General features: G+C 38.1%; 449 protein-coding genes, 3 tRNA genes, 1 other RNA gene, 8 pseudogenes, 3 riboswitches and 1 other annotated feature (2 of these 465 running past the window's edge). Of the genes and pseudogenes, 336 read left to right on the forward strand and 125 right to left on the reverse strand.

Annotated elements, in window-relative coordinates:
* The 14 genes from IGL15_RS04995 to copB all read left to right on the forward strand — a co-directional run.
* Positions 1-513: the final stretch of a helicase C-terminal domain-containing protein gene (locus IGL15_RS04995; RefSeq protein WP_010727532.1), read on the forward strand. The gene continues 2,277 nt to the left of window position 1, outside the view; the window shows 513 of its 2,790 coding nt (coding positions 2,278-2,790); the start codon falls outside the window, past its left edge; its stop codon occupies positions 511-513.
* Between the two features lie 46 nt (positions 514-559).
* Positions 560-1,087, forward strand: a complete 528-nt coding sequence (locus IGL15_RS05000) for a cell wall elongation regulator TseB-like domain-containing protein (RefSeq protein WP_104765643.1) — start codon at positions 560-562, stop codon at positions 1,085-1,087.
* Between the two features lie 20 nt (positions 1,088-1,107).
* Positions 1,108-2,298, forward strand: a complete 1,191-nt coding sequence (locus IGL15_RS05005) for a pyridoxal phosphate-dependent aminotransferase (protein ID WP_104765652.1) — start codon at positions 1,108-1,110, stop codon at positions 2,296-2,298.
* A 39-nt stretch (positions 2,299-2,337) separates the two neighbouring features.
* A complete protein-coding gene (gene asnS, locus IGL15_RS05010) occupies positions 2,338-3,636 on the forward strand; it encodes an asparagine--tRNA ligase (RefSeq protein ID WP_002291771.1) in 1,299 nt (432 codons plus the stop codon).
* 1,052 nt (positions 3,637-4,688) lie between these two features.
* The gene (locus tag IGL15_RS05015; protein ID WP_104765629.1) at positions 4,689-5,363 is read left to right on the forward strand and encodes an SGNH/GDSL hydrolase family protein; all 675 of its coding nucleotides are present in this window, start codon (positions 4,689-4,691) and stop codon (positions 5,361-5,363) included.
* Positions 5,360-5,701: a hypothetical protein gene (locus IGL15_RS05020; RefSeq protein WP_104765628.1), complete on the forward strand. Its 342-nt coding sequence runs from the start codon at positions 5,360-5,362 to the stop codon at positions 5,699-5,701. The genes IGL15_RS05015 and IGL15_RS05020 overlap by 4 nt, the downstream gene beginning before the upstream one ends.
* A gap of 29 nt (positions 5,702-5,730) precedes the next feature.
* Positions 5,731-6,090 (forward strand): YccF domain-containing protein, encoded by a 360-nt coding sequence (locus IGL15_RS05025; RefSeq protein WP_002288776.1) that lies wholly within the window; start codon positions 5,731-5,733, stop codon positions 6,088-6,090.
* Positions 6,091-6,614: 524 nt separating this feature from the next.
* Positions 6,615-8,696, forward strand: coding sequence for a heavy metal translocating P-type ATPase (locus IGL15_RS05030; RefSeq protein WP_010829589.1), 2,082 nt, complete (start codon positions 6,615-6,617; stop codon positions 8,694-8,696).
* A gap of 310 nt (positions 8,697-9,006) precedes the next feature.
* The gene (locus IGL15_RS05035; RefSeq protein WP_002288779.1) at positions 9,007-10,473 is read left to right on the forward strand and encodes an APC family permease; all 1,467 of its coding nucleotides are present in this window, start codon (positions 9,007-9,009) and stop codon (positions 10,471-10,473) included.
* A 531-nt stretch (positions 10,474-11,004) separates the two neighbouring features.
* Positions 11,005-11,544 (forward strand): topology modulation protein, encoded by a 540-nt coding sequence (locus tag IGL15_RS05040; protein ID WP_104765654.1) that lies wholly within the window; start codon positions 11,005-11,007, stop codon positions 11,542-11,544.
* 73 nt (positions 11,545-11,617) lie between these two features.
* Positions 11,618-12,058, forward strand: coding sequence for a CopY/TcrY family copper transport repressor (locus IGL15_RS05045; RefSeq protein ID WP_002294855.1), 441 nt, complete (start codon positions 11,618-11,620; stop codon positions 12,056-12,058).
* Between the two features lie 12 nt (positions 12,059-12,070).
* The gene (copZ, locus tag IGL15_RS05050; protein WP_002289040.1) at positions 12,071-12,280 is read left to right on the forward strand and encodes a copper chaperone CopZ; all 210 of its coding nucleotides are present in this window, start codon (positions 12,071-12,073) and stop codon (positions 12,278-12,280) included.
* Positions 12,280-14,466, forward strand: a complete 2,187-nt coding sequence (locus IGL15_RS05055; RefSeq protein ID WP_061605153.1) for a heavy metal translocating P-type ATPase — start codon at positions 12,280-12,282, stop codon at positions 14,464-14,466. Before copZ ends, IGL15_RS05055 begins: the two co-directional genes overlap by 1 nt.
* Positions 14,467-14,485: 19 nt before the next feature.
* On the forward strand, positions 14,486-16,657 hold the full coding sequence (gene copB, locus IGL15_RS05060; protein ID WP_104765655.1) for a copper/silver-translocating P-type ATPase CopB: 2,172 nt from the start codon (positions 14,486-14,488) through the stop codon (positions 16,655-16,657).
* Between the two features lie 111 nt (positions 16,658-16,768).
* On the opposite strand, the gene IGL15_RS05065 is transcribed toward copB, so the two are convergent.
* Both IGL15_RS05065 and IGL15_RS05070 read right to left on the reverse strand, forming a co-directional pair.
* Entirely contained in the window at positions 16,769-18,940 is a 2,172-nt protein-coding gene (locus tag IGL15_RS05065) for a transglutaminase domain-containing protein (protein ID WP_104765656.1), read from the reverse strand.
* Positions 18,930-19,505, reverse strand: a pseudogene (locus IGL15_RS05070) (DUF58 domain-containing protein); the annotation flags it as partial. The pseudogene IGL15_RS05070 and the gene IGL15_RS05065, both read right to left, overlap by 11 nt.
* 99 nt (positions 19,506-19,604) lie before the next feature.
* On the opposite strand from IGL15_RS05070, the gene IGL15_RS05075 reads away from it, so the two are divergent.
* Positions 19,605-20,972, forward strand: coding sequence for an ISL3 family transposase (locus tag IGL15_RS05075; protein WP_043921381.1), 1,368 nt, complete (start codon positions 19,605-19,607; stop codon positions 20,970-20,972).
* Positions 20,973-21,010: 38 nt separating this feature from the next.
* Here the strand turns inward: IGL15_RS05075 and IGL15_RS05080 are convergent.
* Both IGL15_RS05080 and IGL15_RS05085 read right to left on the reverse strand, forming a co-directional pair.
* Positions 21,011-21,520 (reverse strand): annotated as a pseudogene (locus IGL15_RS05080) (DUF58 domain-containing protein); the annotation flags it as partial.
* 13 nt (positions 21,521-21,533) lie between these two features.
* Positions 21,534-22,478 (reverse strand): AAA family ATPase, encoded by a 945-nt coding sequence (locus IGL15_RS05085; protein ID WP_002303094.1) that lies wholly within the window; start codon positions 22,476-22,478, stop codon positions 21,534-21,536.
* Positions 22,479-22,735: 257 nt separating this feature from the next.
* Between IGL15_RS05085 and IGL15_RS05090 the strand changes: the two genes are divergently transcribed.
* Both IGL15_RS05090 and IGL15_RS05095 read left to right on the forward strand, forming a co-directional pair.
* A complete protein-coding gene (locus IGL15_RS05090) occupies positions 22,736-24,028 on the forward strand; it encodes a hypothetical protein (protein ID WP_104765658.1) in 1,293 nt (430 codons plus the stop codon).
* A gap of 73 nt (positions 24,029-24,101) precedes the next feature.
* The gene (locus IGL15_RS05095; protein WP_002294835.1) at positions 24,102-24,671 is read left to right on the forward strand and encodes a prevent-host-death protein; all 570 of its coding nucleotides are present in this window, start codon (positions 24,102-24,104) and stop codon (positions 24,669-24,671) included.
* 61 nt (positions 24,672-24,732) lie between these two features.
* On the opposite strand, the gene IGL15_RS05100 is transcribed toward IGL15_RS05095, so the two are convergent.
* Positions 24,733-25,098, reverse strand: a complete 366-nt coding sequence (locus tag IGL15_RS05100) for a hypothetical protein (RefSeq protein WP_002289810.1) — start codon at positions 25,096-25,098, stop codon at positions 24,733-24,735.
* 207 nt (positions 25,099-25,305) lie between these two features.
* Here IGL15_RS05100 and IGL15_RS05105 point away from each other — a divergent pair, with 207 nt between their 5' ends.
* The 3 genes from IGL15_RS05105 (at position 25,306) to IGL15_RS05115 (ending at position 29,671) form a co-directional block, all read left to right on the forward strand.
* Positions 25,306-25,788 carry a hypothetical protein gene (locus IGL15_RS05105; protein ID WP_002305696.1) on the forward strand — a complete coding sequence of 161 codons (483 nt, stop codon included), beginning with the start codon at positions 25,306-25,308 and terminating at the stop codon, positions 25,786-25,788.
* Positions 25,789-25,984: 196 nt separating this feature from the next.
* Positions 25,985-26,875, forward strand: a complete 891-nt coding sequence (locus IGL15_RS05110) for a phosphate ABC transporter substrate-binding protein PstS family protein (protein ID WP_002306264.1) — start codon at positions 25,985-25,987, stop codon at positions 26,873-26,875.
* Between the two features lie 324 nt (positions 26,876-27,199).
* Positions 27,200-29,671, forward strand: a complete 2,472-nt coding sequence (locus IGL15_RS05115) for a cation-translocating P-type ATPase (RefSeq protein WP_104765681.1) — start codon at positions 27,200-27,202, stop codon at positions 29,669-29,671.
* Positions 29,672-29,773: 102 nt separating this feature from the next.
* Here the strand turns inward: IGL15_RS05115 and IGL15_RS05120 are convergent, their stop codons facing one another.
* The gene (locus IGL15_RS05120; protein WP_104765680.1) at positions 29,774-31,510 is read right to left on the reverse strand and encodes an ATP-binding protein; all 1,737 of its coding nucleotides are present in this window, start codon (positions 31,508-31,510) and stop codon (positions 29,774-29,776) included.
* A complete protein-coding gene (locus IGL15_RS05125; RefSeq protein WP_002306267.1) occupies positions 31,507-32,211 on the reverse strand; it encodes a response regulator transcription factor in 705 nt (234 codons plus the stop codon). Before IGL15_RS05125 ends, IGL15_RS05120 begins: the two co-directional genes overlap by 4 nt.
* Positions 32,212-32,341: 130 nt before the next feature.
* On the opposite strand from IGL15_RS05125, the gene IGL15_RS05130 reads away from it, so the two are divergent.
* The 5 genes from IGL15_RS05130 to IGL15_RS05150 all read left to right on the forward strand — a co-directional run bounded on the left by IGL15_RS05130 (position 32,342) and on the right by IGL15_RS05150 (position 35,798).
* On the forward strand, positions 32,342-32,845 hold the full coding sequence (locus IGL15_RS05130; RefSeq protein WP_002297194.1) for a DUF523 domain-containing protein: 504 nt from the start codon (positions 32,342-32,344) through the stop codon (positions 32,843-32,845).
* Entirely contained in the window at positions 32,805-33,143 is a 339-nt protein-coding gene (locus IGL15_RS05135) for a putative DNA-binding protein (RefSeq protein WP_002293708.1), read from the forward strand. The genes IGL15_RS05130 and IGL15_RS05135 overlap by 41 nt, the downstream gene beginning before the upstream one ends.
* Positions 33,144-33,163: 20 nt before the next feature.
* On the forward strand, positions 33,164-34,582 hold the full coding sequence (gene ffh, locus IGL15_RS05140) for a signal recognition particle protein (RefSeq protein ID WP_010727543.1): 1,419 nt from the start codon (positions 33,164-33,166) through the stop codon (positions 34,580-34,582).
* Between the two features lie 112 nt (positions 34,583-34,694).
* On the forward strand, positions 34,695-35,273 hold the full coding sequence (locus IGL15_RS05145) for a DNA-3-methyladenine glycosylase I (protein ID WP_002332521.1): 579 nt from the start codon (positions 34,695-34,697) through the stop codon (positions 35,271-35,273).
* Positions 35,274-35,276: 3 nt separating this feature from the next.
* Positions 35,277-35,798 carry a dihydrofolate reductase family protein gene (locus IGL15_RS05150; protein ID WP_010727544.1) on the forward strand — a complete coding sequence of 174 codons (522 nt, stop codon included), beginning with the start codon at positions 35,277-35,279 and terminating at the stop codon, positions 35,796-35,798.
* 76 nt (positions 35,799-35,874) lie between these two features.
* Here IGL15_RS05150 and IGL15_RS05155 read toward each other — a convergent pair whose 3' ends face one another.
* On the reverse strand, positions 35,875-36,429 hold the full coding sequence (locus IGL15_RS05155; RefSeq protein WP_002306271.1) for an NADPH-dependent FMN reductase: 555 nt from the start codon (positions 36,427-36,429) through the stop codon (positions 35,875-35,877).
* Between the two features lie 179 nt (positions 36,430-36,608).
* On the opposite strand from IGL15_RS05155, the gene IGL15_RS05160 reads away from it, so the two are divergent.
* From IGL15_RS05160 to rplS, 10 genes are all read left to right on the forward strand, one after another.
* Entirely contained in the window at positions 36,609-37,721 is a 1,113-nt protein-coding gene (locus IGL15_RS05160) for a helix-turn-helix domain-containing protein (protein ID WP_104765679.1), read from the forward strand.
* A 1-nt stretch (position 37,722) separates the two neighbouring features.
* Positions 37,723-37,923, forward strand: coding sequence for a PLDc N-terminal domain-containing protein (locus IGL15_RS05165; RefSeq protein WP_010829599.1), 201 nt, complete (start codon positions 37,723-37,725; stop codon positions 37,921-37,923).
* Positions 37,923-38,825 (forward strand): ABC transporter ATP-binding protein, encoded by a 903-nt coding sequence (locus IGL15_RS05170; RefSeq protein WP_104765678.1) that lies wholly within the window; start codon positions 37,923-37,925, stop codon positions 38,823-38,825. Before IGL15_RS05165 ends, IGL15_RS05170 begins: the two co-directional genes overlap by 1 nt.
* Positions 38,822-39,592 carry an ABC transporter permease subunit gene (locus IGL15_RS05175; RefSeq protein WP_010829601.1) on the forward strand — a complete coding sequence of 257 codons (771 nt, stop codon included), beginning with the start codon at positions 38,822-38,824 and terminating at the stop codon, positions 39,590-39,592. Before IGL15_RS05170 ends, IGL15_RS05175 begins: the two co-directional genes overlap by 4 nt.
* Positions 39,593-39,714: 122 nt before the next feature.
* A complete protein-coding gene (gene rpsP, locus IGL15_RS05180; protein WP_002290274.1) occupies positions 39,715-39,990 on the forward strand; it encodes a 30S ribosomal protein S16 in 276 nt (91 codons plus the stop codon).
* Positions 39,991-40,001: 11 nt separating this feature from the next.
* Entirely contained in the window at positions 40,002-40,253 is a 252-nt protein-coding gene (locus IGL15_RS05185) for a KH domain-containing protein (RefSeq protein WP_002290277.1), read from the forward strand.
* Between the two features lie 124 nt (positions 40,254-40,377).
* The gene (locus IGL15_RS05190) at positions 40,378-41,169 is read left to right on the forward strand and encodes a hypothetical protein (RefSeq protein WP_010829602.1); all 792 of its coding nucleotides are present in this window, start codon (positions 40,378-40,380) and stop codon (positions 41,167-41,169) included.
* Positions 41,170-41,338: 169 nt separating this feature from the next.
* Positions 41,339-41,860 (forward strand): ribosome maturation factor RimM, encoded by a 522-nt coding sequence (rimM, locus tag IGL15_RS05195; protein WP_010829603.1) that lies wholly within the window; start codon positions 41,339-41,341, stop codon positions 41,858-41,860.
* A complete protein-coding gene (gene trmD / locus IGL15_RS05200) occupies positions 41,850-42,611 on the forward strand; it encodes a tRNA (guanosine(37)-N1)-methyltransferase TrmD (protein WP_002293717.1) in 762 nt (253 codons plus the stop codon). The genes rimM and trmD overlap by 11 nt, the downstream gene beginning before the upstream one ends.
* Positions 42,612-42,746: 135 nt before the next feature.
* Entirely contained in the window at positions 42,747-43,094 is a 348-nt protein-coding gene (gene rplS, locus IGL15_RS05205; protein WP_002286913.1) for a 50S ribosomal protein L19, read from the forward strand.
* A gap of 131 nt (positions 43,095-43,225) precedes the next feature.
* Here rplS and IGL15_RS05210 read toward each other — a convergent pair whose 3' ends face one another.
* The 5 genes from IGL15_RS05210 to IGL15_RS05230 form a co-directional block, all read right to left on the reverse strand.
* Positions 43,226-44,362, reverse strand: coding sequence for a tyrosine-type recombinase/integrase (locus IGL15_RS05210; RefSeq protein ID WP_086295544.1), 1,137 nt, complete (start codon positions 44,360-44,362; stop codon positions 43,226-43,228).
* Positions 44,363-44,485: 123 nt separating this feature from the next.
* The gene (locus tag IGL15_RS05215; RefSeq protein WP_002325024.1) at positions 44,486-45,076 is read right to left on the reverse strand and encodes a DUF4352 domain-containing protein; all 591 of its coding nucleotides are present in this window, start codon (positions 45,074-45,076) and stop codon (positions 44,486-44,488) included.
* 137 nt (positions 45,077-45,213) lie between these two features.
* Positions 45,214-45,867, reverse strand: coding sequence for a hypothetical protein (locus IGL15_RS05220; RefSeq protein ID WP_002337455.1), 654 nt, complete (start codon positions 45,865-45,867; stop codon positions 45,214-45,216).
* Between the two features lie 49 nt (positions 45,868-45,916).
* Positions 45,917-46,345: an ImmA/IrrE family metallo-endopeptidase gene (locus tag IGL15_RS05225; protein ID WP_002350678.1), complete on the reverse strand. Its 429-nt coding sequence runs from the start codon at positions 46,343-46,345 to the stop codon at positions 45,917-45,919.
* Positions 46,346-46,349: 4 nt separating this feature from the next.
* Complete coding sequence (locus IGL15_RS05230; protein ID WP_002315392.1) at positions 46,350-46,724, reverse strand: helix-turn-helix domain-containing protein; 375 nt, start codon at positions 46,722-46,724, stop codon at positions 46,350-46,352.
* 302 nt (positions 46,725-47,026) lie between these two features.
* Here IGL15_RS05230 and IGL15_RS05235 point away from each other — a divergent pair, with 302 nt between their 5' ends.
* The 3 genes from IGL15_RS05235 (at position 47,027) to IGL15_RS05245 (ending at position 47,850) form a co-directional block, all read left to right on the forward strand.
* Positions 47,027-47,212: a helix-turn-helix domain-containing protein gene (locus IGL15_RS05235; protein WP_002315391.1), complete on the forward strand. Its 186-nt coding sequence runs from the start codon at positions 47,027-47,029 to the stop codon at positions 47,210-47,212.
* 11 nt (positions 47,213-47,223) lie between these two features.
* Positions 47,224-47,472, forward strand: a complete 249-nt coding sequence (locus tag IGL15_RS05240; protein WP_002325021.1) for a hypothetical protein — start codon at positions 47,224-47,226, stop codon at positions 47,470-47,472.
* 204 nt (positions 47,473-47,676) lie between these two features.
* Complete coding sequence (locus tag IGL15_RS05245) at positions 47,677-47,850, forward strand: hypothetical protein (protein WP_181045220.1); 174 nt, start codon at positions 47,677-47,679, stop codon at positions 47,848-47,850.
* Between the two features lie 163 nt (positions 47,851-48,013).
* Here IGL15_RS05245 and IGL15_RS05250 read toward each other — a convergent pair whose 3' ends face one another.
* Positions 48,014-48,436, reverse strand: coding sequence for a hypothetical protein (locus IGL15_RS05250; RefSeq protein ID WP_225585753.1), 423 nt, complete (start codon positions 48,434-48,436; stop codon positions 48,014-48,016).
* A 53-nt stretch (positions 48,437-48,489) separates the two neighbouring features.
* Here IGL15_RS05250 and IGL15_RS05255 point away from each other — a divergent pair, with 53 nt between their 5' ends.
* The 9 genes and pseudogenes from IGL15_RS05255 (at position 48,490) to IGL15_RS05295 (ending at position 52,307) form a co-directional block, all read left to right on the forward strand.
* Entirely contained in the window at positions 48,490-49,188 is a 699-nt protein-coding gene (locus IGL15_RS05255; protein ID WP_060809377.1) for a Rha family transcriptional regulator, read from the forward strand.
* Positions 49,181-49,309, forward strand: a complete 129-nt coding sequence (locus IGL15_RS05260; protein WP_257972141.1) for a hypothetical protein — start codon at positions 49,181-49,183, stop codon at positions 49,307-49,309. Before IGL15_RS05255 ends, IGL15_RS05260 begins: the two co-directional genes overlap by 8 nt.
* A gap of 55 nt (positions 49,310-49,364) precedes the next feature.
* Complete coding sequence (locus IGL15_RS05265; RefSeq protein ID WP_104765289.1) at positions 49,365-49,706, forward strand: hypothetical protein; 342 nt, start codon at positions 49,365-49,367, stop codon at positions 49,704-49,706.
* Positions 49,699-49,983, forward strand: a pseudogene (locus tag IGL15_RS05270) (DUF1071 domain-containing protein); the annotation flags it as partial. The gene IGL15_RS05265 and the pseudogene IGL15_RS05270, both read left to right, overlap by 8 nt.
* Positions 49,984-50,129: 146 nt before the next feature.
* The gene (locus tag IGL15_RS05275; protein ID WP_002343405.1) at positions 50,130-50,399 is read left to right on the forward strand and encodes a hypothetical protein; all 270 of its coding nucleotides are present in this window, start codon (positions 50,130-50,132) and stop codon (positions 50,397-50,399) included.
* 161 nt (positions 50,400-50,560) lie between these two features.
* A complete protein-coding gene (locus tag IGL15_RS05280; protein WP_002292989.1) occupies positions 50,561-50,863 on the forward strand; it encodes a hypothetical protein in 303 nt (100 codons plus the stop codon).
* Positions 50,860-51,168 carry a hypothetical protein gene (locus tag IGL15_RS05285; protein ID WP_104765290.1) on the forward strand — a complete coding sequence of 103 codons (309 nt, stop codon included), beginning with the start codon at positions 50,860-50,862 and terminating at the stop codon, positions 51,166-51,168. Before IGL15_RS05280 ends, IGL15_RS05285 begins: the two co-directional genes overlap by 4 nt.
* Positions 51,169-51,308: 140 nt before the next feature.
* Positions 51,309-51,488: a hypothetical protein gene (locus IGL15_RS05290; RefSeq protein WP_104765291.1), complete on the forward strand. Its 180-nt coding sequence runs from the start codon at positions 51,309-51,311 to the stop codon at positions 51,486-51,488.
* A 339-nt stretch (positions 51,489-51,827) separates the two neighbouring features.
* Positions 51,828-52,307, forward strand: coding sequence for a sigma factor-like helix-turn-helix DNA-binding protein (locus IGL15_RS05295; protein WP_123840304.1), 480 nt, complete (start codon positions 51,828-51,830; stop codon positions 52,305-52,307).
* A 232-nt stretch (positions 52,308-52,539) separates the two neighbouring features.
* On the opposite strand, the gene IGL15_RS05300 is transcribed toward IGL15_RS05295, so the two are convergent.
* On the reverse strand, positions 52,540-53,043 hold the full coding sequence (locus IGL15_RS05300; RefSeq protein WP_123840303.1) for a hypothetical protein: 504 nt from the start codon (positions 53,041-53,043) through the stop codon (positions 52,540-52,542).
* 127 nt (positions 53,044-53,170) lie between these two features.
* Positions 53,171-54,343 carry an IS256-like element IS1542 family transposase gene (locus IGL15_RS05305; protein WP_002323245.1) on the reverse strand — a complete coding sequence of 391 codons (1,173 nt, stop codon included), beginning with the start codon at positions 54,341-54,343 and terminating at the stop codon, positions 53,171-53,173.
* Positions 54,344-54,576: 233 nt separating this feature from the next.
* Here IGL15_RS05305 and IGL15_RS05310 point away from each other — a divergent pair, with 233 nt between their 5' ends.
* The 29 genes and pseudogenes from IGL15_RS05310 (at position 54,577) to IGL15_RS05450 (ending at position 78,221) form a co-directional block, all read left to right on the forward strand.
* Positions 54,577-54,954: a GNAT family N-acetyltransferase gene (locus IGL15_RS05310; RefSeq protein ID WP_438766890.1), complete on the forward strand. Its 378-nt coding sequence runs from the start codon at positions 54,577-54,579 to the stop codon at positions 54,952-54,954.
* A 275-nt stretch (positions 54,955-55,229) separates the two neighbouring features.
* Positions 55,230-55,565, forward strand: coding sequence for an HNH endonuclease (locus IGL15_RS05315; RefSeq protein ID WP_185053019.1), 336 nt, complete (start codon positions 55,230-55,232; stop codon positions 55,563-55,565).
* A 149-nt stretch (positions 55,566-55,714) separates the two neighbouring features.
* Complete coding sequence (locus IGL15_RS05320; protein WP_123840300.1) at positions 55,715-56,962, forward strand: phage portal protein; 1,248 nt, start codon at positions 55,715-55,717, stop codon at positions 56,960-56,962.
* Positions 56,955-57,719 (forward strand): hypothetical protein, encoded by a 765-nt coding sequence (locus IGL15_RS05325; RefSeq protein ID WP_123840299.1) that lies wholly within the window; start codon positions 56,955-56,957, stop codon positions 57,717-57,719. The genes IGL15_RS05320 and IGL15_RS05325 overlap by 8 nt, the downstream gene beginning before the upstream one ends.
* Before the next feature lie 53 nt (positions 57,720-57,772).
* The gene (locus IGL15_RS05330; RefSeq protein WP_123840298.1) at positions 57,773-59,182 is read left to right on the forward strand and encodes a terminase; all 1,410 of its coding nucleotides are present in this window, start codon (positions 57,773-57,775) and stop codon (positions 59,180-59,182) included.
* An 80-nt stretch (positions 59,183-59,262) separates the two neighbouring features.
* Positions 59,263-59,727: a capsid assembly scaffolding protein Gp46 family protein gene (locus IGL15_RS05335; RefSeq protein WP_123840297.1), complete on the forward strand. Its 465-nt coding sequence runs from the start codon at positions 59,263-59,265 to the stop codon at positions 59,725-59,727.
* Positions 59,728-59,732: 5 nt separating this feature from the next.
* A complete protein-coding gene (locus IGL15_RS05340; RefSeq protein ID WP_192189001.1) occupies positions 59,733-60,644 on the forward strand; it encodes a phage major capsid protein in 912 nt (303 codons plus the stop codon).
* A 1-nt stretch (position 60,645) separates the two neighbouring features.
* Positions 60,646-60,981 carry a hypothetical protein gene (locus IGL15_RS05345; RefSeq protein WP_192189000.1) on the forward strand — a complete coding sequence of 112 codons (336 nt, stop codon included), beginning with the start codon at positions 60,646-60,648 and terminating at the stop codon, positions 60,979-60,981.
* 4 nt (positions 60,982-60,985) lie between these two features.
* Entirely contained in the window at positions 60,986-61,384 is a 399-nt protein-coding gene (locus IGL15_RS05350; RefSeq protein WP_016628298.1) for a phage Gp19/Gp15/Gp42 family protein, read from the forward strand.
* Positions 61,371-61,709 (forward strand): hypothetical protein, encoded by a 339-nt coding sequence (locus IGL15_RS05355; RefSeq protein WP_045172103.1) that lies wholly within the window; start codon positions 61,371-61,373, stop codon positions 61,707-61,709. The genes IGL15_RS05350 and IGL15_RS05355 overlap by 14 nt, the downstream gene beginning before the upstream one ends.
* Positions 61,702-61,938, forward strand: coding sequence for a hypothetical protein (locus IGL15_RS05360; RefSeq protein ID WP_010732375.1), 237 nt, complete (start codon positions 61,702-61,704; stop codon positions 61,936-61,938). The genes IGL15_RS05355 and IGL15_RS05360 overlap by 8 nt, the downstream gene beginning before the upstream one ends.
* Complete coding sequence (locus IGL15_RS05365; RefSeq protein ID WP_123840294.1) at positions 61,939-62,274, forward strand: hypothetical protein; 336 nt, start codon at positions 61,939-61,941, stop codon at positions 62,272-62,274.
* A gap of 11 nt (positions 62,275-62,285) precedes the next feature.
* Positions 62,286-62,855 carry a phage tail protein gene (locus IGL15_RS05370; protein WP_123840293.1) on the forward strand — a complete coding sequence of 190 codons (570 nt, stop codon included), beginning with the start codon at positions 62,286-62,288 and terminating at the stop codon, positions 62,853-62,855.
* Positions 62,856-62,904: 49 nt separating this feature from the next.
* Positions 62,905-63,060: a hypothetical protein gene (locus IGL15_RS05375; protein WP_438766901.1), complete on the forward strand. Its 156-nt coding sequence runs from the start codon at positions 62,905-62,907 to the stop codon at positions 63,058-63,060.
* Positions 63,038-63,493 (forward strand): annotated as a pseudogene (locus tag IGL15_RS05380) (PTS sugar transporter subunit IIC); the annotation flags it as partial. The gene IGL15_RS05375 and the pseudogene IGL15_RS05380, both read left to right, overlap by 23 nt.
* Positions 63,494-63,505: 12 nt before the next feature.
* Positions 63,506-64,366: a PTS system mannose/fructose/sorbose family transporter subunit IID gene (locus tag IGL15_RS05385; protein WP_104772008.1), complete on the forward strand. Its 861-nt coding sequence runs from the start codon at positions 63,506-63,508 to the stop codon at positions 64,364-64,366.
* Between the two features lie 87 nt (positions 64,367-64,453).
* On the forward strand, positions 64,454-65,680 hold the full coding sequence (locus tag IGL15_RS05390) for a zinc-binding dehydrogenase (RefSeq protein WP_169061940.1): 1,227 nt from the start codon (positions 64,454-64,456) through the stop codon (positions 65,678-65,680).
* Positions 65,681-65,727: 47 nt separating this feature from the next.
* Positions 65,728-66,105 (forward strand): annotated as a pseudogene (locus IGL15_RS05395) (PRD domain-containing protein); the annotation flags it as partial.
* 487 nt (positions 66,106-66,592) lie between these two features.
* The gene (locus tag IGL15_RS05400; RefSeq protein WP_002334339.1) at positions 66,593-68,455 is read left to right on the forward strand and encodes a BglG family transcription antiterminator; all 1,863 of its coding nucleotides are present in this window, start codon (positions 66,593-66,595) and stop codon (positions 68,453-68,455) included.
* Positions 68,455-68,787: a PRD domain-containing protein gene (locus IGL15_RS05405; RefSeq protein ID WP_002291790.1), complete on the forward strand. Its 333-nt coding sequence runs from the start codon at positions 68,455-68,457 to the stop codon at positions 68,785-68,787. The genes IGL15_RS05400 and IGL15_RS05405 overlap by 1 nt, the downstream gene beginning before the upstream one ends.
* Before the next feature lie 19 nt (positions 68,788-68,806).
* A complete protein-coding gene (locus IGL15_RS05410) occupies positions 68,807-69,163 on the forward strand; it encodes a glycine-rich SFCGS family protein (protein WP_002288314.1) in 357 nt (118 codons plus the stop codon).
* Between the two features lie 15 nt (positions 69,164-69,178).
* The gene (locus IGL15_RS05415; protein ID WP_002330233.1) at positions 69,179-69,529 is read left to right on the forward strand and encodes a DUF4312 family protein; all 351 of its coding nucleotides are present in this window, start codon (positions 69,179-69,181) and stop codon (positions 69,527-69,529) included.
* Between the two features lie 28 nt (positions 69,530-69,557).
* Complete coding sequence (locus tag IGL15_RS05420) at positions 69,558-70,337, forward strand: DUF4311 domain-containing protein (protein WP_104765292.1); 780 nt, start codon at positions 69,558-69,560, stop codon at positions 70,335-70,337.
* A gap of 10 nt (positions 70,338-70,347) precedes the next feature.
* The gene (locus IGL15_RS05425; protein WP_002296962.1) at positions 70,348-71,025 is read left to right on the forward strand and encodes a DUF4310 family protein; all 678 of its coding nucleotides are present in this window, start codon (positions 70,348-70,350) and stop codon (positions 71,023-71,025) included.
* An 18-nt stretch (positions 71,026-71,043) separates the two neighbouring features.
* Positions 71,044-72,150: an amidohydrolase/deacetylase family metallohydrolase gene (locus tag IGL15_RS05430; protein ID WP_002330232.1), complete on the forward strand. Its 1,107-nt coding sequence runs from the start codon at positions 71,044-71,046 to the stop codon at positions 72,148-72,150.
* Positions 72,140-73,231 carry a DgaE family pyridoxal phosphate-dependent ammonia lyase gene (locus tag IGL15_RS05435; protein WP_104765293.1) on the forward strand — a complete coding sequence of 364 codons (1,092 nt, stop codon included), beginning with the start codon at positions 72,140-72,142 and terminating at the stop codon, positions 73,229-73,231. The genes IGL15_RS05430 and IGL15_RS05435 overlap by 11 nt, the downstream gene beginning before the upstream one ends.
* 12 nt (positions 73,232-73,243) lie before the next feature.
* Positions 73,244-73,984 (forward strand): 2-dehydro-3-deoxy-phosphogluconate aldolase, encoded by a 741-nt coding sequence (gene dagF / locus IGL15_RS05440; RefSeq protein WP_002288301.1) that lies wholly within the window; start codon positions 73,244-73,246, stop codon positions 73,982-73,984.
* Between the two features lie 287 nt (positions 73,985-74,271).
* Positions 74,272-76,212 (forward strand): PTS fructose transporter subunit IIABC, encoded by a 1,941-nt coding sequence (locus IGL15_RS05445; RefSeq protein WP_104765294.1) that lies wholly within the window; start codon positions 74,272-74,274, stop codon positions 76,210-76,212.
* Between the two features lie 86 nt (positions 76,213-76,298).
* Entirely contained in the window at positions 76,299-78,221 is a 1,923-nt protein-coding gene (locus tag IGL15_RS05450) for a BglG family transcription antiterminator (protein WP_002288297.1), read from the forward strand.
* A 279-nt stretch (positions 78,222-78,500) separates the two neighbouring features.
* On the opposite strand, the gene arsC is transcribed toward IGL15_RS05450, so the two are convergent.
* Positions 78,501-78,923, reverse strand: coding sequence for an arsenate reductase (thioredoxin) (gene arsC, locus IGL15_RS05455; RefSeq protein WP_438766912.1), 423 nt, complete (start codon positions 78,921-78,923; stop codon positions 78,501-78,503).
* Positions 78,924-79,284: 361 nt separating this feature from the next.
* Positions 79,285-80,652, reverse strand: a complete 1,368-nt coding sequence (locus IGL15_RS05460; protein WP_043921381.1) for an ISL3 family transposase — start codon at positions 80,650-80,652, stop codon at positions 79,285-79,287.
* Positions 80,653-80,832: 180 nt separating this feature from the next.
* On the opposite strand from IGL15_RS05460, the gene IGL15_RS05465 reads away from it, so the two are divergent.
* Positions 80,833-81,855: an LLM class flavin-dependent oxidoreductase gene (locus IGL15_RS05465; protein WP_002299744.1), complete on the forward strand. Its 1,023-nt coding sequence runs from the start codon at positions 80,833-80,835 to the stop codon at positions 81,853-81,855.
* 124 nt (positions 81,856-81,979) lie between these two features.
* On the opposite strand, the gene IGL15_RS05470 is transcribed toward IGL15_RS05465, so the two are convergent.
* Positions 81,980-82,414 carry a MerR family transcriptional regulator gene (locus IGL15_RS05470; RefSeq protein WP_104765453.1) on the reverse strand — a complete coding sequence of 145 codons (435 nt, stop codon included), beginning with the start codon at positions 82,412-82,414 and terminating at the stop codon, positions 81,980-81,982.
* A gap of 114 nt (positions 82,415-82,528) precedes the next feature.
* On the opposite strand from IGL15_RS05470, the gene IGL15_RS05475 reads away from it, so the two are divergent.
* On the forward strand, positions 82,529-83,503 hold the full coding sequence (locus IGL15_RS05475) for an alpha/beta hydrolase (RefSeq protein WP_086300143.1): 975 nt from the start codon (positions 82,529-82,531) through the stop codon (positions 83,501-83,503).
* Between the two features lie 519 nt (positions 83,504-84,022).
* Here the strand turns inward: IGL15_RS05475 and IGL15_RS05480 are convergent.
* Entirely contained in the window at positions 84,023-84,976 is a 954-nt protein-coding gene (locus tag IGL15_RS05480) for a 1-phosphofructokinase family hexose kinase (protein WP_002324635.1), read from the reverse strand.
* Positions 84,942-85,733, reverse strand: a complete 792-nt coding sequence (locus IGL15_RS05485; protein ID WP_002306971.1) for a DeoR/GlpR family DNA-binding transcription regulator — start codon at positions 85,731-85,733, stop codon at positions 84,942-84,944. The genes IGL15_RS05480 and IGL15_RS05485 overlap by 35 nt, the downstream gene beginning before the upstream one ends.
* Positions 85,734-85,956: 223 nt before the next feature.
* Here IGL15_RS05485 and IGL15_RS05490 point away from each other — a divergent pair, with 223 nt between their 5' ends.
* The 5 genes from IGL15_RS05490 to IGL15_RS05510 all read left to right on the forward strand — a co-directional run bounded on the left by IGL15_RS05490 (position 85,957) and on the right by IGL15_RS05510 (position 89,209).
* Positions 85,957-86,415, forward strand: coding sequence for a PTS sugar transporter subunit IIA (locus tag IGL15_RS05490; RefSeq protein WP_002306970.1), 459 nt, complete (start codon positions 85,957-85,959; stop codon positions 86,413-86,415).
* A 12-nt stretch (positions 86,416-86,427) separates the two neighbouring features.
* Complete coding sequence (locus IGL15_RS05495) at positions 86,428-86,727, forward strand: PTS sugar transporter subunit IIB (RefSeq protein WP_002288285.1); 300 nt, start codon at positions 86,428-86,430, stop codon at positions 86,725-86,727.
* A 72-nt stretch (positions 86,728-86,799) separates the two neighbouring features.
* The gene (locus IGL15_RS05500) at positions 86,800-88,161 is read left to right on the forward strand and encodes a PTS galactitol transporter subunit IIC (RefSeq protein ID WP_002306968.1); all 1,362 of its coding nucleotides are present in this window, start codon (positions 86,800-86,802) and stop codon (positions 88,159-88,161) included.
* 21 nt (positions 88,162-88,182) lie between these two features.
* A complete protein-coding gene (locus IGL15_RS05505) occupies positions 88,183-88,443 on the forward strand; it encodes a hypothetical protein (RefSeq protein WP_002291816.1) in 261 nt (86 codons plus the stop codon).
* A 13-nt stretch (positions 88,444-88,456) separates the two neighbouring features.
* The gene (locus IGL15_RS05510) at positions 88,457-89,209 is read left to right on the forward strand and encodes a class II aldolase/adducin family protein (RefSeq protein WP_002288278.1); all 753 of its coding nucleotides are present in this window, start codon (positions 88,457-88,459) and stop codon (positions 89,207-89,209) included.
* Between the two features lie 92 nt (positions 89,210-89,301).
* Here IGL15_RS05510 and IGL15_RS05515 read toward each other — a convergent pair whose 3' ends face one another.
* The 4 genes from IGL15_RS05515 to celB all read right to left on the reverse strand — a co-directional run bounded on the left by IGL15_RS05515 (position 89,302) and on the right by celB (position 93,437).
* Positions 89,302-89,907: an alpha/beta hydrolase gene (locus IGL15_RS05515; RefSeq protein ID WP_104765454.1), complete on the reverse strand. Its 606-nt coding sequence runs from the start codon at positions 89,905-89,907 to the stop codon at positions 89,302-89,304.
* 55 nt (positions 89,908-89,962) lie between these two features.
* On the reverse strand, positions 89,963-90,937 hold the full coding sequence (locus IGL15_RS05520; protein ID WP_002288275.1) for a ring-cleaving dioxygenase: 975 nt from the start codon (positions 90,935-90,937) through the stop codon (positions 89,963-89,965).
* Between the two features lie 382 nt (positions 90,938-91,319).
* Entirely contained in the window at positions 91,320-92,039 is a 720-nt protein-coding gene (locus tag IGL15_RS05525; RefSeq protein WP_002294363.1) for a GntR family transcriptional regulator, read from the reverse strand.
* Positions 92,040-92,165: 126 nt separating this feature from the next.
* Complete coding sequence (gene celB / locus IGL15_RS05530) at positions 92,166-93,437, reverse strand: PTS cellobiose transporter subunit IIC (protein WP_002294365.1); 1,272 nt, start codon at positions 93,435-93,437, stop codon at positions 92,166-92,168.
* A 152-nt stretch (positions 93,438-93,589) separates the two neighbouring features.
* Here celB and IGL15_RS05535 point away from each other — a divergent pair, with 152 nt between their 5' ends.
* From IGL15_RS05535 to IGL15_RS05550, 4 genes are all read left to right on the forward strand, one after another.
* Complete coding sequence (locus IGL15_RS05535) at positions 93,590-94,987, forward strand: glycoside hydrolase family 1 protein (RefSeq protein WP_104765455.1); 1,398 nt, start codon at positions 93,590-93,592, stop codon at positions 94,985-94,987.
* 80 nt (positions 94,988-95,067) lie between these two features.
* Complete coding sequence (locus IGL15_RS05540; RefSeq protein WP_002289467.1) at positions 95,068-95,508, forward strand: universal stress protein; 441 nt, start codon at positions 95,068-95,070, stop codon at positions 95,506-95,508.
* Positions 95,509-95,655: 147 nt separating this feature from the next.
* Positions 95,656-95,982: a PadR family transcriptional regulator gene (locus tag IGL15_RS05545; protein WP_002289468.1), complete on the forward strand. Its 327-nt coding sequence runs from the start codon at positions 95,656-95,658 to the stop codon at positions 95,980-95,982.
* A complete protein-coding gene (locus tag IGL15_RS05550; RefSeq protein ID WP_060475162.1) occupies positions 95,983-96,732 on the forward strand; it encodes a permease prefix domain 1-containing protein in 750 nt (249 codons plus the stop codon).
* A gap of 78 nt (positions 96,733-96,810) precedes the next feature.
* Here the strand turns inward: IGL15_RS05550 and IGL15_RS05555 are convergent, their stop codons facing one another.
* On the reverse strand, positions 96,811-97,266 hold the full coding sequence (locus tag IGL15_RS05555; protein ID WP_002289471.1) for a Spx/MgsR family RNA polymerase-binding regulatory protein: 456 nt from the start codon (positions 97,264-97,266) through the stop codon (positions 96,811-96,813).
* Between the two features lie 426 nt (positions 97,267-97,692).
* Entirely contained in the window at positions 97,693-97,968 is a 276-nt protein-coding gene (locus tag IGL15_RS05560; RefSeq protein WP_002289474.1) for a hypothetical protein, read from the reverse strand.
* A 293-nt stretch (positions 97,969-98,261) separates the two neighbouring features.
* On the opposite strand from IGL15_RS05560, the gene thiD reads away from it, so the two are divergent.
* Complete coding sequence (gene thiD, locus IGL15_RS05565; RefSeq protein ID WP_002294369.1) at positions 98,262-99,077, forward strand: bifunctional hydroxymethylpyrimidine kinase/phosphomethylpyrimidine kinase; 816 nt, start codon at positions 98,262-98,264, stop codon at positions 99,075-99,077.
* Positions 99,078-99,402: 325 nt separating this feature from the next.
* Here thiD and cls read toward each other — a convergent pair whose 3' ends face one another.
* Entirely contained in the window at positions 99,403-100,854 is a 1,452-nt protein-coding gene (gene cls, locus IGL15_RS05570) for a cardiolipin synthase (protein WP_002294371.1), read from the reverse strand.
* Positions 100,855-101,194: 340 nt separating this feature from the next.
* On the opposite strand from cls, the gene IGL15_RS05575 reads away from it, so the two are divergent.
* Together IGL15_RS05575 and IGL15_RS05580 are read left to right on the forward strand one after the other, a co-directional pair.
* Positions 101,195-103,861: a cation-translocating P-type ATPase gene (locus IGL15_RS05575; RefSeq protein ID WP_002294372.1), complete on the forward strand. Its 2,667-nt coding sequence runs from the start codon at positions 101,195-101,197 to the stop codon at positions 103,859-103,861.
* 363 nt (positions 103,862-104,224) lie between these two features.
* A complete protein-coding gene (locus tag IGL15_RS05580; RefSeq protein ID WP_002289269.1) occupies positions 104,225-104,977 on the forward strand; it encodes a class I SAM-dependent methyltransferase in 753 nt (250 codons plus the stop codon).
* A 21-nt stretch (positions 104,978-104,998) separates the two neighbouring features.
* Here the strand turns inward: IGL15_RS05580 and IGL15_RS05585 are convergent, their stop codons facing one another.
* Complete coding sequence (locus tag IGL15_RS05585; RefSeq protein ID WP_002289270.1) at positions 104,999-106,153, reverse strand: hydroxymethylglutaryl-CoA synthase; 1,155 nt, start codon at positions 106,151-106,153, stop codon at positions 104,999-105,001.
* A 184-nt stretch (positions 106,154-106,337) separates the two neighbouring features.
* Between IGL15_RS05585 and IGL15_RS05590 the strand changes: the two genes are divergently transcribed.
* Complete coding sequence (locus tag IGL15_RS05590) at positions 106,338-108,779, forward strand: hydroxymethylglutaryl-CoA reductase, degradative (RefSeq protein ID WP_104765456.1); 2,442 nt, start codon at positions 106,338-106,340, stop codon at positions 108,777-108,779.
* Positions 108,780-109,108: 329 nt separating this feature from the next.
* Here IGL15_RS05590 and IGL15_RS05595 read toward each other — a convergent pair whose 3' ends face one another.
* The 3 genes from IGL15_RS05595 to IGL15_RS05605 all read right to left on the reverse strand — a co-directional run bounded on the left by IGL15_RS05595 (position 109,109) and on the right by IGL15_RS05605 (position 111,113).
* The gene (locus IGL15_RS05595) at positions 109,109-109,813 is read right to left on the reverse strand and encodes a hypothetical protein (protein ID WP_002289272.1); all 705 of its coding nucleotides are present in this window, start codon (positions 109,811-109,813) and stop codon (positions 109,109-109,111) included.
* 186 nt (positions 109,814-109,999) lie between these two features.
* The gene (locus IGL15_RS05600) at positions 110,000-110,245 is read right to left on the reverse strand and encodes a hypothetical protein (RefSeq protein ID WP_002289275.1); all 246 of its coding nucleotides are present in this window, start codon (positions 110,243-110,245) and stop codon (positions 110,000-110,002) included.
* Between the two features lie 16 nt (positions 110,246-110,261).
* Positions 110,262-111,113: an aldo/keto reductase gene (locus IGL15_RS05605; protein WP_002319269.1), complete on the reverse strand. Its 852-nt coding sequence runs from the start codon at positions 111,111-111,113 to the stop codon at positions 110,262-110,264.
* A gap of 165 nt (positions 111,114-111,278) precedes the next feature.
* On the opposite strand from IGL15_RS05605, the gene IGL15_RS05610 reads away from it, so the two are divergent.
* Positions 111,279-112,283 (forward strand): nucleoid-associated protein, encoded by a 1,005-nt coding sequence (locus tag IGL15_RS05610; RefSeq protein ID WP_104765457.1) that lies wholly within the window; start codon positions 111,279-111,281, stop codon positions 112,281-112,283.
* A gap of 240 nt (positions 112,284-112,523) precedes the next feature.
* On the opposite strand, the gene IGL15_RS05615 is transcribed toward IGL15_RS05610, so the two are convergent.
* On the reverse strand, positions 112,524-112,880 hold the full coding sequence (locus tag IGL15_RS05615) for a YxeA family protein (protein WP_002289464.1): 357 nt from the start codon (positions 112,878-112,880) through the stop codon (positions 112,524-112,526).
* Positions 112,881-113,247: 367 nt separating this feature from the next.
* On the opposite strand from IGL15_RS05615, the gene tuf reads away from it, so the two are divergent.
* Positions 113,248-114,435 (forward strand): elongation factor Tu, encoded by a 1,188-nt coding sequence (gene tuf, locus IGL15_RS05620; protein WP_002289463.1) that lies wholly within the window; start codon positions 113,248-113,250, stop codon positions 114,433-114,435.
* A 187-nt stretch (positions 114,436-114,622) separates the two neighbouring features.
* Here tuf and mprF read toward each other — a convergent pair whose 3' ends face one another.
* Both mprF and IGL15_RS05630 read right to left on the reverse strand, forming a co-directional pair.
* Complete coding sequence (gene mprF, locus IGL15_RS05625; RefSeq protein WP_104765459.1) at positions 114,623-117,214, reverse strand: bifunctional lysylphosphatidylglycerol flippase/synthetase MprF; 2,592 nt, start codon at positions 117,212-117,214, stop codon at positions 114,623-114,625.
* 25 nt (positions 117,215-117,239) lie between these two features.
* The gene (locus IGL15_RS05630; RefSeq protein WP_002289461.1) at positions 117,240-118,001 is read right to left on the reverse strand and encodes an alpha/beta fold hydrolase; all 762 of its coding nucleotides are present in this window, start codon (positions 117,999-118,001) and stop codon (positions 117,240-117,242) included.
* 166 nt (positions 118,002-118,167) lie between these two features.
* Between IGL15_RS05630 and IGL15_RS05635 the strand changes: the two genes are divergently transcribed.
* The 17 genes from IGL15_RS05635 to IGL15_RS05715 all read left to right on the forward strand — a co-directional run bounded on the left by IGL15_RS05635 (position 118,168) and on the right by IGL15_RS05715 (position 138,273).
* Positions 118,168-118,800 carry a lysozyme family protein gene (locus IGL15_RS05635; protein WP_002289460.1) on the forward strand — a complete coding sequence of 211 codons (633 nt, stop codon included), beginning with the start codon at positions 118,168-118,170 and terminating at the stop codon, positions 118,798-118,800.
* Positions 118,801-118,858: 58 nt separating this feature from the next.
* A complete protein-coding gene (locus IGL15_RS05640; protein ID WP_002298152.1) occupies positions 118,859-119,719 on the forward strand; it encodes a DUF368 domain-containing protein in 861 nt (286 codons plus the stop codon).
* Positions 119,720-119,903: 184 nt separating this feature from the next.
* Positions 119,904-122,219, forward strand: a complete 2,316-nt coding sequence (locus IGL15_RS05645) for a cation-translocating P-type ATPase (protein ID WP_002303731.1) — start codon at positions 119,904-119,906, stop codon at positions 122,217-122,219.
* A 181-nt stretch (positions 122,220-122,400) separates the two neighbouring features.
* Positions 122,401-124,242, forward strand: a complete 1,842-nt coding sequence (dnaG, locus tag IGL15_RS05650; protein ID WP_025476769.1) for a DNA primase — start codon at positions 122,401-122,403, stop codon at positions 124,240-124,242.
* A 23-nt stretch (positions 124,243-124,265) separates the two neighbouring features.
* Positions 124,266-125,375 carry an RNA polymerase sigma factor RpoD gene (rpoD, locus tag IGL15_RS05655; protein WP_002289498.1) on the forward strand — a complete coding sequence of 370 codons (1,110 nt, stop codon included), beginning with the start codon at positions 124,266-124,268 and terminating at the stop codon, positions 125,373-125,375.
* 219 nt (positions 125,376-125,594) lie between these two features.
* Positions 125,595-127,700: a cell division site-positioning protein MapZ family protein gene (locus tag IGL15_RS05660; protein WP_104765464.1), complete on the forward strand. Its 2,106-nt coding sequence runs from the start codon at positions 125,595-125,597 to the stop codon at positions 127,698-127,700.
* A 407-nt stretch (positions 127,701-128,107) separates the two neighbouring features.
* On the forward strand, positions 128,108-128,971 hold the full coding sequence (locus tag IGL15_RS05665) for a virulence factor B family protein (RefSeq protein WP_002290060.1): 864 nt from the start codon (positions 128,108-128,110) through the stop codon (positions 128,969-128,971).
* Positions 128,972-129,075: 104 nt separating this feature from the next.
* Positions 129,076-129,549: a ferric iron uptake transcriptional regulator gene (fur, locus tag IGL15_RS05670; protein ID WP_002294385.1), complete on the forward strand. Its 474-nt coding sequence runs from the start codon at positions 129,076-129,078 to the stop codon at positions 129,547-129,549.
* 95 nt (positions 129,550-129,644) lie between these two features.
* Entirely contained in the window at positions 129,645-130,532 is an 888-nt protein-coding gene (gene xerD, locus IGL15_RS05675) for a site-specific tyrosine recombinase XerD (RefSeq protein WP_002294386.1), read from the forward strand.
* Positions 130,533-130,550: 18 nt separating this feature from the next.
* Positions 130,551-130,922: a GNAT family N-acetyltransferase gene (locus IGL15_RS05680; RefSeq protein ID WP_002298147.1), complete on the forward strand. Its 372-nt coding sequence runs from the start codon at positions 130,551-130,553 to the stop codon at positions 130,920-130,922.
* A complete protein-coding gene (locus IGL15_RS05685; protein ID WP_002298145.1) occupies positions 130,919-131,689 on the forward strand; it encodes a segregation/condensation protein A in 771 nt (256 codons plus the stop codon). The genes IGL15_RS05680 and IGL15_RS05685 overlap by 4 nt, the downstream gene beginning before the upstream one ends.
* Positions 131,673-132,242: an SMC-Scp complex subunit ScpB gene (gene scpB / locus IGL15_RS05690; protein WP_002296975.1), complete on the forward strand. Its 570-nt coding sequence runs from the start codon at positions 131,673-131,675 to the stop codon at positions 132,240-132,242. Before IGL15_RS05685 ends, scpB begins: the two co-directional genes overlap by 17 nt.
* A gap of 5 nt (positions 132,243-132,247) precedes the next feature.
* Positions 132,248-132,964, forward strand: a complete 717-nt coding sequence (locus IGL15_RS05695; protein ID WP_002294391.1) for a pseudouridine synthase — start codon at positions 132,248-132,250, stop codon at positions 132,962-132,964.
* 81 nt (positions 132,965-133,045) lie between these two features.
* Positions 133,046-133,170, forward strand: a riboswitch (FMN riboswitch).
* Between the two features lie 122 nt (positions 133,171-133,292).
* Complete coding sequence (locus tag IGL15_RS05700) at positions 133,293-133,904, forward strand: ECF transporter S component (RefSeq protein ID WP_002294393.1); 612 nt, start codon at positions 133,293-133,295, stop codon at positions 133,902-133,904.
* A 377-nt stretch (positions 133,905-134,281) separates the two neighbouring features.
* Complete coding sequence (locus IGL15_RS05705; RefSeq protein ID WP_002290168.1) at positions 134,282-135,805, forward strand: YfcC family protein; 1,524 nt, start codon at positions 134,282-134,284, stop codon at positions 135,803-135,805.
* Between the two features lie 236 nt (positions 135,806-136,041).
* Entirely contained in the window at positions 136,042-137,382 is a 1,341-nt protein-coding gene (locus IGL15_RS05710; RefSeq protein ID WP_002294399.1) for a M20 family metallopeptidase, read from the forward strand.
* 153 nt (positions 137,383-137,535) lie between these two features.
* Positions 137,536-138,273 carry a thioesterase gene (locus tag IGL15_RS05715; RefSeq protein ID WP_002294400.1) on the forward strand — a complete coding sequence of 246 codons (738 nt, stop codon included), beginning with the start codon at positions 137,536-137,538 and terminating at the stop codon, positions 138,271-138,273.
* Between the two features lie 164 nt (positions 138,274-138,437).
* Here IGL15_RS05715 and IGL15_RS05720 read toward each other — a convergent pair whose 3' ends face one another.
* Positions 138,438-138,659, reverse strand: coding sequence for a ferredoxin (locus tag IGL15_RS05720; RefSeq protein ID WP_002294401.1), 222 nt, complete (start codon positions 138,657-138,659; stop codon positions 138,438-138,440).
* A 30-nt stretch (positions 138,660-138,689) separates the two neighbouring features.
* Between IGL15_RS05720 and IGL15_RS05725 the strand changes: the two genes are divergently transcribed.
* From IGL15_RS05725 to IGL15_RS05770, 10 genes are all read left to right on the forward strand, one after another.
* Entirely contained in the window at positions 138,690-139,721 is a 1,032-nt protein-coding gene (locus tag IGL15_RS05725; protein WP_104765465.1) for a helix-turn-helix domain-containing protein, read from the forward strand.
* The gene (locus IGL15_RS05730; RefSeq protein WP_002339416.1) at positions 139,708-141,111 is read left to right on the forward strand and encodes a RecQ family ATP-dependent DNA helicase; all 1,404 of its coding nucleotides are present in this window, start codon (positions 139,708-139,710) and stop codon (positions 141,109-141,111) included. Before IGL15_RS05725 ends, IGL15_RS05730 begins: the two co-directional genes overlap by 14 nt.
* Positions 141,112-141,176: 65 nt before the next feature.
* The gene (locus tag IGL15_RS05735) at positions 141,177-141,812 is read left to right on the forward strand and encodes an SAG1386/EF1546 family surface-associated protein (RefSeq protein WP_002294404.1); all 636 of its coding nucleotides are present in this window, start codon (positions 141,177-141,179) and stop codon (positions 141,810-141,812) included.
* 48 nt (positions 141,813-141,860) lie between these two features.
* A complete protein-coding gene (gene cmk, locus IGL15_RS05740) occupies positions 141,861-142,541 on the forward strand; it encodes a (d)CMP kinase (RefSeq protein ID WP_002294405.1) in 681 nt (226 codons plus the stop codon).
* A 134-nt stretch (positions 142,542-142,675) separates the two neighbouring features.
* The gene (gene rpsA / locus IGL15_RS05745; RefSeq protein ID WP_002294406.1) at positions 142,676-143,905 is read left to right on the forward strand and encodes a 30S ribosomal protein S1; all 1,230 of its coding nucleotides are present in this window, start codon (positions 142,676-142,678) and stop codon (positions 143,903-143,905) included.
* Between the two features lie 181 nt (positions 143,906-144,086).
* Positions 144,087-145,397: a ribosome biogenesis GTPase Der gene (der, locus tag IGL15_RS05750; RefSeq protein WP_002296982.1), complete on the forward strand. Its 1,311-nt coding sequence runs from the start codon at positions 144,087-144,089 to the stop codon at positions 145,395-145,397.
* A 242-nt stretch (positions 145,398-145,639) separates the two neighbouring features.
* The gene (locus IGL15_RS05755; protein WP_002290178.1) at positions 145,640-145,915 is read left to right on the forward strand and encodes an HU family DNA-binding protein; all 276 of its coding nucleotides are present in this window, start codon (positions 145,640-145,642) and stop codon (positions 145,913-145,915) included.
* Positions 145,916-146,149: 234 nt separating this feature from the next.
* On the forward strand, positions 146,150-147,196 hold the full coding sequence (locus tag IGL15_RS05760) for a hypothetical protein (protein WP_002298135.1): 1,047 nt from the start codon (positions 146,150-146,152) through the stop codon (positions 147,194-147,196).
* A 1-nt stretch (position 147,197) separates the two neighbouring features.
* Positions 147,198-148,457, forward strand: a complete 1,260-nt coding sequence (locus IGL15_RS05765) for a tetratricopeptide repeat protein (RefSeq protein ID WP_002298134.1) — start codon at positions 147,198-147,200, stop codon at positions 148,455-148,457.
* A 5-nt stretch (positions 148,458-148,462) separates the two neighbouring features.
* Positions 148,463-149,044: a ReoY family proteolytic degradation factor gene (locus IGL15_RS05770; protein ID WP_104765460.1), complete on the forward strand. Its 582-nt coding sequence runs from the start codon at positions 148,463-148,465 to the stop codon at positions 149,042-149,044.
* Positions 149,045-149,125: 81 nt separating this feature from the next.
* On the opposite strand, the gene IGL15_RS05775 is transcribed toward IGL15_RS05770, so the two are convergent.
* The gene (locus tag IGL15_RS05775; protein ID WP_002294412.1) at positions 149,126-150,001 is read right to left on the reverse strand and encodes a YitT family protein; all 876 of its coding nucleotides are present in this window, start codon (positions 149,999-150,001) and stop codon (positions 149,126-149,128) included.
* Positions 150,002-150,148: 147 nt separating this feature from the next.
* On the opposite strand from IGL15_RS05775, the gene IGL15_RS05780 reads away from it, so the two are divergent.
* From IGL15_RS05780 to IGL15_RS05815, 8 genes are all read left to right on the forward strand, one after another.
* The gene (locus IGL15_RS05780; protein ID WP_002290045.1) at positions 150,149-150,481 is read left to right on the forward strand and encodes a nucleotide pyrophosphohydrolase; all 333 of its coding nucleotides are present in this window, start codon (positions 150,149-150,151) and stop codon (positions 150,479-150,481) included.
* Positions 150,482-150,579: 98 nt separating this feature from the next.
* Positions 150,580-151,788: a CCA tRNA nucleotidyltransferase gene (locus IGL15_RS05785; protein ID WP_002324657.1), complete on the forward strand. Its 1,209-nt coding sequence runs from the start codon at positions 150,580-150,582 to the stop codon at positions 151,786-151,788.
* Positions 151,789-151,941: 153 nt separating this feature from the next.
* The gene (locus tag IGL15_RS05790) at positions 151,942-152,397 is read left to right on the forward strand and encodes a hypothetical protein (protein WP_002290187.1); all 456 of its coding nucleotides are present in this window, start codon (positions 151,942-151,944) and stop codon (positions 152,395-152,397) included.
* Positions 152,398-152,758: 361 nt separating this feature from the next.
* A complete protein-coding gene (locus IGL15_RS05795) occupies positions 152,759-153,034 on the forward strand; it encodes a hypothetical protein (RefSeq protein ID WP_002290188.1) in 276 nt (91 codons plus the stop codon).
* 12 nt (positions 153,035-153,046) lie between these two features.
* Positions 153,047-155,119, forward strand: coding sequence for a cation:proton antiporter (locus tag IGL15_RS05800; protein ID WP_002324658.1), 2,073 nt, complete (start codon positions 153,047-153,049; stop codon positions 155,117-155,119).
* Between the two features lie 167 nt (positions 155,120-155,286).
* Positions 155,287-157,170, forward strand: coding sequence for an ABC-F family ATP-binding cassette domain-containing protein (locus IGL15_RS05805; RefSeq protein ID WP_284598186.1), 1,884 nt, complete (start codon positions 155,287-155,289; stop codon positions 157,168-157,170).
* 11 nt (positions 157,171-157,181) lie between these two features.
* The gene (locus tag IGL15_RS05810; RefSeq protein WP_002298126.1) at positions 157,182-158,129 is read left to right on the forward strand and encodes a thymidylate synthase; all 948 of its coding nucleotides are present in this window, start codon (positions 157,182-157,184) and stop codon (positions 158,127-158,129) included.
* Positions 158,130-158,148: 19 nt separating this feature from the next.
* Complete coding sequence (locus IGL15_RS05815; protein ID WP_104765462.1) at positions 158,149-158,676, forward strand: dihydrofolate reductase; 528 nt, start codon at positions 158,149-158,151, stop codon at positions 158,674-158,676.
* 62 nt (positions 158,677-158,738) lie between these two features.
* Here IGL15_RS05815 and trhA read toward each other — a convergent pair whose 3' ends face one another.
* A complete protein-coding gene (gene trhA, locus IGL15_RS05820; RefSeq protein ID WP_002288393.1) occupies positions 158,739-159,392 on the reverse strand; it encodes a PAQR family membrane homeostasis protein TrhA in 654 nt (217 codons plus the stop codon).
* A gap of 131 nt (positions 159,393-159,523) precedes the next feature.
* On the opposite strand from trhA, the gene IGL15_RS05825 reads away from it, so the two are divergent.
* From IGL15_RS05825 to IGL15_RS05845, 5 genes are all read left to right on the forward strand, one after another.
* Entirely contained in the window at positions 159,524-160,366 is an 843-nt protein-coding gene (locus IGL15_RS05825) for a DegV family protein (RefSeq protein ID WP_002298122.1), read from the forward strand.
* Positions 160,367-160,523: 157 nt separating this feature from the next.
* Positions 160,524-161,420: an SGNH/GDSL hydrolase family protein gene (locus IGL15_RS05830; protein WP_002288395.1), complete on the forward strand. Its 897-nt coding sequence runs from the start codon at positions 160,524-160,526 to the stop codon at positions 161,418-161,420.
* Between the two features lie 2 nt (positions 161,421-161,422).
* Positions 161,423-162,136, forward strand: a complete 714-nt coding sequence (locus tag IGL15_RS05835) for a YpmS family protein (protein ID WP_002288396.1) — start codon at positions 161,423-161,425, stop codon at positions 162,134-162,136.
* 19 nt (positions 162,137-162,155) lie between these two features.
* Positions 162,156-162,674 carry a peptide-methionine (S)-S-oxide reductase MsrA gene (msrA, locus tag IGL15_RS05840; protein ID WP_002288397.1) on the forward strand — a complete coding sequence of 173 codons (519 nt, stop codon included), beginning with the start codon at positions 162,156-162,158 and terminating at the stop codon, positions 162,672-162,674.
* Entirely contained in the window at positions 162,671-162,898 is a 228-nt protein-coding gene (locus IGL15_RS05845; protein ID WP_002288398.1) for a YozE family protein, read from the forward strand. The genes msrA and IGL15_RS05845 overlap by 4 nt, the downstream gene beginning before the upstream one ends.
* Before the next feature lie 106 nt (positions 162,899-163,004).
* Here the strand turns inward: IGL15_RS05845 and IGL15_RS05850 are convergent, their stop codons facing one another.
* Entirely contained in the window at positions 163,005-164,183 is a 1,179-nt protein-coding gene (locus tag IGL15_RS05850; RefSeq protein ID WP_000997695.1) for an IS256-like element ISEf1 family transposase, read from the reverse strand.
* 212 nt (positions 164,184-164,395) lie between these two features.
* Between IGL15_RS05850 and lepB the strand changes: the two genes are divergently transcribed.
* On the forward strand, positions 164,396-164,947 hold the full coding sequence (gene lepB / locus IGL15_RS05855) for a signal peptidase I (protein WP_104765463.1): 552 nt from the start codon (positions 164,396-164,398) through the stop codon (positions 164,945-164,947).
* A gap of 82 nt (positions 164,948-165,029) precedes the next feature.
* Here lepB and IGL15_RS05860 read toward each other — a convergent pair whose 3' ends face one another.
* Together IGL15_RS05860 and IGL15_RS05865 are read right to left on the reverse strand one after the other, a co-directional pair.
* Entirely contained in the window at positions 165,030-165,572 is a 543-nt protein-coding gene (locus IGL15_RS05860; protein WP_002298120.1) for a folate family ECF transporter S component, read from the reverse strand.
* 235 nt (positions 165,573-165,807) lie between these two features.
* Positions 165,808-166,207, reverse strand: a pseudogene (locus IGL15_RS05865) (VOC family protein).
* Positions 166,208-166,467: 260 nt separating this feature from the next.
* On the opposite strand from IGL15_RS05865, the gene ylqF reads away from it, so the two are divergent.
* The 10 genes from ylqF (at position 166,468) to IGL15_RS05915 (ending at position 177,416) form a co-directional block, all read left to right on the forward strand.
* Entirely contained in the window at positions 166,468-167,328 is an 861-nt protein-coding gene (gene ylqF / locus IGL15_RS05870; protein WP_002296988.1) for a ribosome biogenesis GTPase YlqF, read from the forward strand.
* Positions 167,321-168,088 carry a ribonuclease HII gene (locus IGL15_RS05875; protein WP_002296990.1) on the forward strand — a complete coding sequence of 256 codons (768 nt, stop codon included), beginning with the start codon at positions 167,321-167,323 and terminating at the stop codon, positions 168,086-168,088. The genes ylqF and IGL15_RS05875 overlap by 8 nt, the downstream gene beginning before the upstream one ends.
* 55 nt (positions 168,089-168,143) lie before the next feature.
* Positions 168,144-169,001: a DNA-processing protein DprA gene (dprA, locus tag IGL15_RS05880; protein ID WP_104765582.1), complete on the forward strand. Its 858-nt coding sequence runs from the start codon at positions 168,144-168,146 to the stop codon at positions 168,999-169,001.
* Between the two features lie 121 nt (positions 169,002-169,122).
* Entirely contained in the window at positions 169,123-171,201 is a 2,079-nt protein-coding gene (gene topA, locus IGL15_RS05885; protein WP_002288411.1) for a type I DNA topoisomerase, read from the forward strand.
* Positions 171,170-172,546, forward strand: a complete 1,377-nt coding sequence (gene trmFO, locus IGL15_RS05890; protein ID WP_016627889.1) for an FADH(2)-oxidizing methylenetetrahydrofolate--tRNA-(uracil(54)-C(5))-methyltransferase TrmFO — start codon at positions 171,170-171,172, stop codon at positions 172,544-172,546. The genes topA and trmFO overlap by 32 nt, the downstream gene beginning before the upstream one ends.
* 197 nt (positions 172,547-172,743) lie before the next feature.
* Positions 172,744-173,649: a tyrosine recombinase XerC gene (gene xerC, locus IGL15_RS05895; RefSeq protein ID WP_002288415.1), complete on the forward strand. Its 906-nt coding sequence runs from the start codon at positions 172,744-172,746 to the stop codon at positions 173,647-173,649.
* Positions 173,650-173,685: 36 nt separating this feature from the next.
* Complete coding sequence (gene hslV, locus IGL15_RS05900; RefSeq protein ID WP_002288419.1) at positions 173,686-174,234, forward strand: HslVU peptidase proteolytic subunit; 549 nt, start codon at positions 173,686-173,688, stop codon at positions 174,232-174,234.
* Between the two features lie 13 nt (positions 174,235-174,247).
* Positions 174,248-175,648 (forward strand): ATP-dependent protease ATPase subunit HslU, encoded by a 1,401-nt coding sequence (gene hslU / locus IGL15_RS05905; RefSeq protein WP_002288421.1) that lies wholly within the window; start codon positions 174,248-174,250, stop codon positions 175,646-175,648.
* A gap of 19 nt (positions 175,649-175,667) precedes the next feature.
* Positions 175,668-176,459: a GTP-sensing pleiotropic transcriptional regulator CodY gene (gene codY, locus IGL15_RS05910; protein ID WP_002290223.1), complete on the forward strand. Its 792-nt coding sequence runs from the start codon at positions 175,668-175,670 to the stop codon at positions 176,457-176,459.
* A gap of 81 nt (positions 176,460-176,540) precedes the next feature.
* Positions 176,541-177,416: an aldose 1-epimerase family protein gene (locus tag IGL15_RS05915; protein WP_002296994.1), complete on the forward strand. Its 876-nt coding sequence runs from the start codon at positions 176,541-176,543 to the stop codon at positions 177,414-177,416.
* 131 nt (positions 177,417-177,547) lie between these two features.
* Here the strand turns inward: IGL15_RS05915 and plsY are convergent, their stop codons facing one another.
* Positions 177,548-178,186 (reverse strand): glycerol-3-phosphate 1-O-acyltransferase PlsY, encoded by a 639-nt coding sequence (gene plsY / locus IGL15_RS05920; protein ID WP_002296995.1) that lies wholly within the window; start codon positions 178,184-178,186, stop codon positions 177,548-177,550.
* A gap of 126 nt (positions 178,187-178,312) precedes the next feature.
* On the opposite strand from plsY, the gene IGL15_RS05925 reads away from it, so the two are divergent.
* The 8 genes from IGL15_RS05925 (at position 178,313) to IGL15_RS05960 (ending at position 189,281) form a co-directional block, all read left to right on the forward strand.
* Complete coding sequence (locus IGL15_RS05925) at positions 178,313-178,747, forward strand: CoA-binding protein (RefSeq protein ID WP_002298106.1); 435 nt, start codon at positions 178,313-178,315, stop codon at positions 178,745-178,747.
* 165 nt (positions 178,748-178,912) lie between these two features.
* The gene (gene parE / locus IGL15_RS05930) at positions 178,913-180,958 is read left to right on the forward strand and encodes a DNA topoisomerase IV subunit B (protein WP_002306915.1); all 2,046 of its coding nucleotides are present in this window, start codon (positions 178,913-178,915) and stop codon (positions 180,956-180,958) included.
* Between the two features lie 11 nt (positions 180,959-180,969).
* The gene (gene parC / locus IGL15_RS05935; protein ID WP_002296998.1) at positions 180,970-183,420 is read left to right on the forward strand and encodes a DNA topoisomerase IV subunit A; all 2,451 of its coding nucleotides are present in this window, start codon (positions 180,970-180,972) and stop codon (positions 183,418-183,420) included.
* Between the two features lie 276 nt (positions 183,421-183,696).
* Positions 183,697-185,928, forward strand: coding sequence for a formate C-acetyltransferase (gene pflB, locus IGL15_RS05940; RefSeq protein ID WP_002289265.1), 2,232 nt, complete (start codon positions 183,697-183,699; stop codon positions 185,926-185,928).
* 243 nt (positions 185,929-186,171) lie between these two features.
* Positions 186,172-186,933, forward strand: a complete 762-nt coding sequence (pflA, locus tag IGL15_RS05945) for a pyruvate formate-lyase-activating protein (protein WP_002289264.1) — start codon at positions 186,172-186,174, stop codon at positions 186,931-186,933.
* An 84-nt stretch (positions 186,934-187,017) separates the two neighbouring features.
* Complete coding sequence (locus tag IGL15_RS05950; protein ID WP_002289263.1) at positions 187,018-187,944, forward strand: manganese-dependent inorganic pyrophosphatase; 927 nt, start codon at positions 187,018-187,020, stop codon at positions 187,942-187,944.
* Between the two features lie 181 nt (positions 187,945-188,125).
* The gene (locus IGL15_RS05955; protein ID WP_002324666.1) at positions 188,126-189,022 is read left to right on the forward strand and encodes a DUF1803 domain-containing protein; all 897 of its coding nucleotides are present in this window, start codon (positions 188,126-188,128) and stop codon (positions 189,020-189,022) included.
* Between the two features lie 133 nt (positions 189,023-189,155).
* Positions 189,156-189,281 (forward strand): GNAT family protein, encoded by a 126-nt coding sequence (locus tag IGL15_RS05960; RefSeq protein ID WP_002296999.1) that lies wholly within the window; start codon positions 189,156-189,158, stop codon positions 189,279-189,281.
* Between the two features lie 133 nt (positions 189,282-189,414).
* On the opposite strand, the gene IGL15_RS05965 is transcribed toward IGL15_RS05960, so the two are convergent.
* Together IGL15_RS05965 and IGL15_RS05970 are read right to left on the reverse strand one after the other, a co-directional pair.
* Positions 189,415-190,047: a hypothetical protein gene (locus IGL15_RS05965; protein ID WP_002289266.1), complete on the reverse strand. Its 633-nt coding sequence runs from the start codon at positions 190,045-190,047 to the stop codon at positions 189,415-189,417.
* 147 nt (positions 190,048-190,194) lie between these two features.
* On the reverse strand, positions 190,195-190,737 hold the full coding sequence (locus IGL15_RS05970) for a DUF2179 domain-containing protein (RefSeq protein ID WP_002289260.1): 543 nt from the start codon (positions 190,735-190,737) through the stop codon (positions 190,195-190,197).
* A gap of 134 nt (positions 190,738-190,871) precedes the next feature.
* Between IGL15_RS05970 and IGL15_RS05975 the strand changes: the two genes are divergently transcribed.
* From IGL15_RS05975 to IGL15_RS05990, 4 genes are all read left to right on the forward strand, one after another.
* Positions 190,872-191,261 (forward strand): hypothetical protein, encoded by a 390-nt coding sequence (locus IGL15_RS05975; protein ID WP_002297001.1) that lies wholly within the window; start codon positions 190,872-190,874, stop codon positions 191,259-191,261.
* 3 nt (positions 191,262-191,264) lie between these two features.
* Positions 191,265-192,029: an alpha/beta fold hydrolase gene (locus IGL15_RS05980; RefSeq protein ID WP_104765583.1), complete on the forward strand. Its 765-nt coding sequence runs from the start codon at positions 191,265-191,267 to the stop codon at positions 192,027-192,029.
* Between the two features lie 128 nt (positions 192,030-192,157).
* Entirely contained in the window at positions 192,158-193,105 is a 948-nt protein-coding gene (locus IGL15_RS05985) for a LacI family DNA-binding transcriptional regulator (RefSeq protein WP_002289258.1), read from the forward strand.
* 129 nt (positions 193,106-193,234) lie between these two features.
* Complete coding sequence (locus tag IGL15_RS05990; RefSeq protein ID WP_086300130.1) at positions 193,235-193,975, forward strand: hypothetical protein; 741 nt, start codon at positions 193,235-193,237, stop codon at positions 193,973-193,975.
* Between the two features lie 296 nt (positions 193,976-194,271).
* Here IGL15_RS05990 and IGL15_RS05995 read toward each other — a convergent pair whose 3' ends face one another.
* Entirely contained in the window at positions 194,272-194,940 is a 669-nt protein-coding gene (locus IGL15_RS05995; RefSeq protein WP_002297002.1) for a YitT family protein, read from the reverse strand.
* A 133-nt stretch (positions 194,941-195,073) separates the two neighbouring features.
* On the opposite strand from IGL15_RS05995, the gene IGL15_RS06000 reads away from it, so the two are divergent.
* From IGL15_RS06000 to IGL15_RS06035, 8 genes are all read left to right on the forward strand, one after another.
* Positions 195,074-195,361, forward strand: a complete 288-nt coding sequence (locus IGL15_RS06000; protein ID WP_002289767.1) for a hypothetical protein — start codon at positions 195,074-195,076, stop codon at positions 195,359-195,361.
* Between the two features lie 413 nt (positions 195,362-195,774).
* Positions 195,775-197,313 carry an ABC transporter permease/substrate-binding protein gene (locus tag IGL15_RS06005; protein ID WP_002289765.1) on the forward strand — a complete coding sequence of 513 codons (1,539 nt, stop codon included), beginning with the start codon at positions 195,775-195,777 and terminating at the stop codon, positions 197,311-197,313.
* The gene (locus tag IGL15_RS06010; protein ID WP_002289763.1) at positions 197,310-198,275 is read left to right on the forward strand and encodes an ABC transporter ATP-binding protein; all 966 of its coding nucleotides are present in this window, start codon (positions 197,310-197,312) and stop codon (positions 198,273-198,275) included. The genes IGL15_RS06005 and IGL15_RS06010 overlap by 4 nt, the downstream gene beginning before the upstream one ends.
* The gene (locus IGL15_RS06015) at positions 198,262-199,584 is read left to right on the forward strand and encodes a dihydrolipoyl dehydrogenase family protein (protein ID WP_086300128.1); all 1,323 of its coding nucleotides are present in this window, start codon (positions 198,262-198,264) and stop codon (positions 199,582-199,584) included. The genes IGL15_RS06010 and IGL15_RS06015 overlap by 14 nt, the downstream gene beginning before the upstream one ends.
* Before the next feature lie 62 nt (positions 199,585-199,646).
* Positions 199,647-199,751, forward strand: a riboswitch (TPP riboswitch).
* A gap of 73 nt (positions 199,752-199,824) precedes the next feature.
* Positions 199,825-200,568 carry an ABC transporter permease gene (locus IGL15_RS06020; protein ID WP_002297003.1) on the forward strand — a complete coding sequence of 248 codons (744 nt, stop codon included), beginning with the start codon at positions 199,825-199,827 and terminating at the stop codon, positions 200,566-200,568.
* Between the two features lie 14 nt (positions 200,569-200,582).
* Positions 200,583-201,575: an ABC transporter substrate-binding protein gene (locus IGL15_RS06025; protein WP_002339393.1), complete on the forward strand. Its 993-nt coding sequence runs from the start codon at positions 200,583-200,585 to the stop codon at positions 201,573-201,575.
* Positions 201,576-201,586: 11 nt separating this feature from the next.
* Complete coding sequence (locus IGL15_RS06030) at positions 201,587-202,324, forward strand: ABC transporter ATP-binding protein (protein WP_002297010.1); 738 nt, start codon at positions 201,587-201,589, stop codon at positions 202,322-202,324.
* A complete protein-coding gene (locus tag IGL15_RS06035; RefSeq protein WP_104765584.1) occupies positions 202,314-203,036 on the forward strand; it encodes a TatD family hydrolase in 723 nt (240 codons plus the stop codon). The genes IGL15_RS06030 and IGL15_RS06035 overlap by 11 nt, the downstream gene beginning before the upstream one ends.
* Before the next feature lie 83 nt (positions 203,037-203,119).
* Here IGL15_RS06035 and IGL15_RS06040 read toward each other — a convergent pair whose 3' ends face one another.
* Positions 203,120-203,743 carry a LysM peptidoglycan-binding domain-containing protein gene (locus IGL15_RS06040; protein WP_104765540.1) on the reverse strand — a complete coding sequence of 208 codons (624 nt, stop codon included), beginning with the start codon at positions 203,741-203,743 and terminating at the stop codon, positions 203,120-203,122.
* Positions 203,744-204,097: 354 nt separating this feature from the next.
* Here IGL15_RS06040 and IGL15_RS06045 point away from each other — a divergent pair, with 354 nt between their 5' ends.
* The 3 genes from IGL15_RS06045 to IGL15_RS06055 all read left to right on the forward strand — a co-directional run bounded on the left by IGL15_RS06045 (position 204,098) and on the right by IGL15_RS06055 (position 206,395).
* Positions 204,098-205,051 (forward strand): IS30 family transposase, encoded by a 954-nt coding sequence (locus tag IGL15_RS06045; RefSeq protein ID WP_438767043.1) that lies wholly within the window; start codon positions 204,098-204,100, stop codon positions 205,049-205,051.
* A gap of 153 nt (positions 205,052-205,204) precedes the next feature.
* Complete coding sequence (locus IGL15_RS06050) at positions 205,205-205,897, forward strand: DNA-directed RNA polymerase subunit omega (protein ID WP_104765600.1); 693 nt, start codon at positions 205,205-205,207, stop codon at positions 205,895-205,897.
* Positions 205,898-206,104: 207 nt separating this feature from the next.
* Entirely contained in the window at positions 206,105-206,395 is a 291-nt protein-coding gene (locus IGL15_RS06055; RefSeq protein ID WP_002295437.1) for a hypothetical protein, read from the forward strand.
* A 266-nt stretch (positions 206,396-206,661) separates the two neighbouring features.
* On the opposite strand, the gene fosX is transcribed toward IGL15_RS06055, so the two are convergent.
* Positions 206,662-207,018 carry a FosX/FosE/FosI family fosfomycin resistance hydrolase gene (fosX, locus tag IGL15_RS06060; protein WP_146089584.1) on the reverse strand — a complete coding sequence of 119 codons (357 nt, stop codon included), beginning with the start codon at positions 207,016-207,018 and terminating at the stop codon, positions 206,662-206,664.
* Between the two features lie 92 nt (positions 207,019-207,110).
* Between fosX and IGL15_RS06065 the strand changes: the two genes are divergently transcribed.
* Positions 207,111-208,481, forward strand: a complete 1,371-nt coding sequence (locus tag IGL15_RS06065; protein ID WP_104765662.1) for a DUF6056 family protein — start codon at positions 207,111-207,113, stop codon at positions 208,479-208,481.
* Between the two features lie 239 nt (positions 208,482-208,720).
* Here IGL15_RS06065 and IGL15_RS06070 read toward each other — a convergent pair.
* A tRNA-Leu gene (locus IGL15_RS06070) sits at positions 208,721-208,804 on the reverse strand.
* A gap of 54 nt (positions 208,805-208,858) precedes the next feature.
* On the opposite strand from IGL15_RS06070, the gene IGL15_RS06075 reads away from it, so the two are divergent.
* The 6 genes from IGL15_RS06075 (at position 208,859) to IGL15_RS06100 (ending at position 214,966) form a co-directional block, all read left to right on the forward strand.
* The gene (locus IGL15_RS06075) at positions 208,859-209,038 is read left to right on the forward strand and encodes a hypothetical protein (protein WP_002303756.1); all 180 of its coding nucleotides are present in this window, start codon (positions 208,859-208,861) and stop codon (positions 209,036-209,038) included.
* A 148-nt stretch (positions 209,039-209,186) separates the two neighbouring features.
* On the forward strand, positions 209,187-210,404 hold the full coding sequence (locus IGL15_RS06080) for a pyridoxal phosphate-dependent aminotransferase (protein ID WP_002303757.1): 1,218 nt from the start codon (positions 209,187-209,189) through the stop codon (positions 210,402-210,404).
* A 183-nt stretch (positions 210,405-210,587) separates the two neighbouring features.
* On the forward strand, positions 210,588-211,424 hold the full coding sequence (locus IGL15_RS06085; protein WP_002292704.1) for a helix-turn-helix domain-containing protein: 837 nt from the start codon (positions 210,588-210,590) through the stop codon (positions 211,422-211,424).
* Positions 211,425-211,499: 75 nt separating this feature from the next.
* On the forward strand, positions 211,500-212,648 hold the full coding sequence (gene nagA, locus IGL15_RS06090) for an N-acetylglucosamine-6-phosphate deacetylase (RefSeq protein ID WP_002289803.1): 1,149 nt from the start codon (positions 211,500-211,502) through the stop codon (positions 212,646-212,648).
* Between the two features lie 278 nt (positions 212,649-212,926).
* Positions 212,927-213,928, forward strand: coding sequence for an AEC family transporter (locus IGL15_RS06095; protein ID WP_079291926.1), 1,002 nt, complete (start codon positions 212,927-212,929; stop codon positions 213,926-213,928).
* Positions 213,929-213,946: 18 nt separating this feature from the next.
* Entirely contained in the window at positions 213,947-214,966 is a 1,020-nt protein-coding gene (locus IGL15_RS06100) for a 2-hydroxyacid dehydrogenase (protein ID WP_002289800.1), read from the forward strand.
* Positions 214,967-215,067: 101 nt separating this feature from the next.
* On the opposite strand, the gene IGL15_RS06105 is transcribed toward IGL15_RS06100, so the two are convergent.
* Together IGL15_RS06105 and IGL15_RS06110 are read right to left on the reverse strand one after the other, a co-directional pair.
* Positions 215,068-215,784, reverse strand: a complete 717-nt coding sequence (locus IGL15_RS06105) for a response regulator (RefSeq protein WP_002324679.1) — start codon at positions 215,782-215,784, stop codon at positions 215,068-215,070.
* Complete coding sequence (locus tag IGL15_RS06110) at positions 215,753-217,402, reverse strand: ATP-binding protein (protein WP_002295446.1); 1,650 nt, start codon at positions 217,400-217,402, stop codon at positions 215,753-215,755. The genes IGL15_RS06105 and IGL15_RS06110 overlap by 32 nt, the downstream gene beginning before the upstream one ends.
* A gap of 174 nt (positions 217,403-217,576) precedes the next feature.
* On the opposite strand from IGL15_RS06110, the gene IGL15_RS06115 reads away from it, so the two are divergent.
* Both IGL15_RS06115 and IGL15_RS06120 read left to right on the forward strand, forming a co-directional pair.
* A complete protein-coding gene (locus IGL15_RS06115) occupies positions 217,577-218,101 on the forward strand; it encodes an NfeD family protein (protein ID WP_002295447.1) in 525 nt (174 codons plus the stop codon).
* 15 nt (positions 218,102-218,116) lie between these two features.
* On the forward strand, positions 218,117-219,616 hold the full coding sequence (locus IGL15_RS06120) for a flotillin family protein (protein ID WP_002299759.1): 1,500 nt from the start codon (positions 218,117-218,119) through the stop codon (positions 219,614-219,616).
* 87 nt (positions 219,617-219,703) lie between these two features.
* On the opposite strand, the gene IGL15_RS06125 is transcribed toward IGL15_RS06120, so the two are convergent.
* Entirely contained in the window at positions 219,704-220,306 is a 603-nt protein-coding gene (locus tag IGL15_RS06125) for an FUSC family protein (RefSeq protein WP_002295450.1), read from the reverse strand.
* A 104-nt stretch (positions 220,307-220,410) separates the two neighbouring features.
* On the opposite strand from IGL15_RS06125, the gene IGL15_RS06130 reads away from it, so the two are divergent.
* Positions 220,411-221,367: an aromatic acid exporter family protein gene (locus IGL15_RS06130; RefSeq protein WP_002295453.1), complete on the forward strand. Its 957-nt coding sequence runs from the start codon at positions 220,411-220,413 to the stop codon at positions 221,365-221,367.
* Positions 221,368-221,795: 428 nt separating this feature from the next.
* On the opposite strand, the gene IGL15_RS06135 is transcribed toward IGL15_RS06130, so the two are convergent.
* On the reverse strand, positions 221,796-222,752 hold the full coding sequence (locus IGL15_RS06135; RefSeq protein ID WP_002338216.1) for a Gfo/Idh/MocA family protein: 957 nt from the start codon (positions 222,750-222,752) through the stop codon (positions 221,796-221,798).
* Positions 222,753-222,925: 173 nt separating this feature from the next.
* Between IGL15_RS06135 and IGL15_RS06140 the strand changes: the two genes are divergently transcribed.
* From IGL15_RS06140 to purB, 15 genes are all read left to right on the forward strand, one after another.
* A complete protein-coding gene (locus IGL15_RS06140) occupies positions 222,926-223,486 on the forward strand; it encodes a hypothetical protein (protein WP_002295457.1) in 561 nt (186 codons plus the stop codon).
* Positions 223,479-224,303, forward strand: a complete 825-nt coding sequence (locus IGL15_RS06145; protein ID WP_002328577.1) for a M15 family metallopeptidase — start codon at positions 223,479-223,481, stop codon at positions 224,301-224,303. Before IGL15_RS06140 ends, IGL15_RS06145 begins: the two co-directional genes overlap by 8 nt.
* Positions 224,304-224,312: 9 nt before the next feature.
* Complete coding sequence (locus tag IGL15_RS06150) at positions 224,313-224,930, forward strand: glycoside hydrolase family 73 protein (RefSeq protein WP_002328576.1); 618 nt, start codon at positions 224,313-224,315, stop codon at positions 224,928-224,930.
* Between the two features lie 17 nt (positions 224,931-224,947).
* Entirely contained in the window at positions 224,948-225,631 is a 684-nt protein-coding gene (locus IGL15_RS06155) for a hydrolase (protein ID WP_002295463.1), read from the forward strand.
* Positions 225,632-226,314: 683 nt separating this feature from the next.
* Entirely contained in the window at positions 226,315-226,479 is a 165-nt protein-coding gene (locus tag IGL15_RS06160; protein ID WP_258077676.1) for a hypothetical protein, read from the forward strand.
* 9 nt (positions 226,480-226,488) lie between these two features.
* Positions 226,489-227,598, forward strand: a complete 1,110-nt coding sequence (locus IGL15_RS06165; protein WP_258077677.1) for an ABC transporter substrate-binding protein — start codon at positions 226,489-226,491, stop codon at positions 227,596-227,598.
* 15 nt (positions 227,599-227,613) lie between these two features.
* Positions 227,614-228,501 carry a carbohydrate ABC transporter permease gene (locus tag IGL15_RS06170; protein WP_002295465.1) on the forward strand — a complete coding sequence of 296 codons (888 nt, stop codon included), beginning with the start codon at positions 227,614-227,616 and terminating at the stop codon, positions 228,499-228,501.
* Positions 228,502-228,517: 16 nt separating this feature from the next.
* Positions 228,518-229,354 carry a carbohydrate ABC transporter permease gene (locus IGL15_RS06175; RefSeq protein ID WP_002300540.1) on the forward strand — a complete coding sequence of 279 codons (837 nt, stop codon included), beginning with the start codon at positions 228,518-228,520 and terminating at the stop codon, positions 229,352-229,354.
* A gap of 2 nt (positions 229,355-229,356) precedes the next feature.
* The gene (locus IGL15_RS06180) at positions 229,357-229,980 is read left to right on the forward strand and encodes a hypothetical protein (protein WP_002331836.1); all 624 of its coding nucleotides are present in this window, start codon (positions 229,357-229,359) and stop codon (positions 229,978-229,980) included.
* Entirely contained in the window at positions 229,977-231,269 is a 1,293-nt protein-coding gene (locus IGL15_RS06185) for a Gfo/Idh/MocA family protein (RefSeq protein WP_002306874.1), read from the forward strand. Before IGL15_RS06180 ends, IGL15_RS06185 begins: the two co-directional genes overlap by 4 nt.
* 358 nt (positions 231,270-231,627) lie before the next feature.
* A riboswitch (purine riboswitch) is annotated at positions 231,628-231,725 on the forward strand.
* A gap of 115 nt (positions 231,726-231,840) precedes the next feature.
* Positions 231,841-232,422, forward strand: a complete 582-nt coding sequence (locus IGL15_RS06190) for a xanthine phosphoribosyltransferase (protein ID WP_002295469.1) — start codon at positions 231,841-231,843, stop codon at positions 232,420-232,422.
* Positions 232,423-232,424: 2 nt separating this feature from the next.
* Positions 232,425-233,732, forward strand: coding sequence for a nucleobase:cation symporter-2 family protein (locus IGL15_RS06195; protein WP_002295470.1), 1,308 nt, complete (start codon positions 232,425-232,427; stop codon positions 233,730-233,732).
* A 415-nt stretch (positions 233,733-234,147) separates the two neighbouring features.
* The gene (gene purE / locus IGL15_RS06200; RefSeq protein ID WP_002303771.1) at positions 234,148-234,636 is read left to right on the forward strand and encodes a 5-(carboxyamino)imidazole ribonucleotide mutase; all 489 of its coding nucleotides are present in this window, start codon (positions 234,148-234,150) and stop codon (positions 234,634-234,636) included.
* Entirely contained in the window at positions 234,629-235,753 is a 1,125-nt protein-coding gene (gene purK / locus IGL15_RS06205; RefSeq protein ID WP_002306867.1) for a 5-(carboxyamino)imidazole ribonucleotide synthase, read from the forward strand. The genes purE and purK overlap by 8 nt, the downstream gene beginning before the upstream one ends.
* A gap of 12 nt (positions 235,754-235,765) precedes the next feature.
* Positions 235,766-237,061, forward strand: coding sequence for an adenylosuccinate lyase (gene purB, locus IGL15_RS06210; protein ID WP_438767074.1), 1,296 nt, complete (start codon positions 235,766-235,768; stop codon positions 237,059-237,061).
* Between the two features lie 181 nt (positions 237,062-237,242).
* Here the strand turns inward: purB and IGL15_RS06215 are convergent, their stop codons facing one another.
* Positions 237,243-237,620, reverse strand: coding sequence for a hypothetical protein (locus tag IGL15_RS06215; protein WP_010727810.1), 378 nt, complete (start codon positions 237,618-237,620; stop codon positions 237,243-237,245).
* A gap of 255 nt (positions 237,621-237,875) precedes the next feature.
* Between IGL15_RS06215 and purC the strand changes: the two genes are divergently transcribed.
* The 10 genes from purC to IGL15_RS06265 all read left to right on the forward strand — a co-directional run bounded on the left by purC (position 237,876) and on the right by IGL15_RS06265 (position 248,686).
* Entirely contained in the window at positions 237,876-238,604 is a 729-nt protein-coding gene (gene purC / locus IGL15_RS06220) for a phosphoribosylaminoimidazolesuccinocarboxamide synthase (protein ID WP_104765172.1), read from the forward strand.
* Entirely contained in the window at positions 238,604-238,858 is a 255-nt protein-coding gene (gene purS / locus IGL15_RS06225) for a phosphoribosylformylglycinamidine synthase subunit PurS (protein WP_002295474.1), read from the forward strand. The genes purC and purS overlap by 1 nt, the downstream gene beginning before the upstream one ends.
* Position 238,859: 1 nt before the next feature.
* Complete coding sequence (purQ, locus tag IGL15_RS06230; protein ID WP_002331835.1) at positions 238,860-239,531, forward strand: phosphoribosylformylglycinamidine synthase subunit PurQ; 672 nt, start codon at positions 238,860-238,862, stop codon at positions 239,529-239,531.
* Positions 239,532-241,754 carry a phosphoribosylformylglycinamidine synthase subunit PurL gene (purL, locus tag IGL15_RS06235; protein WP_104765173.1) on the forward strand — a complete coding sequence of 741 codons (2,223 nt, stop codon included), beginning with the start codon at positions 239,532-239,534 and terminating at the stop codon, positions 241,752-241,754.
* Entirely contained in the window at positions 241,739-243,178 is a 1,440-nt protein-coding gene (gene purF / locus IGL15_RS06240; RefSeq protein ID WP_086300118.1) for an amidophosphoribosyltransferase, read from the forward strand. The genes purL and purF overlap by 16 nt, the downstream gene beginning before the upstream one ends.
* Before the next feature lie 22 nt (positions 243,179-243,200).
* On the forward strand, positions 243,201-244,253 hold the full coding sequence (gene purM, locus IGL15_RS06245; protein ID WP_002288011.1) for a phosphoribosylformylglycinamidine cyclo-ligase: 1,053 nt from the start codon (positions 243,201-243,203) through the stop codon (positions 244,251-244,253).
* Positions 244,250-244,828 (forward strand): phosphoribosylglycinamide formyltransferase, encoded by a 579-nt coding sequence (gene purN / locus IGL15_RS06250; RefSeq protein WP_002288010.1) that lies wholly within the window; start codon positions 244,250-244,252, stop codon positions 244,826-244,828. Before purM ends, purN begins: the two co-directional genes overlap by 4 nt.
* Positions 244,825-246,360 carry a bifunctional phosphoribosylaminoimidazolecarboxamide formyltransferase/IMP cyclohydrolase gene (gene purH, locus IGL15_RS06255; protein WP_104765174.1) on the forward strand — a complete coding sequence of 512 codons (1,536 nt, stop codon included), beginning with the start codon at positions 244,825-244,827 and terminating at the stop codon, positions 246,358-246,360. The genes purN and purH overlap by 4 nt, the downstream gene beginning before the upstream one ends.
* Before the next feature lie 15 nt (positions 246,361-246,375).
* Positions 246,376-247,650, forward strand: coding sequence for a phosphoribosylamine--glycine ligase (gene purD / locus IGL15_RS06260; protein ID WP_104765175.1), 1,275 nt, complete (start codon positions 246,376-246,378; stop codon positions 247,648-247,650).
* Between the two features lie 121 nt (positions 247,651-247,771).
* Complete coding sequence (locus IGL15_RS06265; RefSeq protein ID WP_002288005.1) at positions 247,772-248,686, forward strand: aldo/keto reductase; 915 nt, start codon at positions 247,772-247,774, stop codon at positions 248,684-248,686.
* Positions 248,687-248,815: 129 nt separating this feature from the next.
* Here the strand turns inward: IGL15_RS06265 and IGL15_RS06270 are convergent, their stop codons facing one another.
* The 3 genes from IGL15_RS06270 to IGL15_RS06280 are packed head-to-tail and all read right to left on the reverse strand — an operon-like array spanning position 248,816 to position 252,858.
* Entirely contained in the window at positions 248,816-250,384 is a 1,569-nt protein-coding gene (locus IGL15_RS06270) for a response regulator transcription factor (RefSeq protein WP_104765176.1), read from the reverse strand.
* Complete coding sequence (locus IGL15_RS06275; RefSeq protein ID WP_010829691.1) at positions 250,377-251,828, reverse strand: sensor histidine kinase; 1,452 nt, start codon at positions 251,826-251,828, stop codon at positions 250,377-250,379. The genes IGL15_RS06270 and IGL15_RS06275 overlap by 8 nt, the downstream gene beginning before the upstream one ends.
* Positions 251,829-251,841: 13 nt before the next feature.
* Positions 251,842-252,858: an ABC transporter substrate-binding protein gene (locus IGL15_RS06280; RefSeq protein WP_104765177.1), complete on the reverse strand. Its 1,017-nt coding sequence runs from the start codon at positions 252,856-252,858 to the stop codon at positions 251,842-251,844.
* A gap of 219 nt (positions 252,859-253,077) precedes the next feature.
* On the opposite strand from IGL15_RS06280, the gene chvE reads away from it, so the two are divergent.
* The 5 genes from chvE (at position 253,078) to IGL15_RS06305 (ending at position 259,875) form a co-directional block, all read left to right on the forward strand.
* On the forward strand, positions 253,078-254,166 hold the full coding sequence (chvE, locus tag IGL15_RS06285) for a multiple monosaccharide ABC transporter substrate-binding protein (protein ID WP_104765178.1): 1,089 nt from the start codon (positions 253,078-253,080) through the stop codon (positions 254,164-254,166).
* 53 nt (positions 254,167-254,219) lie between these two features.
* Positions 254,220-255,746: a multiple monosaccharide ABC transporter ATP-binding protein gene (gene mmsA / locus IGL15_RS06290; RefSeq protein WP_104765179.1), complete on the forward strand. Its 1,527-nt coding sequence runs from the start codon at positions 254,220-254,222 to the stop codon at positions 255,744-255,746.
* 1 nt (position 255,747) lies between these two features.
* Positions 255,748-256,953, forward strand: coding sequence for a multiple monosaccharide ABC transporter permease (mmsB, locus tag IGL15_RS06295; RefSeq protein ID WP_002298996.1), 1,206 nt, complete (start codon positions 255,748-255,750; stop codon positions 256,951-256,953).
* Positions 256,954-257,209: 256 nt separating this feature from the next.
* Positions 257,210-258,187, forward strand: a complete 978-nt coding sequence (guaC, locus tag IGL15_RS06300; RefSeq protein WP_002287992.1) for a GMP reductase — start codon at positions 257,210-257,212, stop codon at positions 258,185-258,187.
* 263 nt (positions 258,188-258,450) lie between these two features.
* On the forward strand, positions 258,451-259,875 hold the full coding sequence (locus IGL15_RS06305; RefSeq protein ID WP_002297114.1) for a PLP-dependent aminotransferase family protein: 1,425 nt from the start codon (positions 258,451-258,453) through the stop codon (positions 259,873-259,875).
* 41 nt (positions 259,876-259,916) lie between these two features.
* On the opposite strand, the gene IGL15_RS06310 is transcribed toward IGL15_RS06305, so the two are convergent.
* Positions 259,917-260,174, reverse strand: coding sequence for a hypothetical protein (locus tag IGL15_RS06310; protein ID WP_104765180.1), 258 nt, complete (start codon positions 260,172-260,174; stop codon positions 259,917-259,919).
* A 161-nt stretch (positions 260,175-260,335) separates the two neighbouring features.
* Here IGL15_RS06310 and pdhA point away from each other — a divergent pair, with 161 nt between their 5' ends.
* The 23 genes and pseudogenes from pdhA to holA all read left to right on the forward strand — a co-directional run bounded on the left by pdhA (position 260,336) and on the right by holA (position 285,375).
* Positions 260,336-261,445, forward strand: a complete 1,110-nt coding sequence (gene pdhA, locus IGL15_RS06315; RefSeq protein WP_002289692.1) for a pyruvate dehydrogenase (acetyl-transferring) E1 component subunit alpha — start codon at positions 260,336-260,338, stop codon at positions 261,443-261,445.
* Between the two features lie 2 nt (positions 261,446-261,447).
* A complete protein-coding gene (locus IGL15_RS06320) occupies positions 261,448-262,425 on the forward strand; it encodes an alpha-ketoacid dehydrogenase subunit beta (protein ID WP_002289688.1) in 978 nt (325 codons plus the stop codon).
* A gap of 24 nt (positions 262,426-262,449) precedes the next feature.
* Entirely contained in the window at positions 262,450-264,093 is a 1,644-nt protein-coding gene (locus IGL15_RS06325) for a dihydrolipoyllysine-residue acetyltransferase (RefSeq protein ID WP_002300399.1), read from the forward strand.
* 7 nt (positions 264,094-264,100) lie between these two features.
* The gene (lpdA, locus tag IGL15_RS06330; protein ID WP_002289686.1) at positions 264,101-265,507 is read left to right on the forward strand and encodes a dihydrolipoyl dehydrogenase; all 1,407 of its coding nucleotides are present in this window, start codon (positions 264,101-264,103) and stop codon (positions 265,505-265,507) included.
* 161 nt (positions 265,508-265,668) lie between these two features.
* Positions 265,669-265,944, forward strand: coding sequence for a UPF0223 family protein (locus IGL15_RS06335; protein ID WP_002292206.1), 276 nt, complete (start codon positions 265,669-265,671; stop codon positions 265,942-265,944).
* Positions 265,945-265,949: 5 nt separating this feature from the next.
* Positions 265,950-266,717 (forward strand): inositol monophosphatase family protein, encoded by a 768-nt coding sequence (locus IGL15_RS06340; protein ID WP_002295483.1) that lies wholly within the window; start codon positions 265,950-265,952, stop codon positions 266,715-266,717.
* Positions 266,718-266,884: 167 nt separating this feature from the next.
* Complete coding sequence (gene typA, locus IGL15_RS06345; protein ID WP_002288735.1) at positions 266,885-268,714, forward strand: translational GTPase TypA; 1,830 nt, start codon at positions 266,885-266,887, stop codon at positions 268,712-268,714.
* A 260-nt stretch (positions 268,715-268,974) separates the two neighbouring features.
* Positions 268,975-270,747 carry a DNA helicase RecQ gene (gene recQ, locus IGL15_RS06350; RefSeq protein ID WP_104765186.1) on the forward strand — a complete coding sequence of 591 codons (1,773 nt, stop codon included), beginning with the start codon at positions 268,975-268,977 and terminating at the stop codon, positions 270,745-270,747.
* Between the two features lie 113 nt (positions 270,748-270,860).
* Positions 270,861-271,163, forward strand: coding sequence for a YlaN family protein (locus IGL15_RS06355; RefSeq protein WP_002298990.1), 303 nt, complete (start codon positions 270,861-270,863; stop codon positions 271,161-271,163).
* Between the two features lie 2 nt (positions 271,164-271,165).
* Positions 271,166-272,329, forward strand: a complete 1,164-nt coding sequence (locus IGL15_RS06360; protein ID WP_002288740.1) for an FtsW/RodA/SpoVE family cell cycle protein — start codon at positions 271,166-271,168, stop codon at positions 272,327-272,329.
* A 25-nt stretch (positions 272,330-272,354) separates the two neighbouring features.
* Entirely contained in the window at positions 272,355-275,783 is a 3,429-nt protein-coding gene (locus IGL15_RS06365; RefSeq protein WP_002288741.1) for a pyruvate carboxylase, read from the forward strand.
* Positions 275,784-275,803: 20 nt separating this feature from the next.
* Entirely contained in the window at positions 275,804-276,928 is a 1,125-nt protein-coding gene (locus tag IGL15_RS06370) for a CAP-associated domain-containing protein (RefSeq protein WP_002295486.1), read from the forward strand.
* Positions 276,909-277,355: a YlbF family regulator gene (locus tag IGL15_RS06375; RefSeq protein ID WP_002295488.1), complete on the forward strand. Its 447-nt coding sequence runs from the start codon at positions 276,909-276,911 to the stop codon at positions 277,353-277,355. The genes IGL15_RS06370 and IGL15_RS06375 overlap by 20 nt, the downstream gene beginning before the upstream one ends.
* Positions 277,339-277,677, forward strand: coding sequence for a YlbG family protein (locus IGL15_RS06380; protein WP_002295490.1), 339 nt, complete (start codon positions 277,339-277,341; stop codon positions 277,675-277,677). The genes IGL15_RS06375 and IGL15_RS06380 overlap by 17 nt, the downstream gene beginning before the upstream one ends.
* Positions 277,678-277,806: 129 nt before the next feature.
* Positions 277,807-278,367 (forward strand): 16S rRNA (guanine(966)-N(2))-methyltransferase RsmD, encoded by a 561-nt coding sequence (rsmD, locus tag IGL15_RS06385; RefSeq protein WP_104765181.1) that lies wholly within the window; start codon positions 277,807-277,809, stop codon positions 278,365-278,367.
* Positions 278,364-278,855 (forward strand): pantetheine-phosphate adenylyltransferase, encoded by a 492-nt coding sequence (coaD, locus tag IGL15_RS06390; protein ID WP_002295492.1) that lies wholly within the window; start codon positions 278,364-278,366, stop codon positions 278,853-278,855. The genes rsmD and coaD overlap by 4 nt, the downstream gene beginning before the upstream one ends.
* Positions 278,845-279,888, forward strand: coding sequence for a SepM family pheromone-processing serine protease (locus tag IGL15_RS06395; RefSeq protein WP_002295493.1), 1,044 nt, complete (start codon positions 278,845-278,847; stop codon positions 279,886-279,888). Before coaD ends, IGL15_RS06395 begins: the two co-directional genes overlap by 11 nt.
* Before the next feature lie 158 nt (positions 279,889-280,046).
* A complete protein-coding gene (locus IGL15_RS06400) occupies positions 280,047-280,775 on the forward strand; it encodes a helix-hairpin-helix domain-containing protein (protein WP_104765182.1) in 729 nt (242 codons plus the stop codon).
* A 115-nt stretch (positions 280,776-280,890) separates the two neighbouring features.
* A pseudogene (locus tag IGL15_RS06405) lies at positions 280,891-281,135 on the forward strand (SGNH/GDSL hydrolase family protein).
* Positions 281,132-281,350, forward strand: coding sequence for an esterase (locus IGL15_RS06410; protein WP_104765183.1), 219 nt, complete (start codon positions 281,132-281,134; stop codon positions 281,348-281,350). Before IGL15_RS06405 ends, IGL15_RS06410 begins: the two are co-directional and overlap by 4 nt.
* Before the next feature lie 135 nt (positions 281,351-281,485).
* The gene (locus IGL15_RS06415) at positions 281,486-282,025 is read left to right on the forward strand and encodes a ComE operon protein 2 (protein ID WP_002295503.1); all 540 of its coding nucleotides are present in this window, start codon (positions 281,486-281,488) and stop codon (positions 282,023-282,025) included.
* Positions 282,018-284,291: a DNA internalization-related competence protein ComEC/Rec2 gene (locus IGL15_RS06420; RefSeq protein ID WP_104765184.1), complete on the forward strand. Its 2,274-nt coding sequence runs from the start codon at positions 282,018-282,020 to the stop codon at positions 284,289-284,291. Before IGL15_RS06415 ends, IGL15_RS06420 begins: the two co-directional genes overlap by 8 nt.
* 37 nt (positions 284,292-284,328) lie before the next feature.
* Complete coding sequence (gene holA, locus IGL15_RS06425; protein ID WP_104765187.1) at positions 284,329-285,375, forward strand: DNA polymerase III subunit delta; 1,047 nt, start codon at positions 284,329-284,331, stop codon at positions 285,373-285,375.
* 88 nt (positions 285,376-285,463) lie between these two features.
* Here holA and rpsT read toward each other — a convergent pair whose 3' ends face one another.
* From rpsT to IGL15_RS06465, 8 genes are all read right to left on the reverse strand, one after another.
* A complete protein-coding gene (rpsT, locus tag IGL15_RS06430; protein ID WP_002292188.1) occupies positions 285,464-285,718 on the reverse strand; it encodes a 30S ribosomal protein S20 in 255 nt (84 codons plus the stop codon).
* Positions 285,719-286,116: 398 nt separating this feature from the next.
* On the reverse strand, positions 286,117-286,386 hold the full coding sequence (locus tag IGL15_RS06435) for a hypothetical protein (RefSeq protein WP_002289125.1): 270 nt from the start codon (positions 286,384-286,386) through the stop codon (positions 286,117-286,119).
* 261 nt (positions 286,387-286,647) lie between these two features.
* Positions 286,648-286,776, reverse strand: a complete 129-nt coding sequence (locus tag IGL15_RS06440; protein ID WP_002295511.1) for a hypothetical protein — start codon at positions 286,774-286,776, stop codon at positions 286,648-286,650.
* A 79-nt stretch (positions 286,777-286,855) separates the two neighbouring features.
* The gene (locus IGL15_RS06445; protein ID WP_002289123.1) at positions 286,856-287,311 is read right to left on the reverse strand and encodes a DUF441 domain-containing protein; all 456 of its coding nucleotides are present in this window, start codon (positions 287,309-287,311) and stop codon (positions 286,856-286,858) included.
* 137 nt (positions 287,312-287,448) lie between these two features.
* A complete protein-coding gene (locus IGL15_RS06450) occupies positions 287,449-289,377 on the reverse strand; it encodes a heavy metal translocating P-type ATPase (RefSeq protein ID WP_002289122.1) in 1,929 nt (642 codons plus the stop codon).
* 196 nt (positions 289,378-289,573) lie between these two features.
* Complete coding sequence (locus IGL15_RS06455) at positions 289,574-290,407, reverse strand: undecaprenyl-diphosphate phosphatase (RefSeq protein WP_002298973.1); 834 nt, start codon at positions 290,405-290,407, stop codon at positions 289,574-289,576.
* Positions 290,408-290,598: 191 nt separating this feature from the next.
* Positions 290,599-291,303, reverse strand: coding sequence for a histidine phosphatase family protein (locus IGL15_RS06460; RefSeq protein ID WP_002289120.1), 705 nt, complete (start codon positions 291,301-291,303; stop codon positions 290,599-290,601).
* A 22-nt stretch (positions 291,304-291,325) separates the two neighbouring features.
* A complete protein-coding gene (locus IGL15_RS06465; RefSeq protein ID WP_002289118.1) occupies positions 291,326-291,952 on the reverse strand; it encodes an MBL fold metallo-hydrolase in 627 nt (208 codons plus the stop codon).
* A 325-nt stretch (positions 291,953-292,277) separates the two neighbouring features.
* On the opposite strand from IGL15_RS06465, the gene IGL15_RS06470 reads away from it, so the two are divergent.
* Positions 292,278-294,653 carry an ATP-dependent DNA helicase gene (locus IGL15_RS06470; protein WP_104765185.1) on the forward strand — a complete coding sequence of 792 codons (2,376 nt, stop codon included), beginning with the start codon at positions 292,278-292,280 and terminating at the stop codon, positions 294,651-294,653.
* A 23-nt stretch (positions 294,654-294,676) separates the two neighbouring features.
* Here IGL15_RS06470 and IGL15_RS06475 read toward each other — a convergent pair whose 3' ends face one another.
* A complete protein-coding gene (locus IGL15_RS06475; RefSeq protein WP_002289115.1) occupies positions 294,677-295,168 on the reverse strand; it encodes a YajQ family cyclic di-GMP-binding protein in 492 nt (163 codons plus the stop codon).
* Positions 295,169-295,354: 186 nt separating this feature from the next.
* Here IGL15_RS06475 and IGL15_RS06480 point away from each other — a divergent pair, with 186 nt between their 5' ends.
* Complete coding sequence (locus IGL15_RS06480) at positions 295,355-296,275, forward strand: YitT family protein (protein ID WP_002289114.1); 921 nt, start codon at positions 295,355-295,357, stop codon at positions 296,273-296,275.
* 153 nt (positions 296,276-296,428) lie between these two features.
* Entirely contained in the window at positions 296,429-296,773 is a 345-nt protein-coding gene (locus IGL15_RS06485) for a metal-sulfur cluster assembly factor (protein ID WP_002289113.1), read from the forward strand.
* 189 nt (positions 296,774-296,962) lie between these two features.
* Here IGL15_RS06485 and IGL15_RS06490 read toward each other — a convergent pair whose 3' ends face one another.
* Positions 296,963-297,463 (reverse strand): GNAT family N-acetyltransferase, encoded by a 501-nt coding sequence (locus tag IGL15_RS06490; protein ID WP_002297227.1) that lies wholly within the window; start codon positions 297,461-297,463, stop codon positions 296,963-296,965.
* 527 nt (positions 297,464-297,990) lie between these two features.
* Here IGL15_RS06490 and IGL15_RS06495 point away from each other — a divergent pair.
* Positions 297,991-298,074: transfer RNA gene (locus IGL15_RS06495), tRNA-Leu, on the forward strand.
* Between the two features lie 372 nt (positions 298,075-298,446).
* On the opposite strand, the gene IGL15_RS06500 is transcribed toward IGL15_RS06495, so the two are convergent.
* Positions 298,447-299,070, reverse strand: coding sequence for a LysM peptidoglycan-binding domain-containing protein (locus IGL15_RS06500; protein ID WP_104765540.1), 624 nt, complete (start codon positions 299,068-299,070; stop codon positions 298,447-298,449).
* 334 nt (positions 299,071-299,404) lie between these two features.
* Between IGL15_RS06500 and IGL15_RS06505 the strand changes: the two genes are divergently transcribed.
* From IGL15_RS06505 to IGL15_RS06515, 3 genes are all read left to right on the forward strand, one after another.
* Entirely contained in the window at positions 299,405-299,839 is a 435-nt protein-coding gene (locus tag IGL15_RS06505) for a universal stress protein (protein ID WP_002292929.1), read from the forward strand.
* Between the two features lie 22 nt (positions 299,840-299,861).
* The gene (locus IGL15_RS06510) at positions 299,862-300,182 is read left to right on the forward strand and encodes a hypothetical protein (protein ID WP_002295768.1); all 321 of its coding nucleotides are present in this window, start codon (positions 299,862-299,864) and stop codon (positions 300,180-300,182) included.
* Positions 300,183-300,322: 140 nt separating this feature from the next.
* Positions 300,323-300,514 (forward strand): hypothetical protein, encoded by a 192-nt coding sequence (locus IGL15_RS06515; RefSeq protein ID WP_002296424.1) that lies wholly within the window; start codon positions 300,323-300,325, stop codon positions 300,512-300,514.
* A 70-nt stretch (positions 300,515-300,584) separates the two neighbouring features.
* Here IGL15_RS06515 and IGL15_RS06520 read toward each other — a convergent pair whose 3' ends face one another.
* Entirely contained in the window at positions 300,585-300,842 is a 258-nt protein-coding gene (locus tag IGL15_RS06520; RefSeq protein ID WP_002321369.1) for a glucose uptake protein, read from the reverse strand.
* Between the two features lie 157 nt (positions 300,843-300,999).
* On the opposite strand from IGL15_RS06520, the gene IGL15_RS06525 reads away from it, so the two are divergent.
* Positions 301,000-301,263, forward strand: coding sequence for a hypothetical protein (locus tag IGL15_RS06525; RefSeq protein WP_002292935.1), 264 nt, complete (start codon positions 301,000-301,002; stop codon positions 301,261-301,263).
* Positions 301,264-301,286: 23 nt separating this feature from the next.
* Positions 301,287-301,475, forward strand: coding sequence for a hypothetical protein (locus IGL15_RS06530; RefSeq protein ID WP_002288067.1), 189 nt, complete (start codon positions 301,287-301,289; stop codon positions 301,473-301,475).
* Positions 301,476-301,557: 82 nt separating this feature from the next.
* Here IGL15_RS06530 and IGL15_RS06535 read toward each other — a convergent pair whose 3' ends face one another.
* A complete protein-coding gene (locus tag IGL15_RS06535; protein WP_002288064.1) occupies positions 301,558-301,743 on the reverse strand; it encodes a hypothetical protein in 186 nt (61 codons plus the stop codon).
* 214 nt (positions 301,744-301,957) lie between these two features.
* On the opposite strand from IGL15_RS06535, the gene IGL15_RS06540 reads away from it, so the two are divergent.
* The gene (locus IGL15_RS06540) at positions 301,958-302,329 is read left to right on the forward strand and encodes a YxeA family protein (RefSeq protein ID WP_002288062.1); all 372 of its coding nucleotides are present in this window, start codon (positions 301,958-301,960) and stop codon (positions 302,327-302,329) included.
* A gap of 149 nt (positions 302,330-302,478) precedes the next feature.
* Here the strand turns inward: IGL15_RS06540 and IGL15_RS06545 are convergent.
* From IGL15_RS06545 to IGL15_RS06555, 3 genes are all read right to left on the reverse strand, one after another.
* Positions 302,479-302,551: transfer RNA gene (locus tag IGL15_RS06545), tRNA-Gln, on the reverse strand.
* Between the two features lie 45 nt (positions 302,552-302,596).
* A complete protein-coding gene (locus IGL15_RS06550) occupies positions 302,597-303,025 on the reverse strand; it encodes a hypothetical protein (protein WP_002295776.1) in 429 nt (142 codons plus the stop codon).
* A gap of 59 nt (positions 303,026-303,084) precedes the next feature.
* Complete coding sequence (locus tag IGL15_RS06555; RefSeq protein WP_002297431.1) at positions 303,085-303,843, reverse strand: C39 family peptidase; 759 nt, start codon at positions 303,841-303,843, stop codon at positions 303,085-303,087.
* 293 nt (positions 303,844-304,136) lie between these two features.
* Here IGL15_RS06555 and IGL15_RS06560 point away from each other — a divergent pair, with 293 nt between their 5' ends.
* Together IGL15_RS06560 and IGL15_RS06565 are read left to right on the forward strand one after the other, a co-directional pair.
* A complete protein-coding gene (locus tag IGL15_RS06560) occupies positions 304,137-304,334 on the forward strand; it encodes a hypothetical protein (protein ID WP_002288059.1) in 198 nt (65 codons plus the stop codon).
* 105 nt (positions 304,335-304,439) lie between these two features.
* Positions 304,440-304,922 carry a hypothetical protein gene (locus tag IGL15_RS06565; protein WP_002288056.1) on the forward strand — a complete coding sequence of 161 codons (483 nt, stop codon included), beginning with the start codon at positions 304,440-304,442 and terminating at the stop codon, positions 304,920-304,922.
* Positions 304,923-304,979: 57 nt separating this feature from the next.
* Here IGL15_RS06565 and IGL15_RS06570 read toward each other — a convergent pair whose 3' ends face one another.
* Positions 304,980-305,576, reverse strand: coding sequence for a nitroreductase family protein (locus tag IGL15_RS06570; protein WP_104765538.1), 597 nt, complete (start codon positions 305,574-305,576; stop codon positions 304,980-304,982).
* A 386-nt stretch (positions 305,577-305,962) separates the two neighbouring features.
* Between IGL15_RS06570 and IGL15_RS06575 the strand changes: the two genes are divergently transcribed.
* The 6 genes from IGL15_RS06575 (at position 305,963) to pheT (ending at position 319,041) form a co-directional block, all read left to right on the forward strand.
* Positions 305,963-307,429, forward strand: coding sequence for a peptide MFS transporter (locus tag IGL15_RS06575; protein WP_002288052.1), 1,467 nt, complete (start codon positions 305,963-305,965; stop codon positions 307,427-307,429).
* A gap of 178 nt (positions 307,430-307,607) precedes the next feature.
* The gene (locus tag IGL15_RS06580) at positions 307,608-311,135 is read left to right on the forward strand and encodes a PD-(D/E)XK nuclease family protein (protein WP_104765537.1); all 3,528 of its coding nucleotides are present in this window, start codon (positions 307,608-307,610) and stop codon (positions 311,133-311,135) included.
* On the forward strand, positions 311,132-314,854 hold the full coding sequence (gene addA / locus IGL15_RS06585) for a helicase-exonuclease AddAB subunit AddA (RefSeq protein WP_104765536.1): 3,723 nt from the start codon (positions 311,132-311,134) through the stop codon (positions 314,852-314,854). The genes IGL15_RS06580 and addA overlap by 4 nt, the downstream gene beginning before the upstream one ends.
* Positions 314,855-314,922: 68 nt before the next feature.
* A complete protein-coding gene (locus IGL15_RS06590; RefSeq protein WP_002295781.1) occupies positions 314,923-315,264 on the forward strand; it encodes a winged helix-turn-helix transcriptional regulator in 342 nt (113 codons plus the stop codon).
* A 43-nt stretch (positions 315,265-315,307) separates the two neighbouring features.
* Positions 315,308-315,519 (forward strand) — a binding site (T-box leader).
* 53 nt (positions 315,520-315,572) lie between these two features.
* Positions 315,573-316,616 carry a phenylalanine--tRNA ligase subunit alpha gene (gene pheS / locus IGL15_RS06595; protein WP_002337713.1) on the forward strand — a complete coding sequence of 348 codons (1,044 nt, stop codon included), beginning with the start codon at positions 315,573-315,575 and terminating at the stop codon, positions 316,614-316,616.
* A 4-nt stretch (positions 316,617-316,620) separates the two neighbouring features.
* Positions 316,621-319,041 (forward strand): phenylalanine--tRNA ligase subunit beta, encoded by a 2,421-nt coding sequence (pheT, locus tag IGL15_RS06600; protein ID WP_104765535.1) that lies wholly within the window; start codon positions 316,621-316,623, stop codon positions 319,039-319,041.
* A gap of 169 nt (positions 319,042-319,210) precedes the next feature.
* Here pheT and trpS read toward each other — a convergent pair whose 3' ends face one another.
* Positions 319,211-320,221: a tryptophan--tRNA ligase gene (gene trpS, locus IGL15_RS06605; protein ID WP_002288045.1), complete on the reverse strand. Its 1,011-nt coding sequence runs from the start codon at positions 320,219-320,221 to the stop codon at positions 319,211-319,213.
* 253 nt (positions 320,222-320,474) lie between these two features.
* On the opposite strand from trpS, the gene IGL15_RS06610 reads away from it, so the two are divergent.
* The 8 genes from IGL15_RS06610 (at position 320,475) to cbpB (ending at position 326,839) form a co-directional block, all read left to right on the forward strand.
* A complete protein-coding gene (locus tag IGL15_RS06610; RefSeq protein WP_002288042.1) occupies positions 320,475-321,212 on the forward strand; it encodes an amino acid ABC transporter ATP-binding protein in 738 nt (245 codons plus the stop codon).
* A 13-nt stretch (positions 321,213-321,225) separates the two neighbouring features.
* A complete protein-coding gene (locus IGL15_RS06615; protein WP_086317098.1) occupies positions 321,226-322,041 on the forward strand; it encodes a transporter substrate-binding domain-containing protein in 816 nt (271 codons plus the stop codon).
* 12 nt (positions 322,042-322,053) lie between these two features.
* Positions 322,054-322,701 carry an amino acid ABC transporter permease gene (locus IGL15_RS06620; protein WP_002288038.1) on the forward strand — a complete coding sequence of 216 codons (648 nt, stop codon included), beginning with the start codon at positions 322,054-322,056 and terminating at the stop codon, positions 322,699-322,701.
* 15 nt (positions 322,702-322,716) lie between these two features.
* Positions 322,717-323,373: an amino acid ABC transporter permease gene (locus IGL15_RS06625; protein WP_002295785.1), complete on the forward strand. Its 657-nt coding sequence runs from the start codon at positions 322,717-322,719 to the stop codon at positions 323,371-323,373.
* A 160-nt stretch (positions 323,374-323,533) separates the two neighbouring features.
* Positions 323,534-324,355, forward strand: a complete 822-nt coding sequence (gene racE, locus IGL15_RS06630; protein WP_033586036.1) for a glutamate racemase — start codon at positions 323,534-323,536, stop codon at positions 324,353-324,355.
* 2 nt (positions 324,356-324,357) lie between these two features.
* The gene (gene rph / locus IGL15_RS06635; protein WP_002319030.1) at positions 324,358-325,713 is read left to right on the forward strand and encodes a ribonuclease PH; all 1,356 of its coding nucleotides are present in this window, start codon (positions 324,358-324,360) and stop codon (positions 325,711-325,713) included.
* Positions 325,714-326,232, forward strand: a complete 519-nt coding sequence (locus IGL15_RS06640) for a metallophosphoesterase (protein WP_002288030.1) — start codon at positions 325,714-325,716, stop codon at positions 326,230-326,232.
* A gap of 106 nt (positions 326,233-326,338) precedes the next feature.
* On the forward strand, positions 326,339-326,839 hold the full coding sequence (cbpB, locus tag IGL15_RS06645; RefSeq protein WP_002295789.1) for a cyclic-di-AMP-binding protein CbpB: 501 nt from the start codon (positions 326,339-326,341) through the stop codon (positions 326,837-326,839).
* Positions 326,840-327,118: 279 nt separating this feature from the next.
* Here the strand turns inward: cbpB and IGL15_RS06650 are convergent, their stop codons facing one another.
* Complete coding sequence (locus IGL15_RS06650) at positions 327,119-328,039, reverse strand: mechanosensitive ion channel family protein (RefSeq protein ID WP_002295791.1); 921 nt, start codon at positions 328,037-328,039, stop codon at positions 327,119-327,121.
* Positions 328,040-328,164: 125 nt separating this feature from the next.
* Here IGL15_RS06650 and IGL15_RS06655 point away from each other — a divergent pair, with 125 nt between their 5' ends.
* Positions 328,165-329,217: a branched-chain amino acid aminotransferase gene (locus IGL15_RS06655; protein ID WP_002321517.1), complete on the forward strand. Its 1,053-nt coding sequence runs from the start codon at positions 328,165-328,167 to the stop codon at positions 329,215-329,217.
* A 109-nt stretch (positions 329,218-329,326) separates the two neighbouring features.
* Here IGL15_RS06655 and fabI read toward each other — a convergent pair whose 3' ends face one another.
* Positions 329,327-330,082, reverse strand: coding sequence for an enoyl-ACP reductase FabI (fabI, locus tag IGL15_RS06660; protein WP_002295795.1), 756 nt, complete (start codon positions 330,080-330,082; stop codon positions 329,327-329,329).
* Between the two features lie 219 nt (positions 330,083-330,301).
* Between fabI and fabZ the strand changes: the two genes are divergently transcribed.
* Positions 330,302-330,742 (forward strand): 3-hydroxyacyl-ACP dehydratase FabZ, encoded by a 441-nt coding sequence (gene fabZ / locus IGL15_RS06665; protein WP_002295797.1) that lies wholly within the window; start codon positions 330,302-330,304, stop codon positions 330,740-330,742.
* 114 nt (positions 330,743-330,856) lie between these two features.
* Here fabZ and IGL15_RS06670 read toward each other — a convergent pair whose 3' ends face one another.
* The gene (locus IGL15_RS06670; RefSeq protein WP_002295798.1) at positions 330,857-331,618 is read right to left on the reverse strand and encodes a peptidylprolyl isomerase; all 762 of its coding nucleotides are present in this window, start codon (positions 331,616-331,618) and stop codon (positions 330,857-330,859) included.
* Positions 331,619-331,806: 188 nt separating this feature from the next.
* Between IGL15_RS06670 and IGL15_RS06675 the strand changes: the two genes are divergently transcribed.
* Together IGL15_RS06675 and IGL15_RS06680 are read left to right on the forward strand one after the other, a co-directional pair.
* Entirely contained in the window at positions 331,807-332,901 is a 1,095-nt protein-coding gene (locus IGL15_RS06675) for a DUF871 domain-containing protein (RefSeq protein WP_002295800.1), read from the forward strand.
* A 162-nt stretch (positions 332,902-333,063) separates the two neighbouring features.
* Positions 333,064-333,999, forward strand: coding sequence for an alpha/beta hydrolase (locus IGL15_RS06680; protein ID WP_002289735.1), 936 nt, complete (start codon positions 333,064-333,066; stop codon positions 333,997-333,999).
* Positions 334,000-334,083: 84 nt separating this feature from the next.
* On the opposite strand, the gene gap is transcribed toward IGL15_RS06680, so the two are convergent.
* Positions 334,084-335,094: a type I glyceraldehyde-3-phosphate dehydrogenase gene (gene gap / locus IGL15_RS06685; protein ID WP_002289734.1), complete on the reverse strand. Its 1,011-nt coding sequence runs from the start codon at positions 335,092-335,094 to the stop codon at positions 334,084-334,086.
* A 286-nt stretch (positions 335,095-335,380) separates the two neighbouring features.
* On the opposite strand from gap, the gene obgE reads away from it, so the two are divergent.
* From obgE to IGL15_RS06720, 7 genes are all read left to right on the forward strand, one after another.
* The gene (gene obgE / locus IGL15_RS06690; protein WP_002295805.1) at positions 335,381-336,694 is read left to right on the forward strand and encodes a GTPase ObgE; all 1,314 of its coding nucleotides are present in this window, start codon (positions 335,381-335,383) and stop codon (positions 336,692-336,694) included.
* Positions 336,695-336,914: 220 nt separating this feature from the next.
* Positions 336,915-337,502: a hypothetical protein gene (locus IGL15_RS06695; RefSeq protein ID WP_002295807.1), complete on the forward strand. Its 588-nt coding sequence runs from the start codon at positions 336,915-336,917 to the stop codon at positions 337,500-337,502.
* 176 nt (positions 337,503-337,678) lie between these two features.
* Positions 337,679-338,620: a ribonuclease Z gene (rnz, locus tag IGL15_RS06700; RefSeq protein WP_002295809.1), complete on the forward strand. Its 942-nt coding sequence runs from the start codon at positions 337,679-337,681 to the stop codon at positions 338,618-338,620.
* The gene (locus tag IGL15_RS06705) at positions 338,617-339,405 is read left to right on the forward strand and encodes an SDR family NAD(P)-dependent oxidoreductase (RefSeq protein ID WP_002295810.1); all 789 of its coding nucleotides are present in this window, start codon (positions 338,617-338,619) and stop codon (positions 339,403-339,405) included. The genes rnz and IGL15_RS06705 overlap by 4 nt, the downstream gene beginning before the upstream one ends.
* Positions 339,406-339,849, forward strand: coding sequence for a LapA family protein (locus IGL15_RS06710; RefSeq protein WP_002303793.1), 444 nt, complete (start codon positions 339,406-339,408; stop codon positions 339,847-339,849). It abuts the gene before it with no gap.
* Between the two features lie 141 nt (positions 339,850-339,990).
* Positions 339,991-342,288, forward strand: a complete 2,298-nt coding sequence (gene recJ / locus IGL15_RS06715) for a single-stranded-DNA-specific exonuclease RecJ (RefSeq protein ID WP_002338264.1) — start codon at positions 339,991-339,993, stop codon at positions 342,286-342,288.
* A gap of 13 nt (positions 342,289-342,301) precedes the next feature.
* Positions 342,302-342,814 carry an adenine phosphoribosyltransferase gene (locus IGL15_RS06720; protein ID WP_002295813.1) on the forward strand — a complete coding sequence of 171 codons (513 nt, stop codon included), beginning with the start codon at positions 342,302-342,304 and terminating at the stop codon, positions 342,812-342,814.
* A 288-nt stretch (positions 342,815-343,102) separates the two neighbouring features.
* Here IGL15_RS06720 and IGL15_RS06725 read toward each other — a convergent pair whose 3' ends face one another.
* Together IGL15_RS06725 and lexA are read right to left on the reverse strand one after the other, a co-directional pair.
* Positions 343,103-343,321: a hypothetical protein gene (locus tag IGL15_RS06725; protein WP_002297436.1), complete on the reverse strand. Its 219-nt coding sequence runs from the start codon at positions 343,319-343,321 to the stop codon at positions 343,103-343,105.
* Positions 343,322-343,499: 178 nt separating this feature from the next.
* On the reverse strand, positions 343,500-344,123 hold the full coding sequence (gene lexA / locus IGL15_RS06730) for a transcriptional repressor LexA (protein ID WP_002296572.1): 624 nt from the start codon (positions 344,121-344,123) through the stop codon (positions 343,500-343,502).
* Positions 344,124-344,269: 146 nt separating this feature from the next.
* Here lexA and IGL15_RS06735 point away from each other — a divergent pair, with 146 nt between their 5' ends.
* From IGL15_RS06735 to IGL15_RS06770, 8 genes are all read left to right on the forward strand, one after another.
* Positions 344,270-344,521, forward strand: coding sequence for a DUF896 family protein (locus IGL15_RS06735; RefSeq protein WP_002295816.1), 252 nt, complete (start codon positions 344,270-344,272; stop codon positions 344,519-344,521).
* A 101-nt stretch (positions 344,522-344,622) separates the two neighbouring features.
* Positions 344,623-346,620, forward strand: a complete 1,998-nt coding sequence (tkt, locus tag IGL15_RS06740; RefSeq protein WP_002337707.1) for a transketolase — start codon at positions 344,623-344,625, stop codon at positions 346,618-346,620.
* Positions 346,621-346,865: 245 nt separating this feature from the next.
* Positions 346,866-347,753, forward strand: a complete 888-nt coding sequence (locus IGL15_RS06745) for a glucosaminidase domain-containing protein (protein WP_002295819.1) — start codon at positions 346,866-346,868, stop codon at positions 347,751-347,753.
* A 139-nt stretch (positions 347,754-347,892) separates the two neighbouring features.
* Entirely contained in the window at positions 347,893-348,819 is a 927-nt protein-coding gene (cysK, locus tag IGL15_RS06750; RefSeq protein WP_002296093.1) for a cysteine synthase A, read from the forward strand.
* A gap of 235 nt (positions 348,820-349,054) precedes the next feature.
* The gene (locus IGL15_RS06755; RefSeq protein ID WP_002289542.1) at positions 349,055-349,501 is read left to right on the forward strand and encodes a Fur family transcriptional regulator; all 447 of its coding nucleotides are present in this window, start codon (positions 349,055-349,057) and stop codon (positions 349,499-349,501) included.
* Positions 349,502-349,773: 272 nt separating this feature from the next.
* Positions 349,774-351,126, forward strand: coding sequence for an NADH oxidase (locus IGL15_RS06760; RefSeq protein WP_002330194.1), 1,353 nt, complete (start codon positions 349,774-349,776; stop codon positions 351,124-351,126).
* 170 nt (positions 351,127-351,296) lie between these two features.
* Positions 351,297-351,584 (forward strand): DUF5960 family protein, encoded by a 288-nt coding sequence (locus tag IGL15_RS06765; protein ID WP_104765370.1) that lies wholly within the window; start codon positions 351,297-351,299, stop codon positions 351,582-351,584.
* A gap of 225 nt (positions 351,585-351,809) precedes the next feature.
* Positions 351,810-352,253 carry a MarR family winged helix-turn-helix transcriptional regulator gene (locus IGL15_RS06770; protein ID WP_104765372.1) on the forward strand — a complete coding sequence of 148 codons (444 nt, stop codon included), beginning with the start codon at positions 351,810-351,812 and terminating at the stop codon, positions 352,251-352,253.
* A 5-nt stretch (positions 352,254-352,258) separates the two neighbouring features.
* Here the strand turns inward: IGL15_RS06770 and IGL15_RS06775 are convergent, their stop codons facing one another.
* Positions 352,259-353,443, reverse strand: a complete 1,185-nt coding sequence (locus IGL15_RS06775; RefSeq protein WP_104765369.1) for an MFS transporter — start codon at positions 353,441-353,443, stop codon at positions 352,259-352,261.
* Positions 353,444-353,710: 267 nt separating this feature from the next.
* On the opposite strand from IGL15_RS06775, the gene IGL15_RS06780 reads away from it, so the two are divergent.
* Both IGL15_RS06780 and nth read left to right on the forward strand, forming a co-directional pair.
* Complete coding sequence (locus tag IGL15_RS06780) at positions 353,711-354,409, forward strand: DnaD domain-containing protein (protein WP_002289610.1); 699 nt, start codon at positions 353,711-353,713, stop codon at positions 354,407-354,409.
* A gap of 6 nt (positions 354,410-354,415) precedes the next feature.
* Positions 354,416-355,093 (forward strand): endonuclease III, encoded by a 678-nt coding sequence (nth, locus tag IGL15_RS06785; RefSeq protein ID WP_002295825.1) that lies wholly within the window; start codon positions 354,416-354,418, stop codon positions 355,091-355,093.
* Between the two features lie 125 nt (positions 355,094-355,218).
* Here nth and IGL15_RS06790 read toward each other — a convergent pair whose 3' ends face one another.
* From IGL15_RS06790 to recU, 3 genes are all read right to left on the reverse strand, one after another.
* Positions 355,219-355,752, reverse strand: a complete 534-nt coding sequence (locus IGL15_RS06790) for a hypothetical protein (protein WP_104765368.1) — start codon at positions 355,750-355,752, stop codon at positions 355,219-355,221.
* Positions 355,753-356,048: 296 nt separating this feature from the next.
* Complete coding sequence (locus IGL15_RS06795) at positions 356,049-358,430, reverse strand: PBP1A family penicillin-binding protein (protein WP_104765367.1); 2,382 nt, start codon at positions 358,428-358,430, stop codon at positions 356,049-356,051.
* A complete protein-coding gene (gene recU, locus IGL15_RS06800) occupies positions 358,420-359,067 on the reverse strand; it encodes a Holliday junction resolvase RecU (protein ID WP_002295830.1) in 648 nt (215 codons plus the stop codon). Before recU ends, IGL15_RS06795 begins: the two co-directional genes overlap by 11 nt.
* 63 nt (positions 359,068-359,130) lie before the next feature.
* Between recU and IGL15_RS06805 the strand changes: the two genes are divergently transcribed.
* The 9 genes from IGL15_RS06805 (at position 359,131) to IGL15_RS06845 (ending at position 368,557) form a co-directional block, all read left to right on the forward strand.
* A complete protein-coding gene (locus IGL15_RS06805; protein WP_002295832.1) occupies positions 359,131-359,670 on the forward strand; it encodes a DUF1273 domain-containing protein in 540 nt (179 codons plus the stop codon).
* An 89-nt stretch (positions 359,671-359,759) separates the two neighbouring features.
* Complete coding sequence (gpsB, locus tag IGL15_RS06810) at positions 359,760-360,179, forward strand: cell division regulator GpsB (RefSeq protein WP_002295835.1); 420 nt, start codon at positions 359,760-359,762, stop codon at positions 360,177-360,179.
* A gap of 21 nt (positions 360,180-360,200) precedes the next feature.
* Positions 360,201-360,568: RNase P RNA component class B (gene rnpB, locus IGL15_RS06815), an RNA gene on the forward strand.
* Between the two features lie 208 nt (positions 360,569-360,776).
* The gene (locus tag IGL15_RS06820; RefSeq protein ID WP_104765366.1) at positions 360,777-361,943 is read left to right on the forward strand and encodes a THUMP domain-containing class I SAM-dependent RNA methyltransferase; all 1,167 of its coding nucleotides are present in this window, start codon (positions 360,777-360,779) and stop codon (positions 361,941-361,943) included.
* A 45-nt stretch (positions 361,944-361,988) separates the two neighbouring features.
* Positions 361,989-363,485 carry a carboxypeptidase M32 gene (locus IGL15_RS06825; RefSeq protein ID WP_104765365.1) on the forward strand — a complete coding sequence of 499 codons (1,497 nt, stop codon included), beginning with the start codon at positions 361,989-361,991 and terminating at the stop codon, positions 363,483-363,485.
* Positions 363,486-363,565: 80 nt separating this feature from the next.
* Positions 363,566-364,249 carry an HD domain-containing protein gene (locus IGL15_RS06830; protein ID WP_002289185.1) on the forward strand — a complete coding sequence of 228 codons (684 nt, stop codon included), beginning with the start codon at positions 363,566-363,568 and terminating at the stop codon, positions 364,247-364,249.
* A 644-nt stretch (positions 364,250-364,893) separates the two neighbouring features.
* The gene (locus tag IGL15_RS06835; protein WP_002289186.1) at positions 364,894-366,084 is read left to right on the forward strand and encodes a glycine C-acetyltransferase; all 1,191 of its coding nucleotides are present in this window, start codon (positions 364,894-364,896) and stop codon (positions 366,082-366,084) included.
* Positions 366,085-366,185: 101 nt separating this feature from the next.
* Positions 366,186-367,139, forward strand: a complete 954-nt coding sequence (locus tag IGL15_RS06840; protein ID WP_104765364.1) for an L-threonine 3-dehydrogenase — start codon at positions 366,186-366,188, stop codon at positions 367,137-367,139.
* Between the two features lie 68 nt (positions 367,140-367,207).
* Positions 367,208-368,557, forward strand: coding sequence for an APC family permease (locus tag IGL15_RS06845; protein ID WP_104765363.1), 1,350 nt, complete (start codon positions 367,208-367,210; stop codon positions 368,555-368,557).
* Between the two features lie 182 nt (positions 368,558-368,739).
* On the opposite strand, the gene IGL15_RS06850 is transcribed toward IGL15_RS06845, so the two are convergent.
* Positions 368,740-369,063, reverse strand: coding sequence for a hypothetical protein (locus IGL15_RS06850; RefSeq protein WP_002289192.1), 324 nt, complete (start codon positions 369,061-369,063; stop codon positions 368,740-368,742).
* A 128-nt stretch (positions 369,064-369,191) separates the two neighbouring features.
* Between IGL15_RS06850 and IGL15_RS06855 the strand changes: the two genes are divergently transcribed.
* Positions 369,192-370,355: a VanZ family protein gene (locus tag IGL15_RS06855; protein ID WP_010728373.1), complete on the forward strand. Its 1,164-nt coding sequence runs from the start codon at positions 369,192-369,194 to the stop codon at positions 370,353-370,355.
* Between the two features lie 69 nt (positions 370,356-370,424).
* Positions 370,425-371,774, forward strand: coding sequence for a DEAD/DEAH box helicase (locus tag IGL15_RS06860; protein ID WP_002289190.1), 1,350 nt, complete (start codon positions 370,425-370,427; stop codon positions 371,772-371,774).
* A gap of 44 nt (positions 371,775-371,818) precedes the next feature.
* On the opposite strand, the gene IGL15_RS06865 is transcribed toward IGL15_RS06860, so the two are convergent.
* On the reverse strand, positions 371,819-372,250 hold the full coding sequence (locus IGL15_RS06865) for a GNAT family N-acetyltransferase (RefSeq protein WP_002295842.1): 432 nt from the start codon (positions 372,248-372,250) through the stop codon (positions 371,819-371,821).
* A gap of 387 nt (positions 372,251-372,637) precedes the next feature.
* On the opposite strand from IGL15_RS06865, the gene alaS reads away from it, so the two are divergent.
* The 3 genes from alaS (at position 372,638) to IGL15_RS06880 (ending at position 377,346) form a co-directional block, all read left to right on the forward strand.
* A complete protein-coding gene (gene alaS / locus IGL15_RS06870) occupies positions 372,638-375,280 on the forward strand; it encodes an alanine--tRNA ligase (RefSeq protein WP_104765362.1) in 2,643 nt (880 codons plus the stop codon).
* A gap of 199 nt (positions 375,281-375,479) precedes the next feature.
* Positions 375,480-376,076, forward strand: coding sequence for an ECF transporter S component (locus tag IGL15_RS06875; RefSeq protein ID WP_002295844.1), 597 nt, complete (start codon positions 375,480-375,482; stop codon positions 376,074-376,076).
* A gap of 121 nt (positions 376,077-376,197) precedes the next feature.
* Complete coding sequence (locus tag IGL15_RS06880; RefSeq protein WP_104765361.1) at positions 376,198-377,346, forward strand: cation diffusion facilitator family transporter; 1,149 nt, start codon at positions 376,198-376,200, stop codon at positions 377,344-377,346.
* A gap of 37 nt (positions 377,347-377,383) precedes the next feature.
* On the opposite strand, the gene IGL15_RS06885 is transcribed toward IGL15_RS06880, so the two are convergent.
* A complete protein-coding gene (locus tag IGL15_RS06885) occupies positions 377,384-377,797 on the reverse strand; it encodes a ribonuclease HI family protein (protein ID WP_002295847.1) in 414 nt (137 codons plus the stop codon).
* 78 nt (positions 377,798-377,875) lie between these two features.
* On the opposite strand from IGL15_RS06885, the gene IGL15_RS06890 reads away from it, so the two are divergent.
* Positions 377,876-378,307, forward strand: coding sequence for an EbsA family protein (locus IGL15_RS06890; RefSeq protein WP_002295850.1), 432 nt, complete (start codon positions 377,876-377,878; stop codon positions 378,305-378,307).
* A gap of 98 nt (positions 378,308-378,405) precedes the next feature.
* Here the strand turns inward: IGL15_RS06890 and IGL15_RS06895 are convergent, their stop codons facing one another.
* Entirely contained in the window at positions 378,406-378,639 is a 234-nt protein-coding gene (locus tag IGL15_RS06895; RefSeq protein WP_002303804.1) for a cold-shock protein, read from the reverse strand.
* Between the two features lie 182 nt (positions 378,640-378,821).
* Here IGL15_RS06895 and IGL15_RS06900 point away from each other — a divergent pair, with 182 nt between their 5' ends.
* From IGL15_RS06900 to IGL15_RS06990, 19 genes are all read left to right on the forward strand, one after another.
* Positions 378,822-380,492 carry a formate--tetrahydrofolate ligase gene (locus IGL15_RS06900; protein WP_104765360.1) on the forward strand — a complete coding sequence of 557 codons (1,671 nt, stop codon included), beginning with the start codon at positions 378,822-378,824 and terminating at the stop codon, positions 380,490-380,492.
* 171 nt (positions 380,493-380,663) lie between these two features.
* Complete coding sequence (locus IGL15_RS06905; protein ID WP_104762010.1) at positions 380,664-381,050, forward strand: hypothetical protein; 387 nt, start codon at positions 380,664-380,666, stop codon at positions 381,048-381,050.
* Complete coding sequence (locus IGL15_RS06910; RefSeq protein ID WP_002295857.1) at positions 381,037-381,735, forward strand: CBS domain-containing protein; 699 nt, start codon at positions 381,037-381,039, stop codon at positions 381,733-381,735. Before IGL15_RS06905 ends, IGL15_RS06910 begins: the two co-directional genes overlap by 14 nt.
* 4 nt (positions 381,736-381,739) lie before the next feature.
* Entirely contained in the window at positions 381,740-382,204 is a 465-nt protein-coding gene (gene lspA / locus IGL15_RS06915; protein ID WP_002306762.1) for a signal peptidase II, read from the forward strand.
* A complete protein-coding gene (locus IGL15_RS06920; RefSeq protein WP_002299711.1) occupies positions 382,201-383,112 on the forward strand; it encodes an RluA family pseudouridine synthase in 912 nt (303 codons plus the stop codon). Before lspA ends, IGL15_RS06920 begins: the two co-directional genes overlap by 4 nt.
* Positions 383,113-383,346: 234 nt before the next feature.
* Positions 383,347-383,886 carry a bifunctional pyr operon transcriptional regulator/uracil phosphoribosyltransferase PyrR gene (pyrR, locus tag IGL15_RS06925; protein ID WP_002295862.1) on the forward strand — a complete coding sequence of 180 codons (540 nt, stop codon included), beginning with the start codon at positions 383,347-383,349 and terminating at the stop codon, positions 383,884-383,886.
* A gap of 13 nt (positions 383,887-383,899) precedes the next feature.
* On the forward strand, positions 383,900-385,183 hold the full coding sequence (locus IGL15_RS06930) for a solute carrier family 23 protein (RefSeq protein WP_104765359.1): 1,284 nt from the start codon (positions 383,900-383,902) through the stop codon (positions 385,181-385,183).
* 12 nt (positions 385,184-385,195) lie between these two features.
* Positions 385,196-386,122 carry an aspartate carbamoyltransferase catalytic subunit gene (locus IGL15_RS06935; RefSeq protein WP_002288872.1) on the forward strand — a complete coding sequence of 309 codons (927 nt, stop codon included), beginning with the start codon at positions 385,196-385,198 and terminating at the stop codon, positions 386,120-386,122.
* Positions 386,123-386,140: 18 nt separating this feature from the next.
* On the forward strand, positions 386,141-387,421 hold the full coding sequence (locus tag IGL15_RS06940; RefSeq protein WP_104765358.1) for a dihydroorotase: 1,281 nt from the start codon (positions 386,141-386,143) through the stop codon (positions 387,419-387,421).
* A gap of 4 nt (positions 387,422-387,425) precedes the next feature.
* On the forward strand, positions 387,426-388,502 hold the full coding sequence (locus tag IGL15_RS06945; protein ID WP_104765357.1) for a carbamoyl phosphate synthase small subunit: 1,077 nt from the start codon (positions 387,426-387,428) through the stop codon (positions 388,500-388,502).
* A 4-nt stretch (positions 388,503-388,506) separates the two neighbouring features.
* Entirely contained in the window at positions 388,507-391,692 is a 3,186-nt protein-coding gene (gene carB, locus IGL15_RS06950) for a carbamoyl-phosphate synthase large subunit (RefSeq protein ID WP_104765356.1), read from the forward strand.
* A gap of 53 nt (positions 391,693-391,745) precedes the next feature.
* Positions 391,746-392,522, forward strand: a complete 777-nt coding sequence (locus IGL15_RS06955) for a dihydroorotate dehydrogenase electron transfer subunit (RefSeq protein ID WP_002288879.1) — start codon at positions 391,746-391,748, stop codon at positions 392,520-392,522.
* A complete protein-coding gene (locus IGL15_RS06960) occupies positions 392,519-393,451 on the forward strand; it encodes a dihydroorotate dehydrogenase (RefSeq protein ID WP_104765355.1) in 933 nt (310 codons plus the stop codon). The genes IGL15_RS06955 and IGL15_RS06960 overlap by 4 nt, the downstream gene beginning before the upstream one ends.
* Positions 393,448-394,164: an orotidine-5'-phosphate decarboxylase gene (pyrF, locus tag IGL15_RS06965; protein ID WP_002299720.1), complete on the forward strand. Its 717-nt coding sequence runs from the start codon at positions 393,448-393,450 to the stop codon at positions 394,162-394,164. Before IGL15_RS06960 ends, pyrF begins: the two co-directional genes overlap by 4 nt.
* 6 nt (positions 394,165-394,170) lie before the next feature.
* Positions 394,171-394,800, forward strand: a complete 630-nt coding sequence (gene pyrE, locus IGL15_RS06970; RefSeq protein WP_002288884.1) for an orotate phosphoribosyltransferase — start codon at positions 394,171-394,173, stop codon at positions 394,798-394,800.
* Positions 394,788-395,102 carry a hypothetical protein gene (locus tag IGL15_RS06975; RefSeq protein WP_002288892.1) on the forward strand — a complete coding sequence of 105 codons (315 nt, stop codon included), beginning with the start codon at positions 394,788-394,790 and terminating at the stop codon, positions 395,100-395,102. Before pyrE ends, IGL15_RS06975 begins: the two co-directional genes overlap by 13 nt.
* 37 nt (positions 395,103-395,139) lie before the next feature.
* On the forward strand, positions 395,140-395,781 hold the full coding sequence (locus tag IGL15_RS06980) for a YfbR-like 5'-deoxynucleotidase (RefSeq protein ID WP_002288886.1): 642 nt from the start codon (positions 395,140-395,142) through the stop codon (positions 395,779-395,781).
* Positions 395,782-395,823: 42 nt separating this feature from the next.
* Positions 395,824-396,516 carry a carbonic anhydrase family protein gene (locus IGL15_RS06985; RefSeq protein ID WP_181045226.1) on the forward strand — a complete coding sequence of 231 codons (693 nt, stop codon included), beginning with the start codon at positions 395,824-395,826 and terminating at the stop codon, positions 396,514-396,516.
* A complete protein-coding gene (locus IGL15_RS06990) occupies positions 396,513-397,415 on the forward strand; it encodes a LysR family transcriptional regulator (RefSeq protein ID WP_002288888.1) in 903 nt (300 codons plus the stop codon). The genes IGL15_RS06985 and IGL15_RS06990 overlap by 4 nt, the downstream gene beginning before the upstream one ends.
* Positions 397,416-397,572: 157 nt before the next feature.
* Here the strand turns inward: IGL15_RS06990 and efbA are convergent, their stop codons facing one another.
* On the reverse strand, positions 397,573-399,279 hold the full coding sequence (gene efbA, locus IGL15_RS06995; protein ID WP_104765353.1) for a fibronectin-binding protein EfbA: 1,707 nt from the start codon (positions 399,277-399,279) through the stop codon (positions 397,573-397,575).
* A 189-nt stretch (positions 399,280-399,468) separates the two neighbouring features.
* Here efbA and IGL15_RS07000 point away from each other — a divergent pair, with 189 nt between their 5' ends.
* The 11 genes from IGL15_RS07000 to IGL15_RS07050 all read left to right on the forward strand — a co-directional run bounded on the left by IGL15_RS07000 (position 399,469) and on the right by IGL15_RS07050 (position 409,892).
* Positions 399,469-400,092, forward strand: a complete 624-nt coding sequence (locus IGL15_RS07000; protein ID WP_104765352.1) for a hypothetical protein — start codon at positions 399,469-399,471, stop codon at positions 400,090-400,092.
* 449 nt (positions 400,093-400,541) lie between these two features.
* On the forward strand, positions 400,542-401,591 hold the full coding sequence (gene trpX, locus IGL15_RS07005; RefSeq protein ID WP_002299729.1) for a tryptophan ABC transporter substrate-binding protein: 1,050 nt from the start codon (positions 400,542-400,544) through the stop codon (positions 401,589-401,591).
* Positions 401,588-402,469 (forward strand): ABC transporter permease, encoded by an 882-nt coding sequence (locus IGL15_RS07010; RefSeq protein ID WP_002289631.1) that lies wholly within the window; start codon positions 401,588-401,590, stop codon positions 402,467-402,469. The genes trpX and IGL15_RS07010 overlap by 4 nt, the downstream gene beginning before the upstream one ends.
* A 2-nt stretch (positions 402,470-402,471) precedes the next feature.
* The gene (locus tag IGL15_RS07015) at positions 402,472-403,242 is read left to right on the forward strand and encodes an ABC transporter ATP-binding protein (RefSeq protein WP_002289629.1); all 771 of its coding nucleotides are present in this window, start codon (positions 402,472-402,474) and stop codon (positions 403,240-403,242) included.
* A 278-nt stretch (positions 403,243-403,520) separates the two neighbouring features.
* Complete coding sequence (gene aroE / locus IGL15_RS07020) at positions 403,521-404,375, forward strand: shikimate dehydrogenase (protein ID WP_002289627.1); 855 nt, start codon at positions 403,521-403,523, stop codon at positions 404,373-404,375.
* A gap of 177 nt (positions 404,376-404,552) precedes the next feature.
* Entirely contained in the window at positions 404,553-405,716 is a 1,164-nt protein-coding gene (locus tag IGL15_RS07025) for an LCP family protein (protein ID WP_104765351.1), read from the forward strand.
* Between the two features lie 117 nt (positions 405,717-405,833).
* Positions 405,834-406,244 (forward strand): VOC family protein, encoded by a 411-nt coding sequence (locus IGL15_RS07030; protein WP_104765350.1) that lies wholly within the window; start codon positions 405,834-405,836, stop codon positions 406,242-406,244.
* Positions 406,245-406,417: 173 nt separating this feature from the next.
* Positions 406,418-408,646, forward strand: coding sequence for a type IA DNA topoisomerase (gene topB, locus IGL15_RS07035; RefSeq protein ID WP_104765349.1), 2,229 nt, complete (start codon positions 406,418-406,420; stop codon positions 408,644-408,646).
* 170 nt (positions 408,647-408,816) lie between these two features.
* On the forward strand, positions 408,817-409,101 hold the full coding sequence (locus tag IGL15_RS07040) for a hypothetical protein (RefSeq protein ID WP_002317704.1): 285 nt from the start codon (positions 408,817-408,819) through the stop codon (positions 409,099-409,101).
* A 159-nt stretch (positions 409,102-409,260) separates the two neighbouring features.
* Positions 409,261-409,497 (forward strand): AbrB/MazE/SpoVT family DNA-binding domain-containing protein, encoded by a 237-nt coding sequence (locus IGL15_RS07045; protein WP_002289715.1) that lies wholly within the window; start codon positions 409,261-409,263, stop codon positions 409,495-409,497.
* Complete coding sequence (locus tag IGL15_RS07050; RefSeq protein WP_002306744.1) at positions 409,494-409,892, forward strand: type II toxin-antitoxin system death-on-curing family toxin; 399 nt, start codon at positions 409,494-409,496, stop codon at positions 409,890-409,892. Before IGL15_RS07045 ends, IGL15_RS07050 begins: the two co-directional genes overlap by 4 nt.
* 670 nt (positions 409,893-410,562) lie before the next feature.
* Here the strand turns inward: IGL15_RS07050 and IGL15_RS07055 are convergent.
* On the reverse strand, positions 410,563-411,507 hold the full coding sequence (locus IGL15_RS07055) for an L-lactate dehydrogenase (protein WP_002289717.1): 945 nt from the start codon (positions 411,505-411,507) through the stop codon (positions 410,563-410,565).
* A 296-nt stretch (positions 411,508-411,803) separates the two neighbouring features.
* Positions 411,804-412,748: an AraC family transcriptional regulator gene (locus IGL15_RS07060; RefSeq protein ID WP_002296705.1), complete on the reverse strand. Its 945-nt coding sequence runs from the start codon at positions 412,746-412,748 to the stop codon at positions 411,804-411,806.
* A gap of 219 nt (positions 412,749-412,967) precedes the next feature.
* On the opposite strand from IGL15_RS07060, the gene IGL15_RS07065 reads away from it, so the two are divergent.
* Together IGL15_RS07065 and IGL15_RS07070 are read left to right on the forward strand one after the other, a co-directional pair.
* Positions 412,968-414,182 carry an MFS transporter gene (locus IGL15_RS07065; RefSeq protein WP_113808908.1) on the forward strand — a complete coding sequence of 405 codons (1,215 nt, stop codon included), beginning with the start codon at positions 412,968-412,970 and terminating at the stop codon, positions 414,180-414,182.
* A 21-nt stretch (positions 414,183-414,203) separates the two neighbouring features.
* Complete coding sequence (locus IGL15_RS07070; RefSeq protein ID WP_002286037.1) at positions 414,204-416,219, forward strand: alpha-L-rhamnosidase; 2,016 nt, start codon at positions 414,204-414,206, stop codon at positions 416,217-416,219.
* Between the two features lie 82 nt (positions 416,220-416,301).
* Here the strand turns inward: IGL15_RS07070 and IGL15_RS07075 are convergent, their stop codons facing one another.
* From IGL15_RS07075 to IGL15_RS07095, 5 genes are all read right to left on the reverse strand, one after another.
* Positions 416,302-417,675 carry a PTS ascorbate transporter subunit IIC gene (locus IGL15_RS07075; protein WP_002306740.1) on the reverse strand — a complete coding sequence of 458 codons (1,374 nt, stop codon included), beginning with the start codon at positions 417,673-417,675 and terminating at the stop codon, positions 416,302-416,304.
* A 25-nt stretch (positions 417,676-417,700) separates the two neighbouring features.
* Positions 417,701-417,985, reverse strand: a complete 285-nt coding sequence (locus IGL15_RS07080) for a PTS sugar transporter subunit IIB (RefSeq protein WP_002286047.1) — start codon at positions 417,983-417,985, stop codon at positions 417,701-417,703.
* 1 nt (position 417,986) lies between these two features.
* A complete protein-coding gene (locus IGL15_RS07085) occupies positions 417,987-420,002 on the reverse strand; it encodes a BglG family transcription antiterminator (RefSeq protein WP_008268563.1) in 2,016 nt (671 codons plus the stop codon).
* A gap of 178 nt (positions 420,003-420,180) precedes the next feature.
* Entirely contained in the window at positions 420,181-420,486 is a 306-nt protein-coding gene (locus tag IGL15_RS07090; protein WP_002286049.1) for a hypothetical protein, read from the reverse strand.
* 88 nt (positions 420,487-420,574) lie between these two features.
* Positions 420,575-421,606 (reverse strand): Gfo/Idh/MocA family oxidoreductase, encoded by a 1,032-nt coding sequence (locus tag IGL15_RS07095; RefSeq protein ID WP_104765348.1) that lies wholly within the window; start codon positions 421,604-421,606, stop codon positions 420,575-420,577.
* Between the two features lie 206 nt (positions 421,607-421,812).
* Here IGL15_RS07095 and IGL15_RS07100 point away from each other — a divergent pair, with 206 nt between their 5' ends.
* Positions 421,813-422,688 (forward strand): MurR/RpiR family transcriptional regulator, encoded by an 876-nt coding sequence (locus IGL15_RS07100; protein ID WP_104765347.1) that lies wholly within the window; start codon positions 421,813-421,815, stop codon positions 422,686-422,688.
* Between the two features lie 151 nt (positions 422,689-422,839).
* Here the strand turns inward: IGL15_RS07100 and IGL15_RS07105 are convergent, their stop codons facing one another.
* Entirely contained in the window at positions 422,840-423,682 is an 843-nt protein-coding gene (locus IGL15_RS07105) for a class C sortase (RefSeq protein ID WP_104873672.1), read from the reverse strand.
* Between the two features lie 89 nt (positions 423,683-423,771).
* On the opposite strand from IGL15_RS07105, the pseudogene IGL15_RS07110 reads away from it, so the two are divergent.
* Positions 423,772-424,020 (forward strand): annotated as a pseudogene (locus IGL15_RS07110) (hypothetical protein); the annotation flags it as partial.
* A 72-nt stretch (positions 424,021-424,092) separates the two neighbouring features.
* On the opposite strand, the gene IGL15_RS07115 reads toward IGL15_RS07110, so the two are convergent.
* The 3 genes from IGL15_RS07115 to IGL15_RS07125 are packed head-to-tail and all read right to left on the reverse strand — an operon-like array spanning position 424,093 to position 426,513.
* Positions 424,093-424,740: a TetR/AcrR family transcriptional regulator gene (locus IGL15_RS07115; protein ID WP_002286057.1), complete on the reverse strand. Its 648-nt coding sequence runs from the start codon at positions 424,738-424,740 to the stop codon at positions 424,093-424,095.
* Positions 424,741-424,747: 7 nt separating this feature from the next.
* A complete protein-coding gene (locus IGL15_RS07120) occupies positions 424,748-425,434 on the reverse strand; it encodes an ABC transporter ATP-binding protein (protein WP_002286060.1) in 687 nt (228 codons plus the stop codon).
* A gap of 5 nt (positions 425,435-425,439) precedes the next feature.
* Positions 425,440-426,513, reverse strand: a complete 1,074-nt coding sequence (locus IGL15_RS07125; protein ID WP_002286061.1) for an ABC transporter permease — start codon at positions 426,511-426,513, stop codon at positions 425,440-425,442.
* 221 nt (positions 426,514-426,734) lie between these two features.
* Here IGL15_RS07125 and IGL15_RS07130 point away from each other — a divergent pair, with 221 nt between their 5' ends.
* Positions 426,735-427,409 (forward strand): response regulator transcription factor, encoded by a 675-nt coding sequence (locus IGL15_RS07130; protein WP_002286063.1) that lies wholly within the window; start codon positions 426,735-426,737, stop codon positions 427,407-427,409.
* A 4-nt stretch (positions 427,410-427,413) separates the two neighbouring features.
* The gene (locus IGL15_RS07135; protein WP_002297809.1) at positions 427,414-428,754 is read left to right on the forward strand and encodes a sensor histidine kinase; all 1,341 of its coding nucleotides are present in this window, start codon (positions 427,414-427,416) and stop codon (positions 428,752-428,754) included.
* Positions 428,755-428,902: 148 nt separating this feature from the next.
* On the opposite strand, the gene IGL15_RS07140 is transcribed toward IGL15_RS07135, so the two are convergent.
* Complete coding sequence (locus tag IGL15_RS07140) at positions 428,903-429,889, reverse strand: DUF2382 domain-containing protein (protein ID WP_104765520.1); 987 nt, start codon at positions 429,887-429,889, stop codon at positions 428,903-428,905.
* A gap of 732 nt (positions 429,890-430,621) precedes the next feature.
* Between IGL15_RS07140 and IGL15_RS07145 the strand changes: the two genes are divergently transcribed.
* From IGL15_RS07145 to IGL15_RS07165, 5 genes are all read left to right on the forward strand, one after another.
* Positions 430,622-431,653, forward strand: coding sequence for a tyrosine-type recombinase/integrase (locus tag IGL15_RS07145; RefSeq protein ID WP_002302025.1), 1,032 nt, complete (start codon positions 430,622-430,624; stop codon positions 431,651-431,653).
* Between the two features lie 108 nt (positions 431,654-431,761).
* A complete protein-coding gene (locus tag IGL15_RS07150) occupies positions 431,762-433,294 on the forward strand; it encodes an AMP-binding protein (RefSeq protein ID WP_086319259.1) in 1,533 nt (510 codons plus the stop codon).
* A gap of 138 nt (positions 433,295-433,432) precedes the next feature.
* The gene (locus tag IGL15_RS07155) at positions 433,433-434,245 is read left to right on the forward strand and encodes a hydroxymethylpyrimidine/phosphomethylpyrimidine kinase (protein ID WP_002286068.1); all 813 of its coding nucleotides are present in this window, start codon (positions 433,433-433,435) and stop codon (positions 434,243-434,245) included.
* Entirely contained in the window at positions 434,235-434,720 is a 486-nt protein-coding gene (locus IGL15_RS07160; RefSeq protein WP_104765519.1) for an ECF transporter S component, read from the forward strand. The genes IGL15_RS07155 and IGL15_RS07160 overlap by 11 nt, the downstream gene beginning before the upstream one ends.
* A 22-nt stretch (positions 434,721-434,742) precedes the next feature.
* A complete protein-coding gene (locus IGL15_RS07165) occupies positions 434,743-435,288 on the forward strand; it encodes a TIGR01440 family protein (protein ID WP_002286070.1) in 546 nt (181 codons plus the stop codon).
* Between the two features lie 72 nt (positions 435,289-435,360).
* Here IGL15_RS07165 and IGL15_RS07170 read toward each other — a convergent pair whose 3' ends face one another.
* The 13 genes from IGL15_RS07170 to IGL15_RS07230 all read right to left on the reverse strand — a co-directional run bounded on the left by IGL15_RS07170 (position 435,361) and on the right by IGL15_RS07230 (position 448,612).
* A complete protein-coding gene (locus tag IGL15_RS07170; RefSeq protein ID WP_010724069.1) occupies positions 435,361-437,004 on the reverse strand; it encodes a glycoside hydrolase family 13 protein in 1,644 nt (547 codons plus the stop codon).
* Positions 437,005-437,132: 128 nt separating this feature from the next.
* Positions 437,133-439,361, reverse strand: coding sequence for an AAA family ATPase (locus IGL15_RS07175; protein ID WP_002286072.1), 2,229 nt, complete (start codon positions 439,359-439,361; stop codon positions 437,133-437,135).
* A 32-nt stretch (positions 439,362-439,393) separates the two neighbouring features.
* Entirely contained in the window at positions 439,394-439,873 is a 480-nt protein-coding gene (locus IGL15_RS07180) for a DUF6530 family protein (RefSeq protein ID WP_002286073.1), read from the reverse strand.
* A gap of 230 nt (positions 439,874-440,103) precedes the next feature.
* Positions 440,104-440,952 carry a DegV family protein gene (locus IGL15_RS07185; RefSeq protein WP_002286075.1) on the reverse strand — a complete coding sequence of 283 codons (849 nt, stop codon included), beginning with the start codon at positions 440,950-440,952 and terminating at the stop codon, positions 440,104-440,106.
* Positions 440,953-441,108: 156 nt separating this feature from the next.
* Positions 441,109-442,719 carry a polysaccharide biosynthesis protein gene (locus IGL15_RS07190; RefSeq protein ID WP_002286080.1) on the reverse strand — a complete coding sequence of 537 codons (1,611 nt, stop codon included), beginning with the start codon at positions 442,717-442,719 and terminating at the stop codon, positions 441,109-441,111.
* Positions 442,720-442,962: 243 nt separating this feature from the next.
* Positions 442,963-443,280: an AzlD domain-containing protein gene (locus tag IGL15_RS07195; RefSeq protein WP_002295896.1), complete on the reverse strand. Its 318-nt coding sequence runs from the start codon at positions 443,278-443,280 to the stop codon at positions 442,963-442,965.
* Positions 443,273-444,052, reverse strand: a complete 780-nt coding sequence (locus IGL15_RS07200; protein WP_002295898.1) for an AzlC family ABC transporter permease — start codon at positions 444,050-444,052, stop codon at positions 443,273-443,275. Before IGL15_RS07200 ends, IGL15_RS07195 begins: the two co-directional genes overlap by 8 nt.
* Positions 444,053-444,184: 132 nt before the next feature.
* The gene (locus IGL15_RS07205) at positions 444,185-445,120 is read right to left on the reverse strand and encodes a cation diffusion facilitator family transporter (protein WP_002295900.1); all 936 of its coding nucleotides are present in this window, start codon (positions 445,118-445,120) and stop codon (positions 444,185-444,187) included.
* Positions 445,121-445,195: 75 nt separating this feature from the next.
* Positions 445,196-445,588: a DUF4430 domain-containing protein gene (locus IGL15_RS07210; RefSeq protein WP_002302017.1), complete on the reverse strand. Its 393-nt coding sequence runs from the start codon at positions 445,586-445,588 to the stop codon at positions 445,196-445,198.
* Positions 445,569-446,087, reverse strand: a complete 519-nt coding sequence (locus IGL15_RS07215; RefSeq protein WP_002295904.1) for a membrane protein — start codon at positions 446,085-446,087, stop codon at positions 445,569-445,571. The genes IGL15_RS07210 and IGL15_RS07215 overlap by 20 nt, the downstream gene beginning before the upstream one ends.
* Before the next feature lie 147 nt (positions 446,088-446,234).
* Positions 446,235-447,308: a hypothetical protein gene (locus IGL15_RS07220; RefSeq protein ID WP_104765518.1), complete on the reverse strand. Its 1,074-nt coding sequence runs from the start codon at positions 447,306-447,308 to the stop codon at positions 446,235-446,237.
* Entirely contained in the window at positions 447,301-448,218 is a 918-nt protein-coding gene (locus tag IGL15_RS07225; RefSeq protein WP_002298438.1) for a coiled-coil domain-containing protein, read from the reverse strand. Before IGL15_RS07225 ends, IGL15_RS07220 begins: the two co-directional genes overlap by 8 nt.
* Before the next feature lie 202 nt (positions 448,219-448,420).
* The gene (locus IGL15_RS07230; protein ID WP_002295907.1) at positions 448,421-448,612 is read right to left on the reverse strand and encodes a hypothetical protein; all 192 of its coding nucleotides are present in this window, start codon (positions 448,610-448,612) and stop codon (positions 448,421-448,423) included.
* 158 nt (positions 448,613-448,770) lie between these two features.
* Between IGL15_RS07230 and IGL15_RS07235 the strand changes: the two genes are divergently transcribed.
* The 3 genes from IGL15_RS07235 (at position 448,771) to IGL15_RS07245 (ending at position 452,332) form a co-directional block, all read left to right on the forward strand.
* Positions 448,771-450,279, forward strand: coding sequence for a DUF1846 domain-containing protein (locus tag IGL15_RS07235; RefSeq protein ID WP_002295908.1), 1,509 nt, complete (start codon positions 448,771-448,773; stop codon positions 450,277-450,279).
* Positions 450,280-450,513: 234 nt separating this feature from the next.
* On the forward strand, positions 450,514-451,695 hold the full coding sequence (locus IGL15_RS07240) for a NupC/NupG family nucleoside CNT transporter (RefSeq protein ID WP_104765517.1): 1,182 nt from the start codon (positions 450,514-450,516) through the stop codon (positions 451,693-451,695).
* Positions 451,696-451,783: 88 nt separating this feature from the next.
* Positions 451,784-452,332: a guanylate kinase gene (locus tag IGL15_RS07245; protein WP_002295911.1), complete on the forward strand. Its 549-nt coding sequence runs from the start codon at positions 451,784-451,786 to the stop codon at positions 452,330-452,332.
* Between the two features lie 255 nt (positions 452,333-452,587).
* Here the strand turns inward: IGL15_RS07245 and IGL15_RS07250 are convergent, their stop codons facing one another.
* The 10 genes from IGL15_RS07250 to IGL15_RS07295 form a co-directional block, all read right to left on the reverse strand.
* On the reverse strand, positions 452,588-453,100 hold the full coding sequence (locus IGL15_RS07250) for a GNAT family N-acetyltransferase (RefSeq protein WP_002295912.1): 513 nt from the start codon (positions 453,098-453,100) through the stop codon (positions 452,588-452,590).
* A gap of 43 nt (positions 453,101-453,143) precedes the next feature.
* Positions 453,144-454,100: a sce7725 family protein gene (locus tag IGL15_RS07255; protein WP_002295913.1), complete on the reverse strand. Its 957-nt coding sequence runs from the start codon at positions 454,098-454,100 to the stop codon at positions 453,144-453,146.
* A 5-nt stretch (positions 454,101-454,105) separates the two neighbouring features.
* Complete coding sequence (locus tag IGL15_RS07260; protein ID WP_002298443.1) at positions 454,106-454,795, reverse strand: hypothetical protein; 690 nt, start codon at positions 454,793-454,795, stop codon at positions 454,106-454,108.
* A 125-nt stretch (positions 454,796-454,920) separates the two neighbouring features.
* Positions 454,921-455,580 (reverse strand): amino acid ABC transporter permease, encoded by a 660-nt coding sequence (locus IGL15_RS07265; RefSeq protein ID WP_002321153.1) that lies wholly within the window; start codon positions 455,578-455,580, stop codon positions 454,921-454,923.
* Positions 455,580-456,416 (reverse strand): transporter substrate-binding domain-containing protein, encoded by an 837-nt coding sequence (locus IGL15_RS07270; RefSeq protein ID WP_002298445.1) that lies wholly within the window; start codon positions 456,414-456,416, stop codon positions 455,580-455,582. The genes IGL15_RS07265 and IGL15_RS07270 overlap by 1 nt, the downstream gene beginning before the upstream one ends.
* A gap of 20 nt (positions 456,417-456,436) precedes the next feature.
* The gene (locus IGL15_RS07275; RefSeq protein WP_047929393.1) at positions 456,437-457,888 is read right to left on the reverse strand and encodes an amidase; all 1,452 of its coding nucleotides are present in this window, start codon (positions 457,886-457,888) and stop codon (positions 456,437-456,439) included.
* A gap of 134 nt (positions 457,889-458,022) precedes the next feature.
* Positions 458,023-458,967, reverse strand: a complete 945-nt coding sequence (locus tag IGL15_RS07280) for a dihydroorotate oxidase (protein WP_104765516.1) — start codon at positions 458,965-458,967, stop codon at positions 458,023-458,025.
* An 83-nt stretch (positions 458,968-459,050) separates the two neighbouring features.
* The gene (locus IGL15_RS07285; protein ID WP_104765515.1) at positions 459,051-459,698 is read right to left on the reverse strand and encodes a PepSY domain-containing protein; all 648 of its coding nucleotides are present in this window, start codon (positions 459,696-459,698) and stop codon (positions 459,051-459,053) included.
* A gap of 229 nt (positions 459,699-459,927) precedes the next feature.
* Positions 459,928-461,094 (reverse strand): SAM-dependent methyltransferase, encoded by a 1,167-nt coding sequence (locus IGL15_RS07290; protein ID WP_002324076.1) that lies wholly within the window; start codon positions 461,092-461,094, stop codon positions 459,928-459,930.
* A gap of 150 nt (positions 461,095-461,244) precedes the next feature.
* Positions 461,245-461,373, reverse strand: the final stretch of a protein-coding gene (locus IGL15_RS07295) for a maltodextrose utilization protein MalA (RefSeq protein WP_047929392.1). The gene runs 687 nt beyond the window's last position; 129 of the gene's 816 nt are visible here — the last part of the coding sequence; its start codon lies beyond the right edge, outside the window; it ends in the stop codon at positions 461,245-461,247.

A 461,373-nucleotide genomic window follows, 5' to 3' on the forward strand; every position in this document is an offset into this window, starting at 1 on the left:
CAGAAGGTCTATCAGAAAATGCATCTGTCTATGCTAGAAAAAGGACGAGAAATACTAGCTCAAGGGTTTGGCGGAAGCCGGGAGAAGCTTTTGAAACGCTTCATTTTGTCAGAAAAAAGCGTATTGTTTGGCGCTGACAGTTTTTGGGAAGGTGTAGATTTGCCTGGAGATGCTTTGCAGATCGTTGTAGTCACACGTTTACCCTTCGATAATCCGCTTCGCCCGATGGTCAAAGCTAGGAACGCTTATTTAGAATCAGAGGGGATCAATCCTTTTTACCAGGAATCCGTACCTAAAGCAGCTTTGAAGTTACGCCAAGCATTAGGTCGCTTGATAAGGACGGAGACAGATCGTGGCGTATTGCTTATTTTGGATCGAAGACTAGTCACTGCAAAATATGGTGCACGGATCATCCATGCATTACCGAAAAAAGTACCGATCAAAGAGCTAGCTATGGAGGAAATCTATCAGGACATCCATGAATTCTTAAAGAAAAATGAAGAAGGAAGTTAGAGGAGCTGTCTTTTTTCATAATTAAAATCTGCTATAATGAAAAGGAATGAAGATAAAGGAGCGACGACCCTTGAAGAAAAAACAGACAAAGGAAAAAACGATTAATCGCGTGTTACTTGGCTTGATCGTATTTTTATTAGCGGTCATCGTGATCAGCTCGATTTTTTACTTGCGTTCCAGTCGTCCGGCGGTGCAGGCGAAGAAAGAAGCAGTAGAAATCGCAAAGAAATATGCAAAACTTGAGGAAGCCGATCATTTTTATTGGTTTACTCGAAAGAAGACATACTTTTCACTGACAGGTACAAATGATAAAGGAAAAGAAATCGCCGTTATCATTCCTAAATCTGGTGAAAAAGTAAAAGTATTGGATCAAACAAAGGGACTGACTGAAAACGAAGCAAAACAGACAATTGCTGCGGCCCATCCTGAAATCCAAATCGAAAAAGCTGCTTTAGGGATGTATGATGATCAGCCTGTGTGGGAAGTAGTAGGAAAAGAAACAAATGGGAAACTGAATTATTACCTGATTGGCTTTGAATCTGGAGATGAAGTCAAGACAATCAAGGGAATTTAAAAGGTAAAGGAATGAATGGGATGGAGTTATCAAAAAGAACAAAACGATTAGAACCGTCTGTCACTTTGGCAGCTGCGGCAAAGGCCAAGGCATTAAAAGCAAAAGGCAGAGATGTGCTGAGTTTGACTGTGGGAGAACCGGATTTTGCGACACCAGAAAACATCCAAGAAGCAGCAATCGAAGCAATCCGCAATGGGAAAGCTAGCTATTATACACCAACAGCAGGAATCCCAGAGCTTCGACAGGCAATCGTTGATTATCTGAAGAAAAACTATGGACTTGTCTATGAACCTTCACAAACAGTCGTAACAGACGGAGCGAAATTTGCTTTGTATACCCTTTTCCAAACGATCCTTGACCCGCAAGATGAAGTCATCATTCCTGTGCCTTATTGGGTCAGTTACGGTGAGCAAGTAAAACTGGCAGAAGGACTTCCTGTCTTTGTGAAAGGGGAAGAATCCAATAGCTGGAAAGTTACTGTTGAACAGCTAGAACAAGCACGTTCAGAAAAAACAAAAGCCGTAATCATCAATTCTCCATCGAATCCGACTGGAATGATTTATAGCAAGAATGAACTGCAGGCAATCGGTGAATGGGCAGTAAAAAATGATATTTTGATAGTTGCTGATGATATTTATGGTCGTTTAGTTTATAATGGCAATGAGTTTACTCCAATTGCAACGATTTCAGAAGCAATCAAAAATCAGACCATCATCATCAACGGCGTGTCTAAAACATATGCGATGACAGGCTGGCGCATTGGTTATGCGGTGGGAAATCCTGTGATCATCAATGGAATGATCGCTGTTGCTTCCCAATCAACTAGCAATCCGACAGCAGTCAGTCAATATGCAGCTGTTGAAGCATTGAAAGGTGAGCAAGATACAGTAGAAGAAATGCGGAACGCCTTTGAAGAACGCCTGAATACGTTATATCCGCTTGTGGCAGAACTGCCAGGTGTTTCTCTTGAAAAGCCGCAAGGAGCTTTCTATCTTTTTCCTAATGTAAAAGAAACGCTACGCATGTGTAAGTATGAAAATGTCACACAATGGGTAGAAGATCTTTTAGGAGAAACGGGGGTAGCACTTGTGACTGGCGAAGGCTTTGGGGCACCAGAAAATGTCCGCATGAGTTATGCGACTGATCGTGCTACGTTAGAAGAAGCGGTACGCAGAATCAAGCAATTTATTGAGAGTAAAAGTCAAAATTAATCCTGAAGAAATTCAAGGAATATAAAAGGAGAGTCATACGTGGAACAAATTCAAATCATCGATTCGAAAAACCATGTGGGAGAAACAGTAACAATCGGCGCTTGGGTCGCAAATAAACGATCAAGCGGAAAAATCGCATTTTTACAATTAAGGGACGGAACAGCCTTTTTCCAAGGTGTAGTTGTAAAAAGCGAAGTGCCGGAAGAAGTTTTCCAAACAGCTAAAAATCTACACCAAGAAACATCCGTGTTAGTAACTGGAGAAATCCGTGAAGACAGTCGTTCAAAATTTGGTTATGAAATCGGAATTACAAATGTGGAAGTGGTAAGCGAGAGCCACGATTATCCGATCACACCAAAAGAACACGGAACAGATTTCTTGATGGATCATCGTCATTTATGGCTACGTTCTTCAAGACAACATGCGATTATGCAGATCAGAAATGAAATCATTCGTGCAACGTATGAATTCTTTAATCAACATCATTTTGTCAAAATCGATCCGCCGATCTTGACTGGTTCTGCACCAGAAGGCACTACGGATCTATTCGAAACAAATTACTTTGATCAAAAAGCTTATTTATCTCAAAGTGGCCAATTATACATGGAAGCTGCTGCTATGGCTTTCGGAAAAGTCTTTTCATTCGGTCCGACTTTCCGTGCTGAAAAATCAAAAACACGACGTCATTTGATCGAATTCTGGATGATCGAACCAGAAATGGCTTTCACTCATCAAGAAGAAAGCTTAGAAGTACAGGAACAATATGTAGCATTCTTAGTACAAAATGTTTTAGATCATTGCGAATACGCATTAGATGTACTAGGACGAGACAAAGAAGTCTTAAAAACTTATACAAAATTGCCATTCCCTCGTATTACTTACGATGATGCAATCGAATTACTGAAGAAAAATGGATTTGATGACATCGAATGGGGCGAAGACTTTGGTTCACCTCATGAAACGTTCATTGCGAATTCATTCGAACAGCCTGTCTTTATCCTAAACTATCCAAAAGCCATCAAGCCATTCTACATGAAACCACATCCAACAAGAGAAGACGTGGTGATCTGTGCAGATATGATCGCACCAGAAGGTTACGGTGAAATTATTGGCGGAAGCGAACGGGCAACAGACTATGATTTCTTGCTAGAACAAATCCGTAATCACGGTTTGGATGAAAAAGAATATTCATGGTATCTTGATCTACGTAAATACGGTTCTGTTCCGCACTCTGGTTTTGGTCTAGGTCTTGAACGAACAGTCACTTGGATTGCTGGTATCGACCATGTACGTGAAGCTATCCCATTCCCACGTTTGTTGAACCGAATTTATCCATAAGAGGTGATGAAAAAGCTGTTTAGTTTCGAGTATTAAGAAAAATTTTGTGGAAATGGCTTTCCACATTTTTGCATAAATTTGGCTTAATACCGAGAAACTGGCTTTTGAGCACCGTTTAAGGAAGAGGTTGTGAAATCAGTGCCTTGACCTGAGTATTAGAGAAACAAAACGGAAAAATAGCTTCTCATATTTTACCGTTTTTTTAGCTAATATCGAGGGTCAGCTGATTGAACACCGTTTATATCAAGAGGTTGTGCGCCTGCCGTTCAGCTCCGAGTCACAAGGAGTAATTTCAAAAAACAGTTTTTCATGTTTGATGACTATTGTGACTTGTGACCGAGGAGTTGGCCGGAGAGCAACGTTTATTCTAAAAAAAGAACTGCGAGAGTTCGCAGTTCTTTTTTTAGAATACGGGATAAAGGAAGTTTCCAGCAGACAAGAGAAGAAAGCAAAAGAAATTGCTATTTGATTCACAAGGTTCTATAACGAAATCGCAATCAATCAAACATATACAAAGAAGGTTATTCAAATGGAAATCTGATTTGATGATGCTTCTGCTGTTGAAATAAAGCAGCATCTAGCACCTGAAAACAAACTAATAGTAACATTCGAAGATGGAGTAGGTCCGTATTTTCAGCATGCAATGATCCATATGTAAGTTTAATTCACCCTTGAAATCATCGGACCAGATAAAGTTATGACCAATCTATCCCAAGCAATCTAGAAGAGATATTAGTAAAAGAACATTTACTGGAAGTCTTAGATGAGCCTATAAATATATGTTCTGATGGCGTCATCAGTGGTCTGATTGACGGAAGCTTGGGTATGATCGATCTCTCTGGACCAAACAACGAAGGAATCAAGGGGAATCCGGCACGTTAAGAAAAAATAGCATAAAAAACTAGACACTTGATGAGCGTTCATTCAATTGTTTGAAGGGACTAGGCTGGTGTCATTTTTTATACATATATTTTCTCTTTCGTCTTGATAGGGCTTATGGGATAATATAAGGAAGAAAATCATCGTTTTATTCAAAAAGGAGTTTTTGACAAATGAAAAAACGTATATTATTTATCGGTGATAGCATTACAGACGCAGGAAGAGACCGAGCAGAAGCAACTGATCTAGGTAAAGGTTATCCACTTTTGATTGCCGGAAAACTAATCTCCCAATATCCAACGATGGAATTTGAATGCATGAACCGTGGGATAGGAGGAGACAAAATTGCAGATCTGCAAGTACGCTGGCAAGAAGATTGTTTAGCTTTACAACCTGACTATGTATCGATTTTGATCGGAATCAATGATACCTGGCATAATACTAGCGATCAGGCTATATTCGGAACTGAGAAATCTGCTCAGCAATTTGAATCCGTTTATCGAAAATTACTAAATGAACTTCAAACAGCGGGAATCTGCAACATCATCTTGATGGAGCCGTTTGTACTTCCTATAACCGACGACCGTCATGGCTGGCGTAAAGACTTAGACCCTAAAATCCAAATTGTTCGTAAACTTGCTAAGGAATATGGCGCATTGCTGGTTCCTTTAGATGGCATATTCAATGCTTTAGGGATTGCTTATGGTTTTTCGAAATATACAAGAGAAGATGGGGTACACCCAACGATTGGCGGACATGAGATCATTGCACAAAGCTGGATAGATGCAATTGCCGCAGTCGATTTTTTTAGTGGAGATAAAAATGAGCGAAAGAAAAGTGAAAAATGATGGAAATACGGTGGGCAGTAAAAGAAGATCTACCTCAAATCAATCAGCTGATTACTGATCATCCAGAATCATTCGTAAAAGCAAAAACGGCAGCTGACCTAAGTGATAAGAATAAACTATTGCTCGTTGCTGTAACAAAAGAAAAACGGATTATCGGATTTGCGCAAGCGGACGTGCAACAGTCAGAAGAACGATTGGATCAGCGACCATCAGGAAAACTAATCCAACACACATTAGTAACAAAAGAAAATACGGAAGAAATCCAAAAAAAATTTGCAGAATACTTGATGCTGGAAGCTAAAAAAAGAAGAATAAAATCAATTTTTGCCCAGTTTTAATCAAAAACAGTAATAGAAGGAGAAATACAATGAGTTGTTTAGGAAATGTCATCTGGTTTATATTCGGCGGACTAATCGGTGGTCTTAGCTGGTTAGCAGCGGGGATACTTTGGTGTATCACGATCATAGGTATCCCAATCGGTATGCAATGTTTTAAGATCGCCTCCCTTTCTTTTGCGCCTTTTGGCAAAGAAGTAATTTATCACCAGTCTGGCATGTCATTGATTGTTAATATCATCTGGCTGATCGTTTCAGGCCTACCAATTGCTCTCGCACATGTCGTCAGCGGCATCCTTCTATGTATCACGATCATAGGGATACCTTTTGCCAAGCAATCTTTCAAACTTGCTCGATTGGCGTTGATGCCATTTGGTGCAGAAATTGTATAAAAAGAGAATAATAAAGGTTAGAAAACGCATAGAGTCAGGTGGGATACATGTATTTCACCTGACTCTATGCGTTTTCCTGTATAAGTTCTCCTATGTGACTTTTACGTCTTTTATTTATATGGGATTACTGTTTATGGAAAGTTGAAATAATTTTCATTAAAGAACTCTTTCTATATTTTTGAAAGCGTAGTGGAGCTTCGAATATCTGGGAAGGACATTTTACAAGGATTGAAAAAAGATATTGTCCTATCGAAAAATTAATGAATTTAGACAAATTGCCAGCAACAGGCTTCAAACTTAGTTGCTATCCTGTCAAGATCAAGAAGGCAAGTGCGGGTTGGATAAGAGCAGTGGCAATGATCGAAAAGAAAAAGAAAGAATAAGCCAAAACATCTGTATGGAAGAAATTTTCCGATGCAGATGTTTTTCATTTTTTCTTTCGGATACCTTGACATATGAATAACCGTTCATTTATAATTAGTTATGAAGAGATATTCATATGTTGAGGCGAGGAGGTCATTAAAATGAAAAGTTACAGATTAGAAGGTTTAGATTGTGCGAACTGTGCAATGAAAATCGAAAAAGGAGTTCAGAAGATCAATGGAGTCAAGGAAGCAACGGTAAACTTCACTTCTGGAAAACTAACGATTGACGCAGAGGAAGATCATTTGGCTACGATTGAACAAGAAACAAAAAAAGTAGTGAAGGAATTAGAACCAGATGTCAAAGTAACAGAAATAGATAAGGAAAAAGTATCTGAACATGGAAATGAAAAAGAGAGAAATACGCTGTTCCGGATTTTATTTTCCCTTGCAGGTATCGCTTTATTGCTATTATTTGATTTTAATGAACCAATTCGCTTGATAGGGTATTTATTGATTTATCTGCTGATAGGATATGATGTAGTGAAGAAGGCAGTGATGAATATCGTCAAAGGAAAAATCTTTGATGAGAATTTTCTTATGTCTGTTGCTACGATTGGCGCTATGTTGATCGGTGAATATCCAGAAGCCGTAGCAGTGATGCTATTTTATCAAATCGGCGAGTATTTCCAAGGATTGGCAGTCAGTCATTCAAGAAAATCGATTCGCGAATTGATGGCGATCCGTCCAGAAACAGCTCACGTGCAGACGACGGAAGGATTGATGACCGTGAACCCTGAAGACGTGCAGATCGGTCAGTTTGTACTTGTGAAGCCTGGTGAACGTGTACCGTTAGATGGAACGATCATCGAAGGAGAATCATTAGTCGATACGTCAGCACTTACAGGAGAATCAGTCCCTAAATCTGTATGTGTTGGTGAAACAGTATTAAGCGGATTTATCAATAAAAATAAACCATTTTTAGTTCAAGTAGAAAAATCCTATGAAAATTCTACCATCAGTAAATTATTAGAATTAGTAGAAAATGCCAGCAGCAAAAAAGCACCAGCTGAAAATTTCATTACCAAATTTGCGCGATATTATACACCAGTCGTTGTAGGGCTGGCCGTCTTATTGGCTGTTTTACCTCCAATAGTTTCTGGAGCGGCGTTTTCTGAATGGATCTATCGAGCATTGACATTTTTAGTGATCTCATGTCCATGTGCATTAGTGATTTCCGTGCCACTTAGTTTCTTTGGCGGTATCGGAGGAGCAAGTAAAATCGGTGTATTAGTAAAAGGTTCAAATTACTTGGAGTTGCTTGCACAAACTGAGACAGTGGTATTCGATAAAACTGGCACATTAACGAAAGGCGACTTTTCGATCCAGACGATCGATCCAACAGGAATTGATCCAAAGAAATTTATGCAATATGTTGCAAGTGCAGAACAGTTTTCTACACATCCGATTGCTCAATCTGTTTTAGAAGGCTACGCAGGTCCGCTTTTACCAACAACTAATATCCAAGAATTTGCAGGTGAAGGGATCTTAGCTGAAGTTGATGGCAAACAAGTATTAGCAGGTAATCACAAATTGATGGAAAGATTTGAAATCTCTTTTCCTTCAAGTCAAGAAATCGGTACTTTGCTTTATCTAGCGATCGATCAAAGTTACAGTGGTTATCTTGTTATTGCAGATACCTTGAAAGAAGATGCCGTAGACGCATTGGTTCAATTAAAACAGGCTGGTGTGAAGAACACAGTCATGTTGACGGGCGACTCGAAAAAAATTGCTGATCATATTGGGAAGCAAGTAGGCGTGGACAAGATATATAGCGAATTGCTTCCAGAAGATAAAGTGCAGCGGTTAGAGGAAATCTTACAAAGAAACAATAAAAAGACCGCATTTGTCGGAGATGGAATCAACGATGCACCGGTGCTAGCAAGAGCAGATGTAGGGATCGCAATGGGTGGATTGGGAAGCGATGCTGCAATTGAAGCAGCAGATGTAGTCATCATGAATGATCAACCATCGAAGATTGCAGAAGCAATCCATTTAGCAAAGAAAACATTGAAAATCGTCAAACAGAACATTGTCTTTGCTATTGGGATAAAAATTTTGGTACTTGCCTTAGGTGCTTTTGGTTTTGCATCAATGGGAGATGCAGTATTTGCAGATGTTGGGGTGACAGTATTAGCTGTTTTGAATGCCATGCGAAGCTTGCATGTAAAAAATAAACGTTGATCAATGAAGAGGACGAATGAACGTCCTCTTTTTTTTATATCCTTTTCTTAATGAAAAATGTAAAGAAAATAGATAGAATCATAAAATAACTATTGTTTTTAATTTTACAGAAAATTCAAAATAGCTTGAAATTCAATAAGGTCAATGAAATAAAAGAAAATAACTTATTTTTTTGATGGAAAAAATATGAAAAAACGATGTGTATTAAATAAAAGAATACACACATAAAATAACACTGTCTTGTAAGTTTGTTAAAAATTGAATATGATTACATCTGGATAACAAATTTTTATCATAAAGGAGAGAACGAATGAACAACAAACAATTACGCTGGTTTACTGTTGCGTTAATTGCATTTAACATGGTTTGGGGCATGGGGAATGTAGTTAATAACTATGCTCAGCAAGGAGTATCAGTTGTCACCTCTTGGCTATTGATTTTGGCCATTTATTTTATTCCATACGCATTGATCGTTGGACAATTAGGATCAGCCTTCAAGGATAGTAAAGGAGGCGTCAGTTCATGGGTCGAAAATACGACATCTAATAAACGACTGGCATACTATGCCGCTTGGACTTACTGGGTCGTCCATATTCCTTATTTGGCACAAAAGCCTCAAGCAATCCTGATTGCTGGCGGTTGGGCAGTCCAAGGAAATGGAAATATCGTAAATACGATGTCAGTACAAATGGTAGCAGTTATTTCACTTATTATATTTCTTGCCTTTTTATATTTATCAACAAAAGGACTTTCTACTTTGAAAGTGATTGGCGGACTGGCCGGAACAGCGATGTTCGTCATGTCGATCTTATTTATTCTTTTAGCTGTAACGGCACCGTTCATCAATCCAACGATGGAATTTGCCACACCACATATGAATCAAGTGAAAACATATATTCCAACATTTGATTTCAGTTATTTCACAACCGTTTCGATGCTAGTATTTGCAGTTGGAGGAGCGGAAAAAATATCCCCTTATGTCAACTCTACAAGAAATCCTGCAAAGGAATTTCCTAAAGGGATGATCTTCTTAGCAGCAATGGTAGGGATTTGTGCTGTATTAGGCTCAGTCGCAATGGGTATGCTGTTTGCTAGCGATAATATTCCTAAAGACTTGATGGCAAATGGGGCATATAGTGCTTTTCAAATTTTAGGTAATTACTATGGTATCGGTAACTCATTGATGATCATTTACGCATTGACAAACATGATTGGACAAATCTCCGCATTAGCCTTTTCAATTGATGCACCACTAAAAATCTTGTTAGCAGATGCGGATCCAGAATTTGTACCAAACTGGCTACGTAAACGTAATCGTAAAGGTACATTGGTGAATGGTTATCTTCTGACAGGTATACTAGTAGGAATCATTATTTTGTTGCCGATCTTTGGTATCAAAGATATGAATGAATTAGTAAAATGGTTGACGAACTTGAACTCAGTTGTCATGCCAATGCGTTACCTATGGGTGTTCTTGGCATATATGATGTTGAATAAAGCTTATAAGAAATTCAATTCTGAATATAAATTTGTTAAAAATCCAAAAATCGGTTTTATCTTTGGTGCTTGGTGCTTTGCCTTCACTGCGTTTGCATGTATCCTGGGAATGGTGCCAAAAGTAGATTATACTGCTGATCCTAAAGCATGGTGGTTCCAATTATTCACGAATATCATCACACCAATCGTCTTGATCTTATTAGGTATGATCTTGCCAGCAATTGCTCGTCGAGACAAAAACAAAGAAATCACTGAACCAGAAACAGTGGTTCAGCCTTAAAATAGAAATACTTGTTACAAGAGGTTGTGACAGAAGCTACTTCTGGAACACCGTGAATCAGAGGTTGTGAAAAAGCTGTCCTTCATCAAGTAATAAGAACAGCCAAACAAAAATAGCCCCTCATATTTTTCGTTTGACTGGGCTTATTACCGCAGATGCAAGCTTTTGAACACCGTTTAAGAAAGAGGTAGTGAGCCTGCCGTTTAACTCCGAGTCACAAGGAGCAATTTCAAAAAACAACTTCTCATGTTTGTTGACTATTGTGACTTGTGACCGAGGTGTTGGCAGGAGAACACCGTTTAAGGAAGAGGTTGTAAAATCAGCGATTTGACCTGAGTATTAGAGAAACAAACGGAAAAATAGCTCCTCATATTTTGCCGTTTTTTGAGCTAATGCTGAAGGTCAGCTGATTGAACACCATTTATTCGAAACAAGGGACTTTGACACGACTTTTGTCACAGTCCCTTGTTTTTTTGCGGCGTTATAAGTGGTATGATCGAACCAAATTCCAAAGAGAAGTGAGGGAGAAGAATGAAGATCATCGTGATTGGACAAAGTGGGTCGGGAAAATCGTCCCTCGCAAGGAATATCAAAGAAATCACCGGCTTTCCGCTACTGCCGCTAGACCTTTTATGGCATACAACAGACTACAGTATTCAGGCAAAAAAGTGGTTTTTGCAAGAACAGCAATCGTTTATGGTATCTAATCCGTCATGGATCGTTGAAGGAAATTATACTTCTACGTTAGAGGAAAGGATTAAAGAAGCAGATAAGATCATTTGGCTTAAAGTGCCGCGTTATCTCGCCATCTACCGAGTAGTTTGGCGTTCTCTAAAAAGAAAGATAAACAAAAAATCTCGGCCAGATATGCCTGAATCATTTTCGGAGAAACTAAACAGGGAATACTTAGAATTTTTATCTTTTATCTGGCATTTTGAAGAAAACAATGAACCAAAAATACAGCAGCTGATCCAAGTAGCTAATGCAAGAAATAAACTGATCATCCTTAAAACAAGACGAGAGAAACAAGAATTTTTAACTAAATTGAAAATAGAGAGCAAAAATAATTGACAGTTTTTGTTTACAAGTGTAATCTGTATTCATAAGCTAATGATTACATTTGTAAACGAAAGGTGTGAAATAAATGGAAAAAGTCAAAACGCCAGTAAAGATCAGTGATTCAGAGTGGGAGATCATGCGTGTTATTTGGACACTTGGACAGACGACAGCCCAAGAAATCACGCAGATCTTAGCTGATTCGATGGATTGGAAACCAGCAACGATCAAAACTTTGCTGGGACGTTTGGTAAAAAAAGAAGTGATCTGGACAGAACAAGAAGGAAAAAAATTCATTTATCATCCAGCTGTCTCGGAGATGGAAACAGTTCGCAGTGCGACGGAAAATCTTTTTTCCCATATCTGTGCAAAAAGGATTGGAGAGACGATTGCGGATCTAGTAGAAGAAGCCACTTTGACTCAAGAAGATATCAATGAGATTTTGAAACAACTGGAACAAAAGCAACCAGTAGATACGATCGAATGTAACTGTATCCCAGGTCAATGTGAATGTAAACAACATCAATAGGAGGAAGAAAAAATGAAACAACAATTTTCAATCGAAGGTATGAGCTGCAATCATTGTGCAGCAAGAGTAGAAGAAACAGTAAGCGCACTTGACGGCGTGCAAAAAGTGAAAGTAAATTTGAAAAAAGCAAACGGTACGGTCAAGTTTGATGAAACAAAAGTTCAATCCGAAAAGATTTGTCAAGCAATCAATGGATTGGGTTATAAAGCAGAGGTGATTTGATGGCAACAGCAGAAACCAAAATGGATACGTTCGTCATTACAGGTATGACTTGTGCAAATTGTTCTGCTAGGATCGAAAAAGAGCTGAACGGACAACCTGGTGTGGTCAATGCCACAGTCAACTTGGCCACTGAAAAAGCAAGTGTCAAATATGAAGGGACGACCACTGAAAAATTAATCCAAAGCGTAGAAAACATCGGTTATGGTGCAATTTTGTACGATGAAGCCCACAAACAAAAAATTGCAGAAGAAAAGCAAGCGTATTTGAAAAAAATGCTATTCGATCTTATATTGAGTACGGTTTTGACTTTGCCGTTGATGTTGTCAATGATTGCTATGATGTTAGGAAGCCATGCGGCGATTGTTCACTTTTTTCATTTTCCAATCGTCCAGTTAGTGCTGTCTGCTCCTGTCCAATTTTATGTCGGTGCTCGTTTTTATAAAGGTGCGTACCATGCAATCAAGACGAAAGCACCAAATATGGATGTATTGGTAGCAATTGGAACATCGGCTGCCTTTGCATTGAGCATTTACAACGGATTTTTCCGTGGACACCCCCAAGATCTTTATTTTGAAAGCAGCAGTATGATCATCACGCTGATTTTGCTCGGCAAATATTTGGAACATACAGCAAAAACGAAAACAGGTAATGCAATTAAACAATTGATGTCTCTTCAAACAAAAACCGCCCAAGTGATAAGAAACGGGAAAGAAGAAACGTTAGCGATTGAAGAAGTAGTCGTTGGTGATCAACTAGTCATCCGTCCTGGTGAGCAGATTCCAGCAGATGGTCGAATTATTTCAGGAAGCAGTGCGATAGATGAAAGTATGCTTACTGGTGAAAATCTTCCTGTAGAAAAGAATCCGGATGACACGCTTTTTGGCGGGACAATCAATACGAATGGTCTGCTACACATGGAAGTCACACAAGTCGGCAAGCAGACAGTATTAGCGCAAATCATTCAAATGGTGGAAGATGCTCAAGGGAGCAAAGCCCCAATCCAAAAAATCGCAGATCGGATCTCAGGGATTTTTGTTCCGATCGTATTAGTCATCGCGTTTATCACGCTCATAGCTACAGGTTTGATCACTGGTGATTGGCAACTCGCATTGATCCATAGTGTCTCTGTATTAGTCATTGCGTGTCCATGTGCATTAGGTTTAGCGACCCCAACAGCTATTATGGTAGGAACGGGTGTTGGTGCACGAAATGGAATTTTAATTAAAGGCGGAGAAGCATTAGAAGCAGCTGCTCACTTAGACAGCATTGTTTTGGATAAAACTGGAACGATTACAGAAGGAAAGCCCAAAGTTACAGATCTAGTCGGTTCAAAAGAAGTCCTATCTATTTTTTATACTTTAGAACAAGCTTCTGAACATCCACTAGGTAAAGCAATCGTGGAATACGGAAAACTGCAAGAAGCAGCAACATACGATATGATTGATTTTACAGCCCACCCAGGTGCTGGGATCAGCGGTACGATTAATGGAGTACGCTATTTTGCGGGTACACGTAAACGATTAATTGAATTGAACCTATCATTTGATGAATACCAAGAACACGCGTTAGAATTAGAACAGCAGGGAAAAACAGTCATGTTTTTAGCTGATGAAAAGCAAGTGATCGGGTTGATTGCCGTGGCTGATCAAATCAAACTAGAAGCCAAACAAGCAATCAAGCAGCTCCAGAATAAAGGATTAGATGTTTTTATGCTGACAGGAGACAACAAACTGGCAGCCGAAACGATTGGTAAACAAGTTGGTATTGATCCAAAGCATATCTTTGCTGAAGTACTTCCAGAAGATAAAGCAGCCTACGTAGAAAAACTTCAGAAAGATGGCAAAAAAGTCGGTATGGCAGGCGATGGAATCAATGATGCACCGGCTTTAGCATTAGCTGATGTTGGTATGGCAATGGGAAGTGGAACGGACATCGCGATGGAAACAGCCGATGTGACGCTGATGAGTAGCAGTTTGGCATCCATTGCACAAACAATCGAGTTGTCTAGGGTGACATTGAGAAAAATCAAACAAAATCTTTTCTGGGCTTTTGTCTATAATACGATTGGTATTCCTTTTGCCGCACTAGGCTTTTTGAATCCAATCATTGCAGGAGGAGCGATGGCGTTTAGTTCTGTCAGTGTATTGTTGAACTCCCTGAGCTTAAATCGACACATGAAAAAGTAAGAGAAGGGATGGAGTAAAAATGAATGGGAACGATATGGAGAAAAAACATGAACATAAAAAAGAAGTAGTAAACAAAGAAAGTACAGAATCTCCTGAAAAACAGATGGAGATGAAGCATGACCATAGCCAGATGGACCATTCCATGCACATGGGACATAACCATGGAGATATAGCAAACAGCAAACAAATGGACCATTCGATGCACATGGATCACGAACACGGCGGCATGGATCATTCCATGCACATGGGGAATTTCAAGCAAAAATTTTGGCTATCGCTTATCCTAGCTATCCCAATCATTCTTTTTTCACCAATGATGGGAATGGAATTTCCATTTCAAGTAACGTTTCCTGGTTCTGATTGGCTCGTACTGATCTTAGCAACTATACTGTTTATCTATGGCGGACAACCATTTTTAAGCGGGGCAAAAATGGAATTGAAACAAAAAAGTCCTGCTATGATGACGCTGATCGCGATGGGGATTACAGTTGCATATATTTATAGTGTCTATTCGTTTATCGCGAATCTGCTCAATCCTCATACGCACGTCATGGATTTCTTCTGGGAATTAGCTACTTTGATCGTTATTATGCTACTAGGTCACTGGATTGAAATGAATGCTGTGTCGAATGCCAGCAATGCTTTACAAAAACTAGCAGAATTACTGCCAGAATCAGTGAAACGCTTGACGAAAGATGGAAAAGAAGAGACAGTTTCATTGAAAGAAGTAAACGAAGGTGATCGTTTGATCGTCCGGTCTGGTGATAAAATGCCAACAGATGGTGTAATCTTGAAAGGTGAAACAATTGTTGACGAATCAGCTGTGACTGGCGAATCAAGAGGAATCAAAAAACAAGCCAATGACAAAGTGATTGGCGGTTCTATCAATGGGGATGGAACGATCGAAATCGAAGTAACTGGAACTGGTGAAAATGGTTATCTAGCGAAGGTTATGGAAATGGTGCGAAAAGCACAAGGAGAAAAATCCAAGCTAGAGTCATTATCTGACAAAGTGGCAAAATGGCTGTTTTATGTCGCATTAATTGTGGGTATCCTGGCATTCATCGCCTGGTTGTTCTTGACAGATCTTCCTAATGCATTAGAACGTATGGTAACAGTCTTTATCATCGCCTGTCCTCATGCTCTAGGTTTAGCTATCCCATTAGTTGTTGCTCGCTCTACATCAATAGCAGCTAAAAACGGATTACTTTTGAAAAACCGCAATGCACTGGAGCAAGCCAATGATCTAGATGTGATCATGCTGGACAAAACAGGAACACTAACAGAAGGAAAATTTACTGTAACGGGTGTCGAAGTACTTGATGATGCGTTCAATAAAAATGAAATCCTTCAATATTTAGGAGCATTGGAAGCGAATGCCAATCATCCATTGGCTGTTGGCATTATGAATTATTTGAAAGAACATGAAATCAAGCCTTATCAAGCCGAAAATCTAAAAAATCTTTCAGGAGTTGGGCTAGAGGCAACAGTCAAAAACCAACAAGTGAAAATAGTTAATGAAAAAGAAGTTGAGCGTCTCGGATTAAACGTAGAACAAGCATTATTGAAACCTTACCAAGAACAAGGAAATACCATCAGCTTCCTGATTTTAGAAAATCATCTAGCTGCAATCGTTGCTTTAGGTGACGTAGTAAAAACAGAAGCAAAAGAATTTATCCGAACATTGAAAGAAAGAAAAATCACTCCTGTCATGCTTACTGGTGACAATAAAAACGCTGCCCAAGCAGTAGCAGATTATTTAGGGATCGAAGAATATTATGGCGGTTTATTACCAGATGATAAAGAAGCTGTTGTCCAGAAATACCTTGACCAAGGGAAAAAAGTAATCATGGTGGGTGATGGGATCAATGATGCGCCAAGTTTAGCCCGTGCTTCAATCGGGATGGCAATCGGTGCAGGGACAGATATCGCAATCGATTCTGCGGATGTCGTATTGACAAACAGCGATCCAAAAGATATTTTGCATTTCCTTGATCTAGCCAAGCAAACGCGAAAGAAAATGATTCAGAACCTCTGGTGGGGGGCAGGTTACAATATTCTTGCAATTCCGCTAGCAGCCGGAATTCTTGCGCCAATTGGTATTATATTAAGTCCAGCAGTTGGTGCTGTCTTGATGTCGTTAAGTACGGTAGTTGTAGCTCTAAATGCTTTGACATTGAAAATCAAATAATAATGAAAAAAGGTTGTGACACGTTTTTTGTCACAACCTTTTTTTCGAATAATCGATACTCAATCAGCTGGTTCTCGGCATTCCAGAAGTAGATTCTCCAGAAATTTTATCTTATTTTTTGAAGCGGCTCCCTTTTGTCAGAACTTTTTTGTATACCGTTTTTCTTATTATATGCGTAATTTCTAAATAGGTTTTTTTATCGAATTTTACCGGATCTGCTTGTCGTCCATATATTTCTGCTTCATATTGAGTAGTTAATCGAATGAAACGCAGATCTAGCTTGAATTCTTGTTCTATTCGCAGGCTATATTCCTGCAAAGATTCTGCGGGTTTGCGCGGTACCAATGTTTCCAAATGGTTAAGAAGTTTTTGATATGCAATCGTATTAGTAGAAGCAAAAAAATGAAGATAGATAAGATAACTTGTCCAGCGCAGAGATTTTCTGAATAACAATAGAAAGAACAACAAGACGGATAAACACACCCCAAGGCTGAATAAGACGATTTTATAAGCTGGTGTGAGTGTTGTTTCTTCTGATGGAATGACCTCAGATCTCTCACTGGAAATAGTTTCTGCCATATTTTCGCTTTCATTTGGTTGTTCGATAGCAGGCTGGACGGTTTCGGTTGTTTCAGCAACTGGTTGTGAACCCATTGGATTGGCAAATGAAGGGGTTGGTTCAAATGGAAGCCAGCCAAATCCAGGAAAGTATACCTCTGGCCAAGAATGAGCATGACTATTGAGAATGCTGTATTCCTCATTCCCTTGATTATCTGTGCCTGTTCTGAGCCCATTTGTAAAACCTTTTGTCCAGCGAGCTGGGATACCAAGTGTTCGAAGAAGGACGACCATAGAAGTTGAAAAGTTGTCACAATAGCCGACTTTTGAATCAAAGAGGAAATAATCCACATAATCGTGTTCTTTCGGAGTATGCCCGGTATCCGTTTTGGAATAGCGGAAATTTCCGCTTGTTTTTAAATACTGTTCGACAGCTTCGACTTTACGAATTAAAGTTGCTTCATTTTTGGTCAATTCGACCGCCAAGTCCTCAATACGTTTAGGCAAACTTTTTGGCAATTGAAGATTTGTCTGCTGATTTTCTAAATCATCAGCTTTTAACTGACTGCTTTTTAATTCTTCTCTCGTAAAAACTAACCTTTCTGTTTGTAAAGTTGCAGAACGTGTCGATTCATTCGGGACAGGAATGAATCGCTGGCTTTCAGGCAAATAGTAAAGCGTTTGTCCACTAGCTAATGAAAAATCAGTCAAGGTAGTATTTCCATAAGGATAAGGTAAGAAAGCTTGTTTTTTTAGGGTCAATGTAATGTTTTCTTTGTCTTCTATAACGGTTTGGTAGCTCGTGATGTCAACAGGGAATTCTTGGATTGGTTGGATGGGTGCGTCCTGATCTTCTATCCATCCAGAACCGGTGTAATGATTTTTATTTTCGATCTTCCAATAGCCATTTCCTTTTTGGTTCGCTGTAAAAACAACTTCGCCATTATCATATAAAGGTCCACCAAGCTGTTCATCATTCTCACTGAAGCCTGTTCTTGCACTTCCGGTTAATTGATACTCATGGAGTGTGTCATAAAGCCCTTCATCATTAAGATATTCTCGGATCGGTTCACTCGTTTCCTCGAGAGATTGGTGTACTTTCGGAAGATATAAAGGCAAGATAGCGCTAAAAGTTAAGAAACAAATAAGCAGAACTGTAGTCAATGACTGGAATCGAGTGTTTCCCGACAACAACCGGATGGAGAAAAATTGCCTTGCTGCCAGATACACGAACAAAACAGTTACTACCGCAATCATTTCGTACAGTAAATCTTTTTCCCGAAAAACGGTAAGCATCATGAAGTAAGCCATCAAAGAAAGAAAGGGTGCGTACCAATAGTCGTAATCCACGGTCAATGTAATAAATAAATAAATCAGCAACATTATGAGAAAAAAAGCTGTCTTTTCTGGCAAATAATAAAGTTTACCTTGGGATAGATGGAAGAATTCCTCTGTGACTGACGAAAAAAACTGTAAGATCCATAATATGGAAAATGTCTTCGAAGGAAAATATAAAAACAAACAACCTATCATTACTGGCAAAGAAAGCAGCAAACGTACCCATTTTTTAGGAATACAGCAGACAATAAGGCATAGGACACCAATAGTTAGGATAAGAAGGTAGCTGTTTTGCAATTGATTAGCTACTACAAATATCGGAGCACCTACACTTAGTATCACAAAGGAGTAAACGCCACGCAGCCATTTTTCCCATTTAATCGTCAATCCATTCACCTCCTGGCAATGAACATATCTTGTCTTTTTCTTGGACCATGAGTTGTTTTTCTACGAAATAAACAAGATAAACCGTTCGATCTTTTGACAATGTTTCAATAGCTTCTGAGACTTCAGGAGAATTCTCAGGAACAAAGAGGACGATTTGTTTTTTTGCATATTTTTTCAAGTGTGCTAAAAAAGCTTTCTCATCGCCAGCTTCCAAAGAAGCAAAATAGGTATGACCGGGGTCTTTGCCATGAAAGGCGCGGTTGCCTAATATCAGAAGTTCCGGCTGCTTTTCTTTTCTCAAATGCCATAAAGAAAAATACAAGTCTAGCAGAGGTTCAAATTTTGGACTGGGCGAACCCCAAAAGCAAAAAAGAGGAGAACATTCTTCTTCTTGATAATCGTATTCACGGTATAACCACTCTTGAGTATGAGCAGACAATTTCCAATCGATTCGGTTGAAAGAATCACCTGGACGATAAGCGCGATGTTCCCGAAAATCAAGACCTCTTTGGTACGCGTTCAGCTGCTGTTTTTTTTCCAGAACTCTCTGTAATTTTTCTGGTTCAGTATAAATTCTTGTGTAAATAGAAATTAGATAACAAAAAAAGAAGGGTTGTCCCTTACAATGTTAATAACGACAAAAACATGGGGAGCCCTTCTTACTATGAATTATACAGAACTGTCAGTTACTACTCAAGATGTTATGCCTAACAAAGGTGTCTTATCCTTTAATTCTGGTCTTACCGACTTTATTCAAGTTGGCGAGCCAATTCAAAATGAAGGTGGATTAACCTTTGTAGGAAAGCTAGATGAGCGTGGTGATACCTTCTGTCCTAATTGCTCAAGAAAACTAGTTAAAAATGGGTCTTTAGAATCTACCCTTAAGCACGTCGCTATTGGTGGAGTACACACCAATATCAGAGTGTCCTATGCACGTTTTCGTTGTCTTAACATTGATTGCCAATTCAACACTAGAAGCCAGTCTATCCCTTTTAAAGCTGATGGTTATCGCATCACCAAACCTTTAAAAGAATACACTGAGAAACTGTTAAGCTATGGCCTTACTCTAAAGGCAGTGGCTTGGCTTACTGGCTTGGACAAGATGACTGTAAAGTCAATTCACAAGTCTCTTCTACTGTCTAAATTTACAACTGATGGCAAGACACTCATAAAACCTGAAAGGCAGGCAAAATACTTAGCCATTGATGAGTTTAAGCTCCACGATGGCCATAAGTACGCCACCGCAATCATAGACTGGGAAACAGGGTATATTCTCTACTTAGCCCATGGCAAGAAGAAAGCCGTTGTTTTCGAGTTTATGGATCATGTTGGCGATGAGTGGATGTCAAAAGTTGAGGCGGTGGCTTGCGACATGAATTCAGACTTCGAAGAAGCTTTTAAAGGGCGCTATCCCAAGCTAGACATCGTCTATGATCGCTTCCACATTATCAAGAATTTCAACGATAAAGTGGTTTCAGAGATCAGAAAGGATGAACAAAGACGGCTGGCTGAAGAAGGCTCTCCAGAGGCTGCTAAGTTGCTTAAGAACTCACGTTACATCTTGATGTCTAAGAGGTCCACATTAGTTCAGAAGGACGAGGATGCCCGTCAAGGCAAGCTAGTGTCTACTGCTGGTGAAATATTCAATACACCAGAAATAAAGGCTTATGGCGGTAATGAAGCATGGTATGACGAGCTGTTGGAAGAAAACAAGCTCTTCTTCACAATAGACCTCGTCAAAGACTTGCTAGACCAGGCATACAACTCACATGACGAGGTGGAAATGTGCGTTAGACTTGAAGGGATCATAGACATCTGCAAGGCAACTGAGAATAGCCACTTTATTTGGTTTGCGCGTCTCTTAAATAACCATTTGAGAGGGATCTACACGTTCGCCAAATACGGGATATCAACTGGCAAACTTGAGGGTATCAACAATAAGATCAAGACTGAGAGACGTAAGGGTTATGGGTATCCAGATGATGAATACTTCTTTCTGCGATTAATGGAAATATCCCGAAAGGCATCCTAAATCTCACAGCCGTTTACACAAGAATTTATACTGAACCATTTTTCTGCTTGAATCTTACAAAAAGCAGGCAGAACAGTCACAGGAAAAGAGATCTCTCTTTTTGCACTTTTTCTGAAAAGTCCTAGACTATCATAGGCTGTAAAAATGACAGTTAATGTTTCATGGCATCCTCTTTCTTTTGGCTGCCAAAGCAATTGGACTTCTTGCGGTTTATTTGTAAGAATCAAAATCTCTTGTTTTTTTTCTGCAAAGATTGCTGGGAAGCCGATTTGTAAACGAGGGAGAGGTAAAGAAAAAGTTCTCTTTTTTGCTATGGAAAAAATAACCTGCATACTTTTTTTGCGATAAACGAGTGGCTGCAATGTACAAGTAACCGAAAGTTTCTTTAGAAAGCTGCTTAATGAAATCAAGCTCCATGATACATAAAGAGTAAAAAAGGCCAACAAGAACCAGCCTAAAGAATTGTTGAATACAAGAGCAAAAAGCACAATGATGAAATATACCAGAAATAACACAAAATTAATGAAATAATCTTTGATTTTTTCCATTATCTACCTCAATCTACCTCACAGGAATAGGAATTTGTGCAACAAGAGTATGAATGATTTGTTTCTTTTCGTCTTCCTTCAATGAACGATCGTAAAAAATCAGGCGATGGGAAAACACGTAAGGAACTAAATCCTGCAAATCTTTGGGCGTGACGTAATTTCTCCCATGGATTAAAGCATAAGCTTTTGCTGCCTGAATAAAGGAAAGGCTTCCTCGTGGACTGATGCCAAGCTGGATGGCAGCATGGCTTCTTGTTGCTGACACTAACTGCAAGGCATAAGATGCCACTTCGGGACTGACAAAGACATTCGCCACATTTGTTTTTATTTCTTCTATTTCATAACTGTTCAATACTTCATTTAAGTTATCCAACACTTTTTCGAATTTATCCAAAAGTAGCAAAAGTTCGTCATCAAAAGAAGGATAACCGATTTGTAGTCGGAATAAAAAACGATCGAGCTGTGCTTCCGGCAAAGGATATGTTCCTTCGTACTCGATTGGATTTTGCGTAGCTAAGACAAAAAAATGATTGTCTAGAGGGTATGTATTGTTGTCGATCGTTGCATGATTCTCGGCCATTGCTTCTAAAAGTGCTGACTGAGTACGAGGAGTCGTACGATTGATCTCATCTGCCAACAAGATCGTGGTAAAGATCGGTCCCGGACGAAATTCAAACTCTTTTGATTGTGAATTGTATACGGAAAAACCAAGAATATCACTAGGCAGCAGATCAGGAGTACATTGGACTCTGCTGAAGGTTCCCTGTACAGCTTTTGCTAGTGCTTTGACCAGTAACGTTTTACCTACACCGGGAATATCTTCGAATAAGACATGACCACCTGCTAATAGGGCCACGATCATCAATTGGATAGTTGAACGTTTGCCGATGACCGCTTTTTCTAATTCTTGTATCAACTGATCGATTTTTTGTTTGGATTCTTCGATTTTTTCTTCCATTTTCACATCACCTTCTCATAAAATCGCTATTTATTTCATTGTAATGGAAGGGAATACATCCTACAAGCAAAGTGATTTTATTATGTTTTTTTAAAGTACATTCGTTTTGAAATGAGAATACGATTAAATTGATTAAAATAAAAAATAATGAGGAAAATTTGCGTATTTAAATAAATAGAAAGGGAGTTTTTTATCTTTTTAGGAGTGAACCCATTTTGATCAAACAATATGTTTAGAAATCAGGTGAGAAATGATCGATGAGATGGCAAAAACTATTATCAAAAAATGCACAGAATTTATTTTCACTAATCAATCTAATGAAAGATTTGATCTGGCGAAAAGCTGATTTAGCTGAAGAACTGAAAATCGATGTTAAAACAGTGGATCGGCATCTGAAACGTTTGGCGGAAAGCGACTGTCCCATCCAGCTGATTCTTCATAAGAAAACCGTTCAGTTAGTTTATGATCAAGGATATAGCGAACCTTACCTCCTATTTGTTTTTCTGATCCAATCACCCCCGTTTTGTTTACTGAAAAATCTGCTATTGAATGAACCTTACGAGCAGAAGTACGATCGTTCTACGCAAGAGCGATTGAGAAAGTGGTTTGGCGAGTACCACCTTTCTTTTTCTTATAAAAAAGCACAGATCTTTGGTTCAGAAAGAAAAGTAAGATATCTGCTGTTTTGCTTTTTGAAAGATTTTCCGCATTTTTTTGCAGATGATGGAGAGCAGTCCTTTTCTGAGATGTTCATCCAATTATTGAAGCAAAGAAAGGATCCGGCAGAAATCGAGATTTTAGGAGACAGTCGAACACTATTCTTGGAATTGTTTCCTGAATTGCTATTTAGAGAGGAGCAGATTTTGCCAATAAAAGAAAAAAATTATCTAGCAATTTTGCGCTTGAGCTGTAACCAGATTACTGAAAAGCGGTGGAAACGGATAGAAGAGACACAAGACTATCGGAAATTGACGATTGTGACTGAAAAGCTTGATTCACTGTTTTGGCTGAATAGCGAATTTGAGAGCGAAAACAAATCAAAGCTGACAAAAGTACTTTACCAAGAATGGCTTCGTTACGTAATTGGTATCCATGACCGGCTGATAGAAGAAGAAGTTCGTTATTATCAGGAAACATTAGAAAAATTTCCCAATTCCAAAGATAAACTATATCAATTTCGGCTAGCGATCCAACAAGCTCTTGCACACCCCGCAGTAGAGTGGGGGATGCTTTTACTGAAAACACTCCAGGAACGAGGGTATTTAGATGTCCACCCTCCTGAAGTGAAAATCGTCTTTTTTTTTCGCTATGAACACCAAGAAGCAAGAAGACTTGCCGGGGTACTGAACAAAACGCTAAGACATCGAAAACGGATCTCTATACATGTATGTACTCGAAATAAGCCGCCTCGGTATGCAGATCTAGTGATCACCGATCATTTTTTTCCACTAGACCATAACGAAGATCAAAAAACGTATCTGTACCATCCTTCATTTGGTATCGAAAGACTTCTTACCGATATCAATTACTGGTTAGGCAAAAACCGATAAAACCTTTGGAAAAAAGATCAAAACAAGTCAGTCTGTGCTATAATAAAAAGCGATTAGTAAAGGAGGAAATCCATTGGAATTAAAGAAATTAGAAGTTCCCACATCTTCGATCACAGAAGTGAAACGATCGCCGATGGATGTATTTGCTCAAGCGCGAGACGCGGGAACTGGCGTATATATATTTAATCGTGAAAAAGTAGCTGGCGTGATGCTGACCCAAGAACAATACGAAACGCTCTTGCAAGAACTAGATGTCCTTCGTCAAACAGTGAAAGTGGAGAGGAAAGAACCAAAAGAAATAAACGAAGAACCTATTAACAAAACAGCTTCCGTCGTATCCAATGCTGAAGGGATGGAAGAGCTGGCCCAAACATTACAGCACTCGCTCATTACTGGTGTGACGATTACAGCAAAAAATCTAGATGAACGAATGGTAGCACTAGGTTTTATTACGAAAAAGACCGGATTTGGCGGAGTCGTGGATATGCTTAGCGAGTTGATGGAAACTGGGAAAATCAACTACCAGTTAAGAAGAAAACCGCAAAATCGGACAATCATAGCTGAAATCATAGGAGAGCAAAACAGTCAATCTCAATTGATGGATAAAATCATCATCAAGAAAATTTTTCTACATGAGCTATAAGAAAACCATATATGTATAAAAAGAAGAAAGTAGCTTCTCTTTGTACATATATGGTTTGTTTTTATGGATGCCGAGCTTTTTTATAAGATAAGGCTACCGCCCATAACGACCCAAGGATTTGTGGAACTAAGTAAATACCTGCAAGAAGCAAGATCAGCTGGGTCGGTTTTAAAGGATGATAGAAGTAACGCCATTCAGTAAAATTGGCGCAAAATAAATAGGAAGTGACAGTAGATATAATATTGGCAATGAATAAAGATATAATACGCCTGTTCCTTTGAAAATAATATCCAGCAAAAAGAGATAAAAATATCAATGTGATGAACCCGCTTACGGAATGATAACGAAAATCAAGCAGTAAGGCGAAATGCACATAAGGAACAAAAGATAAAAGCAATGGAAGGTTTTTCCAGCAAGTTTTTATCATCTTTCATCACCACCTAACAAGTGTTATTATTTTGTTAGTTTTATTGTAAATTGAATCCTGCAATAATCAATTACTTTTTCATTATTTCTAGATTAAATGAATAAACTCTCATGCCATTATCTCTAAAAAAAAAGTTTTTCCCCCTAATTTTTTTAGATAGAAAATTGTATAGTATGATGAGAGAAAAAGTAGTTTGGGGGAACGTTAATGAGAAGAAAAGCAGTAATCGATCGGCTTTATTTATTTTTTTGGTTTTTTCCTATCGTTTTGCTACCTTTTACATGGGTAAATGCTGTTGTACAAGGTGCGGAGATATTAGGCCTGATCCAAGGAAGCGGATTTGTGGTTTCTAGGAATTTTCCAGCTTTGACTGTTTTCTATTTAGTGATAAGTGTAGGTCTCTTATTACCAAAATCTCTGATCAATCACTACAATTGGCAGCTGCTTTACTTTTCTTGCTTATTAGTATTTACATCTATGTTTTCTTTGCTGCCTCGCTTGATTATCGGCCCTAATGGTTTGAGCGAGAGTGGATTGAAGGATTCAGCTTATTCCTCCATGTATTTCTTGACGATCAAACCATGGTTCTATTTAGTAATTGCCTCATTTATTCTTGCAACATTTTTTTACTTCTGGACAGAAATCAGGATAAAAAGTGAACGATCTGTATCTATAAAAAATAACTATTGATGGTGGATCATCAGTAAAAAAGCATATGAGCTGCGTAAAATGCATGTTTCTCATATGCTTTTTTTATTATTATGTAAAGAATGCGAAAAACGTTTACATGATTTTTACATAACTTAACTATATTTTTACAGCAACCATACGTGGGATTTACAGTCGACTGATAAACTTTAGTTGTAAATAAGAAAGGAGCAATAAAATGAAAAAAGTATTGTTTACTCTAGGTATGATGGGAATTCTTTTAGCCGGATGCGGCTCAGGATCAGGAAATACAGATGGCTCTGCCACACAAAATAATTCAAGTGACTCAAATGAACAAGTAAAAATCGTTGCGGTAGGTTCGACAGCATTACAGCCGTTAGTCGATGCAGCACAAGAAAGCTTTGTACAAGAAAATCCAAATTATCAAATCTCTGTACAAGGAGGAGGAAGCGGAACTGGTTTGAGCCAAGTCGAAGCTGGAGCAGTTACTATCGGAAACTCTGATGTATTTGCAGAAGAAAGAGACGGAGTTGATGCTTCAAAATTAGTGGATCATAAAGTAGCAGTGGTTGGGATGGCACCAATCGTCAACAAAGATACAGGTGTCAAAGATATCACAAAACAGGAATTGATTGATATCTTTACAGGAAAAATCACTAACTGGAAGGAAGTTGGCGGGAAAGATCAAAAAATCAACGTCGTGAACCGTGCAAACGGCAGCGGTACCCGCGCGACATTTGAAAAATGGGGATTAGATGGTGCCACACCTATACAGTCCCAAGAACAAGATTCATCAGGAACAGTTCGGCAGCTGGTAAGTCAAACACCAGGAGCAATCAGCTATTTAGCTTTCTCATATCTCGATGATTCCACACAAGCACTAAGTATCGACGGTGTAGAACCAAAAGAAGAGAATGTAGCAGATAACAGCTGGGGAATCTGGTCATATGAACATATGTACACGAACGGAAAACCTTCCCCTGAAGTTCAAAAATTCTTAGACTACATGATGACAGAAGAAATACAAGAAGGTCCTGTCAAAGAATTAGGGTATTTACCGATCACAATGATGGAAGTAGAACGTGATCACGAAGGAAATATCAAATAACTAGCAGATAAACATACTACGGTAGTCGTTACTATTAAGGAAAAATCAACTATGTTTCCCCACATATACATTTTTCCTTTAATTGTGAAAAATAGTTCCTCATATTTTGCCGTTTTTTGAGCTAATACCGAGGGTCAGCTGATTGAACACCGTTTATTCGAAAAAAGAGCTACGACATAGAACTGTCGTAGCTTTTTTTTTGCTATATGACAGGAATGAAAGGTGTTTGCAAGCTTAATGTGAGGAACACTTTCCATATCTGTTCTATACTGGATAGGAGAAGTTTGGAAATATCCAGAAAACGAAATCAATCGAGGTAGCCACATGAAGAATAAATGGACAAATCGAAGTAAAAAAAAGAAAGTAACACAAAGATCATCAGATAAAGTCATCCGTCTTTTTCCATCGTATAAAGAAGGATTAACGGCAGATCAAGTCAAGGAACGAATAGAAAAAGGTGCAGCAAATGATTCAGTCGATCCCACATTCAAAACAAATCAGCAAATCGTATTGGAAAACATTTTTACGTATTTCAATTTGATCTTTCTTATCTTAGCTATTTTGCTTTGTTTAGTAGAATCCTATAAGAACTTGACTTTTTTACCAGTTATCATAGCCAATACAGGAATCGCCATTTTTCAGGAAATTCGATCCAAAAAGATCTTAGACGAACTAAATGTTTTAAATACAGCAAAAGTCAATGTCATACGAGACGGGATAGAACAAACAATAGATATAGAAGACCTTGTAATAGATGACATTGTTATTTTAGAGACTGGACATCAAATTCCAGCAGATGCAGAGGTCGTGGAAGGGAAACTGCAAGTTAATGAGGCTTTATTGACAGGCGAAGCAGATGAAATAACCAAAGAAATAGGCGATCCATTAATGTCCGGCAGTTTCATTGTTTCCGGAAAAGCTTACGCCCGATTAGACAAAGTTGGAGCAGATTCGTATATTTCCCAGCTGACAGTCAAAGCCAAGACAATGGGAGAAGGAGAACAGTCGGAGATGATTGCTTCTCTTAATCAATTGATCAAATGGATTGGGATCATCATTATTCCTATCGGTATCCTGCTTTTTTCTCAAAGTTACTTTTTTAATGGAAACACGATCAAAGAAAGTGTCGTTGCAATGGAAGCAGCATTGATCGGTATGATACCTGAAGGACTGTACTTGCTGACGACGATTGCATTAGCATTAAGTGCGACTAAACTAGCAAAGCAAAGAGTTCTTTTACACAATATGAAAAGCATTGAGACATTGGCAAGGGTAAATGTCCTTTGTGTAGATAAAACAGGAACGATCACAGAAAATAAAATGTCTGTTCAAAAAGTGATCGTCTCTAAAAAACAAGAAATAATCAGTCAGTCAGATCAATTGGAAGCATGCATTGCTGACTATGCAAAAGCGATGGCAGGAGACAATGCAACAATGGAAGCTGTTAAAGCATATTTTACAAAAACCACTGATCAATCCTATCACCATGTTATTCCTTTTTCTTCTGTCCAAAAATTCAGCAGTGTAGCGTTGGCAGACAAGGTGTATGTTTTAGGAGCGCCCGAAATGGTTTTGCGCGATCAATTGCCGGAATATGCGGAAGAGTTTGTTTCTTTCGCTGAAAAAGGCTATCGCGTGTTGGTCTTTGGTGTGTACGATGGGATTCTTGAAGAACCAGTATTGACAGAAGCAGTCACACCATTAGGCTATATTCTGATCGCTAATCCTATCAGAAAAGAAGCAAGAGCCACATTTGATTACTTCAAAAAACAGCAAGTAGCCATCAAAGTGATTTCCGGAGATAATCCGCTCACCGTATCCAATGTAGCTGTCCAAGCAGGGATTTCACATGCTGATCAGTACGTTGATGCATCTAAATTATCAGAAGAAGAATATGAAGCAGCTGTCGAAAAATATACAGTTTTTGGACGCGTCAAGCCAGAACAAAAGAAAATCTTCGTTCAATTGCTAAAGCGTAACAATACAGTAGCTATGACAGGTGATGGCGTGAATGATATTCTAGCCATGAAAGAAGCAGACTGCAGTATAGCGATGGCTTCCGGAAATGAAGCCGCCATGCAGGCCTCACAAGTGGTCTTACTTGATTCTGACTTTTCACGCATGCCAGAAGTTGTTGCAGAAGGACGGCGCGTTGTGAACAACATTGAGCGATCAGCCAGCTTGTTTTTAGTGAAGAATATTTTCTCCTTTTTGCTCTCACTGTTTTCAGTGATCTTTGCTCTGACCTATCCTTTAGAACCATCACAAATCACATTGATTAGTTTGTTTACTATCGGACTTCCATCTTTCTTGCTTGCTCTAGAAGAAAACAAAAAGCGAATCAGAGGGAAATTCATCATGAATGTGATGGAAAAAGCTGTGCCAGGTGGACTAACAGATATGATCGTAGTCGGTGCGTTGGTGATCTGCGGGGTGACTTTGAATCTAAATAAAACAGATGTTTCTACAGCATCTACCATGCTTTTGATTGCAGTAGGGTTCCTCGTTCTCTATAAAATCTGTTCACCGCTGAATAAATTCAGAAGTCAGATCATTCTTTTCTGTGCTAGCGGTATCTTTTTTTCGGTCGTCTTTTTGCATAAGCTGTTTTCAATCACCGGTATCTCAGCTGTATCGCTTTTGCTGTTGAGCATTCTATTTTTCTCGGCAGATTCGATTTTTAGGCATTTGACCACATTGGTAGAATATTTGTTTGAACGTAAAAATGAAAAAGAGCCAAAGCCGTTTAGTCGCGTAGTTAAAAAATTTCTATCGATATTTAAACGAGAAAATTGACGAAAAGTATCTCAAAAAAAAGTAAAAAAGAACAACCACTCGTGTATCTTTCGAAGCAGGATGAGTCATCCAACTTTAAAACGCACGAGCAGTTGCTCTTTTTTACATTTTCGGAATGGTAACGGTGAAAGTCGAACCTGTTCCAAGATGACTGTCTACAGTAATCGTACCATGAAGGAGTTGCACGTAGTCTTTTACAATTGCTAACCCTAATCCGGTCCCGCCTGAATGTCGGCTTCGCGCCTTGTCTACGCGGTAAAAACGCTCAAAGATACGTTCCTGATCCTCAATGTCGATACCTATACCAAAGTCTTGGACAGAAAACGATAGATCATCTGTTGCCTGATAGCGGATAATAATCTCGTTGTCGCTTTTTGAATATTGGACAGCATTTTCAATCAGATTTTTGATAATTGGATAAAGGATATCTGCTTTAGTAGTAAATGGTTCGTTCTTTCCAATCAATCGAATCGTCAACCGTTTCTTTTCAATGATTGGCTGATAATTTTGAACGATTTGCTGGAAATAAGGTTCTATATAAATTGTCTGGATCTCGTAAGAATTCTCGCCATCTTTTGACAGCTGGATGATTTCCCGAATCAATTTATCTAACCGAATCGCATCTTTTTGCATGATCTCAAGAAAAGAAGTCAGAGTTTGCGGGTCATCTTTTGCACCATCCAGTAAAGTCTCGGTAAAACCAATCAGTGAAGTCACAGGAGTTTTTAATTCGTGAGAGACGTTGCCAACGAAATCCTTTTGTAGCTTTTCTAAACGTCGCACTTTCGTTAAGTCATACGCCACCCCTAGAATCTGTCCGGTACCTTCTGAATTAGTAAAGTAGCGCAAACTCAAGTCTAATGTCTGCCGACCTTCTGTAAGGGTGATCTCCTGATGGATCAGCGGATGCTCAGGAGTCACTTGATGAATCAGCTGAATGAGTTTTGGCTCTTGAATGACTTCTGTGTACCGCTGTTCAGGTTGATAGCTTACCACGTTTAAATGTAGCTGCATCTTTGGATTAAGCAGTAGTAAACGAGAATCAGCATCATCAATCAGGAATACGCCAATCATCAGTTCGTTCAGTAACGTATATAATTGCTCTTCTGTGGTAGTATACGCCCGATACATCTTACTCATTTGTTCGCTCAACGCATTGATCGTCTGATACAATTCTTCCCATTGATCGGGTGTTTGCATGATTACTTCCGCCTGATTAGGATTTTGCACCATTTTTTTTAGTACGGGCAGCACGGTTTTCAATGGCTGGTTTTTTTGATAGATCAGATAATAGATCATTCCTGCAAGAACAAGGAAGAAAGACAGAAAGAAGAAAAAGACCCAACGGCGAAAACTCTCAGTTCTCGGTAAAAAACCGCTTGTCGGTTCTGCGATACGTAAAATGGCTTCTAACTGGCCACTTTTTTTGACTGGTAATGCGACATATAAAAGATCCTCATTCAAAGTAGTACTTTTGCGCAAAGCGCTACCTAGGTTCCCACCATTCAATACGGCTTTGATTTCGGGACGGGAGTTTCGCTGTTCATTCAATGTTTCATTGTTTGTGTCAAATAAGATCTTTCCAGTAGCATCCATTAAAGTAATCCGTTCGTTCGACTGATGGACGAATTCTTCCAAAGCAGTTTTGTTTTGCGCTGCTTGGAGGTTTTCGACATCTAATTGCCGGATCAGCAGTTGTGCTTTTTTTGTCAGGTAGCTTTCTTGCTGTTCCACGATCTGCTGTTGAAAATAATGGGAAATCAATTGCCAGCCACCAAAAAACAAACTAACTAAAAGAATAAGAAAGAAGAGACGTTCATAAATTTTTTTCCATTTCATCGTTTTGGTTCCTGAAACTTATAGCCAAATCCTCTAACAGTCACCAAGTACTTTGGATGTTTTGGATCTCGCTCGATTTTTTCTCGCAAATGACTAACGTGTACATCTACGATTCGGCTTTGTCCTGCGAAGTCAAAATTCCAAATGCGGTCTAGCAATGTGTCTCGGTCGATCACACGGTCTTTTCGTTTCATGAAATAAACAAGTAATTCAAATTCTTTCGGTGTTAGTTCAATCAGATGGTCGTCTACGGTCACTTGATAATTGGTCAAATCAGCAGTGATTTGTCCAATCGATAGATATTCAGGCTCAGCTTCATCTTTTGATTGCTTACGAGGTTCAATCCGTCTGAATATTGCTTTCATACGGGCTAATACTTCGCGAGGACTAAATGGTTTGGTCAAATAGTCGTCAGCACCTATTTCTAGGCCAATGATCCGATCCACTTGGTCATCTTTAGCCGTCAGCATCAAAATCGGTGTTTCATTTTTTTCTTGACGCAGCCGCTGAGTGATCTCCATGCCATCCATCGTTGGAAGCATCACATCTAAAATGATGAAATCAAATGATTGTTCTAATGCTAATTCTAATCCTTCGCCTCCATCTGTGGCACTGGTTACCTTGTAGCCTTCTTTTTCCAAATTGAACGTCAAGAGCGTTACAATAGAAGGTTCATCATCAACAACTAGTATTTTTTTCATTCAAATCTCCTTTAAATAGGTTTCATTCTGTTTATATTTTAGCATAGAATCAGTACAAAGGGCTATTTTACAAAAGAAATAAATGGTATAATAGGAAGGCACTTTGCTGAATAGAAAGGAAGAGCAGTCAATGATTGGAATCAGTGCATGTTTAGGCGGTCTGGCCTGTCGCTATGATGGACAGAAAAAAGAAGTACCAGAATTGATGGAACTAGTTGAAACTGGAGAAGCTGTCATGGTCTGTCCAGAAGTGATCGGCGGATTACCAATTCCTAGAGATCCCGCTGAAATCATTGGTGGAAATGGATTCGATGTGTGGAAAGATCAAGCAAAAGTATGGACGACAAGCGGCGAAGATGTAACGGAAGCGTACAAAAATGGCGCGATCAAAGCCTATCAAAAATTGCAGGAAAAACACATTGATCTAGTCATCATGAAGGAAAAAAGCCCTTCATGCGGAACCCATTCGATTTATGACGGGAGTTTTTCCGGAATAAAAAAAAATGGTGCCGGAGTGGCTACTGCTTATTTTATTCAGCAAAAAATGACTGTGCTCTCTGATGAAGAATGGCTGAAAACTAGAGGTGAGCAGAATGGAAATCGAAAAGACCAATCGAATGAACGCGCTCTTTGAATTTTATTCGACCTTATTGACAGAAAAACAAATGAACTACATGGAATTATATTATGCAGATGATTTTTCATTAGGTGAGATCGCGGAAGAATACGAAGTAAGCCGACAAGCAGTATATGACAATATCAAGCGGACAAGCAAGATCTTGGAGGATTATGAAAAAAAACTCCATCTTTTCTCTAATTATATTGTTCGAGAACAGGTATTGGAAAATATGACTGCATATATTACAGATAAGTACCCGGAAGATAAAAAACTACTTGAATATGTACAGCAAATTCAAGCAATCGAAGAATAAATAAAAGGAATGAAGAAAATATGGCATTTGAAAGCTTAACTGAACGTCTCCAGCAGGCGATGGGAAAACTAAGAAAAAAAGGAAAAGTATCAGAAGCTGACGTAAAAGAAATGATGCGGGAAATCCGCCTTGCCTTACTAGAAGCCGATGTTAACTTGCAAGTAGTCAAAGATTTTACTAAGCGCGTACGCGAACGTGCGGTAGGGGCAGAAGTGCTGGAAAGTTTATCACCTGCACAACAAATCGTAAAAATCGTTGATGAAGAATTGACGATCACACTTGGTTCTGAAACAGCAGAGTTAAATAAATCACCAAAAATACCAACTGTTATCATGATGGCTGGTCTTCAAGGGGCAGGTAAAACGACCTTTACTGGTAAATTAGCCAATTATTTAAAGAAAAATGAAAATGCTCGTCCGCTCCTAATCGCAGGGGACGTATATCGACCAGCTGCGATCGACCAATTGAAAGTATTAGGTCAACAGCTAGACGTTCCTGTATTTGATATGGGAACTGAAGTCAGCCCGGTAGAGATCGTCCGTCAAGGGATGGAGTTAGCAAGAGAAAAGAAAAACGACTATGTATTGATCGATACGGCAGGACGTCTGCATATCGATGAAACATTGATGGATGAGTTGAAACAAATCAAAGAATTGACGCAACCAAATGAGATTTTGCTTGTTGTCGATGCCATGACTGGTCAAGATGCCGTCAACGTAGCTGATAGCTTCAACCAGCAATTAGGTATTACAGGGGTCGTCATCACTAAACTTGATGGGGATACTCGAGGCGGGGCAGCACTATCGATCCGCTCAGTGACAGGCGCACCAATCAAATTCATCGGTTCTGGTGAAAAATTGACTGACTTAGAAGTATTCCACCCAGATCGTATGGCTAGCCGTATCCTTGGTATGGGGGATATGCTGACATTGATTGAAAAAGCGCAGCAAGACTATGACGAGAAAAAAGCGGAAGAACTTGCACAGAAGATGCGGGAAAATTCATTCGATTTCAATGACTTTATTGAACAGCTTGATCAAGTGATGGGTATGGGACCATTGGAAGATCTAATCAAGATGATTCCAGGAATGAATCAAGTACCCGGAATCGAAAACGTCAAGGTAGATCCAAAAGACGTAGAACGTAAAAAAGCGATGGTTTATTCTATGACACCAGCAGAAAGAGCAAATCCTGATCTGTTGAACCCAAGCCGTCGTCGCCGAATTGCTGCCGGTTCTGGAAACAGTGTTGTTGAAGTGAATCGAATGATCAAACAATTCAAGGAATCAAGAAAAATGATGCAGCAAATGTCCAAAGGTGATATGAACATCCCAGGGATGGACCAAATGTTTGGCACAGGTGTCAAAGGAAAACTGGGCAAAATGGCGATGAATCGAATGATCAAGAAAAACAAGAAGAAAAAGAAAAAACGGAAATAAAATATGAAAAACAGCTTCGGTATAGACAGAAGAATGTCTACTGCCGAAGCTTTTCTATCAGCAATTTTTATTACTTATTGGTACAATTACTCTAAATAAAGAGGTGGCACAGATGAGATGTCCGTGGAGTGAACAAACAGAAAATATGCGGGAATATCATGATACTGTCTGGGGTGTTCCTGAATATGATGACCAAAAGCTGTTCCGAAAATTGATGCTTGATATTAATCAAGCCGGATTGAGCTGGCAGACGATTTTAAATAAAAGTGAAGCATTCGATGAAGCATATGATCGATTCGATATCAAAAAAGTCGCAAATTATGGAGAAACAAAAATCAGTGAACTAATGGAAAACAAAGGAATTATTCGTAACCGAAGAAAAATCGAAGCAGCCGTCCAAAACGCCAAAGCAGTCTTGAAAATTCAAGAAGAAATCGGCAGTTTTTCAGAGTATCTTTGGTCGTTTTCTAATGGAAAAATCGTTGATTCTTCTTATCATTCACAAGAAGAAGTCCCCACAACAAGTCCTCTTTCAGATGAATTAGCAAAAGATCTAAAGAAAAGAGGATTTAAATTTATCGGAAGCACAACAATCTATGCTTTTTTAGAAGCTGTCGGGATCATCAATGATCACCTTGACAGTTGTTTCCGCAAAGAAGAGGTCGTACGTATCGGCAGAAAGGGCGAATAAAGCATGCGAAAAATCATATTTTATGGTGCTATAAGTTTAGATGGCTATTTGGCAACGAAAACGGATGATCTTCAATGGCTTTTTGACACTCCAACAGGTAAGCAAACCACTTATGAAGCTTTTTATGAAACAATCGATACGACCATCATGGGCAGAAAAACTTATCAGGAAGCAAAAAAATATTTGGAGACCGAAGCAATTTATCCAGAGAAAAAGAATTTCGTTTTTTCCACCCACGCACAATTACAATTGCCAGATGCTGAGGTCGTAAACGAAGATCCTGTTGCTTTTCTAAAAAATCTACAAATGACAGAAGGAAAAGATATCTGGGTTGTGGGTGGCGGTCGATTGATCAAACCGCTATTGGAACATCAAATGATTGATGAATGGTATATCCAGATTGCCCCTGTATTATTAGGGGACGGGATCCCTTTATTCCAAAAAGGAACCTATGAAGCGCGTTTTGAATTGCTAGATACGACACGATTCGGTGAATTTATCGAATTGCATTACGTACGAAAGTAGAAGTAAATAAAAAAAAAGGCAACTATAAGCAGAAGTAATCTGCATATAGTTGCCTTTTTTTATTATTGTTCTGATTTTATTCTGCTAATTTGTTAGAAAAATCTAGATACGCATCTAAAATCGTTTGGAAGAAACTTAATGTTCCTTCAACGATATTACCGTTTTCATCAATTAGATTCGCAACGTTTCCGATATATGCTTCCGGTTGCTGCAAGGTTGGCACATTCAAAAAGACAAGTGATTGGCGTAGATGGTGGTTTGCGCCAAAGCCGCCGATCCCACCTGGTGATGCAGTAACGACTAAACCTGGTTTATGATCCCAAACACTGTGTCCATAAGGTCTTGAGCCTACATCTAAAGCATTTTTCAATACTGCTGGCACAGAACGGTTGTATTCAGGAGTAACGAAAACGACACCGTCTAGTCCCCTCACTTCCTCACGAAAACGAGTCCATTCAGCAGGAGCCTGTTCTGGAGTTTCGAGATCCTCATTGTAAAATGGCAGATCATCGATTTTTACAAATACACTTTCGTACCCTTCAGGAAGCAATTTCGCAAAAGCTTCTGCTACTTTTTTGTTGTAAGAATCTTTTCTTAAACTACCAATAAAAAATCCAATTTTTTTTGTCATACGATTTTTCCTCCTTCAAACTATCTATAATAATCTTACAAAAAATAAGTAACTGGAGCAAATAAAAACACTTATTGATAAAAGTTTCGTTTTAGTTGACAAATGATCGCGAAGTATCGTTAGTCTCCATTGCCAACCCTCTTAGAAAGTCTATATAATGAAGAAAAAGGAGGGATAAGATGGAAGAATTATCATTATCCAAAAATGTAGCAAATTTACGAAAGGAAAAAGGCGTGACTCAAGAAACTCTAGCTGAATTCATAGGTGTGACAAAAGCTTCTGTTTCCAAATGGGAGACAGGCCAAAGTATGCCTGATGTACTCATATTGCCTAAATTAGCCAGTTTTTTTGATGTGTCTGTTGATGAACTGCTTGGCTATCATCCTCAATTGACGAAAGAGCAAATCAGACACTTTTATCAGCAGTGGACCATCGCTTTTTCTGAAGAGCCCTTTGAATATGTGATGGAGGACTGTAGAAAAGCGGTCAAACAATATTACTCATGTTATCCTTTTCTTTTACAAGTAGTCGTTTTGTGGTTGAATCATTTTATGCTAACAAAGGATCTGGAGGAACAACAAGCAATTCTGTCTGAAGCAGAAGCATTATGTACGAAAATCGTAGAAGAATCAGCAGAATTATCTCTATGCAATAATGCTTCTTTGTTAAAAGTAGCGGTCATGCTCCAGTTAGGCAAACCAGAAGAAGCTTTATCTGAGATCGAAGAAAAAGCGGATCCTTATCGTTTTACCCAGCAAAGCGACACATTACTTATCCAAGCGTACCGAGCCGCTGGTCAAACAAAAAAAGCGGTAAGCTACACTCAATTCAGCATGTTTTCTCATTTAATCAATCTCGTATCTTCAGCCACTCATTATCTATTGATCCAAATCATTCAATTACCGGTTATAGAAGAAACTGTCAATAGAATAGATGCTGTGATCCAAGCATTCAACCTGACTGCGGTCCATACCAACAGCTGTGCTCAATTTTCTTATGCTGCAGCCTGTGCTTATGCGAAACATGAAAAAGAAGAACAAGTAATAAAGTGCTTAAAACAGTTTGTGGATTTGACACTTATACTTTTAAGCGAGGAAGGCAGGATCCTTCATGGTGATAGGTATTTTGATGAGATAACTGAGATATTTGAAGGAGCAGATCTTGGGGTACAGCAAATAAGAGACACGAAAATCATCAGGGAAGGGGCATTGAGTGCATTAGAAAATCCGATTTTTCAACAAATTGAAAGATCAAAAATTGAAAAACTAAAAAAACGATTGGCAGGCGAGTAATATGGGCATCAAAGAATTTCTTCCGTTTTTAATTCCTTTAATCATTGTACAGTTTGGATTACTTATTTATGTACTTCATCATATCTTTACACATTCTGAATATAAACATGGAAATCGAATGATATGGGTGATTATTGTTATTGTTGGTATGCAGTTTATCGGTCCTGTCCTTTATTTGATTTTTGGCAAGGAGGATGCGTAGTGGCTATCTTGACACTTGAAAAAGTCTCAAAGTCTTTTGGTACAAACAAATTGCTGGATGATTTATCTTTTTCTGTAGAAGAACAGACGATTTTTGGTTTCATCGGTAAAAACGGTGCTGGAAAAACGACAACTATGAAACTGATCTTAGGTCTTATCAAAAAAGACAGCGGAACAATCCGAGTGAACGGAAAAGAAGTAGAGTACGGACAAACAACGACCAATCAAGAAATCGGCTATCTAGCTGATGTGCCGTTTTTTTATGATTATATGACCGCTTCCGAGTATTTAATCTTTTGCGGCGAACTCACAGGAATGCCTAAACAGCGGATAAAGGAAAAAACCAATGAACTGTTGTCACTTGTTGGTCTGTCAAATGAAAAGAAGCGGATCAAAAAATTTTCCAGAGGAATGCGACAACGTTTAGGGATTGCTCAAGCCTTGTTGAACGAGCCCAAATTACTCATTTGCGATGAACCAACTTCTGCTCTTGATCCTGTTGGTCGAAAAGAAATCTTAGATATCTTATCCTCTGTGAAAGAGCAAACGACGATTTTATTTTCTACTCATATTTTATCTGACGTGGTGCGTATCTGTGATAAAGTTGCTTTTTTGGATAATGGAAAAATCGTGTTGTCTGGATCAGTAGACGAATTGAAAAAGCAAACAAATGCTAGTGGATTTGAGATCGTATTTTTTTCCAAAAAAGAGCGCGAACAATTTGAAGAGCTTTTACCTGGAGAGATGATCCGAAGTGAACTGCGTATAGCTTATCCACAAAAAAGTAAAGAAGAAATGCTTTTTGCTATGGATTTGCTAGCCAAATATCAATTGCCAGTCCAATCGGTCCAGATGGAAGAACCTACGCTAGAAAAACTCTTTTTGGAGGTCGTTCAATCATGAGACAACTCATTGCCTTCGCTAAAAAGGAGCTAAAAGAAAACTGGCGTACTGGAAAAATCATCACATTAAGTGCGCTCACAGTGATTTTCGGTATAATGAATCCATTGCTAGCTAAATTGACTCCTTATTTAGTGCAAGCTATGTCAACAACTCTGGCAGAGTCAGGGATATCTGTTCAGGAAATCACAGTTGATGCCACGACTTCATGGACACAATTTTATAAAAATATTCCGATGCTGTTGATTTTCTTCCTTCTTTTATTCAGCGGGATATTGACAAGCGAATACCAAAACGGAACAATCATCAACTTGCTAACAAAAGGAATGAAGCGCTGGAAGATATTTCTGTCGAAATGGATCATGGGTATACTGTTTTGGAGTGTCAGCTATTGGTGCTGTTATAGTATTACGCTAGCATACACGATTTATTATTGGGACCAGTCGATTATCTCCCATCCTTTATTTATCAGTTTTACTTATTATTTTTTTGGCTGTTGGCTTTATTCATTGATTTTATTTTATTCAGCTTTTCTTTCTTCCAATTATGCGGTTCTGTTGGCTAGTGGGGGAACGGTCATTCTGAGTTATGGTGCTGGGTTGTTCTCTAAAGTAGCAGAATATGTACCGACTTATTTGATTTCTTCCTCAAATTTTCTTGCGAAAGAAATCCACCTTACAGATTATACTCAGTCATTAGCAGTGACGTGTTGTTCTATCGTCATATCCATCGTAGCTGGGTGGCTTATTTTTAACAAAAAAGAAGTCTAAAATCTTCTATTTCCTAAAAAAAATCGAATTTAATCAAGCTGTAAAGAAAAAAAGCTTTACAGGGTAAAAAAAAACTGTTACACTACATCTTGTGAATAAAACAATGGAGGTGGAAATAAATAATGGCAGTTAAAATCCGTTTAAAACGTATGGGTTCTAAAAAGAGTCCGTTTTACCGTATCGTCGTAGCTGATTCACGTTCTCCTCGTGATGGACGTTTCATCGAAACTGTAGGTACTTACAATCCTTTGAAAGACCCTGCAGAAGTAGTTTTAAAAGAAGACTTAGTTCTTGACTGGTTATCAAAAGGTGCACAACCTTCTGACACTGTACGTAACATCCTTTCAAAAGAAGGCGTTATGCAAAAACACCACGAAGCTAAATTCTCAAAGAAATAAGGTGACCGGATATGAAAGATTTAAGCGACTTAGTCTTAACAATCGTTCGTCCGCTAGTCACTTATCCTGATCAAGTCAAGTTAGATGTCGTAGAGTCGAAAGACTTTTACGAGTACAATCTAACAGTGGCTCCTGAAGATATTGGCCGTATCATTGGAAAACAAGGGCGTGTTGCTAAAGCAATCCGCACAATCGTTTACGGTGTTCGGATCAATGCACCGAAAAAAGTGCGTTTGAATATCATCGATGATAAGGAAAAGTAAATAAACGTGCTGTACTCGAATTTTCGAGTGCAGCTTTTTTGTTTTTTTTATTAATTGAAGAAATGATTATTTGGCAAAACAAGCAAGAAAGCGTATCCTTATAGGAGGAGGGAGTGAACAGCCTATGAGAAAGAAAATGTTATTTATTCCATTTGCTCTATTGTTAAGCGCTTGTAGTTCGGTTACTCAAGAATCAGACAATACACATCTATCAAGCAGTATATCTGAAACTGTTACCAGTCCAGAAAAAAGTAGTACCAAAACGGCTTCCACCACTGAACAAACAATGGCTACCTCAAATAATGAGAAAAAGACTGCTTTAGACCAGTTGAAAGAACAACAGCCAAATGTTCCCATGCCTCTAGATGTACCAGTCTCTTCAGGCTATCTCAATATCGCAGCGGCACATACAAAGCAAGGTTATTCTATTTTATATTACAGAACAGATCGTCCCCTCGGGTTGAATGCTGACGAATTGAATCAAGAAACGCCTATTGCAACCTATCTATATCAATATGGGTTTGCTTCTAGTCAAGAAACAATCCAAGTTTTGCAGCCCTTTGAGATCAACACAAATGGTCAGCAAGTGGACTTAGGTTCTCGAATCACAGGGTATCAGCAAGGTGCAGCAGGTTCAAGTTTTCTTGAATGGCAAGAAGGAAACTGGCGTATTCGAATCCGTGGGAATAATATAGAAGGCCAAGATCCCTTACTATTAGCTAAAGAAATCGTAGCTTATTTGGAAGAAAACAGTCTACCAGCACCTGAACAATTTGGTAAAATTACTGTTGATATGGGTGATACGACGAATCGAGCCGTAGAAGTAAGCTGGCAAGAACCGAAAAATGCCTATACGATCACTCATCAAGATCCTATGTCTGCGTTGAAGATGGCAGTTTCTATGAAGAGGTTGTGAAATCAGCGCGCTGATCTGAGCCCATCATTTAACTCCAAGTCACAGGAAGTAATCAAAAATAGCACGCCGCATTTTTGCATAATTTTGGCTTAATACCTTAAAAGAAAACTAGAATTGCCTCTTCACACATGCTAAAATAAAACAGACAAAAAAGAAATGGGGATATAAGTTGACTGAATACTTGAATGTAGGAAAAATCGTAAACACACAAGGTATCAAAGGCGAAGTCCGTGTGATCTCAACAACGGATTTCCCAGAAGAACGTTACAAAAAAGGAACGGTGCTAACACTATTCCAAGACGGAAAAGCACCTGTGGAATTAACAGTCAAAAGTCATCGCAAACATAAAAATTTTGACTTATTGAGTTTTGAAGGACATCCTTCTATCAATGATGTGGAAAAATATCGGGATGGCATATTAAAAGTGTCGAAAGACAACTCTGTAGATTTAGCTGAAAATGAATTCTATTACCATGAGATCATCGGTCTGCGTGTATTAGAAGATGGAACTGAGTTAGGTAAAGTAAAAGAAATCTTGTCACCAGGTGCCAATGATGTTTGGGTCGTTCAACGTCCGAAAAAATCTGATATATTGCTTCCGTATATCGCTTCTGTCGTCAAAGAAGTCGATTTAGAAGCTGGAGTGGTCCGTGTAGAAATCCCAGAAGGACTGATTGACGATGAAGATTGATGTATTGACTTTATTTCCAAGAATGTTTGAAGGTCCTATGGGGGAATCCATCATCGGTAAGGCTGTAGATAAAGGATTATTAGATATCAATATCTCTAACTTCCGCGATTATTCAGATAACAAACATCAGACAGTAGATGATTATCCATACGGCGGTGGAGCAGGTATGCTGCTCAAAGTCCAGCCCATCTATGATAACATCCAAGCCATTGAAAAAGCTGCACCGGATGTCAAAAAAAGAGTAATTCTTCTTGACCCAGCTGGTAAACGATTCGATCAGAAAATGGCAGAAGAATTTTCACAAGAAGAACACTTAGTATTCATTTGTGGTCATTATGAGGGATATGATGAACGTATCCGCACATTAGTGACAGATGAAGTTTCCTTAGGAGATTATGTCCTTACTGGGGGAGAATTAGGTGCGATGGTCATGATCGATGCAACAGTTCGGCTTTTGCCAGATGTGTTAGGGAATCAGACTTCAGCTCAAACGGATTCTTATTCAACTGGTCTATTAGAACATCCCCAATATACTCGCCCGGCAGAATATAAAGGGATGAAAGTACCAGAAGTATTGACAAATGGAAATCATAAATTGATTGAAGAATGGCAATTAAAAGAATCACTAAGAAGGACCTATCAACGACGGCCTGATCTTTTGGAAACACTTGAATGGACACCTCAAATGACGAAATTTTTAGAAGAAATCAAGAAAGAAGAACAAGAAAAAACAGCAGATGAAGCCAAGTGACTTTTTCTAAAATCTTCTTTACAGTAGGTTGATAATATGTTAGTATTTTATGGTGAGTGCAAAAGCACTTAACTATTACGATATTCCGCTGTGAGAAAAGCTCATAAGAATATTTGGAATAAGGAGAAGAAAACCATGAATCCATTAATCGAAGAATTAACAAAAGAACAATTACGTTCTGACATCCCAGCGTTCCGCCCTGGTGACACTGTGCGTGTTCACGCAAAAGTTGTTGAAGGTACTCGTGAACGTATCCAGTTATTTGAAGGTGTTGTTATCAAACGCCGCGGTGCTGGAATCAGCGAAACTTATACAGTACGTAAAGTTTCTAACGGAGTGGGCGTTGAGCGTACATTCCCATTGCACACACCACGTGTTGCAAAAATCGAAGTAGTTCGCTACGGTAAAGTACGTCGTGCAAAATTGTACTACCTACGTGCATTACACGGAAAAGCTGCTCGTATCAAAGAAATCCGTCGTTAATCATTGTTATCAGACTGAGAAAGAACCCTTGGTATTCAAGGGTTCTTTTTTTGTTCTCTGTTTTTTTATATTAACGATTTCTATTTGGTACATTTTTGATTAATAAAAAGGGGCAAAAAAGGGGCAACAAGTTACAGTTTTTCTATATCTTCTTTCAATTTTTCTTTTACTCCTTTTGTCACATGCAAATAAATCTTTTCAGTGATATCACTATTTTCGTGCCCAACGCGATCCTGAATAGCATACAGAGGAGTTCCTAGTTCCGCTAATTTTGAAATATGGGTATGTCTAAAAATATGTGAACTAAGTTTTTTATCAATCTTCATGTCAGCTTTATGATTTCTCAAATAGGTGTTAATTGCTGTTAGTTGGAAAGGAGTTCCTTTCGTTGTTTGAAATAGAAATTGACCATTCGGATTTAATTCTAGAAGCTCATTGTAAATAGCTATCGCTTTTTTTGGTAAATCAATTTCTCGCATTCCAGCAGCAGTTTTTGTAGAATCAGATTTTTTCATATCAGCTATTGAACGTTCTCTATACATCATCGTCCCATTTATAACTACTGATGCATTATTATTGGTAATGTGTACATCGTCTTTGCTTAATGCGATTGCTTCACCAGGCCTCATCCCAGTCAAATATAGCCACTGGAAAAGGAGAGAATATCTTTTATTGTGTGAAGTTGTGAAATCTACTAGTCTATTATATTCATCATCTTCTAAAAATTTATCTTTAATTTTTATCGTTTTTGACTCTCTTTTATAATCAATAACTACTTCATCGATAGGATTTTTTTCTACATAACCTTTTTTCATAGCATATGAAAAAAGAAGATTCAATTTGGATTTAATTACACTGACGTACTTATTTGACAAGTCATCTTTATATATCATGTCTTCAAAAATATTATTCAAATCTATTGTATTAATACCAGAAACGATGTAAGTCTCAGGTATCTTCTTCTTTATAGTGTTTAATATATTATTCGTAGGATAATATGTAGATTCCTTAACTTGTCTTTTGTATATAACTAACCATTCTTCAACAAGCTCATGAAATGTTAGATCAGGCTTCTGAAGTGTTTTTTCGTTTAATTTTATATCAATTTTTTTATTTAACTCTAGCAATGCCACTTTCTGAGTTTCTCGAGATTTATTTTTATAAGTAATGCTCACTTTTTTTCTTTTTCTAGTTTTTGGATCAATATATCGCTCATTATATTTATATACTTTTTTTCCGTTTTTATCAGTTTTAGTTTCGATCCACATTGTTTTCATCTCCTATTTGTTGCTATAATAGGAATAGATAAGTAAGCCGATTATAGCAGGTTTATTTTTCATCACGTCCACAAACTTTGGCGAGGGAGGGGGCGTGTTTTTATTTATGAATTATTATTCGCTCCAAGTTGCTGGACCGTATGCGATTGTATAAGGTGCATTTCCTTTTGCTCCAAAATACATAACTACTGTAGCTTTTTTTCCACCCGCTATTTCATTAGGGATGTTGTTAGAATAAGTATTTGCATCTAGTCTTCCTAATTCATCGTTTCCATCATATATGTCAAATGTATGTGCGTTAAAAGAAATAGGTGAGTTAGTCTTATTTTCAATAATAGCTGTTACAACAACAGGGTGTTCACCGTCTACTGGATCCATCAAACTAATACTGTCATCTGCTTTTACTTCTGTAACTGTTATTGATTCTCCTGAGGTAAACTCAACTGCCTGTCCCATTTTTACATTTCCGCTTGCTGAATCAGAATTATTCTCGGAACTATCCTGTGTTGAAGAATTTTCAATTAAATTTTTTAACTCTGTTACTCTTTTGTTTAATTCTTCATTTTCGGACTTAAGATCCGAAACTTCTTTTCTTAAACTAGATTCTGTAGTGCTGTTAGCTTTAGCAGATGTGGCCTCTTTATTTGTTGAACAGGCCCCCAAAAGTACGCTAGTAAATACCAAACCTAAAATCACTTTTTTCATTTTTTATTCTCCGTTTCTATGATATTATTTTTATGTAGGATCTTAGAAACGAGATTTTAGTCCGTGTTGCAGCACGGGCTTTTTTCTTTATAACTTTTTTAGAGATTATAGGCAAAATAGTAGGGCATAAAAATATATTATTGAATTCCGTATTTAGAAAATCCTAATTGAACTTCACCGGAAGTCTTTTGCTGTGTTGTACGCAATGCTTCTTCTTCAGACATTCCATTCTGTACTTTCCATGCAACAGGCGACATCCCGTATTTGTTAACAAAATCAGTAAGTGATAAAGTGTCAGCGTCTTGCTGAGCGCTTGTTTGTTGGTCTTCTGGATTTTGTTGAGATGCTGCTTGTTGTTCTTTCTGATCTTGACTGATAATATTGCCAGCATCATCTGTAGTCAATCCATTTTCATAAAGGGCCACGCCGAAAGCTTCCCACTCTTTGTTGGACCAATTTGCACGATCAGCTGGAGTTGACTGTAAAGTGCGTTGTTTCATCTGTTCATATGTTTCTTCTTGAGGTGCGGTTTGGATTGTATCCTGACTGGAGCTTATAACTGTTGGGCTAGGTTCCGCCGTAGCTTGGTTGGAGCTTGTAACTGTTGAACTAGAATCTGTCTTAGATGTAGATTTGCTAGTAGAGGAACTGGTTTCAGTTGCTTCTTTTGTTTTACTTACTTTTGTTTCTTGGTTAGAAGTGGCATCTGTTGATTCAGCTTTTTTATTATTTGAACAAGCTGAAAGTAGCAGAGCAGTACTTAACAACAACATAACGCTAACTTTTTTCATTTTATAATTCCTCTTTCTCGTTGTAATATGTGTGCTAACACGGGCTTTTTTATATAAGAAAACGATAAGCGCTTTCTGGAAGGCCGTAAAGATTCTTTAATTCTTCGATTTTTTTAGGATATTGATCATTATCTTCTTTATAAAGAGAAACAATGAGATTAGCAGCAAAGCAATTAGCTTCGCTTTCAGATTTGCTTCTAGATGTTCTTGTTGATACATAGTAACTGGATAAGCCACGATGAAAAATAGCGTGACCTAATTCGTGAGCGCAAATGTAGAATCTTTCCTCAGAGTCTCGCAGTTCATCATTTAAAAAGATTATCGCACGATCTCTAATTTCTTGAAACTGTCCTTTGGGATTTTCGATAAAAGGAACGTATTGAATTTTAATGCCCATCTTTTCACAAATATAAAAAGGATTAGCGGACTGGTATTTCCGCTTCAACTCCTCGACTAAATTAATCGTATCCATCTCCATAAGCTCACATCTTTTTGCCTTTTTCTTTGTCTTCTTTCACAATATCCCAGAAAGTCGCTATGAGGATATCTTTTACGCGCTGTATTTGTTCGGGTGTCAATGTTTCCCCACCATAAGACATATTAACATTTGAGTCTAGTAGTTTATCAAGTTCAACCACTTCCTCTTTTGTAGCCCATTTAGGAACATTATTATTTCCCAATAAATAGTCAGTTGTGACACCAAAATAATCAGCAACTTTCTTTAAGTTCTCGGATTTTGGCGAGGCTTTATCCCATCTTCTTATTTGTCCATTAGAGATACCCACCTGTCTTTCTACTTCTGCTATAGTCACATGCTTTTCGTCTGCTAATTCTTTAATTTTAGTAACTAAACTCATTATTATCAACCTTTCAAAGCTGAAAAGAAAATAAATAGCTTAAAAGTTATATTTTTGTTGACAATTAGCTTTTAAGCTAGTATATTTAATTCGTAAGCTAAATTGTTAGCTAAATAAGAGCAACAAAAATCTCTACTAATTTAAAACATTCTCTCGGTCGCCAAACTTAGAAATGTTATTTTAGAGGCTTTTTATAAGTCTTATTTAACTATGTATTCATAATAGCTTAAAAGCTAATAAGTGTCAACGATTTAGCTAATTTTTTAGCTTACAAATTATTTGTTTAGAAAGGAGCTATTTTTATGTCTGAGAATTTAGACTTAAAAATTCGAGCGGAGATGAGAAAAAGAAGAATGACTTTCAAAGAACTAGCTGCGCTTATCGGTATTTCAGGAGCTTATTTATCAGATATTCTAAACGGCAATCGTGATGGAAAGAAAGCACAACAGCATATCGAAACAGTGAAAAAGATATTGGACATCCGATAGGGGGATAGGCGATGACAAAACTAAAAAAACAAGATTTTGTAAAAAAATACAATTATTCTCCATCTACTTATCAACGTCGAATGTCGGAACTAAAAAATACAGCAATTTTCTCAGCGGCGTATGAACGGGTCACAGGACAAGAAGTTTGGATCAATACAGAATTATACGATAAATTTTTGTCTTTCAAATCCTATAACAGGTTACGCACAAGAAAGGTAACACCTAAAGAATTTATCGAGAAGCATTTAGTTGATTTATAAAAAATAGAACAATTTGAGAAGTGAAGGTTAATGGGTAAATTCAACAGAGCATTAGTATTCAGCGCACCCCTAATCGTCTATGCTTTAGGTCTTTGGGGAAACAGGCAGGCGTTGATAGGGACAATCGTTTACATGGTCTGGATTTTTATGGGGCTTGATGAAGCTGAGTACAGAGTGAAAAAGCCAGTCGGGAGGGACTGACTAATGAAAAAAAGTTTAATGACTATAAACGAAAAACAATTGAAAGAAAATTTTAATGATCTCATCAAAGAATTTGTAAAAGAAACTGGAGAATTTCCTAATCAAATTCATCTAGTTGCGGAGGGACATAGCCGGTATCAAGTTGTGAAATTTGAGATGAAGAAACAAATCTTTTGATTTTTAACATGCCTCTACTGGTATGAACATTTATTTCTATTCTTTTATTTTTTACAGATTCATCGTACCTAAAAACTAAGGTGGTTATTTTAGATTCATACGGTGGAATTGTTATTGGCAATGGTAATGGAGGAAACTTTGATAAATTAGCTATTTTTTTAAGTTATTGTCCGGAATAAGCACGACCACCATTCGGTAGGTTTTTATAAGGCGGCTTTATTGTCACGGAATAATCGTTACCTATCATATTAAAAGCATTCAATTCTTCAGACATTTCTGAAACAGTAAATTTGATTACCGTGACAGGTAAGGAACTATTATTCGTCAATAAGACCGAGTCTATAATTCTAAATTTATGTTGATGATAAACATCAGGTTCTTCATCACTTTCTCTATCTACCAGCCATTCTTCGCAAGGGGTAAAAAAATCTAGTTTCAAATTAAATTTTTTAGTCTTTTTATCCGTGTAAGAGATATAGAAAGCAAAGGAAGAAAAAATTAAAGAAGTAACAGGCAAAATAAAATCCTTAATGTTGTTAACAAAACTCTTCCAGTCTACTTGGCTAATAAAATCTATAATATTCATTTTTAATCACCATCAGTTTTTAACTAATTATATCAAAAAGGAGAGAAGAAAAAATGCAAGAATTAGTAATTTTGAAAAATAAAGAAGCTGTGACTACGAGTTTGCAAGTCGCAGATAGTTTTGAAAAAGAACACAAAAATGTTTTGAGGGATATTGAAAAGTTAAAAGAAGATGTGCTCAATTTTGAGCAGATGTTTGTGGAAGGTAATGAACCAGATTCATACGGCAGAAATCGACGAGTTTTTTTCATTAGTAGAGATGGTTTTTTCTTGTTGGCTATGGGTTTTACAGGAAAGAAAGCTATTTACTTCAAACAAAAATACATTGAAGCATTCAACGAAATGGAAGATGTTATTCGCAAGAATACTGTTCCTCAAACAATTGAAGATATGATGATCTACCAACTAGAAGAAATGAAAGATGTTAAAAAAGATGTTTCCATGCTTAAAGATACTATGCGAATTAGTGGGCAACAAGAGTTTGAAATTAAACAAAAAGGAAATATAAAAGTTATGGAAGTTCTAGGGGGTAAAGAAAGCCGAGCTTATGAAGAAATCAGCAAAAAAGTATTCTCAAAATTTTGGTCTGAATTTAAACGTACCTTTTCAATCCCAAGATATGGCGAGTTACCTCGTAAGAGATTTGATGATGCTGTTTCATTTATTGAGATGTGGTTACCAGAAACTGCGATCCGCATGGAAATCGATCAACTGAACAGACAACAAAGACTTTTTGGTGATGAAAATGAATAGAGCTGAAGCGCTAAAAATCGGTAAAGTGATTGCTGATAATTGGTGGGAAAATAACTATCCTATTATTTTAAGTCAACAACATATCGATAAGAAAAAAGCATGGCAACAAATAAAAAAGTGACTCGGCCGGCAAGCATAGAGTCACAAAGAAAATACATCTAAGGAGATGTTACCACATGGAAAAAGAACTTTCCACTCTAGATCAATATTTGACTGATCCTAGTTGTGGCAAATCGAATATCAAGGAAACAAACAATCGAAAAATCAGACGAAATCTTTTGACGAATGAAGAACTAGCATGTGATCAAGATGATTTGGGAAATTTTGTGAGTATTTGGGATCATGTCTATCTTATCCATTTATCGAAGCAGTCCAGAAAACCTGAATACATCTATGTCATCGAAGATGGCTTGATTGATGCATTGGAAGAGTACGACAGAGATAACTTGATTGATATCTCTTATTACGGACCAGGCAAAAAATTCATTGCAGAGTTGGAGGCAGAATTTGATGAGTGAAACAAATGAAACTACAAATTTCGAAAAATTGTTCAACAAGTAACTCAATAAACTTCTAAAGAAAAAAGGGAAGTTTGATTATCTGTCATGGGCACGTGCTTGGGAGATGATGAAAAAGAATGATCCAGAGGCAACAGTAACGATAAACGAATACAAGCATTACAGAGTAGTTTCAGGAACGCACCAAGACTTTCTGGTTGAAGAGTACAAACCATATTTGACAGATGAGACCGGAATTTACGTATCTGTGTCCGTCACGCTAAAAGGAAAAAGTGAACCTAAGAACGCAATCATTGGATACAAGCGCACAGGAAGACGAGAGAAGCTTCCTGAATGGGCAATCGACCAAGAAGCCTATCTTAAGAAAAAAGCGCTAGAACGAGCTAATAGACAAACAAAAGCACCATTCTAAGAGGTGGAAAATTGAAGATCGATTATCTAGAACTAATTAATGAAATAGCAAAGTATAAAACTGGTGAGGAAATAGAAATCCTGAGAGACGTATATGATCAACTCGAAGAAGCTGGAATCGAAGGAATTAAGAATGATCGTTCGAGTTGGAGTAAGCTCAGATACTATTTCGCACTTTATATCGATACAACACAATTAAGAAATTTAGCATATACCAAATTACTATTTGTTGATTGTGTTAAAGGCTTGCAAAAACATCTTAATGAACTTGAGCAAGTGTAATCAGATGGACCTAAAGACATTTACAGCACAGATTGAACTAATGCATCAAGAAGCTTTAAGACAAAGTGTATCGTACGAAGACAAGTGGCTCAACACGTTTCATGGCTGACGTGAGAGCGCACTTGATCAAGTACTCAAATTATTGAAAGGAGAATGTCGGGATGGATAAGAAAGCAGCAATGAAACGAATTGCTGAATTAACCAAGTCAGAATCTTGGCAAGAAGACAAAGAAATAGTTGCAGAAGTCCAAAAGCTCGGTAAATCAATGTGGACTGAAAAAACCAAACGGAGAACGCCGAGAAAAATCGCAATCTGGCATGGTGATCGAATTCTAGTAACAGGTACTGCTGAACAGTTATCTGAAATTACTGGTCTGAGCAAAAACATCATCTGGGATAGAGCTAGGAGCTTATGGATTGATTCAAAAGGACGACAGTTTAGGTATGTGGAGGAGAAAAAATGAAGAAAATATCGCTTGAAATGGTACGAAGAGATAATTTGAAAGTTGAATTAGAGCCAGAATTTTTCAATGAAGAATGGTTCGAAGGATTTAGCGAATACTTCTACGATTTAGATGGACTTGACGATTTAGCGGAGCACATCGCATATAACGTAATCCATAATAAGTCAACATTTATCGAAGGCATAGGGATACCTTTGAGAGACGGGGAACCGCCTTATTGGATCAAGGAAGTAGACAAAAAAGATGTCAATGAACATGTAAATATCATCTGGAATATTTATGATACAGAAGTCGAATTTGAGTAGGAGGAAAATAATGGACGAAAAAATTAAGGAATTAGAAAAAATAGTCATAAAGCAGCAAGAAGAAATAGAACGACAAAGGTTGGGAAATATATCAAGGTGCTGCTGAGTATCAATTCAAGCATGGGCAACTGTTTAGACCTATGAATAATCAAGGAGACTGGCTAGAAATCGATAATGTTGGCGAAGAAGATTTTTCTTTAGGGTCAGTGATTATCCATGAAAAGAAAGATAAATATGGACACAAAATTTTTGCTAAAACATTCGTATGGGACTTGATCAAGGATTATGAGCTAGTCAATGAGATAGGAAAAGAAAAATGAAGAAATACAAGCGGCTGCGATTGCTGAAGATGCAACTTACATGCAAGTTATAAATAGCGTTGTATAGCAGTTTTAGAGGTTGGAATTGCTGTTTTGCAAGTTAAGGAGGATACAGAATGATCTATTCATTTATCTTTATCGTATTTTTCGTTTTTATGCTAGTAATCATTCAAGAGGAGAATAAAAAATAATGGGTAAAACAAAATCAAAGATTAAGAAGAAAAAGCGACGTTTGGAACAAAAGGCAATTCAGAATGGAACGGCTAAGAAAAAATAAAAAAAGCCACCTCTTTATGAGATAGCTGCCCAAAACTATTTTACCATAAGGAGATGGCATTTGTGAGATTTCAATGGTTGAAAGATTATCAAGAATTAGAAGAGCAGATTTTATATTATGAGTGGAATCTGAATAAGAGCAAACTCGAATTGAATCGTTGGATCAATGGTGATCTATCAAATGTTCGTCTCAATAACAAGTCTCGTTCTTCTTCTCTTGAAGAGAAAATCGAAAAAATAAGTAATGAGCTAACTCTTTTGAACCAAGACAAAGAGGAAATGCTTTTGCTGATCCAAACCTTCAAAGGTCTAGAAAATGAGATCGTACGCATGAAATATATTGAAGGTATGAAATTAGAAGAGATAGCTGAAGAGGTAGGCTACAGCGAATCTTATGTTAGAAAAAAACATGCAGAGATACGTGGAAAGCTCGATTTTCTAGATGAGTACGAAGCGAAGTTTTGTGATAGACAAAAGAAACGAAATGAGATTGATCATTACAATGAACAAAAAGAAAGGCGTAAGCAGTTATCGCTCTTTTGAAAAATCCAATGTTCACTAAATGTTCACTCGCCGACGCTATGTTTACCTTGCTTCAGGCATGATATTCTATTAGTGTCAAAAAAATATGAAAGTGCCAAGATATCCCAACTTTTTAATTGGTATCTGTGGCTCTTTCATATTTTTTGATTAGATAGCTATAATAAAAAATTATTATAGAGGATAGGAGAAAACTTTTATACAAAATAGTTCGCTTGTTTTAAAAGATTCTTGACTATTTTTTTAACAAACTAATAGGATATTCAATCAAGGAATCATCATTAATAAAAGGTAACTCAATTGAACCATCTAATGTTTTGAAATTCCAAACGGATGAGTAACTTGGCTTCTTTAATTCATTGTTTGATTCCATTTTTGATAATTCTAATAATTTGTTCATTAAGTAATATGGTTGTTCTACTATCTGTAGTTTTTCAGAAAAACCATTATCAAATGAATTTTCAAAATATTTAAAGACATTGTGGCGAACGAAAGCGAGAAAATCATCTTTATAGCATCCTACATCAAACGTTTTATAATTATAGCCTCCATAATTATCATTAAAATTTATTTCCATAATGGGTGTACGCTCACTTCTATAAATAATGTTATTAGCGTAAGATGGACCAAATTTGGTATTCCAAACAATTTCAAAGCTGTAGTCTTGGTTACTTAGTTCGAGTATTTCATTAAATACATGAACTGCATATTCAAATGCTTGTAGTTCTAATTTATTCATAAATTAAGTTCACTCCTTGTTTTTAGTTATCAGCGGACCACTCACTGATAACTAAAATTATACGCTTAGTATTTATAGTCAAGTCCATAATCCTGTGTAAAATACTATACAATGTTTTACCGGTCTCTCATTGATCAAACTTAATATATTTTCTTGTAGAACTGAGCCATTCGTCATGAAGGTCCATAAGGACAGCTCCAATTAATCGATTGGCAGACGTTCGGTTGGGAAAAATCCGAATAATCTTTTCTCTTCTGCGGACTTCCTGGTTCAGTCGTTCAAGAAGGTTGGTGCTTTTTAGCCGATTATGACTATTTCCGATAACCGTGTATTGAAAGGCATCTTCGAAGCCATTATCCAATATTTCGCAGGCTTTTGTATATTTAGGCTGGTCGATATATTCACCGACTAAGGCATTCTTAGCTGTTCGAGCGAGTTCAATATCCGTAAACTTAAAGATCGCTTTTACTGCTTCTCTAAACGGTTTTGAATTCTTTTTTGGAATGGAACTGAAGATGTTTCTTAAAAAATGGACCTGGCATCTCTGCCAACTTGCGTTGGTAAATGACTTACGAATCGCAGACACTAGGCCTTTATGGGCATCAGAAATGATGAGTTCTGTCCCCTTTAGGCCGCGTTCTTTTAAGTATTCAAAGAAGATGGACCATGTGTCATCACTTTCTTCATTTTGAATCATGAAGCCAATGATTTCACGGTCGCCACCTTCTGTTATCCCGATCGCAATATGGCAGCTTTTAGAAAGCACTCGATGGTCCTCACGGACTTTTATGTAGAGAACATCAGTCATCAGATAAGGATAATTCGTACCTGAGAGTGAACGGTTCTGCCATTCGTTGACCATCGGGTCTAACTGCTCAGTCAGGCTAGAAACAAAAGATTTCGATACAGATTTTCCACATAGCTCTTCAACAATCTTTGAAACTTTACGTGTCGAAACGCCCGAAACATACATCTCAAGCATTGAAGCGAGCAGTGCCTTTTCATTTCGCTGATAACGCTCAAACACCGTCGGTGAAAATTCACCATCACGTGTTCTAGGCACTTTTAATTCGAGTGTACCCACACGAGTCGTAAAGTCTCGCTCATAATAGCCATTTCTTTGACTCTGACGACTTTCTGAACGTTCATAGTCATCGGCTTGAATATATTCTGTTCGTTGATTTTCCATCAATTGGTTGAAAACAGTGGTTAAAATATTTTTAGAAACATCATCTTTTACCGAATGTTCAATAATACTTTGAACCTCTTCGTTGTTCAGTGTAAAATGTACTTGGGTCATGTAACGTCCTCCTGGGTATGTTTTTGTGGTTAAAAACATTGTACCGTAAAAGGGCTGTTACATGGCCTTTTATCTTTTACACAATTATATGGACTTTATCGTATTTATTTTCACAATATCTATGGTAAGATTTTACTGAGGTGATATTAATGGATATGGAAGAATAAGTAAAGTTATGGGGATTACCGGAAGCTTTAAAAGAAGAAGAGATTACTTATCATTTTCATGAAGGAATGGAGACGGAATATGGAATTAAATTTACATTGAAAAATAAAAACGGAGATGATATTTTTGTAATGGATTTTTTATCTCCTAGTAAAGGAATAGAAAAACTGAAAAAAGAAAATAGTCCGTCCTATTTAAGATTAAATTTCATATATGTCGCAGATCCCGAAGATAGACGCAAAGGTATAGCTTCATATTTTTTAGAGAGATTAGCAGAGTTTGCTGCAAAAATAAAATACGTTGGAATTCGAATGGATGTATGCCCTAATCAAAAAAATATTTCAGGTTACAATCGAAAAAATAGTATGAATAAAAAAGAACTAAAGACTTTCTATAAAAAACATTTAGGTATCGAACGCTCACTAGAAGTAATATTCGATAGCTGATGATGTTTTATGATTTACAGATCACTCTTTGAGTGGTCTTTTTATCTTTCGTAAAGGAGATATAATATGGATCAATTAGACAAGGATCGAAAACGATTTGCAGAAACAAAAAGGTTGTCGTTTTGGAAAAGAAGAAAATGCAATCATGACTTTGTGTTCTTATATATACGTAATTGTGATAAATTCTTTGGATGTGTGAAATGTGGGAAAGTTGAATGGTGATAGATCATCTCAATTCGAGGTGGTCTTTTTATTTTACATAAAGGAGGTAAGGTATCATGGCTCTTAGGGCTGATAAACAAGGCGCTCACCGTGTTGCATTCGACAAGAATAGAAAGAGGCTGCTTAAGACTGAGAATGTCTGTGGTATTTGTGGGAAGCCAATCAATAAGAAACTGAAAGCTCCTGATCCAATGAGTCCAGTTATTGATCATATTATTCCTATAAGCAAAGGAGGCCATCCTTCAGCGATTGAAAACTTACAGCTGGCGCATTGGACTTGTAACAGACAGAAGTCAGACAAACTATTCAATAATAAAAAAGAAGAACCAAAAGTAATCGGAAATAGGAACCTTCCTAAAAGCCTTGATTGGACTTTATACAGTGGTTAAAAGAAGTAGGTATAAAGATACTAAAAATAAATTTAAAAGCCGTGAGCGAAAGAACAAAGGGGGCATACCTCCCCCACCGGTGGTTGCTTCGTACTTCACGCAGTCACTGTACATTTTTTCTCGCGCGAACTTTGAAAGGAGTTGATTAAATGGAATTGCAAGGTATTGAATACTTGCGAAATAAGTTAAACACGCATAAAAGTCGTGTGGATATGCGTTATAAGCAATATGCGATGAAACATTATGATCCACCTATTGGAATAACAATTCCACCAGCAATTAGATCAAAATATCGATCAGTTTTGGGTTGGTGTTCAAAAGGCGTGGATGCTCTCGCTGATCGTTTAGTTTTTCGTGAATTTGCTCATGATGATTTTGAAGTAAATGAAATTTTCGAAGCTAACAATCCAGACGTATTTTTTGATAGCGCAGTGCTTTCGGCTTTAATTGCATCCTGCACTTTTGTTTATGTCTCAAAAGGTGAGGGTGATATGCCACGTTTACAAGTTATCGAGGCAAGCAATGCAACTGGTGTCATCGATCCGATTACTGGTTTGTTAACAGAAGGTTATGCAGTTCTTGAAAGAGATAAGTACAACAGGCCAACCATTGAAGCCTATTTTAGTCCTGGATATACCGATTATTATTATGAAGGTAAAGAATTTGATGAGGAAAACGATCGTCGCACACACAGTTTTCCCCATCCATTGTTAGTACCAATTATCCATAGACCAGATCCGGTACGACCATTTGGACGTTCTCGTATTACTCGTTCAGGAATGTATTATCAGCGCTATGCTAAACGAACGCTTGAACGTGCTGACGTGACCGCTGAATTTTATTCATTCCCACAAAAGTATGTACTTGGGAGAAGTCAGGATTCTGAACCGATGGACAGCTGGAAAGCCGCCGTATCAAGTATGCTAGATTTTACGAAAGATGAGGAAGGAGATAGTCCGACACTTGGACAATTCACTACATCAAGCATGACGCCTTTCACTGAACAATTAAAAACAGCAGCTGCTGGATTTGCTGGAGAAATGGGACTAACGATGGACGATCTAGGATTTGCATCAGATAACCCATCGAGCGTAGAAGCAATCAAAGCAAGTCATGAAAATTTGCGTCTCGCAGGACGAAAAGCGCAACGCTCTCTTGGATCTGGTTTATTGAATGTGGCGTATACAGCTGCATGTTTACGAGATGATTATCCATATTATCGTTACCAATTCAATCAAACTATACCTAAATGGGAACCGTTATTCGAAGCCGATGCAAGTGCTTTATCATTGATTGGTGACGGAGCTATTAAGTTAAATCAAGCAATGCCTGGATACGTTAATAGTGAAGTCATGCGGGATCTGACGGGTATTAAAGGAGCTGAAACAAATGGATAACGATATTGTGCCAGCTTTGCTCAAAGAAATTCAAAATGAATTTGATAAGCGAACTTATAACAGTAAAAAATTAAAAAAAGCTTTTCTGTTGCTGCAGGATAAAAAAGCTACCTATTTGGATGCGAACAATTTTGCAATAGAAATAGGCGAAATTTTATCTGACGTGTTAAGAACCAAAATCACTGCCGAAGTTCTTCCTGATGGAAAAATGTACTTCAATATCGCTGATAGAATTTTAAATCCAACAATGAAAAAAAATTACGATTTGATTTCTAATTTTATCGTAGACGTACAAACAGAATTGAATCGTACTGCAAACCTCAGATTAAAAGGACAAATTCCAGAATTTAATCAAGATCGTATTGATGGGATAGTCAATCGAATTTCAAGCGAAGAAGATTTTGAATCAATCAAATGGCTTTTAGATGATCCGATTATAAATTTTAGTCAAAGTATTGTAGATGATGGAATCAAAGCCAATGCGGAGTTTCATGTAAAAGCAGGTTTACAACCCCAAATTACTCGTAAAGTTTCAGGACATGCTTGTGAGTGGTGCAGTCGTTTGGCAGGAACTTACGGATACTATGAAGCACCTAAAGAAGTCTATCAAAGACATGAAAGGTGTCGATGTACGGTTGATTATAATCCAGGTAATGGACGTAAACAGGATGTATGGTCAAAAACTTGGAGAGACTCACAAAAAGAACAAAAAATTGCAAATCGTAAAATGTTGAATTTAAGAAAAAGTAAGCAATAATTTATCCCAGCGACAGGGTTATCATGCGTGATTGAGATTGAAGGGGGATATTTATGACTACTAAAGCACGACTTGGTAATCAGCATCCTACTCAATCGGTAATTCTTCCATATGACAAATCTCTATATCAAGAAGCGATTGATTATTATCAGCGGACAGGCCGTAAATGCTACGAATGGCAAGTAAACATGCTAAAGGCGATCATGGCTGTTGATGATGATGGATTATGGGTTCACCAAAAATTTGGATTCTCTATACCTCGGCGGAATGGTAAAACGGAAGTTGTTTACGATGTCGAAATATGGGCGTTGGAAAATGGACTAAACGTCTTGCACACGGCTCATCGAATCAGCACGTCTCATTCTTCATTTGAAAAACTAAAAAAATATCTTGAAGAATGTGGCTATGTTGAAGGTACAGATTTCAATTCGATTAAAGCTAAAGGACAGGAACGGCTAGAATTATATGAAACAGGCGGTGTGATCCAATTTCGTACCAGAACATCTAGCGGTGGTCTTGGTGAAGGCTTTGATTTCCTGGTTATTGACGAAGCCCAAGAATATACCACTGAACAAGAGTCAGCCTTGAAATATACCGTTACTGACAGCGATAACCCGTTGACTATTATGTGTGGAACACCGCCGACGCCAGTTTCTAGTGGGACAGTATTCACTAATTATCGTGAGAATACGTTATTTGGGAAATCAAAGTATTCAGGATGGGCGGAATGGTCGGTTGATGAAATTAAAGATATTCATGACGTGGAAGCCTGGTACAATTCCAATCCATCAATGGGTTACCATTTGAATGAACGAAAAATTGAAGCCGAACTCGGTGAAGATGAATTGGACCACAATGTTCAGCGTCTCGGATACTGGCCAAAATACAACCAGAAATCAGCAATATCAGAAACCGACTGGCAAGCACTAAAAGTGAATGCTTTGCCTGTGTTGAAAGGGCCTTTATATGTTGGAATCAAATACGGAAATGATGGGGCAAATGTCGCGATGAGTATTGCTGTTCGGACTTTGTCCGGAAAAATATTCGTTGAATCCATCGACTGTCAATCAGTCAGAAATGGAAATCAATGGATCATCAATTTTCTTAAAAAAGCCAATGTAGAAAAAGTGGTGATAGATGGAGCAGGTAGTCAAAATATCCTTGCTGAAGAAATGAAGGATTTCAAACTGAAAGAGCCCATTTTACCAAAAGTGTCAGAGATTGTCACTGCCAATTCACTTTGGGAACAAGGAATTTTCCAAAAAGGAATCTGTCATTGTGACCAACCATCGCTGACACAAGTCGTTACGAACAGTGAGAAAAGAAATATTGGTTCAAACGGTGGGTTTGGTTATAAATCGCAATTTGAAGATATGGATATCAGTCTTATGGATAGTGCGCTTTTAGCACATTGGGCTTGTAGTATCAACAAACCTAAGAAAAAACAACAAATTAGGTATTAAACGATTATCAATTTTGATAGTCGTTTTTTAATACACAAAATTACCGAACTGCCGGGCAAGCAGGAGAAAGGATTTTTATCATGACATTTAAAATAATTGAAACACAAGAGGAACTGGACCGAATTATCCAGGAGCGATTGAATCGTGAGAAAGAGAAATTCGCAGATTACGATGCAATTAAGACACGCAATGCGGAATTAGAAAATGAAGTCGGTACTTTGAAATCAACCATCGAAGAAACAAACGCTGCTACAAAGTCTCATGAGCAAACAGTGGCTGATCTTAATAAAAAAATTGCTGAATATGAAACAGCAAGTTTGCGAACTAGAATCGCGTTGCAAAACGGATTGCCCGTTGATTTAGCGGATCGCTTGGTCGGAGATGACGAGGAAAGTATCAAAGCTGATGCAGAACGTTTAGCTGGTTTTGTCGGCAAGAAGCCACAAACACCGCCACCATTGAAAAATATAGAACCACCTTTAGGCGATGATAAAAACACTGCTTATAAAAAACTATTAAATGGACTTAAAAAAGAAGGAGAATAAAAAATATGACATTAGAAAAAGGAACTTTATTTGACCCGAAATTAGTAACAGATTTGATTAGCAAAGTAACAGGTAAAAGCTCGTTGGCTCGTTTGTCCGCTCAGAAGCCTATTCCGTTCAACGGTGAGAAAGTGTTCACTTTTACTATGGATTCAGAAATCGATATTGTTGCAGAAAGCGGAGCTAAATCTCATGGCGGGATGACCTTAACGCCGCAAAAAATGGCGCCGATCAAAATTGAATACGGCGCACGTATTTCCGATGAATTTATGTACGCTTCAGAAGAAGAACAAATTGAGATTCTTGAGTCTTTTAACGATGGTTTTGCAAAAAAAGTAGCTCGTGGGATCGATTTAATGAGCTTTCATGGAGTTAATCCGCGAACGGGGCAACCATCCACTGTGATCGGAACCAACCATTTTGACGCTAAGGTAACGCAGAAAGTAGAAATGGAAACAGGGCTTGCAGATCCAAATGGCGCTGTAGAAAGTGCAATTGAATTAGTAACTGGTTCAGAAGGAGAAGTTAATGGAATGGCAATTAATCCTTCATTTCGTTCAGCTCTAGCAAAACAACAAGATAAGCAAGGTAATCCAATGTTCCCAGATTTGGCTTGGGGTAATGCACCGTCGACTATTAATGGATTGTCAGTTGATGTTAACAAAACTGTTTCAGATATGAACGCCAGCGAAAACGACCGCGCGATCATCGGTGATTTTACCGAAGGTTTTAAATGGGGTTATGCAAAGGAGATTCCAATGGAAATCATTGAATACGGTGATCCAGACAACTCTGGCATGGATTTGAAGGGACACAACCAAATTTATGTACGCGCAGAAGCGTTTCTTGGCTGGGGAATCTTAGCGCCTGAAAGATTCGCGCGTATTGTTGAAAAAGCAACGGAGGGTGGCGAATAAAATGCGTTATAAGAACAAAGTTACGGGAGCTGTCTTTGACAGCTCTTTCGCTATTTCCGGTGGAAATTGGGCTCTTGTCGAAAGTAAGCATCATTTAACTGAAAGAGAGAACGATGAGCAAAAAGCGGAAGAAATTGATAATTCAGAAATAGCAGAAGAAAAAAATCAAAATACAGAACAAGAAGAGCCTGATCAAGAAACTAAAACCGGCGATCCAGCTTTTGACTCAATCACTGTTCCTCAAATCAAGCAAGAACTAGATGCTTTTGGTGTCAAGTACAGTGCCACTGCTAAGAAACAAGAGTTGTATGAGTTAATGATGTCGCAAAGGAAGTGATTAAATGCAGCCTTTTGCAACGATTGAGGATTTAGAAAATCTATGGCGTAAATTAAAGCCTGATGAAACCGAACGTGCTAAGCAACTACTTATTATTGTTTCTGACTCGTTACGTGAAGAAGCCGGACGAGTGGGTAAAGACTTAGATAAGATGATCAATGAAAAGCCACCTTATTTCACAAATGTAGTGAAGTCAGTGACGGTTGATATCGTTGCGCGAACACTTATGACGTCAACTGATCAGGAGCCAATGACTCAAACAACAGAAAGTGCATTGGGCTATTCCTGGTCAGGATCATACCTGGTTCCTGGTGGTGGCTTGTTTATCAAGAATACTGAATTAAGTCGTCTAGGGCTACGTCGTCAACGTTATGGGGTGATTGATTTTTATGGCCAAGATTAAAGGAATTACCGTTATTCTTGTCGATAAAATCCAAACAGGAAAAGATCCATTCGGAAATCCTATTTTTGAAGATAAAGAAATCGAAATTGAAAATGTTCTGATAAGCCCTACATCGTCTGATGATATTGTGAACCAATTGACGCTGACCGGTAAAAAAGCCGTATATACGTTGGCTATTCCTAAAAGTGATACACACGATTGGGAAGATAAGGAGGTCAAATTCTTTGGCCAACGATGGCGTGTATTTGGAATTCCTCTCGAAGGGATTGAAGAACTCATTCCGCTTGATTGGAATAAGAAAGTGATGGTGGAGCGTTATGGCTAAAAATAAATTCAAGCTCAATTATTCCGGAGTCGGTCAATTATTGAAATCGGCTGAAATGCAAGGTGTATTGACTGAAAAGGCAACAGCCATTAAGAATCGCGCGGGAGAAGGATACGCACAAGATGTCTATGTCGGGAAAACTCGTGCAAATGCGATGGTCTATGCTGACTCCTATAAAGCCAAAAGAGACAATATGAAAAATAATACCTTATTGAAGGCGGTGCGTTAAATGATTGAGATCATTATTAAGCAATATCTCGATAGTCATTTATCTGTACCGTCTTTTTTAGAACAAAGCGGGAAGATGCCAGATAGTTATATTTTGTTTGAAAAAACAGGAAGCTCAAAACGTAATTATCTTTCATCGTCCACCTTTGCTTTTCAAAGTTATGCGAAATCGATGTATGATGCTGCAAAACTAAATGAAGAACTGAAAGAAGTAGTTGAAAATATGATCGAACTTGATGAGATTAGCAATGTTCAATTAAATAGTGACTACAATTTTACAGATACGACAACTAAAGAATATCGATATCAAGCAGTATTTGATATCAACCATTATTAGGAGGGAATCAGATGTCAAAAACAGAAAATGTATCAACAGCAAAACCAAAGATTGGCGGTGCAATTTATTCGGCACCACTAGGGACAACTTTGCCGACTGATGCAGTAATTGAATTAGACGATGCTTTTAAAAGTTTGGGTTATATCTCAGAAGATGGATTAACAAACAACAATACACCTGAAACAGACACAATCAAAGCTTGGGGCGGCGATACAGTCGATGTTGTACAAAGTGAAAAAGCTGATACTTTTGGTTATACGTTGATTGAAGCGTTAAATGTAGAAGTATTGAAAGAAGTATATGGTCCAAATAACGTATCTGGCAGTTTAGATACAATGATCACGATTAAAGCTAACGCTACGCTATTAGAAGCACATTGCTTAGTTGTAGATATGGTGTTGAAAGCTGGAGTTTTGAAACGTATCGTTATCCCAAATGCGACAGTTTCAGAGATTGGAGAAATTAGCTATGCTGATGAGGATGCAATTGGGTATGAAACTACTTTAACCGCTATGCCAGATGAAAATGGAGATACTCATATCGAATACATTCAAAAACCTAAATCAACACCTGCACCCTAATGCTCCCGGAGGCGTCCAAGGTACACTAAATGAAGATGGATCAATTAGTATGTCTTGGAATGCTGTGGATGGGGCGCAGGCTTATGTGATTCATTATGGCAATGCGAATGAATCTGATCCGCATGAAGCGACGTTTATGGGGTATTCAGAAACTACTTCCTGGACGTTAGCAGTTAAAGATATTTCAGCATGCAGCAGATCGTGAAGCGGAGAAAGCAAATTTCAATAAAATCATTTTCCTACATTTTGGTGCCTTGTTCGTCCAAGCTTTGCGCGTCGCGATTCCAGCAACGATCGTAGCGGCATTTGTTAGCGCGGAGATGGTAACAAAGATGCTGGATATGATTCCAGATGTGATCACAGGTGGTTTGGCAGTTGCTGGTGGGTTTATCGTAGTTGTTGGTTATGCGATGGTCTTGAACATGATGAGCGTTGCTTATTTGATGCCATTTTTCTATTTAGGATTCGTCATGGGCGGTTATTTGGAATTTAGTTTGTTAGCATTTGGGATTGTCGGTTTGATTACCGCATTAATCTATGTACAGCTGAATCCAAACTTTAATAAAAATGAAGTTCAAAACAATCATGTGGCGGTGGTTGTTTCTGGTGAATTAGCCGATGATGAATTAGAAGATTAGGGGGCAAACAAAATGGAAAACACTCCAATGGTAGATAAAAAAGAAATGTATACGCAATCACAATTAACAAAAAAAGATTTAATGACTACATTTGTCTTTTCAAATTTTCAACAGGCATCATTTAACTACGAACGAATTCATGCACTAGCATTTTGTGTGGATATGATTCCAACAATCCGTAGAATTTATAAAACTAAAGAAGAACAATCTGAAGCCCTGAAGCGTCATTTGACCTTTTTTAATACGACCCCGGCCGTCTGTGGACCAGTTATTGGTGTAACGATGGCGATGGAGGAAGCTCGAGCAAATGGGGCAGATATTGATGATGGGACAATCAATAGTTTAAAGGTTGGGTTGATGGGGCCATTGGCCGGCGTAGGAGATCCTTTAGTCTGGGGTACGTTACGTCCCATTACGGCGGCATTAGGAGCATCATTGGCTCTGTCTGGCAATGTGATGGGACCAATTTTGTTTTTTGTTGCCTTTAATGCAATTCGATTAGCAATGAAATGGTTTGGGTTGACTTACGGATTCAGTAAAGGAATGGATATCGTGAAAGATTTATCAGGAAATTTATTACAAAAATTGACCGAAGGAGCAACGATTCTCGGCTTATTCATTATGGGTGTATTGGTGACAAAGTGGACGACGATCAATATCCCATTGGTGGTTTCAAAAACACCAGGTGCAGACGGAAAGACTATTACTACCACAGTTCAAAATGTTTTAGATGATCTAGTACCTGGATTGCCTGCTTTAGGTTTGACATTGTTGATGATGTATTTACTGAAGAAAAAAGTTAGTCCAATTGTTTTGATCTTTATCTTATTCATAGTGGGAATCATTGGCTATTGGTCAGGCATTTTAACTTAGTCAGGAAAACGATGCGGATTAAAGAAACAATCAAGAGGATAGAAGCTTAAAAAAGAATTTGCTAATAGAAACTTAGGGGGAAGCAGAATGAAAACAAAAGCAGTACGATTATATGGTAAGAAAGATTTGCGTTTGGAAGAATTTGAATTACCTGAAATCAAAGAAAATGAAATTTTAGCATCCGTAATTACTGATAGTATTTGTATGTCAACATGGAAATTAGCAAATCAGGGAGCAAATCATAAAAAAGCACCAAATGATCTTGCAGAAAATCCAATTATTATTGGTCATGAATTCTGTGGTGAACTATTGGAAGTTGGTGGGAAATGGGCGCACAAATATAAAAAAGGTGAGCGCTATGTTTTGCAGGCGAATCTGCAATTGCCAGATCGTCCAGACTGTCCCGGTTATTCATATCCTTATACAGGTGGCGATGCCACATATATCGTAATTTCGGAAGATGTCATGAATCAAGATTGTTTGATTCCTTATAAAGGAGAGACTTATTTTGAAGGTTCGTTGGTCGAACCACTGTCTTGTGTTATCGGTGCTTTTGAAGCAAATTATCATTTAAAAGAAGGTTCTTACGAACACAAAATGGGGATCAAACCTGATGGCAACTTATTGATTATGGGTGGTACTGGACCAATGGGCTTATTGGCGATTGATTATGCGTTACATGGTCCAATCAAACCGAAAAACTTGGTTGTGACAGATCGTGATTCAGAAAAATTAGTACGCGCAGAAAAACTATATCCAAGTCAGAATGGAATTGAAGTTTCATATGTCAATGTAGCAAATGTGGAGGATCAAGTCAGTCTTTTGAAAGAAAGAATTGGCGGTGGATTTGATGATATTTTTGTTATGATTCCTGTAAATTCAGTTGTTAGTGATGCAGCGGCAATGTTAAACCCAGATGGTTGTTTGAATTTCTTTGCAGGTCCACAAGATAAAGAATTTTCTGCTAATATAAACTTTTATGATGTTCATTACTCATTTACTCATTTCGTTGGAACTTCAGGCGGAAATACTGAAGATATGCGAAAAGCAGTGAAATTAATCGAAGACAAACAAGTAACGGTGGCAAATATTGTTACACATATTCTCGGTTTAGATGCGGTGGGGGAAACTACTTTAAATCAGCCAGCAATCGGCGGTGGTAAAAAATTAGTTTATACTCATAAGCAAGCTCAATTAACGAAATTAACAGAAATTGATACAAATTCCGATTTAGGGAGAATATTAATGAAAACACATGGTATTTGGAACAAAGAAGCAGAAAAATATGTTTTAGAAAACTATGTAAATATTTAAATTAAATTAGGTATTTATCACCCATCTTCTACTATAGATAGGTGATAAATACCATTCCATTATTAACGAACGAATTCATCCATTTCTTTTCAAAAGAAGGCTTATCTGAAAAACTCGAATTTTTAAACCCTGATGTAATTATCCGGCAAGTAGAAGATGTAGTAGAAAAGTGCGAGAAAAGATTCAGTCTTCAGTTGAATGCTAAAATGAAGTTCAATTTAATGATGCATCTAGCTTTGATGGTCGAACGAACGATACTTGGTGCAAAAGACTATCCAGTCCCAGAAGATATCAACCAGCTGAAAATCAACAACAAATTGTTTTATCAAAATACACAAACGATTTTCTATACCTTGGAACAGTTTTATAAAATCAAAATATCGACATGGGAATTATATATACTTTATGAAATTTTAGCGGGATAGAAAGTATGAATCCGTCTGTTTGAATATTTTTTATTTGAGTATGATCAATACCACTAAACGTGTATCATTGATTAGTTTTCTTTTATTCATTACTTTTAAATATTTATAGTCATAGATAAGCTTCATGTAGGAATTCGTCAGCCGCGTATTATTCTACATGGAGTTTAATTTTTGTATGGTGATCCAGTCAAACTTTATTTAGGATAGAACGTGTAAACCATGATATTTTTAGAGAATATACGGTTTAAGATATTGAAAGCTGTTCTCAATTTTTTAATTTAAAAAATTTGAAAAAGCGTTTGATTATTTATATTACGACTTAGTGCAATAAAAAACGCTTTTTAACAGTACATGTAGTCGTCTTTATAATAGATAAACTCTGTAATATTAGTTAAAAAGCTATAAGTTGCACTTAGTTAAGTGCAAACATTTCATATTGTCGTTAGTTTAGAAAACGCTTATATTAGCAATGTAAGGAGAGATGATAATGCAGCAGCTAACAAAAAGAGAAAGGCAGCTTTTGATTTACTTGGTGGAAATGTCTGAACCGGTAACAATCAAAAAGTTGGCTGAAAAAGAAAATGTTAGTGTTCGGACGATAAAATACGATCTAGATGATATAAGAGAGTGGCTGAATGAGCGGAAGCAAGTCCTATATAGCAAACGTAGTCAGGGAATTTGGATGAATATTAGTAGCTCTGATCGAATCAAATTAAAAAGCGAATTGATGGATGTTAATCGTTTTGAAATATTTGCAGATCAAAGTCTCCGAATCAAACGTTTACTAATTATGCTTTTAGTAACAAAAGAAGCTATTACTGGAATGAAAATGGCCAACGCATTAGATGTCAGCAAAGATACGATCATGAATGATTTAGATGTGCTGGAAAATAATTTTCTTAAGGAAGGATTGACCTTGAATCGTCAGGCGCGAAAGGGTTTTTGGATCACAGGAGAAGAACGTCTAGTTCGATTAACGATTGAAGAGATTCTTCAAAAAGAGTTCACGGATTATGACATTTATAAATTAATGTCATTGTTATTGAATGGCGGTGAGACTGAATACTTTGAAATGTATTCTGCTACTGCTACACCTATCCAAGAGGTATTTAATCAAGTAATCATTCGAATGCGGCACTTACTGGAATTTGAAAATCTAGAGAAACTGAATTACGCGGAATTACTAAATATTCTGATTCGAGTGACAATTGCTACCGTTCGCTTACGCAAAGAGGCTACGATTGGTCGTTATCAATTGGTTGCTGAACAAGAATTAGACAAAAACGATCTTTCTTATCGCGTCATGCAGCAGGTCTTTGATTATTATCAGTTGCCACTGTTCGAGGATGAATATCATTATATCTATAGTGATACATTCGACACGATTCACCAGCAAGACGTCATGAAACTAGTTGAGAATGTGATTTATAAAGTAAGTAAAGCAATCAACCATTCTTTTTATCAAGATCCACAATTGTTGACGAATCTGTATGCTCATTTATCCATGCGATTATCGAGAAAGAAAAAATTTGTCAATGAATATAATCCTTTTAAAGAAGATATCAAGCAGAAATACCCGGAATTATTTGATGCGATCAAGCAAGCAGTTCGACAAGAAATAAGTGAACAAAATATTCTGATCAATGATTCTTTCGTGGCATATATTGCCTTACACTTTTTGGTTTCCTACGAAAGAGAAGAAGATCTACGAAGCGTTAGAGCCGTCTACATTTGTTCAACAGGGTTGGGTGTGACTAGTCTGATCAAGCAAAAGATCAATGAAGAATTAAATAATATCACTATCGTGGCATTTGCTTCAGTATTGAATGCGCAAGAAATGATTGCCACCAAAGATCCTGATTTGGTGATTAGTATTTTTCCAATCAATGGCATCGATCGTCCTTTCATCAAAGTCCATCCATTACCCACTGAACAGGACTTGAAAAAAATTCAACAAATAATAAAAAAAATACTTGCTTCTTCCAATCAGCAGGAAAGGCATAACTTGAATCTTAGAGAAACGTCCATCAATAAAGATACTTTAGAAGACTTTAGCAAGGAATTGATTTTGAAAGCTTATACGATTTATGAACGTTTACTTGTCATTTTGGAAGCAGAATTGATCCAAGAATATCGAGAAGCTTTTTTGCTTCATGTATTCTTAATGGTTCATCGTATCACATTTGATCAACAATATATGGCAGAAGGTCGTCAAGCAGACCAGATTATTTTAGACAAAGGAACACTGGTAGGAAAAATCGAAGCAGTTTTTGCAGAAAATAATTTAGGAATCAATCAGTCAGAAATCAGTGCATTATTCTCATATATAAAAGAAGGAGCGTCAAGTTAGTGAAAATGTCAGACGAGGCTTTAAAAATTATCGAGGAAAGTCAAAATCGGGAAAAGTTAAAACAAGTGATTGATCTAATTGAAGAGCGATTAGTAGAACATGCTATTGTACCAACCGAGTTGCAGTGGACCATTCTAATTAATCACTTGAATGAGATGCTGAAACGTTCTCAAAGAAAGGAAACGATTCCCGTAGTCGATCGGGATTTGTTCAAAGAAGTATCCAAAGAAGCCATAACTATTTCTGATGAAATAGTTAGAAGTATCGGTAATTTAACCGATGATGAAATATATGTTTTGTCGATTCATTTTGAAACAGCAAAAAATAATTAATATTTAGGAGGAAACAATCATGATTAAAGTAGTTATTGCAGACCGTATGGGTAAAGGACAAAATGTGGCCAAAGGGGTAGAAGCAGCTGGTGGAAAAGCAGTTGTCGTACCAGGAATGGGGGCAGATATGCGTTTGGGCGATGTGATGCAACAAGAGCATGCAGATATGGGTATCTCTTTTTGTGGTAGTGGTGGTGCAGGTGCATTAACAGCAGCAACAAAATATGGCTATCCAGAACGACATGGTATGCGTTCGATTGAAGAAGGGATCACAGCTATCAAGGATGGCAAAACTGTTCTAGGTTTCGGCTTTATGGATCAAGAGGAATTAGGGAAACGTCTGACAGAAGAATTTATCAAAAAGCATGGAAAATAGAAAGAGGGACATGAAATGAGCGTTCAAAAGACAATTCAGCAAAAAGTTATCGTCTCCGGTAAAGGGGAAACAAAGCAACATGCTTTTGCATCAGCGTTAGCAGAAATTCAAAACAAAATAATGGAACAATCAAACGTATTATTGCGAATCGAACCAGTCAATGTGGATATTTTAAAGGCGGTCGAAAACAAATACACAGAACGCTTTCTATTTTTCTTCTTCCCACGGCAACGTATTAGCTATGAAGTCGAACTCTCTGTTACTGTGGCTGTAACAGAAATAAAATTGGCAGACATATCGTTCAGCCAGCAAATGATTGAAGATCCAAATGGGATTGCCATTCCATTTGTAACTAAAAAAATCTAATTTTGAATCATAAGGGGGAAAGAATAACGTGGATTTCGTAATCATTCTAGTCAAATCGGTCATTATCGGGGGATTACTTGGTTTTGCAGCATCTGTCGGGGCAGCTCGAATGTTTCATGCACCTAATACACAAGGTTTAGGAGCTTTTAGAACATTAGGCGAAATGAATGCCTGCATGGGTGATCCAGCTTCTCATTTTTCATTTGGTTTAGGCTTTTTCTTTAATGCATGGGCTTCTTCAGTTGGTGCTGGTGCATTCACACAAGATGTGACGCATCGAATCATTCCCAATTGGGCAGCGGCAGCACTTCTAGCAAAAAAAAAAGATGTCACCCAGACCATGCATGATCCGAAAAAAATGGGGATCATTGGAGCGGTTATCGGGGCAGTGGTGGTAGCCTTCTTAAACACAACAGCTGCAGCAATTCCAGAGGCGTTACAAGTGACGGCGGTTTCCGTTTTGGTACCAGCAGCGACGATTCTGATCAATACAGTAATGCCAGTTATTTTTTGGTTGGCAGCTTTAGACGCAGGGAAACGAACTGGTTTTTGGGGCACTCTTTTTGGTGGTATCGCGCAATTGATTATGGGAAATGCGGTACCTGGTGTTGTTCTAGGAATCTTGATTGGTAAAGGCGTCGATGAGAGCGGTTGGAATCGCGTCACGAAGAGCATGATGATCGCTATTGTTTTATTATTTATTTTCAGTGGATTTTTCCGTGGATTTGATATGGAAATGATCAAGAGCTTCCAGCTTCAAGTGCCTAATTGGCTTGATAACTTGCACAACATCTTTAGTGTGAAATAGGAGGAGAATCATGGAGACAACAGAAGAACAAGCAAAAGTATTAGAAGCAAAGCGGCAAAAGAGCTTTTGGTTTGCAGACTGGTCTTTTCCGCTAATCGTAGGAATTATGTCCGCTGCTGTATTTGCAGGAACACACATGTATGTGATGTATGGTGTGGGTGCATTCAATGAAGTTTCGATCGTGGCGATGTTAAAAGCCGGGCTGGATGGCGGATCCTATGGCGCAGCGGCAGCGTTTGGTGCTAGTTTCTTATTTGCCAGAATTTTAGAAGGCTCTTTAGTTGGGATCTTGGACTTAGGCGGTTCGATCCTAACTGGGATCGGAATTGGGGTACCAGCAATTCTCTTAAGTATGAAAATAGCGGCACCAATCGATAATTTTGCACTCTCTTTATTGACTGGTTTGGTTCTAGGTTTGATTGTTGGTGGCATCATTGTCTTGATTCGTAAATTTACGATCAATCAATCAAATTCCACTTTTGGTGCTGACGTCATGATGGGGGCAGGAAATTCATCTGGACGTTTTTTGGGTCCATTAATTATATTAAGCGCGTGTGCAGCATCTATTCCAATCGGCATTGGCGCTACATTAGGAGCACTAGGATTCTATGCTTGGAAAAAACCAATTGCTGGAGGTGCTATTTTAGGAGCAATGATTTTAGGAGCAATCTTCCCGGCAGTAAATTAATAGAAAGAGGGTCATTAAATGTTTGATACTTTGATTAAAAATGGAAGGTTGGTTGATGGATCTAAAATAGAGGTCGCTATAGAAAAAGGCATGATTAAAGCAGTTGCAGCAGAAATAAATCAGCCGGCGCAAGAAGTAGTTGACTTGGAGGGAAAGTATTATTTATCCGCTGGGTGGATCGATGATCATGTCCACTGCTATGAAAAGATGAGTCTTTATTATGACTATCCTGATCAGATAGGGGTCGAAAAAGGTGTGACGACGGTCATTGATGCTGGAACTACGGGAGCAGAAAACATCCGTGAATTTTATCAATTGACGAAATCGGTCAAGACAAATGTGTATGCGCTAATGAATATCTCTAAATGGGGCATTGTCAAACAAGATGAACTTGCTGATCTAACAAAGATTCAAGAAGATCTAGTAAGTACTGCGTTAGCAGAACTGCCGGAATTTATTGTCGGGATCAAAGCGAGAATGAGTAAGACAGTTGTTGGTGAAAATGGCATTAAGCCATTAGAATTAGCTAAAAAAATCCAGTCAGAAAACAATGATCTGCCATTGATGGTTCATATCGGTTCTGCACCTCCTGAGTTAGAAGAAGTATTGTCAAGAATGGAAAGAGGCGATGTATTGACCCATTGTTTTAATGGAAAACCAAACGGTATTTTAGATCCAAAGACAGATCAAATTAAAAACTTTGTCTGGGATGCTTACAATAATGGTGTTGTCTTTGATATTGGACATGGGACGGATAGCTTTAATTTCCATGTGGCAGAAACCGCACTAAAAGCAGGAATGAAAGCTACCTCTATTAGTACGGATATCTACATCCGCAATCGTACAAATGGCCCAGTTTTTGATCTAGCAACTACTTTAGAAAAATTGAGGGTAGTCGGCTATTCTTGGGAAGAAATCATTGAAAAAGTTACAGCAGTTCCTGCACGGAATTTTCATTTGAAGAATAAGGGCCAGTTAGCTGTCAATTATGATGCAGATTTGACGATATTTGAGATTGTTGAAAATGAAAAGGAATTGAAAGATTCCAACGGATTTACACGTATAGCTAAAGAACAAATTTTACCGATTAAAACAATTATTGGAGGCGTCATATATGACAATTAGCTATGGAAAGTTTGATTTAAAAGAAGTCATTAATGCATCGGGAAAAATGACGATCCTAGGGGTTTCTAAGGTATCTGAAAGTGTCCTAGCAGCACAACGATTTGGAGGCGAACATTTTTTTGAGATGAGTGATCTTGCCATCAAAATCGGCGCTTATCTTTCTCAATTACTGAAAGTGGAAGATGCGCAAATCGTTTCTTCTGCTTCAGCAGGGATTGCTCAATCTGTTGCTGCTTTAATCGGACAGGGCGACATGTACCATGTCTATCATCCCTATACAGAAAAAATCGCTAGACGGGAAATCATCATACCTAAGGGACATAATGTAGATTATGGGACACCGGTTGAAGTAATGGTTGCTCAAGGTGGAGGAAGAGTCATAGAAGCTGGCTATGCAAATATGTGTACACCGGAACATGTTTCCATGATGATTACGGAAAAAACTGCTGCGCTTCTATATATTAAAAGTCATCATGCAGTTCAGAAAAGTATGCTGACGGTGGCAGAAATGGTAGAAGTTGCCAAAGCTCATCGTTTGCCATTGATCGTTGATGCAGCTGCGGAAGAAGATTTATTCAAATATAGCGAAATGGGCGTTGACTTAGTGATTTACTCTGGGGCAAAAGCAATCGAAGGTCCGAGTGCCGGACTGGTCATAGGAAAAAAGAAGTATATTCAATGGATTCGGCTACAGTCTAAAGGTATTGGCCGAGCAATGAAAATCGGTAAAGATAATATTTTAGGCTTTACCCAGGCACTAGAAGATTATTTAAAAAATGGGAGCGAATCCGGTGACTCCATGAAGCAACGATTAGCGCCTTTTGTTAACGCAATCAATCAACTTCCTGACCTAACAGCGAAAATAGTTCAAGATGGTGCCGGCAGAGATATTTATCGAGCAAGTGTAACGATTAATGGCGATAAAAGTGCGAAAGTAGTCATTCAGGAATTAAAAGCACGAAATCCAGCAGTCTACACCCGAGAATATCAAGCAAATAACGGAATCATTGAGTTCGACATTCGTTCTGTCAGCCAAAACGAAATGGAAAAAATTATAAAAAGATTGAGAGAAATCATGTAGGAGGCTTTTAAATTGTCAGTTATCCCAAATTATTATAAAAATCGTGTATGTTTAAATGTATTAGCTCATTCAGTTGAAAATGCAAAAGCATGCTATGAAGCAGCAGAAGGGCATGTCGTACTAGGTGTGCTATCGAAAAATTATGCTAGCGATGAAGCAGCAATCGAAGATATGAAAAGGTACCAAGACGCAACCAATAATGCGTTGTCAGTTGGATTAGGCGCTGGAGATCCAAACCAAAGTCAGATGGTTTCGCGTTTATCTGGGGTTTTACAACCACAACATGTCAATCAAGTATTTACTGGCGTGGGGACTTCTCGTGCTTTATTGGGCCAAAATGATACAGTCATCAATGGATTGGTTTCACCAACAGGTAAGATCGGCTATGTCAATATTGCTACAGGTCCGTTAAGTTCACAAGCGCCAGCAGCTGAAGTGCCTATTGAAACTGCCATTCAAATGCTGCAAGACATGGGAGGTACTTCAATCAAGTATTTCCCGATGAAAGGCTTAGCACATAGGGAAGAATTTAAAGCAGTTGCGGAAGCTTGCGCAAAATATGAATTCTATTTAGAGCCAACAGGAGGAATTGATCTTTCAAACTTTGAAGAAATTCTGAAAATTGCAATCGATGCAGGTGTAAAAAAAGTGATTCCTCATGTTTATAGTTCAATTATAGATAAAGAAACAGGAGATACGCGTATAGGAGACGTAAAGATACTATTAAGCATGGTAAAAAAAATTATTCACTAACTCATTAGAAAATAAGAAGCTTATTCCAGAATGAAATTAAATGGAATAAGCTTTTTATAATTAATTACGGAAATTGTTAATGTAGATAATAATTTAGATGTACGTAAGCAGAAGTACAGAAATGTAAGATTTTCCAATATTATTTTATTCAACATAATAAATCGTATATCAATTTTTTTAGCGAAATTTCTATTTATTCCAAGAATTTCAGTTATTACGGAATCATTTTGTGCTTAATAAAAAGAAACCGTTTTTATATACTATAAATGTAGAAAGGCGGTAGGAAAATGAAAAAAATTATTGCAATCACATCCTGTCCAGTTGGTATTGCCCATACATACATGGCAGCAGAAAACTTAGAGAAAGCGGGGAAAGCAGTTGGCGCCGAGGTAAAAGTCGAAACACATGGTTCCATCGGTATTGAAAATGAATTGACTGCAAGAGATATCGAAGAAGCAGCTGGTGTAATCATCGCAGCAGATACTAAAATAGATAAATCACGATTCGGCGGTAAACCTTTGATAACCGTAGGTGTGCAAGAAGGAATCCACCATGCAGATGAGTTGGTGAGAGATATTTTAGCAGGAAAAGCGCCAGTCTATAAAAGTACGGAGGCAATTATTTCTTCCGAAAATAAAAGTGAATCAGAAAATTTAGGTAAAAAAATCTATAAGAGTTTGATGAATGGCGTTTCGTACATGGTACCTTTCGTAGTTACAGGAGGGTTATTGATCGCGATTTCTTTAACATTAGGAGGAACAGCTACACCTGAAGGGATCAAGATACCAGAAGGAACGATTTGGGCAACGATGAATAGTATCGGAAGTATCGCTATGGGGTTGATGGTTCCAATTCTATCTGCATTTATTGCGCAAAGTATTGCAGATCGTCCAGGACTTGTTCCTGGATTTGTTGGTGGGATGTTAGCGGCAAACGGAGCATTATATGGTAGTGATGCGAATGCGGGATTCTTAGGCGGGATCATCACTGGATTTTTAGCAGGATTCATTGCTTTAGGAATCAAGAAAGTGCGAGTACCGAAAGCTTTACAATCGATCATGCCAATTATTGTTATCCCAATTTTAGGATCATTGGCAGTTGGTTTTGTGTTTATCTATGTTATTGGAGAACCAGTAGCTCTTCTATTTAGTTCATTGACTCACTTTTTAGCAGGTATGCAAGGAGGAAGTGAAATTGTTCTAGCTATGATCTTAGGAGCGATGATTGCTTTTGATATGGGGGGGCCGTTCAATAAAGTAGCCTTTTTGTTCGGATCTGGCTTGATTGCAGAAGGCAATTATTCCATTATGGGGCCAATTGCTGTAGCTATCTGTATCCCTCCATTAGCATTGGGGCTGGCATCATTGATTTTAAAAACCAAATTTACGAAAACAGAACGAGAAGCTGGTAAGGCGTCCTTAGCAATGGGACTGTTTGGGATTACAGAAGGCGCTATTCCGTTTGCTTCAACAGATCCACTACGGGTGATTCCAAGCATTGTAGTCGGGGCAATGACAGGAAGTGTGATCGCGATGCTTTCAGGAGTGACAGATCATGTAGCTCATGGCGGTCCGATCGTAGCGGTTTTAGGAGCAGTGGATCACGTAGCCATGTTTTTTGTAGCAGTGATTGCTGGTATTGCTGTAACCGTGCTAATGTTAAGAATCCTTAAACCGACATTACAACAAACTGCGGTTGCTGCAGCAAATGGTGTGACAGTAGCAGATCTATCAGAGACTGAAACAAGTGATGTTTATACGAAAACTGAAACTTTTGATTCTATCACGGATATTATGTCAGATGAAGCAATCGTTTTAGGTGAAACAGCAACAACAAAAGACGGAGTAATCGAAGATTTAGTCCAACGTTTAGAAAAAACAGCGGCGATCACAGATAAAACCAGATTTAAAGAAGTCATCTATGATAGAGAACATGAAAGTACAACGGGAATCGGTATGGGGATTGCTATTCCACATGGAAAATCAGCTTATGTTCTTAAACCAACAGTGGCATTTGCCAGAAGTCAATCTGGGGTAGATTGGCATTCTTTAGATGGAAAACCTGCACATATGATCTTTATGATTGCTGTACCTGAAAACAGCCAAGGTGATATGCACTTGAAAATACTGCAACGTCTATCACGTAAATTGATGGATGATGACTTCCGTCAAGCACTGATGGAAGCGCCAGATAAAACAGCAGTTCACCAATTATTAAGCGAAATGTAACATAAGATGAAAAATCGACCGTGATGAGACATAATAGATGTGTTATCATGATCGATTTTTTATTTAGAAGGGAGTTTCTGCACATTATGAATCAGCGTCAGCAATCTTTGATCTATCAATTAAGTGAGAACAATAATTATATAACAACAAAAAAGCTAGCAGAGCATTTCCATGTGTCAGAAAGAACGATTCATAGCGATTTGAATACCATTGAAACTTGGTTGAGAGACAAACATCTGCCTTTAATGTTTGAAAGAAAAAAAGGTACAGGTATCTTGTTGAATGGTCTGCCTCACGAAAGGGAACAACTGAAACGAGCGCTTAATGAAGAGACTCAAACAGAAATGGATAAAAAACAGCTTCGTCAGTTATTGATTTTCCATCTACTAGTAGCAAAAGACGGATTTAGTCTTGAAGAACTTTCAGAAAAACTATATGTTGGAAAACGTACGATTCGTAAAGAATTGACAGAGTTGCAAAGCTTTTTTGAGTATCACCATTTACAGCTAGTATCCAAAACAAAACTAGGAACTTTTCTTAAAGGCGATGAACAAGAAAAAAGACAGTTGCTTGTTAAGACATTACGAAATATGCAGAAAGAAGATCCGCAAAGTCCGTCGTTGAAAGAATTCTTCGCTAAAGATACATTAAAAGTTATCCAACATACATTACAAGATGTTTTTTATGAAAACCATTTAGAACAGCCGAATGGACTGGCTAGTGTGGAGATTCACATCTACTTTATGCTCGAGCGAATGAAACAGTACCAGAAAGTGAAATTAAGTAAAGACGAAAACGAAGTCGTGGAACACACCCAAGCACAAAAGTTAAGTAGTCAAATATTAGCAAAACTAGCCACCATCTATCCAATTGAATTTTCTCCTGATGAAATCAATTATCTGGCTTTGCGTATCGCCAATCTTTTTACAAATTCACAAGCAGCCACACGTTTTCAAAAGGAATCTAGCGCACTTGCTGATCATTTGATCGAACAAGTGGAACAGTTTCTAGGCTATTCATTAAAAGAAGATCAGCTACTAAAACAAAATTTAAGGTCTCATCTATCTTCAACTTATTTTCGACTCCATTATGGTTTGCAGATTTCTAATCCATTGACGAAAAATGTGTTTAGTACGTACACACAACTTTTCTTAGTTTTACAGTTAATTTTAGAAGATTATTTTGAAAAGGAAAATTTTTATGTTCCACAAGAGGAGACAGCTTATTTAACGATCCATTTCCAAGCAGCGATCGAGCGACACAAACATCAGAAAAGTAGAAGATATCAAACGGTTTTAGTTAGTGAATATTCAAAAGCTATGGCTACTTTTCTCGAAGCACGGCTGAACAGAGAACTTCCAGAATTAACGATTATGGATCTAGTTGAATATAAGCCAGAATTAAAGAGGCAAGATTTTCCCTCTGTTGATTTTATCTTGGCTACGTTACCATTTAAACATATAAGCATTCCAGTAATCGAGATCTCACCAATGATCACAGAAACTGATCTAGCCTATTTGACAAAATATATGCTGGAGCATGTGCCTATCAAGAAGAAAAAAACATTTGATCTAGCAAGCTTTACTCATCCATTTCTGATCTTTCCTCAACTTGAACGGACAGACCCAGCCGATATTTTAAACTTTATGGGAAACGTCTTAGTGGAACATCATTATGTGGAGCCGGAATTCATCGATTCTGTCTTGGAAAGAGACAGTCACTCCAGTACTAGAGTAGCACCATTTGTAACAATCCCTCACGGTAATCCGCTGTATGTGAAGCATTCGATGATTTCTATTGCTACAATGAAAGAACCAGTCCTATGGCACGGGGAACAGATACGTATCGTACTGCTATTAGCAATAAAGAAAAATGATTTGAAACATGCAGAGTTCAAAAAAATATTTTCTGTTATTCACTATTTAGAAAAGCAGCCAGAACAAATGGCTCAGTTGATGCAATCCAATCATCCGCTAGAAATCTTAACGTTGTTATCTAGTTATGAATAAGTAGCGATTAAAAAACTGCCTTTATATTTATAATAATTCTATCTATTTATTTGGAAGTAGAAAACTAAATACAAAAAAAGAGGATGTGGCCAAAGTTGTGGCACATCCTTTTATTTTGAGTTTCTTATAATTTTTTATAGTTGCTTACGATGTCTTGACTACTGGTAAACGGTGTTCAAGAGACAATTTGTCGGCAATAAGGCACAATTTTGTAAAATATGGAAAGCTATTTTTTTAACATTGTTTCTTAGTGCTTGAAAAATCATTTTGAATACTTCTTTATACGATCGATGTACGTTGATTTAAGTTTAAAACTTTTCTTTTGATTCCTTCTCTGACTTTTCTGAATTCCGCTAATATTTCTTCTTCGCTCCCGACAGCTTGTGCAGGATCTTTTAGGTCCCAGTGAAGGTGTTCGTGATTGTTTGGAATGGCAGGGCACTTGTCTTTGGCATCACCACAAAGTGTAATGACCAAGTCTGCCTGAGTAAAGTAATCTCTATCAATCAAATCAGACGTCTGTTTGGAAATATCGATGCCGTCTTCTGCCATGATTTTTACAGCTCTTGGATTCAAGCCATGTGTCTCGATTCCCGCACTTCTGATCTCAAACATTGAAGGAGACAAGTATTTACGCGCGTAGCCTTCTGCTATTTGACTGCGACATGAATTGCCCGTACATAAGAAATAGATTTTTTTCATTTGATTTCCTCCGTTATGGATTAGTAAATGTCACTGTTTATCTAAAGTAAACTCTATGTGATGGAGCGAAAAAAACAATGGGTTTCTTAGTTTATATATTTCTTTTTGTTCAGCGTATAAATCGATGTGTACAAAGAACTCATCTTGTCTTTTTTACCATAAATACATGTTAGAAACAATCATTTTGAGTCAAAAATCAACGATGTAACAGACTGTTAAAAGAGATTAAGACACGGCAGATGATGAAGAAAGTAGGGGTGTAGTAAGCCGATACATTTCTTGATTGTGAGGCGAGAACAATTATTCGTCTTTTAAGAAAAAAAGGGTTCAGTATAAATTCTTGTGTAAACGGCTGTGAGATTTAGGATGCCTTTCGGGATATTTCCATTAATCGCAGAAAGAAGTATTCATCATCTGGATACCCATAACCCTTACGTCTCTCAGTCTTGATCTTATTGTTGATACCCTCAAGTTTGCCAGTTGATATCCCGTATTTGGCGAACGTGTAGATCCCTCTCAAATGGTTATTTAAGAGACGCGCAAACCAAATAAAGTGGCTATTCTCAGTTGCCTTGCAGATGTCTATGATCCCTTCAAGTCTAACGCACATTTCCACCTCGTCATGTGAGTTGTATGCCTGGTCTAGCAAGTCTTTGACGAGGTCTATTGTGAAGAAGAGCTTGTTTTCTTCCAACAGCTCGTCATACCATGCTTCATTACCGCCATAAGCCTTTATTTCTGGTGTATTGAATATTTCACCAGCAGTAGACACTAGCTTGCCTTGACGGGCATCCTCGTCCTTCTGAACTAATGTGGACCTCTTAGACATCAAGATGTAACGTGAGTTCTTAAGCAACTTAGCAGCCTCTGGAGAGCCTTCTTCAGCCAGCCGTCTTTGTTCATCCTTTCTGATCTCTGAAACCACTTTATCGTTGAAATTCTTGATAATGTGGAAGCGATCATAGACGATGTCTAGCTTGGGATAGCGCCCTTTAAAAGCTTCTTCGAAGTCTGAATTCATGTCGCAAGCCACCGCCTCAACTTTTGACATCCACTCATCGCCAACATGATCCATAAACTCGAAAACAACGGCTTTCTTCTTGCCATGGGCTAAGTAGAGAATATACCCTGTTTCCCAGTCTATGATTGCGGTGGCGTACTTATGGCCATCGTGGAGCTTAAACTCATCAATGGCTAAGTATTTTGCCTGCCTTTCAGGTTTTATGAGTGTCTTGCCATCAGTTGTAAATTTAGACAGTAGAAGAGACTTGTGAATTGACTTTACAGTCATCTTGTCCAAGCCAGTAAGCCAAGCCACTGCCTTTAGAGTAAGGCCATAGCTTAACAGTTTCTCAGTGTATTCTTTTAAAGGTTTGGTGATGCGATAACCATCAGCTTTAAAAGGGATAGACTGGCTTCTAGTGTTGAATTGGCAATCAATGTTAAGACAACGAAAACGTGCATAGGACACTCTGATATTGGTGTGTACTCCACCAATAGCGACGTGCTTAAGGGTAGATTCTAAAGACCCATTTTTAACTAGTTTTCTTGAGCAATTAGGACAGAAGGTATCACCACGCTCATCTAGCTTTCCTACAAAGGTTAATCCACCTTCATTTTGAATTGGCTCGCCAACTTGAATAAAGTCGGTAAGACCAGAATTAAAGGATAAGACACCTTTGTTAGGCATAACATCTTGAGTAGTAACTGACAGTTCTGTATAATTCATAGTAAGAAGGGCTCCCCATGTTTTTGTCGTTATTAACATTGTAAGGGACAACCCTTCTTTTTTTGTTATCTAATTTCTATTTACACAAGAATTTATACTGAACCAAAAAAAGTAGTAGAATCAGTTCATATTAAAAATAAAAAACCTTCCATTTTTGTAGGTTTAAAGGAGGTCATTACCTTGAAAAAAATCGGCTTTTTAAGCTTTGGACATTGGATGGAGCAAGGATCGCTTGTGAAATCAGCTCAAGATGCTTATTTGCAATCGATTGATTTAGCGGTGGAAGCAGAAAAAATCGGAGTGGACGGAGCGTTTTTCCGCGTACATCATTTTGCCCCTCAGATTGGGTCGCCGTTTCCTTTGCTAGCGGCAATCGGCGCAAAGACAAGTAAGATTGAAATCGGTACAGGACTTATTGATATGCGATATGAAAACCCTTATTATATGGCAGAAAATGCCGGATTGACAGATATCATCACGCAAGGAAGAGTGCAACTAGGAGTGGGGCGTGGTTCACCTGAACAAGTTCTAGATGGCTGGAAATACTTTGGTTATGATTACAGTGAAGAAGAAATCAAAGAGGTAACACGGGAACGCACCCTTGAATTCTTGGAATTACTTGAAGGAAAACCATTTGCAGAACCAAATCCTCAACCAATGTTCCCGCAAGGATCAGGAAAATTACGGATAGAACCTTATTCAGAAGGATTACGACAAAGAATCTGGTGGGGAGCTGGTTCGCAGCAAACGGCAATCTGGGCAGCACAACATGGAATGAATCTGCAATCATCTACATTAGTCAATTACGAATCCCATGAGCCATTCCATATCCAACAAGCAAACCAATTACGTGCGTATAAAGAAGCGTGGAAGCAAGCAGGTCATGATTTTGAACCAAGAACATTAGTTACTCGCTCGATTCAGCCAATCACCACTGATTTGGATCGACGCTTATTTGGACAAGACGGTAGTCCGCAACAAGATGCTGTCGGCTATCTTGCTTATCACCGAAACCCAACGATTTTTGGAAAAACTTTTGCTGGTGAACCTGATCAATTAATCAAGGAGCTAGCTGAAGATGAAGCAATCAAAGAAGCAGACACAGTACTTGTCACGATTCCTAATACTTTAGGTGTTGAATACAACATGCATTTGCTTGAAACAATCGTAAAAGATATCGCTCCAGAATTAGGATGGCGATAAAAAGGATATTTCTGTAAGTGCAGGATACTTGAGTGAAAAAATAAACACTTCTAACAATCAGTTAGAGGTGTTTATTCATGTTTTCATGAAGTTCATAGAGAAGGAAAGTGAGTTATCCGTTTGTTCAGTGAGAATGTTCATAAGCTTCTTTTACATGTTGGGGTAAATCATCAGGAATCAGTTTCAATACGGCTTCTTCATTGCCGGTTTTTATTGCTTCTTCATAGTACCAGCTTTTGTAATTTAGCATAGCGAGTACTCTTTCTAATTTTGTTATTTCTTCTTCTACAACTTCTTTTTGCTTTTCGAATAGTTCTTTACGAACCGCAAACGTCTTACTGCCTTCTTTGCTCCATTCCATGAATTGCTCGATGTCTTTTATTTCTAAACCAGATTTTTTCAAACAATCAATGACTCTCAAAGCCTCTAATTCACTCTCTGAAAATTTTCTAATACCGGAAACACGCTGGATATCAGGAAATAATCCCTCTTTGTCGTAATAACGTAAAGTAGAAACAGGAAGTCCAAACATTTCAGATACTTGTCCAATGGAATACATAAAAAAATCCTCCTAAATTAAAATTTTACCCTTGACCTAAAGTCAGGTTTAAGTTTTATCATGATAATACATTCAAAAACAAATGTCAATTTTGATCAAAGGAGCGTTTAGAATATGAGTAAAGAATTAAATATCACCCAAGAATGGGACAAAGTATTTCCAAAAAGCGAGCAAGTCAATCATCGAAAGGTGAGCTTCCCGAATCGTTTTGGTATCACATTAGTCGCTGATTTATATGAACCAAAAGAAGTAAGTGAAGAGAAATTGCCAGCAATCGCTGTGAGCGGACCATTTGGCGCAGTAAAGGAACAATCGTCTGGTCTATATGCGCAGACGATGGCTGAAAGAGGCTTTCTAACGATTGCATTTGACCCATCGTTTACAGGAGAAAGCGGAGGAATACCACGATATGTTGCTTCACCTGATATCAATACGGAAGACTTTCAAGCGGCAGTGGACTTTTTATCTGTACAAAAAAATGTAAACCCTGAGAAGATCGGAATCATCGGTATTTGTGGATGGGGAGGTATGGCATTGAATGCGGCAGCAATCGATACACGGGTCAAAGCAACAGTCGTCTCAACAATGTACGATATGACTCGAGTAACAGCCAATGGCTACTTCGATGCTATGGATGAAGATGCCCGATATAAAATGCGTGAAGAATTAAATGCACAACGTATCATTGATTTCAAACAAGGGGACTACGCACGTGCTGGAGGAGTGGTTGACCCATTGCCTGAAGATGCTCCTCAATTTGTCAAAGACTATCATGCGTATTATAAAACAGACCGCGGATATCATGTCCGTTCTTTAAACTCCAATGATGGTTGGAATAGGACATCAGGGTTGTCACTTATGAATGCAAAACTATTGCATTATATTCCAGAAATCCGTCATGCAGTCTTAGTCATTCACGGGGAAAAAGCTCATTCACGTTACTTTGGGGAGGACGCTTTCAAAGAACTAAAAGGTGACAACAAGGAACTCATGATCATTCCAGGAGCATCCCATACAGATCTATACGACCAGACAGACATCATTCCATTTGAAAAAATGGCAACATTCTTTGAAGAGAACCTTGTGTAACCAAAAGGATTTAATCTAAAAGAGATTATGAAAAAACTGCCCTGCATCAAGTAATAAGGACAGCCAAAAAAGCTCCTCATTTTTGACTTGGTTGGACTCATTAGCGCAGATGCAAGCTTTTGAGCACCGTTTAAAGAAGAGGTTGTGAAAAAGCCGCTTAGTTTCGAGTATTAAGAAAAATTTTGTGAAAATGGCTTTCCACATTTTTGCATAAATTTGGCTTAATACCGAGAAACTGGCTTTTGAACACCGTTTATACCAAGAGGTCGTGAGCCTGCCGTTTAACTCTGAGTCACAAGGAGCAATTTCAAAAAATAGCTTCTCATGTTTGTGGAATATTGTGACTTGTGACCGAGGAGTTGGCATGAGAACACCGTTTATTCGAAAAAGGACTGTGACACTGTACTGACCCCCAAAAGTTAGACCAAAAAATCTAACTTTTGGGGGTCGGTACACACGTTTTTTGTCACAGTCTCTTTGTGTCTCATTTCATATAAACAATTATTTACTTTGTACTATTTATTTCATTTCTGTGATTTTAATATTTTTTGCTAAATTTTTTACATCAGCTGGGATAACTTTCCCGACTTCTGATTGCTGTGCATTCGACATGCCGCAAGCCATTGCGTACCTTACACATTCTTTTAAAGGATAATTCTGTTCTAATGAATGAGCAAAACCTCCAACAGTGGCATCCCCAGAGCCTGTTGTATTAATGATAGGAATCTTAGGGATCTCAACATTCCAAAATTCTTCTTTTACTTTGACTACTGCACCATACGAGCCGCAAGAAATCATGATAACATCGATATCTTTAAATAGTGGATTTGTTTTTAGATGGTGTTTTATGTCGCTTTTTTGAGTAATTTTTTGATGGATGATATCTGAAAACTCATGGATATTAGGTTTGATGAACATCGGTTTATACTTACTTGCTAAGACTTCACGGAGATGTTGTCCAGATATATCCATTAATATATAGGTGGAAGGATCTATTTGTTCTTTGATATATTGTAATAATTTAGCATACAAAAAGGGATCTGGATTGTTAACAGAACCATTTATTGTAATGACTGAAAGGTAATTATTTTTACTGATTTGTTTGATATCATTCATTAATTTTTTGATAGTAGTATCTGCTATTTCAGGACCAGCTTCCACTAGCTCTGTCTGCGTTTCATCATCATGCATGATCGTGACGGCACCTCTTGATTCTTCTGCAATAGGTAAAAAATGCAAATCAAACAAATTTTCATTTTTCAGCATATCTTGAATCATACTGCCAAAATAACCGCCCAAAAACCCCGTTAAAATAACTGATGAACCTAGTAGAGCAGAAGCTCGTCCGCAATTGATTCCCTTGCCGCCTACATAGCGTACCGGAGAATCAAAGCGTGTCATCGTACCTAATTCAAAGTGTTTTGTAAAATAAATGGAATCAATGGATGGGTTCATCGTGATTGTCAGTATCATTTTTGGGCTCCTTTAATATTGTTAAGTATTTTGAATAATGATTGAAATCCTGTTCTGATAAATGATTATCGGTTATTAGATAATCAAAATCGGTTAATTTTCTAAAAGTATAGACGTCTGATTTATTTAATTTTGAATAATCTGCAACAATGCATTTGATTTTTGCTGCATTGAGCGCTGCGTTCTGAATATTTCCCTCAATAAATTGAGCGGTTGTCACATTGTTATCAAATATGCCGTTTGTTGCAGCGAAAGAGATATCGACATTCAAACTTTCAAAAGATCTTTCTGCAACTTCCCCAATGAACTCTTCTGTAATAGGAGAAAATTCGCCACCAGTAAGTAAAATCCGATAACTTGTATGATTCTTTAAATAGTTGAAAGCAATCAAACTGTTTGTAATTACAAATAGATTTTTCTTTTGAATGAAAGGAAGTGCATATAGGATCGTTGTTCCAGCACCGACATAAATAGTAGAATTATCGGGAATCATACTGTTCATGACTTGACCAATATATTTTTTTTCGGCTACATTCGTATCAATTTTTTCTTGAGTCGATAGTTCTCGATTATAAGGTTCCTTTCGTTCAACGCCACCATATAGCTTTTTTACTTTATTTTTTTTTGCTAATTCAGTGACATCTCGGCGTATGGTCATTTCTGATACGCCTAATTTGTTAGCGATTTCTGAATTAGTTAAATAAAAATCTTTCTCTAATAACGTAATGATTCGTTCTTGTCTTTCTTTTTTCAGCATATGAATTACTCCTTTAACATAAAAGTCAATTTTTGTTCGACTTTGTTCTTCTTAATTATATAGATAAACGATTTTATTTTCAAGTAGATCAAATTTAACAAAATAAATTTCTTTTGAAAGCGTTGACAAAACAAACTAACAGAAATATAATGTTCTTGTAAAACAAAGATGAACTTAGTAGAACAATAAATTAACAAACTTAATCAAAAAGGAGGAGGTTGGAATGAAATATAAAGAGATGTTCGTTCCTAGTTTGATTCAATTAGCGGTAGAAGTAAAAAATAAAGAAGAAGCTTTTTTAATCGCTGCACAACGATTAGAAAAAATGGGGTACGTCAATGAGAATTATTTGAATGGACTGATTGCAAGAGAAAGAGAATTTCCTACTGGATTGATTACTAAGTATTTAAATATCGCGCTGCCACATTCGGAATGTGAATATGTCGAAAAGCCATTTGTTTTTGTTATGCAGCTGAAGACCCCAATTTATTTTTATCAAATGGGGGATAATCAGGAAATGACTGTAGAAAATCTATTTTTTTTAGGAATCAAAGAACCAAAAGAACAAGTAGGATTACTTCAAGCGTTTATGAATTTATTCATGGATGAAACATTCGTGGAAAATTATAAGAAACAAGAAACACCGCAAAACATATACGAACTTATTACAAATTATATTTAGGAGGAAGAAAAAATGAAAAATCGGTTAATTGTCGCATGTGGAAGTGGAGTAGCAACGAGTCAGACAATCGCTAGTAAGATCCAAAGTATGTTAGAAGATGACGGCATCGCATTTCCTGTAGAAGCAGTTGATTACAAATCGATTCAAAATGAGCTTCTAACTGCTGGAATCTATGTGTATGTCGCACAACCTGATGAGGAAGTACTTGAACAAGCAAAAGATTTGGGTATTGAAGTATTTCCAGGAATTCCATTTTTAACTGGAATGGGTGTAGAACCTATTTATGACAGTATCAAAGAGTTAGTACAGTAAAGGAGGATTGTTGGATAAAAAAGTTGGTTCATAGTTTTATCTACTATATTTCGAAAGAAAGAAGGTTTATTTATGGAAGTTTTCCAAACCATTATCAATTATGTTTTGAACTTAGGATCAGCCATTTTTGTTCCCCTGATTATTTTGATACTTGGATTGTTGGCAGGGATGAAATTAAAAAAAGCATTCATGTCTGCTTTAACTTTAGGGATTGCTTTTAGCGGAATGTCTATGGTCATTGGCTATATGTCTAACGCAGTAAGTCCAGCATCAGAAGCATTGGCTAAAAATACGGGAATCAGTTTGCCTGCACTTGATCTTGGGTGGACAGGTGCAGCAAGCATCACATGGTCGTGGAGTTATGCTTTTATATTTTTTGCAGTAACGATTGGGGTCAATTTTGTACTGTTAATTTTTAATTGGACGAAGACGTTAAATGTTGATATGTGGAATGTTTGGGGGAAAGCTTTAACTGCTTATTTAGTTTATTATGTTTCCGGTAGTTTGGCTGCAGGCTTTCTTACTGCAATGGTCCAAGTTATATTGGAATTAAAGCTTGGTGATATGTTTCAAAAACATATACAAGATCTCACAGGGATTCCATTAGTAACAGTGACTCATTTTATGACATCTGCCGCTGTCTTGTTGCTGCCTTTCAATATGATCATGGATAAAATTCCTGCTTTAAATAAACGAGCGGATACGAATGCATTGAAGAAGAAAATTGGGATCTTCTCTGAAAACTCTGTAATGGGATTCATTATTGGATTGGGGCTTGGCTTTGCTGCTGCGTATGGCGTTTCAGGTTCTCTTAATCTAGCGATCCAAACAGCTACAGCATTAAGTTTGTTTCCTATGATCTCTAAAATGTTCATGCAATCTTTGTCTCCTCTAGCAGACGCTATGTCAGAATTTATGAAAAAGCGGTTTAAGGATCGTGAAGTATATATCGGATTGGACTGGCCGATATTAGCTGGTCGTTCAGAAATTTGGGTTACTGCTATTTTACTTGTTCCTGTGTTTATTGGTTATGCCATTATTTTGCCAGGAAACCAAGTATTACCATTAGCAGGGATTATCAACTATTCGATTGCGGTCGGCGGATTACTTTTAACAGGAGGAAACTTGGCTCGTATGCTGATCTTGGGAATCCTCACGATGCCTATTTATTTGTACGGGGCCACTTACCTTGCGCCAATACTCAGTGATTTAGCAGAAAAAAGCGGAGCAGTCGAGGGAATCAAGAAAGGACAGTTGATCACATGGTCATCCATAGAAGGGCCGGAGTTCAGGGTTTTATTTGCGGAGGCATTTAATAGGAATATTCTCGCTATTGTAGGATGCGTGATTTTTCTAGGACTGTTTGTTCTACTTTATAAATATATGATAAAAGCGAAAGTACCGAGTGAACGTTATGCTGAACTACAAAAATAGCATTGAAATGGTGGGAAAGTAATGAAAAGAGAAGAGACAGATAAAATAAAATGGACAGTCGCTCTTTGTGGTACACTTCTGCTATTTCTATATGGACTCTTTACTCAGAATATCATCATCAATCTATTGGTCATTTTTTTCGCACTAGTGATCTATAAATATGGAAATCACGTTTTATTCAGAGAGTACGATGAAAAAAGAAAACGGAAAATAGAAGAATCAATAAAAATAAAAGAAGCTACCAAAGAAATATTGAGAGAAAAAAGTTTTATAAAAAGATAATGGAGGGGTCATTATGTCAGATGGACGTATGTTATTTGAGAGAGAACGACAGGACATGGCACGTATCGTAAGAGTGATTTTCGAAAGGAAAAACACAAATGTCGCAGGAGGGAATTTTTCCTTTAAAACCACTGATGATCAAGGGAAAGACTACATCATCATGACGCCGACCATGATGTCAGAAGCCTATCTAGGAGAGATTTCTCCTGCACAGGTTCTAGTAGTAGAACCAAGAACGCGTAGAATCGTTGACGGAGTCGGTCATTTAACTCGGGAGATCAATATGCATGAAGCGATGTACGAGACTAATCCAGCTATCAAAGCTGTCCTCCATGCTCATGCGCCTAATGCAATGTTCTGGGCGACTACTGGGTTGCCTATGCCTAATTTGACAGAAGCCACAGCTAAAGTAAAAGAGATTCCTGTCATGGACTTTGAGCCTAATTGCTCTGAAGAACTTGCTGAATTGACAAGCGACTATGTAAAAAAACAGCATCTTGAATTACCGCATATGTTGCTGCTCAACTCTCATGGCGTATTGATCAACACAGGTGGAGAATCAGGAATCGAAGCTATCCATAAAGCACTGCAAATCCTTGATACAGTTGAATGGAATGCAGAAATTGCCTACAAGCAGACGATTTTTCAAGCATTAGGGATTACTGACGGTTTTTATTCAAAAGGTGAGAAAATCGGGGGATTGGAAGAGTTGAAACATAAAACGGCTATTTATAATAAATCTGTTATTGCAGCTGGTGGAGACTAACCTATCTGACACAAAAACTACGACTTTCACAAAATCTGATCCAGATCGATATCTGCTTCAGGTTGTATTATGTAAGTCGTAGTTCTTTTATTTTATTTAGTTAAGAGGTGGTCTGTCCATTCCCTCGCTTGCTCGATTTCGTCCATCGTCAACTGATGACCTGTTACAGTTAGCTGAATAGTCACATTTGCTTGGCGTGTTTCGAATTGATCGGCCAATTCTTTAAAGGAAGCAGGGGAAACGATTGGATCGTTATCACCATAAGAAAGCCAGACGGTTTTATCTTCTAATGTGGAACGGCTTTGATGGACACCTAGAGACATCGGATGGAAAAACAACCCTTTATTTAGCTCGGTCTCACGCTCCAATAATAAATGAGCAGCGATGTTTGCGCCATTTGAATAGCCGACAAGCAGCCAATCACTTAACGGTATCTGTTCTGTTTCGCTGATTTCTTTGATTTTTTCATGGAGTTTATCTGTTTCTTTTTCCAAACTGTCCAGGTCGAATTGATTCAATCCATTACGTTTGAAAAAACGATTCATCCCATCTTCTTGGACCGTGCCACGAAAAGAAAGCAATGTACTGTTTGGTGCAAGAAAGTGAGCGATATCCAGTAAAGAATGTTCATCGCCACCTGTGCCATGAAGTAAGATCAAATGCTTGCCACTTGTTCCTTTTTCAAAAATATAGGTCATTTTGTTCCCTCTTTTCTGTTTCTATAGATGCAAAAAATGAAGTAGCATGAAGAGATTATTCACGTTTTTTATTTGCATCACTTGTATCGAAAGGACGGACATAGGCTTCAATGGCTTCACGACGTTCTTCTAAGAATGGAGGAAGAGATAGTTTTTCTCCTGCTGATTCTGCTGGTTCATCTTCAAGGAATCCAGGACCATCAGTTGCTAATTCAAACAGTACGTGATGAGCGGCTAGGAAGTACTCAGATTGGAAATAGAAACGATCGACGAAACCAGAATTTGGCAATTCAATCTTATTGATTACTTGAATCCAGTATTCCAATGCTTCTTTGTCTGCTACACGCAATGCTAAGTGATGGATATTTCCAAATCCTTCGATTGCTTTTGGCAAGTCTGTCCGATGTTCAATAATGATGCTTGCACCATTTCCGCCTTCACCGATTTCAAATAAGTAGAAATCTCCTGAATGGTCTGTTTCTTTGAATCCTAAGATTTTTTCAAGAATCAAGCGGATATGCTCTAATTGACTGACACGGACAAAGACAGGTCCAAGTCCTGTGATCGCAAACTCTGTCGGTACATTGCTGTTTTTCCAAGGAATGCCAGCTGCTACACCTTGATTGTTTTCGTCAGAGATCAATTGATAATACTGATTATCGAAATCTTCAAATTCGATATATTTTTTGCCGAAACGTTCATTGATTGCTGAATGAGTAACGTCATATTTTTCAAAACGTTCCAACCAAAAGTCTAATGCTGCGTCACTTGGCACACGGAAAGAAGCACGAGAGATCGTATCTGTTCCTTTTTTTCCTTTTGGCTGATTTGGAAAATCAAAGAAAGTCATATCTGTTCCTGGCGCACCAGTATCGTCTGTAAAGTAAAGATGGTAAGTTTCGATGTCATCTTGGTTAACTGTTTTTTTGATTAAGCGCATTCCTAAAATATCTGTAAAAAAGCGGTAGATTTTTGTAGCGCTAGATGTCATTGCTGTGACGTGGTGAATTCCTCTGATTTGTGTATCCATGATAAATTTCCTCCTGTTAACTTACAAAAAGTAAGTAGTTGATTTAGACATAGTATAGAGGGTGCATCTCTATTTTGCAATTAATTTGTCTTCTAAAGTATCAGGAAGGAATCAAGAATGGAAAAGAGGAGGGACGGATCAATAAAATAAAAAGACTTACGACTAGCTGTATCGATTTCAAAAAAACTAGCTTTAAAAAGCTAACTTTAGAATCATTACGGGTGGTCATAAGTCTTTTTATGCTGAGTTATTTTTTCATTTTTGAGCTAATGCTTAGGATAGGATAGAATAGAATGTTGATTTCACGATCTCTTCTTGTTACTTGAAACTGCTTTCCACTGTCACGATCTCTTGGTAAACGGCTTTTTCACAACCTCTTCATTTAAGTTGAACGCACATCCAGCACAGAATAGTTCCGAACATCAAATCGGTTTCGGCTGGAAGAATATTCAATCGGCTGTCCATCTTTGAGATAGACGACTTGCTGAACTTCCAGTACAGGATCGTTTTCTGCACAGTTCAAATATTGCTGATCATATTCATCACTTTTATCTGCAGAAATAGCACGATAAGCCCCTGCAAAATGGACATTCAATTCTTGATGAAGATGATCATAGATAGAGGCTAACAAATGTTCTTTTTTTAAACCCGGCACAAGATGGACTGGCATAAAGGTATGCTCTAAAACATATGGCTCGCCATCTAAGATCCTTAACCGGTGAATATTGTAGACAGGTTGCTCGGCATCGATCATCAATCGTTCTTGGATATATTGATTAGGGAATTCAACATCAAAATGAATGATTTGACTCTTCAAAGAACGATGTCTGCGTTTCATTTGGAGACTCAAACCTTCATACTCGTTAGCGGGCGATGTGTCTTTTTGCATAAATGGATGATTCAAGATTTTCGTTCCTGATCCTCGCTGCGAATAGACAAGTCCTTCCATTGCTAAGATATTGATGGCTTTTTTGATTGTCATCCGGCTCGCACCAAATTCTTTTACCAAGTCGACTTGATTAGGCAAAAAACTATCGGGAGGATACTCTTTTGAACGGATACGTTCTCTTAAAATATTTGCGATTTCTTCGTATTTTGGCACGTTATTCACCTCTTCTAGAGTATAACGAAAGATTATGCTTCCGACAACTCGAAGTAGCATCTGGAACATTGTTTATTCGAAAAAAGAGGTCATGACAAGTTTTTGTCACAACCCCTTAATGATCTATTAAGCAATATCTAAATCTGGTTGTTTATCTAGTACTTTCAGGAATGGGTACCAGATAAAGGCAACGATGACAAAGTCGATGACTTGCAGCATACCACCAAGCCATGAATTTGTTGCTAAGACACCGCTTGCAATGATTGGCACAGTCCATGGAACAGAGACGCCAGTTGGTGCAGGGACAAGTCCAGCAGCCATTACCAAATAATTGAACGTCGTTACGATTAGAGGTGCCACAACCCAAGGAATAAGGATTGTTGCATTCAATACGATCGGTAGACCGAAGATCGCTGGTTCATTTACATTGAAAATACCAGGTGCTAAAGCTAATCGTCCAACATCACGATACTGTTTCTTTTTAAGAACAAAGGCCATCAATAAAACGACAGCTAAAGTCATTCCAGAGCCACCAATACCAACAGTGAAGGTTTCCATGAATGGTTTTGTGATGATGTGTGGTAATTCTTTTCCATGTTGATAAGCTTCTAAGTTATCAAGCATCAGTGTATTCCAAATCGGGTCCATTACAGAGTTGACGATGATTTGTCCGTGAAGTCCGAAGAACCATAAGAATTGGACAAAGAACAAAGCAATCAATGTTGCAGGTAAACTACTTCCCAAACCAGTTAATGGTTTTTGGATCACTTCATAAACGACGTCATGTAAGTTAGCATTGAAAATACCAGTCATCACAGCATTGATTACTAAGAAAATAGTTAGTGTCACTACAGCAGGGATCAAAGCGGCAAATGATTTTGTTACTGCAGGCGGAACTCCATCAGGCATTTTGATCTGCCAGCCGCGTTTCGTGATTCTGCAGTAGATTTCTCCAGCCAAGAAAGCAGCGATCATTCCAATGAACATTCCTTTTGCGCCAAGACGATCAAGTGAAAGCACACCAGTCACATCTTCACCGCCAGCGGTTTTCATTGCAAAAGGCGTAAGAATCAAGAAGCTGGCAAAAGACACGGCACCACCGAAAATACCTTCAACGTCATAAGATTTTGATAAATAATAGCCGATACCAAAAGTAACAAAAACCGACATGATGCTCATTGTTGCATTTTGCCCATTACCGAATAAGTTCGATAAAGTTCCCTTTGTTGCGTCACTGAAAAAAGGCAAGTTATTGATAACGACAACGATCGAACCGAACATCGTTAAAGGGAAGGAAAGCATGAAAGCATCCCTCAGCACTGTAAGGTAACGATTTTGCCCTAATAAATTAGCTAAGGGCATGATTTTCTCAGAAAGCTTGTCCATAAAACCGTTCATTTTTATTCACCTCAAATTTATTTGCAATCGATTACATACAAAGTATAACGCCAAAAATTTTAAATGTCTAGTCATTTTCATAAAAAGTATTGATTTATTTTTTAGGGTTCGTTATGATTACGGTATCAAGAAAAAAGAGAGGAAGTAAAAAAATGAAAACCTACACATTCCCAGAAAATTTTTGGTGGGGTTCTGCTGCTAGCGGACCGCAAACAGAAGGAAGAGTAAGTGATGATGGTAAAGGAGAAAATATTTGGGATCATTGGTATGAATTAGAGCCTGAAAAATTCTTCGATCAAGTAGGACCTGAAAAAACTTCGCAAGTTTACACAAAATACAAAGAAGATGTTCAGTTAATGAAAGAAACTGGCCATAACACATTTCGTACATCTATCCAATGGAGTCGTTTGATTCCAGAAGGGACAGATGAAATCAATCAAAAAGCTGTTTCTTTTTATCGAGATTATTTTACTGAATTGCTGGATAATGGTATTGAACCTTTTGTGAACCTTTACCATTTCGATATGCCACTACCACTGCAAGAAAAAGGCGGGTGGTTATCAAGAGAAACGGTCGACGCTTATGTTTCTTATGCAGCAGCGTGCTTTGAACTGTTTGGAGATCTGGTCAAAAAATGGTTTACTCATAATGAACCAATCGTACCTGTAGAAGGAGGCTACTTGTATCAATTCCACTATCCAAATCATATCAATATGAAAGAAGCGGTCCAAGTAGGCTATCATGAGAATCTAGCAAGCGCAAAGGCAATCAAAGCCTACCATGAAGGCGGACATGATGGTGAGATCGGAATCATCTTGAATCTGACACCAAGCTATCCGAGAGATGAAACGAACCCAGAAGATGTAAAAGCGGCGAAGATCGCTGACGCATTCTTCAACCGATCATTCCTTGACCCTGCAGTGAAAGGAGAGTTTCCACAAGAGTTGATCGAAATTGTCAAAGAATTGGCTATAATGCCAGAGATCCATGAAGGAGACCTAGAACTCATCCGTGAAAACACGATTGACCTGCTAGGAATCAATTACTATCAGCCTCGTCGAATCAAAGCAAAAGAAACTCCAATCAATCACGAACATAGCCCCATGCCAGATGATTATTTTGATAATTACGACATGCCCAATAAAAAAATGAATCCATATCGTGGATGGGAAATTTACGAAAAAGGAATCTATGATATTTTAACGAATACAAGAGAAAACTATGGTAATATCAAATGCTATATTTCTGAAAATGGGATGGGGGTCGAAGGAGAAGAACGATTTGTTAACAGCGAAGGAACTATTGAAGATGATTACCGGATTGAGTTCGTTACGGATCATTTGAAATACGTCCATCAAGCAATCCAAGAAGGAACCAATTGTGTGGGTTACCACATGTGGACATGTATGGACAACTGGTCTTGGACAAATGCTTATAAGAATCGCTATGGCTTTATCGCTGTTGATTTGGCACAAGACGGTAAACGGACGATCAAAAAATCAGGTCGCTGGTTTAAAACGGTCTCTGAAAAAAACGGATTTGATGCCTGATATTTTTTGATAAAACGTTCACAAAATGTTTGTTCTAACACTGTAATCGTGCTACACTAACAGTGAAGGAGGCGTTTACAATGGTAGATACTTATCGTAATATTTTAGTAGCAATTGATGGTTCTGAAAAGGCAGAAAAAGCATTTCTTGAGGCAATCACGATTGCCAAACGAAATCAGGCAACGTTGCACATCCTGTATGTCAATGAAGTAACAGGAAATTACTTTGGTGATTTTGCATTTGTTACAACAAGCCTTCAGGAAGAATTGGATGAGGTTGCGGAAAACCAGATGAAAGAACATCGAAACTTGGCAATTGAAAAAGGCCTGACAGATATCGAGACATATGTTCTTTACGGTTATCCAAAGACACTGATTGCTAATTTCCATGAATCGAAAGAACCAATCGATCTGATTGTCATGGGGGCGACAGGTCTGAATGCGGTAGAACGTGCACTAGTAGGTTCCACTACTTCCTATGTAGTCAACCACGCATCATGTAACGTCATGGTTGTAAAATAAATAAATTAAGGAAACAGAAAGCAAAAAAGCATAACGCTTCTTTTGCTTTCTGTTCCTTTTATTTTTTTGTAAAAAATTACTTTACCTGATGAAGTAATCATGCTATTCTAATTACAACGACAGATGGAGTAATATGGAGGAATGAAAATGATTTCAAGTGATGGAATACGCGGATACAATGATGCGATTATTTTATCGATCCTTAACAAAAACGATTCTTATGGATATGAAATTTCTAAAACGATTCGTGAGAGGACAAATGATTCCTATGTGATCAAAGAGACAACACTTTACTCCGTTTTTGCCCGTTTAGAAAAGAATCAACTGATTGTTTCGTATCCTGGAGAAGTGACTCATGGAAAAAAGCGGACATATTATAAAATCACTGAAATAGGGCGTAATCTTTTAGAAGAAAAAAAGCAAGAGTGGCTGACGACGAAAGACGTAGTCGATCAATTTTTGGAGGGAAATTAAATGGATACAATCCGTAATTATTTAGACAGTCTTTTTATCGGAGTACCTCAAAGTACCGAGATAGATAAGCTGAAAACTGATTTGTTGGCAAATATGGAAGACCATTATCATGAATTGATGGGAGAAGGAAAAAATGAACAGGAGGCCATCGGTACAGTAATTTCGACATTTGGTTCAATCGATGAATTATTAGAAGAACTAGATGTCGAAAAAAAACATCAAGCTGACGAGACGGAAACAAACACAGCTTCTATTTATTTAAGCGAAGCAGAAAACTACTGGAAAGAATACAGAGCGGCAAGTCTCCAAGTGGCATCAGGTGTTCTATTCATTAGCTTATCTTTTGCAAGTTTTCTTTTCTTTTGTTCAGCAGGATATGTGTTCATGGGTATTTCTTGTCTGATTTTCGGTATAGCATTAGCTGTCGGTTTTTTTATTGCTTCTGGTATGAAAATCACACGTTTAAATCACTTTTTGCACCATCGGAAAATACCTGAAAAAGTATTAGCAGAAGCAAAAGAAAAAGAAGAAGAGTATCAGCGAAGTTTTGGCTTCTCACTGATTGCAGGAATCGGATTATGTATTTTTTCACTTTTCCCACTTTTGGCTTCTTTAATGTGGTATATGGATGGTAGTATCGGTGCCTCTATATTTTTTGTTACGGTAGGAACGGGAGTCTTCTTGATCATTTATGGCAGTCTGGTCCGTCATTCTTATCGTCAATTCACTCAAAATGCTTATTACTGGTGAATGTATTCAGATTTGTAAAAATATTCTATTTATCCGGCGTAGAAAAAAAGACGTGACACGCTTTTGTCACAGTCTTTTTTATATATAATAATTTAAAAATTCATCATCTAAATCCGTAGAATTTTCTAGATTGCTTACCCATGTAAAATCGTTATAGACAGATTTCAGTTGACTTCTGCGCCATTGTACAGGGATAAAAAGACGCATGCTATCTTCATTGAATCCGACTAATAATTTCTTTCCGTCAGTAATGATGGGACGTTGTAACAAAGTAAAATGCGAGACGATCAGATCGACAAGCTCTGAGGTCGTACATTGGTCGATTTGATCTTTCAAATTTTTATAATCAATCGAGCGTTTAGCTAATAGATCGTCAAATCCGTTTTCTGTTAATGACAATAAATAAAATATCTCTTTCCTTGTTAAAGGCTGTTTAGGTGTGAAAATTCGTTCTCTGTAAGGCATTTGATGGTCTTTCAGCCAGTTTGCCATCAGATGGTAACTATGTGTGCGAGAAGAATAGATCGTAAGCATAAAAAAACTCCTTAAATAGTCCATTAATTTGTTAGATCTGTTGAGATAAATAATAGGTAAGGAGCTGTGCATAAGCATTGATCAAAACAACCCAAACATCATTAGAAATAACTTTCTAAAGTCTTAAACTTGCGACGAGAAACAACTAGACTAATAGAAAAAATGTCTTAGCCATTTGGCTTCCTGTTTGTTTTTTTGCTTATGCTGCAGCTCCTCGGGAAAGGGTTCTAACAATTTGAAGAAGGTTGATGATTGATCTAGTTTAAATTGTGTGAAATTTGAAATCTGGTGTTTTTACTAGATGAATCACCTAACAACTATGATTATAACTTATAGAACTTCTGTTTTGTATTCGGTTTTGTTATAGTTGTTATAAAGTTTTATTTTATTACAGAACATTTTTAATTAATAAAGAACAGTTAGAAGTTAAAATTGCTGATTCACATAGAGTTTATGACTTCTTGGAAATTCTTTTTCAATCAGTTTTTTCATCTGTTTATGAAATTCTTTTTTTTCAGTAAACATAAAGGTTTGGGTATCGTAACCTTCTTCATGTAGGAAATAGATTATTCCTTTTTCTGTGTTTTGCGTATAAGCTTTTATACTCCTGTCTTTTTTGAAAGAACAGATCGTATAGCCATCTATTTGGTCTGGTAGTCGTTTGATTTTCTTCAAAATGACTTTTTTATCCTCAAGTTTCATTTTTTTCACCTGACTTTATTTTTTTCATATGGAAATCATAGCGCCTTTGGTTATATGAAAACAAGAAGGATACTGAAATATATATAAATCAAATAGTGGTTATTTATTATTAGAATAGCGAATACAAATAAACGACCACTATTTTCTGATTTATTGCAAATGTTTTTTCAAATAAATTTGATTACCAAGAAAAGGTAGTGGTATATTTACTGAGGGATACTTTGAAAAACATATGATAGAAACAGTAACAGCATTATGAAAAATCTTTTTATAAAAATGGAGGAATCGATTTGATGGAAGATCAGTATGTACAAGCAATGACGATCGCAGGATCAGATAGCGATGGAAGCGCAGGGATGCAAGCAGATATGCATACATTCTTTACAAGAAATGTTTACGGTGTTTCTGTCATGACCGCATGTGTTGCAGGTAATTCTTACGGAATCGGAGCAAGTGTGACATTGCCAACAGATTTTATCGACAAAGAATTTGAACTGATTGCGAAGGACTTTCAAATACGTGCAGCTAAAACAGGTATGCTAGCAGATTCAAAGTTGATTGAGACAGTTGTAAAAAATTACCAAAAATATGATTTTGGACCATTAGTCGTGGATCCCGTAATCGTAACGAAACATGGAAATCTTTTACTAGAAGAATCTGCTTTGCAAAGCTTGAAAGAAAAGCTTGTCCCTTTGGCCGAAGTACTGACACCTAATTTTTATGAAGCAGAAAAGCTGACTGGACGGACATTAGCAGCTGAAGAAGATTTTGTGCAAGCAGCAAAAGAACTGCAAGATATGGGTGCAAAAAACGTTATGATCAAAGGACATCATGCTAAAGATGCGCAGCAAGAAACAGTCAATGACTACGTATTGCTCGAATCAGGAAAATCATTTTGGTTAAATGCACCATTTTATCCTACCGACCGGATCAACGGAACTGGCGATTCGCTATCTGCATGTATTGCAGCTGAGTTAGCGAAAGGAAAAACAGTTGAACAAGCGATCCGATTGGCAAAAGACTATGTAAACCGTGCAATTCGTGAAGAAATAAATGTAGGGCACAAATATGGACCCATCAATCATTGGGCAGCTGGTGAATTAGAGTAAAAGAAAGAAGTTGTGAGATCAGCGTCCTGTTCTGAGTATTAGAGAAACAAACGGAAAAATAGTTCTCATGTTTTGCCGTTTGTTTCTCTAATACCGAAGGTCAGCTGATTGAACACCGTTTAGTGAAGAGGTTGTGAAAAAGTTGCCCTGCATCAAGTAATAAGAACAGCCAAGTAAAAACAGCTTCTCATGTTTGTTGAATATTGTGACTTGTGACCGAGGAGTTGGCAGGAGAACACCGTTTGTTCGGAAGAAGGGACTGTGACAAGATTTTTGTCACAGTCCCTTTAATCTTAGTATATTTTTCTCTACTTGAATAAAAAAATTATAGGATTGGAGAAAATAATCGAGAAATTTGTTGCTTGAATAATAGCCAGTTAGACATTTCTTTGACTGTTTCAGTTGTCATGGATGAACAATGTGTCTCATCTTCTTTGAACTGAGTAGCAAGTTCTTCTAAAAACTCAGGATCGTAAATGACAGCACTTGTTTCAAAATTCAATCGGTAGCTACGAATATCTTGATTTGCTGAACCTACCATGCAGATTTCATCATCCATTATCAATGTTTTTGCATGGAGGAAGCCGTTCTCATAGACAAGGATTTGTACATTTTCCTTGATCAGCTGCCGAGCATAATATTGTGTTGCTCGATAAATAAAAGGATGATCCGGTTTGTTGGGAATCATGATTTTCACATCTACACCAGAGGCAGTTGCGATTTTTAAAGCAGCAATGACACTTTCATCAGGAACAAGGTAAGGTGTCTGTATCCAAACACGTTTTTTAGCAGAAGTAATCAATTTGATAAATGAAAGCTTGATTTGTTCCCTTTCGTTATTCGGTCCGCTTGAAACAAGCTGGATGGATGTATCAGCAAGCTTAGATTCATCTCGATCTGCTTTTTTAAAGAAATAATTCAAATGATAGCCGACCTTTTTTTCTTCAGGTACCGAGACGTTCCAGTCTGTTAAGAAGCGAAGCTGGAGCAAAGAAGAAGCGGCACCGAAAATCCGTATATGCGTATCGCGCCAATAGCCGAATTTTTTTGTTGTATTTACATATTGATTGGCAATATTGAAACCACCGGTATAACTAATCTTTCCATCGATCACAACGATTTTTCGGTGATCATGGTAATTCAATCGGAAACGAAGTAATGCCTTTTGTGAGGTAACAAATGTATGGACATGTCCACCATTTTTGATTAGACGATTGAAATCTTTTGCTTTTGTGCCATGAGAGCCAAATGCATCATATAATATTCGAACTTCCACGCCTTCTGCGGCTTTTTCTTCTAAAACATGTAAGACTTGCTGGCCGATATTATCTGTCACAAATGCGTAATATTCGATATGGATCGAATGTTTGGCTTTTTTTAGATCTTGAAGCAGTGAATCCAATTTCTCTTGTCCGTCTGTGAGAAGAGTGACAGAATTCATTCTTGTCAGCGGCATACGATTTAATGAAGAGAAGAAGTCGACAAATTGCTGTTTGTCTTTATCGCCCATGTCAGGATCGTAATGTTCAATGGTATCTCCTCTAAAAGACTGAAAGTTTTCTAATTCTTTCAAGTCACTTTGTCGGAGATAGAATTTTTTCTTATCCGTTAATCCACGTCCGAAAAATAAATATAATACAAAACCCACCCCAGGAAGGGCAAACAATACTAAGAGCCATGCCCAAATGGCTGCTACATCTCGGGGTTTGATCAAAATAGCCACCAAAGCAATAAGTGCATTTAATAGATAAAGGGCGGTTATAATACTAGATACCACAAAAATGTTCCTCCTTACATACAATAACATTAGTATAGCATGATAGAAGAAAGAAGCCTACCAAGGTGAATATACTTTTCACTCCTTTCATGAAAATGTAGGTAAATCGGGCTAAAGTAGTTGCTTTTTGTAGGTTAATAAGGTAGGATATTAGTACAGTTGAATATCTCCTTAGGGGAGTAACCGGCAACGTTTGTTGCGATAATATCAACAGTAAGTTAACCAAATGGTTTTCTGGTATTGTATGAAATGGTGAGACCTAAGACAAATGCGTATTTGTCTTAGGTCTCTTTTTTTTCAGACAGGACTAGGGCCAAGATCAAAAAATGGGGGATGAAATTTGGAAAACAAGGAACAAGCACAACAAGCGGTCTATAAAGAAACGATCGACTCGTTGATGCAGCAAACGCAGAGCTCAACCGATGGATTGAGCACCACGCAAGCGAAGGAAAAATTAGAAAGAGATGGCTTGAACCAGCTAAAAGAAAAGCCGAAGAAGCCAACTTGGAAATTGTTCTTAGAAACTTTCAAAGATGCAATGGTTATCGTATTGCTGATTGTCGCACTGATTCAGATGGTCATGGGTGACTACATCGAATTCTTAGTTATTTTTGCAGTATTGATGTTGAATTCTATAATCAGTGTTGTCCAAACAAAAAAAGCAGAAGGTTCTTTAGAAGCGTTGAAAAACCTTTCAGCGCCCGATGCTCGAGTGATTCGTGATGGTAAGGAAAAAACGATTCCGGCAAACGAACTTGTGGTAGGAGATATCGTGTTGTTAGACGCAGGCGATTATGTACCTGCTGATGGACGTTTACTAGATGCGGGATCATTAAAAGTAGATGAAGGTATGCTGACAGGAGAGTCGACTTCTGCAGAAAAAGAAGTAACGGATATCACAAGTACGGTACCAATCGGAGATCGTACAAATATGGTATTCAGTGGAACGATCGTAACTTACGGACGCGGTAAATTCTTAGTGACTTCAACTGGGAATAATACGGAGATCGGACAAGTTGCTGGCCTTTTGGAATCAACAACTGAGCAAGTCACTCCGTTACAACGAGGTCTGGATAAATTCAGTAAAAAACTAAGTTTGGCTATTTTAGCATTGTCTTTATTGATTTTAGGTATCCAACTGTTTCGTATTTATCTTGGAGAAGGTACAGGAGATATGACTGCAGATATCGTCAGCGCAGTGATGTTTGCCGTAGCCGTAGCCGTAGCTGCTATTCCAGAAGCATTACAGTCTATCGTAACAATCGTGTTATCTTTGGGAACGAATAAAATGGCAAAACGTCATGCCATTATCCGAAAACTTCCAGCAGTTGAAACACTTGGTTCGACAAGTATCATCTGTACAGATAAGACTGGTACATTGACACAAAACAAAATGACAGTTGTTGACTACTTTTTAGGTAATGGCGATACTGGGGATTTCACAAATGACCCTTCAAAATGGACAGCTGACGAACGTCGCTTGATCGAAATCAGTGTTTTAGCGAATGATGCATCGATCAGTGAAGACGGTACTAAATTGGGCGACCCTACGGAAGTAGCGTTTATCGACTTTAGTGAAAAATTAAACCAGCCTTATCAGGAAATCCGAAACAACTACCCAAGACAAGCAGAACTTCCTTTTGACTCAGATCGAAAATTAATGTCTACTGGACACACAATTGATAACAAAAATTACTTGTTTGTTAAAGGCGGACCAGATATCGTCTTCCAACGCAGTAAAAAAGTATTGCTAAATGGTGAAGTCGTTCCGATGACGGATGAATTGATGAAAAAATTCCAAGAGCAAAATGAAGCTTTTTCAACACGCGCATTACGTGTACTAGCTTTTGCTTACCGTCCACTTGATAATTTTGATTTATCATTTGAAGATGAAGACGATTTGATCCTTGTTGGTTTGCTTGCTATGATCGATCCTCCACGTGCTGAAGTGACTCAGGCGGTAACAGAAGCAAGAAGTGCAGGAATCAAAACAATCATGATTACTGGTGACCACAAAACAACAGCTGTTGCTATCGCAAAACAAATCGGGATTTTTGAAGAAGGAAACCTGGCTTTGACCGGGACGGAACTAGATGAATTGACAGAAGATCAACTAAACGAAGTTTTAGAAAAAGTCACTGTTTATGCACGTGTTTCACCTGAGAATAAAATTCGTATCGTTCGTGCTTGGCAAAATAAAGGTCATATCTCAGCTATGACAGGTGATGGTGTAAATGACGCACCAGCATTGAAACAAGCAGACATCGGAATTGCTATGGGAACGGGTACAGATGTGGCAAAAGATGCAGCAGCGATGGTATTGACGGATGATAACTTTGCTTCTATTGTCAGCGCAGTAGAAGTAGGACGTAATGTGTTTGATAATATCAAGAAAGCTATTTCTTATCTATTTGCAGGAAATTTAGGTGCGATCATTGCGATCATCTTTGCCTTAGTTGCTGACTGGTCCAATCCATTTACAGCATTACAACTGTTGTTCATCAATTTAGTCAATGATTCACTGCCAGCAATTGCATTAGGTACAGAAAAAGCTGAACCTGCTACGATGAACCGCCCGCCAAGAGATCCAAATTCAGGAATCTTTACGGACAAAACATTGATTTCTGTAACGTATCGTGGTGTGCTGATTGGGATTGCTGTTATCTTTGCTCAATGGCTTGGCATGCAGCATTCACCTGAATTCGGTGTAGCCATGTCATTTTCAACATTGATTTGGTGTCGGACATTGCAAACATTCCCAGCACGTTCAAACACACAAACAGCTATCCAAGCAGGGTTCTTCTCTAACAGAAGTGTCTTACTAGCTGTAGTTGTATGTAGCGCGCTTTACTGCTTAACAATGATCCCAGGACTGAAAGAAGTCTTCTCTATCCCATCAGCATTTGGATTGACAGAAGTCTTTACATGTATGGGAATCGCACTTGTGACAATTGTTTTGATGGAAATCACTAAATTGATCATTGTACGAGTACAAGGAAATAAATAAAACGAATCAACGAGGTTGTGAGCCTGCCGTTTAATTCTGAGTCACAAGGTGCAATTTCAACAAACAGCTTCTCATGTTTGTTGAATATTGTGACTTGTGACCGAAGAGTTGGCAGGAGAACACCGTTTAAGGAAGAAGTTGTAAAATCAGCATTTTGAGCTAATACTGAGGGTCATCTGATTGGACACTGTTTATTCGGAAAGAGGGACTTTGACACGACTTTGGTCACAGTCCCTTTTTTTATTTATGATAGACGGAAAGCCAATCATTTTATTATTCATCAAAAGAGATAGAATAGATAAAAGAGGAGAATAATTTATTCCGAAAAGTGAAAACATATAACAAAAAATTAGAGGAAATCAAATGAATGAAAAAGAATGGGATGAATTTGCTGAAGAATATTATGAAATCCAGCAAGAATCGCAAGTAACTATTGCTGAAGATGTAAAAAATTATCTGAAAACGGAGAAAGTCCTGCCTGCTGAAACAGCAGCAGACGTTGCTGGAGGATCTGGCAGATTTCTTTCCTTAGCAAAAGAAATTAATCGCTATGATTTGATCGATTTTTCTTCAGGAATGCTAGAAAATGCAAAAAAAGAAGCAGAAAAAAATGAGTTGCCAAATGTTTCCTTTATCAAACAGTCGTTAGAAGAATTTATCCAATCAAATGAGACATATGAAATGGTTTTTACAGCAGCAAATCCAGCATTGGTACATCTTATTCAATTAGAAAAATTGATGAAAAAGTCAAGCAAATGGTGCGTGATAATCAGAGTAGTGGAATCAATCGATGATGTTTTTTATCCTATCGAAAAGCAACTAGGAATGATAGAAGAAGATCCTAATACATCGCCAGTTGTAATGGATCAATTTGAAACATACTTAATTGATGAAGGATTCAAAGTGAAGAAAAAAGATTTTACTTATTTTACACAGGAATCAATTACTGAAGAATTGATGAAGCTATACTATGACGCGTACGCAAAAGATCCTGTTGTGACTAGGTACATTCGCAAACTATTCAGTGAAAAACGAGAAATCCTTAGTACGACTAAGCTGACCTATAGACTGCTCCTTTGGTCCGCAGATAAAAAAAGAACCTTTCACGACTCGTGAAGGGTTCTTTTTATGATTTTATTATATTTTGTAGTAACGAATATCATTTTCGATCTTTGTAATCGAAAAAGGTACATCTGAAGTATATTCTGCACATTCTCCGTGTTCAGGAAGCGTCTCACTGAAAATCGTTTCATATTCGTCAACAGTGATCCGTGTTCGAGAATCTAGCATCTCTTGATGAGATTGTGCGAAGAGATATTCTTGATAGTTTTCTTCCAGATAACCTGTAAAAAATTCACTTACTGCACCAGAACCGTAGCTGAATAGACCGATGCGATCTCCTGGCTGTAGTGATTTCGAATTTTCCAGTAGAGAAGTTAGCCCCAGGTATAATGAACCAGTGTAAAGATTACCGATTCGTCGGCTGTAACGGATGCTTTCTTCATAGCGAGCCATAAGACGTTCCTGATTTTCTTCGTCTGTTTGGTCTAATACGCTTTGCAATGCCTTTTTTCCCATCTTAGTATACGGAATATGGAAAGCAATCGCCTGATAATCTTCGAGTCCTCGACCCGACAATTCTTTATGTCGATTCCAAACTTTTTGGAATGATTCGATATACGTAGAATTAGATAAAGGACCATCAACAACAGGAAATTCGCTATAATCTGGACGCCAGAAATCATAGATATCTTCTGTCAGAAATACGCTGTCGTCTTCAATCGATAAAATACGCGGGTTTTGAGTGATCATCATCGCAACAGCACCGACACCTTGCGTCACTTCACCACCGCTTGCCAAGCCGTAACGAGCAATATCACTTGCTATGACTAGTACTTTTCGTTCTGGATGATTTTTGACATATTCTTTCGCCATGTGCAAAGCTGCGGTGCCACCGTAGCAAGCCTCTTTTACTTCAAAAGAACGAGCAAAAGATTGGATTTTCAGTAAATGGTGGATAATTACCGCACTCGCTTTTGAATGATCAATCCCGGATTCTGTTCCGACGATGACCATGTCGATTAGCTCACGGTCTTTTTCTGTTACGATTTTGCTGGCAGCATTTGCTCCTAGTGTAATGATGTCTTCATTTGCACGATTGACTGCCATTTGGTCTTGACCAATCCCTATATGGTATTTTGCAGGATCATCCCCACGGCTTTCTGCCAACTCTGTCATATCTAAATATAAATTAGGAATAAAAAAGGAAAGACGATCAATCCCTATTTTCATTTCAACACCTCTTTACTTATGATAAAAAACTTACTTTACTAAGGTATCATAAAAAGATTAAAAGAAATATAAAAAAGAGAATATTTAAGGATTGTTAAAATTTAATCTTAGAAAAAAATAACTGGAACAAGAGCTATTTGTTTTTACAGCAAAGAATGGTATATTTTTGTAGGAGGTGGCTTACTTGAAAGAAGTCGTTATGATAGATGCTGCAAGAACGCCGATAGGAAAGTATCGCGGAAGTTTAAGTCCATTTACTGCAGTTGAATTAGGCACACTTGTGACTAAAGGATTATTAGATAAAACAAAACTGAAAAAAGATAAAATCGATCAAGTAATATTTGGAAATGTCCTGCAAGCTGGTAATGGTCAAAATGTTGCCAGACAGATTGCTTTGAACAGCGGTCTCCCTGTAGATGTCCCAGCAATGACGATCAATGAAGTTTGCGGATCTGGTATGAAAGCAGTGATCTTAGCACGCCAGCTGATCCAATTAGGTGAAGCAGAACTTGTGATAGCCGGCGGAACAGAGAGTATGTCTCAAGCACCTATGCTGAAACAGTATCAGTCAGAAACAAATGAATATGGTGAACCAATTTCCAGTATGGTCAACGACGGATTGACTGACGCATTTTCAAATGCACATATGGGATTAACCGCAGAGAAGGTTGCAACACAATTTTCTGTGAGCAGAGAAGAGCAGGATCGCTATGCCTTGTCGTCCCAGTTGAAAGCAGCACATGCTGTCGAAGCCGGTGTATTTTCTGAGGAAATCATCCCAGTCAAGATTTCTGATGAAGACGTGTTATCTGAGGATGAAGCAGTTCGTGGAAATAGTACATTGGAAAAACTGGGCACGTTACGTACAGTATTCTCAGAAGAAGGAACTGTAACAGCAGGAAATGCTTCCCCGTTGAATGACGGTGCCTCTGTGGTGATCCTTGCATCCAAAGAATACGCAGAAAATAATAATCTGCCTTATTTAGCAACCATCAAAGAAGTAGCGGAGGTCGGTATTGACCCAAGTATCATGGGAATCGCTCCAATCAAAGCCATTCAAAAATTGACAGATAGATCAGGAATGAATTTATCAACAATCGATCTTTTTGAGATCAATGAAGCATTTGCAGCTTCTTCTATCGTAGTTAGCCAAGAACTGCAGTTAGATGAAGAAAAGGTCAATATATATGGAGGAGCAATCGCATTAGGCCATCCAATTGGTGCAAGCGGTGCACGTATCTTGACTACATTAGCTTACGGATTGCTTCGTGAACAGAAGAGATACGGTATTGCTTCATTATGTATTGGTGGAGGTTTAGGCTTGGCAGTCTTGTTAGAAGCGAATATGGAGCAAACACATAAGGATGTGCAAAAAAAAAAGTTTTATCAGCTTACGCCATCTGAACGGCGCAGTCAATTAATAGAAAAAAATGTATTGACACAAGAAACTGCGTTGATTTTTCAGGAACAAACACTTTCTGAAGAGCTCTCCGATCACATGATCGAAAACCAAGTGAGTGAAGTGGAAATCCCAATGGGCATCGCGCAGAATTTTCAAATCAATGGCAAGAAAAAATGGATTCCGATGGCAACAGAGGAACCATCTGTCATTGCAGCTGCAAGTAATGGTGCAAAAATCTGTGGAAATATCTGCGCAGAAACACCTCAGCGGCTGATGCGAGGGCAAATCGTTCTATCAGGAAAATCGGAGTATCAAGCAGTGATCAATGCAGTTAATCATCGAAAAGAAGAGCTGATTCTTTGTGCAAATGAAAGTTATCCTTCAATCGTGAAACGCGGGGGCGGTGTTCAAGATATCTCTACTCGGGAATTCATGGGGAGTTTCCATGCATACTTATCTATTGATTTTTTAGTGGATGTAAAAGATGCAATGGGCGCTAACATGATCAACTCGATTCTTGAGAGTGTGGCAAACAAGTTACGGGAGTGGTTCCCTGAAGAAGAGATTCTATTCAGTATTTTAAGTAATTTTGCTACAGAATCATTGGCTTCTGCCTGTTGTGCAATCCCATTCGAACGCTTAGGGAGAAACAAAGAAATCGGTGAACAAATTGCCAAAAAAATCCAACAGGCAGGGGAATATGCGAAGCTTGACCCTTACCGTGCAGCAACGCACAACAAAGGGATCATGAATGGTATAGAAGCTGTAGTGGCAGCTACAGGAAATGATACACGTGCGGTTAGCGCTTCGATCCACGCCTACGCGGCAAGAAATGGATTATACCAAGGATTAACAGACTGGCAGATCAAAGGGGATAAACTAGTTGGAAAACTAACGGTGCCTTTGGCTGTTGCCACAGTAGGCGGAGCTTCCAATATCCTGCCAAAAGCAAAAGCATCTTTAGCTATGTTAGATATTGATTCAGCCAAGGAACTAGCACAAGTAATTGCTGCAGTAGGGTTAGCTCAAAACCTGGCTGCTTTGCGTGCATTAGTTACAGAAGGAATCCAAAAAGGCCACATGGGACTTCAAGCTCGTTCATTAGCGATCTCAATTGGGGCTATTGGTGAGGAAATCGAGCAAGTTGCGAAAAAATTACGTGAAGCAGAAAAGATGAACCAGCAGACAGCTATACAAATATTGGAAAAAATCCGGGAAAAATAAAAAAGCAATATCTTTAGAAGAATAAAGCAAGATTTACAGTTATTTTATTTACTGCAGATCTTGCTTTTTTCTCTATCAGAAAATATGTTTATTATTAGAATTTTTTATAGTTAAGGTTAGGCATCTTAAGAAATCAGGCAACTTCAAGATATCTTCAGGTAGAAGAGAAGTCGCCTAACATTGTAGGATCATAGGTGATTTGTTGGACAGGTCAAGCTGATATTTGAGCCTGATGTTAGAAGGAATTTCTTTTTACTTGCTGTAGAAATTATTATATGACTAAAAAGGCTGGGATTTTAAATCCCAGCCTTTTATGACAAATAGAATTTTTATCGATCAGTAATCGCTGTCGCTGCAAATTGTTCGATCAAAGGAATCAAAGTCAATTTGACTTTGTATTTCCGTTCGAGTGCTTTTTCGATAACGAACTCATTTTCAGTAGTCATAGAAATAGTTGCTAATTTACGAGGTTCATCAGCATTTTTTTCATTAATAACTACTTCATGTTCATTTTGTTCTGTGTAAAATTTAGGATACTCAGCAACGGCTTTTGAAAAATCAGCAAAACTTAAAGCGGCATTCGTATCAGTTGAGCGTGTATTTTCAGTTGTGTCCGCTTTTGGTTTTTCCGTTTTTTCTTCTGGCACACTGACTGTTTCTTCTGTAACTGGTGTCGCAACAGCTTGCGCAGTTGGTTCATCGTTTTTCAATCGTTGATCATTCCAGTAAGACACGATTTCAATAAGAAGATTGTCACGGAATCGTTCGAAAATCCCGTTTTCTCCTGAACGAATTCTCTTTAATACAGTATTGAAGTTGTCATCGATTGGCACGTTGATCCGTGTATCTTCATTTGTTTTCCCAGCTAATCCGATCGTTAAGATTTGACGGTTTTTGGGATCAAGCATGACTTGTAACGGCAAACCATAACGTCGCAAGCTCTCTTCTTCTAGAGAACGGAATAATTGTCCTCTTACACCATCCAATGAAGGACGGAATTGATTTAATAATTTTTGTTTCTGTTTTTTCTTCATATGTTCTCTCCTTCGCTCATACCCTTTCGATTATAAGAAAAAAACAGCCAAATGAAAAGGAGTAATGCAAAAAAACTTGCGTATACGCAAATTACAACAGAAAAATTTGCGTATTTTCCCGTTTTTTGAAAGAAAAATAAAAAATGGAACGGATTATGTATATATACATAATCCGTTCCATTCTTTCTATTTTTTCGGTATCAAGGCAAAAACAGGTAGTTCAGGTGAATAAATGACTTCATGTTCGTGCCAGGGTTTGACCATTAGCGAATGATCGAACCGTTTTTTCAGTTCTTCGATGATTTGATCATGTGTCCAGTTTCTTGCAGGAAAATGTTGGATTTTCTCTGCATCGATCAAAAAGACAAAATCGGAATGAAAAGTCTGGGTAACTTCTTCCGAGAGAGAATTCAAGCGTTCGATTGGATCCATAAAATCACCTTTCGACTTAAAATTGGGTAGTATCTGGGTCTTTTGCTTTGCCGACTACACCATCTAACTGATCGATTTGTTTCATTTCTTCTTCTGTTAATTCAAAATCAAATAATTCAGTATTTTCTTTGATTCTGCTTGGTGTCACTGACTTAGGAAGAGGAAGGAATTCGTGTTGCAGCGACCAACGCAAAGCAACTTGTGCAATCGTCTTGTCATGTGCTTCAGCGATTTGTTTCATTTCAGGCACATCGAAGATTTTACCAGTGCCTAATGGACTATATGCTTCGAGGATCATATCATGTTTTTTTGCATACTCAACTACAGTTGGCTGTAATTCGCCTGGTGCAAGGAAAACTTGATTGACCATCGGCATAATTTTTGCTGTTTTTGCTAGTGTATCTAGATGGTGGGGTAAGAAATTGCTCACACCGATTGCTTTGATTTTACCTGCTTCATACAGTTCTTCAAATGCTCGCCATGTATCTGCATTTGCTTGTTCCCAATTATCACGAAAAGCAACAGGGTTTGGCCAGTGGATCAAAAACAGATCTAAATAATCTGTTTGGAGCTTCTTCAATGATTCTTCAAAAGAAGACATCACAAGTTCATAGCTGTGGTTTGCATTCCATAATTTTGTTGTCAAGAATATCTCTTCTCTAGGAATTCCACTTTCCTTAATCGCTTGGCCGACACTTTCTTCATTCTTGTATCCTTGGGCAGTATCGATATGGCGATAACCTGCAGCCAGCGCTTCTTTAACAGAGGAAACAGCGACATCCCCATCAGGTGTTTGCCATGTGCCGAATCCTACTACCGGGATTTCGTAACCATTTGATAGACGATAAGTGCTTGTTAATGAATTCATACTTTCAGCTCCTTTTTTATTCGTTCAACTATAAGTGTAGCGCATTTTTCGAAAAAAAGAATCCATTTTGTTTCTACTCTTGAAATTTTTGTTTAAAAGAAAATGATTTTGATTCTGGTATTTTTGATTTTTTTTCCGTAAACTAAGACAGAAGGGAATGAGAAAATGGATATCTATTTAAAAAAAGCAATTCTGCATATTATTGACAGAGAAACTGGTTCTCCAGTCTTTTCACAAAAAGAGCTGGATCTGACAAAAGAATATATTCGTGATTTTCTTCAAAAGAAGATCCAAAAAATCTCTTCTGCTCAAACAAAAACTGGACAACTAGCAGAAGAAAGCATGATCGTTGAATCACTTAAAATCGCTCAAGAAAATTTTGTGGAAGCAAGTGAAGCAATCGTTCAGCGATGGTTCGATATCTACCAAGAAAGTGAAGAAGCACCTAGTGCAGATGTATTTGTTGTTTTGTATGAATTAGATACAGTGATGTACTTATCTTTATTGAAAGTCAATTATCGTGAGGCTTACACTCACTTTGTTGAAGCAGACGAAGCAGGGATCGACAACCGCTTGATTTTGAATCGAGCAATTCTCGGGGCGAAAACACAAAAAGCAGATGAAGCATTCGCTGTGAATTTGACTGATTGGACCTACGAATTAATTGAAAAAAAATATGAGTTTTCTGGCAAAAAAGAGCTTTATTTTTCTGGAAGAGTGATCGAAAGTGTTCCTGCACCTTCTTTAGAAGAAAATGTAAAAGTGATCCAAAAAGTAGCCAAGCATCTTGGAAAAAAATTTGAGACAGACGAATTTGATATCATGGCTGATTTGAAAGAAGCTGTCTATGATACGATAGAAGAAAAAGGTCGGTTGGATCATGAGATGATTGCGGAAAAAGTCTTCAAGGAAAACATCACGGCAAAAATGGCTTTTAAAGAGGAAGTACAAGAGCAAGGATTTGTCCCAGAAGCACCTCCTGTAAAAGAAGTACAAGAAATTTCTGAGAAAAAATTTGGAAAACAAAAATTCAAGCTATCAAACGGGATCGAACTGATCGTACCAGTAGATGTATATCGCAACCCAGATTTGATTGAATTTGTGAATAATCCGGATGGTACGATATCCGTGATGATCAAAAATGTGGATGAAGTATTGAATCGTTTATAAAAATGACTAGAACATTAGGTGTTCAAGTACCAGTGATCAGTTAAATGAATTGTGTCAAGAGAAGGATCGGAAAAGACGAATATAACAAAAAAAGAGCGTGAGACAAAAGTAAAGAACACTTTTGTCTCACGCTCTAAACACGTATAAACGGCGGAAGCAGAAGCAACTCCTTCTTATTTCTTGGAGTTAAACGCTTCTGTCCCAGCCTCTTTTTATCTAATAAAATTTTAAGACCATTTACTAATTATCGATTTTTTCTGCCGCATTTTTAGGCACTTCAGAAGCCTTTATTTCTTCCCAGCTTAATACACCTTTACGAGGATTGACTTTGAGTTTAAGATACGCATTCATCTTTAATGGATGTTCTCTTTCTTCGCGAAGCGTCACCTGTTTTTTTTCACCATCTTTATTATAAGCCGCTTGCTTGTAGGTATAAGTCGTGAATTTCTCTCCGTTATCTGCTTGGGTAGCTGACATTTCGCCATTCGTCGTGATTTTTGTATAATAAGCTTCGCCGCCGTAAAAATAATGATAAGCTGCAAAACTTCCGCCGAGAAATATGCCTAAAACGACAAGTACGCCAATTAATTTTTTCATGTACTTCACCTCTTTCCTTATTATTAACGAAATAGAAGATTTCGTCTATTGAAAGTTGTTGGCAACAGCTGAATTTTAAACTTTTCCTCATTTTGTTCTTATTGCTTCAAAAGAAAGTTAAGGACTATCTTGAAGTTTTTCTCAAAAAACACATTTTTTTATTTATAAAAGGTACTTTTTTCGCGTATAAGACAGACGAGTGCTCTTAGTTGACTTTGACCAATATTGACGTATAATAAGCTTAGTTCGAATCTTACAAAAAGTAAGTCGGACGTATTCTTTTTGATTTAGTCAAAAAAAGACTATAATAAAAAGGTGAGAGCTGAAATTTTTCAGTGATCTATATTATTTAGGAGGTTTGTAAATTATGGCAAAAGAACATTATGACAGAAGTAAACCACACGTTAACATTGGTACGATTGGACACGTTGACCATGGGAAAACTACTTTAACTGCTGCGATCACTACAGTATTAGGAAAAAAAGGCCTAGCAAATCCTCAAGACTATGCTAGTATTGATGCAGCTCCAGAAGAACGTGAACGTGGGATTACGATCAATACCGCACACGTAGAATATGAAACAGAAAAACGCCACTACGCGCATATTGATGCACCAGGACACGCGGACTATGTGAAAAACATGATTACAGGGGCAGCACAAATGGATGGTGCAATCTTAGTTGTTTCTGCAACTGACGGTCCGATGCCTCAAACACGTGAACACATTTTATTGTCACGCCAAGTTGGTGTAAAATACCTGATTGTTTTCTTGAACAAAGTTGATTTAGTCGATGATGAAGAATTGATCGATTTGGTAGAAATGGAAGTTCGCGAGTTATTGAGCGAATATGGTTTCCCAGGCGATGACACTCCTGTGATCAAAGGTTCCGCATTAAAAGCATTGCAAGGCGATCCAGATGCTGAAGCTGCTATTATGGAATTGATGGATACAGTAGATGAATATATCCCAACACCAGAACGTGATACAGATAAACCATTACTATTGCCAGTGGAAGACGTCTTCTCAATTACAGGTCGAGGAACTGTTGCCTCAGGTCGTATTGATCGTGGTGCTGTTCGTGTCGGTGATGAGGTAGAGATCGTAGGGATCAAACCTGAAACACAAAAAGCAGTTGTAACAGGTGTAGAAATGTTCCGTAAAACGTTAGATTACGGGGAAGCTGGGGATAACGTAGGCGTGTTGTTACGGGGGATCCAACGTGACGATATCGAACGTGGACAAGTGCTTGCTAAACCAGGTTCCATTACTCCACATACAAAATTCAAAGCAGAAGTGTACGTGTTGACAAAAGAAGAAGGTGGACGTCATACTCCATTCTTCAACAACTATCGTCCACAATTCTACTTCCGCACAACTGATGTTACAGGAACAATCACATTGCCAGAAGATACAGAAATGGTCATGCCTGGTGACAACGTGACGATTGATGTTGACTTGATCCATCCAATCGCTGTTGAAAACGGAACGACATTCTCAATTCGTGAAGGCGGACGGACAGTAGGTTCAGGTATCGTTACAGAGATCGAAGCATAAGAAACGCGACTCGAATATTTTGGTAATGAAAAATGTTTAAAATAAAAGAGCGGTCCAAACAGGATTTCTGTTTGGACCGCTCTTTGTTCTTCAATTGTATAAGAAGAGATTGTAGAAGCATGAACTTTCGTTTTACTTCAGTCTCTTTTATTCATCATGAGAGTGTTCATCTATCGGTATGCAGTTTTTAATACTTTCTTCGTATCCATTTTTTCAAACCACTTATTCTACCTTGTGTCTGCTCAACTGGCGCATTATCAATAATCAGCAAAGCAATCATAACATATGCAATCCAACTATCTCTAGAATATAGAGTATAACGTGAGACCCAGTTTGTAGCGTACTTGCTTTTATATTCTCTTAATCCATGGAAAGAATAAAAATGAGAACCAAACTCGTAAACCAAGTATGCAATCCTTTCCTGTAAAAAACTCTTTCTGGAAGTTCCGACATTTGAAAGAGGGGCCATCCCTAAATTGAACCATTGGATATGTTCTTCTTTCATATAGGCAAACAAATGCAAGAACAAGAAATCCATACTGCCAGAAGGTGCTTTTTTAGGATCATATCGCATCAGATCAATCGTTCCTACTTTATTGTTCGTGTAAGTAGGCATGATCGTTGCAAAAGCGACAATTTCTTCTTGGGTATTTTTGACAACTGCAATAGGCGCTCTTTGTAGATAATCTTCAGAGAAAAAGCCTAAAGAAAACCCTTTTTCCTTTCGTGAACCCAACCAATTATCAGAGATATTTTTGAAAGTACTCATTTGCTCAGTAGAAAATGGTGGTTGTAAGACATCAAATGTAAATCCTTCTCGTTCGATCCGATTCAAGACAGCACGAGTGCCCTTCATTTTTTTCCCTGAAGTTGTAAAACTATTCAGGTCTACATAAGCTTCTTCCCCCATCTTAATGAAATCGTAGCCGAATTCATGTAAAATCATAACAATCTCTTCGCTTGTTTCGTAGAAAACTGGTAAATAGCATAGTCGATCTGTTTCTTCGATAAAAGCTTCGATTGCTTCTGGAAAATCTTCTTTCTTACCAGAAGGATCACCCATTACAATACATTTATTATTGAAGCAAGCGAATTGGAGAAGAACAGTTGGTTCACCGTCTTTTTCATAGGCAAACATCCGCTTATCTTTTAAGAAGATCAATTGACTATCGGAGTTTCCTCCATAAGTTGTAAGGATCTTCAGGGCCTTTTCTTCATTAAAGGATTCGCCAATCTGTTTCTTTTCTCCTTGAAGGAAATGAACAAATAGAACGATCATGAAACTAACAGCGATGATGGCCAACAATCCCGAAAACCAAATCTTTTCAGAAGGAAATAAGAAAAAGGAAATAAAATGGTGACGCCGATGAGGGAAATCCGGCAGATTGTATACCCCAATAACGATGTAAAGCAAGGACAGTGCACCAATAATGATTCCATCGATCGTACGCCACTCCCATGAATAGATCAATTGTTCCCGAAATAATTCGTTTTTAGAAGCAAGAATGATCAGAAGCAGAATAGACAAGAAAACCACCGGTGTGAAACTAAAATCACTTAATAAAACATAAAGTAAAGCTAGAACAATCAAGAAGATTGTAGGCAAATATGCTCGTTTCACACGTGCTGCGATCCCTCTGCCCATAATGATTAAAAGAAATCCCAATAGTATACTAGGAAATTGGATAATAAAATGAAATTTCAATGGGTTCAAACTATGAAGCCAGCGAAACTCTGTAAAAGCTTGCGGGATAGTGGCAGAAAGTACTAGCATGATTCCAGAAAAGTATAATAAGACAACCACGATTTTATGCGCAATTTCTGTTGCTAATTGTTTAGGGATACCAGAATAACGCTGATCAAAAGTGGAACCGATATTTTTGAAGAAAAAGACGATTCCAATCAAAAACGGAATGATGTAGTAGAACAGGCGATAGAGCAAGATCCACACAACGACTATTTCTCTTGGCACACCAATAGCGGACAACCCGATAATCATCATTACATCGAAACTCCCAATTTCTCCTGGAATCATAGACACGATTCCTATCACTGAAGCAGCAATGAATAACGGAATTGTTTGCCACAGATCAATCCGGATTTCCATTAAATAACCAACAGAAAGGAAACTAAACAGGACACCGGTCCATTCCAACAATGAAACTAGCAATAGCTGTCCTTGAGTTTTAAGTGAGGTACCACCAAGGAATCCTTTCTTTTTGAAAGTAGTAAATAAAAAGACGACAGGAAAATATAGACCGCCGCCGATCAACCATATCCAATATTGCTTCAAAAAAGGAGCAACTGGCGTGAAGACTACAAGTAAAAAAGAAAGCAGACTGTAAATAGAAAGTCCAGCCATCAAAAACAAGAAAACTTTCGATAATGCTTGGATCACGTTTCTGCTCTCTTTCTTTTGTCCATATAGTTCAGAGCGAAGCCCCACACTAACAAACCCGCCGAAACCGGCAATATTGTTGATTGTATTGATCAGCCAGCTTGTCTCAAACAAGTAACGAGGATTCTGCTTTTGTTCAAGCATCCGATTCAAAATAATATCATAACCAATCATAGGTAACACAGAGACAAGACCAATCAACAGCATAAGTCCGCTTTTCCATACAGGTATAGTGGCAAACGTTTCTCCTAATTGCTGGATAGATAGAGTTTTACCGATGGACATCAATTCACCGACAATAATGACAATGACAGAAATCAAAAAGATTGTTTTGAACAGTCCTAGGTGGTTTTTCAGCCATTGTATGGTATTTTTTAACAAATAAATCACCTTCTATTCCTAATAGTTATGTTTCAGAAAGAAATTGAAGAACTTCTCGATTGAAGCGTTCAGGATCTTTTCTAGCTAATTCATGTCCTTGTTCTTTCACAAGCACAAAGGAAGCTTTTGGTATAGTTTTAGCTATATACAAAGAATGTTTTAGCTTGATTACATCTTTTTTTCCCACGATGATCAAAGTGGGGGAGTTGATTTTTTTTAAATCATTTTCTGTAAGCCCGATGTCATGCAGCAAAAGTTTGATAACTAAAAGATTTTTGCGAAGACTTGGGCGAAATAAAGAGAGTAACCATACCCATGCATAATGAATATTACTGATGACTCTGGCAGAAAAACGAACGCCTTTAACAAGCGTGTTTCCAGAATTTAAAATCAATCGATGAACTTTTTTAGGGAAGCTGCTGGCAAATACCAGTGCTAGATTTGCTCCATCACTAAATCCAAGAAAATCTGCCTGATCGATTTTTTCCAGCAACATGATCGTATTCAGATCCTCGGCCATTAACTGAAAATTCAACATAGATGCTTCGTTTGTCGAACGACCATGTCCTCGGCTATCTACTAGATACACGGTATAGTAGCGTTCGAGTACAGGGACCTGTTCTGAAAAAAAGCGGCCGCTGCCGTCATTGCCATGCAGTAAAAAGAGAGGGAAGCCTTGACCGCTCTTTTCATAGTAAATTTCGCTCCCATCTGGCATTTTTGCATATTTCTTTTCTTTTTTCACATAATCACCTACTGTGTAAAGTATAACGATTATATCAGTCATTGGGCAATTGTTTTTACTGAAAAACAACGATCATTTTCGTAAGATGACAAAAAATACAGGAAAATTCATTTTTTCTTAAGGCGTACACAGAAATCAAGGAAGAAATAGCCAAGAAGATAAAGAAATAGTAAGATAAAAAAAGATGTCAAAATAACTAGGTGATGAAATGAAGCGAAAACGATTATCTATTATCCGTATTCTTTTTTACATGATCATTCTGACGGTTATTGGTGCGGTGTTGTTTTTAGGAGGAAGAACTTATCGTTCGGTAAAACGAGTGGAAAGCTATCAAATAGAAATAACAACAGCTGCAAAAAATTATCATATGGAAAACTACGAGAATTTGATCAAGGCGATAATATTGACCGAATCAAAAGGAAAAGGGACAGATCTCATGCAGAGCTCGGAAAGTCTGCATGGAGAAGCTGAGATCATTGATAATCCAGCTGACAGTATTGATCAAGGTGTCAAATATTTGGCGGAAATGATAGTAGAAGCAAAGAAACAAGGATGCGATTTATGGACAGCTGTCCAAGCATATAATTTTGGGAAAGATTATATTGCCTATGTAAAAAATCATGGCGGAGAAAACACAGTAGAATTAGCAGAAGCGTATTCTAAAGATGTGCTGAGCCCACTTTTAGGAAATGAGGAAGGGAAACAATACCGATATTGGCGGATCCAGTCCTTGCTTTACAATGGCGGCTATCTCTATCATAATGGAGGTAACATGTTTTATCCTGATATTGTCAAAATGAATGAAAAAATAATAGAGACCTATGAAAAAGTCTTTAAGTAAAATAGCAGGAAATGTTCAATCATGAATAAAATTAGTTGAAAGAAGGAGTGCGCAAATAGTGGAAAAAAGGCAAAAAATGGAAAATCAAAAAGTGGGGTACACAACCAAAGACTGGATGTTACGGTTTGTGAAGGGAATGTTTATCGGTTCAGGATTTATCTTGCCAGGAGTCAGCGGTGGTGCATTAGCAGCTGTCTTTGGCATGTATGAGCGGCTGATTTCTTTTTTAGCCCACCTTACAAAAAATTTCAAAGAAAATGTTTTGTTTTTTCTGCCTGTTGGTCTAGGCGGAGTGACAGGCATCTTTCTACTTTCTTTTTTAGTCAGTTTTTTATTAGGTGCGTATGAAACAACGATATTATGGTTTTTTGTCGGATGTATCGCTGGAACTGTTCCTGCGTTATGGAAAGAAGCAGGAAAAAAAGGAAGAGATACTTCTGATGTGATCATCATGGTTGTTACTTTTGTTCTGGCTTATTTGTTTTTATTATACGGCGCTCAATTATTTGACGGGCAAGTCGATCAGAATTTTGGAACATGGCTGATTGCCGGCGGATTGATTGGTTTGGGTATGATCGTCCCAGGATTGAGCCCTTCTAATTTTTTGGTGTATATGGGATTGTATAAAGCGATGGCTGACGGATTTAAAGAAGTACGACTTGAAGTGATTGTGCCGATCGGAATTGGTGGGATTCTTTGTGTTCTTGGATTGTCAAAAATCATGGATTACATTTTCTCAAAGGCATATAGCAAGCTATTCCATTTCATTTTAGGTGTAGTTTTTGCTTCAACGATTATGATCATTCCTACCGATTACGCGGGATTGGGAGTTGCTGGGGTACTAGCTTGTCCTGTTCTTTTTATAGCCGGTACAGCACTAGGTTGGTGGATGAGCCGTTTGGAGGAACAATATAAGTAAAGATAGATTGATAATAAAAACAGCACACGGGTGATTCAAACAAAAAGGTTGGCATCTTTTTTGTAAAATCATTCGTGTGTTTTTCTATAAATTTTATAAAAACAAGTTGTTTTTAATCTTGGAACACGCTAGACTTAAACACGTGATTATTTTTGAAAGTTGGCGGAAAATGGAGAAAAAGAAAATGAATGGACTTACACAGCAAGAGGTAGTTCAGAAAATGGCTTCTGGCCAGCAAAATGACTACCAGGAAGATGCATCAAAAAGTACAAAACAAATATTCAGCGATAATATATTGACGTTATTCAATTTTCTGAACTTTGGTATTGGGATTTGTCTGTTATTTGTAGGTGCGTATTCCAACATGGCGTATTTAGCAATTATTGTCGTCAATATCGTTATTGGAATTTATCAAGAAATACATGCAAGAAATCTTGTACGGAAATTATCGATTGTTTCCCAATCAGAAGTACTAGTGATCCGGGACGGTAAAGAACAATCGATTTCTACTAAAGAGCTGGTATTAGGAGATTTGGTAAAAATCGGAGCAGGAGAACAGATACCAGCCGATTTACAGGTTATATCTGGACGGGCAGAAGCAAATGAAGCTCTTTTGACAGGCGAATCTGATTTGATTGTCAAAGAAACTGGAGCTGAATTGCTTTCTGGAAGCTTTTTGACAAGCGGTTCTGTCATGGCTGAAGTTATCCGAGTAGGTGCAGATAATTATGCTGTCCGCTTGACTAGCGAGGCAAAGACTCACAAAGCTATTCGTTCTGAACTTGTAGATTCGATTCGCAAAGTATCCAAATTCACTAGTTTCGTGATTATTCCTTTGGGGATCATACTATTTTTGGAAGCACTGTTCATCCGAGATGCTTCTATCAAAATTTCTGTTATTGCATCTGCAGCAGCTTTGTTAGGTATGCTTCCAAAGGGTTTGGTATTGCTAATAAGTATTGCATTAACGACAGGGGTAACCAAACTGGCAAAAAAACGAATCCTTGTTCAAGACATGTATTCAATTGAAACGCTGGCCCATGTCGATACATTATGCTTGGATAAAACAGGGACCATTACTGAAGGAAAAATGAGTATCCAGCGGGTAGAAGCACTACATCCGCTGTACGAGAAAGCCATCCCAGAAATTATGGGGACGTATCTGGCAGAAAGCAGTGATAACAACATCACTATGCGGGCTATGAGAGATTATTTTGAGCTTTCTAATCGGTATGATGTGACAAACAAAGTCGCATTTTCTTCTGATCGCAAATGGGGCGCGATGGAATTTCCAGAACTGGGAGTCGTGTACGTAGGAGCGCCTGAACGGTTGGTGGAAGAAGATCGGCTTCCGGACAGTCTAAAAACAGCCCAAGCGAATGGATATCGCGTACTTATGTTGGGGATCGCTCCAAATCAGCAATTGAACGAAGAAAAACCAGCATTTGTTGAGCCGGTTGCTCTGTTTGAAATCGATGATCCAATCCGAAAAAACGCTCAAGAAACACTAGCTTATCTTCATGAGGAAGGTGTGGATCTGAAAGTGATTTCTGGAGACAATCCTTTTACTGTCTCCAATATCGCTAGACGTGCAGGATTACCGAATTATGATGCGTATGTCGATCTTTCTCAAATTACTGAAGAAATGGAAGTGCGAGAAGCTGCTCATCGCTATACGGTTTTTGGACGAGTGAGTCCTCAGCAAAAGAAATTGCTGGTAAATGAATTGAAAGAAAGCGGCAGAACGGTTGCAATGACAGGCGACGGTGTGAATGATGTTTTGGCGTTAAGAGAAGCAGATTGCAGCATTGCTATGGCAGAAGGTGATGGAGCAACACGTCAGATTGCGAATCTGGTATTGTTGGACTCTGATTTTACTACATTGCCAGAAGTCCTGTTTGAAGGACGACGAGTGGTCAACAATGTGACGAAAGTCTCAGGCATCTTTTTTATCAAAACGATTTATTCATTTATTTTATCGATTATATGTGCCGTTACAGCAATTGGATTTCCGTTTATCCCTATCCAAATCACGCTGATTGATTTAGCGATTGAAGGGTATCCTTCCTTCTTTTTATCTTTTGAACAAGATAAAAGAAAAATCACTTACCGTTATTTGCCTACAGCACTTATTAATGCTTTACCAAATGCCTTGCTTGTAGTAGTGAATATCATTGCGGTGTATCTACTTGGAAAAACATTCGCATGGGGAAATGCTGAAACTACTACTTTGATGTATTACTTGCTGATTGGGATCAGTTGCATGGCAGTTGTAAAAGCTTGTTATCCCTTCAACCCATTGCGCATCTTCCTAGCAGTAACGACGATCGTAGGGATATATGTAGCTGCAATGCTGTTCCATGGAATTTTGGAAGTAAACTTAGGGTTGGGAGAGAGCGTAGGATACTTCTTTGTATTCATGCTCGTAAATATTGTTCTTCGAGTATTGTACTGGAAGGCTGATATTCAAAATCAGTTACTGAAAAGAGTAGCAAATTGATGCTTAATGAGATAGAAATGTGTTATACTTGAAAAAGCAATGAAATATGATACAATCAAACATGTATAATTGTGTCCTTTAAAATCGCACTGATTTCAGTTAGTGCGATTTTTTACCGGTTATTCTCCTGAAATATCTTCTGTTAAACCCAAAAGATATCAATAGAGCAGGGGGTGAAAAAATGGCTCAACGGATTCCTCAAGAGGTTATCGAAACAGTACGCAGTCAAACGAATATCGTTGAGGTGATTGGACAATATGTCCAGTTGAAAAAATCTGGTAAAAATTACTTGGGGCTGTGCCCTTTTCATGAAGAACGTACACCGTCTTTTTCTGTTGCAGAAGACAAGCAGATTTTTCATTGCTTTGGTTGTGGTAAGGGCGGAAACGTGTTTACTTTTCTTCAAGAACTAGAAGGTCTAAGTTTTCCAGAAGCAGTGGTAAAAGTGGCAGACTTCGAACAGATACCGTTAGAAGATCAATGGCGTCAGCGTACTATAGCTGTCCAAAATCCTGAATCTGCTACGGGGAAACTGATTGCTGCTCATGAAAAAGCAGCGGAAATCTATCATCACATGCTATTGCATACAAAAGCTGGACAGCCAGCTTTAGAATATTTGCAAAATCGTGGGTTGTCTTTAGAATTAATTGAAGAATTCAACATAGGTTTTGCACCTAATGAGCGTTCTTTTCTTCAGCAAGTATTCAAGAATGAATCAATTTCAAATGAATTGTTAGAACGCTCTGGATTGTTTGTCACGCATGATGATGGCCGTATGTCTGATCGTTTTTATCAAAGAGTGATGTTTCCACTTCGTAATTCTCAAGGCCAGACGATCGGTTTTTCAGGACGCTGGCTTGCACCTGAAAAAGGGCAGGAAAAAGATCAGCCCAAATACTTGAATAGTCCAGAAACAGAACTGTTCAATAAAAGACAAGTTTTATTTAATCTTGATAAAGCAAGAAGCGATATCCGGAAAAACGGAGAAATTTTGTTGTTCGAAGGGTTTATGGATGTGATTGCTGCATGGCAGGCTGGTATCAAAACTGGATTAGCTTCTATGGGGACAAGTCTAACAGCTCAACAGATCCAACAAATGGAAAAGCTGACGAAAGAATTGGTCTTTTGCTATGACGGAGACAACGCAGGTTTTGAAGCAACCAATCGAGGCATTGAATTGCTTCGGCAAAACAGTCGCTTAGCACTTTCTGTCGTAGTCGTTCCAGAAAAACTCGACCCGGATGAATATCTGCGTAAGTATGGAGAAGCATCTTTCCAAGAATTAGTGGCTCATGGGCGCGAAACAGTCTTTACTTTTAAATCACGTTATTTAAAACAAGGGAAAAATTTAGATAATGAAAAAGACAAGATCGAATACCTCGAAGAATTACTAGTTGAACTTAGTCGAGTTGTTTCACCAATCGAACAAGATATGTATCTATCTCAACTGTCAACAGAGTTTCAGATCGGCAGAGAGACGATACAAAAACAACTGCGCGATCTTCGAAGGACAAATCAGCAAAATCGTCAAGAACCTCAGGAAAGTCAACACACTCAGGTTACGAGACAAGAAACTGCACGAAAAAAGAGACCATTGACGCAAGTAGAAAAGGCAGAGCAGATTCTATTATATCGTGCATTTAAAGAAGTTTCTGTCCGTAATATTTTAAAAGAACGAGAATTTCAGTTTATTCATGATGCATATGCAGAAGTTTATTTTTTATTCGATGCATATGTCTCACAACATTATGAATTCAACCTTGCAGAGTTTTTAGACTTTTTGCAAGATGAAAATTTAAGGCGGTTGGTGGTGGAAATCGAATATTTACCGGTGGCAGAAGAAAGTTCGCCACGAGAAATCCAAGACTTGCTAGATGTGATCAGCAAATCTGGCTTAGCTGATGAAATAACATTAAAAAAACAAATGCAGCAAGAAGCCAGACGAACTGGAAACAAACAGCTTGAGCTTGAATTGACGATTGAAATCATCAATTTAACGAAACAGTTAAAACAAGCCAAATAGCTACTCAAGGGGGGCCTTCTTTTATGGCAAATGGAACAGATAAAAAAACGTATGAAGCAGCAGTAGCAGCTTTCATCAAAGAAAACAAACCCAAACGACAAGTTGTATATGATGATTTATCCAATCAGCTTGCTACACCATTCACTTTGAATGCAGATGAAATGGACAAATTGATCCAAAAGATTGAAGACGCAGGTATCAGTGTGGTGGATGAAAATGGTGATCCATCAATTCACAGCTTGAAGAGTGCTGAGAAAAAAGCTGAACAAGCAAAAACAGAAGATCTATCTGCGCCAACCGGTGTAAAAATCAATGACCCGGTTCGTATGTATCTGAAAGAAATTGGCCGTGTCTCCCTTTTAACTGCGGAAGAAGAAGTAGCGTTAGCATTGAAAATCGAAGAAGGCGACCAAGAAGCGAAACAGCGTCTGGCAGAAGCAAACCTTCGTTTAGTAGTAAGTATCGCTAAACGTTATGTAGGACGAGGTATGCAGTTCCTTGACTTGATCCAAGAAGGAAACATGGGACTGATGAAGGCAGTTGAAAAATTTGACTACCGCAAAGGATTTAAGTTTTCAACCTATGCTACATGGTGGATTCGTCAAGCCATCACTCGAGCAATCGCTGACCAAGCACGTACGATCCGTATTCCAGTTCATATGGTTGAAACAATTAATAAATTGATACGTATCCAACGTCAATTGCTGCAAGACCTTGGAAGAGAACCTACGCCAGAAGAAATCGGTGCGGAAATGGATCTTCCAACAGAAAAAGTCCGAGAAATCTTGAAAATCGCGCAAGAACCTGTTTCACTTGAAACGCCAATCGGTGAAGAAGATGACTCTCACTTAGGTGATTTCATAGAAGACCAGGAAGCAACAAGTCCAGCAGAACACGCAGCTTATGAGTTACTAAAAGAACAATTGGAAGATGTACTAGATACATTGACTGACCGGGAGGAAAATGTTCTTCGTTTACGTTTTGGTTTAGATGATGGCCGGACGAGAACATTGGAAGAAGTAGGGAAAGTATTTGGTGTTACTCGGGAACGTATTCGTCAGATCGAGGCTAAAGCATTAAGAAAATTGCGCCATCCTTCTCGTTCAAAACAATTAAAAGATTTCTTAGAATAAGCATGAACTATTGACCAGAAGAGAAATCAGTAAAACTGTTTGGTTTATTTTAAAAGAAAAAAAGCTTGAGACTACGCAGTCTCAAGCTTTTTTTTCTATAGGAAGGAAATTCATTCATTATTTTTAAGTAAATCCTAAAAATAAGCTATTGGCGTGACGTATAGAATATGATAGATTAAATGGTAGCGTAAACCTAGTAAAGGAGCCGATCGCTAAGTGATGAAAAAATGTCCAAATTGCGGATCGAAAAAAATGGAGCAGAATACTATCTGTCCAGACTGCGGTCATCAAATAACTGCAGAAGATCAGCAAATAAAAGAATCAATTGAAGAAACAAATACAGATGCAGCTATGCAGGATAAATCAACTGAAGATGCAGTCTTTCCTGATACAGAATTAAACGATCCAATCGAATGGTCGGAATTGAAAGATTTACCTCTAGAATCTGTAATGGAATTATTCGAAAAAGCAGAACCAGAAGACGAAGAACCACCTACTCACGATCAAGTAACTAATATAGAGAAAAATGAACAGAAGAAAGCAACTGTTCATGAGACTTCGGAAGAATCAGGAAAGAATCAAGAAGAAACGCTTGAATCAAAACAAAAAAGAAGAGTAGCTGAACTGAAAGAAATCGTCGATAATGAGGAAGAAAATTCGATACTATCCGCTTATATCAAAGCACATCGTGAAGATACAAAAGAAGAGCACGCGAAAGAGCTGCTCAAAATGATCAGTGAAAAAATTGCACAGGAAAACAAAGTAGAGCCAGAACATGAAGCTGAAAAAGACACTGAAAAAGACATTAGTGGAGTAAACGCTGCAGGTAAAGAATCATTAAAAACGAATGATCTAAAAACGGATATCCCGGAAAAAACTGAAACATTGTCTGAAAAACAATCAGAAGACGAGAAATCGAATGGGTTGCCGGAAGCAGATAAAAAAGAAATGCTCGAAAAAGCAGACAAGAAGGCAACAGAGTCGGATGGAATAAATAATGAAGCCGATGCTGAAACTCAATCTGCAAGTGAAGATAGCACTGCTCTTGAAGCTAAAATAGAAAAAGAAGAGAACCAGCCTGAGCTGATTGAAGCAGAAACAGAACCAATAACAATCGTGCCAAATACTGAAAAAACGCCTCAAGAATCAAACCCAGAAAAAAAAGATTTAGATAAGACACAAAAGAAAAAATCAAAAAAAGTGCCGTATCTCGCTTTAGCAGCAGTTCTTCTACTAGGTGGGGGAGGCTGGGCTTATTATGACCATCATCAAAAAGTAGAAGCCGAAGTAGCAGCAGAAGCAAAAAGACAGCAACAAATGGAAGAACTTCATGAGAAACTTGCTGCCTTTTATACAGATGATCACCATCAATTTATTCGTGCAGATATGATTCATCAAGATTTATCAAAACTAAAAAATGATTTATCCAGTCTTAAGAATGAAAAAGGATATTCAGAGTTAGAAACAACTTACCAAGATATCCAATCTAAGATCCGAGATATCCAAAAAGTGAATGAGTGGTTCATAGCACCTGCCATCGTCGATGATCATCTAGCAGATGACATCAAGTTGAAAGCAGATAAAGAGATCCAAGCAATCGAAACGGATAACACAGATTTTGGAAAATTGATTCAACAAGCACAAACAGAAGCTAAAAATCAATATGCTGAATTGCAAACAGCTAAAGAAAAAACAGCTATAGTCTTTAAAGACGGAAAAGTAGTGGATTCAGCAACACGCGACCAATACAAGACGGCAAAAGAAGCAGTAGAAAAAGTGAAAAATACAGATCTATCTGCTCAGTTGAATGAACAATTGAAACAAGTAGATAAGATGCTCACTGATAAAGAGAAAAAAGAAGAAGAGGAAAAGAAAAAAGCAGAAGAAGCGAAAAAAGCAGCTGAAGAACAAGCAAAACAAGCCGCTCAAGCAGCAGCTGCAGCTCAAGCCGCTCAACAAGCTGCGGTCGCACAAGCAGCACAGCAAGAAGCGGCATCCTCGACCCCTTCCTCTTCAAACTCAGCGAATCAGCCAATCAAATCTGCCAGAGCAAGTGATATTGCCGATGCATCTAATCCAGCATGGACGTGGGCACCAGGTGTCCAAAGCAAAGTGATTGCTACATGTATCCAACGTGGATATATCGTTGAAGGAGGATACAGATTAGAAAAAGCCAGAATCGAAAATGGGGAAGGCTATTACAATCTATATGCCACTTCAACAAAATCTGCATTGATGAAAGGCATTGGAGAAAGTGCTTTGCCATTTTACATCGTAACCATCAACTGTAAAACTGGATGGTTCGGAGGAAATGGGAGCAATTAATTTTAGGCAAATGAAAGAGGCTGTGAGCCTGCCGTTTAATTCTGAGTAACAAGGAACAATTTCAAAAAACAGCTTCTCATAGTTTATGACTGACTATTGTGAATTGTGAGTCAGAGTTGGCAAGAGAACACCGTTTAAGAAAGAGATTGTAAAATCAGCATTTTATTCTGAGTATTAGAGAAAAAAACAGGAAAATCAGCTTCTCATATTTTCCCGCTTTTTGATCTAGTACCGAAGACTAACTGATTGGATACCGCTTGCTCGAAAAAGGGGAATGTGACACAATTTTTGTCATACTCCCTTTTTCATTTCCCTTAAGCAAGGGTCAGCTATTCAATCAGAAAACATTATGTTATGATAGCAAAGAAATGTATTAAGAAAACCTTTCACTATAGAGGGAGAAAAAAATGAACGATTTATTAGCAACTATATTTACAGGTATTATTATTGATGAAAATGAAAAAAACTACTTTGTCCAAAAAAACGGACAAACCTTTGGCTTAAGCAAATCAGAAGGTGAACACAAAATCGGTGAAGCAGTTGAAGGATTCGGTTACCAAAATCAAAAACATGAAAATCGGATCACTACACAAATTCCTAAAAGCCGTATCGGTCATTACGCTTTTGGAATCGTTACTGCTACACGAAAAGATTTAGGTGCGTTTGTCGATATCGGTCTTCCAGATAAAGACTTTGTCGTATCTCTTGATGAATTGCCGACAATGACAGAGCTATGGCCTAAAAAAGGGGATCGCTTGATGATTTCCCTTAGAGTTGATGCAAAAGACCGTATTTGGGGCAGTTTAGCAGATGAAAAAATATTCAAATCTTTAAGCAAATATGGAACAGAAGAAATGAAAAACAAAGATGTGATAGGAACAGCATACCGCTTGAAATTAACAGGTACGTACGTTTTAACGGAAGATTTCTATCTTGGGTTTATCCATCCTTCTGAACGATATAATGAACCTCGTCTAGGCGAGCAGATAAAAGGTCGAGTGATTGGTGTCCGACCAGACGGTGTACTGAATCTTTCATTGAAGCCAAGAGCATATGAAGCTATATCAGATGATGCACAAATGATTTTAACCATTTTAGAACGTTCTGCAGATCAGCAAATCAACTTTACAGATAAATCGGATCCAGAAGAAATCATGAAAGCTTTTGGTATCAGCAAAGGAGCATTTAAGCGCGCATTAGGTAATCTTTTGAAACAAGGATTGATTACACAAGAAAACGGTGTGACAAAACTAGTCAAAAAATCTAATTGAGAATCCCTTGCATGTTTTTCTTAACTAGCTTATAATAATTTTAATTAACATAGTGTTATATCTTTTTTTATTTGTAATTATTATAAATTGTTGGGGTTGAGTAAATGGTCATGAATGCTATTTCGGCGATGAAAAAAACAAAACAGCAGCTACATGAAGCGGGGTTTAAGCTGACACCGCAAAGAGAAGCTACTCTGCTTGTGCTTTTGGAAAATGAGAAAGAGCATTTATCTGCAGAAGAAATCTTCTTTTTAGTGAAAAAAAAGAGTCCGGAAATTGGACTTGCTACTGTTTATCGAACCCTTGAAATCTTGACAGAATTGAAAATTGTCGATAAAGTAAGTTTTAATGATGGATTAGCCCGTTATGATTTGAGAAAAGAAGGCGCCAAACATTTCCATCATCATTTACTATGCTTGAACTGCGGCACGATCGAGGAAGTAGAAGAGGATCTTTTACTTGAAGTGGAGCAAGTAGTAGAAGAACGTTATCATTTTTTAGTAAAAGATCATCGGCTAACGTTCCATGGAATCTGTCAGGAATGCTATGAAAAAGAAAAAAGAAACCAGTCCGTCTGAGTGTCTAGACGGCTTTTTCTTTGCTCAGATTATGGAAAAAGACTATCAGAATGAAGCGGTATCTGATATGATAGAGAGGCATGAGGGGGATTATTATGAAAGAGCAAATCAACGATTATCTCCACTACTTGAATATTGAACGGGGATTGTCCGCCAATACACGACAAAGCTATGAACGTGATTTGGAACAGTACTTGCATTTTCTACAGGAGCAGAAAATTGCTTCATGGCAGGATGTCGATCGCTTTTTAGTCATCCGTTTTCTGGAGAAGTTGCATGAAGAAAAAAAAGCGACAGCAACTGTTACTCGGATGATCTCAAGTCTCAGAAGATTCCATCAGTTTTTACGGCAAGAGCGTATCACTGATCATGATCCGATGCAACATATCGATACGCCGAAGAAAGCACAGAAATTACCAAGTACATTGACTCTGACAGAAGTAGAAAAGCTGATTGAAGCACCTGATACGACAAAAACGTTAGGGATAAGAGATCGTGCAATCTTGGAAGTCATGTATGCTACAGGGATGCGCGTCAGTGAATTGATTGGATTGAAATTGGGAGATCTTCATCTTTCTCTTGGACTGGTACAGACAGTTGGAAAAGGAGATAAAGAGCGGATCATTCCTTTAGGTGATTATGCGATCCAATGGCTGGAACGCTACTTAGACGAAGCACGTCCATTACTTGTAAAGGACGCATCTGAAATGCATGTATTTGTCAATAATCATGGGAAAGGTCTTTCTCGGCAAGGAATCTGGAAAAATCTGAAGCAGCTAGTACGAGAGGCTGGGATTTACAAAGAAGTAACACCACATACGCTGCGGCATAGCTTTGCCACACATCTGCTAGAAAATGGAGCTGATTTGCGGACAGTACAGGAATTGTTAGGTCACGCGGATATCTCTACGACTCAGATTTATACACATATCACGAAGAAAAGAATGACGGATGTTTATAAGCAGCATTTTCCAAGGGCTTAGTCATAGGAAGGTGAGAAGATGTTAACACATTACCGGAAAGAAAACCGTAAAATTGCTATGGGACTATTGAGTTTCCATAAGAAACTGACAGGTAAAACTTCTTTGTTGAAGGAGATTGATACGTACGAATCTGAAGACGATTATGAACTTTTTTTCTTTACGCCAGAAGGTTCAACCAACATTCAAGGGATTATTGGTGTTTACTGGGCAACGAACGATCAGCTGATCATCCATGACATTTCTTTGAATCCGTCTTATCGCGGTGAGAATATGGGCTTTCAAATGTTAGATGAATTACAGGAAAAGTACCCGGATGTCTCCATCCGTGCAACTGAAATCACAGAGCCTTACATTGGAAAATGGCTAGCAAAGAAAAAGAAGAAAGAGTGAATGAGTTGACGGAGATCAATATTAAATTAGATGTATTCGAGGGTCCTCTCGATCTGCTGCTTCATCTGATTCAGCAAATGGAAATCGATATATATGATATACCGATCGCTACGATCACGGAGCAATATATGAATTATATCCATACAATGAAAACACTAGAGCTAGCTGTTGCAGGAGAATACTTAGTGATGGCTGCTACATTGATGGCAATCAAAAGCAAGACATTGCTTCCTGTCCAAGAATTCGTCACAGATGATGAAGAATTATGGGAAGAAGATCCTCGAGAAGAATTGGTCACTCAGCTTTTAGAATACCGTAAATATAAATATGCAGCTGAAAGACTGACAGAAAAAGCAGAGGAACGAAGTCTTTATTACACAAAAGAACCTATGAACATCGATGGGTTAGCGGATGCTGAAAAGCCGTTGAAGCGAGGACAAGTCAAAAAAATCGATTTGATCCGTGCCATGCAGAAAATCTTAGAACGTAAGAAATTTTCTCAAAAAGTGGAAAAAACGATCACGCCCGATGACACAACGATCGAAGAACGAATGGTATTTATCGAAGAGCGTATAAAAAGAAATGCGCATGGCTGTACTTTCGATTCTTTTTTTGAGTCACCTTCTAAAAGTGAAGTTGTCACTACTTTTATGGCTTTGCTAGAATTGATGAAAAAAGGGCAGATCATTGCGCAACAAAAAGAAAACTATGAATCAATTATGCTTTATCCAGCAGTAGGAGATACCGAACATGACGAAATTAAGTGAACTTGAAGCCCTTCTTTTTATTGTTGGCGAGGAAGGGATCAGTAATGAAGAATTAAGCGGACTGTTAAATCTCAGCGAAGCAGAAGTCACAAGTTTAGTGAAAGAATTAAAAGAATCTTACACTCAAAACTCGCACTCAGCTTTGCATATTTTTGAAACGGAAAGCCATTATGTATTAACGACTAAAAAAGAGCTGGCTCCCTTACTTAAGCGATATGCGCAAGGGACATCAAACACATTATCTCAAGCCGCTGTCGAAACCTTAGCAATCATCGCTTATAAACAGCCAATCACAAGAGCTGAAATCGAGCAGATTCGAGGAGTTCAGGTTTCAGGAGCGGTACAGCGTCTAGCTGCCCATAAACTGATTGAAGAAAAAGGTAGAGTAGAAGGGCCAGGTCGGCCGATATTATATGGAACAACTGGCTACTTCTTAGATTATTTTGGTTTGAAATCATTAGAAGAACTGCCTGATACACAAGAAATGGAAATTTCACTTGAAGAAGACGTGTCACCAGATCTATTCTTTGATGGAATGAATAAAGGAGAATAATTGTAATGGAAAGATTGCAGAAAGTAATTGCCCACGCTGGCATCACTTCTCGTCGAAAAGCAGAAGAATTCATCCTTGCAGGACGTGTAAAAGTAAACGGACAAGTTGTAAGGGAATTAGGGATAAAAGTTGGGAAACATGACACTGTGGAAGTGGATGAAGTCCCAATTTATCAAGAAGAATACGGTTATTATTTATTGTACAAACCTAAAGGAGTTATTTCTGCTGTTGCAGATGACAAAGGAAGAAAAGTTGTTACGGATCTTTTGCCGATGGTAAAAGAACGTATCTATCCTGTAGGTCGACTGGATTACGATACTTCGGGGATCTTGCTACTGACAAATGATGGAGATTTTGCTCAGCGCCTGACACATCCAAAACATGAAGTGGATAAAGTTTACGTTGCAAAGGTAAAAGGGATCGCTACAAAATCGATGCTTGCACCTTTGACAAAAGGAATAAAGATCGAAGGACGAAAAACATCTCCAGCTAAATTCCAAATTTTATCAGTGGATCCTAAGACAAACCACAGTATCGTGGAATTGACGATCCACGAAGGACGTAATCATCAAGTGAAAAATATGCTTCAAGCAGTTGGTCTTCCTGTGCAAAAACTAAAACGTGAAAAATACGGAGATCTGACTTTACAAGGCCTACGTCCTGGGGATTACCGTGAACTGAACAAAAAAGAAGTCAGCAGTTTGCTGAACCACTCAAAATGAACACTTACTTTTTATAAGTGTTAGATGTTGCGTTTTTTGAATAGATATGTATAATGAATATGTAAACAAAAATTATATAAGGTTCGTCTTCAGGGGCAGGGTGAAATTCCCGACCGGTGGTTATAGTCCACGACCTATTTTGCAAAAAATAGCTGAATCGGTGAAATTCCGATACCGACAGTATAGTCTGGATAAAGAAGATAGAGCTTATTTGACGACGCTTGATCAAATAACTCTAACTCTATTTTCCCTGGAAAATAGAGTTTTTTCATTTGGAGAGAAACGTCAAAAAGTTCGCTGAAGAGGAGTCCTAACAGGAGGATTTCAAATGAAGAACACCCGTGTACAGAAAATGGTTGCAGTAGCGATGTTTGCTGCGATCGCGTTAGTTTTACAGTATTTTGCTTTTCCGATCATGCCGGCTTTTAGTTTTTTGAAGATCGATTTTAGTGATATCCCGGTATTGATCAGCATGTTCTTATTCGGTCCAGCGGCCGGAGTTGCAACAGCGTTCTTGCGTTCAGTATTACATCTGCTGACTACAGGTTTTTCTCCGGATAATTTGGTAGGAGACACTGCTAGTTTCTTATCAACAACGATCTTTACATTCCCGATTTATTATTTCTTTAGTGTAAAGAAACAGCATAAAGGAAGAAACAAATTTTTAGGTGTCATTACAGGAACCATCGCTCTAACTATTTTTATGAGTATCGCAAATTATTTCGTTATTACGCCTCTTTACTTAATGTTTTTAGGACTGAACGCAACACAGATGCTAGGCATGTCTTTAGCAAACTATGTACTGATTGGGATCGTTCCTTTCAACTTGATCAAAGGATTCATCGTGAGCGCTGTCTTTTTAGTGCTGCATGCGCAACTTCTTCCATGGTTAAGTCGAAAACAACATCAGTTCGAACAACGTCATACAGCAGTCAAATAAATATCAAAAAGATCAAGAAATTTCTTGGTCTTTTTTTTTGGAAAAAAATACAAGACATGCAATAATGTAAACGTTTTATTTGTTTGTTTTGAGTATTTTTTTGATTTATGCATAAAAATCAATCAATTCTTTACAAATGTGAAATTCTTCTCCTTTTAAAAGACGAAAATGTTTGTTTATAAAAAAAAGGAAACGCTACAATGAAAAAGAAGAAAGCTTTAAAAACCTGAAAAAAGAGGAGGGAATAGGGAAAAACGAACTTTTTGAACAAAAGTTTTACAAAATGCGTGTTATTATTTTTGTTCTGATACTCTTTTTGATAAAATAACATTAGAGCCAAAATTGTTGTCTCTAACGGAAAAGAAAGGAAGAAGAAGATGGAACAAACAAAAAAGAAAAAATTTCAAATGCCTTCAGCGTATACGGTCTTATTTATTATTATTGCAGTAATCGCTGTACTTACTTGGTTTATACCAGCTGGGCACTATAGTGTAGACGATGCAGGCAACATCGTCGCTGGATCATATGAACGAGTACAACAAAATCCTCAAGGGCTGTGGGATATTTTCATGGCGCCAATCAATGGGATGTTAGGTGTACCAGCGGGGGAGCTAACTAAAGAAACACCTGCTGCAATCCCAATCTCTTTCTTCATTTTGGTTGTTGGTGGATTTTTAGGTATTATCAACAAAACAGGGGCACTAGATGCCGGGATTGCTTCAGTTGTGAAGAAATTCAAAGGAAAAGAAAAAATGCTTATTCCAGTATTGATGCTGTTATTTGCATTAGGCGGCTCTACTTACGGAATGGCAGAAGAAACGATTCCATTCTATGCTTTACTGATCCCAGTTATGATGGCTGTAGGCTTTGATACAGTAGTAGCAGTAGCAATCGTATTAGTAGGGTCTCAAGTAGGCTGTCTAGCTTCAACGGTAAATCCTTTTGCAACAGGCGTAGCTTCACAAGCTGTTGGGATTTCGATGGGTGAAGGTATTGGTCTTCGATTCTTGATGTTCGTTATTTTGTTAGCTATTTCTATTGTATATGTGTATCGTTATGCATCAAAGATCGAAAAAGATCCAACAAAATCATTAGTATACAACCAACGTAAAGAAGATATGAAGCATTTCGATATTGAAGCAATCGGTCGTCAAGAAGTAATCACGAAAAAACAAAAACATGTTAATGTATTGTTCTTTATTACTTTTGGTATCATGATCATCAGTTTGATTCCTTGGACAACCTTGAATGCGAATTTCACGATTTTTGAATCATTGACAAACTGGTTAACAAACCTTCCGGTACTAGGTACTGTTCTAGGTAAAAGCATGCTTCCATTAGGTGACTGGTACTTCCCAGAAATTACTATGTTATTCTTAGTAATGTCCATCGTAGTAGCAATCACTTATGGCATGAAAGAGTCTGAATTTGTCTCTGAATTTTTAGCTGGTGCTTCTGATTTGATCGGTGTAGCAATCGTAGTAGCTGTTGCTCGTGGTATCCAAGTGGTTATGAACAATGGATTAATCACAGACACCATCTTACATTGGGGCGAACAAGGATTAAGTTCATTATCTTCAAGTGTATTCATCATTATTACATTTATTTTCTATATCCCTATGTCATTCTTGATTCCTTCAACTTCCGGCTTAGCTGCTGCAACAATGGGAATCATGGGACCTATGGGTGAATTTGCCGGCGTCGGTAAGGATTTAGTAATCACTGCTTATCAATCTGCATCTGGTTTAGTAAACTTAATTACACCAACATCTGCTATCGTAATGGGTGCTGTAGCAATTGCTCGTTTCGATGTTTCAGTGTGGTGGAAATTTACCGGTAAATTAATTGCGATATTATTTGTAGCCATCTGTGTGATCCTAGGTGTAGCAGCAATGTTCTAAACCTAGACAAATACAGGTACAAGGTCTATCATAAGAATGAAGAAACCGATAAACGGCTATCGATAAGCACGTGGACAAGTCAATAGCTCCATTCAGTGAGTGTTTTTTCTTTCATCATTTGTTAAGAACATTCTGCTTGCTGATGGAGCAGGCTTAAAACGTCATTATTTGAGAAGAAGAGGTTGTGTCGGAGGAATTTGACATGACCCTTTTTAACATATTAGGAGGATAATATCATGAAAAAATTTGTGACAGAACAACATCATGAACAAGCATTAGAATCATTGAGCGAATTGATCCGAATTCCTTCCGTACTAGATGAAGCAGATTCAGGACAAGGACATCCCTTCGGTAAAAAAGTGATTGAAGCTTTGGATAAAGTATTGGAAATCAGTGAAAAGCTAGGATTTAGAACATTTAAAGATCCAGAAGGCTATTACGGTTATTCAGAGATTGGCTCTGGAGATGAATTATTCGGTATCTTGTGTCATATGGACGTTGTTCCAGCAGGGGACGAAAATAATTGGGAAACAAAACCATTCGATCCAACTATAAAAGACGGCTGGTTAGTTGGTCGCGGATCCCAAGATGACAAAGGTCCTTCTATTGCGGCAATGTATGCCGTCAAAGCTTTGATTGATGCTGGCGTGGAATTCAAGACACGTATTCGTTTTATCTTTGGTACAGATGAAGAAAATTTATGGCGTTGTTTAGAAAAATATAACGAAAAAGAAGAAGGAATTACGCAAGGATTTGCGCCAGATGCTGAATTTCCTTTAATTTATGCAGAAAAAGGCTTATTGCAAGCTTACTTGACAGGACCAGGAACGAACGAGTTTTCTGTAAAAGCTGGAGGAGCGTTGAATGTTGTTCCTGATGCAGCTCCTTACTCTGGAGAAAAGCTTTCTGAAGTAAAAGAAGCATTGAAAAAACACGAATTCGATTTCGAAGAACAAGGTGAAGGCATCGTCGTTCTTGGTAAAAGTATCCACGCGAAAGATGCAGCGCAAGGAGTGAATGCTATTTCTCGTCTGGCAATTGCTCTTTCAGAAGTATTCGATTTTGGCCCAATCAATTTCTTAGGAAAATTAGTTCAAGAAAATGCAACTGGTGAAGCTGTCGTGGGCAAAACAGAAGATGAACAATCCGGCGAGCTAACGATGAACTTTGCAAGTTTGGAAATCACACCAGAACAAACAAAAATCGGTGTAGATATGAGAATCCCTGTTACATTCAAGAAAGATGATTTAGTAGCTAAATTAACTAAAACAGCAGAAAAATATGGGTTGACTTATGAAGAATTTGACTTCCTTGATTCATTATACGTGCCACTAGACAGTGAGTTAGTGAAAAATCTATTGGGGACATATCGCGATATTACTGGAGACATGACTGAACCGTTTGTATCAGGCGGCGCTACTTTTGCTCGTACGATGAACCAGTGTGTGGCATTCGGTGCGATGTTCCCTGATACTCCTGACTTTATGCACCAGGCGAATGAACGATGGGAATTAAGTAGTATGTATAAAGCAATGGAAATTTATGCAGAAGCTGTGTATCGTTTATGTGCTAAATAAAAATAAACATACAAAAAGGGCGGATATTCAAATGGATATTCCGTCTTTTTTTATTTGATGCTGGAAAGTTTGCATTTCTCTCTTATTTTTTTTAAGGTATAATCATACTTGATTAAGAAAAAGGGGTCACTCGGATAGAAAAGGTGGGAGAAAGTGAAAATATTTAGACGAATACTAATTGGCTTAGTCATCATTTTAGGATTACTCGGTGGAGCCGGTTATTACTATATACAGCAAAATACGTACGAACCATCGTCAGAAGCGCAAGTGTTGGTAAAAGAAGGAAAAAACAAAGAAGATTACTTATTTTTTGAAGGAGAGAAAAAGAATCATGGAAAGTCTCCATTACTTATTTTTTATCCTGGTGCTCTCGTAGAGCCAGAAAGTTATAGTATTTGGGCGCAAGATTTAGCAAAAAACGGCTTTTCAGTCGCTATTGTCAAAATGCCACTTGATCTAGCAGTGATGGGCGGAAACAAAGCGGATAAGGTCAAAGAAGATTTTCCAAATTCCGATTATGTGATCGGTGGCCATTCATTAGGTGGCGTAATGGCAAGTCGTTATGTCAATAAGAATCATTCAGACAAACATTTAAAAGGGGTATTCTTCATGGCAAGTTATCCCGACAAAAAAGGAACATTGACAGAATCAGCTGTCCCTGTTTTATCGATCACGGCGACAAAAGATAAAGTATTGAATCAGGAAGCTTATCAAGAAGCTAAGCAGTATTTACCGGAAAGAACAGAGTATGTATCAATCAATGGCGGAAATCATGGAGGTTTTGGCAGCTATGGTGAGCAAAAAGGAGATGGAGAGGCAGAAATTTCTAACGCAGACCAGCAAACTGTGATCGTCAATACATTGGAAAACTGGCTGAAAAAGTTGAAATAATATAAATGGGTCCTATAGGGTCCGTGAAAAAACTAGTCAATTAACTATAGATAGCAAATGAATCTTTCAAAATAAGTCGGGATTTCACGGAACAAGAGAAACAGATCCCGGCTTATTTTCAAGTTTAGAGAACTTAGTGTACGTTTTTAAAGTTTCGTTTATATTTATATTTTATTTTCTAATAAAATCGCTCGAACTGGACATTTTTGATACGCTTTTTTTACATATGTTTCTTCTTCCGGCATCACGAACTGTTGATGAGCCTCTGGTTCTTGGGCAAATAAAACGATTCCTTCTTCATCATAATCGAAAATATCTGGCGCTTCGATTTGACAAAGACCGCATGCAATACAGCGTTCAGGTACAAGTTTACATAGTAGTGACATTTCTAACCATCCTAACTTAAGGAGAATAATATGATTGTTTTTATTTTATCGCTATTTTCATCAGGACACAAGCTGCGGATTAGTTCTCTTTACCAACTCCTTGTGGGAAAACGAACGACTTCAGTACTTATTTATGGATTTACCCACGAACTTTTGTTTATCCATAACAGTTTTCCAGAATTGAAGCAGGATAAGTTTTATCAAATTTTGCAAAAAATTGCGCAGCAAGGTTGGATCGAAATAAATGAAAATGAAGCAAAGCTAACGCCTGCAGGGGCTGATATGTTGTCCGAACATCAAATAGAACATACTGGTTTGCGTTTTGACCGCTATGGCAGAACAGGGGAAACTAGTTGGCGGCTCATTAAATTTGCTGTTCAAGTAATTTCTAATCTGGCAACGGGTATTCAAGACTATCTTCCAGCAGAGACAAGTCCTTTTTATACTTTCCAACTAAAAAAATGGCTTAGTGAAAGCCAATTGCCACGTGAAATTTTGATTGATACTGCGTATGAGAGTTTGGTGCAGCTGTTTTCGGAGATACCAGAAGAAGCAGCAGATTTTTTAGCTAACCAATTATCTGGAAATGAGCGAATAGGGCTGCTTCCTTATCAGCTGGCAAAAAACGATGATGAGTCAGCGGTTTATCTGCAACAAAGCAGATGTATCCACCTTTTGTTAGCACAAATCGAAAAACGGCCAGATTCGCTTTGGCACACTTTGATCGATTCATTATTACAGCAAAATTTCAATCAAAGCATGATGATCACCAAGCAGATGTTTATGAATGGTCAGACAATTGACCAGATCATGGCAATCCGTCATTTAAAAAGAGGAACAGTAACAGATCATCTTATTGAGTGGGCCTTGTTTTTTGATGATTTTCCATACGAGCGGATTCTCTCTGCAGAAACAATCGAACGTTTGGAACCAAATAAGGATTCCGTGCGAGAGTGGCGCTTTAGCGAATGGAATGTAGATGGACAATTAGATTATGGAGAATTTCGTTTGTATCAAATCTATCTATTGAGAAAGGAAGCGATACAGAATGTTAATAAATGAATTAAAAAAATATTTTGGATTTGATTCATTTCGTCCCGGCCAAGAAGAAATTATTCAGGCGTTGCTTGATGGAGAAGATACTCTCGCTATTTTGCCTACAGGAACGGGAAAAAGCCTTTGCTATCAATTGACGGGGTATTTAATGGAAGGTCTGGTCATCATCGTGTCACCGCTGCTTTCTCTAATGGAAGATCAAGTGACGCAATTACAAAAACGAGGGGAGAAACGAGTAACTGCTTTCAATAGTTTACTTTCGCAATCTGAAAGAAGATACGTCCTCCGTCATCTATCGCAATATAAATTTTTGTTTTTGAGTCCCGAAATGTTGACTAATCCTTCTCTTTTAGAGCATCTGAAAAAACAAAATATTGCGTTATATGTAGTAGATGAGGCTCATTGCGTGTCTCAATGGGGAGTTGATTTCCGTCCAGAATATCAACAGTTAGGAAAAATCCGAAAGCTTTTAGGAAACCCGGTCACACTGGCACTAACGGCGACAGCAACAGATTTAGTAGCAAGAGATATACGTCATGTACTATTTGATCGACCACCAAAAGAGATCAGACAATCAGTCAATCGGCAAAATATCTCGCTTTTTGTTCGGAAAACGCAGCAAAAAGAACAAGAACTTGAACACTTCATGGAAAGAGCACAAGGAGCGGCAATCATTTATTGTGCAACAAAAAAAGAAGTCGAACGATTGTATCATTTATTCAGGGAACGTTTTACAGTTGGATACTATCACGGCGGTCTTGATGCAGCTCAAAGAAGACAACTTCAACAGCAGTTTGTAAAAAATCAGCTGCAGTTTCTCATTGCTACGAATGCATTTGGTATGGGGATCGATAAATCTGATATCCGTTATGTGGTCCATTATGATTTGCCAGACAGTCTAGAAAACTATGTACAAGAAATCGGTCGTGCAGGCAGAGATCAGGAAGAAAGTGCAGCAATTCTTTTTTATCAAAGTGGGGATGAACGTATCCATTATTTCTTTAATCAACTTTCTAGAGAACAGCGACAAAGTTTTGAGCTTTATTTGGAATATGCCACAGAGCAAGCTCCCTTTGATGAGCTGCAAAAAAAATGGATGGAGCTGATCCAGCAGTCTGAAAAACCAGAAAATTGGGTGGAACGGCTCAAACGTCAGGAAAAAGAAAAAGAATTCCGCCTGCAGCAGATGCTTCGCTATATTAATGAAGAAAACTGCCGCAGAAAATTCATCTTAGCTTATTTTGGCGAAAAACTCTCCGAAAAGCCGCAGAATTGTTGTGATATTGATGGAGCAAAAGCAGAACTTCTGCCAAAGAGGAAGCTTTTTTCTAAGACTGAACAACTTCATTGGGAAACGATTTTACTAAATTTATTTAAAAAAAACATGGAACATTGATTTTTTAGGACAAGACACTTTTTCCTATGGTATAATACACACGATAGAGTTTAGGAGGTAAAACAGTGAGCAGAAAAGATAGACATCAATCTACAGAAAATAACGAAACACAAGAACCATGGGAACAACCAATCTACGATACAGATGATGAAGTTTCATCAAGAAGTTCTCAGAGACAACAAAAGAAAGGAAATACATTATTTCTTTCGCTATTTTTGATTTTACTGGTCTTATGTATCGCTATTCCAGCAGGTGCTTATTTCTGGATCAGAAATGGATCAAGCAACAATGCAACAGCAGCAACTTCTTCTGAAACTTCGACATCAGTAGTTGAAAGTTCTACAAGTACAACAAAAGAGGAGTCAACTGAGACTTCAACAGTAGAATCTAGTACAATCGCGGAAGAATCTACTGTGTCTCAAGATACAGGTGTAACGTCAGAAAGCAGTATTGCAGCAGAGACAACACCGACTTCCTCAAGTGAGGCAACTTATCAAGCAGGGGATTCAAGCAGCAATGCAGCAGAAACAACACCTTCTTCATCAGCTGCAGCCGGTTCAACAACGACTGTTCAAGCAGGCGAAGGTCCAAAACAAGTGGCTGAGCGTGCAGGGATCACCACTGATCAATTGTTTGAATTGAATGGCTTAGATCCAAACAACTTTATGCTTTACCCTGGTCAAGAATTAAGAATTAAATAATAATAGCCGCGCTTTGCGGCTTTTTTTTTGAGAAAAAGGAGTTATATCATGACACAAATCAGTATTGCAATCGACGGGCCTGCTTCATCTGGGAAAAGTACCGTTGCCAAGATATTAGCAAAAGAATTGAATTATATTTATACAGATACCGGTGCCATGTATCGCGCAGTAACTTATTTAGCTATTACGAACAATGTATCTTTTTCAGATGAAGAAGGGCTAGTTTCGCTGATCAAAAAGTATCCTATCTCTTTTTCGCAACAAGAAGATGGACAGCATGTATTCATAGCATCAAAAGATGTGACTTTAGAAATCCGTCAACCAGATGTCACAAAAGCTGTTTCTGAAGTCTCTGCACATGGAAAAGTCAGAGAAGAATTAGTTGCTATCCAACGAAAAATAGGGGAACGCGGTGGCGTTGTCATGGACGGAAGAGACATCGGGACAGCTGTATTACCGAATGCAGAAGTGAAAATCTTTTTAGTAGCAAGCGTAAGTGAGCGTGCAGAAAGACGTTTCAAAGAGAACCAAGAAAAAGGAATTCCGACTGATCTTGAAACACTGACGAAAGAGATACAGGAAAGAGACCATTATGATTCAACAAGGGACGTCTCTCCGCTGAAGCAAGCAGAGGATGCTGTTCGTATCGATACGACTGGCAAATCGATTCCAGAAGTCGTTGCAGCAATAAAAGCTGTTGTTTTGAAAAAAGGTTATCTTCTTTTTTAAATTAAGAAAAAAAATGAAAAACAATTGTTTTTTCAAGGAAAACGAACGAAATCGCTTTATTTTTTTTGAATAATCAATTAAACTAAAAACAGTACCGTACTTACGGCAGAATGTTGGTTAGGAGGACAAGTGTTATGACAGAATTTGATCAAAATCAAGAGAACAACCAGTCAATGGAAGACGCAATGAAAAGCGTACAAGAAGTAAAAGTTGGCGATGTTGTTAAGGGCGAAGTTTTAGTCATTGAAGACAAACAAGTGATTGTCGGAATCGAAGGGGCTGGAGTTGAAGGAGTCGTTCCGGCAAAAGAATTATCAACTTTGCCGGTAGAAGATATCAGCGAAGTAGTAAAAGTCGGTGATGTATTAGACTTAGTCGTTATCAGTACGATCGGCAAAGATAAAGAAAACGGCAGCTACCTACTTTCAAAACGCCGTTTAGATGCTAAAAAAGTTTGGGAAGATATCGAAAGAGATTTCCAAGAGGGCAAGGTGATCGAAGCACCTGTTACAAATGTTGTCAAAGGCGGTTTAGTCGTTGACGTCGGTGTACGTGGTTTTGTCCCTGCATCAATGGTGGAAGATCATTTTGTTGCAGACTTTTCAGACTATAAAGGCAAAACATTGAGCTTTAAAATCATCGAAATCGAACCATCAGAAAATCGTTTGATCTTATCGCATAAAGCGGTAGTGGAAAACGAAAGAGAAGAAAAGAAAAAAGAAATTCTTTCAACTATCCATGAGGGAGATGTTCTCAGTGGACGTGTTGCACGTCTTACTGATTTTGGCGCATTTGTCGACCTAGGCGGAATTGACGGTCTAGTCCATGTCTCAGAGATTTCACATAGTCATGTAGCAAAACCAAGTGATGTATTGGCTGTCAATGATGATGTAAATGTCAAAGTGTTGTCTATCAATCCTGAACAAGAACGTGTTTCCTTGTCAATCAAAGACACACAGCCTGGACCTTGGTCAGAAATCGATACAAAAGCTCCAGTTGGCACAGTATTAGACGGAACAGTTAAACGTTTGACAAGCTTCGGTGCCTTTGTTGAAGTGTTCCCTGGAGTAGAAGGGCTAGTCCATATTTCTCAAATTTCACATAAACATATTGCGACACCACATGAAGTGCTTCATGAAGGTGACGAAGTGAAAGTGAAAGTATTAGAGATCCATCCAGAAGAACATCGTATTGCATTGAGTATCAAAGCTTTAGAAGAAAAACCAGCTTCAGAAGAAGAACCAAAAAATGTTGAGTCTTATGAATTACCAGAAGAAAATACTGGATTTACTATGGGAGACATTTTAGGTGATGCGTTGAAAGAAGAAGTAGAAGAAAAAGCAACCGATGATTCTGAAAAATAATTGATTTTGTATCTGTGACTGAGATGAAAGCAGCTGCTTTTGTCTCAGTTTTTCTTTTGAAAAGCGATTAGTATTTCAATAAGGAATAAAAATACTTCGTTTAATTGACAATCTATGCTTGAAAGTTGGCAATGCATTCGTTAAACTAAGTGAGATTGGAAACTTGTGAGGAGGAAATAATATGGCAAATCCAACAATTGCAATCGTTGGCCGCCCGAACGTCGGTAAGTCTACGATTTTTAACCGCATCGCTGGTGAGCGTATCTCGATTGTCGAAGATACTCCTGGAGTAACTCGTGATCGTATTTATGCAAAAGGTGAATGGTTAGGTCGAGAATTCAGCGTGATCGACACAGGCGGAATTGATCTTGGCGATGAACCTTTTATGGATCAGATCAAGCATCAAGCAGAAATCGCGATTGAAGAAGCAGATGTAATCATTTGTGTAGTCAGCGGACGCGAAGGCGTGACAGACGCAGATGAGATGGTTGCGAAAATTTTATACAGAAGTAATAAACCAGTGATTTTAGCAGTCAATAAAGTAGATAATCCAGAAATGAGAAACGATATCTATGAATTTTATTCCTTAGGGCTAGGCGATCCTTATCCTGTTTCAGGAAGCCATGGACTAGGGATTGGTGATATTTTAGATGAAGCAGTGAAGTATTTCTCTGAAGAGACTGAAGAAGAGGACGACGACACGATTAAGTTTAGTTTGATTGGTCGCCCAAATGTTGGTAAATCCTCTTTGATCAATGCGATTTTAGGAGAAGAACGTGTAATTGTTTCGGATATTGAAGGAACGACCCGAGACGCAATCGACACCCACTTCGTTTCTGAAAGTGGTCAGAAATTCTTAATGATCGATACAGCTGGTATGCGTAAACGCGGAAAAGTATACGAAAATACTGAAAAATATAGCGTGATGCGTGCAATGCGTGCCATTGACCGTTCTGATATCGTTTTGATGGTACTGAATGCTGAAGAAGGGATTCGGGAACAAGACAAGCGAGTAGCGGGTTACGCCCATGAAGCTGGTCGTGGAATTATTATCGTCGTGAATAAATGGGATCTTGTAAAGAAAGAAACCAATACAATGCGTGATTTCGAACAAGAGATTCGTGATGAATTCCGGTATCTTGATTACGCTCCAATCGTTTTTGTTTCTGCAGTGACTAAACAACGGTTGGAACGTCTGCCTGAAATGATCGAACAAGTAAGTATGAACCAGAATCTTCGTATCTCTTCGGCTGTGTTGAATGATATCATTATGGATGCTGTAGCAATCAATCCAACACCAACAGATAAAGGAAAACGCCTGAAGATTTTTTATGCAACACAAGTCGCTGTCAAACCACCTACATTTGTCGTTTTTGTCAATGAAGAGGAATTGATGCATTTTTCTTATGAACGTTTCTTAGAAAATCAAATCAGAAAAGCATTTACTTTTGAAGGGACGTCCATCCGGATTATCCCTCGTAGAAGAAAATAGGCATTTTACCATATCGACGTTTTTTTTTCAAAAGAAAAAGACAGTTTTGTTTGTTACGTTTCTATGACTAAAAAAAGCATGTGAAAATTGGTAAAAACCTTGCTATTAAGCGGTTCATATGATATCGTGATAACAGAATATTGAAGTTAATCAATATTTCTTTTTAAACTTCTGGACCACTCAGAAAGTTTTAACTAAATGATATTTCTATCATATCTCTTGTGGAGGAGGTGAATCTATCCATGGCAAACAAAGCAGAATTAATCGAAAAAGTTGCTTCAGCTACTGATTTAACTAAAAAAGATGCAACTGCAGCAGTAGATGCTGTATTTTCAACTATTCAAGATGCTTTAGCTAACGGCGAAAAAGTTCAATTAATCGGTTTTGGTAACTTTGAAGTTCGCGAACGCGCAGCTCGCAAAGGTCGCAACCCACAAACTGGTGAAGAAATCGAAATTCCAGCTAGCAAAGTACCTGCATTCAAACCAGGTAAAGCATTAAAAGACGCTGTTAAATAAGACAGTTGAAAAAGCGCTTGTGGCTCTAGGGCTACAAGTGCTTTTCTTTTTATTTCCTAGCAGAAAAGGAATAAATAAGAGACAGAGATTTCGAATCCGTATGTCATACATAGAAAACACATGTATTTTATTTAATTTTTATTTATTTCCAAGTTATGAGGTGAGCTTTGCTCTTATCTTTTCTAGAATTTGCTTACTAATGGTAAAATAAAAATAAGAAGAGGAGGGATGCGTATGGAACTTGATTATCAAGTAGAAGATGCGTTGACGAAAGTGTTTTACGGAGAAACGCTAGTCAGCCAGCTAAGAGAACTTTCCATTGATCAGCCAATCTTATTTTTAACGAATCAGCGCTATTATGATTTGTTTGCAGATAAGATCAACCCGTTATTTGCAAATCAAGCAAACAATGACTGGTATATTTGTGCCAACACTCAATGCAATCATTTAACAGAATTAAAGAACCTGCTTGATTTCGTCAAACGCTATCCCGAAAATCAATCCATGTTTATCATCGGATTTGGAAATGAAGGGATCATGGATCTGGCAGGTTTTTTTCAAAAACATACAACCCTTGATTCATCACTATGGATGATCCCTGTATCGATCCGTTCTCTAAGCCGAGCATTAACACCGCAGCGGACGATTTTGCAGCTACCAAATCGTGTAGTGCTGCAAACCATCAATCTGCCAGAACGCATTGTTTATGATCAAACGATCAGCGAGCGGCAAGTGGACGGAAAGCAGATTGACTTTTTGACTTTTATCTGTTGCGGAATGATTTGTGATCATCGTTTTTTGCAAAATCTGTATAAAAACTATCCAAATAAAAAGCAATTAACGACTCGGCCGTTTGCCGGGATGATCGAAGAAATGATCTATTTTTATCAATTAGAGGCAGAAAACCTGTCAAATTATGGTAAACTGTTTGAACAAGCTTTTTATCTGACCGAAAATGGCCATCTACTTTCTGCTAGTATGAAAAAATTTTTAGGAATGATGTTTCATTTCGTGTGGAATCTCCAAGCATATCCTTTTGATTTCCAACTAAAAAACTTTTTTGTGTGGCTGGACTTGCTTGGCTATCCAATCCACTGGCTGGAACAGATTTCAAAGATGGAGTATTTGGAAAAAGTTCTTTTTTTGGCAGAAAAAAGCAAAAAAATACTTGTTTTAGAAAAAATAGGTATAATAGACGGATACCAACGTCCAAACGAAAAAGAATTATTGAGAACAATGACGGTATTTCAACAAATCGTCAGTGAGATAAGAGGGAATTGAAATGAATACAAATAGCGAAAAAATGTTGCAAGCTTTATCAGATGAAGACTTGTCACAAGCACAAATCTTTTTAGAAAAAGCATTAAAAGAAGACCCAGCAGATATATTAGCTGAACTAGGCGAAGAATTGCTGGCTATTGGCTTTTTGATCGAAGCAAAACAGATTTTTGAACAACTGATCAACCAATACCCAGAAAATGACGGACTGAACATCCCGTTAGCAGAAATTGCAATCGAAGATAATGAGATCGACTTAGCTTTTGAATACCTGGAAAAAGTGGATAAGCAAAGTGATTACTATCCGCAAAGCTTATTGGCGATAGCTGATTTGTACCAAGTTATCGGAATCCCTGAAGTGAGTGAAGCAAAATTGAAAGAAGCAGCTGGGTTGCTTCCTGATGAACCATTGATCCAGTTTGCGCTAGCTGAATTGTATTTTTCAGTTGATCGTTTCAAAGAGGCAGCAGTGGTTTATGAAACATTGTTGGCAAGCGGGATAAATGAAATTTCAGGAATCTCGATGCAGGAACGTTTAGGACAATCCTTAAGTATGCAAGGAGAATTCGAAGCAGCTATCGCACCTTTAGAAGAAGCACTGAAAGAAGAAAGGACAGATGATCGACTGTTCCAGCTAGCTTTTACGAATCTTCAATTGAAAGAAAATCAGCAGGCAATCAACTATCTGGAAGAACTTCGAGAAGTTAATCCGCATTATCAATCGTTATATCTATATCTAGGACAAGCTCTTCAAGAAGAAGAAATGATTGAAGAAGCACAAACAGTGTTAGAAGAAGGAATCAAAGAAAATCCTTACCAAGTCGAACTTTATCACCTGGCCTCGGAAAATGCTTTCCGTCTGCATGATAGACAGCGAGCAGAAGAACTTTTACTGAAAGCTTTAGAAGTAGGAGACAAACAAGATGAAACATTACTTACTTTAAGCAATCTTTACTTGGATGATGAAAGATATGAAGATGTGATACAAGTGATCAATCAGATGGAAGAAACTGCTAATCCTTATGCAGAATGGAACCTAGCCCATGCTTATAATGAATTAGAAGACTTTACCGTTGCAGCTGTACACTATGAACAGGCTTATCATGAACTATCACATGAACCAGATTTCTTGAAAGAGTATGCCTTTTTCTTAAGAGAAGAAGGGCAGCTGAAAAGAGCGCAAGAATTATTGACTTATTATTTAACACTTGAACCAGGAGATATGGAGGCACTGTCATTATTAGATGACCTAACAGAGAGGTGAGAAAAATGCTAATTGATGTACGGGAAAAGAAGAATTTTTTAACGTGGATGGTCAATCATGTATCTTTTAGCCGAAGAGAAGTTTTTTGGATCTTGAATTATCTTGCCAATCATGAAGCGATTTTAAGCAATGTCCACTTTGTTGAAGGGGCGAATTTTGCGGATCGAGGACTGCAGATCAGTGATCTATCTGTTGAAGGGGAACCCATGAAATTGTTTTTGCAGGGAAAAGAATTTACGGACACAGACCAGATTTTTCATGAAATCCGTTTGAATTGGAAAAAGCCTTTATATGTGGAATGTATATTCGAAAATGCTTGGCAGACAAGAGAATATCTATCTATCTTAGAAGACAATCCATTTTCTTCTTGGGATTCTTCAGTCAGTGAAGAAGATACTGAATTAATTGAACGATATTTTCAAGAAAAAGAAGAAGAGGCAAAACTAAAAATGCTTTATGCTCAAATCGATCAAGCACTAGAAGATGGAGATAGGGATGCTTTTTTGAAATTATCTGATGAAGTTAACCGAAAGATCCTTTTGCAGACACAAAAGAAAAGTAACCGGGTAAGTGAACATAAAAATTAGTTAAAAATAGTATAGTACTAAAAAAGACAAAGGTCAGCTGGATGTGGAATCTTTCCTCATAGCCTATCTTTGTCTTTTTTCTTATAGTTTTTTCAGTAATCTTGTCTGTGGCTTCAAATAAGTAAAGCCTTGCCCTTCCACTTCATGCACATTGATGATTGAAAGGAAAGCTTTTTCGTCAATCTCGTGGACGATCCTCTTAGCTTCAGTTAATTCACTAGAGCTAACGACCATATAGATGATTTTTTTTGAATTACCAGAGAATGCGCCTTCTCCAGAAAGAAAAGTCACACCTCTTTGCAGACCGGTCATCAGTAGTGGTGCAATCTCTTCGCTTTTGTTGGAGACGACAAGTAGACCTTTTGCAGAATATCCGCCATCTAAGATCGAATCAATCACACGACTGAAAACATACGAAACAATCAACGTATACATCATACGTTTCAAGTCGATATAGGTTAATGAAGCAAGTAAGACGATGATATCAAATGCCAATAGGGAACGCCCCATAGTGATGCCGTAATTTTGTTCTAAAATCCGAGCAATAATATCGCTGCCACCTGTTGTTCCACCCATGCGGTAGACGATCCCGCTTCCTACACCTGCAACTAAACCCGCAAGTAGAGAAACGATCAGTAGATCATGCTGTAAATTGATTTCTAGTGGAACCCTTTGCCAGATCCATAAAAAGAATGACAAAGAAAGTGTACCTAGAACTGTATAGGCCAAGGAACGTTTACCGAGGATCTTTCCTCCTAGTAAAATCAATGGGATGTTGATTAATAAAGTCGTATAAGCTGGATCAATTCCGAATAAAGCTCTTAAGATCAAGGTGATCCCTGAGACGCCCCCTTCTGCTAAATGATTAGCGATGTTCAAGTAAACAAGACCAAATGCATAAATACTTGTTCCTATAATGATAAAAAGAACTTCTTTTACTGTTTTTCGTTTGACCATATGAATTCCAGCTTTCAATTATGTATTTTCACAGAATTTCCATTTAGAAATTCCTTCCTAAATGTAGCATGGAAATTCGATTTTCTCAATTGCTCTTATCTAGGATTTGCGTTAAAGTTTTGGTAAGATAGTTTTGGAGGGAAAAAGATGGATAAAAAGCGTTCTTTATACAGTATGCAGCAGGAAGTGGATGAATATATCCAGCAATTCAAGGTGGGGTATTTCTCTCCATTAGCTCAGATGGCTCGATTAACTGAAGAAGTAGGTGAATTGGCAAGAGAAGTCAACCACACTTATGGAGAAAAAAGCAAAAAGGCTTCTGAACCAGTTAACTCGGTAGCAGAAGAACTTGGTGATGTTTTATTCGTTACGATGATCATGGCTAATTCATTGAATATCGACTTAACTGAAGTTTTTGAAAAAAACATGGAAAAATTCAATCAAAGAGACCATAATCGCTTTGAGCGTAAGGACGAGTAAGTCCTGGCCTTGAAGACTCTGAAACGGACTTGTCAAACAGTCACCATGCAACTGAGTCTTTATCTCAGTACAAGAAACACGCAGGAAAGGTTGGAAAAATGAAATTAAAACAATTACCTCTGGAATACCAAAAGGCAATTCCAGTTCTGAAAAAATTAGAGAATGCAGGATATGAAGCTTATTTTGTAGGTGGAAGTGTTCGTGATATCTTGCTGAACCAGCCAATCCATGATGTGGATATCGCAACAAGCGCATTTCCAGAAGAAATCAAACAGCTTTTTCCAAAAACGATAGATATTGGGATCGAACATGGAACTGTGTTGGTATTAGAAAATGATGAACAATATGAGATCACCACATTTCGGACGGAATCAACTTATCAGGACTACCGCAGACCAGATCATGTCGAATTCGTTCGTTCGTTGGCAGAAGATTTGAAAAGAAGAGATTTTACGATCAATGCGTTTGCTTTGAAAGAAGATGGAGAAATCATCGATTTGTTCGATGGTCTGCAAGATCTAGAAGAACAGATCTTGCGAGCTGTAGGCAATCCTCATGAGCGGTTCCATGAAGATGCCTTACGAATGATGCGCGGGTTGCGTTTTGTCAGTCAACTAGGGTTCAAATTAGAGGAAGAAACCTTCTACGCCATCAAAGAAAACCACGAGCTATTAGGTAAAATATCTGTAGAACGTATAAATGTGGAATTCATCAAGATGCTCTTGGGAAATGAACGGGCCGCGGGAATCCATGCATTTATTGAAACAGAGTGCTACATTTGCTGTCCCGGTTTGAAAGAAGAAGGCGAAGCACTTTTACGTTTTGCTGAATTACCATCCGTCCCATTGAAAGAAGAGAGCCAAGTATGGACATTATTGATCAGCCAACTGGGTCTAAAAGAAAATGAGATTCGTTCCTTTTTGAAATCGTGGAAGTGTTCTAACCAAATGATTAAAGACGTTCAAGCACTTGTCCAAGGACTACGACAACGAGAAACTGGAGCTTTGGAACCATTCGAATTGTACTTCTTAGGCAAAAAACATGCACTGCAAGTAGAAGAATTGATGATCTATTTTGACGAAACACCTCAGATGGATGCCGTAGGAGAATCCTATGATCGTTTACCTATCAAGTCATTAAGCGAATTAGCAGTAGATGGTAAAATCTTGCTAGAAGAAACTGGAAAAAAACCTGGTAAGTGGGTTAGTGAAGCTTTGCAATTAGCTGAAAAAGCCGTCGTAGAACAAAGAATAAAAAATGATAAAAAACAGGTTTTGGATTTTTTATCGAAAGAAAAATTGATTTAAAAAACACTAGACTGTATCTGCTCAGCTTTGTTGGCTACTTAAAGTGGGCAGATACGTCATTAGAAGAAAAAACATAAGATGTGACCACTTACATAAATTTGTGCTAAACTGAGGTAGTACAAGAATAAATTACATCATAAAGGAGTCTTTTTAATGAGTAAAGAAATGACAGCGCTAAAATTTTATTTTAGAAATGGAGAAACCTGGACGATCAACCGCCGTCATATCGGCGATCTTTGGATCAAACAAATCACAACAAGTTTTGGACGAATCAATGGCAGTGAATTTGTTGAAATCCATCCGTGTGCTGGATTTAAAATCGAAATCTTCCATGAAGGGGACGCAGTTGCGACACATGATATCAACCTAGGCGGACTGGAAATGGGCATGTTTAATCGCGCATTGAAATACGAAGATATCGAGCGAATGGAAATCCTTTACCGAAATGGCACACCTGATCTTGTGTACTTCCCATATCTAGATAAAGGAACAGAAGGATTAGACAATCAATATCAATCAACAAAAATCAGCGAAAAAACAGGTAACTTGTATATCGTGATCAATCCAGATCAACGTGTAGAAGATGTATACGGGGAATTTTTCGAATAAATCGATTTTTACGCAAAAATGAGGCTGTGAAAGAGATGTGTCTTATTACTACTGATAGGCTGTCTCTTCCACACCGTTTATTCAGAATAAGGGACTGTGACAAGATTTTTGTCGCAGCCCCATTTTTTTGTTGTGATAAAAGAACAAGAAAGGCAGGAATGGAAAAGTAAACATCCTTTTGTCAGAAACTTTTATCTTTCTTAAGTTTTACTTGATATCTGATACTATTTGGAATAGAATGAGGCGTTGAAAAATTTATGGAAATTTCTAACTAGCAATAAACGATGAAACAATGAAATATTTTTCATCCAAAAAGAACTTTGCTATAATGATGGAAGTTTGTGTATAGGAGATCTGGAAAATGAGAGAGAGTTTTGAACAACAAAAAAAACTGTTGCATGATCGCTATGGCGCCCTTTCGATGGATGACCGTCGTCAAATACTTTGTAAGTTGCGTAAAAGAAATATATTGATGTATCGTCAGTTGGAACGTCTGAAACATGATCTGCTTCGTTTGGAGTCAAAACGTGTACAGTGTGAATTAGAGGGTAACCAAACACAGGTTGAAGTAGTCGAAACCAAAATTTTAAAGAAAAAAGAACAATTTTTAAAAATGCTTACACAAAATAAAAAATAAAGGGGATGGACGATGGAATTTGCTGAGTTAGTTATTGTATTTGCAGTAACGATCACCTTATCGAACATAGCTAGCCGCATTTTGCCAATGATTCCAGCTCCACTGATCCAAATTTTCCTTGGAGTGGTATTAGGTCTGACAGAGTGGGGACAATCAATCGATTTTGAACCTGAATTGTTCTTAGTTATGATTATTGCACCATTGTTATTTAGAGAAGGAGAAAAAGCAGATATTTCTTCGATTCTCAAAAATTTCGGGACAATTTTGTTCTTGGCATTTGGAGGAGTCATTTTGACCCTTGTCGGGGTAGGTGCGACGTTATCATTCCTGTTGCCAAGTGTCCCACTTGCTGCCTGCTTTGCTTTTGGAGCAGCGTTAGGTCCGACAGATGCGGTAGCAGTCAGTTCTCTTTCTGGACGAGTGAATATCCCTAAAAAGGCGATGCATATTTTGGAAGGAGAAGGTCTTTTGAATGATGCATCTGGTGTTACTGCCTTCCAGTTTGCTCTTGGTGCGCTGATCACCGGATCTTTTTCAGCAGTAAACGCGGGGATGAGTCTAGTAGTTTCTAGTATTGGGGGAGCTTTGATCGGCTTTTTGCTTGTCTGGTTCAAACAAAAAATAATTCATTTGATCGAAAAAGCATCAGCACAAGATGTCACAGGGTATCTGCTGATCGAACTTTTGCTTCCTTTTCTAGCCTATGTATTGGCAGAGGCATTTGATGTATCTGGAATCATTGCTGCAGTGGCAGCAGGTATTCTCCAAGCTTCTGGTTTTAGGAAAATCTCTGTGTTTGATGCAGAATTGTCGAGCTTGTCCCACAGTACATGGACAACTATTGCTTTTACACTGAATGCATTAGTATTTATATTTTTAGGAATCGAATTGACGCAAGTGTTCTCGCCAGTATGGGGAGACGGTTTATATCCAAACGGTCTTTTATTAGCGATTATCGTATTAATCTCTGTCATGCTTTTTGTGATCAGATTCATTTCTATCAGTCTTTTTTATGTATTCAAAGATGGCAGTAAAAAGTTCAAAAAACAGTTGAACGAGATCTTGATCTTAACATTTGGCGGTGTAAAGGGAACAGTCAGTTTGGCTACGATTTTTATTTTGCCATTTTCAATCAATAATATGATGTTTTACCAGCGGTCTTTGCTTTTGTTTCTGACGGCGGGTGTCATCTTAGTGACTTTGGTCATAGGGATCATTGTCTTGCCTATGCTGACGGAAACAGAGGAAGCGAAAAGCACGGATTTGAATGCTTTGATGATTTTAGAAGAGGTCGTTGAAGTTTTGCGAAAAGAAATAAAGGAAATTGATCGTAATACAAAAGAATTTTTAGCCACTGAAGCAGTGATAGAAAATTATCAAGAACGGATACGTGATCTTTACTTGGAAGATTTAACCGATGATGAAAAGCAAGAAGTACAAGAAATACAAGCACTGATTTTGTCGATCGAACGGGATGGATTGGATGAAAGTTATCGTTCGGGCAAGCTTTCTTCTAATGGTTATCGTTTTTACTCCCGTTTTCTTTCTCGATTCGAACATTCTATCACAAGCCAGATTTTGTCTTTTATCGGCTTTTGGTTCATTGTTGTCCGTAGGTTAATGCGAATCGTTCTCCATCCGAAAATGTTTTGGCAAAGAAGATATGCTGATCGTCAGACATTTATTAGTGATGAAGATATCCAAGAAATCAGAGAGACATATCAAAAAAATACTCAGTTGATTATTGAAAGTTTAGATAACTTGACTGATATTTATGATGAAACGATGGTTCAATTTTTTATCCAGCAACGCAAACTTGAAGGAATAAAAATGAACTCGGGGAATTTGATTTCTTCGTGGATGATCCAGCAAGATAGTCTGTTTACGAAAAAAATGCTAAGAGGTTATTATCTTGAAAGAAAAATCATTGATGAATACGAAGTTGCTGAGAAAATCACGACGTTTTCTGCGAACAGCTATCGCAGGAATATCAATTTGTTAGAATCTTATACGATGAACAAACCATCTGATAACTTTTCTTTCCGATTTGCGTTTCGAGCAAAGTCAAAAAAACGAGTCCAATAAAATAAAAAGGTAAAAATTTTCAAGTTTTATAAAAAACAAAACATATCAGAACAGGATCGAATCGGTCCTGTTCTTTTTTTGAGAACACAAAAAGAACAAATACCAAAAAAATTTTTCTGAAGTTCACTATTTTTATGATACAATATCCAAGATAAGGAGGGAACATGTTGAAAGAATTAAAAGTAACTGACCTCAAAAAAACTTATGGTGAAAAAGATTTGTTTGACCAGATTTCTTTTTTGGTCCACGAAAAAGACCGTATCGGGTTGATTGGGACGAACGGGACGGGTAAAACAAGTCTCTTAAATATTATTGCCGGTATCGATAGCGGCGACGGTGATCGGCAAACAGTGTTTTATCCAACTGATTACCGTATTGGTTATCTTTCTCAAGCAGCTGAATTTTCCGATGAATTAACTGTTCTCCAAGCAGTCTTTCAAGGAAACAGCCCCTTGATCCAAACTGTTCGAGCATATGAGGAAGCATTGATCGAACTAGGGGAAAACGGAGAAGACCCTGATGTGCAAAAACGTTATGCTAAAGCAGAAGAACAAATGAATAAAGAAGATGCTTGGACTACAGATACCAACGCAAAGATTATTTTGCAAAAATTAGGAATCAGTGAATTAGATAAAAAAATCAGTACTTTATCAGGTGGTCAGAAAAAACGAGTTAGTCTGGCGCAAGTGTTGATTGATGAACCCGATTTACTATTACTAGACGAACCAACAAACCATTTAGATTATGAAGCGATCGAGTGGTTGGAAAACTATTTGAAACAATACCGTGGCGCACTATTGATGGTTACCCACGATCGTTATTTTCTAGATAGAGTAGCAAACCGAATCTTCGAACTTTCATTTGGAAAATTATACGAGTATAAAGGAAATTATGAAGCTTACGTCTTAGAAAAAGCAGAACGTGATCGTGTAGAAGTAGAACAAGAAGAAAAGCGCAAGCGGCTTTATAAACAAGAATTAGCTTGGATGAGGGCTGGCGTACAGGCACGTGGCACCAAGCAGCAAGCACGGATCAACCGTTTCGAAGATCTAAAGGAGAACTTGTACCAAGTAAACCAAGAAGATGATTTAGAGCTGAACCTAGCGACACAACGTTTAGGGAAAAAAGTACTGGAAATCAAAGATGGCAGTTACCGTATAAATGACCAAACACTGCTAGAACATTTAGATTTACTGATTCAATCTCGGGAAAGACTAGGTATTACTGGTAAAAATGGTGCGGGAAAATCGACATTGCTTAATATTCTAGCTGGCAGAATTCCCCTGGATAGCGGTACAATGTCTATCGGTGAAACGGTTCATCTTGCGTATTATACACAAGAAAATGAAGAAATGGCACCAGATAAACGGATGATTGCTTACTTACAAGAAGCTGCTGAAAAAGCAAAAACAGCAGATGGCAGTCAAATCGGAGTAGCAGAATTACTTGAACGATTTTTATTTCCAAGATTTATGCATGGGACACTGATAGGCAAACTTTCAGGCGGAGAAAAACGCCGGTTATTTTTGTTGAAACTGCTGATCCAGCAACCTAATGTTTTATTATTGGATGAACCGACCAATGATTTGGACATAGCAACATTGACGATTTTGGAAGATTATTTTAGAAGTTTTCCAGGTGCTGTGATCACTGTTTCCCATGACCGTTATTTCTTGGACAAGGTAGCAGATAAGTTATTAGTATTCCAAGGAAACGGAAAACAAGAACTTTATTACGGAAACATGTCCAGTTATTTACTGAAGCAAAAAGAGACCCAGCAGCCTGCTGAAAAAGCGAAACCAAAAATACAGAGCAAGGAACCTGCTGAAAAGAAGAAATTATCTTACATGGAACAAAAAGAATGGGAAACGATTGAAGATGAGATTGCAGAACTTGAAGAAAAAATCTCATTGCTCCAAGAAGAGATGAATCATCAAGGAGATAATTTCACTCGATTACAAGAATTGCAAAACGACGTATCTGAAACAGAAGCACAACTTGAAGAAAAAATGGCACGGTGGGAATACTTGAGTGAATGGGTAGAAGATTAGGAGGAAAAAGGATGGAACAAGCGTATCTTGACTTAGGAAGAAAATTGTTGGAAGAAGGGCATCGTAAAGAAGACAGAACAGGCACAGGCACATTAAGCTTATTCGGATACCAAATGCGGTTTGATCTGCAAAAAGGGTTTCCTTTGTTAACAACGAAACGAGTACCTTTTGGATTGATCAAAAGCGAATTGCTTTGGTTTTTAAAAGGAGATACGAATATCCGCTATCTATTACAAAATAAAAACCATATTTGGGATGAATGGGCATTTGAACGCTACATCAAAAGTCCAGACTATAATGGACCAGATATGACTGATTTTGGCCATAGATGTTTGACAGATCCTGAATTCAATGAAGAATATAAAAAGCAGAGCAAGCTTTTTTGCGAGAAGATCCTAACCGATGATTCCTTTGCTGAAACATACGGCGATCTTGGACACATCTACGGCTATCAATGGCGTCACTGGGAAACAAAAGACGGTGGCTTTATCGATCAAATCAAAGAAGTAATCGAAGCAATCAAAAAGACTCCTGATTCTAGAAGATTGATCGTTTCTGCATGGAATCCGGAAGATGTTCCTAGCATGGCTTTGCCTCCTTGTCATACGATGTTTCAATTTTATGTTCAAGAGGGACGGCTAAGCTGCCAATTGTATCAACGCAGTGGGGATGTGTTTCTAGGCGTTCCGTTCAACATTGCAAGTTATGCGTTGCTGACTCACCTAATTGCACATGAAACAGGTTTAGCGGTTGGCGAATTTGTTCACACATTAGGAGATGCTCATCTTTATATCAATCATATCGAACAAATGAAAGAACAATTGAGCCGAGAAATACGCGCATTTCCGACTTTAGTTTTGAATCAGGAAAAGCAGTCAGTATTTGATTTTGAGATGGAAGATATCCAATTAGAAGGATATGACCCACATCCGGCGATCAAAGCTCCTATCGCTGTTTAGAATCAGAAAGGATGAGAAAATGTTAGCTGCAATTTGGGCACAGGATGAAAACGGATTGATTGGAAAAAAAGACCGTCTTCCTTGGCGTTTGCCAAATGATCTGAAATTCTTCAAACAAATGACAGAAGCAAATACACTAGTGATGGGACGAAAAACATTCGAAGGGATGGGTAGCCGTCCGTTGCCGAATCGTCAGACGATTGTTTTGACGAGAGATTCTTCCTATAAAGCAGAAGGCGTGCATGTCATGCATAGTGTGGAAGACGTGCTTGCTCTGGAAAAAGAAACAGACGGTATCTTTTTCATCGCTGGAGGGTCAGCTGTTTATCAAGAATTTCTGCCATTTTGTACGATATTATACCGTACAGTCATCCATCATGTATTCGATGGAGATGCTTATTTTCCACCTGTTGACTGGTCTGATTGGTCACTGATCAATACTAGTCAAGGAGAAATGGATGAAAAAAATCGTTATCCGCATCAATTTGAAACGTATCAGCGTAATGAGAATCCTGTAAAAAGCGGGACAGGCGAATTGACGATATAAAAAAGCTATGGATAGACTAGCTGTTATTTAGAGCTGTCCCATCCATAGCTTTATTTTTTTTATTAAGTAAAGAATAAAACAGAGAAGTACATAAAACCTGCACCTAACATAACAAACAAATGCCAAACAACATGCATATAGCGGATAGAATTCAAGCTATAAAAGAATGCGCCTATCGTGTAAGAAAGCCCGCCTGCTACCATCAAAATAACACCAGTCATTCCAAGAGAGTGATAAAGAGGAACAGCAGCCACGACACAGAGCCACCCCATAAAAATATAGATGATCGTAGATACTTTTGATACTCTCTCCCGTTTATGCAACGTCAACGCTTTATATATAATGCCAAGAATCGCAAACAACCAGATTAATACAAATAAAGTCCAACCTAGCCATCCTCGGATACTCAGCAAACAAAAAGGAGTATAACTTCCTGCAATCAAAAGAAAAATCGAACTATGATCGAATACTTGGAACACCTTTTTTGCTTTTGTAAAAATCAATGAATGAAACAAAGTAGACGTTAAAAATAAAAGAATCATCATCGATCCATAGATAGCATAAGAGACAATATGGAGGGAGGAATGCAAGTGGGCACCTTTTACTAAAAGAACCACTAGTCCCGCGATACTCAATCCAGTCCCAATTCCATGGGTGACTGCATTAAACACTTCATTTAATATTTCATACGTTCGATTAAATTTCGTTTTTTCCATGAAAACGGCTCCTTTACTAGGTGTAATTAATGAAAAATCATTATTTGTCTGTTATACTAAAAATAGAAATTGTCTTACATGTAGTTTAACATGAATAAGGCATCTTGTTAAAGAAAGAGAGAGAGAAAATAATGACAAATGTAAAAATCGTAACAGATTCTTCATGTACGATGGAAAAAAATGTACGCGATGCTTTAGGCATTCGTGTCATGCCGCTATCCATCATGATCGACGGAACAGTATATCCCGATGATGACCAACTAGACGGCGAAAGATTTATGGAAATGATGGCGAAAGCAAAAAATCTGCCCAAAACAAGCCAACCACCAATTGGAGAATTCATCTCGATGTATGATGAGCTAGGAGAAGACGGCAGTGAAGTGATTTCGATCCATATGACAAAAGGCTTGAGTGGAACAGTAGAAGCAGCAAGACAAGCCAGTAATCTAACAAAAACGAAAGTAACGGTTATCGACAGTGATACCACTGACCAAGGATTATCTTTTCAGGTAATTCGAGCAGCTGAATTAGCAAAAGAAGGTAAAACAGTAGAGGAAATCCTTGAAGAAGTCAAAAAAGTACAAGACAATACAAAATTATACATCGGAATATCCACACTAGATAACTTGGTAAAAGGTGGAAGAATCAGCCGAACAACTGGTTTGCTGTCTAGTGTTTTGAACATACGCGTGGTGATGAATTTCGCCCATTCTGAATTAATCCCTGTAACTAAGGGGCGAGGAAAGAAAACGTTCGATAAATGGTTTAATAATTTGAAAAATGAACTGAAAGAATTGCCAAATGTGCGACAAATCGGTATTTCACATGCGGATGCAAAAGAATTGGCGCAAGAATTCAAAGAGGGTTTGCAAGAATTATTCCCGGACATGCATATCCCTGTACTGCATACGAATCCGGTTATCGCTACGCATACTGGTAAAGACGCGTTTGCAATCATGTATTATGTAGATTAGTCGAAAAGAGGATAAGCCCTCAGCCTGAAAGGCTTGCAGCTTATTCTCTTTTTCTTTATAAAATTAGGAAAATAATTGTTTTCTTTTTTCATAAAGACTACCTTTTTGATAAAATTTTTGATAACATTAGAACCAATCGAATACAAGAGGTGAAAAAATGAAATTAACGAAACGACATTTGATCCTCGTTTTGTTCCCATTATTAATTGCGATCATCATCTATGCAGGTTTAGCTGCTTCTATACCGAAAGCTGGCCCACTAATGAAACCAGTAACTACTGTGAGAGAAGATCCAAATAAAAAAGAAAAACTTCACTACATAGCTATCGGAGATTCGCTGACTGAAGGAGTAGGAGATCAAACCAAGCAAGGAGGATTCGTTCCCCTTGTCGCAAATGATCTAAAAGACCGTTATAATTTGACCGCGGTTGAAACAGAAAACTATGGTGTAAATGGTGAACGAAGTGACCAGATCTTAAAGCGAGTAAAAACAAAAGAAGAAATTCGAAACAATATCAAAACAGCTGATTTTATCACACTGACTGTTGGCGGTAATGATTTGATGAAAGTTATCCAAAATAATTTATTCGGGTTAACGGTCAATTCCTTTAAAAAGCCACTGAAAAACTATCAGGAAAATGTCACAGAACTATTGGAAGAATTTCGATCCCTCAATAAAACCGCACCTATTTACATTTTAGGCATCTACAATCCATTTTATTTGAACTTTCCTGAGATCACTGACATGCAGACAATTGTTAACAATTGGAACAAAGGAACAGAAACGGTGACAAAAAAAATGCCGAACTGCTACTTTATCCCAATCAATGATTTGCTTTATCAAGGATTGAATCAGGAAGTAGGTGTCACAGAAGAAGGAACAGATCAAACAACTAGCACGACAGAAAATCTAAATGGCATCAAAAATAATGTGCTCTATGAAGAAGATCATTTCCATCCAAATAATTTAGGTTATCAATTGATGGCAAATGCAGTGAGAGATCAGCTGATCGAGACACAAAACCAATGGCTAGAGAAGGAGGATGATCAATAAACATGAAAACAAGATCTGACGTATCTTCAAACAAAACAAAGAAAACAAATTACTGGAAATTCGCCTTCCTTATCCTTCTTGGGGTAGTACTTGGTTCGACCGTATTTTTAGGCAGCCGTATTTTTGCTAATCGGGAACCAGAACTCCCAGAAATACCAGCTCTTACGGAAAGACAAGGAGATCCTGTCTTAACGATCAATTCAAATAAAGAAAAAGTCAATCAAATCATCAGCTTTTTCCTTAGTGAGTATCAAAAAGATAGTGATATTGAATATAAATTTTATTTGGAAAATGAAGCACTACTCAATGGTACTTTCGAAGTACTAGGTTTTCCTATCGATTTCTATTTATATTTTGATCCGTATGTGATGGAAAACGGAAATGTCCAACTAAAAGCTAGAAGTCTTTCTATCGGAACATTGAGTTTGCCAATCAAAGATGTGATGAATATGATCAAGAGAAACTATAAATTACCAGATTGGATCGAAGTCAATACAGATGATCTGACTATCATGCTTAGGTTGGATCAATTCCGAATGCAAAACGGGATGTATATTAAAGCAGATAAAATCGACTTAGTAAATGATGACATTCGGTTTAGTCTATATTTGCCAAAAGATACCTCTGATGCTTCAAACAACTCAAATACCAACAAAACTAGCACCAGCAGTACTGAAAGCAAGACAAAAGAAAATAAAAAATCATCGGATGAGTAGTATTAGAGGGGGAATCATAATGGAACGAGCAATATTTGCAGGAGGCTGCTTCTGGTGTATGATCCAGCCTTTCGACACGCTTCCTGGTATCCATACAGTGATGTCAGGATATACTGGAGGGCATGTACCAGATCCGACTTATGAACAAGTAAAAAGCCAAACGACTGGACATACAGAAGCAGTGGAGATTATCTATGATCCAACATTGATTTCATATGAACAATTAGTAGAACTTTACTGGCAGCAAACTGATCCAACTGACGCTTTCGGACAATTCGAGGATCGCGGTGACAATTATCGCCCGGTGATCTTTTATTTGACAGAAGAACAGCGGATCATTGCTGAAAAAAGTAAGAAACAGTTAGCTGAAAGTGGACGTTTCGAACAGCCAATCGTTACAAAAATCGAACCAGCCCAACCATTTTATCTAGCAGAAGAAGACCATCAAGAGTATTATAAAAAGCATCCTGAAAATTTTAAAAGAAACCATGCACGCCGGGCTGCCTTTATCGAAGAAAATTGGAGGAACGAAGGGTGAATCGAAGCTTTTTTCATTATTTAATGACACTGCGAGGCGGTGGCACACATGATGCTTTATCTGTTTTCGCTACAGAAGCCGGTAAAGACATCCAATTTCCTAAGCACAGCTCTAGCTACGAAGAAATTTCTAATTATCTGGAACTGAATGTCGACTATTTGCCGTCCATGGATATCTTTGACGAAGCATGGGAAAAATATTTAGAAAATAATCATGACATATAAGAGATAGTTTTGTACTTTATGATCAAAAAAGTTTTTTGTCCAATAGCCTAATTGGGGAGCGTCAATAATTTTGTGTAAATAAATTGTCCTCCTGCAAAATAATTAGTTACTCAGTAAACATTGAAACTAATGTATCGGTTACCTGTTGAAAACCTTTATGGCTTCTGTTTAGAAATTTTTGATTGTATGTATCAAAAATGCTGACTAGAAAGCGTTCTAGTGATTCTTCATTTTGAAACTGCTCTTTTCTACGGCTGTATCTTTTAATTTGCTTATTGAAAGACTCGATTAGATTGGTTGAGTAAATGGTTCTACGAATGCTAGGTGGAAAATCATAAAAAGTTAATAAGTCTTGGTTTTCTATGAGTGACTGCGTCACTTTAGGATAGTTTTTCTTCCATTTCTCAATCATGCCGGATAAGAAGGTATTCGCTTCTTCTTTTGAGTTAGCTTGATAAACAGCCTTAAAGTCATCACAGATTTCTTTTCGGTCTTTGACACGTACTTTATGAGCGATATTACGAGATACATGGATACAACAATGCTGATATTTTGCTTTAGGATAAATTTGATGGATAGTATCTTTCATGCCTTTTAAGCCGTCCGTAATAAAAAGCAAGACTTCTTGAACTCCTCTGGAGTTAATATCCTGTAGCAGCTCATTCCAAACGTATGTTGATTCAGTTGGAGCAATCGCATAACTCAGTACTTCTTTAGTGCCGTCTTCTCGTATACCAATGGCAATATAAATCGCTTCTTTGGATACAGTTTGACGTTTTAGTGGAATGTAAGTAGCGTCCATAAAAATAGCGACATACTTATCATTTAAGGCTCTGGATTTAAAGGCATTTACTTCTTCAGTCAGAACTTTAGTCATGTTGGACATGGTTTGTGGAGTATAGTGATGACCGTACATTTTTTCGATCAAATCAGCAATTTCAGACATCGTAACACCTTTTTCGAATAAATGGATAATAGTGGTTTCCAATGTATCGTTTGTTCTTTTGTAGGCTGGTAAAGTTTGTTGTTTAAACTCACCATTACGATCTCTAGGTATTTCCAATGTTAATTCACCATATTCGGTTTTGATTGATCGAAAGTAAGAACCGTTTCTCGAATTACCTGAATTAAAACCAGTGCGATCATATTTTTCGTAATCTAAAAAAGCCGTTAATTCAGTCCGTAGGAGTGTGTTTATCGCTTTTTCTAAGTGCGAACGGAATAATTCATTTAAATCGCCTTTAGTGACTAGAGTTTGCACAATTTCTGTAGTAAAATCATTCATAGGGAAGTCCTCTTTTCTGTGAATTGGTTGTCGTTAACTTTATTCTACAGAAGGGACTTCCTTTTTTGTATGGATTTTTTCATTTACACAAAATATTTTATACTCTCCCTAATTGAAAGAATTATTTTTATTTCAGCTATCTAGTCGCATTTTTTTGATATTTTTCTTATAATAAAGAAAGAATGAAAAAACGAGGGATGGATTGATAGAGATTGACAAAAAAACAACGCTATATTAATCGCTTCTGGCTTGTATTCAAATACTTACTTGTTTCTGTATTCCTTGCGTTCATGTTGCGGGGATTTTTATTCATCCCGGTACCAGTGGAAGGCAATTCAATGGAAAACTTGTTGAAGCAAGGTGATATGGTTGTGATGGAAAAATTTTCGGAGATCAGACGATTTGATATTGTTGTTTTTCAATTAGCAGATGGCACGATTTATATCAAACGAGTAATCGGTCTTCCAGGAGAAAATGTCAGCTACCAAAATGATCAATTGAAGATCAATGGGAAAGTAGTTAAGGAACCTTATCTAACTAAAAACCTGAAATCAGATCATGCAAATGCATCCTATACGACGGACTTTACACTACAAGAGCTAACGGGACAATCCAAGCTTCCGGAAGATAATTATTTTGTACTTGGAGATAATCGAAGAGTTTCAAAAGATAGTCGTTCGTTTGGCACGATCAATAAAACTGATATTCTAGGTAAAGCAAGATTTGTCTATTATCCACTTGATGAAATAAAATGGATCCAGTGAGAAACAATAAAGCGTGCAGTCTGTTGAGACTGCACGCTTTATTGTTTAATCCAAAATCAGTTTACTACCTTAGTACGTAAAATCAAACAGCTCGTTTAAACACTTTTCTAGCCTCTAAAGTTTTGATAAATGAATAAACAACCATTATTTGAATAGGGATTTGGATCATATTCCTGATGACTCTACCTAGAAAAATCACTTTGAAATCTGCACCAAACAAAACAGACATCAGCCAAGAATTGATAAAAAGGCTGACTGGGATCATAATCAATAATTGGGCAGCGATGACGGAAGGCAGGTTTATCTTTTTATGATATAAAAATAAGCCATTAATAAATCCACCAAGGAAAGCCGTGATAAGAAAAGCAGCTTGAAACGTTCCTGAACCAAATATCGTGAAATTTAAAGTGTTCGACAACATTTCAAGCAAACCAGCCCAGATCGGTCCATATAGATAACCCATAAGCGCCATACTTAAAAATCCGAATGTGATTTGAAAATAAGCAGGACCAATCGCTATCTTGTATAAGATGACATCAAGGGCTAATAAAAGAGCAGAGGTCGACAACAATCTTGCATTCATTTCGGGCAATCTAAAAACGTCTTTTGCAATCAAAGTGTTCAAAATATTCTCTCCTTTGTCAGTTAATAATAAAAGGATACCATAAAATCACCAATGTGTCATGACACATTGGTGATTTACATACACTGGCATCTAACAATTAAAAAAAGGGTGAGAAGACTGCTTTTATAAACTGTAAAAAAGAGATTGTACGAATGAAAAAATAGAGGCGGAGAATACTTATCGTATCATCCGCCTTTGTTTTTTTGTTATAAAAAACGTCAGATTAGTTATCTGCTTACATCTTCATCCATACGGGTTCTAATGTATTTCCGTCTAGATCTTGGACTTCTAATGAAAACATTTCTTCTTCAGGCATTCCCATATCTACTTCGTGGAAAGTACCACCATTTTCTTTTGCAATTTGAGCAAATTTTTTTACTTCATCCGCGTTTTCAACACTAAACGAAATCAAAGCACCACTTGTTTTTTTATTATCAGCTATTTCTTTATCTTTTATAAATTTTTTATAAAAATCATGAGAGAGAAGCATTACCCAAAAAGTGTCATCCCATACCATTGAACCAGCTTCTTCAGTAGAAAATTCTTCATTTTTTTTTAAAACCCAGCTTTTCATAAAAAGCAACGGAACGATTGACATCAGCAACAGGAAAATTAACAAAAACCATACTATTCATTTGTTTCGTCTCCTTTCTGTTTTGTTCGTCTATCATCTCTTATTTAGGAAACGCTGTCAAAAATTTAGATTCATATATAGAAACCAAAATAAAAATTTACATCATCAAAAAAGTGAAGATGTGATAGAATGAGGACTGGTTCACTTTCACTTAACTAATAGATGGAATTTCTTTATAATAAAAAAGTGAATTTATATTGAAAAAGAAAAAAAACAAGTAAAGCCGGGGAATATTCCGGTATGAAAGGAATGGAGAGAACAATGACCATCCAATGGTTTCCGGGACATATGGCAAAAGCCCGACGAGAAGTTTCTGAAAAAATGAAATATGTGGACATCGTATTTGAATTGGTAGACGCACGATTACCTTTATCTTCTCGTAATCCAATGCTAGATCAGATCATTCAGCAAAAACCTCGCCTTGTTTTATTGAATAAAGCGGATCTGGCAGATCCACAACAGACAAAGCTGTGGCAAGAATATTTTCGTAAACAAGGCCATCTTGCATTAGCTATCACGGCACAAGAAAGTAAAGGAATTAAAGGTCTAGTACCTGCGGCTAAAGAAGCATTGAAAGAAAAACGGGCAAGAGATGCTGCTCGGGGGATCAAGCCTCGCGCTATTCGGGCAATGGTCTTAGGTATTCCAAATGTTGGGAAATCTACGTTGATGAATCGACTAGTAGGCAAGAAAATTGCACAGACAGGAAATAAGCCTGGCGTAACAAAAGGTCAGCAGTGGCTTCGTTTAGGTAATGAGTTGGAATTGTTAGACACACCAGGGATTTTATGGCCCAAATTTGAAGATGAAGAAATCGGCAAAAAACTAGCGCTGACAGGCGCGATCAAAGACCAGCTTGTCCATTTAGATGATTTAGCGATTTACGGATTAGACTTTTTTGCCCGATATTATTCAGGAAGAATCAGCGATCGTTATGGTTTATCAATCGAGCAAGAAGAAAAATTGGCACCGGAATTACTGATGGATATTACAGCAAAACGTGGGTATAAAGAAGACTATGATCGCGGCAGCGAATTAGTCGTGCATGATATTCGCCAAGGAAAACTTGGACGATACACACTGGATCGTTGCGAAGAAATGGAGCAAAAAAGTGATGACTGAATCCATCCAAAGTATCAAAGAACGATTGAAAAGCATACAGAGAATAGATGATCCTACACTAGAATCATTAAGAAATGATCCACGCAAAGGCGTGCAGCAAGCACTGGCTTCTTTTGAACGACGATTGAAAAAGGAAGCATTAATTAAGGAAAAATATGAAGAAATGTTTTGCTTTGAAAAGCAAGGGTACGCACAAGGTCACCAATGGATTGCCGGCATTGATGAAGTAGGAAGAGGACCATTAGCTGGACCTGTCGTGGCAGCTGCAGTTATCTTGCCGAAAAATGAGATCATATTAGGGCTGAATGACTCCAAACAATTATCAGAGAAAAAGCGAGAACTTCTTTATCAACAAGTTCAAGAAAAAGCCCTGGCAATCGGGATCGGGATCGTTGATCAGCAGACAATCGATGATGTGAATATTTATGAAGCAAGTAAATTAGCGATGATCCAAGCAGTAGAAAAATTGTCCATTGTACCAAGCTATTTGTTGATCGATGCGATGACCTTGGATTTGCCTATCCAGCAGGAAAAAATAATCAAAGGGGATGCACGATCTGTGTCGATTGCTGCTGCAAGTATCATTGCTAAAGTATATCGAGACCAATTGATGAAAGAATATGACGTGCTTTATCCTGGATATGGTTTCTCGCATAATGCAGGTTATGGAACAAAGGAACACTTAGAAGGACTTGAACGACAAGGAATTACGCCAATCCATCGTAAAAGTTTTGCACCTGTAAAAAAATATTTACAATAAAAAACAGCCGCTTTTACGTATCTTATTAGAAAGAGAGACGAAAGGCGGTTTTATGATGTATCAAATAGAAGAGAATTTATTGAAACTTGCTTATACAAAAGGAATCAGTAGTCAAGGAAAATGGGCACTTGCTAACTGGATGATGCAGTATCCTTATAAAGAAATCGGATTTGAAGACATCATTAAGATAGGTAAAATAACCACACATCGGGAGCTGTTTCGCAAAAGTTGGCAGGAAATTCACGCTAACTGGGGCAAAATCCAATCGAAACAGTCGTTTATTACTTGCTTTGATCCCCAATATCCCCCTCAGCTACTTCACTTGACCTATCCGCCAATTGTACTGTTTTATAATGGTGATCTATCTTTACTTTCTTGTAACATGTTAAGCGTTGTTGGTGGAAGACACGCTTCTGCTTTAGCCAAAAAAACAGTTTATTATTTACTAAAACCAGTGGTAGAAGCTGGATATGTGATCGTCAGTGGCTGCGCGAAAGGGATAGATACATACGGTCACCAAGCAGCAATCTCTCATGGTGGACGGACAATCGCAGTCATTGGAACAGGGATAGAGCAAGTCTATCCTGCTGAAAATCGTGACTTGCAAGAGGTGATTGCAAATGATCATCTTCTTTTGAGTGAATATCCTCCTCAATCCGGCCCGAAAAAGCATCGTTTTCCAATGAGAAATCGGATTATCGCAGCTTTGTCTAAAGGAACATGTGTCTTTGAAGCCAAGAAAAAAAGCGGCTCTCTGATAACAGCACAGCAAGCATTGGATCTTGGAAGAACAGTTTTTTCTGTTCCAGGAAATATTTTAACAGAACATTCTACCGGATGTCATCATTTGATCCAAGACGGTGCAGTTTGCACGGTTTCGGGTGAAGATATCTTGGCAGAATTTAAAGAATAACACCATACTTTTCATTTGCTTTTCTTGACAAACGTTTTCTGAATGGATATGATTAGCTACGATTTGTATGAATCCTCTTTTAATAGTAGGAACACGACAATGGAAAGGAGTCCATTCAGTAATGGCGTATAAATATTTAGTGATTGTAGAATCACCTGCAAAAGCCAAGACAATTGAGAAATATCTTGGACGAAACTATAAAGTAATGGCCAGTGTTGGCCATATAAGAGATTTACCGAAAAGTAAAATGGGTATCGATTTTGAAAACAATTATGAACCCCATTATATTTCTATACGCGGAAAGGGCGATGTCATCAAAAGCCTTAAAGCCGCAGCAAAAAAAGCTCAAAAAGTTTACTTGGCAAGTGACCCGGATAGAGAAGGAGAAGCGATTGCTTGGCATTTAGCGTACCTACTTGGGTTGGATCTGAAAGAAAAAAATCGGGTGGTCTTCAATGAAATCACAAAAGACGCAGTCAAAGCAGCTTTTAAGGAACCAAGAACGATCGATGTAGATTTAGTAGATGCACAGCAAGCTCGTCGTACCTTAGACAGAATCGTTGGTTATTCGATCAGTCCTATTCTCTGGCGTAAGGTCAAGAAAGGGTTAAGTGCAGGACGTGTCCAATCTGTCGCTTTAAAAATTATTATTGACCGTGAAAAAGAGATCCGAGAATTTGTTCCAGAAGAATATTGGAGCATCGACGGTAATTTTAAAAAAGCTCGCAAGAAATTCAAAGCAAATTTCTGGGGAATCGACGGTAAGAAAAAGAAATTACCAGATGCACAAAGTGTAAAAGAAGTCACTGCTAGAATTGATGGAACAGACTTCGAAGTTAAAAAAGTAGAAAAGAAAGAGCGCAAAAGAAACCCTGCGAATCCTTTCACTACAAGTAGCCTGCAACAAGAAGCTGCCCGTAAGTTAAACTTTCGAACAAGAAAAACCATGATGGTAGCACAGCAATTATATGAAGGAATCACTTTGGGTAAACAAGGAACAGTCGGCTTGATTACATACATGCGTACTGATTCTACCCGGATTGCCGATACAGCAAAAGCAGAGGCCGCAGCATTTATTGAAGATACGTATGGAAAAGAATTTTCTAGACATGATCACCGAAAGATCAAAAATGCTCAAGGCGCACAAGATGCCCATGAAGCTGTGCGTCCAACGAGTGTGCTTCGTACACCAGATGAACTCAAACAATATTTAGATAAAGATCAATTGAAACTTTATACATTGATCTGGTCACGTTTTGTGGCTAGTCAGATGACACCAGCTATTTTAGATACAATGAAAGTGACATTAGAACAAAATGGTGTCATCTTCATTGCGAACGGTTCAAAAATCAAATTCAAAGGATTCATGCAAGTGTATGTGGAAGGTAGAGATGACGGCAAAGAAGAGAAAGAAAATATTCTTCCAGAACTTGAAGAAGGCGATGTAGTCCAATCTGTTGATATTGAACCAAAACAACATTTTACTCAACCACCAGCACGTTTTAGTGAGGCTACGTTGATTCGTGCACTAGAAGAAAACGGGGTAGGGCGACCTTCCACTTATGCACCAACACTTGATACGATCCAAAGACGCTACTATGTAAAATTGACACAAAAAAGATTTGAGCCGACTGAACTAGGAGAAATTGTCAATTCATTAATCTGTGAATTCTTCCCTCAAATCGTCGATATCCATTTCACAGCAGAAATGGAAGGAGATTTGGATAAAATTGAAGAAGGCACGGAAGCGTGGGTCAAAGTGGTTGATCGTTTCTATAAACCGTTTGAAAAAGAACTGACGAATGCGGAAGAAAAAATCGAAAAAATTCAAATCAAAGATGAACCAGCAGGATTCGATTGTGATGTCTGTGGACATCCGATGGTGATAAAATTAGGGAAATATGGGAAGTTTTATGCTTGCAGTAATTTTCCTGATTGTCGGAATACGAAACCAATCGTAAAAGAAATCGGTGTGACTTGCCCAGTATGTCATGAAGGACAAGTCATTGAACGAAAATCTAAGAAAAACAGACTATTCTATGGTTGTTCCCGTTTCCCAGAATGTGAATTCACTTCTTGGGATAAACCAGTGGGCAGAAATTGTCCAAAATGTGACGGATATCTGGTCGAGAAGAAAGTCAAAGGCGGTAAACAAGTAGTCTGTGTAAATGGAGATTACGAAGAAGACATCCAAAAATAATAGAAAAGAGGTTCTTTCATTGAAAATGGTAAATGTTGTTGGAGCAGGGCTTGCCGGAAGTGAAGCTGCTTGGCAGATCGCACAAGCAGGAGTCCCTGTCCGTTTATATGAAATGCGTCCAGTCAAATCGACTGAGGCGCATCACACAAGTAATTTTGCTGAACTAGTATGTTCCAATTCATTAAGAGGAAACAGTTTGGCTAATGCAGTAGGGTTATTGAAAGAAGAAATGCGCCGATTGAATTCGGTAGTAATCACTTCGGCAGATGAAACAGCAGTGCCAGCTGGTGGTGCCTTAGCTGTTGACCGCGATTCTTTTTCTGAAACAATTACCCGAAAAGTCAAAGAGCATCCATTAGTAACAGTGATAAACGAAGAAATCACTGAAATACCGGAAGGAATCACCGTAGTAGCAACAGGACCTTTGACTTCTCATCCATTAGCAGAAAGCATCAAAGCATTCAATGGTTCAGATGGTTTTTATTTCTATGATGCAGCTGCACCAATCGTAGACAAAGCTACGATCGATATGGATAAAGTATATTTGAAGTCCCGCTATGACAAAGGAGAAGCAGCTTACTTGAACTGTCCGATGACAGAAGAGGAATTCAAAGCTTTCCATGAGGCACTAATCAATGCCGAAGTGGCAGAACTTAAATCTTTTGAGAAAGAAAAATATTTTGAAGGATGTATGCCAATTGAAGTAATGGCACAGCGAGGATTCAAAACGATGCTTTTCGGACCTATGAAACCAGTTGGATTGGAAGATCCTAAAACTGGCAAACGTCCTTATGCTGTTATCCAGCTGCGTCAAGACAATGCTGCAGCTTCTTTATACAACATCGTGGGCTTTCAGACTCACTTGAAATGGGGCGAGCAAAAACGTGTTTTCCGGATGATTCCTGGGTTGGAAAATGCTGAATTCGTTCGCTATGGTGTGATGCACCGAAACAGCTTTATGAATTCGCCAGAATTGCTGAAACCGACTTACCAATCAACGAAACGCGAAGATCTGTTCTTTGCAGGTCAGATGACTGGTGTAGAAGGCTATGTTGAAAGTGCAGCGAGCGGACTACTTGCTGGAATCAACGCCGCACGCTTAGCAAAAGAAATGGAACCAGTCGAGTTTCCACAAGAAACAGCTATTGGAAGTATGGCTTACTACATTACTCATGCGGAAGGAAAACATTTCCAACCGATGAATGCCAACTATGGTCTGTTTCCTGAACTGCCAGAGCGCATTCGAGACAAAAAAGCAAGATATGAAGCAATTGCACAACGAGCTTTAAAAGCTAATGAGGCAATAAAAACAGAATTAGAAAAAACTGCAGTCCCAAATGAGTAAGGAAACTCCATGAAGAGGGTGAGACGGATAGTCTCGCTCTTTTTCTTGCGTTTTTCTTAAGAATTTCTCAAACAAAATGTGAGGAATTGCGCCAATTGTGAACAAACTTAGAAATATTGGTTAAATTCTGACAATTTATTTGTCTTTTTATAAACGCTGTGCTAAATTATTCTCTGGGACAAAAGGAAGGTGAGAAAATGACAGAAGCCACGTGGGAACAAAAATTTTTGCGTTATTTGATTGTCGAAAGAGGATATTCAGAAAAAACGAAAGAAGCATATGAAGAAGACATTCTCCATTTCAAACATTTTTTGGAGGAATCTGGAGACGCTGATCTGCTGAAGGCGGAATATTTTACGGTTCGTGTCTATTTGAGTGCATTAGCTGATCATCGTCCTAGCTATAGCAGAAATTCTATCAGTCGCAAGATAGCCAGCCTACGTTCGTTTTATCAGTATCTTCTCAAAGAAGAAGTGATAAAAGAAAATCCATTTTCTTACGTTCATCTCAAAAAGAAAAATTTGAGACTGCCACGTTTTTTTTATGAAAATGAAATGCAAGCACTTTTTGACAGCGTAGCAGGAGATAGTCCTTTGGATTTGAGGAACCGCGCTTTACTGGAAGTCCTTTACGGGTCAGGCATCCGTTTAAGTGAGTGTAGCAGTTTGTCGGTATCAGACATTGATTTTGATTCAGAGGTCATGTTGATCCATGGTAAAGGGAACAAAGAGAGATATGCTCCTCTAGGTTCTTTTGCTCAAGATGCTCTGCAAGAATATTTCAGGGAAGGCCGCCAGGTATTGATGACAAAATATCACGAAGAGCATGATATCGTTTTTGTGAATCATCATGGAAAACCAATCACGCCTACTGGAATTGAATATGTCTTGAATCAAATGATCAAAAAAAGCAGTTTGGATAGTGATATCCATCCTCACATGCTGCGCCATACATTTGCTACTCATTTATTAAATAATGGGGCAGATTTGCGGACAGTCCAAGAATTGCTAGGACATGCCAATTTATCGACTACCCAGATCTATGCCCATGTAACAAAAGAAAGTTTACAAAAAAACTATCGTTCTTTCCATCCAAGAGCGTAAAAATAAGGAAAAGAACAAATTTAGGAGGAAACAAACATGGTCGAATCACCATTTCATTCAACCACTATCTGTGCCGTCGAAAAAGACGGGAAATTTGCTATGGCTGGAGATGGCCAAGTAACAATGGGTGAATCTGTTGTCATGAAAGGCACTGCAAAGAAAGTACGACGTATCTACAATGGAGAAGTTGTTGTAGGTTTCGCCGGAAGTGTTGCAGATGCGTTTACTTTAGAAGAAAAATTTGAAGGCAAACTAAACGAATATAACGGGAATCTACAACGCGCAGCTGTCGAATTAGCTCAAGAATGGCGGACACAGCAATCTATGCAAAAACTTGAAGCGATGCTGATCGTAATGAATGATAAAGAAATGCTTCTTGTTTCAGGTACAGGAGAAGTTATCACACCAGATGATGGTATCTTAGCTATCGGATCAGGAGGGAATTTTGCGTTGGCTGCAGCCCGAGCAATGAAAAACTATGCTCAAAACGACATGAGTGCGAAAGAAATTGCAGAAAATGCGTTAAATATTGCCGCAGATATCTGTATCTTTACTAATCATAATATTATCGTAGAAGAACTGTAAGAGGTGAGTAGATATGTATGAATTAAAACAAACACCAAGACAAATCGTAAGTGAATTAGATGAATATATCGTAGGACAGCACGCAGCAAAAAAATCTGTTGCCGTTGCTTTGCGTAACCGCTATCGCCGTTTGCAGTTAGATGAAAAAATGCAACAAGATATTACACCAAAAAATATGCTGATGATCGGACCTACAGGGGTCGGTAAAACAGAAATCGCACGACGTTTGGCAAAAATCGTCAATGCACCATTTGTCAAAGTCGAAGCAACAAAATTTACTGAAGTCGGTTATGTCGGAAGAGATGTAGAATCAATGGTTCGGGATTTAGTAGAAAATGCGATCCAAATCGTAGAAAAAGAGCAGTACAGCCGTGTATACACAAGTGCTAAAAAAAATGCAGAAAAACGTTTGGTAAAAATCTTGGTACCTGGTATCAAAAAAGAACAGAAACAATCCACTAATCAATTTGAACAAATGATGAATCTTTTTAATGCTAGTCAGCAAAATACCGCTGAACCGCAAGAAGAAGTGACAGAAGATATTCGAATCAATCGCCGTACAGTCTTGGAACAACTACAAAAGGGTTTACTGGATAGTCGTGAAGTAACCATTGAAGTTGAAGACCAAAAGAAACCTGCACCAATGATGAACAATGGATTGGAGCAAATGGGGATCGACCTAAATGAAACTCTAGGTGCTTTGACACCGAAGAAAAAAGTGGAACGGACGGTAACAGTCAAAGAAGCTTTAGAGTTATTGATCAAGGAAGAATCAGCAAAATTAGTCAAGGATGCTGATATCCATAGTGAGGCAATCAAATTAGCGGAAGAAAGTGGAATTATTTTTATCGATGAAATCGATAAGATCACTTCTAAATCACAGCAATCTGGAGAAGTATCCAGAGAAGGCGTCCAAAGAGACATATTGCCAATTGTCGAAGGTTCACAAGTAAACACAAAATACGGGATCATCCAAACAGATCACGTCCTATTCATTGCTTCAGGAGCTTTCCATTTGTCTAAACCAAGTGATCTAATTCCAGAACTTCAAGGACGCTTCCCGATACGGGTAGAATTAGATGATTTGACAGCTGAAGATTTTGTGAAGATTCTGACCGAACCAAATAATGCTTTAGTAAAACAATACGTCGCGTTGATCGGTACAGAAAATGTGTCAGTTACGTTTACAAAAGAAGCAATTGAACGGATCGCTCAAATCGCTTTCGATGTCAACCGTGACACAGATAATATCGGCGCACGCAGACTGCATACCATTTTGGAAAAACTACTAGAAGATCTATTATTTGAAGCACCAGATATGCAAATGGGAGAAATAACGATCACAGAAGCATATGTGGATGACAAACTTGGCTCAATTGCGGCAAATGAAGATTTAAGTCGCTATATTTTATAAAAAAAATCGGAGGACGACAATGACAGACTTGCTAACGAAAACCCGCAAGATAAACACACTTTTGCAGCAAAAGAATACTTTTGACATGCAAGCAGATTTGCCTTACGATAAAATGGCTGTCACACTAGGTGGTATTCTTGACAGCAACACCTATATCATAGGAAGTGACGGAGTATTACTAGGTTATAATGAACGTCACGATGTGAACAATGAACGAATCAAAACAATGTTTGTTGAGAAACAATTTCCTGAATCTTATACTGATACAGTGGCACAGTTGATGAAAACTGAAGCTAATATCCCAATTACTAGTGATATTACTGCATTTCCGGTAGAGTCAAGAGAGAAATATCCATTTGGTCTGACGACTGTCGTTCCGATCTTTGGAGCTGGCGAACGTTTGGGTACGATTATCTTATCTCGTATGGAACAATCGTTTGCAGATGACGATCTAGTCTTAGCAGAATATGGAGCTACGGTTGTCGGTATGCAGATCCTTTATCAGAAGTCTCGAAGCATCGAAGCAGATGTACGGAGTGCAACGGCTGTCCAAATGGCAATCAACACATTATCTTATAGCGAATTGAAGGCTGTACAAGCTATCTTTGAAGCATTGGATGGAGATGAAGGTCGTCTGACTGCTTCTAATATTGCCGATAGTATCGGCATCACTCGTTCTGTGATCGTCAATGCTTTACGAAAATTGGAATCAGCTGGAATCATTGAATCTCGTTCGTTAGGCATGAAGGGAACTTATTTAAAAGTATTGAATTCCCGTTTTAAAGACGAGTTAGCAAAACACAGTTATTAGAAGTAAGGGGACTGGGGCAGATAGAAATGTTTGTTCCAGCCTTCCCATTTTAAAAAGTAAGTCGAAGTTGGAGGAATGGCAATGACTGTTATTATTCAAAATGACCAGCTGATCGCCGAAATCGCTGAACACGGTGCGGAATTGATCAGTCTGAAATCAAAAGAACACGGTTTAGAGTATATCTGGCAAGGTGATCCAGCGTATTGGGGCAGACATGCACCGGTTTTATTCCCTTTTGTTGGACGTTTAAAAGATGATCAGTATGTTTATCAAGGGAAAACATATCAAATGGGGCAACACGGATTTGCTCGGGATATGGATTTTGAAGTCATTGAACATGGACAAGAAATGGCTAGTTTCATCTTAAGGAGTACGCCGGAGACATTAGAAAAGTATCCATTTGATTTTGAATTAGTGATCAGCTATGAATTAGGAGGAGACGGCATCACGGTTCATTATCAAGTGGCAAATACCGGTGAAAAAGAAATGTTCTTTTCTATCGGTGGACATCCTGCTTTCAATGTACCTCTTGAAGAAGGATTGTCATTTGAAGATTTCTATCTGGCATTTTCTCCATTGAAATCAAGATTACGCCTACCATTGAAAGGCCCATTCATCGATATGGATCAAAAGACGTTAGGTCAGACAAATACGAATCTGGCTTTGAATCGTGAACTTTTTGAGCAAGATGCCTTGGTTTTTGAAACAAGGGGTCTAAATGCGTACGCCATTCGAAGTGAAAAATCTTCCCATAGCGTAACTTTAAGCTATAAAGATATGCCTTATGTAGGGATCTGGTCTCCTTATCCAAAAGAAGCGCCTTTCGTTTGTATCGAACCGTGGTGCGGAATCGCTGACACGGTGAACAGTAGTGGAAACTTGATGGAAAAAGTAGGGATCAATCAACTAGGTGCCCATGAAATCTTCAAGACAAAATATTCCATCACAGTGAAGTAAGAGGTTGTGACCGAGAAGTTAGCAGGGAACACCGTTTACCAAGGTGTGTAAAAAAGCTATCCTGTAAGTAATAAGGGAGTGTGACATCGATTTGTCACACTCCCGTTTTATCTCTTTGGAATGAAAAAGTATCAGGATTTTTTCTTGCTGCTATTCAAACCAAACGGGATGCGACTTTCTGTATGGTTTCTGATACGCTTGATATTGTCTTTATGCCGATAAAAGATAAAGGAAGAAACTAAAAAGGCAATGATCGTCAGTAACCAATTGGGCTTAGCCAAAATCACAGGAGCTACATAAGGAAGGACGATCGTAGATAAAGTGATCAATACTGCACTGATCATACTGCTCAAACTCACCATACTTGTACAAAATAAACTAACGATAAAGATGATACAAGAATAAACAAAAAATACAGGATTAAATCCTAAAAGCATTCCTGCACTTGTCGCAACAGCTTTTCCTCCTTTGAACCCAGCAAAAATCGGAAATGTATGGCCAAGAATGGCGCATACCCCAAACCAAAGAGGGTTAATCCCAGAAAGGTGGAAGATCATCGGCAAACAAGTAGCCAATGTACCTTTTAAAATATCCATAAGCAGGACAACAATCCCGGCTGTTTTGCCTAATACACGAAATGTATTGGTCGTTCCAGTATTACCGCTCCCGTGTTGTCGGATATCTTTTTTGAAAAACAATTTGCCAATCCAGACACCGGAAGGAATAGAACCTAAAAGATATGCTAAAATAAGTAATAAGATCAATTTCATTTTTTACCCTCTTTCAAGTTGAAAACTATCCTTTATTTTAGCATGAATAGGTAACAGGAACAATTGAAAAAATGAAAGATACAAGTATAATAGATGGAATAAAAAGAAAAGCAAGGGGTGGCAGAAATGTCTGTAAAAAATCCAACACAAGAAACGATTTTCAACTATTTGGAAGAAGCAAAAAATATTGCCGTCGTAGGCTTGAGCAATAAACCAGAACGAACAAGTTACATGGTTGCACAGGTATTGCAAGACAATGGATATAAAATCATACCAGTAAATCCATTATTGGCTGGTGAAGAAATTCTAGGCGAGAAAGTCTATGCGAATTTGACAGAAATCGATGATCCAATCGATATCGTAGATGTATTTAGACGGAGTGAATTTTTACCTGAAGTAGCAGATGATTTTTTGAAAACTGATGCTAAAGTGTTCTGGGCACAATTAGGGATTGAAAACAAAGAAGCAGCTGAGATGCTAAGAAAAGCAGGACGTACAGATATCGTAATGGATCGTTGTATTAAGATTGAACTTGGTAAGTTGAAAGAAAACCAAAAATAAAAATGACCACAAAGAAGAGATGATCGATAGAGGGGAATGTCGAAAAAGCGGTTAGGAGATAATTAAAATTGATTTCTCGTCTACCCTCTTTTTTTTCACGACCTTTTCTAGTATGATAATCGTGGTGCGGTTTTGCCGCAAAGTATTATTGAAGGAGCGTTTGCCTTGGCAAAAAAAGTAAACAACGAATACAATGACTCGTCCATCCAAGTATTGGAAGGATTAGAGGCAGTTAGAAAAAGACCAGGGATGTACATTGGATCCACTGACAGCCGAGGCTTGCATCATTTAGTCTATGAAATCGTCGATAATGCAGTTGACGAAGCATTATCAGGTTATGGCAGTGAGATTGATGTGACCATCCATGAAGACAATAGTATAACTGTTGCAGATAGCGGACGTGGGATGCCTGTAGGAATGCATGCTTCCGGAATACCAACAGTTGAAGTGATTTTTACTGTGCTGCATGCTGGCGGAAAGTTTGGTCAAGGAGGGTACAAAACTTCTGGTGGACTGCACGGTGTAGGAGCCAGTGTGGTAAATGCCTTATCGAAATGGCTAACTGTAACGATCGTTAGAGATGGCGTAGAGTATCAGCAGAAATTTAAAAACGGCGGTAAACCTGACGGTACGTTGAAAAAGATAGGAAAAACAAAAAAAGCAAACGGGACGACTGTCCATTTTTTACCAGACGATACAATATTCAGTACAACGAAATTTTCATATGAAATTTTAGCCGAACGGTTAAGAGAATCTGCCTTTCTTCTAAAAGGCGTTAAAATCTCTCTTTCTGATCTTCGTGGAGAAGAACCAGTCAAGGAAATTTTTCATTACGAAGAAGGAATCAAAGAATTTGTTGATTATCTGAATGAAGAAAAAGATACATTGACACCAGTTGTTTATTTTTCAGGAGAAAAAGAAGGTATCGAAGTAGAGGTCGCTTATCAATACAATGACGGGTATTCAGAAAATGTCTTATCTTTTGTCAATAACGTTCGGACAAAAGATGGGGGAACCCATGAAGCTGGTATGAAAGCGGCGATGACGAAATCTTATAACGAATATGCGAGAAAAGTTGGTTTGCTGAAAGAACGGGACAAGAATCTGGAAGGTAGTGATTTCAGAGAAGGGTTAGCTGCTGTACTTTCTATCCGTGTACCTGAAAATCTTCTGCAATTTGAAGGGCAAACAAAAGAAAAACTTGGTACGCCAGTTGCTCGTACCGTAGTAGATAACGTCATCAGTGAACAAATGGGCTTTTATTTGCAGGAAAATAGCGAAATGAGCCAGATGTTGGTCCGTAAAGCAATCAAAGCCAGAGAAGCGAGAGAAGCAGCACGTAAAGCCAGAGAAGAAAGCCGAAATGGGAAGAAGCGTAAAAAAGGCGAATCTCTTCTTTCAGGAAAATTGACACCCGCACAATCCCGAAACCCTAAGAAAAATGAATTGTATTTAGTCGAAGGGGATTCTGCTGGCGGATCTGCTAAACAAGGAAGAGACAGAAAGTTCCAAGCAATTCTACCTTTACGAGGAAAAGTCATCAATACCGAAAAAGCTAAAATGCAAGATATCTTGAAAAATGAAGAAATCAATACGATGATCTATACGATTGGTGCAGGAGTCGGTCCTGAGTTTTCTATCGAAGACTGTAATTACGACAAAGTAATCATCATGACCGATGCGGATACAGACGGCGCCCATATTCAAGTATTACTGCTTACTTTCTTTTATCGTTATATGAAACCGCTGATTGAAGCTGGGAAAGTATATATCGCGTTACCGCCTTTATATAAAGTATCCAAAGGACAAGGAAAGAAGCAAGTCATTGAATATGCGTGGACAGATGACGAATTGGCAGCAATGATTAAAAAAGTCGGCAAAGGATATATGCTGCAGCGATATAAAGGACTTGGAGAGATGAATGCGGAACAATTGTGGGAAACAACGATGGATCCGACTTCCCGTACGTTGATCCGCGTCCGTATCGATGATGCTGCGCAAGCTGAACGTCGAGTAACCACACTGATGGGTGACAAAGTAGAACCTCGAAGAAAATGGATCGAAAATCACGTGCAATTTACGCTCGAAGAAGATGGCAGTATCTTAGATAAAAAAGAGGATACTGAAATCTCTCCTTCAGTTTCTAATGATTTATTAGATGAAGAACGAGCAGATAAAAATGAAAACAATCAGTTATTTGAAGTAGAATAGGAGGTCACCTGATGGAAAATCGACAAGAAGTACAAGAATTAACTTTAGAAGAAGTGATGGGTGACCGCTTCGGACGTTATTCCAAATATATTATCCAAGAACGTGCACTGCCTGATATCCGTGATGGATTGAAGCCAGTGCAACGCCGGATATTATTTGCCATGAACAAAGATGGCAATACGTATGACAAAGGATTCCGTAAATCAGCAAAATCTGTCGGAAATATCATGGGGAATTATCATCCTCATGGTGACAGCAGTATTTATGAAGCGATGGTCCGCATGAGCCAAGACTGGAAGTTGCGGGAAGTACTGATCGAAATGCACGGGAATAACGGGAGTATGGACGGTGATCCACCTGCTGCGATGCGTTATACTGAAGCCAGATTATCCAAGTTAAGTGGAGAGATGCTAGCAGATATCGAAAAAGAAACAGTCGATCTCGTGTGGAATTTTGATGATACAGAAAAAGAACCAACAGTCCTTCCAGCTCGATACCCAAACCTTCTCGTCAATGGATCGACAGGTATATCTGCTGGATATGCAACAGAAATCCCGACTCATAACTTAGCTGAAGTGATCGATGGCACAATCTATATGATCGATCATCCACAAGCGAGCCTTGAAAAATTGATGGAATATATTCCTGGACCTGACTTTCCAACAGGAGGGATCTTGCAAGGAAAAGATGAAATCAAAAAAGCTTATGAAACAGGGCGAGGAAAAGTTATTCTTCGTTCGAAAACAAAGATAGAGGCAATGAAGGGTAATAAACAGCAAATCGTGATCACAGAAATCCCATATGAAGTAAATAAAGCGACCTTGGTGAAAAAAATGGATGAGATCCGTTTGAATAAGAAAATCGATGGAATAGCTGAAGTACGAGATGAAAGTGATAGAACAGGTCTGCAAATTGTCGTCGAATTGAAAAAAGACGCCAATGCTCAAGGAATTTTGAATTATTTGTTCAAAAACACTGAGCTACAGATCAATTACAATTTCAATATGGTCGCTATCGACCATATGACTCCGCATCAAGTTGGACTGAAAGACATTTTAAGAAGTTATATCGAGCATCGAAAGCAAGTCATAACAAAACGTAGTCAATTCGATTTAGCCAAAGCTCAAAAAAGACAGCATATCGTAGAAGGATTGATGAAAGCTTTATCGATTCTGGATGAAGTAATCGCAACGATTCGTGAAAGTAAAGACAAAAAAGACGCCAAAAAGAATTTAGTCGACGTCTTTCAATTTACAGAAGAACAAGCAGAAGCAATTGTCACATTGCAATTATACCGTTTGACGAACACGGATATCACAGAGCTTCAAAAGGAATCCGAAAGCTTGATTGCGCAAATCACAGAGTTGAATAAAATCCTTTCAAATGACAAAGAGCTTTTCTCTGTTATGAAAAAAGAATTGCGAGAAGTGAAAAAAAATTATTCTTCCGCTCGTCTAACGACAATCGAAGACGAAATCGAAGAAATCAAAATTGATACGCAAGTCTTAGTGGCACAAGAAGACGTAATTGTCAGTGTGACGCGAGAAGGCTATGTGAAGCGAACAAGCCTTCGTTCTTATAGTGCTTCCAAACCAGAAGAAATCGGGATGCGAGAAGGCGACTACTTGCTATACTCAGGTGAATTGAGTACATTGGACCATGTTCTTCTGATCACAAATAAAGCAAATGTGATCTACCGCCCTGTCCATGAACTACCCGATTTGAAATGGAAAGATGCTGGTGAGCACATTTCTCAAACAATCTCCAATCTGTCTGTAGACGAATCGATTTTAGCTGTTTTCCCATATCAAAAAATTCAAGCAGAGAAAACATTTGTATTCATCAGCAAGAATGGATTGATCAAGCAAACACGAATGACAGAGTTCGAACCATGGCGCACCTATAAGAGCCGTCCGCTCAGCTGTATGAAGCTAAAGGCGGAAGAAGATGAACTGATTGCTGTGTATCTGAAAGAAGATCAGCCAGGCTTAGATGTTTTCTTAGTAACGCATCAAGGAATGGGTTTGCGCTATCCTTTAACAGATGTTCCCGTTGTTGGAGCAAAGGCAGCTGGAGTGAAGTCTATGAATTTGAAAGATGGAGATAGGATTATCAACGGGCTGCTTGTGTTAGCAGAAGGTGATACGCCGATCGTAATCGTTACTCAGCGAGGAGCTGTTAAACGCATGCTTGCTCAAGAAATCAGCCAAACTTCACGTGCGAAGCGGGGAGTGACGGTCATGCGTGAGCTGAAAAAAAATCCGCACCGTATTATCTATATGTCGGAAGGAAGATCAAAAGAAATAACCTTGATGAATCAAAAAGGGCAGCAGTTAACGATTGACCCAACTGATTTCCCTATAGGTGATCGAACATCGAATGGATCATTTGCGATGGATGAGAAAAAAGGTGGAGAAGTCATCGAAGTTATCGATGCTCCTGAGATTTTCATCGAGTCGTAACTGTTGTAGTATTTTAATGAAGAGACGCCATCTGTATTAATACAGATGGCTTCTCTTTTTCATTCATTTTTAATAAATCCTTATACGTTTGCAAAAAAAGATGAAAGTGTTCACAATGCTTAAATGTTGGTATGTCAACGTTGATTTAAATATATGTAAATAAAACATAAAAATTGTTAAATAAAAAACAAGAAAACCCTTGCAAAGATAGGGTGCTGTGTTATACTAATCACGTAAAAACTGTTACATAAAACAGAAATTTAGGAGGTCCATACAATGGAGCAATGGAATGGATTTAAAGGTACCAAATGGAAAGAAGGCGTAGACACTAGAGACTTTATTCAAAATAACTACACTGAATATCGCGGTGATGACAGCTTTTTGGAAGGCCCAACAGAAGCAACAGAAAAATTATGGGATGAATTGCAAAAGTTAAATGATATCCAATTCGAGCGTAACGGTGTCTATGATATGGACACAGAAATCGTATCAACTATTACTTCACACGATGCAGGCTATTTGGATAAAGATTTGGAAAAAATCGTCGGTCTACAGACAGACAAACCTTTGAAACAAGCATTCATGCCGTTCGGCGGAATCAATATGGCTAACAATGCGCTAAAAAGTAATGGCTATACACCAAACGATGAATTGACACATATTTTCACTGACTGGCGCAAAACACATAATCAAGGTGTATTTGACGCTTATACTGCTGAAATGCGTGCTGCTCGTAAAAACAAAATCATTACAGGGCTTCCAGACGCTTACGGTCGCGGACGTATAATCGGTGACTATCGTCGTGTGGCATTGTATGGAATCGACTATTTGATGGAACAAAAGAAAAAAGATCATGATATGACTGGTTATCATACAATGAGTGAAGAAGTGATTCGTTTACGTGAAGAAATCACTGAACAATATCGTGCATTAGCGCAAATGAAAGAAATGGCTGCGAAATATGGCTATGATATTTCTAAACCAGCTGCAAATGCAAAAGAAGCTGTCCAATGGCTATACTTCGGATATTTAGCAGCAATCAAATCACAAAATGGTGCTGCGATGTCAATCGGACGTATCTCAGCATTCCTTGATATCTATATCCAACGTGATTTGGATAATGGAGTAATCACAGAAAAAGAAGCACAAGAATTGATCGACCACTTAGTAATGAAATTACGTATGGTCAAATTCGCGCGTACACCTGAATATAACCAATTATTCTCAGGATTCCCTATCTGGGCTACTTTATCCATTGCAGGTATGGGATTAGATGGTCGTTCATTAGTTACAAAGAATGATTTCCGTCTGCTTCATACATTAACAAATATGGGACCTTCACCAGAACCAAACTTGACTGTTTTGTATTCTGAACACCTTCCAGAAGGATTCAGAACATATGCTAGCAGAATCGCTATCGAAAGTTCTTCGATTCAATTCGAAAATGATAATCAGCTTCGTGAACAATGGGGTTCTGATGATTGTGCGATTGCTTGCTGTGTATCAGGAACAGTTGTCGGAAAAGACATGCAATTCTTTGGTGCTCGTGCTAACTTGGCTAAAACACTATTATATGCCATCAATGGCGGAGTCGATGAAGTGACTGGCGCCCAAGTTGGACCAGAATATCGTCCAATCACATCAGAAATACTAGACTTTGAAGAAGTGAAACATAACTTCATGAATATGATGGATTGGTTAGCAGAACTATATGTCAATACGTTGAACATCATTCATTATATGCATGATAAATATTCTTATGAAGCAGCTCAGCTGGCTTTGATGGATTCTGACTTGCAACGCACATTTGCTACAGGTATTGCTGGGATTTCTCATGCGGCAGACAGCTTGTCAGCGATCAAATATGCAAAAGTAAAAGCAATCCGTAATGAAAAAGGAATAGCAGTTGATTTTGAAGTGGATGGCGACTTCCCTAAATACGGAAATGATGATGACCGTGCAGATGAATTAGTTTCATGGATCTTGGAATACTTCATGGGACAAATCAAACGTCATAAAACTTACCGCAACTCAAAACCAACAACTTCATTATTGACGATTACTTCAAATGTTGTTTACGGTAAAAATACAGGAAATACTCCTGATGGCCGTGAAGCTGGAAAACCACTTGCGCCAGGAGCAAATCCAAGTTACAATGCGGAACAAAGTGGGTTATTAGCTAGCCTGAACTCAACAGCTAAAATGAATTACGGCTGTGCATTGGATGGAATTTCAAATACCCAAACAATCAATCCTTCAGGTCTTGGAAAAGAACAAGATACAAGAATCGAAAACTTGCGTAATGTCTTAGATGGATACTTCTCAAAAGGAGCTTATCATTTGAATGTCAATGTATTCAGTAATGATTTATTGCGTGATGCAATGGAAAATCCAATGAAATATCCGAACTTGACGATCCGGGTATCTGGTTATGCAGTTAAATTCCGTGACTTGACAAGAGAACAACAATTAGATGTCTTGATGAGAACTTCACACGACAGAATGTAAAAAGTTCGTGAAAAAAGTTTTTCGACTTAGCGTCGAAAGGACGTTGAATAGCCATCGCATCAAAATCGAATAATCAGTATGCTTATTTGAAAGAAACGATTTACAGGGGCAGGACTTGTATGTTCCGTCCCTGTAAATTTTACACATAACGAAGCGGCAATTGCGAAAAATTTTGTTCAGAAAGCTTCGCTTCGACAGCTAACTTGTACTTAAAATGAAATCAAAGAAAAGATGTGAACTTAAATGGAAGAAAAAACAATCGGCTATGTTCATTCTATCGAAACTTTCGGTTCAGTAGACGGACCTGGACTGCGCTTTGTCGTGTTTATGCAAGGATGCCGCATGCGTTGCCAATTTTGTCACAATCCAGATACTTGGAATATTGGCGGAGGGAAAGAATACACAGCAGATGAACTTTTAGATAAAGCAGAACGCTTCAGACCTTACTGGGGAGATAAAGGTGGTATTACTGTTAGTGGTGGAGAACCTCTATTGCAGATCGATTTTTTGATCGAACTATTTAAAAAAGCAAAAGAGCGGAAGATGCATACTACATTGGATACATGCGGAAAACCTTTTACGTATGAAGAACCTTTCTTTTCACGTTTTCAAGAATTGATGAAGTATACAGATTTACTGTTATTTGACATCAAACACATCGATAATGAAGAGCATAAAAAACTAACGCATTGGGACAATGAAAATATTTTAGAAATGGCTCAATATTTGTCAAAAATCAACAAACCGGTTTGGATTCGCCATGTACTAGTTCCTGAGCGAAGTGATTATGATGAATATTTGATCCGACTAGACAACTTTATTCAAACCTTGTCAAATGTAGACAGAGTAGAGATTCTTCCTTATCATACGATGGGAAAATACAAGTGGGAAACACTTGGTTTGAAATATCCATTAGAAGGGATCGAACCACCTACAAAAGAACGTGTCGAAAATGCTAAACGATTGCTTCATACAGAAGAGTATACAAAATATTTAACGCGATAGGTCGCATCGGAAAGAAGATAAGTATTGCTTCTTTCCGTTTTTTTGCTATTATTAAATAGGAGAAATCACAAAGGAGCGAATGACATGTCAAAAATTTTAGTTTTTGGTCACCAAAATCCAGATACAGATGCAATCGGGGCAGCCATTGCGTTTTCACACTTGCAAAATGAATTAGGTAAAGAAACTGAAGCAGTTGCTCTAGGTACACCTAATGAAGAAACACAATACGCATTAGACCACTTTCAGCTATCTGCACCACGAGTAGTAGAGTCAGCTAAAGCAGAAAATGCAGATGTCATGCTTGTGGATCATAATGAATTCCAACAAAGTATTTCAGATATCAGCGAAGTAAATATTTTAGCTGTAGTAGACCACCATCGTATTGCAAACTTTGAAACAGCTAATCCATTGTACTATCGTGCAGAACCAGTTGGATGTACAAGTACGATTATTTTAAAACTATATAAAGAAAACCAAGTAACAATTCCTAAAGAAATCGCAGGAATCATGCTCTCAGCTATCATTTCAGATACATTGTTGTTCAAATCACCAACATGTACGCCTGAAGATGAAGCAGCTGCAAAAGAACTTGCAGCAATCGCTGAAGTCGATCTAAACACTTATGGACTTGAAATGTTGAAAGCAGGAACAAATCTAAGTGATAAATCAGCTGCGGTTCTTCTTGATTTGGATGCAAAAAGTTTCCCAATGGGCAGTTCCAACGTTCGTATCGCTCAAGTCAATACAGTGGACCTTAATGAAGTGATGGATCGACAAGCAGAGCTAGAAGCAGCAATGGAAGATGAAATGAAAGCAAATGGCTACGATCTGTTCGTATTAGTTGTCACAAACATCTTAGACAGTGATTCAGAATTACTTGTTGCTGGTAAAGGAAAAGAAAAAGTAGAAGAAGCTTTCCAAACAACTTTGACCAACAACCGTGCTTTGCTTAAAGGTGTCGTTTCACGTAAAAAACAAGTCGTACCTCAATTGACGGCTGTATTTAGCTAATCAAATGGTAGTATGAAGCATTCAAAATGAATGGATAAGCGATTGATATAAAAAGAAACATAGAACATACTAAAGGCCGAAGAAATGGAGGAGAATAACAGTCAATTATGACTCTTGTTCTTCCTCCTTTTTACGTAAAAGCCTTTTAAGTAAAATAAAACGGATAGAAAAGAGAACATATATGAACTATTATTATTCAAAAAATAAGGAAAACTTTTATCAAAAACTGACCGATGATCCGCTTTTTTCTTCATTGACCGATTATCTATATGAACATCGAGAACAAGAAACGATTCTAAGAGAATTGAAAAAAGAATTTTCGCAAAATAAATTTTCCCATTTTCTTGATCTATTGATCGATGCAGGATTAATCAAGAGGGAAGAACGAAGATATCATTTGAACTTTCCAATATTTGATCCTAAAGATTACTTGCAACAAGCCACTTCGGCTGCTGAAACCATAGCTGAACAATTGAAGAGACTCTCTGTTGATGAACAAAAATTAGCGATGGGAGAAGTTATTTGGGCGTATTGTTTCGAAGATGAACGGAAAGAAGCGTATTTTTATGGAGTAAGAAACAGCCGAGAGACAGAATTGTTGAGGACAACTGCAGGAAATGAGAAGTACCGTTTTATCACACTTTCCTCTATAGAACACTTCCCGCTTACTTTGGCTAATTACTTTTTTGTACAGAAGAATCAGCTTCCTGTAACGAAGGCATTCAAAGAATTAGCCGAACTTATTGGAGACGTAAATGAAGCGTACTTTTTTGATCAAATAGAAGTTATCGTTGACAGGATACGTAAGAATAAATATAAAAATCGCCGGCCTAGTATTTTCCATCAGTCTCTACTTGTGACGAATACTATAAAGGAAGAAGAATCATTCACATTAGAATTACCTATTGTCGAAAAAAACAATTTTGAGATTGAATTACCAACATTGGATCCTTCATTGACAATGGAGGAAACGGCCTTTCTTAAACGACAAATCTTTTCTGAGCTGAGCAAGAAATTTATACCGCATGCATTTTCTTATATCAAAGAATATAGAACAGTTTTAGTGAGTAAAACCTAAGAGAGCAGTAAGCAAAAATTATACTGACTCTTGCAGGAGGAGCCTTTCTCTTCCTTTATGGTTAAAAGAATTATTTGAGTATTTTGCCTATCTACCACCTATTGGATTCACTACATGGTCTGGAAACAAAGGAATGCAAAAAAATGGTGAGAAATGTGGAATGACAAAGGAAGTAGTGATAAGAAAAGTTAGATTTTTAAATAATCAATATTATGATTCAGTCAAGTATGGCATTTTATGGGAAGAACTAGCTGATTAGATTAGGAAGTCCATTTGATGATCCAGAATCACTAAGAAACGAATGGCGAGTCATTAATAATTTATCCAATCTTGGGTTATTCTTTTAGATTGAAGTGTTTAAAACTAAAAAAGCATTTATGAAGTCGTAATAGTCAGGCTTCAAAATGCTTTTTATTTTGTTTGTTTTTTCTTTGCCACATAAATACACCTAGACTGACGATGAAGAGCATATCCAACAGATTTCCTGCGACTTGGATCGTCGAAGGGTTGGTCAGTGGCATTAAAGCAAGGACAAAAAAGGAAAACAAGCTGTAAATAAAACAGGTGACAGGAACTAATCGAAAGAAGAGTGGACATTTCAATTGGCTAAAAATGAGCGAAAAAATAAAATAAGTAAAAATGGATAAAATCACGACTAAACCATTCATGATAAAGAAGAAAAGCGTATTGTGATTAAACGAATAAAAAAGAATTGCTAAAAAAGAAAACGTTTTAAATGCAATCAATACGCTTGAAGCTTCGTTTAACGTACCAGGATGTCGATGAAAAAAATAGGCACCGAAATAAACAGAAAACAGTAAGCCGCAAAGAGAAGACAAAATCAAAAAAAACGGATTTTCTTCGGCTTCTGTGATATCAGAATGATCCAAAAGCAACCAGCCTAATGCACTAGAAGGCGCATGTGAGGTCTTAAGGTATGAATAACATAGAAAAAATAAGATCGTCAAAGTTGCAAAAAAAGAGCCTAAATGTAAAAAATTAGTGGTTCTACGTTGAATTTCCATAATATCTCCAAATTAAATTGATAAGTATATAAAGTATAATAACAAATTGATGAGTATATGTCGATGTTTTTTAATCAAAATAATAAATAAAAACTGTCTAACATTTAAAATTTAATTTAGATATTAGACAGTTTTTAAGTTTGTGAGTTATTTTCCTTGTCGTTTTCTCACTTTTTTAGTCCAGAAACCACCTGAAATATATTTTGGCTCATAAGAAATGATAAAAGCACGCTCTTCGATTTCTTTGATCAGGCGATACAGTTCACGTTCGCTTTTTCTAGGAGAAAGTATTTCGAGAACTAGCCGCTCACCTTCCAGCCCCATTGCAGAAGTCTGTGTCACACCATAACCGTGTTCTCTCAGTATACCCGGCAAACTTTTATCTTCTGCGCTATTTGCTGGCAAAATCGTTGTGACCATGATGTATCCTAATGCCAATTTGTCTTCAATTAAAATTCCGACACTGATACCTACTGCGTAACCTAACGCATAGACAAATAAATTCAGTGGATTATCTAAACGATCTAAAACAAGGGATAAGCCGACGATATAAATCGTGATCTCGACCATACTGACAAGTGGAGCAATCAGTCGATAGCCTTTCATTGTCAACATGAAACGTAACGTGTTCAGAGTGATATAAGCAAAATTGATGAGGAAGATCATCCCCAACATTTTTGGATCAATCATTTGTAAAACTCCTTTCATTTATATAACAACAATATCAAAAAAAATCGTAAGTGAAGAAAAATTGAAACTTTATACATACAAAAAAATGATAAAATGATTATAATAGAATTATAAAGATAGGTTAGGTGATTAAAATGAAAACGGTCAATCGTGTGTTTTGTGCCAGCCACGTGCTAAGTCTCCTTCTCAGTATATACTTAGGTGTCTATTCGATTCAACAGCCAATTGAGGTAGAGAACATTGTTTTTCAGATGTCGCTGACAGATGGTTTAATTTTAAGCGTTTTTTTCTTTTTGATACTGTTTATTGGTAATATTTTCGGTAGCGTTGCCAGTTTTTTGAATTTTTCTATTTATCCACTCCTTTCGCTAGCATTAGGAGTGGTGGGACTTTGTTCTCTGTGCTTATTTCCCGAGCCATTCAGTCCTGCATTTATATTATTTGGTACACTGAACCTGTTCCAGACAACTGTTGGAGCATGGTTGCTATGGCGATCAGGAAATTTAATGAAAATAGGTGAGTAACAATTGAATCCAATTATATTGAAACGTTCTGTCCATCATATTCCAGTGTTAGAAGTTGTTCTGAAAGAATTAAGAGAGGAACGTATTCCCGTTGTCATCTATTATCACGGATGGCAGACAAGTAAGGAGTTAGTTTTGACGCAAGGAAGAAAAATTGCGCAGCAGGGCATTCGTGTGATCCTGCCAGATGCGATGAATCATGGGGAGCGCAAACAGCCGGTTTCTTCTATTCCATCCTATACATTTTGGGATAGTATCTACGGAAATCTGTTTGAATTTGACACACTTATCAAGCATTTAGAAAAAAGAGGTCTTCTACATGATCAGCTTGCAGTTGGCGGGGTTTCGATGGGTGGAATGACAACATGCGCCTTGTTGGCTAAACAACCTCATATAGTAGCGGGCGTGTGTTTGATGGGTTCCCCTGCACCTTTGGAATATGGAAAAGAAATCGTAAGGCGCGCATCGGAATATAATTATGTCGTACCAAAAGACTATTTTGATTTGATTTCATGGGTTAAGAGCTATGATTTGTCATTGCAGCCGGAAAAGTTAGCTGGACGTCCTCTGTTCTTTTGGCATGGACAAGCTGACGAAAAAATTCCTTATATACAAACGGAACGATTTGTAGAAAAAAATCGGCATAAGTCTTACGGAAAAGAAATTGTTTTTCGTTCCTCAAAAACACAGCGACATATGGTACAAATACCACTAATGGAAGAAGCTTCCACTTTTTTAGCAAAAAATTTGATAAAAAAGTATAAATAATTGAAACGGAAAATCACTCATGACGATAGAGGATTTTCCGTTTTTTATTTTGGGCTATAATAAACTCTGTTAGGAAAATTTGGTATAATTGATAGTAAGAATGACAACATGTTAGAAAGGAAGAGAGCATGCCCACTTTAGCAGATGTTGCAAAACGTGCCAATGTTTCAAAAATGACGGTCTCTCGAGTCATCAATCATCCGGAACAGGTGACTGACGAATTGAAAGAGTTAGTTTTCTCAGCAATGGCTGAACTGGATTACCGTCCAAATATTGCTGCAAAAGCACTTGTCACGAATCGGTCGCAGATCATCAAATTATTTATACTGGAAGAAATCGACACAACTGAGCCCTATTACATGAATTTACTGATGGGAATCGCTAAACGGATCGGTAAAGCGCATTATTCTCTCCAATTAGTTACAAATGATGCCTTCGACGTCGGTTCTTGTGATGGATACATCATCACAGGTGTCAGAAAAAAAGACTTCGATTGGATCGATCGTTTGGAAAAACCAGTTGTCTTGTTTGGGGAAAATTCTGAAGGATATGATTATGTAGACAGCGATAATGAATATGGTACAGCAAAAGCAACGCAATATGCCTTAGAAAGAGATTATCAAACGATTATTTATATCGGTATCGAAGTGGACGAGCCTTTTGAAATTTCAAGGGAAACTGGTTATTTATCTGTGATGAAGGAAGTTGATCTTCCTAGTAAAATCTTGCGGTTTCCAAATCATTCGACAGAAGTAGAAAGATATATGACAGAAAACTGGGCAGATTTTACAGATAAAACTTGTTTTGTATGTAGTTCAGATCGGCTAGCACTAGGAGCAGTAAGAGGGATTATAAATGCTGGAGGACACTTGCCCGAAGAATTTGGTGTGATTGGATTTGATGGGGTATTTTTAGACCAAATCAGTTCACCTAAATTGACAACGATCAAGCAAGATATTATACGTATGGGTGAAGTATGTGGAGAAATGTTGTTAAAAAAAATAGAAGAAAAAGGGGCGAGTCAAGGTTATCGTCGTTTTTTTCCTGAACTAGTTATCAGAGAGACAACGAATTAAGTCTTATTACTATATATATATTTATGAAATTCATCGCTATTTTCTTAAAATAATCAGCGCATTGCTACTGAAAACAATGAATCTGTGCTATTATTGAGAAAAGTTCCATTTTTGAGAAGGATGGTTTGAATGAAAGAAATCAGACGAAAACATTTCCGTTTTCCTGCGTACGATGATGAGTTAGGCGTAAAATTAACCAACGACAAGAAGCGAGTATTATTTGACGGACAAGAAGATCTTTTGACTGAACAGAATCAGTCCCCGTTTGAGCAGATGAAAGAATTTCATTTCACGAACACGAACACCGAGAAAATCCGTCGCAAGCGTCGTGCAACAAATGGATTGAAGTCAGCTCCGCGTAAGGAAAATTTGGAAAAGCATAAAGGAAAATTACCGGATTATACCGGCCATTACCAATCAGAAATCACATCGACAGGACGAAAAAAACTTTTTGGTGATTCCTCTCGTTCTGTCAGACAAAGTGAAACAAGGACAGAGTCCAAGCATACTACACGAAACGCATCTGTTGACACGAAGGTGCGGGAGCGTTCTTATTTTGTTCCTAAATATGTACCCGCATCGATTATCCCAGACCCTAGAGAAAGCAAAATTTCTGAGGATCATTTAATCGAATCGATGAAAAAAACGGATGACTCTTATCTGTTGTTCGATACTGAACCGACGCCGTATCAAGAAAAAAGAAATGGTGAGCCGTCTGTACGAACATTCAATCGAACAAAAATGTTAGAGGAAACAAAGCAGTCAGAAGAAAAAAAATCGAAAAAAAGCCATGGTATCTTAGAACGCTCATTACAAGGATTGATCGATGATCAAGGAAACTCTTTGGGAGAAAATAGCTATTTTAAATAAGTGATATACAAATTTATATTCGGCTACAGTTGGAAAGGAAACGCTGCGGCGTTTCCTTATTTTATACTCTATCCGAAAGTTTATATCGTATCCTCAGATTTTTTTGAGTTTAAGCGAATTTTTTCTCCCAATAAGTAAGAAAATAATGGCAAAATAAAAAAACAAACTATTTTCGCAGATCGTTTGCAAAAATAGTTTATTTTTATTTTTTTATAAAGAAGATTTTACTGAATAATATCATTTTAGTTTACATAATGATATTTCTGTAAATTAAATAAAGTAGTGAAAAATAAGAATCAGTGCTCTAACTGTTCAAGAGGGTCAAGTGGTTCAAATGTTTCTGTAGTCTGTTTTGCTTCCAATTGGGGCAAAACAGATCCAATTTCCAGATATTTCACTTTATTCAATGTATAAGATAGAATAGAACAGCTAAGTAATGTATACAGAAAATGTGTGAGATCCAAATAAAGCAAGGAGACAACTAAAATACCAAAAGTAATCAAGAAAAGACTTTTGCCAATCTTAATATGAAAATATTTTTCAATGGCTTGATAAATGATATCTGTTCCGCCTGTGCTTCCGCCGAATCGAAAGACGAGACCGCAACCAATGCCAGAAAGAATACCTGTCATCAAACTATTGATCAGTAGACTATCTACAGCAAAATGTATATGAAGGCTCTCCCATAAATGTAAAAAGAAAACTAGCGCAAATGTTCCGACGATCGTCCGGAGAAAAGCGTGTTTTCCAAAAAGAAACAATGAGATAAGCAATAAAGGTAAATTAAAAAGCAGTGAAGTGACAGAAGGAGCGAATCCAAAAAGATTATGCAAGAGCAAAGCAATACCAGTAACCCCACCATCTGCCAGCTTAGATGGAATATTGATTCCTGTCACAGCTAATCCGTAGATTCCTGCGCCTAAAATGATTCCGCACAATTCTGTAAATAAATTTAATTTTTTCATTTCTAGCCTCTTTTCTTTTGAAAATTTTCAGCAACTTCTTTATTATACTGACTTATACTCTTACTTCAAGAGGAAAATGAAAAAAAATTATTTTTGGCTGTTTCTTTTTATTTATCAAATAAGGAGTGGAAAAATGCGAGCAGCAGACTTATTGACAATTCTTACAAAATCACCCAAAAAAACAGAATATCAAGGAGTTTTTTTGGCTCAAGAACAAAAACTGGTGCCTGTGACAATGGTCCAGATAAATAAAGCAAATCAATTTATCTTTTTATTTGAACACGGCAAAGCACCACTTGCTATGAAAGACATCTTTCTTTTTTTGATGAAGAACCGTGAGAAAGCTGTTTATTATCAGTCAAAAGAAGAACTCATTCCGCTTTATGGAGTGAAAGAGATAGAAAATAAAGTGGTGATATAAGTAAAAATAAGAAAACAAGACGTTTATGATGTCAAAACAACCGTTTTTTACATTTTTGGCAAAAAAGTGTCATGATACAGTATAATATTCGTTGAACAGGCCAATAAAGGTGTTCTCCCCCACGAGATTTCTACTTTATTGGCTGTTTCTTTTTATTAAAATAAAAGTTGTGTGTGTAAAAAAGATATAGCTGATTCCAAGTGACAATTTCGTATAGATTTTTATGGTATTCGTAGTGAAAAAACGAGAACCAAAAAGTTGATCCGACTTTGTTGCTTGGATTCTTTTTTGTCCGCATATTTAGAGGTATTTTTTCCTTTTTTTGTTCGTGCTGTAAGGTTAAGGCAAGACAAGTTAGTTGGGAAAAAGGAAAGAAATGTTTATACTTAAAGAATAACAGAAAGGAAGGTCGCATGAATAATTTTATACAAACATTAAGTGAAAGAAAAGGCGAGTTGCTGGAAGCTGCATTTCAACATCTGTCCATTTCTCTCATTTCTTTGCTGATTGCAGCACTGATTGCTATTCCTTTAGCGATTTGGGCAGCCAATCATAAAAAAATGGCAGAAGTCTTATTACAGATCACGGGTGTGCTCCAAACGATTCCTTCACTTGCCTTATTAGGTTTACTTATCCCATTTGTAGGGATCGGAACTGTTCCAGCATTGATTGCACTTGTTATTTACGCTTTGCTTCCGATTTTCCAAAACACGTATATTGGTCTAGCTGAAATTGACCCGTCTATTGAAGAAGCAGCGGTAGCATTTGGTATGTCCAGAATGAGACGCTTGCTGAAAGTAGAGCTTCCAATCGCATTACCTGTCATTATCTCAGGTATCCGAACTGCCTTAGTTTTAATCATCGGTACGGCTACTTTGGCAGCATTGATCGGAGCAGGTGGATTAGGGACATTTATTTTGTTAGGTATTGACCGAAATACACCTGTTTTGACATTGATTGGTGCGATCAGTTCTGCCTTGCTTGCCATTATATTCAGCGGACTGATTCGCTGGTTGCAGCATAAGAAACCTCGATATTCCATCATTACTTTAGCAGCAGTGGTGTGTTTATTTGGTGGCGTTTCTTTATATCAGTCTGCCTTGTTTAAAAATGAAACCATCACGATTGCTGGAAAATTAGGAGCGGAACCTGAAATCCTGATCCAAATGTATAAAGAATTGATTGAAGACAACACAAAAACAGAAGTTGAATTAAAACCGAATTTTGGCAAGACGAGTTTTTTGTTCAATGCACTGGATCAAGGTCAAATCGATATCTATCCTGAGTTCACAGGTACTGTCCTAGAAAGCTTGGTGAAGGTACCTGAAGCAATGAAAAGTGCTGATTTGACAAAAGAAAAAACATATGACGAAGCAGAAGAATTATTGAATAAACAATTCGATATGACATTATTAAAACCAATGGCTTACCAAAATACGTATGCCTTGGCAGTCAAGAGATCTTTTGCGAACGAACATCAACTTAAAAAGATTTCCGATTTGGCAGCTATCTCTGATCAGATCAAAGCGGGATTCACACTGGAATTTATTGATCGTTCAGATGGATATAAAGGAATCCAAGAAGCATATGGCTTGAATTTTTCAAGTGTACAAAGCATGGAGCCAAGTTTGCGTTACCAAGCAATCAATAATGGAGATGTCAATATTGTGGATGCCTATTCCACAGATAGCCAGCTCAAGGAGTACGATCTAGTGACTCTAGAAGATGATCGAGGGTTATTCCCAGCTTATCAAGGCGCACCGTTGATGAAAAAAGATTTTGCTAAAGAACATCCTGAAATCGTTAAAGCACTGAATAAATTAAGCGGAAAAATAACAGAGGATCAAATGATTGATATGAATTACCAAGTCAATGTCGAAAAGAAAAAGCCGACAGAAGTAGCACGAATCTTCCTGAAAAATGAAGGATTAGTAAAGGAGGAAGATCAGTGACTAAATTAATCGAGTTCAAACATGTGCAAAAAAAGTATGATGGAAAGTATGTCATCGATGACCTAAATCTGGCAATCAAAAAAGGAGAAATCTTTGTTTTGGTTGGTCCTTCCGGTAGTGGAAAAACAACTACTTTGAAAATGATCAATGGATTATCTAAACCATCAGCAGGAGACATCTACTTCAAAGGAAAATCGTTAAATGAATATAATCTGCAGAAAATGCGGTGGAATATGGGATATGTGCTACAGCAAATCGCTTTGTTCCCGACCATGACAGTCAAGCAAAATATTGAAGTCATCCCTGAAATGTTAGGTTGGGAAAAGCAGAAAAGAGCAGACCGTGTAGATGAACTTCTTCAAAAAGTTGGCTTATCTCCTGATATTTATCGAGATCGTATGCCTAGAGAGTTGTCTGGAGGAGAACAGCAACGGATCGGGATCATCCGAGCTATTGCTGCAAGCCCAGATGTGATTTTGATGGACGAGCCATTTAGCGCATTAGATCCGATTTCAAGAAACTCATTACAAGAATTGGTTTTGTCCTTACACGAAGAATTGGGCACGACCATCGTTTTCGTTACGCACAATATGGAAGAAGCAATCAAGCTAGGTGATCGTATTGCATTTATGAAGGATGGAGAAATTATCCAATGTGACACACCAGAGCAGTTATTGATGAATCCTAAAAACGACTACGTTCGGCATTTCTTTGATGAACCGAAACAGACGAAAGAGTGGCGAGTAGAAGATTTAGTCGTCAATGGATATTTCTTAAATGAAATACCAGAAAATGCTCGTCAACAAGTTTGCTTTGATACGCCTATGAAAGAAGTATATTCGCTTCTTTCGGTGTATCCAAGCATTGTGATAGTAGAAAAGCAAAGAAGTATTGGGTCGCTGACAAGTAAAGAAATCTTTGCTTTTTTAAGTCGAGAGGAGGAAGGAAATGAAAACATATGATGCAATCGTCATCGGTTCAGGTGTGAGCGGCTTAAGTGCTGCTTATGGATTGAAAGAAGCAGGTAAAACAGTACTAGTGGTCGAAGAAGATCTATGGGGCGGGACTTGTCCTAACCGTGGATGTGATCCTAAAAAAGTCTTGTTAAGTGCAGTAGAGGCACGTAATCGGGTAAAACAATTGAGTGGAAAAGGTTTTAACGAGATCCCTACTGCCAACTGGGAAGAACTTCAAAAATTCAAACGAACATTTACGGATCCAGTCCCAGAAAGCCGAAAAAAACAATTAGCAGAAGCTGAAATCGATCATCTTTCAGGAACCGCTCGTTTTTTGGATGATTCATCTATTGAAGTCAACGAAGAAGTCTTCCATGCGGATTACTTTGTTTTGGCAACCGGGCAAAGACCTGCGATCTTACCAGTGGAGGGAAAGGAATACTTGAAAACTAGTGCAGACTTTTTATCATTGCCTGTACTGCCTAAAGAAATCATTTTTATCGGTGGTGGTTATATTGCTTTTGAGCTAGCTACGATTGCCAATGCTGCAGGGAGCAAAGTAACCATTGTCCATCATAATCAACGGCCATTAAAAGAATTTGAGGCGTCTTTGGTAGAGGAAGCCGTCCATCAAATGGAAGCATCTGGCATTCAGTTTGCTTTTGATGTTGAAACCCAAAAGATCATTTCAGAAGGTACTCGCTATCGTTTAGTCGGAAAAGAGACGGAATTAGTAGCAGATATGATTTTTTGTGCGACTGGGAGACAGCCGAATACAGAATCTTTAGCACTTGAACAAGCGAATGTCGTCTTTGATAAACACGGAATTGCAGTCAATGATTATCTGCAAACGAGCAATCCAAAAATTTTTGCGTGTGGAGATATTGTTTCAAGGAAAACCCCCAAATTGACACCAGTCGCCACTTTTGAAGGAAATTATGTAGCTAAGCGGATAACGGATGCAACAAGCGAACCTATCAAATATCCGATTATACCTACGATCGTCTACGCCAGTCCTAAACTTGCTGAAGTAGGAGTTACAAAAAGTCACGCCTCTTCGTCAGATCAAGTGGTAGAGATGGATCTTACCAGTTGGTTCACCTATCATCGTGTCAATGAACCAGTTGCTAAGGCTGAATTGACCTTTGACCAGCAAAATTATTTGATTGGTGCTGCAGTGATTAGCGAGCAAGCAGACGAATTGATCGATGATTTGACACTAGTCATCAATCAAAAATTGACTAAAAAAGAGTTGGATAGCTATATCATGGGTTATCCGACATTGGCAAGTGATCTCTCCTATTTATTGAAATAATCAGCATGATAACTAAAGCGCTTGTTGCTTTTTCCTTCTTGTGCTACACTTTAAAAAATGAATACCTGTTTCTGGGGATGTCGTAGACGACATGAGAGTAAGTTGTGAACTTAGACCCATTGAACCTGTCAGTTAATACTGGTGAAGGGAGAAACATAGCAGACGCTTGAAGCGGGTTACTATGTCGTGCCCATTTCAAGCGTTTTTTGTTATTCATATTAGAAGAAAGGAGGTAACAAAATGAAGAAAAATCTTTATCCAGCAGTCAGTATGGCATTCATTTTAATTATTTGGCAGATTGTTGTCATAGTTTGGAAAATACCTGCCTTTATTTTACCCGGACCTGCTGCTGTATTTTCTGCATTAGCGGCAGATGCACAAGTATTACTTTCCCATTCTGTCACGACATTAAATGAAGCAGTGCTTGGTTTGGTAATAGCTAGCGTTCTTTCTTTTATTACTGCCTTGGCAATGGATTATTGGAAGTTTTTAGAAATGTCTTTTTATCCGTTACTAGTGATTTCACAAATGTTGCCAATCATGGTGTTAGGGCCATTACTTACCCTATGGTTTGGTTTCGGTATGCTTCCAAAAGTGATCCTTGTTGTCTTGATAAGCTATTTTCCGATCGTAGTTTCTTTTTCGGATACATTGAGGAAAGTATCAAAAGAGCAAATCATCTTTTTGAAAACGATGGGGGCAGATACAGGGAAGATTTATCGAATATATAAAATACCAGCGGGTTTATCCGGCTTCTTTTCCGGTTTAAAAGTGGCTGCTACTTATTGTGTCAGCGGAGCAGTCGTTGGAGAATGGCTAAGCGCTCAAGCAGGCTTAGGGTATTACATGATACGCGTAAAAAACAGCTACCAGATCGATAAAGTTTTTGCTGCGATCATTTGTGTCATTCTATTGAGTTTATTGCTGAATGGCGCTTGTTCATTATTGAAAAAAGGGTATTATCGTATGCTTTATATTTTTTAAGAGAAGGGGATCAAATGAAAAAATTATGGCTTTTATTACCGCTACTGTTGCTTTTATCCGCTTGTGGCACTGCAAAAGAAACAAGTAGCAAACAAGAAACAAAGGATTTGAAAAAAGTGACACTTGTTTTGGATTATGTACCGAATACTAATCATACTGGCATCTACCTAGCAAAAGAAAAAGGCTATTATAAAGAGGCTGGTTTAAATGTCCAAATCATCGAACCAGGAGATAATTCGACAAGTATTGGTCTAGTAGGTGCGGACAAAGCACAATTTGGTGTAAGTTATCAAGAAGATGTCACTTATGCTCACGCAGATGGACAGAATATACCAGTCAAAGCAATTGCTACAGTGATCAAACATAATACTTCTGGATTCGCCACCCTATCAGACAGTAACATCCATTCACCAAAAGATTTTGAAGGAAAAACATATGCAGGTTGGCAAAGTCCAAGTGAAGAAGCTGTCTTAAAAGCTGTGATGGAAAAAGACGGCGGGGACTTTTCAAAACTGACAATGGTAGGAAGCAATGGAGAAGGGCCAGAAAGCTTAGGAAAATCCTCAGATATCCAATGGTACTTTGAAGGTTGGGATATGATCAAAGCAAAAGAAGCGGGTATTGAACTAAACTATATCCCATTGAAAGAATTAGATGAACGGTTAGATTACTATACTCCGGTAATTATTACGAATGATCAACTGATCAAAAGTGATCCAGAATTGGTACAGTCTTTTATGGATGCCACGAAAAAAGGCTATCAGGAAGCTATTAAGGATCCAAATGACAGTGCTAAACTGTTGCAAAAATATGCAAAAGAAAATGATCGGACGTTTTTAGAAGAATCACAAGCATTCTTGTCAAAAAATTATACGGATGATCCTGAGAATTGGGGATTGATGGAAGAAAAAGTTTGGCGCAATTATACAGCTTTTATGCAGGAAAACGGATTGATCAAGCAAGATGTACCTTCGCAAGAACTATTCACTAATCAGTTTATAAAATAGGAGTGATAGATATGTCAATCCAAATCAGCCACTTGAATGTAGTCATTGAAAACCTGAAAATATTAGAAGACATCCATTTCACTATCCCTAAAGATACCTTTACATCGATTGTCGCGCCAAGCGGAGCCGGTAAGTCAACATTGCTGAAAACTTTAACAGGAGTCCAGCCTATGACTTCTGGAACGATCAAAGTAGACGATCAAAAAGTAACTGGTCTCCATACAGCATTTAGTTATATGCCGCAAGAAGATATGTTACTTCCTTGGCTGAGCGTCTATCAAAACGTTACGTTATATCAAAAAATCAATCATCTAACAATCAATGAAGAACAAGTAAGGGATTATCTGGATATCTTTGGGTTAAACGGCTATGAACATTTTTTGCCGGAACAATTATCTGGCGGGATGAAGCAGCGAACGGCCTTGTTACGAACAATCATGAATCCTTCTTCTTACTTGCTTCTTGATGAACCATTTGGAGCGTTAGATGCTATGACCAGAGGGCAGATGCAAGACTGGATGTTGAAGCTGCCTAAAAAAGCAAAGCGGACTACTTTACTTGTGACGCATGATATCGAAGAAGCAATTTATTTATCAGACAGGATTCTTGTGCTTTCCGCCCGTCCGGCACATGTGATTGCTGAGATTCAAGTGCCTGAAAAACGACGGTCACGTGAATGGCTACTGCAGCAATCAGAGTTGAAGCAAACGATTTATCAGTTATTGGCAGGTGAATTAGATGTTAAGTGATGCTCATTGTCATTTAGATGGGAGTCAGAGTTTAGCACTCCTTCAGCAGGAACACACGATTTTGTCGATCATCAATTGTGATTCGCCAGAAGAATGGAAGGAAAACAGACAGCTTGCAGCAAGTAAGACTCAAGCCTTAAGTTACGGTATCCATCCTTGGAAAGCAGATAGCTATACGTTTGAACAAGTTGAGCCTTTTTTGAAAAAAGCAAGGATCATCGGTGAAATAGGGTTAGATAATATTTGGACGAATGTACCGATGACTACACAAAAAAAAGTATTTGAGCGACAGCTTGCTTTTGCAGCCATAAATGAGAAACCTGTTGTACTGCATACAAAAGGATGCGAAAAAGAGATCTTAAGCTATATCCAAGCTAACCCTAATCACTATTTGATTCATTGGTATTCTTCTTTGGACTATCAACAAGACTATATTGATTTAGGCTGTTATTTCAGCATTGGTCTTGATTTGAAAAAGAACCCAGCAGTCTGGCAACTAGCTAAAACAGTCCCAATCGACCACTTACTTATTGAAACGGATGGACTACATGCAGCAGAGTGGGCTTTAGGGGGGATTTTTTCAGAAAAAGATTATGTCTCACTGCTTGAAGAACAGTTAAAGACAATCGCTGAGATCAAAGAGCTATCAGTTGAAGAAGTTAAGAAAAATACTTATCAAAACTTGGAACGTTTCATTAGATTAGGTAAATAAAAAGGAGGTGTGACACTAGTTGTGTCACACCTCTTTTTGGCTTTCTTTGTATAAAAGTAAACCGTTCGATTAATAAATGAATCTTAGTACCAACCGTTTGCTTCCCAGAATGCTTTCGCCGCTTCCCAAGAACCATAACGTGAAGTAACATATTGTTCTGCTACTCTTTCTTGGTTTGCAGCAGAGTAGTCACCATTTAAGTAAGAAGAATCTAATTGGTAACGGCCGATGTAACGTCCGTTCGTTGCTGTGTAAGAACCGCTTGATTCTTTTTGTGCGATCCATTCTTTTGCAGAGCTTGTGCTTGCTGGAGTAGCAGCAGTTTCTGTTACAGCAGGAGCAGGTTGTGTTTCAGCAACAGGCGCTGCTTGTGTTTCCGTTTGAACCGTTTCTTGTACAACAGGTTGTTCAGCTTGGACTGGTGCTTCTTGAACGGCTGCTTGAGGTTCAGCAGCTGCTTGTGCAGAGCCTTCTGTTGGGATTGTTAATTGTTGTCCTGAGTAGATCAGGTTAATATCAGAAATTGAATTTGATTCTGCAATGGCATTGATCAAGGAGTTATCACCAACGTATTTTTGAGAAATCGTTGATAGAGTATCACCTGATTGAACGGTATAAGCTTCGTCCGCATGAGTAGTCGTTCCCATGAAGAATGCAGCGCCGGCAGCCAAAGTTGTTCCAAAAAGTAAAGTTTTAAGTGATGTCATGAAAAATCTCCTTTATTCGTTAAAAAGTTTTATTTGTTGTGTTCAACGAGGAATACTTTAACACGTGAAAATATTTCATAGGTAAAAGAAGCATGACAATTTATGACAAATCCACGTTTTTTGTAATAAATACAGTAATCTATGAAATGAAAAGGGTTACGTTTAATAAAACTTGCTTTTTTGTTTTTGTTCACCATAAATATTTATTTAAGAAAGTATTAACCTGCATTTTTCTCTATAAAAAAGATTTTTTAAATACGCCGTTTGTATAATTAAGCGAGACAAATAAAAAAGCCATTTATGTTACACTCAAATTGTAATACCCGCTAAAGCATACAAGGAGAGTGAACATAAATGACTTATACCCATCTTACACCAAACGAGCTTGTAATGATAGAAGCATATTTTCATCAAGAAACTCCGGTTGCTATCGTTGCGAAGCAGCTTAAACGTGGACGCCAAACAATTTACAATGTCTATAACTTTCTCAAATGTGGTGGAACAGCACTTGAATACTTTGAACAATACAAAGAAAATAAGCGACGTTGTGGGAGAACCGAAATCATTTTTCCTGCTGAGGAAAAAGAATACATTGAAAAAAGATCAACTGAAGGTTGGACCCCAGACGTCATTATTGGCCGTGCAGAGCGAACCTTCTCTTGTTCAGTAAGTACCCTCTATCGCCGGTTTAAGACGGGAGAATTCAATGTTTTACATTTACCGATGCAAGGAAAACGAAAACCAAATGGTTATAAGGAAAAACGTGGAAAACAGGCATTCAAAAGAAATATTTCTGAACGTAAAAAAGATTATGTCGTTTTCGAAGAAGAATTTGGACATTTAGAGGGTGATACGATTGACGGCATCCACCATAAAAGTGCCGTCATCACACTCGTTGAGCGACTTTCAAAAGCCATTATCGCCTTGAAACCAGAAGGCCGTAAGGCAGTTGATATTGAAAATTCGATTAATGAATGGCTTCAATCCGTACCCAAAAATCTTTTCAAATCAATTACCTTTGATTGTGGAAAAGAATTCTCTAATTGGAAAAGTATTAGTAATACGAATGATATTGATATTTATTTCGCAGACCCAGGAACGCCTTCCCAACGGGGATTAAATGAACATTCAAACGGACTCCTCCGAAAAGATGGACTACCAAAAGAAATGGAATTCAACCAAGTCAATCAAGGATTCATCTCATCCGTTGCGTCCAAAAGAAACCATATCCCTAGAAAATCACTAAATTACCAAACACCATTAGAAGTTTTTTTGAGTTACGTAAATGGAAAGTTTTGTCTCGCTTAATTTGACAAATAATAATAGATAAAAAAGGAGGATTAAATGAGTATTTGATAGTATTTATATTAAAATTACATATGTAATTTAAAAACGCTTGACATTGTGTTTGAGATCACTTACTTTTAGTATGTAAAAGTATTGGATTAAGGAGCTATGCAAATGAAAAAGAAATTTATTACTGGTGGGATTGTCGTTGCATTTCTATGTCTAATTGGCTACACAGGCACGCGGTACGCAAATGAAATTATTTTGTGGGGTGGAGAGACAGATATTGATACAATCAATGAGAATCTGACACAGCTTGATCATACATTGACAGATAAAGAGCAAGCGATTACAGATCTTACCGCTCGACTAGCACAAAAAGAACAGACATTGCAAGATTCAAAGGCAGATGTCCAAGAATACCAAACAAAAGTAAATGAATTAGAAAACCAAAAAAATCAATCGGCAGCAGAAAAACAAAACTTAGAAAGTCAATTAGTCAGCAAGGATGCACAACTACAAAGCAAACAAAATGAAATCAATGTCAAACTAGATGAGATCAACCAAAAAAATGATGAAATCAATCATCTGAATGCAGATTGGACAGCAAGACTACAAGAAGCACAAGCAAAACTTTCAGAATTACAAAATACTGTAAATGGTTTGAACCAACAAATCGCAACACTTACACAAGAAAAAACAAATGTAGAAACTCAGTTAACAGATACACAAAAGAAATTAGACGAAGCAACTGGTGAAAACTCAAGCTTGAAACAATATATTCAAAAGTTAGAAAAAGCAAAAGATGAAGTGGAAGATACAGCTGATAAATCTCAGCAAATTGTTGAAGAACATTTGCGTAAATAATCTTTCTTAACAAGTAAACCTAAATTAGTAAAGAAGCAACAGTAATCTATACTGCTGCCTCTTTTTTTTAGTACATGTCCTTCATCTTCGCAGGAAGTGCCAATATGATTTTAAGAAAGGTAATAGACAAAAAGTCAACAAGATAAAACAGAGTTTCTTCTTTACAAAGGGAATGTATGTTCGTATAATGGTATTGAGGTGAAGGTTATGGAGAAAAAATATGGAACAGTAGATAAGATCCGTACTTTGCAAGTCAGTGCCAGACCGTTGATCCGTTTCAGTTTAAATGGGGTCAATTGTTTGATTGCTTCCCATAGTTTGAACTTCCTAGCTGAAGTAGACGAAGGGATGAAGTTAGTCGTTACAGGTTATTATAATAATAGAAAGCAATTTGTTGTGAGATCCTATCATGTGTTAGGGAAACCCAAAATTGTGGTAGAATATGAGAAAAGTCTATACCCAAGAAAAAAGGTCCGACAAGATGAAAGAATAAACTAGAAAACAAGCGGCTGAGACAAAAATGTCCTAGCCGCTTGTTTTGGAAAGATGGATGCAGACGATGGGATTTGAACCCACACGAGCATACGCTCACAAGAACCTCAATCTATATACAACTACATGTATTTAAGTATTTGTGATGAATCACTAAACTTTACAAACTCATTTGAGGGATATTGCTTAAAGATTGAACAGATCAATTCGAAGCCCTATTAGTATTCGCTCAATGGGGGGGATCAGAGGCCATAAAAAGAGACTAGTCATTACTAGTCGCAGGTAGTGGAATTGTAGGATTTTAAACGTTCCTGGAGAGTACCGGTATGTAACTCGAAGAGGTGATTATCATAGTCGTAAAAGTAAATTGAAGAAGCCTCGCCTTTCACACGAGAACGTCCTGGTTCGACAGTTAAACCTAACATTTGGATTTTTGAGACAAACGAATCTATATCTTGTTCGTCAATTTTAAAAGCAATATGATTGTATGTCTTTGGCAGTTTATTCGACGAATTCTGCATTACTGCAATCCATAGGTCCTTAACTAAGAAAAATTTTTCTGGATATAATGAAAATTTTTTTTGTTGACTATCGTAGATTTCTTTTGCATCAAATAAGGTATTTAACAATTAAGTATTTAAAAGATAACTTTTAAGTTATCTTTAAGTAATGCTTAAAGCTATGTTATACTCTATTAGGAAATATAAGAAGGAGTATAAAAATGAACAAACATAATAGAAAAATAACGAATAACAAAGAACTGATCTTGTTACTAATAGGGATTTGGGGTATCTTTTTACTCTTTAATATGTATATGCCGACTATGAGAGCGGATGACGTAGTTTATGCAAGTAGATTAGATGAACTTGGCTATTTGGGTGCTTCGATAGAACATTATAAGACATGGAGTTCAAGAATTATTATAGAACTATTCTTAATGTTCTTTTCTAAACACTTTATGCTATGGAAATTATTAAATTCTACGATTATGTTAGGAATTGTAGTATTACTTTGCAAGTATGTTTTTGAGAAAATAAATGTTAAAAATTTATTATTGGTTTGCTCTATATACTGTTTAATACCATTGACAGTAATGGGGGAAACCGGTTGGAGAGCAACCACCTTGAACTATCAGTGGCCAGTAGCATTTAGTTTACTAACTTTTTATCCGTTTTTTCAACTCTTAAGAGGAGAAGAAATAAATAGAAAAATATATTGGGTAAGTATTCCTTTATTGATATTTTTAACTAATCAAGAACAAGTCAACGCCTGTTTTTTTGTTCTAACAAGTATAGTTAGTTTATATTTGATTGTCAATGGACGATATAATTATAAGTTATCAGTATTTTCAATAATAAGCTTAGCAGAATTAATTTTCTCTTTGACAACTCCAGGGAATGCATTACGTGCTGCACATGAAATTAATAAATGGTTTCCTGAATATAAAAATTTCAACTTTCTTAATAAGTTAGATTTAGGTATTTCATCATTTGGAAAGCCGTTTTTTTTAGACATGAATATCTTATTTTTATTGCTATTTTTCTTAATTTTCCTTCTAACATATAGGAAATGTCAAAACTATTATGTGCGTATATTGACTGCATTACCGTTTTTCTTAAACCTGATTATTTATTTTGGTAATACAATGGGTCAAAGCTTTACTTACGTCAATGGAAATAAAAGGGCAATGATTTGGAGTAGTAGTAACCTGAATAATCTCTTTACAGAGTTAGGAACGAAACTGTCACTTTTTTATCCAGGTACTTGGTTAGCTACTTTAATAGTCTTGGCATTATTACTATGTTTAATTGTTGGAATTTATTTAAGTTTTGACAATAAGAAAACTTCTATTTTTTTAGTTATTTTGATGATAATGGGATTTTGTTCAAGGTTAATTATGGGATTTTCTCCCACAGTATGGGCTTCAGGAATGCGGACGTACTATATACTTTATGTTGTTATCGCCATCTTAGTACTAATGGCAGTTAAAGAGCTAATGAAAAGCATGAGTGTACAAAAAAATGAATTTATGCAATTTGGATTAACCGTGCTTGGTATTTGTACCTTTATAATAACGGTGATAAACAGATAATATACAAAAAATCCCTCGCTCTAGTATTAGGTGAGGGATTTTACTCGTTTTTCGATTAATTGTTTTAACACTTGCAAGTTTCTACGAGTAGCTTGTTTCCGACCTTCATATACTCACCTCAGGCTGTTTACATGATTGTACGTTCTTTTTGTAAAGGATACAGTGATATGTATATAATGGCATAAAGAAACGTTCAAACAAAAAAACTCGTGAAGCAAAATTAACTTCACGAGTTGTAGTGCAGATGATGGGACTCGAACCCACACGAGCTAACGCTCACATGACCCTCAATCATGCTTGTCTGCCAATTCCAACACATCTGCGTAATAATAACACAATAATGATAGCGAGGTTTTACATAGTTGTCAAGCTCAAAAATGGGAGGACTTATTAAGATGGAGAAATATGACGGAGAATTTTCAGGACTGGGAATGATCTTAGGTGTATTGATTGGACTTGCATTCGGACGTTTTTTGCTTGGTTTTATGCTAGGAATCATTTGTGGAATTGCAATGGATTGGGCAGCGAATCTATGGAATGACTATCATGACAATTAAGTTCTTAACGCTTGTTTGTGTTTTTTTAATACTTACGTTTTTCCTAAATAAGTGGCAAAATTTTCTAGGATGGAGTATGATATTGAAATAGTAAATAACAAAAAATTTGGAAAGTTCTAACTTTTTGAAATGAGGGATTGGCTAAGTGATGAGAGAATTTGAAAAATCCAACAAATTAGAAGGTGTCAGTTACGATGTTCGCGGTCCCGTTCTAGAAGAAGCGGAGCGGATGCAAGAAGAGGGCATTAGTATTTTAAAATTGAACACGGGAAATCCCGCACCTTTTGGATTTGAAGCACCAAACGAAGTCATTCGTGATTTGATCATGAATGCCCGTGACTCAGAAGGCTACTCAGATTCCAAGGGGATCTTTTCTGCTAGAAAAGCAATTGAGCAATATTGCCAACTGAAACATTTTCCGAATGTGACGATCAATGATATCTACACCGGCAACGGAGTGAGCGAATTGATCACGATGTGTATGCAGGGGTTGCTGGACAATGGAGATGAAGTACTGGTTCCAATGCCGGACTATCCGTTGTGGACGGCTTCTATTGCATTAGCTGGAGGCACACCTGTTCATTATATTTGCGATGAAGAGGCAGAATGGTATCCTGATATTGATGATATCAAATCAAAAATAACGAGTCGGACAAAAGCTATTGTTATCATTAATCCTAATAATCCTACTGGGGCACTTTATCCAAAAGAATTATTAGAAGAAATCGTTGAAGTAGCTCGACAAAACAACCTGATTATTTATTCCGACGAAATCTATGATCGCTTAGTGATGGATGGTCTAGAACATATTCCGATTGCTACATTAGCGCCTGATTTGTTCGTTGTTACGCTGAATGGTCTATCCAAATCTCATCGTGTAGCAGGATTTCGAGTAGGCTGGATGGTCCTAAGTGGAGATAAGTCACACGTCAAAGGCTATATAGAAGGGCTGAATATGTTGTCCTCCATGCGTTTGTGTTCCAATGTATTGTCTCAGCAAATTATCCAAACCGCGCTAGGCGGTTATCAAAGTGTCGATGAGCTGCTCCTGCCAGGCGGAAGGATCTATGAACAAAGAGAATATATCTATAATGCAATCAATGATATTCCTGGTCTTTCAGCCGTAAAACCAAAAGCTGCTTTTTATATATTCCCAAAAATTGATACAAAGCGATTCAATATTTTGGATGATGAAAAATTCGTTTTGGACTTTTTACATGAACATCATATTCTACTTGTACATGGTGGTGGATTTAATTGGAACCAGCCAGATCATTTTCGAATCGTTTATCTTCCTAAAATGGATGATTTGAAACAAACAGCTAAGAAAATGAGAGAATTCCTAGCAACCTATCGCCAAAAATGATTTTAAAAACCAAATTTTTCAGTAGGAGGGCCACAGACAAACACACTGAGGCTCTCTTTCTAGTGGAGTTTTCTTAAATAACTAAAGTATATTATTTAGTTGCAAGTCTTTTCTTGAAGTTTGCGACTTCCTAAAGTAAAATACGAATAGAATGCGAATACGCATATTTTGGGGAGGATACTTATGGAAACGTTAATCGAGTCCTTTGGAACGATCATTAAAGAGATTCGAAAAGAACAAAAAATGACGCAAAAAATGCTTTCGCAAGATATTTGTTCACAAAGTGTATTAAGTCGGATCGAAAATAATGAGGAACTGCCGAATGTATTGGTGATGATGCAGATTTGTCAACGGCTAGGGGTAACGATTGATCATGTGATGAATCTCTCTCGAAAAACTACTCGGACAAACGATAAATTATTTGAACTGTTGGATAGTTGTTTCCAAAAACGTGATTACCGGAAGTTAGAACAAGTACTAAAATCTTCTGATATTTCTGAAAATCTGTATCAAGCAACTGACTTTCAACGCTATTATTATTATCTCGGTGTTTGCGAATTCACGTTGCGTCAAAATATCTCTCAGTCCCTTTATTATTTGAAAGAAGCATTGAGTTACTCTAGCCAAAAAGAAAGAATCCATGTTTCTGACACAGAAATACAACTGATTAGTTGTATCGGAAAAATATATGGTGTGGCAGGAAAAACGGCTGAAGCACGCTACTATTTGAGTCGAAGCATCCAACTGCTGCATCAATCAGCTGATGAACGATCAAAAAGTGAATTTTCGCAAATTTTTTATAATTATGGAAATTTCTTATTCCATCAAAATGAAATTGACGAAGCACTAGAGCAAGTGAACCAAGGAATCTATTGGGCTCAAGAGAAAAATAGTTACTATTATCTCAATGATTTATTTGTGCTTAAGAGCTTGATATACAAGCGTAAAGAAGAACCAGAAAGAGCAGCATTTTATGAAGGATTGGCACAAGCTGTGAAACAAATTTCAAAAAATCTATAAATGGTGTAGACCATTCTTGACTTCTTCTCTAAATAAGAGTACTTTAGAGGTAGAAAAACAAAGGGAGAGAATAGAATGAGAACTTTTATCTATGCTGACAAATTCTTTTTAGCGTCAGGTGTCAAACATGCAGGCTATCTTGAAATTACCGATGGACTTTTTGGTGAATACACGAAAGAACTACCTGAGGGAGAAGTCAACATTATTGACCAAAGTGGCAAATGGATTGCTCCTGGTTTGGTAGATACACATATTCACGGCTATATGAATCATGATGTAATGGACAACGATGCAGAAGGTATCAAAGTGATGTCTGAAGGTCTATTATCTTGTGGAGTGACTTCATTTTTACCAACAACATTGACGTCAAGCAAAGAACGTTTAAAAGATGTAGCTGAGACAATCGGCAAAATGTATCAGGAAGCACCAGGAGCTAAAATCAAAGGAATCTATTTTGAAGGTCCTTTCTTCACAGAAGAACACAAAGGGGCACAAAACCCAAGTTATTTCGGGGATCCTGATTTGGATACTTTCCATGAATGGCAAGAAGCTTCAGGCGGTTTGATCAAAAAGATTGCTTTAGCACCAGAACGTCAAGGTGTGGAAGAGTTTGTCAAACAAGTGACTGAAGAAGGAGTAGTTGTTTCTCTAGGACACAGTAATGCTACACTAGAAGAAGCGCAAAAAGCTGTTGAAGCAGGCGCAAGTGTATTTGTCCATGCTTTCAATGGTATGCGTGGATTGAATCATCGCGAACCAGGTATGGTGGGTGCGTTATTATCTTTAGAACATGTCTTTTCTGAATTGATTTGTGATGGCCATCATGTACATCCAAATGCTGCGGGAATCCTAATGGAAAAAGCAGGACATGATCATGTCGCATTAATTACAGACTGTATGATGGCCGGTGGGATGCCTGATGGAAATTACAATTTAGGCGAATTTCCAGTAGTAGTAAAAGAAGGAACAGCACGTCTAGAATCTGGCAACTTAGCTGGAAGTATCTTGAAATTGAAAGAAGCAATTAAAAATGTTGTAGACTGGGGATTAGCAACACCAGAACAAGCAGTCATGATGGCTAGTCTGATTCCAGCAATCAGCTGTAAAATCGATGATACATGTGGAAAAATCGCTCAAGGACGCGATGCAGACTTTATCGTATTGAACCCTGATATGACATTGGAAGCAACTTATCTAGATGGCGTGGAACGTTTCCACGCATAATATAATTTAAGTTAACCTTAAAACTAAACTTCTTAAGTTTGGTTTTAAGGTTTTTTTGTGTTCTAGTAAAAATCACTTTACATAAGTTTCAAAAGTTTCTTTAATTTCCTATTGTTCAATAAGTAACAATGTAAAGATAAAATTAAAAATGTTAATACGTATTAGCAAAATAAAAGCGTTTTTTTTATTGTGAATAAATGAACATAATTAGGAGGAGAAAGATGAACTTATTTGACATTTTTCGATCGACTTTGACAGATATGTCGATTGTCAGTGCAATCACTTCAACAGTTTTTATTATATTATTAGGGTTTGTTTGTAGAAAAAAGGGGATTTTTTCTGAATCTGTTGGAAAAATTCTATCGAAAGTCGTCTTAACAGTGGCTTTGCCAGCACTGGCATTTCGAGCTTTCATGCAAGATATCAATACAGAATTACTGATGCAAGGAATCAATGTCTTGATTTGGGGATTAGTTATTTATATTATTCTTATTCTAGTTTCAAAACCTTTTTTCTTAAGCTATAAAGGGGATAAGCAAACAACGTTGCGTGTCCTGACGATCTTTGGTTCTACGACCTTTTTCGGAACGCCTATCGTCAGTGCGATTTATGGTCCTGTCGGCGTGATGTATTCCTCAATTTTCAATATTGGCTACCGAATCTTTTTGTATTCTTATGGATACATAAAAATGAGTGGCTTGAAGATGGAAGCTAAAAATATCAAAGCGATGTTCGTCAATCCAATCATTATCGCTACTTTTGCCGGCCTTTTCATTTGGCTGTTCCAAGGGTATCTGCCACAAGTGTCAGTTACAGGTGCAGAAGGAGAGATAAGCCAAGTAGCGTTTTTGCGAATTGACCAGACTGCACCGTGGCTATTTCAGCCGATGGATTATTTAGCTGGTTTAAGTTCACCATTGGCGTGGCTAGCAATCGGCGCAACATTAGGTGAAGTAAGCTTCAAAAAAGCTGCATCTGAAAAAACTTCATGGTATTACAGTCTAGTCAAAGTGGTATTTGTACCTGCATTGAATATCGTGATTCTAGCAGTTTTGACGGCAACGAATATTCTACCAGTCAATTTTGAAGCACTGGCAACAATCGTTATCATGATGGCTACACCAGCTGCAACAGTGGCAGCAGCCTATGCTATCAGTTTTGATAGGGAGGCACTTTTAGCCTCCAATGCATCCTTACTGTCAACTATTTTTGCTGTGGTACTGACACCTGTATGGATCGTTGTATTACAAATGATTCATGGCATAGGTTTATTTTCATAAGAAATGGAGGAAGAAAGTATGAGAATCGCATGTTACGGTGTTCGTCCGAACGAGATAGATTTTTTTGAAAAATTGAATATTTACCATTATGATCTCAGTCTTTATGAAGAACTGTTGACACATGACAATATCGTGTCAGCAAAGGACCATGATGCTGTATTGTTGAGGGGAAATTGTATAGCAGATGAGACCAATCTTGCAAAAATGCAGGAATATGGGATTCGTTATGTTTTTACACGGACTGTGGGAGTCAATCATATCGATCTACAAGCGGCAGCTGATTTTGGTATGACAGTAGCCCGTGTACCATCGTATTCGCCAAATGCGATAGCAGAGTTATCTTTGACTTTTGCCATGATGCTTTTGAGAAATACTGCGTATACGACGATCCGAACATCTTTCAAAGATTTTCGAGTGGATGAGCAAATGTTTAGTCGTGAAATCAGAAATTGCACAGTAGGGATCATAGGAACAGGCAGGATAGGGTTGACGGAAGCTGTTTTGTTTAAGGGACTAGGAGCCAAAGTGATCGGCTACGATATTCATCAGACAGAAGCTGCTAAAAAAGTATTGACGTTCCACTCGCTTGAAGAGTTATTAGCCAAAAGCGATATTGTCAGTATTCATGTACCTCATATCCCAGGTGAAAACGATCAAATGATCAATGAAGGATTTTTAGCTCAAATGAAAAAAGGCAGCATCTTGATTAATACAGCCCGTGGAGAGCTTCAAGATAATGAAGCTATTTTAAGAGCTTTGAAAAGCAATCATTTAGCTGGTTTTGCAACCGATGTTTTTGCAAATGAAACAGAGGTTTTTTTCCGATCCTTCAAGCCATGGGAGACGATTCCAGACCCTGCTATCCAGCAATTAGTAGAAATGTACCCTAGAGTTCTTGTAACCCCGCATGTAGGTTCAAATACAGATGAGGCATTATCAAATATGATTTCGACAAGTTTCGAGAACTTTCGTGAAATAATAGAAACTGGAAAAACGAAAAATGAGGTATCTCTTCCTAAAGCCCGTCAATTAAGATAAGAAAACATGGATATTCGTCAATAAAATGTTTAAAAATAGTCCAAGTAAACAGTTGTTACTTCTGTATACTTGGACTATTTTGTATGGGATAATTCGATGACTCAACAGTAATCTGTGAGCTTTTTCCGTCCATTATTTGTCAATTCATAACAGGTTAGCGGCCGGCCGATTTCCAAATATTTGATTCTTTCGTTCAATATATCTTGTTCTACTAAAAAATTCAAATATTTCTTGACGGATATACGTGACAGTGAGCTTTTTTGAGCCAGTTCTTTTGTTGAAAAAATAGTATCTTCTTTTAGAATAAATGCACTTATTTTTTTTAAAGTCAGTTTTGACAGACCTTTAGGCAAATCGATGAATGATGGTATTTCGTGAATGGGAGTGGTGTGGTTGAATACTTGATCGATCAATTTCTGATCGGCTTTTTCAGTCGTTTGGATTGTCTGAGAGAAAGCAAGATACTTTTCGATCGCCAGCTGAAAACGTTGCAAAGTGAACGGTTTGATCAAATAATCTAAGGCACCGTAGCGGATCACATTCTTTATGGTTTCGATATCATCTGCAGCAGTGATCAAAATCACTGGGATATCATTTCCTTGCTGTCTAAGCCAAGATAAAAAATGGATACCACTTTCGCCAGGCATGTATACATCAAGCAGCAGCAGATCTGCGTTTTTTTGTCTGAAATATTTTTTTCCTTCTTCTACATTTCTGAAACTTTCGATTACGTTCATATTAGGGATGCTTTCCACAAAAGTACGATTCAATTCTGCAACCATTGGATCATCTTCGATTATCAGGACATTTGTCATCATTTTGATCTTCCTTTTTTGGTAATTCTAGATAGACGATTGTACCGCCATTTGTTTGTTTGGAAAATTCTAAAAATCCACCGTGGCGTTTGACGATTGAATGGATGAGATTCAACCCAAACCCACGATTGATTCCCTTCGTCGAAAAACCTAGCGTAAATATTTTTTCTGAGATTTCTTCTGATATCCCGACACCGTCATCGCAGACGGTCACGATGAATACTTCAGCTTCTGTGTCATAGTTTAAATGAATCCGGACCTGTCCGTTTCTTTCATGTTTTTGTAGCACGGCTTCTTTTGCATTATCAAGTAAGTTCCCTAACACTTGCAAAAGTGAATGGATGGAGTCATCCATCTCCATTTTAGGGATAAAAGAATCGCTTTCTAACAGCATTTCAACAGATTGTTCTTTGGCTTCGTTTATTTTGCCTAATAAAAAACCGGCAATTGCAGGTACTTTGATCAGACTTGAGACTTGGCCAATCTCTTTTTTATAATTTTGATTTAGCTGCTGGATAAAATGGGTGACTTCTTCATACTTCTTCAAATCAATCAAACCAGAAATGACATGAAGTTTATTCATGAATTCATGGGTTTGAGCTCTCATGGAGTTTATATATTGTTTCGTCCCCCCAAGCTCCTCCATTAATTTCATTACTTCTGATCGATTTCGTAAAGTTGCGACTGCTCCTAAAAACCGGTCATTGCTAAAAAGAGGTGTAACGCTAGAAATAGTTTCTATCCCATTTAAATACATGGATTGAGTGCGAACGGTCGTTTGATGCTCAATCGTCTCTTTAAACAAAACGTCATATAGATTATCACTGATTTTTTTTCCTACTTCGAAATCCAATAGCTGCTCTGTTTGGTAGAAAATGTTTTTTGCAGGTGTATTGATCAAGAGGATAGTTTTATCAGAAGAGATGGCTAAGATTCCTTCATCTACTTCATTTTCGATAATCGTTTTTTCACTTAACTGTTCTGCTATTTCTTGTGGTTCAAGTCCAAGCAGTACTTTTTTCATTTTTTGGGCAAGAAAAACGGCGCCTATGATGCCTACGCTAAGTCCGATAATCAATGAAAAAACAATCATTTTTTGTCCATCTTTGACTTGATTGTCAATCGTGTTGTTTGTTAAGCCAACACAAACTGCACCAATAATCTCTTGATCATAATAAATAGGGACGAAATAGCGGAAGCCGAACCCTAACATTCCTTCTTTTTCAGAGAAAAATTCTTGTCCTCCAATCACTTTTTTCACATCTTCATGACTTGAGAAAGGAAGACCGATGTAACTTGGGTCTGCGTGAGAATATCGAATGCCTTCAGGGTCCATGACAACGATAAAATCTAAATTCGATGCAATCATGATTTCATTTGTTATTCCTTGAATCGCATGTGTCGGGTCACCAGTCTGCAGCTTTTTTTGGATGAGTTTATCATTGGCAACGATTTTAGCAATGCTAGAGATTTTATCTGACACACTAGATCGGTTCATCGAAAGAATAAAATTCCTGATCAATATGGCAGAAACAATCAAAGAAACGAATGTGGAGAAACAAACGACAAGGATGATCGTGTTCTGGAGCTTTAATGGTTTTTTCTTAAAAAAAGGAAACATAGGCTACCTCGAAAGAATTTATTGTGAAAATTTTAACATGAAAACAAAAATTTAACAAATTGTCAACGATAAACACAACCTTCCTATAAAAAACACCACTGAGTCGGTAAAAGAAGCTATACAGAATTTTCAAACATTGGTATGATAGACGTAGAAATGGAAGGAGGCGTGTATATGATAGGGGGAATCGCACTTGAGACGATTTATTGGTATACATTGCTGATTTGTGCAGGATTGGCAGTCCTATTGATTATTTTTGGAGATGTATTCGATTTTGATGGCCCGCTTGATCCGATGCTTATTATCCCTTGGTTAACTTTCACAAGCTTATTTGGTTTTCTAGGTGAGCGTTTAACAGATCAATCATCTTTATTTTTATTTATTGCTAGTGGAGGCATATCGATAGTGTTGGTATTTTTGCTTAATTTCTATATATTGATGCCGATGAAACATGCCGAATCAACGATGTCGTCTTCTGAAAAAACTCTGGAAGGACAAGTAGCTGTTGTGATCACACCGATCCCTGTACGAGGTATGGGAGAAATTCAGTTGAAAAGTGTTACCGGTTCCATTAGTCGTCCAGCTTGTTTTTACAGCCCCCAAGAACAGACAGCTGAGCGGGGAACGAAAGTATTGATCATTGAGATCAAGGAAAGAATCTGTTATGTCATGCCTTATGAAAGCATGATAAAAGCTTAAAGGAGCGTGTGTTAAATGGAAATACCAGTTGTTTTTATCGCGATCGCAATTGCAGCTTTGATTTTACTGATGTTGCTGATCGTCTTTGTAGCGAAGTACCAGACAGCAAAACCGGATGAAGCGTTGATCATCAGTGGAAGTTATTTAGGAAGCAAAAATGTGCACATTGATGAAAGCAATAACAAAATCAAAATTGTGCGTGGAGGTGGCGCATTCGTCTTGCCGGTTTTTCAACGTTCGAATCGGATCAGTCTATTATCGAGTAAATTGGACGTCTCCACCCCTGAAGTGTATACGGAACAAGGCGTACCGGTGATGTGTGATGGTACTTCGATCATCAAAATTGGTTCATCTGTAGAAGAGATTGCTACAGCAGCAGAACAGTTTTTAGGCAAGACAAGAGAAGAACTGGAAAATGAAGCAAGAGAAGTATTAGAAGGACACTTGCGCTCGATTCTTGGTTCTATGACTGTAGAAGAAATCTATCAAAATCGCGATAAGTTCAGTCAAAGCGTACAAGAAGTCGCTTCTGTAGACCTTGCAAAAATGGGGTTGATCATCGTTTCTTTCACTATCAAAGAGGTCAGAGACAAAAACGGTTATCTTGACTCTTTAGGGAAACCAAGAATCGCCCAAGTCAAAAGAGATGCAGATATAGCAGAAGCGGAAGCTCTAAAAGAAACGCGTATCAAAAAAGCTCAAGCAGAAAAAGAATCACAAGCAGCTGAATTACAGCGACAAACAGAGATCGCAGAATCATTAAAAGAAAAAGAACTGAAATTAGCAACCTACAAACAAGAACAAGATGTTGCTAAAGCAAAAGCAGACCAAGCCTACAATTTAGAAAGTGCCCGAGCACAACAACAAGTAATCGAACAGGAAATGCAGATTAAAATCGTAGAACGTCAAAAACAAATCGAACTGGAAGAAAAAGAAATCACACGTCGTGAAAAGCAATATGATTCGGAAGTGAAGAAAAAAGCAGATGCCGATCGGTACGCTAAAGAACAAGAAGCACAAGCTCAAAAAGTCAAAGAAGTGACTGAAGCCGAAGCAGAACGATTCCGTGTGGAAGCACTGGCAGAAGCGGAAGCCAATAAGACACGTTTAGCTGGACAAGCAGAAGCCGAAGCAGCACTAGCAAAAGGAAAAGCCGAAGCCGAAGCAAAACAAAAGATCGCCAATGCCTTCAAGGAATATGGCGAAGCAGCTGTCTTGAGTATGGTTATCGATATGCTACCGCAATTGATGCGCGAAGCAGCACAGCCGCTAGGAAATATCGAAAAAATCTCTGTTGTCGATACAGGAAGCAGTTCAGGAGAAACCAGTGGAGCGAACCGAGTGACAAATTATGCCACAAATTTGCTTTCTTCTACTCAAGAAACACTAAAAGCGACAACAGGACTTGACTTGAAGGAAATCGTAGAGAATTTGTCGACACGTGGGACTACTAGCCAAGTAAATATGTATGAAGCGCCAAAAGAGGCAGAACAAAACTCGATGAATGAAGAATAAAGTAGTACACTTCACCGTTCAATCAAAAATGGAGGAAGACTTTTTAAAGTTCTTCTCTCCATTTTTTTATTTTATTGCAAAAGAAAATTAGTCCTCGCTATTTTTCTTTTGTTTTTGGATCTTAGCTTCTATCTCTTGTAAATTTGTTCTTAGCAATCGTTCTTTCTTTTGGAGTTCGACCAAATCTTCTGATAGTTCTTCCTTCTTTTCTGTTTCAGGAGGACGAAGAAAGAAATTGATACCGATTGCAATGAATGTCCCTATAAAAGTATCTAGTACACGTTGGATAGCATACAAAGCGGATTCGCCTTGAGGGATGCTCAACGCAATCAGCAACAACGTAGCGATTGCGGAAATGATACCGGAATTATTGTTAATACCATCTGACACGACGATCACAATAATAACTAGAATAGGAAGCAAGATCAATTCTACCAAAAAATCATTGTGAAAATAGCTTTTGACAAAAAAATAAATGATAGCTAATGTACCACCTAATGTATTGCCGATGATCCTAGACTTTCCAAAAGAAACGGTTGTAGTCAAGTCCTGACGCAAAGAAAAAACAGCAGATAATGCAGCAATCATCGGGATTCCTCGTTGAGTCAAATGAAAAAACAAGATACATAAAAAAACAGCTAAGGCACTTTTGATCGTACGCATACCTAGTCGAAAACGGCCAAATTGCATAGAGATTCTCCTTTTTGGTCTTTTTACTATCATACCTAAACTTTTGTCTGATAGCTAGTTTTTCATTATTCAAGTATAATTAAAATAAAAAAAGGGGGAAGTAAATGCGTATAGGAATGCGAACAGTCAAAACAGTGATCAGTGTCTTCTTTTCGATGGTCACAGCGGGTAGCTTATCGCTGTTGTATTGGCCAGCTGCAGGGATCATTGCATTATTAAGTGTAGGAAATACCAAGCGCTCTACATTGCGTACGGGCATGAATCGAATCGCAGCCTTTATATTAGCTACGGCAACAGCACTGTTCAGTTTTTTTGCTGTTGGGTATACTATTTTTGGCTTCAGTCTTTTTTTATTCCTGTTCATCCCGCTTGCCTCTCGCTTCAAATTAACCGAAGGGATCGTAGTAAATTCGGTTTTGGTCACTCATTATTTAGTGGAGGAAAACATGTCTTGGCAGCTGATCGGCAATGAAGCGGGATTAATGGCGATTGGATTAGTATTTGCTTTGCTTGCAAATGTTTACATGCCAGATCGTACGAAGCAGCTGAAGGAAAACCAAATACAGATCGAAAAAGAATTTCGAAATATTTTGAGACAAATGGCAGAATTTCTTTTATCAGAAAATAAAGAAGATGTGCAGATCAAATGCGAACATTTACTGACATTCATTCGCGAAAGCCAAGAAGATGCCAGAGAACATCAAGAAAACTACTGGCTCAGACAGCCGCTATACTACGAAACTTACTTCTCTATGAGAAGAGCACAGGCCAATGTGATTAAAGACATGCTGGAAAATCTAGAGAGAATCCAGCAACCAGCTTATTATGGAAAACATATCTATGGTTTATTGATTTATACTGCAGAAACATTTTCAGAGTCAAATGATGGCAGACAAATTTTAGCACGTATTGAAGAAGTTTATGTATTGTATCGGCAAATGCCTCTGCCGACTAGTCGCCCTGAATTCGAGGATCGAGCAGAATTGTTCCAGTTTTTGCAGTCTTTTAAAAGTTTTATTGAAATCAAGGCAGAATTCTCCCAACAAAAAATCCAAAAATAGAGGTTGTGAATTCAGCTAATATTCAGGTCAAAAAGCTGATTTCACAACCTCTTCTTTAAACGGTGTTCTCCTGCCAACTCCTCGGTCACAAGTTACAATATTCAACAAACATGAGAAGCTGTTTTTTGAAATTGCTCCTTGTGACTCGGAGCTGAACGGTAGGCTCACGACCTCTTCCTTAAACGGTGTTCTCCTGTCAACTCCTCGGTCACAAGTCACAATATTCAACAAACATGAGAAGCTGTTTTTTGAAATTGCTCCTTGTGACTCGGAGCTGAACGGCAGGCTCACAACCTCTTTCTTAAACGGTGTTCAAAAGCTTGCCTCTGCGGTAATAAGTCCAGCCAAACGAAAAATAGGAGGAGCTATTTTTCGTTTGGCTGTTCTTATTACTTGATGCAGAACAGCTTTTTCACAACCTTTTAAAATTACATATTTTTCCATAGAACTTGCATTTGATCCAAGATTTCGATGACATCTTTTGTCAAGAAGAGAGAGCGATTGGGCAAGTCACCTTCAATCATGTGTACCATATTCTTTATTTCGTAATTCATTGCTTCAGATGTATTCCCGCTTTCGATGAATTCCTTTGTACCATCTGTAAATAAGATCTCCGCACGATCAGCACGCGGGTAATCAGCAATCGTCACATAACCGTTCTCAAAGGCAACGATACCGACTTTTGGCATTTTTGCCTGAAAAGTCAAGCTGACAGCAGCAAGTTCATTTTCTTTGTTACGCAAGATAGTGACGGATTGTTCGTCCACGCCTGTTTCAAAAGGAACCATTGTAGAGGCAACTACTTCAGGTTGAGAGCTCAAAAAGAAACGAGCGAAAGATACAGCATACGTACCGATATCCAACAGAGCTCCTCCAGCTAATTCTGGATTGAAGAACCGGTTTTTAGGGTCTGGTTCTTTGTAACTGCCGAAAGGTGCTTGGATCATTTTTAAAGCCCCCAGTTTTCCTGTATCCATTATTGAGCGTAACTGCTGATAAAGTGGCATGTTGAAGATTGTCATCGCTTCTGCTAAGATCAAATTCTTTTCTTCTGCTAAGCGCATAGCGTCAGCCAGTTCTTTTTTATTCATCGTGATGGCTTTTTCACATAGAACGTGTTTGCCTGCTTTCAATGCTGCCAAGATATGGTCGATATGCTGTCTATTTGGTACAGCAATGTACACGATGTCGATTTCAGCATCGTCTAACATTTCTTGATAGCTTCCGTAAGCTTTTGGAATATTGTAACGGTGAGCGAAGTTTTCCGCTTTTTCTGAAGTTCTGGAAGCAACTGCTGTTAGTTCGCTCGTCTCTTGATTGAAGCTTTCGGCAAACTCATGTGCGATGGTACCAAGACCCACGATTCCCCATTGATATTTTTTCATCTGAAAACGCTCCTTCATAGTTGGATTGAGTTTCTTGTCTGTCTATTATTATAACAAAAATCACGAAGAATAAAGGGAAGAGGACTTGAAACATTAAAAAAAATGAAAGCAGCGATTTAAGAGGTGCTTTTTGATCAAAACTTAAGTAGAATAGTTAAAAGGAGGGGATAAACGTGCATCAAGTATATATTGATCTTATTATGAGTGTATTATTAGAACAGTTTGAAACTGAAAAAAATTTTTTAGATGAATACTTGCTGATCAGTCCAGAACAATGGCAAAAATGGAAAGATGGCGAGAAAAACCTGCCATCTGAAGCGATGCAGAAAGTAAAAAATCTTTTCACTGATTATGAATGGATGCTAACGCAAAAGATTTTGCGTCAAACGATTATTTTTCCCGAAAAACGAAACGTTGCCGTTGCAGAGTACAAGCAAATCAAAACACGCATCGCGCAAAAATGGCTTAGCAGCAAAGCAGCAAAAGTCGAGCTGATCCCTTTGAAAAATAATCAGCAGGCTGGTAGATACCTTGACTTGAAAGTAAGTATTCAATATGATGAATGGGGCTATGATGATATTTTGAATTTTCGTCTGCCAGCAGATGTTCAAAAACAGATCGAAGGAGAAAAAATCGAACTTCTCGATTGGGTGAATGAAAATCTGGAAGAAACTTACGTTCATGAGGCGAATGGGGAACGTGAAGAACAACGAAAGGATTTTTCAAGTGAATAAATTTTTAGGATTTGGAGCAGTTGTGATTATGATCGCAGCAATGGGCTATGTTATTTTTAGCGATGATGATTCGCATGTTCAAGCCGGCAATCAAGCAGTTGAACGAACAAGCACCAAAGCAACTGCTAGTAAAGAAAAGAACAGTCAAACAACCAGCAGCAAGGTAAAGGACAAAGAAACAAAAGATCGTACGTCCAAACAATTGCCAGATGTTAAAACAGACGATTGGAAGCTAGTTTTGGTTGGTCCAGATCACAAATTAGAAAAAGAAATCGATGAGTCTACTCAATTGGCATCATTAAGTAACGGATACTTGATCGACAAACGCATTGCTCCAGAATATGAAGCATTTGCTAAGGCTGCTGAAGCAGCTGGATTTCCATTAGTGATGGTCTCAGCTTACCGGTCTGTATCATCCCAACAACAAGTTTTCGAACAAAATGTCCAAGATGTGATGAGTCGTCAAGGTGTATCAGAAGAGGAGGCGACAAAGATTACTAAAGAAACGATTACGGAGCCAGGATACAGCGAACACCACACAGGTCTAGCAGTCGATGTCGTCGATCAAAACTGGTACAACAGTTATCCTTCTACTGTATTGGATGCAAGTTACGGAGATCAGCCTGGAGCTAAATGGATCGCAGATAATGCTGCGCAGTATGGATTTATCGTTCGTTATCCAAAAGGACACGAAGATATAACTAAGATCACATATGAACCTTGGCACTTACGTTATGTCGGTAAAGAAAATGCTGAGTATATCACCAAACACCAATTGACGCTAGAAGAATATCTGAATGAATTAAATGAAAAGTAGGAATTGATCATGGCGAAAAAAAAGTGGAAAAAGCAAAAGCGCAAGAATATCCGTTGGCCAGCAGTGATTGCCGGTGTAGCAGTGATACTCTTAGCCTTTGTTTTTTCCTTGAAGAATCTGTCTTCTCCTTTTACTGATAATCAGCAAGAAAATGAAGCGCAATCCCATCAGCAATTTATTGAACGGCTTGTTCCGCATGCCCAAGAACTACAAGATGGTTATGGAGTGCTTCCTAGTATCATTTTAGGACAAGCTATATTAGAATCAAATTGGGGAAAAAGTACCTTGGCTAGCAAATACAATAATCTTTTCGGGATCAAGGCTTATGGGGATCAGAAGAAAGTAAGCCTGGAAACAAAGGAATTTGTTAACGAAGAATGGATAACTATCCAAGGAGACTTCAAAGTGTATGATTCATGGGAACAGTCCATGGATGACCATACACAACTGTTCGTCCAAGGAGTAGATTGGAATCCTGCGCTGTATGAAAAAGTGATTACGGCCACCAACTATCAGGAAGCCGCACAAGCATTGCAAGATGCAGGTTATGCGACAGACCCCGGTTATGCGCAAAAAATCATCCAGGTCATCGAGACGTATCAATTGAATCAGTATGACCGGAGATAGCAAAGGAGAAGTGGCTGATGGCAGAACAATTTACGCCAGAAATCATGACGGAATTGAGAAAAGATATCGTAAGAGTACCGGAAATCATTTTAGAAGCAAGCGGGATCAAGATATTTGGAAAATTGATCCGTTCGATCATCTTTACTACGGATATTGCGATCATACGTAATACAAATGCGAATGCAGTAATTGCTGTGTATCCTTTTACACCTCATCCAGCGATTACTAAAAGCATTATTGAGGCAGCTGACATTCCAGTTTTCTCCGGTGTAGGTGGTGGTTTGACACAAGGTGCTCGTTCTTCCTACATGAGCATGTTCGCAGAAGCGCAAGGTTCGTTAGGGGTCGTTTTGAACGGTCCTACGCCTTTAGAGACAGTAAAAGAAGTTTGTCGAGTAGTTGATATTCCAGTTATCAGTACGGTAACGTCGAAATATACAGAAATAGATGAAAAGTTAGCAGCTGGTATTTCGATTATCAATATCAGTGCAGGTAAAGAAACTGCAGAAGCAGTACGCCATTTTCGTAAAAAATATCCTGAACTTCCTATCATTGCGACAGGTGGTCCAACGGAAGAAAGTATTGCTGAGACCATTCAAGCAGGAGCAAATGCCATCACATATACGCCACCAAGTAGCGGAGAACTTTTTAGTCGTAAAATGGAAAAATATCGGGAAACTGAGAAAAAGAATCATGAATAACAGGTGAGAATCAAAAGACGAGGAAGAGCAGATAGTGGCTCTTCCTCGTCTTTTGTACTCCAGTACTATTTGTTCAGAATTCAAAAAAAAGAGAAATTTTTTTGTTTTTTTATCTGTAATGTACATAAGAAGAGTTAAAACCTTTTGTTATTATTAGCATTCTAACAAAAAAATGTCTTGATTTATTGAAGCGCTTTCTATAGAATGAAAAACGAATAAAAACTAAAAAAAGGCACCCGACAATTTAGTAGCAGCTAAATTGTCGGGGCTTGAAAAGTCAGCGGGAACTGACCAATCAAGTTGCCATAGTCAATGCTTGTGCATCGACGTGTATATTGTACCTAATTTCATACAGAATTACTAGTTATTTTTCTGTTTTTTAGGGAAGAGCGTACACGAAGAAGCATGCTTATTTAGCTATGTCAAGGATATTGGACAGTTGTCTGATATCCTTTTTTCTTTGCGTAATTATCCTCCCATCATTGAAGCAAGAAGTGTTTTTAGCGATGAAAGAAGAATCAGCACTATCTAATTTTCCTTGAAAGTATTGAGTTGTTCATCCTAGGCAGAACGATAAGGCAAGTCTTGGTTTTTATTCCCCTTGAAAAAGATCGTTTAATAAATATGTTCTGTATAAAAATACAGTATATTGAAAAATAACAATGGAAGTAGAGGTGCAGAGAATGAAGAAAAGAATGAGAATCATCTTAGCTTTAAGTGTTATGTTATTCTTCTTGACGGCTTGTGGGCAAGAAGATGACAAAAAAATCACGCTGAACATGGCTTGGTGGGGTTCGCAAGTCCGACACGATGCAACAGTAAAAGTAATCGAGCTTTATGAAGAATAAAATCCCCATGTGACGATCGATTATGAATTTTATGATTATGAAGGATATTACACAAAATTAGGTACACTAGCAGCATCAGATGATATCTGGGACATTTTCCAACTGAACAATCAATTTCCTCAATACATCAATCAGATTGAACCATTAGATGAATATGTGGAGCAAGGGATAATTGATATTTCTAATGCAGATGAATCCTATTTAGCAACGACGACTTACGACGGGCAATTAGTTGGACTGTCTAACGGGGTGAATTCGTTTGCGATTGCTTACAATAAAAATATATTTGAACAATTAAATATCCCTGAACCAGCTTCAAATTGGACATGGGATGAATTTGAACAAATCAGCTATCAAATCACTGAAGAATTAGGAATCTATGCTATTTCAAGATTCGAAGATTTTATAGCTGGCTGTATTATTCAAATACCACAAGTTGAGAAAGGATTGAATTTTTATAATCGGGAAGATCTATCTAACAGCTTGGGATTTGAAAATCCAGACTATCTAACAGATTTTTTCCAGCTGCGTAAAAATCTGGTAGACAAAGGGGCCCATCCGGAACCAGGTGGTGGAGCTGCAAGTACGACGGATCTGTCTTTTCAGGCGGTTAGGGATAGAGAAGCTGCAATGGTGTTTCTATCAAGTAACCAGTTGACAGAAATATTGTCAGGAGCGCCTGAAGATATGGAGATTCAGTTGATTAATCCACCTCGTAGAAAAGCAGATGGAGAATCTGGTATCCCTTTACGTTCTTCGCAAATGCTGAGTATGGCAAAAAGCTCAGCCCATAAAGAAGAAGCTGCTAAGTTTATTGATTTCTTTCAAAACAGTGAAGAAGCCAATGAAATTTTAAAAGGAGAACGTGGTGTGCCAATCATGTCGAATATTCGAGAACAGCTCGCTCGTGCAGATGATGCAACTTTGCAAGCGACATTTGACTATTTAGAAATGATTTCCGATATGGACAACGGCGAAGTGAATGTCTTTGATAGTGCTTTGAATCCGGAAATTCAAGACCAATACAATCTTTTAGTTGAAAAAGTCATTTATGAAGAAGTAACAGCAGAAGAAGCAGCAGAGAGTCTTTATGAGTTTGCGTCAAACATTCTAGGATAGCAGCAGGAGGAAGGCATGAAAAAAGAAAAACTAAAACGGTTCTTGGATCAAGACAATGTGGTCGGTTACGTATTTGCTTCTCCATTCATCCTAGGATTTCTATTGATAACAGTGATACCGATGATCTTGTCACTTTATTATTCGTTCACCGATTATCGTTTGGGAAATCCAGTCTCATGGATCGGCTTGGATAATTATATAAAGATGCTGAGTGATGCCCGTTTTTTGAACTCCATCCGAGTCACTTTTCTCTATGTATTTGCATCTGTACCTGTGAAACTGATCTTTGGTCTATTGATTGCTTATCTTTTAACGAGGAATATCAAAGGAACGACTTTCTTTCGTTCTTTGTATTATGTGCCTAGTTTGATCGGTGGCAGTATTTCTATCGCTCTAGTTTGGCGGGAGTTGTTTTCTAAAAACGGGTTAGTGAATATTTTTCTGGAACGATTAGGCGCACCTGCGCTTTCCTGGTTTAGCGATCAAAAACTGGTCATGATCCCTCTTGTTTTGATGTCTGCTTGGCAATTCGGTTCGGCAATGATCATCTTTGCTGCAGGTATCAAAGAGATCCCAGGCTCGTATTATGAAGCGGCAGAGATCGATGGAGCGAACAAATGGCAGACGTTTTACAAGATTACGTTACCTCTTCTTTCGCCGATCATTTTGTATAACTTGGTTATGCAGACAATCGCGGCGTTTATGACTTTTACGCAGGCATTTATCATTACCCAAGGTGGTCCGAATGATGCCACGAACTTTTATGCTCTTTATGTGTATAACCAAGCTTTTTCTTTTAATTCTATGGGGTATGCTAGTGCTATTTCGTGGATCATGCTGTTGATTATGGGAGCTGTCACCTTTCTGATTTTCAAATCATCAAAAAAATGGGTCGTTGTGTGAATGAGAGGAGGAAGAAATGAATAATACAGTAACGAAATGGTTTCAATACGGTTTTATTTTGCTATTAGGTCTAGTCATGATTTATCCGGTCTTATGGATGATCGCAGGTTCTTTTAAAACGGATCAAGAGATTCTGAGTGGTTCGCTGAATTTGATTCCAGAGACTTTTCAATGGGAAAATTACGCAAAAGGATGGGCGGGGTTTGCTGGAATTTCATTTTTTACTTTCTTTAGGAATTCGTTTGTCATCTCTGCAGTTTCGACGATAGGGACAGTTCTGAGCTCGACTTGTATTGCTTACGCATTATCGAGAATCGATTTCAAAGGAAAAAGATTCTGGTTCGTCGTCATGTTAGTAACGATGATGATTCCTGCACAAGTGATTTTGATTCCGCAGTTTATTATTTACAATCGGCTGAATTTGGTTGGGACGTATGTGCCGCTGATTTTACCACATTTTTTTGGACAAGCATTTTTCATTTACCAGATCATGCAATTCATGGTCAGCATCCCCAAAGAGTTAGATGAATCAGCGATTATTGACGGATGCAGCAAGTATAGTGTCTTTACCAAAATTATTTTTCCTTTGCTGAAACCTTCGATCATCACGACGATCATCATCCAGTTTTATTGGAAATGGGACGACTTCATGGGACCATTGATTTATTTAAACAAGCCGAGATCTTACACGGTATCGATTGCCATCAAATTATTTGCAGACGCTGGATCTAGTACGACTTACGCGAGTATGTTTGCGATGTCTACGTTGTCGCTGCTACCGGTTTTTCTGATTTTCTTATTCTTCAATAAATATCTTGTCCAGGGGATCAGTACAAGCGGTCTGAAGGGCTGAATATGAAAAAGCCAATAGAAGAGATGTTTCTTTACAAGCTCAACTACTATTTCTGTCGGATTTTTTTAACCAGTCTTATCAGTAATGCTCTTTTCGCTTTAGTTCTAGGATGTTTGTTCACTTTAGGATTAGTGCTGTCTGCTCGTGTTGTCTATCTGATTTATTTTTTGATGATGTATCCTTCTTATTATCTATCTGTCCATTACTTGGCAGAAAAAAAGGTATGTTGGAGGAAAGAAAAAATCAAACGGTTGTGTTTCATCATTACGTTGTTTCAGCTGTTTGTCATTATTTTTGCAGTTGATTGGTATTTATTAGTGGGAAAGATTGGAGCTTGGTATCTGATTCCTTTTCTATTGTGTCTGTTGCTTTTTGTATCCCATAGTTTTTTTAGTACGCTAATTGATATCTGCAAAGAAGATAAAGCAGATAGTCTTGTTTATTTGATCAAAAGGAATATCTGGCTGTTGTCAAAAAACGTCAAAGGGTTTCTGTGGTATTTATGCCTTTTGTATGGACTGTTCTGGTGTATACAGCATGATTTTTTACTCACTGCATTACTGTATCCAGGGCTGCCGTTTGTCACAGTATTTTGCTTAAAAGAAAAGGAGAATGACTTTAAATGAAGAAAAAATATGTACAAGTCGGACTTGGTGGGAGAGCGCGTTTTTTTTATGAGGCAATTGCCTCTACGTATCATCAAACTTGTGAACTAGTCGGTTTTTGTGATGTATCTCAAACAAGGATGGATTATGCAAATCGGATACTTGTGAACAAGTATGGACAGAAAAAAGTAAAGACATGTATGCCATCACAATTTGAGCAACTACTGGATGACGTACGGCCGGCTGAAGTCATTATTACGTCAGTAGATCGAACGCATCATGATTATATCATTCGTGCAATGAAAAAAGGATATGATGTTATTTGCGAAAAACCTCTGACTATCGATGAGGAAAAAGCTCAAGAAATAATAACGGTCCAAAAACAGACGGGAAGAAGCCTGCGAGTCACTTTCAATTATCGTTATGCACCGTATCATACGAAGATAAAGGAACTGATAGAAAGTGATGTGATTGGTGATGTGTTTTCTATTCACTTCGAATGGCTGTTAAATACGCAACACGGGGCAGATTATTTCAGAAGATGGCATCGAAATAAGCACAATAGCGGCGGGCTTCTTGTTCATAAATCTACCCATCATTTTGATCTAGTGAATTTTTGGTTGAACAGCCGTCCCCAAAAGGTATTTGCATTCGGTGGATTAAACTTTTATGGGATGCATAATGCGGAGAAACGCGGAGTAGAAACATTTTACAGTCGATGCTATGGAAGCGAACTAGCTAAAGCTGATCCATTTGCTATAGACCTGTCAGCCAATGAGGAATTGCGAGAAATGTATTTAGAAGCAGAAAAAGACAGTGGATATATTCGTGACCGCAGTGTATTTTCCGATGATATCTCTATTGAAGATACACTAGGCGTAACGGTCAAATATGAAACTGGTGCGATTTTGACGTATTCGCTAAACGCGTATATGCCGTGGGAAGGATTCAATGTTTCTTTCAATGGCAGCAAAGGACGGATCGAAATGAAAGTGATCGAAAAGTCTTACATCAATGCAGGTGGAGATAAAAAGGATGAAGGAGCAGCCGTTCTTCAGTCCATCCATGTCTATCCGATGTTCGGTGAGCCATATGAGGTAATCGTCGAACAAGAAGCGGGCGGACATGGCGGAGGAGATCCGCGTTTATTAGATGATCTATTTGGTGAAGAAAAAGAAGAAGATCCGTGGAATCGGGCAGCAACTCACGTAGATGGTATTTTGTCGATTTTGACAGGAATCGCAGCAAATCATTCTATTGCTTCAGGAAAAGCAGTAGTGATTGACGAGCTTGTCAGCTTAAAAGAATAAGAATAGATTTACGGAAATTACTTCCCGTAGTTTATAAAATCTTGCCTTATTGCCGATAGGCTGTCTTTTGAACACTATTTATTCGGAAAAAGGGGCTATGACATGCTTTTTGTCATGCCTTCTTTTTATGTGGGCTGCTTTTTTAGATAGGAGAAAATAAAAATAACTATTTAAACCCGAACAAAAAGGAATAATGCATTAAAAATCATTAGATTTTACAAAAAAATAAGTAAACCACGTTGTCAGTTTCAGAAAGTAGTGTTAGACTGTTTTCAATATTTGAAACAACATTTTTTATTCAAATATGGCAAACTGCCTTCACGTGCAAAACAGTTGCAAGAAAATGAATTTACACTATTATTAGTTTTACATACCTACTTATATATCGTCATAATATGGATGACAGTTTCTAGCCAGTACCGTAAATGCTGGACTATAAGTAAAAGATTGGCTATTTCACCCTTCTTTTCTTATGATAAAGTGGAGGGTGTTTTTCTTTAACAGAAACATAGTAGGTTTTTGCACAAAAGCGGTTATTTCGGTATTAATAAATGATAAAGGAGCAAATAAAGTGAAAGAATTAGTTGAACGTATTCAAAAAGACGGACGTATATTAGGCGAGGGCGTATTAAAAGTCGACAGCTTCGTCACTCACCAAGTAGACCCTGTATTGATGGAACAAATGGGAAAACGGTTTGCAGAAGTATTTAAAGAACAAGGAATCACGAAAGTTGTGACCATTGAAGCTTCTGGGATCGCACCAGCTTTATTTGCTGCAAGAGAATTAGATGTTCCAATGATCTTCGCTAGAAAAGCAAAAAGTTTGACGATGGATGAAGAATTATTGACAGCTTCTGTTTATTCTTTTACGAAACAAGTGACAAGTACGATTTCTATTTCTCGTAAATTTTTATCTTCAGAAGACAAAGTATTGATTATCGACGATTTCTTGGCAAACGGACAAGCGGCAAAAGGATTGATCGAATTATGCCAGCAAGCTGGAGCGCAAGTAGAAGGAATCGGGATCGTCATCGAAAAGTCTTTCCAAGATGGACGTCAGTTACTTGAAGAAATGGGATTGAGAGTCGTTTCTCTTGCGCGTATTGCTTCCTTGACGAATGGACAAGTTGAGTTTCTTGAGGAGGACGCATAATCGTGGAAAAAGAAACACAAAATGGAAAAGCTGCGGTTTTAGGGCTGCAGCATCTGCTAGCGATGTATGCAGGAGCAGTAGCGGTGCCTCTTTTGATCGGTACAGGACTAGGCTTTAATCAAGAACAGATGACTTATTTGATTTCAATTGATATCTTTATGTGTGGATTAGCGACATTATTGCAATTGACAGTTAACCGATTTTTCGGAATTGGCTTGCCTGTCGTTTTAGGATGTGCGATCCAAGCAGTAGCTCCACTGATCTTGATCGGAACCAATGAAGGAGTAGGAGCTATCTACGGATCTATTATCGCTTCTGGGATCTTTGTTGTGTTAGTTTCTGGTGTCTTTTCTAAAATTAAAAAACTATTCCCTCCTATAGTAACAGGAACGGTTATCACCGTTATTGGTTTGACTTTGATTCCTGTAGCAATCGAGAAAATGGGTGGAGGTAATGCAACAGCAGCTGATTTTGGTGACAAAACAAATCTGCTACTTGCATTTGTGACGATTCTCCTAATTGTAGGCGTGCAAATGCTGGCAAAAGGGTTCATTCGTTCAATCGCGGTATTGATTGGTTTAGTCGGAGGAAGCATCTTAGCTGCTTTCATGGGAATGATTGATCTGAGCGCGATTGGAGATGCGCCGTTGTTCCATGTTCCACAACCCTTTTATTTTGGTAAACCAACTTTCGACGTATGGTCGATTTTACTAATGATCATCATTTCCATGGTCAGCATGGTAGAATCAACAGGTGTATATTTTGCACTTGGTGACATTACTGGGAAAAATGTTGGAGAAGAAGAATTGAAAAAGGGATATCGTGCAGAAGGACTTGCCGTTATCTTAGGCGGTATTTTCAATACATTCCCTTATACTGGCTTTTCTCAAAATGTCGGATTGGTTCAACTTTCGGGAATCAAAACAAGAAAACCCATCTATTTCTCTGCATTCTTCTTGATTGTTTTAGGATTATTCCCTAAAATCGGTGCGTTAGCACAAATCATCCCTGAGCCGGTACTTGGTGGAGGAATGTTAGTCATGTTCGGGATGGTGGCAGTCCAAGGAATCCGTATGCTGTTGGAAGTTGATTTCAGCAATGATAAAAATCTATTGATTGTTGCTGTTTCTGTTGGATTTGGGCTGGGTTTCAATGTTACGCCGACATTATTCAGTCAAATGCCGCAAACATTGCAAATGTTCACTGGAAATGGCATCGTAATGAGTAGCATTACGGCTATCATATTGAATTTGATCTTTAATGGATTGAAAAAAGATGAAGAAATATTGGAAGAAGCCTTCAAGAAGTAATAGAGCAAAAGAAAGGTTGTGAAATCAGCGTTTTGACCTGATTGTTAGAGAAACAAACGGAAAAATAGTTCCTCGTATTTTGCCGTTTGTTTGAGCTAATACCGAGGGTCAGCTGATTGAACACCGTTGAAGGAAGAGGTCGTGAGCCTGCCGTTCATCTCCGAGTCACAAGGAACAATTTCAAAAAAAAGCTTCTCATGTTTGTTGAATATTGTTCCTTGTGACCGAGGAGTTGGCAGGAGAACACCGTTTATCCATAAAAAGGAATGTGACCTAACTTTTGTCACATTCCTTTTTTTCATCTTTAATAAACACGAACAATAAAATGTTTTTCTTTGTTAACATTCGAAATTTCTTTGACATCAAAAAAAGTGATTGTTAAAATATGAATGTAGAAAAACTGGGAGGAAAAACAATGACAGCAAAAATCTCTGTGATTATGGGGAGTACTTCAGATTGGGAAACAATGAAAGAAGCATGTCAAATATTGGATGAATTCGGTGTGTCTTATGAAAAAAAGGTCGTTTCTGCTCATCGAACCCCAGATTTGATGTTTGAATATGCACAAAACGCTCGAAAAAAAGGAATCAAAATCATTATTGCAGGAGCAGGGGGAGCCGCGCATCTGCCGGGTATGGTCGCATCAAAAACAACTTTGCCGGTTATCGGTGTACCGGTCCAATCACGAACATTAAATGGTTTGGATTCGCTTCTTTCGATTGTCCAAATGCCTGGAGGAGTACCTGTAGCTACTACAGCAATCGGAAAAGCGGGAGCAATTAATGCTGGACTACTTGCGATACAGATGCTTTCCATGTATGATTTAGAATTGGAGGCTAAATTGGCTGAAAGACGTTCAATGTTGGCTAAAACTGTTATAGAAAGTAGTGATCAACTTGGTTAAACCTTTGTTGCCTGGTTCAACGATCGGGATCGTCGGTGGCGGTCAATTAGGTCGTATGATGGCGATTAGTGCAAAAGAAATGGGCTTTAAAGTAGGTGTGCTGGATCCTGTGAGCGATTGTCCAGCCGCACAAGTTGCAGATTGGCACATTGAAAGTGTCTATGATGACACCTTTGCGCTGAAAGAGCTTGCCAGAAGAACAGATGTCATTACCTATGAATTCGAAAATGTCAGTGTAGAGGCGTTAAATGCGATTTTACCCATGTCATTTATTCCTCAAGGGACAGACTTGCTTGCGATTACGCAAGACCGCCTGTTAGAAAAATCTTTTTTGGAAACGAACAACATCGTGATTGCTCCTTATGCAACGATCGTCAGTCCGACGGATATCCAAGATGCGATTGACGGGATCGGCTATCCTTGTGTTTTGAAAACCACTCGAGGCGGCTATGATGGCAAGGGGCAGTATGTTTTGAAAAGTCGGGCGGATCTAGCTCCTGCCATGGACCTTTTAAGAGAAGGAACCTGTGTTTTAGAAGCATGGATCCCGTTTGAAAAAGAGATTTCGATCATGGTGGCAGGAAATGGTCAAGGAGATTTCACGACTTTTCCGGTCGTGGAAAACATCCACCACAACAATATTCTTCATGAAACGATTGCTCCAGCCGCGATTGATCAGGATGTGATCGAGGAGGCTGAGCGTATTGCCCGTGTGATTGCAGAAGCAGTGAGCCTTTCAGGTGTTTTAGGGGTAGAAATGTTTTTAACAAAAACAGGCGGGCTATATGTGAATGAATTAGCTCCTCGTCCTCACAATTCTGGACATTATTCTATCGAAGCTTGTTCTATGAGTCAGTTCGATGCCCATATTCGAGGTATTTGCGGATGGCCATTAGGAGAAAAAGTGCGTCTGACAAGCAATGCAGTGATGGTCAATGTTTTGGGAGAACAACTGCTGGAAAGCTATCGCTTGATCGAGAATAAGCCAGACTGGCAATTTCATTTCTATGGAAAAAAACAAGCAAAAAAAGGTCGCAAGATGGGACATATCACTATCTTGACAGAAGATATCCAGCAAACGCTGGAAGAAATCAAACAAACGAATATTTGGGATTAGAGGAGAAAAAACATGTTAGAACGTTATACACGCCCTGAAATGGGGAATATCTGGACGGAAGAGAACAAATACCGTGCGTGGCTTGAAGTCGAGATTTTAGCAGATGAAGCTTGGGCAGAACTTGGTGAAATCCCGCAAGAAGATGTGAAAAAAATCCGTGAGCATGCATCATTTGATATCGATCGGATCTTGGAAATCGAAAAATCAACACGCCATGATGTTGTTGCTTTTACACGAGCAGTTTCTGAAACATTGGGAGAAGAAAGAAAATGGGTCCATTATGGTCTAACAAGTACGGATGTCGTAGATACTGCTTATGGCTATCTCATCAAGCAAGCAAATGATATTTTACGGGAAGACTTGAAACGTTTTACGGAAATCATTGGCGAAAAAGCAAAAGAACACAAATATACAGTGATGATGGGTCGGACACACGGTGTCCATGCTGAACCAACTACTTTTGGATTGAAACTTGCCACATGGTATTCAGAAATGAAACGGAACATCGAACGATTTGAACATGCGGCAAAAGGAGTAGAAGCAGGAAAAATCTCAGGAGCAGTGGGGACGTTCGCAAATATCCCGCCATTTATTGAAGAGTATGTATGTAAACAATTGGGGATCCGTCCACAAGAAATCTCTACTCAAGTTCTCCCTCGGGATCTACATGCTGAATATTTCTCAGCGATGTCGCTTATTGCTACAAGTATTGAACGTTTTGCAACAGAGATACGCGGATTGCAAAAATCCGAAACACGTGAAGTAGAAGAATTTTTTGCGAAAGGTCAAAAAGGTTCTTCTGCTATGCCGCACAAAAGGAATCCGATCGGTTCAGAAAATATGGCTGGTCTAGCCAGAGTGGTGCGCGGACACATGGTCACTGCCTATGAAAATGTCACATTATGGCATGAAAGAGATATTTCTCATTCTTCAGCAGAACGAATCATCTTGCCTGATACCACGATTTTATTGAATTACATGTTAAATCGTTTTGGCAATATCGTTAAAAATCTAACGGTCTTTCCTGAAAACATGAAGCGGAATATGTCTGCAACATTTGGCTTGATTTATAGCCAGCGCGTTATGCTGAAATTGATCGATAAGGGAATGACAAGAGAAGAAGCTTATGATCTTGTTCAGCCAAAAACTGCGTACGCTTGGGACAACCAAGTGCAGTTCCGCCCGCTGTTAGAAGAAGATCCAACCATCACATCGGTATTATCTAAAGAAGAAATAGACGATGCCTTTGATTATCATCATCATTTGAAAAACGTTGACGTGATATTCAAACGAGTAGGTTTGGAATAAAGAAGAGTGAGTTGCAAAATTCAATTAAAATAGAATAGCAAAAATAACCAAAAAAGAAGCAGATCCGTTAGCGGTTCTGCTTCTTTTAGTTTATTATGTTTTCTTATCAATGATAGGAACCTGACTTTAAAAGCGACATACTACTGCTTTATCGTACCTTTATCTATACAAAATGTAGGAGTCAAGCATAAATGGCGTGACTATTATAACTAAAATGCTCGTTATGGAGATGTTGCAGCAAGTTTTCGAGAAAAGCGTATTCCATCTCTTGTCCATTGAATAAGATCTGGATACGATAATGATTTTTGAAACGCTTCTGTTCATGAATCTGACTGATTGAAAGTTCGCCTTTGTGTTCTGTCTGATAAAGAAAAGTCCTTTTACGGCATTCAGCACAGCGCTTGGTTGCTCGGCGGATTTTTCGGAATGTATAAAAACTAGTATCTTTATTGCATAAATAAACGTCTTTGATCGACAGCAAATCATTATATAGACAGGAACGTTCTTCAGCTGTTAATTCTGATAAAAAAAGCTGACCTTGTTTTATTGCATCTTCCATCGGCAAGTGCCTCCTCGAACCCATTATCCAAATTTTTAGTTAATTCTAATATACCATCATTAAGTATAAATGTAAACGCTTGTTGATGGTGTAAGATTTTTGTTTCTGATAAAACACGAACATTAAAAGAATCTAATGCCTTAAATGTACATATTTTTGTTGATTTATAAAAAGATGATTGCTAAAATTTAAAGTGAAAACACGAACAAAAAACGATGTATTTGCTTTTAATGTAAATAAAAAGGAGAGACGTACATGGAGAAGAAAGAACTTTTGTATGAAGGAAAAGCCAAAAAAATATATCTTACTTCTGATGAGAACTTGATTTGGATAGAATATTTAGATCAAGCAACTGCGTTGAATGGAGCGAGGAAAGACCAGATAAGTGGAAAAGGAGAATTGAATAATCAAATCACAAGTGCAATTTTCCGTTATCTGACTCAAAGAGGAATAAAAAATCATTTTATTAAACAATTGTCTAAAACCGAACAATTAGCAAAAAAAGTACAAATTATCCCTCTGGAAGTGGTTATCCGAAATATTGCAGCAGGAAGTTTCTCAAAACGTCTAGGTGTTCCCGAAGGTAAAGAATTCATCAAACCAATCATTGAATTCTACTATAAGGATGACCAGTTGGATGATCCATTTATCAATGAAGAGCATATCTATTTCTTACAACTTGCAAAACCGGAAGAAATCAGTGAGCTGAAAGCCCAAGCGTTGGCTATTAATGAAATTTTGACCGAATTATTTGCTAAGGTCGGTTTGGTTTTAGTAGATTTCAAGCTAGAGTTTGGCCGGTCGAATGGACAAATTTTGCTTGCGGATGAAGTAACACCGGATACTTGCCGATTATGGGATGAACGTACGAATGAACATATGGACAAAGACGTTTACCGCAGAGATCTAGGTGATTTGATCCCAGTCTATCAAGAAGTATATAACCGTCTATCGGAACTAACTGAAGAAAAGGAGCGAGTTTGATGTATTTCGTAAAAGTATATGTAACCTATAAAGATTCAGTGTTAGATCCTCAAGGGGAGGCAGTAAAAAAAGCAGTCCATCGTATGGGATATGAAACAATCGAAGATATCCGTATAGGAAAATACTTTGAGATACAACTTGCTGATGCAGAAGAACCAATCGATACAGTGATTGAAACGATTTGTGACAAGCTGCTTGCAAATGTAAATATGGAAACATATCGATATGAAATCAAAAAAATGGAGGAAGTATAACATGAAATTTGCGGTCATCGTTTTTCCAGGTTCAAATTGTGACGCAGATATGTTATGGGCAGTTCGCGAGATCATGGGTGCTGATGCCGAATTCGTTCGGCATGATGAGTCCTCTTTAGAAGGATTTGATGGTGTTTTACTGCCAGGAGGATTCTCATATGGAGACTATTTAAGATGTGGTGCGATTGCCCGGTTTTCTACAATCATGGAAGAAGTGATTCGTTTTGCTGAAGAAGGGAAACCAGTATTCGGTACATGCAATGGATTCCAGATATTGACAGAAGCAGGACTTTTGCCAGGTGTACTGAGACGAAATGAGTCTTTGCATTTTATTTGCAAAACTGTACCATTGGAAGTCAACCCCAAGACGGCCTTTACTTCAGAGTATGAAGCCGACGAAATAATCTATCTTCCAGTTGCTCATGGGGAAGGAAATTATTTCTGTGACGAAGAAACACTTCAAGAACTAAAAAAAAATAATCAGATTGCCTTTACTTATAATGACAACATCAACGGCAGCGTGGAAAACATTGCAGGGATTACGAACAAAGCAGGGAATGTGTTAGGAATGATGCCTCATCCAGAACGTGCAGTAGAAGACTTGCTAGGATCAGAAGATGGGAAACGGTTCTTTGCTTCCATTTTAAAAAACTTCGGAAAGGTGACCGTATAGATGAAAACATTGAAAGAACCGACAGCTGAAGAGATCAAGAAAAAAAGAATCTATGCCGAATGGGGATTGACTGATGAAGAATATCGAATGATCGAAGAAGATATCTTAGGAAGAATGCCTAATTATACGGAAACTGGACTGTTCTCTGTTATGTGGAGCGAACATTGTTCCTATAAAAATTCTAAACCGGTTCTACGCAAATTTCCTACTAGTGGACCTCATGTGTTGCAAGGCCCTGGAGAAGGCGCAGGCATCGTCGACATCGGTGATGGACTAGCAGTTGTCTTCAAAGCAGAAAGTCACAATCATCCTTCAGCCGTGGAGCCTTATGAAGGAGCTGCGACAGGAGTTGGCGGAATCATCAGAGATATTTTCAGCATGGGGGCTCGTCCAATTGCGTTGCTAGATTCATTGAGGTTCGGCGAATTAGATAATCCAAGAACGAAATATTTACTAGAAGAAGTAGTTGCAGGTATCGGCGGATACGGCAATTGTATCGGCATACCGACTGTAGGCGGCGAAATTGCATTTGATCCTTGTTATGAAGGAAACCCATTAGTCAATGCAATGTGCGTAGGTTTGATTGAACACAAACATATCCAGAAAGGGCAAGCCGCTGGCGTCGGTAATTCGATCATGTATGTAGGTGCAAAAACAGGTCGCGACGGTATCCACGGAGCAACTTTTGCCTCAGAAGAATTTAATCAAGAAGAAGAACAGCAACGTTCTGCTGTACAAGTAGGCGATCCTTTTATGGAAAAGCTGCTGCTTGAAGCGTGTTTGGAATTAATCTTGCATCATTCGGATTCTCTAATAGGTATACAGGATATGGGAGCAGCAGGACTTGTTTCATCTAGTGCGGAAATGGCTTCAAAAGCTGGTTCAGGACTTATATTGACATTAGATGAAGTCCCACAAAGAGAAACTGGAATGACGCCTTATGAAATGATGCTATCGGAATCACAAGAACGGATGTTGATTTGTGTCAAATCAGGAGAGGAAGAAAAAATCCAAGAACTATTTCAGAAGTATGATCTAGATGCAGTCACTATCGGGAAAGTAACAGACGACGGGCAGTATCGGCTATATCATCAAGGAGAAGAAGTAGCAAATCTGCCAGTCGATGCATTAGCTGAAGATGCACCAGTTTATCATAAAGAAATGAAAGAACCAGCTCGAATCGTAGAATTTCAGCAGTTAGCTCCTTATCAGCCAGTTATCGAAGAACCTGGACAAGTATTGCTTGATCTGCTGCAGCAACCGACGATTGCTTCGAAACGTTCAATCTACGAAACTTATGATTCACAAGTACAAACAAATACAGTTGTCCGTCCAGGAAGCGATGCTGCTGTGATGAGGGTTAGAGGGACGAATAAAGCGTTAGCTATGACCACAGACTGCAACGCGCGCTATCTGTATTTGGATCCAAAAATCGGAGGACAAATAGCAGTGGCAGAAGCTGCTAGAAATATTATTGCTAGCGGTGGTAAGCCCTTGGCGATCACCGACTGCCTGAACTATGGTTCTCCTGATAAACCAGAAGTTTTTTGGGAATTATCGACTTCAGCTGACGGAATTGCTGCTGCGTGTGAAACGTTAGGAACTCCTGTTATTTCAGGAAATGTCTCTTTATATAATGAAACGGATGGTCAAGCAATCTATCCAACACCAATGATTGGTATGGTCGGATTGATTGAGGATCATAAACATATCACTACTCAGGAATTCAAAAAATCAGGGGATCTAATCTATATATTAGGTAAGACGTTTGCAGATTTTGATGGCAGTGAATTACAAAAGATGCAGCTTGGAAGAATCGAAGGTGTGATCCGAAACTTTGATCTATCCATTGAAAAGAGAAACCAAGAGTTAGTATTGACAGCCATCCAAAACGGATTGATTGAAAGTGCTCATGACTGTTCAGAAGGTGGCTTGGCAATTGCACTGGCAGAATCAGCTTTCAAACATCAGCTAGGGATATCTGTACAGTTTGAATTATCCTCTGCTCAATTATTTGCAGAAACTCAATCAAGATTTGTGTTGACAGTCGCACCGGAAAATAAGACACGATTCGAAGAAATGATGGGTGATTCTGCTATTTTAGCAGGAAAAGTGACGGAAGAAGCGATGATCGAAATTTCAGCAACTGACGGTCAGATCAAAATAGAAACTGCAATAGCAAGAAAGTGCTGGGAGGATGCAATCGTATGTCTTATGAAGTGAAGAGTTTAAATGAAGAATGCGGGATCTTCGGTGTTTGGGGTCATCCAGACGCCGCTAGTGTGGCATACTTCGGGCTCCATAGTCTTCAGCATCGAGGACAAGAAGGTGCGGGTATCGTGTCCAATGATCGAGGAAAGCTTAAGGGGCATCGAGATTTGGGCCTACTTTCTGAGGTATTCAAAGATCAAAGAAAATTGCAGCAGTTAACAGGAGAAGCTGCAATCGGACATGTACGTTATGCAACAGCAGGCAATGGAAGTGTGGACAATATTCAGCCTTTTCTATTCAAATTTCATGATCAGTCGATCGGCTTAGCGCATAATGGTAACTTGATCAATGCTCGTTCCCTTAGAAAAGAGTTAGAGGAAAATGGGGCGATCTTCCATTCTAACTCCGATACGGAGATATTGATGCATTTGATCCGACGAAGTGAAGAAACAGATTTTTTAAATAAATTAAAAAGTGCTTTGAATGAAGTCAAAGGTGGCTTTGCCTATTTATTAATGACAGAAACGGCAATGATTGCCGCTTTGGACCCAAATGGTTTTCGTCCATTAGCAATCGGACAAATGAAAAACGGAGCATACGTGATTGCCTCGGAAACTTGTGCATTAGAAGTTATCGGGGCACGTTTTATAAGAGATGTCCAGCCTGGAGAGATAGTGATTATCAATGACGAAGGAATCCAGATTGATTGCTTTACGAAGAATACGCAGCTTTCCATTTGTTCGATGGAATATATCTATTTTGCCAGACCAGATTCAAACATCGCAGGGATCAATGTGCATACTGCACGGAAAAATATGGGACGGAATTTAGCGAAAGAATCGCCAGTAAAAGCAGATATGGTCGTTGGCGTACCTAATTCTTCTTTGTCAGCCGCAAGCGGTTATGCGGAAGCTAGTGGAATTCCTTATGAAATCGGATTAGTAAAAAATCAATACATTGCCCGAACATTTATCCAGCCAACGCCTGAGCTAAGAGAGCAAGGTGTTCGAATGAAATTATCTGCTGTACGAGGAGTAGTGGAAGGTAAAAAGGTGATTATGGTCGATGATTCAATTGTTCGGGGTACGACAAGCAGACGGATCGTCCATCTTTTGAAAGAAGCAGGAGCAAAAGAAGTCCATGTGAGGATTGCTTCTCCTCCTTTGAAATATCCATGTTTTTACGGGATTGATATTCAAACGCGTAAAGAACTCATTGCGGCAAATCACACGATTGATGAAATCAAAGAATGTATCGGTGCAGATTCTTTAGGATTTTTAAGTGAAGAGGGTCTGATCGAATCGATTGGACTGAAAAAGGATGGCCCGTATTCAGGATTGTGTATGGCTTATTTCAACGGAGATTATCCAACGCCGTTATATGACTATGAAGAAAAGTATCAGGAATCGCTAAAAGAAAAAGTATCGTTCTTTTAAAAGCAGACCAAGAAGGGAGTATATGAATTCAATGGCAAATGCATACGCAAAAGCTGGCGTAGATGTCGAAGCTGGATATGAAGTAGTAGAACGGATCAAGAAGCATGTCAAAAAAACGGAACGTTTAGGTATGATGGGCGCTATAGGAGGATTCGGCGGTTGTTTTGATTTATCGGTCTTTCAATTAAAAGAGCCAGTCCTTGTCTCGGGGACCGATGGTGTGGGGACAAAATTAGCAGTGGCAATCGAAGCAGACAAACACGATACAATCGGGATCGACTGCGTAGCGATGTGTGTCAATGATATCTTAGCACAAGGCGCAGAGCCGTTATATTTCTTAGACTACTTAGCAACGGGGAAAAATGATCCGTTACGTTTGGAAAATGTAGTAAAAGGTGTAGCAGATGGATGTGTTCAAGGAAATATGGCGCTGATTGGCGGAGAAACAGCTGAAATGCCTGGTATGTACTCAGGTAATGATTATGATCTAGCCGGATTTGCTGTAGGGATAGCTGAAAAATCTCAATTATTGACAGGAGAAACGATCAACCCAGGAGATGTGTTGCTTGGAATAGCATCTAGCGGGATTCATTCAAATGGGTACTCTCTTGTTCGCAAAATTTTCTTTGAGCAGCAGCAGTTTTCTTTATCATCAAAACTGCCAGAATTGAAAAAAACACTTGGCGAAGAATTGCTTGAGCCAACGAAAATCTATGTTTCTTCCTTGCTTCCGCTGATCAAAGAAAAGAAAATAAAAGGAGCTGCACATATCACTGGTGGAGGGTTTGTAGAAAATATCCCGCGAATGTTACCAGAATCTATGGCTGCACAAATCAAACTTGGCTCATGGCCGATTCTTCCAATATTCGGCTGTTTACAAAAATATGGTGAAATTCCTGAGATGGAGATGTATGAAATCTTCAATATGGGCATCGGTATGGTCCTGGCAGTCGAAGAATCGAAAGTAAAAGAAATAGTACACGAAATTGAGCAAGCTGGCGAAAAAGTTTATGAAATCGGGAAAGTGATCGCCAAAGAAAAACATCGTGTGGTGTTTATAGGAGAAGAACGATGAGAATCGCTGTTTTTGCTTCTGGAAACGGAAGCAACTTTCAAGCGCTAGCCGATTATCTATCGAAAAAAGGATTGGAATCTTCGATTGACTGGTTGTTTTGTGATCAGCCTGAAGCATATGTTTTGAAACGTGCAACTGCGTTGAGTGTACCGGCAGATTGTTTTTCACCTAAAGAATTTGATTCAAAAAAAGAGTATGAAGAAGCAATTTTGCATAAATTGAAAGAAAAAAAGATCGATTTGATCGTATTAGCTGGATATATGCGAATCATTGGACCGGTATTGCTGAAAAATTATGATAAAAGAATCATCAATATCCATCCGTCTCTTTTACCTGCCTTCCCTGGTTTGCATGGCATACGTGATGCCTTTGAAGCTGGAGTAAAAGAAACGGGTGTCACAATTCATTATATCGACCAAGGTGTAGATACTGGACCAATCATCCGGCAGGAAAAAGTGAGAATTGAACAGGAGGACACGTTCGATTCTTTAGAAGAAAAAATCCATAGAGTAGAGCATCGAATCTATCCAGAAGTGATTAGTGAAATTATTGAAAATGGAGGCTATCTGAAATGACAAGAGCATTGATCAGTGTATCAGATAAAACTGGGATTGTAGCATTCGCCCAAGGTTTGATTGAACAAGGAGTAGAAATCATTTCAACAGGAGGAACAAAGCATGCGTTGGATAAAGCTGGGATCAAAACGCTTTCGATCGAAGAAGTGACAGGGTTTCCTGAAATGATGGATGGCCGTGTCAAAACACTTCATCCTAAAATCCATGGTGGTCTTTTAGGAAGACGCGATCTCCCTAGCCATATGGAGGCAATGGAAACGGAAAATATCCAACCAATCGACTTTGTTTGTGTCAATTTATATCCTTTCAAAGAAACGATTATGAAACCAGATGTCGAAATAGCAGAAGCTATTGAAAACATTGATATCGGTGGTCCTAGTATGCTCCGTAGTGCAGCAAAAAACCATGAATTTGTCACCTCTGTTGTTGATCCATCTGACTATGAAGAAGTACTTTCAGAATTACGTCAGTATGGGCATACTTCACTTTCTTTCAGACAAAAACTAGCGGCAAAAGTCTTTCGTCATACTGCGGCATATGATGCACTGATCGCTCAATACTTAACGGATTGGGTGGAAGAAAAAGAACCGGAAAAATTGACACTTACGTATGAACGAAAACAAACGCTTCGTTACGGTGAAAATAGCCATCAAGCCGCTGCCTTTTATCAGTCCGCTCTTCTGGAAAAATATTCGATCGCAGCAGCAAAACAACTCCATGGGAAAGAACTTTCTTATAATAATATCCGAGATGCAGATGCTGCGCTACGGATCATGAAGGAATATGACGAGCCAACGGTAGTCGCCTTGAAACACATGAATCCTTGTGGTATTGGGACAGCATCTACGATTTTAGAAGCGTGGGAAGCAGCGTATGAAGCAGATCCTGTTTCAATCTTTGGTGGGATCATCGTTTTGAATCGAGAAGTAGATCTGCCAACAGCAGAACAGATGCATAAGCTGTTTCTAGAAATCATCATTGCCCCTTCTTATACACAAGAAGCTTTGGAATTACTGCAAAAAAAGAAAAACATCCGATTACTGACAATAGACTTTGCGCAGGAAGAAAATCAAAATCGAGAAGAAACGGTCTCAGTCTTAGGTGGACTTCTTGTACAAGATCAAGATCTGGCAATAGAAAATGAAGAAGAGTGGAAAGTCGTGACAAAACGTAAGCCGACTCCAGCAGAAGCAAAAGCATTGGCGTTTGCTTGGAAAGCTGTCAAACATGTGAAATCTAATGCGATCGTACTGGCAAACGAACGTCAGACAGTAGGAATCGGAGCCGGGCAGATGAATCGAGTCGGTTCAGTAAAAATTGCGATTGAACAAGCGCAAGAGAAAATGGAAGGTGCAGTTTTAGCTAGCGATGCTTATTTTCCAATGGATGATTCGGTTGAATATGCAGCCAAACATGGTATAAAAGCAATCATTCAGCCAGGAGGAAGCATCAAAGACCAAGATTCTATTGATATGGCGAATAAATACGATCTAGCAATGGTCTTTACTGATGTTCGGCATTTTAGACATTAGAGAGGAGTCGGATAAATGAACGTTTTGGTAATCGGTGCAGGTGGTCGTGAACATGCAATAAGTAAAAAACTTTTAGCCAGTCCGAAGGTGGATACGGTGTATTGTGCGCCAGGAAATCCGGGGATGACAAAAGATGGTATCAATTGTGTCGCTATCAGTGAGCAAGATCATTCAGCGTTAATTCATTTTGTTAAGAAAAAGGCTATTGATTGGAGTATCGTTGGTCCTGAAGTTCCTTTGTTAAATGGGATCGTCGATGATTTTATGGCGGAAGGATTGAAAATCTTCGGTCCGACAAAAGCAGCAGCTCTGATCGAAGGTTCGAAAAGTTTTGCTAAACAATTAATGGATACTTATCAAATCCCGACAGCTAAATCCAGAAGTTTTGAATGTTACGATAAAGCAGCGGCGTATATCAAAGAAAACGGTGCGCCAATCGTAGTGAAAGCAGATGGCTTAGCAGCTGGAAAAGGTGTAGTCGTGGCTGCCACAGTGAAGGAAGCGCTGGATGCGGCAGAACAAATGTTGAACCAGCATCGATTTGGGGATAGCAGCAAAAAAATCGTCGTAGAAGAGTTTTTGGCAGGAGAAGAATTCTCCCTTTTGGCGTTTGTCCGTGATACCAAGGTGTATCCGATGGTCATTTCGCAAGATCATAAGCGGGCATTTGATAACGATAAAGGGCCAAATACAGGCGGAATGGGTGCTTATTCACCAGTACCGCAAATTTCAAAAAAGATGATTGAAAAAGCTGTGGAAGAAGTTTTAAAACCAGCGGCTTTGGGAATGAAAGAACTAGGACGCTCTTTCACGGGTGTTTTATATGCGGGTTTGATTGCTACGAAGGAAGGACCAAAAGTGATCGAATTCAATGCGCGTTTCGGTGATCCTGAAACGCAAGTCGTTCTTTCTCGGTTGAAGAGTGACTTTGCGCAAGTAATCGATGATTTATTAGAGAATCGTACAATAGAGTTAAAGTGGCAGCAAGAAGGATACAATGTAGGCGTTGTGGTTGCAGCTGCCGGTTACCCCGAAGAATATGAGACAGGAATGGTTCTACCAGATTTTCCGGAAGAAGAGCTTTCTGTTTACTATGCTGGAGTTTCCTCAAATAACGGCAAACTAGTTGGAGCAGGAGGACGTCTTTATTTAGTAGAAGCATACGGTGAGACGATCAAAGAAGCACAGAAAAAAATCTACACCGCGTTAATGGATAAAACGACAGATGGAACATTTTATCGTACAGATATTGGAGAAAAAGCTGCCAATAGCGAACTGATCGTGAAGTAAATCAGCTGCTTCCATTTATAAAAAATACAACAAACATAATCGGAAGCGCCGATTTTAGTGAATCCTTTTCATAAAGAGTGTGGTACACTTTTGTTGTGTATATAAATAAGGAGGAGTTCAGATGAAAAAAATTCAATTAGGTACTTCTGATCAGAAAGCAGCTGCAGTGATCTTAGGCTGTATGCGTATCAACAATGCGGAAGATCCAGTAAAAGTGATTGAGACAGCTTATGAAAACGGCATTGATTTTTTTGACCATGCAGATATTTATGGAAACGGTGAATGTGAAGAAATCTTTGCAGATGCTCTAGCAAAAACATCAATCAAACGAGAAGATCTTTTTATTCAAACAAAATGTGGAATCGTTCCAGGTGTGATGTTTGATTTTTCTAAAAAACATATCATTGAATCTGTAGAAAAAAGTTTGACCCGTCTGAAAATGGATTATGTGGATGCTTTACTTCTTCATCGTCCAGATACATTGGTAGAACCAGAGGAAGTAGCTGAAGCGTTTGATGAATTGGAACGGTCAGGAAAAGTTCGTTATTTTGGCGTCAGCAATCAAAAACCAATGCAAATCGAATTGCTGAAAAAATATGTTCGTCAACCATTAGTAGCTAATCAGCTGCAATTTGGCTTGAAACATACTGGAATGATCGATCAAGGGATTCATGTCAATATGACAGATGAAGCAAGTATCGATCATGACGGTAGTGTACTTGATTATTCCCGATTGCATGATATGACGATCCAAGCATGGTCACCATACCAGTATGGATTTTTTGAAGGTGTATTTATCGGGAACGAAAAATTCCCTGAATTAAACCAAACATTAGAAGAACTAGCAGCTAAATATCAAACGACACCAACTGGCTTGGCTTCTGCTTGGATTTTGCGCCATCCAGCCAATATGCAAGTGATCGCCGGTACGATGAACGTAGGGCGAATCAAGGAAATCGCTCAAGCTTCAGAAATTAATATGTCTCGGGAAGATTGGTACGAATTGTACCGTGCTGCTGGAAACATTTTACCTTAAAGATTGTCATAAGCAGGTCAAAAGGGCTATAAATTAAAAAGACAGAATAACTTGAAAGCTGTTTTCAGCTTCGAGATATTCTGTCTTTTTTAATTGCAAATGGAAAGAGTATCATTGTACGGATTTCGTTTATTGGTTATTTTTGTTTTTAAGGAAAAGTTGTGTCCGATATTCTTTTGGAGAAATCCCTTGTTTTTTCTTAAATAAATAACTGAAATAGTTAGGGTCATTATAACCAATTTCAAAAGCAATATCTGAGATACGATAGTCTGATTGCTGCAATAATTTTTTTGCTAATTCGATTCTTTGTTCTGTCAGATAATCGATGAATGTTTGGTTAAACGATTGAGAAAAAATCGTACTGAAATGAGAGGGACTTAATGCAACTTGTTGAGCGACCCAAGTCAAGGACATATCTGGATCGGTAAAATTTTCTTTGATAAAATCCAATGCATGGTTCAAAATTGGCTGATATTTGTTCCTTGAAGGCTGTGAGGGCAGAGCAGTTAAGAAAGAAATGAACATATAAACAGTCGAACGGTAAAGCGAATCTTCGGCGCTGATTGCTAAGCGTTGACTGGTGGATGTGCAATGAACCATTTCTTGCGGGATTTCCTTTTCTTTCAGGCAGACATGCTGGAGTAGCTTAGTCAAGACAAATAAACGATATAATCGTGTTCGAGTTGGTGTGCCTTGTGGTTTCGTCAAGTGTTCGATGTACTTGGATACTTCGTTTTTCGATAATGAAGACAAATCAAGTGAGAGATCAAAGTAAAAGACAGAATCAACTGGAAGTTTCGCTTCTTGAATCAAATCCTCATAGCTGATAATTTGTTCTTTAAGGGAACTGGCGGTTTCAAGTATCATCTGCGTGATCTCAAAAGATGCAGGTAATTCGCTGATTCTTTCTGCGACAGGACCAATGGCGACAGAAAAATTATTTTTTTGTCCCTTTTCTAATTCATGGACCAACGTTTGGGCTACCTGATAACTGGTCTCGATCACATTTTCTTCAAGAGAATCAACTATTAAAAATTTGATGAATCGAGAGGAAACAGCAGAGAAGATCACTTGTTGATTCTCCCTAAATAAAAACTTCAAATAATCACTGAGATGAGCGTAATCTTCAAAGTCTGTACTGACTTGGTTTGCTGCTAATAATATGGTCATTTTTTTCCCTGCTAAAGAGCGATTGAAAGATTCAGCAAGTTTCAATGTTTCACTGATCGTAAGTGAGCCTTTGAACAAACCGTTCAAGAAATGATTTTTTTTCAATTCGAAAACAAGATCAGAAGAAGTGAGCGTTTCTTTTTGCTGCAAATCTAAAGCAGTTACTGCTTTTTCTATTGCTTGTTTCAATTCGTTACTTTTAATCGGTTTAAGCAGATAATCATCTGCCTGTACCTGGATTGCTCCTTTCATATAATCGAAATCGTCGAATCCACTAATAAATATGAGACGAGTCCAAGGAAGTAGTTTCCTTGCTTCTTTTGAAAAAGTCAACCCGTCCATGAAAGGCATTTGGATATCAGTCAGAATGATGTCGGGCTGTAAGTCGATAATTGAAGACAGTGCCATCTCACCATCTCCAGCTTCGCCGACATAAGTGATTGGATAATAAGAACCAAGGACAGTTATTTGTTCCCGCAAGTTATTGCGAATGAGGTATTCGTCTTCGATGATAAAAACTTTATACATGTTTGTTTCCTCCAATTGTTTTGGGAGATAGAGGGATCATCAGTGTGACAGTTGTTCCTTCTCGGTATTTGCTGTCAATCGTGATAGGTTTTTGATCATTTCCGTAATAAAGAAGGAGACGCTTGTTTACGTTGTAAAGTCCGTAGCCGATACTGAAATCTGAATCAATACCTTTGGCTAACTCTTTACGTATTTCTGCCAGTTTTTCTGCAGGGATGCCAATCCCGTTGTCTGTGACTTTGAATTGGATCATCTCATCGATTTTGCATGCGGTAATACGAATAAATCCTTTGTGACGGACGTACTTCGTTCCATGGTATACAGCATTTTCAATCAATGGCTGCAAGATCATTTTTAAAATAGAAACAGGAAAAAGTGTTTCTGGTATATCGATCTTATAGTCAAGCATATGGCCGTATCTTATTTTTAAGATGACTAGATAATCATTGATATGGCTAATTTCTTTTTCAAGAGGAATCCAGTCTTGTCCTTTGCTTAAAGACGTACGAAAAAAGCCGGAAAGTGCATGGGTCATAGTCAGAGCTTCTTCAAAGCAGTCTTGTTCGATCAAAGAAATAATGGCATCCAAACTGTTATAAATAAAATGGGGAGTAATCTGAGCTTGCAATACACGAACTTCACTTTGTGCTAAATGGTATTGTTTCAAAGCGTTCTCCCGTAAAGACTGGTTTAGATCTTCCGCCATTTTATTCATGCTAGCGGTAAGTGTTTGTAATTCCAGTGTTTCCGGCAGGGTTAAACGAAAGCCAAGGTTCCCTGAAGAAAGTTGTTCTGACATCTCGATCAGCTGATTGATCGGTTCTTGGACCTTTCTCTCTAAAAAGCGACGATTCTTTTTCGCATAGAAAAAAATGGTACTAAGAACTCCAAGTTCCACTATTGTTAATAGAATGAGCGAGCGGACAAGTGTCGTATTTTTTTTGCTTGCTAAGTCGATCTCCACACGAACAAAATCTTGTAAGATATCTGACAGCAGTTGAGTGACAGAATCTACCTGATTGATGATCTCTTCATTGGTATCCATAAAATCTTTTGCCAAGATATTATTGATCAGCTCGTTTTGATAATCTTCCAGTGTATCGATCGTACGCAAAGACACATCTAACGTACTGATTTCTTTAAGCGTATTCGTATTACTTTTGATCTGTCGAATATCATTTCTAAGTTCTTCTAGGATATTTTCTTTTTTAAACTCATCCACGCTTACTTGGCCAGAAATCAGGTCCCACATACTTTCCAAAACTCTCTGGTCAACCTTTAAAGCAATTGCATCCGCTTTTTGAATATTTGCGATCGTCTGTTGATAAATCAAAAGCTGTTGCGAATATAACAGTATGCTCAGTAGCAAAGGGATAACAGCAAATAGAAGCATGGCTTTGTTTGCTTGGGCAAAAATCTGTTTTATGCTTAAACTTTTCGTCATGATACTTCTCCAGTCAATAATTTCTGGTTGGAATATTAGTCATATTCTGTTGGGAAAAGACAGTCTCGGAAATAAAAATATCTTTAGGTAATGTTTTTCCTGTTTGAAGATTTCCAAAATAACGAGTAACGGTATTGGCTACATACCAGCCGACATCAGGTTTACACTCGACTACGCAATTGACGATTCCTGACCGCAGCTTCTCGATCATATCTTCTTGTCCATCAATCGTTACAATAATCAAATCTTTTCCAGGTTTAACCGATGTTTCTTTTATCGCAGCTAAAGCACCGTGGGTCATTTCATCACTATGGCTGTATAATACATCGATTTCGGATAAATCATTTGTTTCTAAATATCGTTTCATCTGGTCTTTTCCTTTCATCCGAATAAAATCACCGACAATTCGGTGAACAATAGTCATTGGAGGTTTATGGTCGATGGTTCCATCTTTTTTTAGGGTTGGTTTACGATTGATTGATTCCAAAAATCCTTCGGGGCGTAGCTTGGTCGGTGTGGAGTTCTCTGAACCAGCAAGTTCTAGGATTCTGATTTCCTGTTTCTTTGAATTTGTGAAGTGATTGCTGACAAATAAACCCGCCCGATTTCCTTCTGCTTTGAAACTGGGGCCAATGTGGGTGACGAAAAGCTCGGGATCATTCGTTTGAATATGTCTGTCGACAAGTATGACAGGGATCCCTGCTCGCTTTGCTTCTTTTAATACAGAGTCCCACCCGGATTCTTGCAAAGGAGTAAAAATGATCATATCCACTTTATAGGCAATGAACGTCCGTATATCTTGGATTTGCCGTTCCTGATTCATGTAGCCATTTCGGTAGAGAACTTGGTAATCTTCTTTTTCAAGCGCAGTGATAATTGATTCAGTATGCTTTTTCCGCCAGCTACTCTCCGTTCCTGATTGCGAAAAACCAACGACTAGTGGGTCAGGTGCTTCCTTTGTATTAAGTGTACACCCCATCATTTGGTAAGCGATTACAACAAGGGCTAAAAAAAATAAAACACGTTTCACTTTAAATCACTCCATCTGGATTTGTTAGTACTATCTTATCAGATAAAAGGGAAAATCAAAGTCAAAAGGAATCAATCGAAAAAAATCCAAGAAACTTAAAAAAATCCAAGACAAAAAAAGTACACCTAAAAAATTTAAAGTAAATCCCATAAAAAAATCAATGTTAACGCTTTCTTTATTAGCTATACTCGGTGTATCAATTGAAATGGGGGATAAAAAATGAAAAACAAATTTAGAAAGATTGTTGGGAGTATCGCTATTTTGACCGCAAGCATTCTATTAAGTGCGTGTGGCAATTCAGGATCTGCAGATGATAGTACGGGGTATGTAGGAATCGCTATGCCGACCAAATCAGCAGAAAGATGGATCGCTGATGGGAACAACATGGTCTCGGAATTAGAAAAACTGGGTTATAAAACAGATCTTCAATATGGAGAAGATAAAGTAGAAAATCAAGTAGCACAAATCGAAAATATGATTACAAAAGGGGTAGATACACTTGTGATTGCTTCTATCGATGGTTCGGCTTTAACTGATGTGTTAGCTAAAGCAAAAGAAGCAGATATCAAGGTGATCGCCTATGATCGTTTACTGATGAATTCAGAAAATGTCGATTATTACGCGACTTTTGATAATTTTGGAGTAGGTGTATCGCAAGCAGCTTATATTGAAGAGCACTTAGGATTGAAAGAAGGAAAAGGACCATTCACGATTGAATTATTTGGTGGCTCGCCTGACGACAACAACGCACTAATCAATTACAACGGAGTGATGTCTGTTTTACAACCATATATGGACAACGGTCAGTTGGTCGTGCCATCTGGACAGACGAGTTTCAGTCAAATCGCTACGCTTCGCTGGGATGGTTCTACGGCGCAAGCAAGGATGGATAATCTGTTAAGCGCAAATTATACTGACCAAACATTGGATGCTGTTTTGTCGCCATATGATCCAATAAGTTTAGGGATCATTTCGTCATTAAAAGGCGTGGGGTATGGGAGTGAAAGTAAACATTTACCTGTGATTACTGGACAAGATGCGACAGTTGCTGGCGTTAAATCGATCATTGCCGGGGAACAAACACAAACGATCTTTAAAGACACACGTATCTTAGCAAAAAATACGATTGAAATGATCAAAGCAATCAGTGATGGAGAAGAGGTCCCGGTCAACGATACTGAAACTTATGATAATGGGGTGAAAACTGTCCCTACGTATTTAGCAAATACAGTATCTGTCGATAAAGATAATTATCAAGCAGAGCTGATCGACACCGATTATTATAAAGAATCCGATCTGAAAAATTAAGAGGAACCAAACAAGGAACTAAAGAGATCTAAGTCAGAGAGAGGATAAGAATTATGGCGGATTGTATTTTAAAAATGGCAGATATCACCAAAAAATTTTCTGGAGTCCGAGCGTTAGATTGCGTGAATCTGATGATTGAACGTGGGGAAATCCATGCATTGTGCGGAGAAAACGGAGCGGGAAAATCAACATTGATGAATGTCTTGAGCGGCTTGTATCCATATGGCTCCTATGACGGGGAAATCTTTTATGATGGAAAGCTGTGTCAATTTAAAGATTTGAAAGATAGTGAAGAAAAAGGCATCGTCATCATTCATCAAGAATTAGCACTAAGTCCTTATCTTTCAATAAAAGAGAATATTTTTCTCGGAAATGAACAAGCAGAAAGAGGCGTGATTGATTGGGAACTGACAGAAAAGAAAACGTATGAACTGCTGAATAAAGTCGGTTTGTCTATCGACCCGAATCTTCTAGTATCCCAGATTGGCGTAGGGCAACAGCAATTAGTTGAAATAGCTAAAGCATTATCAAAATCCGTCCGTCTGTTGATTTTGGATGAGCCTACCGCTGCATTGAATGAAGAAGAAAGCGCGAATTTGCTGAGATTGATCCGAGAGTTGAAAGAGCAAGGTGTAACCTCCATCATTATTTCACATAAGCTGAATGAAATCGTGGATATCGCAGATCGAATCACCATTTTACGGGATGGACAGACGATTGAGACACTAGAAAATGAAATGATCAGCGAAGAGCATATTATTCGCGGGATGGTGGGCAGAGATTTAGTTGATCGTTATCCTGAAAGAAAACCGGATATTGGAGAAGTTTATTTTAAAGTAGAAGACTGGACGGTCTATCACCCTCTTGATCATGAGCGAATCATAAATGACCACATCAACTTGCATTTGAAAAAAGGAGAGATTGTAGGAATAGCTGGACTGATGGGAGCGGGCAGAACTGAATTCGCTATGAGTCTATTTGGACATTCTTATGGAAGCAAGATATCCGGACGTATATTAAAAGAAGGGGCAGAGATATCAGTTAAGACCGTTCCTTCAGCCATTGCAAACGGACTCGCTTATGTCTCGGAGGACCGAAAATCTTTAGGACTGAATCTGCTGATGGATATTCGGGAAAACGTGACGCTGAGCAGTTTGGATAAAATAAGTCAAAAAGGAGTATTAGATAAAGAAAAAGAAGTAACTGAGGCAGAAAATTTCCGGAAAAAGATGCGTATAAAAACAAACTCCATCCATCAAATTGTCAGTAGTCTTAGTGGTGGGAATCAGCAAAAAGTCGTTTTATCCAAGTGGCTGATGACACAACCCGATATTCTTTTTTTGGATGAGCCAACCCGTGGGATAGATGTTGGGGCAAAATATGAGATCTACACGATTATCGAAGAAATGGCAGCAAATGGCAAAGCTGTCTGTCTTATCTCTTCTGAACTTCCTGAAATATTAGGGATGTGTGATCGAATCTATACGATGAACGAAGGACGTATTACAGGAGAAGTCTCGCGAGAAGATGCAGATCAGGAAGTCTTGATGAAATTAATGACGAAAGAAGAGGTGGGTTAAGTTGGAACAGGCAAAAAATCTTACGGATAAAAAAGAGAAAAAACTAAATTTGAAAAGTAGAGCAGCTGATCTTTTTGGTCGCTACAGCATGGTGATCATTTTAGCGGGACTACTTATTGCGTTTCAATTGATGACGGATGGTATTTTCTGGCGTCCATTGAATATAACTAACCTTGTTCTGCAAAATAGCCATATATTAGTACTAGCTGCAGGGATGTTATTAGTTGTGCTCTTAGGTCATGTGGATTTGTCGGTAGGGTCAGTGATGGCGTTTGTTGGTGCAATTGCGGGCATGATGATGGTCAATCGCCAAATGAACCCGTGGATGACAGTTATCGCATGTCTTGCAGTAGGCGGGCTGATCGGCGCATGGCAAGGTTTTTGGGTAGCTTATGCAGGGATACCGGCGTTTATCGTGACTTTAGCAGGATTGCTGATGTTTCGTGGACTGACACAAGTTGTTCTAGGAGGCCAATCTCTAGCACCTTTTCCAGCTGTTTTCCAAAAAATGTCTACGGGTTATTTACCAGACTTAAGCGAAGGAAGCAGCCTTCACTTCTTGACATTGATTTTAGGAATGATCATCACGATCGTGTTAGTTGTTGGTCAATGGCGAACAAGAAATCGTCGGAAAAATCATTTATTTGAAGTGGAATCTCCAGCAGCTTTCTTGGTAAAGGCGGTATTTACAGCAGTCGTTGTACTAGGAATAACTTATATCTTTGCCTCTTATCAAGGGTATCCGATTATTTTGATCATTCTTGGTTTGATCGTTGCAGCATATGGGTTTTTGACAAATAAAACAGTAGCAGGTCGACAGATTTATGCGACGGGCGGAAATCGAAAAGCGGCTGAACTATCAGGGATCAAAACAAAGCGAATCACGTTCTGGGTATTCGTCAACATGGGAGTCATGGCAGCTTTAGCTGGATTAGTTTTAGCTGCTCGATTGAATGCGGCAACACCTCAAGCAGGTACATCGATGGAACTGGATGCAATGGCGGCAGTATATTTTGGTGGTGCTTCGACTTCCGGCGGCATTGGAACAATCATGGGTGCGATTGTCGGTGGCTTGGTCATGGGTGTATTGAACAATGGCATGTCGATTTTAGGCGTCGGGGTAGACTGGCAGCAGGCAATCAAAGGATTGATTTTGCTTTTAGCCGTTGTGTTAGACTTGTATAATAAGAAAAAACGAACAACGTAGGAGAACGCCGGTTATTCAGAAAAAAGACTGTGACAAGACATTTGTCACAGTCTTTTTTTTGCTAAAAGCGAACATTCATTGTTTCGTTTGTATAGACTAAAAATAATATATGTTTTTTTACCATTCGTATAAATTCTCTTTTTGCTCTTGATTTTTTTGCTTAATTGAGTTAAATTACATAGGGCGCTAAAAAAAGCCTTGATTAAATTAATAATGTTCGTGTTTTGCTGGATGTGAACATCAGGAGGATAATGTAATGAAAGTATTTGATTACGAAGATATTCAATTAATTCCTAATAAATGTATCGTAAATAGCCGTTCTGAATGTGATACAACGGTCACATTAGGTAAACATACATTCAAAATGCCAGTAGTGCCTGCCAACATGCAGACGATTATTGATGAAACAATCGCAGAATTCTTAGCGGAAAATGGTTATTTCTATATCATGCATCGGTTTGATGAAGCAGCTCGAATTCCGTTTATCAAAAAAATGAAAAAGCGTGGATTGATTACCTCAATCAGTGTTGGCGTCAAGAAAGAGGAATATTCCTTTATAGAGAAGTTGGCAGAAGAATCGCTAAATCCTGATTATATCACTATCGACATCGCACATGGACATGCTAACTCAGTTATTGATATGATTCAGCATATTAAAAAATATTTGCCTGAAACTTTTGTGATTGCCGGTAATGTTGGTACACCGGAAGCCGTCCGTGAATTGGAAAATGCGGGCGCAGATGCAACAAAAGTAGGGATTGGTCCAGGAAAAGTATGTATTACAAAAATCAAGACAGGCTTTGGGACTGGAGGCTGGCAGCTGGCAGCTCTTAGATGGTGTGCGAAAGCAGCTCGCAAGCCGATCATCGCTGACGGTGGGATCAGAACACATGGCGATATTGCAAAATCTGTCCGTTTTGGTGCGACAATGGTCATGATTGGTTCATTGTTTGCCGGTCACGAGGAATCTCCTGGCGAAACAAAAGTCGAAAATGGAATCGTGTATAAAGAATACTTTGGTTCTGCTTCAGAATTCCAAAAAGGCGAAAAACGAAATGTTGAAGGAAAGAAAATCTGGATCCAGCATAAAGGATCTTTGAAAGATACACTAGTGGAAATGCAACAAGACCTTCAATCATCTATTTCTTATGCTGGAGGAAGAGATCTGGAAGCCATTCGAAAAGTTGACTATGTCATCGTGAAAAATTCGATTTTTAATGGAGACACAATCTAAAAAATAAATAAAATATTAGGATGTTGTGAAAAAGTTGTCCTGCATTAAGTAATAAGAACAGCCAAACAAAAATAGTTCTTTATATGTTTTGTTTGGCTGGAATTATTATCGCAGATACAAGCTTTTGAACATCATTATTCAGGATAAGGGACTGTGATAAGATTTTTGTCACAGTCCCTTATGTTTTGCAAAAAAAGTTTTTCTTTTTTCTCGTAAATTCGGTAAAATCAAAAGAAAAAATAGACAATAGAAAAGAGAAGCTTATGTGGGAAAAAGTAGAGAAAAAACAAGGACCGATTTATCGTCAAATCATGGAACAGATTATGAGAGAAATCGAAAACGGAAGGATCAATCCTGGAAGTCAACTTGAATCAGAACGAAAACTAGGGCAACTTTTTGGTGTGAATCGTTCCACCGTTGTCCATGCATTGGAAGAGCTTAGGGAGCTTGGGGTACTAACGAGCAAACGTGGCAGCGGATGGTTTGTTAATCAGACTGAATGGGGGAAATTCGCTGTTCCAAGAATCGATTGGCGGCAAATGATCTCTCCTCGTTATGAGCAGACGGACTGGTATGAACAAAAAATAAGAGAAGCAAAGCAGATCCAAAAAACATCGTTTCTTGATTTATACGCTAGCGAGATGCCAGATGAGCTTTTGCCGAATTTTGAGTTTCCTTCTTATTCTCTTGAAGAAATCTTAGCGGAAGAAAAAGAAATGGATCTTTTAGGCTATACTCCGTTACGTAACAAAATCAAACGGTATTTGGAAAGTAAATTTGAATTGGCATTTTCCCCCAACCAGCTTCTTGTGACTGGTGGCGGTCAGCAAGCAATCTTTTTGATTTTACAAACGATTCTTTCAGCTGGAGAGGGGATAGCTGTAGAGTCACCTTCTTTTTTTTACCGATTACCTCTTTTCAAAGCTTCAGGAACGCGTTTATTTGGGATACCGATGGATGAAGAAGGGATCGACTTAGAAAAACTGAAAGAATCGATCCATAAAAATAAATTGAAAGCAGTGCTTATCAACCCGAATTTTCAAAACCCTACAGGAAAAGTGATGAGTCAAAAACGACGAGAAAAGCTAGTAGAATTGTGTCGACAGTATCGGCTTCCAATTATTGAAGACGATGTATTTACGGATCTTTCATTTCTAAACCAAGAAGAAGTCCTTCCTATACGAACGATTGATCCGGATAATGTGTTATACGTCGGTTCGTTATCTAGGGTTTTAGGAAAAACAACGAAAATCGGTTGGGTGATAGGACCTGAGACTTTTATCTCGCAACTAGCTCAAGCGCAAGAAATGATGGAGTTTTCGATGAATATCCTTACACAAATCACAGTGGCTAATGTATTTAATGAAGCAATTGATTTGAAAATGCAAGATGTAAGAAAAAAGTTGAAAGAAAAAAGCCGACTGATAAGCGCTTGGGGAGATTCACAATCGTTTTTCAAGCTTCATTCAATTTTAGGTGGTTACTATGCCTGGATTACTTGGGATGGGAAAAAACTAGACCCCGAACTAGCAGAAAAAGTAGTAGATATGGGTCTTGGAATTGCACCAAGTCTACTTTTTGGGCAAGATATAAATGGAATCAGAATCAATTACAGTAGGCTGGATGAAAACCAAATACCGTTGTTTTATTCAAAGATGAAAATTCTAGAAAAGTGGTTAACAGAATAATTTCACAAAGTAAATAGATTAAAGAATATAACAGCTTGGATTTAAATTTCAAGCTGTTTCTTTTTTTTCGGAAAAAGAATACGATATAAAGAAACTAAGAAAAAACCATTATTTGTACGTCCGTTCACGATGTGTAAATAAAATAAATATTTGCAACAAAACTGTATAACACCAACGTTTCTAAATAGAAACAGATGGTTGTAAGTTTGATTAGAAAATAGAAAAAATGCAGATGAAATATAAAGCGCTTTCCTTATTGTGATTTTATTCACTAACGCTGTTAATATGCGGATTGGCATAATTTCCTTTCATCGTGAAAATTTGTGCTTTTAGCTTGTATTTCTCATAAATCCATGATAATTTATTAATGAAGACGGTTAAATAGTGATACAGTTTTATTCACTGTTTCAATCGCAGAATGAAGAGATTTTCTTATAGATGAGAGAGGAATGTGTGACAAATGGCAAACAAAAAAGCACCGATCGACTTCCAAGCACTGCTAGATGAAGTCAATGCAGATTTCCCAGTATATCAAGCACTTGATCAAGATGGAAACGTAGTTAACAAAGATTTAGTACCTGATTTATCCGATGATGAACTCGTTGAATTAATGACTCATATGGTATGGTCTCGTGTATTAGACCAACGTTCAACAGCGCTGAACCGCCAAGGACGCCTAGGCTTTTTTGCACCAACTGCTGGACAAGAGGCGAGTCAGCTGGCTAGTGCTTACGCATTTGATAAAGAAGATGTTCTTCTTCCAGGTTATCGGGATGTACCTCAACTAGTAAAACATGGTTTACCTTTATCTCAAGCTTTTTTATGGTCTAGAGGACATGCTGCAGGTAATTCTTATCCGGAAGAATTGAAAGCTCTACCACCACAAATCATCATCGGTGCACAATATGTACAAGCAGCCGGTGTTGCATTAGGTTTGAAGAAACGAAACAAGAAAAATGTCGTCTTCACTTATACTGGTGATGGCGGTTCATCACAAGGTGATTTTTACGAAGCAATCAATTTCGCTGGCGCTTACCATGCAAATGCCGTATTTTATATCCAAAACAACGGGTATGCGATCTCTACACCTCGTGAAAAACAAACTGCAGCAAAAACACTTGCACAAAAAGCTGTCGCAGCTGGGATTCCTGGTATTCAAGTCGATGGAATGGATCCGCTTGCAGTATATACTGTATCTAAAATGGCACGGGAATGGGCGATCAGTGGAAATGGACCAGTCCTAATCGAAACACTGACTTATCGTTATGGACCACATACACTATCTGGTGACGATCCAACCCGCTACCGTACAAAAGACACAGATGACGATTGGCAGAAAAAAGATCCATTGATCCGCTTCCGTAAATATTTGACGGAAAAAGGACTTTGGTCTGAAGAAAAAGAAGAACAAGTCATCGAAGCAACTAAAGAAGAAATCAAAGCAGCTATTGCTGAAGCCGACAAAGTACCAAAACAAAAGGTTTCAGATTTCTTGAAAAACATGTTCGAAGTATCTCCACAATCAATCAAAGAACAAATTGCAATTTATGAAGCGAAGGAGTCGAAATAATCATGGCACAAAAAACAATGATCCAAGCAATCACAGATGCCTTAGCACTTGAACTAGAAAATGACGAGAATGTCGTTGTTTTTGGTGAAGATGTTGGGAAAAACGGAGGAGTTTTCCGGGCAACTGAAGGATTGCAGGAAAAGTTCGGAGAAGACCGAGTATTCGATACTCCTTTAGCTGAATCTGGAATCGCAGGATTGAGTTTCGGTCTTGCGTTAGAAGGATTTCGTCCAGTTCCTGAAATCCAATTCTTTGGTTTTATTTTCGAAGCAATGGACGAAGTAGTAGCTCAAATGGCTCGTACAAGATATCGAATGAGCGGCACTAGAAATCTACCCATCACAATTCGTTCGCCATTTGGTGGCGGTGTTCATACACCAGAATTGCATTCGGATAATTTAGAAGGTTTGATCGCTCAGTCTCCTGGTATTCGAGTAGTGATTCCTTCCAACCCTTATGATGCAAAAGGACTATTGATTTCTTCTATTAGAAGTAACGATCCGGTTGTTTTCCTAGAACACATGAAACTATATCGCTCATTCCGAGAAGAAGTGCCGGATGAAGCTTACGAAGTTCCTTTGGATAAAGCAGCAGTTACTCGTGAGGGAACAGATGTATCTATTATCACATACGGAGCAATGGTGCGTGAAGCAATCAAAGCAGCAGACAATCTTGCAAAAGAAAATATATCTGTTGAAATCATTGATCTTCGTACAGTTGCGCCATTAGATGTAGAAACGATCATTCAATCCGTGGAAAAAACTGGTCGCGTAGTTGTTGTCCAAGAAGCACAACGACAAGCGGGCGTTGCCGCGCAAGTAGTTTCTGAGATCTCAGAACGCGCTATCCTTTCATTAGAAGCCCCAATCGGACGAGTTTCTGCACCTGATACAGTCTTCCCATTTGGACAAGCAGAAAATGTCTGGTTGCCAAATGCAAAAGATATCGAAGACAAAGTAAAAGAAATCGCGGAATTTTAAGAAAAGAAGGGACGAAACAAAGTCATGGCTTATCAATTTAAATTGCCGGATATCGGTGAAGGAATCGCAGAAGGTGAAATCGTCAAATGGTTCGTCAAACCAGGAGATACGATCAATGAAGATGATACATTACTAGAAGTTCAAAATGACAAATCAGTAGAAGAAATCCCGTCACCTGTTACAGGAACGGTTAAAAATGTGATTGTTCCAGAAGGTACCGTAGCAAATGTTGGGGATGTATTAGTAGAAATCGATGCACCAGGACACGAAGACAATGAAGGGGACAGTGGTGTAGCCGCAGAATCCCAAACTCCAGCTAAACCGGCTGCTGAACCCACTGTTGATACAGAATCAGCTGGATCGTCAAGCGAAGGAGTCTTCCAATTTAAGTTACCGGATATCGGTGAAGGAATCGCAGAAGGTGAAATCGTCAAATGGTTCGTCAAACCAGGAGATACGATCAATGAAGATGATACATTACTAGAAGTTCAAAATGACAAATCAGTAGAAGAAATTCCGTCACCTGTCACAGGGACAGTTAAAAACGTGATTGTTCCAGAAGGCACTGTAGCAAATGTTGGGGATGTATTAGTAGAAATCGATGCTCCTGGACACAATAGTGCACCGTCAACTAGTGCGCCATCAGCTGAAGCACCAAAAGAAAAAGTGGAAACATCAGGTTCAGCAAGTGTCGTTGAAGCTGCCGATCCAAATAAACGTGTATTGGCTATGCCATCTGTTCGTCAATTTGCCCGCGAAAAAGATGTAGATATCTCACAAGTAACTGCAACTGGAAAGGGTGGCAGAGTAACAAAAGAGGACATCGAAAACTTCTTGGCAGGAGCTCCAAGCAGCGCACCAGCGAAATCAGAAGCGCCAGAAGCGGCAACTCCGAAAGAAGCAGCTCCTGCAGCAGAAAGCAAACCCGCTGAACCAGCAAAACCATTCAAGTCCAACTTAGGAGATTTGGAAGAGCGTGTAGCAATGACACCAACACGTAAAGCTATTGCTAAAGCAATGGTCAATAGTAAGCATACAGCTCCACACGTGACATTGCATGATGAAGTAGAAGTGTCTAAACTATGGGATAATCGGAAACGATTCAAAGAAGTAGCTGCTGCAAATGGTACGAAACTTACTTTCTTGCCATATGTCGTGAAAGCTTTAACAGCGACTGTTAAGAAATACCCAGTATTAAATGCATCTATTGACGATGCAAACCAAGAAATCGTTTATAAACATTACTACAATATCGGTATTGCAACAGATACGGATCACGGATTATATGTACCAAATGTAAAAGATGCAGACCGCAAAGGAATGTTTGCTATTGCAGATGAAATCAATGAGAAAGCAAAATTAGCTCATGACGGCAAACTATCTGCAGAAGATATGCGCAATGGAACAATTACGATCAGCAATATCGGATCTGTAGGTGGCGGTTGGTTTACACCAGTCATCAACTATCCAGAAGTAGCTATTTTAGGTGTAGGAACGATTGCGCAACAACCAATCGTAAACGCTGAAGGCGAAATCGTTGTCGGTCGTGTGATGAAACTATCACTAAGTTTTGATCACCGTATCGTAGATGGAGCAACTGCGCAACAAGCAATGAACAATATCAAACGTCTTTTAGCTGATCCAGAGCTATTAATGATGGAAGGATGATAAACAAATGGTAGTTGGAGATTTTGCTGTAGAATTAGATACAGTTGTAATCGGTGCGGGACCTGGCGGCTATGTAGCTGCCATCCGTGCTGCTGAAATGGGACAAAAAGTAGCAATCATTGAAAGAGAATATATTGGCGGTGTTTGTTTGAACGTCGGCTGTATTCCTTCAAAAGCATTGATAGCTGCGGGACACCATTATCAAGAGTCACTAGATTCCGAAATGTTTGGGGTAACTAGCGAAAATGTCAAACTAGATTTTGCGAAAACACAAGAATGGAAAGAAAACAAAGTTGTCCATACGTTGACTTCTGGTGTTGGTTTTCTATTAAAAAAACATAAGGTTGAAACAATCGAAGGCGAAGCGTTCTTCGTAGATGATCACACACTACGCGTCATTCATCCAGATTCAGCTCAAACTTATTCGTTCAATAACGCAATCATCGCAACAGGCTCCCGTCCAATCGAGATTCCAGGATTTAAATTCGGCGGACGTGTGTTAGATTCTACTGGCGGATTAGCATTGAAAGAAGTACCTAAGAAATTTGTGATCATCGGTGGCGGTGTGATTGGTGCCGAATTGGGCGGAGCGTACGCAAACTTAGGAGCAGAAGTAACGATTCTTGAAGGCTCACCACAAATTTTACCAACTTACGAAAAAGATCTCGTAAAATTAGTAGAAGATGATTTCAAGAAAAAAGGTGTAACAGTCGTAACGAATGCGATGGCAAAAGAAGCAGTCGATAACGGTGACAGTGTGACAGTGAAATATGCAGTGGACGGGAAAGAAGAATCTGTTACTGCTGACTATGTGATGGTCACTGTAGGACGTCGTCCAAATACGGATGATATGGGCTTAGAACAAGCGGGTGTCGAAGTAGGAGAACGTGGATTGATCACAGTAGATAAACAAGGACGTACGAACGTACCTAATATCTATGCCATCGGTGATATCGTTCCAGGGGCGGCATTAGCGCATAAAGCTAGTTACGAAGCAAAAATCGCTGCTGAAGCAATCTCTGGCAAAAAAGTAGCTGTAGATTATAAAGCAATGCCAGCAGTTGCCTTTACTGATCCGGAATTGGCTTCTGTAGGTATGACAATCAAAGAAGCAAAAGACGCAGGTATCGAAGCGAAAGCATATAAATTTCCATTCTCAGGGAACGGTCGAGCATTATCGCTAGGTAAAACGGAAGGATTCATCCGTTTAGTCACGACGATCGAAGATAACGTGCTTATTGGCGCGCAAATCGGTGGAGTCGGCGCAAGTGATATGGTCTCTGAATTAGCTTTAGCAATCGAATCAGGAATGAATGCTGAAGATATCGCCTTGACGATTCATCCTCATCCATCTCTTGGCGAAATCGTCATGGATGCTTCGGAATTAGCATTAGGTTTACCAATCCATATTTGATTTGAATAATACAGGCGAAACGCAACTGAAAAATCAGTTGCGTTTTATTTTTTAGAATTATCAATAATATTATTATGTAAACTTAAAAATATGACAACTTCTTGGTTTATTACCACTTCCTATGCTACACTGAAGAGGAATATGAAATAGGAGAGTTGAAGATGCAAGAATATCAGTATCCACTTGATTTAGATTGGACAACAGACGAAATGGTCATTGTAATGAAGATGTGGGAAGATCTGGAACGTGCGAATGAAAAAGGGATAAACAATGAAGCTTTTTTGAAGACTTATCAGCAGTTTAAAACTGTTGTCAAATCCATTGGTGAGGAAAAACGATTGGGACGGGAATTTGAAAAAGCTTCCGGTTATTCTTTATATCGTACAGTGCAGCAAGCAAAAAAAAATCCAAACAAAACTTTGAGAATGAACGGGTGAGATAAATGGAACAGATGATTGATCATATCAAGTCCTGGCTTGAAGAAGCTGGTGAGAAAATCAAATCTTCTCAACAAACATTAACAATCTCGCAAAAATCAAATCGAACGGATCTAGTAACAAATGTCGATCGAAACATCCAGAATTTTCTAATCGAAAAAATCCATTCCTTTGATCCAGAGGCGAAAATATTGGCAGAAGAAGAAGGGTGTAATCAATTATCGGATCTCGATGGAAGAGTCTTTATCATCGATCCTATTGATGGCACCTTGAATTTTGTGATTGAAGGGGAAAATTTTTGTATTATGCTCGCTGTTTATGAATCCGGCGTTGGAAAGCTTGGTTTCATTTATGACGTGATGAGAAATGAACTTTTTTGGGGTGGAAAAGGAATAGGCGTGTATAAAAATGATGAGCCATTGCCTAGACCAGCAAATAAATCCTTATCGGAAGGCTTACTTGGTGTGAATAGTTATCTTTTCGGTCATAATAAATATGGAATCCGAGAAATTGCGGAAAGCAGCATGGGGACACGTATGTACGGATGCGCTGGTCTTGAACTAGTGGCAATCTTGAAAGGAAACCACATTGCTTATATTTCAAACCTTAGCCCTTGGGATTATGCAGCGGGAAATGTCTTATTGGAAGAGTTTGGTATGGTAACAAGCGGTCTTTTTGGTACTCCTTTGACATTTGAAAAAAGGGAATACTATTTAGCAGGGACTTCTTGTGCATATGCAGAAATCGCAGACCTTTTGAAAAAAGAAGGCTGAAAAAAAGGTAGAAATCATTCACAAAAATGATAAAAACGGGCAAAAGATTAATTTTCTCGAAAAAATGAAAACATTTTACTATATTTCATGAAAAAAGTCTGCTATAATTAGCAGTCGAGTAAAATTTGCCCTGCCATAAAGAACCAATAAAAAAGGAGTTAGTTACATTGAATTATAGAAACGATATCCGTAACGTCGCAATTATTGCCCACGTTGACCACGGAAAAACAACATTAGTTGATGAACTATTAAAACAATCAGATACATTAGACGCACATACGCAATTGCAAGAACGTGCGATGGACTCAAATGCGCTAGAAAAAGAACGTGGTATCACGATTTTAGCCAAAAACACAGCTGTAGACTATAAAGGAATTCGCGTAAACATCATGGATACTCCAGGACACGCGGACTTCGGTGGCGAAGTAGAACGGATCATGAAAATGGTTGACGGCGTTGTGTTGGTCGTAGATGCGTATGAAGGAACAATGCCTCAAACACGTTTTGTATTGAAAAAAGCACTGGAACAACATATCACACCAATCGTTGTCGTAAACAAGATTGACAAACCTTCTGCTCGTCCTGAGCATGTCGTAGATGAAGTTCTTGAACTATTCATCGAATTAGGAGCAGATGATGATCAGTTAGACTTTCCTGTGATTTATGCATCTGCACTAAATGGTACGTCAAGCTTGTCAGATGATCCAGCAGATCAAGAACCAACCATGGCACCTATTTTTGATACAATTATTGAAAAAATCCCTGCTCCTGTCGATAACAGCGACGAACCATTACAATTCCAAGTTTCATTACTTGACTACAACGATTATGTAGGTCGTATCGGAATCGGACGTGTATTTAGAGGAACAATCAAAGTAGGAGACCAAGTAGCATTAATTAAATTAGACGGAACAGTTAAGAAATTCCGTGTAACGAAATTATTTGGTTTCTTTGGACTAAAACGTCTAGAGATTCAAGAAGCAAAAGCTGGAGACTTGATTGCTGTCTCAGGTATGGAAGATATCTTTGTCGGTGAAACAGTTACTCCTGTGGATCATCAAGATGCGTTACCTATCCTTCACATTGACGAACCAACATTGCAAATGACTTTCTTAGTTAATAATTCACCATTTGCCGGTCGAGAAGGTAAATTCGTAACCGCTCGTAAGATTGAAGAACGTTTGATGGCAGAACTTCAAACAGATGTATCCTTGCGAGTTGAACCAACAAACTCTCCAGATGCATGGACAGTTTCTGGTCGTGGAGAATTGCATTTGTCTATCTTGATTGAAAACATGCGCCGTGAGGGATACGAATTGCAAGTATCTCGTCCAGAAGTTATTGAAAAAGAAATCGACGGTGTAAAATGCGAACCGTTTGAACGCGTGCAAATCGATACACCAGAAGAATATATGGGTAGTGTTATCGAGTCCTTGAGCTTACGTAAAGGTGAAATGCAAGATATGGTCCATACAGGAAACGGACAAATCCGTTTGACATTCTTAACACCTGCCCGCGGTTTGATTGGTTATTCAACTGAATTCCTTTCAATGACACGTGGTTACGGAATCATGAACCATACTTTTGACCAATATCTGCCAATGCTTCCTGGTCAAATTGGCGGACGTCACCAAGGGGCGCTTGTTTCGATCGATACAGGAAAAGCAACGACTTATTCTATCATGAGTATCGAAGAACGCGGTACAGTCTTCGTAGAACCAGGTACAGAAGTATATGAAGGAATGATTATCGGGGAAAACAGCCGTGATAATGATTTGACTGTCAACATCACGAAAGCAAAACAAATGACAAACGTACGGTCTGCTACTAAAGACCAAACATCTGTCATCAAAAAACCAAAACAATTGACGTTGGAAGAATCTTTGGAATTCTTGAATGATGATGAATATTGCGAAGTAACACCAGAAAGCATTCGCTTGAGAAAACAAATTTTAGAGAAAAATGCTCGTGAAAAAGCATCTAAAAAGAAAAAATAATCTGTAAAAGGATGAAGAGAGAAACCAGCTTGTTATAAAAAATAGCTGGTTTCTTTTTTTGTCCAACTCTTTTCTGTGGAGAAGTCATCTTTGTCAATGGACATAAATTCAGAAAATACGCCAAAAGAGGTTTAAAAGACTTTTAAAAAACTTATTTCTAGAGAGTTTTTGTTTCATAATAAGATAATGTTTCACGAAAGGAGATCAACTTGTCCTTCGAAGAAAATCGAAGTAAAATGGCAAGAGAAAGGAGCGGGAAGATGAACGACTTATTAAAACAATACTTTGGCTATGATGAGTTTAGACCTGGTCAAAAAGAAATTATCCAGAAAGTCATTGATCAGGAAAATGTATTAGGAATCATGCCTACCGGAAGTGGGAAATCAATCTGTTACCAGCTTCCAGCTTTACTGTTAGATGGGCTTACTGTGGTTGTGTCCCCTTTAATCTCTTTGATGAAGGATCAGGTGGACGCGGCGAATCAATTAGGTATACCCGCCACTTTTATCAATAGCTCGTTAGATGGTTACGAAACAGCTAGACGCTTCCAAGAAATCGATAGACAGCAGTACCGTTTACTTTATATCGCTCCTGAACGTTTTATCATGCCAGATTTTATCCAAGCAATGAAGCGATGGAACGTCCGTATGATCGCTATTGACGAGGCACATTGTATCTCTCAGTGGGGGCATGATTTCCGCCCAAGTTATTTACAGATGGCGAACCAGCTAGATCAACTGCCAAATCGTCCTGTAATTGTTGCTTTGACAGCTACAGCGACTGTGCAAGTAGCTGCTGACATAAAAAGACTTTTAAAAATTCCAGAAAACAACCATATTCAGACTGGTTTTGAACGAGAAAATCTACGATTTCAAGTAATTAAAGATCAAAAAAAAGAACAATATCTAATCGAATATTTAAAGATCAACAAAAATCAATCTGGTATCATTTATGCAGCAACGAGAAAAGAAGTAGACCGTCTCTATCATTTGCTTAAAAAATTTGATTTTTCCGTGGGTAGATATCATGGTGGTCTAAATGAGAATGAGCGAACAGAAATGCAAGAAGCCTTTTTATACGATCGCTTGCAGCTGATTGTAGCGACAAATGCATTTGGTATGGGTATAAATAAAAGCAATGTCCGTTTTGTTATCCATTATCAAATTCCTGGCTCTCTAGAAGCATACTATCAGGAAGCTGGTCGGGCGGGAAGAGATGGTCTTTCCAGTGAAGCCATCCTGCTTTTCTCTCCTCAAGATATCCAAGTCCAAAAGTTTTTTATCCAGCAGTCCCAAAGAGAAGAAGGGCAAAAGCAAAAAGAATATGAAAAATTAAAAGCGATGACAGAATACGTGTATATTGAGTCCTGTCTTCAGCAATACATCCTAAACTATTTTGGCGAGACAAGCAGTCCGTGCAACCGTTGTGGTAACTGTTTAGATGACAGAGAAATAGTAGAAGTAACGACAGAAGCACAGATGGTTCTTTCTTGCTTAAAACGTATGGGTGAGAACTATGGTAAACAAATGCTGATGAAAGTCTTAGCAGGATCGAAAGAACAAAAGTTGCAAGCTTTAGGTTTTGGACATTTATCTACCTATGGACTGATGAAAAACCAATCGCAAAAAGAAACGATGCAGTTAATTGAATATTTGATATCGAATGGCTATCTTCTGACCATCAATGGTGAGTATCCTGTTTTGAAAGTAACAGAAAGAGGGATACAAGTATTGAAAGGACAAGAATCTGTTTATCGAAAGGAACCCAAGAAAGTCCAGCAGCTATCGGATGAAGAAACCGATACACTATTTGAAATGCTGCGGGAACTGCGAACGGATCTAGCATCAGAAGCAGGCGTTCCCCCGTATGTCGTATTTTCAGATTCCACATTGAAAGAAATGAGCCGAATACGTCCATCAAGCAGATTGGAGATGCTTCAGATAAAAGGAGTTGGCCAAAGCAAGCTTGATAAATATGGCGAAGCCTTTTTATCTCGGATAAAAAATGCGGACTCTAACGTTCTGGATAAGTAGAAAGAACGAATACGTAAAAATGAATAAAAACAACTGGTTAAATCTGTTTTTTTTGCTCCTTATGAAAATCAAATATGTTATAATTAAGGAATTAGAATGGGAGGTAAGCACAGATGGATTCTTTGTCGAAAAAACTTGCGATCCAAGTATTAAATGATGAAGCAGAACGGATCAAACGATTAATCCGAAATCAAAACAACAGTCTCTGTATCTCACAATGCAAAGCCTTCGAAGAAGTGGTAGATACACAGATGTACGGCTTTTCCCGGCAAGTCGGTTTTGCTGTCCGTATAGGAGTAATCGGAAAGAACGAGGGCCAGCTGATGTTAAGTGAGCTAGAACGAGAATTGAATCAGTTATATAGTGAGGTTTACCAAGAAAATTATGATAAAAAAGAAGTTGGCAAGGAGGAATAGACTTGCCTAAGAAAGTGAAAAAAAGGCATCTATTAGACTATAGCATCTTGATTCCCTATTTAATTTTATGTGTATTGGGATTGATCATGGTATATAGTTCTACGTCGTATCTATTATTAGAAAACGGACAAAATCCGTCCGCATCAGTCATTAACCAGAGTATTTTTTGGGTGCTTAGCTTGATTGCTATCGCACTACTTTATAAAATGAAAACAGATGTTTTGAAAAACCAGCGTTTGATCATGGCAGCCATCGCAGTTTTGACGATTTTGCTGCTGATTGTTGTGTTTTTTGGTAAGGAGATCAATGGGGCGAAAGGTTGGCTGCAAATTGCAGGATTCTCGATCCAACCTGCCGAATACCTAAAAATCATTTCTATCTGGTACCTGTCTCTGACTTTATCTAAAAGACAAAACAGTGTACAAAAAGATTTTCTTGGGACTGTGAAACGTCCACTTGCAATGGTTATCGGACTTACTGCATTAGTCGCTATTCTTCCCGATTTTGGTAATGCGGCAGTTATCTTTTTGATTATTTTGGTTCTGCTTTTAGCCAGCGGAGTCAATTATGTGTATACTTTGATTGTAGGAGTAGGAGGCTTTTGTCTAAGTACTTTTACGATCTGGCTGATCAATATCACAAACGGAAAGATCTTACCTGGACGTTTACAGTATATCTATAATCGATTTGCTATTTACCAAAATCCTTTCTCAGACGAATTAAATAAAGGGCATCAACTAGTCAACGGCTACTATGCCATGTTCAACGGAGGACTATTTGGCAGGGGATTAGGTAACAGTATCCAGAAAAAAGGATTTTTACAAGAAGCACAAACCGATTTTATTTATGCAATCGTAGTGGAAGAACTGGGAGTGATTATGGGGATTTTGATATTAGCGTTGCTATTCTTTATGATTGTGCGCATTGTCCTTGTAGGTATCCGTTCAAAAGATCCGTTCAATTCGCTTTTGTGCATTGGGATCGGCGCAATGTTTTTGATCCAAGTATTTGTCAATCTTGGAGGAATTACTGGTGTTATTCCTTTGACAGGGATCACGTTCCCATTTTTAAGTCAAGGAGGCTCCAGTTTGCTGATGCTTTCGATTTGTGTCGGCTTTGTCCTCAACATCAGTGCGGATGAAAAACGCAAGAGCTTAGGTTTATAATAAAAAAAGATGTAGGAGTGGTTCGATGAAAAAAGTTTTAGTTGCTAACAGGGGTGAAATCGCTGTACGTGTATTTCGTGCTTGTACAGAATTAGGAATTAAAACTGTTGGAATCTATGCAGAAGAAGATGAATATTCCGTACACCGTTTCAAAGCGGATGAAGCATATTTAGTAGGACAAGGAAAAAAACCGATTGATGCGTATCTAGATATTGAAGGGATCATTTCTATCGCGAAAGAATGCGGAGCTGACGCTATTCATCCGGGTTACGGTCTTTTGTCGGAAAACTTGAATTTTGCGCAACGGTGCGAAGAAGAAGGCATCATTTTTGTTGGACCCAAACTGCATCATTTAGATATTTTTGGAGATAAAATCAAAGCAAAAGCTGCAGCTATCGAAGCGGGGATTGCTTCGATTCCAGGCACAGATGGACCAATCGCTTCTATAGACGATGCCTTGGAGTTTGCGAAACAATACGGTTATCCGATTATGATCAAGGCAGCTCTAGGTGGCGGCGGACGCGGCATGCGTGTAGCTCACGATGAAAAGAGTGCAAGAGAGGGCTACGAACGTGCGAAAAGCGAAGCAAAAGCAGCCTTTGGTAGTGATGAAGTGTATGTTGAAAAATACATCGCTAATCCTAAACATATCGAAGTACAGATTCTCGGGGATACGCATGGAAACGTCATCCATCTTTTTGAAAGAGATTGTTCTGTTCAGCGCCGTCACCAAAAAGTAGTAGAAGTAGCGCCTTGTGTCTCTATGAATGAACAGCAACGTCAAAAAATCTGCCAGGCAGCTGTCCAATTGATGAAATATGTCGGGTATGTCAACGCAGGTACAGTAGAATTTCTTGTTGAAGGAGATGATTTTTACTTTATCGAAGTCAACCCTCGCGTCCAAGTGGAACATACGATCACAGAAATGATTACAGATATTGATATCGTAACAACGCAACTGTTGATTGCTCAAGGTTTGGATCTGCATAAAGAAATCGGATTGCCTCAGCAAGAAGGAATTAAATTAAATGGTTCAGCCATTCAATGCCGAATCACTACAGAAGACCCGTTGAATAACTTTTTACCAGACACAGGGAAAATCGATACGTATCGTTCACCTGGTGGTTTTGGCGTACGTCTGGATGTCGGAAATGCTTACGCGGGCTATGTAGTGACACCGTATTTTGATTCATTGCTAGTAAAAGTATGTACGCATGGTGCTACTTTTGAAACAGCCATTCAGAAAATGGAACGTTGCTTGAAAGAATTTAGAATCCGTGGAGTGAAAACAAACATTCCATTTATGCTCAATGTCATCACACATCCTGAATTCCAATCAGGAAATGCAAAAACAACCTTCATTGATAGTACAGCAACATTATTTGAATTTCCTCGACTACGAGACCGCGGAAACAAAACGATGAAATATATCGGTGAAATTACTGTGAATGGTTTTCCAGGTATCGAAAGTGGCGAAAAACCATTTTATGAAGAACCACGTATGCCTAAAGATCTAATCACAAGAACTGATTACGTAACGGCTAAGAATGTATTAGATGCGAAGGGTGCCGATGCTTTGGTCGAATGGATCAAAGGACAGGAAAATTTGTTGTTGACGGATACGACATTTAGAGACGCCCATCAAAGTCTGCTAGCAACTCGTGTTCGGACAAAGGATTTCAAGCAGATTGCACGTTTGACTGGAGAAGGTCTTCCTGAACTCTTTTCAAGTGAGATGTGGGGGGGAGCAACATTTGATGTGGCTTACCGCTTTTTGAATGAAGATCCTTGGCAACGGTTGAGAAAAATTCGTTCTTTAATGCCTAATACGTTGCTGCAAATGCTTTTCAGAGGTTCAAATGCCGTTGGGTATTCTAATTATCCTGACAATGTATTGGTGGAATTTGTCAAAGAAGCAGCAGCGCAAGGAATCGATGTATTTCGAATCTTTGATAGTTTGAACTGGACTCCACAAATGGAAAAAAGTATCCAAGCTGTACGGGATACTGGTAAAATCGCAGAGGCAGCTATTTGCTATACTGGCGATATCAACGATCCAAGTCGGGCAAAATACAATGTTCAGTATTATAAAGACATGGCAAAGGAACTAGAACAACTGGGTGCGCATATCATTGCAATCAAAGATATGGCTGGGCTGCTTAAACCGCAGGCAGCTTATCGTTTGATTAGTGAATTGAAAGAAACGACAGATCTGCCAATCCATCTGCATACTCATGACACCAGCGGGAATGGAATCATCACTTATTCTGCTGCTTCAAAAGCAGGAGTAGACATCGTTGACGTGGCAATGAGTGCAATGAGTGGGAATACTAGTCAGCCTAGCATGAGCAGCTTGTATTATGCACTGGTCAATGGTCCACGGCTGCCAGAAATCACGATTGAAAATGCACAGAAATTAAACCATTATTGGGAAGATGTGCGCATGTATTACAAACCGTTTGAAAACGGCTTGAATGCTCCTGAAACAGAAGTATATATGCATGAAATGCCAGGAGGACAGTATTCGAATCTACAGCAACAGGCAAAAGCTGTCGGATTAGGTCATCGCTGGGATGAAATCAAACAAATGTATCATACTGTCAACTTGATGTTTGGCGATATCGTTAAAGTAACTCCATCATCTAAAGTAGTTGGAGATATGGCACTATTTATGGTCCAAAATGATCTTACAGAAGAAGATATTTATGAAAAAGGCGAAACACTAAGTTTCCCTGAATCTGTTGTGACTTTCTTCCAAGGAGAACTAGGGCAACCCGTTGGCGGATTTCCTAAAAAATTGCAAAAGATTATTCTTAAAGGCAGACCTGCATTGAATGAACGTCCAGGTCTTTTGGCTGAATCAGTCGACTTCAACGAAGTAAAAAAAGAATTGGCAGAAAAAATTGGCTATGAACCAAAACAAGACGAAGTATTAAGCTATTTGATGTATCCGCAAGTCTTTTTGGACTATCAAAAAGCATATAATCAATTTGGCGATGTTACATTACTGGACACACCAACATTTTTCCAAGGTATACGTTTGGGTGAAACAATCAATGTACAAATCGAACGCGGAAAAACGCTTATCATTCGTTTAGATGAAATCGGAGAACCCGATATCGAAGGGAATCGCGTACTGTTCTTCAATTTGAATGGACAAAGACGTGAAATCACTATCAAAGATAATTCGATCATCAGTACGGTCCAAACCCGATTGAAAGCTGAACCGACAAACCGAGAACAAATTGGAGCAACGATGTCTGGTTCTGTTTTGGATGTATTAGTGAAAAAAGGCGATAACGTTAAAAAAGGTGATACGTTGATGATTACTGAAGCGATGAAAATGGAAACGGCCATCGAAGCACGTTTTGACGGAGAAGTCGCACATGTATATGTGTCTTCAGGAGACACTATTTCGTCTGGTGACCTTTTGATTGAAGTGACTGAGAAATAATAAGCGAAAGGTGGGGAAACATGAAAAGACTGGGTTTGTTTTGGCTGATTCTGCTATTAGTTATTGTGGCATTCTACATGGAACCAGTCTTGTTTCCGCCAAAACTTGAAGTGAAGGAAAACTCTGATCAACAAATATCAAACCAAATGACAACGTGGAAATACCAGGAGCTTAAAGCAACTGGTTTTTCTACTTATATCGGAAAACCGATCGATCAGCTGGAAAAGGATTTTGGCCAAGCCTATGATCGATTAACTAGCGGATTTGGTTTTGAAACAAGATATTATGAAAATAAAGCTAGTCATCTCACATTTGAAGCGAACATCCAAGACAGCAGAGTCACAACTGTTAAAGTACTGCAAACAGGGCCTGCTGATATCGCGCCGTTTTATTTAGGGATGACGATGCAAGATCTTACGAAAATTACTACTATCTATACTAATTTCACTTTTGAGTACCATGATACAGAAGTTGGAATCGAACTAATGGAAGAGGATATGAATTACCGTCCGCTAATTGCTTTTGATAACGACACTTTTGCTATTTTATTTTTTGATCAAACAACAAACGGCCTATTTTCAGTTGTGTATTTAGATAAAGATAGTCTTTTGAAACTATTGCCATATCAAGTGTTTGGTGAAGGCCTTCCACATTATCAAGCAGATAAATCGGCTGATTGGGAATCAATCAATCGCGTTAAAGAACGAAAAAGTACGACTTTATTAAATATGCTTAGAAGAGAAGACGAACTTCCCATATACAATCAAACACTTGCCTTTCAAAACCACAGTCAGCTGCTACTACATGATTTTTTGACAAGGCCTGAGGAAATATTGTCAGAGGAACGTATGGCTGATTGGCAAAAATCGCTAGGCAGTGCTCAAACGACAGTGAAATTCTCACTGACGAATGATGAATTGGAAAAGTTAATCAGTAAACAAAAATTAGAAAATACTAGTGGGCTATTTATTCATCCGGCGATCGACGCTACTTTTTCGTTTTTATATTGGTACAGCGATCCTTACAACCATGACCGTTTCATGGACCCGGGAACGGATTCTGTAGGCATTGCTTTTTCTAAAGAAAATATGTTAGTCTTATTGCAAGAAGAAAACGGAGAAAGTAGTGATAGCAGTGATCGTTAACGAAGAGCTGTTTCAACTGGAGGATCAATGCCTCCAAGTCGCTGAAATGATAAAAAAGAGTAAAACGATGGCTTCTTATCTCGAACATAAACAGTCAATGGAAGAATCTGCAAAAGTTTGCCAGTTGAAAGAAGCGTTCTTGTCTAAGAAAGAAGCATTTGAAAATGTAGCGGCATATGGTGAGTATGCACCTGATTATCGTGAAAAAAAACGAGCTGTTCGAAAAGCAAAAAGACAGCTTGATATGGATGAGCATGTTGCAGCTTTCCGATATAGTGAAACACAGCTGCAAAGTCTGTTGGATCAAATTGTCCAAGTACTTGCCGAAGAAGTTTCTAATGAAATCAAAGTAGATGCAGGTAGCCCGTTTTTTGAAACGAAAAAACACTTTGGATGCGGAGGTAATTGTCATGCAATTAGACAATAGTGAATTTGAAATAACAAAACGACGCGGGCTGATCGTATGGGTCTACAGCTTAAAACAATTAAAGAATCTGAAAAAGTTCGGCTTGTTGCATTATGTCTCAAGAAGAATGAAATATGTCGTGCTTTACTTAAATGAAGAGACATTTGAAGAAACAGAAGAACGAATCCGTAAATTACATTTTGTTCGAAACGTAGAACGTTCTTACCGACCGGATATCGAAATGAATTTTGCCGAAAAAATAGGAAACAAAACAGTATTAAAAGACGAAGGTTTCGAAATCGAAGAGCTAAATACAGAAATCCGATTAGCTGAACATCTTTAAAAATCTCTTATGAGCAGTTTTTAAATAAAAAATAACTTGGATAACGATCGATTTTTGATCATTGTCCAAGTATTTTTTTGTCTTTTTTTTGGTATACTAGTACCAGTACCATTTCTAAGGAGTGAGTAGATGCGGATAATATCAGGAAATTATGGCGGGCGCCGTTTAAAAAGTTTAGCAGGGGCGAACACCAGACCAACTACAGATAAAGTAAAAGAATCCATATTCAATATGATTGGACCATATTTTGATGGAGAGACAGTATTGGATCTGTTTGCAGGAAGCGGTGGTTTAGCTATCGAAGCAGTATCTAGAGGCTGCAGTCATGCGGTATGCGTAGACAAAAATTACCAAGCGCTAAAAATCATCAAAGTAAACATCGAAATTACGAAAGAACCAGAGAAATTTACCACAATAAAACTTGATGCGGACAAAGCAATCGAACGGCTAGCAGCGGAGAAACAACAATTCGACTACTTGTTTCTTGATCCGCCATATGCAAAACAAAAAATAATCGATCAAATCCATAAAATGGAAGAACTGGGACTTTTTTCTAAAACCGCAGTTATCGTATGCGAAACGGATAAAACAGTCGAATTGCCAGAAACTGTGGCTGGATTCCATCAAATAAGAAAACAGATTTATGGCATAACGGCCGTAACTATCTATAGAAAAGAGGGAAATCAATGAAACGTGCATTATTCCCAGGAAGTTTTGATCCTTTTACAAAAGGTCACTTAGATACGGTGGAACGTGCGGCTAAATTATTCGATGAGGTAGTAATTGGTGTTTTTATCAATACTTCAAAGAAAAGTTTGTTTCCCCCAGAAGAAAGAATGACATTGATCACAAAAGCTGTTTCTCATCTTCCTAATGTAAAAGTCATGCATCAAGAAAATCAATTGACGGTAGAAACAGCAAAAGAGATTGGTGCAGATGCGTTGATCAGAGGCATACGAAGTATCAAAGACTTTGAATATGAACGAGAGATTGCTCAGATGAATCATCATCTATATGATGAATTGGAAACTGTCTTCTTATTAGCAAAACCAGAATATAGTCACGTGAGTTCCAGTATTTTAAAAGAAGTACTGCACTTTGGCGGAGATGTGAGCAGCTACTTACCGCCAGTGATCAACGAAGCTTTAGCTGGAAAGCGTGAATCAAATGAAAGCTAAACAATGGTTGAAAACAGTACTAATTATCATATTTGGAATGTTGATCATTGGATTTGTAGTAGTTCCCTTGCCGTATTATGTAGAATCACCGGGAGCCACGATCGATCTGAAAGAACTAATTACGGTCAATGATAAGGAAGATAAAGGTTCTGGGTCTTTCTCTCTTACCTCTGTTGGTATCAGGCAAGCTACAGGTTTCTTAGCTTTAAAAGCTAAAATGACCCCTTTTGAAGAATTGATCAGTGAAGAAGAATTGACTGGTGGGGCGACAAATGAAGAATATAATCAAATGCAGCAGTATTATATGGATTCTTCCCAAAATGCAGCAATCGAACAAGCGTTAAAACTTGCAGACAAGCCTTATAAAATGGAATTCAAAGGCGTATATGTCATGAGTGTAGAGAAAACATCGAATTTCTTTGGCAAGCTTTCAGTTGGAGATACAGTAACAAAAGTAGACGGGAAAAGCTTTCAAAGTACAGAAGCATTTATGGATTATGTAAAAAGCCAAAAAGTTGGACAAACAATCGAAATCAGTTATTTGCATAATGGTGAAGAAAAAACAGCTTCTGGTGATCTGATCGAGTTACCAACAGATAAAAAGGCAGGAATAGGTATCACGCTTACTGACCATACCGAGATCGAATCAGATACAGATGTTCGTATTAATTCTGGCTCTATCGGTGGGCCATCAGCGGGATTGATGTTCACTTTAGAAATCTATGAACAAGTCACTGGTAAAAACTTGCGACATGGTAAGCAAATTGCAGGAACTGGAACGATCAACAGTGAAGGAGAAGTTGGCCGAATCGGAGGAATCGATAAAAAAGTGGCAAGTGCGGATAAAGCTGGCGTAGAGATTTTCTTTGCACCAGATGATACGATTTCAGACGATGTTAAGAAAGAATATCCTGAAATAAAAACCAACTACGAAGAAGCAAAAGCTGCCGCTAAAAAATTGAATTCCTCAATGAAAATCGTACCAGTAAAAACAGTACAAGAAGCGCTTGACTATCTAGAGAAAATGAAATGAAACTAAATAATTAAAGAGGGGTTGTGACACGAGTTCTGTCACACCCCCTCTTTTTCGTCAAAAATCTTCACGATAAAAATAAAAACAAAAGAAAAAATTGACGTAATTAGATGTTGAAGGGACGATTTTGCCAGAGCTCACTGTTTCTTCAATTTCAAATGAAAGGAGTAATGAATGATTTTTACTGGTCATTCTCTGAAAAAAGAACAATGATAGAAAAAATCAGCAAGAAAATACTAGCTTCACCCAAATTGATCATTTGGATGTCTATGATAGTTCTTATCTTTTGTATCGCAAGTGGTTTTTTATTGTCAAATCTGCTATTTTATAGAGAACCAGAAGAGACTGCTGCAAAAGAAATACTTTCTCCGTTTAGTTCCAGTGGAGAAGATCCATCAGCTGAAGGAAACGATGTAGAAGAGGATGCTCGTCCAAAGGTCATGTACACCGATATCAAAGGAAGTGTGAAGGAGCCTGGTATCTATTCATTTTCTTCAGAAGAACGGGTCTATGATGTACTAAAGCGTGCAGGTGGATTATTAGAAGAAGCGGATAGCGATCGAATCAACTTTTCTGCAAAGATAGAAGATCAGCAAGTCCTATATATCCCTGCTGTAGGTGAAGAGCTGCCAGAACATCTTGATCAGTTGGCATCCCCGGAAGGAAAACAGCCTACAGCAGATTCCGAGCCTCCCAAAATAAATATCAATACAGCCACTCCATCAGAACTTCAGCAGATTCCTGGGATCGGATCAGTCAAAGCGCAAGAAATCATTCGATTTAGAGAAGAAAACGGATCCTTCCAGAAAGTGGAAGACCTGCAGGAGATTTCTGGTATCGGTGAAAAGACAGTTGAAAAACTAAAAAACTTCGTTACAATTAAATAGAATGATTCAAAATCGACTGGCACGAGCAATAAATGGACGCTAATGGATACTAAGAATAATCCAATTCTAAGAGCTTGGCAGGACGAGGAGGTAGTATTTTTGGATAGGAAATAGCTTGATTGTTAGCAAAGAAACATTAAAAAACCAATGCTGAATGTCTACCTCCAAAATAAAATATCTGGGATTCATATTATGAATACGGCTGTCAGCGGCAATAACAGTCAAGCTCTACGAGAACGCTTTGCCAAAGATGTACTTAGCTATACAGCAGATAAAGTATTTATTCTCATTGGGACGAATGATCTAGCAGAGCATAAACAACTTTCTAAAGAAACGTACCAAAAAATCTGCAGTGGATGATAGTTCAGCTGAAAAAAGACTATAGTTCTGATCATGCTTTCTTTATCACGCCACCAGCAGTCGATGAGACAAAACAAAAATATCGGAATAACAAGTTGATCAAAAAATATATCTCTGTTCTCACAGAAGTACCAAAACGCCATGATTGTGAAGTATCGATTTTTATACGGAATTTCTTGAACAAATGGATTCGAAGAATTTTTATAATGGGCTAATGGATGACGGACTTCATTTCGGCAGTGAAGGGTAGGATCTTTTGTCAGACAGGATGATTCGTTATATTTAAAGAATATTTTGTTTAAGCAATGAGTACTTTTTAATCAACTTGAAAAAACGGAGGAATATAAAACATGTTAGAAAAATCTTCAAAAGCATGCGATACGAATAAAGAAAAAGTTACTGATAAGTCACATAATGAACGCATTCCTTGGGACCAGTACTTTATGGCTCAGGCAGTACTGTTATCTTTACGTAGTACGTGTACACGTTTAGAAGTAGGAGCGACACTCGTTCGAGAAAAAAGGATCATTGCTGGCGGCTATAATGGAGCAGTCAGTGGAGATGTCCACTGCATAGATGAAGGGTGTTACGTCGTGGATGGACACTGCTTGCGAACGATCCATGCAGAGATGAATGCACTCCTACAGTGTGCAAAACTTGGTATCCCGACGGAAGGTTCAGAAATCTATGTCACACATTTTCCATGTTTGGCCTGTACAAAGGCTTTGTTGCAAGCTGGTGTGAAAGGGATCAATTATCTCCATGACTATCGAAATGATCCTTATGCCCAAGCGTTGATCGAACAATTAGGTGTATCTGTACACCAAGTTGCTTTAGACTCACAGCATTTTTCAAAACTTCAAAATGAATTAACAGGAAAACATGTCTAGCGTTTTAGAAAGGCATGTTCGAAATCGGTTGATTTTTCCGGCAATTACGTCGATGATTATCTGTTTGTTGTATTACACTGACAATTGGGGTTATCGTTTGCTTCTTGCCGGAATTTTTTTATGGTTTTCGCTAAAAGAAGGACGTTTTATCGCGTACTTGTGTATTTTGTGTAGCATAACGGTATCCATTTCTTATAGGCTACAAGAGTATTCATTTTTAGAGGAAAAAACAACATCTGCGCAAATTACTGTATTTACAGATACGATTCGTGCAAATGGTAATTTTTTGACAATGGAAGGAAGGTTATCAGAGAATAAACAAAAGCTCCAGCTTTCTTATCAAGTAAACACAGAAGCAGAATTGAAAACATGGCTTAACTTCCGAGGAAAGGGAATAGAATTGACTGCTGAAGGCGAGTTCATTTCTCCAGCAAAAAAGCGGAATCTTTATAATTTTGACCAAGAAGCTTACTTCAGGAACCATAGAATCTCTGGACGGTTCCAAATTCAAAAGATTGAACAGATCACCATGCAAAATCACTGGCGAAACTGGCTTCAGAGAAAAAGAGGATCTTTTATCTCCTTTGTCCAATCTGAATTTCCGCAAAAAACAAGTGTATATATTAATTCTTTATTATGGGGCTATAAAGATGCAGGATTCAGAGAATCAGAAGAAATTTTTAGGGAGAGTGGTTTGCTGCATCTGTTCAGTCTATCGGGTCTACACATCCAATTTTATTTAGGGTGGCTGTATTATTTATTTCGACGTATCGGATGGCCACTACACGTCAGTATTATTCCGTTGAGTCTACTAACTATCTGTTATGTTTCTATTGCAGGAAGTTCTATTTCTGTTTTGCGTGCTAGTTTGCTGTTTTTATTGCGATTGCTAGTCAAATTGCTGAATAAGCATTATTCCACCATGGACTTATTTGCAGTTGTCTTTTGGCTTCTTTTACTATTTGATCCTCGATTTCTTTTTCATGCGGGTGGTCAGCTTAGTTTTTTCATGAGTTTTTTGTTTATCCTGATTTCTTTTGATGGAGATTGGTTGAAAAAAACGGCCTCTCACGTCCTGTTTACTATGATCACGATGCCGTTGATTGTATGGCATTTTTATGAGTGGCCTATTTTAGGTAGTCTTTTTACATTACTGATTGCACCGGTATTCAAGTTTCTTTTTCTTCCTGGTGTGTTATTTCTCACACTCTTCAATCGCTGGCTGCCGGAAACTTTACTTTTGCTGATAGAAGAGGGATTAATCTTATTTGAGCGAATAATCGATTTTTCTTCAGGGTCGTCTCTCATTATAGGACGTTTGCCCCTTGTGCTATCTGGGATGTATATTTTCGGATTACTGATTTGTACGGATAGGTTGAAAGAACAACCTGTGAAACACTTGTTTTATGTTGGTCTTTTTTCTTTTATTTTTTTGACTTTGCCATTTTTACGCTTTTCTTCAACGATCGCTTTTATCGATGTCGGTCAAGGAGACAGTATCTTTTTGCAAAGTCCTTTTCGAAAAGAAACGATTTTGATCGATACTGGAGGTCAGTTACACTTTGAAAGAGAAAAGTGGGCGCAAGGTATGATACGTCCTCCTGCTGAAAGAAATATCGTTCCATATCTAAAAGGTCAGGGGATAAGTATAATCGATAAACTCATCTTGACACATGACGATACGGATCATGTGGGAGAATTACCCACGTTATCTCAGCATTTTACTATCAAAAAAATTTATATCGGTTGGGGCGCTGGACGAAATGAGCCATTACAAAGGCATTTATCTGAAGCTCAAAAAAATGGTACTGAGATCATTGAAATCAAACATGGGGACAGGATCAGCGGTTATTATGATCTTTATGTATTGACTCCTTTTGAAAAGGGAGAGGGAAGAAATGAAGATTCGATTGGTCTATGGATGGAATATAACAATAGGCGCTTTTTATTTTTAGGAGATTTGAATCAAGAAATGGAAAAACAATTGCTTTTGATTTATCCTAATCTGAAAGCCGATGTAGTCAAATTAGGTCATCACGGTAGCCGTACGTCAAGTAACACAGATTTTCTTTCCCATATTGAAGCAAAACATGGGATTATATCCTGCGGCGTAAATAATCGTTATGGTCACCCGCACAGCGAAGTATTGGAGACACTAGAAGAAAATCAGATAAAAACATGGCGAACGGATCAACAAGGAATGATCACCTATCGCTGGCATCCAGTTTTTCATCCTCATGGGCTAGTGGAAACAATGATAGACTAGTAATTCTCATCTGCTCATGGTAGGATAATTTTTGAAAGTGGTGAGTAATTTGAGTATACAAGCAGAGTTACAAAAAATACGTAAAGAAAAACTTGCATCTTGTTACTTGATTTTAGGAACAGAAAAGTTTCTCCAAGATCAAGTTCGGACAGAAATTGTCAAAAAAATCCAATTAGAGGGCGAAGATGACTTAAATTTTTTAAGTTTTGACATGGAAAATGCAAGTTTAGATGAGGTAGTAGCTGAAGCAGAGACGTTGCCGTTTTTCGGAGATCAACGGTTAGTATTCGTAGAGAATCCTTATTTTTTAACAGGTGAAAAAGTAAACAATGGAATCGAACAAAATACTGATTTATTGACGGCTTATTTGAAAGAACCATTAGAATCGACTGTATTAGTATTCTTTGCGCCATATGAAAAGTTGGATGAACGGAAAAAAGTAACGAAACAATTGAAAAAAACAGCAATCATCATCAATGTCCAACAGTTGAATGAAAAAGAAGTACGTCAATATCTGATGAATACCTTAGAGAATTCCTCAATCAAAATGGAACGAAGTGCAATTGATTTATTCTTGAGGTTGACCGACTTAGATTTATCCAAAATGATGAGAGAGTTACAGAAATTGGTCCTTTATGGACAAAATCAACAGCAAATCACGGTAAGAGAAGTAGAAGAATTAGTTCCTAAAACGTTAGAACATAATATTTTTGACATGACCCAATATATTTTAAAAGGGAAGACGGAACAAGCTTTGCGTTTATACGAAGATTTAGTTATGCAAGGGGAAGAAACAATCAAAATTAATGCGATTTTGCTTTCTCAATTACGTTTATTTTTACAGACAAAATTTCTTGTAAAGATTGGTTATCAGCAGGCAAATATTGCTGAAACATTGAAAATCCATCCATATCGTGTAAAACTTGCCATGCAGGAAGTAAAAAAATTCGATGAACATTTGCTGGTACAGTTGTTTGATCAATTAGTTGAGATGGATTATCAAATCAAAACGGGACAAATCGAAAAAGAATTAAATTTTCAACTATTCGTTTTGCGCACAGGGCAGTTGTTAAGAAATCGATAAGAAGAAAGACGAGGGCAAAGCATGCGGGAAGGTCGTTTGTTTTTGTCCTTTTTTTGACAAATAAAAAAATCGGCCGAAGCCGATTCTTTTATTTAGCGATTTTTTTGCTTAAACGAGATTTGTCGCGGTTAGCTTTGTTTTTGTGGATTAGACCTTTTGATTCAGCCATATCAATAGCTTTAACAGCTTCTTTATATAACGCATCTACGTTGTCAGCACCTGAAGCTACAGCATCTTCAAATTTTTTGATTGCAGTACGCATAGCGCTTGTTTGAGATGAATTTTTCACATTAGCGTTTTCGCTTGTACGAACACGTTTGATTGCAGATTCAATGTTTGGCATTAGTTTCACCTCCGATAACTTAAGTTCTTACGCGTGTTACCGCATAATTCAACATTCATTATTATACCTAAAGGCAGCGTGCTTTGCAATATGAACATGACAAGTTTTTTTCCTTAACAGTCTTTTATTAGGATTTTTTTTCAGTAAAAACGGATAGTACAAGCTGAAAAAATCAAAAAGACGCTATTGTGGGAGGCAATAGCGTCAAACCAAACTAGATTTTTATTTATCTATTTAAACAAAGTTTGAATGGGAATGTTTGGTACTAAGTTATTATATAACAAAGAGAACCGTTTGCAAAGTTTTTTTTGAAAAGGGATACGATTCCCTGTTGTTCTTTGTTTTTCTATTAAGAAACTGCAGTTATTTTATAACCAGCATCCTTTGATCAGTAAAGGCTATTCTGGTGTACCGATTATTTTAATGTATTCATCGATATTTTTTATCAACATTTTTTTTATGACCAACTGGTTCCGACGGTTCCATTTGCCACTTACTTCCAGCACATATTTATTTAGGGGCAAACGTAAGATATATTTTGCCAAATAGCGATCTTTAAGCAGGCCATTGATCACACGGTCCTCAAGCTGCAAGTTGATCCCAGTCAGCATCATTGGCTGTTCTTGTAAAACGTACGTATCAATTAAAAGACCTTCAAAAGTTTCCACAAGCGTCTTCCTTTCTTTTCAAAGTAACCTGAAAACAGGCACTAATTCTTCCATTTTGATATTCGTTGAAGTGGATGCGATCATTCTTTCTTTTGTCCACTGTAATCTAGTATAACAAAAAAGAGCAGAAGAGCCAAAAAGAAAAAAGAGCATCGAATTCTATAGGAAGTCTCATTGGCACGGCCTAAATTATTACAAAATATTGATTAAAAAAAGCCCCTGCATCGCAGGAGCATCCCCTATATCGTTTTAATAGGTCAATCAAAAAGCAGTATCAAACACATTTTGTATCAAATCAGGAAATAATAGATAAGCTAAGCCCAGAATCAAAAGTACCGCTAGAAGAAACCAGCCGATTGTTCCTATGAAATACTTTAATTTTTCGAACATTGTATCACCTCGTTGTCAGTATATCACGGATCAGTAAATTGGGGGTGTTAAGAATCTCCTAAAATAGACAAAATTTGTTCTATTTTCCTAAAGCAAATACTTGTAAGATACAGTAAGTGATACCAGAAGCAATGACCGGTCCGGCGGCGATTCCTCTTAAGAAGACAACACCTAAAATCGTGCCGAAAACAAGTGCAACAGTGATTTGTGGATCAGAAGCAATCAATCCTACACCCTTGGAAGATAAGACAGCCACTAGCCCACCGCAAAAAACAGCTACCCAGCCAATAGGGGATTTAAAGGCTTCTAATAGATCACGTAGACCGATTTCTCCTGTTGCGATAGGGATTAGAATAGCCGCTGTGATGATCGTCACCCCAATATTGATTCCTTTGCCTTGCAGCCAAGGGAAAAAGGAACGGGAGGCTGGTATGAGCTTCATAATCAAAACAAAAGCTGCTGCTATCATCAGACTTTGATTCTTAGCTAAAATTGCTACAAGTAAAATAATTCCTAAAAAAAGCCAACTTTCCATGAAATATATTCCTCACTTTCTTCGAAACAATCATAACATGTTTTTAGAAAGTTGCAAAAGTAGGATTTCATCCTTCAAGACCTATTCATAAGCTGTTTTTTTCATAAAATAAACAAAATCATAAAAAAACACTTTGCTTATTTGACAGAAGACAGCCGCGCTTTGTATAGTGGACAAGACTTACATTTTTTTGAAGAATCAGAAAGATCAGGTAAAGGTCTTAGTAAACGCAAGCCATTCAGAATAACCAATATTGTGCTTCCTTCGTGTCCTACAACTCCAAGAGGTAGATTTAAAAATTGCAGGAAGTTAGAAGCAATCAACAAGAGAATAACAAGAATCGAAAAAATAATATTTTGTTTGATGATCCGCCGCATTTTTAAAGATAGCCGATGACTGTAGACAAATTTATTTAAGTCGCTTTTCATTAAGACGATGTCTGCGATATCCATAGCGGCATCTGTCCCTTGCCCCATAGCGACACCTAAAGAAGCGGCTGCTAAAGCAGGCGCATCATTGACTCCATCACCAACCATCGCATTTACTTGGTAAAGTTCATTCTCTTTTTTGACTAGTTGTGTTTTTTCTTCCGGAGTACAGCTTGCATAGTAATGTTCAATCCCTACTTGTTCAGCAATGGCCTTTGCTGTGCCAGAATGGTCGCCGGTTATCATACTTGTATGGATGTTTTGGGATTTAAAGTAGGAAATTACTTGTTGGGTATTTGCTTTTGGAATATCTAGCAGACCTAAAACAGCAATTAACTGCTGATCTTTAGAAAGATAAATCACGGTTTTGCCTTGATTTTCCAAACGTTCGATCATTTCCGCAATCTCTTTGCTGATTATCATCGTCTCAGGATCATATGCGTGCTTGCCAACTTTCCATTGCGCACCTAAATAGGTAGTTTGTAATCCAAAACCAGTAATTTCTTCTATTGGTAAGTATTGGATTTCTTCAGGTATTGTGCAATCGAAATATTGCAAAATCGCATGAGCAAGTGGATGCGTCGTTTTTTGTTCCATAGCAACAAGAAGTTGTTGTGCCAAATCCTTTTCATCAAAGAAAAAGCTGTCAGTTACAACTGGTTTTCCTTTAGTGAGCGTTCCTGTTTTATCAAAGGCAATCGCTTTTAATTCAGAAAGCTTTTCTAAATGGATACCGCCTTTGATTAAAATCCCATTTTTTGCAGAATTTGAAAGAGCAGCTAGAGATGCTGGTGTAGCAGATGCGACAAGCGCACAAGGAGAAGCCACAACTAATAATACCATTCCTCGATAAAAGCTTTCATCCCAACTCCAACCTAGGAAAAAGTGGGGGAGAAGGATCATTAGAGGAACAGCAAGCAAAATCAATTTTACATAATTATTTTCGATTCGTTCGATAAATGAAGCTGTTTGAGTTGGCGTATTCTGCGCTTCTTCTACTAATTGGATAATCTTAGCAAAGACAGTTTCGGAACTCGTTTTTGTTACTCGAATCGTGATGGGATTTCCTTGATTCAGCGTTCCTGCATACATCTCATCGCCTAAATATTTTTCTACAGGCACAGATTCACCGCTTAATGCAGACTCATCGATCGTTGCCTGTGTGCTTTCTAAAAAGCCATCTATCGGAACAGCTGCTCCTTTAGCGACAAATACCAAGTTATCCACCTTTAGTTGAGAAACATCTACTTCTTGCATTTGTCCATTTTCTTTTAATAATTGGGCTTTTTGTGGTTGAAGATTCATCAAAGCAGTAATTTCTTTTTGACTTTTATTAGTTGTGTATTCCTCTAATGCACCGCTTAAACAAAAGATGAATGTCAACATTGCTCCTTCAAAGTAATTACCGATCAAACAGGCACCAATAGCAGCTAAAGCCATCAATAAATCCACATTCAGTGTCCGATCATTCCACAATTCTTTCAAGCCTTCCGATGTTTGTTTGTATCCACCGATGATAATGGCACTGATATAAAAAAGTGGGGTGATGGTAAGAGAGAATCGGTCGAAGATAAAACCGAAGATCATAAATAAAAGGCAGCCGATTGTTGCTGCAAAAGCTTTTTTCTGATTAGTCATCGTTATTAGACCTCCTTGTCAAAACAAGGATAGCATAATAAAAATGTAATTGATAATAATAACAGCTAAATGAGAACGATAATGGTTATCATTTGGTGATTAAGCTTGATGTTGTTTTTATTATTTATAATGATTATTATTAAAGAAAATAAAAAACCAGAACATTTCTCAAATAAGAGAAGTGCTCTGGTTTTTTCTACATTGCAATAAACCAATAACCAATCAAAATGATACCAAGGATAATACGATACCAGCCAAAAGCGGTAAAGTCGTTTTTCTTCAAATAGCTTAGTAAGAATTTGATAGCTAAGACGGAAACCACAAAAGATACGAATGTTCCTACAAGAAGAACAACAGTTTCTTCCATTTTGAATGAATTCCCTTCAGCTAAATATTTGACGATCTTCAAGCCGCTTGCGCCAAACATGACAGGAATCCCTAAGAAAAATGAAAACTCTGTAGCGACAAAACGCGAAGCACCAATCAAGATAGCTCCTAGGATCGTTGCGCCAGAACGGGATGTTCCGGGAACAAGTGCCAAGACTTGGAATAACCCAACAAGAAGAGCTGCTTGGTACGTAAAGTCATTCAGAGAAGTCCAACGAGGTGTTTTGTTTTTGTTGCGTTTTTCGACAATAATAAAGGCAATACCGTAAACGATCAAAACAATGGCAACTGGTAAGAACTTGTGGAAATTTGCTTCTAACCAATCATCCAAAGGCAAACCAATGATGATGGCTGGTATGCAAGCAACGATCACTTTAAACCAAAGTGTCCACGTATCTTTTTTTTCTACCGTTGATTTACTTGGAGAAAATGGGTTTAACTTGTGAAAATAAAGAACGACGACAGCCAAGATCGCCCCTAATTGGATAACGACATTGAACATCGACATAAATTGTGAACTGGCATCCAGTTTGATGAATTCATCTGCTAGGATCAAATGACCAGTACTACTGATGGGCAGCCATTCCGTTATTCCTTCAATAATACCGAGAATCACTGCTTTGATAATATTTGCAAAAAACATAAATTCCTTCCTTCCCAATTAAGATACATCTTATAGTATACCGTTATTTTTTGAGAAACCCAATCTGTTTTTTAATATTAAGAAAAACTTGAGAAATAAAGCAGATAAGTACACGAAGAGAAAAAAGAAGACAAAGCCCTCGTTCAGATTTTGCCTTTTATGATTCTCTGGTAAAAATTAAAATATCCCCATTATAGAAACGAGTCGCGACTATGTGTTTTCCCGTTATCGATATAAGACGTATCATTGATGCCGTGGATAGAAAATCGACCGTTTGCATAAGTGACCTTTGTTACGCTGCCATTTAAAAGCCCAGCACGAACAGGCTGTTTAGGATCGATCAGATTAAGCAAAAAGGCGATCGTCAAACCATGAGATACGACTAAAACATTTCCACCACCATTTTTTTCGCAGTGATGGGCGATATCTTCAAATCCTGTCCATACACGGTCTCGCAATGTTTCATAAGTTTCCGCCCACCCAGCGGTATCTAAGTTGTATACAGCATTAGCAATTTGTTCAAAAGAAACTTCTGTGGTAAACATTTCATCATATGTTTTAAAATTCAATACACGAGGGATCACACCCCACATTTCCATGTCATATCCACCTTCAAGAGACCCGAAACACCATTCTCTAATCCTTTTTTCAATAAAATAAGGAATTTCTTTTCCTTTAGAATGTTCTCCTAGAATAATACGGGCAGTTTCGATCGCACGACCACTGTCACTAGAATAAGCAAATGAAAAGTCGACATTTTTTAACCCGCGACCTAAATAATGAATGCCTTCTTGTCCTTGCTTTGTGAGGGGTGTATCACACCAGCCTTGTACTCGTTCAATTGTATTGAACATCGTTTTTCCGTGTCGTACGATATAAAGTGTAGTTTCTGTCATTTTATTCTCCTCCTAAGTCGTTTTAACGATTGAAAAAAGGATTTGTCCTTTTTTCCTGTTCAATCGTCGTTGCATCGCCATGTCCTGGATAGACTGCAAATTCATCAGGTAAAACAAACAGCTGGGTCCGAATACTATGAAGTAATTGTTCTAAATTCCCTGTATACAGATCGGTTCTACCGATACTTCCTCTAAACAGGGCGTCGCCAGAAACGACAAAATCATCAAAAATAAAGCTGACGCTTCCTATAGAGTGCCCTGGGGTAGGGACGACGCGAAAAGACATGTTTCCTAAAGTATAAGTTTTCATTTCAAATTCATATTCTGCAGGCGAGACAATAACATCAGCAATATCATCATGTCTACCGAGTCCAGAAAGATTCAAAATCGGATCACCTAGCCATTTTTGCTCTAGTGGGCTGACATAAACTGGGATTTGATAATACGCACGTAAAGGTTCCACTGCACCAATATGATCGTAGTGGGTATGGGTAAGCAAAATCGCTACCGGCTGTTGGTTTGTTTTTTTGATTTCTTGTTTGATTCGTTCCGCATCTTCTCCAGGGTCAATGATCAAAAGTGCTTCTTCGTTGTAGACCAAATAACAGTTTTCTTCAATCATTCCTGTTTTTAATCTTTCGATATGCATGTGCATTCCTCCTTGATAGCCAAAACTTCTTTCATCCATTAGTATAACGCATTCATTGCTAGGAAACAAAAACAGGTACTTATTTCTCTTTACTTATCTGAATTATCAGACTATATGAAAAGTATTTGGATATTCTAAAGAGAAGGAAAGTAAGTTTTCATAGCATTTTAATATGTCCTTGTTACATTAGATTCATCCAAAAATCCAAATTCTATATCCTATATCCCTGCCTAATCAGCAGGGTGTTTTTTTATGTTTGGAAAGAGAGCTCTTTTTGCTAAACTAGGTTTTTTCAGGTAATCTTAGAGAGAAAGAGGTGGTGGAAATGATCAAACAGTCAAAAATATCTGTGCGGCACTTAGTAGAATTTATTTTGCGACGTGGAAGTATCGACAATCGTAAAAAAAGTAACCATACTGCATTAGAAGGAGCGAGAATCCACCGCAAGCTCCAAAAAGATGCGGGAGAAAACTATGAAAAAGAAGTCTTTTTAAAAACAACAGTTCAATTAGATGAATATCACCTGATCGTTGAAGGCCGTGCAGACGGTATTTTCAAAAGAGACGGTATTTATTATATAGATGAAATCAAAACCTCCGAACCACGATTTGAAGATTTAGAACCAGAACAAGTGGAACTTTTCTTTCATCAAGCAAGGGTGTATGCCTATATCTATAGTCAAGAACATGATTTACAAGAAATAAATCTGCAATTGACTTACTTCCAGACGGCAGAAGAAGTGATCACGAGAAAGGTTGAACATCAGACAAGAGAGCAGTTAGAAACTTTTTTTAAAAAGCTGACTGAAGATTATAAAGAATGGCTTGTTTTTCAAGAAAACTGGCGCACTGTACGCAATGCCTCTTTGATGGCTTTGAAATTCCCCCATGATGAGTATAGGAAAGGTCAGCGTGAACTAGCGGTAGCTGCTTATAAAACGATCCGTACGAAACAGAAATTGTTTGTAGAAGCACCGACCGGAACAGGAAAAACAATCTCTACGTTATTCCCCGCTTTGAAAGCTGTAGGGGAAAAAGAGGGAGAAAAGATCTTTTATCTAACGGCTAAAACAATAACTAGACAAGTAGCTGAAGATGCTATGACAGCATTAAAAGATACAGGAGCTGAAGTAAAAAGTGTCACTTTGACGGCGAAAGACAAGATCTGCTTTTTAGATGAGACGACCTGTAATCCAGATCAGTGCCCATATGCCAATGGTTATTACAATCGGATTAATGAAGGTTTATGGGATCTTTTGAATCATGAGAATCAGATCACTCGAGAAGTCATCGAAACTTATGCAAGAAAGCATACACTTTGTCCTTTCGAACTATCATTAGATGTCAGTATCTGGTGTGACGTAATCATTGGGGATTACAATTATTTATTTGATCCAACTGTTTATTTAAGACGTTTTTTTGAAGATGAAAAAAACGAGGACTATCTGTTTTTGATTGACGAAGCACATAATTTGGTGAATCGTTCCCGAGAGATGTATTCGGCAGAACTATCTTATGAAAAAACGAAACGAAGTAAGGAAGCTATACCAAAGGAATTCAAAAAACTTCGTCGCCGTTTCAACAAACTATTAAAAGAATTTGATTCGATCCGAGAAATAGCAAAAGAAGATCATTGGGATTATCATCATCAAAAAGCACCGGCTGAATCTTTAGTAAAGGCAGGTTATCAATTAAGCGAAAAAATTAAAGAATGGCTGGCAGAATTTCCTGAGCACCCATCACAAGAACAATTGCTTCCTTATTATTTTGATTTGCTTCATTTTTTGAAGGTCAGTGAATTTTATGATGATCACTACGAAACAACAGTCGAAAAAACGTATCGCGATCTGATAGTAAAAGAGTTTTGTATTGATCCAAGCTTGTTTCTTGAGCAGTCGTTGGATAAAGGAAAAAGCAGTATTCTTTTTTCTGCTAGTTTTTCACCACTCTCTTATTATCAGGAAACACTGGGGGGACAAAAAAGTCTGGCTTACAAACTGCCGAGTCCTTTCCCAGAAGGAAACCAGCAAGTTTTCATCGCAAATTACCTAGAGACGACTTATCGAAAAAGGGAACACAGTCTGGCAAAATTAGTAGAGACGATTCATGCTTTTGCTGATGGAAAGGTCGGGAATTATTTCGTTTTCTTTCCTTCTTATCAATATTTAGATCTTGCGGCGGAAGCATTCAGACAGCAATATCCCGACAGCAATGTGCTAATCCAAGAAACGGACATGAATGAGGAAGAACGCGAACGATTTTTAGAAAAATTTCAAACAAATCCCGCTGAAACATTGATTGGATTTTGCGTACTTGGCGGGATTTTTTCAGAAGGAATCGATTTGAGAGGGGACCGATTGATCGGCAGTATGATCGTAGGTGTAGGTTTGCCGCAGATGAATCATGAGCAGGAACTGATCAAATCATATTATGATGAGAAGGAACACCTTGGATTTGCTTACGCTTATCAGCTTCCTGGAATGAACAAAGTCTTGCAAGCTGGTGGTCGAGTGATTCGTGGCATGGCGGATCAAGGAATCGTTGTATTGGCAGATCAACGATTTTCTAGTTTTTCTTATCGACGTTTATTCCCACAACATTGGCAAACAGCAAGAGAAGTACGAAGTGTTGGGGAATTGGAAGAAGGAATACAGCGTTTTTGGTTATCAAAAGAAGCAGTAAATCAAAAAAACGAGGAATGACAGACGTCAGCCTCGTTTTTTGATTAACGATAGTTAGTGAATTGCAACTCGATTGGTAAGTCAAGTTTACGTAATAAAGCAATCACAGCTTGTAGATCATCACGGTTCTTACCTGTCACTCTAATCTGATCTTCTTGGATTTGTGCTTTTACTTTCAGTTTTTCATTTTTGATAGCTGTAGTGATTTTCTTCGCGTTTTCACGATCGATTCCGTTGACCAAATCGGCAGTTTGTCGAGCTTTGCCACCTAGAGCGTGTTCTGATTCGGAAAAATGGATATTTTTGATTGGCACATTTCTTTTGATCAGCTTACCAAATAATACATCTTTGATCTGTTCGATTTTGAAATCATCATCGCTCAATACAACTAGATTGCTGTTCTCTAATTTGATTTCTACTGTAGAATCCTTGAAGTCAAAGCGATTGGACAATTCTTTTGTTGTTTGCTGAATCGCATTTTTTACTTCTTCTGTATTGACTTCTGATACAATGTCGAAGCTAGCATCTTTTGCCATAGGAACCCTCCTGATATACATATAAATATTTACCATACATTTATCTTATCATAGGATTAGGGCAGATTCTTACCTGTTTGCTAAAATTCTTCTCATTTGAGTTCGAAGTATTTTATTTTAATAGATAAACTGTTATTCTTACATTTGGAATACCAAAGTAGGGGAGAGGTGCTTGTGAGTAAAATTATGACTGCGTATCATAAAAATGAAAGATTAAAGAAAATAGTGGTTATTTTGATAACCGGATTGACCGCTGCGGTCGCTTTAAATTATTTTTTGATTCCAGCCAATGTCTTTTCTGCAGGGATGAATGGGATCGCTCAAATCATTTCCTCGCTTTTATATGAATGGTTTCATATCAAGATAGACACAGGAACATTTATTTTTCTTTTGAATATCCCTGTGTTTGTATTAGGGTTTCTCAAAGTAGGAAAACGAGCAACGATCCTTAGTTTTGTGAATGTTGTATGTGTATCGGTGATGACGATGCTGCTTCCAGTCGGACAGATCACTGATAATATTTTGATGAATGCCCTAGTAGGCGGTGTTTTATTAGGTCTTGGCGTAGGATTATCTTTAAAAATGGGCTTTACAACTGGTGGGATGGATATCATCTCTCTTGTACTTTCACAAACAACTGGAAAAACAGTCGGAAACTACATGCTGATTCTAAATGGTATCATTGTAGTCATCGCAGGCTTCTTCTTTAACTGGGAAAGTGCCTTGTATACGATTATTTCCATTTATGCAATGACTCAAGTAATTGATGCCATCCACACGAGTCATCAAAAAGTAACAGCAATGATCGTTACCGTCAAGCCAGAAGAGGTAACAGAAGAACTAGCAAAACGGATGGTACGTGGAATGACATTACTGCCGTCTGTCGGTGGCTATTCAAAAAAACAAGGGAACATGATCATGATGGTCATCACCCGCTACGAAATGTATGATCTTGATCAGATCGTTCATGAAATCGACGACGATGCATTTATCAATATTTTACCAACTCATTCAGTATTTGGCCGGTTTGCAAATGAAAACGAACAAAAAATGTATCGAACAACTGGCGTATTGCCAGAAATAAAAAATCGTTCACAAAAAAAATGAGGAATCAGGTTTATTTTAGAATAAATTTAATCTATTACATCTAATAAGAACATTTTTATAAATTTAAACGAGAATCTTACTTCTAAATTCTCATTTACAAGCAGCTAAAAAAAGAGTATGATAAATAAAAATCGTGTTAAGGAGTGTCGTACGATGAGCGAAGCAAACCAAGAACGGTCTGGACAAGAAATAGAACTAATCAAAGAACGTATTCTTGCTGCCTTGGAAATGGTGATTGATCCTGAATTAGGAATCGACATCGTCAATTTAGGCTTGATTTATGATATAGAATTCAATCCTGAAAATGGAGAAACAGTCATTAAGATGACTCTAACAACTATGGGCTGTCCATTAGCAGATATTTTAACAGAATCTATCCATGACGCATTAAAAGAAGTGCCAGAAGTAACGAAAGCAGAAGTCAAACTAGTCTGGTATCCAGCATGGACGACAGATAAGATGAGCCGTTATGCACGGATTGCGTTGGGGATACGATAGAAATCTTGGCTGACTAGCTATGAGAAGCAAATAGGAAAAACAAAAAAGCCTTTTATCCTTTCTAGAAGAAAAGAGATAAAAGGTTTCTTTGTTTATAAAATTTTGTCTGCTATATTATAAGTTAATTAAATAAATGTGTTCTATTGATAAAGGACATTCAAATCCCTTTCCTTTTGGAATCCTTCTTTTTTACATCAGTTTGATTTTCGTATAGTATTCTTTCTCATCTTCGCGATAAATCGCAGCCCCATTTTTTTGTTGTGCTTTAAGACTGCCAAGATTTTTTTTATTTACAGACAAAAGTGCCTCATCAATGCCGATTTTTTTTGCCTCTTGTAGTACTAATGCTAATCCTTGTGTGGCATATCCTTTTTTACGATAATTAGGGGAGATGCCGTAACCAATATGGCCAGCGCCGTTTCTTAATGTTTCGTTCAGTTTATGGCGCAAATTAAAAATTCCTACATACTCATGTTCATCACTTTCTAAAATAAAGACGGTTGCGGGAACGTAACTCTCAGGAAGATCGATTCCTAAAGACGTTTTTTCGCATTTTTTTACATAATCTAAAAATTCAGCAAATGTATAGCCATAAGCATTGTTGATAAATCCACTCTCATTTGGTCCAAAGCTAGTTTGTAGCTGATAAGCTTTCTTTAAATCTGCTTCCCATAGTTTGATCAGTTTCATCGTATTCACCTCTTTAAGTAACCTTATTCATTTGTTTTCTACTATAGCACTATTGTTGTAAATAGCCATGCCTATTTTTATTTATTGTGTCATATCGTATTAAGAATCATCGAACAATACAAATATGAATTACAATAAAAAAATTATTTGAAGTTCGTTCATTCGTTACTTATGATCTCTAGAAGAAAGAAAACGTGAATTACTTCAGCGTCTAGAATTCCAAAAGGATAGTAATCAACAGAAGAAATAATCAATATCCAAATGAAAGAAGATAGCTGAATCGAGAAAAAGAGGAAAAAAGAAATGAAGAAAAAAATAAAATAGTTACTAATCCCAGAGTCGTTCGTTTAACATTGAAATCGATCATATGGATAAAACAGATTTTTTCACCAACCCTCAATAGATGATGGAGTTGCTCGGATGAATTATTTGTGTAGATGGCATAAGGGAGGGCGTACAGAAATGAAAAAGAACAAAAATATGTTCTTGACAAAAAACACATGTAATCCTAAACTAAAAGATGTGATGCGGCTATGGCGGAATTGGCAGACGCGCTAGCTTCAGGCGCTAGTGAGGGTGACCTCGTGGAAGTTCGAGTCTTCTTAGCCGCATAATTTGTTTTTTTGAGAAGGAAAAAAGATATCGACGGAGTTTCTCTGTTGATATCTTTTTTTATAAAGAGAAGGTACACCTGGAGCGATGAGAAAGAAAATAACATATTATCTAAAAGAATATAGGAAAAATTTTAAACAACGGAACCAGATTCAAATAAATCAAAAAAAATTTGTGTGAAGGTGGGACAGTTTAAAACCTAATAGATTGATTCAAATAGTAGATTTATAGATTCTGATACAAGAAATACTGGCAAACGATAGTTAAGGAATAAAGACTAAACTTAAACTCAAAAAGAGGTCATGCGAAAGAATAAATCGCATGACCTCTTACTATATTTTGAATGTGTTTAAACGTTCAAATAATGAATCTTAGTACCAACCGTTTGCTTCCCAGAATGCTTTCGCCGCTTCCCAAGAACCATAACGTGAAGTAACATATTGTTCTGCTACTCTTTCTTGGTTTGCAGCAGAGTAGTCACCATTTAAGTAAGAAGAATCTAATTGGTAACGGCCGATGTAACGTCCGTTCGTTGCTGTGTAAGAACCGCTTGATTCTTTTTGTGCGATCCATTCTTTTGCAGAGCTTGTGCTTGCTGGAGTAGCAGCAGTTTCTGTTACAGCAGGAGCAGGTTGTGTTTCAGCAACAGGCGCTGCTTGTGTTTCCGTTTGAACCGTTTCTTGTACAACAGGTTGTTCAGCTTGGACTGGTGCTTCTTGAACGGCTGCTTGAGGTTCAGCAGCTGCTTGTGCAGAGCCTTCTGTTGGGATTGTTAATTGTTGTCCTGAGTAGATCAGGTTAATATCAGAAATTGAATTTGATTCTGCAATGGCATTGATCAAGGAGTTATCACCAACGTATTTTTGAGAAATCGTTGATAGAGTATCACCTGATTGAACGGTATAAGCTTCGTCCGCATGAGTAGTCGTTCCCATGAAGAATGCAGCGCCGGCAGCCAAAGTTGTTCCAAAAAGTAAAGTTTTAAGTGATGTCATGAAAAATCTCCTTTATTCGTTAAAAAGTTTTATTTGTTGTGTTCAACGAGGAATACTTTAACACGTGAAAATATTTCATAGGTAAAAGAAGCATGACAATTTATGACAAATCCACGTTTTTTGTAACAGAATGATGTTCGCTCGATGTGAAAAATGATGAGGAATTTCACATAATGCAGAAATAATGGGATTAGAACAGGTGTTCTGATGAGAAAAGAAATGTATAAATAACTTGAAAGAAATTGCTTTTGTTCATCATTTTATTTACATATTGCGTATATTTTTTGTATTTTTGCTTGAGATGTTACAATAAAAGAAAAAGGAGGCGGTTCCAATGAGTAAAAGATACCAGAACATCATGGTAGCAGTTGACGGATCAAGACAATCGATCAAAGCGTTCGCTGAAGCCCTTGACTTAGCAAAGGACAATGAAGCCCACTTATTTATCGTGTCAATCATCAACAAAGTTGAGCTGACCCATAGTGCCTATGCCTTTTCAAAAATCTATGCAGATGAAAAACAAAGAACAGAAGTAGCCATGCTGAAAAAAATCAATGATGCCAAAGAGTTCGGCATTGCTGAGATCCACGCAATAGTTGAAACTGGAGATCCAAGAAATTTGATTGCCAATGTCATCCCTGGACAAGAAAATATTGATTTGATCGTTATGGGAGCGACAGGAAAAGGTGCTATACAACAAGCATTAGTTGGATCGACCGCTTCTTATGTCGTATCACATGCCCCTTGCAGTGTGTTGGTCGTGAAGTAATGAGATAAGGGAGGAATAGAAAATGGTTCGTCCTCAAGAAGTCCGTGCGCCAAAAGAAAAAATAGAAATTTTAGCAATTATTGAAGACGGCACACAAACAAAGAAGGGATACTCGATCGCTTTAGTAAAGTGGAAAGGAAAAAAAGGTGTTGCTCTGAGATGGGATGGAGATAACCAACAAGATAAAGGATTCCCTGTCACAGCTAACGGTTATCATCCAGCGTGGTTTGTTCTGCCTGATAAATTTATGGAATTATACAGCTATGATTATGCAAGAGCCGCAGCATCAATCAAAGCATTAGATAAATTAACAGAAGAGCAGAATGAAATGGAGGAAAAATAAAAAAGACGAACCAATCAGCCTTTAGAAAACTGATTAGTTCGAGGAGTAAAAATGAAAAAAGGTTATTTGGGATGAAACTAGAATAATGCGTATAACTTAAATAAAACTTAAAGCAATAAAATGGCAAGAGGGTGAGGCAAATGGAAGCAGGAAAAGTATTACAGGAAGTAAAAGCACTATGTGCAGATAAAAAATATGAAGAAGCGAAAAGCCTGATCGAAAAGAACAAAGAAAATTTGGAAGAAAAGTACCCGATCGCACAAGAATTTATAGAATTAAAACAAGGAACGATCCTTCACCGATTCAAACATTTTTTTGGTATAACAGAATAGAAAAAACGATTAAAGATCGGCAGAAATTTGCTGCATCTTTAATCGTTTTCTTTTTAAACATGCGAGGGATTCAATTCTGATTCTTATATAAAAAATAGATCCAAATAATAAGAAAAATTACTGAAAGCGTCAATTCGATGATGTGTGTTATTAATACAGACGTTGTTTCCCAATGCCTAAAAGAAAAAATTTGATAAGTAAAATATACAGCAGGTAAAGAGGCCAGTAAAACTGAAAACTTCTTTTTTGTCCATTTTATGTAATAGAAAAGAATGCTTATCATAATAAAAAAAGGAATATAAAAAACAAATTGACCGATCGCGATCATACTATTGCCTCCAATAAATAAAGTCCATGATACAAAATAACACTTTGTGCGAAATGGCGCAAGCAGTTTTGTGGATTTATCCGGTAAAATCTGTATCGATTTTGAAATTAGAGGAGAAACTTGCTATAATCAAAGTGAAAGAAGGAGTGGGATTTTCATGGATCATGTAGTGTTAGAAATCGATTTGCATTTAATCAATAATATTCGGGTGATTTACTATGTTGTAAGTAACAGTGTCGAACAACGTGTACTGACGAATAAAATAAATGGTATTTTAGCAAAGAAAGACGTTCACCGATTCAATAATGGTGAAGGAAGTTATTATAGTATCCCAGTAGAAAAAATTATTTATACGACAGTCAAAGTCAGAGAAGATCTAGATACCAAAAAAGCATATGAACCTATTTTTACAACTTATTGATTGACAGCAGATGGAGGAAAAAAATGAATCCATATGAACAACTTATTCAAGATTTGATCGATGGAAAAATCGAAAAGATTGATGTAAAAAGAGAAGAATTAATGGCTTTTCGAGAAGCGTGGCTGAAGTTGGAGAATCGTAAATATGTGGTGGGAAAAGCCTCACTGAACGGCAATGTGACTTATCATTACGATCCGACACGTTTATTTTAGTATGAAGTATTCAGAAAAGAACCAAAGGAGGACGATGCAGCAGCATTGTCCTCCTTTGATTTTACAAAAGTGAAAGTTTTACTTATTTGAATAGATTTTTAAATTTGTTTTTGACACTGTCGATATTTACATCTTTTAAAAGATTTTGGGCTTTCTCTTTATAAGGTCCTAATTGTTCTTTATGTTCTTCGATAAATCGTTTTGCGCCATCGAAATTGCCGTTCTTAATCATTTCCTTGACTTTTTGAAATAATTCTTCTTGATTCATTTTGAACACATCCTTTGCTATCAACATGATTTTTTACATGGACAAAACGAGAAAAACTGATTTATCCACACGTCAATAATATCAAATAACGATCATTTTTACTAAAAAAACACTCGATTCTCGCTTCTAAAGTAGGAGAAAAATCTCCAACTTGGGACGGATGGAATTTCTTTAACTGACCCATATACTGAATATATAACAAGGAGGTAGAAAGATGAAAGTGATTAAATATTTGATTGGACTGGCGGCGATTAGTGGTATTTTGTTATTTGGACTGAAATATTATACTGAAGGAAGTTATGGAGAAATCCCTGGTATACTTGATCAGCTAAATCCATTAGTTGAAAAAGGAGAGGTCTATGTAAAGACACAAAAACCAGAGGAAGTAAATGAATATGGTACAGCAAGGTATGTGCAGAAAGCTGCTGATGCCAATGGGAAAGAACGAACGGTTGAATTTAATGGTCTTTCTGTGTTAAAAGAAAATCATTATTTGAAAATTAGCAATAAAGGAGCACACATAGAAACGTATGAGGAAGTTCCTAGAGAAAAAGTTCCGGAGAAAGCATTAGCAATTATTGGGTAAATCAGTTTTTGTATTAAGAATACGCCCGATTTTATTATTCATAATTGAATTATGTAAACTAAATACAAGTAGTAAAAATAATACAATAATCCCCCTGCAAAAAGATTGTTCTTTTACAGGGGGTTCATTTTTTCAGCAAGCACATCAAATTGGGATGGCAGGGTTCGAACCTACAATTGCTTGATTCAGAGTCAAGTGCCTTACCAGTTTGGCTACATCCCATTTATTCAACAAAATAATCATAGCACTTTCCTAAAAAAACGCAAGTTATTTTTCTTGATCGGATAGTTGTTGCTTTACTCGTAAAAGGCGACGTACTAGTTTCTTTTCTAATCCAGCAGGAAGGGCAATCAGTTCTGCTACTGACAAGACGGTGTCCAATAACTGATATTCTTTGACAGGTTCATTCATAATATGATAAATGTTTGCTAAACGTTCAATATATTCAAAGCGAGTATACTCTGTTCGAGCAATCAGAAATTTCAATAAATCGGTGGCTTTCTCGTACTCTTGATCTGCGTAATAAACAAGAGATTGACGATACAATTTGATTTCCAGTTCATTGAGGGTAGCAGGTCTGCGACGCTCGTTCCACTCATTAATAGAGACTTTACCTTGAACATTTCCCTTGCAGTCACGGACAAAAATAATCGGAATTTCATTTGGATCCATTTTTTTATGTGTGAATTTTTCCATTATCTACGCTCCCTTCAAAGGTTTGGTATCTTGAGTATAAGGGATTTTTGTTTGAATTACTAGCTTTTCTCCAAAGTTAGCATCTGTCCACCCATTGCAGTGAAAATCGCCGAAAAATCGTTGATCGGTACTGCTCGATTTTTTACACCATAGGGATCGTTGACATAAATATTTTCTTTGTCATATCCAGTGACTACACAAGCATGAACAAGAGGAGTGACTCTTACTTCTCCATTATTTGTGGTCCAAGTCATAAAATCAGTTTCATCTGGGACTTCAAAATTGATAGTCACAGAAGTCCAGACAGGATTTCCTTTAGATAGTGCTTTTTTGATATCATCGAGTTGAGCATCGGTTTTTGGAAAAGTGTGATAATCCGTTTGGACGATTTGCTGAGCAAGGGAGGCAACTGGGGGAACATAGACGCCCATAGCCCAGTCTCCGCCACTGATATCACCAACAAATCCTTCATTAGGATCGCCATGAGTCCCATCTGCATTGAAAACAGGGACGTAATCCAATTGCTCAGCTAACTGGTTTTTAGTTGTTTCATAACCATAAAAAGATAAAAGCATAGAAAGCGAAGTGACTTCACAGCCATTTTCTAAAGAAGGAGAATCAAACTGGCTCTCTAATGGAACATCTAGTAAAACTTCTGCTTTCTCTTTTGTCTTTTTCGTTTTTTGTGTTGAACTTTTTTGTGCAGTGTTCATTGTATGTTCTGGAGAATGGATATGTAGGTAATAACTTGTACCGCTTAATAAAAGAGCAGCTGTGCCCCCTAGAAACAATAGTTTTTTGAACGTTTTTTTCTTCATTTGAAATCTCCCTTTTCAGCTGTTTATCTTTCCTATTATAAATGTATTTTTATTGGAAATGGAAGTATTATATTTTAATATGTAGGAAATAATTAGTTTTTAAGGAATATGTTTTAATTTTTTGAAAAAATTCTTCTAAATACAACAGCTGTTTTAATTGTGAAAACGAAAACAGTACGCTATAATGCCTGTAAGGTTGATTTTTAACTGTAAATAAAAATCAATGAGTTAAATCTCCAAAGAAATAGCAGTGGTAATGTGGAGAAAAGTTCCAGCAGTTTAGGAGGATTTTGATGACGGAAGAAATGATTAATTTAGGAGAACAATATGCATGCAAACCAATTGGTTTTACAAAAACGGTCATTGGTGAAGTTGTATCAAAAATGACAAACTGCGCCGTGGTCAAAGTTGCCCAATGTGCTGCAGAGGACCAAGAATTATTAGATGAAAAAGCAAGCATGGTTGTTGCAAAATATGATACATTTGAATAAAGAAAACAATTGGACGTGCGGCGTGCTGCAAGTCCAATTTCTTTGAGAAGGTAAATCAGTATTCTTTTCCTATTTTCTGGAGAAGAAAAAGCGAGGCGAGTTGTCATGGTAACATTCTTTACGGTTCTATTGTTTTTATTCGTTGTTGTGATGTTTTTATTTCTTTGGCTGGTTCGAAAAGAAATTATTTATCGGACTGTGCGAAATCGATGGGTCTACTTGGTGATACCCTTCTTAGTGTCACTAGTCATTTGGTATACACTCATCAGTCATCCTACAGCAGATGAATTGGCAAAAGGGATCTTGTCAGCAATGATTTTTATTAGTTTTTTGTTGGACAGTAGAGGAATCACAGAAGAAGGACTTGTTTTGAATAGCTTTGACAAAAAAGGTGTTCCTTTTTCTGAGATCAATAAAATTGTATTATATCAGCCAAAAGGTTCTAAAATCGTAAAAATGAATTTTTTCCGAAACGGATGGCGAGGACCGATGCTGAAATTTTCTGCATCATTAGAAGAATTAGTTCCATTTTTGTCCCAACGCTTAAACGATGAAGCAGAGATTGATATTATGATTGATCCAGAATAAAAACAGAGGTTGCGACAAGATGTTTGTCACAACCTCTGTTTTTTATTTTAAATAAGATTATCCAAATACGCGGAAGCGATCGGCATCGTTCATGTATTCTTTTTCCCCAGCCGGTGTTTCTGGTGAACCGAATACTAATTGCGAACGTAGTTTCCAGTTTGAAGGGATATTCCATTCTTTTGCAACTGCTTCGTCAATAACTGGATTGTAATGTTGCAAGTTTGCGCCCAATCCTTTATCAACTGATGCTACCCAAGTATTAGCTGTTGCGATTCCGTTTGATTGTTCTGACCAATCTGGGAAGTTGTCTGCATATAATTCAAATTGTTCTTGTAGACCTTTTACCACGTCAGTATCTTTGAAGAATAATACTGTACCATAACCATTTTTGAAACCAGCTAATTTGTTTTGTGTATTTGGGAAAGCTTCTGCTGGAGTCAATGGGCGAAGTGCTTCTTCAGTGATTTCCCAAAGTTTTTCATGTGCATCTCCGAAAAGGATAACTGCGCGTGTTGATTGAGCATTGAAAGCAGTTGGGCTTTCTTTAATTGCTTCTTTGATCAAAGTTGTTAATTCTTCATTAGAAAGTGAAACATTACGTCCTAGATGATAGATTGAACGGCGGTTTTTCAAAGTGTCAGTAAAAGTTGTCATAATAAAATTTCTCCTTTGATTTGCGTTTTGCATTTTTTTAATTGATTACGAAATGAAGTATAGCACCTTACAAAAAGTAAGTAAACAGATATGCTCACAAAAAATAAGCGAAGTTCAAAAAACAATTTTAATAAGAAAAATCGTTATGTAAGGATTTTCTTGGTTATCGCTTTCATTGTTGTGTTTTAGGAATTTTTGCTTATTTGAAAAAAACAGCTGATATATAATTATTAAATCTCTATCTTCTTTTTTTTATGATATTGCCATTAAAAATTACTTGTTTTTATAGAAAATTAGTTTATATTTCTTAAATAAGTTTTTTAGTTAAATTTTTCGGTAAAGATGTATAATATTTTCTGAAAATTTAAAGAATTGGGGTATAGATTATGGAAAAACAGCAAGACAAGGGCTTCTTCGGGCAGCCGAAGGGATTGTCAACTTTGTTCTTCACTGAGATGTGGGAACGATTTAGTTATTACGGTATGCGTGCATTACTTATCTATTATATGTACGATACAGTTGCCAACGGGGGACTTGGATTACCACGAGCAACAGCATTAGCTATCATGTCGATCTACGGATCTTTGATCTACATGTCTAGTATCGTCGGCGGATGGGTATCTGACCGAGTGTTAGGAGCAAAACGCACTGTATTCTTCGGTGGAGTTTTCATTATGCTTGGCCACATCGTCTTGGCTTTACCATTTGGTGTAAGTACATTGTTTGTTTCGATGGCATTGATTATTATCGGAACCGCCTTTTTGAAACCAAATGTTTCTGGCATGGTCGGACATCTTTATTCAAAGACTGACTTGCGAAGAGATGCAGGATTTTCGATTTTTTACATGGGTGTCAACTTAGGGGCATTATTAGCACCACTAATCGTTGGTACAATCGGTCAAGAATATAACTATCATTTAGGGTTCTCTTTAGCTGCTATTGGGATGTTCTTTGGATTATTACAATACATCATCCAAGGACGCAAGACATTAGACGGAGTGGGTACAACACCGCCGAATCCTTTGACAACTGAAGAACGTAAAGGATTCATCCGTAACTTGATCATCGCACTTGTTGTTATCGCTGCAGTATTCGGCGGGGCACAACTAACTGGTCATCTGACAATTGACTTTTTTGTCAATACAATCAGTGTATTGGGGATTATCTTACCGTTGTATTACTTTATCAAAATGCTGACTTCAAAAGATGTAACTGCTGAAGAAAAACCAAGAGTATGGGCTTATATCCCATTATTCCTTGCAGCAATCATTTTCTGGTCATTACAAGAACAAGGTTCATCTATCTTAGCTTTATTTGCTAGTGAACGTACACAATCTACGCTATTTGGTGTAACGATCCAAGCAAGCTGGTATCAATCATTGAATCCAATTTTCATCTTTATTTTGACACCAGTATTCGTAACGATGTGGACGAAACTTGGTGAACGTCAACCATCTACAGTAGTGAAATTCTCTCTTGGACTTTTATTTGCAGGATTATCGTACTTGCTATTGATGTTGCCGGGTATGCTTTATGGTACAAGTGGAAAAGTAAGTCCATTGTGGTTGTTGGGAAGTTTCTTCATCGTGGTTATTGCTGAATTGTGTCTTTCACCAGTTGGTTTGTCTGTGACAACAAAATTAGCACCACGAGCATTTGAATCACAAACAATCGCTATTTGGTTCTTAGCTGATGCTTCTTCACAAGCAATCAATGCACAAATTGCACGCTTCTACACACCGGGAACAGAATCTGCCTACTTCGGTATTATCGGTGCAGTAGCAATCGTCGGTGGTATCTTGCTATTTACTGTGAAAGAACCAATCAAAAAACTAATGGGCTCTATTCATTAATCAATGAACATAAAGACAGGAATTGCTTATTTGCAGCAGTTCCTGTTTTTTGCGTATACTTAAAAAAGTAGAAATATCAGAACCTTAAAAGAATATAATTTGAAGAATATAGAACAAATGTTCAGTATTTTTTGATATAATAAAGGAGCACCGTATCATGTGTTGAAGGAGGAAAAGCATGTCTTTACAATTTATTCTTGGAAACGGGAAAAAAGATCACCGTCAAGTCTTGATCGACGAAGCATCCGCTTGGCTCGACCAGGATGCAAGTAACCAAGTATTTTTCCTTGTTCCCAACTATAGCAAATTCGAACAGGAACAAGAAATTTTAGCGGAGATGCGAAGAAGAAGCGGAAAAAAAGCTTTCAGCACAACAAACGTTCAAGTATTTAGTTTTTATCGTCTGGCTTGGTATTTGCTGCAACAGACAACTCTTCTTACAGGAAATGAATTATCAGAATCAGGATCTGCAATGATCTTGCGACAGATTTTAGAAAAAAATGAGGAAGAATTAACAATCTTTCGCGGAGAAATCAATAAAAGAGGGTTTATTCGTCAATTACAAGAACTCTACAGTGAATTGCGTACAGGAAATATTCAACCAGAAGACCTGATGCTTTTATTTGGTGATTCACCTAATGCAGAAGACCAGCAACTTAAAATGAAAGACTTGAAGCTGATTTTTTCAGCTTATGACAGCGAATTGACTCAACGTGCACTAACAAATGAAGATGCACTATCTATACTAGCAAATTATATGCAGACACAAGATTTCAACAACGTCAAATTTATTGTCAGTGGTTTTTCTCGAATCAATGGTCAAGAGTATCAATTACTGCAGTCAATGATGGAAAAGGGGCAATTGGTTGTCGATTTATTGCTGGATCGTCCTTATACAGCGGATCTTCCAGAAGTACTTACGCTCTTTCATGAGACTGGAAAGCTTTATTTCCGTCTTTTTCAAAGTGCAAGAGAACGGAAAGTCCCTATATTAGTGGACCGATTTGCACCAGAGCAGACTCGTCCGACAGAGCTTCAACTGCTGCAAACAATGTGGGAAGAGACATCTAGCCAAAAGAAAGCGGCAGTACACAAATTAGGGGGACAAGAGCATCTCCATTTGTGGGAAGCTGAAAATCCAACTGAAGAAGTCCGACAATTAGCTGTTGAAATCAGACGACTAGTCAGTGAAGAAAACTACCGTTATCGTGATATCCAAGTGCTGACAAAAAATATGTCTTTATATGGAAATATCCTTCGGCCGATCTTTCAAGAAATGGCAATTCCTTTTTATATCGATGAAGAACAAATGATGGAAAATCATCCGCTGATCGAATGGATCAACAGTCTGTTCGCTCTTGACCGCTATTCTTATCGGCTAAGTGATATTATGCGTTTTTTCAAAACTGAATTATTTCTGTCGACGGAAGCAGAAACCGAACTTGATGAATGGAAACAAGAGCGAGATGAATTCAGGAAAAAACTGGACATCACTGAAAATGTAGCACTTGCTTACAATTATCAAGGAACTTATTGGACTCGTGAAAAAGACTGGCAGTTTGTGGCGTATGATTTTGAAGCAGAACAGATTGAAGACGTACAGTATTTGGAAGAACAGTCAAATACGATTAGACGATTATTTCAGAAAGCTGTACCAGTATTTTTGAAAAAAATAAAGAAAAGCAAAACAGGACAAGAGGCCGCAAATGTTTTTTATCAATTTTTGATCCAAAGTGGCGTACAGCAACAATTATTGTTTTGGCGTAATCAGGAAGTAGACAGAGGAAACTTAGAAGCGGCAAGAAACCATGAGCAGACATGGGGAGCGCTGATTGATCTGTTGGATGAATATGTAGTAATTTATGGTGAATCGGCTTTTGACTGGTCACTGTTCCAAGAAATCATTACGAGTGGTCTAGAAAATCTAAGTTATGGTAAAATCCCTACCGCAATCGACCAAGTGCGAATCAATCGTTTGGAATTAGTTCGACCAAATCAAGCTGCCGTCACTTTTGCATTAGGGTTGAATGATCAAGTGTTTCCAGACCGCAAAGAGACAAAAGGATTGTTGTCCAGTGAAGAACGAGAAGTATTAAATCAGGCCTTGCCAGATGGACAGTTTTTATTCGACCCATCAAAGGAAAGTATCTCTTTTGAGCCTTTCCAAGCCTATCTTGTTTTTCTTTCCGGAACAGATCGATTATATCTTAGTTATGCACAAAGCTATGACACAGATGGTTCGCTGAAGATGTCTCCTTATTTGCGTAGAATCACAGAATATTTATCTGTTCCCGTCGAGAGAAAAGAGCATTTGACGATCGAAAGCGACCCTAATTGTTATGTAGGGACTTACAGAAGCGGAATCAATACAGTCAATAGGATTTATCGATTAGCTTTAGATGAAAAAAAACCTGTACCAAAGCACTGGCAAAAGCTCAAAGAATTAGTACTGAATTCGTCATGGCGAAATTTTGCTTTACAGATTTTTGAAAGTCAGGAACATTTAAATGTTCCTGTTTCGATGCCAGAAAAAATGGCGGAAGAGCTTTATGGAAAAGAAATTTATACTTCAATTTCACGTATGGAGAATTTTTATAATTGTGAATACAAATACTTCATGCAATTTGGTTTGAAATTGAAAGAACGAACTGTTTATGGTCTAACTCCAGCAGCAACTGGTGATTTTTATCATGAATCATTGGATCGTTTCTTCAAGCTACTGTTTTCAAACCAATTATCCTTAGTGAATATGTCCGATACGCAGCGTAGAGACTTTACTGAAAAAGTGCTGCAGGAAGTATTCGGAGAACTTCGGTTTGAGATATTGGATAGTTCTGCAAGAATGAACTATATCCGCTACCAGTTAGGACAGACGATTCAAAAAGTGGCATGGGCTTTGCAAAAACAGAGCAAAAATACAGGCATGCATCCTCTTCAGACAGAGATTCTATTTGGTCAGATTGCTGGAGCAAAAGGTATCACAGGTCTGGAATTACCGTTGAGTAATGGTGGAAAACTCCATGTTCGAGGGAAAATCGATCGAATCGATGTAGCTTCTGAACAAGAAGATACTTGGCTAAGCGTCGTTGATTACAAATCTAGCGGACGTTCATTCGATGTCACAGAAGCTTATTATGGCATGGCTATGCAATTATTGACGTATCTGGACGTAGCATTGATGGATGCGGTACGTTTGACTGGAAAGGCGGCTGTTAAACCAGCAGGATCATATTATTTACATGTTCATAATCCTGTATTGACGGAGACAGATGATGTAGAGAAGAATACATTGAAAAAATTTAGTTATGATGGCGTTTTTGTCGATGATCCCGCTCTTTTAGAAGTACTAGATCATTCACTGGAAGCAAAAGAACAATCACTGATCTATCCAGTGAAAAAAAATGCGAAAGATGAATACCAAAAAGGTAGTTTCAGTAAAGACAAATTTTTCACGGAAGAAGAACTGCAACTATTCATGGCGCATAATCGGGAAAATATGCGGTTAGCTGGAGATGCGATTACTTCCGGAGAAATCAAACTAAATCCAGCTTATAAAGATAAACAGCGGATTGCCTGCGAATTTTGTCCATTCAGAAGCATCTGTACGTTTGATGTGATGCTGAAAGAAAATAATTACCACCGTCTGGAGAAAATAGATAAGGAAGAAGCACTGCGTAGAATATTGAAAAGGAGTGAAGAAGAGTGAATCAAATTCCTTTAAAACCGCAAAATGAACGATTCACAGATGATCAGTGGCAAGCGATTTTTGATCAAGGAGATAATCTATTAGTCTCTGCGTCTGCCGGATCAGGTAAAACTACAGTGCTTGTTCGAAGAGTGATTGAAAAACTAAAAATGGGTTTTGATATCGATGAATTATTGATTGTGACATTTACTGAAGCTGCCGCAAGAGAAATGAAAGAAAGAATTCAAGAGGCATTACAAGAATCCGTCAATAGCGAAAGTGACCCTGTACGTAGACAGCATTTTACTAAGCAGTTAGTTTTATTGCCCACAGCGAATATCTCAACCTTACATGCTTTTTGCCTGACAGTTATTCGACGTTATTATTACTTAATTGATATTGATCCAGTCTTTCGCATGTTAACAGATGAAACAGAAACGATCTTGATGAAGGAGGATGTGTGGGACGAGCTGAGAGAAGCACTTTATGCAGAAAATGATGAACGATTTTTCCAATTAACAATGAATTTTTCTAATGATCGTTCAGATGACGGCTTGACGAATCTGGTGTTTTCTCTTTATGAGTTTGCCCGTGCCAACCCTGACCCCCAAAAATGGCTAGAACAGTTAAGCGATAATTATCGTTTGCCTGAGGGGCTAGCGAAATCTCGATTATATCAAGAACAAATCCGTCCTTTAGTTTTGGCAGATATATACCAATGTGTACAATTATATGAACAGATGACTCAGTTAGCACAAGGTGAAGGATTAGAAAAAATGCATGAGCAAGTAGCTGGAGAACAACAGCAGATCAAGAATATCTATGAAGCGTTCTCGCAAGATCGGTTAGAAGAAGCTTATGCTGGTTTGGAACAACTAACTTTTTCAACTTTTAAGAGCAGCCGGAAAGCAGAATTGAAAGAAATTTCCAATGAAGTCAAGGGCATGAGGGATAAAGCAAAAAAACTGATTCAGCAGATAAGTAAAAGTTATTTTCCTGTTTCCCCAAGCCAAATGGAAGAATTAACGGACAAAGCACTACCGTTAGTCGAAGAAATGACAAAAGTCACGCAAAGCTTCATGGACGGTTTCAGTATGCGTAAACGGGAAAAAGGTGTGCTGGATTTCAATGATCTGGAACATTTAGCGTTGCAGATTCTCACAGAAAAAACGAAAGATGCATGGCTGCCAAGTGAAGCTTCAAAACATTATCGAAAAAAATTCAAAGAAGTAATGGTAGATGAATATCAAGACGTGAACCAATTACAAGAAGCCATTTTATACTGGCTAAGAGAACCTGATGATACAAAAGGAAATATGTTCATGGTTGGGGATGTCAAACAATCCATCTATTCTTTCCGTTTAGCAGATCCTAGTTTATTTATCGGGAAATACGAGAATTTCTCAAAGAAAGAAGGCGGACGTCGAATCGTTTTGGCTGAGAACTTCCGCTCTAGAAAAGAAGTCCTTTCTTTTACGAATCTTATTTTTGAACAACTAATGGATCCAGCAGTGGGTCAAATCAATTATGACGAAGCAGCCAAACTGATCCAAGGATTTTCAGACTTTCCAGAGAATGAACAGTTTGAGCCGGAAATCATGATCTATGAAAAAGAACAGGAAGAATCAGAGATTGAGATTCCGACGGATGATATACTGGAAGACAAAACAGAAGGCGAACTTTTTATGACAGGACTAAAAATTCGTCAATTAATTGATTCCTCCTTTATGATTTATGATAAAAAATCAAAAAAAAGTCGTCCGATAGAGTACAAAGACATTGTTCTCTTGACACCTACAAAGAAGAACAACTTAACGATTTTAGAGATTTTCAAAACATTGGATATTCCATTAGAGATGAATGATGCTCAAAACTATTTTCAAGCGACAGAAATTCGCACGATGATCTCGCTGCTACAATTAATCGATAATCCCTATCAAGATATTCCGCTTGCGGCTGTATTGCGCTCACCGATCGTGGGTCTGATTGAACCAGAATTAGCCAGCATTCGATTAGCTGACCGTGCACATACTTACTATGATGCTGTGCTTGCTTATCAAGCATCAAACGAAGATGAATTAGCAGCTAAGCTGGAACATTTTGGCAAGCAACTAGAGCATTGGCGAGAACTTGCTCGCCGTTCTTCGATCACTGACTTGTTATGGGATATCTATTATGAGACGGGATATCTAGAGTATGTGGTGGGTCTGCCAGCAGGGGCACAGAGACAAGCCAATCTTTATGCATTGGTTGATCGTGCCAAAGCTTACGAGCAAAGTTCTTTCAGAGGATTATACCAGTTTGTGCGTTTCATTGAAAAAATGCAAGAAAAAGATAAAGACTTAGCAGAACCAGTCATTTCAATAGAAGATAATGCTGTTCGCGTTATGACGATCCATGCAAGTAAAGGCTTGGAATTCCCAGTTGTATTTTTGTTAGATATGACAAAGGAGTTCAACTTACAAGACTTGCGCAATCGGTATGCTTTTGAAGAAAAACTTGGAGCAGGAATTCGCTATATGGATCCTGAAACACGAGTGTTATATGATACGTTACCGTTTCAAGCCATCAAATTGGCAAAGCAAAACAAATTGTTGTCGGAAGAAATGCGTAAATTGTATGTAGGATTGACTCGGGCAGAACAAAAGCTTTTCATTGTCGGTTCCTATAAAAATAAAGAGCAAATGATCCAAACGTGGTCTGAAGCAGCTGATCATGAGGAGTTGGTTTTTGATCCTGCGCTACGTTTGAAGGGCAGAAGCAGCTTGATGAATTGGATTGGTTACGGATTGATCCGTCATCCTGAAATGCAGAAATACTTAGAGGAAGAAATTTCGACTTCTCTTCTTCAACATTCAAATGCACAGTTTTCTATTTCATGGATGAATCAGCAATCGATCATTGAACAAAGACAGTTGCTTGCTGAAAAAGAACTGGTTAACTTAGATCAGCAGATGAAAGAAGATGAAACTTTATTAGCAGATTCGTTACAAAAACGTCTGGCATATGAATATCCTTATCAAGCTTCTTCACAAACCACAAGTTATCAATCTGTATCTGAAATCAAACGATTATTCGAAGATCCAGATGATACACAAGAATCACGTTTGACTCTGGAAAGCAGTCAGAACAAAGCAGCATCCCGTCAATTTCGTTATACGCAAGAACAACTAGCAGAACCAAAATTTTTGCAAAAAGATCGGCAAGTGTCAGCAGCTGCTGTTGGAACTGCTACGCATGCTTTGTTACAATTACTGCCATTAGAGATGCCAACTACAGAGAGTATCCATCAAAAATTACAGGAATTGGTAAGGAAACGGTTAGTAGACGAAAAAGTCGCGAAAAAAGTAGATGTTTCTTCTATTATATGGTTCTTTCAAACAGAACTTGGTCAACAGCTGATTGCCAACAAAGAAAACGTAAAACGAGAACAACCTTTTTCCATGCTGCTTCCTGCTGACGAAGTATTTCAAGACTATCCAAATCAAGAAGATGAACTATTAATCCACGGAATCGTCGATGGATACCTAGAAGAAAAAGATCATCTCAATATCTATGATTTTAAAACAGATTTTATTTTACATCCGGATGATCCAGCAGAAATAGATGCAATCGTCCAAAAATATCAAGGACAGCTAAGACTTTACCAACAAGCAATGTCAGAAGCTTTGAATAAGCCAGTAGAAAATGTTTTCCTAATTTTGCTTCGAGTGAAACAAATTATAAACATTAACAAATAATTATAATTGAGCAAACTTGACTTATGTTTTGTAAGGATTATGCTATACTCTGGGAAGAGGTGAGTATGATGGAGCTAACACAGACAGAATTCGTTTTATGCCCTAAATTTGAAAAAACATTCTCTATTTTAGGAAAAAAATGGAACGGATTGATTATCGATGTACTACTCGAAAACGGTCCGCAACGCTTTGTTGAGCTTGCGGCAAAAATCCCGATGGTCAGTGATCGAGTATTAGTCGAACGCTTGAAGGAATTAGAAAAAGAAGGAATAGTCACTCGAAACTTTGCCTGTAGCGAAAAGAGCCGTTCAGAATATCTCTTGACTGAAAAAGGAGCAGACTTGCAAAAAGCGATGCGTCAAATACAAGTTTGGAGCGAAAAATGGGTCACAGAGGAAGAATGCGGTTGATTTTGTAAAAAAAATCTTGTAAACTATAGTCCATACGAATAAGTAAAGAACGATGACGAAAAAGAGTAGTTTGGCTAAACCAGTTCAGGGAGATCTGTCGCAGACTGAAAGCAGATCCTGTGTTTGAAAAATGAAGTTCACTTTCCGAGTTCGTCTGATAAAATCAGACCGGCAATTGTCGTTAACGAAGTAAGAGTGCGGTGTAAGTCATTTATCCGCAAATTAGGATGGTAACGCGAAGACCTCGTTCCTTAACAGGAATGAGGTCTTTTTGTTTTGTATTTGGAATTTAAAGGAGGAACAAGCACATGTCTCTACAAGCACAATTAGAGAGCTTGAAAGAAGCAACGCTCGTCAAAATCACAGCGGCACAAGATTTAAATGAATTAAATCAAATACGTGTTGAAACGTTAGGAAAAAAAGGACCGATCACAGAAGTATTACGTGGGATGAAAGATCTAAGTCCAGAAGAGCGACCAAAAGTCGGAAGTTTCGCAAATGAGATCCGAGATTTTTTGACAGAAGAGATCGAGCGAAAAAAACAAGTATTAGAAGAAGAAGCGTTAAATGCAGCTTTGGCAAAAGAAACAATAGACGTGACACTACCTGGTAGAAAAGTAAAACATGGTACACGTCATATCGTGACACAAATCATGGAAGAAATTGAAGATATTTTTGTGGGTATGGGGTATCAGATCGTAGAAGGATATGAAGTAGAATCTGATCATTACAATTTTGAACGGATGAATCTGCCAAAAGATCATCCAGCAAGGGACATGCAAGATACTTTCTATATTTCAGACGAGATATTGATTCGGACACATACTTCACCAGTCCAAGCACGGACAATGGAAAAACATGATTTCTCTAAGGGTGCTCTACGAATGATCTCGCCAGGGAAAGTCTTCCGCAGAGATACAGATGATGCGACCCACAGTCATCAGTTCCATCAAATTGAAGGGCTAGTTGTTGATAAAAACATCACAATGGGCGACCTTAAAGGAACATTAGAAGTCGTAATGAAAAAAATGTTTGGGGAAGATCGTGAAATTCGTTTGCGTCCAAGTTATTTCCCATTTACGGAACCATCAGTAGAAGTAGATGTCAGCTGTTTCAAATGTGGTGGTGCCGGCTGTAACGTATGTAAATACACTGGATGGATCGAAATTTTAGGAGCTGGCATGGTACACCCGAATGTGTTGAAGATGTCAGGAATCGATCCAGAAGAATATTCAGGCTTTGCTTTCGGCCTTGGACCAGACCGCGTAGCTATGTTGCGGTATGGAGTGAATGATATCCGTAATTTCTATCAAAATGACTTACGTTTCTTAAGTCAGTTCAAGGGGGAGTAAGAAAATGTTAGTTTCATATAAATGGCTCAATCGTTATGTAGATTTATCGAATGTAACACCAAAAGAATTAGCGGATAAGATGTCTGTGACAGGAATCGAAGTAGAGGGAATCGCGGTTCCAGAAGAAGGCTTGAAAAAAATCGTTGTCGGTGAAGTCAAGGAATGCGTACCACATCCAGATTCTGATCACCTTTCTATTTGTCAAGTCGATATTGGCGAAGACGAACTGTCTCAAATCGTTTGTGGAGCGCCTAATGTGAAGGTTGGAATCAAAGTGATTGTTGCACTTCCTAACTCACGTATCGCTGGTAATGTAAAAATCAAAAAAGGAAAAATGCGTGGCCAAGTATCAAATGGCATGATTTGCTCATTACAAGAAATTGGCTATTCAGATAGTGTTATACCGAAAGAATACGCTGAAGGTATCTATTATATGCCACAAGAAGCTGTAAATGGCGATCCAGTTTTTCCTTATTTGGATATGGATGATTCGATTATTGAATTGTCTATCACACCGAATCGTGCGGATGCATTGTCAATGCGTGGCGTAGCTTATGAAGTTGGGGCAATTTATCGTCAGACTCCTACATTCGATGACGAAAAGCTGGTAGAATCCTCACGTCCTGCTAGCGATAAAATTCAAGTGGAAGTTGAAGATAAAGAAGCAGTTCCTGCTTATCAAATCAGAATCATTGAAGGGGTAAGAATCCAGCCAAGTCCTCAATGGCTGCAAAATCTTTTGATGAACGAAGGCATTCGTCCAATCAACAATGTAGTAGATGTGACGAACTATATTTTGCTTTTATTCGGACAACCACTACATGCATTTGACTACGACAAATTGAAATCAAAAGAGATCTTTGTCCGCCGTGCAAAAGAAAATGAAACATTAGTAACACTAGATGGAGAATCTCGGGAATTGACAACTGACAATCTCGTCATTACTAACGGCAAAGAACCAGTTGCTTTAGCTGGTGTCATGGGAGGGTTAGACTCAGAGATCACGAATGAAACAACAACAGTTGCACTAGAATCTGCTTTATTTGATCCAATTTCGATTCGTCGTACAGCAAAACAATTTAATTTGCGTAGTGAATCCTCTGCACGTTTTGAAAAAGGAATCAACCATGCGACTGTTGGAGAAGCCAGTGAGGTTGCTGCAGCAATGATCGTTTCTCTTGCGGGTGGGGAAGTTCTACAAGGCGCGGTCAAAGGTTCAGAGATCAAAGCAGAAGACGTATCAGTGAAGATTTCACTTGAACGCATCAATCAATATTTAGGAACATCTCTTGTCGTTAAAGAAGTAAATGAGATTTTTGAAGCACTTGGATTTAGCTATGAAGAAAAGGATCATGTTTATTCCGTAGTAGTACCACCAAGACGCTGGGATATCCAAATCGAAGCAGATATTATCGAAGAAGTTGCTCGTATTTATGGATACGACCAGTTGCCATCTACACTTCCAAGTGGAGAAACGGTTGCTGGAAGCTTGTCAAAAGAACAAGAAACTACTCGTAAAATTCGTACGATCTTTGAAGGAAGCGGATTGAGCGAAGCAATCAGTTATGCATTGACAACAGAAGAAAAATCAAGACAGTTTGTTATAAAAGAAAGCAATATTACACGTTTGGACTGGCCAATGAGCGAAGAACGTTCTGTATTACGAATGAATTTGATCAGCGGACTATTAGATGATATCAGTTATAACACTGCTCGAAAAAATACAGAGATTGCTTTATATGAAATTGGGCGGGTATTCTTCCAAGAAAATGATCCGTGCACACATCTGCCGCAAGAAGTAAAACATGCAGCAATCGCTATTTCTGGTATTTGGGAAGAAAAAGATTGGCAGACGAAAGCTCAAAATGTAGACTTTTTCACCATCAAGGGTCTTTTAGAAAACTTATTTGAACAACTAGGCATCACTGAAGATGTCCATTATCAAACAGTGACAGAAATGAAGGAAATGCATCCTGGAAGAACTGCTGCGATTTACCTTGGCGAAAAATTTATTGGTTTTGTCGGTCAAGTGCATCCAACGATTGCAAAAAGTTATGATATTCCAGAAACATATGTTGCTGAGTTTGATTTATCTGCTGTAGTGGAAGCTGCTCAAAAAGGGATCGTTTTCGAAGCAGTGACAAAATTCCCAGCAGTCAGCCGGGACATCGCTTTGCTTGTAAAAGAAACTGTGACAAATCAGGAATTAACAGAAGTTATCCGTTCTGCTGCCGGAAGATTTTTAATAGATATCCAATTATTTGATGTCTATCAAGGAGAAAACATTGAAAAAGGACATAAATCCATGGCGTATAGCCTGACATTCGTCAACCCAGAAGCAACATTGACAGATGAAGAAATCAATAAAGGAATGGAAAAAGTCGAAAAAGCGTTGGTAGAAAACCTAGAGGCAAGTATTCGCTAAGAGGGAAAATATAGTAAGTAACAATCAAGTAGCTTTTGAAGACCATACATTTGAAAAAGAGATGTGACGAAGTTGTGTCACATCTCTTTTTTTGATTTTAAAAAAGGAATAGCACAGAGACGAGATAAAAAAACAGGCCTTTACAGTCTGTTTTTTTAGAGTAAATGAATTAATGGAAGTAATTGATTCCCATTGCTGATTTTACTTCAGAAAGTGTTTGTGCAGCTACTTTAGCAGCTTCTTCACTACCTTTACGTAAGATTTCCATAACAGCTGAAGGATCTTTTTCCAATTCTTCTCGGCGCGCACGGATCGGTGCAAATTCAGCTTCCAATACATCAATGAGGTATCGTTTGATCTTTACATCACCAAGTCCGCCGCGGCGGTAATGAGCTTTCATTTCTTCAATTGCTTCTTTATCTGTTCCGAATACATCCAAGTAGGTGAAGACCATATTCCCTTCTACTTGTCCAGGATCTTGTACATGAATGTGGTTTGGATCAGTATACATACTCATGACTTTTTTCTGTAAGACATCGGCAGGATCGGAGATATAAATACCGTTTCCTAACGATTTACTCATTTTGCCATTTCCATCGATTCCAGGTAATCTACCCATTCCTTTTGGTGGGAATACGCCTTTTGGTTCCACCAAGACTTCACCATATGTATGATTGAAGCTTTGTACGATTTCCTGTGTCTGCTCTAGCATTGGTTTTTGATCCTCACCAACAGGTACAAGATTCGCTTTGAATGCAGTGATATCTGCTGCTTGAGAAACAGGATAGATAAAGAATCCTGTAGGCACGCTTTCACCGAATTTTTTTTGTTCGATTTCTGTTTTGACAGTCGGATTGCGCCGAACGCGTCCTACGCTGACTAAGTTCAAATAATACATGGTTAATTCAGCTAATTCCGGAATTTGTGATTGGATAAATAAAGTAGATTTTGCAGGATCTAATCCCACGGCTAAATAGTCTAAAGCAACTTGCAAGACATTTGATGAAACCTTCTCAGGATTTTTAGCATTATCTGTCAGTGCTTGCATGTCAGCAATCATGACAAACAGTTGGTTGTCTTCATCTGCTTGCATAGCCACTCGGGTTTTTAGAGAACCGACGTAATGCCCTAAATGCAGCTTCCCAGTTGGTCGATCTCCCGTTAAAATAATATTTTTCAAAAAAGACACCTCTTTACGATTTGTAAGTCTGAGCACTTAATATCTTACCGTTTTTCCTGAAAAGAAACAACAGTTCCTAAGGAAAAAACAAGGAAAGAGGATAAAATAACTAATAGATTAGAAATGGAAGAAATATTTATGGGAGAATAAACGTTCTAAGAAACTTTACAAATTACTAAACTATCAGATATAATGTATTTTATTATACATCTTTAAAAGAAATCTTACTAAATAATAATGGGAGTGTAATTCTATGGCAATGATTAAATTTGATCACGTGGATAAATATTATGGCAAGTTCCACGCATTAAAAAATATCAATCTCGAATTCGAGAAAGGAGAAGTTGTCGTTGTCATTGGTCCTTCTGGTTCAGGAAAGAGCACGATGCTTCGCTGTATCAATGGATTAGAGACGATTTCTTCAGGCAAGCTACTAATTAATGATACTGACTTGCATGATAAAAAGACAAAGTTGACAGAAGTCCGAAAGAATATCGGCATGGTTTTCCAGCATTTCAATTTGTATCCTAATAAAACCGTTCTGGAAAATATTACATTAGCACCAATCAAAGTGTTAAAGCAAGACCAGGCAACTGCAGTCAAAAACGCTGAGAAATTTCTGAAAACTGTCAATATGTTAGATAAGAAAGATTCTTATCCTTCCATGTTATCCGGGGGACAACAGCAACGGGTGGCAATCGCCAGAGGTTTAGCGATGAATCCTGAGATGCTGCTGTTTGATGAACCTACTTCTGCTTTGGATCCGGAAATGATTGGTGATGTATTAGACGTTATGAAAAAATTGGCTCATGACGGTATGTCAATGATTGTCGTGACACATGAAATGGGCTTTGCCAAAGAAGTGGCGGATCGTGTTATCTTCATGGCTGATGGAGAAGTATTGGAAGACAGCAGAAATGTGAGAGACTTTTTCGAAAATCCAAATGAAGTCCGAGCACAGCAATTTATCAGTAAAGTTATCAATCATTGATAGGAGGAAAAAGATGCGCAGGTTAAAAAAAATACGCCTGATTTTCCTTTTAGGCATTGCTTTTCTTGCACTAGCCGGATGTAAAGGAAATGGGTTGGCAAATGAAGATATTTTAGAGCGAAGCAAATCTACCAATGAAATCATCTGGGGTGTCAAGTATGATACTCGATTATTTGGAATGATGGATATTGAGAGCAGAACTGTACAAGGATTTGATATAGATATTGCAAAAGCAATCACTAAAAAGATCCTTGGTGACAATGGAAAAACAGAATTTGTTGAAGTCACTTCTAAAACTCGGATTCCATTATTGAAAAACGGAAATATCGATGCAATTATTGCAACGATGACGATCACAGATGAACGAAAAAAACAGGTTGACTTTTCAGATGTCTATTTCGATGCTGGCCAAGCTTTGTTGGTAAAGAAAGGAAGCCAAATCAAAAGTGTAGATGATTTGAATGCTTCTACAACGGTTCTAGCAGTCAAAGGTTCTACATCGGCTGCGAATATCCGACAGCATGCACCAGATGCAAAAATTTTAGAATTAGAAAACTATGCAGAAGCATTCACTGCTTTACAATCTGGTCAGGGAGACGCGATGACTACGGATAATGCGATTTTGTTAGGGATTGCAGATGAAAATCCAGAGTATGAGTTAGTTGGTGGAACGTTTACTAATGAGCCTTACGGGATTGCGATCAACAAAGGGCAAGAAAACTTCTTGAAAGCTGTTAACCAAGCGCTAGAGGAAATGCATGCAGATGGCACATACGATAAAATCTATCAAAAATGGTTTCCAAATGAAACTGAAGGAAAAGTAGAGTAAGGGGGAGAGGCAATGAGCGAATTGATACAGACTTATGGACCAATCTTTGTCGACGGGTTCAAGATCACATTGTTTTCGAGTGTCTTAGCACTTGTGTTTAGTTTGATTATCGGAACGTTAATGGCAATCTTCCAATTATCAAAGAATAAAGTAGTGAGCGCCTTAGCAAAGGCATATGTAGAATTTTTTAGAAACATTCCATTATTAATCATCGTGATGTTTTTTTATGTTGTCGTACCGATTTATTGGTTTAATCTAGATGGATTCCAAGCAGGTACGATTGGATTAACGATCTATACATCTGCTTTTATTGCTGAAACAGTACGTTCAGGGATTCAAACCGTACCAAAAGGTCAAACAGAAGCAGGACTATCTTCTGGTTTTACCTATTCAGAAATCATGCGTTATATTGTTTTACCGCAAGCATTCAAAATCGTTATCCCGCCATTAGGCAACCAATTTATCAACCTCGTAAAAAACTCATCTATTTTAGCAATCGTAGCTGGTTTAGATTTGATGTATCAAGGAGACTTGATCGCCAGTGAAACATTCAATACCTTCGATACGTATATCATCGTTGGGTTATTTTACTTAGTTATCACGCTACCGTTATCTTACTTAATGGTTTATCTTGAGAAAAAATGGGCGGTTCGTTCATAGAAGGAGGGGAAATACATGGATTTTAGTGGCGCTTTTTCATGGATGAATATCCGTTTTTTATTGGAAGGATTAAAGGTTACTGTTGAAGTTTCATTGTTTTCGATCATTTTTAGTTTCTTGATCGGTGGTCTGACAGGTGTGATTCGTTTTGCGAATATCCCTTTCTTTTCCAAAATCCTTGGTGTAGTGATTGATATTATACGGAATCTTCCATTATTATTGATCATTTTCTTCACTTACTTTGCCTTACCTCAAATCGGCATTCAGATGAACATCTTCTGGTCCGCTGTTGCAGCATTAACGATTTTTGAGTCAGCTATGTTGTCGGAAATTTTCCGAGCTGGACTCAATGCTGTTCCAAAAGGACAGATGGAAGCAGGATTATCAACGGGACTGACTTATGTAGAAACGATGCGAACGATCGTGTTACCGCAAGCATTTAAATCAATGATCCCGGCAATTGTGAGCCAATTGATTTCACTGATCAAAGATACTTCATTAGCAGTAATCATTTCTTTACCTGAACTTTCTCATCAGGCACGTATTATTTATGGACAGAACACCAATTATGTGCTTCCGATGTTCATCATCATGACACTTATGTACTTCGTGGTATGTTACGCGCTTTCTCTGCTTTCCGGTTACTTGGAAAAGAGACGGTACAGTTATTAATAGATGATTCTTTTAGCGGTTGTGGCAAACTAAAGTCACAACCGCTTTTCCTCTTTCCATTCGAAAAAAGAGATTTCGATTGTTTTAAGCAAGTAAGAGCACTTGAAAATTCACGCTAAAAAGTACACAATAGGGAGGATAGAATTTATTGAAAAAAAGGATGATACGATTGACAGATAATCGCCCTATCGGATTTATTGATTCAGGTGTCGGCGGCTTGACTGTAGTAAAAGAAGCCCTGAAACAATTACCGAATGAAAATATTTTATTTGTAGGAGACACAGCACGCTGCCCATATGGCCCTAGACCCGCGGAACAGGTAATCCAGTATACTTGGGAAATGACGGATTATCTGGTGGAGCAAGGAATCAAGATGCTGGTGATCGCCTGCAATACCGCAACTGCGGTGGCTTTAGAAGAAATCAAAGCTGCTCTTTCTATTCCAGTCATCGGTGTGATCCTTCCCGGTACTAGAGCGGCAGTAAAAAAAACACAAAATAAACAAGTTGGCATTATCGGTACGATTGGTACGGTAAAAAGTCAAGCTTATGAAAAAGCACTGAAAGAGAAAGTACCAGAATTGACTGTGACAAGTCTTGCTTGTCCAAAATTTGTTTCAGTTGTCGAAAGTAATGAATACCATTCATCGGTGGCGAAAAAAATTGTGGCAGAAACATTAGCTCCTTTAACCACTAAAAAAATCGATACATTGATTTTGGGATGCACCCATTATCCATTATTACGCCCCATCATTCAAAATGTAGTGGGAGAAAATGTTCAACTGATCGATTCTGGAGCAGAAACAGTAGGTGAAGTATCTATGCTGTTAGATTATTTCAATTTGAGCAATTCACCGCAAAATGGTCGGACATTATGTCAGTTTTATACAACTGGCTCTGCCAAACTTTTCGAGGAAATAGCTGAAGACTGGCTTGGAATCGGACACTTAAATGTAGAACATATCGAATTGGGAGGAAAATAAGGATGCGTCATGACGGGAGAAAAGCCCAAGAGCTTCGCAAACTGGAGCTTCAAACAAATGTTTTCAAATATCCAGAAGGATCGGTAGTGATCCGTTTTGGTGATACAACAGTTATTTGTTCTGCAACAATAGAAGATTCTGTACCTCCCTTTTTGAGAGAAACAGGAACAGGGTGGGTGACAGCAGAATATAGTATGCTGCCTCGAGCAACGAGTACGAGAAATCGTAGAGAAAGCAGCAAAGGAAAACTTTCTGGTAGAACAATGGAAATCCAGCGTCTTATTGGTCGTTCCTTGCGTGCAGTAGTAGACTTGGAAAAATTAGGAGAACGTAGTATCATCGTAGACTGCGATGTGATCCAAGCGGATGGCGGTACTAGAACAGCAAGTATCACTGGGGCATTCGTGGCATTGAAATTAGCCATTGAAAAACTTTTAAGAGAAAAAGAATTGTCAGAAGATCCAATCAAAGAACATCTTGCTGCAGTTAGCGTAGGAATCTTACCAGATGGGACTTGCGTCACAGATTTGGATTACCAAGAAGATTCCGCAGCACTTGTAGACATGAACCTTGTAATGACAGAATCTGGAAAATTCGTGGAGATTCAAGGAACTGGAGAAGAAGCAACGTTTGATGGTGAACAGTTGAATGAAATGCTCTTTTTTGGAAAAAACGCGATTGAAGATTTGATCAAAGAGCAAAAACATGCTTTGCTAACAGAGTTTGCTCAAAATGATGAGCGGATAGAAGAAACAAAAACAATCATCATTGCGACAAGAAATCCAGGAAAAGCAGAAGAGTTTCGAAATATGTTCAAAGAAGCGGGATATCATGTAAAAACATTACTTGACTATCCTGAATTGCCAGATGTGGAAGAAACTGGCAGCACATTTGAAGAAAATGCCCGATTAAAAGCAGAAACGATTGCACAATTGCTTGATCAGCCAGTCTTAGCAGATGATTCAGGTTTGAAAGTCGATGCTTTAGGCGGTATGCCAGGAATCTATTCTGCACGTTTTGCAGGGGAACAAAAAAGTGATGCGGGGAATAACGCCAAATTATTATATGAATTGACAGATGTGCCGGATGAAAAAAGAACAGCACAATTCCATTGTACATTAGTATTTGCGGCACCCAAAAAAGACAGCCTTGTAGTAGAAGCGGAATGGCCCGGTCGAGTAGCCCGTATACCATCTGGCGAAAATGGCTTTGGGTATGATCCTTTATTTATCCCAGAAGGTAAGAAACAAACAGCAGCAGAATTATCGAGCGAAGAAAAAAACAAGATCAGTCATCGGGCTCAAGCAATGAAAAAATTGAGTGCCGAGTGGAAACAATGGCTGGAAGGAGAGAGATAGATGCGGTATTTAGTAGTAAGTGATAATCATGGAGACAGAGATATCCTCGTTGACTTAGTAGATCGTTATCGTTCTGAAGTGGATATCTTTTTCCATTGTGGTGATTCGGAATTAGAAGCTTCTGACCCATTATGGGATACATTCCAAGTGGTTCAAGGTAATTGTGATTATGGACCAGGATTCGAACAGAAAAAAGTGATCCAAACTGGTCAGGATACAGTATTCATGACTCACGGTCATTTATCGAATGTCCGATTTGGTTTGACACAGTTAGCAATCGAAGCTCGAGCTGCAACTGCCGATATGGTGTTTTTTGGTCATACCCATCAAATAGGCTGTGAGATGGATCAGAAAATCCTGTTTTTGAATCCTGGTAGCATTTCTCAGCCTAGAGGCCCGATCCAAATCCCATCATATGCTCTTATCGAAAGTTTAGATGACCAAATTTCTGTTCAATACTATAACCGTGCCCATCAGGCAGTTGAAGAGTTGGCCTTTTCTTTTTCGAGAGAGCGCTGAATAAAAAAACTCTAATTTTTAATAAAAATAAGCTTTATTTTATGAATTTTGCATCCGGTTTCGGTAAAATAGTAGTGTTGAATGAAATAGAAATGGAGGCCATCAGATGATTGGACCTATAGTAAGAGAAATGCTGCTGGAAAATCAGGAAACGTTTTTGATTCCTGCAGAAAATGTGGCAAATGTTATGTATCATCATCCATTATCCCATGGTTTACTTGTGTTATCGAAGGTCGGTTATTCCAAAATTCCTGTATTAGGAAAAGATGATCACTTTGTAGGACTAGTAAGTTTATCAGATGTGGTCAATAAAATGATTGACTTGCAAACAATCAGCATGGACCCGTTAGAAGGACTAACGGTTGCTGATGTGACAGAAACAGATGTTCCGACAATTGATGAAAATTGGGAACTAGAAGAAGTACTCCATTTGTTAGTCGATTCGCCTTTTTTACCGGTTGTCACAGAAGATCGGATTTTCAAAGGAATCATTACAAGAAAAGAGCTGCTTAAAGCCGTAAACTTCATGGTGCATGAATTAGAACGTCGTAATATATTGTCTCCGAAAATCGAAGAATTAAAAGAACAAATCGATATCGTGAGCTAAAGAACGAGAAACTAAAAGATAATCAAAAAATAAGTAGAAAAAACAGCGTACCAGTTTTGACTTTATCTTGAAAAAGAGGCTGGGACAAAAGCGTTTAACTCCAAGAAATAAGAAGGAATTCACGAAAATTGCTTTTCAAATTTTTGTGAATTTCAGCTTATTTCCGAAGGAGTTGCTTCTGCTTCCGCCGTTTATACGTGTTTAGAGCGTGGGACAAAAGTGTTCTTTACTTTTGTCCCACGCTCTTTTTAGTGAGATTCGTTGCATCGTTTGTCCAAATTATTTTCCGACAGCAATTGGACTGTTCGGAATCGTGAAACCAGAAGCTGTCAATTCTTTGACATAGGAGCTCAAGAACTCTTCTTTTAAGGCATATTGTTTTCCGTTCAATGCGTAGCAGACCGTACGAATCGCAAAATTGCTGTTTCCAAGATCCACTAATCCAAAGATAGAAGGTTCAGTTTGGAGCTCTTCTTGGTATTTTTCAGCTAATGTACGATTTACTCGATCAATGATCTCATAGATTTTGTCATATCCTTCTTCAGGAACAATCCGAATATCTAAAAGTACTTGCATATTTGCACGAGAGAGATTGCTGATCGTGGTGATGTTTCGATTCGGGATGAAATGGACAGTACCATCCGTTGCTTTCAGCTGAAGGGTACGGATACCAACAGATACGACGGTTCCTTCAATCGTTAAGTTTGCTAGCTTGATGTAGTCCCCAACATCCATCTGTTGTTCCATGATAATAAAAAATCCGGTAATAACATCACTCATGAATCCTTGGGCACCAAGACCGATTGCCACACCTGCAATTCCGGCACCAGCCAAAAGTGATCCGATCGGCACACCGATAGCAGATAAAATTGCATAGATAAAAAAGAAACCAAGGGTATAATGAAAAATAGTATTTAAAAGACTATGTAAAGTCTTTAAGCGGCTCTCGTTTAGAATGGCTTTTTTAGAATACTGATTAAAAGACTTATCAATCAGATATTTTCCCACACGGTGAAGAATCCAAAAAAGGACGATCAAAAAAATCAGATATAAACTTTTTTGGATAAAGGCAGCCAAAATGGCGTCCCAATCAATCCCGTCCCAAAACCGCTGAAACGCATTTACTTTGCTGACAGCTTGATCTGTCAATGTCTCGCCAGAAGAGTCTGTCGTACCGGCAGTTGCTAATAATGAAAACATAAAATCCTCTTTTCTAAAATTTGATTCTTTCTGTATTGTACCAAGAAGTTTTCAAAAAAGGAAATAGCAAAAATAACTATAATGAAGGAAAAAAGCTGAAAATAAAATGACAAATAATATGGATAATGATAAAATGTGGAGAAAATAACGAAGGTGGTAAGTATATGCAAATCGATTGGAACAATCTAGGTTTTTCTTATATCAAAACTCCTTGGCGTTTTATTGCCAAATGGAAAGACGGACAATGGGAAGAAGGAGAATTGACAGAAGATAATTACCTGACGATTCATGAAGGCTCTCCAGCGCTTCATTATGGTCAGCAATGTTTTGAAGGTCTAAAAGCTTATCGTCGAAAAGACGGCAAGGTCAATCTCTTTCGACCTGAACAAAATAGTCGACGGATGAATCAAAGTGCTAGACGATTGCTGATGCCAATGGTCCCTGAAAAGATGTTCGTTGATGCTGTCAAGCAAGTGGTAAAAGCAAATGAAGATTTTGTGCCGCCCTATGGAACAGGCGCTACATTATACTTGCGCCCTTTACTGATTGGGGTCGGTGAAAACATTGGTGTCCATCCAGCTCCAGAATATTTATTTGTCGTCTTCTGTACGCCAGTAGGAGCGTATTTCAAAGGTGGACTAAAACCAACGAATTTTATTGTATCTGATTACGATCGTGCTGCTCCTAAGGGGACTGGTGCAGCAAAAGTCGGCGGAAATTACGCAGCGAGTTTACTTCCAGGAACAGAAGCAAAAGAACTGGATTACTCAGATTGTGTTTATCTTGATCCAGCCACACATACGAAAATCGAAGAAGTAGGTGCAGCAAATTTCTTTGGAATTACAAAAGACGGAAAATTCATCACTCCGCAATCGCCCTCTATCTTACCAAGTATCACGAAATATTCCTTGTTGCAGTTAGCTGAAGAACGACTAGGACTGCAAGCAATTGAAGGAGATATTTTCATTGATGATCTAGATCAATTTGCAGAAGCTGGTGCATGTGGTACAGCGGCTGTTATTTCTCCAATCGGTGGGATTTATCACAATAACAATCTTCATGTATTTTATAGTGAAACGGAAGTAGGACCAGTAACAAAACGGTTGTATGATGAATTGACAGGTATTCAATTTGGAGACATAGAAGCACCAGAAGGCTGGATTGAAGTCGTGGAATAATTTCAAAGTAATGAGTTGAAAAAAACGTAAAAAGAAAAAATCAGGAAGAGACTTTAAAAAGTTTTTTCCTGATTTTTACATGTTTTACTTTAAAGAATGCAACAAAAGTTTATGAAAGATGGACACCTTTGTCAACGTAGATAATATCACCGATGATTCCGCTGGAAAGTGGGCTGATTAAGAAAGCACAAGCATTACCGACTTCTTCGATCGTCACACCTTGCTGATCAGGCGTACGAGATTCAGATAACTGGATCAGTTTTTGATAGTCTTTAACACCTGTGACAGCTAATGTTTTGATTGCCCCAGCTGAGATTCCATTGACCCGAATTCCTTTAGGAGAGAATTCAGCTGCCAAATAACGGATAGCAGCTTCAAGAGAAGCTTTCGCAATACCCATCATGTTATAATTCGGGATTGCGCGTTCTGAACCTAGATAAGTCATGCTAACGATCCCGCTGTTTGGTGCAAGAAACGGTTGTGCGTATTTTGATACAGCAATTAAAGAGTAGCTGCTGATATCTTGAGCTAATTGATAGCCGTCTCTGGAAATATCAGACACATTTCCGGACAATTCTTCTTTGTTGGCGTAAGCAACTGCATGGACAAGGCCGTGGATCTCCCCAGCATATTCACCGATGGCATTCATTGCTTTTTCGATGCTTTCGTCGCTAGAAACATCACATTCTACAGTGAATGCTTCTTCGCCGACCAATTTGACTAATGATTTTTTCATTCGTTCATTTTGGTAAGTATAGATAATTTCTGCCCCTTGTTTCAACATTGCTTCAGCACAACCCCACGCAATGCTTTTTTTGTTAGCGACGCCCATAATGACGATTTTTTTTCCTTCTAGAAATGACATAATGACTCTCCTTTGTTTCTGATAAAAATTTGATAGTCGTAAAAAAATAGAGAATAATAGCTAAAATAACTTCTTGATTTCTTAATTATTAGTCAAAATGTTTTGATTGTCAAACTATTTTTTCTTAAATTAAAAAAAGATTGCTAAATATTTAGGAATATGATACTTTGATAGTCAAAGTAATGAAAATGGCAATTGCCTGAAAGAAGGAGTTTAATTATGTCTTACGTATTATCTGCTACTGAAGTAATGGAATTGATTCCTAATCGTTATCCTATTTGTTATATTGATTATGTAGATACTTTAGAACCAGGAAAAAAGATCGTTGCGACAAAAAATGTAACAATCAATGAAGATTTTTTCCAAGGTCACTTTCCTGACAATCCAGTGATGCCGGGTGCGTTGATTCTAGAAACACTGGCACAAGCAGGTTCGATACTTATCCTAAAATCAGAAGAGTTTCTAGGAAAAAGAGCTTATATCGGTGGGATCAATAAGGCCAAATTCCGTCAAAAAGTTGTTCCAGGAGATGTGCTGAAATGTCATTTTGAAATCACCAAAATGAAGGGATCAGTCGGTACAGCGTTATCTGCAGCATATGTAGATGATAAAAAAGTCTGTGAGTGCGAGTTCACGTTCATCGTCAACCAAAATGCTTGACTATAAAACCTGATATAGCAAAACAGAAGGAAGCTTACTTGCTTTTTATGTAAAAAGAAGACGCCTGAATCCTAGCATACGTTGTCATCTATGCGGGATTCAGACGTTATTTTTCTATTTTTGTTTTGCTTCTTGCAGTATATTGATTTTATCGATTTTTACTTCTTCTTTTGGTTTGTCTGAACTATCTGTTTCGATATTTGCAATAGCATCCACGACATCCATTCCTTCAATCACTTGGCCGAAGACAGTATAATGGCCATCTAGTGAAGGATAACCGCCGTTTTTATAAGCGTCGATGATTGCTTGAGGATAGTCGTCTTTTAAAAGACCATCATGCATATCATCTGTATTTTGAACGATAAAGAACTGGCTGCCGTTACTGTTAGGATCTTGTGAGCGAGCCATAGATAACGCACCTCTTATATTATAAAGGTGGTTGTTGATCTCTGTTTCAAATCCTTCTCCCCAAATGCTTTCCCCTCCAGTGCCATCGCCTTTAGGATCGCCACCTTGGATCATGAAATCTTTGATGACGCGATGGAAAGTCAGTCCGTTGTAGTAACCGTCTTTTGCATGTGTCATAAAGTTTTCAACCGCTTTTGGTGCGTATTCGGGAAATAATTTGATTTTGATTGTGCCTTTATTCGTCACCATTTCGACCAGATCTTCATTTTCGGCGACATCTTTCGTCAATTGTGGTAATTCCAATGCGTTCAAATCGACGCTACTGGCAGTCGTGCTTTCCGCAGTAGATGTACTTTTTGAACTTTCTGTAGACGAACTAGAAGAAGTCGTGTTGTTTGCAGAACAACCAGCAGCAAACAGCAATGCTGCTGCTAAACTAATACTTAAAATAACTTTATTTTTCTTCATAACTGTTCCTTTCCAATTTACTATTTTGTTATCTTTAATGATAACAAAATAGAGGGAAAATACCTACTTAAATTATTGGAATTTATCATTTATTTTAAAAGAAAAAGAAAAGGTGTAGACCATTTACTTTGTGTTTGCTATAATGTAAGTGGATACAAAAACGAAAAGATGCAGGAGGAAATGGTAATATGGGAAAATTAGGAATCTCGATTTATCCAGAACGGTCAACATTTGAAAAGGACAAAGCGTACTTGGATTTAGCTCATAAGTATGGGTATAAACGGGTTTTTACCAGTTTGCTGCAGATCAATGATGATAAAGAAAAAGTTCTTTCAGAATTTAAAGAAGTAGTTGATTACGCGAATAGCCTAGGCATGGAAGTAATGGTTGATATCAATCCAGCGTTATTTGAACAGTTGGAGATTTCTTACGATGACTTATCTTTTTTCCATAAGATGGGTGCCTACGGGGTCCGCTTAGATATCGGATTCACAGGAGCAGAAGAAGCAAAAATGACGCGCAATCCTTTTGGTATCAAAATCGAGATCAATATGAGTTCGGGCACGAATTACGTTGACAACATCATGAGTTATTCGCCAAACACGGATAATTTATTAGGTTCTCATAATTTTTATCCTCATCGATACTCTGGTTTAGGATACGAACACTTTGTTTTTTGTTCAGAAAAATTCAGAAAATATAATTTGAATACGATGGCATTCGTCAATTCGCAATCTGCTGAGTTTGGCCCTTGGCCTACGCAAGATGGCTTGTGCACGCTGGAAGACCACCGAGATCTTGAAATTGCGACACAAGTGAAGCATTTAATCCTTACAGGATTGATTGATGATATTTCTATTGGAAATGCGTACGCAAGTGAAGAAGAATTGAAAGAAATGGCAGAAGCATTTAACGCGGATTATCCAACATTGAAAGTAGATACGGAAGAAGGTATTACAGAAAACGAACGAATCTGCTTGTTTGATAACCTTCATAGTTATCGAGGGGATCGCTCAGAATATATCCTTCGTTCAACGATGACTCGTGTATACTACAAAGATAAAGATTTCCCGCCTCATAATACGCGAGATATGCATCATGGGGATGTACTGATTGACAATGAGGGGTACGGTCAATACAAAGGAGAAACACAAATCGCCTTGAAGGATATGAAAAACGACGGACGTGTCAATGTTGTAGGAAGAATCTCCGATGACGAATTATTCCTCCTTGACTTTTTGAAACCATGGTCAAGCTTTAAATTAATTGAAAATAAAAAATAGATAATTAGTTATTGCAGAAATAATCCGCTAGAAATAGCCAGTTATTTCTGCTTTTTTATTTTGTTTTTTTATAGGTTATAAAAATGAACATTGCATAGTAGAGATTCTTTGATTATACTAATTCAAGGTTATATGAAAAAAGAGAAATGAGATGGATGATTTATGAAACTTTGGATGAAAATCCTTTTAGGCGTCGCTTTAGCTCTGATTGTTGCGTTAGTGTTTGCAGGGAATTATTTTTATAATTATGCTGTTGTGCCTTCTGAGAAAGACTTTTTAGACGAAGATACACCTGGTACAACACAGACATCCAAAGAAACGGATGCACATAAATGGTTTAGTTCAAAAGAAAACCGAAGCGATTGGACCATCACTTCAAAAGACGGTCTGAAATTATCAGCGATTTATCTTCCTGCTGAAACGAAAAGTGAAAAAACAGCTCTTGTGGCTCATGGCTATATGGGAAACGCTGAAACGATGACCAATTACGCAAAGATGTTTCATGATATGGGTTACAATGTCCTTGTTCCTGATGCAAGAGGACATGGAAAAAGCGAAGGGGATTACATTGGATTTGGATGGCCAGAGCGTAAAGACTATGTACAGTGGATAAACAAAGTGCTAGAAAACAATGGAAAATCGCAAGAAATCGTTCTATACGGTGTCAGCATGGGAGCAGCAACAGTTATGATGACTAGCGGAGAAAAACTACCAGATAATGTGAAAGCAATCATTGAAGATTGCGGTTATTCTTCCGTCCATGATGAGCTTGCTTATCAGCTAGACGATATGTTTAGTCTTCCAGCATTTCCGCTTATGCAAGTAACAAGTCTAGTGACAAAAGTCCGTGCTGGCTACTTTTTCGGTGAAGCAAATGCAGTGGAACAATTGAAGAAAAACCAGCGCCCAATGCTCTTTATACATGGAGATGAAGATACATTTGTACCATTTGAAATGTTAGATAAGGTCTATCGTGCAACGAAGGGACCAAAAGAAAAGTATGTTGTAAAAGGAGCCGAGCATGCGGAAGCATACAAGACAGATCCTGAAAAATATCAGCAAGTAGTCCAACAATTTTTAAGCCAATATGTTCATTGAACGAGTTTAAAAGTAGGGGATGAAAAGAAAGAAGCCTTTGACTGGATCCAGTCAAAGGCTTCTTTTATCGATTGATCTATCAAATTACAAATTAGCGAATTTTTCTAGTAAGCGAATCATTTGGCAAGTAAATCCATACTCATTGTCATACCATGCAACAGTTTTAACAAGTTGGAAATCACCAGCAGTTGTTACTTCTGTTTGCGTTGGGTCAAAGATCGAACCTTGAGTTGTTCCAATGACATCGCTAGAAACGATTTGACGGTCATCATACCCGAATGAAGGATTGTCAACTGTGTGTTTTTTGATTGCTTCGTTTACTTGATCAGCAGTTACTTTTGTTTTCAATACTGAAACCAATTCAGTTAATGAACCATCAACGACTGGAACACGTTGTGCGTGTCCTTGTAATTTTCCTTGTAGCTCAGGGATAACTAAGCCGATTGCTTTCGCAGCACCAGTAGAATGTGGGATAGTATTGTCAGCAGCTGAACGAGCAGCACGTAAATTACCGCCTTTTACAGGTCCATCTAAGAGCATTTGTGTGGAAGTGTAGGCATGAACTGTTGTCATTGTACCAACTTCGATCCCAAATTCATTATTTAAGAAATAAGCCATAGGTGCTAAACAGTTTGTTGTACATGAACCTGCTGAGATGATTTTGTCGTTTTCATCTAATGTATCATCATTGACGTTATAGACGATGGTTTTCATAGCACCAGCTGGGGCAGAAATAACTACTCGTTTGACACCAGCATCTAAATGCGCTTTTGCTTTTTCTTCAGATGTATAAAAACCAGTACATTCTAGTACGATATCTACACCGTTTTCTTTTGCCCAAGGGATTTTGCTTGCGTCGGGTTCTGCATAAACACGAGTTGCTTCGCCATCCACTACGATTGAGTCTTCTGTTGCAGTAACTGTGCCAGGATAAGTACCATGAGTAGAGTCAAATTGCAATAATTGTGCTAACATAGTTGGACTTGTTAAGTCGTTGATTGCTACTACTTCAATATCATCTGAGACTTCTTTGATGCGGCGGAAAGCCAGACGGCCAATACGCCCAAATCCGTTAATACCTACTTTTACTGTCATATCAAAAGTTCCTCCTTTATTAGGGGTGATGTGAAACGGCATCCTCAATTAATACAATTAATACACTGTTATTCTGCTACGCAAAGAATATTTTGTCAAAAAATTATACTTGGTAGCAGAAAAAAGGTTGGAAACCTTACCAAATGATAAAAAAAGAAGAAGGTAACAATCTTTTTGCTGAAATGATAGACAAAATCAGATTTCACCGATAAAATAAGTAAGACTTTTGTTTATTGTGGAAATTCAGGCAGTCAAATAAATAAATGAATAATAGGAGGACTTAATTATGTCCATGTTTTTAGATCAAGTAACGATCGATGTGAAAGCTGGCAAGGGCGGAGACGGAATGGTTGCATTTCGTCGCGAAAAATACGTTCCTGACGGCGGACCGGCTGGCGGAGACGGTGGTCGTGGCGGCGATGTCATCTTGATCGTCGATGAAGGGTTACGTACATTGATGGATTTTCGGTTCAATCGCCATTTCAAAGCGCAGCCAGGTGAAAATGGGATGAGTAAAGGGATGCACGGTCGTGGTTCAGAAGATACCTATGTTAAAGTACCACAAGGAACCACTGTCCGAGATGCGGAGACTGGTGCTCTTTTAGGAGATTTAATTGAAAATGGTCAAACACTAGTTGTGGCAAAAGGTGGACGCGGTGGACGAGGGAATATCCGTTTTGCCTCTCCTCGGAATCCTGCACCGGAAATTGCTGAAAACGGTGAACCAGGACAAGAGCGAAAAATCGAACTAGAATTGAAAGTATTGGCAGACGTTGGACTTGTAGGTTTTCCATCTGTCGGGAAATCGACTTTACTATCCGTTATTTCATCTGCTCGTCCAAAAATCGGCGCTTATCATTTCACGACGCTCGTCCCTAATCTAGGAATGGTTACTACAAGTGATGGCAGAAGTTTTGCCGCAGCAGACTTGCCAGGCTTGATTGAAGGAGCTTCGCAAGGTGTTGGGCTGGGTACACAATTCCTTCGTCATATCGAAAGAACACGAGTAATTTTACATGTGATCGATATGAGTGGGATGGAAGGACGAGATCCTTATGAAGACTATCTTGCCATCAACAAAGAATTATCTACTTATAACTTACGCTTGCTAGAGCGTCCGCAAATCATCGTGGCAAACAAAATGGATATGCCGGATGCACAGGAAAATCTAGTGAAATTCAAAGAACAGCTGAACAAGGAAAAAGAAGATGAATTTGCTGATGACATCCCAGTATTTCCAATTTCTGGAGTGACTCGACAAGGATTGGACGCGTTATTGAATGCTACAGCAGATTTGTTAGAAGTAACGCCAGAATTCCCATTGTACGAAGAAGAACTGGAAGAAGAAACTGTACACTATGGATTCAATCCAGAAGGTCCTGAGTTCCAAATCGATCGTGATTCAGATGCAACGTGGATCTTATCTGGTGAGAAGATCGAAAAATTATTCCAAATGACGAATTTCGATCATGATGAAACAGTGATGCGTTTTGCTCGTCAATTACGTGGTATGGGTGTGGATGAAGCTCTTCGGGCACGCGGTGCGAAAGATGGCGACCTTGTACGTATCGGTGAGTTTGAATTTGAATTTGTCGAATAGGCAAGCAAATAAAAACAAATACCAAAAAATATAGATTCAGATTTAAGGGAGGTTGTGACAGAAGTGGTCAGCTTCAAGAACGCCGTTTATTCGGAAAAAGGAGCTGTGATACGACTTTTGTCACAGCCCTATTTTATTGGAAAAAAAGAGTGCTTTTCTTTTCTTATTTTACAATTAAAGGTAAAATAAATAACAAGAAGGTATGAAAGGGGCGTTTTTAATGAGCAAACGAGTAATCATTTTAAATTTTCAAGTAGAAAGCCAGGCATATCAGGCATTTTCAGAAATCAAAAAGTTACATGCTGTTCGTTCGATTAAAGGAGAACAGATGGCAGTTGTCAGCCATGATCCTAATGGGACACATCAATTCAAAATAGAAGATTTTATCGACTTTACCGGTAATAACAAATCTTCTACGGGTGGATTAATCGGAATGTTGGTTGGTGTATTAGGTGGTCCGCTAGGGATTTTATTAGGATGGTTTGCCGGAGGAATGATCGGTGCGACACAAGATGCCAAAGAAATAAAAGATGCCCAGACCGTGTTCGACTTTGTAGGAAATAAAATCGGTGAAGGAGCTACAGGACTGATCTTGATTGCTGATGAAGAGGACAATCGCCCACTGAATCAATTGGTAATGATGGAATTAGGCGGAGAAATTACCCGCTTGGATTATGAAGATGTCGAAAAAGATGTGCATGATGCGAAAGAAGCTGAAAATCATGCGAAAGAAGCTGCACAAAAGACTTGGAAGGACAAACATCCGCAAACTTCTAACGACAATGAAAGTTCTGGATCTTCAAATTAATAAAAAACAGCAGAGGATCTCAAACGGGTTCGCTGCTGTTTTTATAGTAATTTTCAAAGAAAACGCTATCGCTTTAGAACGTTATTTTTAATTTGAACCCATTCTCGACTTACGGTTGATTATCCCTTCTTTTTACCCTAAAATTAAAGAGGAACTTAAAGAAAGTCAGGTAGATTATGGAATTACAATTTTTAGGAACAGGTGCAGGTGTTCCTGCAAAACATAGAAATGTGACAAGTATAGCATTGAAACTTTTAGACGAGCGCAATGAAGTTTGGTTGTTCGACTGTGGCGAAGGCACGCAAATGCAGATTTTGCGAACGACTATTCGTCCGAGAAAAATCGGTAAAATTTTCATTACACATTTACACGGCGATCATATTTTTGGACTTCCCGGGCTCATCAGCAGCCGGTCATTTCAAGGTGGGGATACGCCATTAGAGATTTACGGGCCAAAAGGGATAGAGGAATACATAAAAGTCTCTTTAGGTATTTCGCAAACGCGTTTAAGTTATCCGCTGAAATTCATTGAGCTAAATGAAACAGCCCCGATTTTTACTGATCAGCAATTTTCTGTTTATACAAAAAAACTAAATCATGGGATCGACAGTTTTGGCTATCGTGTGGTTGAACATGATCATAAAGGAGAATTGCAGGTGGATCGTCTAAAAGAATTAGGTATTCCAGCTGGACCACTGTACGGCAAACTGAAGCAAGGTGAAACGATCCAACTAGAAGATGGGCGGACGATCAATGGAAAAGATTTCGTAGGTCCAGATAAAAAAGGACGAATCGTGACTATTTTAGGCGATACGAGAAAAACACATAATTCCGTTGTGCTTGCGGAAAATAGCGATATTCTGGTACATGAAAGCACATTTAATAAAGATGAAGCAAGAATGGCGCACAACTATTTCCATTCCACGACTCATCAAGCTGCTGAAGTTGCAAAAGAAGCGCAGGCAAAACGGCTGCTACTTACTCATATCAGTGCGAGATATTTAGGAAAAGCAGCTTTAGAGCTTGAAAAAGAAGCACAAGAAGTGTTTGAAAACACGACGATTATGAAAGATTTTGATAGCATTGAGATTCCATTTCGCGAGGAGGAAGAGGCATGAATTTAGAAGATAAAGTTGTTTTAGTAACAGGTAGTTCAGGCGGTCTGGGCGCACAAATCTGTTATGAAGCAGCAAAGCAAGGAGCAATCGTTATAAGTTGCGCACGAAGAATGGCATTTGTAGAAGGTGTCAGAGACGAGTGCAGACGCTTGAGCGGCAAAGAGGCTTATGCTTTCAAGGTAGACGTCAGCAATCCTGAAAGCGTGGACGAATTATATGAAAAGGTGATGGAAGAAGTCGGGCGCGTCGATATTCTGGTAAACAATGCGGGTTTTGGGATTTTCGAAGACTTCCTTACATTCGACCTTGGAAAAGCATACGATATGTTTGAAGTCAACATCTTAGGAATGATGGTTTTGACACAAAAATTTGCGATCGATATGGCAGAAAGAAGACAAGGTCATATCATTAATATCGCCTCTATGGCTGGAAAAATGGCAACTGCAAAATCAACGGTTTATTCTGCCACGAAATTTGCAGTCCTTGGCTTCTCCAATGCTTTGCGATTAGAATTGAAACCACTTGGCGTAGCTGTTACGACAGTGAATCCAGGTCCAATCGAGACAGATTTCTTCGATAAGGCTGATCCAAGCGGAAGCTATTTGGAAAAAGTCGGACAAATCGTTTTAGAACCTGCCAAGTTGGCAAAAATGATCGTCCGCAATATGAGACATCCAAAACGGGAAATCAATCAACCGTTTATTTTAGAAGTTGCATCAAAATTTTATACGCTGTTTCCAACGATTGGTGATTATTTAGCCAGCGGAATTTTTAACAAAAAGTAGGTGAAGGAATTGAAAAAGCAAAGCAATGTGATTCTTGGATTTGTTTTAGTTTTGATTATTGTTCTTTTTGCTGTATTGAACAATAAAAATGTTCCTGTAAGTTTTGGCTTCACTTCCTTTTCTGCGCCATTGATCTTAGTGATCATCGGTTCTGCGCTGATTGGTGCACTGATTGTATTTTTGACTGCTTCGGCAACACTATGGCAGCAAAAAAAGCAAATCAAACAGCTGACTCAGGAAATGTCAGAATATCAAACAGAACTTCAAAAGAAAATTGAAGAAGCAAAAGAAGAACAGCAACGCGAGTTTAGAAACGAACGTGCGGAGTTGGAAGCTGCTTATCAGGCGGAGTTACAAGCGAAAACCGCACAAATCAGTCAATTGAAAGCGCCGGAAGAACAAAAAACTCAATCGCCCAAACAAAGCTTCAATTATTTTGACTAATAGGGATATTTCATAAATGGTCGTACAAAAGATCAGGTCCTGCTGAACATCTGTCTAGCGGATCTGATCTGTTTTTATTCTTTCTTTCTGCTTTTTTTTGCTGATTTCCTTTGCTATAATAACTAAGTTAGGAGTGAGAAAGTGAGACAAGCAAATTTTGATTGGAAGTTAAGCGAGACAGAGCCTTCTGAATCCTTTCTCCAAATGATCCGTGAACTGAAATTATCTCCATTTGTCGGTAAGTTACTGTGGCAAAGAGGTTACCATGAGGAAAAGGATATCAACCGATTTTTACATCCAAAGGAACAAGAATTACATGATCCGTATCTGATGCACGATATGGATAAAGCAATCAGCCGAATCCAAGAAGCTGTAATCAGTGGAGAAAAAATCCTCGTTTACGGTGATTATGACGCAGATGGGATCACCAGTGCAACGGTAATGAAAGAAACACTGGAATTACTTGGTGCAGAAGTAGAAGTATTCCTGCCAAATCGATTTGAGCATGGGTATGGACCAAACCAATCGGTATACCAAGAAAAGATCGAAGAAGGAATCCAGTTGATCATCACTGTTGATAACGGGGTAGCAGGAAATGATGCGGTAGCATACGCTCAGCAAGCTGGTGTAGACGTGATCATTACAGATCATCACGAACTACCTGAGAATTTACCAGACGCTTATGCGATTGTTCACCCTCGTCATCCAGCGGGGCACTATCCATTTCCAGATTTGGCAGGAGTCGGAGTAGCATTCAAAGTAGCTTCTGCATTATTGGAAGAACCGCCTGTAGAATTTTTGGATTTAGTAGCGATAGGAACGATCGCCGATTTAGTTTCATTGACTGATGAGAATCGAATCCTTGTTTCATTAGGAATCGATGCCATTCATCATTCAGAACGGATAGGACTTCAGGCGCTATTTGAAGAAAGCGGCGTAAAAATGAGGGACGCAGACGAAACAACGATCGGTTTTTCGATTGCTCCCAGACTAAATGCAATCGGTCGGATGGGCGATCCACGTCCTGCCGTCTCGTTACTTGCGACGTTTGATGAAGAGGAAGCATCCGTTCAAGCAAAAAAATTGAATGAGATCAATGAAGAAAGAAAAGCAATCGTAGAGCAGATAACACAAGAAGCATTAGCGATGGTCAATAAGGAGAATCATATCCATCTATTGGTAAACCGAGGATGGCATGAAGGCGTTTTGGGCATTGTTGCTGGGAAAATAATGAATGAAACGGGTAAACCAACGCTTGTCCTTACTTTAAAAGAAGATGGATCAGCTAAAGGATCTGGACGTAGTATTGAAGCCTTGAATCTTTTTGAAATGCTTGACCAGATGCGAGATTTATTTACTTACTTCGGAGGACATCATGCAGCAGTCGGTTTAACGATGCCAAGTGAAAATGTCACTATACTACAGGAGAAGATGAACCAATATATAGTCGATCATCAAATTGACTTGATGAGAGGGCCTGAGTTGAGAATTGATGAAGTATTGCTGCCAAATGAAGTAACAGTAGAGCGAATTGATGAGCTGAAACTATTGGCGCCATTTGGTACGGATAATCCTTTGCCTCAGTTTTTATTTCGACAAGTCCAAGCAGAAAATATCAAAAGAATCGGAGCAAACCAACAGCATCTGAAATTTGTCCTTTCCGATGCATCGAGTCAGCTTGATGCGGTCGCTTTTGGTTTTGGTACTCAAGAAGAAGAACTGCTGAATAATCAGGTAGATGTGGTAGGAAAGCTTTCGATCAATGAATGGAACGGGCGTAAGAAACCGCAGCTGATGGTATCTGATTTTTCTGTGGGTGGTCTGCAAGTATTTGATTGGCGGGCAAAACGTTTCCGTGAACAGAGCCGAACGTCGGAAGGTAGCCTTTATTTAGCATTTGATTCTTCGACGTTGAAATTCGTGCCTGAGATTATCCAGGAAGCTGCGATTGTTTTCGAAGGACTAGATTCTGTAAAGGCAATAATTGAAAAAAGAAAACCGAACTCTCTAGTTATTATGGATTGTCCAGATGATTTAGCGGATCTGAAAGAAGTTTTTCGGTCTTATTCATTCAATCGTGTTTATCTGATGGGGATTTCGCCTGATGAGGCCTATTTGAATGGGGTAGGCACAAGAGAACAGTACGCAAAATTGTTTAAACTGATCCATTCTCAAGAACGAATTGATATACGTCATAAAATAAAAGCAATAGCTCAATATTTGCGTATCCCTGAAAAATTATTAATTTTTATGATACAGGTGTTTTTTGAATTGAAATTTGTTACAATAGAGAACGGTGTTTTACAAAAAGTCGCTAGCCCAGAAAGTCATCCTTTGACTGAGAGCAGATTATACCAGCGGCGGCTCAATAAAATCAAAGTTGAGGAATTTTTGCTTTTGAGCGATATTCCTACCATAAAGAAATGGTTAACAACCTAGGAGGAAACAAAGAGTGGATTTAAAAGATTATATTGCCAGTATTCCCGACTATCCGTCAAAAGGAATTGTGTTTCGAGATATTTCCCCACTGATGGCAGATGGTGACGCTTATCGGGAAGCTACTAAACAAATCGTAAATTATGCAAAAGAAAAACGAATTGATATGGTAGTTGGGCCAGAAGCCCGTGGATTCATCGTAGGATGTCCTGTTGCTTATGAGTTAGGAGTCGGTTTTGCCCCAGTCCGCAAAAAAGGGAAGTTACCTCGAGAAACCATCGAAGTGACTTATGGATTAGAATATGGAACAGATACATTGACATTGCATAAGGATGCCATTAAACCAGGTCAACGTGTGCTGATTTGTGACGATTTGCTAGCTACTGGAGGAACAATCAAAGCGACGATCGAACTGATCGAACAATTAGGCGGTGTAGTCGTAGGCTGCGCATTTTTGATCGAATTGATGGATCTCCATGGACGCGACAAAATCAAAGGATATGACATCATTACATTAATGGAATATTAAGCAGAAAAAAGAAGCTATTCTTGATGTTATTCTTAAAGAAGCGATTTTAAAGCGACCCTCAAAAGTCAGATTCTCTATCTGACTTTTGAGGGTCGCTATTTTTTTATAAATGGAAACAAGCAAAGACCAGTAGAAGTTTAAAAAATCACTTTTTCCGCAATTTGACTTAATACCGAAAAAATGGCTTTAGAACACCGTTTATTCGAAAAAAGGATGTGACCGATTTTTTGTCACACCCCCGTAAAAGTTTAACTTCTTGTCTTTTGAATAATTAGCAGTCAATCCTTATTATGATTGCCTGGATCTGTAGTAGGGCTCATGATAGAAATGATCTTCATGAATTCTGCGCCGCTCAGATTGACGGTACTTCTTTTCATCCCACAACATGAACCACAAAGTAAATAACGGAACAAACACAAGTAAAGCTGGACGTATGCCGAAATTACCAATAATAATACCTAAAAACAAAACAGTTAATACTAAGCCAAGACGTCTCATTGATTTCATGAATTCTCACCTCGTTAATTTATGCGAACAATTGTTCGTATATTTAGTATACGAATATTTGTTTGGTTTGTAAAGAGGGAAGTGATAAAAATTTGAAAGAAGAAGAACCCGGGCGAAAAAAGAGTTTGAGACCATCGTCTCAAACTCTTTTTAAAAAGTTTTCTTTTATTAGTAGCAATTAATAGATATGACTACGATAAAGTCCTACTACTCGTCCTAATATAGATACTTGATCTAAGATGATTGGTTCGAGCAAGTCGTTTTCAGGCTGCAGACGGAAAAAGTTTTTTTCTTTATAGAATCGTTTGCAAGTCGCTTCGTCCTCGGCAGTCATTGCAATGACAATATCGCCATTTTGAGCAGTTTCTTGCTTCCGAACGATCACGTTGTCACCATCCAAGATCCCAGCATTGATCATACTATCTCCACGAATTGTCAGCATAAAGAGACTGCCTTCTTCGGAAGAAAGATTAGGAGGGATTGGAAAGAAGTCTGAAGCATCCTCTACTGCTAAAATGGGTTCTCCAGCTGTTACGACGCCAAGTACTGGAATAGTTGTTGGACGAATCCCAATCTTTTCTAAACCTTGTTTTGTCAACTCGATTGCACGAGGTTTCGTCGGATCTCTTTGGATAAACCCTTTTTTTTCAAGCCGTGCAAGATGACCGTGAACAGTAGAAGTAGAAGAAAGCTGAACAGCTTCCCCGATTTCACGGACAGTCGGCGGGTATCCTTTTTGGGTTACTTGTTCATGGATATATCGTAAGACTTCGATTTGTCTTGATTCAGTTTGTCGGGCCACAAGGTACACCTTCTTTCACTTGATAAATAAATAGTACCATATAAAAAGCGCTAAATCAAACGAATGTTCGTATTTTATTTAGTTTATCTAGTTGTTTTTTTTTCAGTTTTTATATAATATGAAGGAGAGTAAAAGGAGGGCTGAGCATGCTGTCACCTGAAAAAATAGAGCGGATCAATGAACTTGCACGTAAAAAGAAGGAAAATGGTCTCTCAAAAGCCGAAGAACAAGAACAAATCAACTTACGCAAAGAGTATTTGGAAGCTTTTCGTTCCGGTATGCGTCATCATATCGAAGGAATGAAAGTCGTCGATCCTGAGGGCAATGACGTGACCCCGGAAAAATTAAAAGAAATCCAAAAGAAAAAAGGCTTACACAACCGAAATGACAACTTTTAGTAAAAAATACTGAAAAAGATTGCTTTTTCGTGTGACATCTTATAGAATGAAAGTGTAAGAAATAAAGGTAAAAAAAACCTAAATTAATAGGAGGGGTTATTTTGTTTGACAAAATTGACCAACTTGGCGTTAACACAATTCGTACATTAAGTATTGAAGCAGTCCAAAAAGCAAACTCAGGACATCCTGGATTGCCGATGGGCGCAGCACCTATGGCATATGCGTTATGGACAAAACACCTGAAAGTAAATCCAACGACATCAAAAAACTGGGCTGACCGCGACCGTTTCGTTCTTTCGGCAGGACATGGGTCAGCAATGTTGTATAGCTTGCTTCATTTAGCTGGCTATCAAGTGACAATCGATGATTTGAAACAATTCCGTCAATGGGATTCTAAAACACCAGGACATCCTGAAGTACATCATACAGATGGTGTAGAAGCCACTACAGGGCCATTAGGACAAGGGATTGCAATGGCTGTCGGTATGGCAATGGCAGAAGCGCACCTTGCAGCAACGTATAACAAAGAAAACTTTAATGTGATGGATCACTATACGTATGCAATATGCGGTGACGGAGACTTGATGGAAGGGGTATCTCAAGAAGCAAGTTCGATGGCAGGTCATATGAAACTAGGGAAATTGATCGTTTTATACGATTCAAACGATATTTCACTAGACGGTCCAACTTCAAAAGCTTTCACAGAAAACGTTGGTGCTCGCTATGAAGCATATGGCTGGCAACATATCTTAGTGAAAGACGGAAATGACCTAGAAGCAATCTCTAAAGCGATTGAAGAAGCAAAAGCTGAAACAGACAAACCAACATTGATCGAAGTAAAAACAGTCATCGGCTATGGTGCTCCTAAAGAAGGAACATCTGCTGTCCATGGTGCTCCTATTGGTGAAGATGGCATCAAGATGGCTAAAGAAGTTTATGGTTGGGAGTATCCAGATTTCACTGTTCCAGAAGAAGTAGCTGCCCGCTTCCATCAAACGATGATAGAAGAAGGACAAAAAGCTGAAGATGCATGGAATGAAATGTTTGCCAATTATAAAAAAGCTTATCCTGAATTAGCACAACAATTTGAAGATGCTTTTGATGGCAAACTACCAGAAAACTGGGATGCAGAATTGCCAACTTATGAAGTTGGAAGCAGTCAAGCAAGCCGTGTTTCAAGTAAAGAAGTCATCCAAGAATTATCGAAAGCTATACCAAGCTTCTGGGGTGGTTCAGCGGACTTGTCAGGTTCCAATAATACAATGGTGGCTGCAGATAAAGATTTCACTCCTGAACATTATGAAGGACGCAACATCTGGTTCGGTGTCCGCGAATTTGCAATGGCTTCGGCTATGAATGGTATCCAACTTCATGGCGGAACTCGTATCTACGGTGGAACATTCTTTGTCTTTGTCGATTATCTAAGACCAGCAGTTCGTTTAGCAGCAATCCAACATACTCCTGTTGTTTACGTCTTAACACATGACTCGGTTGCTGTCGGAGAAGACGGACCAACGCACGAACCGATTGAACAACTAGCATCTGTTCGCTGCATGCCTGGTGTTCAAGTGATTCGTCCGGCAGACGGAAATGAAACACGTGCTGCTTGGAAAGTAGCGATGGAGACAACAGATGCGCCTACTATCCTTGTATTGAGTCGTCAAAACCTTCCAGTATTGCCTTCTACAAAAGAAGTAGCAGATGAAATGGTGAAAAAAGGCGCGTATGTTCTTTCTCCATCACAAGGAGAAACACCAGAAGGTATTTTGATTGCAACAGGTTCTGAAGTTGATTTGGCTGTGAAAGCTCAAAAAGAATTGGCTGAAAAAGGCAAAGATGTTTCTGTTGTTTCTATGCCAAGCTTTGACCTCTTTGAAAAACAATCTTCTGAATATAAAGAAAGTGTACTTCCTAAATCAGTGAAGAAACGTGTGGCTATCGAAGCTGCTGCATCATTTGGATGGGAACGCTACGTAGGAACAGAGGGCGCAACGATTACAATCGATCATTTCGGTGCATCTGCCCCTGGCACTAAAATTTTAGAAGAATTTGGATTTACAGTAGAAAATGTCGTGAATACGTACAATCAACTATCATAGATCCAAGCAATTGTTTGACTGATAAGAACAGCTGTCTGCAAGTTGGAGACAGCTGTTCTTTATGTGTTAGAAGAATAAATCAATATTACTTTTCGTTTTCGGCTATGTTACATTTAAATGACAAAACAAAGAATTCTTCGGATTAGTTTGTGTTTCTTGAGAATTAAAAGTATAATTTAATTAATTAAGTTTGTTTTAAGAAGAGAACTTTTTATTAAGTTTTTTTATTTTGAGGAGGAATTTGAATGCAAGAGCTGAAGACCCGCAGTGCCCGACACCATAGACCTAAAAGAAAAATGGTGATCAATAAAAAAGCGATTGCTCCTTTAATTGGAACGAGTCTTTTAGTTGGGCCGATGATGGTTACAGCGGTACCGCAACATGTTCATGCAGATGAACAAGGATCTCAAACAGTCGCTGATCCTCAAGCGTTTATCGATCAAATCGGCTGGTCTGCGTCAGAAGTTGCTGCAAGTAATGACTTGTATGCTTCAGTCATGATCGCTCAAGCGTTGTTGGAAAGTGCATATGGCACTTCCGGATTAGCTAGTGCGCCAAATTATAATCTATTCGGTGTGAAAGGAAGCTATAACGGACAGGTCGTTTATATGGCAACCAAAGAATATGTAAACGGACAATGGGTAACGATGAATGAACCATTCCGAAAATATTCTTCTTATTGGGAATCCTTCCAAGACCATGCGAATGTTCTTCGTTCAACCAGTTTTTCCACGGGCGATTATCATTATGCTGGCGTGTGGAAAAGCAATACAACAAGTTTTTATGATGCAACAGCGTACTTGACAGGTCGTTATGCTACCGATCCAAATTATGGGGCCAAATTGAACTCATTGATTAATACTTATAATTTAACCCGTTTTGATACGCCATCAACAGGTTCGGCTACAACAACCACAAGTACAACAACAACGACTACTACGACGACTTCAACGTCATCATCTTCAACAACAGATGTAAATACAAATAATGGTCAGACATATACAGTCGTGTCAGGTGATACGCTATGGGATATTGCACAAAAATTTGGCATGTCTGTTGATGATCTAATGGCGAAAAATGGCATGTCTATGTCCAGTTATTCTTTATTAGTTGGTCAAGAACTAAACGTTTGATTTAGATAAAAAGGCAAAGAAACTACCATATATGGTATATCTTTGTCTTTTTTTTGCTAGTCAAAGACGAATCACTCGCCATAAATGAACAGATTGTATTATGATAAGTAAGAAGAGCAAAGACAAGGAGGAATTGAAGATGACAGCTATCTATAACTCAGTCACCGAATTGATTGGCAAAACGCCAATCGTCAAATTAAATAAAATCGTACCAGAAGATTCAGCAGATGTTTTTGTAAAGCTTGAGTTTTTTAATCCAGGAGGAAGTGTAAAAGATCGTATTGCTTTAAGTATGATAGAAAAAGCAGAACACGATGGTCTACTGAAACCAGGTGATACTATCATTGAACCTACTTCTGGAAATACAGGAATCGGATTGTCGATGGTAGGAGTTGCAAAAGGATATAAAGTAATCATCGTGATGCCTGAGACGATGAGTATCGAAAGACGTTTATTGATGAAAGGGTACGGCGCAGAGTTGATTTTGACTCCTGGTGCGGATGGTATTTCTGGATCAATCAGAGAAGCAGAACGTTTGGCAAAAGAAAACGGCTACTTTTTACCATTACAATTTGAAAATGAAGCAAATCCTCTTGTGCATGAGAAGACGACTGGTCCTGAGATACATCAAGCATTTGGAGTAAATGGCTTGGACGCGTTTGTTGCAGGTATCGGTACAGGAGGAACGATCACTGGCGCTGGCCGAGAATTAAAACGTGTGTATCCGAAAATCGAATTAATCGGGGTAGAACCAGCAGAATCTGCTATTTTAGAAGGGAAAGAAGCGGGACCTCACAAAATCCAAGGAATCGGTACAGGTTTTGTTCCTAAAACACTGGATACTTCTGTGTATGATAAAGTCCTTTCTATTAGTGGAGACGAAGCGATGGAAACAGCTAGAGAAGTTGGGCGAAAAGAAGGGATTTTAGTAGGCATCTCATCTGGCGCTGCAATTGCTGCCGCGCTAAAAGTCGCAAAAGAATTAGGAAAAGGCAAGAAGGTATTAGCTGTGGTTCCCGACAATGGTGAACGTTATTTATCTACAGCCCTTTACCAAGAGATATAAGGCACTTGGTTTTTCTCCAGATAGGTTTATGTAAAAAACTTTTAAAGATGAAAAGAACACACAAAAATTTATGATGAGAAAAATTATTTGAATAGAGACGTAGAATAGTGAACGCGACTGTTTTACGTCTTTTTTCATTAAAATACAATAAAATTGAATTTTCTTTTCATGTTAAGTGGATTTTAAAATGTAAAAATAGTATGATAAGACGAGAATAACAACGTGGGGTGTTTACATGGAAAATAAGTTAGTCGAAGAGGTTATCGAAAAGTTAAAAAAAGAGAACATTCGAATCACACCTCAACGGTACGCGGTTTTAGAATATTTGATTGAACATCATTCCCATCCAACGGCTGATGAGATTTATAAAGCACTTGAACATCGGTTTCCAAATATGAGTGTTGCGACTGTTTACAATAACCTTCGCTTATTTACTTCGATTGGATTTGTTCAAGAAATGAAGTACGGCGATGCTTCTAGCCGATTTGATTTCAGTTCAAAGCGTCATTATCATGTAATTTGTGAAAACTGCGGTAAGATTGTTGATTTTCATTACCCAGGGCTTGAAGATATAGAAATGGCTGCGAGCAGACTGACTGATTTTGAGATTAATGAACATCGGTTGGAATTGTATGGACTCTGTCCGGATTGTAAAGAGTCAGCAAAAAAGGCGCAAATGTAAAAACAGTTTCTACAAGTGTTATACCTAAAAAAAGCTAGCTGTGTAAAAAAAACGCTAGCTTTTTTATTTTTTTGTCTTTTATTCACAATCTTAGATATCAAAGTGAATGTTATCACAATAAGAATCTTGTAGATATTGGGTTCTTATGCTTGAAAAGGAATGAAACTACAAACAAACCTTTGTGAATTCACAAGCATTAAACTGTTGTATCCGTTTTATTTCTGTTATAGTAGTTTTGTCGAAGGACAAAATGTTAATCGGAGGGACCATAAATGAAAGTAGTAGTAATTGGCTGTACACATGCAGGTACTGCAGCTGTAAAAAGTATTTTAAAAAATCACCCAGAAGCAGAAGTGACAGTATATGAAAGAAATGACAATATTTCTTTCTTATCTTGCGGTATCGCACTTTATGTCGGCGGAGTAGTAAAGGACCCAGCAGGCTTGTTCTACTCAAATCCTGAAGAATTATCTTCATTAGGAGCAACAGTTAAAATGGAACACGATGTAACAGACGTTGATACAGAAAATAAAACAGTAACGGCAAAAGATCTGAAAACAGGAGAAACAGAAACGGTTTCTTATGATAAATTAGTGATGACAACTGGTTCATGGCCTATTATCCCACCGATTAGTGGAATCGATGCGAAAAATGTACTCCTATGCAAAAACTACAATCAAGCAAATGAAATTATTGCACAAGCGAAAGAAGCAAAACGTGTAGTAATTGTTGGTGGTGGATATATCGGTATTGAATTAGTAGAAGCTTTTGTCGAATCTGGAAAACAAGTGACATTGATTGATGGATTAGATCGCATCTTGAATAAATATCTAGATAAACCATTCACAGATATCTTAGAAAAAGAATTGACAGACCGCGGTGTTACTCTTGCGCTAGGCGAAAATGTTACTGAATTTATCACAGATGAAGAAGGAAAAGTGAAACAAGTAGCTACACCAACAGATACATTTGATACAGATATGGTCATTTTATGTGTGGGCTTCCGTCCAAATACAAAACTGATCGAAGGAAAAGTAGATACACTGCCAAACGGGGCAATCAAAGTGAATGAATACATGCAGACAAGTGATCCAGACATTTTTGCAGCTGGAGACTCTGCAGTAGTCAACTACAATCCAAGTGGCACGCAAAACTATATTCCTTTGGCAACAAATGCCGTTCGTCAAGGTTTGCTTGTGGGAAATAACTTGACAGATCATAAAATGGCGTATCGTGGTACTCAAGGAACTTCAGGACTTTACCTATTTGGCTGGACGATCGGTTCGACAGGTGTGACCAAAGAAAGCGCAACTTTGAACGATCTAGAAGTCCAAGCGACTGTATTTGAAGATAATTATCGTCCAGAGTTCATGCCAACTACTGAAAAAGTAATGATGGAGCTAGTCTATGAAAAAGGAACGAATCGTATCGTAGGTGCTCAGTTCATGTCCAAATACGACATTACACAATCAGCAAATACCATGTCTTTAGCTGTTCAAAATAAAATGACTGTAGAAGATCTCGCACTTTCAGATTTCTTCTTCCAACCACATTTTGACCGCCCATGGAATTACTTGAACCTACTTGCACAAGCAGCGCTAGGCGAAATCGAAACTGCACAATAAAGAAAAAGGGTTGTGACACAATTTTGTCACGACCCTCTGTCTTTTTTTGTGAAAAGTACAATTAGTTGTCTTTCTTCGAATTTTTTGTCACAATAAGCAGCAAAGATAAAGCTGTTACATAAAAGAACAAGCAGCTTTATTTGATTTTGAAAAGAAAGGTGAGAAAGAAGATGAATAAAGAATATTTTGTCCAACAAGATGCATTTTTAGAAGATTATAAAAGTGCTTCGAAGAAACCAACGATCAATATTGATGAGTTGGCAGATCAAGTACTCTCTCAGTTGAATGAAACGCAAGAGGAATATTACACGATGCCAGCAAAAGACGCCAAAGATAATGTTTCTCATCGTTTTCCTTTCAGTAGACGCATCTACTCAGATGAAAACGACGGCACATTGAATACAGAGTACACATATGAAGGTCAGCCGTATGTGCTAGAAACTGATGATGATCTTTAAAGACAGTTTTTGAAAAGGCCGCTCATCCTTAAGTGATGACAAAAAATCATCACAATTACCGATGACTGTCTCTTTACTATCTTTTAATCAGAAAAAGGGGTTATGACAAGCTTTGTCAACCCCTTTTTTTCTTGGTTTCAGATTGGGTTTTCCTGCAAAATATTTTTATCTTTGTTGAATAGGAAACAAAAAAACAATATAATGAAAGAAAAAGAAGGTGTAGAAATGGATAAAAGACAACTGCTAATAGAAGAATATCTGGATTTAGCTAATGAGATTATTCATCGTAATAAACCAGAAATGGAAAAAGAATTTGCAGGATTTACTCTAAATGAACTAGAAGTGATTGAACATATCGGGAAAATCCCTGATCCTAACGTGACAAAATTAGCGAATGCTAGTTATATGACTAGAGGAGCCATCAGTAAGCTAACAAAAAAACTGATAGCTAAAGGGATCATAAACACTTATCAAAGCGAAGAGAATAAAAAAGAAATCTATTTTCAATTGACGCCAATCGGACAAAAAATAAGGAATAGACACGAGCAACTCCATCAAAAATGGGTACAGCGAGATGCTACTGTATTTGAAAATATGTCAAAAGAAGAATTTGACACAGTATTTCGTTTTATCGGTCGATACAGAGAATTTATACGAAGTAGCAAATGAAGCTACTATTTTTTATTGTAGTGATAATAGGCAAAAATCATAAGCAAAAATCCGAATACCGTTGGAAGAAATGGTGCTGCAGCATAAAGCTGTCCTGCGATTAGCGGGCCGATGACGCGCGATAGAGATTGTATACTTTGGGTACCGCCCATTACAAGACCTTGCTGGTTATCTGAGACAGAATTGGATAGTTGGCCATTGAATACAGGAGTAAAAATAGAATCACCGAAACCATAACAGATAATCCCAAATAAAAACAAAATCGGCAGTAGAAGAATTCCAGATAATGTGATGAATAGATAGGCGAGGATTTCACTGAACATCCCTATTCTTGTGATCTGCTGTTCTGAAAATTTTTTGAGCAATCGAGGCATAATGAACAATTGCGAGACAGTATCCAAGATTCCAATCAAAGAGAAGCTTAAACCAACCAACCCAGCCTTCCACTGAAAGGCGTCAATCGAAAATTGAGAAAAGATAGATTGAAGAGAGCCAGCTGCCAACCAAACAGCAAAACCTGCTGTCAATAAAGGAATAACGGATGAAATCTTGAATAATTGTTGTAATTGGTGAAAAGGTCTTACATGGGAGAAACTTAAATCTACTGAACGTTTTTTTATTGGAAGGCTTTCTTGCAAAAATGTGTAGCCATAAACGGCATTTAAGAAAGTAAAGAGTGCTCCAATAAATATAGGAACAGAATTCCCCAACTCAGCTAATAGACCCCCTATAATAGGACCCAGCGTTGTTCCTATACCGACTAAAGCACCCATCCATCCAAAAACTTTGGTTCTTTCATTAGGTTCCGTGATGTCGGCAAAGTAAGCATATAAGGTGGAGATTTCTCCTGCCGTCAATCCTTCAATGATACGACCAAGGAACAACATCCATATCGAATTTCCTAAACCAAAAAGCAAATATCCGATACTTGATCCTAATAAACTGATAATAAGGATCGGACGACGCCCAAAATGATCACTTAAGCTACCGAGAATGGGGGCAGATAAGAAGGCAGCTAGAGCATAAACAGACATGAGCAAAGTGATATAGAAAGCTTGCTGATGTATGGAGTGAGAATAAGGCAGCGTTAAAAACGGAAGTACAGGACTGACGATAGTAAATCCTAATCCAGTGAATAAGACAGAGACGTATCCAAAAACTTTAGAATATTTATTTGTGAAACTGTACATGTAAAAACTCCTTTATGCAATAATGTTAACTTGGAAACAAAAATAGTGTATAGTAATTTTGTTTCCTTGTCAACATTCTAAGGAACAGCGAAATCTACTTGATTTATTTATTCCGAAAAGTGAAGATGCGCATCAAAAACATGAACAAACAAAAATCAAGTAGACGACATTGTAAATCTGACCGATCAGTGAAGTAAATAGAAAAGAAACCTGTTCTTGCTTCCCATGTTTTTTTTACGTATACTGTGATTGAGCGGAGGAGAAATCATGTTGAATTTAGAAAATTACTTAAGCGCTGGACAAACAGTTATATCTAATCTTTTACTTAAAAATTACCATAGGATCGGTCTACAATCTGAAGAATTTTTATTTGTTCTACAGTTGCATATGGCACAGCTTGAAGGAGATACTTTCCCTGATTTGCAGATGATTGCTATGGATATGGGAATCAAGCAAGATCAGATTTTTCAAATACTGGATCGTCTCGTAACAAATGGGTTTATCAAGATAGAAACGACGATTGTCAACGGTAAAAAAGCAGATCGATATAATCTTTACCCCATCTATGATCTATTAGGTGAGTATTTAAAAACACAAGAAAAAAAATACGAAGAAAAAACACAAGAAAAAGAAATCCAGTCAGTGTATCAATTATTTGAACAAGAATTTGGACGCCCGCTTTCTTCGATCGAGTTCCAGCGAATCGGTCAATGGCTAGAAGAAGATCATTATCAGCCGGAAATTTTGAAACTAGCACTGCGGGAAGCCGTATTAAATCAGGCTTATAGTTTTAATTACGTTGACCGCATTTTGCTATCGTGGGAAAGAAAAAATCTACGTACAAAACAACAAGTGGAAGAAGACCAAAAACGAAGAAAACAGCAGCTTCTTCAAAGAGAAGTAGAACAGTCAGCTCAACAAGAAGAATTGCCGAAAGTCTCACTGAAAAATTGGTTGGAGGAATAGCGGAATATGTTAAGCAAACAAAAAACAATGGAAGCTCTAGAAACGATGTATGGAATGTTTCCCGAAGCACATGGAGAACTCAAGCACAATAATCCATTTGAGTTATTGATTGCAGTGATCTTAAGTGCTCAGGCGACAGATGTATCAGTGAATAAAGCAACGCCAGATTTGTTTGCCTCTTTTCCGACACCCGATGCGTTAGCAGAAGCTTCAATCGATGAAATCATTCTTAAAATAAAAACGATTGGTTTGTATCGAAATAAAGCAAAAAACATCAAAGCGTGTGCACAGCAGCTGATTGAACGTTTCGATGGGCAAGTGCCAACGTCAAGAGAAGAATTGATGTCTCTTCCTGGTGTAGGCAGAAAGACAGCAAATGTCGTATTGGGGGATGCATTCGGGATACCAGCAATCGCAGTAGATACCCACGTGGAACGTGTCTCAAAACGCCTGAGGATCTGCAAACTAGATGCTACGGTCATGGAAGTAGAAGAAACACTGATGCGGAAAGTACCACAAGAATTATGGGTAAAGACACATCATACACTGATTTTTTTCGGTAGATATCATTGCACGGCAAGAAATCCCAAGTGCGAGGTATGTCCTTTGCTATCAATATGTCAAGATGGGAAAAATCGGATGCGTCTAAAAGAAAAGACGCTAAAAAAGAAACCACGCCTGTAGACGTGGTTTCTTTAATTGCAAATAAATGTATGAATTATCTTGTTATCATGGAGAAAAGCTGTTTCGTTTATCTTTTTTGCATGAAAAAGTAAATGTACATACTCAGTAGCTAGGATGGTAACTTATTACAATTTATTGCGATAAAAATAAATGCTGTTATTTTTCTTGGGAAAATACCCGATGTAGAAAATAATGCCTTCCAATATACCTATAAAATAAGTCCAGTATTCCAAAGGATTATATAAATAAGTGACGTATCTATCTAAAGGTGTAATAAAAATGATAAGTGATAATAAAAAAATACCATTTATAACTAAACATAAACTAATGGATTTGGGCGGTTTCAGGCTCATCAGAAAAATATAGATTCTGGTGAACAACAACCATAAAAAAGTGAGAATCATTGCATGAGAGCTTCTTTCCATAAATTTTCCTTTAAGGGTAGTGCTTAAAAGTACAGAAAAAATAATAAATGCAAGGATAGGAGCAACTAAAGTAAATTTATTTAATAATAAACTAAATTTTTCAGCTTTTTTATTCTTGGAATAACGAGGTATTGTTTTCGATAAAAAAAGATGGTGCAGACAAATTATGATAATTAAGCATACTATCAGATAACTCAAAATGAAGCCTTCTTTCAAAAAATTATTCAAAACCATATATTGTGTTTTTTATTTGATAATAACAATGGGATTATTAAGAAGTGGCACTAAATAAAAGACTAGTGTGTATTTAGCCGATTTAATTATAAACAAGTAAATGGATAAAGTATATGTAATGATAAAAGAAAAATGGATTTTCTAATTTTTAAGCTAAATGTTAGATCACACATGTATATGCTGGATAGTCTTATAAAAAATCATGTAAAACAGCTTGGTACATGATTTTTATTTGTAGCTATTTTTTACATAGACACAAAAAAGAAACCACGCTTGTAGACGTGGTTTCTTTTTTACTATCTGTTTCCAGAAGCTGAGGTGCTACTGGATGGTGTATGGTCATTTGCAGCATCCGCTCCGCTAGTTGCTGGATCACTGGAAGAAGCAGGAGGAGCAGATGAAGACGGTGTCGAGCTTTCTTCGGATGAAGAAGAAGGAACCGTTGTTGAAGACGCTGGCTCGCTTGTTTCTGCTGTCGTGCTTTCTTTTGAGGACTCAGCAGTTGATTCGCTTTGACTAGTAGAGCTAGAGCTTTGAGTCGTTGTCTCTGTTGTTGAGCTTCCAGGAGTCTGGACATAGCTGGAAGATGGAATAGTTATTGATGGTGTAATTGCATTCGATCTAGCTGTATATTGATCTTTGTAGTACAGTTCACCGCCCACACGAATTAATCCGCTTGGCATCTCCCAGTCTGTATTTGTCACGTTAGCTGAAACATACTGCATAAGCTCGCGATAAACATCAGAGGCTACGTGTGACGATTCTGAAGTGACAGGTGTCATTTTTTTATTGTAACCTGTCCACACGGAAATCGAATAATTTGGCGTATAGCCCGCAAATAGGATATCTGGATACACCCCAGAAGAAATACCAAGTTTTGCATACTCGTCATCTGTGTAATTGGATGTTCCGGTCTTACCGGCTTGATATAACCCAGCGATTTGCGCATTCGTACCAGTACCTTCAGTGATCGTATCTTTTAAAATGTCTGTGATCATATAAGCTGTTTCTGGAGACATGGCTGTTTTTCCATCTGGCTCATAAGTTTCTTCTGTTCCGTCTTGGAAGACGATTTTATTAACATATTGAGGTTTGTAATAAGTCCCTCCATTGGCGAAAGCCGCATAGGCTGCTGCCATTTTTAAGGAAGAAGCTCCGTATTTTGTCCCATCTTGTTCTTCCGTATTACTAGAGATCGCATTCGATTGATGGATCGTACTGTATTCGATCCCAAGATTTTTTAAGAAAGATGCCACTTTATCTGAACCGACTTCATTGAATAATTTGACTGCTGGAACATTACGGGATAAGTAAAGTGCTTGGCGTAAAGTAATGGTGCCCATATATTGATTATCCCAGTTTCCTACAGGAGTCGAAGTCCCTTCATAATTATACGGTGCGTCAGTAATAGTTTTTCCAGTAGAATATTTCAAATATTCAAAAGCTGGTCCGTAATCTGTGACAGGTTTCATCGTAGAACCAAAATCACGGGAAGTATTCACTGCTAAGTTGTTTCCTAAAGTTACGTCTTCTGCGATGTGACGTCCGCCAATCTGGGCTTTTACTTTCCCGGTATTGGTGTCGATAAGGGTGGAGGCAACTTGCATCTCGTCGTCTGGGTAAGAGACATACTGATCCGTGTTGACGATATCATATAGTTTCTTTTGGGCGTCCAGATCCAAATTCGTATAAATCTCTAAACCGTCTGTGTAGACATTCTTATCTGTTTTTTCTTGTACTTCATTGATGACTTCTTTGACGTAATTATCGACGATCTTAGTATTGTCATCGGATTGAGTTAGTTCTTGCAGACCATCCGTTACCGGTACATTGACAGCTTGATCATACTCTGTTTGAGAGATTTTTTCGTTTTGAAGCATCGTATACAAAACAGTATCTCGTCTTTTCTTCGCCTGATCTGGATAAACATAAGGATCATAGGCGGAAGGGGCTTGAGGCATCCCAGCAAGCAATGCTGTTTGCGGTAAAGAAAGTTCTGATAATTTCTTACCAAAGTACATCTCAGAAGCTGTCTCCATCCCGTACAAGCCGTTTGACATATACACTTTATTTACGTAGTAGGTCAAGATCTCTTGTTTCGATTTTTTTTGTTCCAATCTTACAGCCATCCACGCTTCTTGGGCCTTGCGTTTCAGGGTCTGATCCTCTGCACTAGTGGAGAAGAAGGAAAGTTTGATCAATTGCTGTGTCAAAGTACTTCCGCCTTGCAGTCCGCCAGAGGTAAAGTTAGAGAGGGCAGAACCGATGATCCGAATAGGGTCAACCCCGATGTGTTTATAAAAACGGCGATCTTCTACCGACACGATCGCATCTTCTAATGTTTTCGGTAATTCATTCGCAGAAATTTTTTCACGCTTTTCTGCGCCTAAATCTTCGAATAGTTCGCCATCTTGTGTATATAGTTTGGAAGATACGGTAGCGTCTAATTTTTTATCCGTCAATTCGGGCGCATCTTTTGCGTAATACCAGAAAAGTCCTACACCTGCTAAAAAGAGGATACAGAAAAATGAGAGTATTCCTAAAAGGATCTTGATAAATAATCCTTTTTTATGTGTTCCAGAGGACTTTCCAGAACCTTTGCCAGAATTCTTCTTCACACTCTTTTTAGGAGTAGGCTGTTTCTGTCGTCTAGAGCTTCTAGTTTGTTCATTTGCCATTCTTGCTTTCTCCTTCAATAGATAATGTTGATAAATAGAAGTCAACCGCGTCCAAATAAGGAATCCGCGGAGAAATACCAGTTTTGATCTCTATTCCTAGTTCTTCGATCAAAGATAAAGGTAGTGATTTGCGTCCTTTTTCCTTTTGGGCGTCCCAGTAAGCAATCAAATGAACACTATTCAAATAAAAACAGCGCTTCAAAGACGAAAACCATAACAAGACAAAGCAGACCCCATTTTGTTCGAGGCATGCTTTCATATGTTCGATTTGATGGGCATGGAAGTTTTTAAAGGGAAAAGATGTTTTGTTCTTGGTTTCTTTTGCTTCAAAGTCCAAGTAAAAGCCTCGATAGACGCCATTATAGTCTGTAGTTGAGGCTTGGGTAAAGTAGGCTTCCTTGATCACAGCAGCACTTCTCTTAGGATAGTCTACTTTCACGATTTGGATAGGGGTAGGCTTTTTATGGATAACCGCCAACCCGCGGGAAAGATAATATTTATTACTTTCATTGATTGCTTCTTCAAAGTGCATCCCCCGATTGCCGAATTCAGTGATCTGATTTCTTTTTTCTTGAATTTTTTCGACGGGAGAGGCATTCTTATAATAAGGTTGGCCATTTGGATAGCGCAATACCATCTTTAATCACACTCCTAGGCCACATTATAGCAAAAAAGCGGATAGAAAGAAAAGGAATCTGAGATGGATAAGTCAAAAGTAATCTATGTGTCTGGGTATCGAAGTTTCGAACTCGGTGTTTTTAAAGAAAATGATCCTAAAATCCAAGTTGTTAAAAATGTTTTAAAAAAAGAACTCCGTCAGTTAGCAGAAGAAGGGCTGGAATGGGTACTCGTTAGTGGAAATCTAGGCGTCGAACTATGGGCTGTGCAAATAGTAGCGGAATTGAAAGAAGAATATCCGGAACTATCTCTTGGTATTTTGTATCCTTTTTCTGATTTTGGTAATAACTGGAATGAAGGGAACCAAGAAAAAAAACAATTAGCAGAACAATTAGCAGATTATGTCGAAGCTGTTAGCCATCAACCCTACCAATCACCTAGTCAGCTAAAGAATCACACTCGTTTTATACTTGAACATACAGTGGGCTGTCTGCTGATCTATGATGAAGAATTCCCTGGAAAAACGAAGTATTTTTTTGAAGATGCACAGAATTACCAAGCAGATCATCCCTACGAAATTCGGCTGATCAGTATGGACGATCTTCAAAATTTTAGTGAATAATCGATATTGTGTTTGATTTATCAACTTTTTTCCTATACAATGAAAAAGGTAGAAATGTTATTACGTAAATGAAAACTAGAGGTGTAAATATGGCGAATTTGGTTTATAGTCCTAAAGACATTTTACAACAAGAATTCAAAACAAAAATGCGCGGCTATGATCCCGTTGAAGTTGATGAATTCTTAGACAATATCATCAAAGATTATGAAACTTACAGCAAAGAACTCCTTGCTTTACAAGAAGAAAACGATCGATTGAGTGCAAAAGTAGCTCAATTATCTAAAACTCAAGGAGCAGCTCAAACACGCGTGCAACAAACAGAGGCACCAAAGAGCGCAGCAGTGACCAATTTTGATATCTTAAAACGCTTGTCAAATCTTGAACGTGAAGTATTTGGTAAAAAGCTTGATCAACAAGCAAGTGCAGTCAAACCAGCACAACCTAATCCAAATAACTACACAAATGCAGACACAAGCTTAGATGATAATGAAAAAACACGTCAATTTTAATTTTTGATTAATGAATTTGCGGTTTTCGGGTAATCGCGGTCTGACTTGATCAGGCTGAGGAAAGTCCATGCTCGCACAGGCTGTGATGCCTGTAGTGTTCGTGCTTAGCGAAACCATAAGCTAAGGTACTCTTTGGAGTAACGGCAGGAAAACAAGCTAAGGCTTCGGCTATGCTTAAGTATCCTTGAAAGTGCCACAGTGACGAAGCGGCTGGGGAAACCCATCCGGTGGAACGCGGTAAACCCCTCGAGCGAGCAACCCAAACAATGGTAGGGGCGCTTTTTGTCTGGAAGAAGAACAGGACAAAAAGGCAGTATAACTGCAGATAGATGGTTACCGCTTTGTTTTTTCTCCCTGGAAAAGCAAAGTACAGAACATGGCTTATAGAAAACCGCAAACATCAGGGAATTAGGTCGTGACAAAAGTAATGCGTTATAAGAAACAAGAAAAACATTTGAAAGCTATTTTTCAATACTTCAGATGAGTCGTTCTTATTACAAAACAAACTTTTGTATCACCGGTTATTCGGAATTTGAGTAAAAGTGTGGGGTAGGACTGATGTCCCACCTCCTTTTTTTATAAATAAGGAGATTGTGTATGGAAAAAAACAGGAAGTTCAACCTCGTCGCAACTGCGGCAAGCGGGCTAGAAGCACTGGTTGGTAAAGAATTAAGAGATCTTGGAATCGAATGCCAAGTTGAGAACGGACGTGCACGTTTTGAAGGAACAATGGAAACGATCGCTACAGCTAATTTATGGTTACGTACAGCAGATCGAGTAAAAATCGTGGTTGGGGAATTCGATGCGTATACGTTTGATGAATTGTTTGAAAACGTAAAAGCATTGCCTTGGGAAGATTTTCTTCCACTAGATGCAGCTTTTCCTGTAGCTGGAAAATCGATCAAGTCGAAACTATATAGCACACCTGATTGCCAAGCGATCACAAAAAAAGCAATCGTTGAACGTCTCCGTACCTATTATCACCGTCCAGCTTCTGTACCACTGACGGAAACTGGCGCACATTTTCAGTTGGAAGTAGCTTTGCTGAAAGACCATGTGATGGTAACTCTGGATACGACAGGACCAAGTTTATTCAAACGTGGTTATCGCTTAGAAAAAGGTGGAGCACCATTGAAAGAAAACATGGCAGCAGCACTTGTTATGTTGACAAATTGGCGAAAAGACCGTCCATTTTATGATCCTGTATGTGGTTCAGGTACGCTTTGTATTGAAGCAGCCTTAATAGGCCATAATATCGCACCAGGATTCAATCGTGAGTTTGCTTGCGAATCTTGGGATTGGTTCAGTCAAGAAATCATGGAAAATATTCGATCAGCAGCCGAAGAAAAAGCAGATTATGATATTGAATTAGATATTACTGGTTCAGATATCAATGGACGGATGATTGAAATTGCCAAAGCCAATGCAGAAGAAATCGGATTAGGCTCTTCGATTACCTTTAAGCAACAAGCAGTCAAAGACTTCAAAACGGATAAAGAATACGGGGTCATCGTGGCTAATCCGCCTTACGGAGAACGTCTAGGAGAAGAAGAAACTGTTCGGAAATTATATAAAGAAATGGGCGATGTATTCCGTCCATTAAAAACATGGAGTAAATATATCTTGACTAGCGACTTAGCGTTTGAGGAATTTTACGGACAAAAAGCAACCAAAAAAAGAAAATTGTACAATGGTGCATTGCGTACGGATCTATTCCAGTATTGGGGAACTCGTCCGCCTAGAAAAAAAGAGAAAGACGAATAATCTTACTAATTGATTCATTCAATTGGATGTTTGGAGGAATAGGGAATGAAAGAAAAAGAGTTTTTACAAGAAGTAAAAGAAATCAATCTTCTACAACAAGCTTTAGGAATCCTCGATTGGGATACACAAACAGGTATGCCTGAAAAAGCTAGTGCATACCGAAGTGAAGTAGACAGCTATCTTTACAGCATTTATTTTTCAAAAAAAATCGGTCCAAAAATCAAAGAAGCCATTCGCTATTTTTCTGAACATCCGGAAGAATTGTCGGAAGTTGGAACTGCCGTTTTTGCCAAAGTAAAAGAAGAGTATGATTTGGAACATCGCGTACCGGAAGATCTTATGAGAAAATATACAGCTGCCGTTTCTTCAGCACACGGACAATGGCAAAAAGCTAGAGAAACACAACAATTTTCTGATTTTCAACACGCATTGAATCAAAATATTGAATTAACAAAACAGTTGATACCTTACTGGAGAAAAGATGAAAAGACGAATTATGATGTTTTGCTGAATCAATACGAACCCGGGATGACTGTCGAAATCCTTGATAAGGTATTTGATCAGCTTAAAGAAGGAATTCTTTCGATCCGCCGTACGCTCCAAGAAAAAGGGACTGAACCTGAAACAGACTTTTTAAATCGGAGAATGACGAAAAAACAACAGAAGAGATTTGTAGTGAAAGTAATCGAACAACTTGGTTATGATTTTAGTCGTGGTCGTTTAGATGACACTGTCCACCCATTTATGACTGGAATTAATCCGAATGATGCACGAATCACGACACGATGGAACGAAACAGATTTCAAAATGGCTGTTTTTGGAGTGATCCACGAGGCTGGTCATGGTATGTATGAACAAGACATCGATGATAAATATGCGTATACACCGGTTTATGAAGGTACATCAATGGGTATCCATGAATCACAATCGTTGTTTAACGAGATCATTATTGGAAGTAGTCGCAGCTTCTGGAAAAAGCAATATCCTTTCTTTCAAGAATGTGCAGAAGGAACATTCGATGATATTCCTTTTGACAAATTTTATCGTTCATTGAACCATACAAAATCAAGTTTGGTTCGTATCGAGGCAGACAGTTTGACTTACCCTCTCCATATCATCATTCGTTATGAAATCGAAAAAATGATTTTCAATGAAGGGGTAGATGTTGCTGAACTACCTGAAATATGGAATCAAAAAGATGAAGAGTATCTGGGAATACGACCAACAAATGATGTGGAAGGCATCCTACAAGACGTTCATTGGTCAGGTGCAAGCTTTGGTTATTTTCCCTCTTATGCATTAGGGTACATGTATGCGGCACAATTACTTCATTCTTTGCAGCAAGAAATAGATGTGGAAAATGTTCTAGCGTCAGACGATTATTCTCCAATCAAAAACTGGATGTCAGAGCATATCCATCAATATGGTGCATCTAGAAAACCAAATCAATTAATCATGGATGCAACACATGAACCGCTTAATCCGCAATACCTGATCGACTATATGAAAGATCTGTATTTTAATGTATATCAGGTAAAATAAAATACAATTTACAAAGATAGCTGAAATTCATCTAATCTATAGATGTTTTCAGCTATTTACTTAAGAAAGAAGTGGAACGAATGGATAAATTACAAGTGATCGCTGATTATAGTATGGACCAATTAGCGCATGATCAAACAGGACATGGGAGCGATCATACCAAAAGAGTTGTCAAGTTAGCTGAAAAAATTTTGGAGACGGAACCGCAGGCAGACCGCTTTGTGACGCTTGCAGCAGCTTACCTACATGATACGATTGATGATAAAGTCGTTAAAAATGAGAACGAGGCAAAGCAACAGCTTCGTGTATTCCTTCGCTCTTTGCCAATAGTAGAGGAACAGATCTCGATGATTTTTTCCATTATCGAAAATATGTCCTTTTCTAAAAATCTCTCTGAAGCGGCCGAACTATCTCTGGAAGGTAAGATCGTTCAAGACGCTGATCGTATCGAAGCATTAGGAGCAATCGGCATTTTGCGTACTGCTTATTTCGGCGGTGGACATGGGCACCCGATTTTTGATCCTGAACTGTATCCGCAAACATTCAAGGACAAAGAAAATTACCGAAAAGGCACGACAGTGATCAATCATTTTTATGAAAAACTGTTCTTGCTGTCTGATAAAATGAATACTGATTACGGATATGAAGAAGCCAAACGAAGAGAAACCTTCATGCGTGAATTCTTAGAAGAATTTTTTCTGGAATGGTCTATTGACGATGAAAATTTTACTCCAGACAATTGGATCAAAAATAACAAAAAATGATGGAGGTTGTGACAGAAGTGGTCAGCTCCAAGATATTTCGGATCATTTTCCGTAAAAGTTACTTCTGGAACACTGTTTACCAAGAGGTCGTGAGCCTGCCGTTCAGCTCCGAGTCACAAGGAACAATTTCAAAAAATAGCTTCTCATGTTTGATGAATATTGTAACTTGTGATTCGGAATTGGCAGGAGAACACCGTTTATTCGGAAGAATAGGACTGTGACAAGACTTTTGTCACAGTCCTTTTTTCGAATTCAACAAGTAAAACTTTTAAGAAATATTCAGAGAGTAAAATTAAAAATTGCTGATAAATGAAGATGGAAGTTTTATGTATTTTTATTGGTCTATGCAATAAATAAATTAAATATTCAGAATACAATTGATTTTAACGAAAGGGCTTCTATCAATGGTTGTGTTGTATTTATCTGCCCAGGTAGAGTAAAATAGATCATTATCTAAAAGGTAATTGTTCATACTATATAAGTCATTTGAAAGTAAAAAGATACTGTAAATAAAAAATGTGGTTAAATAATTCTCATAATCAGTGTAAGCGTTATCAAAAATATGGCATACTTGCTTTGTAGATGAATGACACGATATATGTTTGGTATGTTCTGCAAGACAGATGAATATGGAGGTGGAGACAATGTCTTCCAAAGAACTAACAATGTATTTAGAGAAAGAATTGGATCAACTGAAAGAAAAGGGGTTATACAATACGATCGACATACTAGAAAGTGAAAATGGTGCTTGTATCATCGTAGACGGAAAAAAGATGATCAATCTAGCATCCAACAATTATCTTGGATTTGCCAATCGCGAAGAATTGAAAAAAGCATGTATTGAAGCAACCGAAACTTATGGTGTAGGAGCAGGAGCAGTCCGAACGATCAATGGTTCGCTGAAAATCCATCAGCAATTAGAAGAAAAAATCGCAGAATTCAAAGGGACAGAAGCAGCAATCGCCTTTCAATCTGGATTCAACTGCAATATGGGCGCTATCTCTGCAGTAATGACAAAAGAAGATGCTATCTTATCGGATGAATTAAACCATGCATCTATTATTGACGGTTGCCGCTTATCCGGAGCAAAAATCATCCGAATTAAACATCAAGATATGAAAGACCTTGAGAAAAAAGCAAAGGAAGCGATAGAAAGTAAGAAATATAAAAAAATCATGTATATCACAGATGGTGTTTTCTCCATGGATGGAGACATTGCACGATTGCCGGAAATTATTCCGATTGTTGAAAAATATGGACTGATCACCTACGTTGATGATGCGCACGGCTCAGGCGTAACTGGAAAAGGTGCAGGAACCGTCAAGCATTTTGGATTAAGCGACAAAATCGATATGCAAATGGGCACGTTATCGAAAGCTATAGGTGTTGTTGGGGGTTATGTAGCTGGATCGAAAACACTAATCGACTGGTTGAAAGCTAGAAGTCGGCCATTCCTATTTTCTACCTCGCTAACTCCAGGTGCAGCTGCAGCTGCATTGGCTTCGATTACTTTGATGCAAGAACATCCGGAACTTGTCGAAAAAGTTTGGGAAAATGCTAATTATTTTAAAGAAGAATTGAAAAAAGTAGGCTATAACATCGGTATGTCTGAAACACCTATTACTCCAGTCATTTTGGGAGACGAAAAAGTGACTCAGACTTTCTCTAAGAAGCTGATCGAACATGGGATTTATGCTAAACCAATCGTTTATCCAACTGTGCCTCTTGGGACAGGCAGGATCAGAAATATGCCGACTGCGGAACATACGAGGGAAATGCTTGATGAAGCAGTAGCAGTTTATCAAAAAATAGGAAAAGAAATGGAAATTATTTAACTAAATTTAGTTTTTTCGTCTATTTAAAATTAGAGAACATGTTCACGCATATATTGTTAATCATCTGAAGATAGTAGTAAAAAAGATCAGGGAGGATCATCATGAAAAAAGTATTGGTGACAGGATGTTTAGGACAAATTGGTTCAGAGTTGATCACACGGCTACGTCAAGAACTAGGCAGTGAAAATGTCATTGCGACAGATATACGCATGCCTGAAGTCATTGAGAAAAACGATAACTTTGAGATCCTAGATGTAATGGATTACGAAAAAATGCGCAGCATAGCAGAACAATATCAAGTGGACACATTGATTCATTTGGCTGCTCTTTTGTCAGCTGTTGCAGAAGCAAAACCACAATTAGCCTGGGATTTGAACGTGACTGGGCTGGTCAATGCATTGGAAGTCGCTAGAGAATTCCAGCTGAAATTTTTTACGCCAAGTTCAATCGGCGCGTTTGGTCCAAATACTCCAAAAGATCATACCCCACAAGATACTCTTCAGCGTCCTACAACCATGTATGGGGTAACGAAGGTAGCTGGAGAACTACTATGTGATTATTATTATGTGAAATATGGCGTAGATACTCGTGGTGTCCGTTTCCCTGGATTGATTTCTTATGCAACCTTGCCAGGAGGCGGTACGACAGACTACGCAGTCGATATTTATTATTCAGCAATCAAAGAAGGAAAGTACACTAGTTTCATTGATCAAGGTACATCAATGGATATGATGTATATGCCAGATGCGATCGATGCCATTATAAAACTCATGAATGCAGATCCTGATCGATTGGTTCATCGAAATGCCTTCAATATATCGGCGATGTCTTTTGACCCGGAAGAGATCAAAGCATCTATTCAAAAAATCATACCAGATTTTGAAATGGATTATGATGTGGATCCTGTACGTCAGTCAATAGCAGAATCTTGGCCAAATTCACTAGATGTTTCTTGTGCGCAAGAGGAATGGGGCTTTTCGCCGAAATACGACTTAGATGCGATGACAAAGGATATGTTGGAAAAACTGAAAGAAAAATTGGTAGAGACGGTATAAAACAAGAACCACATCCAAAAAGTTTTTTATACTTTTGGGATTGGCTATGGTATGAAAGGGGACAAGGGATGGAAGAATATCAAGCCACGCCAGTAAAAGAAGTAAAAATAGAAAATGAATTAAAACGTACGATGGGATTTTTTACTGCTTTATCGACTGTTATGGGCACAGTGATCGGTGCAGGGGTATTTTTTAAAGCCGCAAGCGTAGCAGAAGTTACAGGATCCGCCAGTTTGCATATGTTTTCTTGGTTTCTCGGTGGTATGATTTCTGTCTGTGCAGGACTAACAGGAGCTGAACTGGCAGCTGCTATTCCAGAAACAGGAGGGATGATTAAATATATCGAACGGATTTACGGAAATACAGCAGCTTTTTTATTGGGCTGGGCGCAAGTCGTGATTTATTTTCCAGCAAATGTAGCAGCCTTGTCGATCATTTTCGGTACACAGTTCGTCAATCTATTTGGTCTTTCCCAGTCAATGATTGTTCCCGTAGCTGTTACAGCTGCTGTATCGATCCTGCTGATCAATTTTTTAGGTTCTAAAGCTGGAGGGGCTTTTCAGTCGATTACGCTTGTCTGCAAGCTTATCCCTTTGTTTGTGATCGTCATTTTCGGTTTGTTCCGACAAGAAGGAGTAGACTTCCAACTGTTTCCGATCCAAGCAGGAGAAAATCTTTCATTTTTCTCAGCCTTGGGAGTGGGCTTGCTAGCAACGATGTTCGCATACGACGGTTGGATACACGTAGGAAATATTTCGGGAGAATTGAAAAAGCCGGCGAAAGATTTGCCAAAAGCAACTTCTTTAGGAATCATCGGAATCATGATCGTTTATTTATTAGTAAATGCGGTGTTCTTAAGAACCGCATCTATCGACGGAGTCGCAGGAAACAGCAATGCGGCAAGTGACGTTGCAAAAATGATTTTTGGCGGCTTCGGTGGAAGACTGGTCACAGTTGGTATCTTGATTTCTGTTTATGGAACCATCAATGGCTATACCCTTACTGGAATGCGTCTCCCTTATGTTATGGCAAAAGAAAACAACCTGCCTTTTAGCAAGCTCTTTGCTAAACTTCATGATAAAACTAAAGTTCCTGTAGCCGCAGGTATCTTAGAGCTAGTCATCGCTATTGGCATGATGATGATCGGTGGTTTTGATACACTAACGGATATGCTGATCTTTGTCATTTGGATTTTTTATACGATGGTCTTTGTTGGTGTCATTCTTCTTCGTAAAAAAGAACCTGATTTGTTTCGACCATACAAAGTTCCAATGTATCCGTTTATTCCACTAGTAGCAATCATTGGAGGGACTTTTATCGTATCAAGCACGCTTATCACTCAGACCTTTTTAGCTTCGATGGGGATAGTATTGACACTTGCTGGTATCCCGATTTATCTCTATTTAAAACGTAGATAGCTAAAACATTCGAATTTTATTAGAACTGCACTTCTCTGCCAAACAAAATATTTTATTTAAATGAGGAGTACGTGGAAGAAATGTCAAAAGTACTCGTTAATTTTGATCACGTAAATGTCGTTTTGTCTACGATGAAATAGCAAAGTAAAAGACAGAAATCGGGCTCAACCGATTTCTGCCTTTTACTTTGATTTGCGTAACTGAACTATTCGGCGTACGCCGCGATAAATATTTAATAAAACCAAGCAACCAGAAATGAAAATGGGAAGCCAAATCAGATAGACAGGGTAGCCAAGCACTTTAGACAAAGCATGTGGAGTCATTTTATCCATTTCAAGAAGTGCTTGCTGCCAAGTCTGAAGATTGAAGACTAGCATGAAACCCGAAATAATCAGGAGAATAAATCCTAAATAATGAATTGTAGTTCTTTTTCTTACATAAGCGATCGTAGCATAAAGGAACAGTAAAAAAATAGGTACGCCAAAAACAAAGTACATATTCAGCATCTCGACACCCCCTTTGTGTTTATCTTACTTTACTTTGAAAGAAATGAGAAATAATAGCCTCGTTACTTGCTTGAAACAGCAAAGGACTGCTAAGATAAGAGAGATACAAAGAATCAAGGAGGAGTCATATGGCAAGTTATATCGAACCGATTCGTTTTGCGCTGATTGTTTTTCCATTTTTAGCCTTAGCGATCTCATCTGTTTTTTTTATTTATGAATATCGAAAGTATGGAACATTTCTAGTAACAAGGGCAGTTATTTTGTATTCTTTCGTTTTTTATTTATTGTGTGCGTATTTTTTGGTGATCTTACCACTTCCGGCAAAGGAGACGGTTGCCCAAATGACAGGGCCAAAGATGGAGCTGCATTTATTTGCTTCATGGCAACATTTCAGAGACAACACGGTATTGGTCTTGTCTGAACCTAGTACCTACCTGCCGGCAATGAAGCAGAGTGTATTTTTGGAACCAGCTTTTAATGTTTTATTACTCATACCATTTGGCATTTATTTAAGATATTATTTCCGGCTTTCTTTTATGAAAACGATGATTGCTAGTTTCTGCCTTTCTCTATTTTTTGAATTGACGCAGCTAAGTGGACTTTATTTTATCTACCCAAGACCATACCGCTTATTTGATGTGAATGATTTAGTGACAAATACATTGGGTGGAATCATTGGTTTTGTCGTTACGCCGTTATTTACATTTATGCTTCCTACAAGAAGACGAATGGATGAACTTTCTTATGAAAAAGGAAAGACTGTCTCATTGACTCGACGCTTGGTCGCTTATTTGATCGACTGGACATTTTTATCTCTTATTAATTTGGTAGCGGCGATTTTCTTTAAACTTGCGTTCGATTCAGGGGCAGTTACTTCTCATATCTGGTGGCTTTTATTAGAAGTAGGGGTATACTTTATGATTGTACCGTTTATAACCAATGGATGGACACTTGGCAAAAAAATTGTGCGTATCCGTTTGGTGGAAGAAGACCGCGAACGAATTTCTTTAAAAGCATTGATGATCCGCTACGGGTATCTGTACTTTCTTTTTTATGGTTTAAGCTGGTTGGGGCAGTTGCTTCAGCAAATCATGAATTCGACAACGAATACGGTGTTGCAGATGAGTGCAGTATTCATTTCTCTCGGTGTCTTGTTACTACAAGGTATTTTTATTTTAAATATCTTGCTATCATTTTTGAGAAAAAAACGGATTCTGTTTTATGAAAAAGCTAGTCACACATATACTGTTAGCACGATTGGCCAAACAAAGGATGATGATTCTCGAAATTAGCTGAGCAAAAACGCTTTGTCTGTGTTATAATGCCAAAGTCGTGATAATTTAAAGAGAAGAGGTGCACGAATGAATAATTTTGATATATTCCGCTTCAAACCGTTTATCAATGAAGCGTTAACCGCAAAGGGCTTCAAACAGCCCACAGAGGTCCAGGAACGTTTGATTCCTTTAATTGCAAAAGGAAAAAATATCATTGGGCAATCTCAAACTGGTACAGGAAAAACACATACGTTTTTGTTGCCTTTGTTTGAAAAAATCAATGCAGAAAAAGAGGAAGTACAAGTTGTTATTACAGCTCCAAGTAGGGAACTAGCTGCACAGATCTATGAAGCAGCTACACAAATCGCTAAATTTTCTACACCGGAGATCCGTGTCTCGAATTTTGTCGGCGGTACAGACAAACAGCGTCAATTAAATCGTCTGCATCACCAACAGCCACAGGTTGTAGTAGGCACGCCTGGTAGAATATTAGACATGATGAATGAACAAGCGCTGAAGATTCACACCGCATTTGCATTTGTTGTCGATGAAGCGGATATGACATTGGATATGGGTTTTTTAAATGAAGTAGACCAAATTGCAAGTCGATTACCAGAAAAGCTGCAGTTTTTAGTTTTTTCTGCCACTATTCCAGAAAAACTTCGTCCATTCTTACGAAAATACATGGAAAATCCAATCATTGAAGAAATCAAACCAAAAGCAGTTATTTCTGAAGACATTGAAAATTGGCTGATTTCAACAAAAGGTAAAGATGAGAATCAAATGATTTATCAACTGCTGACAATTGGTCATCCTTATTTAGCAATCGTATTTGCCAATACAAAACAGCATGTGGATGAAATTGCCGATTACTTGAAAAACCAAGGCTTGAAAGTAGCAAAGATTCATGGAGACATCACCCCAAGAGAGAGAAAACGAGTGATGCGACAAGTACAGAATCTGGAGTATCAATATGTTGTAGCGACTGATTTAGCTGCTAGAGGGATCGATATCGAAGGTGTCTCTCATGTTATCAATGCAGAAATTCCAGAAGATCTAGACTTCTTTATCCATCGTGTCGGACGTACTGGACGTAATGGCTTAAAAGGAACGGCCATTACGTTATATTCGCCAAATGATGAGCAAGCCATTGATGCGATAGAAAAATTGGGCGTCTCATTTGAACCAAAAGAAATCAAAAACGGGGAAATCGTCAAAACATACGATCGTAATAGACGTGCCAAACGAGAAAAATCAAAAGATGTATTAGATCCCACGCTGATTGGTCTTGTGAAGAAGAAAAAGAAAAAGATCAAGCCTGGTTATAAGAAAAAAATCGATTGGGCAATTGCAGAAAAAAATAAAAAAGAACGCAAAATCGAACGCAGACAGCAAAGCCGTACTGCTCGTAAAAATAAGAAAAATTCACATAAATAAAAAACAAGAGGTTGTGACAAAAGGCGTGTCACAATCTCTTGTTTTTAAGCTAGACTTTTTTCCATTCCGATACAAAGTACTTCATCTTCAATAAAAGGTTCTGTGCAAGTATGATACCCTTGTTTTTCATAAAAATCTACAGCCGTCATTTCAGCTACTACATAACTAGTCTGACAACCTTCTGAAACCGCCCGTTTTTCAGCAGCTTCAAGCAACTGACCGCCTAACCCTTTTCCTCGGTATTCTTTTGCTACGCAAAATCGTTCCGGCTTGAAGCAAGTAGGTGTTTTCTTTTCATAACGCAAAGTAGCTACTGGTCTTTTTTGATCAAGAAATAGATAATAGGTTTGTTGCGGGATATCTTTTCCGTCGAATTCTAGTTCTGCAGGAATCCCTTGTTCTAATACAAAAACTTGATATCTCAAAAAGCAGCTAGCTGCGCGTATCCATTCATCCGCTCCAACTATTTTTTTCATCATATTCCTCCTTGTCATGAATAGCAGAGATGTATTGATTCCTTTATTCTTATCGTACCAAAAATCGTGGAGTATGACCAAAAGGAAATGAAAATAAAAATTGAGATATTGACAGTGATCAATAGAATGCGTATACTAATTAAGTACGAAAAGGATATGATTTGTTTTTTAAGACTCACAGAAAATTCTTTCTTGGCTGAAAAAAGAATAGTCACTAATCAAATTGCTCCCTTTTTCTATTTTGGTAGAAATACCGACGCAGCTCAGCGTTATCGGGTTTAAGAGGTAATGATTACACATCATTGCAATCAAGGTGGTACCGCGAGTTTTCGTCCTTGGCTGTGATGGTGTTTTTTTGTATTTAATTTATAGAAAGCAGGTAATGACATGAAACAATTAAGTAGTGCACAAGTTCGACAAATGTTTCTTGATTTCTTCCAATCTAAAGGACATACGATTGAACCTAGTGCGTCTTTGATCCCCGTGAACGATCCAACCTTATTGTGGATCAACTCTGGTGTTGCAACATTGAAAAAATATTTTGATGGTTCAGTTGTGCCAGAAAATCCAAGAATCACAAATGCCCAAAAATCTATTCGAACAAATGATATCGAAAATGTCGGTAAAACAGCACGTCACCATACGATGTTTGAGATGCTGGGTAATTTTTCGATTGGTGACTATTTCAAAAATGAAGCCATCCACTGGGCATGGGAATTTTTGACTGATCCAAAATGGATGGCATTCGATCCAGAAAAACTTTATGTAACAGTTTATCCAAAAGATACAGAAGCAAAACGCATCTGGCATGAAGAAGTTGGCCTGCCGTTAGATCACATTATTGATGTAGAAGACAACTTCTGGGATATCGGTGCAGGCCCATGTGGTCCGGATACGGAAATTTTCTATGACCGTGGAGAAGCTTATAACGATTTAGCAGAAGATGATCCTGAAAACTATCCAGGAGGAGAAAATGAACGTTATTTAGAAATCTGGAACTTAGTATTTTCAGAATTCAACCATAAGCCTGATAACACATTTGAACCACTTCCTCATAAAAACATTGATACGGGGATGGGATTGGAACGCATGGTCTCAATCGTTCAAGATGCGCCAACGAACTTTGAGACAGACTTGTTTATGCCTATTATCCACGCCGTAGAAAAGCTAAGCAAACAAGTAAAATATGGTGAAAACCCAGTAACAGATATTTCTTACAAAGTAATCGCAGATCATATTCGCGCCCTTTCATTTGCTATTGGCGACGGTGCATTGCCATCGAATGAAGGGAGAGGGTATGTCTTACGCCGTTTGCTTCGTCGTGCTGTCATGCATGGGAAAAAATTAGGTATTGAACAAGCATTCTTATATCGTTTAGTCCCTGTTGTTGGGGAAATCATGGTAAGTTATTATCCTGAAGTACTTCAACAAAAAGAATTTATTGAAAAAGTTATCCGTACAGAAGAAGAACGTTTCAATGAAACAATCAATGAAGGTTTGGAAATCTTAAATCAAGTGATCCAAGAAGTAAAAAACGAAAACGGGACGACTCTAGCAGGAAAAGACATCTTCAAACTATACGACACATATGGCTTCCCAGTAGAATTAACGGAAGAGGTGGCAGAAGATGAAGGACTGAAAGTTGATCATGCTGGTTTTGAAAAAGAAATGGATGCACAACGCGAACGTGCTCGCTCTGCCCGCAGTACTGAAAAATCAATGGGGGTACAATCTGCTTTATTGACAGATATCAAAGTAGAAAGTAAATTCATTGGATACACAGAACAAGAATCAGATAGTCAATTATTGGTCATCGTTAAAGGTGAGTCTCTTTTGAATGAAGTCGCAGAAGGTGAAGCTCAAATGATCTTTGATCAAACACCTTTCTATGCAGAAATGGGTGGGCAAGTAGCGGATCAAGGATGGATCATGAATGAAGTAGGCGAAATCGTAGCAGTTGTTACAGATGTTCAAAAAGCGCCTAATGGTCAATTTATGCACACCGTAGAAGTAAAAGCACCAATGAGTGAAGGACAAACCTATCATCTATTGATTGATCAATCGATGCGCAATCGGATCATCAAAAACCATACAGCAACCCATCTACTGCACAAGGCATTGAAAGAAGTACTTGGCGAGCATGCAAATCAAGCTGGTTCTTTAGTCGCTCCTGGACATTTACGATTCGACTTTACCCACTTTGGTCAAATCACTTCAGATGAATTAGCTGAAATGGAAAGAATCGTCAACGAAAAAATCTGGGAAGCTATCCCAGTTGAAACAATTGAAACAGATATCGATACAGCCAAAAACATGGGTGCAATGGCTTTGTTTGGTGAAAAATACGGACATGACGTTCGAGTAGTAAATATTGGCGGCTGGTCAATCGAACTGTGCGGAGGCACACATGTAGCAAATACAGAAAACATCGGAATCTTCAAAATCGTTTCTGAATCAGGAATTGGTGCAGGCGTGCGACGAATCGAGGCTGTAACAAGTAAAGAAGCGTACGAACTACTTGAAGAAGAAGAAAAACAACTAAAACAAGTAGCAACAATTGTTAAATCACCTCAATTGAAGGAAGTTGTTTCAAAAGCGGAACAATTGCAACAGCAAGTAAGAGAGCTACAAAAGGAAAATGAACAATTAGCTAGCAAGTTAGCGAATCAACAAGCTGGTGATGTATTCAAAGATCCAGAAACGATCAATGGAAAAACAATCATTGCAGCACAAGTAAAAGTGAAAGATATGAATCAGCTGCGTCAATTAGCTGACCAATGGAAACAAAAAAATATTTCAGATATTCTTGTTTTAGCAAACGAACAAGAAGGAAAAGTCAGTCTGCTAGCGGCAATGACGAAAGAATCAAATGAAGCTGGACTAAAAGCTGGCGACTTGATTAAAGCAATCGCACCGAAAGTAGGCGGTGGCGGTGGTGGACGTCCAGACATGGCACAAGCTGGCGGGAAAGATCCTGCTGGTATTCCAGATGCACTTAAAGCTGCGAAAGAATGGGTTGCGCAACAATAGGGAGTTTACGTTTGACAGAAAAACAAAAGTTCAAACATTGAACGAAACATGATTATGGGGGCGAAGACAAACAAGTCTTGCCCTCATACTTTTTTCAATTGGCTGGCGCATCTAATCAAATGGTCGGATTCGGATGGTCTTTAGTTGACGAAAGTGACAGAAATTTTTACGATTAGTATAAATAAAAAGGGGTGAAAAAATGAATAGTAGAAATAAGACCTTTCGACTAGTCTTACGTGCGATCTTGTTAGCAATCATCATCGTACAAGCGATGGTTCCTTGGCTGGGGTTTATTCCATTAGGATTCATTAGTTTAACAATTATCCATATCACAGTAATTATTGCTGCAGTAGTATTAGGCCCAAAAGATGGCATGGTGATTGGCTTGTTTTGGGGAATCGCTACAATTGTTCGTGCCTATGCCATGCCAACAACGCCATTTGATACATTAGTGTTCACGAATCCGATTATCTCGGTAGTTCCCAGAGTACTTGTTGGCTTAGTAGCAGGCTTGGTTTTCCACTGGATTTATCAAAAAAATAAATCAATAACGATCAGCTCAGCCTTTGCAGGGGTACTGGGTTCATTGGTCAATACAGTCTTAGTGTTAGGATTCATGGGATTATTTTATACAGGTGCAACGGCAGATGCCTATGGTGTAGATTCTGCTCTTTTATTTAAAACCTTAGCAGGGGTTGCAGCAATCAATGGGATACCAGAAGCAATAGGTGCGGGAATCATAACACCATTACTAGCAAAAGCGTTATTTGCAGCAACACCGTTGAAACCAGAATAATGACCATCTTTTAATAGTAATAGGACGCACGATAGATAGAAAAAGGAAGAGAGGAGAGGAAAACAATCGTCCTCTCCATCTTTTTACCTGAGCAACAAGCAAACTAGAAGGGGTAAAAAACTTGGCTAAGAAACAAGAAGAAAAAAAGAAACAAATACCGCAACAGCGGACAAAAAAAGGAGTACTAGCGGGTATCTTAGGATTGGTTACGAATCTGATCTTGTTTGTCTCTAAGCTAATGATCGGGCTTTTTTCAGGAAGTGTCTCCATTATGGCTGATGCAGTGAACAGTCTATCAGATACTGCTTCATCCATATTGACTTTGATCGGATTTAAAATTGCTGCAAAGCCAGCAGATCAGGAACATCCTTATGGACACGAACGCTTCGAATATATCAGTGGGTTATTTGTTTCGATCATCATTACTTATGTAGGATTTCAATTTTTAGAGTCTTCTGCTGAAAAAATCATCCATCCAGAAAATGTCTCTTTAACACCCATCGTCTTTTTTGTCCTAATCATTTCCATCTTTTTGAAATTTGCACAAGGCAAAATGTATCAGGTTATTGCGCAATCCATTGATTCTGAAACATTGAGAGCTACAGCAACAGATAGTTATAATGATGTCTTTACTACACTGGCTGTATTGCTTTCAGCAGCAATCGAATGGGCAACTGGATGGCGTATCGATGGATATATAGGTTTTGCTTTAGCATTATATATCCTTTATAGTGGATTGACGATGCTTCGAAATTTTGTATACGAACTATTAGGAAGTCGCCCAACGCCAGCAGAGATTGAAGAAATGGAAGAGCATTTAAATGCTTGCGATGATATACTTGGCTATCATGATTTATTGGTGCATAACTATGGACCCAATAAACGCTTTGCATCAGTCCACATCGAAGTAGATGAATCAATGAATTTGAATGTGGCTCATAAGATTATTGATCTGATAGAAAAAGACTTTAAAAAGTCTTTGGATGTGGAACTTGTCTGTCACTTGGATCCAATGCCTGTTGATAACGAAAAATACTATAATATCTTGCGGCAGTTAAAGCAAATTCTTCTTGAAACAGGTACAGGGCTTAATATTCATGATTTTAGAGTAATTCATCAAGGAAAAACGCTGCAATTTGATGTAGTGGTCCCTGAGAAATTCCAGTTTGATGATACAGAACTAGAAAGAATCTTACGTAGTCAAATAGAAGAAAAAATCGGAGATTACCAATTGGAAATTACGTTTGATCACAATTATCTTTTATATTAAATGAGAAATTATAAAAAGACTCCTTAAAGTTTTTAATTTAAAGAGTCTTTTTTTCTTTTAATTGTTTATGGAGAGCCTGACGTGCAAGATTATCTGCTCCTTTATTTTTGTTTTCGGGCAACCATTGCAGGATTAATAAAGAAAATTCGGATAGAAGTTCTTGGATTCTTTGAAGGTAGGGAAGGAAGAGCTCGTTCTTCGTTGCGTTTTTGTCGACCGTAGAAACTAGTGTTTTGCTGTCTGAAAAACAGAAAATCGTTTCATTCTGTAAGTCGTTTTTCTTTAGAAATTCTAAAGTTTTTAAAAAGACTTCGAACTCTGCTTGATGGTTTGTCCCTATAGAAAGCGGGATAGATAGCTGTTCTTGTTTACCTTGATAGACAATCAAGATTCCGCCTCCACTAGGACCAGGGTTGCCTTTTGTAGAGGCATCAATGTATACTTTTAACATAAAAAGAGATTCTCCTTTTTGTTCAAACTAATGTTATGGTAAGATTATATCATTACTGAATCGGTGAGAGGTTAGAGAATGAAAAAAAATATTCGATGGCAGCCTGAACTGGCACATACGATCATCTATTGGTCATTGACCTTGATCATTCTGTTTTTTAGTCTGATTCTTTCTTTAGAAAACACAGGTCCTTATTGGAAAAGCAATTTTGTTTTAGGTATTTTTCTTGTTTTTCTATTTCTAGGTTTGCGGCGTTCTTTTATTTTAAAATCAAACTCTGTGATTATACGTTATGCTGCTTTTTGGAAAGACCGAGAAATATCTGTCGGACAGATTCGATCTTTGACGCCAACTAATACTGGGGTGCAAATGATGTTGCAAGATGAGAAAGCCCCATCTGTTTTCATGATGCGAAAAAAAGATCAAGTAGTCCTTTTTGATCATTTTGAAAAAAACGGACCCAAATCAGAATCAATTCCTTATCCTTATACGAAAAAAAGAAAAAGCTAATTTTAAAAATCAGAACCTAAAAAAACGAATTTTTACAGGAAAAGAAAAGAGTGAGACGTACGGTTCATCCCGTTTAGCGTCTCACTCTATTTGTTTATCTATTCATGCATACTAGTATCGGTAGTCTGAACGTTGCCTTTCTTGACATGGGCAGCTTGTGTTCCTCGATTCCCTTCGATGATCTCAAATTCGACCACTTGATTTTCTTCCAAAGTTTTGAATCCCTCTTCTTCAATCGCAGTAAAATGTACAAAAATTTCTTCTGTGTCATCATAACTGATAAAGCCGTATCCTTTTTTGTTGTCAAACCATTTTACAATTCCTGTGGTCAAAGCACTCACGACCTTTCTAAAGTCTGATCATAGCCTTCATTATAAAGAGTATTTATAAGTACGTCAAATAAATTAAAAACCTGTAATTTTATGTTTTTTTTCTGAATAAAAAAAGGTATAATTGGCATATCTTAACAAAGAAGATATTTTGTTGAATAAAGTTCGTGAAAAGGGGTAATCAAATGAAGAATGATCTGCAAATTTCACAAGAAACAGAGCTAGAACCGATTGTTGAAGTGGCTAGTAAATTAGATCTTAAGGAAGACGATTTGGAACTGTATGGGAAATATAAGGCGAAAATCAATTTTTCTGGAATCAATCGATCAAAGGATAACGCTGAGGGGCATTTGATCTTAGTTACTTCCATCAATCCAACACCAGCTGGCGAAGGAAAGTCAACGATCACTGTAGGGTTAGGAGACGCGCTCAATAAAATCAATAAAAAATCTGTTATTGCATTGCGAGAACCCTCACTTGGTCCTGTGATGGGAATCAAAGGCGGTGCTGCAGGCGGAGGATATGCACAGGTATTGCCTATGGAAGATATCAACTTGCATTTTACTGGTGACATGCATGCTATCACAACAGCTAATAATGCATTATCTGCTCTTTTAGATAATCATATTCATCAAGGAAATGAATTGAACATCGATGCCCGCCGAGTGATTTGGAAACGGGTAGTCGATCTCAATGATCGTGAACTGCGTAAAGTAATTGTTGGCTTGGGTGGGCCAATCCAAGGTGTCCCAAGAGAAGATGGATTTGATATCACAGTTGCCAGCGAAATCATGGCTATCTTGTGTCTTGCGGCAGACCTTGAAGATTTAAAGGCTCGTCTTGCAAGGATCGTTGTCGGCTATACATTTGACCGTCAGCCTGTGACTGCTGGAGACTTGAAAGCAGAAGGCGCTCTGGCATTACTGCTGAAAGATGCAATCAAGCCGAATCTTGTACAAACAATTTACGGAACACCAGCTTTTGTCCACGGGGGACCGTTTGCCAATATCGCTCATGGCTGCAATAGTATTTTAGCTACCAAGACAGCATTGAGATTAGCAGATTACGTTGTCACAGAGGCAGGATTTGGTGCAGATCTTGGCGGAGAGAAATTTTTAGATATCAAAGTACCTAACTTGAAAAAAGCGCCGGATGCTGTGGTGATTGTCGCCACTGTCCGTGCATTGAAAATGCATGGCGGAATGAAAAAAGATGAACTTAAAAATGAGAATCTTGATGCTTTGAAAGTAGGTTTTGCAAATTTAAAGCGCCATATACGTAATATGGAACAATATCAGCTACCTGTGATCGTCGCAATCAATGAATTCGTAACAGATACAGACAATGAACTCACACTGTTGGAGCACTTGTGTGAAAATCTGGGGATTCTTGCCAAGAGAGCGAGTGTATGGGCAGATGGAGCAGAAGGCGGCGTTGATTTAGCAAAAGCTGTAGTACGATTGATTGATAGAAAAGAAGCTAATTACAAGCCATTATACCGCCTAGAAGAAACGATACAAGAAAAGACAGAAACAATCGTCAAGAAAATTTACGGAGGAAATGGTGTTGTCTTCAGCAAAAAAGCGCAAAAACAAATAGAAGAGTTTACGAAGAATGGATGGGACAAACTGCCGATTTGTATGGCGAAAACACAATATTCATTCTCTGATGATCCTTCATTGCTAGGCGCACCGGAAGATTTCACCATCATGATCCGCGAAATCATCCCAAAATTAGGGGCAGGATTTTTAGTAGCCTTAACTGGGGATGTTATGACGATGCCTGGTTTGCCTAAAAAACCTGCTGCATTGAATATGGACGTGACAAACGACGGAGAAGTGTTGGGATTGTTTTAAGCTTGATTATAATCTACCGTATACTAAATAACTTTCATTAAACATAAGAGGAGCTGTATTTTGACTACAGCTTCTTTTTTTAGACGATAGGGAATTAATTTTGTTTACACTAGGATCATTCTTTTTCTTTATTGTATTTTGAGCTATACTAAAGCATAATAGGAGGGTATGATGAAAACGACATTTATAAGAAAAACCGGTTTTTACGGTATGGATAGCTCGATTCAGCTAAGAATCAACAATGAAAAACGCAGTGTTCTCAGTCATGAACAAAAGATAACGCTTGATCTGGAAGTGCCCTTTACGATGCAGGTCACCTTTTATTGGCTAAAAAGCCCCGTTTATACAGTGAAAGAAGCAAAGCCTGCTTATGTGATCACAATGAATTACTTGATTCTTCAAATCTATCCGTTTTTATTTCTAGCAACTGGGTTGGGAGCCGTTTTCCTACAAAATTTATTTTTCAGTTTTTTTGCAGTTATTGTGTTGATTGCGTTCTTTTTCTATATAAAAAACCGGGCATATTTGATCAAGGAGGAAAATTATGGCAAACTCTGATCTTTTTTTAATCAGTTTCAATCGAATCGAAAAATGGATGAGAGACGAGATGGGAAATGCACGAAATATGGGATTTACCGAACTTGTCAGACGCCTAGCTCAAAGAAAACAATTAATGATCAGAAAATACGAAGATGATCTTTTACAGCTTGCTCAGTTAAGGAATGCGATCGTCCATGATCGGATCGCAGTCGATTTTGTCATTGCAGAGCCAAATGATTGGACAGTCAAGCGAATCCAGCTGATCGAACAAGAACTGATTCAGCCTGAAACCGTGCTGCCTCGATTTGCAAAACGTGTAACAGGTTTTGAACAAGATCTTCCGTTACTTGAACTGTTAAAGATAGTAGCAGAAAAAAGGTATTCACAATTTCCGTTATACAATAAAGGAAAATTTGTAGCATTGATTACTTTACGTAATATCGGGTTTTGGCTAGCAAAAGAAAGCCAAAAAGGTCCGGTTGATTTAACAAATAAACGAGCGTTGGATTTGATTATCCAAAACGGAAAGTACACAAATTATCATTTTGTTCCAGCTAAAACACATATTTACGAGGTTGAAGCGATGTTTCGTGAGCAAGGGACTTTGGAAGCCGTACTTATCACTAAAGATGGGAATCCCGATGGTAATCTGCTCGGGATCGTACGACCTCGTGATATTTATAAACAAATAGAAAAGGATTGATTTTTTGTTAATTATTTATTGGATATTCAGCGCTTTGCTAGTAGGAGTGGATCAGTTGGTCAAATGGTGGATCACTGATAATCTAGCGCTTGGAGAGACGAAAAATCTTATACCAGGTATTTTGTCACTGAATCATATTCGAAACACTGGAGCCGCATGGAGTATGCTAGAAGGGAAGATGTGGTTCTTTACTATAGTGACACTCATTGCAGTCGTTGTGATTCTCACATTGATGATTAAAAATCGTGAAAAAGGTAATCGCTGGTTCATGATTGGATTGAGTTTGATTCTAGCTGGTGCGATTGGCAATTTTATCGACCGTATTCGTCTTGGCTATGTAGTAGATATGTTCCAGACAGATTTTATGAGCTTTCCGATTTTTAACGTAGCAGATGTGACACTTGTATGTGGAGTGATTTGTATATTAATTTATATTATTTTAGATGAAAAGGATCAAAGAAAAAAATGACAGAACTTAAAACGACGATTCACCATGAATCTGGTAGGATCGATAAAGTATTGACTAATTTATTCACCGATTACAGTCGTTCGCAAATTCAGCTGTGGCTGAAAAATGGAGCGGTTTCTGTCAATGGACAGCCAGTCAAAGCAAATTACAAAGTAAAACAAGGAGACGAGATTACTGTCTTGATCCCCGAACCAGAAACATTAGATGTGGTCCCAGAAAATATCCCGTTGACGATCGTTTACGAAGATGAAGATGTAGCGGTGATAAACAAACCTCAAGGAATGGTCGTTCATCCTTCAGCAGGTCATACGCATGGCACAATGGTCAATGCGCTGATGTACCATATCAAGGATCTTTCTACGATCAACGGCGTTATTCGTCCAGGTATTGTTCACCGAATCGACAAAGATACTTCCGGACTGCTAATGGTTGCCAAAAATGACCAGGCACACGAATCATTAGCTCAGCAATTAAAAGATAAGACCTCTTTGCGCAAATATGTTGCTTTAGTCCATGGAGAGATTCCTCACGAAAAAGGAACCATCAATGCGCCAATCGGCCGTTCGAAGGAAAACCGGAAAATGCAGGCGATAAGAGAAGATGGGAAGCCGGCTGTCACACATTTTACTGTATTGGAACGTTTCGAAGGATTTACTCTGGTTGAATTAAAACTAGAAACCGGAAGAACACACCAGATCCGTGTGCATATGAAGTATATCGGTTATCCGTTAGCTGGAGATCCAGTATACGGACCGAAGAAAACTTTGAAAGGCAATGGTCAGTTTCTCCATGCGCAAATGTTAGGTTTTACGCACCCGACTACAAACGAAAAGATGATCTTTGAAGCACCTCTTCCAGAAGTTTTTGAAAAAACTTTAGAAAAATTAAGAAAAAACATTGCATTTTAATTTAGATAACGGTATAGTAATTAACAACGAAAGCATAAAACTTAATAGAATTCCTTTAAGTTTAGTCCCGTGAGGCTAAGAAGGGTGGGAGCAAGGATACGTATGGTGCGCCATAAGTAGATTGCTCATTGACATAGTATAGCTATCAGTGTATCAGTATACGCTCAGTCTAAACATTCCTCCTGTCCTCTTAGGGCAGGAGTTTTTTTATGCAAAAAAGTAGGGGGAATGAAAATGCAAGCAAAAGAAGTAGTAGATCAGGTAACCATGAAGCGAGCATTGACTCGAATTACTTATGAGATTATCGAGAGAAACCATAGTATCCAAGATATCGTATTGGTAGGTATCAAAACACGAGGAATCTACATTGCATCAAGAATTGCCGAACGCCTGAAGCAGCTAGAAGATATCGATATTCCTGTAGGAGAACTGGATATCACTTTATACCGAGATGACAAAAAAGAAAATCCAGAAGAACCGGAACTTCATTCTTCTGACATCCCAGTTTCCTTAGAAGGAAAAGAAGTTATTTTGATTGATGATGTTTTGTATACAGGACGAACGATTCGAGCAGCAATGGACGCAGTAATGGATTTTGGTAGACCAAGAAAAATTTCATTAGCAGTCCTGGTCGATCGTGGGCATCGAGAATTGCCAATCCGTGCAGATTATGTTGGGAAGAACATTCCAACATCTCGGGCGGAAGAGATTTTAGTAGAGATGCAAGAGCTTGATGGACAAGATCGCATCATGATTTTGAAAGAGGAAGATTAGAGGAGAGAGAAACATGTCGGAGAAAAAAGGATTTCATAATGATGACGTGGTGTTAGATATCCACGATCGCCCAACCCCAGGACATTGGGTAGGATTAAGTTTACAACACTTGTTCACGATGTTCGGAGCAACCGTGTTAGTCCCCATCTTAGTAGGTATCGATCCAGGTATCGCGCTAGTCAGTTCAGGACTAGGTACATTGGTGTACTTATTTACTACTAAAGGAAAGATACCTGCGTACTTAGGAAGCAGCTTCGCTTTCATTGCAGCGATGCTGCTTTTGATGAAAACAGATGGTTATCCAGCGATTGCACAAGGAGCAGTCACAACTGGATTAGTCTACTTGATTGTTGCGCTGATCATCAAAAAGATCGGTTCAGCATGGCTGGATAAAATCTTGCCTCCAATCGTCGTCGGTCCAGTCATCATGGTTATCGGGTTGGGACTTGCGGCAAATGCAGCAACAAATGCTATGTATAATCAGGGCACGTATGATTTCAAGTATATTGCTGTAGCACTGATCACATTAGGATTGACCATTTTCTTCAACATGTGGCTAAGAGGTTTTCTCGGATTGATTCCGATTTTACTAGGTATCATTAGCGGATACATCGTAGCCTTGCTGTTTGGAATCGTGGATACTAAGCCAATCGTAGACGCTGCCTGGTTTGCTGTTCCTAACTTTGAGATTCCCTTTGTACAATATGAACCAAAGCTATATCTTGGAGCAATCACAACAATGGCACCCATCGCTTTTGTGACGATGACAGAGCATATCGGCCATCTTATGGTATTGAATAAACTAACTAAACGTAATTTCTTTGAAGAACCGGGTCTTCATAAGACGTTGACAGGTGATGGGTTAGCACAAATCGTGGCAGCCTTTGTCGGAGGTCCTCCTGTAACAAGTTACGGTGAAAACATTGGTGTTCTGGCTATCACACGTGTCCATAGCGTGTTTGTGATCGGTGGAGCTGCAGTATTTGCAGTCATTTTAGGATTCGTAGGAAAATTAAGCGCTTTGATTTTAAGTATCCCTGGACCAGTCATCTCAGGAATCAGTTTTATCTTATTTGGAGTAATTGCGGCAAGTGGAATGAAGATTTTAATCGAGAACAAAATCGATTTTGATAAAAAGAAAAATCTGTTGATTGCTTCAGTTATCTTAGTAGTAGGAATTGGCGGACTCGTCTTTGAAGTAGGCACATTTACATTGTCGGCAATGGCATTAGCAACTGTACTTGGCATCATTTTAAATCTTATCTTACCAGAAACTTCACGAAGCGAAGAAAACTAAGGAGGAAACATTATGATCATCAAATCAGAACGTATCAGCTTAAAGCATTTATTGACCGTTGAGGCACTTACTGATCAAGAAGTTATGGGCTTGATCCGCAGAGGGCAGGAATTCAAGCAAGGTGCTAATTGGACTCCGCAAAAGCGCCAGTACTTTGCTACAAACCTCTTTTTCGAAAATAGTACTCGCACACATAAAAGCTTCGATGTAGCGGAGAAAAAACTAGGGCTAGAAGTGATTGAATTTGAAGCAAGCACAAGCTCTGTCCAAAAAGGGGAAACACTATACGATACAGTACTGACGATGTCAGCATTAGGCGTAGACGTAGCGGTTATCCGTCATGGTGATGAGAACTATTATGACGAACTGATACAAAGTAAAACAATCCAGTGTTCGATTATCAATGGAGGAGACGGAAGCGGACAGCATCCAACCCAATGCTTGCTTGATTTGATGACCATTTACGAAGAATTTGGTCATTTTGAAGGTCTGAAAGTTGCCATCGTAGGTGATATCACTCACTCTCGCGTAGCTAAATCCAATATGCAGATGTTAAAACGTCTAGGCGCACAAGTATTCTTCTCAGGTCCTAGAGAATGGTACGACGATGAATTCGAAGTGTACGGACATTATATGCCATTGGATGAACTACTAGATCAAGTTGATGTCATGATGATGCTTCGGGTGCAACACGAACGCCATGATGGAAAAGAAAGTTTCTCAAAAGAAGGCTACCATCAGGAACATGGGTTAACAGTTGAGCGTGCGAAGAAGTTGCAAAAACATGCAATCATTATGCACCCAGCACCAGTTAACCGCGATGTAGAATTAGCTGATTCATTAGTGGAAGGATTACAGTCGCGGATCGTTCAGCAAATGAGCAATGGAGTATTCGTCAGAATGGCAATCTTAGAAGCAGTGCTAAATGGAAAAGCGTAATTATAGGAGGATGAAAAAATGAAAACACTCATTAAAAACGGTCAGATCAATACACGAAAAAATATGACGACACCAGCAGAAATTTGGATAGAAGATGGGCGAATCAAAGCAATCGGTACAGGATTCTCAGAAGCCGAATTTGATGAAGTGTTTGATGCAAAGGGACAATTGATCACACCTGGTTTAGTGGACGTCCATGTTCATTTGAGAGAGCCAGGATTTACATACAAGGAGACGATCGAAGCTGGGACTCGCTCAGCTGCTCGTGGTGGTTTCACTACTGTATGCGCGATGCCAAATTTAAATCCTGTACCTGATACGGCAGAAAAGCTGAGACAAGTATATGACATCATTAGAAAAGATGCAGTTGTGAAGGTATTGCAGTATGCGCCAATCACAGAAAATCTGCGAAGTGAGAAATTAGTTGATCAAGAAGCACTGATTGAAGAAGGTGCTTTTGCTTTCACAAATGACGGTGTAGGTGTCCAAACAGCTGGGACGATGTATCTGGCTATGAAAGAAGCTGCAAAAAACAATAAAGCCCTAGTAGCCCATACAGAAGATGAATCTTTATTATTTGGCGGCGTTATGCACGCTGGCAAGAAGGCAGAAGAACTTGGTCTTCCCGGGATCTTAAGCGTAACCGAGTCTTCTCAAATTGCTAGAGATCTGTTGCTAGCTGAAGCAACTGGTGTTCATTACCATGTTTGCCATGTTTCTACTAAAGAAAGTGTCCGTGTAATCAGAGACGCAAAAAAAGCAGGAATCCACGTAACAGCAGAAGTTTCACCCCATCATCTTATTTTGATCGACGAAGATATTCTCGAAGATTTCGGCTTTTGGAAAATGAACCCGCCACTAAGAGGACGGGAGGACAGAGAAGCTTTGATCGAAGGCTTGCTTGACGGTACGATCGATTGCATCGCTACAGATCATGCCCCCCATGGATTAGAAGAAAAAAGCCAAAGTTTCATGAAATCACCATTTGGTATCGTAGGAAGCGAAACAGCGTTTCAACTGATCTATACTCATTTTGTAGAAACTGGTCGATTCACGTTGGAACAAGTGATCAATTGGTTGGCAGTTAAACCGGCTGAGATTTTTGGTTTGAATGCAGGAACGCTAACGGTTGGTGCCCCCGCTGATGTAGCAGTTTTTGATATTACACAAACTTGCACGATCGATAAAGCAGACTTTTTATCAAAAGGGGAGAATACACCTTTTATCGGCTGGAAAGTAAAAGGCGAAACACAAATGACTTTTGTCAACGGAAAACTTGTGTGGCAGAAGGGAGAATAAAAGTATGGAACGTTTGCTTATATTAGAAGATGGAACAGTTTTCGAAGGAAAGGCTTTTGGTGCAGATGCTAGTGTCTTCGGAGAAATCGTTTTTACAACAAGTATGACTGGTTATCAAGAAACTATCACTGATCAAAGTTTTAACGGTCAAATCATTACATTTACCTATCCTATGGTGGGTAATTATGGGGTAAATAGAGATGATTATGAATCGATTTCTCCAACATGCAAAGGAGTAGTAGTAAAAGAACATGCACGTGTAGCTTCAAACTGGCGAAACCAAATGACGCTAGATTCATTTTTGAAACAAAAAGGAATTCCTGGAATATCAGGTATCGATACGCGCGCCCTTACTCGCAAAATCCGTGAAGTCGGAACGATGAAAGCTAGTATCGTTGATGCTGGAGATTCCTTCGAACATGTATTTGATCAGCTGAAAGCAACCGTTCTAGCAACCAATCAAGTGCAGCAAGTCTCAACTAACAAACCTTATCCAAGTCCAGGAACAGGTCGGAAAGTCATTGTCATTGACTTCGGCTTGAAACATAGTATTTTACGAGAATTGAGTAAAAGAAACTGTAACCTCACAGTACTTCCCTATAACACAGATGCCGAGACGATTTTAGCGCTATCACCAGACGGAGTCATGCTGACGAATGGACCTGGTGATCCAAAAGATGTGCCAGAAGCAATCGAAATGATCAAAAAAATCCAAGGAAAAGTACCGATTTTTGGTATTTGTCTCGGTCACCAGTTATTTGCTTTAGCCAACGGTGCAGATACCTATAAAATGAAATTCGGACATCGAGGATTAAATCACCCGGTACGAGAAGTAGCGACCGGAAGAATTGATTTTACTTCTCAAAATCATGGCTATGCAGTCGATGAAGCCACGATTGATCCAGAAAAACTCATCGTAACTCATGTAGAAGTAAATGACGGAACAGTAGAAGGAGTCAAACACAGAGATTATCCCGCTTTCAGTGTGCAGTTTCATCCAGATGCTGCCCCTGGTCCGCATGATGCACTACATTTATTTGATGAATTTATGGAAATGATGGACGCAGGAAAGGAGCAGTAAACAGATGCCGAAACGTACAGATATCAAGAAAATTATGGTGATTGGATCTGGTCCGATCATCATTGGTCAAGCCGCAGAATTTGACTACGCAGGAACACAAGCCTGCCTTGCCTTAAAAGAAGAAGGATATGAAGTGGTTTTAGTAAATTCTAATCCTGCGACGATCATGACGGATAAAGAAGTGGCAGATCAAGTATATATCGAACCGATCACACTTGAATTTGTATCAAGGATTCTTCGAAAAGAGCGTCCAGATGCTCTCCTTCCAACTTTAGGCGGACAGACAGGCCTCAATATGGCAATGGAGCTGGCAGCATCAGGTATTTTAGAAGAATTGAACATAGAACTTCTAGGAACAAAGCTTTCTGCGATCGATCAAGCAGAAGATCGTGATCTATTCAAACAGTTGATGAAAGAATTGAATCAGCCAATCCCCGAGTCTGAAATCGTCAATACAGTAGAAGAAGCTGTAGATTTTGCAAATAAAATCGGCTATCCTGTCATCGTTCGTCCAGCCTTTACTTTAGGCGGAACTGGTGGAGGTATGTGTGAAAATGAAGAAGAATTACGTATCGTATCAGAAAATGGATTAAGTCTTTCCCCCGCTACCCAATGTTTGATTGAACGAAGTATTGCAGGTTTTAAAGAAATTGAATATGAAGTGATGAGAGATTCGGCTGATAATGCAATCGTTGTCTGCAATATGGAAAATTTTGACCCAGTGGGTATCCATACAGGTGATTCTATCGTATTTGCCCCTAGTCAAACATTGTCTGACCATGAATATCAAATGCTTCGTGATGCTTCTCTTTCGATTATTCGAGCACTTAAGATCGAGGGAGGCTGTAACGTCCAACTCGCTCTTGATCCACATAGTTTTAATTATTATGTGATTGAAGTCAATCCGCGTGTTTCTCGTTCATCTGCGTTAGCAAGTAAGGCGACTGGCTATCCGATCGCTAAGCTAGCTGCTAAAATAGCGCTTGGATTAACATTAGACGAAATGAAAAATCCTGTTACAGGAACGACTTTTGCAGAATTTGAACCTGCATTAGATTATGTTGTAGCTAAAATTCCTCGCTGGCCGTTTGATAAGTTTGAAAACGGAGAACGGCTTTTAGGCACGCAGATGAAAGCAACTGGTGAAGTGATGGCTATCGGTCGGAATATCGAAGAGTCTTTATTGAAAGCTGTGCGTTCTTTAGAAATCGGTACACACCATATCGAACTTCCTGAGTTGGCAGACATCACGGACGATGACCTAATCCAAAAAGTGGTTCGAGCACAAGATGATCGCCTGTTTTATGTAGCTGAAGCTATTAGAAGAGGGTACACCATAGAAGAATTAGCGGATTTGACAAAAATCGATTTATTCTTTTTAGATAAACTGTTGCATATCGTAGAAATCGAACAGCAGTTGAAACAGCAGCCGTTGGATGACAAGATATTGAAAACAGCGAAACAAAACGGTTTTACAGACAAAAAAGTGGCGGAGCTGTGGGAAATAAACGAAGAAGCCGTTCGCCAGATGAGAAAAGAAAATGATTTGATTCCTGTATATAAGATGGTTGACACTTGTGCAGCGGAATTCGAATCAAAAACACCTTATTTTTATAGTTCCTATGAATATGAAAATGAAAGTTCACGATCAGAAAAGCCCTCAGTTCTAGTACTGGGATCTGGTCCTATCCGTATCGGACAAGGGGTTGAATTTGACTATGCGACTGTGCATTCTGTCAGGGCAATCCAGCAGGCAGGATACGAAGCAATCATCATGAACAGCAATCCTGAAACAGTTTCGACTGACTTTTCTATTTCGGATAAATTATATTTTGAGCCATTGACCTTCGAAGATGTGATGAATGTGATCGAGCTAGAACAGCCGATAGGAGTAATCGTTCAATTTGGTGGTCAGACAGCAATCAACTTAGCCGAACCTTTGACTGCTGCTGGTGTAAAAATCTTAGGGACAACGATCGAAGACTTGGATCGTGCGGAAAATCGTGATTTATTCGAGCAAGCGCTGAAAGAGTTGGATATTCCTCAACCTTTAGGGGATACTGCTACAAGTAAAGAAGAAGCCGTGGTTATCGCTTCGAGAATTGGTTATCCAGTTCTTGTTCGTCCAAGCTATGTATTAGGCGGACGTGCGATGGAAATCGTTGAAAACCAGCGAGATTTAGAAGATTACATGGAACATGCCGTGAAAGCATCTCCAGAACATCCAGTACTAGTGGACCGTTACTTGCTTGGCGGTGAATGCGAAGTGGATGCGATTTGTGACGGTGAAACAGTACTCATCCCAGGGATCATGGAGCATATTGAGCGTGCTGGTGTCCATTCAGGGGATTCAATGGCTGTGTATCCACCTCAAACATTATCTGAATCGATCAAGAAAACGATCGAAGATTACACGATCCGCTTAGCATTAGGTTTGAATTGTGTCGGGATGATGAATATCCAGTTTGTCATCCATGAAAATGAGGTTTATGTGATCGAAGTCAATCCTCGAGCAAGTCGGACTGTTCCATTCTTAAGTAAGGTGACAGGAATTCCAATGGCACAAATTGCGACGAAAGCTATTTTGGGAGAGAAACTAAAGACACTTGGTTATGAAAACGGACTTTATCCAGAAACAAAAGAAGTTCATGTTAAAGCACCTGTCTTTTCTTTTACGAAATTGCAGAAAGTTGATACTTACTTAGGGCCTGAAATGAAATCGACTGGAGAAGTAATGGGATCTGACAGACAATTAGACAAAGCTTTGTACAAGGCATTCGAAGCTTCTGGATTACACTTGCCTGAATATGGAGCCGTATTATTTACGATTGCGGACGAAACAAAAGAAGAAGCACTAGAATTAGCTAAACGTTTTACAGAAATTGGCTATAGTCTGATAGGAACGAAACATACAGCTGCTTATTTCGAAAAAAATGGTCTGGTCGTTGAAACAGTAGCGAAAATTTCTGAGGAAGCAGCAGAAAAAAATGTAGTCGACTTAATAAGAGATGGTAAAACACAAGTGGTTGTCAATACGATTGATAAAGATCGGGGAAATGCTTCTAAAGACGGTTTCATCATCCGAAGAGAAGCAGTTGAACATGGTATTCCATTGTTTACTTCTTTAGACACAGCAGATGCGATCGTTCGAGTGATGGAATCCCGTGCTTTTTCAACTAACCCTATTTAACGGCGAGCACATGTTAAGACAAAAAGACGAAAAACCGTTGCAGGAGGGGACAGATGAAACAAGAAATGATGGAAATCGTTCAGCAAAAACAGCTGGCACCAAAGATTTTTGAAATGACATTGAAAGGTGATCTAGTAAAAGAAATGCAGCAACCAGGACAGTTCTTGCATATCCTCGTGCCGCGTGCAGACTTGCTATTACGCCGACCGATTAGCTTGAATCATATCGACCACGAAACAAATACTTGCCGTATCATTTATCGGGTGGAAGGTGAGGGGACTAGAGTCTTCTCTACTCTTTCTGCCGGAGACCATTTAGATGTCATGGGTCCTTTAGGCAATGGTTTTGATTTGTCCAATCTTCATACAGGAGACGAAGTATTTATAATCGGTGGAGGAATCGGTGTCCCTCCTCTATATGAGTTATCAAAACAGTTAGTCGAAAAAGGAATTAAGCCAACGCATTTTTTAGGTTTTGCCACACATGAAGTCGTTTATTATGAAAAAGAATTTAATCGTCTAGGAGAAACAAGAATCGCTACTGACGATGGAACATACGGTATGCACGGAAATGTCGGTAATTTATTGTTAGGAACGAAGACGGAACCTACAGCTGTTTTTGCATGTGGTTCAAACGGGTTATTGAAGACAGTGGAACAGCTGTTTTCTTCGCATCAAAATGTCCAGTTATCATTAGAATCCCGCATGGCATGTGGGATAGGGGCTTGCTATGCTTGCGTTTGTCATACGCCGGAAGATGAAACAGGAACAAAAAGTGTGAAAGTTTGTGACGAAGGACCGATTTTTAAAATAGGAGAGGTAATTATATGAATGAGAATCCTTTAGCAGTCAAGCTCCCCGGTCTAGAATTAAAAAATCCTATCATGCCGGCAAGCGGCTGTTTCGGTTTTGGCAAAGAATACGGAAAATACTATGATTTGAATCAGCTTGGATCGATCATGGTCAAGGCAACGACTCCAAATGCCCGCTTTGGCAATCCCACACCAAGAGTGGCGGAAACACCATCTGGCATGTTGAATGCAATTGGTTTGCAAAATCCTGGTCTAGACGTTGTTATGCATAAACTTCTTCCAGAATTAGAGGAGTACAATGAGTTACCCATCATCGCAAATGTTGCTGGTGCTTGTGAAGAAGACTATGTAGAAGTTTGTAGCAAAATTGGCGAAGCGCCAAATGTGAAAGCAATCGAGCTGAATATTTCTTGCCCAAATGTCAAACATGGCGGAATTGCTTTTGGAACAGATCCTGATGTTGCTTTTCAATTAACACAAGCAGTAAAGAAAGTTTCTTCTGTTCCTGTCTATGTCAAATTGTCCCCAAATGTAACAGACATCGTTCCAATCGCTCAGGCAATCGAAGCTGGAGGGGCAGATGGGTTTACGATGATCAATACTCTTCTTGGTATGCGGATTAACCTTAAGACAAGAAAACCGATTTTAGCCAATCAAACAGGTGGACTCTCCGGACCAGCAATCAAGCCTGTCGCTATTCGTTTGATTCACCAAGTAGCAAGTATATCCAGCCTTCCAATCATTGGGATGGGCGGCGTGCAGACAGTGGATGATGTTCTTGAGATGTTTATGGCTGGAGCAAGTGCTGTAGCTATAGGGACCGCGAATTTCACCGATCCGTATATCTGTCCTAAACTAATTAAAGAGCTCCCTGTGCGAATGAGCGAACTAGGCATCGAATCGCTGGAAAAATTAATCAAAGAAGTGAGAGAGGAACGTGAACGATGAATCAACTAGACCAACGACCAATTATTGCATTAGATTTTTCAACTAGGCAAGAGGTAGAAGACTTTCTTCGATTTTTCCCGAAAGAAGAAAAATTGTTTGTGAAAATCGGAATGGAATTGTTCTACCAAGAAGGACCTGAAATCGTACGTTATCTAAAAGAGGCTGGTCATAATGTATTTTTAGATCTGAAACTTCACGATATTCCGAATACGGTCGAAAAAGCAATGCGGGGATTGGCAAAGCTTGGTGTTGATCTCACCTGTGTTCATGCCGCTGGCGGTATTCGTATGATGGAGGCGGCAATGCGAGGATTAGAAGAGGGGACTCCAGAAGGTGGAAAACGTCCGCTACTTCTAGCTATCACTCAGCTTACTTCTACAAGTGAAGAAGAAATGCATGCCGATCAACTAATCGAAGTTTCTTTAGAAAAAAGTGTGATCCATTATGCTAGCTGTGCCAAAAAAGCAGGATTAGATGGTGTGGTTTCTTCTGCTTGGGAAGTAGAAGCGATCAAAGAAATGGCAGGAGACGAATTTGTTTGCTTAACTCCGGGTATAAGACCAGAAGGAACAGTCGCAGGAGATCAGACAAGAGTAGTCACACCTTCTCAGGCAAAAGAGATCGGCTCAACTTTTATCGTTATAGGTCGACCAATCACTCAGTCAACTAATCCTTATAAAGCATATCAAACGATTCAAACAGAATGGAGCTAACCTAAAATGAATGTTGAACAAAGTATCGCAAAAGACTTATTAGAAATTGAAGCAGTATTTTTAAATCCAAGTAATCCTTTTACATGGGCAAGTGGAATCAAAAGCCCAATTTACTGTGATAACCGAATCACGATGAGCTATCCAAAAGTCCGAAAAGAGATCGCAAAAGGATTAGCAAGCAAAATCAAAGAAGCTTACCCTGAAGTACAAGTGATTGCTGGAACTGCAACAGCAGGAATCCCTCATGCCGCATGGGTAGCGGAAATACTGGATTTGCCAATGGTCTATATTCGAAGTAAGGCGAAAGATCATGGGAAAGGTAACCAAATCGAAGGACGTATATTTGAAGGTCAGAAGATGGTTGTGATCGAGGATTTGATTTCTACAGGCGGAAGTGTCTTGGAAGCAGCTGAAGCAGCAAAAAGAGAAGGTGCGGATATCCTTGGTGTTGCGGCTATCTTTACGTATGAGTTGCCAAAAGGAAAAGCAAATTTCGAAAAAGCCGAAATCCCTCTTATGACGTTGACCAATTATTCTGTATTGATTGAAGCAGCTTTAGAAGATCGTTATATCGATGAGCAAGAATTAACTCTGCTAAAAGAATGGAAAAAAGATCCTGAAAATTGGCAGATTTAAGCGCGCTTGATGAAGATAGAGAAATCCGATTTGTGTCTCCAGAATCATCAATTGGAATAGCAAAAATCCAAAAACTGATTGCGAGAAGCATCTTTTCATCAGGTATGAAAAGAAACTTCTATCGTGATCAGTTTTTGATTTTTTTAAAATTCATTTTTCTAAGACTGGTTAGCAGAAAGAAGAGAATAATCTCTTCTCTTTTTTCTATTATATATAGATTTTCTCTATTTTTTGGTAAGGGAGCTGTTTCAAAAATGGTAAAGAGCGGAAATGTTGCGAATATCAGTTATTTAATGATATGATATTCGGAAAAAGAAATCTCAAAGGGAGGTAACTTTTATGGGATTGAATGAATTTATTTTAGGATTGAACAATTTAGAGACGATCACAAGGGCACCTGGATTTTTTAAATATACAGAGCATACAGTAGCAGCACATTCGTATCGTGTAGCATCTATTGCGCAAGTTCTAGGAGACATTGAAGAAGCGAATGGACAACCGATCGATTGGAAACTGCTCTATGAAAAATCATTGAATCATGACTACACAGAGCGTTTTATTGGTGATATCAAAACGCCGGTGAAATACGCAAGCAAAGAGTTAAGAGGGATGCTGCAAACAGTTGAAGAAAAGATGACGGACGAATTCATCAACCAAGAGATTCCAGCTGAGTTCCAAGAAGTTTATCGCCGTCGGTTGTTCGAAGGAAAAGATGAAACCGTAGAAGGAGAACTATTAGCCATTTCAGATAAGGTTGACCTTCTTTATGAATCTTTTGATGAAATCATCAAAAATAACCCGGAAAAAGTTTATAAGGAGATGTTCATTGAGGCAGTGACTACGATTAAAAGCTTTGAACATCGGCCTTCTGTTCAGTATTTCTTTAAAGAGATATTTCCGGAACTATTGAACCAGGAATTTTATGGAAAAGAGGCGTTTTTAGAAACCGTCTCAACGATTGTAAAGAAAGAAGAAAAATAAAAATGATATGAGATGCAGGGGGAAGTATAGTTGAAAAAGAATATGGATGTCGAATGGGGCTATTCTGGAGACAAAGGTCCGGAAAATTGGGCGAGTTTATGTGATTGGTTTGCGAGAGGTGCGGAATTTCCATTGCAGTCGCCTATTCATTTGACCAAGGGGGAAGAAACCAAAATAGAAGGAGACACGCTTTCCTTTCATTATCAAAAGCAACGGTTTACTGACAAGGAATTCAAAAACACGATTCATTTAGTACCTTTTGACCAACTCAGTTATGTAGAGTTCAAGAAAGAACGCTATTATTTGACAGATATTCATTTCCACTTGCCTTCTGAACATATCATCAACGGAAAACAGGAAGATATTGAATTTCATTTTGTTCATATGAACAGCAAAAAAGAGAATCTAGTTGTGGGTGTCATGTACCAGCTAATGGTACAGGAAGGTTGGCTGTATAATCAAGAAAATGGGGAAAGTTGGAACTTAGAAAAACATGAGCATTGGATAAATCCGGATGTGTTCTTTCCGGAGCAAAAAAGCCATTTCCATTATATTGGCTCATTGACAACTCCGCCTACCAGCGGGCCAATCCAATGGTTTGTAATGGATCATGTAGGAAAACTGAACCAAGAGTTTCTTCTCCCCTTCGATGGTCAGTATGCTCGACCGAACAACCGACCAATCCAGCCCTTGAATGGAAGAGAAATTTATTATTTCGAGGAGTTTGAGCAATGAATATTCAGCAGATGAAATACGTGGTCGCTGTAGCAAACAATGGTAGTTTCAGAGAAGCGGCAAAGAAAATGTTTGTCTCCCAGCCAAGTCTTTCAGCTGGTATCAAAGAATTAGAAACCGAGTTAGGGATCACGCTGTTTACTCGAACGAATCGAGGGGCATATTTAACAGAAGAAGGGCAAGACTTCTTAAATCGTGCCGAGAAAATATTGGTCCAGCTTGATACATTAGAAACTCACTATCTAACGAGTGAAAAGAGAGACAATTTTTCGATTGCTGCCCAGCATTATGATTTCTTAGGTCCTTTGACCGCACAGCTACTCGAGGAATTCAAAGACGAGATCAAACAATTCCGGATCATGGAGACGACAACGGCGAGAGTGATCGAAGAAGTCAAAGAGCAGCACAGTGAGATCGGTATTATTTATATGAATGAGCATAATCAAGCTGGTATCAGAAGATATTTACAACAAGGAGAGCTAAGTGGCCGAAGCATTGGAAAATTCAAAACGCATATTTTTTTAAGGCAAGGACATCCATTAGCTGAACACGCAGAGATCACCAAAGAAGAATTGTTATCTTATCCTCAAGTTCGTTTTACACAGGATGGAAATAATTTCCCGTATTTTTATGAAGACCTTATCGAGATCCCTGATCAAGAAACAGTGATTTATACGAGTGATCGAGGTACTTTGATGAATATCGTTCTTGAAACTGATGCTTACGCTTCAGGATCTGGTATTGTGATTGGAGGGATTCGCGAGCATTTGCGGTTAATCCCTTTGGCAGAAGGCGAACTAAATGAATTTTATATCATTTATTCGGCGAAACGTCCGCTCAGTGAAATCGCTCAAAGATTTATCAAAGAGCTTACTCGGTTACTGGACCAGCAGAGCTAAGAAAAGCAGATGAGAACGCTGTTTATTGAACACCGTTGATCAAAAAAGAGGGGTTGTGACAGAATTTTGTCACAACTCCTCTTTTTGTAGCAAACAATTTATAACTAATTGCTGTTGTGGGAAAGTACGCAAATATGATTCTAGAAACACTCATTGATTACCTGTTTTGTTTCATAGCTGTAATTTTTTCTTCTTCTGGTGTCACGATAATCGTCTTTTGGTTTTCATAAATAACATAACCAGGCTTAGCGCCATTTGGTTTTCGGATATGCTTTACCTGTACAAGATCAACCGACACTTGGGCAGAGTATCGGTATTTTGAAAAATAGGCAGCTAACTCGGCAGCTTCTGTAATTGTTTCATCTGAGGGCTTGTCACTTTTAATGATGACGTGCGAACCGGGTATATTTTTTGCATGAAGCCAATAGTCGGTTTTTTTAGCTGTCTTCATTGTCAGCTGGTCATTTTGAAGATTGTTTTTACCAACAAGAATGAGCGTTCCGTCAGAAGAAAAGTATTGATCAGGCTGAGATGGTTTCTTACGTTTTTGTTTTTTTAAGTTCTTCTTTTTCAGGTATCCTTCTGAAGTCAATTCTTCTTTGATTGCTTCGATATCCATTGGACCGGCAATTTCCAGTTGAGATAAGACAGATTCAAGATATCGAATTTCATCTTTGGCTTCTTGGATTTGTTCGCCAATCAGCTTAACAGCGTTCTTCAGCTTTTGGTATCGATGGAAATATTTCTGTGCATTTTGATTTGGCGTCAGCGCCGGATCTAATGCTATTTTGATTGGCCTATCTTCTTCATAATAATTAGGTAAAACAACTTCTTTTGCGCCGCGTGGTACTTGTGTCAGAAAAGTAGTAAGTAGTTCGCCATCTCTACGGTAATTCTCAGCGTTTTCGGATTCTTTGAGTGTTTGTTCACGTTTTTTCAATTTATTTTTATTTCGTTTTAGTTCATTTTCGATTTTTCGAATCAGTTCTCCGCCTTGTTGTTTTGCCCGATCTTTCTCTGCTTTTTCGTGATAATAGCTATCTAATAATTGACTGAGTGTTGGATAAGTTGTCACAGCAGATGCTTGTTCGGAAAATACTTGGTAAACAATTGGCGTAAAGAAATCTTTATTTGTCGTTTCGTAAAAAGTAGGAACTGGGTGATTGATGATTGATGAGAAAAATTCGTCCCAAACAACCATTTTTTCATTAGGACGTTCCAGTAATCTTTTGGTCAGCTCTTGAGCGGTATCGAAACCGATTCCCTGAAACTGACGTTGGATTGCTTTTGGCTCTAGTTCAGTTTGGGAAAGCCGCTGAAAGATTTTTTCTTTCTCGGAGCTAAATGGGTTCAAGACCTCTTGTTTTGGCGGAGCAACATATTCTACACCAGGAAGCAAAGAACGATAAGTGTTTTGAGAGCTTCCAATGTGTTTGATCGCATCCAGTATTTTTCCAGTTTCTCGATTAACTAAGACGATCGTACTATGACGTCCCATTAATTCAACGATCAATATGATATTTTGTAGATCACCCAACTCGTTTCGTTTAGCAAAGTGGAAATGGATCACTCGATCATTTTCGATTTGTTCGATGTCTTCTAAAATAGCGCCATCCAAATATTTTCGAAGCATCATCACGAAGTTAGGCGGATTATCAGGATTCTGATAATCGATTTGGGTAATCTGTACACGAGCATAACTTGGGTGCGCAGATAATAATAATCGATGGTTTTTGCCGCGTGAACGAATCACCAGCACAATTTCATTTTCATAAGGCTGATGGATTTTCGAGATCCGGCCAGATAGTAACGTTTCACGCAATTCGTTGACCATCGCGTGGGTAAATACACCATCAAAGGACATGGTTCATTCCTCATTTCTTTTCATAAGTATATTCATTATAACGAAAAAAAGAAGAAAAACCAATTTGGCCGAATAGTAAAGCAAAAGTCTAGAAAAATCTTGGACTAATTACATAAAAAACAGTGTTTCTATCGTTGAAATCCAAATTTTTAGGTATAATAAAAAATAGGAGAAAAAGTAGAAAAGAAGGTGTTTGTTATTTGGGAAGTAGTTAAATCGAGAGTACAAGAAATGAATGAACATTTCTCAGTGTCATTCGCAGAAAATCCAAGTAAGTATTTTCGACGTCTTGTGTCTCTGCTCATCTTATCATTGCTGTTAACAGTTGCAATGTTTTTATTGCCGGAAAAAATCCGAGAAGAGCAAGTAAATAGTCTCGTTTATTCGTCTATACCAACCAGCAAATTGAAACCTTTTGATTACAGCAAAGCTGATCAGAAAATCAGGCAAAGCCGGGCGATATCGGTGATGTTCAGCAAACCGAACGGGAAAACCTATCAGGACATGCTTGATGTTTTTAATGATCCTGAGCTTATGGAAGAATTGAATCGACCGATCTTTTATTATCCAATCGTTTATGATGTACATGAACTGGAACAAAAATATAACATACGAACGGATGAAGTGACATTTATTTTCTTTGATGGAGGAAAAGAAGCAAATCGGATAACTGCGGGTAAGGGAGGAATAACTGATTTTGATAAGGAGTTGATCCCTGAACTGAATCGACTTCCGTTAGCCAATATCAAACAATTAGAAGAAGAATTGGATAGAACGGGAGTAACTTCCCAAAATTCCGAGATTGCTAATTGAGACATTGGCGCGATGAAACGGTGGGTCTATATAGCGCTATTTTTAATTATCAGAACAAGTGATGTTTGATCTTCAAAATAACAAATAAAAAATTAAAAAATATAGTTGACGAAATTCAAAAATTCGATTAGACTTAAATCAATTCTTAAGGAAAGGGTGACCTGTAATGAACTTATCAAAACGTATTTCAGCAGAAAACAAAAAAAATTGGCGCAGCTGGCGTAGATAAGTTGTATTAATGGTGAGACTTTCCCATAGATACAACTTTTTAGAGTGCATTTCTAAAGCTTGTATCTATGCTAGACATGAACATTGACTGCCGCATAGATTAGAATCTATGCGGTTTTTTGTGTAAAGACAATGACCGCTTTGGCCATTGTCTTTTTTTGTAGACTGGATACTTGCCTGATTATAATAAATAAAAAGATTGACTTTGCAGGAGGAAAAAAATGAAAAACAAACGATTAATAACAGTTGTAGTAATTATTTTAGTTTATTTAGCAGGTGCATTTATTTATGGAAAAGCCTCAGGCGAAAAAGAAAGTACTTCGACGAACCAGACAAAAAAAACAACAGTTGTTGGGGTATTGCAATACGTGAGCCATCCGGCATTAGATGAGATTTATCGAGGAATCAAAGATGGTCTGAAAGAAGAAGGATTAAAAGAAGGAGAAAATCTTGAGATCAAATTTCAAAATGGACAAGCCGATCAGAGCAAGCTAGCCACAATGAGTCAACAGCTAGTACAATCTGATCCAGATGTCTTGATTGGAATCGCAACACCTGCCGCTCAATCATTAGCAAACACGACTTCATCGATCCCAGTTGTGTTAGGTGCTGTAACGGATCCTGTGGGGGCTGGATTAGTCGCTTCTTTAGAGAAACCTGGTGGTAATGTAACAGGTGTTTCTGATCAGCCGCCTGTTGCTTCACAAATCAAGCTTGCTTCTGATTTGTTGCCAAATGCAAAAAAAGTCGGAATCTTGTATGCTTCTTCAGAGGATAATTCAAAATACCAAGTAGCACAAGCAGAAGAAGCTGCAAAAAAAGAAGGGTTAGAATCAGTAAAATATGCGGTGCCTTCCACTAATGAGATTGCACAAACGGTTCAAGTGATGAGCCGACAAGTCGATTTTATCTATGTTCCATTAGATAATACCATTGCCAATGCGATGCAAACAGTGGTAAAAGAAGCAAACAAAGCAAATATCCCCGTCATTCCATCTGTGGATACAATGGTGGAACAAGGTGGACTAGCAACAATCGGGATCAATCAATATCAATTAGGGCTTCAAAGCGGTAAGATGGCAGCAGAACTTGCGAGTGGAAAAGAAAAACCGGAAACGACGCCTGTTTATACATTTGATCAAGGGGATACAGTGATCAATCAATCTCAAGCTGATCGCTTAGGAATCATTGTTCCCCAATCGATGAAGGAAAAAGCCAAAATCATTACAGATGACTCGCAGCAAGAAACATCTAAGGAGGATGACAAATGATCGTATCAGCTATTTCACAAGGCATGCTTTGGGCAATATTAGGATTAGGGATTTTCATGACTTATCGGATCTTAGACTTTCCTGATATGACGACAGAAGGGTCCTTCCCATTAGGTGCTGCTGTCTGTGTGACAGCTATTACTCATGGGGTAGCGCCGATTGTAGCTACATTATTAGGCGTAGGTGCTGGCATGATAGCAGGACTCGTTACGGGGTTACTTTATACAAAAGGAAAGATACCGGTTATTTTAGCAGGGATTTTAGTGATGTCAGGATTGAACTCAGTTATTTTGTTTGTGATGCGAACACCAAATCTTTCTTTATTGAATCATCCGATTCTACAAGACAGCTTCCATCGCTTTGGGTTACCTGATTACTTTGACACAGTCCTTCTTGGCTTCATCTCTTTGGGCATCTTGATTGCTGTACTGCTATTCTTCTTCAATACAGATTTGGGTCAAGGCTATATTGCGACAGGAGACAACGAAACGATGGCTCGGTCGTTAGGGATAAAAACCGATCGTATGAAAATTTTAGGTTTAACTTTGTCGAACGGTGTCATTGCATTATCCGGTGCGCTGATTGCCCAGAACGACGGATATGCAGATGTAAATAAAGGGATTGGCGTAATCGTCATCGGTCTTGCTTCCATCATCATCGGTGAAGTGATCTTCCAAGAATTGACGCTAGCAGAAAGATTGATTGCTATTGTTGTCGGCAGTATCATTTATCAGCTATTGATTTTAGTAGTAATCAAACTAGGGTTTGACACAACTTATCTGAAGTTGTTCTCCGCTATCATCTTAGCTATTTGTCTGATGATCCCGCAATTGAAGAAAGCACTGAACTTAAAAACGGGTTTTGAGAAGGAGGCATAGTAATGACAGATATATTGACAATCAAAAATGGCAGAAAAGTCGTAAACAATGGAATGAATGAAGAGAAAGTACTATTGGATGAAATTAACCTTACAATCAGAGAAGGGGACTTCATCACTGTCCTTGGCGGGAATGGTGCTGGAAAAAGCACACTGTTCAATACGATCGCTGGTACGCTTCAACTCAGTCAAGGATCGATCTCTTTTAAAGATCAGCTGATCACAAAAGATTCAGAAGAAAAAAGAGCACGATTCCTTTCTCGAGTTTTCCAAGACCCCAAGATGGGAACGGCTCCTCGGATGACAGTAGCAGAAAATTTGCTACTTGCACAAAAAAGAGGTCAAAAACGGAAATTCCGTTTACGTAACTTGAAAAATCAAAAAGAAGATTTTTTTAGACTATGTCAAGAAGTCGGTAATGGCCTAGAGCAACACTTAGATACTCCAGCGGGTGAATTATCTGGTGGTCAACGCCAAGCATTAAGCTTGCTGATGGCGACGATCACAGCTCCTGAGTTACTATTATTAGATGAACATACTGCAGCTTTAGATCCTAAAACAGCTAAAGCATTAATGCGATTAACAAATCAGCGGATCAATGAACAAAAATTGACTTGTCTCATGATCACGCATCGAATGGAAGACGCCTTGAAATACGGAAATCGTCTGATCGTACTCCAAAAAGGGAAAATCGTTCAAGATATTTCTGAAAAAGAAAAGCAACATTTGACAATGGGCGACCTTTTGCAGTTCTTTGAAGAAGTAGTGGATTGATTTCGACAGAAAAATTCCTTTCAGTAGAAGGACTTGAAAACTCATTGACATCTTCCTTTGATTCATCCTATACTTAAAACAATAAACAATTAAACATATTTGGGTGTTTTGTAGGATCACGTAGTCAATGATTTTAACAATTAAATAGAATATTCTTTGCTCTGACAAGTAAACGATGAGAAAAGAATTTGCTACTTTGCCACCTAGACGTTTCGTACTTTTTCGTATCAAACGCTAAGTGGCTTTTTTTATTGAAGTAAGAACAAAGGAGGAATAAGATGATTTCTGGACAAACCAAATTAGCTGGGCTCTTTGCTGATCCGGCTTCTCACAGTTTATCCCCATTGATGCACAATACTGCTTTTGAAGCAAACAACATCGATGCGGTGTATTTAGCTTTCCAAGTAAATCCAATGAATTTGAAGCAAGCAGTCGAAAGTATTCGAACTTTTGATATGTTAGGTGTAAATCTTTCGATGCCGAATAAAACAGCGGTTATTCCTTATCTGGATGAGGTAAGCCAGGAAGCGCAATTGATCGGAGCAGTGAATACGATCGTGCACGAAAAGGGTCGTTTGATTGGCTATAATACCGATGGTGCGGGCTTCATGCAATCCGTGCAAGAAGCTGGGATTTCGATCAAAAAGAAAAAAATGACTCTACTGGGAGCTGGAGGTGCAGCAAAGGCAGTCACTGTTCAAGCAGCGTTAGACGGCGCTGAGGAAATCGTAGTTTATAAACGAAACAACCAAACATTCGCTCAAGTAAAAGAAACATTCGAACAACTCAGCTATCGAACTTCTTGTAAGATAAAAGTTCGTGACTTTGCCGATACGCATCAATTAAGAAAAGACTTGAAAGAAAGCTGTCTTCTAGTCAATGCAACAGATATCGGGATGGGAAAGAAAATCAATCAGTCACCGCTCTTAGATATAAGCATGATGCATGAGAATCTAGCGGTTTTTGATTTGATTTATGCACCTAGAGAAACACGTTTATTAAAAGAAGCAAAAAAAGTAGGAGCAAAAGGATACAATGGACTTGGCATGTTGATCTACCAAGGAGCAATCGCGTTTGAATTATGGACAAAGGAAAAGATGCCGATCCATGTGATTGAAAAGCTGTTTGATTAAAGAAGGATAATAGATAAAGATTTTTTATTCTCGCATAAACGGTCTCAAGAAAAGTAATCCTTTATGTATCGAAACAATTATTTCGTTATTTTTTATTAAATTATCAAAAAATGATAGGCTTTTGTCGATTGGTTATCGTATCCTTTATTTATCAGTAAGAAACGAGGAGGAACCACAATGAGTCGGATGGATCGCTATAAGGACATCCATAAGAAGGCGAAACCTCTGAAGCGGGATACGGGGAGTATTTTTGCTAGAAGAGAACGAAAACGAACGCGTATGGAAAATGAGGAAGATGCTACCCGTATTTATGAAAGAGAGCAGCATTCATTTGAACATTTGAACCAACACGAACAACAGATATACAGAGATGCACCAAGAGCAGAAGAACAACAAAAAAATAAAAAATTTTTCAATCGGCAAAAGAAGAACAAACCGTTAAAACCTCGAAGAAAGCGATCGTGGAAAAAAATCATTCTATCGATTTTGCTTGTTTTGATCCTTTATTCAGGTATCTCATTTTTTATTGGTAAATATGTAGCTGAACATGACACAAGCTTAGAGGCAGCGACTTCAGAAACCTTTCATGGGCAAAAAGCGACGAATGGTGCGCATAATATTTTGATCCTTGGAAGTGATACACGCGGAGAAGATGCCGGGCGAGCCGATACGATCATGGTCTTACAGTTGGATGGTCCTTCCCATAAGCCGAAACTGATTTCTTTTATGCGTGACAGCTTCGTTACGATCCCAGGGGTAGGACAAAATAAGATCAATTCAGCTTATGCATACGGAGGAGCCGATCTAGTGCGTCAAACTTTAGTAGAAAATTTTGGAATCGATTGTCAATACTATGCGAAAGTCGATTTCAAATCGTTTGAAAAAGTGATCGATGCCTTATTCATGAACGGAGTGAAGATCGATGCAGAAAAAGATCTAAATCTGGATGGTGTAGATATTAAAAAAGGGGTCCAGAAGATGGATGGACATGTTCTTTTGCAGTACGCACGTTTCCGAATGGATGAACAAGGAGACTTTGGCCGTGTCAGACGCCAACAGCAAGTAATGAACGCTATTTTCAGCCAATTGAAGAATCCATTGAATCTGATCCGTGCACCTTATGCAGCTGGTAAAGCTTTAGGATATACATCCACAGATGTCACTGCTTGGTTCTTGACGAAAAACCTCTTTTCGATTGCACGAGGAGCTGGTGGCATTGATCGAATAAGTGTGCCAGTAGACGGTTCGTGGAATTATGGGCAAAGTGATTATGCTGGCAGTATTCTTGAAATTGATAATCAAATGAATCAATCTGCTATTACAGATTTTTTGAATAAATGATCATAAAAAAGATCAAGAAGAAGCTACGGCAAGGCTTTTGTCATGAATCAATCAAACGATTCACTCGTAAAAAACGCTTTCTTATGGTAGATTTAACCAAGAGAGGAGCTGTTTTCATTGGATATCTATCTGAACTTCAAAAATGAGTCGCGTGAAGCCATCGCTTTTTATGAAAAAGTTTTTGAGACTGAAGCATCAGGTATCACCACATACGGTGAAATGCCTGGAATAGAACAAATGAACTTGCCAGAAGAAGCAAAAAATCTAATCACGAATGCACGGCTGAACATTTATGATACATTAGTTATGTTTGCAGATACGCCAGAAGGAATTGGTCCTGAATTAGTTGTGGGAAATAATGTTTCTTTAGTCATCCAGACAAGAAATGAAGAAGAAACGAAGTGTCTATTTGAAAGCTTAGCTGAGGGTGGTAAGATTGAGATGCCGCTGGATGCTGTTCCGTGGGCTCAATTGTATGGGATGGTAACTGATCGATTTGGCATCAACTGGCAGATCAACCAAGAGTGACAGCTAAAGATGAATATTTTTTGGAAACATCATGCAGCAAACGGAACATCGTTTGTTTGCTTGATGTTTTTTGTGCCTATTTCGACTATACGGTATCTTTTTTTTATTGCCAGATGCGAAAATATGTTCCATAATAGAGAAGTCCGCAAAAATCAAGTAACGGAGGTCAGAAGATGAAGACGGTGATACTAGCTGAAAAACCTTCACAAGCAAAAGCCTATGCCGAAACCTTCCAACAGCGAAAGCGATATGAAGGGTATTATGAAATCAGCGATCCATTGTTTGCTGGTGAAGTAACCATCACTTATGGTTTTGGACATTTGGTAGATATGGTTGCTCCAGGAGCTTATGAAGAGCGTTGGGCAAAATGGTCGTTAGAAAATTTGCCTATTTTCCCAGAAACCTTCCGTTACGAAGTTCCAAGGGACAAACGTACACAATTTTCGATCGTAAAACGAGAGTTACAGTCAGCTGATACCATCATTATTGCAACAGATGGTGATCGAGAAGGTGAAGCCATCGCGTGGTCGATTATTCGACAAGCAAACGCATTTTCTAAGGAAAAGAACTATTTACGTTTGTGGATCAATTCTCTTGAAAAAGAAGCAATCTATGATGGTTTTAAGAATCTTCAACCTGGGAAGAACTATTTTCCAAAATATAAAGAAGCGCAAGCAAGGCAGAACGCTGATTGGCTGATTGGAATGAATGGAAGTCCATTATATAGCTTGCTACTTCAACGAAAAGGGATTGATGGCAGTTTTTCTCTTGGTCGTGTACAAACACCGACACTCTATATGATTTATCAGCTGCAAGAAGAAATCAAACACTTCAAAAAAGAAACGTACTTTGAAGGAGAAGGTTTAATTACGACAAACAAAGGGCAGTTTTCTGGAAAAATCGTACCAAAAAAAGCATTTAAAACCCAAGAAGAGTTAACGAAGGAAATAGAAAAACTTGGAGCGCATTTAGGTAAGCAAAACGGACGGATTCTTGAAGTTACGAAAAAGGAAAAGAGGTTGCATAGTCCACGTTTATTTTCGCTATCTAGTTTGCAGACAAAGATGAATCAGCTAATGAAAGCAAGTGCCAAAGCTACACTTGATGCTGCTCAAGGATTGTACGAAAGCAAGTTTCTAAGCTATCCAAGAACGGATTCCTTTTACATTACAGAAAATGAGCATCAGTATCTGGTTAAACATCTGCAAAATTATAAAAAATTTTTAGGAATAGAAGAAGTACAGACAACTGAGATCAAAGCAAAGAAACGATATGTCGATGCGAAAAAAGTTCAAGAACATCATGCAATTATTCCGACAAAGACGATTCCGACTTCTGCACGCTTTGCGAAGCTTTCCAAATTACAGCAAGCAATCTATTTGCAAGTTTTGCGCACTACTGTGGCTATGTTTGCTGCAGATTATATCTACGAAGAGACGACCGTAATGACGGGCGTACAGCAATTAAAGCTAAAAAGCATCGGAAAGATCCCATTACAGCAAGGTTGGCAGGAAATCTTACGCATCAAGTCAAAAAAGAAAGAAGCTCAGACTCTTCCTCCTATCGTAGAAAATGAAGAAGCAGAAGTAGAACTGAAAAGTATGGAGAAAGAAACACAACCTCCAAAACCTTATACCGAAGGAACGTTGATCACAGCAATGAAAACTGCGGGAAAAACGCTGGATAATGATGAAGTGCAAGAAATTCTCAAAGAAGTAGAAGGAATAGGGACAGAAGCTACACGAGCCAATATCATTGAAAATCTTAAGCAGAAGCATTACATCGAAGTCAATAAAAACGAAATAACTGTTACGCCAAAAGGAATCACTCTTTGTAAGGCAGTAGCCAATGAACCATTACTGACGAGCGCAGAAATGACTGCGCGCTGGGAAGGGTACTTGAGAAAAATTGGTAAACAAGAGGGGACACCATCTGTTTTTTTAGAGAATATCAAAAAATTCATCCTACATTTATTGGCAGAAGTTCCTAATCAAATCGACAAGGTAGACTTTTCAGATGAGATTAGCGGGACACGTCAGATAAAAGCGATGGAGAAGAAAAACGATCAATTAGGAAGATGTCCAAAATGTAAAAAGGGAATAGTCATGCTTTATCCTAAAATCGCTACATGCTTGAATCCGGAATGCGACTTCAAATTGTGGCCAACAGTAGCTAAAAAGAAGCTGACTAAAACGAATCTCAGAGATTTGCTTTCAAAAGGAAAGACAAGTAAAGTTGTCAAAGGTTTTACTGGTAAAAAAGGGAAATTCGATGCAGTTTTAGTATTAAAAGAAGATATGACAATCGGTTTTTCTTTTCCATGGATCGAAAACAGTGGAACAAAAGCAGTTGATGGAAACAAAGAAACATCAAGAAAAAATAATGAAAACGAAGTAGAGTAAATGAAAACAATGAAATAGCGGAATATTTATTCCGAAAAGTGAGAATATAAATACCAATAAAACTAAAAAATATCAGTAAATCAAGCAAAAACGTTGGGGTAGGCTGATTTTATATAGATAGCAAGGAGTTTTTTTATTTGAAAAAAGTGCATTCATTTTTAAATTATCTTATGGGAGCAATTACGATTGTGGCTGTGTACCAAGCATTTCTAAAGTATCCTGATTACGGGACGAAGTTGTTGTCATTGACGCACAATCAAACAGCATATTCACCAACGTTGATTTTATCGACTTTGACTGCAGGAGCTAAAAGCGCTACTTATTTTTTTCATAAAACGACAAGTATGCTAAAGCGAAAGAAACAGCGAAAACAATTGTTGATGGTGGTAGCGGCTATGATCATTATTTATTTTCTACCAGTTATTACACAAGTATTTCATCAATATTTTGGTTAAGAATACGAGAGTTTGTGACAAAAGTCATGTCACAAACTTTTTTCTTTGTCATTTTTCCGTAAGAAAAAGCAAAATAAAAGTATATACATTGATTAAAAGTATATACTTGGATATAATGTACTTACTATAGAATGAGAATGGTATAGAGGGTGGCGAAATATGAAAAAAATGAAAAAGTATAAAATTAGAAAATCTGGCAATAGCGATGTAACAACTATCCCACCAGAAGTAAAAGAATTCATGGGTGTGCAGACAGGTGACGCAATCAGTTATGTTTTTCAATCTGATGGTTCTGTACGAATGATCAAAGCACAAGAAGAACCTGATATTGATTCATTAGTTGATTCGATCATGAATCAATATGAAGACGCGTTAAAAGATTTGGTTGATTTATGAGGTATCTTTCGACTAAAGAAATTATCAAAATCAACGCGAAAGTTATTTTACGTCACTCGCCAGGCGAAATGATCGGTGTAAAAGATGCAAATGCATTAGATATGGCCGTTAAACAGCCTTCACAAGCAGTATTTAATCAAGAACTCTATCCCGAAGTCTATGAAAAAGCGGCGATTTTAGCAATTAATTTAGCTAAAAAACATCCTTTTCATAATGGCAATAAACGAACTGCTCTTGTTGCCATGTTGTTGTTTCTTCAATTGAATAATTGTCCAGTTGCTTTTTCTCGTCAAGAAGCTGTTGATTTTATCATAATGATTACCACTAGTTCATTGGATTTCGATTCACTAAAGTCCAAGATAACCAATTATTTACGACAAACCGCAATAAAATGAACGAATTAAAAACTTTATTTCTCAATTAGATCAGCATGTCATTAAGGAATATGCTGATTTTTTTTTGTATGGTTAATCATACAAAATAGTTTTTTCATAAAAATATGGAAAATATGGATTAATTTTGAAATAATTGATTTAAAAGGAATACAAAAGAGTGAATAGTAGGAAATAGTGGTTTAGAACTAGTGGGCTGATTTTTTATATATTTTAGTTTACATAATATATATTATACAAAGTAGATTCAAAAAATGATAAACCTCTCTCGAACGGTTTTTTATCAAAAATCGTCATTTTTCCATCAAAATCTGCTTATGCAAAATTATAAAAAAATTTTGCAGTTTTTCTTACTTTTTTTGTCGTTTAATTGAATGATAAAAAGCAGTTTCTTTATTCAGTTAATCAAATATGAACGAATTAGATATGAATCATTGTATTTGCCGTTGCGGAAGGATTTTTTAATTAACCACAGATAAACATTGATAACGATTCGCTTATTGTAATCAACAGATTAAATTTCATATGTTCATATGTACGGATACATTTTTGGACCGATTAATTTTAACCATTCTGTTTATTTGCTTACCTATTAGATATCAATAAAAAACTGCTTAACAGCTATTTCAGCTGTTAAGCAGTTTTAGGATTTTTAGTTCATATTCATTGTTTCTTATAATACAGTGTTCAATACTTCTCTTAAAGCACTTGTTGATTTGCTGAACATTGCTTTTTCTTCTTCGTTGATTGATAATTCAACAACTTCACGAACACCATTTTCGTCAACGATTGATGGCACACCTGTAAAGATATCTTTTTCGTCGTATTCACCAGTTAAATAAGCAGATACAGGCAATACAGCTTGTTCGTTATTCAAGATAGCTTTTACGATACGTGCAGTACTCATACCAATACCATAGTAAGTTGCTTTTTTACGATCAATGATCTCATAAGCAGCATTACGGACTTTATCAGCAATCACATCTAATTCATCTTGGGCAATACGATGGTCTTTTTCTACAATTTCAAACACTGGTTTACCACCGACAGTTGTATGTGACCATGCAGCAACTTCTGAATCACCATGTTCACCTAAGATATAGCCGTGGACGCTGCGTGGGTCAACTTTTAATTTCAATGCGATTTCTTTACGGAAACGAGTTGTATCCAATGTTGTTCCAGTACCGATAACACGTGATGTTGGCAGACCAGATTCGTTCCAAGCGATATATGTCAAAATATCTACTGGGTTTGAAGCAACAACGATAATACCGTCGAATCCTGATCCCATGATTTCTTTTACGATTTGGCGCATGATTGACGCATTTGTTTTAACTAAATCTAAACGAGATTGACCAGGTTTTTGGTTGATACCAGCTGTGATAACAACGATATCAGCATCTTTACATTCTTCATAGCCACCTGACCATACAGCCACATTTTCATCGCCCCAAGCCATACCATCTAAAAGGTCCAATGCTTCCCCTTCTGCTTTTTCTTGATTCACATCGATCAATACTAATTCATTAGAGATTCCTTGGTTGATCATTGCATAAGCGATACTTGTTCCAACAAAACCTGTACCGACGATTACTACTTTACGACTTGTTTTTTTCATGAATAAACAGCTCCTTTTCATAACTATTTGTTACTTTCATGAAAAGTATAGTCTTGTTTATTCATTTTATCAACATGTTAATTATAATAGTTGTTATTATAATTTTTAATGGAAACGAATTCCTGAATACGCATAACAGATAAATGACAAATGTTTACACCTATATCCCCTGATAATACAACTAAAAGTTTAGAACTGAAAATAAATCCAAAAAAAATTCGCTGCAACGATATAATAAGACAGCAACCGCACCTAAAACAATTTTCCTTCATATGCTTTAGTGAAAGATTTTCTTCTTAATGTTTGTTTCTCCATTCATTGGGAGTACATGTTGAATACTTTTTGAATAATTTGAATAAAGAAGTCGTTTGTTTATATCCGATACGATTAGCGATTTCTTCCAACGAAAAACTCGTTTCTTGAATCAATTCCAACGCAAAGTCGAATTTTTTCTTTAGAACCAGTTCTTGAAAGGAAGCATCAAAATACATTTTCAATTTATTACTAAGATAGACCGGATTGTAGCCAAAATGAGCTGCTGTTTCTTTTAACGTACAAGAAGTAAAATGCTTATCGATATAATCTAATACTCTAAGCATCTCATTTTCTGCGCATCCATCTGCTGATGAAAAGCTTTGTTGTTCTAATAAATGAGTCAATTCGATCAGTAATAGTGATGTATAGAGATTTAACGATCGGATCTTATGACTGTATGTATCAAAATAAATCAACAGCATATTTTCAATCAAATGCGTCAAACGACTTGTTTTTCCGCCGCGAAAATGAATGAATTGTGTATGTTCCCCTTTTTCTTTTGATGCATTGATCAAAAAAGAAGAAAGTAGATTATTTGTGCTTGCCAAATGATTCAATATCTCTGTAGATAAGGTTTCTTCTTTTAATAAGATGTTGATTAAAATATCCTCTTGCCCTGTGTATTCGATTCTTTGAGTAGCTTCTTTATCAATGATCACCACGTCACTTTCTTCCATCTCTATCCTTTCTCCATTGATAATTTGTAAACATGTACCGCTATACATATAATTGATTTCAACAAAATCATGTGTATGCTCGGGAACTTCCGCATATCGACGGTGTTTACTGATATGAATATTTCCCTGTTGAAATAGATCTCCTCGGTGGATTTTTGGCGGTGTCTGAAGATGGTAAGCTAAGTTTAAATCATTGATATTCATTCCTTGTTCACGCTGCAGAGTTTCGATTGATTCTTCGTTACGCAAAAAAGTGTCTAATTCAGCTAGTTCCAATTGACTCCCTCCTTTTTGTAAGTGGTTTCTTTCGCTTATTAGTTTACGCTGTACTGCTATTATATGCAAAGCCATTTTTGGTTTCATAAAGACTTTCTATGGTTGGGACATGAACTTCCTGTGATTCCGCTATTGAGAGAATAACCACTTCATACTATATTTTTGATAAGCGCTTACAAAAATGAAAGGAACATGCTTATGAATAAAAAGATGATGAAATTTTCTCTGCTGTCAGTATCTCTTATTCTGACTTCTGCTGGTGCAGTCACGTCTGCAATTCCCAGTATGTCAGCTACTTATGCCACGCGTTCTTTATCTGCTGTTGAATTATTAACGACTGCTCCCTCCTTTATGGTCACTATTTTTGTTTTGATTAGTAGTTTTATTGCTAGGAAAATCGGACAAAAACAAACTGTGATCATCGGATTAGTGATTGCATCGATTTGTGGTATCCTCCCCCTCTTCTCACAAAGTTACAGTATTGTCTTAGCTTCAAGAGCTGGACTAGGTATTGGCTTTGGATTGATCAATTCTTTGGCAGTCAGCATGATTGCTGCCTTTTATCACGGAGATGAACGAGCCTCTATGATTGGTTTTCAAAGTGCATTTCAAGGATTTGGTGCAGCTTTAATGACATTTGTTGCAGGACAGCTAGTACAGTTCGGTTGGCAATATACCTTTTTAGTCTACGCCATCAGCTTACCTATTCTTGTCTTGTTTGTTTTGTTTGTTCCTACACCTGAAACAACTGAACTTCAATCACATGGCACAGCCCCAACAAGACAAGTAATCAAAACGAATCCTAAAATGATTAGTTATGGTATTTTTCTCTTGCTGGTCATCGTGGTATATAATGCTGTATCGATTAAATTAGCCACAGTCCTGACGACTTATTCTCTAGGAAACGAAACTAATGCAGCGAATATCTTAACAATCATGCAATTGGCAAGTATGGCTGCCGGAGTTTGTTTTGGCTGGCTTCAGACAAAAGCACATCGCTATATGCTTACACTTTCTTTACTACTGATGGGAATCGGCTTTGTATTGATTGCCACTGTGATAAACCTGTATGTGATTGGGTTTGGTGCGATCCTAACAGGAATTTCTTTTTCGTTATTCATTCCTTACTTATTCAACCAAGTAAGTATCCAAGCGCCCAAGCACGCGGAGAGTTTCAATACTTCAATCTTATTGGTTGGCGCTAATTTAGGTACTTTCATTGCACCATATGGTTTGCTCTTTCTCTCTTTTGCTTCTCTTGGGAGTAAAACACTTGCTGTTTTCGTCAATGGCAGTATCTTGCTGTTGATTAGCGCGCTTATTAGCCTTCTAGTAGTACACAGGACGAATAGAAAGACAGTGATAAGAGTAGATGAAGAAATAAAAGAACAATTGACAACAAAATAAATTTGATGGAGGTCGTGTAAAATGACAAATGAAAAACATAAAGATAGATGGCTTTGGTATCCTGGAGACTTTGAGATCCGCCATGGACTGCTACAAAATTTCCAACGGGAAGAACGAGGTTTTGACTGGCCAGCGTACTGGTACATGGATGATTGCCATCGGAACGTCAAGTTTAAGAGATATTACTTTCTTGATCAACCTTCCATGTTTAAAGTGACGATCCAAGGAGTTGGGTATGTAGAAATTAATGGACAAAAACATCCATGTGGAAAATGGCTGACTTGTCCAGCTGGTAAAGCAAAAATTCGTATCTTTGTAGGACATACATCAGGGCTACCAGCGATGTTTATCGAGGGAGACGAAGTAAAATCAGATATTGGCTGGACAGCAAGTAATTTTATTGAAGAATATCCAGCTGGCTGGAGTCCGCTTTATGTCGATATCGCAAAAGACCCAAATCAAATCTATTATCAAAAAGAATGCGTCCATCCAGTCACTGAAACGGAGATTGGCGGAGGAATCTTATTCGATTTTGGGCGAGCAGTGAATGGCTGTGTAGAACTAATATCTCTGGATGACCACATCGAATCTATCACTCTATGTTATGGAGAGTCCGATGTAGAAGCTATGGATATCGATTATTGCTACTATAAGCAAATAGGAATGACAAGAAAAATGAAAGCTCGTAAACGCGCTTTTCGTTATTTGTTTATACCAGAGGTTTCTACTGGAATGGTTCAACTTCAAGTTTTTCATGAATTTTTATCTCTTTCGAAACAAGCTGCTTTTTCAAGCGATTCTTCTTTACTGAATCAGATCTGGTCAGTATCAGAAGAAACCTTCAAGTTATGTAGTGATTTGTTTTTTATCGACGGTATCAAACGAGATCGCTGGATTTGGTCTGGAGATGCGTATCAATCATTCATGATCAATCAATATCTTTTTTTTGACGAGGAAATCAATAAACGAACGATATTAGCATTAAGAGGACAAAATGAAATCAAGCAGCATATGAATACTATCGTTGACTATTCGATCTTGTGGTTGATTGGTATCGAAAACCACTATATGATGACGAAAGACTATGAATTTTTACGCATCGTCTACCCTAAGATGCAATCATTAATGAGATACTTGATGGAGCAAACGAATGAATTAGGGTTTATTTATGGGAGAGCAAAAGATTGGATATTTATTGATTGGTCTGAAATGGATAAAGAAGGAACGCTTGCTGCAGAACAAGTCTTATTACTGAAAGCCTATCATTCCATGATCACTTGCGGAGATATCTTAGCTGAAACATATGGAGAGAACGAAAATTATCATACTCATCTCTATCAAGAAAAATATCAACTATTGAAACAAAACCTATTTGACTACTTTTGGGATGAAGAACTTGGCGCTTTTATCGATTGCTATGAATCTGGGAGAAGAAATGTGACGCGTCATGCGAATATTTTCGCTGTTTTATTCGATTTTGCTAACAAAGACCAACAGCAATCGATCTTAAAGAATGTCTTATTGAATGACACTATCACACAGATTACTACTCCATATTTCAAATTCTATGAACAAGATGCTTTATGCAAACTCGGACAGACGAATATCGTCTACCAAACGATTCTTGATTATTGGGGAGGGATGTTATCTCATGATGCGGTAACTTTCTGGGAAGAATACGACCCTACTCAAACAGGAAATGAAAAGTACAGTATGTATGGAGATCCTTATGGAAAAAGCTTATGCCATGCATGGGGAGCAAGCCCAATCTATCTTTTAGGACGCTATTTTATCGGTTTGTATCCAACAAAGCCAGGTTATGAAGAATTTATGATACAACCTAATCTAGATTCATTTGAAACACTGAATTGTACGCTACCTATCAAAGATGGAAAGATTTCGCTTGAAAAAACAAAAGATAAGATCGTGATTACTTCTGATAGAACAGGCGGAACAGTGAAAATGAATGGTAAAAGTTATCCTCTTCTAGCAAAACAGCCACTTGTCTTAACAAGCTATTCAAAAATAAATGCATAAAACAAAAAACTGCTTGCGACATATCAGAAGACTTTAAATCTTCTTCTGATATTGTCCAAGCAATTTTTATTTTGAAGTTTGCTTAATTCTGTTCTTTAGAAACAATGTTTGTTCTTTTTCCGGCAAAAAGAAAGCTAGATAATACGACAAGTAAAAAGAAAGCGATGATTCCAACTGTCAAGGCCATTTGACCGTATTCTCCTAGTTTCCCAAGTACAAGTCCTGGTACTAGATAATCAGTATCGGCAAATGTAGAAGAAGCGATTTTAAGATCTCCTAATACTGGAAGGATAAATAATGGCAGCCAACTAATCAATAAGCTATTGAAAGCAGAACCTAATACCGCCCCTCTTCTACCGCCAGTCGAGTTGCCGAAGACACCAGAAGCAGCTCCGCAGAAGAAATGTCCTACTACCCCAGGAATGATAACTGTAGTTTGCAAGCCTATCATAGCAAACATGGATAGTGTTCCTACAAAGAAGCTAACAAAAAAGCCAATTAATACAGCATTAGGTGCATATGGAAAAACGATAGGAACATCTAATGCTGGTTTAGAATCGGGTACGAGTTTTTTAGCAATCCCTTGGAATGCTGGAACGATTTCTGCCAACACCATTCGAACCCCTTGAAGGACGATAACAAACCCAGCTGTGAATGTTCCAGCTTGGATCAGTGCAAAGATTACAGCGTTGTCTCCATTGCTTAGTTCTCTTTCAACAAATCCAGGACCAGCTAACAAAGCAAGTGCGACATATACGATCGACATCAAGAGCATGATCGATACAGTAGAATCTCGCAAAAAGCTGAAACTTTTAGGAATCTTTATGTCCTCTGTAGAACGGTCTTTGTTTCCAAAAAACTTTCCGATCCATCCACTAGAAGCATAACCGATATTTCCGGTATGCCCTAACGCAACTTGATTGTTTCCAGTGATGTTCTTCATAAACGGTTGACAAAGAGCAGGCGTAATAGTTAATAGTGTTCCTTCGAAGACCCCGCCTAATAAGATCATCCACAAATTTGCAGTAAACCCCGCGCTCACTAAAATGACTGCTGTTAGACAAGAAACATAAAGCATTGCTTGACCTGTAAGAAAAATGAATTTATATCTTGTGAACCGAGCAAGTAAAATATTCACGATCATCCCTACTAGCATGATCAAAGCAGTAGGTGTACCGTATTGTTGCAAAGCAATCGCCACTACTGCTTCATTGCTAGGAACTACTCCTTGAGTATGCAGAGCTGTTTGGAACATCGAAGCAAAAGGGGTTAGTGAATTACTGATTAAACCAGCACCGCCGATCAGTACTAGGAATCCGACAAATGTTTTGATAGTTCCTTGGATCACTTCTGAAAATTTCTTCTTCTGAAGAACGAGACCAAGCAGTGCAATCAAAGAAACGAGGATGGAGGGCTGACTGACGATTGACACAAACAAATTCAACAATTTATCCATTGATAGTTCCTCCCTTGAATCATTTTTATTCTTTTGACAAGATCTTCGTTACTTTTTCTTTTACTTCTTCGCTGTCAATGATCGATTGCAAAGGTACGAGCTTTTCATCAGGTATAGAAGTTAGCGTATCTTTCAAAGAATGCTCAATGAAGAAATAATCAGCCATATCGCTAGATACACTTCCAACATCCGTATGACTTACTTCAAACTCGTCCACATCTGCTCCAAGATCTGCAAGTGCTTGTTTGATGTTCATCTCTACCATAAAACTTGTTCCTAAACCACTTTGACATACTGCAAAAATTTTCATATCATTCGTCTCCTTTTCTTATGATCGCTAATATTTCTTCTTTTGTTGATGCGTGTAATAAATCTTGAAGATTTTGTTTATTAGAAAGTAGCTTTGTTAAATTAGCCAACGCCCGAAGATGCGCCTCATTATCGATAGCAGCTAAACAGATAAACAAACTAATGGGATGGGCAGGATCATCAAGCAGATCCACAGGTTGTTGAAGTTTCAGCAAAGACATCCCTACTTCATTTACGCCATCTTCTGGACGAGCATGAGGTAATGCGATGTGGTCGCCAATATGGATAAACGCACCATACTGCTCCACGCGCTCGATCATAGCTTTGATATAACTTTCTTCTATTTTATTTTCTGATAATAGCGGCTGTGCGGCAAATGTGATTGCTTCTTGCCAGTTTTTTGGTTGATCCGATAATTGGATCATTTCTTCTGTTAATAATTCAGATAGCATAGGACGTTGATCCTCCTTCTTTTCTAAAAGTTTGTTCATTTTACGATTTAATACTTGATAGAGCTTTTCTTCGTCTACGCCTTCTTTTAATTCGATATAAGGCAGTAGCGCCGACAACAATTCTTGGGCAGAAGGCATTGAAAATCCTGGTATCAGCCAATCTCTTTGTACTTGATTGATCAGCTGATTTTTTTCCAAGTCAGTCATGATTGGATGCAGAACATAGAGAGACTTTTTCTTATCAGTAAGTGTGAGAGGTACAGTAGAAAAAATAATATCGTAAGAAGTTTCGTCAACCTCGTGTAAGCGGTCAGCTGAATTAGTCTCTGTAAAAAAGATCATCGGGAATAATTGCTGAAGTTCACTTTTTAAGATCAATGAAGAGCTAATGCCACTTGGACAGACGATCACGGCTCTTATTTTTCTATTTCTTTCTTCTGCGTCCGCTTTTCTGATCTCTCCGCCAAATAGTATAGTGAAAAAACCAATCTCTTCTTCAGGGATGCTCTTCCCTATTCGTCTTTCTAACGGAAGTAATGCTTTTCTTGTCATTTCGTAGATGGAAGCATATTGATGCTTAATTTGATCGATCATCACATTAGGTAAATAAAAAGAATAGGAAATACGAAAATAGGCAGGGACCAAGTGATAAAAGACATTCATCAATAATTCACGAAACGAAGCAAATTCTACGGCCATCAGGAATTCCATGCGATGGATGACTTCTGAAGAACATTCCAGCAAAAAATCAAGTGCAGGCTCCTGGACATCTCCTTCAACGATCGATGCTAAGCAAAGAGAGAAAAATATAATCTCCGAATTTTGATGTTCGGAATAGCCAAGGCCAGTCAATACTTGTCGACTAATGTCAGTGACTGCAAGAGAAGCCAACAGTTCAGCATCTTTTACCAGTTCCATGGATGTTTTTCCAATTCGAATGGTTGTCAAACTCAAATAATAAGCTAATTCATCCATTCGATTTGGTGCGAATCGAAGATCTGATAGTGAAATCGTTTTATCTAGCAAATCTCTAACTTTGGCGTAATAATCAATGGAAAGGGTTGCGGTTAAATACGTGAGCCCAAATCTTCCAGCAAGTGACTGCATCAAACGAGCAGTGCGATTTTTTGCTTCTCTTCTTAATATTGCTTCTGACCCTAGCAGCCTAAAACCAGTTTTCCTAGTATACGACAGCTGACAATCTTCCACTTCTAATTCATTTCTTATCTTTTTGATATCTGACAGGACTGTCCCTTTAGAAACCTGAAGAAAATCTTGAAAATGAAAAACAGAAACAGACGTTGCAGTCGAATAAACCATCAAATAAAGAAGATCTCTTCGCTCTTGTTCGGTATACACAGCTTCAAATCGAGTAATATCCAAAAATTTTTCTGCCCAGTCGATTGCTCGGAATTTCTTTATACGGATATGGGTATCATCCACATATTCGGCAAAAGGAGTTAATTGTTTGATCGCCTCGCTTGTATTTACTTCGATGATCTCTGCTGCTTTTTCTAGACTGATTTCTCTTGGTGTTTTCAGGAGATAACTAATTTTGTAGTTCACAGCGCTGTTCACCTCCTACTTATATTCTAGTATGGTAGCGCTTTTAAATCGAGGGGTGTTTGGTACAACTTACAGTTGGATTTTTTTTACGACTGTACCGAACGATTTCTATCGAATGGATACAGAAAAAAAGCAGGTGACCAAATGTCTCCTGCTTTTATGAATTGATTTCGTCCGATCAATGATGATCATGTTTATTTTTTGAGGTCAGTTCTTCAAATTTTTCTTTGACATCTTCAACCGCTTTTTCGATATCTTTTTCAAAGTGATTGGGCTCATTAGGCTTTGTTTCCTCTTCTACAGAATTTGAACCAGATAAAGCTGTTTCTTTATTTTCTGTTTCACCAGAGTTTGTGCCAGCTAATGATTCTTCTTTGTCTTCTGTTTCACCAGAATTAGTTCCTGCTAAAGCCACTTCTTCTTCTGTTTTAGGGGCCATTGAACCTCTTAATCGTTTGTGTTTTTCACCGTCATAATTTGTCATGTTGGTTCCTCCTAGTAATTCTATACTTTTTCATCGTACAATAAGACAGTTTATGCGTCAAAAAACAAACCCGATTCTTACAAATATGTCATATTTTTCCTTCTGATTCTTGAATGCTTTTGATTCCTTCTTCCAAAATTTTCATTTGTAAGATTGTTTCTTCATCTTTGATGACTTTTTCTGCGCCATTAACTAATGTCTCGTAAATCCATTCGTAGACACGGCTGTAATCACCAACCTCGGAAATTACTTTTTCTTCATGATAACTCCCTTGTTCATCTATATAGGTCAATACACCATAATGTTCGGGCAAATCGATACCAAAGTCTTCATGATCAGGCATGTAAAACATTTTCAGATGTTCTTCTTGTCGATCTTTTGTTTGTTTCACGAACATCCCTTTTTTTCCGTAAACGACGAAACTTGGACGTTCTTTGATGCGGAAATAACTGGATTTTATCGAAATTTTCATATTTCCATAGAAAAAATCCAGATCGAAGTAATCATTCATTCGTCCTTTCCCTAAAAGTTGACGTACATCATAGCTGATATCATCTGGTTCGCCGAAATAAGAAAGAACTTGATCTACTGTATGACAAGCATGTCCATATAAATAGCTGTTCGCAGTAGAAAATTCATGCGTATTTTCTGGTACTTCCGGTCTGAAATAATCATAATGCATTTCTACTTCTAAAATATCCCCTAATTTTCCGCTTTCGATTACTTTTTGGACTGTCAAGAAATCAGAATCGAACCGTCTGTTTTGGTAACATTGGATAAATAGCCCTTTTTCTTTTGCTAATGCAAATAACTCTTCTGCTTCCTTTGACGTTTCTGCAAAAGGTTTCTCTACTAGTACATTCTTACCATGTTCGAGTGCCATTTTTCCATATTCATAATGAAATTGACTAGGTGTAGTGATGACAACTAATTGGATCTCAGGATCATCCCAAAGATCAGACAGCTGATCAGTATATTCGATGTCTTCGAATGTTTTCCACACTGGTTCAGATGGGGAAAAAATTTTTTTGATATTGATTTTGTTCGTAAGTTTTCTTGAAAAAGGCAAATGATAGCGATTTGTACTCTTTCCATTGCCAAGATAAGCGATTGTAAGCATGAGTGGTGCCTCCTTTTATTGATGTTTTCAGTATATCCTAGAAAAGCGCAGAAAGTATTTATAATAGCTATTCTGGTAAAAAAGTTCAGAAAAACACTTGTTATTATTCGGTTTGATGAAATTAATGTTCAAAGTAAGGATAAAAATCAAAAAGATAGTAGCGGAACCAAGTGTTTATCAGTAAGATAGAATTTGGAGGTCAGATCATGCTTATTGAAGAAAAACTAACAAAACAAGAGTTGTTTACCACGACAGAGAAACGGATTGCCGATTACATCCGTAGGAATATCGAAACTGCAGTCTACATGACGATTGAAGAATTAGCAAAAGCTACGTATACTTCCCATTCAGCTATCATTCGTTTATGCAAAAAAATGGGATTCAGCGGATTTAAAGAATTCCGTTTCGAGCTGGGGCGGGAAGTTCATCAATTGATTGCTCAGTTCAATCAAACGATTGATCCTAATTTTCCTTTTTCAAGTGAAGATAGCACTCAGCAAATTGCAAAGAAAATGGCGGATTTATCGATCCAGTCAATAAAAAAAGCACAATTGCAGATTGAACATGAAGATTTAGATCAAATCGGTAAAGTATTGAACAAGGCACAGCGAATCTTTCTTTTTGCAAAAGGTGATTCTCAAATCACGGCAAGGAAATTCCAGAATAAAATGGTCAAGTTGAATAAGTTTTTGATCATGGCTGAAGAATACAGTGATTCTTCTTGGAATGCAGCCAATTTGACTAGCGAGGATTGCGCCATTTTTATTAGCTACAGCGGTCGCATCCATCATTATGAACGAATAATGACCTATTTGAAGCATGTAGAGGCCCCTACCTTGCTGATTACCGGAAATCAGCATTCAGAAATGGCTAAACAGGCTGATATGTGTCTTGTTATATCGCAGGAGGAATATGATTTTGCTAAAGTAGCGACTTTCTCCTCTCAAATTGCCTTCGATTACGTATTAAATACGTTATTCTCAGTGATATATTCTCAAAATTTTGAAGAGAATATCCGCAACTTGAAAAACAAACAAGAATTGATGCAAAAAGGCCTTCTTAAAGAATATCGGAAAACTTAAGAAAAGATCCTCATTTAGTAATAAGAAAGATAGTGTTTGATAGGCTCTCTTTGATATCATCATAAAAACAGGCTGAAGTTTTCTTTTTCAAACTTCAGCCTGTTTGTTTACGGAACGATTCGAATAGATATATTATAGAAATGAGGAATAGCTAACTTCTGTTTCTTATTTTGAACGATTGACGAAAAAGATATATAAGAAGGAGGAAAATCAGTATACATGCAGCTAACAATCCATACAGGAAAAATCGTTTGTTCTCGGATACTTTCTGTACTTCTTTTTGAACTTCTTTTGCATGATAAGGAACCCGGTGCCCTCTGACAAGTAAGCGATGACTGTTGACCATATAAGGTGTACAAGTTAGGAGTGTCACGAAATCCTGCCCTTTTTCGATTCTCAGATCTTTTGTATCAGTCGGTTCTACCGTCTTGATCTGATCGACTTGATAAGCGAGTGTCCGTCCATTGATTTCGATATAGAAAGAATCACTTAAAGTCAGTTTCGGTAAGTCTGTGAACAACTTTGCTTGAGGCAGTCCTCGATGGCTGGAAATAACGGCATGTGTATTTTCTCCCCCCGTAGGATAAGACGTTCCTTCCAATAATGAGGCACCTTTTTCTAGCAGCACAGTATTCGTTTCATCAAAAATTGGCAAATGGACATTGATCTCAGGGATCGTCAAAATACCGATCGTATGTTTCTCAAAATAGGTTCTATCCTTTTTCGCAGGTTCTTTTTTCTTAGTAAAGGGATCTGCACCTGGATTTCCACCTTCTTTTGCTAATTGCTGGTTTTTCTTTGTCATGTTTTCTTGGATTTTAGCCATGACTTCTTCATTTTCTTTGACCGCTTGTTGCTGATAATGAGAGATGATCTGCTGATCCAGATAATTATTCAGCGCGTCGCTAACAAATGGATAAGCTAGTATCCCTATTCCTGAGAGAAGCAAGAAAAGCATCAGCAGATCTAGAAGTTTCCTTTTCTTTGGTTTCATTTGTGTTCTCCTTGTGATGACTGTTTGATAATAAAAGAAAAAGGAGCATTTGCGTAATCCGCTGCTCCTTTTTCCAATTCTTGCAAAAAATCAGTGACTTAAGTCTTCGACATAGTCAATATATTGAAGAATATATCAGTGATATTCTTGCTGTGCATAAAATTCACTCTGAGACAACTGCTATTACTGAAGATCAGCTGTCGAAATACAATCTTCTCGAGTATGATCTGATCGTTACGAATCAACCCATTTTGAATGCCCATGTTCCTCATATATTGATTGATGATAGTGTGTCATTCGCAAATGAAGAAGAACTCATCCGCTTATTCGAGTTATGAATAATCAAAAAACAGCTATGTATAAACCACCCTGATAAAAATTTCAGGACAAATTCACATAGCTGTTTCTTTTTATTGTATTCCTTCAGCAATCCAACGAGATTTATAGCGAAAGTCTTTTAACAACTCTTCTTTTGTCCAATTATTTGCAATGAGATCCGTCAATGTGTTCATTACGAGGGTCATGGAAAAGTATAGGAAACTAACTGCTTCTTCCGACGATTGAATGGAGAAATGATTGATTCTTAATAATTCCAGCCATTTTTCGTTCATTGGAGAATCAGCCGATAGTTCTCTACGTTTGGTTGTCTGCTGATCATTTCGCTGTGTTAACAAGTATAACCTTTGCCAATAGATACTTTCGTGATCTAAGTCGCAGCACCACTCTAAATATTTTTCGATCCCCAAAAAGAAATGTTGTTTGTTTTCGCTAATGAATTTTAAGATATCTTGATGGACTATGTGAGAACTGCTTTTGATCGTATACAAATAAGCATCTTCCAAATCTTGAAAATATTTATAAAAAGCACCGCGCGACATCCCCATCTTGTCAACGATCTCTGAGACTTTGACTTGGCTGATGTGCTGTGAGCAAAATATCTCCAGTAATAGGTCATCGATTCTCTGTTTCTTTGCGTTCGATAAATTGAAAAAAGTTTCTTTTGGCATCCACATCTCTCCTTTATCTCTGATTATACGTGGATAGCCCTTCATTGTCATGAAGGATTCATTCCTTCTTTTTCTCTTCTTCTGTCAAGTACCCATCTTCCATTCGATAAACGCGATCACTCCATTGAATCATACGGACATCATGAGTAACCATAATAGTCGCTTTTTGTTTCTCATGAGCTTCTTTAACTAGTAATTTGACGACTTCATATGCATGATCGGTATCCAAACTAGCTGTTGGTTCGTCTGCTAAGATCAAGCTTGGCTCATTATATAAAGCGCGAGCAATTGCCACTCTCTGTCTTTCTCCACCAGAAAGGTCTTTAGGATAACTATTTTTAAGTGACTGGATATCTAAAGATTGCAGCAAGGAATCGATTTTTGTTGAATCTTCTTTTTTTGAAGTAACTTGGTCAACTAGTTCAAATTGTTCCTTTACCGTTAAAAAAGGAATCAAATTAGAGCTTTGGAGAATAAATCCAATTTCTTTAAAGCGTAAATCTGCTCGTTTTTTTTCTGGAAGCTCAGTTAGTGAGTGACCGTTGATCACTATTTCTCCGGAAGTCGGTGTTTGCAATCCTCCTGAAATGGTAAGGAAAGTACTTTTACCTGAACCAGAAGGACCAATGATGCTGACGAATTCTCCTTCCTTTACATAAAAATCAATTGCTTTCAAAGCTGAGACCTTTGTATGACCAGAACCAAATGTTTTGGTAACTTTTTTCATCGTTAATATTTTTTTCATTTTTATTAACCTCCTATTGCTGTAATTGGGTCTACTTTGGTTATCGTACGTATCGAAAACAATCCGCCTAGCATTGCGACAATGATCAAAATCCCACTATATAGCAACCATTGTGACCAAAAAACAGCAAAAGGCATCGCGCTTGGTAAAATCAGACTAGTCAAATAAGCAAACAAAAGAGCAAGCAGAACGCCTACCACCCCAACAATAAAGGACTGTGCTACTAAAGATTTAGCGATGAAGAAATTTTTGATCCCTTGTGCTTTCATTACTCCAAAAATAGCAGTCTTCTGAAGTGTCATCACGTACATGAAAATACCGACCACGGCAGCAACCACTAAGAACAAAAAGTATATCATCGCATTTAAGGTCATATTTTGGGCAGAATAGCCAGGAATACTTTCAATGAATGTCCCAATAGTTAATAACTGTAGACCCTTCGATGCTTTTTCTTTCGAAATTTTAGCTGAATCCTTTATTACGATCCCATTGATCGGCTGTTCTTCTTCAGAAGCAAACGGCTGTTGTCCATACTTCAAAGCAGTCCACGTATCTAGGGACGCATAGATGACGGGAGAAACTGTGTAATAAGTTTCAGGAAAGATACCGACAATCGTCAAAGGATCGTCGTAACTGCCAATTTTGATCGTATCTCCAATTTTATAGCCTGAATCAGCCAGATTTTGAGAGATGATGATTTCATTCTTTGTTTTAAATTCATGCCCTTTCGTGAGTTTTGGTAATAAAAATGCTTCTTTCGTTGTGCCGAAAACTGTAACATTTTCTTTGTTTTTTCCTTTGATTGCTCCGCTGTACAATCCGATTGGTGCTTTCTCTCCTCCTTCAATGTATTTCAGATCTCCTCTTGTTAATTGTGAAGCTGCAAATACTTGATTTGCATCCTCCGACAAAACAATCTCTTGTGCGTCCCAATCATCGATTGCTTTTTTAAACTCTTCTGAAAGTCCATTCGCTAGTCCTGACAACATGAATACGACATACGCAATCAAGAACATAATACCGACGATCAAGCCATATCGTAATTTAGAATAGCGAATTTCTTTGATAGCTAGAAACATTTGTTTTTCCTCCCTATGATAGATTGATAGTGACAAAATGTCACTCGTTGAATAGTGTAACTCCAAAGTGACATTTTGTCACTTATGTTGTTTTTTTCTTATCAATAAATTGTCTAAGACATCTTTCGATAAAACCTTAACATGAGTCATAAAAAATTTATTTAAGTCTTATTTATGCTTTCCATGATAAACTAAAGTGACCAAATCAATGAGGTGGGAAAATGATTAAACTATTAGTAGTAGAAGACGATAAAGTATTATCCAATAATATAAAAGAAATACTCGCTGCAATCGGCGAGATAACACAAGTTTATGATGGTAGTGAAGGACTGTTCGAGTTGGAAAGTGGAGTTTATGATCTTGCAATCTTGGATTTGATGATGCCGGAAATGAATGGATATGAAGTGTTAGCAAAAATACGGAAAGAAAAAATACAGACTCCAGTATTGATTTTGACTGCAAAAGATAGTTTGGAAGATAAGATTGAAGGATTTGAACGAGGTGCAGATGATTATCTAACAAAACCTTTCTATCGAGAAGAACTGATCATGCGCGTGAAAGCATTATTGAAACGCTCGCTAGGTCTCTTTGATGAAAATGTTCTGAAGTATAAGGATATCAGTTGTGATTTAAAAAGCAATGAAGTCTTGTATAAAGAACAAGTTTTGCCCATACAAGGAAAAGAGTTTGAATTGCTCGTTTATTTTTTACAAAATAAGGGAATCATTTTGACAAAAGAGCAGATATTTGACCGGATCTGGGGATTTGATTCTGATACGACGATTACAGTTATTGAAGTTTATATGAGCAACTTACGAAAACATCTGCGAAGTACTGGATTGGATAAAGAAATCAAAACCTTACGTAATGTCGGTTATATACTGCAAAGAGTGTGATGCAATGAATGGAGATATTACACGAAAGCAACGTAGTCGCTTTTTTGCGACAAATGTAGCAGCATTTGCTTTTATCTTTTTTCTTTTGGGATTCATTACTTTACAGATATTAAACCAATCTGCATACAGAGAAACAGATCTGTCATTAGAGAAAATAAATTTTGATTCTCGAACAGTACAATTAGAGATACAAAGATATCAGCAAGGCGATCCCTTTTTAAACCCGACTCAAACGGAACAAAACAGAACAAACATGGAACAGCCATTAATGGAACCATCAAATGACCGTTTTAACACTCAAGTGATCTTGTGGTCTAAAAATGGTGAGATATTGAATAAAGCAGCTATTGGTGGGCGTTTCAACCAAATCAAAGAATTAAAAATGGATACGAAAAATCTGAATACCATCCAAAATATTGAATTAAATGAAGACAGTGGCTCATCTGCCCTCTCTTTCCGTTCGATTACGAAAAAAGCGGAGACGAATCAAGATGGCGTTGCCTACATCCAAATTTTAGAAAATACAAATCAAATCAAGAATTCATTAGCGACTTTTCGCACGATTATGATTTTGTGTATGATTGTTTTTTGGATTCTCTCTATTGGTATCAGTTATTACTTGTCTAGTCTAAGCATGCGCCCTATTATTCTTTCTTGGAGAAGACAAAAAGAATTTGTTGAGAATGCTTCTCATGAATTGCGCACACCGTTAACGATTATTCAAAATAGTTTGGAACATCTTTTTACCAAGCCTAATCATACTATTATTGAAGAATCCGAAAGCATCGCTCAAGCATTGTCAGAGACGAGGCGCCTCACTGGATTGACTTCGGATTTGCTGACAATCGCTCGGAATGATTCTGATCAGCAGCTGCTTTCAAAGCAAATGATCAATACACAAGAATATATCGAACAACTTGTTAAACCATTTCAAGAGATGGCCACCATAGATGGAAAAGAGTTTATTCTCCATAACGATGCAACATTAGAAGTACCAATTGACGAAAAAAAAATCCATCAAGTTTTGGTTATTTTGCTGGATAATGCATTAAAATATACGAATCCAGAAGATAAGATCATTTTGGACTCATCTGTTAACCATAAAGAATGGCTGATTCACGTAAAGAATACTGGCCCTTCTATCAGTGAAGAAGATCAAGCAAGGATTTTTGATCGATTTTATCGGGAAGATCAATCTCGGGCGAAAGAGACTGGCGGATACGGGCTTGGCTTGGCAATTGCAAAACAGGTAATCGAACAGCATCATGGACAAATTTCTGTATCCAATTATCTTCCACAAGGAGTCGATTTTAAAGTCCAATTGCCGTTGAAGCCTAAAAAATAATGCTTATCCCTAAAAAAGGGCTGTGACAAAAATCTTGTCACAGCCCTTTTTTGTTGCGAATAAACGGTGTTCCAGAAGTAGCTTCTTCGGAAATAAGCCGAAATTTCTTTAAGCTGACCACTTCTGTCACAACCTCTTTAGCTTACGCTTACGATTTTTTATTGCGGTCTTCAATGTGTACATCACCGCTTGTGTCAATATCCAATTCTTCTCGGCTAACATCTTCTGTCACTTTTTCAACATCTTCATGTTCTTCTTTATGAATCCCAACTTCTTCACGAATAACTGTATGTTTGCTTACATCTACTTGCTCTTCTTTGATTGGGATAGTAATCGTGTCATCTTCCAAGTTTTCGTCTGTTCCCTGTGAAGATTGATCTGTTACTGGTTTGCGTTCGATGACGATTTCTTCACGTTTGACCGGTACTTCTACCGTTTCAGTATCGTTGACCACATGTTTGTGGATGTCCACTTCTCCAGTTGTCACATCATGTGTATTTACATCTAATTTTTCTTCTTTTAGTTGAATTGTATCATCATCTAGATTTGGTTTGCAATCGATGTCTTCAGTCTTGCTTGTACCCATTGTATCAGTCTCGCCAGGTACGTCCATCGGATCAGTTCCTGGTGTCATATTCAATGGATCCGTTGTATTTTGAAAGCCTGTCGTGCCACCTACGTCCATTGGATCTGTTCCAGTGCCAGTTTCTAATCCAGTCCCCATTGTGCTTGCTGGGCTAACAGTATCTTGTGTATCCATTGTATCTTCTGTTGTTTCTGGCTGACGATAGCCTTTTACTGTGATGACAAATTTTCCATCAGAAATATCTCCTCTATATTGATATAAAGGATCATTTTCTGGTGTAGCCGTCTCAGAATCATAGGTATCAAAAGAAAAAGTATCTTTTATTTTTTCCCATAAAGAACGGTCTTCTTCACCATCCATCCGATTTTCATCTGTTTCAACATCTATACCAGACAATCCGTCAAATCCTAGTCTAGATGCTGCTTCATCAGTAGTATAAATAACGATATCATCTCGTTCATACCCTTCGTTACGCAACCGTTCAATTACTGATAATGCTTCTTCCCTCGTAATATAGCTTCCGATGACCGTTAAATTTTTCTCTTCCATGTAAATTCCTCCTAGCAAATAGATTTATGATTGGTATATTGTTACTTATAAATTTATTCTATAGGAGACGATTGTTTTCTACAAATATTTAGATTGGAATTTGATTAAAACAATTTAATTGAAATTTGAAAATATTTATGTTAATGAAAGTCATATTCTAATAAAATGTCATTTGTTTCTATATGAATTTTTATGAAAAATTTCATATAATTTCCACTCGTTGTGATGGTTTAATTTATCCAATCCATCAATAAGCAAACAACTTATATAAAAAAGGATTAATTCTCAATATAATTGCTCCTACCATAGAATAAATCTTTATGTAAAGTAATGAAGTACCAACTATTTCTAATACTTCTTTAAGAATTATCCCGACAATATCGTTAGACAAACCATTATTGAATAAATGGAGAGCCAATCGATTCTGAAAAAATGTTTTCTAATTTTTCGGAAATAAAAGAAAGAGCCTCCTGCCATTAGAACGAACCAAATCCATTTCATTGCTCATGAAGTAACCACATAGCTAAAAAGAGGATAAATCAATTAAAAGATCAAAAGAATGACTGCACTAATAAAATAACTAAAAATGTATCTTCTTACTTCATATCTTTTAGCTAGTACTTTTAAAAGACAGTTAAAAATTTGCTTCCTAAGATCAAGACAAACTGTCTATCTTCATTTAATGAAATGCGGTAAAATATAGAAAATGAACACTATTGGAGGGAATTTGTAATGGACAGCAAAACTAGAAAACAACTGCAAGAAAAGTTAAAGCAACGTACACACTTGCTCCCTTCCGTCTTTCAACAGTTTTTAGAAGAAAATCGTTCTTCCCTTTCATTAGGCAGTCGCTATGAATACGCAAAAGATTTTCATCTGTTTACTGATTATTTGAGAAAAGTATTTTCTGAAGAAGTGGATGATCAGCTGATTATCCATTTAGAAAAACAAGATTATCAGAATTTCTTAGCTAAAATCTATCGACATACTCGTTCGTTCCAAACTACAGCGAACCAAGAAACGGAGCAATTGTTTGAAAATAGCTATTACGGGATTTCAAGGAAGCAATATTCATTAAATCATTTTTTACGATTTTTGTATCAAAAAGGACTGATTGAAGAAGAGATTTCTCTTTTGGGTACAAGTTTACCGGAAACAACCAAAGCAGCTCCGCGATATATCGATGCAGAACTTTTCAAAGATTTTGAGCATTTGTTTATCCCGATTGAAGGCTTTCGAACAAGCAGAGAAGCTAGCTTTGAAGAAAAGAATCGACCGAGGAACCTTGCAATTACTGCCATTCTTCTGTATTGCGGATTAAAGATCCATGAAGTAGTAGAACTTAAACGTAAAGATGTATCTTTGACCAAGCAGATTCTTAATCTGAATAGAAAAGAAAACAGACTGAATAAAGTACCAATACCAAAAGAAGCGATGCCGTTTCTGGAGAACTATTTTGAGTTAACAGCACAAAATACGGACGAAAATTCTTTTGTTTTTCGTTCCTCACATGATCAGCAAATTTCTCCTCGGACTATTCGCCAAATTTTGAGCAAAATTACAGTATATAAAAACGTATCGCCAGAACTATGCAGAAAAACATATCGTTATTATGCAGAACTATATTTAGATGATGCTGACGCGGTAAATTATTTATGTGGTAATCGATACCTCTCATCCCATTCTTTTCAAGATATCTGGGAAAAGATGGTTGATTTTTCTTATCACGAATTAGCGGCATTCGTTCAGGTTTCTTCCATATAAAACAAATGTATGATCTTTTTTTCACAATAAACTATGTTATTATATAAAGGATTATGTTACGATTATCTTGAATTTGTATATTACTTAACAAAAGATAATGGAGTGTGAATGATGGAGACCATAATGTATTCCCCTTTGAACTTATTTACGAATTTTCAAGAAGCTGCAGCTAACTTTTCCGAGACCCCGATTATCTTTGATGAGCCACTTTCAGCTTTCCCAGAATTAGGACTTGAAACAACTTACAAAAAATGCTGCGAAAGTGTGTTGAAACGGGCTTATCAATTGGCTCATCTTGGAGTGAAATCCGGAGACAAAGTTATTATTTATAAGAGTTCCGCTTTTGACACATACCTTCTAGCTGTTTCTGTGTCTTACCTTGGTGCAGTGCCTGTCATGACTTCTTATCATCTACCAACAACAACAATGGAAGTATTTATCGATCGTTTAGAAGACCCTTTCATTTTATTTGATGATGAGACAAAAAAGCGAGTGAGAGAAATTTCAAATGGAACAAAATCAAAACAGATTCCTATTCTTTATTTAATGGAACAACCTGCTTTGTCTGTTTCTCAATCATTTTTAGACAAAAATGAAATTTCTTATATGACTCATACTTCTGGTACAACTGGTATCCCTAAACTTATTTGTCATTCTGCTCATTCTATGGGATGGCGGACGAAATGGCAAAAAACAGTTTTCACAAAAATTTCGGAAAAGAAATTAATCGCTTTTCACATCTCTCCAGTGCATTCCAGATTCAATATTGGTATCTCTTCTTTGATGTCCATGGGATTTCCTATGATGCCTTTAGCAAACGCACAAAGTTCAAAAGTTGTTCATATGTTGGAAGCTCACCGGCCAATTGCACTAGAGACCCATCCGAATAACTTTGTTCAGTGGCGTTTTACTGCTAAGGAGCATCCAGAAGCTTTTTCGGGTATCCGATACTATCACTCCACTTTTGATGCTATAAATAACCAGACAATGAAGACATTTTTGCGAACGTCGATGGCACAGGATGCGGTATTTCTTCAAGTATATGGCCAAAGTGAATGCGGACCAATGATTCTTAAGGCTCATACACTAGAGAGTTTGAAAACAAGTGATGCAAGAGATATGGGCGTTGGACTGGAAGACATGACAAGCGCTCGGATTACAGATTCAGTTGGGAATGTCCTACCTGAAAACACAGATGGTCATATACAATTACTGTCTAAAGGACGGGCTTTGACTTATTACAAGGAAGATGCACGGTTCCAGGAAAATGTTTATGGCGATTGGTGGGATAGCGGAGATTACGGTTTTATGGATAAGCATGGCCACCTATTTTTGAAAGATCGGCAAGTGGATTTGATCGAAACGATCAATAGTACATTAGCTATTGAAGACTTTTTATTAGATTCGTTAGATTTTTTGGCAGAAGTAGTGATTGTAAGGGATAAAAATCATTCTCCACAACCGATTATTGCTTTAGCTCCTGATAAAGAAATGGATTGGAATCGATGGTGGGAGCAAGTCCATGAACTTCCTCGCTTGAACGTCCCTATCATCCGTGATTTTGATGCAATCCCGCGAACAGCTACAATGAAAGTGCAACGGCTTCAAATCGAGAAAGAATTAAAATCACAAAAGTCCTAACTATTTAAGGAAAGAAAGATCCATTTTGGTCTTTCTTTTCTTTTTGTTTTTTTAAATTGGATGAGATAAAAATATGCCAATTGGCTGTTTTTCTTTTTTGAAAATTTCGTTATACTCTTATTCATGGAGGAAAATGTTATGAAAAGAATCTTGACAATTGGCGGTTCTGATCCATTTGCTGGTGGAGGAATCCAAACAGATTTAAAAACTTTTGAGAATTTTGGTCTATTCGGACTAAGCGCCTTGACTTCTATAGGGGCACTAGATATTAATGAGCGATTTATGCTGGAATCTATATCTTTGGAATTGCTTAAACGACAGTTAGTTTCGATTGATAAAATGACTTCATTAGATGGTATCAAAATTGGGTTATTGAATTCAAGTGAAGCAATCATGGTTGTTCGAGACTTCATAAAAACAAAACAAAATATCCCAATCATTTTAGACCCTGTTTTGGCATTCAAAGAAACTGAAGCTGTGATCAATCAATTGTATATTTCGCAGCTCATCGAAGAACTTTTTCCACTTGTTACGATGATTACGCCTAATTTGGCAGAAGCTGCTTTACTTTCTGGTCAAGCTCTTCCCTCTTCGTTAACAGAAATGATCCATCTCGCTAAAGAACTCACTGCTTCAGGAACAAAAAACATTGTGATCAAAGGCGGCACAAGGATGGCTGGAGATGAAGCTGTGGATCTTCTCTATTCAATTGATCATTATGAGGTATTTTCTCATAAAAAAATCGACACTACAACAGTAAACGGGGCCGGTTGTGCCTTTTCTTCTGCAATAACAGCGAATCTTGTGTTAGGGGCAGATTTTACCAAAGCAGTAGCAGAAAGTAAAAAATTTGTTGCCCATTGTATTTCTAATGGCGTGCTGATGAACGATCATACCGGAAGCGTCTGGTCTGGCGGTATTCAAAAAGGAGGAATGAGAAATGAAAACTAAGCAATTAACGATCTATGCTATGCTGATTGCGTTGACAGTTGCCCTTTCATTAACAATTTTGATCCCTGTACCGGCTACGAATGGATTTGTGACATTATGCGAGGCCGGGATCTATACCGCTGCTTTTCTTTATGGTCCAACGGGTGGATTAGTTGTTGGTGCTTCCAGTGGTCTATTGATCGATTTGATTTCAGGATATCCGCAGTGGGCAGTTTTTTCATTAGTGATCCACGGGTTACAAGGATATGTTGCTGGTTCTTTCAGCAAATCTTCTACTCGTATGTGGGGATTAGGGATTTTATTAGGAAGCTTAGTTATGATCATCGGCTATGGTATCGCCGGTTGGATTTTATATGATTGGCCGGCTGGAGTGGCTTCTATACCAGGAAACATCTTCCAAAATCTGATTGGAATGGGACTTGCCTTTCCTATAACTGCAAGTCTTCAACGTATTCAAGCACGGAAGCAATATTAATTGAAAAAGAAGGTTTTAGAAAATGAAGTTGTCAGAAAAAGAATTAAAAGACCAATTGACTGAAATAGTTAATGACATATTGGCTGAGGCACACTTGAAAAAAGGTGATCTTTTTGTTTTAGGATGCAGCACAAGCGAAGTCGTTGGAGGACATATTGGAAAAAATTCCAGTGCGGAAGTTGGTCAATGGATCATCCGTACGTTAAAAGAGTTGTTGGATCCTAAAGAAATTGCGCTAGCTGTCCAAGGTTGTGAACATTTGAACCGAGCATTAGTAGTAGAACGAACAGTGGCAGAAGCAAAAAATTTCGAAATTGTCTCTGTTGTTCCTGCACTACATGCTGGAGGTGCTTGTTCTGTTGCTGCTTTTGACCAGTTCAATGATCCTGTCGAAGTGGAACACGTAGTTGGACAAGCCGGTATCGATATCGGTGACACATCAATCGGTATGCATATCAAACATGTCCAAGTACCAGTCAGACCTCGTTTGAAAACCCTTGGACAAGCTCACGTGACAGCCCTTCGCTCTCGTCCTAAATATATCGGTGGTCCTAGAGCGAATTATTGAAATGAGTAATTGACAGAGCAATCTGAAAAACTTCCTCGCAAAGTCCAACTAATGAACTTTAACGAGGAAGTTTTACTTGTTTGTTTTATATAACCGAGCTTCATAAGGTGCTAGTATGCCTTTAGCTTCAAATTCTCCGCTAGAGGAATTTGACAAGAGTAATGTCCAGGACTGATCTGCTTCTTTTGGAAGTTCATAGTCAGCAAGTGATTCTGTTAAGTTTACCATAATAAGATATTGTTCATCTTCTAAATATCTTTCATAGACATAAAGTTGTGGATGTTCATGAAGATATTCTTTATAAGAACCGTATATCAGACCTTTATTGGTTTGTCTAATGCGGATCATGTTCTTATAGAATTGCAGGACCGACTCTGGTTCATATTCTTGTTGTTCTACATTGATCGTTTTGGTATTTGGATTAGTGATCAGCCAAGGTTCATGTGTAGAAAAACCAGCATATTGTTCCGAAGTCCATTGCATGGGTGTCCTGCTGTTGTCTCTCGTTGTTTCACGAATGATATCCAATGCTTCTTCTCTTGTCTTACCTTCCGCAAGCAGCCTTTTATAAAGTCTTTTCGAATCTACTGCATCAACTTGATCGATCGATTCAAAGGGCATATTCGTCATTCCGATTTCCTGTCCTTGATAAATAAATGGCGTACCTTGCAAAAAGAAATACATCATAGCGATTGCTTTTGCAGACATAGCCCAAAACTCGGGACGAGTATCTCCAAACACTGAAACGGCACGAGGAACATCATGGTTTTCCATATATAAAGCGTTCCATCCGATACCATCCAATGAAGTTTGCCAAGCGCTTAATGCATGTTTCAATTTAAGGACATCTAATTGCCCTTCTTTTTCTTGCTGCCAGATATGGATATGATCAAATTCGAATATCATATCGAAATAACCGTCTTTCCCTACCCATTGTGGTCCTTCTTCTGCAGTGACACCACTTGCTTCTCCGACAGTCATGATATCGTACTCTTCAAAAACATGTTTCAAATCGGTCAAATGTTCTTCGATTCCTGAGACATTTTGAAAGGGTGAGAAAGGGTTCTCTGTGGCTTTTACTGAATATTCATCTTTTTTTACATGAGAAATCGCATCTAAACGAAATCCATCTATCCCTTTATCCAACCACCATCGGATCATATTGAATAGTTCTTCTTTCAATTTCTCGCTTTCCCAATTTAAGTCTGGTTGTTCTTTTGCAAAAACATGCAGATAATACTGTCCAGTTTCATGAGAATACTCCCAAGCAGAACCGCCGAAAATCGATGTCCAATTATTCGGTTCTTTGCCATCTACCCCGTCGACCCAAATGTAATAATCGCGATACGGGCTTTCTTTAGATTTTTTCGATTCTTCAAACCATTGATGCTGATCCGAACTATGGTTGATGACAAGATCCATAATCACTTTGATCCCTAATTCATGTGCTTCTTTTAGCAATAAATCAAAATCTTCCATCGTTCCGAATCTCTCTTCTATATCTTGATAGTCACTTACGTCATAACCATTATCGACAAATGGAGATTGATAGATCGGATTGATCCAGATAAAGCCGATACCAAGATCTTTCAAATAATTAAGTTTTTCACGGATCCCATTGATGTCTCCTTGACCATCGCCGTTGCTATCTTTGAAACTAGCAGGATAGATTTGATAGCCTACTGCTTCTTTCCACCATTTTTGTTCTTGTATCATATCGTTTCACTCCTTTAACGGTCCCTCTTGATTATAACCGATTCTATTTTAGAAGTATCCTTGTTACCGGTAACTAGAAACGAAAAGCTCAACGAATCTGCTAAGTGCGTTCGTTGAGCTTTATTTTATCATAGATAGCGGGCAATCAGTTGAATCATTTGCTTGGGAAATTCATTCAAGTCAGTAATATCTACAAAACGACTTTCACCGTAGATTGACTTGATTTCTTCTTTGTCTTGGCCAATAGCTGCGGAGACAAATAAGATTCCTTGACGCTCATATTCTTTCAAAACAGACTGGATATCTTCTTTTGCTTTTTTGCCTGTATAATCCGGCAACGCTTTTGGCTGACCGTCACTAATATTAAGCAACAGTTTGGTTGTTGCGGATTGTCTGTTTAATTTTTCTGCTGCTAAACGAAGTGCCGCACCATCACGATTGTTTTGCCTTGGTTTCATAGTGACTAATTTTTCATTTAACCATTGAAATCCGTCTTCAAATTCTTTATAAGAAAACAAAGAAGTCTTTTCTCTTGACGAACGGTCTGCTGTATCTCCGTAAATCAACAATGGGATATCGACTTTCTTAGAAAATTCGGCAATGGCAATCGCTGCTTTTTTTGCCGCTTCGATCCGATCATCCCGTATCATTGACCCAGATTCATCGATCCGTACAGCTACCGCTAAAGAAGGTTGCTCATGTGGCGGGTTCTTTTTGTCAAAATTTCTCAAATCACCATATGCTACTTTGCTTGCATTGAACCGCTGACCTTCGTATTTTCCTTTTTGGTACGTCTCTGTTTGTTCATTATCCAGTAACTCTAAAATTTGCCGGCTAAGTGATTCTACTATTGGCATTACTTGCATGTGTAGCTCACGTGCTTCCGGCGTTTTTCCTTGGAAAGCTGGTCGGTGAACGATGAGACCTTCTTTTTCATGAATCGTTTCCTTCATGATTTGTCGCGCTTCTTTATTCAGTTGCTTCTTGATTTCCTTATCATGTGCTTCCATGTCAGAAGCAGACATTTCTTGAGAATCATCTCCTGTTTGTTGTTCTTTTTGATTTTTTCCTTCGATATCGCTACTGCGTTCTTTTTGCATTTGAGGAGGAATCTCGTTTTTTTCTATTGTTTCTTCTTGTTTCTCTTCTCCCTCATTTGGTTCTTCAGCAGACAACGATTTCTTTTCATCTAAGCGCAGAATTTCTTCAGCATTTTCAGTGATGTTTCGTTCATTTGCTTCTTCGGCGCTAATGGTTCTTCCTTTTGTATGCTCAGATTGAGGATGACCCCATTTTTCTTTTCTCAATATGTCCTGAAGTTCCAGTAGCAATCCACTGTCAGACAAAGCTTGTTCAAGAATTGCCAATTCATCTGAATCAGTGGATAATTTATACAAAACTTTTGGATAAATCGACTGGAGTAAATCTTGTCCTTGCTTATAGGTATTTGCCCAATAAAAATAAGAACGCATTCCTGCTACACCTTTGATGGCGTTAGCTTTTGCAGTTTCATCCAACAAACGGATAATCTCTGCCATCTTTAAGAGAAGTTCTTGTTTTTGGATCATAGTTTTCGCCATCGCACGTTCTGCCATGACTTCTAAGGCAGGAAGATCCATTTTTTCCGCATGTTGCATCCGATCTCTTAAAGATTCATTTAATGGGCGATTTCCTTGGTAATTTCGATTTGTAGTGATCACAATGACGCAATCTGGATGGCGACGAATGATTCCTGTCGGTAAATTCAACATCCCATTTGGTTCGAGCGCTGAGTTAAGTGCCACAAGAACAGAGGCATCTCGGATGACAGTCGGCTCTTGAATCTCTAATAAATATCCTTTTTCAATCGCTCGAACGATTTCAGAAGGGTAATAGCTGTAATGGATTGCATCTGGATAATCAGCTTCGATCCTTTGAACTAGCTCTGCTAATTTTTCTTTAGCAGAAAAAGGATCAATGCCGTAATGGTTCTGGATCAGTGTCAGTACAGCTTCAAGTGTATCTGTTTGGTAAATAGCTTCTAGTAATTCTTGGTCTTGTTCCTTATTAGAATCTACTACAGGTAATAAGGCTCCGAAAACATCTGATTTGTCCATATCTGCAAAACAGGTCACTTTTGTATAGGGAAGTTGCAGATCAGCAGATAGTGCTTTGGCTAATTGTGTCTTCCCCGACCCGGCATCTCCTTCCAAAAGTACGTTACTGATTTTCATTTCAGGATCTTGCCAATTCCCTTTGATTTCGGAGGCGATCCGCCATTCTTCTGCACTTGTCCGATGGCTTTTCGGTTTCTTCCAGATCATTTGCTTTTCTAGCCGTGAAAAGGTTCGGTTTTCTGTTAGTGAGAAATTCTCCATGCTTCTCTTCCCCTTTTGATCATCTCTGTCTATTAATATCCTAGCTCATCTAAAAGACGTTTTAAAATACGGAATCGTTCCCCAATCAGTTCTCCGTCTTTTTGTAGTGTATCGTAATACAAAATGATGTCTTCATCGATCTTTGGATTTTTGGTATCTACTTCTACCGTCATTCGGTTCCCTTGTAATCCAATGATGTCTACGACTGGATTTTCTGGATCATAAAATTTTTCATAACGATAAGCATCTTGGAAGTATAAACTTCCTTGCGCAGCTAAGATCGCTAAATCTAAAATACGTGTGATTGGTAATTCTTCCGACTGTCGTGACCATTTTTCTCCAGTATGTCGCCATACCTTGCCTGAGATATCGACTTTTCCACGATCATTCCACTGAGCAAGGCCCAGTGAAAGCCCTTTTGCATCCGTATTTAATGCATTTCTTCCATCAACTTTATCATAGTCTTCTACAACGATTACTGGTTTATGTTTTAAATTTGTTGGTATTTCCATTATTTTAACTCCTCATCCTTTTATTTTTAGTAAATAAGTAAATTAGTAGTTTACTCATTTACTAAACTATATGCGACATTATAGAGGATTGAAGTGAGGATTGCAAAGAAAAAGAGCTTCATTGATAGAAATAAAAACACCATCTCGTTCTTTTACACGCTCATTAGTAACATGTAGAAAGTCCAAGATGATGTTGGAATATTTTTGGTATGTTTTTTGAATAAAAGGAATTATTGCGCTGAAATGGCAATGCCGATGGCTTTTTCACCTAAATGTGTACCAATGACTGGTCCGAAATGACCAATTTCGATTTCTGCATTTGGATATTTTTTCTGCAATTTCTCTTTCTCCGCAATCGCTACTTCTAAATTATTTGCATGTATCACGTAAAGTTTGACTGGCGGTTGTATTTCGTTATTTCTTCTACCAATAATTTCTTCAGCTCGAGCAAATGCTTTTTTACTTGAACGGATTTTTTCGAATAAAACAATTTTCCCTTCAGAAAATGTCAGGATCGGTTTGATTTTTAATAAGCTGCCAATCAGCGCTGCACCATTTGTCAAACGTCCTCCTCGTACTAAATTGTTCAAATCATCTACAATCAGATAAGCGTAGGTATTATCTCGGATTCGATCGATATGTGCAAGTATTTCATCAAGGGACTGACCTTCATCATTTAAGTCTAAGGCAGCTTCTACCATGTGTCCCATCGGCATACTAGTGATCTTAGAGTCATAAGGAATGACCGTTACTCCGCTGATGTCATCTTTCATCGCAAATAATGTGTTGACAAAGCCAGAAATCCCTGAAGAAAGATGGATACTTAAAATCGTGTCATACCCTTTCTCTTTCAATTCCTCATATAAACCCAAAACTTCCCCTACGACAGGTTGTGAAGTAGTAGGAAAATCTTTACTGTTTTTTAAAAGTCCATAATATTCATCCGCTTCGATATCGATTCCTTCGTTATAAATTTTCCCATCCATAATCAAAGGGATTGGAATAACGAATAAGTCGGGATGGTTCTTGATACGTTCCGGCAGATATGCCGAACTATCTGTAACTACTGCAAGTTTCATGTGTTTAATTTCCTCGTTTCAAAGAATTTTTCCAGACCTTATAACTATATCATAAGTAAGATTAGATATGAAACTAAAATTGGAAAATAGAAAAACGACAAGCGTAATCATACGAGTTGCCGTTTTTCAAGTGACAGCAAAAAACGATTAGTTAACCTATTCTTTGCTTCTGCTATGATGTTTAACATTTTTCAACATTCGAAACCCATTTTTTCCGAATTGAGAAAATAAAAATACTAAGCCGCCAATACTTCCTACAGCCACACAATAAATCATTGCATAGCTTTTTGATTCCATTGACAATCGCTGATTCAGCAAAAAGAAAACGGCAAAACATACTGCAAGCATAATCAGGGTGGAGCGGAAAGTTTTTAAGAAAAAATTGCTGATCTTTGCTAAAGGTGCTATTCGGTATTCTTTGCACATAAAGTGATAGCCGCGAACAAAGACAATACCGAATGCTAAGCCATTTGATAAGCTCATCCCGTATCCGCCAACTAATCCTAATCCGATTACTTGGAAGATGACTTTCAGGATAATTGCTTCTACAGTTAATCGGATCGCAAAACGATGGTGATTCAAAGATTGAAGCATCGTAGATAGGATCGTGAATAAAGAGAAAAACAAAGAAGCTAGCAAAGCCATTTGGAAATATCCGACACTTTCAGGATCATAGCCAAAAAACAATGTGTATAGTGGTCCAGCTAATAAAGACATTCCAGTCAATGAAGGAAGAAGAATCAATAACGCAATCGAAAAACTATCTCCTACTGTTTTTTCGATTTGTATCCGATCTTTTTTCTTCATCGTGCTTAATATTGGCAAGCTGCTTATAGCTACTGTTCCTACCATGGAGATCAGGATCAATGTCAATTTATTTGGATTGACAGAAGCACGGCTGAATAAGAATTCCAGTTGCTGATCTGCGATCTCTGGACGGAAAAAGTGAAGCAGTGGTTTCATCGTTACTTGGTCGATCATTTGAACGATAGTAATGACTGAGCCGACAAAAATAAACGGTAGTGTTTCCCGAATGATAGAGACAGAGGCAGATCGGTTTTCTCTTTCGAAATAACGGCTGGAAATCAAAAAATCTTTAAGTTCGAAGAAGTCTTTTCTGCGTCCGACGATATACATATGGATAATCGCAGCTAACCCACCGAAGAAAGAAGCGACTGTACTGATCAATACAGCTTCTAATATGGTTCCGTCAGTCAATACGCGCAAGTAATAAGTACCAGCCAAGATAACGATCACTCGCACAGCCTGTTCGATAATCAAAGAAGTTCCATAAGGGCGCAGATCATTTTTTCCTTGGAAATATCCTCTCATTGCACTAAGAATTGGGATAGCAATCAAAGATGGGCATAAACTTCGGATAGCTAGTATCCCATTATTAACGTTAGCAATCGGACTGATTCCGGCTAGTAAAGGAGCAAATAAATACATCAGTGCAGCAGAGGCGATACCGATGACAAACATGATATTGATCGTACTTCTAAAAATCAGCCGACAAGCAGCGTTATCTCCTTCTTTTGTGGCTACAGCTACTTTTTTTGCAATCGCATTTGGAAATCCGACTGTACCAAGCATCAGGAACAATCCATAAGGAAGATAGCCAACATTATACAATGTCGTAGCAAGCATACCATCTTGATTGTTCCCCATCATACTTAGCCAGGGAATCAAATAGACTACCCCTAAAACTTTACATAGAAGATTAGCAAAGGTTAGCCAAAATGTTCCTTGCATCAATTTTTTATTCATTTAAATTCCCTCAACTATTCTTTCATAAAATAAACATCTTCCCTATTATAGCAAAAAATCATAGAAGGACAAATCCCTCTCTAATTCCTAAAATAAAAAAGAGCTTGCATCATAAGCCAACACTAATCTTTTTTATCCCTACGAATAAACTTGCATCCAGAATTGACTGTTGCAAATGCAGTTCGGATAGATCAGTTTGAACAACTTATGTCGCAATCTCTGTTTTTAATAAAATAAAACAGTTTAAAGCATAGACAGCAAAAAGACAGACGCAAGTCCTGTCAAAACTGACAACGCCATCGAACGTGTTTTGTAAGCCACGCCTGCTACTAGAATCATTGCAGCTATTTTGATATTCCAAGCAATATCCAGATGTTCGTGAGTAATGAAAACATCTTTAAAAGCTAACGCCGCAAATAATGCCACCGGTACATATTTCATCCAGTCACTGAACCAGGATGGCACTTTTCGATGAGTAAAATAAAGCATCGGGAACAAGCGCGGGATATATGCCACGATGAACAGACAAGCAACTAAAAGTAGCAAATATAGTTTAGTCATGGTGATTGGCCTCCTGTTCCGGGAAGTTGAAGAGCGGCTCATTGACATCTTTACCGCGGTCTCTTAGTTTCTTAGCTTTTTCTTTTTTGAATGCCTTCTCCAGCATAAATCCGGCAAATGAAGCAATGACTGTTGCTGCAATCAATCCGAAAGTATTTTGGAATAATACCATGAATACGACCCCTAATACGCCTGAGAATAAACCTGTAAAGATCAGTAGTGCGCTTTTCATCTGCATGATAAACATGAAAATGAACATGGCCGTCAAAGCAAAATGGACAAGGTCAGCATCTACTCGAATCACCGAGCCGAAAAAATTACCGATCATATTGCTACCGGCCCATGCAGTCATTGAGAACCAATTGACATATAAAGCCTTTCTTTTATTCCAGGAAGGGTCAGTTGAAAACTTTAAGTAGTTCACCGCATAGTTTTCATCATTCAGTGATTGAGAAAAGACAGCCAAAAACGTCCGCTTTTCTTTTTTCATAAAACCGGCAAGACTTGCTCCTAATAATGTATAGCGTAATTCTAAAAAGAAAACCATCAATAATGTCGTTGCAAATGATGCTTGCGTCGTAAGCATAGATGCAACTAAAAACTGCGCGCCACCGGAAAAGACCAGAATCGATAACAGTCCTGATAAGAGAGGATCAAATCCAACTTTTTGCAACAATACTCCGCAAGCTAATCCTACTGGTATATAGCTTATACAAAGTGGCATCACTGCATGCAAAGCTTGAAGCCATGGCGCACTTTTCTTTTTGTTCATTAAAATATCTCCTTTAATTACAACAAATAAACAGCGGACTCATTGTAACATAAATTCGCTAAATTGTAGCCGTTTTATTTAAAAACAAGATTATATTTTTCTCATTTTTGCTTCAATTCATGAATAAACGTTTTATTTACGAGAATAATTTGGGTCATATTTATCTGTTTCAATGTATATATACATCTTCTTGTCAGGAAGAGACTGACGCATATTTTTTTCAATATCGTTGATGACCGAGTAAGCTTCATTCTCTTTGTTACCAACGATATCTGCTTTTGCTGCAACTAAAATCTCCGTTGGACTTAAATGAACTGTTTTGATATCAATTAGCCGACTGATTTCAGGTCGTTCAAAGGCTAACTTGATTTTTGACAAATCGCTTGCTGTCACGCTTTCACCGATGATCAGACTATAAAATTCTTTTGCTAGGAAAATGGCGGCTCCCATCAGCAAGAAACCGATCAGCAATCCGCTGATCGCATCAAATGCAGCAATCCCGGTTGCATAAGTCAATATTGTTCCTGCTAAAGCCAAGACCAAACCGATTACAGCACACAAGTCTTCCGTAAAAATAATCAGTATTTCACTGTGTCGACTTTCGCGCAAAAAGCGCATCGTGGAAAGTTTTTCAGTATTCAATTCTTTGATTTCTTTCATTGCCACGCGTAACGAACTTCCTTCGATTACCAAACCAAATAACAGTATTGCTATAACAATGATCGGATTACCCACTTCATGGGATGGATGCGTCAACTTTTCAAAAGCTTCCATCACCCCAAGTGCCCCACCGCCGAAGAAAAGCATCATTGCGACGATTGTACTGAAAAAGTATTTTGCTCGTCCTTCACCAAATTGATGCAACTCGCTCTGTCCTTTATTGGCTTGTTTATCACCGAATAACAGCAAAATCTGATTGCTGCAATCAACGATACTGTGGATGCTTTCGTTTAGCATGGCGGCACTGCCACTGATTGCATAGCCGACAAATTTGCTGATAGCCACTAGAATATTAGCCCCTAGAGCAGCAATTACGGAAAACATTCCGCTTTTTTTAAAATTTTCCATGTTATTTTCCTTCTTTCATCAACTGAACTCACTGAATTATGGCAATATTCGCCCTTTAACAGTTTTTTATGAAACTTATAGTTTAGACAAATTGAAAATGACCGATTGTCCATCATTCAATTTGATCTCTTTGGCACCAGTAGTAGCACTTTTCCCGTCCACAGTAAACATCCAATAGAGTTGATTTTTCTCATCCTGTGAGTGCCCTTCAAGCGAAGTGATGAAGCCGTTATCTTCTTCGACTTCAAAATTTCGTTTCAAAATACTCAGTAAATCATCGCCTTTTTTGAAGACCACTTCTTTTTCCGAAAAGTTTTGACCATTTTCTTGTAACGTGATTGTTGCTTTTTGCGATGTTTTTACTTCCTCCTTTTGGTTGGAAGCCAATTGTGTATAGGTTGTACTGCAACTTGTCAAAATGAGTATACTGACACTCATTGCAAGCAAACTATAAATTATTTTTTTCATTTTTTCCTCCTGAATGATTGTAAAAACGTTTGACGACTGGCAGAAAAACAAGAAAGAACACAACATTGCCTATACTGTGCATCAAATCAAACGACACCCCTTGAAGGTAATAGATCCAAGGTTGAGGCAAACGATATAACAGCGTATCAAAAACGGTCATACCTATTCCGTAAACCATGCCCGCCAGAAAAAAACAGACTCCCTTTAACCATAGATTCCTTTGCACTGTTTTTCTCAAGCAGACGATTGAAAACAAACTCAGAACAACAGTATAGCTGATCCATTGGCCGATGACCCATGGTCCAACACCAAAATAAAAACTGCTGATTGCAATAGAAAGACTCATGACAATTAACGCATCTTTTAAGCTTAAGTAAAGTACTATAAATAAAAAAATAGCAGTCATTGGCTGGAAATTCGGAATAAATTGAAAAGCGATCCTACCTGCTACACAAGCAGCAGACAATAAGCTAAGCTGTGCTATTTTATTTGTGGACATTCCTAATGAAATCCCTCCTTCATCAGCAAGTTATTCACGTCCATTTAGTACATACAGAAAAGACTTGTGACAATTATTCTGGATAACTGCCGCAAGTCCTTTGGAACAGAATTATCTGAATGACATCTGGTAATCCAACTTATCCAATCAGGACTTTCTCACCATTAACGGGACCAAGAATTCGTAATTGATAAAGAAATCAATGACAGATCGTGGGTAGTCTCCAGATGAGATCGACAAGACTGTTTGATCTTTTTCGTTTGTTGTTATCGTTAAAGACTGTCCTTTATCTAATCGTACTTGATAAGTAGTTTCGTTGATCTTTTCCATATCGTAGGATGGATTTTTCATTGCCACGATAAAAATATCATCCAATACTTCATTCGTCAATTCAAATTCGCTCTGAAGATTCAAACGAAGTGGCTTCGTATTGTCTAGTAATGTCTGATTAACGGTAAAACCAAGTGTTCTTGCATGGGCTAATAATTGATTCAATTTGTGATTGAATATCGTGATCTGCCCTGCAGAGAATACTCGATCCACTGACCAGTGTCGGATCAAAGAAAGCACCCGGTCATCTTGGACATTGATTTCCATTGTCTCTGGTGATACGTTTAGGAGACTCATCGATTCCACTTGGTATCGTTGATCGATGGTCGGTAATACAAAGGAAAAGACTAATTCGTTTTGTCCATTCAACGTATAATTGATCGAAAAATGTCTTGTTTTCCATGTGTCATAAGCTGAATTTGACCGTTCCAGACCAATATCATTCAACGGTTTCAGTAATTCATACGTGAAGTATTCGATCAGGCTTGTCTTTCCGATCGTGGAGATTGGTTCTTCATTCAATATAAAACGATCATATGATTCTAATAATTGTGGAAAATCTGATTCGATCAAATCTTTTCTCATACGTAAATCCGCTAATTCTGCTTCCGCTGTTTCAATCAAACTGACGATATCTTGATGATCTTGCTCTTTTCCTTCTAAATACCCGGGATTTTCAGTTATTTCGTAAGCATGGGTGTTTTCTGCAGTATTCGTATTCGTCGGAGTTACTTTTTCTTTTTCGTGTATTTTTGTTTCCTCTAGCATAGGGATTTCTTCTGTGTCATCCAGAGGATTACTTGTTTGTTCTTCCAATGAAGTGTTCGTTTCTTCATGATCTTCTGTTTGTTCTTCATTTTTTGTCCATTCTGCTTTATCGTGTTCATTCATACTCGGAACCTCCTTCATTAGATTGATTATTAGGATTCTCATTGCCAAGATAATTCATCAAGAATTCATGGATTGCTTGACCGAATCCCTCTTTGCTACCGAAATAGCGTCTGATTTGCCTTTGTTCTTTTTCTACGATGGCTGCACGAAGCTGGTCCGCTCTTGCTTCTTGCTTCAATGCTTCTTTTTGCTGCTGGATTGTTTCAGGCGTCTCAATATAAGGAAGCCAGCCTAATTTTTCATTAGATAGTACTTGCTTCTTCTTCTCTAATTCTTGAATTTCTTCCTCGATTTTTTTACGATTCAAGAATCCTTTATTGTCGTTCAAATCAGTCATTTGTCGATTGATTTCTTTTATTTGTTCATCTAAACGTTCAATTTCTGTCTGAGCAGTGATCACCTTTGCGTCTAGCTCATTGATTTTTTTGTCATAGTCCGTTGACTCCGGTTGGGAATATTTCTCCCACTCTTCATCGATCTTAGGCAAAACAAAAATTTCTGGCAGACTTGCATCAATACCGACCGTGGGCCGATCATGGTAATAAGTGCCGATTTTGTAATAGCTCATCGTTGGCGAGATGCTTTCTACTTGTTCCATAAAAGGAAATTCCTGTAAAAAACGATCATGGATCTTACGCATCAGCAATTGATCGATCTCGTGATTTTCATTTGAGCTTCTTTTTAATTCTTCATTCAATCGGCCATTGTATAAACGGTAGATCTCAGGGATATCTTCTTCGCGGACAGCTTTTTCAAAAGCCTGTAAGTCTTCTAATAATTGGGAAAGATTCATGCTTGCTTTTTCTTTGATATCGTAAAAAGAAGACGATTCTTGTCCTGTATCCTGATCCGCGTTCGTCTCCTCTAGTTCGTCTGGCTCATAATTTGCATTTGTATCTGGCTCTTTCATACTACTTGCCTCCTCTTACTCATCTGTTTTTCACTTATTAATACTTCAATAGTACCATTTTCTGTAAAAAATTGTTATAAAAAAGAGCGGGCAATGCTCCATAAAACAGGCTGCACCAAAATTTGGTACAGCCTTTTTTTCGATCAACTAGTCTTTCCATCTGATAGGACAGAATCGAATCCAATGACCTTTATCTTATTTTTTATTTACTAGGCAGATCTCTTGTTGTGAAATGAATGCGCTGATGCTCATCACGAGTTAGCTGCGTTTCTTCGTTTAGATAAGTAAACGTCAATTGTTCCAATTCGGGATCTTCAAGCATTCTTTCATAACCGGTAAAAATCGAACGGATATAGTGTTTATATGCGTTTTTCTTTTTCTGTCTTTTTTTCATGTAGCACCTTCCTTATCAAAAACTATCATACCAATGAATAACTATCTAGACAAGTTGGTTTAAACCATTTTCTTTGTTTTTTTGAGGAATTTCGCTCTTCCAGTTGACGAATCCTCAAAAAAATGAAAAAATGCTTTAGTACTTAAGGAGGGAACCTAGTGAAAAAAATTGGTTTTGATTCAGAAAAATATATTGAAGAGCAGTCAGCGTATATTTTGGAACGAGTGAACCACTATGACAAATTATATTTAGAATTTGGTGGGAAGCTAGTTGACGACAAGCATGCGAAACGTGTACTTCCAGGATTTGAAGAAGATGCGAAAATCAAATTGCTGCAAAAATTGAAAGATCAAGCTGAAATACTGATTTGCGTCTATGCTGGAGATATTGAACGTAATAAGATCCGTGGTGATTATGGGATTACTTATGATATGGATATCTTGCGGTTAATCGATGAATTACGTGGTTATGGCTTATTAATCAACAGTGTTGTTATCACTCGCTACAGTGGACAGCCTGCCACGAAAGTCTTTATCAATAAACTAGAAAGACGAAACATCAAGGTCTATAAACACTCAGAAATCGAAGACTATCCAGTCAACGTAGAAAAAATCGTCTCAGAAGATGGTTTTGGAAAAAATGAGTATATTGAAACAACTAAACCAATCGTTGTAGTGACAGCTCCTGGCCCAGGAAGTGGAAAGCTCGCTACTTGCTTGAACCAACTGTATCATGAAAGCCAAAAAGGACATGCAGCTGGTTACTCCAAGTTCGAAACTTTCCCAGTATGGAATGTTCCGTTGAAACATCCGCTGAACATTGCTTATGAAGCAGCCACAGTCGATCTAAAAGATGTCAATATGATCGATTCCTTCCACTTTGATGCCTACAATAAAGTAGCTGTGAACTATAATCGGGATGTTGAGACATTTCCTGTAATCAAACGTATTATTGAAAAAATTACTGGTAAAGAATCTGTTTATCAATCTCCTACTGACATGGGTGTGAATCGTGTAGGATTTGGGATCGTGGATGATACCGTTGTCCAAGAAGCCTCTAAACAAGAAATCATCCGTCGTTATTTCCAAACAGAATGCGACTTCAAAAAAGGATTGATCGATGAAGAAGCAGTTAATCGAATCAAATTGATTATGGAAGAAGTCGGTTTACGTCCTGAAGACCGAAACGTGGTAGTCCCTGCCCATGACTATGCAGATAAGATTCAAGCGCAAAGTCCTACAAAAGATCCTTCTGCTGTGATTGCAATCGAATTACCAGATGAAGTCATCATTACCGGGCGTACAAGTTCATTGATGGATGCGTCAGCGGCAGTTATCTTAAATGCAGTAAAACATTTAGCCCATATCGCAGATGACATTCCTTTATTGTCACCATTAGTTCTTGAAACAATACAAGGATTGAAATCAAAGACACTTCATTCCTCTTTGGATGCACTAAGCATCAATGAAGTCTTGATCGCTTTATCAATCAGTGCAGTAACGAATCCAATCGCTCAAGTTGCTTATGATAAACTAGCTGAACTTGAGGGAGCCCAAGCCCACTCTACTGTGATGGTCAATAAAAATGATGAACAAACATTGAAAAAACTAGGAATCGATATTACCTGCGCACCTGTCTACCCTTCCGAAAATCTATATTACCAATAGAAAAAGTTTACTTATAAATGTTGAAAACGAAACTATTAGCTTAATCAATAGTTTCGTTTTTTATAGACTTTACTAAGACGTTACACTTTTTGAACCTTTTATTTTGTTCGCTTTATTTTCTAATGGAAAATGAATGCGTTTCACTCTAAAAAAGTAATGAAAATTTCACTAAAGATTAGTATTTTATTTGCAAAACAGGTAAAATAAAACGGAATTTGGAATAGGAGTGATTATTTGAGTTATTTATTAGGTATTATTGGTTTATTTGTCACATTAGGGCTTGCTTTTTTGATCAGCAGTAATAAAAAAGCAATCAAATTGAAACCACTAATTGTGATGTTCGTTTTACAGCTTGTTCTTGGTTTCGTATTATTACGTACAACTTTTGGTACAGCGGTTGTTTCTGTATTGGCAAAAATGTTTGATCACCTTCTTGCTTTTGCTGGGCAAGGTGTTGACTTTGTTTTTGCCGGTGTAGCAAATAAAGGAAGTGCACCTTTCTTTCTTTCCGTATTGATGCCAATCGTATTTATTTCTGCTATTATCGGTATTCTACGCTATATCAAGATTCTTCCATTATTTATGAAAGCTGTTGGTCTAGGATTAAGTAAAATCAACGGGATGGGCAAATTGGAATCTTATAATGGAGTAGCTTCTGCTATTTTAGGACAATCGGAAGTTTTTATTTCCATAAAAAAGGAATTACCCTTCCTATCTGAGAAACGTTTGTTCACCATGAGTGTATCGGCTATGTCTACAGTTTCTATGTCGATCGTCGGATCTTATATGGCACTGATCGATTCTAAATATGTGATCACTGCCCTTGTTTTGAACTTATTTGGCGGTTATATTCTGGCTTCAATTGTAAATCCCTATGTATTAGAAGAAAAAGAAGATGAGCTGATCATTGAAGAAAACAAAGAACAGACATTTTTCCAAATGTTGGGAGAATACATTCTTGATGGTTTCCATGTGGCGATCACGGTTGCTGCTATGCTTATCGGTTTTGTTGCTTTGATTGCCATGATCAATGCTATCTTTCACGGGATATTCGGCATCACTTTCCAAGAGATCCTAGGTTACATCTTTGCCCCTCTTGCCTTCATCAGCGGAATCCCATGGAAAGAATCAGTGGATGCCGGTAGTATCATGGCGACTAAACTGGTTACAAATGAATTTGTTGCTATGACAGAATTAGCAAATGGTAATTTCCATTTTACTGAGCGTACAACAGCAATTATATCTGTCTTCCTCGTTTCATTTGCCAACTTCTCTTCTATCGGGATCATTTCTGGTGCGATGAAGGGATTAAATGAAGAAAAAGGAAATCTTGTCGCAAAACACGGATTGAAAATTTTGCTAACAGCGACTTTAGTCAGCTTTTTAAGTGCTATTGTGACCGGCTTGCTGGTATAATATACAAAAAAGCAAAGTTGCTTTTAAAAGCTTTGGAAATATTTTCCAAAGCTTTTTCACTTGTTCAATCATCAAAGGAGAAATGACAATGAATTATTGCTATGTATTTATCGGTCCTTCTGGTTCTGGAAAAACTTCACTCGCAGAAGCTATTTTTCAGCCGGAACAAAAGATCATTACTTACACGAATCGATCACCAAGACCTGGGGAAAAAGATCAAGAGGATTATTATTTTGTTTCTGACAATACATTCAATCAGATGATCAAGGGAAATGAATTTGCAGAGTGGGACCAATATGCTCAACATAAATATGGTTCCAGTAAAGCAGAAATTAAAAAGAAACTGACAGTAGGAAATTGTTACGCCGTTTTGACAGCAAATGGTTTTTGGCATTTATATGAGTATTTCGGGACGGTAGTCCGTCCTATCTTTATTACGATCTCTAAAGAAACATTGCAATCGCGCCTGAAAAAACGTGGAGATTCATCTGAACAGATTTCAGCCAGACTGGCGGTTTATGTAGAAGATTTAGCACAGTTGAAACGTTTGAAAGCTATCCCCTCACTTTTAGTCGTGTCAAACGATGGAGCGTTCCAAGAAGCTGCAGATAAAATAAAAAAAGGATTATTGATATAAATGTATCGAATAATACTCGTAGGATAAGCCGAGAGGTCGTGACAAAAGCTATGTCACGACCTCTCGATGAAGGGAGTTTCAGAAAGCAGCTTTTTCGTAAAATACGCTAAAATTCCACAAAAATTTGAGAAGCATTTTCGGAAATTCTTTCTTGTTTTTTGAAGCTGGCCACTTCTGTTACAACCTCTTGGCTATCATATGATTGTTTTTTTCAGTAGTGTTAATGTCTTTATCTTTGCTCAGATGATTTTATAGTCAATTGATGATTATTTGATATGCTTTTCTTTCGCCGTGTTCAAAAGGAAATTCAATCATCCCTTGATAAGTGAATCCAGCAGAATAGATGGTCTTTTCCATCGGTTCATTAGCTGGATAAGTATCGATACGGATATCTTGGATATTTTTGCTGGCTGCAATCGTCAACAAATGTTCTAAGAACGGTTTTGCTAGTTTTTTTCCTCGAGTACTTTCTGCTAAAGCGACACGATGAATCGATAAATAAGGACCAGTTGATTCTTTCCAACTACCATCTATTTTTGTGTAAACGGGATCCACGCCTGAGACTAATGCAGCTGTTCCAGCAATTTGATCTTCCACTATTAATACATAGCTTTCTTTTCTTTCAATATCGTTCAAAATCGTTTCTTTTGTTGGTTTCTGCCCGTTTTGCCATTGAGGAGAGCCTTGCGAAGCAATGAAATCCGCTGCGGCATTAATGATTTCTACCACTTCTTCTACTTCTTCTTTCCTTGTTTGCCGAATATACATCCAGTTTCCTCTTTTCTATTCCTTTTTCATTTACATTATCTAATCATTGGATCACTTCATATAGTTCCTGAACTTTTGAATAATATTTAAGCCAATCTTTTGGATGATCTAGCAGGTGACTAATAAGTTCCAAATGATGCATAAGTGACCACTTTTTCAACACTCCCAGTCCAGGGAATTTTTGTTGCTGGTAAAGAGCCAATAATTCAATCATTCCTGAAGTAATCAAGAGTTGATGATGGTGACGCATGATCCATTTTTTCATTTTATCTCCTGCTTCAAGAAACTTCAATGCTTGGTCTTTAGCAGAGTCGTTACTGTCAGAGACAAAATGTTTCACGCGTATATTGCCGTAAGCATCAATATACGTTAGATGGATAGCAAGCGCTCGGCTAGGGAACCCTTTATCGAAATAACGGCTACCTTCGATCGTGAAATCAGAAAATCCAATATATCCGTCTGCGTGGAAAAAAAGATAGTCATCACTAAAAAAGTCATCTGTTTTATCTGCATAACTTTCAACATGCTTTCTCGTTTGAAAAGAGTCACGGATCACAATTTTGTTTTCGGGCAGCCAGATGCGAAAGCGACTAGTATCTGGTATCAAAAATTTCGAATCAACTCCTGCCAGCTGTTTCCACACCTCTGTATCTTTTGGGTAGTGCTGTCCATCGAAAACAAGAAACGCTGGAGGTGAATCCAGTACTTCACTGAGATTTTCTGGCGTTAAGATCTGTGCAGGGACGACAGAGCTATTTTCTTTGACTGTCCAACTGTGCACATGCTGATCGAATAATTTGAATTGTCCTACTTGGGGATTTTGGATCACAGCGATTGGATGGTGCTTTTTTTGAAATAATTCGATCACATTTTTAAGCGTAGCGGAATCACGTACTGGTTCGATCACTGGTTGGATTTTATTGGAGAGCAATCCTCGCGACAGTGCTTCTTTTAATGCTAATAGATCAAATTGTTTTCCTCTTAAATAAGGATAGTACATATTTTTCACTCCAATGGCTCTGTAGGCAACCGACGGATCTGCTGTTGTTGCCTCAAATATTCATAATCATGCTGAAGCGCGATAACTTCTTCTTGCAACTCATTGATTGCCTGACTAGCTATTTCCTCTAAAAACCGTTCATAATATCGTTCGTTAGAAAATGGATCTTGATTTTCTGAACGTCTTTTCAATTCTTTGTACAATTGATCTGTTGGAAAATATTTTACGCCTCGCTCCATTTGCTTTGCTTTTCTTACTTCCCTGAATAAAGAAGCCATGAAGCGGTTTGTCAAAGCTTCTTCCGGTACAGCAAGCTCTTTCTTTGCTGCTTTTTTCGCAATCAGAAATGTACCAGAGGCAGGCATCTCCTCTTCAACCGTGTACGGACGATACACTAAAACACCTATTCCTGTAGGGATTTCAGTTTTTACTTCTTCATATAGTTTACTTGGTAAAACAAAATAATTATAATGTCCAACAAATGACAGTTTGGCTGTAGAGCGAAAATCTGCTTTTGTCACTTTCAGCTCATAGCATCGCCATTCTCGGCTTCCATCAAATTTTGTCAAGCAGCTAAGCGTATCTACAATTCCTTGGTCATCAGGCATCGTGACTTCTTCTACAACCAAGCCGCCTTGCTCGATGCAATATTGGTATAACGAGGATTCTATTTCGATGGTTAGCGGGGTCTTCATGTTTTCTACCTCCGAACATATTTTCGATTTACATTTTACATGAAATGGTTTTAAAATACTAGGCAGAATATACAAGAAACAAAAAATAGAAATGGTGCCAGCCACGCTAGCACCATTTCTATTTTTCAGATTGACTGATGGATAGAACGTTTTTCTAAATACTGTTGCACTTTTTCGATCCCGATACAAATGACCCAATAAATCAGTGCAACTAAAATATAGAGAGAAAAATAATCGAATGTCCGACCGCCTATGATCTTTGCTTTTTGAAATATTTCTGGCACTGTGATTGTTGCTGCTAACGAAGTACCTTTCACTAGATCCATAGCTACGTTACTGAGTGCCGGTACCGAGATTCGAAAAGCTTGCGGCAAAACGATATATTTCAATACCCCAAAGAAAGAAAAACCAGAAGCTAAACCAGCGTCCCACTGACCTGAAGAAACGCCTGCTAGTGATCCTCGATAGATTTCACCAATAAATGCACTGCTGGTAATCGTAAAGCAGATGACTGAAGCCGTTAAGGCACTTAATTGATAAGGTAACCCGAAATATAACAGAAACAGCAGGACTAGTGCGGGAATGCCTCTAAAGAACGATAAATAAAAACGAATAAATACATTCAGAGGCAGCCAATCCAAAAGACCTAAAACTGTCAAAAGCAACCCTACCAAATTTCCTAAAAGAAACGACACGAAGCCAATCCCTAATGTGTATACCAAGCCTTGCAGTACGAAAGGAAGCGAAGTCCACATGAGGGAAAAATCAATTAGAGGAAAGTACATCACTCACTCACCGACTCAGCCATCGTTTCTTTCGGTTTGACTGAAACATCAGTTTGAAAATATTTTTCAGATATTTTCTTTGTCGTCCCATCTTCTTTCATCTCTTTTAATACGCCATCGATTTTCTTTTTCAGAGCATCATTTCCTTCTTTCAATAAAAAACCACTTTCGTTTTCATTGAAATAAACGTTCTCCAGTATTTTTACAGGGATATCTGGTAAAGCAGATACAGCCATTTTCTGCAGATAATAATCATTTAGAATAACATCTGTTCGACCATTTGCTACATCGCTTAAATACTGATCATTCGTGGCATTGTCATATGTGACTAATTTAGCTCCGTGTTTTTCCGCTAAACGCATATAGCTAGTATTGGGTTCGCCAGCTGCTTTTTTCCCTTTAAGATCTTCAAGTGAGTGGATTCCTGAATCATCTTTTTTTCGTACGATCATACTGTCAAATGAATATTTGAAAGGCTCTGAAAGGGAGAATTTTTTTTCTCTTTCTTTTGTGATACCAAAATCGTTCGCAGCAAAATCTGATTCTCCTTTTGAAACAGAAGTGATTTGTCCATCCACGTTGTATTCTTTAAAGGAGATTTTGACATTTAACCGTTTAGCCACCTCTTTTGCCAAATCTACGTCATAACCAACTAATTCATTTTGATCATTATAATAAGATGCGGGAAACAGTGTGCCAGAAGTCGCTACTACTAATTCTTTCTTTTTTTCTACATTACTCCAGCTGTTATCTTCCTGATTAGCGGCAGCTGTACCGCAAGCGCTTAAAATAAAAAAGGCACTAGTTATTAGAGCAAACAATCTTTTTTTCTTCATTCTTCTTCTCCTTGTTTCTGCTATTTCCATGGATTTGGTAAATGGAACTGATGATTTGCTTCAAATAGATAGCCGATTTGAAATAGCAAATCTTCTCTTCCTCTGGCAGCCATAAATTGGATTCCTAGAGGCATGTTTTCTTTTGTCAAATGAGTAGGCAAGCTGATTGCTGGTTGTCCAGTCAGATTAGCCAACTGTGTATAAGGTGTGATCTTCAAGCTCTCCTCAAACATGGAAGAAACAACGTCTAAAGCTTCTACTTCAGAACAATCACTGATGTGTTCCATCTGTGCTCTTATCGCATCACTTTGCAAATCTTCGCTGATTTTAGGGGCGGTAAATGCAGTCGTTGGTGAAAGGAATAGATCGTATTCTTGATGTAGGTTTTCCATGACAATTGCTGCTTCATCCCATACATGCAGAGAATCGATGTAAGTAGCGGCAGAGAGCTTCTGACCATATTGGAACAAAGTCCAAGAAATGGGTTCAAGTTCTTCTTTTCTGACAGCTCGCTGGATGCCTGTTTCAATCGAGCGGATCATTGCTGCTGTTTCTGCGCCATTCATCTGATAATAAGACGTGATCAGTTTACGACCATCTAGTGGGTAAGGAATCTCTGTCAAATCATGCCCTTCTTTTTCAAGGAAATCTACAGCTTTTTTTACAGCAAGTACTGCCTCTTCACTAATCTGTGAATGGATCGGTGAATCAACACAAAAAGCTATCTTCAACCGTTTTTTTCTTGGATGTGTTTGCCACTCAACTGGTGATACTTGATATGGCGCACCGGAATGGATACTTCTCATCCCATAAAATAAAGCCTCCGTGTCTCTCATAGAAACTGTCAAGCCGAAATCAATAGCAGCTCCTTGCCATCCTCTCCAAGCATATGGACCAACTGGCATCGTCCCTCGTGAAGGTTTCAGCCCAATCAATCCGCAAAACGAAGCGGGTATTCTAATAGAACCACCGCCATCACTAGCACCAGCTAAAGGAACGATTCCTGATGAAACTGCAGCAGCAGCTCCTCCACTTGATCCGCCCGGTGTACATTCAAGGTTCCAAGGGTTTCTTGCTGGGCCATAGATGACTGGGTCTGTAATATTTTTGAAACCAAACTCTGGCGCATTGGTTTGTCCAAAAGGAACTAGACCTATCGCTTCTGCTTGCCGCACATAATTAGATGTATGAGAAGCTCGGTGTGTTTCAAATAAACGAGATCCTGAAGTAGCTAGCCATCCCTTTTTTTCTTGACCGAGCATTTTTAAAGGAAATGGGATACCAGCCAATGGCCCTTTTTCTGACTGGGGAATCAATAGCTCGTGGGAATTACTCTCGAATGGTTCAAGCGCGACAAACGCATTCAATTCATGATTTTGCTTCTTTATTTTTTTCTGTATATCCGTAACTAGTTCTTGAAAACTAAATTCTTTTTCTTTAAGCTCTTTTGCTAATTCTGTTGCATCATTCATATTATCCTCCTTTTTGCCTCTGTTATTTTCCCACAAGTTCGTCTAACATACAATGAGTACGCTTGCACAGGAATGAACAGACGAGTGTTTTTTATAAAAAAAGACGAAGATCAATCATGACCTTCGTCTCTTTGCTATGAAATGGTGCGTAATTTGCCTTTAAATTCGTCAATTGACGTATATCCTTTTTCTGACATAATCTGCGTTAATTCTTTTATGATTCTAGAAAAAATTTCCGGCCCTTCTTTATGAAGCTCGGTACCAATCTGTAACATGCTTGCGCCACATAGCAGATGTTCAAATGCATCTTGTCCTGTCCGAATCCCACCTGTACCAATGATTTGGATTTCTGGTTTCAAACGTGTATAAAAAGCGCGAACATTTGCCAAAGCAGTCGGCTTGATATACTCTCCGCCAATGCCGCCGAACCCTTCTTTTGGTTTGATGACTACTGCTTCTTGTTCTGTATCGATATACAAACCATTGCCCACACTGTTGATAGCATTGACATAGGTCAATGGAAACTGATTCAAGATATCAGCCATCTGATCAAAATGAGCAAAATCAAAATAAGGAGGCAATTTGATTCCTAGCGGCTTAGAAAAGATACTGAATACTTCTTTCAGTGTTTCATAAGTGGCCTCAAAATCGTAAGCTAGTTGTGGTTTTCCAGGCACATTGGGACAAGATAAATTTAATTCAGTGATCCCATTATACCCACTTTTTTCTATTTTCTCAAGCATTTCCAAGTTTTCCTGGACACTCATCCCGGCAATGGAAAAAAATAACGGTTGATTTTGGTTTTCCTGCACTTTTTCATACGCAAGAGCATACTCTAGATAATAAGAAAAACCTAGGTTTGGAAGTCCCATAGAATTGATACTCCCTAAAGGAACATCAAAATAGCGTGGTTCGGGATTTCCTTTTCGTTCATTGATCGTACAGCTCTTAGTGATAAATGCTCCTGCTTCTGAATGAGCCAGTTCATCTAATTCCTGGGTAGTCATGCAGTGGACACCAGATGCATTCATCAAAGGATTGGCAAAGATATGATTGGCAAAGGTCGTTTCTAAACTCAAGTAAATCGCTCCTTCAAACAAGTTATTTTATCTAGTGTATCATGACTAAAAGAAAAATCAACTCTTGTTTTCCGAAGAAATTCTTAATCATCTTGTTCAGTTGACAGTACTTCGCCTGTTTGGCTATTGATCTTGACTGATGTACTTTGATTGCCGTCTTTTACTTTGACTTCCCAATAAGTAGTACCTAAATCTTTATCCAAATCCCAATCTGTTGCCGTACCGCTTCCTACTTTGTCGATGGCGATTTTTGCTGCTTCCTCAATCGTGATCAATTTATCAACATCCAGACCATCTTCTTTTTTCTTTTGACCATTTTGTTCATCTCGATCTAGAGTTTCTGGATTCTCTGTCTCCATTTTTTCATTTTGAGCATCAATTCTTGCTTCGTATTCTTTTTGATCATCGACACCTTCTATCTTGTAGAAGTAAGATCCCCAATCACTATCTAATTCCAAACTAGTAATTGCAGTATCTGGGTATTTATCTTGGAACAATTCGATCGCACGAGCTGCAGACACTTTGATATCTGACTGAGTACTTGCTTCACTAGAACTTTTTGTCTGGCTAGACGAAGATGTGCTTGCTTTTGTTGAGGAGTCCGATACCTGTGAAGAGCGCTGTTCGCTACTGGAAGACGTATTCCCAGATGTGCCTTGATTGGTATTTGATTGACAAGCAGCTAAAAACAAAGCTGCAAATAAACTAGTATAAATAACAGTTTTTTTCATTGATTCGATCCCCTTTGTTATAAAATAGTATTCTATTACAAGTATAACGAAGAAAAAATTTTCTGTCATGTTTAAAAATTAAAGAACCAAATTTTTATTATGAAAATATAAAGAAAAAGAAACTAAGCTTTAGAGACAATCCTAGAAGTTAGACAAAAAAGTTCACTTCTGGAGCATCATAAAACTTAGCTTCTTTTTAAATAGTCTTTAAACAGTACTTTTGCCTCAATTATGCACGATGCATTGGGATGTCATTGTTTCCAGGTTGAACAAGCAAATATTGAATCACATCGATATTACTTGATTCAAATGAAGCTGCACAAGCTTGTAAATATAGATCCCACATTCGATAGAAGGAATCACCCATTTCTTTCGTGACTTGATCTTGGACTTGATGAAAATTCTTTGTCCAATGTTCTAATGTCAATTGGTAGTCACGACGTAAGCTTTCCAAATCAATCAGTTGCAAATCGTTTTTTGTAATATTATCAACTAATTCAGTAACACCAGGGACATAACCGCCAGGGAAAATATATTTATTGATCCAAGCATTTGTCGCACCGCCTTGTTGTCGGCTGATTCCATGGATCAAAGCTGTTCCTTTTGGTTTCAATAAATCTTTTACCACTTTGAAATAACCTTCAAGATTTTCAGAACCTACATGTTCGAACATACCTACACTTGTGATATGATCAAACGTTTCGCCTTTTAGTTCGCGGTAATCCATTAATAATACACGGCATTTATCTTCTAAATGTTCTTCTTTTATTCTTTTGGTAATCAAATCGTATTGTTCTTCACTTAGTGTGATCCCAGTTGCCTTGACATTATACTCTTTGGCAGCAGTGAACATCAATGTTCCCCAGCCACAACCGATATCAAGCAACGTTTCGCCTTCTTTGATAAAGAGTTTGTCTAAGATATGATGGACTTTATTGATTTGTGCTTGTTCCAACGTATCTTCAGGTGTGTTGAAATAAGCACAAGAATAAGTCAAAGTTGGATCTAGCCAAAGTTTATAAAAGTCGTTACCTAAGTCATAATGCGCATGGATATCTTCTTTGTTTTTTTGTTTCGTATGTTTTTCTTTCTTTGGCAGCCATTTTAGATAATCTTTTCCTCGTAAAAAGCTGTTTGCTTGCTGATAAGCATCGTTGATTAATGCTTGGATACTTCCCTCGATCTCGATTCGATGATCCATATAGGCTTCTCCTAGTGCCAAAGAAGCGTTACTTGTAATCTCTTTCATTGGGATTTCTTCATGGATATTGATTTTGATTTGGGGAGGAGTGTCCGTATCTCCGTATTGTTTCGTTGTACCGTCCCAATAATTTACTTCGACAGGGAGCGAGAAAGAACGTGAAAATAATTGATTGTATAAAGTTTTCTCTAACATGATTTTCCTCCTTAAAAAAACTACCCTATTACGTTAATACTAAAAAAGAAAAGAATCAACTAAGAAGTTTAATTTTTTCAGAAATTTTTCAAAAACTACTTTATTTTTCATTTTTTTCACATTCATTGTCGCATAAATCGTTTAAACTTGTCATTCGACACGCTTATCTTTGAATCTTGTTTTGACAAAAACCCATAAAAGCAGCAAGACAGTTATCGTTGTTTGGACACTTAGCATCAAGATAAAGTCAAAGTGGATAAACCCTACAACTGCTGCTGC

The organism is Enterococcus sp. DIV0436a (assembly GCF_051711605.1).
In the GTDB taxonomy this organism is placed as follows: domain Bacteria; phylum Bacillota; class Bacilli; order Lactobacillales; family Enterococcaceae; genus Enterococcus_B; species Enterococcus_B faecium.

Bases quoted from the DNA above. Each gene is read 5' to 3' on its own strand.
- IGL15_RS07115 (WP_002286057.1), bottom strand. From the start codon at position 424,740: ATGACAATGAAGGGCTATCCACGTATAATCAGAGATAAAGGAGAGATG.
- IGL15_RS07170 (WP_010724069.1), bottom strand. From the start codon at position 437,004: ATGATACAAGAACAAAAATGGTGGAAAGAAGCAGTAGGCTATCAAATC.
- IGL15_RS06580 (WP_104765537.1), top strand. From the start codon at position 307,608: ATGTCTTTACAATTTATTCTTGGAAACGGGAAAAAAGATCACCGTCAA.
- IGL15_RS05800 (WP_002324658.1), top strand. From the start codon at position 153,047: ATGGAATTTGCTGAGTTAGTTATTGTATTTGCAGTAACGATCACCTTA.
- cysK (WP_002296093.1), top strand. From the start codon at position 347,893: ATGACAGCTATCTATAACTCAGTCACCGAATTGATTGGCAAAACGCCA.
- IGL15_RS06535 (WP_002288064.1), bottom strand. From the start codon at position 301,743: ATGAATCAAGAAGAATTATTTCAAAAAGTCAAGGAAATGATTAAGAAC.
- IGL15_RS07195 (WP_002295896.1), bottom strand. From the start codon at position 443,280: ATGACTAAACTATATTTGCTACTTTTAGTTGCTTGTCTGTTCATCGTG.
- IGL15_RS06080 (WP_002303757.1), top strand. From the start codon at position 209,187: ATGAGAGAATTTGAAAAATCCAACAAATTAGAAGGTGTCAGTTACGAT.
- IGL15_RS05410 (WP_002288314.1), top strand. From the start codon at position 68,807: ATGATTAAAGTAGTTATTGCAGACCGTATGGGTAAAGGACAAAATGTG.
- IGL15_RS05645 (WP_002303731.1), top strand. From the start codon at position 119,904: ATGAATGGACTTACACAGCAAGAGGTAGTTCAGAAAATGGCTTCTGGC.
- purH (WP_104765174.1), top strand. From the start codon at position 244,825: ATGACAAGAGCATTGATCAGTGTATCAGATAAAACTGGGATTGTAGCA.
- IGL15_RS06985 (WP_181045226.1), top strand. From the start codon at position 395,824: ATGGATGTCGAATGGGGCTATTCTGGAGACAAAGGTCCGGAAAATTGG.
- IGL15_RS06155 (WP_002295463.1), top strand. From the start codon at position 224,948: ATGGCAGAACAATTTACGCCAGAAATCATGACGGAATTGAGAAAAGAT.
- IGL15_RS06520 (WP_002321369.1), bottom strand. From the start codon at position 300,842: ATGATCGCGATCGGTCAATTTGTTTTTTATATTCCTTTTTTTATTATG.
- aroE (WP_002289627.1), top strand. From the start codon at position 403,521: ATGATTTCTGGACAAACCAAATTAGCTGGGCTCTTTGCTGATCCGGCT.
- IGL15_RS05210 (WP_086295544.1), bottom strand. From the start codon at position 44,362: ATGTGGATCGAAACTAAAACTGATAAAAACGGAAAAAAAGTATATAAA.
- purQ (WP_002331835.1), top strand. From the start codon at position 238,860: ATGAAATTTGCGGTCATCGTTTTTCCAGGTTCAAATTGTGACGCAGAT.
- IGL15_RS06490 (WP_002297227.1), bottom strand. From the start codon at position 297,463: ATGAAACTGATCAAACTATGGGAAGCAGATTTAAAGAAAGCTTATCAG.
- trmFO (WP_016627889.1), top strand. From the start codon at position 171,170: ATGGAGATTACGAAGAAGACATCCAAAAATAATAGAAAAGAGGTTCTT.
- IGL15_RS05340 (WP_192189001.1), top strand. From the start codon at position 59,733: ATGACATTAGAAAAAGGAACTTTATTTGACCCGAAATTAGTAACAGAT.
- IGL15_RS05235 (WP_002315391.1), top strand. From the start codon at position 47,027: ATGTCTGAGAATTTAGACTTAAAAATTCGAGCGGAGATGAGAAAAAGA.
- IGL15_RS06380 (WP_002295490.1), top strand. From the start codon at position 277,339: ATGCAATTAGACAATAGTGAATTTGAAATAACAAAACGACGCGGGCTG.
- rpsP (WP_002290274.1), top strand. From the start codon at position 39,715: ATGGCAGTTAAAATCCGTTTAAAACGTATGGGTTCTAAAAAGAGTCCG.
- IGL15_RS06875 (WP_002295844.1), top strand. From the start codon at position 375,480: ATGAATAGTAGAAATAAGACCTTTCGACTAGTCTTACGTGCGATCTTG.
- IGL15_RS05160 (WP_104765679.1), top strand. From the start codon at position 36,609: ATGGAAGAATTATCATTATCCAAAAATGTAGCAAATTTACGAAAGGAA.
- IGL15_RS05550 (WP_060475162.1), top strand. From the start codon at position 95,983: ATGGATACAATCCGTAATTATTTAGACAGTCTTTTTATCGGAGTACCT.
- IGL15_RS06615 (WP_086317098.1), top strand. From the start codon at position 321,226: ATGCGCAGGTTAAAAAAAATACGCCTGATTTTCCTTTTAGGCATTGCT.
- IGL15_RS05055 (WP_061605153.1), top strand. From the start codon at position 12,280: ATGGCAACAGCAGAAACCAAAATGGATACGTTCGTCATTACAGGTATG.
- IGL15_RS06725 (WP_002297436.1), bottom strand. From the start codon at position 343,321: ATGAAATCAATGAGACGTCTTGGCTTAGTATTAACTGTTTTGTTTTTA.
- IGL15_RS05970 (WP_002289260.1), bottom strand. From the start codon at position 190,737: ATGATTGATCCAAAAATGTTGGGGATGATCTTCCTCATCAATTTTGCT.
- IGL15_RS06625 (WP_002295785.1), top strand. From the start codon at position 322,717: ATGGATTTTAGTGGCGCTTTTTCATGGATGAATATCCGTTTTTTATTG.
- copZ (WP_002289040.1), top strand. From the start codon at position 12,071: ATGAAACAACAATTTTCAATCGAAGGTATGAGCTGCAATCATTGTGCA.
- IGL15_RS05125 (WP_002306267.1), bottom strand. From the start codon at position 32,211: ATGAAAAAAATACTAGTTGTTGATGATGAACCTTCTATTGTAACGCTC.
- IGL15_RS06775 (WP_104765369.1), bottom strand. From the start codon at position 353,443: ATGTACAGTTTCACAAATAAATATTCTAAAGTTTTTGGATACGTCTCT.
- IGL15_RS06790 (WP_104765368.1), bottom strand. From the start codon at position 355,752: ATGGTTTTGAATAATTTTTTGAAAGAAGGCTTCATTTTGAGTTATCTG.
- IGL15_RS05695 (WP_002294391.1), top strand. From the start codon at position 132,248: ATGGAAAGATTGCAGAAAGTAATTGCCCACGCTGGCATCACTTCTCGT.
- IGL15_RS06525 (WP_002292935.1), top strand. From the start codon at position 301,000: ATGGATCATGTAGTGTTAGAAATCGATTTGCATTTAATCAATAATATT.
- IGL15_RS06860 (WP_002289190.1), top strand. From the start codon at position 370,425: ATGAATAATTTTGATATATTCCGCTTCAAACCGTTTATCAATGAAGCG.
- purD (WP_104765175.1), top strand. From the start codon at position 246,376: ATGAACGTTTTGGTAATCGGTGCAGGTGGTCGTGAACATGCAATAAGT.
- purC (WP_104765172.1), top strand. From the start codon at position 237,876: ATGGAGAAGAAAGAACTTTTGTATGAAGGAAAAGCCAAAAAAATATAT.
- IGL15_RS06180 (WP_002331836.1), top strand. From the start codon at position 229,357: ATGAAAAAGCCAATAGAAGAGATGTTTCTTTACAAGCTCAACTACTAT.
- IGL15_RS07100 (WP_104765347.1), top strand. From the start codon at position 421,813: ATGCTTATTGAAGAAAAACTAACAAAACAAGAGTTGTTTACCACGACA.
- topA (WP_002288411.1), top strand. From the start codon at position 169,123: ATGGCGTATAAATATTTAGTGATTGTAGAATCACCTGCAAAAGCCAAG.
- IGL15_RS06705 (WP_002295810.1), top strand. From the start codon at position 338,617: ATGAATTTAGAAGATAAAGTTGTTTTAGTAACAGGTAGTTCAGGCGGT.
- IGL15_RS06135 (WP_002338216.1), bottom strand. From the start codon at position 222,752: ATGAAAAAATATCAATGGGGAATCGTGGGTCTTGGTACCATCGCACAT.
- IGL15_RS06760 (WP_002330194.1), top strand. From the start codon at position 349,774: ATGAAAGTAGTAGTAATTGGCTGTACACATGCAGGTACTGCAGCTGTA.
- IGL15_RS05020 (WP_104765628.1), top strand. From the start codon at position 5,360: ATGATGGAAATACGGTGGGCAGTAAAAGAAGATCTACCTCAAATCAAT.
- purM (WP_002288011.1), top strand. From the start codon at position 243,201: ATGAATTCAATGGCAAATGCATACGCAAAAGCTGGCGTAGATGTCGAA.
- IGL15_RS07160 (WP_104765519.1), top strand. From the start codon at position 434,235: ATGAAAACTAAGCAATTAACGATCTATGCTATGCTGATTGCGTTGACA.
- IGL15_RS05325 (WP_123840299.1), top strand. From the start codon at position 56,955: ATGGATAACGATATTGTGCCAGCTTTGCTCAAAGAAATTCAAAATGAA.
- IGL15_RS06040 (WP_104765540.1), bottom strand. From the start codon at position 203,743: ATGACATCACTTAAAACTTTACTTTTTGGAACAACTTTGGCTGCCGGC.
- IGL15_RS06400 (WP_104765182.1), top strand. From the start codon at position 280,047: ATGAAAGGAGTAATGAATGATTTTTACTGGTCATTCTCTGAAAAAAGA.
- IGL15_RS05280 (WP_002292989.1), top strand. From the start codon at position 50,561: ATGGATAAGAAAGCAGCAATGAAACGAATTGCTGAATTAACCAAGTCA.
- fur (WP_002294385.1), top strand. From the start codon at position 129,076: ATGGTCATGAATGCTATTTCGGCGATGAAAAAAACAAAACAGCAGCTA.
- chvE (WP_104765178.1), top strand. From the start codon at position 253,078: ATGAAAAACAAATTTAGAAAGATTGTTGGGAGTATCGCTATTTTGACC.
- IGL15_RS05030 (WP_010829589.1), top strand. From the start codon at position 6,615: ATGAAAAGTTACAGATTAGAAGGTTTAGATTGTGCGAACTGTGCAATG.
- IGL15_RS05835 (WP_002288396.1), top strand. From the start codon at position 161,423: ATGAAAACAAGATCTGACGTATCTTCAAACAAAACAAAGAAAACAAAT.
- IGL15_RS05100 (WP_002289810.1), bottom strand. From the start codon at position 25,098: ATGATAAAAACTTGCTGGAAAAACCTTCCATTGCTTTTATCTTTTGTT.
- IGL15_RS05385 (WP_104772008.1), top strand. From the start codon at position 63,506: ATGGAAAACACTCCAATGGTAGATAAAAAAGAAATGTATACGCAATCA.
- IGL15_RS07135 (WP_002297809.1), top strand. From the start codon at position 427,414: ATGAATGGAGATATTACACGAAAGCAACGTAGTCGCTTTTTTGCGACA.
- pdhA (WP_002289692.1), top strand. From the start codon at position 260,336: ATGGCAAACAAAAAAGCACCGATCGACTTCCAAGCACTGCTAGATGAA.
- purE (WP_002303771.1), top strand. From the start codon at position 234,148: ATGACAGCAAAAATCTCTGTGATTATGGGGAGTACTTCAGATTGGGAA.
- IGL15_RS05445 (WP_104765294.1), top strand. From the start codon at position 74,272: ATGAAAAAAATTATTGCAATCACATCCTGTCCAGTTGGTATTGCCCAT.
- IGL15_RS05025 (WP_002288776.1), top strand. From the start codon at position 5,731: ATGAGTTGTTTAGGAAATGTCATCTGGTTTATATTCGGCGGACTAATC.
- gpsB (WP_002295835.1), top strand. From the start codon at position 359,760: ATGGCGAATTTGGTTTATAGTCCTAAAGACATTTTACAACAAGAATTC.
- IGL15_RS06460 (WP_002289120.1), bottom strand. From the start codon at position 291,303: ATGACAGAAACTACACTTTATATCGTACGACACGGAAAAACGATGTTC.
- IGL15_RS06320 (WP_002289688.1), top strand. From the start codon at position 261,448: ATGGCACAAAAAACAATGATCCAAGCAATCACAGATGCCTTAGCACTT.
- IGL15_RS06125 (WP_002295450.1), bottom strand. From the start codon at position 220,306: ATGCAATTTGGCCGTTTTCGACTAGGTATGCGTACGATCAAAAGTGCC.
- IGL15_RS05485 (WP_002306971.1), bottom strand. From the start codon at position 85,733: ATGCTGAAAAAAGAAAGACAAGAACGAATCATTACGTTATTAGAGAAA.
- IGL15_RS06395 (WP_002295493.1), top strand. From the start codon at position 278,845: ATGAAAGCTAAACAATGGTTGAAAACAGTACTAATTATCATATTTGGA.
- IGL15_RS05600 (WP_002289275.1), bottom strand. From the start codon at position 110,245: ATGGATCCAATCGAACGCTTGAATTCTCTCTCGGAAGAAGTTACCCAG.
- IGL15_RS05230 (WP_002315392.1), bottom strand. From the start codon at position 46,724: ATGAGTTTAGTTACTAAAATTAAAGAATTAGCAGACGAAAAGCATGTG.
- IGL15_RS07200 (WP_002295898.1), bottom strand. From the start codon at position 444,052: ATGAACAAAAAGAAAAGTGCGCCATGGCTTCAAGCTTTGCATGCAGTG.
- IGL15_RS05250 (WP_225585753.1), bottom strand. From the start codon at position 48,436: ATGAATATTATAGATTTTATTAGCCAAGTAGACTGGAAGAGTTTTGTT.
- hslV (WP_002288419.1), top strand. From the start codon at position 173,686: ATGGTCGAATCACCATTTCATTCAACCACTATCTGTGCCGTCGAAAAA.
- IGL15_RS06570 (WP_104765538.1), bottom strand. From the start codon at position 305,576: ATGACAACTTTTACTGACACTTTGAAAAACCGCCGTTCAATCTATCAT.
- IGL15_RS05110 (WP_002306264.1), top strand. From the start codon at position 25,985: ATGAAAAAAGTATTGTTTACTCTAGGTATGATGGGAATTCTTTTAGCC.
- IGL15_RS07065 (WP_113808908.1), top strand. From the start codon at position 412,968: ATGCTTATGAATAAAAAGATGATGAAATTTTCTCTGCTGTCAGTATCT.
- IGL15_RS05760 (WP_002298135.1), top strand. From the start codon at position 146,150: ATGGAACTTGATTATCAAGTAGAAGATGCGTTGACGAAAGTGTTTTAC.
- IGL15_RS06325 (WP_002300399.1), top strand. From the start codon at position 262,450: ATGGCTTATCAATTTAAATTGCCGGATATCGGTGAAGGAATCGCAGAA.
- IGL15_RS05185 (WP_002290277.1), top strand. From the start codon at position 40,002: ATGAAAGATTTAAGCGACTTAGTCTTAACAATCGTTCGTCCGCTAGTC.
- fabI (WP_002295795.1), bottom strand. From the start codon at position 330,082: ATGTCATTTCTAGAAGGAAAAAAAATCGTCATTATGGGCGTCGCTAAC.
- IGL15_RS05220 (WP_002337455.1), bottom strand. From the start codon at position 45,867: ATGAAAAAAGTTAGCGTTATGTTGTTGTTAAGTACTGCTCTGCTACTT.
- IGL15_RS05215 (WP_002325024.1), bottom strand. From the start codon at position 45,076: ATGAAAAAAGTGATTTTAGGTTTGGTATTTACTAGCGTACTTTTGGGG.
- purL (WP_104765173.1), top strand. From the start codon at position 239,532: ATGAAAACATTGAAAGAACCGACAGCTGAAGAGATCAAGAAAAAAAGA.
- trmD (WP_002293717.1), top strand. From the start codon at position 41,850: ATGAAGATTGATGTATTGACTTTATTTCCAAGAATGTTTGAAGGTCCT.
- IGL15_RS07260 (WP_002298443.1), bottom strand. From the start codon at position 454,795: ATGAAGACCCCGCTAACCATCGAAATAGAATCCTCGTTATACCAATAT.
- IGL15_RS05790 (WP_002290187.1), top strand. From the start codon at position 151,942: ATGAGTAAAGAAATGACAGCGCTAAAATTTTATTTTAGAAATGGAGAA.
- IGL15_RS06695 (WP_002295807.1), top strand. From the start codon at position 336,915: ATGAGCAAACGAGTAATCATTTTAAATTTTCAAGTAGAAAGCCAGGCA.
- IGL15_RS06050 (WP_104765600.1), top strand. From the start codon at position 205,205: ATGAAAAAGAAATTTATTACTGGTGGGATTGTCGTTGCATTTCTATGT.
- IGL15_RS06100 (WP_002289800.1), top strand. From the start codon at position 213,947: ATGAGAATCGCATGTTACGGTGTTCGTCCGAACGAGATAGATTTTTTT.
- IGL15_RS05300 (WP_123840303.1), bottom strand. From the start codon at position 53,043: ATGAATAAATTAGAACTACAAGCATTTGAATATGCAGTTCATGTATTT.
- IGL15_RS07105 (WP_104873672.1), bottom strand. From the start codon at position 423,682: ATGAAACCAAAGAAAAGGAAACTTCTAGATCTGCTGATGCTTTTCTTG.
- IGL15_RS06680 (WP_002289735.1), top strand. From the start codon at position 333,064: ATGAAACTTTGGATGAAAATCCTTTTAGGCGTCGCTTTAGCTCTGATT.
- IGL15_RS06550 (WP_002295776.1), bottom strand. From the start codon at position 303,025: ATGGAAAAATTCACACATAAAAAAATGGATCCAAATGAAATTCCGATT.
- IGL15_RS06105 (WP_002324679.1), bottom strand. From the start codon at position 215,784: ATGATGACAAATGTCCTGATAATCGAAGATGATCCAATGGTTGCAGAA.
- IGL15_RS05875 (WP_002296990.1), top strand. From the start codon at position 167,321: ATGACTGAATCCATCCAAAGTATCAAAGAACGATTGAAAAGCATACAG.
- IGL15_RS05765 (WP_002298134.1), top strand. From the start codon at position 147,198: ATGAATACAAATAGCGAAAAAATGTTGCAAGCTTTATCAGATGAAGAC.
- rpsA (WP_002294406.1), top strand. From the start codon at position 142,676: ATGACAGAATTTGATCAAAATCAAGAGAACAACCAGTCAATGGAAGAC.
- IGL15_RS07185 (WP_002286075.1), bottom strand. From the start codon at position 440,952: ATGAAACTTGCAGTAGTTACAGATAGTTCGGCATATCTGCCGGAACGT.
- IGL15_RS05660 (WP_104765464.1), top strand. From the start codon at position 125,595: ATGAAAAAATGTCCAAATTGCGGATCGAAAAAAATGGAGCAGAATACT.
- IGL15_RS06560 (WP_002288059.1), top strand. From the start codon at position 304,137: ATGACGGAAGAAATGATTAATTTAGGAGAACAATATGCATGCAAACCA.
- IGL15_RS06150 (WP_002328576.1), top strand. From the start codon at position 224,313: ATGGCGAAAAAAAAGTGGAAAAAGCAAAAGCGCAAGAATATCCGTTGG.
- IGL15_RS05535 (WP_104765455.1), top strand. From the start codon at position 93,590: ATGAAAACCTACACATTCCCAGAAAATTTTTGGTGGGGTTCTGCTGCT.
- IGL15_RS07180 (WP_002286073.1), bottom strand. From the start codon at position 439,873: ATGGAAATACCAACAAATTTAAAACATAAACCAGTAATCGTTGTAGAA.
- arsC (WP_438766912.1), bottom strand. From the start codon at position 78,923: ATGAAAAAAATCTATTTCTTATGTACGGGCAATTCATGTCGCAGTCAA.
- IGL15_RS06555 (WP_002297431.1), bottom strand. From the start codon at position 303,843: ATGAAGAAAAAAACGTTCAAAAAACTATTGTTTCTAGGGGGCACAGCT.
- IGL15_RS05085 (WP_002303094.1), bottom strand. From the start codon at position 22,478: ATGGAAGAAAAAATCGAAGAATCCAAACAAAAAATCGATCAGTTGATA.
- IGL15_RS05700 (WP_002294393.1), top strand. From the start codon at position 133,293: ATGAAGAACACCCGTGTACAGAAAATGGTTGCAGTAGCGATGTTTGCT.
- IGL15_RS07145 (WP_002302025.1), top strand. From the start codon at position 430,622: ATGGACAGCAAAACTAGAAAACAACTGCAAGAAAAGTTAAAGCAACGT.
- IGL15_RS06025 (WP_002339393.1), top strand. From the start codon at position 200,583: ATGAAAAAATTATGGCTTTTATTACCGCTACTGTTGCTTTTATCCGCT.
- IGL15_RS05990 (WP_086300130.1), top strand. From the start codon at position 193,235: ATGAAAGAAATCAGACGAAAACATTTCCGTTTTCCTGCGTACGATGAT.
- IGL15_RS06565 (WP_002288056.1), top strand. From the start codon at position 304,440: ATGGTAACATTCTTTACGGTTCTATTGTTTTTATTCGTTGTTGTGATG.
- IGL15_RS06575 (WP_002288052.1), top strand. From the start codon at position 305,963: ATGGAAAAACAGCAAGACAAGGGCTTCTTCGGGCAGCCGAAGGGATTG.
- IGL15_RS06640 (WP_002288030.1), top strand. From the start codon at position 325,714: ATGCGGTATTTAGTAGTAAGTGATAATCATGGAGACAGAGATATCCTC.
- IGL15_RS05240 (WP_002325021.1), top strand. From the start codon at position 47,224: ATGACAAAACTAAAAAAACAAGATTTTGTAAAAAAATACAATTATTCT.
- IGL15_RS05830 (WP_002288395.1), top strand. From the start codon at position 160,524: ATGAAATTAACGAAACGACATTTGATCCTCGTTTTGTTCCCATTATTA.
- IGL15_RS05155 (WP_002306271.1), bottom strand. From the start codon at position 36,429: ATGACAAAAAAAATTGGATTTTTTATTGGTAGTTTAAGAAAAGATTCT.
- IGL15_RS06440 (WP_002295511.1), bottom strand. From the start codon at position 286,776: ATGTTCGAAAAATTAAAGTATTTCATAGGAACAATCGGCTGGTTTCTT.
- IGL15_RS06065 (WP_104765662.1), top strand. From the start codon at position 207,111: ATGAACAAACATAATAGAAAAATAACGAATAACAAAGAACTGATCTTG.
- IGL15_RS06765 (WP_104765370.1), top strand. From the start codon at position 351,297: ATGAATAAAGAATATTTTGTCCAACAAGATGCATTTTTAGAAGATTAT.
- IGL15_RS05680 (WP_002298147.1), top strand. From the start codon at position 130,551: ATGTTAACACATTACCGGAAAGAAAACCGTAAAATTGCTATGGGACTA.
- IGL15_RS05725 (WP_104765465.1), top strand. From the start codon at position 138,690: ATGATTGTTTTTATTTTATCGCTATTTTCATCAGGACACAAGCTGCGG.
- IGL15_RS06840 (WP_104765364.1), top strand. From the start codon at position 366,186: ATGAAAAAAGTATTGGTGACAGGATGTTTAGGACAAATTGGTTCAGAG.
- IGL15_RS05480 (WP_002324635.1), bottom strand. From the start codon at position 84,976: ATGATACTGACAATCACGATGAACCCATCCATTGATTCCATTTATTTT.
- IGL15_RS06270 (WP_104765176.1), bottom strand. From the start codon at position 250,384: ATGTATAAAGTTTTTATCATCGAAGACGAATACCTCATTCGCAATAAC.
- carB (WP_104765356.1), top strand. From the start codon at position 388,507: ATGCCGAAACGTACAGATATCAAGAAAATTATGGTGATTGGATCTGGT.
- IGL15_RS06450 (WP_002289122.1), bottom strand. From the start codon at position 289,377: ATGACTAATCAGAAAAAAGCTTTTGCAGCAACAATCGGCTGCCTTTTA.
- IGL15_RS06410 (WP_104765183.1), top strand. From the start codon at position 281,132: ATGATAGTTCAGCTGAAAAAAGACTATAGTTCTGATCATGCTTTCTTT.
- IGL15_RS07290 (WP_002324076.1), bottom strand. From the start codon at position 461,094: ATGTTAGAGAAAACTTTATACAATCAATTATTTTCACGTTCTTTCTCG.
- IGL15_RS05915 (WP_002296994.1), top strand. From the start codon at position 176,541: ATGACTGTTATTATTCAAAATGACCAGCTGATCGCCGAAATCGCTGAA.
- IGL15_RS05755 (WP_002290178.1), top strand. From the start codon at position 145,640: ATGGCAAACAAAGCAGAATTAATCGAAAAAGTTGCTTCAGCTACTGAT.
- celB (WP_002294365.1), bottom strand. From the start codon at position 93,437: ATGAACGGTTTTATGGACAAGCTTTCTGAGAAAATCATGCCCTTAGCT.
- nagA (WP_002289803.1), top strand. From the start codon at position 211,500: ATGAGAACTTTTATCTATGCTGACAAATTCTTTTTAGCGTCAGGTGTC.
- pflB (WP_002289265.1), top strand. From the start codon at position 183,697: ATGGAGCAATGGAATGGATTTAAAGGTACCAAATGGAAAGAAGGCGTA.
- IGL15_RS05330 (WP_123840298.1), top strand. From the start codon at position 57,773: ATGACTACTAAAGCACGACTTGGTAATCAGCATCCTACTCAATCGGTA.
- IGL15_RS06015 (WP_086300128.1), top strand. From the start codon at position 198,262: ATGAAAACATATGATGCAATCGTCATCGGTTCAGGTGTGAGCGGCTTA.
- xerD (WP_002294386.1), top strand. From the start codon at position 129,645: ATGAAAGAGCAAATCAACGATTATCTCCACTACTTGAATATTGAACGG.
- IGL15_RS05665 (WP_002290060.1), top strand. From the start codon at position 128,108: ATGAACGATTTATTAGCAACTATATTTACAGGTATTATTATTGATGAA.
- IGL15_RS07015 (WP_002289629.1), top strand. From the start codon at position 402,472: ATGACAGATATATTGACAATCAAAAATGGCAGAAAAGTCGTAAACAAT.
- IGL15_RS06905 (WP_104762010.1), top strand. From the start codon at position 380,664: ATGAAAACGACATTTATAAGAAAAACCGGTTTTTACGGTATGGATAGC.
- IGL15_RS05585 (WP_002289270.1), bottom strand. From the start codon at position 106,153: ATGAAAATAGGGATTGATCGTCTTTCCTTTTTTATTCCTAATTTATAT.
- IGL15_RS06365 (WP_002288741.1), top strand. From the start codon at position 272,355: ATGAAAAAAGTTTTAGTTGCTAACAGGGGTGAAATCGCTGTACGTGTA.
- dprA (WP_104765582.1), top strand. From the start codon at position 168,144: ATGTATCAAATAGAAGAGAATTTATTGAAACTTGCTTATACAAAAGGA.
- IGL15_RS06830 (WP_002289185.1), top strand. From the start codon at position 363,566: ATGGATAAATTACAAGTGATCGCTGATTATAGTATGGACCAATTAGCG.
- IGL15_RS05355 (WP_045172103.1), top strand. From the start codon at position 61,371: ATGGCCAAGATTAAAGGAATTACCGTTATTCTTGTCGATAAAATCCAA.
- xerC (WP_002288415.1), top strand. From the start codon at position 172,744: ATGACAGAAGCCACGTGGGAACAAAAATTTTTGCGTTATTTGATTGTC.
- IGL15_RS05430 (WP_002330232.1), top strand. From the start codon at position 71,044: ATGTTTGATACTTTGATTAAAAATGGAAGGTTGGTTGATGGATCTAAA.
- IGL15_RS05265 (WP_104765289.1), top strand. From the start codon at position 49,365: ATGGAAAAAGAACTTTCCACTCTAGATCAATATTTGACTGATCCTAGT.
- IGL15_RS05165 (WP_010829599.1), top strand. From the start codon at position 37,723: ATGGGCATCAAAGAATTTCTTCCGTTTTTAATTCCTTTAATCATTGTA.
- IGL15_RS06475 (WP_002289115.1), bottom strand. From the start codon at position 295,168: ATGGCAAAAGATGCTAGCTTCGACATTGTATCAGAAGTCAATACAGAA.
- IGL15_RS06900 (WP_104765360.1), top strand. From the start codon at position 378,822: ATGAAGAATGATCTGCAAATTTCACAAGAAACAGAGCTAGAACCGATT.
- IGL15_RS06865 (WP_002295842.1), bottom strand. From the start codon at position 372,250: ATGAAAAAAATAGTTGGAGCGGATGAATGGATACGCGCAGCTAGCTGC.
- IGL15_RS06305 (WP_002297114.1), top strand. From the start codon at position 258,451: ATGTGGGAAAAAGTAGAGAAAAAACAAGGACCGATTTATCGTCAAATC.
- IGL15_RS06795 (WP_104765367.1), bottom strand. From the start codon at position 358,430: ATGGCAAATGAACAAACTAGAAGCTCTAGACGACAGAAACAGCCTACT.
- IGL15_RS05425 (WP_002296962.1), top strand. From the start codon at position 70,348: ATGGAGACAACAGAAGAACAAGCAAAAGTATTAGAAGCAAAGCGGCAA.
- cmk (WP_002294405.1), top strand. From the start codon at position 141,861: ATGACACAAATCAGTATTGCAATCGACGGGCCTGCTTCATCTGGGAAA.
- mmsA (WP_104765179.1), top strand. From the start codon at position 254,220: ATGGCGGATTGTATTTTAAAAATGGCAGATATCACCAAAAAATTTTCT.
- pheS (WP_002337713.1), top strand. From the start codon at position 315,573: ATGTCTCTACAAGCACAATTAGAGAGCTTGAAAGAAGCAACGCTCGTC.
- plsY (WP_002296995.1), bottom strand. From the start codon at position 178,186: ATGAAATTGATCTTATTACTTATTTTAGCATATCTTTTAGGTTCTATT.
- IGL15_RS05415 (WP_002330233.1), top strand. From the start codon at position 69,179: ATGAGCGTTCAAAAGACAATTCAGCAAAAAGTTATCGTCTCCGGTAAA.
- IGL15_RS05035 (WP_002288779.1), top strand. From the start codon at position 9,007: ATGAACAACAAACAATTACGCTGGTTTACTGTTGCGTTAATTGCATTT.
- IGL15_RS05475 (WP_086300143.1), top strand. From the start codon at position 82,529: ATGAGTAAAGAATTAAATATCACCCAAGAATGGGACAAAGTATTTCCA.
- IGL15_RS07120 (WP_002286060.1), bottom strand. From the start codon at position 425,434: ATGAAAAAAATATTAACGATGAAAAAAGTTACCAAAACATTTGGTTCT.
- IGL15_RS05285 (WP_104765290.1), top strand. From the start codon at position 50,860: ATGAAGAAAATATCGCTTGAAATGGTACGAAGAGATAATTTGAAAGTT.
- IGL15_RS06505 (WP_002292929.1), top strand. From the start codon at position 299,405: ATGAGTAAAAGATACCAGAACATCATGGTAGCAGTTGACGGATCAAGA.
- IGL15_RS05470 (WP_104765453.1), bottom strand. From the start codon at position 82,414: ATGTATTCCATTGGACAAGTATCTGAAATGTTTGGACTTCCTGTTTCT.
- IGL15_RS06850 (WP_002289192.1), bottom strand. From the start codon at position 369,063: ATGCTGAATATGTACTTTGTTTTTGGCGTACCTATTTTTTTACTGTTC.
- IGL15_RS06670 (WP_002295798.1), bottom strand. From the start codon at position 331,618: ATGAAGAAAAATAAAGTTATTTTAAGTATTAGTTTAGCAGCAGCATTG.
- IGL15_RS05950 (WP_002289263.1), top strand. From the start codon at position 187,018: ATGTCAAAAATTTTAGTTTTTGGTCACCAAAATCCAGATACAGATGCA.
- IGL15_RS06825 (WP_104765365.1), top strand. From the start codon at position 361,989: ATGAAAGAAAAAGAGTTTTTACAAGAAGTAAAAGAAATCAATCTTCTA.
- IGL15_RS06960 (WP_104765355.1), top strand. From the start codon at position 392,519: ATGAATGAGAATCCTTTAGCAGTCAAGCTCCCCGGTCTAGAATTAAAA.
- guaC (WP_002287992.1), top strand. From the start codon at position 257,210: ATGAAAGTATTTGATTACGAAGATATTCAATTAATTCCTAATAAATGT.
- pyrE (WP_002288884.1), top strand. From the start codon at position 394,171: ATGAATGTTGAACAAAGTATCGCAAAAGACTTATTAGAAATTGAAGCA.
- rplS (WP_002286913.1), top strand. From the start codon at position 42,747: ATGAATCCATTAATCGAAGAATTAACAAAAGAACAATTACGTTCTGAC.
- IGL15_RS05545 (WP_002289468.1), top strand. From the start codon at position 95,656: ATGATTTCAAGTGATGGAATACGCGGATACAATGATGCGATTATTTTA.
- IGL15_RS05130 (WP_002297194.1), top strand. From the start codon at position 32,342: ATGATTGGAATCAGTGCATGTTTAGGCGGTCTGGCCTGTCGCTATGAT.
- IGL15_RS07040 (WP_002317704.1), top strand. From the start codon at position 408,817: ATGGGAGCAATTACGATTGTGGCTGTGTACCAAGCATTTCTAAAGTAT.
- ffh (WP_010727543.1), top strand. From the start codon at position 33,164: ATGGCATTTGAAAGCTTAACTGAACGTCTCCAGCAGGCGATGGGAAAA.
- IGL15_RS06655 (WP_002321517.1), top strand. From the start codon at position 328,165: ATGATAAAATGTGGAGAAAATAACGAAGGTGGTAAGTATATGCAAATC.
- rsmD (WP_104765181.1), top strand. From the start codon at position 277,807: ATGCGGATAATATCAGGAAATTATGGCGGGCGCCGTTTAAAAAGTTTA.
- efbA (WP_104765353.1), bottom strand. From the start codon at position 399,279: ATGTCCTTTGATGGTGTATTTACCCACGCGATGGTCAACGAATTGCGT.
- IGL15_RS07230 (WP_002295907.1), bottom strand. From the start codon at position 448,612: ATGAAAAAAAGACAGAAAAAGAAAAACGCATATAAACACTATATCCGT.
- IGL15_RS05540 (WP_002289467.1), top strand. From the start codon at position 95,068: ATGGTAGATACTTATCGTAATATTTTAGTAGCAATTGATGGTTCTGAA.
- IGL15_RS06110 (WP_002295446.1), bottom strand. From the start codon at position 217,402: ATGTTTCCTTTTTTTAAGAAAAAACCATTAAAGCTCCAGAACACGATC.
- IGL15_RS06885 (WP_002295847.1), bottom strand. From the start codon at position 377,797: ATGTTAAAAGTATACATTGATGCCTCTACAAAAGGCAACCCTGGTCCT.
- IGL15_RS06075 (WP_002303756.1), top strand. From the start codon at position 208,859: ATGGGAGGACTTATTAAGATGGAGAAATATGACGGAGAATTTTCAGGA.
- IGL15_RS05310 (WP_438766890.1), top strand. From the start codon at position 54,577: ATGGAGACGGAATATGGAATTAAATTTACATTGAAAAATAAAAACGGA.
- IGL15_RS07265 (WP_002321153.1), bottom strand. From the start codon at position 455,580: ATGTACTTTCCTCTAATTGATTTTTCCCTCATGTGGACTTCGCTTCCT.
- IGL15_RS05150 (WP_010727544.1), top strand. From the start codon at position 35,277: ATGCGAAAAATCATATTTTATGGTGCTATAAGTTTAGATGGCTATTTG.
- IGL15_RS05045 (WP_002294855.1), top strand. From the start codon at position 11,618: ATGGAAAAAGTCAAAACGCCAGTAAAGATCAGTGATTCAGAGTGGGAG.
- dnaG (WP_025476769.1), top strand. From the start codon at position 122,401: ATGGCTCAACGGATTCCTCAAGAGGTTATCGAAACAGTACGCAGTCAA.
- IGL15_RS06160 (WP_258077676.1), top strand. From the start codon at position 226,315: ATGAAGAAAAGAATGAGAATCATCTTAGCTTTAAGTGTTATGTTATTC.
- IGL15_RS05560 (WP_002289474.1), bottom strand. From the start codon at position 97,968: ATGAAACTTGAGGATAAAAAAGTCATTTTGAAGAAAATCAAACGACTA.
- IGL15_RS06310 (WP_104765180.1), bottom strand. From the start codon at position 260,174: ATGCCAATCCGCATATTAACAGCGTTAGTGAATAAAATCACAATAAGG.
- IGL15_RS05815 (WP_104765462.1), top strand. From the start codon at position 158,149: ATGTTAGCTGCAATTTGGGCACAGGATGAAAACGGATTGATTGGAAAA.
- IGL15_RS07165 (WP_002286070.1), top strand. From the start codon at position 434,743: ATGAAGTTGTCAGAAAAAGAATTAAAAGACCAATTGACTGAAATAGTT.
- pyrF (WP_002299720.1), top strand. From the start codon at position 393,448: ATGAATCAACTAGACCAACGACCAATTATTGCATTAGATTTTTCAACT.
- IGL15_RS06265 (WP_002288005.1), top strand. From the start codon at position 247,772: ATGAAAAAAATTCAATTAGGTACTTCTGATCAGAAAGCAGCTGCAGTG.
- IGL15_RS07245 (WP_002295911.1), top strand. From the start codon at position 451,784: ATGAATTATTGCTATGTATTTATCGGTCCTTCTGGTTCTGGAAAAACT.
- rpsT (WP_002292188.1), bottom strand. From the start codon at position 285,718: ATGCCAAACATTGAATCTGCAATCAAACGTGTTCGTACAAGCGAAAAC.
- trhA (WP_002288393.1), bottom strand. From the start codon at position 159,392: ATGGAAAAAACGAAATTTAATCGAACGTATGAAATATTAAATGAAGTG.
- pflA (WP_002289264.1), top strand. From the start codon at position 186,172: ATGGAAGAAAAAACAATCGGCTATGTTCATTCTATCGAAACTTTCGGT.
- IGL15_RS06020 (WP_002297003.1), top strand. From the start codon at position 199,825: ATGAAGAAAAATCTTTATCCAGCAGTCAGTATGGCATTCATTTTAATT.
- IGL15_RS05245 (WP_181045220.1), top strand. From the start codon at position 47,677: ATGAAAAAAAGTTTAATGACTATAAACGAAAAACAATTGAAAGAAAAT.
- IGL15_RS06045 (WP_438767043.1), top strand. From the start codon at position 204,098: ATGACTTATACCCATCTTACACCAAACGAGCTTGTAATGATAGAAGCA.
- msrA (WP_002288397.1), top strand. From the start codon at position 162,156: ATGGAACGAGCAATATTTGCAGGAGGCTGCTTCTGGTGTATGATCCAG.
- IGL15_RS07250 (WP_002295912.1), bottom strand. From the start codon at position 453,100: ATGTATATTCGGCAAACAAGGAAAGAAGAAGTAGAAGAAGTGGTAGAA.
- IGL15_RS07010 (WP_002289631.1), top strand. From the start codon at position 401,588: ATGATCGTATCAGCTATTTCACAAGGCATGCTTTGGGCAATATTAGGA.
- IGL15_RS05005 (WP_104765652.1), top strand. From the start codon at position 1,108: ATGGAGTTATCAAAAAGAACAAAACGATTAGAACCGTCTGTCACTTTG.
- IGL15_RS07285 (WP_104765515.1), bottom strand. From the start codon at position 459,698: ATGAAAAAAACTGTTATTTATACTAGTTTATTTGCAGCTTTGTTTTTA.
- IGL15_RS07220 (WP_104765518.1), bottom strand. From the start codon at position 447,308: ATGAATGAACACGATAAAGCAGAATGGACAAAAAATGAAGAACAAACA.
- IGL15_RS05255 (WP_060809377.1), top strand. From the start codon at position 48,490: ATGCAAGAATTAGTAATTTTGAAAAATAAAGAAGCTGTGACTACGAGT.
- purN (WP_002288010.1), top strand. From the start codon at position 244,250: ATGAGAATCGCTGTTTTTGCTTCTGGAAACGGAAGCAACTTTCAAGCG.
- rnz (WP_002295809.1), top strand. From the start codon at position 337,679: ATGGAATTACAATTTTTAGGAACAGGTGCAGGTGTTCCTGCAAAACAT.
- IGL15_RS05520 (WP_002288275.1), bottom strand. From the start codon at position 90,937: ATGGATACACAAATCAGAGGAATTCACCACGTCACAGCAATGACATCT.
- thiD (WP_002294369.1), top strand. From the start codon at position 98,262: ATGGAAGATCAGTATGTACAAGCAATGACGATCGCAGGATCAGATAGC.
- IGL15_RS06455 (WP_002298973.1), bottom strand. From the start codon at position 290,407: ATGTTTTTTGCAAATATTATCAAAGCAGTGATTCTCGGTATTATTGAA.
- IGL15_RS05145 (WP_002332521.1), top strand. From the start codon at position 34,695: ATGAGATGTCCGTGGAGTGAACAAACAGAAAATATGCGGGAATATCAT.
- IGL15_RS05000 (WP_104765643.1), top strand. From the start codon at position 560: ATGAAGATAAAGGAGCGACGACCCTTGAAGAAAAAACAGACAAAGGAA.
- IGL15_RS05605 (WP_002319269.1), bottom strand. From the start codon at position 111,113: ATGAATTCATTAACAAGCACTTATCGTCTATCAAATGGTTACGAAATC.
- IGL15_RS06185 (WP_002306874.1), top strand. From the start codon at position 229,977: ATGAAGAAAAAATATGTACAAGTCGGACTTGGTGGGAGAGCGCGTTTT.
- IGL15_RS06855 (WP_010728373.1), top strand. From the start codon at position 369,192: ATGGCAAGTTATATCGAACCGATTCGTTTTGCGCTGATTGTTTTTCCA.
- IGL15_RS05770 (WP_104765460.1), top strand. From the start codon at position 148,463: ATGCTAATTGATGTACGGGAAAAGAAGAATTTTTTAACGTGGATGGTC.
- IGL15_RS06780 (WP_002289610.1), top strand. From the start codon at position 353,711: ATGTTGAATTTAGAAAATTACTTAAGCGCTGGACAAACAGTTATATCT.
- IGL15_RS07205 (WP_002295900.1), bottom strand. From the start codon at position 445,120: ATGGAAAATTTTAAAAAAAGCGGAATGTTTTCCGTAATTGCTGCTCTA.
- IGL15_RS05400 (WP_002334339.1), top strand. From the start codon at position 66,593: ATGCAGCAGCTAACAAAAAGAGAAAGGCAGCTTTTGATTTACTTGGTG.
- IGL15_RS07080 (WP_002286047.1), bottom strand. From the start codon at position 417,985: ATGAAAATTTTTGCAGTATGTCAAAGTGGTTTAGGAACAAGTTTTATG.
- IGL15_RS05515 (WP_104765454.1), bottom strand. From the start codon at position 89,907: ATGACCTATATTTTTGAAAAAGGAACAAGTGGCAAGCATTTGATCTTA.
- IGL15_RS06935 (WP_002288872.1), top strand. From the start codon at position 385,196: ATGATCATCAAATCAGAACGTATCAGCTTAAAGCATTTATTGACCGTT.
- coaD (WP_002295492.1), top strand. From the start codon at position 278,364: ATGAAACGTGCATTATTCCCAGGAAGTTTTGATCCTTTTACAAAAGGT.
- IGL15_RS05635 (WP_002289460.1), top strand. From the start codon at position 118,168: ATGAAGCGAAAACGATTATCTATTATCCGTATTCTTTTTTACATGATC.
- IGL15_RS05610 (WP_104765457.1), top strand. From the start codon at position 111,279: ATGGATATCTATTTAAAAAAAGCAATTCTGCATATTATTGACAGAGAA.
- IGL15_RS06085 (WP_002292704.1), top strand. From the start codon at position 210,588: ATGGAAACGTTAATCGAGTCCTTTGGAACGATCATTAAAGAGATTCGA.
- IGL15_RS06735 (WP_002295816.1), top strand. From the start codon at position 344,270: ATGCTGTCACCTGAAAAAATAGAGCGGATCAATGAACTTGCACGTAAA.
- IGL15_RS06650 (WP_002295791.1), bottom strand. From the start codon at position 328,039: ATGTTTTCATTATTAGCAACTGCCGGTACGACAGACTCTTCTGGCGAG.
- IGL15_RS06910 (WP_002295857.1), top strand. From the start codon at position 381,037: ATGGCAAACTCTGATCTTTTTTTAATCAGTTTCAATCGAATCGAAAAA.
- IGL15_RS05290 (WP_104765291.1), top strand. From the start codon at position 51,309: ATGAATAATCAAGGAGACTGGCTAGAAATCGATAATGTTGGCGAAGAA.
- alaS (WP_104765362.1), top strand. From the start codon at position 372,638: ATGAAACAATTAAGTAGTGCACAAGTTCGACAAATGTTTCTTGATTTC.
- IGL15_RS05260 (WP_257972141.1), top strand. From the start codon at position 49,181: ATGAATAGAGCTGAAGCGCTAAAAATCGGTAAAGTGATTGCTGATAAT.
- IGL15_RS06445 (WP_002289123.1), bottom strand. From the start codon at position 287,311: ATGGAAAGTTGGCTTTTTTTAGGAATTATTTTACTTGTAGCAATTTTA.
- fabZ (WP_002295797.1), top strand. From the start codon at position 330,302: ATGTCTTACGTATTATCTGCTACTGAAGTAATGGAATTGATTCCTAAT.
- IGL15_RS06275 (WP_010829691.1), bottom strand. From the start codon at position 251,828: ATGACGAAAAGTTTAAGCATAAAACAGATTTTTGCCCAAGCAAACAAA.
- IGL15_RS06120 (WP_002299759.1), top strand. From the start codon at position 218,117: ATGGAAATACCAGTTGTTTTTATCGCGATCGCAATTGCAGCTTTGATT.
- IGL15_RS05965 (WP_002289266.1), bottom strand. From the start codon at position 190,047: ATGGAAATTCAACGTAGAACCACTAATTTTTTACATTTAGGCTCTTTT.
- gap (WP_002289734.1), bottom strand. From the start codon at position 335,094: ATGACAGTAAAAGTAGGTATTAACGGATTTGGGCGTATTGGCCGTCTG.
- IGL15_RS06510 (WP_002295768.1), top strand. From the start codon at position 299,862: ATGGTTCGTCCTCAAGAAGTCCGTGCGCCAAAAGAAAAAATAGAAATT.
- tuf (WP_002289463.1), top strand. From the start codon at position 113,248: ATGGCAAAAGAACATTATGACAGAAGTAAACCACACGTTAACATTGGT.
- ylqF (WP_002296988.1), top strand. From the start codon at position 166,468: ATGACCATCCAATGGTTTCCGGGACATATGGCAAAAGCCCGACGAGAA.
- IGL15_RS07255 (WP_002295913.1), bottom strand. From the start codon at position 454,100: ATGTACTATCCTTATTTAAGAGGAAAACAATTTGATCTATTAGCATTA.
- IGL15_RS05555 (WP_002289471.1), bottom strand. From the start codon at position 97,266: ATGCTTACGATCTATTCTTCTCGCACACATAGTTACCATCTGATGGCA.
- IGL15_RS05190 (WP_010829602.1), top strand. From the start codon at position 40,378: ATGAGAAAGAAAATGTTATTTATTCCATTTGCTCTATTGTTAAGCGCT.
- IGL15_RS05630 (WP_002289461.1), bottom strand. From the start codon at position 118,001: ATGACTGATATAATCGTTATACTTTACACAGTAGGTGATTATGTGAAA.
- pyrR (WP_002295862.1), top strand. From the start codon at position 383,347: ATGCAAGCAAAAGAAGTAGTAGATCAGGTAACCATGAAGCGAGCATTG.
- IGL15_RS07270 (WP_002298445.1), bottom strand. From the start codon at position 456,416: ATGAAGAAAAAAAGATTGTTTGCTCTAATAACTAGTGCCTTTTTTATT.
- IGL15_RS06890 (WP_002295850.1), top strand. From the start codon at position 377,876: ATGAAAAAAAATATTCGATGGCAGCCTGAACTGGCACATACGATCATC.
- IGL15_RS06340 (WP_002295483.1), top strand. From the start codon at position 265,950: ATGGAACAGATGATTGATCATATCAAGTCCTGGCTTGAAGAAGCTGGT.
- IGL15_RS06035 (WP_104765584.1), top strand. From the start codon at position 202,314: ATGTTAAGTGATGCTCATTGTCATTTAGATGGGAGTCAGAGTTTAGCA.
- IGL15_RS05705 (WP_002290168.1), top strand. From the start codon at position 134,282: ATGGAACAAACAAAAAAGAAAAAATTTCAAATGCCTTCAGCGTATACG.
- parC (WP_002296998.1), top strand. From the start codon at position 180,970: ATGGAAAATCGACAAGAAGTACAAGAATTAACTTTAGAAGAAGTGATG.
- IGL15_RS06745 (WP_002295819.1), top strand. From the start codon at position 346,866: ATGCAAGAGCTGAAGACCCGCAGTGCCCGACACCATAGACCTAAAAGA.
- IGL15_RS07045 (WP_002289715.1), top strand. From the start codon at position 409,261: ATGAAAAAAATGAAAAAGTATAAAATTAGAAAATCTGGCAATAGCGAT.
- IGL15_RS06470 (WP_104765185.1), top strand. From the start codon at position 292,278: ATGATCAAACAGTCAAAAATATCTGTGCGGCACTTAGTAGAATTTATT.
- IGL15_RS06610 (WP_002288042.1), top strand. From the start codon at position 320,475: ATGGCAATGATTAAATTTGATCACGTGGATAAATATTATGGCAAGTTC.
- IGL15_RS05040 (WP_104765654.1), top strand. From the start codon at position 11,005: ATGAAGATCATCGTGATTGGACAAAGTGGGTCGGGAAAATCGTCCCTC.
- IGL15_RS07090 (WP_002286049.1), bottom strand. From the start codon at position 420,486: ATGACAAATTATGACGGTGAAAAACACAAACGATTAAGAGGTTCAATG.
- IGL15_RS05225 (WP_002350678.1), bottom strand. From the start codon at position 46,345: ATGGAGATGGATACGATTAATTTAGTCGAGGAGTTGAAGCGGAAATAC.
- IGL15_RS05975 (WP_002297001.1), top strand. From the start codon at position 190,872: ATGAAAACGGTCAATCGTGTGTTTTGTGCCAGCCACGTGCTAAGTCTC.
- IGL15_RS06675 (WP_002295800.1), top strand. From the start codon at position 331,807: ATGGGAAAATTAGGAATCTCGATTTATCCAGAACGGTCAACATTTGAA.
- IGL15_RS05710 (WP_002294399.1), top strand. From the start codon at position 136,042: ATGAAAAAATTTGTGACAGAACAACATCATGAACAAGCATTAGAATCA.
- IGL15_RS06485 (WP_002289113.1), top strand. From the start codon at position 296,429: ATGAGCGAAGCAAACCAAGAACGGTCTGGACAAGAAATAGAACTAATC.
- IGL15_RS06940 (WP_104765358.1), top strand. From the start codon at position 386,141: ATGAAAACACTCATTAAAAACGGTCAGATCAATACACGAAAAAATATG.
- nth (WP_002295825.1), top strand. From the start codon at position 354,416: ATGTTAAGCAAACAAAAAACAATGGAAGCTCTAGAAACGATGTATGGA.
- IGL15_RS05615 (WP_002289464.1), bottom strand. From the start codon at position 112,880: ATGAAAAAATTAATTGGCGTACTTGTCGTTTTAGGCATATTTCTCGGC.
- IGL15_RS07215 (WP_002295904.1), bottom strand. From the start codon at position 446,087: ATGTCCACAAATAAAATAGCACAGCTTAGCTTATTGTCTGCTGCTTGT.
- IGL15_RS05505 (WP_002291816.1), top strand. From the start codon at position 88,183: ATGAAAAGAGAAGAGACAGATAAAATAAAATGGACAGTCGCTCTTTGT.
- recQ (WP_104765186.1), top strand. From the start codon at position 268,975: ATGAACGACTTATTAAAACAATACTTTGGCTATGATGAGTTTAGACCT.
- IGL15_RS05500 (WP_002306968.1), top strand. From the start codon at position 86,800: ATGGAAGTTTTCCAAACCATTATCAATTATGTTTTGAACTTAGGATCA.
- IGL15_RS06420 (WP_104765184.1), top strand. From the start codon at position 282,018: ATGTCTAGCGTTTTAGAAAGGCATGTTCGAAATCGGTTGATTTTTCCG.
- rpoD (WP_002289498.1), top strand. From the start codon at position 124,266: ATGGCAAATGGAACAGATAAAAAAACGTATGAAGCAGCAGTAGCAGCT.
- IGL15_RS07175 (WP_002286072.1), bottom strand. From the start codon at position 439,361: ATGGAGAATTTCTCACTAACAGAAAACCGAACCTTTTCACGGCTAGAA.
- IGL15_RS06055 (WP_002295437.1), top strand. From the start codon at position 206,105: ATGGAGAAAAAATATGGAACAGTAGATAAGATCCGTACTTTGCAAGTC.
- scpB (WP_002296975.1), top strand. From the start codon at position 131,673: ATGACGAAATTAAGTGAACTTGAAGCCCTTCTTTTTATTGTTGGCGAG.
- cbpB (WP_002295789.1), top strand. From the start codon at position 326,339: ATGATTGGACCTATAGTAAGAGAAATGCTGCTGGAAAATCAGGAAACG.
- IGL15_RS06415 (WP_002295503.1), top strand. From the start codon at position 281,486: ATGTTAGAAAAATCTTCAAAAGCATGCGATACGAATAAAGAAAAAGTT.
- topB (WP_104765349.1), top strand. From the start codon at position 406,418: ATGAAGACGGTGATACTAGCTGAAAAACCTTCACAAGCAAAAGCCTAT.
- IGL15_RS05985 (WP_002289258.1), top strand. From the start codon at position 192,158: ATGCCCACTTTAGCAGATGTTGCAAAACGTGCCAATGTTTCAAAAATG.
- IGL15_RS05795 (WP_002290188.1), top strand. From the start codon at position 152,759: ATGAGAGAGAGTTTTGAACAACAAAAAAAACTGTTGCATGATCGCTAT.
- purB (WP_438767074.1), top strand. From the start codon at position 235,766: ATGTTAGAACGTTATACACGCCCTGAAATGGGGAATATCTGGACGGAA.
- IGL15_RS05390 (WP_169061940.1), top strand. From the start codon at position 64,454: ATGAAAACAAAAGCAGTACGATTATATGGTAAGAAAGATTTGCGTTTG.
- codY (WP_002290223.1), top strand. From the start codon at position 175,668: ATGACAGACTTGCTAACGAAAACCCGCAAGATAAACACACTTTTGCAG.
- IGL15_RS05495 (WP_002288285.1), top strand. From the start codon at position 86,428: ATGAAAAATCGGTTAATTGTCGCATGTGGAAGTGGAGTAGCAACGAGT.
- IGL15_RS05460 (WP_043921381.1), bottom strand. From the start codon at position 80,652: ATGAATTATACAGAACTGTCAGTTACTACTCAAGATGTTATGCCTAAC.
- purF (WP_086300118.1), top strand. From the start codon at position 241,739: ATGTCTTATGAAGTGAAGAGTTTAAATGAAGAATGCGGGATCTTCGGT.
- IGL15_RS06215 (WP_010727810.1), bottom strand. From the start codon at position 237,620: ATGGAAGATGCAATAAAACAAGGTCAGCTTTTTTTATCAGAATTAACA.
- IGL15_RS05580 (WP_002289269.1), top strand. From the start codon at position 104,225: ATGAATGAAAAAGAATGGGATGAATTTGCTGAAGAATATTATGAAATC.
- IGL15_RS06530 (WP_002288067.1), top strand. From the start codon at position 301,287: ATGAATCCATATGAACAACTTATTCAAGATTTGATCGATGGAAAAATC.
- obgE (WP_002295805.1), top strand. From the start codon at position 335,381: ATGTCCATGTTTTTAGATCAAGTAACGATCGATGTGAAAGCTGGCAAG.
- IGL15_RS05510 (WP_002288278.1), top strand. From the start codon at position 88,457: ATGTCAGATGGACGTATGTTATTTGAGAGAGAACGACAGGACATGGCA.
- IGL15_RS05960 (WP_002296999.1), top strand. From the start codon at position 189,156: ATGCAAAAAAATGGTGAGAAATGTGGAATGACAAAGGAAGTAGTGATA.
- IGL15_RS07210 (WP_002302017.1), bottom strand. From the start codon at position 445,588: ATGAAAAAAATAATTTATAGTTTGCTTGCAATGAGTGTCAGTATACTC.
- IGL15_RS05775 (WP_002294412.1), bottom strand. From the start codon at position 150,001: ATGGTCAAACGAAAAACAGTAAAAGAAGTTCTTTTTATCATTATAGGA.
- IGL15_RS06000 (WP_002289767.1), top strand. From the start codon at position 195,074: ATGCGAGCAGCAGACTTATTGACAATTCTTACAAAATCACCCAAAAAA.
- rph (WP_002319030.1), top strand. From the start codon at position 324,358: ATGCGTCATGACGGGAGAAAAGCCCAAGAGCTTCGCAAACTGGAGCTT.
- IGL15_RS06175 (WP_002300540.1), top strand. From the start codon at position 228,518: ATGAATAATACAGTAACGAAATGGTTTCAATACGGTTTTATTTTGCTA.
- IGL15_RS07070 (WP_002286037.1), top strand. From the start codon at position 414,204: ATGACAAATGAAAAACATAAAGATAGATGGCTTTGGTATCCTGGAGAC.
- IGL15_RS06945 (WP_104765357.1), top strand. From the start codon at position 387,426: ATGGAACGTTTGCTTATATTAGAAGATGGAACAGTTTTCGAAGGAAAG.
- IGL15_RS07055 (WP_002289717.1), bottom strand. From the start codon at position 411,507: ATGAAAAAAACAAGTCGTAAAGTAGTAATCGTCGGTACAGGTTTTGTT.
- IGL15_RS05115 (WP_104765681.1), top strand. From the start codon at position 27,200: ATGAAGAATAAATGGACAAATCGAAGTAAAAAAAAGAAAGTAACACAA.
- IGL15_RS05810 (WP_002298126.1), top strand. From the start codon at position 157,182: ATGGAACAAGCGTATCTTGACTTAGGAAGAAAATTGTTGGAAGAAGGG.
- IGL15_RS05490 (WP_002306970.1), top strand. From the start codon at position 85,957: ATGAAATATAAAGAGATGTTCGTTCCTAGTTTGATTCAATTAGCGGTA.
- IGL15_RS05175 (WP_010829601.1), top strand. From the start codon at position 38,822: ATGAGACAACTCATTGCCTTCGCTAAAAAGGAGCTAAAAGAAAACTGG.
- IGL15_RS05105 (WP_002305696.1), top strand. From the start codon at position 25,306: ATGAGAAGAAAAGCAGTAATCGATCGGCTTTATTTATTTTTTTGGTTT.
- IGL15_RS05135 (WP_002293708.1), top strand. From the start codon at position 32,805: ATGGAAATCGAAAAGACCAATCGAATGAACGCGCTCTTTGAATTTTAT.
- IGL15_RS05955 (WP_002324666.1), top strand. From the start codon at position 188,126: ATGAACTATTATTATTCAAAAAATAAGGAAAACTTTTATCAAAAACTG.
- IGL15_RS07130 (WP_002286063.1), top strand. From the start codon at position 426,735: ATGATTAAACTATTAGTAGTAGAAGACGATAAAGTATTATCCAATAAT.
- IGL15_RS05720 (WP_002294401.1), bottom strand. From the start codon at position 138,659: ATGTCACTACTATGTAAACTTGTACCTGAACGCTGTATTGCATGCGGT.
- IGL15_RS07095 (WP_104765348.1), bottom strand. From the start codon at position 421,606: ATGCTTACAATCGCTTATCTTGGCAATGGAAAGAGTACAAATCGCTAT.
- IGL15_RS07125 (WP_002286061.1), bottom strand. From the start codon at position 426,513: ATGTTTCTAGCTATCAAAGAAATTCGCTATTCTAAATTACGATATGGC.
- IGL15_RS06465 (WP_002289118.1), bottom strand. From the start codon at position 291,952: ATGCATATCGAAAGATTAAAAACAGGAATGATTGAAGAAAACTGTTAT.
- recU (WP_002295830.1), bottom strand. From the start codon at position 359,067: ATGGTATTGCGCTATCCAAATGGCCAACCTTATTATAAGAATGCCTCT.
- IGL15_RS06930 (WP_104765359.1), top strand. From the start codon at position 383,900: ATGTCGGAGAAAAAAGGATTTCATAATGATGACGTGGTGTTAGATATC.
- IGL15_RS06540 (WP_002288062.1), top strand. From the start codon at position 301,958: ATGAAAGTGATTAAATATTTGATTGGACTGGCGGCGATTAGTGGTATT.
- IGL15_RS05850 (WP_000997695.1), bottom strand. From the start codon at position 164,183: ATGAATGATTTTACTACAGAAATTGTGCAAACTCTAGTCACTAAAGGC.
- IGL15_RS07225 (WP_002298438.1), bottom strand. From the start codon at position 448,218: ATGAAAGAGCCAGATACAAATGCAAATTATGAGCCAGACGAACTAGAG.
- pheT (WP_104765535.1), top strand. From the start codon at position 316,621: ATGTTAGTTTCATATAAATGGCTCAATCGTTATGTAGATTTATCGAAT.
- IGL15_RS05730 (WP_002339416.1), top strand. From the start codon at position 139,708: ATGTTAATAAATGAATTAAAAAAATATTTTGGATTTGATTCATTTCGT.
- IGL15_RS05925 (WP_002298106.1), top strand. From the start codon at position 178,313: ATGTCTGTAAAAAATCCAACACAAGAAACGATTTTCAACTATTTGGAA.
- IGL15_RS05015 (WP_104765629.1), top strand. From the start codon at position 4,689: ATGAAAAAACGTATATTATTTATCGGTGATAGCATTACAGACGCAGGA.
- IGL15_RS06755 (WP_002289542.1), top strand. From the start codon at position 349,055: ATGGAAAATAAGTTAGTCGAAGAGGTTATCGAAAAGTTAAAAAAAGAG.
- IGL15_RS05120 (WP_104765680.1), bottom strand. From the start codon at position 31,510: ATGAAATGGAAAAAAATTTATGAACGTCTCTTCTTTCTTATTCTTTTA.
- IGL15_RS06845 (WP_104765363.1), top strand. From the start codon at position 367,208: ATGGAAGAATATCAAGCCACGCCAGTAAAAGAAGTAAAAATAGAAAAT.
- IGL15_RS07275 (WP_047929393.1), bottom strand. From the start codon at position 457,888: ATGAATGATGCAACAGAATTAGCAAAAGAGCTTAAAGAAAAAGAATTT.
- IGL15_RS05360 (WP_010732375.1), top strand. From the start codon at position 61,702: ATGGCTAAAAATAAATTCAAGCTCAATTATTCCGGAGTCGGTCAATTA.
- IGL15_RS06955 (WP_002288879.1), top strand. From the start codon at position 391,746: ATGAAACAAGAAATGATGGAAATCGTTCAGCAAAAACAGCTGGCACCA.
- hslU (WP_002288421.1), top strand. From the start codon at position 174,248: ATGTATGAATTAAAACAAACACCAAGACAAATCGTAAGTGAATTAGAT.
- IGL15_RS06500 (WP_104765540.1), bottom strand. From the start codon at position 299,070: ATGACATCACTTAAAACTTTACTTTTTGGAACAACTTTGGCTGCCGGC.
- IGL15_RS05320 (WP_123840300.1), top strand. From the start codon at position 55,715: ATGGAATTGCAAGGTATTGAATACTTGCGAAATAAGTTAAACACGCAT.
- IGL15_RS05995 (WP_002297002.1), bottom strand. From the start codon at position 194,940: ATGAAAAAATTAAATTTATTTACAGAATTGTGCGGAATCATTTTAGGC.
- IGL15_RS06370 (WP_002295486.1), top strand. From the start codon at position 275,804: ATGAAAAGACTGGGTTTGTTTTGGCTGATTCTGCTATTAGTTATTGTG.
- IGL15_RS06005 (WP_002289765.1), top strand. From the start codon at position 195,775: ATGAATAATTTTATACAAACATTAAGTGAAAGAAAAGGCGAGTTGCTG.
- IGL15_RS07140 (WP_104765520.1), bottom strand. From the start codon at position 429,889: ATGGAAGAGAAAAATTTAACGGTCATCGGAAGCTATATTACGAGGGAA.
- lpdA (WP_002289686.1), top strand. From the start codon at position 264,101: ATGGTAGTTGGAGATTTTGCTGTAGAATTAGATACAGTTGTAATCGGT.
- IGL15_RS06130 (WP_002295453.1), top strand. From the start codon at position 220,411: ATGCGTATAGGAATGCGAACAGTCAAAACAGTGATCAGTGTCTTCTTT.
- IGL15_RS05335 (WP_123840297.1), top strand. From the start codon at position 59,263: ATGACATTTAAAATAATTGAAACACAAGAGGAACTGGACCGAATTATC.
- IGL15_RS05345 (WP_192189000.1), top strand. From the start codon at position 60,646: ATGCGTTATAAGAACAAAGTTACGGGAGCTGTCTTTGACAGCTCTTTC.
- racE (WP_033586036.1), top strand. From the start codon at position 323,534: ATGATACGATTGACAGATAATCGCCCTATCGGATTTATTGATTCAGGT.
- trpX (WP_002299729.1), top strand. From the start codon at position 400,542: ATGAAAAACAAACGATTAATAACAGTTGTAGTAATTATTTTAGTTTAT.
- IGL15_RS06770 (WP_104765372.1), top strand. From the start codon at position 351,810: ATGGATAAAAGACAACTGCTAATAGAAGAATATCTGGATTTAGCTAAT.
- purS (WP_002295474.1), top strand. From the start codon at position 238,604: ATGTATTTCGTAAAAGTATATGTAACCTATAAAGATTCAGTGTTAGAT.
- IGL15_RS06480 (WP_002289114.1), top strand. From the start codon at position 295,355: ATGACTGCGTATCATAAAAATGAAAGATTAAAGAAAATAGTGGTTATT.
- IGL15_RS07075 (WP_002306740.1), bottom strand. From the start codon at position 417,675: ATGGATAAATTGTTGAATTTGTTTGTGTCAATCGTCAGTCAGCCCTCC.
- IGL15_RS05450 (WP_002288297.1), top strand. From the start codon at position 76,299: ATGAATCAGCGTCAGCAATCTTTGATCTATCAATTAAGTGAGAACAAT.
- IGL15_RS05780 (WP_002290045.1), top strand. From the start codon at position 150,149: ATGGATAAAAAGCGTTCTTTATACAGTATGCAGCAGGAAGTGGATGAA.
- IGL15_RS06920 (WP_002299711.1), top strand. From the start codon at position 382,201: ATGACAGAACTTAAAACGACGATTCACCATGAATCTGGTAGGATCGAT.
- IGL15_RS05090 (WP_104765658.1), top strand. From the start codon at position 22,736: ATGAGATGGCAAAAACTATTATCAAAAAATGCACAGAATTTATTTTCA.
- IGL15_RS05365 (WP_123840294.1), top strand. From the start codon at position 61,939: ATGATTGAGATCATTATTAAGCAATATCTCGATAGTCATTTATCTGTA.
- IGL15_RS05305 (WP_002323245.1), bottom strand. From the start codon at position 54,343: ATGACCCAAGTACATTTTACACTGAACAACGAAGAGGTTCAAAGTATT.
- IGL15_RS06590 (WP_002295781.1), top strand. From the start codon at position 314,923: ATGGAGCTAACACAGACAGAATTCGTTTTATGCCCTAAATTTGAAAAA.
- IGL15_RS06170 (WP_002295465.1), top strand. From the start codon at position 227,614: ATGAAAAAAGAAAAACTAAAACGGTTCTTGGATCAAGACAATGTGGTC.
- IGL15_RS06115 (WP_002295447.1), top strand. From the start codon at position 217,577: ATGATAGGGGGAATCGCACTTGAGACGATTTATTGGTATACATTGCTG.
- IGL15_RS05370 (WP_123840293.1), top strand. From the start codon at position 62,286: ATGTCAAAAACAGAAAATGTATCAACAGCAAAACCAAAGATTGGCGGT.
- IGL15_RS06820 (WP_104765366.1), top strand. From the start codon at position 360,777: ATGGAAAAAAACAGGAAGTTCAACCTCGTCGCAACTGCGGCAAGCGGG.
- IGL15_RS07155 (WP_002286068.1), top strand. From the start codon at position 433,433: ATGAAAAGAATCTTGACAATTGGCGGTTCTGATCCATTTGCTGGTGGA.
- IGL15_RS05350 (WP_016628298.1), top strand. From the start codon at position 60,986: ATGCAGCCTTTTGCAACGATTGAGGATTTAGAAAATCTATGGCGTAAA.
- IGL15_RS05595 (WP_002289272.1), bottom strand. From the start codon at position 109,813: ATGAAGAAAAAACAGAAACAAAAATTATTAAATCAATTCCGTCCTTCA.
- IGL15_RS07150 (WP_086319259.1), top strand. From the start codon at position 431,762: ATGATGGAGACCATAATGTATTCCCCTTTGAACTTATTTACGAATTTT.
- IGL15_RS07190 (WP_002286080.1), bottom strand. From the start codon at position 442,719: ATGAATAAAAAATTGATGCAAGGAACATTTTGGCTAACCTTTGCTAAT.
- IGL15_RS06805 (WP_002295832.1), top strand. From the start codon at position 359,131: ATGGATAAGTCAAAAGTAATCTATGTGTCTGGGTATCGAAGTTTCGAA.
- IGL15_RS06030 (WP_002297010.1), top strand. From the start codon at position 201,587: ATGTCAATCCAAATCAGCCACTTGAATGTAGTCATTGAAAACCTGAAA.
- IGL15_RS05075 (WP_043921381.1), top strand. From the start codon at position 19,605: ATGAATTATACAGAACTGTCAGTTACTACTCAAGATGTTATGCCTAAC.
- IGL15_RS06620 (WP_002288038.1), top strand. From the start codon at position 322,054: ATGAGCGAATTGATACAGACTTATGGACCAATCTTTGTCGACGGGTTC.
- IGL15_RS05825 (WP_002298122.1), top strand. From the start codon at position 159,524: ATGACAAATGTAAAAATCGTAACAGATTCTTCATGTACGATGGAAAAA.
- der (WP_002296982.1), top strand. From the start codon at position 144,087: ATGGCAAATCCAACAATTGCAATCGTTGGCCGCCCGAACGTCGGTAAG.
- copB (WP_104765655.1), top strand. From the start codon at position 14,486: ATGAATGGGAACGATATGGAGAAAAAACATGAACATAAAAAAGAAGTA.
- IGL15_RS06980 (WP_002288886.1), top strand. From the start codon at position 395,140: ATGGGATTGAATGAATTTATTTTAGGATTGAACAATTTAGAGACGATC.
- IGL15_RS06990 (WP_002288888.1), top strand. From the start codon at position 396,513: ATGAATATTCAGCAGATGAAATACGTGGTCGCTGTAGCAAACAATGGT.
- IGL15_RS05785 (WP_002324657.1), top strand. From the start codon at position 150,580: ATGAAATTAAAACAATTACCTCTGGAATACCAAAAGGCAATTCCAGTT.
- IGL15_RS06835 (WP_002289186.1), top strand. From the start codon at position 364,894: ATGTCTTCCAAAGAACTAACAATGTATTTAGAGAAAGAATTGGATCAA.
- IGL15_RS07025 (WP_104765351.1), top strand. From the start codon at position 404,553: ATGAGTCGGATGGATCGCTATAAGGACATCCATAAGAAGGCGAAACCT.
- IGL15_RS07050 (WP_002306744.1), top strand. From the start codon at position 409,494: ATGAGGTATCTTTCGACTAAAGAAATTATCAAAATCAACGCGAAAGTT.
- IGL15_RS06515 (WP_002296424.1), top strand. From the start codon at position 300,323: ATGGAAGCAGGAAAAGTATTACAGGAAGTAAAAGCACTATGTGCAGAT.
- IGL15_RS05375 (WP_438766901.1), top strand. From the start codon at position 62,905: ATGTCTTGGAATGCTGTGGATGGGGCGCAGGCTTATGTGATTCATTAT.
- IGL15_RS05435 (WP_104765293.1), top strand. From the start codon at position 72,140: ATGACAATTAGCTATGGAAAGTTTGATTTAAAAGAAGTCATTAATGCA.
- IGL15_RS06335 (WP_002292206.1), top strand. From the start codon at position 265,669: ATGCAAGAATATCAGTATCCACTTGATTTAGATTGGACAACAGACGAA.
- IGL15_RS06355 (WP_002298990.1), top strand. From the start codon at position 270,861: ATGGATTCTTTGTCGAAAAAACTTGCGATCCAAGTATTAAATGATGAA.